The organism is Nocardioides sp. L-11A, from assembly GCA_029961745.1.
Taxonomy (GTDB): domain Bacteria; phylum Actinomycetota; class Actinomycetes; order Propionibacteriales; family Nocardioidaceae; genus Nocardioides.
This window is the reverse complement of sequence record CP124680.1, coordinates 4,328,093-4,786,962: the sequence shown is the minus strand read 5'-3', so window position 1 is coordinate 4,786,962 and position 458,870 is coordinate 4,328,093. Positions and strand designations below refer to the sequence as shown.

At 72.1% G+C, this 458,870-nt stretch carries 420 protein-coding genes, 4 tRNA genes, 3 pseudogenes and 1 riboswitch (1 of these 428 cut by a window edge); of the genes and pseudogenes, 272 read left to right on the top strand and 155 right to left on the bottom strand.

Going from position 1 to position 458,870, the window contains the following annotated elements; genetic code table 11:
• Window positions 1-9: 9 nt before the first annotated feature.
• The 5 genes from QJ852_22935 to rplA all read left to right on the top strand — a co-directional run bounded on the left by QJ852_22935 (window position 10) and on the right by rplA (window position 2,690).
• Window positions 10-82 (top strand) — tRNA-Trp (locus QJ852_22935).
• Between the two features lie 49 nt (window positions 83-131).
• Window positions 132-404 (top strand): preprotein translocase subunit SecE, encoded by a 273-nt coding sequence (gene secE / locus QJ852_22930; GenBank protein ID WGX95993.1) that lies wholly within the window; start codon window positions 132-134, stop codon window positions 402-404.
• Between the two features lie 51 nt (window positions 405-455).
• On the top strand, window positions 456-1,346 hold the full coding sequence (gene nusG / locus QJ852_22925) for a transcription termination/antitermination protein NusG (GenBank protein WGX95992.1): 891 nt from the start codon (window positions 456-458) through the stop codon (window positions 1,344-1,346).
• A 135-nt stretch (window positions 1,347-1,481) separates the two neighbouring features.
• Window positions 1,482-1,913: a 50S ribosomal protein L11 gene (gene rplK, locus QJ852_22920; GenBank protein ID WGX95991.1), complete on the top strand. Its 432-nt coding sequence runs from the start codon at window positions 1,482-1,484 to the stop codon at window positions 1,911-1,913.
• Window positions 1,914-1,976: 63 nt separating this feature from the next.
• A complete protein-coding gene (gene rplA, locus QJ852_22915) occupies window positions 1,977-2,690 on the top strand; it encodes a 50S ribosomal protein L1 (GenBank protein ID WGX95990.1) in 714 nt (237 codons plus the stop codon).
• 156 nt (window positions 2,691-2,846) lie between these two features.
• Here the strand turns inward: rplA and QJ852_22910 are convergent, their stop codons facing one another.
• Complete coding sequence (locus QJ852_22910; protein WGX95989.1) at window positions 2,847-4,130, bottom strand: aminotransferase class I/II-fold pyridoxal phosphate-dependent enzyme; 1,284 nt, start codon at window positions 4,128-4,130, stop codon at window positions 2,847-2,849.
• A gap of 267 nt (window positions 4,131-4,397) precedes the next feature.
• Here QJ852_22910 and rplJ point away from each other — a divergent pair, with 267 nt between their 5' ends.
• The 16 genes from rplJ to QJ852_22830 all read left to right on the top strand — a co-directional run bounded on the left by rplJ (window position 4,398) and on the right by QJ852_22830 (window position 26,397).
• The gene (gene rplJ, locus QJ852_22905) at window positions 4,398-5,066 is read left to right on the top strand and encodes a 50S ribosomal protein L10 (protein ID WGX95988.1); all 669 of its coding nucleotides are present in this window, start codon (window positions 4,398-4,400) and stop codon (window positions 5,064-5,066) included.
• Window positions 5,067-5,152: 86 nt separating this feature from the next.
• A complete protein-coding gene (gene rplL / locus QJ852_22900) occupies window positions 5,153-5,548 on the top strand; it encodes a 50S ribosomal protein L7/L12 (protein WGX95987.1) in 396 nt (131 codons plus the stop codon).
• A gap of 704 nt (window positions 5,549-6,252) precedes the next feature.
• Entirely contained in the window at window positions 6,253-7,215 is a 963-nt protein-coding gene (locus tag QJ852_22895; protein WGX95986.1) for an ABC transporter ATP-binding protein, read from the top strand.
• Window positions 7,216-7,270: 55 nt separating this feature from the next.
• Window positions 7,271-8,053 carry an ABC transporter permease gene (locus tag QJ852_22890; protein WGX95985.1) on the top strand — a complete coding sequence of 261 codons (783 nt, stop codon included), beginning with the start codon at window positions 7,271-7,273 and terminating at the stop codon, window positions 8,051-8,053.
• 10 nt (window positions 8,054-8,063) lie between these two features.
• Entirely contained in the window at window positions 8,064-8,891 is an 828-nt protein-coding gene (locus tag QJ852_22885; protein WGX95984.1) for an ABC transporter permease, read from the top strand.
• A gap of 7 nt (window positions 8,892-8,898) precedes the next feature.
• Window positions 8,899-10,158, top strand: a complete 1,260-nt coding sequence (locus QJ852_22880) for an MCE family protein (protein ID WGX95983.1) — start codon at window positions 8,899-8,901, stop codon at window positions 10,156-10,158.
• Entirely contained in the window at window positions 10,158-11,198 is a 1,041-nt protein-coding gene (locus QJ852_22875; GenBank protein ID WGX99497.1) for an MlaD family protein, read from the top strand. Before QJ852_22880 ends, QJ852_22875 begins: the two co-directional genes overlap by 1 nt.
• Window positions 11,199-11,211: 13 nt before the next feature.
• Complete coding sequence (locus tag QJ852_22870; protein ID WGX95982.1) at window positions 11,212-12,180, top strand: MCE family protein; 969 nt, start codon at window positions 11,212-11,214, stop codon at window positions 12,178-12,180.
• Entirely contained in the window at window positions 12,177-13,325 is a 1,149-nt protein-coding gene (locus QJ852_22865) for an MCE family protein (protein WGX95981.1), read from the top strand. Before QJ852_22870 ends, QJ852_22865 begins: the two co-directional genes overlap by 4 nt.
• Window positions 13,322-14,791 carry an MCE family protein gene (locus tag QJ852_22860; protein WGX95980.1) on the top strand — a complete coding sequence of 490 codons (1,470 nt, stop codon included), beginning with the start codon at window positions 13,322-13,324 and terminating at the stop codon, window positions 14,789-14,791. Before QJ852_22865 ends, QJ852_22860 begins: the two co-directional genes overlap by 4 nt.
• Window positions 14,788-16,092, top strand: a complete 1,305-nt coding sequence (locus tag QJ852_22855) for an MlaD family protein (GenBank protein WGX95979.1) — start codon at window positions 14,788-14,790, stop codon at window positions 16,090-16,092. The genes QJ852_22860 and QJ852_22855 overlap by 4 nt, the downstream gene beginning before the upstream one ends.
• Before the next feature lie 22 nt (window positions 16,093-16,114).
• A complete protein-coding gene (locus tag QJ852_22850; protein ID WGX95978.1) occupies window positions 16,115-16,831 on the top strand; it encodes a hypothetical protein in 717 nt (238 codons plus the stop codon).
• Window positions 16,828-17,682 (top strand): hypothetical protein, encoded by an 855-nt coding sequence (locus tag QJ852_22845; GenBank protein ID WGX95977.1) that lies wholly within the window; start codon window positions 16,828-16,830, stop codon window positions 17,680-17,682. Before QJ852_22850 ends, QJ852_22845 begins: the two co-directional genes overlap by 4 nt.
• A gap of 348 nt (window positions 17,683-18,030) precedes the next feature.
• Window positions 18,031-21,540: a DNA-directed RNA polymerase subunit beta gene (gene rpoB, locus QJ852_22840; GenBank protein WGX95976.1), complete on the top strand. Its 3,510-nt coding sequence runs from the start codon at window positions 18,031-18,033 to the stop codon at window positions 21,538-21,540.
• A gap of 88 nt (window positions 21,541-21,628) precedes the next feature.
• Window positions 21,629-25,507, top strand: coding sequence for a DNA-directed RNA polymerase subunit beta' (locus tag QJ852_22835; protein ID WGX95975.1), 3,879 nt, complete (start codon window positions 21,629-21,631; stop codon window positions 25,505-25,507).
• Window positions 25,508-25,842: 335 nt separating this feature from the next.
• Window positions 25,843-26,397, top strand: coding sequence for a Uma2 family endonuclease (locus QJ852_22830; GenBank protein WGX95974.1), 555 nt, complete (start codon window positions 25,843-25,845; stop codon window positions 26,395-26,397).
• An 83-nt stretch (window positions 26,398-26,480) separates the two neighbouring features.
• On the opposite strand, the gene QJ852_22825 is transcribed toward QJ852_22830, so the two are convergent.
• The 13 genes from QJ852_22825 to QJ852_22765 form a co-directional block, all read right to left on the bottom strand.
• Complete coding sequence (locus QJ852_22825; GenBank protein ID WGX95973.1) at window positions 26,481-27,221, bottom strand: hypothetical protein; 741 nt, start codon at window positions 27,219-27,221, stop codon at window positions 26,481-26,483.
• Complete coding sequence (locus QJ852_22820) at window positions 27,218-28,990, bottom strand: hypothetical protein (protein WGX95972.1); 1,773 nt, start codon at window positions 28,988-28,990, stop codon at window positions 27,218-27,220. The genes QJ852_22825 and QJ852_22820 overlap by 4 nt, the downstream gene beginning before the upstream one ends.
• Before the next feature lie 34 nt (window positions 28,991-29,024).
• Entirely contained in the window at window positions 29,025-30,575 is a 1,551-nt protein-coding gene (locus QJ852_22815; protein ID WGX95971.1) for a hypothetical protein, read from the bottom strand.
• A complete protein-coding gene (locus QJ852_22810; protein ID WGX95970.1) occupies window positions 30,572-31,789 on the bottom strand; it encodes a hypothetical protein in 1,218 nt (405 codons plus the stop codon). The genes QJ852_22815 and QJ852_22810 overlap by 4 nt, the downstream gene beginning before the upstream one ends.
• Complete coding sequence (locus tag QJ852_22805) at window positions 31,786-33,300, bottom strand: hypothetical protein (GenBank protein ID WGX95969.1); 1,515 nt, start codon at window positions 33,298-33,300, stop codon at window positions 31,786-31,788. Before QJ852_22805 ends, QJ852_22810 begins: the two co-directional genes overlap by 4 nt.
• Entirely contained in the window at window positions 33,297-34,007 is a 711-nt protein-coding gene (locus QJ852_22800; GenBank protein WGX95968.1) for a hypothetical protein, read from the bottom strand. The genes QJ852_22805 and QJ852_22800 overlap by 4 nt, the downstream gene beginning before the upstream one ends.
• A gap of 179 nt (window positions 34,008-34,186) precedes the next feature.
• On the bottom strand, window positions 34,187-34,864 hold the full coding sequence (locus QJ852_22795; GenBank protein ID WGX95967.1) for a response regulator transcription factor: 678 nt from the start codon (window positions 34,862-34,864) through the stop codon (window positions 34,187-34,189).
• The gene (locus tag QJ852_22790) at window positions 34,861-36,813 is read right to left on the bottom strand and encodes an ATP-binding protein (GenBank protein WGX95966.1); all 1,953 of its coding nucleotides are present in this window, start codon (window positions 36,811-36,813) and stop codon (window positions 34,861-34,863) included. Before QJ852_22790 ends, QJ852_22795 begins: the two co-directional genes overlap by 4 nt.
• Window positions 36,814-36,953: 140 nt before the next feature.
• Window positions 36,954-37,448 (bottom strand): hypothetical protein, encoded by a 495-nt coding sequence (locus QJ852_22785; GenBank protein ID WGX95965.1) that lies wholly within the window; start codon window positions 37,446-37,448, stop codon window positions 36,954-36,956.
• Entirely contained in the window at window positions 37,445-38,728 is a 1,284-nt protein-coding gene (locus QJ852_22780) for a hypothetical protein (protein WGX95964.1), read from the bottom strand. The genes QJ852_22785 and QJ852_22780 overlap by 4 nt, the downstream gene beginning before the upstream one ends.
• 153 nt (window positions 38,729-38,881) lie before the next feature.
• Complete coding sequence (locus QJ852_22775) at window positions 38,882-39,679, bottom strand: alpha/beta hydrolase (protein WGX95963.1); 798 nt, start codon at window positions 39,677-39,679, stop codon at window positions 38,882-38,884.
• Window positions 39,680-39,740: 61 nt separating this feature from the next.
• Complete coding sequence (locus QJ852_22770; protein ID WGX95962.1) at window positions 39,741-40,865, bottom strand: NAD(P)/FAD-dependent oxidoreductase; 1,125 nt, start codon at window positions 40,863-40,865, stop codon at window positions 39,741-39,743.
• A 16-nt stretch (window positions 40,866-40,881) separates the two neighbouring features.
• A complete protein-coding gene (locus QJ852_22765; GenBank protein ID WGX95961.1) occupies window positions 40,882-42,159 on the bottom strand; it encodes a carboxylesterase family protein in 1,278 nt (425 codons plus the stop codon).
• 95 nt (window positions 42,160-42,254) lie between these two features.
• On the opposite strand from QJ852_22765, the gene QJ852_22760 reads away from it, so the two are divergent.
• From QJ852_22760 to QJ852_22705, 12 genes are all read left to right on the top strand, one after another.
• Window positions 42,255-42,833 carry a TetR/AcrR family transcriptional regulator C-terminal ligand-binding domain-containing protein gene (locus QJ852_22760; GenBank protein WGX95960.1) on the top strand — a complete coding sequence of 193 codons (579 nt, stop codon included), beginning with the start codon at window positions 42,255-42,257 and terminating at the stop codon, window positions 42,831-42,833.
• A gap of 12 nt (window positions 42,834-42,845) precedes the next feature.
• A complete protein-coding gene (locus tag QJ852_22755; protein WGX95959.1) occupies window positions 42,846-44,090 on the top strand; it encodes a geranylgeranyl reductase family protein in 1,245 nt (414 codons plus the stop codon).
• 163 nt (window positions 44,091-44,253) lie between these two features.
• Complete coding sequence (locus QJ852_22750) at window positions 44,254-45,162, top strand: NUDIX domain-containing protein (protein WGX95958.1); 909 nt, start codon at window positions 44,254-44,256, stop codon at window positions 45,160-45,162.
• 9 nt (window positions 45,163-45,171) lie between these two features.
• Complete coding sequence (locus QJ852_22745; protein WGX95957.1) at window positions 45,172-46,455, top strand: hydroxyacid-oxoacid transhydrogenase; 1,284 nt, start codon at window positions 45,172-45,174, stop codon at window positions 46,453-46,455.
• 126 nt (window positions 46,456-46,581) lie between these two features.
• Window positions 46,582-47,904 carry a hypothetical protein gene (locus QJ852_22740; protein WGX95956.1) on the top strand — a complete coding sequence of 441 codons (1,323 nt, stop codon included), beginning with the start codon at window positions 46,582-46,584 and terminating at the stop codon, window positions 47,902-47,904.
• Between the two features lie 136 nt (window positions 47,905-48,040).
• The gene (locus QJ852_22735) at window positions 48,041-49,246 is read left to right on the top strand and encodes an SAM-dependent methyltransferase (protein ID WGX95955.1); all 1,206 of its coding nucleotides are present in this window, start codon (window positions 48,041-48,043) and stop codon (window positions 49,244-49,246) included.
• Window positions 49,243-50,241 (top strand): hypothetical protein, encoded by a 999-nt coding sequence (locus tag QJ852_22730; protein ID WGX95954.1) that lies wholly within the window; start codon window positions 49,243-49,245, stop codon window positions 50,239-50,241. The genes QJ852_22735 and QJ852_22730 overlap by 4 nt, the downstream gene beginning before the upstream one ends.
• 28 nt (window positions 50,242-50,269) lie before the next feature.
• Window positions 50,270-51,250, top strand: coding sequence for a DNA topoisomerase IB (locus QJ852_22725; protein ID WGX95953.1), 981 nt, complete (start codon window positions 50,270-50,272; stop codon window positions 51,248-51,250).
• 12 nt (window positions 51,251-51,262) lie between these two features.
• Window positions 51,263-51,568, top strand: coding sequence for a DUF1905 domain-containing protein (locus tag QJ852_22720; GenBank protein WGX95952.1), 306 nt, complete (start codon window positions 51,263-51,265; stop codon window positions 51,566-51,568).
• Window positions 51,565-52,059 carry an O-acetyl-ADP-ribose deacetylase gene (locus tag QJ852_22715; protein WGX99496.1) on the top strand — a complete coding sequence of 165 codons (495 nt, stop codon included), beginning with the start codon at window positions 51,565-51,567 and terminating at the stop codon, window positions 52,057-52,059. The genes QJ852_22720 and QJ852_22715 overlap by 4 nt, the downstream gene beginning before the upstream one ends.
• A 177-nt stretch (window positions 52,060-52,236) precedes the next feature.
• Complete coding sequence (locus QJ852_22710) at window positions 52,237-52,512, top strand: hypothetical protein (protein ID WGX95951.1); 276 nt, start codon at window positions 52,237-52,239, stop codon at window positions 52,510-52,512.
• A 69-nt stretch (window positions 52,513-52,581) separates the two neighbouring features.
• A complete protein-coding gene (locus QJ852_22705; GenBank protein WGX95950.1) occupies window positions 52,582-53,778 on the top strand; it encodes a hypothetical protein in 1,197 nt (398 codons plus the stop codon).
• Between the two features lie 10 nt (window positions 53,779-53,788).
• Here the strand turns inward: QJ852_22705 and serC are convergent, their stop codons facing one another.
• A complete protein-coding gene (gene serC / locus QJ852_22700) occupies window positions 53,789-54,907 on the bottom strand; it encodes a phosphoserine transaminase (protein ID WGX95949.1) in 1,119 nt (372 codons plus the stop codon).
• 109 nt (window positions 54,908-55,016) lie between these two features.
• On the opposite strand from serC, the gene QJ852_22695 reads away from it, so the two are divergent.
• The gene (locus QJ852_22695) at window positions 55,017-55,523 is read left to right on the top strand and encodes a GNAT family N-acetyltransferase (protein ID WGX95948.1); all 507 of its coding nucleotides are present in this window, start codon (window positions 55,017-55,019) and stop codon (window positions 55,521-55,523) included.
• 23 nt (window positions 55,524-55,546) lie between these two features.
• On the opposite strand, the gene QJ852_22690 is transcribed toward QJ852_22695, so the two are convergent.
• Both QJ852_22690 and QJ852_22685 read right to left on the bottom strand, forming a co-directional pair.
• On the bottom strand, window positions 55,547-56,413 hold the full coding sequence (locus tag QJ852_22690; protein WGX95947.1) for an ABC transporter permease subunit: 867 nt from the start codon (window positions 56,411-56,413) through the stop codon (window positions 55,547-55,549).
• Window positions 56,410-57,309 (bottom strand): ATP-binding cassette domain-containing protein, encoded by a 900-nt coding sequence (locus QJ852_22685; GenBank protein WGX95946.1) that lies wholly within the window; start codon window positions 57,307-57,309, stop codon window positions 56,410-56,412. Before QJ852_22685 ends, QJ852_22690 begins: the two co-directional genes overlap by 4 nt.
• 130 nt (window positions 57,310-57,439) lie before the next feature.
• Between QJ852_22685 and QJ852_22680 the strand changes: the two genes are divergently transcribed.
• Window positions 57,440-58,573 (top strand): sensor histidine kinase, encoded by a 1,134-nt coding sequence (locus QJ852_22680; protein WGX95945.1) that lies wholly within the window; start codon window positions 57,440-57,442, stop codon window positions 58,571-58,573.
• Window positions 58,570-59,250, top strand: a complete 681-nt coding sequence (locus QJ852_22675) for a response regulator transcription factor (GenBank protein WGX95944.1) — start codon at window positions 58,570-58,572, stop codon at window positions 59,248-59,250. The genes QJ852_22680 and QJ852_22675 overlap by 4 nt, the downstream gene beginning before the upstream one ends.
• On the opposite strand, the gene QJ852_22670 is transcribed toward QJ852_22675, so the two are convergent.
• The gene (locus QJ852_22670; GenBank protein WGX95943.1) at window positions 59,236-59,916 is read right to left on the bottom strand and encodes a pyridoxamine 5'-phosphate oxidase family protein; all 681 of its coding nucleotides are present in this window, start codon (window positions 59,914-59,916) and stop codon (window positions 59,236-59,238) included. The two genes, QJ852_22675 and QJ852_22670, sit on opposite strands and share 15 nt — an antisense overlap.
• A 68-nt stretch (window positions 59,917-59,984) precedes the next feature.
• On the opposite strand from QJ852_22670, the gene QJ852_22665 reads away from it, so the two are divergent.
• Entirely contained in the window at window positions 59,985-61,316 is a 1,332-nt protein-coding gene (locus QJ852_22665) for a PLP-dependent aminotransferase family protein (protein ID WGX95942.1), read from the top strand.
• 69 nt (window positions 61,317-61,385) lie between these two features.
• Here QJ852_22665 and QJ852_22660 read toward each other — a convergent pair whose 3' ends face one another.
• Complete coding sequence (locus QJ852_22660) at window positions 61,386-62,600, bottom strand: MFS transporter (GenBank protein ID WGX95941.1); 1,215 nt, start codon at window positions 62,598-62,600, stop codon at window positions 61,386-61,388.
• A 35-nt stretch (window positions 62,601-62,635) separates the two neighbouring features.
• Between QJ852_22660 and QJ852_22655 the strand changes: the two genes are divergently transcribed.
• Window positions 62,636-63,307, top strand: a complete 672-nt coding sequence (locus QJ852_22655) for a FadR/GntR family transcriptional regulator (GenBank protein ID WGX95940.1) — start codon at window positions 62,636-62,638, stop codon at window positions 63,305-63,307.
• Between the two features lie 12 nt (window positions 63,308-63,319).
• On the opposite strand, the gene QJ852_22650 is transcribed toward QJ852_22655, so the two are convergent.
• On the bottom strand, window positions 63,320-64,240 hold the full coding sequence (locus tag QJ852_22650) for an EamA family transporter (protein WGX95939.1): 921 nt from the start codon (window positions 64,238-64,240) through the stop codon (window positions 63,320-63,322).
• A gap of 78 nt (window positions 64,241-64,318) precedes the next feature.
• Between QJ852_22650 and QJ852_22645 the strand changes: the two genes are divergently transcribed.
• Together QJ852_22645 and QJ852_22640 are read left to right on the top strand one after the other, a co-directional pair.
• On the top strand, window positions 64,319-65,191 hold the full coding sequence (locus QJ852_22645; protein WGX95938.1) for a LysR substrate-binding domain-containing protein: 873 nt from the start codon (window positions 64,319-64,321) through the stop codon (window positions 65,189-65,191).
• Window positions 65,192-65,242: 51 nt separating this feature from the next.
• On the top strand, window positions 65,243-65,839 hold the full coding sequence (locus tag QJ852_22640) for a hypothetical protein (GenBank protein ID WGX95937.1): 597 nt from the start codon (window positions 65,243-65,245) through the stop codon (window positions 65,837-65,839).
• A gap of 93 nt (window positions 65,840-65,932) precedes the next feature.
• On the opposite strand, the gene QJ852_22635 is transcribed toward QJ852_22640, so the two are convergent.
• Complete coding sequence (locus tag QJ852_22635) at window positions 65,933-67,036, bottom strand: citrate synthase 2 (protein ID WGX95936.1); 1,104 nt, start codon at window positions 67,034-67,036, stop codon at window positions 65,933-65,935.
• A gap of 121 nt (window positions 67,037-67,157) precedes the next feature.
• On the opposite strand from QJ852_22635, the gene pdxH reads away from it, so the two are divergent.
• Window positions 67,158-67,829, top strand: a complete 672-nt coding sequence (gene pdxH / locus QJ852_22630; protein ID WGX95935.1) for a pyridoxamine 5'-phosphate oxidase — start codon at window positions 67,158-67,160, stop codon at window positions 67,827-67,829.
• Here pdxH and QJ852_22625 read toward each other — a convergent pair.
• Window positions 67,781-69,106: a hypothetical protein gene (locus QJ852_22625; GenBank protein WGX95934.1), complete on the bottom strand. Its 1,326-nt coding sequence runs from the start codon at window positions 69,104-69,106 to the stop codon at window positions 67,781-67,783. The genes pdxH and QJ852_22625 overlap by 49 nt on opposite strands.
• 224 nt (window positions 69,107-69,330) lie before the next feature.
• Between QJ852_22625 and QJ852_22620 the strand changes: the two genes are divergently transcribed.
• A complete protein-coding gene (locus tag QJ852_22620; GenBank protein ID WGX95933.1) occupies window positions 69,331-70,185 on the top strand; it encodes an NPCBM/NEW2 domain-containing protein in 855 nt (284 codons plus the stop codon).
• Between the two features lie 49 nt (window positions 70,186-70,234).
• Here QJ852_22620 and QJ852_22615 read toward each other — a convergent pair whose 3' ends face one another.
• Complete coding sequence (locus QJ852_22615) at window positions 70,235-71,191, bottom strand: patatin-like phospholipase family protein (GenBank protein ID WGX95932.1); 957 nt, start codon at window positions 71,189-71,191, stop codon at window positions 70,235-70,237.
• Between the two features lie 61 nt (window positions 71,192-71,252).
• Between QJ852_22615 and QJ852_22610 the strand changes: the two genes are divergently transcribed.
• Complete coding sequence (locus tag QJ852_22610) at window positions 71,253-72,983, top strand: CocE/NonD family hydrolase (GenBank protein WGX95931.1); 1,731 nt, start codon at window positions 71,253-71,255, stop codon at window positions 72,981-72,983.
• A 32-nt stretch (window positions 72,984-73,015) separates the two neighbouring features.
• Here QJ852_22610 and QJ852_22605 read toward each other — a convergent pair whose 3' ends face one another.
• On the bottom strand, window positions 73,016-73,543 hold the full coding sequence (locus tag QJ852_22605) for an rRNA adenine N-6-methyltransferase family protein (protein WGX95930.1): 528 nt from the start codon (window positions 73,541-73,543) through the stop codon (window positions 73,016-73,018).
• Window positions 73,544-73,677: 134 nt separating this feature from the next.
• Between QJ852_22605 and QJ852_22600 the strand changes: the two genes are divergently transcribed.
• The 3 genes and pseudogenes from QJ852_22600 to QJ852_22590 all read left to right on the top strand — a co-directional run bounded on the left by QJ852_22600 (window position 73,678) and on the right by QJ852_22590 (window position 78,184).
• Complete coding sequence (locus tag QJ852_22600) at window positions 73,678-74,265, top strand: TetR/AcrR family transcriptional regulator (protein ID WGX95929.1); 588 nt, start codon at window positions 73,678-73,680, stop codon at window positions 74,263-74,265.
• The gene (locus QJ852_22595; protein ID WGX95928.1) at window positions 74,265-76,004 is read left to right on the top strand and encodes an ABC transporter ATP-binding protein; all 1,740 of its coding nucleotides are present in this window, start codon (window positions 74,265-74,267) and stop codon (window positions 76,002-76,004) included. The genes QJ852_22600 and QJ852_22595 overlap by 1 nt, the downstream gene beginning before the upstream one ends.
• Before the next feature lie 77 nt (window positions 76,005-76,081).
• Window positions 76,082-78,184: pseudogene (locus QJ852_22590) on the top strand (ABC transporter ATP-binding protein).
• A 70-nt stretch (window positions 78,185-78,254) separates the two neighbouring features.
• On the opposite strand, the gene QJ852_22585 reads toward QJ852_22590, so the two are convergent.
• Window positions 78,255-78,896: a hypothetical protein gene (locus tag QJ852_22585; protein ID WGX95927.1), complete on the bottom strand. Its 642-nt coding sequence runs from the start codon at window positions 78,894-78,896 to the stop codon at window positions 78,255-78,257.
• 498 nt (window positions 78,897-79,394) lie between these two features.
• On the opposite strand from QJ852_22585, the gene QJ852_22580 reads away from it, so the two are divergent.
• Together QJ852_22580 and QJ852_22575 are read left to right on the top strand one after the other, a co-directional pair.
• Window positions 79,395-81,116, top strand: coding sequence for an MDR family MFS transporter (locus QJ852_22580; protein WGX95926.1), 1,722 nt, complete (start codon window positions 79,395-79,397; stop codon window positions 81,114-81,116).
• On the top strand, window positions 81,113-81,574 hold the full coding sequence (locus QJ852_22575) for a MarR family transcriptional regulator (protein WGX95925.1): 462 nt from the start codon (window positions 81,113-81,115) through the stop codon (window positions 81,572-81,574). The genes QJ852_22580 and QJ852_22575 overlap by 4 nt, the downstream gene beginning before the upstream one ends.
• 158 nt (window positions 81,575-81,732) lie before the next feature.
• Here QJ852_22575 and QJ852_22570 read toward each other — a convergent pair whose 3' ends face one another.
• The gene (locus tag QJ852_22570; protein WGX95924.1) at window positions 81,733-83,658 is read right to left on the bottom strand and encodes an alpha-amylase family glycosyl hydrolase; all 1,926 of its coding nucleotides are present in this window, start codon (window positions 83,656-83,658) and stop codon (window positions 81,733-81,735) included.
• Window positions 83,655-83,948 carry a hypothetical protein gene (locus tag QJ852_22565; protein WGX95923.1) on the bottom strand — a complete coding sequence of 98 codons (294 nt, stop codon included), beginning with the start codon at window positions 83,946-83,948 and terminating at the stop codon, window positions 83,655-83,657. The genes QJ852_22570 and QJ852_22565 overlap by 4 nt, the downstream gene beginning before the upstream one ends.
• Window positions 83,949-84,420: 472 nt before the next feature.
• Between QJ852_22565 and QJ852_22560 the strand changes: the two genes are divergently transcribed.
• Window positions 84,421-85,107, top strand: a complete 687-nt coding sequence (locus QJ852_22560) for a metal-dependent transcriptional regulator (GenBank protein WGX95922.1) — start codon at window positions 84,421-84,423, stop codon at window positions 85,105-85,107.
• Here the strand turns inward: QJ852_22560 and QJ852_22555 are convergent.
• Genes QJ852_22555 through QJ852_22545 form a run of 3 tightly spaced genes read right to left on the bottom strand, consistent with a single transcriptional unit; the run spans window position 85,094 to window position 86,773 of the window.
• Complete coding sequence (locus QJ852_22555; protein ID WGX95921.1) at window positions 85,094-85,975, bottom strand: Sir2 family NAD-dependent protein deacetylase; 882 nt, start codon at window positions 85,973-85,975, stop codon at window positions 85,094-85,096. The genes QJ852_22560 and QJ852_22555 overlap by 14 nt on opposite strands.
• Window positions 85,972-86,529, bottom strand: a complete 558-nt coding sequence (locus QJ852_22550; GenBank protein ID WGX95920.1) for a methyltransferase domain-containing protein — start codon at window positions 86,527-86,529, stop codon at window positions 85,972-85,974. The genes QJ852_22555 and QJ852_22550 overlap by 4 nt, the downstream gene beginning before the upstream one ends.
• Window positions 86,507-86,773 (bottom strand): DUF2277 domain-containing protein, encoded by a 267-nt coding sequence (locus tag QJ852_22545; GenBank protein ID WGX95919.1) that lies wholly within the window; start codon window positions 86,771-86,773, stop codon window positions 86,507-86,509. The genes QJ852_22550 and QJ852_22545 overlap by 23 nt, the downstream gene beginning before the upstream one ends.
• Window positions 86,774-86,815: 42 nt before the next feature.
• Between QJ852_22545 and QJ852_22540 the strand changes: the two genes are divergently transcribed.
• Both QJ852_22540 and QJ852_22535 read left to right on the top strand, forming a co-directional pair.
• Window positions 86,816-87,073, top strand: a complete 258-nt coding sequence (locus QJ852_22540) for a hypothetical protein (protein WGX95918.1) — start codon at window positions 86,816-86,818, stop codon at window positions 87,071-87,073.
• Complete coding sequence (locus QJ852_22535) at window positions 87,073-87,474, top strand: type II toxin-antitoxin system VapC family toxin (GenBank protein ID WGX95917.1); 402 nt, start codon at window positions 87,073-87,075, stop codon at window positions 87,472-87,474. The genes QJ852_22540 and QJ852_22535 overlap by 1 nt, the downstream gene beginning before the upstream one ends.
• 16 nt (window positions 87,475-87,490) lie before the next feature.
• Here QJ852_22535 and QJ852_22530 read toward each other — a convergent pair whose 3' ends face one another.
• Both QJ852_22530 and QJ852_22525 read right to left on the bottom strand, forming a co-directional pair.
• A complete protein-coding gene (locus QJ852_22530; GenBank protein ID WGX95916.1) occupies window positions 87,491-89,530 on the bottom strand; it encodes a beta-propeller domain-containing protein in 2,040 nt (679 codons plus the stop codon).
• Window positions 89,527-90,048, bottom strand: coding sequence for a SigE family RNA polymerase sigma factor (locus tag QJ852_22525; GenBank protein WGX95915.1), 522 nt, complete (start codon window positions 90,046-90,048; stop codon window positions 89,527-89,529). The genes QJ852_22530 and QJ852_22525 overlap by 4 nt, the downstream gene beginning before the upstream one ends.
• A gap of 86 nt (window positions 90,049-90,134) precedes the next feature.
• On the opposite strand from QJ852_22525, the gene QJ852_22520 reads away from it, so the two are divergent.
• Together QJ852_22520 and QJ852_22515 are read left to right on the top strand one after the other, a co-directional pair.
• A complete protein-coding gene (locus QJ852_22520; GenBank protein WGX95914.1) occupies window positions 90,135-91,325 on the top strand; it encodes a saccharopine dehydrogenase NADP-binding domain-containing protein in 1,191 nt (396 codons plus the stop codon).
• Between the two features lie 146 nt (window positions 91,326-91,471).
• Window positions 91,472-93,220: a hypothetical protein gene (locus tag QJ852_22515; GenBank protein WGX95913.1), complete on the top strand. Its 1,749-nt coding sequence runs from the start codon at window positions 91,472-91,474 to the stop codon at window positions 93,218-93,220.
• A 148-nt stretch (window positions 93,221-93,368) separates the two neighbouring features.
• Here QJ852_22515 and QJ852_22510 read toward each other — a convergent pair whose 3' ends face one another.
• Window positions 93,369-95,087 carry a sigma-70 family RNA polymerase sigma factor gene (locus tag QJ852_22510; GenBank protein WGX95912.1) on the bottom strand — a complete coding sequence of 573 codons (1,719 nt, stop codon included), beginning with the start codon at window positions 95,085-95,087 and terminating at the stop codon, window positions 93,369-93,371.
• A gap of 369 nt (window positions 95,088-95,456) precedes the next feature.
• On the opposite strand from QJ852_22510, the gene QJ852_22505 reads away from it, so the two are divergent.
• On the top strand, window positions 95,457-100,994 hold the full coding sequence (locus QJ852_22505; GenBank protein WGX95911.1) for a carboxyl transferase domain-containing protein: 5,538 nt from the start codon (window positions 95,457-95,459) through the stop codon (window positions 100,992-100,994).
• An 82-nt stretch (window positions 100,995-101,076) separates the two neighbouring features.
• Here QJ852_22505 and QJ852_22500 read toward each other — a convergent pair whose 3' ends face one another.
• The 4 genes from QJ852_22500 to QJ852_22485 form a co-directional block, all read right to left on the bottom strand.
• Complete coding sequence (locus QJ852_22500) at window positions 101,077-105,231, bottom strand: metallophosphoesterase (GenBank protein ID WGX95910.1); 4,155 nt, start codon at window positions 105,229-105,231, stop codon at window positions 101,077-101,079.
• A 50-nt stretch (window positions 105,232-105,281) separates the two neighbouring features.
• Entirely contained in the window at window positions 105,282-107,126 is a 1,845-nt protein-coding gene (locus QJ852_22495) for a fibronectin type III domain-containing protein (protein WGX95909.1), read from the bottom strand.
• Window positions 107,127-107,343: 217 nt separating this feature from the next.
• On the bottom strand, window positions 107,344-108,591 hold the full coding sequence (locus QJ852_22490; GenBank protein ID WGX95908.1) for a hypothetical protein: 1,248 nt from the start codon (window positions 108,589-108,591) through the stop codon (window positions 107,344-107,346).
• An 80-nt stretch (window positions 108,592-108,671) separates the two neighbouring features.
• Window positions 108,672-109,517: an LLM class F420-dependent oxidoreductase gene (locus QJ852_22485; protein WGX95907.1), complete on the bottom strand. Its 846-nt coding sequence runs from the start codon at window positions 109,515-109,517 to the stop codon at window positions 108,672-108,674.
• Between the two features lie 68 nt (window positions 109,518-109,585).
• Here QJ852_22485 and QJ852_22480 point away from each other — a divergent pair, with 68 nt between their 5' ends.
• The 11 genes from QJ852_22480 to QJ852_22430 all read left to right on the top strand — a co-directional run bounded on the left by QJ852_22480 (window position 109,586) and on the right by QJ852_22430 (window position 118,698).
• Window positions 109,586-110,173, top strand: coding sequence for a TetR/AcrR family transcriptional regulator (locus tag QJ852_22480; protein WGX95906.1), 588 nt, complete (start codon window positions 109,586-109,588; stop codon window positions 110,171-110,173).
• Window positions 110,170-111,408, top strand: coding sequence for a cytochrome P450 (locus QJ852_22475; protein WGX95905.1), 1,239 nt, complete (start codon window positions 110,170-110,172; stop codon window positions 111,406-111,408). Before QJ852_22480 ends, QJ852_22475 begins: the two co-directional genes overlap by 4 nt.
• Window positions 111,408-112,193, top strand: coding sequence for an SDR family oxidoreductase (locus QJ852_22470; protein WGX95904.1), 786 nt, complete (start codon window positions 111,408-111,410; stop codon window positions 112,191-112,193). Before QJ852_22475 ends, QJ852_22470 begins: the two co-directional genes overlap by 1 nt.
• Window positions 112,190-113,575: a cytochrome P450 gene (locus tag QJ852_22465; protein WGX95903.1), complete on the top strand. Its 1,386-nt coding sequence runs from the start codon at window positions 112,190-112,192 to the stop codon at window positions 113,573-113,575. The genes QJ852_22470 and QJ852_22465 overlap by 4 nt, the downstream gene beginning before the upstream one ends.
• The gene (locus QJ852_22460; protein WGX95902.1) at window positions 113,575-113,772 is read left to right on the top strand and encodes a ferredoxin; all 198 of its coding nucleotides are present in this window, start codon (window positions 113,575-113,577) and stop codon (window positions 113,770-113,772) included. The genes QJ852_22465 and QJ852_22460 overlap by 1 nt, the downstream gene beginning before the upstream one ends.
• Window positions 113,772-114,413: a hypothetical protein gene (locus QJ852_22455; protein ID WGX95901.1), complete on the top strand. Its 642-nt coding sequence runs from the start codon at window positions 113,772-113,774 to the stop codon at window positions 114,411-114,413. The genes QJ852_22460 and QJ852_22455 overlap by 1 nt, the downstream gene beginning before the upstream one ends.
• Complete coding sequence (locus QJ852_22450) at window positions 114,410-115,876, top strand: aldehyde dehydrogenase (protein WGX95900.1); 1,467 nt, start codon at window positions 114,410-114,412, stop codon at window positions 115,874-115,876. The genes QJ852_22455 and QJ852_22450 overlap by 4 nt, the downstream gene beginning before the upstream one ends.
• A 123-nt stretch (window positions 115,877-115,999) precedes the next feature.
• The gene (locus QJ852_22445; protein ID WGX95899.1) at window positions 116,000-116,749 is read left to right on the top strand and encodes an SDR family oxidoreductase; all 750 of its coding nucleotides are present in this window, start codon (window positions 116,000-116,002) and stop codon (window positions 116,747-116,749) included.
• 85 nt (window positions 116,750-116,834) lie between these two features.
• The gene (locus QJ852_22440; GenBank protein ID WGX95898.1) at window positions 116,835-117,680 is read left to right on the top strand and encodes an NAD(P)-dependent oxidoreductase; all 846 of its coding nucleotides are present in this window, start codon (window positions 116,835-116,837) and stop codon (window positions 117,678-117,680) included.
• Between the two features lie 74 nt (window positions 117,681-117,754).
• Complete coding sequence (locus tag QJ852_22435; GenBank protein WGX95897.1) at window positions 117,755-118,303, top strand: Uma2 family endonuclease; 549 nt, start codon at window positions 117,755-117,757, stop codon at window positions 118,301-118,303.
• Window positions 118,300-118,698: a carboxymuconolactone decarboxylase family protein gene (locus QJ852_22430; GenBank protein ID WGX95896.1), complete on the top strand. Its 399-nt coding sequence runs from the start codon at window positions 118,300-118,302 to the stop codon at window positions 118,696-118,698. The genes QJ852_22435 and QJ852_22430 overlap by 4 nt, the downstream gene beginning before the upstream one ends.
• Window positions 118,699-118,901: 203 nt before the next feature.
• On the opposite strand, the gene QJ852_22425 is transcribed toward QJ852_22430, so the two are convergent.
• Together QJ852_22425 and QJ852_22420 are read right to left on the bottom strand one after the other, a co-directional pair.
• The gene (locus QJ852_22425) at window positions 118,902-119,333 is read right to left on the bottom strand and encodes a PIN domain-containing protein (GenBank protein WGX95895.1); all 432 of its coding nucleotides are present in this window, start codon (window positions 119,331-119,333) and stop codon (window positions 118,902-118,904) included.
• Entirely contained in the window at window positions 119,330-119,563 is a 234-nt protein-coding gene (locus tag QJ852_22420; protein WGX95894.1) for a hypothetical protein, read from the bottom strand. The genes QJ852_22425 and QJ852_22420 overlap by 4 nt, the downstream gene beginning before the upstream one ends.
• 118 nt (window positions 119,564-119,681) lie before the next feature.
• Between QJ852_22420 and QJ852_22415 the strand changes: the two genes are divergently transcribed.
• The 4 genes from QJ852_22415 to QJ852_22400 all read left to right on the top strand — a co-directional run bounded on the left by QJ852_22415 (window position 119,682) and on the right by QJ852_22400 (window position 124,648).
• Window positions 119,682-120,425, top strand: coding sequence for a 4'-phosphopantetheinyl transferase superfamily protein (locus tag QJ852_22415; GenBank protein ID WGX95893.1), 744 nt, complete (start codon window positions 119,682-119,684; stop codon window positions 120,423-120,425).
• 313 nt (window positions 120,426-120,738) lie between these two features.
• On the top strand, window positions 120,739-122,595 hold the full coding sequence (locus QJ852_22410; protein WGX95892.1) for an LPXTG cell wall anchor domain-containing protein: 1,857 nt from the start codon (window positions 120,739-120,741) through the stop codon (window positions 122,593-122,595).
• Window positions 122,596-122,916: 321 nt separating this feature from the next.
• Window positions 122,917-123,792: a nitrilase-related carbon-nitrogen hydrolase gene (locus tag QJ852_22405; protein WGX95891.1), complete on the top strand. Its 876-nt coding sequence runs from the start codon at window positions 122,917-122,919 to the stop codon at window positions 123,790-123,792.
• A gap of 25 nt (window positions 123,793-123,817) precedes the next feature.
• Complete coding sequence (locus QJ852_22400; GenBank protein WGX95890.1) at window positions 123,818-124,648, top strand: polysaccharide deacetylase; 831 nt, start codon at window positions 123,818-123,820, stop codon at window positions 124,646-124,648.
• A 9-nt stretch (window positions 124,649-124,657) separates the two neighbouring features.
• Here the strand turns inward: QJ852_22400 and QJ852_22395 are convergent, their stop codons facing one another.
• From QJ852_22395 to QJ852_22375, 5 genes are read right to left on the bottom strand one after another with little or no spacing between them, the layout of a single operon-like run.
• A complete protein-coding gene (locus QJ852_22395; GenBank protein WGX95889.1) occupies window positions 124,658-126,415 on the bottom strand; it encodes an ABC transporter substrate-binding protein in 1,758 nt (585 codons plus the stop codon).
• Between the two features lie 41 nt (window positions 126,416-126,456).
• The gene (locus tag QJ852_22390) at window positions 126,457-127,071 is read right to left on the bottom strand and encodes a DNA-3-methyladenine glycosylase I (GenBank protein WGX95888.1); all 615 of its coding nucleotides are present in this window, start codon (window positions 127,069-127,071) and stop codon (window positions 126,457-126,459) included.
• A gap of 1 nt (window position 127,072) precedes the next feature.
• A complete protein-coding gene (locus tag QJ852_22385) occupies window positions 127,073-127,795 on the bottom strand; it encodes a 2OG-Fe(II) oxygenase (protein WGX95887.1) in 723 nt (240 codons plus the stop codon).
• On the bottom strand, window positions 127,792-128,412 hold the full coding sequence (locus QJ852_22380; protein ID WGX95886.1) for a methylated-DNA--[protein]-cysteine S-methyltransferase: 621 nt from the start codon (window positions 128,410-128,412) through the stop codon (window positions 127,792-127,794). Before QJ852_22380 ends, QJ852_22385 begins: the two co-directional genes overlap by 4 nt.
• Window positions 128,409-128,912 carry a sigma-70 family RNA polymerase sigma factor gene (locus QJ852_22375; protein ID WGX95885.1) on the bottom strand — a complete coding sequence of 168 codons (504 nt, stop codon included), beginning with the start codon at window positions 128,910-128,912 and terminating at the stop codon, window positions 128,409-128,411. The genes QJ852_22380 and QJ852_22375 overlap by 4 nt, the downstream gene beginning before the upstream one ends.
• Window positions 128,913-129,099: 187 nt before the next feature.
• Between QJ852_22375 and QJ852_22370 the strand changes: the two genes are divergently transcribed.
• Window positions 129,100-130,536, top strand: a complete 1,437-nt coding sequence (locus QJ852_22370; GenBank protein WGX95884.1) for an amidase family protein — start codon at window positions 129,100-129,102, stop codon at window positions 130,534-130,536.
• 63 nt (window positions 130,537-130,599) lie between these two features.
• The gene (locus QJ852_22365; protein WGX95883.1) at window positions 130,600-131,574 is read left to right on the top strand and encodes a helix-turn-helix transcriptional regulator; all 975 of its coding nucleotides are present in this window, start codon (window positions 130,600-130,602) and stop codon (window positions 131,572-131,574) included.
• Window positions 131,575-131,605: 31 nt separating this feature from the next.
• Here QJ852_22365 and QJ852_22360 read toward each other — a convergent pair whose 3' ends face one another.
• The 4 genes from QJ852_22360 to QJ852_22345 all read right to left on the bottom strand — a co-directional run bounded on the left by QJ852_22360 (window position 131,606) and on the right by QJ852_22345 (window position 134,780).
• Window positions 131,606-132,865 carry a sigma factor gene (locus QJ852_22360; GenBank protein ID WGX95882.1) on the bottom strand — a complete coding sequence of 420 codons (1,260 nt, stop codon included), beginning with the start codon at window positions 132,863-132,865 and terminating at the stop codon, window positions 131,606-131,608.
• Entirely contained in the window at window positions 132,862-133,221 is a 360-nt protein-coding gene (locus QJ852_22355) for a YciI family protein (GenBank protein WGX95881.1), read from the bottom strand. The genes QJ852_22360 and QJ852_22355 overlap by 4 nt, the downstream gene beginning before the upstream one ends.
• 215 nt (window positions 133,222-133,436) lie before the next feature.
• Window positions 133,437-133,892: a GNAT family N-acetyltransferase gene (locus QJ852_22350; GenBank protein WGX95880.1), complete on the bottom strand. Its 456-nt coding sequence runs from the start codon at window positions 133,890-133,892 to the stop codon at window positions 133,437-133,439.
• Between the two features lie 180 nt (window positions 133,893-134,072).
• Entirely contained in the window at window positions 134,073-134,780 is a 708-nt protein-coding gene (locus QJ852_22345; GenBank protein WGX95879.1) for a TetR/AcrR family transcriptional regulator, read from the bottom strand.
• Window positions 134,781-134,847: 67 nt separating this feature from the next.
• On the opposite strand from QJ852_22345, the gene QJ852_22340 reads away from it, so the two are divergent.
• Both QJ852_22340 and QJ852_22335 read left to right on the top strand, forming a co-directional pair.
• Window positions 134,848-135,603 (top strand): SDR family oxidoreductase, encoded by a 756-nt coding sequence (locus QJ852_22340; GenBank protein ID WGX95878.1) that lies wholly within the window; start codon window positions 134,848-134,850, stop codon window positions 135,601-135,603.
• Between the two features lie 49 nt (window positions 135,604-135,652).
• On the top strand, window positions 135,653-135,979 hold the full coding sequence (locus QJ852_22335) for a nuclear transport factor 2 family protein (GenBank protein ID WGX95877.1): 327 nt from the start codon (window positions 135,653-135,655) through the stop codon (window positions 135,977-135,979).
• A 167-nt stretch (window positions 135,980-136,146) separates the two neighbouring features.
• Here QJ852_22335 and QJ852_22330 read toward each other — a convergent pair.
• Window positions 136,147-136,222: transfer RNA gene (locus QJ852_22330), tRNA-Arg, on the bottom strand.
• Window positions 136,223-136,428: 206 nt separating this feature from the next.
• On the opposite strand from QJ852_22330, the gene QJ852_22325 reads away from it, so the two are divergent.
• From QJ852_22325 to QJ852_22315, 3 genes are all read left to right on the top strand, one after another.
• A complete protein-coding gene (locus QJ852_22325) occupies window positions 136,429-137,838 on the top strand; it encodes an LCP family protein (GenBank protein ID WGX95876.1) in 1,410 nt (469 codons plus the stop codon).
• A gap of 10 nt (window positions 137,839-137,848) precedes the next feature.
• Window positions 137,849-138,046: a hypothetical protein gene (locus QJ852_22320; protein WGX95875.1), complete on the top strand. Its 198-nt coding sequence runs from the start codon at window positions 137,849-137,851 to the stop codon at window positions 138,044-138,046.
• Between the two features lie 164 nt (window positions 138,047-138,210).
• Window positions 138,211-139,104 (top strand): YhjD/YihY/BrkB family envelope integrity protein, encoded by an 894-nt coding sequence (locus QJ852_22315; protein WGX95874.1) that lies wholly within the window; start codon window positions 138,211-138,213, stop codon window positions 139,102-139,104.
• Between the two features lie 16 nt (window positions 139,105-139,120).
• Here QJ852_22315 and QJ852_22310 read toward each other — a convergent pair whose 3' ends face one another.
• From QJ852_22310 to QJ852_22300, 3 genes are all read right to left on the bottom strand, one after another.
• Complete coding sequence (locus tag QJ852_22310; GenBank protein ID WGX95873.1) at window positions 139,121-139,459, bottom strand: MscL family protein; 339 nt, start codon at window positions 139,457-139,459, stop codon at window positions 139,121-139,123.
• A gap of 62 nt (window positions 139,460-139,521) precedes the next feature.
• Entirely contained in the window at window positions 139,522-140,187 is a 666-nt protein-coding gene (locus QJ852_22305; protein ID WGX95872.1) for an SAF domain-containing protein, read from the bottom strand.
• 58 nt (window positions 140,188-140,245) lie between these two features.
• The gene (locus QJ852_22300) at window positions 140,246-140,605 is read right to left on the bottom strand and encodes a zinc ribbon domain-containing protein (GenBank protein WGX95871.1); all 360 of its coding nucleotides are present in this window, start codon (window positions 140,603-140,605) and stop codon (window positions 140,246-140,248) included.
• A gap of 95 nt (window positions 140,606-140,700) precedes the next feature.
• Between QJ852_22300 and QJ852_22295 the strand changes: the two genes are divergently transcribed.
• The gene (locus tag QJ852_22295) at window positions 140,701-143,397 is read left to right on the top strand and encodes a penicillin acylase family protein (GenBank protein WGX95870.1); all 2,697 of its coding nucleotides are present in this window, start codon (window positions 140,701-140,703) and stop codon (window positions 143,395-143,397) included.
• A gap of 117 nt (window positions 143,398-143,514) precedes the next feature.
• Here the strand turns inward: QJ852_22295 and QJ852_22290 are convergent, their stop codons facing one another.
• On the bottom strand, window positions 143,515-144,108 hold the full coding sequence (locus QJ852_22290; protein WGX95869.1) for a 5-formyltetrahydrofolate cyclo-ligase: 594 nt from the start codon (window positions 144,106-144,108) through the stop codon (window positions 143,515-143,517).
• 29 nt (window positions 144,109-144,137) lie between these two features.
• Here QJ852_22290 and QJ852_22285 point away from each other — a divergent pair, with 29 nt between their 5' ends.
• The 12 genes and pseudogenes from QJ852_22285 to QJ852_22230 all read left to right on the top strand — a co-directional run bounded on the left by QJ852_22285 (window position 144,138) and on the right by QJ852_22230 (window position 152,284).
• The gene (locus QJ852_22285; protein ID WGX99495.1) at window positions 144,138-145,547 is read left to right on the top strand and encodes a UTP--glucose-1-phosphate uridylyltransferase; all 1,410 of its coding nucleotides are present in this window, start codon (window positions 144,138-144,140) and stop codon (window positions 145,545-145,547) included.
• On the top strand, window positions 145,540-146,730 hold the full coding sequence (locus QJ852_22280) for a molybdopterin molybdotransferase MoeA (GenBank protein WGX95868.1): 1,191 nt from the start codon (window positions 145,540-145,542) through the stop codon (window positions 146,728-146,730). Before QJ852_22285 ends, QJ852_22280 begins: the two co-directional genes overlap by 8 nt.
• 15 nt (window positions 146,731-146,745) lie before the next feature.
• Window positions 146,746-147,225, top strand: coding sequence for a cyclic pyranopterin monophosphate synthase MoaC (gene moaC, locus QJ852_22275; protein WGX95867.1), 480 nt, complete (start codon window positions 146,746-146,748; stop codon window positions 147,223-147,225).
• Window positions 147,222-147,725 carry a MogA/MoaB family molybdenum cofactor biosynthesis protein gene (locus QJ852_22270; GenBank protein ID WGX95866.1) on the top strand — a complete coding sequence of 168 codons (504 nt, stop codon included), beginning with the start codon at window positions 147,222-147,224 and terminating at the stop codon, window positions 147,723-147,725. Before moaC ends, QJ852_22270 begins: the two co-directional genes overlap by 4 nt.
• The gene (locus QJ852_22265) at window positions 147,722-148,390 is read left to right on the top strand and encodes a GNAT family protein (GenBank protein WGX95865.1); all 669 of its coding nucleotides are present in this window, start codon (window positions 147,722-147,724) and stop codon (window positions 148,388-148,390) included. Before QJ852_22270 ends, QJ852_22265 begins: the two co-directional genes overlap by 4 nt.
• 108 nt (window positions 148,391-148,498) lie before the next feature.
• Complete coding sequence (locus tag QJ852_22260; GenBank protein ID WGX95864.1) at window positions 148,499-149,401, top strand: hypothetical protein; 903 nt, start codon at window positions 148,499-148,501, stop codon at window positions 149,399-149,401.
• 42 nt (window positions 149,402-149,443) lie between these two features.
• On the top strand, window positions 149,444-149,809 hold the full coding sequence (locus QJ852_22255; protein WGX95863.1) for a hypothetical protein: 366 nt from the start codon (window positions 149,444-149,446) through the stop codon (window positions 149,807-149,809).
• Window positions 149,788-149,863: transfer RNA gene (locus QJ852_22250), tRNA-Ala, on the top strand. Before QJ852_22255 ends, QJ852_22250 begins: the two co-directional genes overlap by 22 nt.
• A gap of 235 nt (window positions 149,864-150,098) precedes the next feature.
• Window positions 150,099-150,572 carry a nucleotidyltransferase domain-containing protein gene (locus QJ852_22245; GenBank protein WGX95862.1) on the top strand — a complete coding sequence of 158 codons (474 nt, stop codon included), beginning with the start codon at window positions 150,099-150,101 and terminating at the stop codon, window positions 150,570-150,572.
• 196 nt (window positions 150,573-150,768) lie between these two features.
• Window positions 150,769-150,936, top strand: a complete 168-nt coding sequence (locus QJ852_22240; protein ID WGX95861.1) for a hypothetical protein — start codon at window positions 150,769-150,771, stop codon at window positions 150,934-150,936.
• Window positions 150,937-151,100: 164 nt separating this feature from the next.
• Window positions 151,101-151,559, top strand: coding sequence for a hypothetical protein (locus tag QJ852_22235; GenBank protein ID WGX95860.1), 459 nt, complete (start codon window positions 151,101-151,103; stop codon window positions 151,557-151,559).
• A 44-nt stretch (window positions 151,560-151,603) separates the two neighbouring features.
• A pseudogene (locus tag QJ852_22230) lies at window positions 151,604-152,284 on the top strand (IS3 family transposase).
• Between the two features lie 227 nt (window positions 152,285-152,511).
• On the opposite strand, the gene QJ852_22225 reads toward QJ852_22230, so the two are convergent.
• Window positions 152,512-153,396: a hypothetical protein gene (locus tag QJ852_22225; protein ID WGX95859.1), complete on the bottom strand. Its 885-nt coding sequence runs from the start codon at window positions 153,394-153,396 to the stop codon at window positions 152,512-152,514.
• Between the two features lie 248 nt (window positions 153,397-153,644).
• A complete protein-coding gene (locus QJ852_22220; protein ID WGX95858.1) occupies window positions 153,645-154,778 on the bottom strand; it encodes a hypothetical protein in 1,134 nt (377 codons plus the stop codon).
• 765 nt (window positions 154,779-155,543) lie between these two features.
• Between QJ852_22220 and QJ852_22215 the strand changes: the two genes are divergently transcribed.
• From QJ852_22215 to QJ852_22160, 12 genes are all read left to right on the top strand, one after another.
• Window positions 155,544-156,335, top strand: coding sequence for an endonuclease/exonuclease/phosphatase family protein (locus QJ852_22215; GenBank protein WGX95857.1), 792 nt, complete (start codon window positions 155,544-155,546; stop codon window positions 156,333-156,335).
• Window positions 156,336-156,460: 125 nt separating this feature from the next.
• Window positions 156,461-157,702: a helix-turn-helix domain-containing protein gene (locus QJ852_22210; protein ID WGX95856.1), complete on the top strand. Its 1,242-nt coding sequence runs from the start codon at window positions 156,461-156,463 to the stop codon at window positions 157,700-157,702.
• A gap of 260 nt (window positions 157,703-157,962) precedes the next feature.
• A complete protein-coding gene (locus tag QJ852_22205) occupies window positions 157,963-158,712 on the top strand; it encodes an amino acid ABC transporter ATP-binding protein (protein WGX95855.1) in 750 nt (249 codons plus the stop codon).
• A 1-nt stretch (window position 158,713) separates the two neighbouring features.
• Window positions 158,714-159,361: an amino acid ABC transporter permease gene (locus tag QJ852_22200; protein WGX95854.1), complete on the top strand. Its 648-nt coding sequence runs from the start codon at window positions 158,714-158,716 to the stop codon at window positions 159,359-159,361.
• Window position 159,362: 1 nt separating this feature from the next.
• Window positions 159,363-160,061, top strand: a complete 699-nt coding sequence (locus QJ852_22195) for an amino acid ABC transporter permease (GenBank protein WGX95853.1) — start codon at window positions 159,363-159,365, stop codon at window positions 160,059-160,061.
• Between the two features lie 30 nt (window positions 160,062-160,091).
• Window positions 160,092-160,946, top strand: coding sequence for an ABC transporter substrate-binding protein (locus QJ852_22190; protein WGX95852.1), 855 nt, complete (start codon window positions 160,092-160,094; stop codon window positions 160,944-160,946).
• 89 nt (window positions 160,947-161,035) lie between these two features.
• Window positions 161,036-162,340, top strand: a complete 1,305-nt coding sequence (locus QJ852_22185; protein ID WGX95851.1) for an FAD-dependent oxidoreductase — start codon at window positions 161,036-161,038, stop codon at window positions 162,338-162,340.
• Between the two features lie 157 nt (window positions 162,341-162,497).
• A complete protein-coding gene (locus tag QJ852_22180; GenBank protein ID WGX95850.1) occupies window positions 162,498-163,559 on the top strand; it encodes an aminotransferase class I/II-fold pyridoxal phosphate-dependent enzyme in 1,062 nt (353 codons plus the stop codon).
• A 5-nt stretch (window positions 163,560-163,564) separates the two neighbouring features.
• Window positions 163,565-164,608: an L-threonine 3-dehydrogenase gene (gene tdh / locus QJ852_22175; GenBank protein ID WGX95849.1), complete on the top strand. Its 1,044-nt coding sequence runs from the start codon at window positions 163,565-163,567 to the stop codon at window positions 164,606-164,608.
• Window positions 164,605-165,726, top strand: a complete 1,122-nt coding sequence (locus tag QJ852_22170) for an LLM class F420-dependent oxidoreductase (protein ID WGX95848.1) — start codon at window positions 164,605-164,607, stop codon at window positions 165,724-165,726. The genes tdh and QJ852_22170 overlap by 4 nt, the downstream gene beginning before the upstream one ends.
• A gap of 154 nt (window positions 165,727-165,880) precedes the next feature.
• Entirely contained in the window at window positions 165,881-168,217 is a 2,337-nt protein-coding gene (locus QJ852_22165) for a hypothetical protein (protein ID WGX95847.1), read from the top strand.
• Window positions 168,218-168,347: 130 nt separating this feature from the next.
• On the top strand, window positions 168,348-169,667 hold the full coding sequence (locus QJ852_22160) for an alpha/beta hydrolase (GenBank protein ID WGX95846.1): 1,320 nt from the start codon (window positions 168,348-168,350) through the stop codon (window positions 169,665-169,667).
• Window positions 169,668-169,680: 13 nt separating this feature from the next.
• Here the strand turns inward: QJ852_22160 and QJ852_22155 are convergent, their stop codons facing one another.
• The 5 genes from QJ852_22155 to QJ852_22135 all read right to left on the bottom strand — a co-directional run bounded on the left by QJ852_22155 (window position 169,681) and on the right by QJ852_22135 (window position 175,476).
• A complete protein-coding gene (locus tag QJ852_22155; protein ID WGX95845.1) occupies window positions 169,681-170,343 on the bottom strand; it encodes a response regulator transcription factor in 663 nt (220 codons plus the stop codon).
• Window positions 170,340-171,470 (bottom strand): sensor histidine kinase, encoded by a 1,131-nt coding sequence (locus QJ852_22150; GenBank protein ID WGX95844.1) that lies wholly within the window; start codon window positions 171,468-171,470, stop codon window positions 170,340-170,342. The genes QJ852_22155 and QJ852_22150 overlap by 4 nt, the downstream gene beginning before the upstream one ends.
• Window positions 171,471-171,504: 34 nt before the next feature.
• On the bottom strand, window positions 171,505-174,144 hold the full coding sequence (locus QJ852_22145; GenBank protein ID WGX95843.1) for a LuxR C-terminal-related transcriptional regulator: 2,640 nt from the start codon (window positions 174,142-174,144) through the stop codon (window positions 171,505-171,507).
• Window positions 174,141-174,452 (bottom strand): hypothetical protein, encoded by a 312-nt coding sequence (locus tag QJ852_22140; protein WGX95842.1) that lies wholly within the window; start codon window positions 174,450-174,452, stop codon window positions 174,141-174,143. Before QJ852_22140 ends, QJ852_22145 begins: the two co-directional genes overlap by 4 nt.
• A gap of 163 nt (window positions 174,453-174,615) precedes the next feature.
• Window positions 174,616-175,476 (bottom strand): hypothetical protein, encoded by an 861-nt coding sequence (locus tag QJ852_22135; GenBank protein WGX95841.1) that lies wholly within the window; start codon window positions 175,474-175,476, stop codon window positions 174,616-174,618.
• A 265-nt stretch (window positions 175,477-175,741) separates the two neighbouring features.
• On the opposite strand from QJ852_22135, the gene QJ852_22130 reads away from it, so the two are divergent.
• On the top strand, window positions 175,742-179,236 hold the full coding sequence (locus QJ852_22130) for an SdrD B-like domain-containing protein (protein WGX95840.1): 3,495 nt from the start codon (window positions 175,742-175,744) through the stop codon (window positions 179,234-179,236).
• A 127-nt stretch (window positions 179,237-179,363) separates the two neighbouring features.
• Here the strand turns inward: QJ852_22130 and QJ852_22125 are convergent, their stop codons facing one another.
• A complete protein-coding gene (locus QJ852_22125) occupies window positions 179,364-181,256 on the bottom strand; it encodes a PAS domain S-box protein (GenBank protein ID WGX95839.1) in 1,893 nt (630 codons plus the stop codon).
• Window positions 181,257-181,391: 135 nt separating this feature from the next.
• On the opposite strand from QJ852_22125, the gene QJ852_22120 reads away from it, so the two are divergent.
• The 14 genes from QJ852_22120 to QJ852_22055 all read left to right on the top strand — a co-directional run bounded on the left by QJ852_22120 (window position 181,392) and on the right by QJ852_22055 (window position 198,559).
• Window positions 181,392-183,044, top strand: coding sequence for an FAD-dependent oxidoreductase (locus QJ852_22120; GenBank protein WGX95838.1), 1,653 nt, complete (start codon window positions 181,392-181,394; stop codon window positions 183,042-183,044).
• Window positions 183,045-183,094: 50 nt separating this feature from the next.
• Window positions 183,095-185,062, top strand: a complete 1,968-nt coding sequence (locus QJ852_22115) for an acetoacetate--CoA ligase (protein ID WGX95837.1) — start codon at window positions 183,095-183,097, stop codon at window positions 185,060-185,062.
• Between the two features lie 133 nt (window positions 185,063-185,195).
• Window positions 185,196-186,173, top strand: coding sequence for a transporter substrate-binding domain-containing protein (locus QJ852_22110; GenBank protein ID WGX95836.1), 978 nt, complete (start codon window positions 185,196-185,198; stop codon window positions 186,171-186,173).
• 151 nt (window positions 186,174-186,324) lie between these two features.
• Window positions 186,325-187,287 carry an amino acid ABC transporter permease gene (locus QJ852_22105; GenBank protein WGX95835.1) on the top strand — a complete coding sequence of 321 codons (963 nt, stop codon included), beginning with the start codon at window positions 186,325-186,327 and terminating at the stop codon, window positions 187,285-187,287.
• Entirely contained in the window at window positions 187,284-188,105 is an 822-nt protein-coding gene (locus QJ852_22100) for an amino acid ABC transporter ATP-binding protein (GenBank protein WGX95834.1), read from the top strand. Before QJ852_22105 ends, QJ852_22100 begins: the two co-directional genes overlap by 4 nt.
• Before the next feature lie 61 nt (window positions 188,106-188,166).
• Entirely contained in the window at window positions 188,167-188,469 is a 303-nt protein-coding gene (locus QJ852_22095; GenBank protein ID WGX95833.1) for an NIPSNAP family protein, read from the top strand.
• Between the two features lie 62 nt (window positions 188,470-188,531).
• Window positions 188,532-189,311, top strand: a complete 780-nt coding sequence (locus tag QJ852_22090) for an IclR family transcriptional regulator (protein WGX95832.1) — start codon at window positions 188,532-188,534, stop codon at window positions 189,309-189,311.
• Between the two features lie 144 nt (window positions 189,312-189,455).
• Window positions 189,456-191,474, top strand: coding sequence for an FAD-dependent oxidoreductase (locus tag QJ852_22085; protein WGX95831.1), 2,019 nt, complete (start codon window positions 189,456-189,458; stop codon window positions 191,472-191,474).
• Window positions 191,471-192,544 carry an LLM class flavin-dependent oxidoreductase gene (locus QJ852_22080; protein ID WGX95830.1) on the top strand — a complete coding sequence of 358 codons (1,074 nt, stop codon included), beginning with the start codon at window positions 191,471-191,473 and terminating at the stop codon, window positions 192,542-192,544. Before QJ852_22085 ends, QJ852_22080 begins: the two co-directional genes overlap by 4 nt.
• Before the next feature lie 2 nt (window positions 192,545-192,546).
• Window positions 192,547-193,734, top strand: coding sequence for an aminotransferase class I/II-fold pyridoxal phosphate-dependent enzyme (locus QJ852_22075; protein ID WGX95829.1), 1,188 nt, complete (start codon window positions 192,547-192,549; stop codon window positions 193,732-193,734).
• Window positions 193,727-195,022, top strand: coding sequence for an FAD-dependent oxidoreductase (locus QJ852_22070; protein ID WGX95828.1), 1,296 nt, complete (start codon window positions 193,727-193,729; stop codon window positions 195,020-195,022). Before QJ852_22075 ends, QJ852_22070 begins: the two co-directional genes overlap by 8 nt.
• Window positions 195,019-195,807 (top strand): VOC family protein, encoded by a 789-nt coding sequence (locus QJ852_22065; protein WGX95827.1) that lies wholly within the window; start codon window positions 195,019-195,021, stop codon window positions 195,805-195,807. Before QJ852_22070 ends, QJ852_22065 begins: the two co-directional genes overlap by 4 nt.
• A gap of 9 nt (window positions 195,808-195,816) precedes the next feature.
• Window positions 195,817-196,236 carry an OsmC family protein gene (locus QJ852_22060; GenBank protein WGX95826.1) on the top strand — a complete coding sequence of 140 codons (420 nt, stop codon included), beginning with the start codon at window positions 195,817-195,819 and terminating at the stop codon, window positions 196,234-196,236.
• A 28-nt stretch (window positions 196,237-196,264) separates the two neighbouring features.
• Window positions 196,265-198,559 carry a molybdopterin-dependent oxidoreductase gene (locus tag QJ852_22055; GenBank protein ID WGX95825.1) on the top strand — a complete coding sequence of 765 codons (2,295 nt, stop codon included), beginning with the start codon at window positions 196,265-196,267 and terminating at the stop codon, window positions 198,557-198,559.
• Window positions 198,560-198,579: 20 nt separating this feature from the next.
• On the opposite strand, the gene QJ852_22050 is transcribed toward QJ852_22055, so the two are convergent.
• Window positions 198,580-199,161, bottom strand: coding sequence for an adenylate kinase (locus tag QJ852_22050; protein ID WGX95824.1), 582 nt, complete (start codon window positions 199,159-199,161; stop codon window positions 198,580-198,582).
• Complete coding sequence (acs, locus tag QJ852_22045; protein WGX95823.1) at window positions 199,161-201,128, bottom strand: acetate--CoA ligase; 1,968 nt, start codon at window positions 201,126-201,128, stop codon at window positions 199,161-199,163. The genes QJ852_22050 and acs overlap by 1 nt, the downstream gene beginning before the upstream one ends.
• A gap of 110 nt (window positions 201,129-201,238) precedes the next feature.
• On the opposite strand from acs, the gene QJ852_22040 reads away from it, so the two are divergent.
• The 7 genes from QJ852_22040 (at window position 201,239) to QJ852_22010 (ending at window position 207,875) form a co-directional block, all read left to right on the top strand.
• The gene (locus QJ852_22040; GenBank protein WGX95822.1) at window positions 201,239-202,000 is read left to right on the top strand and encodes a LuxR C-terminal-related transcriptional regulator; all 762 of its coding nucleotides are present in this window, start codon (window positions 201,239-201,241) and stop codon (window positions 201,998-202,000) included.
• A gap of 115 nt (window positions 202,001-202,115) precedes the next feature.
• On the top strand, window positions 202,116-203,669 hold the full coding sequence (locus tag QJ852_22035) for an MFS transporter (protein ID WGX95821.1): 1,554 nt from the start codon (window positions 202,116-202,118) through the stop codon (window positions 203,667-203,669).
• 37 nt (window positions 203,670-203,706) lie between these two features.
• Entirely contained in the window at window positions 203,707-204,279 is a 573-nt protein-coding gene (locus QJ852_22030; protein ID WGX95820.1) for a TetR family transcriptional regulator, read from the top strand.
• Between the two features lie 62 nt (window positions 204,280-204,341).
• Window positions 204,342-205,097 (top strand): cation transporter, encoded by a 756-nt coding sequence (locus tag QJ852_22025; GenBank protein ID WGX99494.1) that lies wholly within the window; start codon window positions 204,342-204,344, stop codon window positions 205,095-205,097.
• 138 nt (window positions 205,098-205,235) lie between these two features.
• Window positions 205,236-206,762, top strand: coding sequence for an FAD-dependent oxidoreductase (locus tag QJ852_22020; protein ID WGX95819.1), 1,527 nt, complete (start codon window positions 205,236-205,238; stop codon window positions 206,760-206,762).
• Window positions 206,763-206,808: 46 nt separating this feature from the next.
• Window positions 206,809-207,234, top strand: a complete 426-nt coding sequence (locus QJ852_22015) for a hypothetical protein (protein WGX95818.1) — start codon at window positions 206,809-206,811, stop codon at window positions 207,232-207,234.
• On the top strand, window positions 207,231-207,875 hold the full coding sequence (locus QJ852_22010) for a methyltransferase (GenBank protein WGX95817.1): 645 nt from the start codon (window positions 207,231-207,233) through the stop codon (window positions 207,873-207,875). Before QJ852_22015 ends, QJ852_22010 begins: the two co-directional genes overlap by 4 nt.
• A 25-nt stretch (window positions 207,876-207,900) precedes the next feature.
• On the opposite strand, the gene QJ852_22005 is transcribed toward QJ852_22010, so the two are convergent.
• On the bottom strand, window positions 207,901-208,455 hold the full coding sequence (locus QJ852_22005) for a hemerythrin domain-containing protein (protein ID WGX95816.1): 555 nt from the start codon (window positions 208,453-208,455) through the stop codon (window positions 207,901-207,903).
• Window positions 208,456-208,572: 117 nt separating this feature from the next.
• Window positions 208,573-209,229, bottom strand: a complete 657-nt coding sequence (locus tag QJ852_22000) for a pentapeptide repeat-containing protein (protein ID WGX95815.1) — start codon at window positions 209,227-209,229, stop codon at window positions 208,573-208,575.
• Window positions 209,230-209,582: 353 nt separating this feature from the next.
• Here QJ852_22000 and QJ852_21995 point away from each other — a divergent pair, with 353 nt between their 5' ends.
• Entirely contained in the window at window positions 209,583-209,849 is a 267-nt protein-coding gene (locus QJ852_21995; protein ID WGX95814.1) for a hypothetical protein, read from the top strand.
• A 4-nt stretch (window positions 209,850-209,853) separates the two neighbouring features.
• On the opposite strand, the gene QJ852_21990 is transcribed toward QJ852_21995, so the two are convergent.
• Window positions 209,854-210,402 carry an AAA family ATPase gene (locus tag QJ852_21990; protein ID WGX95813.1) on the bottom strand — a complete coding sequence of 183 codons (549 nt, stop codon included), beginning with the start codon at window positions 210,400-210,402 and terminating at the stop codon, window positions 209,854-209,856.
• A 204-nt stretch (window positions 210,403-210,606) separates the two neighbouring features.
• Between QJ852_21990 and QJ852_21985 the strand changes: the two genes are divergently transcribed.
• From QJ852_21985 to QJ852_21920, 14 genes are all read left to right on the top strand, one after another.
• Window positions 210,607-211,041 carry a VOC family protein gene (locus QJ852_21985; GenBank protein ID WGX95812.1) on the top strand — a complete coding sequence of 145 codons (435 nt, stop codon included), beginning with the start codon at window positions 210,607-210,609 and terminating at the stop codon, window positions 211,039-211,041.
• Between the two features lie 113 nt (window positions 211,042-211,154).
• Complete coding sequence (locus tag QJ852_21980; GenBank protein WGX95811.1) at window positions 211,155-212,015, top strand: ABC transporter permease; 861 nt, start codon at window positions 211,155-211,157, stop codon at window positions 212,013-212,015.
• A 70-nt stretch (window positions 212,016-212,085) separates the two neighbouring features.
• Window positions 212,086-213,510 carry an amidohydrolase family protein gene (locus QJ852_21975; GenBank protein ID WGX95810.1) on the top strand — a complete coding sequence of 475 codons (1,425 nt, stop codon included), beginning with the start codon at window positions 212,086-212,088 and terminating at the stop codon, window positions 213,508-213,510.
• A 102-nt stretch (window positions 213,511-213,612) separates the two neighbouring features.
• Window positions 213,613-214,551 (top strand): LysR family transcriptional regulator, encoded by a 939-nt coding sequence (locus QJ852_21970; GenBank protein ID WGX95809.1) that lies wholly within the window; start codon window positions 213,613-213,615, stop codon window positions 214,549-214,551.
• 96 nt (window positions 214,552-214,647) lie between these two features.
• Entirely contained in the window at window positions 214,648-215,064 is a 417-nt protein-coding gene (locus tag QJ852_21965; protein ID WGX95808.1) for a VOC family protein, read from the top strand.
• A gap of 14 nt (window positions 215,065-215,078) precedes the next feature.
• Window positions 215,079-215,972: a nitrilase-related carbon-nitrogen hydrolase gene (locus QJ852_21960; GenBank protein WGX95807.1), complete on the top strand. Its 894-nt coding sequence runs from the start codon at window positions 215,079-215,081 to the stop codon at window positions 215,970-215,972.
• 14 nt (window positions 215,973-215,986) lie between these two features.
• Window positions 215,987-216,673, top strand: a complete 687-nt coding sequence (locus QJ852_21955; GenBank protein ID WGX95806.1) for a hypothetical protein — start codon at window positions 215,987-215,989, stop codon at window positions 216,671-216,673.
• Window positions 216,673-218,019: an MFS transporter gene (locus QJ852_21950; GenBank protein WGX95805.1), complete on the top strand. Its 1,347-nt coding sequence runs from the start codon at window positions 216,673-216,675 to the stop codon at window positions 218,017-218,019. Before QJ852_21955 ends, QJ852_21950 begins: the two co-directional genes overlap by 1 nt.
• Complete coding sequence (locus QJ852_21945; protein WGX95804.1) at window positions 217,940-218,260, top strand: RidA family protein; 321 nt, start codon at window positions 217,940-217,942, stop codon at window positions 218,258-218,260. The genes QJ852_21950 and QJ852_21945 overlap by 80 nt, the downstream gene beginning before the upstream one ends.
• 21 nt (window positions 218,261-218,281) lie before the next feature.
• The gene (locus QJ852_21940) at window positions 218,282-219,751 is read left to right on the top strand and encodes an amidase family protein (protein WGX95803.1); all 1,470 of its coding nucleotides are present in this window, start codon (window positions 218,282-218,284) and stop codon (window positions 219,749-219,751) included.
• Between the two features lie 64 nt (window positions 219,752-219,815).
• Window positions 219,816-221,417 (top strand): ABC transporter substrate-binding protein, encoded by a 1,602-nt coding sequence (locus QJ852_21935; protein ID WGX95802.1) that lies wholly within the window; start codon window positions 219,816-219,818, stop codon window positions 221,415-221,417.
• 251 nt (window positions 221,418-221,668) lie between these two features.
• Window positions 221,669-223,168 carry an ABC transporter substrate-binding protein gene (locus QJ852_21930; GenBank protein ID WGX95801.1) on the top strand — a complete coding sequence of 500 codons (1,500 nt, stop codon included), beginning with the start codon at window positions 221,669-221,671 and terminating at the stop codon, window positions 223,166-223,168.
• Between the two features lie 54 nt (window positions 223,169-223,222).
• Window positions 223,223-224,287 carry an ABC transporter ATP-binding protein gene (locus QJ852_21925; GenBank protein WGX95800.1) on the top strand — a complete coding sequence of 355 codons (1,065 nt, stop codon included), beginning with the start codon at window positions 223,223-223,225 and terminating at the stop codon, window positions 224,285-224,287.
• Window positions 224,284-225,309 (top strand): ATP-binding cassette domain-containing protein, encoded by a 1,026-nt coding sequence (locus QJ852_21920; GenBank protein ID WGX95799.1) that lies wholly within the window; start codon window positions 224,284-224,286, stop codon window positions 225,307-225,309. Before QJ852_21925 ends, QJ852_21920 begins: the two co-directional genes overlap by 4 nt.
• A gap of 109 nt (window positions 225,310-225,418) precedes the next feature.
• On the opposite strand, the gene QJ852_21915 is transcribed toward QJ852_21920, so the two are convergent.
• Together QJ852_21915 and QJ852_21910 are read right to left on the bottom strand one after the other, a co-directional pair.
• Complete coding sequence (locus QJ852_21915) at window positions 225,419-226,783, bottom strand: MmgE/PrpD family protein (GenBank protein WGX95798.1); 1,365 nt, start codon at window positions 226,781-226,783, stop codon at window positions 225,419-225,421.
• Between the two features lie 5 nt (window positions 226,784-226,788).
• The gene (locus QJ852_21910) at window positions 226,789-227,721 is read right to left on the bottom strand and encodes an ABC transporter permease (GenBank protein ID WGX95797.1); all 933 of its coding nucleotides are present in this window, start codon (window positions 227,719-227,721) and stop codon (window positions 226,789-226,791) included.
• Between the two features lie 138 nt (window positions 227,722-227,859).
• Here QJ852_21910 and QJ852_21905 point away from each other — a divergent pair, with 138 nt between their 5' ends.
• Window positions 227,860-228,828: an alpha/beta hydrolase gene (locus QJ852_21905; GenBank protein WGX95796.1), complete on the top strand. Its 969-nt coding sequence runs from the start codon at window positions 227,860-227,862 to the stop codon at window positions 228,826-228,828.
• Here QJ852_21905 and QJ852_21900 read toward each other — a convergent pair.
• Genes QJ852_21900 through QJ852_21885 form a run of 4 tightly spaced genes read right to left on the bottom strand, consistent with a single transcriptional unit; the run spans window position 228,797 to window position 234,890 of the window.
• Window positions 228,797-230,983 (bottom strand): thiamine pyrophosphate-dependent enzyme, encoded by a 2,187-nt coding sequence (locus QJ852_21900; protein ID WGX95795.1) that lies wholly within the window; start codon window positions 230,981-230,983, stop codon window positions 228,797-228,799. The two genes, QJ852_21905 and QJ852_21900, sit on opposite strands and share 32 nt — an antisense overlap.
• Window positions 230,980-232,143 (bottom strand): Glu/Leu/Phe/Val dehydrogenase dimerization domain-containing protein, encoded by a 1,164-nt coding sequence (locus QJ852_21895; protein ID WGX95794.1) that lies wholly within the window; start codon window positions 232,141-232,143, stop codon window positions 230,980-230,982. Before QJ852_21895 ends, QJ852_21900 begins: the two co-directional genes overlap by 4 nt.
• 28 nt (window positions 232,144-232,171) lie before the next feature.
• A complete protein-coding gene (locus tag QJ852_21890) occupies window positions 232,172-233,710 on the bottom strand; it encodes an aldehyde dehydrogenase family protein (protein WGX95793.1) in 1,539 nt (512 codons plus the stop codon).
• A gap of 13 nt (window positions 233,711-233,723) precedes the next feature.
• On the bottom strand, window positions 233,724-234,890 hold the full coding sequence (locus tag QJ852_21885) for an FAD-binding oxidoreductase (GenBank protein ID WGX95792.1): 1,167 nt from the start codon (window positions 234,888-234,890) through the stop codon (window positions 233,724-233,726).
• A 190-nt stretch (window positions 234,891-235,080) separates the two neighbouring features.
• Here QJ852_21885 and QJ852_21880 point away from each other — a divergent pair, with 190 nt between their 5' ends.
• Window positions 235,081-236,001, top strand: coding sequence for a LysR family transcriptional regulator (locus QJ852_21880; protein WGX95791.1), 921 nt, complete (start codon window positions 235,081-235,083; stop codon window positions 235,999-236,001).
• A gap of 7 nt (window positions 236,002-236,008) precedes the next feature.
• Here QJ852_21880 and QJ852_21875 read toward each other — a convergent pair whose 3' ends face one another.
• The 3 genes from QJ852_21875 to QJ852_21865 all read right to left on the bottom strand — a co-directional run bounded on the left by QJ852_21875 (window position 236,009) and on the right by QJ852_21865 (window position 238,600).
• Window positions 236,009-236,992, bottom strand: coding sequence for an ornithine cyclodeaminase family protein (locus QJ852_21875; GenBank protein ID WGX95790.1), 984 nt, complete (start codon window positions 236,990-236,992; stop codon window positions 236,009-236,011).
• Window positions 236,989-238,176 (bottom strand): acyl-CoA dehydrogenase family protein, encoded by a 1,188-nt coding sequence (locus tag QJ852_21870; protein WGX95789.1) that lies wholly within the window; start codon window positions 238,174-238,176, stop codon window positions 236,989-236,991. Before QJ852_21870 ends, QJ852_21875 begins: the two co-directional genes overlap by 4 nt.
• Before the next feature lie 124 nt (window positions 238,177-238,300).
• The gene (locus QJ852_21865) at window positions 238,301-238,600 is read right to left on the bottom strand and encodes a GNAT family N-acetyltransferase (GenBank protein WGX95788.1); all 300 of its coding nucleotides are present in this window, start codon (window positions 238,598-238,600) and stop codon (window positions 238,301-238,303) included.
• A 184-nt stretch (window positions 238,601-238,784) separates the two neighbouring features.
• On the opposite strand from QJ852_21865, the gene QJ852_21860 reads away from it, so the two are divergent.
• Window positions 238,785-240,134, top strand: a complete 1,350-nt coding sequence (locus tag QJ852_21860; protein ID WGX95787.1) for a phospholipase D-like domain-containing protein — start codon at window positions 238,785-238,787, stop codon at window positions 240,132-240,134.
• Here the strand turns inward: QJ852_21860 and QJ852_21855 are convergent.
• A complete protein-coding gene (locus QJ852_21855) occupies window positions 240,127-241,731 on the bottom strand; it encodes an ABC-F family ATP-binding cassette domain-containing protein (protein ID WGX95786.1) in 1,605 nt (534 codons plus the stop codon). The two genes, QJ852_21860 and QJ852_21855, sit on opposite strands and share 8 nt — an antisense overlap.
• Window positions 241,732-241,985: 254 nt before the next feature.
• Here QJ852_21855 and QJ852_21850 point away from each other — a divergent pair, with 254 nt between their 5' ends.
• From QJ852_21850 to QJ852_21835, 4 genes are all read left to right on the top strand, one after another.
• Complete coding sequence (locus QJ852_21850; GenBank protein WGX95785.1) at window positions 241,986-242,642, top strand: ABC transporter ATP-binding protein; 657 nt, start codon at window positions 241,986-241,988, stop codon at window positions 242,640-242,642.
• Window positions 242,639-244,117 (top strand): DUF6297 family protein, encoded by a 1,479-nt coding sequence (locus tag QJ852_21845; protein WGX95784.1) that lies wholly within the window; start codon window positions 242,639-242,641, stop codon window positions 244,115-244,117. Before QJ852_21850 ends, QJ852_21845 begins: the two co-directional genes overlap by 4 nt.
• Window positions 244,118-244,198: 81 nt before the next feature.
• Entirely contained in the window at window positions 244,199-244,966 is a 768-nt protein-coding gene (locus QJ852_21840) for an SDR family oxidoreductase (protein ID WGX95783.1), read from the top strand.
• A 20-nt stretch (window positions 244,967-244,986) separates the two neighbouring features.
• Complete coding sequence (locus tag QJ852_21835) at window positions 244,987-246,204, top strand: acetyl-CoA C-acetyltransferase (protein ID WGX95782.1); 1,218 nt, start codon at window positions 244,987-244,989, stop codon at window positions 246,202-246,204.
• Between the two features lie 398 nt (window positions 246,205-246,602).
• On the opposite strand, the gene typA is transcribed toward QJ852_21835, so the two are convergent.
• Together typA and QJ852_21825 are read right to left on the bottom strand one after the other, a co-directional pair.
• Window positions 246,603-248,507, bottom strand: coding sequence for a translational GTPase TypA (gene typA / locus QJ852_21830; GenBank protein ID WGX95781.1), 1,905 nt, complete (start codon window positions 248,505-248,507; stop codon window positions 246,603-246,605).
• Between the two features lie 85 nt (window positions 248,508-248,592).
• On the bottom strand, window positions 248,593-249,210 hold the full coding sequence (locus QJ852_21825) for a hypothetical protein (protein WGX95780.1): 618 nt from the start codon (window positions 249,208-249,210) through the stop codon (window positions 248,593-248,595).
• A gap of 61 nt (window positions 249,211-249,271) precedes the next feature.
• Here QJ852_21825 and QJ852_21820 point away from each other — a divergent pair, with 61 nt between their 5' ends.
• Window positions 249,272-249,961, top strand: coding sequence for an amino acid racemase (locus tag QJ852_21820; GenBank protein ID WGX95779.1), 690 nt, complete (start codon window positions 249,272-249,274; stop codon window positions 249,959-249,961).
• Between the two features lie 171 nt (window positions 249,962-250,132).
• Here the strand turns inward: QJ852_21820 and QJ852_21815 are convergent, their stop codons facing one another.
• The 3 genes from QJ852_21815 to QJ852_21805 are packed head-to-tail and all read right to left on the bottom strand — an operon-like array spanning window position 250,133 to window position 251,775.
• On the bottom strand, window positions 250,133-250,387 hold the full coding sequence (locus QJ852_21815) for a PqqD family protein (GenBank protein ID WGX95778.1): 255 nt from the start codon (window positions 250,385-250,387) through the stop codon (window positions 250,133-250,135).
• Window positions 250,380-251,330, bottom strand: a complete 951-nt coding sequence (locus tag QJ852_21810; protein ID WGX95777.1) for a hypothetical protein — start codon at window positions 251,328-251,330, stop codon at window positions 250,380-250,382. Before QJ852_21810 ends, QJ852_21815 begins: the two co-directional genes overlap by 8 nt.
• Window positions 251,331-251,352: 22 nt before the next feature.
• Window positions 251,353-251,775 carry a lasso peptide biosynthesis B2 protein gene (locus QJ852_21805; GenBank protein WGX95776.1) on the bottom strand — a complete coding sequence of 141 codons (423 nt, stop codon included), beginning with the start codon at window positions 251,773-251,775 and terminating at the stop codon, window positions 251,353-251,355.
• Between the two features lie 293 nt (window positions 251,776-252,068).
• Here QJ852_21805 and QJ852_21800 point away from each other — a divergent pair, with 293 nt between their 5' ends.
• The gene (locus QJ852_21800; protein ID WGX95775.1) at window positions 252,069-253,172 is read left to right on the top strand and encodes a nucleotidyltransferase family protein; all 1,104 of its coding nucleotides are present in this window, start codon (window positions 252,069-252,071) and stop codon (window positions 253,170-253,172) included.
• Window positions 253,173-253,204: 32 nt separating this feature from the next.
• Here QJ852_21800 and QJ852_21795 read toward each other — a convergent pair whose 3' ends face one another.
• Window positions 253,205-253,945 (bottom strand): SDR family NAD(P)-dependent oxidoreductase, encoded by a 741-nt coding sequence (locus tag QJ852_21795; protein WGX95774.1) that lies wholly within the window; start codon window positions 253,943-253,945, stop codon window positions 253,205-253,207.
• Between the two features lie 88 nt (window positions 253,946-254,033).
• Here QJ852_21795 and mshA point away from each other — a divergent pair, with 88 nt between their 5' ends.
• Genes mshA through QJ852_21780 form a run of 3 tightly spaced genes read left to right on the top strand, consistent with a single transcriptional unit; the run spans window position 254,034 to window position 256,677 of the window.
• Window positions 254,034-255,311 carry a D-inositol-3-phosphate glycosyltransferase gene (mshA, locus tag QJ852_21790; GenBank protein ID WGX95773.1) on the top strand — a complete coding sequence of 426 codons (1,278 nt, stop codon included), beginning with the start codon at window positions 254,034-254,036 and terminating at the stop codon, window positions 255,309-255,311.
• Window positions 255,308-255,817: a YbjN domain-containing protein gene (locus tag QJ852_21785; protein WGX95772.1), complete on the top strand. Its 510-nt coding sequence runs from the start codon at window positions 255,308-255,310 to the stop codon at window positions 255,815-255,817. Before mshA ends, QJ852_21785 begins: the two co-directional genes overlap by 4 nt.
• Window positions 255,818-255,846: 29 nt before the next feature.
• Entirely contained in the window at window positions 255,847-256,677 is an 831-nt protein-coding gene (locus tag QJ852_21780; protein WGX95771.1) for an isocitrate lyase/phosphoenolpyruvate mutase family protein, read from the top strand.
• A gap of 39 nt (window positions 256,678-256,716) precedes the next feature.
• Here the strand turns inward: QJ852_21780 and QJ852_21775 are convergent, their stop codons facing one another.
• The 4 genes from QJ852_21775 to QJ852_21760 all read right to left on the bottom strand — a co-directional run bounded on the left by QJ852_21775 (window position 256,717) and on the right by QJ852_21760 (window position 260,942).
• Complete coding sequence (locus tag QJ852_21775; GenBank protein WGX95770.1) at window positions 256,717-258,003, bottom strand: proprotein convertase P-domain-containing protein; 1,287 nt, start codon at window positions 258,001-258,003, stop codon at window positions 256,717-256,719.
• Between the two features lie 89 nt (window positions 258,004-258,092).
• The gene (locus QJ852_21770) at window positions 258,093-259,238 is read right to left on the bottom strand and encodes a sigma-70 family RNA polymerase sigma factor (protein WGX95769.1); all 1,146 of its coding nucleotides are present in this window, start codon (window positions 259,236-259,238) and stop codon (window positions 258,093-258,095) included.
• Entirely contained in the window at window positions 259,235-259,648 is a 414-nt protein-coding gene (locus QJ852_21765) for a YciI family protein (protein WGX95768.1), read from the bottom strand. Before QJ852_21765 ends, QJ852_21770 begins: the two co-directional genes overlap by 4 nt.
• Window positions 259,649-259,739: 91 nt before the next feature.
• Window positions 259,740-260,942, bottom strand: a complete 1,203-nt coding sequence (locus QJ852_21760; GenBank protein ID WGX95767.1) for a pyridoxal phosphate-dependent aminotransferase — start codon at window positions 260,940-260,942, stop codon at window positions 259,740-259,742.
• A 216-nt stretch (window positions 260,943-261,158) separates the two neighbouring features.
• Between QJ852_21760 and QJ852_21755 the strand changes: the two genes are divergently transcribed.
• The 5 genes from QJ852_21755 (at window position 261,159) to QJ852_21735 (ending at window position 268,519) form a co-directional block, all read left to right on the top strand.
• Window positions 261,159-262,697 (top strand): ABC transporter substrate-binding protein, encoded by a 1,539-nt coding sequence (locus QJ852_21755; GenBank protein WGX95766.1) that lies wholly within the window; start codon window positions 261,159-261,161, stop codon window positions 262,695-262,697.
• 87 nt (window positions 262,698-262,784) lie between these two features.
• Window positions 262,785-265,238 carry an FAD-dependent oxidoreductase gene (locus QJ852_21750; protein WGX95765.1) on the top strand — a complete coding sequence of 818 codons (2,454 nt, stop codon included), beginning with the start codon at window positions 262,785-262,787 and terminating at the stop codon, window positions 265,236-265,238.
• Between the two features lie 5 nt (window positions 265,239-265,243).
• Window positions 265,244-266,143, top strand: coding sequence for a formyltetrahydrofolate deformylase (gene purU, locus QJ852_21745; protein ID WGX95764.1), 900 nt, complete (start codon window positions 265,244-265,246; stop codon window positions 266,141-266,143).
• A gap of 24 nt (window positions 266,144-266,167) precedes the next feature.
• Window positions 266,168-267,643: an NAD-dependent succinate-semialdehyde dehydrogenase gene (locus QJ852_21740; GenBank protein ID WGX95763.1), complete on the top strand. Its 1,476-nt coding sequence runs from the start codon at window positions 266,168-266,170 to the stop codon at window positions 267,641-267,643.
• Between the two features lie 33 nt (window positions 267,644-267,676).
• Window positions 267,677-268,519, top strand: a complete 843-nt coding sequence (locus QJ852_21735; GenBank protein ID WGX95762.1) for a tetrahydrofolate dehydrogenase/cyclohydrolase catalytic domain-containing protein — start codon at window positions 267,677-267,679, stop codon at window positions 268,517-268,519.
• A 426-nt stretch (window positions 268,520-268,945) separates the two neighbouring features.
• On the opposite strand, the gene QJ852_21730 is transcribed toward QJ852_21735, so the two are convergent.
• Both QJ852_21730 and QJ852_21725 read right to left on the bottom strand, forming a co-directional pair.
• Window positions 268,946-270,058: an ATP-binding cassette domain-containing protein gene (locus tag QJ852_21730; GenBank protein ID WGX95761.1), complete on the bottom strand. Its 1,113-nt coding sequence runs from the start codon at window positions 270,056-270,058 to the stop codon at window positions 268,946-268,948.
• On the bottom strand, window positions 270,055-271,089 hold the full coding sequence (locus QJ852_21725; GenBank protein WGX95760.1) for an ABC transporter ATP-binding protein: 1,035 nt from the start codon (window positions 271,087-271,089) through the stop codon (window positions 270,055-270,057). Before QJ852_21725 ends, QJ852_21730 begins: the two co-directional genes overlap by 4 nt.
• Window positions 271,090-271,203: 114 nt before the next feature.
• On the opposite strand from QJ852_21725, the gene QJ852_21720 reads away from it, so the two are divergent.
• The gene (locus QJ852_21720; protein WGX95759.1) at window positions 271,204-273,321 is read left to right on the top strand and encodes an acetate--CoA ligase family protein; all 2,118 of its coding nucleotides are present in this window, start codon (window positions 271,204-271,206) and stop codon (window positions 273,319-273,321) included.
• An 85-nt stretch (window positions 273,322-273,406) separates the two neighbouring features.
• Here the strand turns inward: QJ852_21720 and QJ852_21715 are convergent, their stop codons facing one another.
• Genes QJ852_21715 through QJ852_21705 form a run of 3 tightly spaced genes read right to left on the bottom strand, consistent with a single transcriptional unit; the run spans window position 273,407 to window position 276,742 of the window.
• Window positions 273,407-274,414: an LLM class flavin-dependent oxidoreductase gene (locus tag QJ852_21715; GenBank protein WGX95758.1), complete on the bottom strand. Its 1,008-nt coding sequence runs from the start codon at window positions 274,412-274,414 to the stop codon at window positions 273,407-273,409.
• 7 nt (window positions 274,415-274,421) lie between these two features.
• On the bottom strand, window positions 274,422-275,324 hold the full coding sequence (locus QJ852_21710; protein ID WGX95757.1) for a nitrilase-related carbon-nitrogen hydrolase: 903 nt from the start codon (window positions 275,322-275,324) through the stop codon (window positions 274,422-274,424).
• Between the two features lie 59 nt (window positions 275,325-275,383).
• Window positions 275,384-276,742 carry a dihydroorotase family protein gene (locus QJ852_21705; protein ID WGX95756.1) on the bottom strand — a complete coding sequence of 453 codons (1,359 nt, stop codon included), beginning with the start codon at window positions 276,740-276,742 and terminating at the stop codon, window positions 275,384-275,386.
• Between the two features lie 198 nt (window positions 276,743-276,940).
• On the opposite strand from QJ852_21705, the gene QJ852_21700 reads away from it, so the two are divergent.
• From QJ852_21700 to QJ852_21650, 11 genes are all read left to right on the top strand, one after another.
• Window positions 276,941-277,816: an enoyl-CoA hydratase/isomerase family protein gene (locus QJ852_21700; GenBank protein ID WGX95755.1), complete on the top strand. Its 876-nt coding sequence runs from the start codon at window positions 276,941-276,943 to the stop codon at window positions 277,814-277,816.
• A 32-nt stretch (window positions 277,817-277,848) separates the two neighbouring features.
• On the top strand, window positions 277,849-278,769 hold the full coding sequence (locus tag QJ852_21695) for an ABC transporter permease (GenBank protein WGX95754.1): 921 nt from the start codon (window positions 277,849-277,851) through the stop codon (window positions 278,767-278,769).
• Between the two features lies 1 nt (window position 278,770).
• The gene (locus tag QJ852_21690) at window positions 278,771-279,649 is read left to right on the top strand and encodes an ABC transporter permease (protein ID WGX95753.1); all 879 of its coding nucleotides are present in this window, start codon (window positions 278,771-278,773) and stop codon (window positions 279,647-279,649) included.
• Window positions 279,650-279,742: 93 nt separating this feature from the next.
• A complete protein-coding gene (locus tag QJ852_21685) occupies window positions 279,743-280,528 on the top strand; it encodes an IclR family transcriptional regulator (protein ID WGX95752.1) in 786 nt (261 codons plus the stop codon).
• A 234-nt stretch (window positions 280,529-280,762) separates the two neighbouring features.
• Window positions 280,763-281,326: an amino acid synthesis family protein gene (locus QJ852_21680; GenBank protein ID WGX95751.1), complete on the top strand. Its 564-nt coding sequence runs from the start codon at window positions 280,763-280,765 to the stop codon at window positions 281,324-281,326.
• 5 nt (window positions 281,327-281,331) lie between these two features.
• Entirely contained in the window at window positions 281,332-282,690 is a 1,359-nt protein-coding gene (locus tag QJ852_21675; protein WGX95750.1) for an aminotransferase class III-fold pyridoxal phosphate-dependent enzyme, read from the top strand.
• A 31-nt stretch (window positions 282,691-282,721) separates the two neighbouring features.
• Window positions 282,722-283,981, top strand: coding sequence for a crotonyl-CoA carboxylase/reductase (gene ccrA, locus QJ852_21670; GenBank protein ID WGX95749.1), 1,260 nt, complete (start codon window positions 282,722-282,724; stop codon window positions 283,979-283,981).
• Between the two features lie 2 nt (window positions 283,982-283,983).
• Complete coding sequence (locus QJ852_21665) at window positions 283,984-285,603, top strand: thiamine pyrophosphate-binding protein (protein ID WGX95748.1); 1,620 nt, start codon at window positions 283,984-283,986, stop codon at window positions 285,601-285,603.
• A gap of 92 nt (window positions 285,604-285,695) precedes the next feature.
• Window positions 285,696-286,706, top strand: a complete 1,011-nt coding sequence (locus QJ852_21660) for an LLM class flavin-dependent oxidoreductase (GenBank protein WGX95747.1) — start codon at window positions 285,696-285,698, stop codon at window positions 286,704-286,706.
• Between the two features lie 28 nt (window positions 286,707-286,734).
• Complete coding sequence (locus QJ852_21655; GenBank protein ID WGX95746.1) at window positions 286,735-287,577, top strand: nitrilase-related carbon-nitrogen hydrolase; 843 nt, start codon at window positions 286,735-286,737, stop codon at window positions 287,575-287,577.
• The gene (locus tag QJ852_21650) at window positions 287,574-288,887 is read left to right on the top strand and encodes a Glu/Leu/Phe/Val dehydrogenase (GenBank protein WGX95745.1); all 1,314 of its coding nucleotides are present in this window, start codon (window positions 287,574-287,576) and stop codon (window positions 288,885-288,887) included. The genes QJ852_21655 and QJ852_21650 overlap by 4 nt, the downstream gene beginning before the upstream one ends.
• 15 nt (window positions 288,888-288,902) lie before the next feature.
• Here the strand turns inward: QJ852_21650 and QJ852_21645 are convergent, their stop codons facing one another.
• The 3 genes from QJ852_21645 to QJ852_21635 are packed head-to-tail and all read right to left on the bottom strand — an operon-like array spanning window position 288,903 to window position 291,810.
• A complete protein-coding gene (locus QJ852_21645; GenBank protein WGX95744.1) occupies window positions 288,903-289,883 on the bottom strand; it encodes a DMT family transporter in 981 nt (326 codons plus the stop codon).
• Window positions 289,884-289,927: 44 nt separating this feature from the next.
• Window positions 289,928-290,605 carry a response regulator transcription factor gene (locus QJ852_21640; protein ID WGX95743.1) on the bottom strand — a complete coding sequence of 226 codons (678 nt, stop codon included), beginning with the start codon at window positions 290,603-290,605 and terminating at the stop codon, window positions 289,928-289,930.
• The gene (locus tag QJ852_21635) at window positions 290,602-291,810 is read right to left on the bottom strand and encodes an ATP-binding protein (protein WGX95742.1); all 1,209 of its coding nucleotides are present in this window, start codon (window positions 291,808-291,810) and stop codon (window positions 290,602-290,604) included. The genes QJ852_21640 and QJ852_21635 overlap by 4 nt, the downstream gene beginning before the upstream one ends.
• Before the next feature lie 122 nt (window positions 291,811-291,932).
• Between QJ852_21635 and phoU the strand changes: the two genes are divergently transcribed.
• Window positions 291,933-292,586, top strand: coding sequence for a phosphate signaling complex protein PhoU (phoU, locus tag QJ852_21630; protein ID WGX95741.1), 654 nt, complete (start codon window positions 291,933-291,935; stop codon window positions 292,584-292,586).
• Window positions 292,587-292,726: 140 nt separating this feature from the next.
• Here the strand turns inward: phoU and QJ852_21625 are convergent, their stop codons facing one another.
• Genes QJ852_21625 through QJ852_21615 form a run of 3 tightly spaced genes read right to left on the bottom strand, consistent with a single transcriptional unit; the run spans window position 292,727 to window position 295,165 of the window.
• Window positions 292,727-293,473 (bottom strand): phosphoglyceromutase, encoded by a 747-nt coding sequence (locus QJ852_21625; GenBank protein ID WGX95740.1) that lies wholly within the window; start codon window positions 293,471-293,473, stop codon window positions 292,727-292,729.
• Window positions 293,473-294,072 carry a hypothetical protein gene (locus QJ852_21620; protein WGX95739.1) on the bottom strand — a complete coding sequence of 200 codons (600 nt, stop codon included), beginning with the start codon at window positions 294,070-294,072 and terminating at the stop codon, window positions 293,473-293,475. Before QJ852_21620 ends, QJ852_21625 begins: the two co-directional genes overlap by 1 nt.
• Before the next feature lie 52 nt (window positions 294,073-294,124).
• A complete protein-coding gene (locus tag QJ852_21615) occupies window positions 294,125-295,165 on the bottom strand; it encodes a UbiA family prenyltransferase (GenBank protein WGX95738.1) in 1,041 nt (346 codons plus the stop codon).
• Between the two features lie 230 nt (window positions 295,166-295,395).
• On the opposite strand from QJ852_21615, the gene QJ852_21610 reads away from it, so the two are divergent.
• On the top strand, window positions 295,396-295,881 hold the full coding sequence (locus QJ852_21610) for a CarD family transcriptional regulator (protein WGX95737.1): 486 nt from the start codon (window positions 295,396-295,398) through the stop codon (window positions 295,879-295,881).
• A 52-nt stretch (window positions 295,882-295,933) separates the two neighbouring features.
• Window positions 295,934-296,545: a 2-C-methyl-D-erythritol 4-phosphate cytidylyltransferase gene (locus QJ852_21605; protein ID WGX95736.1), complete on the top strand. Its 612-nt coding sequence runs from the start codon at window positions 295,934-295,936 to the stop codon at window positions 296,543-296,545.
• Window positions 296,546-296,549: 4 nt separating this feature from the next.
• Here QJ852_21605 and QJ852_21600 read toward each other — a convergent pair whose 3' ends face one another.
• A complete protein-coding gene (locus QJ852_21600) occupies window positions 296,550-297,143 on the bottom strand; it encodes a M15 family metallopeptidase (protein WGX95735.1) in 594 nt (197 codons plus the stop codon).
• An 88-nt stretch (window positions 297,144-297,231) separates the two neighbouring features.
• Here QJ852_21600 and QJ852_21595 point away from each other — a divergent pair, with 88 nt between their 5' ends.
• Together QJ852_21595 and QJ852_21590 are read left to right on the top strand one after the other, a co-directional pair.
• Window positions 297,232-297,918 (top strand): response regulator transcription factor, encoded by a 687-nt coding sequence (locus QJ852_21595; GenBank protein WGX95734.1) that lies wholly within the window; start codon window positions 297,232-297,234, stop codon window positions 297,916-297,918.
• A gap of 16 nt (window positions 297,919-297,934) precedes the next feature.
• The gene (locus QJ852_21590) at window positions 297,935-299,038 is read left to right on the top strand and encodes a HAMP domain-containing sensor histidine kinase (protein ID WGX95733.1); all 1,104 of its coding nucleotides are present in this window, start codon (window positions 297,935-297,937) and stop codon (window positions 299,036-299,038) included.
• 9 nt (window positions 299,039-299,047) lie between these two features.
• On the opposite strand, the gene QJ852_21585 is transcribed toward QJ852_21590, so the two are convergent.
• The 3 genes from QJ852_21585 to ispF form a co-directional block, all read right to left on the bottom strand.
• Complete coding sequence (locus QJ852_21585; GenBank protein WGX95732.1) at window positions 299,048-299,782, bottom strand: 2-C-methyl-D-erythritol 4-phosphate cytidylyltransferase; 735 nt, start codon at window positions 299,780-299,782, stop codon at window positions 299,048-299,050.
• A gap of 13 nt (window positions 299,783-299,795) precedes the next feature.
• A complete protein-coding gene (locus QJ852_21580; GenBank protein WGX95731.1) occupies window positions 299,796-300,698 on the bottom strand; it encodes an alpha/beta hydrolase in 903 nt (300 codons plus the stop codon).
• A 106-nt stretch (window positions 300,699-300,804) separates the two neighbouring features.
• A complete protein-coding gene (ispF, locus tag QJ852_21575) occupies window positions 300,805-301,287 on the bottom strand; it encodes a 2-C-methyl-D-erythritol 2,4-cyclodiphosphate synthase (protein ID WGX95730.1) in 483 nt (160 codons plus the stop codon).
• Between the two features lie 47 nt (window positions 301,288-301,334).
• Between ispF and QJ852_21570 the strand changes: the two genes are divergently transcribed.
• Window positions 301,335-302,870: a molybdopterin-dependent oxidoreductase gene (locus QJ852_21570; protein ID WGX95729.1), complete on the top strand. Its 1,536-nt coding sequence runs from the start codon at window positions 301,335-301,337 to the stop codon at window positions 302,868-302,870.
• Between the two features lie 132 nt (window positions 302,871-303,002).
• On the opposite strand, the gene QJ852_21565 is transcribed toward QJ852_21570, so the two are convergent.
• Entirely contained in the window at window positions 303,003-304,247 is a 1,245-nt protein-coding gene (locus QJ852_21565) for a C39 family peptidase (protein WGX95728.1), read from the bottom strand.
• A 106-nt stretch (window positions 304,248-304,353) separates the two neighbouring features.
• On the opposite strand from QJ852_21565, the gene QJ852_21560 reads away from it, so the two are divergent.
• The 5 genes from QJ852_21560 (at window position 304,354) to QJ852_21540 (ending at window position 310,701) form a co-directional block, all read left to right on the top strand.
• Window positions 304,354-305,967 (top strand): hypothetical protein, encoded by a 1,614-nt coding sequence (locus tag QJ852_21560; GenBank protein WGX95727.1) that lies wholly within the window; start codon window positions 304,354-304,356, stop codon window positions 305,965-305,967.
• Between the two features lie 73 nt (window positions 305,968-306,040).
• Window positions 306,041-307,444: a cysteine--tRNA ligase gene (gene cysS, locus QJ852_21555; protein ID WGX95726.1), complete on the top strand. Its 1,404-nt coding sequence runs from the start codon at window positions 306,041-306,043 to the stop codon at window positions 307,442-307,444.
• A 2-nt stretch (window positions 307,445-307,446) separates the two neighbouring features.
• Entirely contained in the window at window positions 307,447-308,418 is a 972-nt protein-coding gene (gene rlmB, locus QJ852_21550) for a 23S rRNA (guanosine(2251)-2'-O)-methyltransferase RlmB (GenBank protein WGX95725.1), read from the top strand.
• A complete protein-coding gene (locus QJ852_21545; protein WGX95724.1) occupies window positions 308,415-309,917 on the top strand; it encodes a metallophosphoesterase in 1,503 nt (500 codons plus the stop codon). Before rlmB ends, QJ852_21545 begins: the two co-directional genes overlap by 4 nt.
• A gap of 262 nt (window positions 309,918-310,179) precedes the next feature.
• Entirely contained in the window at window positions 310,180-310,701 is a 522-nt protein-coding gene (locus QJ852_21540) for a hypothetical protein (GenBank protein WGX95723.1), read from the top strand.
• Between the two features lie 85 nt (window positions 310,702-310,786).
• Here the strand turns inward: QJ852_21540 and QJ852_21535 are convergent, their stop codons facing one another.
• Window positions 310,787-311,158, bottom strand: a complete 372-nt coding sequence (locus tag QJ852_21535; protein ID WGX95722.1) for a hypothetical protein — start codon at window positions 311,156-311,158, stop codon at window positions 310,787-310,789.
• A gap of 233 nt (window positions 311,159-311,391) precedes the next feature.
• Here QJ852_21535 and QJ852_21530 point away from each other — a divergent pair.
• A tRNA-Gln gene (locus QJ852_21530) sits at window positions 311,392-311,470 on the top strand.
• An 11-nt stretch (window positions 311,471-311,481) separates the two neighbouring features.
• Here QJ852_21530 and QJ852_21525 read toward each other — a convergent pair.
• Window positions 311,482-312,096, bottom strand: coding sequence for a TetR/AcrR family transcriptional regulator (locus tag QJ852_21525; GenBank protein ID WGX95721.1), 615 nt, complete (start codon window positions 312,094-312,096; stop codon window positions 311,482-311,484).
• Window positions 312,097-312,164: 68 nt separating this feature from the next.
• Here QJ852_21525 and QJ852_21520 point away from each other — a divergent pair, with 68 nt between their 5' ends.
• The 13 genes from QJ852_21520 (at window position 312,165) to QJ852_21460 (ending at window position 325,707) form a co-directional block, all read left to right on the top strand.
• On the top strand, window positions 312,165-313,145 hold the full coding sequence (locus QJ852_21520; protein WGX95720.1) for an amidohydrolase family protein: 981 nt from the start codon (window positions 312,165-312,167) through the stop codon (window positions 313,143-313,145).
• Window positions 313,142-313,876 (top strand): SDR family NAD(P)-dependent oxidoreductase, encoded by a 735-nt coding sequence (locus QJ852_21515; protein WGX95719.1) that lies wholly within the window; start codon window positions 313,142-313,144, stop codon window positions 313,874-313,876. The genes QJ852_21520 and QJ852_21515 overlap by 4 nt, the downstream gene beginning before the upstream one ends.
• Window positions 313,873-314,691, top strand: a complete 819-nt coding sequence (locus QJ852_21510; protein WGX95718.1) for an enoyl-CoA hydratase-related protein — start codon at window positions 313,873-313,875, stop codon at window positions 314,689-314,691. The genes QJ852_21515 and QJ852_21510 overlap by 4 nt, the downstream gene beginning before the upstream one ends.
• Before the next feature lie 12 nt (window positions 314,692-314,703).
• Window positions 314,704-315,471 carry an SDR family oxidoreductase gene (locus QJ852_21505; protein ID WGX95717.1) on the top strand — a complete coding sequence of 256 codons (768 nt, stop codon included), beginning with the start codon at window positions 314,704-314,706 and terminating at the stop codon, window positions 315,469-315,471.
• A complete protein-coding gene (locus tag QJ852_21500; protein WGX95716.1) occupies window positions 315,468-317,105 on the top strand; it encodes a CocE/NonD family hydrolase in 1,638 nt (545 codons plus the stop codon). Before QJ852_21505 ends, QJ852_21500 begins: the two co-directional genes overlap by 4 nt.
• A gap of 1 nt (window position 317,106) precedes the next feature.
• Window positions 317,107-317,907: an enoyl-CoA hydratase/isomerase family protein gene (locus tag QJ852_21495; GenBank protein ID WGX95715.1), complete on the top strand. Its 801-nt coding sequence runs from the start codon at window positions 317,107-317,109 to the stop codon at window positions 317,905-317,907.
• Complete coding sequence (locus QJ852_21490) at window positions 317,904-318,659, top strand: SDR family oxidoreductase (GenBank protein WGX95714.1); 756 nt, start codon at window positions 317,904-317,906, stop codon at window positions 318,657-318,659. Before QJ852_21495 ends, QJ852_21490 begins: the two co-directional genes overlap by 4 nt.
• A gap of 68 nt (window positions 318,660-318,727) precedes the next feature.
• A complete protein-coding gene (locus tag QJ852_21485; GenBank protein WGX95713.1) occupies window positions 318,728-320,248 on the top strand; it encodes an ABC transporter substrate-binding protein in 1,521 nt (506 codons plus the stop codon).
• A 33-nt stretch (window positions 320,249-320,281) separates the two neighbouring features.
• Window positions 320,282-321,268, top strand: a complete 987-nt coding sequence (locus tag QJ852_21480; GenBank protein ID WGX95712.1) for an ABC transporter ATP-binding protein — start codon at window positions 320,282-320,284, stop codon at window positions 321,266-321,268.
• Entirely contained in the window at window positions 321,265-322,257 is a 993-nt protein-coding gene (locus QJ852_21475) for an ABC transporter ATP-binding protein (protein ID WGX95711.1), read from the top strand. The genes QJ852_21480 and QJ852_21475 overlap by 4 nt, the downstream gene beginning before the upstream one ends.
• Window positions 322,254-323,198 carry an ABC transporter permease gene (locus QJ852_21470; protein ID WGX95710.1) on the top strand — a complete coding sequence of 315 codons (945 nt, stop codon included), beginning with the start codon at window positions 322,254-322,256 and terminating at the stop codon, window positions 323,196-323,198. Before QJ852_21475 ends, QJ852_21470 begins: the two co-directional genes overlap by 4 nt.
• Complete coding sequence (locus QJ852_21465; protein WGX95709.1) at window positions 323,198-324,043, top strand: ABC transporter permease; 846 nt, start codon at window positions 323,198-323,200, stop codon at window positions 324,041-324,043. Before QJ852_21470 ends, QJ852_21465 begins: the two co-directional genes overlap by 1 nt.
• A gap of 59 nt (window positions 324,044-324,102) precedes the next feature.
• Window positions 324,103-325,707: an AMP-binding protein gene (locus QJ852_21460; GenBank protein WGX95708.1), complete on the top strand. Its 1,605-nt coding sequence runs from the start codon at window positions 324,103-324,105 to the stop codon at window positions 325,705-325,707.
• Between the two features lie 30 nt (window positions 325,708-325,737).
• Here QJ852_21460 and QJ852_21455 read toward each other — a convergent pair whose 3' ends face one another.
• A complete protein-coding gene (locus QJ852_21455; protein WGX95707.1) occupies window positions 325,738-326,136 on the bottom strand; it encodes a DoxX family membrane protein in 399 nt (132 codons plus the stop codon).
• Window positions 326,137-326,199: 63 nt separating this feature from the next.
• Window positions 326,200-326,379: a DUF5999 family protein gene (locus QJ852_21450; GenBank protein WGX95706.1), complete on the bottom strand. Its 180-nt coding sequence runs from the start codon at window positions 326,377-326,379 to the stop codon at window positions 326,200-326,202.
• Between the two features lie 380 nt (window positions 326,380-326,759).
• Between QJ852_21450 and QJ852_21445 the strand changes: the two genes are divergently transcribed.
• The 7 genes from QJ852_21445 to QJ852_21415 all read left to right on the top strand — a co-directional run bounded on the left by QJ852_21445 (window position 326,760) and on the right by QJ852_21415 (window position 340,009).
• Entirely contained in the window at window positions 326,760-327,380 is a 621-nt protein-coding gene (locus QJ852_21445; GenBank protein WGX99493.1) for an ABC transporter ATP-binding protein, read from the top strand.
• Entirely contained in the window at window positions 327,377-328,708 is a 1,332-nt protein-coding gene (locus QJ852_21440) for an FtsX-like permease family protein (GenBank protein WGX95705.1), read from the top strand. Before QJ852_21445 ends, QJ852_21440 begins: the two co-directional genes overlap by 4 nt.
• 17 nt (window positions 328,709-328,725) lie before the next feature.
• Window positions 328,726-329,949, top strand: coding sequence for a histidine kinase (locus QJ852_21435; GenBank protein ID WGX95704.1), 1,224 nt, complete (start codon window positions 328,726-328,728; stop codon window positions 329,947-329,949).
• 5 nt (window positions 329,950-329,954) lie between these two features.
• Window positions 329,955-330,596 (top strand): response regulator transcription factor, encoded by a 642-nt coding sequence (locus QJ852_21430; protein ID WGX99492.1) that lies wholly within the window; start codon window positions 329,955-329,957, stop codon window positions 330,594-330,596.
• 35 nt (window positions 330,597-330,631) lie between these two features.
• A complete protein-coding gene (gene glmU / locus QJ852_21425) occupies window positions 330,632-332,110 on the top strand; it encodes a bifunctional UDP-N-acetylglucosamine diphosphorylase/glucosamine-1-phosphate N-acetyltransferase GlmU (GenBank protein WGX95703.1) in 1,479 nt (492 codons plus the stop codon).
• Between the two features lie 34 nt (window positions 332,111-332,144).
• On the top strand, window positions 332,145-333,125 hold the full coding sequence (locus QJ852_21420; GenBank protein ID WGX95702.1) for a ribose-phosphate diphosphokinase: 981 nt from the start codon (window positions 332,145-332,147) through the stop codon (window positions 333,123-333,125).
• A gap of 221 nt (window positions 333,126-333,346) precedes the next feature.
• Window positions 333,347-340,009, top strand: coding sequence for a metallophosphoesterase (locus QJ852_21415; protein ID WGX95701.1), 6,663 nt, complete (start codon window positions 333,347-333,349; stop codon window positions 340,007-340,009).
• Between the two features lie 21 nt (window positions 340,010-340,030).
• On the opposite strand, the gene QJ852_21410 is transcribed toward QJ852_21415, so the two are convergent.
• Window positions 340,031-341,203: an ATP-binding protein gene (locus QJ852_21410; protein ID WGX95700.1), complete on the bottom strand. Its 1,173-nt coding sequence runs from the start codon at window positions 341,201-341,203 to the stop codon at window positions 340,031-340,033.
• 203 nt (window positions 341,204-341,406) lie between these two features.
• On the opposite strand from QJ852_21410, the gene QJ852_21405 reads away from it, so the two are divergent.
• A complete protein-coding gene (locus tag QJ852_21405) occupies window positions 341,407-342,522 on the top strand; it encodes a DUF6318 family protein (GenBank protein WGX95699.1) in 1,116 nt (371 codons plus the stop codon).
• Here QJ852_21405 and QJ852_21400 read toward each other — a convergent pair.
• Entirely contained in the window at window positions 342,510-343,874 is a 1,365-nt protein-coding gene (locus QJ852_21400) for a DUF222 domain-containing protein (GenBank protein ID WGX95698.1), read from the bottom strand. The genes QJ852_21405 and QJ852_21400 overlap by 13 nt on opposite strands.
• A gap of 132 nt (window positions 343,875-344,006) precedes the next feature.
• Between QJ852_21400 and QJ852_21395 the strand changes: the two genes are divergently transcribed.
• Window positions 344,007-344,216, top strand: coding sequence for a hypothetical protein (locus tag QJ852_21395; protein WGX95697.1), 210 nt, complete (start codon window positions 344,007-344,009; stop codon window positions 344,214-344,216).
• Window positions 344,217-344,230: 14 nt separating this feature from the next.
• Here the strand turns inward: QJ852_21395 and QJ852_21390 are convergent, their stop codons facing one another.
• Window positions 344,231-344,866 carry a maleylpyruvate isomerase family mycothiol-dependent enzyme gene (locus tag QJ852_21390; protein ID WGX95696.1) on the bottom strand — a complete coding sequence of 212 codons (636 nt, stop codon included), beginning with the start codon at window positions 344,864-344,866 and terminating at the stop codon, window positions 344,231-344,233.
• A gap of 78 nt (window positions 344,867-344,944) precedes the next feature.
• Between QJ852_21390 and QJ852_21385 the strand changes: the two genes are divergently transcribed.
• The 6 genes from QJ852_21385 to QJ852_21360 all read left to right on the top strand — a co-directional run bounded on the left by QJ852_21385 (window position 344,945) and on the right by QJ852_21360 (window position 349,071).
• On the top strand, window positions 344,945-345,376 hold the full coding sequence (locus QJ852_21385) for a MarR family transcriptional regulator (protein ID WGX95695.1): 432 nt from the start codon (window positions 344,945-344,947) through the stop codon (window positions 345,374-345,376).
• A gap of 206 nt (window positions 345,377-345,582) precedes the next feature.
• On the top strand, window positions 345,583-346,209 hold the full coding sequence (locus QJ852_21380; GenBank protein WGX95694.1) for a 50S ribosomal protein L25/general stress protein Ctc: 627 nt from the start codon (window positions 345,583-345,585) through the stop codon (window positions 346,207-346,209).
• A 98-nt stretch (window positions 346,210-346,307) separates the two neighbouring features.
• The gene (gene pth / locus QJ852_21375) at window positions 346,308-346,910 is read left to right on the top strand and encodes an aminoacyl-tRNA hydrolase (protein WGX95693.1); all 603 of its coding nucleotides are present in this window, start codon (window positions 346,308-346,310) and stop codon (window positions 346,908-346,910) included.
• 154 nt (window positions 346,911-347,064) lie between these two features.
• Window positions 347,065-347,856: a 3'(2'),5'-bisphosphate nucleotidase CysQ gene (locus tag QJ852_21370; GenBank protein ID WGX95692.1), complete on the top strand. Its 792-nt coding sequence runs from the start codon at window positions 347,065-347,067 to the stop codon at window positions 347,854-347,856.
• Between the two features lie 16 nt (window positions 347,857-347,872).
• A complete protein-coding gene (locus tag QJ852_21365; GenBank protein WGX95691.1) occupies window positions 347,873-348,679 on the top strand; it encodes a hypothetical protein in 807 nt (268 codons plus the stop codon).
• Entirely contained in the window at window positions 348,676-349,071 is a 396-nt protein-coding gene (locus QJ852_21360; GenBank protein WGX95690.1) for a VOC family protein, read from the top strand. Before QJ852_21365 ends, QJ852_21360 begins: the two co-directional genes overlap by 4 nt.
• A gap of 18 nt (window positions 349,072-349,089) precedes the next feature.
• On the opposite strand, the gene QJ852_21355 is transcribed toward QJ852_21360, so the two are convergent.
• Complete coding sequence (locus tag QJ852_21355) at window positions 349,090-349,713, bottom strand: alpha-ketoglutarate-dependent dioxygenase AlkB (protein WGX95689.1); 624 nt, start codon at window positions 349,711-349,713, stop codon at window positions 349,090-349,092.
• Between the two features lie 74 nt (window positions 349,714-349,787).
• Window positions 349,788-350,198: a hypothetical protein gene (locus QJ852_21350; protein ID WGX95688.1), complete on the bottom strand. Its 411-nt coding sequence runs from the start codon at window positions 350,196-350,198 to the stop codon at window positions 349,788-349,790.
• A 128-nt stretch (window positions 350,199-350,326) separates the two neighbouring features.
• Here QJ852_21350 and QJ852_21345 point away from each other — a divergent pair, with 128 nt between their 5' ends.
• On the top strand, window positions 350,327-351,016 hold the full coding sequence (locus QJ852_21345; GenBank protein WGX95687.1) for a GntR family transcriptional regulator: 690 nt from the start codon (window positions 350,327-350,329) through the stop codon (window positions 351,014-351,016).
• Here the strand turns inward: QJ852_21345 and QJ852_21340 are convergent.
• From QJ852_21340 to QJ852_21325, 4 genes are all read right to left on the bottom strand, one after another.
• On the bottom strand, window positions 350,994-351,371 hold the full coding sequence (locus QJ852_21340; GenBank protein WGX95686.1) for a hypothetical protein: 378 nt from the start codon (window positions 351,369-351,371) through the stop codon (window positions 350,994-350,996). The genes QJ852_21345 and QJ852_21340 overlap by 23 nt on opposite strands.
• 33 nt (window positions 351,372-351,404) lie before the next feature.
• Window positions 351,405-352,019, bottom strand: a complete 615-nt coding sequence (locus QJ852_21335) for a hypothetical protein (GenBank protein ID WGX95685.1) — start codon at window positions 352,017-352,019, stop codon at window positions 351,405-351,407.
• A 56-nt stretch (window positions 352,020-352,075) separates the two neighbouring features.
• Window positions 352,076-353,257, bottom strand: a complete 1,182-nt coding sequence (locus QJ852_21330; protein ID WGX95684.1) for an RtcB family protein — start codon at window positions 353,255-353,257, stop codon at window positions 352,076-352,078.
• A gap of 155 nt (window positions 353,258-353,412) precedes the next feature.
• Window positions 353,413-354,768 (bottom strand): TrpB-like pyridoxal phosphate-dependent enzyme, encoded by a 1,356-nt coding sequence (locus QJ852_21325; GenBank protein WGX95683.1) that lies wholly within the window; start codon window positions 354,766-354,768, stop codon window positions 353,413-353,415.
• Between the two features lie 105 nt (window positions 354,769-354,873).
• On the opposite strand from QJ852_21325, the gene QJ852_21320 reads away from it, so the two are divergent.
• Window positions 354,874-355,179 carry a chorismate mutase gene (locus QJ852_21320; protein WGX95682.1) on the top strand — a complete coding sequence of 102 codons (306 nt, stop codon included), beginning with the start codon at window positions 354,874-354,876 and terminating at the stop codon, window positions 355,177-355,179.
• A 275-nt stretch (window positions 355,180-355,454) separates the two neighbouring features.
• Entirely contained in the window at window positions 355,455-356,381 is a 927-nt protein-coding gene (locus QJ852_21315) for a bile acid:sodium symporter (protein WGX95681.1), read from the top strand.
• 173 nt (window positions 356,382-356,554) lie between these two features.
• Here the strand turns inward: QJ852_21315 and QJ852_21310 are convergent.
• Window positions 356,555-356,716, bottom strand: a pseudogene (locus QJ852_21310) (MarR family transcriptional regulator).
• A gap of 134 nt (window positions 356,717-356,850) precedes the next feature.
• Between QJ852_21310 and QJ852_21305 the strand changes: the two are divergent.
• Window positions 356,851-359,133 (top strand): arylsulfatase, encoded by a 2,283-nt coding sequence (locus QJ852_21305; GenBank protein WGX95680.1) that lies wholly within the window; start codon window positions 356,851-356,853, stop codon window positions 359,131-359,133.
• On the opposite strand, the gene QJ852_21300 is transcribed toward QJ852_21305, so the two are convergent.
• The 6 genes from QJ852_21300 to QJ852_21275 form a co-directional block, all read right to left on the bottom strand.
• Window positions 359,070-359,909, bottom strand: a complete 840-nt coding sequence (locus tag QJ852_21300) for an alpha/beta fold hydrolase (GenBank protein WGX95679.1) — start codon at window positions 359,907-359,909, stop codon at window positions 359,070-359,072. The two genes, QJ852_21305 and QJ852_21300, sit on opposite strands and share 64 nt — an antisense overlap.
• Window positions 359,909-360,184: a muconolactone Delta-isomerase gene (gene catC / locus QJ852_21295; protein WGX95678.1), complete on the bottom strand. Its 276-nt coding sequence runs from the start codon at window positions 360,182-360,184 to the stop codon at window positions 359,909-359,911. The genes QJ852_21300 and catC overlap by 1 nt, the downstream gene beginning before the upstream one ends.
• The gene (catA, locus tag QJ852_21290; protein ID WGX95677.1) at window positions 360,184-361,035 is read right to left on the bottom strand and encodes a catechol 1,2-dioxygenase; all 852 of its coding nucleotides are present in this window, start codon (window positions 361,033-361,035) and stop codon (window positions 360,184-360,186) included. Before catA ends, catC begins: the two co-directional genes overlap by 1 nt.
• Before the next feature lie 41 nt (window positions 361,036-361,076).
• Window positions 361,077-362,180: an enolase C-terminal domain-like protein gene (locus QJ852_21285; GenBank protein WGX95676.1), complete on the bottom strand. Its 1,104-nt coding sequence runs from the start codon at window positions 362,178-362,180 to the stop codon at window positions 361,077-361,079.
• A gap of 6 nt (window positions 362,181-362,186) precedes the next feature.
• Window positions 362,187-363,110, bottom strand: a complete 924-nt coding sequence (locus QJ852_21280) for a LysR substrate-binding domain-containing protein (GenBank protein WGX95675.1) — start codon at window positions 363,108-363,110, stop codon at window positions 362,187-362,189.
• A 163-nt stretch (window positions 363,111-363,273) separates the two neighbouring features.
• Window positions 363,274-363,624, bottom strand: a complete 351-nt coding sequence (locus QJ852_21275; GenBank protein WGX95674.1) for a hypothetical protein — start codon at window positions 363,622-363,624, stop codon at window positions 363,274-363,276.
• Window positions 363,625-363,691: 67 nt separating this feature from the next.
• Between QJ852_21275 and QJ852_21270 the strand changes: the two genes are divergently transcribed.
• On the top strand, window positions 363,692-364,147 hold the full coding sequence (locus QJ852_21270) for a MarR family transcriptional regulator (protein WGX95673.1): 456 nt from the start codon (window positions 363,692-363,694) through the stop codon (window positions 364,145-364,147).
• Here QJ852_21270 and QJ852_21265 read toward each other — a convergent pair.
• Window positions 364,137-365,027, bottom strand: coding sequence for a LysR family transcriptional regulator (locus QJ852_21265; protein ID WGX95672.1), 891 nt, complete (start codon window positions 365,025-365,027; stop codon window positions 364,137-364,139). The genes QJ852_21270 and QJ852_21265 overlap by 11 nt on opposite strands.
• 72 nt (window positions 365,028-365,099) lie before the next feature.
• On the opposite strand from QJ852_21265, the gene QJ852_21260 reads away from it, so the two are divergent.
• From QJ852_21260 to lon, 6 genes are all read left to right on the top strand, one after another.
• Entirely contained in the window at window positions 365,100-366,284 is a 1,185-nt protein-coding gene (locus QJ852_21260) for a thiolase family protein (GenBank protein ID WGX95671.1), read from the top strand.
• 1 nt (window position 366,285) lies between these two features.
• Window positions 366,286-366,981, top strand: coding sequence for a 3-oxoacid CoA-transferase subunit A (locus tag QJ852_21255; protein ID WGX95670.1), 696 nt, complete (start codon window positions 366,286-366,288; stop codon window positions 366,979-366,981).
• Complete coding sequence (locus tag QJ852_21250) at window positions 366,978-367,640, top strand: 3-oxoacid CoA-transferase subunit B (GenBank protein ID WGX95669.1); 663 nt, start codon at window positions 366,978-366,980, stop codon at window positions 367,638-367,640. The genes QJ852_21255 and QJ852_21250 overlap by 4 nt, the downstream gene beginning before the upstream one ends.
• 227 nt (window positions 367,641-367,867) lie before the next feature.
• The gene (locus tag QJ852_21245; protein ID WGX95668.1) at window positions 367,868-369,001 is read left to right on the top strand and encodes a DUF2786 domain-containing protein; all 1,134 of its coding nucleotides are present in this window, start codon (window positions 367,868-367,870) and stop codon (window positions 368,999-369,001) included.
• An 18-nt stretch (window positions 369,002-369,019) separates the two neighbouring features.
• Entirely contained in the window at window positions 369,020-369,559 is a 540-nt protein-coding gene (locus tag QJ852_21240; protein WGX95667.1) for a Uma2 family endonuclease, read from the top strand.
• Between the two features lie 77 nt (window positions 369,560-369,636).
• On the top strand, window positions 369,637-371,988 hold the full coding sequence (gene lon, locus QJ852_21235; GenBank protein WGX95666.1) for an endopeptidase La: 2,352 nt from the start codon (window positions 369,637-369,639) through the stop codon (window positions 371,986-371,988).
• A gap of 78 nt (window positions 371,989-372,066) precedes the next feature.
• On the opposite strand, the gene QJ852_21230 is transcribed toward lon, so the two are convergent.
• Window positions 372,067-373,725 carry a DEAD/DEAH box helicase gene (locus QJ852_21230; protein WGX95665.1) on the bottom strand — a complete coding sequence of 553 codons (1,659 nt, stop codon included), beginning with the start codon at window positions 373,723-373,725 and terminating at the stop codon, window positions 372,067-372,069.
• 17 nt (window positions 373,726-373,742) lie between these two features.
• Window positions 373,743-376,031: a helicase-associated domain-containing protein gene (locus tag QJ852_21225; protein WGX95664.1), complete on the bottom strand. Its 2,289-nt coding sequence runs from the start codon at window positions 376,029-376,031 to the stop codon at window positions 373,743-373,745.
• 183 nt (window positions 376,032-376,214) lie between these two features.
• Between QJ852_21225 and QJ852_21220 the strand changes: the two genes are divergently transcribed.
• Genes QJ852_21220 through QJ852_21205 form a run of 4 tightly spaced genes read left to right on the top strand, consistent with a single transcriptional unit; the run spans window position 376,215 to window position 379,800 of the window.
• Window positions 376,215-377,054 (top strand): protein phosphatase 2C domain-containing protein, encoded by an 840-nt coding sequence (locus QJ852_21220; protein WGX95663.1) that lies wholly within the window; start codon window positions 376,215-376,217, stop codon window positions 377,052-377,054.
• Complete coding sequence (locus QJ852_21215) at window positions 377,051-378,586, top strand: hypothetical protein (protein ID WGX95662.1); 1,536 nt, start codon at window positions 377,051-377,053, stop codon at window positions 378,584-378,586. The genes QJ852_21220 and QJ852_21215 overlap by 4 nt, the downstream gene beginning before the upstream one ends.
• 27 nt (window positions 378,587-378,613) lie before the next feature.
• Entirely contained in the window at window positions 378,614-379,315 is a 702-nt protein-coding gene (locus QJ852_21210; GenBank protein ID WGX95661.1) for an RDD family protein, read from the top strand.
• Window positions 379,312-379,800, top strand: a complete 489-nt coding sequence (locus tag QJ852_21205; protein ID WGX95660.1) for an FHA domain-containing protein — start codon at window positions 379,312-379,314, stop codon at window positions 379,798-379,800. Before QJ852_21210 ends, QJ852_21205 begins: the two co-directional genes overlap by 4 nt.
• Before the next feature lie 149 nt (window positions 379,801-379,949).
• Here the strand turns inward: QJ852_21205 and QJ852_21200 are convergent, their stop codons facing one another.
• A complete protein-coding gene (locus tag QJ852_21200; protein ID WGX95659.1) occupies window positions 379,950-380,549 on the bottom strand; it encodes a GNAT family protein in 600 nt (199 codons plus the stop codon).
• 97 nt (window positions 380,550-380,646) lie between these two features.
• Here QJ852_21200 and QJ852_21195 point away from each other — a divergent pair, with 97 nt between their 5' ends.
• Window positions 380,647-381,042, top strand: a complete 396-nt coding sequence (locus QJ852_21195; protein ID WGX95658.1) for a cold-shock protein — start codon at window positions 380,647-380,649, stop codon at window positions 381,040-381,042.
• A gap of 3 nt (window positions 381,043-381,045) precedes the next feature.
• On the opposite strand, the gene QJ852_21190 is transcribed toward QJ852_21195, so the two are convergent.
• Window positions 381,046-382,473 carry an MFS transporter gene (locus tag QJ852_21190; protein WGX95657.1) on the bottom strand — a complete coding sequence of 476 codons (1,428 nt, stop codon included), beginning with the start codon at window positions 382,471-382,473 and terminating at the stop codon, window positions 381,046-381,048.
• 63 nt (window positions 382,474-382,536) lie between these two features.
• Between QJ852_21190 and QJ852_21185 the strand changes: the two genes are divergently transcribed.
• Complete coding sequence (locus QJ852_21185) at window positions 382,537-383,313, top strand: DUF3027 domain-containing protein (GenBank protein WGX95656.1); 777 nt, start codon at window positions 382,537-382,539, stop codon at window positions 383,311-383,313.
• A gap of 223 nt (window positions 383,314-383,536) precedes the next feature.
• Here the strand turns inward: QJ852_21185 and QJ852_21180 are convergent, their stop codons facing one another.
• Both QJ852_21180 and QJ852_21175 read right to left on the bottom strand, forming a co-directional pair.
• Window positions 383,537-384,166, bottom strand: a complete 630-nt coding sequence (locus tag QJ852_21180) for a class I SAM-dependent methyltransferase (GenBank protein ID WGX95655.1) — start codon at window positions 384,164-384,166, stop codon at window positions 383,537-383,539.
• The gene (locus QJ852_21175; protein WGX95654.1) at window positions 384,159-384,452 is read right to left on the bottom strand and encodes a DUF2530 domain-containing protein; all 294 of its coding nucleotides are present in this window, start codon (window positions 384,450-384,452) and stop codon (window positions 384,159-384,161) included. Before QJ852_21175 ends, QJ852_21180 begins: the two co-directional genes overlap by 8 nt.
• A 57-nt stretch (window positions 384,453-384,509) precedes the next feature.
• Here QJ852_21175 and QJ852_21170 point away from each other — a divergent pair, with 57 nt between their 5' ends.
• From QJ852_21170 to QJ852_21130, 9 genes are all read left to right on the top strand, one after another.
• The gene (locus QJ852_21170) at window positions 384,510-384,959 is read left to right on the top strand and encodes a MarR family transcriptional regulator (protein WGX95653.1); all 450 of its coding nucleotides are present in this window, start codon (window positions 384,510-384,512) and stop codon (window positions 384,957-384,959) included.
• 10 nt (window positions 384,960-384,969) lie between these two features.
• Window positions 384,970-386,277 (top strand): MFS transporter, encoded by a 1,308-nt coding sequence (locus tag QJ852_21165; GenBank protein WGX99491.1) that lies wholly within the window; start codon window positions 384,970-384,972, stop codon window positions 386,275-386,277.
• A complete protein-coding gene (locus QJ852_21160) occupies window positions 386,274-387,731 on the top strand; it encodes an NCS2 family permease (protein ID WGX95652.1) in 1,458 nt (485 codons plus the stop codon). The genes QJ852_21165 and QJ852_21160 overlap by 4 nt, the downstream gene beginning before the upstream one ends.
• Window positions 387,732-387,980: 249 nt before the next feature.
• Window positions 387,981-388,355, top strand: coding sequence for a 30S ribosomal protein S12 (rpsL, locus tag QJ852_21155; protein ID WGX95651.1), 375 nt, complete (start codon window positions 387,981-387,983; stop codon window positions 388,353-388,355).
• Between the two features lies 1 nt (window position 388,356).
• Window positions 388,357-388,827, top strand: coding sequence for a 30S ribosomal protein S7 (rpsG, locus tag QJ852_21150; GenBank protein WGX95650.1), 471 nt, complete (start codon window positions 388,357-388,359; stop codon window positions 388,825-388,827).
• 89 nt (window positions 388,828-388,916) lie between these two features.
• The gene (fusA, locus tag QJ852_21145; GenBank protein ID WGX95649.1) at window positions 388,917-391,040 is read left to right on the top strand and encodes an elongation factor G; all 2,124 of its coding nucleotides are present in this window, start codon (window positions 388,917-388,919) and stop codon (window positions 391,038-391,040) included.
• Between the two features lie 117 nt (window positions 391,041-391,157).
• Window positions 391,158-392,351, top strand: coding sequence for an elongation factor Tu (gene tuf, locus QJ852_21140; protein ID WGX95648.1), 1,194 nt, complete (start codon window positions 391,158-391,160; stop codon window positions 392,349-392,351).
• Between the two features lie 93 nt (window positions 392,352-392,444).
• On the top strand, window positions 392,445-393,182 hold the full coding sequence (gene trmB, locus QJ852_21135; GenBank protein ID WGX95647.1) for a tRNA (guanosine(46)-N7)-methyltransferase TrmB: 738 nt from the start codon (window positions 392,445-392,447) through the stop codon (window positions 393,180-393,182).
• 192 nt (window positions 393,183-393,374) lie between these two features.
• Window positions 393,375-394,706 (top strand): PhoH family protein, encoded by a 1,332-nt coding sequence (locus tag QJ852_21130; protein WGX95646.1) that lies wholly within the window; start codon window positions 393,375-393,377, stop codon window positions 394,704-394,706.
• A 78-nt stretch (window positions 394,707-394,784) separates the two neighbouring features.
• On the opposite strand, the gene QJ852_21125 is transcribed toward QJ852_21130, so the two are convergent.
• Complete coding sequence (locus tag QJ852_21125) at window positions 394,785-395,747, bottom strand: hypothetical protein (protein WGX95645.1); 963 nt, start codon at window positions 395,745-395,747, stop codon at window positions 394,785-394,787.
• A gap of 363 nt (window positions 395,748-396,110) precedes the next feature.
• Between QJ852_21125 and QJ852_21120 the strand changes: the two genes are divergently transcribed.
• Window positions 396,111-396,797, top strand: coding sequence for a lytic transglycosylase domain-containing protein (locus QJ852_21120; protein WGX95644.1), 687 nt, complete (start codon window positions 396,111-396,113; stop codon window positions 396,795-396,797).
• 412 nt (window positions 396,798-397,209) lie between these two features.
• On the opposite strand, the gene QJ852_21115 is transcribed toward QJ852_21120, so the two are convergent.
• Window positions 397,210-397,389 (bottom strand): hypothetical protein, encoded by a 180-nt coding sequence (locus tag QJ852_21115; GenBank protein WGX95643.1) that lies wholly within the window; start codon window positions 397,387-397,389, stop codon window positions 397,210-397,212.
• Window positions 397,390-397,583: 194 nt separating this feature from the next.
• On the opposite strand from QJ852_21115, the gene QJ852_21110 reads away from it, so the two are divergent.
• On the top strand, window positions 397,584-397,895 hold the full coding sequence (locus QJ852_21110) for a hypothetical protein (protein ID WGX95642.1): 312 nt from the start codon (window positions 397,584-397,586) through the stop codon (window positions 397,893-397,895).
• A 52-nt stretch (window positions 397,896-397,947) separates the two neighbouring features.
• On the opposite strand, the gene QJ852_21105 is transcribed toward QJ852_21110, so the two are convergent.
• Window positions 397,948-399,330, bottom strand: coding sequence for a class II fumarate hydratase (locus QJ852_21105; protein WGX95641.1), 1,383 nt, complete (start codon window positions 399,328-399,330; stop codon window positions 397,948-397,950).
• A gap of 51 nt (window positions 399,331-399,381) precedes the next feature.
• Between QJ852_21105 and QJ852_21100 the strand changes: the two genes are divergently transcribed.
• Together QJ852_21100 and QJ852_21095 are read left to right on the top strand one after the other, a co-directional pair.
• On the top strand, window positions 399,382-399,744 hold the full coding sequence (locus tag QJ852_21100) for a GntR family transcriptional regulator (GenBank protein ID WGX95640.1): 363 nt from the start codon (window positions 399,382-399,384) through the stop codon (window positions 399,742-399,744).
• Complete coding sequence (locus QJ852_21095; GenBank protein WGX95639.1) at window positions 399,741-400,688, top strand: hypothetical protein; 948 nt, start codon at window positions 399,741-399,743, stop codon at window positions 400,686-400,688. Before QJ852_21100 ends, QJ852_21095 begins: the two co-directional genes overlap by 4 nt.
• Here the strand turns inward: QJ852_21095 and QJ852_21090 are convergent.
• From QJ852_21090 to QJ852_21075, 4 genes are all read right to left on the bottom strand, one after another.
• Window positions 400,669-400,965: a zf-TFIIB domain-containing protein gene (locus tag QJ852_21090; GenBank protein ID WGX95638.1), complete on the bottom strand. Its 297-nt coding sequence runs from the start codon at window positions 400,963-400,965 to the stop codon at window positions 400,669-400,671. The genes QJ852_21095 and QJ852_21090 overlap by 20 nt on opposite strands.
• A 45-nt stretch (window positions 400,966-401,010) precedes the next feature.
• On the bottom strand, window positions 401,011-401,376 hold the full coding sequence (locus tag QJ852_21085) for a hypothetical protein (GenBank protein ID WGX95637.1): 366 nt from the start codon (window positions 401,374-401,376) through the stop codon (window positions 401,011-401,013).
• A 10-nt stretch (window positions 401,377-401,386) separates the two neighbouring features.
• Complete coding sequence (locus QJ852_21080) at window positions 401,387-403,075, bottom strand: fumarate hydratase (protein ID WGX95636.1); 1,689 nt, start codon at window positions 403,073-403,075, stop codon at window positions 401,387-401,389.
• 88 nt (window positions 403,076-403,163) lie between these two features.
• A complete protein-coding gene (locus tag QJ852_21075; protein WGX95635.1) occupies window positions 403,164-404,429 on the bottom strand; it encodes a choice-of-anchor P family protein in 1,266 nt (421 codons plus the stop codon).
• A gap of 168 nt (window positions 404,430-404,597) precedes the next feature.
• Here QJ852_21075 and QJ852_21070 point away from each other — a divergent pair, with 168 nt between their 5' ends.
• The 9 genes from QJ852_21070 to QJ852_21030 all read left to right on the top strand — a co-directional run bounded on the left by QJ852_21070 (window position 404,598) and on the right by QJ852_21030 (window position 412,927).
• Complete coding sequence (locus tag QJ852_21070) at window positions 404,598-405,689, top strand: NAD(P)-binding domain-containing protein (GenBank protein ID WGX95634.1); 1,092 nt, start codon at window positions 404,598-404,600, stop codon at window positions 405,687-405,689.
• A gap of 3 nt (window positions 405,690-405,692) precedes the next feature.
• Window positions 405,693-405,803, top strand: a riboswitch (TPP riboswitch).
• On the top strand, window positions 405,794-406,399 hold the full coding sequence (thiE, locus tag QJ852_21065; GenBank protein WGX95633.1) for a thiamine phosphate synthase: 606 nt from the start codon (window positions 405,794-405,796) through the stop codon (window positions 406,397-406,399). It overlaps the preceding riboswitch by 10 nt.
• 1 nt (window position 406,400) lies before the next feature.
• Window positions 406,401-407,423: an FAD-dependent oxidoreductase gene (locus tag QJ852_21060; protein ID WGX95632.1), complete on the top strand. Its 1,023-nt coding sequence runs from the start codon at window positions 406,401-406,403 to the stop codon at window positions 407,421-407,423.
• Window positions 407,420-407,620, top strand: a complete 201-nt coding sequence (thiS, locus tag QJ852_21055) for a sulfur carrier protein ThiS (protein ID WGX95631.1) — start codon at window positions 407,420-407,422, stop codon at window positions 407,618-407,620. The genes QJ852_21060 and thiS overlap by 4 nt, the downstream gene beginning before the upstream one ends.
• Window positions 407,617-408,393, top strand: a complete 777-nt coding sequence (locus QJ852_21050) for a thiazole synthase (GenBank protein WGX95630.1) — start codon at window positions 407,617-407,619, stop codon at window positions 408,391-408,393. Before thiS ends, QJ852_21050 begins: the two co-directional genes overlap by 4 nt.
• Before the next feature lie 53 nt (window positions 408,394-408,446).
• Window positions 408,447-409,013, top strand: coding sequence for a thiamine phosphate synthase (locus tag QJ852_21045; protein WGX95629.1), 567 nt, complete (start codon window positions 408,447-408,449; stop codon window positions 409,011-409,013).
• Complete coding sequence (locus QJ852_21040) at window positions 409,010-409,681, top strand: bifunctional hydroxymethylpyrimidine kinase/phosphomethylpyrimidine kinase (GenBank protein WGX95628.1); 672 nt, start codon at window positions 409,010-409,012, stop codon at window positions 409,679-409,681. Before QJ852_21045 ends, QJ852_21040 begins: the two co-directional genes overlap by 4 nt.
• Window positions 409,678-411,369, top strand: a complete 1,692-nt coding sequence (thiC, locus tag QJ852_21035; GenBank protein ID WGX95627.1) for a phosphomethylpyrimidine synthase ThiC — start codon at window positions 409,678-409,680, stop codon at window positions 411,367-411,369. Before QJ852_21040 ends, thiC begins: the two co-directional genes overlap by 4 nt.
• Window positions 411,370-411,613: 244 nt before the next feature.
• Window positions 411,614-412,927: an HNH endonuclease gene (locus QJ852_21030; protein WGX95626.1), complete on the top strand. Its 1,314-nt coding sequence runs from the start codon at window positions 411,614-411,616 to the stop codon at window positions 412,925-412,927.
• A gap of 962 nt (window positions 412,928-413,889) precedes the next feature.
• Here QJ852_21030 and QJ852_21025 read toward each other — a convergent pair.
• A complete protein-coding gene (locus QJ852_21025; GenBank protein ID WGX95625.1) occupies window positions 413,890-414,558 on the bottom strand; it encodes a YdeI/OmpD-associated family protein in 669 nt (222 codons plus the stop codon).
• Window positions 414,559-414,613: 55 nt separating this feature from the next.
• Here QJ852_21025 and QJ852_21020 point away from each other — a divergent pair, with 55 nt between their 5' ends.
• On the top strand, window positions 414,614-415,627 hold the full coding sequence (locus QJ852_21020; GenBank protein WGX95624.1) for an asparaginase: 1,014 nt from the start codon (window positions 414,614-414,616) through the stop codon (window positions 415,625-415,627).
• 4 nt (window positions 415,628-415,631) lie between these two features.
• Here QJ852_21020 and QJ852_21015 read toward each other — a convergent pair whose 3' ends face one another.
• Window positions 415,632-416,834 carry a DUF4032 domain-containing protein gene (locus QJ852_21015; protein ID WGX95623.1) on the bottom strand — a complete coding sequence of 401 codons (1,203 nt, stop codon included), beginning with the start codon at window positions 416,832-416,834 and terminating at the stop codon, window positions 415,632-415,634.
• Window positions 416,835-417,027: 193 nt separating this feature from the next.
• Here QJ852_21015 and QJ852_21010 point away from each other — a divergent pair, with 193 nt between their 5' ends.
• Genes QJ852_21010 through ugpC form a run of 4 tightly spaced genes read left to right on the top strand, consistent with a single transcriptional unit; the run spans window position 417,028 to window position 421,276 of the window.
• A complete protein-coding gene (locus QJ852_21010; protein WGX95622.1) occupies window positions 417,028-418,299 on the top strand; it encodes an extracellular solute-binding protein in 1,272 nt (423 codons plus the stop codon).
• Entirely contained in the window at window positions 418,296-419,219 is a 924-nt protein-coding gene (locus QJ852_21005; GenBank protein WGX95621.1) for a sugar ABC transporter permease, read from the top strand. The genes QJ852_21010 and QJ852_21005 overlap by 4 nt, the downstream gene beginning before the upstream one ends.
• A 4-nt stretch (window positions 419,220-419,223) precedes the next feature.
• Complete coding sequence (locus QJ852_21000; protein WGX95620.1) at window positions 419,224-420,069, top strand: carbohydrate ABC transporter permease; 846 nt, start codon at window positions 419,224-419,226, stop codon at window positions 420,067-420,069.
• Window positions 420,070-420,076: 7 nt separating this feature from the next.
• Entirely contained in the window at window positions 420,077-421,276 is a 1,200-nt protein-coding gene (ugpC, locus tag QJ852_20995) for a sn-glycerol-3-phosphate ABC transporter ATP-binding protein UgpC (protein WGX95619.1), read from the top strand.
• On the opposite strand, the gene QJ852_20990 is transcribed toward ugpC, so the two are convergent.
• Entirely contained in the window at window positions 421,277-422,179 is a 903-nt protein-coding gene (locus QJ852_20990) for an alpha/beta hydrolase (GenBank protein ID WGX95618.1), read from the bottom strand.
• 57 nt (window positions 422,180-422,236) lie between these two features.
• Here QJ852_20990 and QJ852_20985 point away from each other — a divergent pair, with 57 nt between their 5' ends.
• Entirely contained in the window at window positions 422,237-423,067 is an 831-nt protein-coding gene (locus QJ852_20985) for an alpha/beta fold hydrolase (GenBank protein WGX95617.1), read from the top strand.
• A 41-nt stretch (window positions 423,068-423,108) separates the two neighbouring features.
• On the opposite strand, the gene QJ852_20980 is transcribed toward QJ852_20985, so the two are convergent.
• On the bottom strand, window positions 423,109-423,840 hold the full coding sequence (locus tag QJ852_20980; protein WGX95616.1) for a DUF981 family protein: 732 nt from the start codon (window positions 423,838-423,840) through the stop codon (window positions 423,109-423,111).
• Window positions 423,841-423,950: 110 nt separating this feature from the next.
• Between QJ852_20980 and QJ852_20975 the strand changes: the two genes are divergently transcribed.
• On the top strand, window positions 423,951-424,571 hold the full coding sequence (locus QJ852_20975) for a TetR family transcriptional regulator (GenBank protein WGX95615.1): 621 nt from the start codon (window positions 423,951-423,953) through the stop codon (window positions 424,569-424,571).
• Between the two features lie 80 nt (window positions 424,572-424,651).
• On the opposite strand, the gene glpX is transcribed toward QJ852_20975, so the two are convergent.
• Genes glpX through QJ852_20950 form a run of 5 tightly spaced genes read right to left on the bottom strand, consistent with a single transcriptional unit; the run spans window position 424,652 to window position 428,789 of the window.
• Window positions 424,652-425,665: a class II fructose-bisphosphatase gene (gene glpX, locus QJ852_20970; GenBank protein WGX95614.1), complete on the bottom strand. Its 1,014-nt coding sequence runs from the start codon at window positions 425,663-425,665 to the stop codon at window positions 424,652-424,654.
• 42 nt (window positions 425,666-425,707) lie between these two features.
• The gene (locus QJ852_20965; protein ID WGX95613.1) at window positions 425,708-426,763 is read right to left on the bottom strand and encodes an ABC transporter ATP-binding protein; all 1,056 of its coding nucleotides are present in this window, start codon (window positions 426,761-426,763) and stop codon (window positions 425,708-425,710) included.
• Window positions 426,760-427,545: an ABC transporter permease gene (locus tag QJ852_20960; GenBank protein WGX95612.1), complete on the bottom strand. Its 786-nt coding sequence runs from the start codon at window positions 427,543-427,545 to the stop codon at window positions 426,760-426,762. The genes QJ852_20965 and QJ852_20960 overlap by 4 nt, the downstream gene beginning before the upstream one ends.
• A gap of 7 nt (window positions 427,546-427,552) precedes the next feature.
• Window positions 427,553-428,368: a molybdate ABC transporter substrate-binding protein gene (gene modA, locus QJ852_20955; GenBank protein WGX95611.1), complete on the bottom strand. Its 816-nt coding sequence runs from the start codon at window positions 428,366-428,368 to the stop codon at window positions 427,553-427,555.
• Window positions 428,369-428,378: 10 nt separating this feature from the next.
• On the bottom strand, window positions 428,379-428,789 hold the full coding sequence (locus QJ852_20950; protein WGX95610.1) for a helix-turn-helix domain-containing protein: 411 nt from the start codon (window positions 428,787-428,789) through the stop codon (window positions 428,379-428,381).
• A gap of 111 nt (window positions 428,790-428,900) precedes the next feature.
• Here QJ852_20950 and QJ852_20945 point away from each other — a divergent pair, with 111 nt between their 5' ends.
• Complete coding sequence (locus QJ852_20945; protein WGX95609.1) at window positions 428,901-429,482, top strand: DUF4245 family protein; 582 nt, start codon at window positions 428,901-428,903, stop codon at window positions 429,480-429,482.
• Between the two features lie 29 nt (window positions 429,483-429,511).
• Window positions 429,512-430,399 (top strand): hypothetical protein, encoded by an 888-nt coding sequence (locus QJ852_20940; protein WGX95608.1) that lies wholly within the window; start codon window positions 429,512-429,514, stop codon window positions 430,397-430,399.
• A 22-nt stretch (window positions 430,400-430,421) separates the two neighbouring features.
• Here QJ852_20940 and QJ852_20935 read toward each other — a convergent pair whose 3' ends face one another.
• Genes QJ852_20935 through xseA form a run of 4 tightly spaced genes read right to left on the bottom strand, consistent with a single transcriptional unit; the run spans window position 430,422 to window position 432,486 of the window.
• A complete protein-coding gene (locus tag QJ852_20935; protein ID WGX95607.1) occupies window positions 430,422-430,736 on the bottom strand; it encodes a type II toxin-antitoxin system PemK/MazF family toxin in 315 nt (104 codons plus the stop codon).
• A 6-nt stretch (window positions 430,737-430,742) separates the two neighbouring features.
• Window positions 430,743-430,976, bottom strand: coding sequence for a ribbon-helix-helix domain-containing protein (locus QJ852_20930; protein ID WGX95606.1), 234 nt, complete (start codon window positions 430,974-430,976; stop codon window positions 430,743-430,745).
• 48 nt (window positions 430,977-431,024) lie between these two features.
• Window positions 431,025-431,246 carry an exodeoxyribonuclease VII small subunit gene (locus QJ852_20925; GenBank protein ID WGX95605.1) on the bottom strand — a complete coding sequence of 74 codons (222 nt, stop codon included), beginning with the start codon at window positions 431,244-431,246 and terminating at the stop codon, window positions 431,025-431,027.
• Window positions 431,239-432,486 (bottom strand): exodeoxyribonuclease VII large subunit, encoded by a 1,248-nt coding sequence (xseA, locus tag QJ852_20920; protein ID WGX95604.1) that lies wholly within the window; start codon window positions 432,484-432,486, stop codon window positions 431,239-431,241. Before xseA ends, QJ852_20925 begins: the two co-directional genes overlap by 8 nt.
• A gap of 28 nt (window positions 432,487-432,514) precedes the next feature.
• Here xseA and QJ852_20915 point away from each other — a divergent pair, with 28 nt between their 5' ends.
• From QJ852_20915 to QJ852_20900, 4 genes are all read left to right on the top strand, one after another.
• On the top strand, window positions 432,515-433,453 hold the full coding sequence (locus QJ852_20915; GenBank protein WGX95603.1) for a PfkB family carbohydrate kinase: 939 nt from the start codon (window positions 432,515-432,517) through the stop codon (window positions 433,451-433,453).
• 175 nt (window positions 433,454-433,628) lie between these two features.
• Window positions 433,629-434,489: a tRNA pseudouridine(38-40) synthase TruA gene (gene truA, locus QJ852_20910; protein ID WGX95602.1), complete on the top strand. Its 861-nt coding sequence runs from the start codon at window positions 433,629-433,631 to the stop codon at window positions 434,487-434,489.
• A complete protein-coding gene (locus QJ852_20905) occupies window positions 434,486-435,085 on the top strand; it encodes a methyltransferase (GenBank protein ID WGX95601.1) in 600 nt (199 codons plus the stop codon). The genes truA and QJ852_20905 overlap by 4 nt, the downstream gene beginning before the upstream one ends.
• Window positions 435,086-435,124: 39 nt before the next feature.
• Entirely contained in the window at window positions 435,125-435,799 is a 675-nt protein-coding gene (locus QJ852_20900; GenBank protein ID WGX95600.1) for an SIMPL domain-containing protein, read from the top strand.
• 25 nt (window positions 435,800-435,824) lie between these two features.
• On the opposite strand, the gene QJ852_20895 is transcribed toward QJ852_20900, so the two are convergent.
• Window positions 435,825-436,499 (bottom strand): maleylpyruvate isomerase family mycothiol-dependent enzyme, encoded by a 675-nt coding sequence (locus tag QJ852_20895; GenBank protein WGX95599.1) that lies wholly within the window; start codon window positions 436,497-436,499, stop codon window positions 435,825-435,827.
• Between the two features lie 147 nt (window positions 436,500-436,646).
• Here QJ852_20895 and QJ852_20890 point away from each other — a divergent pair, with 147 nt between their 5' ends.
• Together QJ852_20890 and QJ852_20885 are read left to right on the top strand one after the other, a co-directional pair.
• On the top strand, window positions 436,647-438,347 hold the full coding sequence (locus tag QJ852_20890) for an ATP-binding cassette domain-containing protein (protein WGX95598.1): 1,701 nt from the start codon (window positions 436,647-436,649) through the stop codon (window positions 438,345-438,347).
• Window positions 438,348-438,546: 199 nt separating this feature from the next.
• Window positions 438,547-438,729: a DUF5302 domain-containing protein gene (locus QJ852_20885; GenBank protein ID WGX95597.1), complete on the top strand. Its 183-nt coding sequence runs from the start codon at window positions 438,547-438,549 to the stop codon at window positions 438,727-438,729.
• 93 nt (window positions 438,730-438,822) lie between these two features.
• Here QJ852_20885 and QJ852_20880 read toward each other — a convergent pair whose 3' ends face one another.
• Entirely contained in the window at window positions 438,823-439,896 is a 1,074-nt protein-coding gene (locus QJ852_20880; GenBank protein WGX95596.1) for a trypsin-like peptidase domain-containing protein, read from the bottom strand.
• A gap of 484 nt (window positions 439,897-440,380) precedes the next feature.
• Between QJ852_20880 and QJ852_20875 the strand changes: the two genes are divergently transcribed.
• The gene (locus QJ852_20875; protein ID WGX95595.1) at window positions 440,381-441,436 is read left to right on the top strand and encodes a type IV toxin-antitoxin system AbiEi family antitoxin domain-containing protein; all 1,056 of its coding nucleotides are present in this window, start codon (window positions 440,381-440,383) and stop codon (window positions 441,434-441,436) included.
• A 181-nt stretch (window positions 441,437-441,617) separates the two neighbouring features.
• Here QJ852_20875 and QJ852_20870 read toward each other — a convergent pair whose 3' ends face one another.
• Window positions 441,618-443,249, bottom strand: a complete 1,632-nt coding sequence (locus QJ852_20870) for a long-chain-fatty-acid--CoA ligase (GenBank protein WGX95594.1) — start codon at window positions 443,247-443,249, stop codon at window positions 441,618-441,620.
• 92 nt (window positions 443,250-443,341) lie between these two features.
• On the opposite strand from QJ852_20870, the gene QJ852_20865 reads away from it, so the two are divergent.
• From QJ852_20865 to QJ852_20855, 3 genes are all read left to right on the top strand, one after another.
• Window positions 443,342-447,199 carry an amino acid adenylation domain-containing protein gene (locus tag QJ852_20865; protein WGX95593.1) on the top strand — a complete coding sequence of 1,286 codons (3,858 nt, stop codon included), beginning with the start codon at window positions 443,342-443,344 and terminating at the stop codon, window positions 447,197-447,199.
• An 11-nt stretch (window positions 447,200-447,210) separates the two neighbouring features.
• Window positions 447,211-448,545: a M1 family metallopeptidase gene (locus QJ852_20860; protein WGX95592.1), complete on the top strand. Its 1,335-nt coding sequence runs from the start codon at window positions 447,211-447,213 to the stop codon at window positions 448,543-448,545.
• Window positions 448,546-448,633: 88 nt separating this feature from the next.
• Window positions 448,634-449,188: a Uma2 family endonuclease gene (locus QJ852_20855; GenBank protein ID WGX95591.1), complete on the top strand. Its 555-nt coding sequence runs from the start codon at window positions 448,634-448,636 to the stop codon at window positions 449,186-449,188.
• A gap of 9 nt (window positions 449,189-449,197) precedes the next feature.
• On the opposite strand, the gene QJ852_20850 is transcribed toward QJ852_20855, so the two are convergent.
• Genes QJ852_20850 through QJ852_20840 form a run of 3 tightly spaced genes read right to left on the bottom strand, consistent with a single transcriptional unit; the run spans window position 449,198 to window position 452,056 of the window.
• The gene (locus QJ852_20850) at window positions 449,198-449,842 is read right to left on the bottom strand and encodes an HAD family phosphatase (GenBank protein WGX95590.1); all 645 of its coding nucleotides are present in this window, start codon (window positions 449,840-449,842) and stop codon (window positions 449,198-449,200) included.
• A 2-nt stretch (window positions 449,843-449,844) separates the two neighbouring features.
• A complete protein-coding gene (locus QJ852_20845; GenBank protein ID WGX95589.1) occupies window positions 449,845-451,134 on the bottom strand; it encodes a citrate synthase in 1,290 nt (429 codons plus the stop codon).
• A 22-nt stretch (window positions 451,135-451,156) separates the two neighbouring features.
• Window positions 451,157-452,056, bottom strand: coding sequence for a bile acid:sodium symporter family protein (locus QJ852_20840; protein ID WGX95588.1), 900 nt, complete (start codon window positions 452,054-452,056; stop codon window positions 451,157-451,159).
• Between the two features lie 262 nt (window positions 452,057-452,318).
• Here QJ852_20840 and rplM point away from each other — a divergent pair, with 262 nt between their 5' ends.
• The 7 genes from rplM to QJ852_20805 form a co-directional block, all read left to right on the top strand.
• On the top strand, window positions 452,319-452,762 hold the full coding sequence (rplM, locus tag QJ852_20835; GenBank protein ID WGX95587.1) for a 50S ribosomal protein L13: 444 nt from the start codon (window positions 452,319-452,321) through the stop codon (window positions 452,760-452,762).
• A gap of 38 nt (window positions 452,763-452,800) precedes the next feature.
• Window positions 452,801-453,313 carry a 30S ribosomal protein S9 gene (gene rpsI / locus QJ852_20830; GenBank protein ID WGX95586.1) on the top strand — a complete coding sequence of 171 codons (513 nt, stop codon included), beginning with the start codon at window positions 452,801-452,803 and terminating at the stop codon, window positions 453,311-453,313.
• Between the two features lie 97 nt (window positions 453,314-453,410).
• Window positions 453,411-454,766: a phosphoglucosamine mutase gene (glmM, locus tag QJ852_20825; protein WGX95585.1), complete on the top strand. Its 1,356-nt coding sequence runs from the start codon at window positions 453,411-453,413 to the stop codon at window positions 454,764-454,766.
• A gap of 35 nt (window positions 454,767-454,801) precedes the next feature.
• Window positions 454,802-456,160, top strand: coding sequence for a histidine kinase (locus QJ852_20820; GenBank protein WGX95584.1), 1,359 nt, complete (start codon window positions 454,802-454,804; stop codon window positions 456,158-456,160).
• Between the two features lie 22 nt (window positions 456,161-456,182).
• Window positions 456,183-456,836 (top strand): response regulator transcription factor, encoded by a 654-nt coding sequence (locus QJ852_20815; GenBank protein ID WGX99490.1) that lies wholly within the window; start codon window positions 456,183-456,185, stop codon window positions 456,834-456,836.
• Between the two features lie 94 nt (window positions 456,837-456,930).
• Window positions 456,931-457,830: an ATP-binding cassette domain-containing protein gene (locus tag QJ852_20810; protein ID WGX95583.1), complete on the top strand. Its 900-nt coding sequence runs from the start codon at window positions 456,931-456,933 to the stop codon at window positions 457,828-457,830.
• On the top strand, window positions 457,827-458,870 hold the 5' portion of the coding sequence (locus QJ852_20805) for an ABC transporter permease (GenBank protein ID WGX95582.1). 162 nt of this gene lie beyond the right edge of the window; the window shows 1,044 of its 1,206 coding nt (coding positions 1-1,044); the start codon lies at window positions 457,827-457,829; its stop codon lies beyond the right edge, outside the window. Before QJ852_20810 ends, QJ852_20805 begins: the two co-directional genes overlap by 4 nt.

Below are 458,870 nucleotides of genomic sequence, written 5' to 3'. Positions count from 1 at the left end.
AGACATCGGAGGGCACTAGCTCAACTGGCAGAGCATCGGTCTCCAAAACCGAAGGTTGGGGGTTCAAGTCCCTCGTGCCCTGCAAGAGATGACGACCAGCCGGCCGGAGGGTCGGCGCTGACGAAGAGAAGGTGAGCAGCGTGGCGGATGCTCCGGCAGTCCGTGGGGGCCGCAAGGACTCCTCGGGCGGCAAGCAGTCTGAGAACCGCACCGGCCCGGTGACCTTCTACCGGCAGGTCGTCGCCGAGCTCCGCAAGGTGGTCTGGCCCACCCGGGAGCAGCTCGGCACCTACTTCGTGGTGGTGATGGTCTTCGTGCTCATCATGATCGCGCTGGTGTCGGTCCTGGACCTCGCGCTCGGCAAGCTCGCGTTCGAGATCTTCACCGGCGCCGACGACATCTGAGCCCGACGCGGTCGCCGCGTCGGCTGACAACCGATCTTTTTTCGACAACTGATGGAGCAGCACGTGTCCGAGCAGTACGACCCGGCCCAGGCTGACGAGGCGCTCGCCGAGGCGGCCCACGACGTCGCCGACGTCGAGGAGGCCGAGGACACCGCCCTGGAGGAGACCTTCGAGGCCGACGAGGCCGAGCAGAGCGTCGAGATCGACGAGACCGTCGATGTCGAGGGTGCCGACGAGATCGCTGCCGTGGACGACGACGCCGAGGCGTCCGTGGACGGCGAGTCCGAGGAGGCTGACGACGAGGCCGCCGACGAGGACCCGCTCGAGGCGTTCCGCCGCGAGCTGTGGGCCAAGCCCGGCGACTGGTTCGTGGTGCACACCTACTCCGGCATGGAGAACCGGGTGAAGCAGAACCTCGAGAACCGGATCCACTCCCTCAACATGGAGGACTACATCCACGAGATCGTGGTCCCCACCGAGGAGGTCGCCGAGATCAAGAACGGCCAGCGCAAGATGGTCAAGCGCACCGTTCTCCCCGGCTACGTCCTGGTCCGGATGGACCTCACCGACGAGTCCTGGGCCGCCGTGCGGCACACCCCGTCGGTCACCGGGTTCGTGGGTCACAGCCACCAGCCGGTGCCGCTGAGCATGGACGAGGTCGAGAAGATGCTCGCCCCGGCCGTCGTCACCGCGGCCGCCGCCGAGGCGGAGGCCGCCGCGGCCACCACCGGCGGCACCGCCGCCACGCCGGCCAAGAAGCCGATCGAGGTCGCCGACTTCGGCGTCAACGACTCCGTCCTCATCGTCGACGGCGCGTTCGCCACGCTGCACGCGACGATCACCGAGATCAACGCCGAGGCCCAGCGGGTCAAGGCGCTCGTCGAGATCTTCGGCCGCGAGACGCCGGTCGAGCTGTCGTTCTCGCAGATCCAGCGCGTCTGAATTTCGCTTCTCCGGGTCTCGGCGCGGAGAATGGCAAGGTTGCCCGGGTCAGGGTTCCCCGTGACTCGGCGACGCAGGTGGCAGAGGCGCACGACGTACGCCTCGTCATGACCACGAGAAGAAAGAGATAGAGGAATGCCTCCCAAGAAGAAGATCGCCGCACTGGTCAAGGTGCAGCTGCAGGCCGGCTCGGCCACCCCGGCTCCGCCGGTCGGTACCGCGCTCGGTCCGCACGGCGTCAACATCATGGACTTCTGCAAGGCGTACAACGCCCAGACCGAGTCCATGCGCGGCAACGTCATCCCCGTCGAGATCACGATCTACGAGGACCGGACGTTCGACTTCATCACGAAGACGCCGCCGGCCGCGGAGCTGATCAAGAAGGCTGCCGGCCTCAAGAAGGGCTCGGGCGTCCCGCACAAGGACAAGGTCGGCAAGCTGACCAAGGACCAGGTGCGCGAGATCGCGACGACGAAGCTCCCCGACCTCAACGCCAACGACATCGACGCCGCGATGAAGATCGTGGAGGGTACCGCCCGCTCCATGGGCGTCACCGTCGAGGCCTGACGAACCGTGGAAGGGCCGCGCTGGCCCGCTGACCACACCTCCTCTTACTCCTAAGGAACCACCATGCAGCGCAGCAAGACCTACCGCGCGGCTGCGGAGACGTTCGACAAGAACGAGCTCTACGCGCCGTTGGCCGCGATCAAGATCGCCAAGGCCGCCAGCAAGAAGAAGTTCGACGAGACCGTCGACGTCGTCATGCGTCTGGGCGTCGACCCGCGCAAGGCCGACCAGATGGTCCGTGGCACCGTCAACCTGCCCCACGGCACCGGCAAGACCGCTCGCGTCCTCGTGTTCGCGAACGGCGACAAGGCCGACGCCGCTCGTGAGGCCGGCGCCGACTTCGTCGGCAGCGACGAGCTGATCGACAAGGTCGCCGGCGGCTGGACCGACTTCGACGCCGTGGTCGCCACCCCCGACCTGATGGGCAAGGTCGGCCGCCTCGGCCGCGTGCTCGGCCCCCGTGGCCTCATGCCGAACCCGAAGGTCGGCACCGTGACGCCGGACCCGGCCAAGGCCGTCTCCGACATCAAGGGCGGCAAGATCGAGTTCCGCGTCGACCGCCACGCCAACCTCCACTTCATCGTGGGCAAGGCGTCCTTCTCCGAGCAGCAGCTCGCCGAGAACTACGCGGCCGCCCTCGAGGAGGTGCTGCGGCTCAAGCCGTCCAGCTCCAAGGGCCGCTACCTCAAGAAGGTCACCGTCTCCACGACCATGGGCCCCGGCGTCCAGGTCGACCCCAACCGCATCAAGAACGTCGCGGTCGAGGACGAGGCCTGAGCCCAGGCGCCAGTCCGGTCGTACGACGCCCGCCGCTCCCCTCGGGGACGGCGGGCGTCGCGCATTCCGGGGTGCTCTGGTGGCGGTTCAACTACCAGATTTGTCGCCGACCGGCCTCCTGGACGACAAATGCGGTAGTTGAACCGCCCCAGGGGCTCAGGCGGTGAGTGACTCCAACGCGGCGAGCTCGACACACAACGCGACGCCGGCCATCGCGGCCCGAACCTCGTCGAGCACGGGGAACGAGGGCGCGAGGCGGATGTTGCGGTCGTAGGGGTCCTCGCCGTGCGGGAACGCCGACCCGGCGGGGGTCAGCACGATGCCGGCCTCCTTGGCGAGCTGGACCACGCGCGACGCCGTACCGTCGACGACGTCGAGGTTCACGAAGTAGCCGCCCGTGGGGACCGTCCACTCGGCGATGCCGAGGCCGGAGAGTCGCGTGGACAGGGCCTCCTCGACCGCAGCGAACTTGGGGGCGAGCAGGGTGCGGTGCTTGCGCATGTGGGCCCGCACACCGTCGGCGTCCTTGAAGAACTCCACGTGCCGCAGCTGATTGACCTTGTCGGGACCGATGGCAGCGAAGCCGAGCCGCTGGAGATACCACGCCCGGTTCTCCGGGGAGGCGGCGAGCGCCGCCACCCCGGCACCGGCGTAGCTCATCTTGGACGTCGAGGCGAAGATGATCGGCCGGTTGGGGTGGCCGGAGGCCGAGGCGAGGCCGAGGGCGTCGGCGCTCTTGGTCTCCTCCTCGGTGAGGTGGTGCACGGCGTAGGCGTTGTCCCACAGGATCCGGAAGTCCGGCGCCGCCGTCGGCATCGCCATCAGCTCGGCGGCGACCTCGGGAGAGCAGACGGCTCCGGTCGGGTTGGCGTACGTCGGCACGATCCACATGCCCTTGACGCTGGGGTCGTCGGCGACCAGCGCCCGCACGGCGGCGACGTCGGGACCGTCGGCGTTCATCGGCACGGTCACCATGTCGATGCCGAGCTCGGCGAGCATGGTGAAGTGGCGGTCGTAGCCCGGGACGGCGCAGATGAACTTCACGACCGGCTCCTGGACCCAGGGACGCGGGGAGTCGGGGCCGCCCTTGAGCAGCAGGGAGGTCAGCACCTGGTGCATCATCGTCAGGCTCGAGTTGCCGCCCGCGACCACGGCGGAGGCGTCGACGCCGAGCAGGTCGGCGAAGATCTCGCGCATCTCGGGCAGGCCGTCAAGGCCGCCGTAGTTGCGTACGTCGGCACCGGCGCGGTCGCGGTACGACGAGGGCAGGTCGAGCAGCTCGTTGGCGAGGTCGAGCTGGTCCGCCGAGGGCTTGCCGCGGGTCAGGTCGAGCGCGAGGCCGCGGGACGTCAGCTCGTCGTAGTCGGCGCGCACGGTCGTCAGGCGCGCGGCGAGGTCGTCGGCGGACAGGGCGGACAGCGGCGTCGCGGAGGTGGGCATGAGGACCATCGTGCCGCACGGCCCGGACGGCTCGCGATTTGGCCCGGGCCGGTCGGGCGCCGTACCGTTGCTCCTCGAAACCTTAAGACCGCCGGTTGTCCGGACTACCAGTCCGGACCGAAGGCTCCGCGAGAGTGGACGGCCTGCGCAGGGGATCAGAGCACCGACGACGCGGGTCCGCCCGCGGAGTCCACGCCCTGAGCGCCTGCGCTCGGGGCGTTCGTCTTTCCCGGACGAGTGCGGCGGTCCCCATCCGGAAGGAGACCCATGGCGCGGGCAGACAAGCAGGCCGCCGTCGCGGAGATCGCTGAGTCCTTCAGCGAGTCCGCTGGCGCTGTGCTGACCGAGTACCGCGGTCTCACCGTCAAGGAGCTGCAGGACCTTCGCCGCTCCCTCGGTGCGAACGCCAACTACGCCGTGGTCAAGAACACGCTGGCCAAGCTCGCCGCCAAGGAGGCGGGCATCGAGGGCTTCGACGAGCTCCTCACCGGCCCCACCGCCATCGCCTTCATCAAGGGCGATGTCGTCGAGGCCGCCAAGGGTCTGCGTGACTTTGCCAAGGCGAACCCCACCCTGGTCATCAAGGGTGGCGTTCTCGACGGCGCGCTCCTCGACGCGAAGGAGATCGCCAAGCTGGCCGATCTCGAGTCGCGCGAGGTGCTCCTGGGCAAGCTCGCGGGCGCGATGCTCGCTTCGCTCAGCCAGGCCGTCTACCTCCTCAACGCCCCGCTCGCCCAGGCTGCCCGGCTCGCCGGCGCCCTGGAGGCGAAGGCCCAGGAGGACCCCTCGATCCTCGCAGGTGGTGCTGGTACGCCGGCCGCCGCCGAGGAGGCTCCGGCCGCCGAGGAGGCAACTGCCGACGAGACCACCGAGGCTCCGGCCGAGGAGTCGACCGAGGCCGCTGCCGACGAGGCTGCCGAGTCCACCGACGCCTGATTCCAGGCTGACGTACCCCACCACCTGAAACCCGGGCCGCGGCGACAGTCGTCGCGGGCCACAAGCACCAAGAAGGAGACGCCACCATGGCGAAGCTCACCACCGACGAGCTCCTCGACGCGTTCAAGGAGATGACCCTCATCGAGCTCTCCGAGTTCGTGAAGCAGTTCGAGGAGACCTTCGGCGTCACCGCCGCCGCCCCGGTCGCCGTTGCCGCTGCCCCCGCCGCCGGCGGTGGCGCTGCCGCGGGTGGCGACGACGCCGCCGCGCAGGACGAGTTCGACGTCATCCTCGAGGCCGCTGGTGACAAGAAGATCAACGTCATCAAGGAGGTCCGCGCGCTGACCTCCCTCGGTCTCAAGGAGGCCAAGGACCTCGTCGAGGGCGCCCCGAAGGCGATCCTCGAGAAGGTCAACAAGGAGACGGCCGACAAGGCCAAGGAGTCCCTCGAGGGCGCCGGCGCCACCGTCACCCTGAAGTAATTTGGGCCGAGCGTGTCGCCTATCGAAGGCTGCGCATGGACCCTTCGGGCCCATGCTTGCCTCCGATGCGCTGCGCGCGGGCGCCACGCTGCCGGCCTGAGATGAGGCGGGTCCCTTCCGGGGGCCCGCCTCGTCGCCTATCGAAGGCTGCGCACGGACCCTTCGGGCCCATGCTTGCCTCCGATGCGCTGCGCGCGGGCGCCACGCTGCCGGCCTGAGATGAGGCGGGTCCCTTCCGGGGGCCCGCCTCGTCGCCTGTCGAAGGCTGCGCACGGACCCTTCGGGCCCATGCTTGCCTCCGATGCGCTGCGCGCGGGCGCCACGCTGCCGGCCTGAGATGAGGCGGGTCCCTTCCGGGGGCCCGCCTCGTCGCCTGTCGAAGGCTGCGCACGGACCCTTCGGGCCCATGCTTGCCTCCGATGCGCTGCGCGCGGGCGCCACGCTGCCGGCCTGAGATGAGGCGGCTCACAGCACGAGGCGGATCCCTGCGGGGATCCGCCTCGTGCTGCTTTTCGGGGCGGGTCAACGCCGCGTGCGCTAGCACTACTCGCGAGTTGGACGCTAGGCCTACTCGCCAGTACTTTGCGGGTCTTGATGGTCGGGTGGGCGTGACGCATGCCACGGATGCCGCGTAACGTGCGCCACGCGACAGCGTTGTTCCTAGGCAGCCGGGCTGGTGGAGCGCACGAGGGAGAGGTCACGACATGGGCGTCGACGTACAGGTCACGAACCTGACGAAGCAGTTCGGGAAGCAGCTCATCTGGAAGGGCGTGACGCTCACCCTTCCGGCGGGCGAGATCTCGGTCATGCTCGGCCCGTCGGGCACCGGCAAGTCCGTCTTCCTCAAGGCGCTCATCGGCCTGATCAAGCCCGACGAGGGCTCGATCGTGATCGAGGGCACCGACATCGCGAGCTGCTCCGAGAAGGAGCTCTACGAGATCCGCAAGCTGTTCGGCGTGCTCTTCCAGGACGGCGCGATGTTCGGCTCGATGAACCTCTACGACAACGTCGCCTTCCCGCTGCGCGAGCACACGAAGAAGAGCGAGTCCGAGATCCGTGACATCGTCATGGAGAAGATGGACATGGTCGGTCTGCTCGGCGCGGAGATGAAGCTCCCCGGCGAGATCTCCGGTGGCATGCGCAAGCGCGCCGGCCTGGCCCGCGCCCTGGTGCTCGACCCCGAGATCCTGCTCATCGACGAGCCCGACTCCGGCCTCGACCCGGTGCGGACGTCGTTCATCAACCAGCTCTTCGTCGACCTCAACGCCCAGATCGACGCCACCTTCCTCATCGTCACCCACGACATCCACAGCGTCCGGGTGGTGCCCGACCAGATCGGCCTGCTCTACCACAAGCACCTGGCCATGTACGGCCCGCGCGAGATGCTGCTGTCGTCCGACGAGCCCGTGGTCCGCCAGTTCCTCAACGCGCAGACGATCGGCCCGATCGGCATGTCGGAGGAGAAGGACGCCGACCAGCTCGCAGCCGAGAAGGACATGGACCTGCCGCCGCTGCCGCCGATCCCGCTGCAGATGGAGCCGTCCAACGGCATCCCGCGCCGGGCCCAGGCCGCGCCCGGCGCCTGGTGCCGGGCCAACGGCATCACGCCGCCGCCGGGGTCCTTCACCCGCGAGGCGGAGCACGCGTCCGGAAGCAGCGCCAGCTGAGCGACCAGGACATCCGGGGGACGACGACACAGGATCAGGACGAAAGGGGCGCTAGGTGTCGCTCACCGCTGCACGCGTGATCGCCCCCCTCGGCACCGCGGGCAAGCTCTTCGCCTTCGCGCTGGACGTGGGGCGGGGGCTGTTCCGGCGTCCGTTCCAGGGGCGCGAGTTCATCCAGCAGGCCTGGTTTATCGCCTCGGTCACGATCATCCCGACGGCCCTCGTCGCGATCCCCTTCGGCGCGGTCATCGCGCTGCAGGTCGGTGGCCTGATCAAGCAGTTCGGTGCCCAGTCCTTCACCGGTTCCGCATCGGTGCTGGCGGTCATCCAGCAGGCCGGCCCGATCGCGACCGCACTGCTGATCGCCGGCGCGGGCGGCTCGGCCATCGCGGCCGACCTCGGCGCCCGCAAGATCCGCGAGGAGCTCGACGCCATGATGGTGCTGGGCATCGACCCGATCCAGCGCCTCGTCGTCCCACGCGTGCTCGCCTGCATGCTCGTCGCGGTCTTCCTCAACGGCATGGTCAGCGTCGTCGGCGTCGGCGGCGGCTACGTCTTCAACGTGATCCTGCAGGACGGCACCCCGGGTGCCTATCTCGCCAGCTTCACCGCCCTCGCCCAGCTGCCCGACGTGTGGATCGGCATGATCAAGGCCCTCGTCTTCGGTCTCATCGCCGCGATCGTCGCGTCGTACAAGGGCATGAACGCCGGAGGTGGTCCGAAGGGCGTCGGCGACGCCGTCAACGAGTCCGTGGTCATCACCTTCCTGCTCCTGTTCGTCGTCAACTTCACCCTGAGCACGATCTACCTGCAGGTCGTGCCCCCGAAGACGGGTTAGGCGAGGCGACATGGCGAACATCAAGGCGATCTACGACCGGCCGCTGAAGGGCCTCGACAACCTGGGCCACGAGCTGTCCTTCTACCTCAAGGTCCTGCTCGCGCTGCCCCGCTCGATCAAGCGCTACCCGCGCGAGATCCTGCGGATCCTCGCCGAGGTCACCCTGGGCTCCGGCGCCCTGGCGGTCATCGGCGGCACCGTCGGCGTCATCATCGGCATGACCTTCTTCACCGGCGCCCAGGTCGGGCTGTCGGGGTACGCCGCCCTCAACCAGCTCGGCACCGCCGCCTTCGCGGGCTTCGTGTCCGCCTACTTCAACACCCGGGAGATCGCGCCGCTGGTCGCGGGCATCGCCCTCGCCGCGACCGTCGGCTGCGGGTTCACCGCCCAGCTCGGCGCGATGCGGATCTCCGAGGAGATCGACGCCGTCGAGGTGATGGCGATCCCGTCGATGCAGTTCCTCGTGACCACCCGCGTGATCGGCGGACTCATCGCGATCGTCCCGCTCTACGTCGTGGGCCTGCTGTCGTCGTACGTCGCGAGCCGGCTCGTGGTCACCCAGTTCTACGGGCAGTCGTCGGGCACCTACGACCATTACTTCAACCAGTTCCTGCCACCCGGTGACGTGCTGTGGTCCTTCGGCAAGGTGCTGGTGTTCGCGGTCGTCGTCATCCTGATCCACTGCTACCACGGGTACACCGCCTCGGGCGGCCCCGCGGGCGTGGGGGTGGCGGTGGGTCGCGCGGTGCGGACCAGCATCGTGGCGATCAACGTGATCGACCTGTTCCTGTCGATGGCCATCTGGGGTGCCTCGACCACCGTCAGGCTGGCGGGGTGATCGGGCGATGAACCGGATCCTGTCGGCCCACAAGGCGCTCGGCGTCGTGTTCGTGGCGCTGCTGCTGCTCGGCGTCTGGCTGACCTACGCCACCTTCACCAAGAAGTTCACCGACTACGACCGGGTGACCCTCAAGACCTCCTCGATCGGCCTGCAGCTGCCCAACCGCGCCGACGTGAAGGTGCGCGGCGTGATCGTCGGCGAGGTGCTCGACGCCCGCTCGGGAGCCGACGGCGCCGAGCTGACGCTGGGCATCTATCCCGACAAGATCGGCGTGGTGCCGGCCAACGTCACCGGCTCGATCGTGCCGAAGACGCTGTTCGGCGAGAAGTACGTCTCGCTCGTGGTGCCCGAGACCGGCCCGTCGGGCACGATGCGCGCCGGCGGGACCATCGACCGGACCGTCGTCTCGACCGAGCTCGAGGAGGTCCTCTCCGACCTCTACCCGCTGCTGCGCACGGTGCAGCCGGCTGAGCTCAACGCGACGCTGACCGCGCTCGCGACCGCCCTCCAGGGACGCGGCGAGCTCCTCGGCAAGAACCTCGAGACACTCGACGGCTATCTCAAGCGGATCAACCCGCAGATCCCCGCCCTGCTCGAGGACCTCAAGCTGACCGCGCAGGTCTCCGACACCTACGCCGACATCCTTCCCCAGGTGGCCCAGATCCTCGACGACACCGTGAAGACGACCGGCACGATCGAGGAGCGGGAGGCGGCGCTCACCGCGACCCTGCGCGACATCCGCAGCTTCTCCGACACGGCGCGCTCCTTCCTCGACGCCAACGCCGACCGCCTCAAGCGCGCCGGCGAGCTGAGCACCGAGACGCTGCGGGCGGTGGCCCGCTACGCACCGACGATCCCGTGCATGGCCGCCGGCATCGTCAAGGCGCAGGGGCGCCTCGCGGAGGCATTCCGCGGCTTCGAGCTGCACATCGTCCTGGAGACCCTGCAGGACCAGCCGCGCAAGTACACCCCGGCCGACGCCCCGATCTTCGGGGAGGACCGCGGGCCCGACTGCCTGGGCCTGCCGGACATCCCGTGGAGCCAGCAGAACCCGTTCCCGCCGCTGCCGCACCTCAACGACGGCATGAACGGCGACACCGGCAAGGGCAACCTGCGCCCGGCTCCGGAGTACTCCGGCTACACCGGGAGCCCCGACGACGTCGCCGCGCTGCGCGGCGCGCTCGACGAGGCGTACGACGGCGCCGGCTCCGACCTCAACGTGCTCCTCGCCGGCCCGCTCCTCACCGGAGGTGGGGCGCCGTGATGCTGCGCGGACTCGACAAGAAGACCAGCGGCGACCTCGTCCGCCTGGTCGTGTTCATGGTGACCACGGCGCTCGCCACCAGCGTCCTGATCATCACCATCGGCAACCTCTCCTTCGGCGCCACCAGGGACTACGCCGCCGACTTCGTCGACGCCACCGGCGTCAACAAGGGGGACGACATCCGGATCGCGGGCGTCAAGGTCGGCACCGTCCAGGAGATCCGGATCATCAGCGCCGACCGGGCCCGGGTGTCCTTCTCGGTCGACTCCGACACCCGCATCGACGACGCGACCCATGCCACGGTCAAGTACCGCAACCTGATCGGCCAGCGCTACATCTCGCTGACCCAGGAGGGCACCGGCGGCGAGCGGCTGGGGGAGGACGACGCCATCCCGGTCGACCGGACCAAGCCGGCGCTCGACCTGACCGTGCTCTTCAACGGCTTCAAGCCGCTGTTCCAGGCGCTGTCGCCCGACGACATCAACAAGCTGTCCTACGAGATCGTCCAGGTCTTCCAGGGCGAGGGCGGCACCGTCGAGGGCCTGCTGTCGAGCACGGCGTCGGTCACCCAGACCCTCGCCGACCGCGACCAGGTCATCGGCGACCTGCTGACGAACCTCGACTACGTCCTCGACCACGTCGCCGACCGCGACAAGCAGCTGACGAACCTCATCGACAGCTTCCGCTCCCTGATCGGTGGCCTCAACGAGGATCGCGAGGCGATCCTGTCCTCCCTCGACTCGATCTCGGAGCTCTCGGTGCAGACCGCCGCGCTGGTCACCGACATCAAGGACCCGTTCATCAAGGACATCAAGGAGCTGCGCAAGGTCGCCGGGACCCTCGACGACAACCGCGCGGAGATCGACCGGGCGCTGCAGGTGCTGCCGATCAAGCTCACCAAGATCGGCCGCACCGCGACGTACGGCTCGTGGTTCAACTTCTACCTGTGCCACTTCAAGGCCACCATCAAGGTCCCGCTCCTGCCGAACCCGGTCAGCGCCACCTACGGCGCGACCGCCGACCGCTGCACGCTCGGATGAGGCGATCACTGACATGAAGCCCTTCCGCGAGCGCAACCCCGTGGTCATCGGCGCGGTGAGCATCGCCGTGCTGCTGCTCGGCCTGGTCGCCGCCCTCCGGGCCAACGACCTGCCGCTGATCGGTGGCGGCGACACCTACTACGCCTCCTTCTCCGAGGCCGGTGGACTCAAGCCCAAGGACGAGGTCCGCATCGCCGGCGTCCGGGTCGGCCAGGTGACCTCGATGGAGCTCGACGGCAACTCGGTCAAGGTCGCGTTCAAGATCAAGACCGACACCCCCTTCGGCGTCGACACCCGTGCCGACATCAAGGTGAAGACCATCCTCGGCTCGATGTTCCTCGCGCTCGACCCCGCCGGCGAGGGCCAGCTCGCGGAGGGAGCGGTCATCCCGGTCGACCGCACCAGCTCGCCGTACGACGTGGTCGAGGCCTTCACCGGCCTGGCCGAGACGTCCGCCGACATCGACACCGACCAGCTCGCCAACGCGCTCACCACGCTGGCCGACCTGACCCGCAACACGCCCGAGGAGTTCCGGGCGGCGCTCGACGGCCTCTCCTCCCTCGCGGAGACCGTGGCCTCGCGCGACGAGGAGATCAACTCGCTGCTGAAGAACCTCAACCGGGTCTCGACCGTGCTCGACTCGCGCGACGAGGACATCGTGGCGCTGATGAAGGACGCCGACTCGCTCTTCACCGCGCTGCTCCAGCGCAAGGCGCAGATCCACCGCCTGCTGGAGTCGACCTCGACGCTGAGCACCAAGCTGACCGGGCTGATCAAGGACAGCCGCGCCGATCTCAAGCCCGCGCTCGACAGCCTCGACTCGGTGCTGCAGGTCGTGAAGAAGAACGAGGACAACCTCGAGGAGTCGATCCGTCTGATGGCGCCGTTCTACCGCGTCTTCGCCAGCACGCTCGGCAACGGGCCGTGGTTCGACACCTACATCTTCAACCTGCCGCCGGTGCCCGGGACGGTGAAGCCGTGAACGACTCGGTGAGCAGGATGCGCCGCTGGCTCCCCCTGGCCGTCATCGGGGTGCTGATCGTCGCGGGCCTGGTCTGGATGTTCGGTGGCTCGGGCAACGACAAGACGGTGACCGCCTACTTCCCGCGTGCGGTGTCGGTCTACGAGGGCAGCGAGGTCCGGGTCCTCGGCATCCCCGTGGGCCGGGTCCGCGAGGTCGTCCCGGAGGGCACCAAGGTCAAGGTCGTGATGGCCTACGACTCCGACCTCAAGGTGCCGGCCGACGCCGATGCCGTCATCGTGTCGCCGTCCGTCGTCGGCGACCGCTACATCCAGCTGTCGCCGGCCTTCGAGGACGGCGACCGGGTGATGGCCGACAACACCGTCATCGATGCCACGAAGACGGCGATCCCGCTCGAGCTCGACGAGATCTACGGCAGCATCGACAAGCTGACCGTCGCGCTCGGCCCCGAGGGCGCCAACAAGGAGGGCGCGCTGACCGACCTCCTCGAGCAGACGGCCCGGAACTTCGGCGGCCAGGGCGCCCAATTCCACCAGACCATCAAGGACTTCGGCCGGCTCAGCGAGACCCTCGACAACAACAAGGACGACCTCTTCGACTCGGCCCGGCAGCTCGAGTCCTTCCTCAAGACGCTGGCCGACAACGACACGACCGTGCGCGACTTCAGCCGGTCGTTGGGCGACGTGTCGAGCCTGCTGGCCGACGAGCGGCAGGAGCTCACGACCGCACTGTCGAACCTCGGTACGGCGCTCGACCACGTCGCCCGCTTCGTGAAGCGCAACCGCGAGGTGCTCGGCCGCAACATCCGCGACATCAACCGGGTCGCGAAGGTGCTGGTCCGCCAGCGCGGGGCTCTCGACGAGCTGCTCCAGGCCGGCCCGCTCGCGATCACGAACCTCTACCACACGTACAACCCCAAGGACGGCACGCTCGACACCAACGCCAACCTCGGCAACATCCTGCACGAGCTGACCTCGAACCCGAGTGCCGTGCTGTGTGCTCTGGTGTCGGGCGCCGATGCGAAGGGCGACATCTGCGGCCTGATCGAGACCCTGCTGCCGCGCGGTGCCCCGTTCGGCACCGGCTCCTGGTACGGCCAGGCCTACGACCCGACGCTCAACGGACTGGTGGAGGTGGACCGATGACGAGGCCACGCTCCGTGCTCCGCCGCCGGATGCGGGCGCTGGTCGCCCTGCTCGCCGGCGCGGTGCTGCTCACCGGCTGCGACTTCGATGTCTACGAGCTGCCGCTGCCCGGCGGTGCCGACACCGGCAAGGACCCGATCCAGGTCAGCGTCCGCTTCGACGACGTCCTCGACCTGGTGCCCAAGTCGTCGGTCAAGGTCAACGACGTCGCGGTCGGACAGGTCACCGAGGTCCGCCTCGACGGCTACCGCGCCGTGGTGACCCTCGAGCTGCGCAAGGACGTCGACCTGCCCGACAACCCGGTCGCCTCGATCCGCCAGACCAGCCTGCTGGGCGAGAAGTTCGTCTCGCTCGCGGCCCCCGCCGCCGGTGCCCAGGGCCGGCTCTCCGACGGCGACGTCATCGAGGACGGCGGCCGCAACCCGGAGGTCGAGGAGGTGCTCGGCGCACTCAGCCTGGTCCTCAACGGCGGCGGCATCGCCCAGCTGAAGACGATCTCGACCGAGCTCAACCTCGCCCTCGAGGGCCGGGAGGACTCCGCCAAGTCGGTGCTCACCCAGGTCTCCTCGCTGATGGGCCAGCTCGACCAGCGCAAGCAGGACATCGTCGACGCGATCGAGTCGGTCAACCGGCTCGCCGTCACCGCCCGACAGCACCAGGACAGCATCGACCTCGCCCTCGAGGAGCTGCCGAGCGCGCTGGACTCGCTCGACCGGCAGCGCCAGGACCTGGTCGCGATGCTCGACGGGCTCACCCAGCTCAGCGACGTCGGCGTCCGGGTCATCAACACCACCAAGGCCGCGACGATCGACACCCTCAAGATGCTCGACCCGGTCCTCTTCCAGATCGCGCAGGCCGGCGACGACTTCGCCAAGGGCTTCAGCACCTTCCTGACCTACCCGTTCATCGACGAGTCCGTCGGACGCGACCCGCAGGTCGCCCGCAACCTCCACATGGGCGACTACGTCAACCTGTCGATCGACCTGCAGCTCGACATCGGCAACCTGAACCTGCCCGACCTCCCCTGCCTCCTGGTCAACGAGCTCCCGGACTCGCCGCTCGACCAGCTGATCAACCTGAAGAACCTCTGCGACAGCGCGTGGAAGACGCTCCAGGGCTGCCTGAAGACGCCGCCGGACCCGCAGAAGTGCCTGCTGCTGCCGCAGTACCTCCTCGACGACGTCTGCTCGGCCGTGAAGCTGCTCTGCAACCTGCTCGGCGGCAACAAGGGCGCCACGGCCGGCGGCGCACCCGCCAGCAACAACCCGATCCGCAACCTGCTCTCCAGCGTGCTGGGGGGCGGCGGCCTGGGGCGCCCGGCGCCGGGCGGGCACAGTGACGTCGACACCATGTGGTCGGAGTTCGACGATGCCTACGACACCGACCTGGTCAGCCTGTACGCCGCCCCGCTGACCCAGCAGGCGCCGACGGCGCACCGGGCCGAGAAGGCGAGGTCCGCACCGTGATCACCCGTCGTACCCGGATCCAGCTGATGGTCTTCGCGCTCATCACGCTGCTCGGCGTCTCCTTCGTCGGCGCCCGCTACGCCAAGCTCGACCGCCTGGTCGTCGACCGCAGCTACACCGTGACCGCCCACTATCCCGAGTCCGGCGGCATCTTCACCGGGGCCGAGGTCACCTACCGCGGCGTCGGCATCGGCACCGTCGGCGAGCTGAAGCTGACCGACGCGGGCGTCGACGTCCACCTCGACATCGACAAGAAGTGGGACAAGATCCCCAGCGACACCCTCGCCCTGGTCGGCAACCGCTCCGCCGTCGGCGAGCAGTACGTCGAGCTGCAGCCGCAGACCGACGGCGGGCCGTACCTCCGCGAGGGCTCGGAGATCTCCGACGTCGCGACCCCGATCGCCACCGAGAAGCTCCTCGGCGACCTGTCCGCGACGGTCGCCAGCGTCGACCGCGAGGCGTTGCAGACGACGGTCAGTGAGCTCGGCCAGGCGTTCGCCGGCACCGGCCCGGACCTCCAGCGGATCATCGACACCGGCAACTCCTTCATCGAGACCGCCGACGAGAACTTCGACCTCACCACCGCGCTGATCCGGGACAGCAACACCGTCCTGCAGGGCCAGGTCGCCTCGGAGTCCTCGCTGCGGACCTTCGCCCAGCAACTGTCGCTGTTCAGCTCCGCGCTGGCCGGCGCCGACCCGGCGCTGCGCAAGGTCATCGACTCGGGATCGGTGGCCGCGACCCAGCTGCGCACCTTCCTCGAGCAGAACGGCGTCGAGATCAGCGAGCTGCTCGCCAACCTGGTCGCGACCGGCGAGGTCGTCGTCCAGCACCTCGACGCCCTCAAGCAGATGCTCGTCGTCTACCCGTACGCCATCGGTGCCGGCCAGGTCGTCGTCGGCAAGCGGTCCAAGCAGGAGGGCGGCAGCGGGTTCTGGGACGCGCACTTCGGCCTCGTGCTCGCGCTGACCAGTACGCCCTGCTACGCCGGCTACCTCAAGACCCGCCGCAACCCGGAGTCCGACCGCGGCAACGCCCCGATGCCCGAGAACGTCGGCTGCACCGAGCCGATCACCAAGAGCAACCCCCGCGGCACGCAGAACCTCCCGCGGGTCGCGCCGGGCGTGCAGGGCTACGACATCGGCGTGCGGGTCGACGACGAGACCGGTGAGCTGACCTGGGCCGTGACGGGCCAGGCGGAGGAGACGACCAGCGTGCGCGGTAACGTGGCGCCTCCGTCGCTGGGAGAGGACTCGTGGAAGTGGCTCTACCTCCAACCGCTGCTCGACCCCGCTCGGTGAGCCCGTCGTCGAGGCTCGCGCGGTGAGGGAGTCCAACGCCACGCTCCGCTGGAGCGTGATCGGGCTGCTGCTCACTGTCGTCGTCGCCGCACTCGGCGTCAGCGTGTGGACGCTGGTCGACAAGGGCGCGGGCTCGAACCCCGGCGAGAAGCTCGACTCCCTGATCGACCCGCCGCGCGACGAGACCGCCGATCGCGAGAAGGCGCTCGCCGCCGCCCGGACGTTCGTCCAGCGGTTCAACACCTACGGCCCCGACCTGCTCGACGCCGCGGGCAAGATGCCCGACTACGCCGGGGTCGGCCGGCTGATGACGGCCAAGTTCCGCACCGTGTTCGACAAGAACGTCGGCTACGCCGAGGAGACGGTCAAGCAGACCCAGATCGACCGGGTCGGCACGCCGTACGCCGTCGGCGTGGCCAGCATCGACGACGACTCCGCGGAGCTGCTCGTCGCCGGCGTCGTCGAGTTCTCCTATCCCGACCCCTCCGACGGCACCCAGCGGATCCCGTTCGAGCCCCTCCGGTTCCGCTACGAGGTCTCCCTCGTCAAGCAGGGCGGGACCTGGCTGGTCGACGATCTCGACGATCTCGACGACGAGCTGCCCTCCTTCGGCGAGGCGTCGATCCCGGAGGGCGGCCCGCCGGTCGGCCAGCCGAGTGGTCAGCCGAGTGGCCAGCCGACGCCGTCGTCCGAGCAGCCGAGCGACGGCAGCTCGCCGAGCACGGGGGAGGCCCCGTGAGCACCAATCTGTACGACCTCCTCGACGTCGAGGAGAGCGCGAGCGCCGACGAGATCCGGGCCGCGTGGAAGGTCGCGATCGCCGATCTCGACCCGACCGAGCGCCGGTTCCGCGCCTACAGCGACGCCGCCGGCGTCCTGCTCGACCAGGACAGGCGGGCGGCGTACGACGCCGAGCTGGCCGCCGAGCGCGCCGCCGAGACCGCCGCGGCCGCGGACGAGCCGGCTCCCGCGGACCCTGCGGACGCCGAGCCAGCACGGGCCGAGCCAGCACCGGCCGAGCCAGCACCGGCCGCGGCCGGGCGCCGAGCCCCGGGCACGGTGGCCCTGGTCGCCGCGGGGGTCGCCGCGGTCCTGGCCGTCGGTCTGGCCGTGACGCTCGCCCTGCTGCCCGGCGCCCGCGGCGAGGCCAGCGCGAAGGAGGTGGCCGAGAGCAACCTCCGCTTCGAGCGGACCTCCGTCGAGGTGGAGGGCGCCGCGGAGCGGATCGTCGCGCCGGCCTTCTCGTACGGCTACCAGACCATGGACGCCGACCTGGAGCGGGTGACCCAGTACCTCACGCCGGCCCTGGCCGCCAAGCAGACCAAGCTCTGGCCGGAGCTGACCGAGGAGGCCACGAAGCAGAAGATCGTCGTCGAGGCGGCGGCCGACGGGGTCGCCCTGACCCGCCTCAGCGACGACGGCAGGCTCGCTTCCGTCGTGGTGTTCATCCGGCAGGACAGCGTCCGCGACGGGGGCGAGCGGAGCACGCTGCGGATGTGGGCCACGCTGCAGCTGGTCCGCGACTCCGGCAGCGAGCAGGGCTGGCTGCTCGACGGCATCTGCGTCGACTCGGACTGCGCCGAGAGCTGAGTCTCGGACCGCATCGACCCGTCGCATCTGAACGCGAAAAAGGCGCCGACCCGGCGCGTTCGAACGCGCCGGGTCGATGATCGGGGGACCGGGCGGCCGAGCGGCTGCTTGACCTGAGCGGGTCCGCGCAGCATGATCGGGCGGACCGGATCCCAGCCGGCCCTGACCGGGGTCGGCGGAGCCGCTCCCCGGCTGTGTGAGGTTGCGCAGCCGATATTGTCGAGCGCTCCGCAGTGGTGTATCGTGGCTCCTTGCGCCTGCCCTCAGATGCGCTTCGGCCTGCCCGGTGGCCGATGACGTGGTGGGTCAGGGCGCTCTCGAAGAGTCGAACCCGTCGAAGGACAACTCTTGGCCGCGCGCACCACCCCCGGTAAGTCCCGCATCTCTTTCGCGAAGATCCAGGAGCCGATGGCGCTCCCGAGGCTTCTCTCGCTCCAGACCGACAGCTTCGACTGGCTGATCGGCAACGAGGCCCACAAGTCCCGGATCGAGGCCCGCCTGGCCGAGGGCCAGGACGCCACCCACAAGTCCGGCCTCGAGGAGATCTTCGAGGAGATCTCCCCGATCGAGGACTTCTCCGAGACGATGTCGCTCTCGTTCGAGAACCCGGTCTTCTACGACCCGAAGTACACCGTCGACGAGTGCAAGGAGAAGGACCTCACCTACTCCGCCCCGCTCTACGTCTCCGCCGAGTTCACCAACAACGAGACCGGCGAGATCAAGGGCCAGACGGTCTTCATGGGCGACTTCCCCCTGATGACCCCCAAGGGCACCTTCGTCATCAACGGCACCGAGCGGGTCGTCGTGTCCCAGCTCGTCCGCTCGCCCGGCGTCTACTTCGAGCGCACCGCCGACAAGACGTCCGACAAGGACATCTACACCGCCAAGCTGATCCCGAGCCGCGGCGCGTGGCTGGAGTTCGAGATCGACAAGCGCGACATGGTCGGCGTCCGCCTCGACCGCAAGCGCAAGCAGAACGTCACGGTCCTGCTCAAGGCCCTCCAGGCCATCGCCGAGGACACCGGCGAGGAGTACGACTACGAGGCCGTCATGGCCGACCTGCGTCAGTTCGAGTCGATCCAGCTGACCGAGGAGAAGGACAACACGCAGGGGCCCGACGACGCCCTGCTCGACATCTACCGCAAGCTGCGCCCGGGCGAGCCGCCGACGCGCGAGGCCGCGCTGACGCTGCTGAAGAACTACTACTTCAACCCCAAGCGCTACGACCTCGCCAAGGTCGGCCGCTACAAGGTCAACAAGAAGCTCGGCCAGCACGAGGCGTTCGACCAGCAGACGATGACGATCGCCGACATGGTGGCGACGATCAAGTACATCGTCCAGCTGCACAACGGCGACGAGTTCGTGGCCGCGATCGGCGGCGAGATCCGCAAGGACGCCGACGGCAAGGACCTGCCGGTCCTCGCCGACGACATCGACCACTTCGGCAACCGCCGGATGCGCACCGTCGGCGAGCTGATCCAGAACCAGCTCCGCACCGGCCTGGCCCGGATGGAGCGCGTGGTCCGCGAGCGGATGACGACCCAGGACGTCGAGGCGATCACGCCGCAGTCCCTCATCAACATCCGTCCCGTCGTCGCGGCGCTGAAGGAGTTCTTCGGCACCTCGCAGCTCTCGCAGTTCATGGACCAGACCAACCCGATCGCGGGCCTGACGCACAAGCGCCGCCTCTCCGCGCTCGGCCCGGGTGGTCTGTCCCGTGACCGCGCCGGCATGGAGGTCCGCGACGTCCACCCGTCGCACTACGGCCGGATGTGCCCCATCGAGACGCCGGAAGGCCCGAACATCGGTCTGATCGGCTCGCTCGCGTCGTACGGGCGGATCAACCCGTTCGGCTTCGTCGAGACGCCCTACCGCAAGGTCGAGGCCGGTGTGGTCACCGACCAGATCGACTACCTGACCGCCGACGACGAGGACCGCTACGTCATCGCGCAGGCCAACGCGGCGCTCGACGCCAAGGGCCGCTTCGCCGAGGACCGCGTGCTGGTGCGTCAGCGCAACGGCGAGGTCGCCGAGGTCCCGGCCGACGACGTCGACTACATGGACGTCTCGCCGCGCCAGATGGTGTCGGTCGCGACGGCCCTGATCCCGTTCCTCGAGCACGACGACGCCAACCGCGCGCTCATGGGCGCCAACATGCAGCGTCAGGCCGTGCCGCTCATCCGGAGCGACAGCCCGATCGTCGGCACCGGCATCGAGTTCCGGGCCGCGGTCGACGCGGGCGACGTCGTGGTGGCCGACAAGGCCGGTGTCGTCAAGGAGGTCTCCGCCGACCTCGTCGAGACGATGAACGACGACGGCACCTACTCGTCGTACCGTCTCGCGAAGTTCAAGCGCTCCAACCAGGGCACCTGCATCAACCAGCGACCGCTGGTCGAGGCGGGGGACCGGCTCGAGGTCGGTTCGCCGATCGCCGACGGTCCGTGCACCGACAACGCGGAGATGGCGCTGGGCACCAACCTGCTCGTCGCGTTCATGCCGTGGGAGGGCCACAACTACGAGGACGCGATCATCCTCAGCCAGCGCCTGGTGCAGGAGGACGTCCTCACCTCGATCCACATCGAGGAGCACGAGGTCGACGCCCGCGACACCAAGCTGGGGCCGGAGGAGATCACCCGCGACATCCCGAACGTCAGCGAGGAGATGCTCGCCGACCTCGACGAGCGCGGCATCATCCGGATCGGCGCCGAGGTGTCGACCGGTGACATCCTCGTCGGCAAGGTCACGCCCAAGGGCGAGACCGAGCTGACCCCCGAGGAGCGCCTGCTCCGCGCGATCTTCGGAGAGAAGGCGCGCGAGGTCCGCGACACCTCGATGAAGGTGCCGCACGGCGAGTCCGGCACGGTGATCGGCGTGCGCGTCTTCGACCGCGAGGAGGGCGACGAGCTCCCGCCGGGCGTCAACCAGCTCGTCCGCGTGTACGTCGCGCAGAAGCGCAAGATCTCCGTGGGCGACAAGCTCGCCGGCCGCCACGGCAACAAGGGCGTCATCGCGAAGATCCTGCCGATCGAGGACATGCCGTTCATGGAGGACGGCACGCCGGTCGACGTCGTGCTCAACCCGCTGGGTGTGCCGCGACGGATGAACATCGGCCAGATCCTCGAGCTGCACCTCGGCTGGCTCGGCAAGCAGGGCTGGCACATCGACGCCGACCTGCAGGACGCCGACTGGGCCCAGCGGCTCACCGCGATCGGCGTCGCCGAGGCCGCACCGAACACGAAGGTCGCCACCCCGGTCTTCGACGGCGCCCGCGAGGACGAGATCACCGGCCTGCTCGGCCAGACGCTGCCCAACCGCGACGGCGTCCGGATGGTCAAGGAGACCGGCAAGGCCAGCCTGTTCGACGGCCGCTCCGGCGAGCCGTTCAAGGACCCGGTCTCGGTCGGCTACATGTACATCCTCAAGCTCCACCACCTGGTCGACGACAAGATCCACGCGCGCTCGACCGGCCCCTACTCGATGATCACGCAGCAGCCGCTGGGCGGTAAGGCCCAGTTCGGTGGCCAGCGGTTCGGCGAGATGGAGGTGTGGGCGATGGAGGCCTACGGCGCCGCCTATGCCCTCCAGGAGCTGCTCACCATCAAGTCCGACGACGTGCCCGGTCGCGTCAAGGTCTACGAGGCCATCGTGAAGGGCGAGAACATCCCCGACTCGGGCATCCCGGAGTCGTTCAAGGTTCTCGTCAAGGAGATGCAGTCGCTCTGCCTCAACGTGGAGGTGCTGTCCCAGGACGGCACCACCATCGAGATGCGCGACGCGGAGGAGGACGTCTTCCGCGCCGCCGAGGAGCTCGGCATCGACCTGTCCCGCCGCGAGCCCAGCTCGGTCGAAGAGGTGTGAGTCGCGGGGCGCGCCCCACCGGGCGCGCCCTGCCTCCACCCCCAACCAACTTCACTTTTCTCAGATCCAACGAAGGGTTGCAGCCATCGTGCTCGACGTGAACTTCTTCGACCAGCTTCAGATCGGCCTGGCCACCGCGGACGACATCCGGACGTGGAGCCACGGCGAGGTCAAGAAGCCGGAGACCATCAACTACCGCACGCTCAAGCCGGAGCGTGACGGCCTCTTCTGCGAGAAGATCTTCGGTCCCACCCGGGACTGGGAGTGCTACTGCGGCAAGTACAAGCGGGTCCGCTTCAAGGGCATCATCTGCGAGCGCTGCGGCGTCGAGGTGACCCGCTCCAAGGTGCGCCGCGAGCGGATGGGCCACATCGAGCTCGCCGCCCCGGTGACCCACATCTGGTACTTCAAGGGTGTCCCGAGCCGACTGGGCTACCTGCTCGACCTGGCGCCGAAGGACCTCGAGAAGGTCATCTACTTCGCCGCCTACATGATCACCTCCGTCGACGAGGACGCGCGGCACCGCGACCTGTCCGACCTCGAGGGCAAGATCGGCCTGCAGCGGCAGTCCATCGAGAAGCGCCGCGACGCCGGCCTCGAGGACCGCACCAAGAAGCTGGAGGAGGACCTGGCCGCGCTCGAGGCCGAGGGGGCCAAGGCCGACCAGCGCCGCAAGGTCCGCGACGGCGCCGAGCGCGAGCTCAAGCAGCTGCGCGACCGCGCCCAGCGCGAGCTGGACCGCCTCGACGAGGTCTGGGACACGTTCAAGACCCTCAAGGTGCAGGACCTCATGGGTGACGAGGTCCTCTACCGCGAGATGAAGAACTGGTTCGGCAAGTACTTCGAGGGCCACATGGGCGCCACGGCGATCCAGAAGCGCCTGCAGAGCTTCGACATCGAGGCCGAGGTCGAGAACCTGCGCGAGACCATCGCGACCGGCAAGGGCCAGCGCAAGGTCCGCGCCCTCAAGCGGCTCAAGGTCGTCGACGCGTTCCGCAAGACCGGCAACAAGCCGGAGGGCATGGTCCTCGACGCCGTCCCGGTCATCCCGCCGGACCTGCGCCCGATGGTGCAGCTCGACGGTGGCCGGTTCGCGACGTCCGACCTCAACGACCTCTACCGCCGCGTGATCAACCGCAACAACCGCCTCAAGCGGCTGCTCGACCTCGGCGCGCCGGAGATCATCGTCAACAACGAGAAGCGGATGCTCCAGGAGGCCGTCGACTCGCTGTTCGACAACGGCCGCCGCGGTCGTCCCGTCACCGGCCCGGGCAACCGGCCGCTGAAGTCGCTGTCCGACATGCTCAAGGGCAAGCAGGGTCGCTTCCGTCAGAACCTGCTCGGCAAGCGCGTCGACTACTCGGGGCGTTCGGTCATCGTGTCGGGTCCGCAGCTCAAGCTGCACCAGTGCGGTCTGCCCAAGCAGATGGCCCTGGAGCTGTTCAAGCCCTTCGTCATGAAGCGGCTCGTGGACCTGTCGCACGCGCAGAACATCAAGTCCGCCAAGCGGATGGTCGAGCGGGCCCGCCCGGTCGTGTGGGACGTCCTCGAAGAGGTCATCACCGAGCACCCCGTGCTGCTCAACCGTGCGCCCACCCTGCACCGCCTCGGCATCCAGGCCTTCGAGCCGCAGCTGATCGAGGGCAAGGCCATCCAGCTCCACCCGCTCGTCTGCACCGCGTTCAACGCGGACTTCGACGGCGACCAGATGGCCGTGCACCTGCCGCTGTCCGCCGAGGCCCAGGCCGAGGCGCGGATCCTGATGCTGTCGACCAACAACATCCTCAAGCCGTCGGACGGCCGTCCGGTGACCATGCCGACCCAGGACATGATCATCGGCCTGTTCTTCCTCACCACCGAGCGTGGCGAGGCGACGGTCGAGGTCGACGGCGAGACCCGCCTGCGCACGTTCATGTCCCCGGCCGAGGCGATCATGGCCTACGACCGCGGCGAGATCGCGCTGCAGGACAAGGTGCGGATCCGGCTCAGCGACTACGCCCTCGAGGGCGTCGCGGACGGCGAGGCGACCATCGTCGAGACGACCCTGGGCCGCACGATCTTCAACGACGCGCTGCCGGCCGACTACCCCTACGTCAACGAGGAGGTCGGCAAGAAGCGCCTCGGCGCGATCGTCAACGACCTCGCCGAGCGCTACCCCAAGGTGGTCGTGGCGGCGTCCCTGGACGCCCTCAAGGACAACGGCTTCCACTGGGCGACCCGCTCCGGTGTGACGGTGTCGATCGCCGACGTGATCACGCCCCCCAACAAGGCCGAGATCCTGGCCGAGCACGAGGGCGCGGCGGCGAAGATCCAGAAGCAGTACGAGCGCGGTCTGGTCACCGACGAGGAGCGCCGCCAGGAGCTCATCGAGATCTGGACCAAGGCGAGCCAGGAGGTCGGCAAGGCCCTGCGCTCCACCTTCGAGGCCAACCCGACCAACCCGATCTACGTGCAGGTGCACTCGGGAGCCTCGGGTAACTTCAACCAGATCAACCAGGTCGGCGCCATGCGTGGTCTGGTGGCCAACCCGAAGGGCGAGATCATCCCGCGGCCGATCAAGGCCAACTTCCGCGAGGGTCTCTCCGTGCTGGAGTACTTCATCTCCACCCACGGCGCCCGCAAGGGACTGGCGGACACCGCGCTGCGGACCGCCGACTCGGGCTACCTGACCCGTCGTCTGGTCGACGTGTCGCAGGACGTCATCATCCGTGAGGACGACTGCGGCACCGAGCGGGGCCTGCCCAAGGTCATCGGCGTGACCGACGAGAGTGGCGTCGTGGTCAAGGACGAGAACGCCGAGACCGCGGCGTACGCCCGTTCGGCGGCCAAGGAGATCACCCACCCGACGACGGGCGAGGTGCTCGCGGTCGCCGGTGAGGACCTCGGTGACGTCAAGATCGCCGAGCTGATCGAGGCCGGCATCGAGCAGGTCACGGTCCGCTCGGTGCTGACCTGCGACGCTCGCACCGGCACCTGCGCGAAGTGCTACGGCCGCTCGCTGGCCACCGGCAAGCTCGTCGACATCGGTGAGGCCGTCGGCATCATCGCGGCGCAGTCCATCGGTGAGCCCGGCACGCAGCTGACGATGCGTACCTTCCACACCGGCGGTGTGGCCTCGGCCGACGACATCACGCAGGGTCTGCCCCGTGTGGTCGAGCTCTTCGAGGCCCGCACCCCCAAGGGTCACGCCCAGATCTCCGAGGCCGCCGGCCGCGTGCAGATCGAGGAGACCGACAAGGCGCGCATCATCGTCGTCACCCCCGACGACGGCAGCGACGTCAAGGAGTACCCCGTCTCCCGCCGCTCGCGTCTGCTCGTCGAGGACGGCGGCCGGGTCGAGGTGGGCGACAAGTTCACCGCCGGCACCGAGGACCCGAAGGAGGTGCTGCGCATCCTCGGCGTCCGCCGTACGCAGCAGCACCTCGTCGACCAGGTCCAGGAGGTCTACCGGTCGCAGGGTGTGTCGATCCACGACAAGCACATCGAGATCATCGTGCGGCAGATGCTGCGCCGGATCACGGTGCTCGAGTCGGGCGACACCAACCTGCTCCCGTCCGACCTCGTCGACCGGGTCCGCTTCGAGGAGGAGAACCGCCGCGTGGTCTCCGAGGGCGGCAAGCCGGCCTCGGGTCGTCCCGAGCTCATGGGCATCACCAAGGCCTCGCTCGCGACCGAGTCGTGGCTCTCGGCGGCCTCCTTCCAGGAGACCACCCGGGTCCTCACCGACGCCGCGATCAACGGCCGCTCCGACAGCCTGCGTGGTCTGAAGGAGAACGTGATCATCGGCAAGCTGATCCCGGCCGGCACCGGCCTGGAGCGCTACCGGAACATCCGGGTCGAGCCGACCGAGGAGGCGCGCGCCGCGGCGTACGCCGTCACGGGCTACGAGTCCTACGACTACGAGTTCGGCAACCAGGGCCAGGCCGTGGCGCTGGACGACTTCGACTTCGGTTCCTATCAGAACTGAGTTGAACTGGCCGAGCGTGTCGCTCGTTCCTCGCGCCACGCTGCCGGCCCGCGGCCGGGTGACGGAGATGGCTGAGTAGGACTGGCGGCAAGACGACCGGAGCGGAGGAACGCCGATTCCTCCGCTCCGGTCGCTCGTTCCTCGCTCCCTGCGCTCCGTCGCTCGGCGTCCCTCCGCCACCGGTTTCGCCCCAAGGCCCTCCCGAGCGCTGCTCGGGAGGGCCCTCGTCTTGTCTGCGGACGACTGTGGAGAGCCGTTTGCGGGCAGGTCGGCGTGCCCGCAGGATCGACGCATGACTCGGACCGGAGAGGCGGTGCACAATGGGCGTCATGACGGTGGACCTCGACCTGCCGCAGGGGCAGGTGCTGACGGCGTACGACGTCTGGCAACTGTGGGAGCCGGATCGCCGGCTCGAGCTGATTGACGGGGTGGTCACGGTCATGGCGGGGCCGTCGATCGAGCACCAGCGCACGCAGATGCGGCTGATCAAGCTGCTGCTGTCGGCGCTGCCGGAGCACCTGGAGGTGCTGGCGGCGCCGTTCGACATCCTGTCGGCGGACACTGCCGTGCAGCCGGACGTCATGGTGATCGATCCCGCCGCGGTCGTGGGAACGGACCCGATCGAGGTCTGCCCACTGCTGGTGGGCGAGATCCTCTCGCCGAGCACGGCGCTCTACGACCTGAACACGAAGTACAAGCGCTACGAGCGGGCCGGGATCCCTTCGTACTGGGCGGTCGACCCGCTGGCGGGTCGGCTGATCGTGTGGGAGCTGCGCGACAACGTGTACGAGACGGTCGTGGACCGCACGGGCGATCGGCCATGGACCGCGACATCGCCGTTCCCGGTGACTGTGGTGCCGTCGGCGCTGGCGTCCGCGAGTGAGCGCTGACCCGCCGAAGGCCCTCCCGAGCGCAGCTCGGGAGGGCCGTCGTCCTTTCCTCTCGGGTGTGGGTTCCTCCGTGGGGGAGAGGACTAGCGGCGGACTCGCCTGACCGGTGAGACCGAGACGAGGTCGGTCTGGCCGGGCGCGGAGGCGGTGACCCGGACGCTGAGCTTGCGCCCGCGGTCGGCCTTGCGGATCCGGTACGTCGCCGTGGTGGCCTTCTTGATGGGCTTGTTGCTGCGCAGCCACTGGTAGGAGTAGGTGCTGGCAGGTGCGGTGAGCTGAGGGAGGACGGCGCGGAGCCTCGCACCGACCTCGGCCCTGCCCTTGAGCGCGGCGGCCGTCGTGGCCATCCACGCCGAATCGGTCGTCGGCGTGGTCGGGGTGGTCGGGGTGGGCATGGTCGGGGTGGGCGTGGTCGGCCCGCCCGGACGGGCCTGCACGATCACCCAGGGCAGCCCAGCGTTGCCTGCGTTGAACGCGCAGGGCAGCGTGACAGAGCGGTAGCCCGGATGGCTGTAGGACTGCTCGCAGGAGATCCGGGACCCGAGCAGCTCCGCGGTGAGCAGGAGGCGATGGCCCGTATCGCCCCGCGTGGTGTCGTCGATCGTCCAGAGCGTCTCGACGTACTGGGGGTCGGGGAGGAGGCCGGCGCGAGTGACCGTCAGAGCCTCGCCGACATAGGGGACCTCCGGCACCGAGGGGTTGGGGCCGTAGTAGTAGAAGTTCTTCAGGTCCTCGCCCGCCGCGCTCTGTTGACCCGCCGTGGTCGTGAGCACACCGCTCAGGAGCAGAAGAGGGAGCAGTGCATGTCGTCGGTGGATCGTCATCGGGGCACTCGTTTCGCCGGGCTGTGGGAGACCAGGTCGGGCCGACCTGGCGAGATCGCGGTGATGCGGACGGCGATCCTGCGTCCGCGGTCGGGCTTGCGGATCCGGTACGTCGCTCTGGTGGCCTTCTTGATGGGCTTGTTGTTGCGCAGCCACTGGTAGCGGTAGCCGGCAGCCGGCGTGGAGACCTGCGGGAGGACCGCGCGGAGAGTCTTGCCGGGCTTCGCCTTGCCCTTCATCCGGGCTGGCCCCAGCACCGACCACGCTGCGTCGCTGTCGGGGCCGTCGGTGCGGGTGCCGGGAATGGTGACGCTGGTGGCGTCGCCGGGGAAGGTGCAGGGGAGGGTGAGGTCGGCGTAGCCGGGGGCGGTGAAGACCTGATGGCAGGCCACGGCGCGGCCGGCGTGGGCGCGGGTGAGGGTGAGCTGGTTGCCGGTGGCCACGACGGCGCCGTCGACGACCCAGTGACTGCTGGCGGGCGGGGTGGTCGGGGTGACGGCGCCGTCGGTGATGGTCAGGCTGCCGCCGACATCGGCGGTGCCAGTGACCGCCGGCGGCTTCTGGGTCTGGAAGACGTGCGGCTCGACCTTGACGGAGCCGACGCGAGCGCTGACGGTGTCCAGATAGCTCGGGTCGGGGGCGATGGCGACGGCATCCATGGCGATGGTCTTGCCGAGGTCGGCCGGCTGGACGGCGTACTCCTTGCCGGTGCCGACCTGCTGACCGTCGGCGTACCACCGGTAGGTGATGCCGCTGGGCTTGGGGGCGACCTCGGCATCGGTGGCCCGGAGCACGGAGCCGGGGCGGATGGTGGCCGGGTTGCCCGCGATGGCGGGCTGTTTGTCCACCCGCAGGTCCGCTTGGATCAGGATGCCTGCCGTGGGCAGCGGACTCGTCGTGTTCTCGAAGCCGCCACCTCCGTCCGAGCAGGTCACGCGGAGCGAGATCCGCTTGCCACGGTCCCTGGGGGATGGGGTGTAGGTCGCGTTGTTGGCGATGTGGACGCCGTCGAGGTACCACGCGTAGTTGACCGCGCCGGGTGTCGGCTCGAAGATCCCACCGCTCGCGCGAAGCTGCTGCCCGACCTTGACGATGGTGGGGTCGCCCTCGATGGCGGGCGGCCTGATCAGGGTGTAGCGAGTGACGCGATAGGGATAGACGTACCGGGTGACGTTGCCGACCCGGTCGGTCGCGGTGACGGCGACGGTGTGTTCTCCGTGCTGGGAGGTGTCGACGCGGCTGCCGGAGGTGAAGGGAGCCCCGTCGTGGGTGGCGATGCAGGAGACGATCGCGCTGCTGGGGCCGCCGGGGTCGGCGCAGGAGAACTCAGCGGTGCGGGTCTCGCCGCGGGGCACTCCGGCATCGAGGCCGGTGACGATGGCGGTGGGGTCGGCGCGGTCGATGCCGACGCCGTAGCTGCGGGTGGCGGTGTTGCCGGCGGTGTCGGTGGCGGTGATCTCGATGGTGGTCAGGCCCTCGGCGGAGATGGTGACCGGGAGCAGCGCTCCGACGATGCTGCCCTCCCCGGTCTGGGCGCCGGTGAGCCGGTAGGCCAGGCGGGCGATGCCGTCGTCGTCGGTCGCTCTCAGCACGGGCGAGACGGTGTCCTGGTACCAGCCGACCCAGGCCCCCTGGCCGTCGCTGGCTCTGACGTCGACCGTGATCACCGGTGGTAGGCCGTCGGCGAGTGCGTCGGCGCGCGGGCCTGGAGCCGCGGTGAGCGCGGAGGCCAGGGTCAGGGCAAAGGCGGTGAGCAGGCGATGTCTCATGACGGGGGATCCTTGACTGGGTGCGGAGCAGGTCTCAGCGGATGCGCTTGGGCTTCGCGGTCGAGACGATGACCGCGCCGGCGGCGCTCGTGGCGGTGATGCGGACGGTGACCTTGCGTCGCCGGTCGGTCTTGCGGAGTTGGTAGGCCTTCTTGGTGGCGCCCTTGATCGGCTTGCCGCCCCGCAGCCACTGGTAGGTCCAGGACTGGGCGGGACCGGAGAGCTGGGGGAGGACGGCGCGTAGCCTCTTGCCGACGGTCGGCTTGCCCTCGACCGTCGCGGCGGTCAGCAGGCTCCAGGCAGCACCGGCGTGATCGCCCGGGGCAGGACTGCCCGGACCGGGCCCGCCCGGACCGGGCCCGCCGGGATCGGGCGCACTCGGAACGACGCGGACTCCGGGGGTCCTGCCGCTCGGCGTGTCGAAGTGGTCGGGGTGGGTGGCCACGGCCATCAGCTGGACCGACGTGCCGAGGTGCTCGACGCCGGGCGTCCAGGTTGGGCCGGTGCCGGCGAGCTTGTCGTCGACGAACCACATGAAGGTCACCTTCTCCGGCTCCGGCGAGAATGCGCCGCCGCTCGCGCGCAGGACGACACCGGGGGAGACGGTGGTGGGATCGCCCATGATGGAGGGCTGCTCCACCACGGTCATCGGCGACAGAGCGGGGCGTACCAGCACGTCGCCGACGGGCGGGGTGTAGGTCTCGCCGTACTGACTTCCGGATCCCGAGCCGTAGGCCACCACGGCGACCCGCTTGCCGAGGTGCTCCGCGGTCGGCGTGAAGGCAGGTCCGAGGGCGACGACCTGGCCGGCGGCGGTCCATTCGTAGCGGAAGGCGTCCGGCGCCGGATCGAAGACCGCGCCTCCCACGGTCAACTGCTCGCCGATCCGGACGTTGGTCGGGTTGCCGGTGATCACCGGCAGGCTGACGATCCTCAGGTCCCTGCGTCCGACCTGATAGTCGAGGACGCGCTCGGAGCGGCGACCGACCCTGTCGATGGCGGTGACCTTCAGCTGATGGGGTCCGGCCTTGGCGGTGGTGACGAGGCTCCCTGAGGTGAACGGCGCACCGTCGTTGGTCGCCTCGCATGACACGATCGCGCCGCCCGGGTCGCCGCAGGAGAACTCGGCCCGCCGGAGCTCCCCGTTCTTCAGGTTCGCGCCGTCGGTGAGACCGGTGATCGCCGCGGTCGGGTCGGTGAGGTCGATGCCGACGCCGTACGTGAGAGTGCTGGTGTTGCCGGCGTAGTCCCTCGCATGGATGCGGAACGTCGAGAGCCCCTCCTTCTCGAGCATGACATCCAGTTTCGCGGAGGAGGTGGTGCTCGCGGCGCCGGTCTGCGCGCCGGCGAGCGAGTAGGAGAGATAGGCGACGCCGGTCCGGTCCGAGGCCCGGACGGTCGCCGCGGTCGGGGATCGGTACCAGCCGACCCACGGTCCTGTGCCCTGGCTAGGGCCGATCTCCACCCAGATGTCCGGCGGGATGGTGTCCTCCACCGGGTCGGCGTGGGCGGCGGTGGCACCGGTGAGCGAGATGGAGAGGGCGATGGCGAGGAGGACCGCCCCTCGGTACACGAACCTTGTCATCGGCGTACCTTCCGTGGAGTGCTGACCGAGACGGTGTCCGGTCGGTGGGCGGTGATGGCGGTGACGCGGACGGCGACCTTGCGCCTCGCGTCGGCCTTGCGGAGCTTGTACGACGCGTGGGTCGCGCCCTTGATGGGCCTGCCGTTGCGCAGCCACTGGTAGGCGTACGACGTGGCGGGGCCGGAGAGCCGCGGAGGCACGGCGCGCAGCCGCTTGCCCACGCGGGCATTGCCCTCGAGCGAGGCCGGCTTCAGTACGGTCCACGCCTGGTCGGTGACAGGGGCGGCTGCCGGCAGCACCCGGACCGCATGTTCGTTGTCGATGGTGGCGTCCTCGTAGCCCGGACGTGTGCCGGAGGCCTGCACCCGGATCAGGCGGTCGACGTTGTCGGGTCGCACGACGTACGACGGGCCCTCGGCGAGGACCTCGTTGTCCTGCACCCAGCGGTAGGTCGTGGTCGACTCGGGCTTGAACCGACCCCCGATGGCGGTCAGAGTCTCGCCGACGCGGACGGTTCCCGGGGCGCCGACGATCTCTGGCGGGCTGACCACCGCCAGGCGGGGATCGAGCACGGCGTAGGAGTACGTTTCCTCGACCCGGCGTCCTACCGCGTCGGTCGCCGTGACGGTGACGGTTCTGGGGCCGTTGCTCTCCGTCGGGATCGGCTCCCCGGAGGCGAAGGGCACCTCTCCGATCCGGGCCTCGCAGGAAACGACCGCCGTAGGCTGGTCGGCGCAGGTGTAGGTCAGCCGGCGCACCTCACCTCGTCGGATGATGTCGCCGTAGGCGTCGCCGCCGAAGGTGACGGTCGGGTCGGTGAGATCGATGCCGACGCCGAAGGTGCGGCTGGACTCGTTGCGGGCGGGGTCGCGCGCGGTGACGGTGACGGTGGTGATGCCCTGGACGAACACGTCCTTGGTGATGTCAGTCCCGGCGCTGCCGGCGGCTCCGGGCTGCGCTCCGATCATCCTCCAGTTGAGTGAGGAGACATGGGTGTCGTCCGTGGCGGACATGACGATCGTGACCGGGGCGGCGTACCAGCCTGCCCACGGACCCGTGCCGGGGCTCTCGGCCATGCTGATGTGGATGGTCGGTGGCGTGACGTCGTCGGCCTGGCTGCCAGCGCCGTGGGCAGGGACGGCGATGCCCGCCCCGGTCCACACCAGCGCGAGCGTCGCGAGGAGCCGGCAGCTCCGGATGCGGCGGCGCGTCACCGGCGCACCTTCTTGGCGGCCGAGACCGAGACGACGTCGGGTCGGTGGGCCGTGGAGGCGGTCACCTGCACGGCGACTCTGCGCCGGGCGTCGGCCCTACGGAGCTTGTACGCCGAGCCGGTGGCACCCGCGATCGGCTTGCCGTTGCGCAGCCACTGGTAGGTGTGACTGCCGGCCGGACCGGACAGCTGGGGCAGCACGGCGCGGAGCCTCTTGCCGACGGTCGCCTTGCCCTTGAGGGCGGTGGGCACCAGCACGCTCCAGGCGGAGTTCGTGCCCGGCGGCACGGGAGTCCCCGACACCGTCACGCTGGTCGAGCCGTCGGCGAAGACGCACGGGACCCGAGCCTCGGCGTACCCCGGCCGGGTGTAGGTCTGATGGCACTCGACCGTCGCGCCGACATGGTCGCGGGTCAGCGGAAGGCTCGGCGAGTCGGTCTCCACCACCGCACCGTCGATGGTCCAGTAGTTCGAGATGATCTGAGGCCGCGGTGCGATCGCGGGCTGGACGATCCTGAGGGTCTCGCCCTCGCGCGCCGTGCCCGACACGACGGGACGGCCAGCCACGTCGAACATGCCGGACGCCGCCAACACACTGCCGACCACCGGCGTCGTGGCGGTCTCGTGCTCAGCGCGGTGGCCGGTGGCGTAGAGGGAGATGCGCTTGCCGACGTCCTCGGGCTTCACCTGGTACGCCGGCGTGACCACGTCGGGGCGGCCCTCGACCTTCCAGTGATAGTCCACCCGGGTTGCGGCAGGGGCGAAGGTGCCACCGTGCGCGAGGAGGACGGTGCCGACCTGCGCGGTCGTGGGGTTGCCGTCGATGGTCGGGTTGCCGGTGACCTGCAGCGGTGGGTCGACGACGGTATAGGTGAAGGTCCGCTCCGTCATCCGGCCGACCGCGTCGACGGCGGTGACGTGGATCGCGTAGCTGCCGTTGACGACGGTGGGGACCGGCTCCCCGAACCCGAACCGGTCCTGGCCGATGCGGGCCTGGCACGAGACGACCGCCGTCGGCACGTCCGCGCAGGTGATCGCGAGACGACGCTCCTCGCCCCGGCGGATGGGTTGGCCGTTCGCCGCGCTGCCGCCGAAGGTGATCGTCGGGTCGGTCAGATCGAGGCCCACGCCCCAGGTCTCGGCCGCCTCGAGTCCGGCGAGGTCGGTCGCCACGACCTTGGTGGTGGTGACGCCCTCGGTGGTGAAGGTGAGGGAGGTGCCCTCGCTCCCGACCCGGCCGGTGTCCTCGTGTGCACCGGTGCGCCACCACTCGATGCGACCGACGCCGATGTTGTCCGAGGCGTTGACCTGCATCGTCACCGGGCCGCTGTACCAACCGCTCCAGGCTCCCTCGCCCGGACTGGTGGGGATGTCGAGGTGGACCTCCGGCGGGGTGACGTCCCACAGCGACCCTCCCGGATCGGGGGCCGCGGCCCGTGCTGGGACCGTCGAGGACGTCGCCGCGGCGGCCGCCGCGGCGACCACGGCGGCGGCGATGGCGCGGCACCTCATGACTGCGCCGCGGTGATCGGGCTACGACCGAGTGCGAGCCAGATACCGGCCACGATCAGGCCGACGATGATCATCGACGGCAGCCCGGGCACGCCGGTGACGAACACCGCGACCAGCAGCGCGGACGCGAGCAGTGCCGAGAGCGCACCGAGGCCACGGGAGACCAGCCGCTCGCGGAAGGCCATCCAGGCCAGGCCGTACGCCGAGGCGAGCAGCGGGATGAAGGCGATATAGGGGCTGAAGTCGGTCATGATGTAGTAGCTGTAGACGCCCGCCGCGTCGTAGGTGTCGCCCTCGGCGCCGGTCGGGAGGTAATTGCCGACCGCTCCGCGCCAGCCGTAGGTCAGGGTGACCAGGGCGGCGGTGGCGAGCACGCCGTAGGACACCGCGGTGGCGCCGGAGGACCCGGGGAACCGGCGCTCGACCCGGTGCCGCCACAGCACGGCGGCCGCGATGAGCAGCAGCGCGAGGACGTAGCCCACCGCGCCGGAGAGCCGGTAGGGAACGTGGTCGAGGCCGAGCACGTCCTCGGCGGTCACGGGGTAGTCGAAGTCGCCGTTGCCGTCGGGCCGACCCTCGAGGAAGAGGGCGATGACACCGAGCAGCCCGCACAGGGAGATGAGCAGCGGCCAGGCGGTGAAGCCGCCGCCGGCCGAGGTGTCCGATGACGCGGGCGCGGAGGAGGACAGGGGAGTGGTCTCGTTCATGCTCCGAGACTCGGTGGCGGGACGGCCCGGGTGTCAGGTCCCCGCGTCACGACCTTCCGGGCCGTCGGTCGGGACATCGGGCAGGACATCGGGCGGGACAACGGGCGCGAACATCCGGCGGACATCCGGTACGACGCCCGGCGCGACCGCGACCCGCGGGTCGAGGGACGCTCAGCGGCTCAGCTGGCCGTGTCGTCGCCCTCCTCGCCGCCCAGGCCCGCCTCGCGAGCGCGCACGATCAGCTGGCCGCGGTCGGCGACGTCGAGCTTGGCCAGCACCCCGTAGACGTAGTTGCGCACCGTCTTGCTGCTCAGCACCAGGCGACGGGCGATCGTGGCGTTGTCGTAGCCGCGCGCCACGAGATCCACGACCTCGCGCTCGCGGTCGGTCAGCTCCGGGAACGGCAGGGTGCCACGGGTCCGGGCGCCGGAGAGGTAGAGCGCTCCGCGCTGGGCGAGCTGGGGGCCGAGCAGGAAGTCGCCGTTGGCGACCGAGCGGACGGCCCGCGCCACCTCGTCGGGTGAGGCGCCCTTGAGCAGGAACCCGCGCGCACCGGCCCGGATCGAGGCGAACAACGAGTCGTCGTCGCCGAGCATGGTGATGACCAGGACACCGAGGGTCGGGTCGCGGCGGCAGAGTTCGCGGGTGGTCTCGACGCCGGAGTCGTCGCCCAGGTCGAGGTCCATGAGGACGACCTGGGGCGCGTGCTCCTCGACCACGGCCAGCGCCTCCGCCTGGTCGGCGGCCTCGCCGACCACCTCGACGTCGGGGAGGGAGCGCAGCAGCGCGGCCATCCCGATCCGGAACACCGGGTGGTCGTCGACGACGAGGACCCGGATCGGCTCGTTCCCGTTCACGGCAGCATCATGACCACACAGGTCCCCTTCTCCTCACCAGGACTCACCTCGACCGTCCCGCCGAGCTCCGCGGCGCGCTCGCGCATCGACGCCATCCCGACACCGGGGACGACGGCGTCGCCGATCCCGTGCCCGTCGTCGGACACCTCCAGCCGGACCCCGCCGTCGGCGGGCAGGCTCAGCCGCACCGCGCAGTGACGAGCGCCCGCGTGCCGTGCGGCGTTGCGCACCGCCTCGGCCGCCACCTGGTAGACGACGATCTGGTGGATGCCGTCCAGCCGGTCGGCGTACGGTGCGTCCACCGTCACGGAGAAGCGAGGCATCGAGTACCGCTCGGCCAGCAGGTGCAGCGCGTCGCCGAGACGGCCCTCGTCGAGGACGGGAGGCAGCAGGACCCGGGCCATCTGGCGCACATCGTCGGCCCGCCTGCTCAGCTCGTCGACGAGTCGGCTGAGCAGCACGGCGTCGGCGTCGCTCAGCGAGGACGTGGCGGGGACCGCTGCGAGGGCGAGGGCGGTGCCGGACAGCGCCGGGCCGAGCCCGTCGTGGAGCTCGCGGCGCAACAGCCGCCGCTCCTCCTGGCGCACCTCCACCGCCCGGGCGCGGGCCTCTTCCACCGCGCGGTTCGCGTCGTCCAGTTGAGCGGCGACCGCGACCAGGCCGGAGATCTGGCGGAGCAGGCGCACGGTGCGCGGGTCGAGTCGTTCTCCGCGGGGCGGTACGACGGTCAGCACGCCGACGGTCCGGCCCCGCGGATGCAGGTCGAGATGCAGGGCGCGATCAGCGTCGTCCTCGTCGCGGCGGCCCGCGGACGCCACGGTGCTGTCGTGGAGGCTCACCTCGACGCGAGCGAGCCGGAGCGCCCGGCGCAACGCCTCGACGAGGCTGCTCAGCTGCGGACTGTCCGGATCGCCGGCGTCGATCGCCTGGGCGATCCTCTCCAACAGCGCCGACGGGTCGGCCCCGGAGCCGAAGACCAACCGCTCGACCTGTCCCTGCAGCCAGTCCCGCAAGGGCAGCACCGCCAGGGCCAGCGCAGCGACGACCACCAGTCCCGACGACTCCGCGCCCCACGGGGCGATCGTGCCGATCGCCCACACGGAGACGACGTACGCCGCCACCAGGCTGGTCGTCAGCAGCAGACCGACCAGCGTGCGGGAGATCGCCAGGTCCACCCGCCACGACGGCTGGCGCCGGATCAGCACGAAGACCGCCGCGAGCAGCATCACCTCGGCGATCGCCAGGAGCACGATGCCGGCGACGAACCACGTGCCGTCGAGGCTGATGCCGATCTCGAAGGTCATGTAGGCCACTGCCACCAGGAGCAGCGCCACGAACAACCAGGACAGGCCGCGCCGCTCCTCGGCGTCCCCGGTGCGGAGCCGATGAGCCAGCCAGCCCACGACGGCCAGGCCGAGGAGGAAGTAGATCGGGATCAGGCCGGCATCGGCGTCGTAGGCGAAGTGGGAGACCGCCTCGGAGCCGCCGACGAACGGGTTCGCGGGTGCCCCTGGCGTCTGGAGGAGGAGGCGGAAGACGCTGGCCAGGGCGACGACGGCCCCACCGGCGACCGCGAACCGGCGCGCCCATCCGGTCGGCGCCGTCGGGGTCAGCAGGAACGGCAGCACCAGCAGCGAGGTCAGGGTCGCGGTCGTCCACCCGGTCAGCAGCAGCGGCGGCGCCACCGCGGCTCCGGGCAGGCCGGGATGGGCGACGCACAGGATCGTCCAGGCCTGCCCGGCGGCAGTGACGGCGTACCCGGCGGCGATCAGGAGGAACGCCCAGCCGACGGCATGCCCGCTGCGGACCACGATCAACGCACCGAGCGGGCCGTACATCAGGCACGCGATCAGGTCGAGCGGCGCCAGCTCGCGCCGTATCTCGTACGACGGGCCCGCGACGTCCGCCGTCGTGAGGAGCGCTACGAGGGTGGTCGCCGCGAGGAGCATCAGGGCGACTCCGATCCCGGACCCGACGAGACCGGCGACATGGGGACGTGGGGGGCTGTCACCTGGCCTCGTCGGGATCTCGGATGCGGACACATGCGTCATCATCGTCGCTTCGGCGACCCCGCGTGACGGGTTCGACGTCAGCGAGCGAAGGCCAGCACGAAGCCGCCGTCCTGGGGGGTGACCTGGATCGTGACGCCATCGGCGGTCGCCGTCACGATCGGCCGCCCGACGCCGTCCTGGTCGCGCACCGCGTCGTACGCTGCCAAGGCGGTCTCGTAGCCGGCGAGCACCTCGTCCGCCGACGCCGTCGTGGCGTAGGACGCGGTCTCCTGGGCGCCCCCGACGGTCTCGGCGGTGATGCACAGCGTCGCCTCGACCGGCGGGTCGGGGAACCCGTCGGGCAGGAGCGCGAGCTCGCTCAGCTCCGCCGGTCCCAGCGCCTGGGGGAAGGCGACGCGGCACTCCTCCGGTACGTCCGGTACGTCCGGTACGTCCGGTACGTCGCCGCCCGGGCTGTCGGCCGATCCGGCGTCGGCAGGGGAGTCCGCGGCCGGGTCGCCGTCGTCGCCGCAGCCGACGAGGGCCAGGGTCAGCACCAGGCCGGCGACGGCCCGGAGCGCGGCCCGCCTCATCGGCGCACCTTGACCTTCTTGCTGACCGCGACCGCGTCGGCGTACCCGGCCCGGCTGACGGTGACCCGCACGCTGAGCTTGCGGCCGCGGTCCTTCTTCTTCACCTTGTACGTCGGCGAGGCCGCCTTCTTGATCGGCTTGCCGTTGCGCAGCCACTGGTAGCGGACGGCGGTCGGCGCCGGGCTCCAGGATCCCGCGGTGGCGTGCAGCTTCTTGCCGACTTTGACCTTGCCCTTCTTGGCCTCGACGGTCGGGCTGGCGCCCTTGCCGAAGTTGTAGACCGGTCGGACCGACTGCAGCGCCGCGTTGGTCCAGTGTGGTGCGGAGGCGCCGGGGATCACCAGCGTCGCGTCGTTGCAGTCCAGCGGGTCCTCGACCGCCCACACCCCGGCCCCGTCGGCCCAGGCCAGCGAGGTGCTGTCCGGCGAGAAGGTCGGGCTCGAGGAGCCGCTGTCGAGCCACTTGCAGGCAAGGTCCGGCCAGATCTCGGGCCGGCCGGGTCCGACCGGGCCGCGGAGGATGTCCCCGTTGAGCTGCCAGCTCGCGATGTGCTGCTCGGCGCCCTCGCCGCGCACGGTCGCCATCATGGTGCCGTCGCGCGAGATCGTCGGCTCGAACAGGTTGTGCGGGTCGGTCACATTGGGCTGCGCGTCGTAGAACCACGCGTTCTGGCTGACGCCGGGATCGAACATGTTGAGGTCGTCGGTGTCGCCGCCGGTGACCAGCCGCGATCCGGTGACCCAGGACGGGTCCGGGTAGTACGCGAAGCCGTACTGTCGAGCGTCGGTCAGGCCGGTGGACGCGCTGATCGCCGTGGTCCACCGCAGTCGGCAGGGGCCGCCGTAGCGAGGGCAGGTGTGGTGCTCATAGGTGTAGGCCACCCTCGACCCGTCCGGCGACACCACGACGTGGTCGATCCGGCCGCCGATGGTCTCCGCCGCCGAGTCCCACAGGTCCGGCGGATCGAAGCTGTTGAGGAACGTTCCCCACTGGTCCATCCGGACGATGCTTGTTCCCCGCGCGGCGACGACGGTGCCGTTGTCGGCGGCGCTGGGGGAGACCCACGGCTCGGCCGCGGTTCCGTCGGTGGTGATCCGGCGTTCGCCGGTGCCGTCGGGCCGGGCGACGTAGACGTCGTAGCCCTTGAGGTAGACGATCGTGCCCGCGTTGGAGGGGGCGGCGGTGGCCGGTGCGGGGCCCGCTCCGGGAAAGCCGAGGACACTCGCCACGAGGGCGAGCATCGTCAGCACCAGGAGGCGCAGAGGTCGTGAAGGTCGCATGCCGCCGACCCTCGCGGTCCCGTCGGCCCGGGTTCCAGGGCCGCGCGGCCCGACTTGCCGGGACGGCCCGGTGACGGTCCCACCGATCGAGCGCCGCGGCGGCGTCCGGCGGTCGCGTCACCGGCCCGTCAGATCAAGTCAGGTTGGGGCGGGTCAGGTCAGCCCGTCCAGCAGCGCGCGCAGCTCGCCGGCCACCTCGGCGGGGAGCTCGATACCCGGGAAGTGGGTCTCGCCGCCGAGCCGGGTATAGCTGAACCACGGATGGGCGGCGGCGTACTCGGCGTGCAGCTCGTCGTACTCCGGGGCGTCGGGGTGGCTGAAGACGTGCCGGATCGGGCGTTCGCCGGCCAGCTGCGCCATCCGCTCCATCGGGGACCCCCACCGCTCGTAGGCGGCCTGCACCTCGCGCCCGGAGCGCGCCCACATGTCGTAGCCGAACCCGCCTGCGTCGTACCGGACGTGGTCGAGCACCGGCTGGTTCGTGCTCCCGTCCAGCCAGGAGCGCAACAGCCCGTCGCGTGCCGCCTTCCAGGTCGCGCGATCCTGCAGCGCGGCGACGCCCGCCGCGAACTCCGGCGGCGGCGGCGTCATGATCAGGTCGAGGAGCAGGACCGCCGGCACCCGGTCGGGACCGAGCCGGTCGGCCATCTCGAGGCCCACCCAGCCGCCGTGGGCGTGCGAGAGCGGCACGAACCGTTCGACGTCGAGCTGGTCCAGCAGGCCGATGGTGTCCGCGGTCTGCTCGGCGACCCCGAAGTCGCCGCGCGGTGTGCGGTCCGGGCCGTGACCGCGCCAGCAGACCCGGATGACCCGGAAGTCGTCGCGCAGGTACGGCAGCAACCGGTTCCACGCGCGGTGGTCGTGTGCCCAGCCGTTCAGCAGCACGATCGCCGGGGTCGTGGGGGCGTAGCCCTGGTCGTCGAACGCGATGTCGACGTCTCCTATGCGCATCGTGGTGATCATCGATTCCTTCTCCCATTCCTTCTCGTTGTCGGGGGCTGGTGGGGTGTGCTCATCGCGGCAGGCCCGCGGGCCGCTCCCGGGTCGCGGCGAGTGAGGAGCTCATGACGCCGGGCACCCGGGCGGCGGTGACCAGCAGCGCGGACCGGAGCGCGTTCGGGAGGCGGTCGAGGGTGCGCATCCGGTACGACGTCAGCTGGGTCCGCTCCACGGCGGGGCGCTGGACGCGCTCCCAGATCCGCAGTGCCTCGGTGACGTCCGGCGTGGCGGTGACGATCTCGGCCAGCGACAGGGCGTTCATCATCGCGGTGCCACCGCCCTGGCCGAGGTACGGCGGCTGGGCGTGCGCGGCGTCGCCGAGGAAGGCGACCGAGCCGCGCGACCACGCGGTGAGGCGGACCAGTTCGAAGCGGCCCCAGGGCACGACGGACTCGGGTCGTGCCCGCAGGAGCGGGCCGAGTGTCGCGAACTCCTCGTCCCAGCCGTCGGCCGGACTCCTTCCGGGCGCCGTGTCGCCGGGCGCCTCGCCGACCAGGGCGACGTAGACGAGCTCGGACGTGCAGGGGGTGACGAGCACCCGGCGACGGGTGCCGAAGTACTCGGCGTGCACGTCGAGCCCGCCGGCGGCTTCGACAGGCACCATCATGCGGGCGGCCCCCTCGCGCATCTGCACCCGTTCGGAAACCAGCCCGAGTCGGTCGCGCAGCCGCGACCCGACACCGTCGGCGCACACGACGAGGTCGGCGCGACGCTCGGCGTCGGCGAAGGTGACCATGCCCTCCGGGGCGGCCGCGAGGCACTGCGCATCGGTCCGGAGGGTGACGCCGGAGGTCTGCGCGGCGCTGCGCAGCGCGGAGATCAGGGTCTCCCGCAGGACGGTGAAGCAGCGAGTGCCGCCCGCTTCGTTGATCGGGATCCGGTACAGACTGCGCCCGGTCGACGAGCGTGCCTCGACCGCCGGCGCGATGTGGGCGCCGCGGGTGGCCTCGTCGAACGCACCCAGGCCCTCCAGGGCGGCGAGGCCGTTGTCCCACAGGTAGATGCCGGCGCCGACGGCGCGCACGGCGTCCTGGCGCTCGTGCAGGGTGACGGTCCACCCGCGCTGCGCGAGTGCCGTCGCCGCGCTGAGTCCCGCGATGCCTGCGCCGATGACCTCGGCGACACGTGACGTGGACATGCCCACTCCTTTCCGATCAGAGCTCGTACGGCGCCCGTCCGGCCACGTGGACGTCCCAGTCGGGGTCGCCGTCGGTGACGAAGCCCGCCCAGCGGCTCCGGAGGGAGGCGCGCTTCTCGGCGAGACGGACGGGCGCCGTGCCGCGCAGCATGGGGGCATCGCGCCAGCCGGCGTCGTCGCCGAACAGCAACGGCAGCTCGATGCAGTGGCAGGCGCCGAACGGGTTCGCCGCGTCGAGGGCTCCGACGCGGAAGAGATGGGCGCGCCCGCCCGCCCGGGACCAGCGGTCGGCGAGGTCCGCGGCACCGCGGGTGAAGACCCGCTCGGTCATGGCGCGCTGCAGTCGGTCCAGCGCCCGCGTCCCGACCAGCGGCAGGCGTCGGACCCTCGAGTAGACGGGGTGCGGGTCGGCGAGGAAGGTGGCCGCCTCGTCGGCGGTGGAGCCGATCATCAGCTCCACCTCCCGCATCCGCGCCGCGAGCGCGCGGTCCCAGGACGCGGGGTCGGGCAGCGGGTCCACCCCCCACACCGGTTGGAGGGGCGGGGTGGCCCGGAGCATGCCGGGGCCGGCCAGGGCGATCGCCGATCGCTGCTGGGCGGCGAGGATCTCCTCGACCGCGCAGGTCGCGAGGTCGGTCCGCCCGTCGCCGGCGATGGCTTCCGCGGCGCGCGCCGCGTCCCGCGCCGAGTGGAAGCCCAGGCCGAGGGGTGCGCTCTGGACGATCGCGCGGTGGAAGTGCCCCCGCGTCGACTCGATGCCGAGCATCGCGATGATCGACTGCGCGCCGGCCGACTGGCCGGCGAGCGTGACCCGGCTGGGATCACCGCCGAAGGCGCCGACGTTCGCCTGCACCCAGGCGAGTGCCGCGATCTGGTCGGCCAGGCCCAGGTTCCCCGGAGCGAGGCCCGGCGAGCTGGCGTAGCCGAGCAGCCCGAGGCGGTAGTTGACCGAGACGACCACCATCGGCCCGGTGGCGGCGAGGTCGGTCGCGTCGTAGAGGTTCCAGCCGCCCGAGCCGGTGAGATACGCGCCGCCGTGCAGCCATACGAGGACCGGCAGGGTCCGCCCGGGCTCGGCCTGCGGGGCGAAGACGGTGACCTCGAGACAGTCCTCGCTCTGGTCGACGGGTGCGGGCGTGCCCATGACGAGCGCGATGCGGCTCGGGCCCTGGGGAGCGGCGACCGAGCGGCCGCCCGGCTCCGGCACCCCGGTGAAGGCGACCGGGCGTGGTGGGGCGAACCGCTCGGCGTGGGCGTAGCGGATCCCGCGGTAGGTGGTCACGTTCTGGGGCATCGGCTCTCCTCCGGACAACGCAACTTGACTTGCGTTACGGCGAGGGTAAGGGTCGGGCGGCAGTAACGCAAGGGCACTTGCGATAGACTGCGACCATGGCCACCGCCGGACCGACCCCGCAGAAGCGCGGCGAGAAGCTGCGGCGCGCCGTCCTCGACGCGACGCTGGAGCGCATCGAGCGCGAGGGCATCGACCGCGTCCGGATCGCCGAGGTGGCCGTCGCGGCAGGGGTCCACGAGACGTCGATCTACCGTCGGTGGGGGACGCTGCCCCAGTTGCTGCTCGACGCGCTGCTCTCCCGTGTCGACGAGGACATCCCGATCCCCGACACGGGATCGGTCGTGGCGGACCTGACCGAGTTCATGCGCTCGCTCATCGCGTTCTGCCGCTCACCGGTCGGGTCCGCGCTGGTCCGGGGCGGCTCGCTCGCGGACGACCCGGACGTGGCGACGGCCCGCGCCGACTTCTGGGCCGTGCGGATGGCCGCCTCCGAGGAGATCGTCCGGCGCGCGGTCGCGGCCGGCGAGCTGCGGCCGGACACGGACCCGCACCTGGTGATCGCCATGCTCGGCGGCCTGGTGCACATGTACGTCACCCAGTTCGACGGCGCGATGCCCGACGACCTCCCGGAGACCGCGGTCGCCCTGGTGCTCCGCGGCGCGGTGGGCCCCTGACACAATCGGGGGATGAGCGCAGCCCCTGACCTGAGCACCGACGTCCTCGTCGTCGGCGCCGGACCCGCCGGCTCCGCGGCGGCTGCCTGGGCGGCGCGGGCGGGCCTCGACGTGGTGCTCGCCGACGCGGCTGTGTTCCCGCGCGACAAGACCTGCGGCGACGGGCTGACCCCCCGGGCGATCGGAGAGCTGGAGCGGCTCGGGCTGCGCGACTGGGTCCGCTCGCACACCGTCAACCAGGGACTGCGGGCCCACGGGTTCGGCCAGACCCTGCACCTGCCCTGGCCGGGAGGCAACCTTCCGGACTGGGGCAGCGCCATCGCTCGCACCGAGCTCGACGACCACCTGCGGACGACAGCGCTCAAGGCCGGAGCCCAGGCGCTCGACGGGGCCCGCGCGGTCGGCGTACGGATGGACGGGGCGCGGGTCGGTGCCGTCGAGTTCAAGGACGGCCGCACGGTCGCCTGCCGGCGCCTGGTCGTCGCCGACGGCGTCCGCTCGCCGCTGGGCAAGGTGCTCGGCCGCGAGTGGCACCGCGACACCGTCTACGGCGTGGCCGGCCGCTCCTATGTCGCGTCCACCCGCGCCGACGACCCGTGGATCAGCTCGCACCTCGAGCTGCGCGGCGAGCAGGACGAGATCCTGTCGGGCTACGGCTGGATCTTCCCGCTCGGCCGGCAGAGCGGCGAGGTCAACCTCGGCGCCGGCACCCTCGCCACGGCGAAGCGGCCCGCCGACGTCGCCATCAAGCCACTGATGCGGCTGTACGCCGACCGGTTGCGCGAGGAGTTCGGCCTCGGCGAGGAGCTGCGCGCCCCCACCTCGGCGCTGCTGCCCATGGGCGGTGCGGTGAGCAACGTCGCGGGCGGCAACTGGGCGCTGATCGGCGATGCCGCCGCCTGCGTCAACCCGCTCAACGGCGAGGGCATCGACTACGGCCTCGAGACCGGCCGGGTCGTCGCCGAGCTGCTGGCCGAGTCGCCCGACGTCGACCTCGGCGCCGTCTGGCCCCAGTTGCTGCGCGAGCACTACGGCGAATCGTTCTCGATCGCGCGCCGCCTCGCCGGCCTCGTGACCGTGCCTCGGCTGCTCCCCGCCCTGGGCCCGATCGGCATGCGCTCCGACCTGCTCATGACCCTCGCCCTGCGCTGGATGGGCAACCTGGTCACCGACGAGGACCGCGACCGCTCCGCGCGCATCTGGCGCTGGGCCGGTCGGCACTCCCTGGCCCGCGACGCGCGGCCCCTCTTCAGTTGAGTTTCCCCATCCTCACCGTTGAGTTTCCCCATCCTCGCCGTCGAGTCACCACTGTCCCGCCGCTTCGGCAGCCGGAGCGACGGCATAGGCTCGGGTCCGCGGGTTTCGCCGGGGAGTCAGTGGCAACTCGAACCTGAGGATGCGGCAACTCAACGGTGCGGATGTGACGACTCAGCGGGAGGCGGCGATGGGGCAGCGGGTGCAGCGGCTGGCGGCGTACGCCGTCATCGTCCGCGGCGACCAGATCCTGCTGTCCCGACTGGCGGAGCGGGTGACCAAGCGCGAGCTGTGGTCCCTGCCCGGGGGCGGGGTCGACCACGGCGAGGACCCCCGCGACGCGGTGATCCGCGAGGTCTACGAGGAGACCGGGCTGCACGCGCAGGTGGGCGAGACCGCGCACGTCCACTCCCTCCATGTCGCCGACTCCTGGCGGCGCGGGCGGCGGGTCGACGCGCACTCGGTCCGGATCGTCTACGAGGGCTGGGTGCCGGCCGACGCGCCCGAGCCGCACGTCACCGAGATCGACGGGTCGACCGCGGAGGCGGCCTGGAAGCCGATCGCGGCCGTGCTCGACGGCTCCCTGCCGACCGTCGGCCTCGTGACGGAGGCGCTGGCGTCGTACGCCGTGCGTCAGCGGCAGCGCACCGCCGCCTACGCGTACGTCGTGCGGGACGACGCGATCCTGCTCACCCGCACCTCCGACCTTGCCCCCGATCCCGGGACCTGGCACCTGCCCGGCGGCGGCATCGACCACGGTGAGTCCCCGCGCGACACCATCCGCCGCGAGCTGTGGGAGGAGTGCGGGCTCGAGGGTGAGGCCGACGACCTGCTCACCGTGCTCGACCATCACTTCACCGGCACCGCCCCCAACGGCCGGGAGGAGGACTTCCACGCGATCGGGGTCATCTACCGCGCCCGCGTGGGCCGGGGGGAGCCGCACGTCGTGGAGGAGGGCGGCACCACCGACGAGGCCGCCTGGGTGCCGCTGGTCGACATCGCGGCCCGGCGGATCAAGGTCTACGGGTCGGTCCGCGCGGCCATCGAGGCCGCTGGGGATCAGCGGGTCCTCTAACGTGTCGGCGTGACCCCTCAGCCGAGTGAGACCGTCTTCACCTACGCCGCCCCCGCCCTGAAGTTCGGGCACGGCGCCGCCACCGAGGTCGGGTACGACGTCCGCGGCTGGGGCGCGCGCCGGGCCCTGCTCGTCACCGATGCCGGGGTGGCGGCCGCCGGCCACGCCGAGACGGTCGCGGACTCGCTGCGCTCCCACGGCGTCGAGGTCGTCACCTACGCGGGCGCACGGGTCGAGCCGACCGACGCCTCGCTCGAGGAGGCCGTCGCGTTCGCCCGCGGAGCGGGAGCGGTCGACGCGGTCGTCGCGGTCGGCGGGGGCTCGTCGATCGACACCGCGAAGGCGGTCGCCCTGCTGGTGACCAACCCCGGCGAGCTGATGGACTACGTGAACGCCCCGGTCGGCAAGGCACGGGCGCCCGAACGGCCGGTCCTGCCCCTCGCGGCGGTCCCGACCACGACCGGCACCGGCAGCGAGTCGACCACCATCTGCGTGATGGACGTGCTCGCCCTCAAGGTGAAGACCGGCATCAGCCACCCGGCGCTGCGGCCCCGGCTCGCGGTGGTCGACCCCGCACTGTCGGCGACCCAGCCGCCGGGCGTGACTGCGGCGGCCGGCATGGACATCCTGTGCCACGCGCTGGAGAGCTACACCGCGCGCTGGTACGCCGAGTTCCCGGCCAAGCAGCCCGAGCAGCGGGTGCCCTACTGCGGCGCCAACCCGATCGCCGACCTCTGGTCGGAGCGTGCGCTGGGCCTGCTGGCGGGGGCGTTCCGGGCCGCCGTACGCGATGCACGGGACGGGGTCGCCTCCGGGGCGGCCGAGCAGATGGCGCTCGCGGCGACCTTCGCCGGGCTCGGGTTCGGCAACGCGGGCGTGCACATCCCGCATGCCAACGCCTACCCGATCGCCGGGCGGGTCCGGGACTTCCGTCCCGCCGACTACCCACCGGACGAGGCGATGGTGCCGCACGGCATGGCCGTCGCCCTCACCGCGCCCGAGGCATTCCGGTTCACCTTCGACGCGGCGCCCGAGCGGCACCTGCGGGCGGCCCGGCTGCTGTCGCCCGGCGTCGAGGGCACGGGGCCGGACGTGCTGCCCGGCGTGATCGCCGCGCTCATGCGCGACATCGGGATCCCCAACGGACTGGCGGAGGTCGGGTATGCCGCCGGCGACGTCGAGGCCCTCGTCGAGGGCGCGCTACAGCAGCAGCGGCTGCTCGCGACCGCGCCGAAGGACGTGACCGGCGAGGACCTCGCCGCGATCATGACCGCCTCGCTCGACCTGTGGTGACCAGGGGCTGACGGCGAGCCGGGCTGCACGGCGTCCCGGTCGTTCGGGGACTCCTGCACCTGTCCGCCGGGCCCTTCGCGTCGAGACGGTGGAGATCCCCAACCGCCCCTCGACCGTGGAGAACCCATGACCCACCGACCCGGCCGGATCGCCGGTGCCGGGCTCGCCGCCCTGTGTGCCGGCGCCCTGCTGCTGCCCCTTCCGCACGTCACGCCGTCGGCCTCCGCCGCCGCGACCGGCGGCGGCACGATCACCTACATCAAGGACCACAACGTCTGGATCGCCCGCGGCGACGGCACCGGCGCCCGCCCGCTGACGACCAACGGCACCGCGGGACTGCCCTACCGCGCCCCGAGCCAGTCCGACGGTGGCGTGATCGCGGCCGTGCGCTACCAGAACATCGTGACCCTCGACCAGCAGGGCCGGGTGCTCGCCGAGATCGACCCGCCCCGCCTGCCCAGCTCGCTCGGTGGCACCATGGACGGCAGTCCGGTCAACGCCGCGATCTCGCCGGACGGCGCCCTCATCGCCTACACCTTCGCGGAGCACTCCTGCACCAACGGCTGCGCCTGGCGCACCGCGACCGGATACGTCAGCACGACGGGCGCCGGTACCCCCGCGACGTACGGCACGTCGTTCTACAGCGACCCGTCCTGGGTGACCAACCGGCGCACCCTGCAGAGCGGCGGCTACGGGCACCAGGTGATGGTGCACGACGTGGGCTCGGCGACCCAGCAGCACTGGTTCGACGACGGCGAGATCTGGTACCCCGCCGAGGACTACGGCAACACGGAGGTCTCGCCCGACGGCACGATGCTCGCCGGCGTGCGCGGGTACGGCGACGGCCGCGACATCATGACCTACCGGATCAACGGGAACATCCGCTCGGGCGCCGTCCCGGGGCTGCCCGCGGACGCCTGCAATCTCGACGGCGAGACGTCCGACAAGATCACCGACCCGACCTGGTCGCCCGACAGCACCACACTGGCGTTCGGGGCGGCCGACGGGATCTGGACCTTCGCGGACAACAAGAACCCCGCCTGCACCGGCGCGCTGAGCCTGCTGCTGCCGGGCGGCAGCGAGCCCGACTGGTCCACCGCGCCGCTCAGCCCGCTGACCGGAGGCGACCCGAACGGCGGCGGCCCGAACGGAGGTCAGAACGGGGGCAAGCCCGGTGGCGTCGGGTCCATCGCCGTCGTGGCGCCGCCGAAGGCCCGCGGTACGGCCCGGGTGGGCAAGGCGCTGCGGGCAACGACCGGCAGCTGGTCGACCGGCGTCACGTCCGTGCGCTACCAGTGGCTGCGCAACGGACGCCCGATCAAGAAGGCGACCAAGGCCCGCTATCAGGTGACCAGGGCCGACCGCGGCCGCCGGCTGTCGGTGCGGGTCACCGTGCAGAACGGCTCGGCGAGCGGTGTGGCGGTCAGCAAGGCCAAGCGGGTGCGCTGATCCGGCGCCGTGCGCGTGGGTCCGCCCGTCTACGATCGACGGGTGAACCCACGCCACCGCCGCCTGATCATCCCGGCCGCGCTGGTGGCGCTCCTGCTCATCGTGATCGTGGCGGCTCTCCTCAAGTGAGCGTCCGATGAGCACCCAGCCACTCGACGACGGCCTGGCGCGGGTCCGGGCGGACCTGCTGGCCGAGGACCGCCTGGTCCGGGCTGTCGGCTCGGGCCGCCGCCGGTCCGCCGCGCCCCCGTGGCGCCGGGTCGAGCTGCGCTGGGTGGACCTCAAGGCGGGCCGCCACCTCCAGATCGTCCGGTACGACGCCACCCAGGCCCACACCGCCAACCACGCAGGCGGCGGCGCGGCCGAGGAGGCGGTCGACGCGCTGCTGGCCGAGCCGTTCGGCAACTGGACGGTCGAGACCGCCGAGCGGCAGCTGAGCCTGCGGGTGACCAAGAAGGGCGACGCCGCGGTGCACATGACCGCCCGGACGGGCGGGGCGCCGGTCGAGCGGAGCCACGACCGGGCCAAGGAGCGGTTGCTGCCCGAGGACGACCCGGTGTTCACCGCGCTCGGGCTCGCCGATGCGCAGGGCCGGATCAAGCCCAGCCGGATGGCGAAGTACCGCCAGGTCGAGGACTTCCTGCGCATCCTCGACCGCTCGGTCGCCGACGCGATGGCCAAGGGCCACCTGCGCCGGCCGACCGAGGCCGACCCGCTGCGGGTGGTCGACCTCGGCTGCGGCAACGGGTACCTCACCTTCGCCGCGCAGCGCTACCTCAGCGAGCGCCGCGAGCTGCCGGTGCGGCTCACCGGGGTCGACGTGAAGGAGCAGTCGCGCGACCACAACGCGTCACTCGCCCGCGCCCTTGGCATCGAGGCCACCTTCGTCGCCGGCACCATCGGGTCCGCCGAGCTGGACCGAGCCCCCGATGTGGTGCTCGCCCTGCACGCCTGCGACACCGCCACCGACGACGCGCTCGCCCGCGCCGTCGGCTGGGCCGCCCCGCTGGTCCTCGCGGCCCCGTGCTGCCATCACGACATCGCGGCCCAGCTGCGCACGGCACCCGCCCCGGCGCCGTACTCCTCGCTCGTGCGCGACGGGATCCTGCGCGAGCGTTTCGCCGACACCCTCACCGACACCCTGCGTGCGCTGCTGCTGCGGCGCGCGGGCTACCGGGTCGACGTGATGGAGTTCGTCGACAGCCGGCACACGCCGCGCAACACGCTGCTGCGCGCGGTGCGGACCGGGAAGCCCGACGACAGCGCCGAGTACGACGATCTGGTGGCCGCCTGGGGGATCAGTCCCCGGCTGGGCGCTCTGCTGGCGGAGCCGCGCGGGTGAGGAAGCTGCTCGCGGGGCTGGTGCTCGCGGCACCCTTCGCGATCGGGTTCCTCGCGCCGGGCGCCGCCGTCGAACCGGCACCGGGGGAGCCGGTGTTCCGGTTCAGCGATCCCGAGATCACCGAGTCCAGCGGCCTGGTCGCCCGCGACGGTCTGGTCGTCACGGTCAACGACTCGGGCGACGGCAACCGGATCTTCACGGTCGACCCCGCCACCGGCGACACGGTCGGGACCACCCGCTGGCCGGGCGAGGCGCGCGACATCGAGGCCCTCGCCCCCGCCGGCGACGGGGAGGTGTGGGTCGGCGACATCGGCGACAACCTGGGGGCGCGCGACCACGTCGAGGTGGCCCGGGTGCCGTTCGGCCGCGGCGAGCGCGAGGTCGACGTGCCGACGTACGAGCTGGTCTATCCGGACGGGCCGCACGACGCGGAGACGCTGCTCGCCGACCCGGCGACCGGGCGGTTGTACGTCGTGGCCAAGGAGTTCATCGGACGCCTGTACGCCGCGCCCGAGCGGCTCGACCCGGACGGGCCCAACGAGCTGACCGCTGTCGACCAGGTGCTCGGCATCGCCACCGACGGCAGCTTCCACCCGGACGGACGGCATCTCGTGCTGCGCAACTATGGCCAGGCCGCCGTCTACACCTGGCCCGGGCTGGAGCGCGTCGCGCAGGTCGACCTCCCGAGTCAGCCGCAGGGCGAGGGGCTCGCGATCAGCGAGACCGGCGAGGTGCTGCTGAGCTCGGAGGGCGAGGGCGCCGAGGTGCTGCGCGTCGAGCTGCCCTTCGAGGCCCCGTCCGCGTCACCGTCCGCGTCACCGTCCGCGTCGCCGTCCGACCCGTCGCCCGCACCGGCTGCGGACGGCGAGCGGTCCGAGGTCCGTGCCGACGACGAGCGCTCCCTGTGGCCGTGGGCCCTGGGCGGCGTCGCGGGGATCGTGATCGTGGGCGTGCTGCTGCGCTCGCTGCGCCCGAGAGGTCGAGCCGGGGACTGAACCGACCGGTTCCGGGCACCGGTGCGACGTGGCCCGGCTGCGTCGTACCTCTCCCGACGAGCCGGGCTGGACCCGGCGCCGGGCGGGGCGCGGCTTCGTCCACCTCGGGCTCGACGGGCGTCCCCTGTCCCCGCCGGACGCGGCCCGGTGCAAGGCGCTGGTGATCCCGCCGGCATGGACCGACGTGTGGATCTGCCCGCGCCCCAACGGCCACCTCCAGGCGGTCGGTGTCGACGCGGCGGGACGGCGGCAGTACCTCTACCACCCGGACTGGGTGGAGCAGCGGGCCGCCGAGAAGCACGCCCGGGTGGTCGGCCTGGGACGACGGCTGCCGCGGCTGCGGGAGCGGGTGCTCGCCGACCTCGCCGACGACGACTTCGGCGTGCGGGCGACCTGCGCCCTCGCGGTGCGGCTGATCGACCTGGGCTGCTTCCGGATCGGCAACGACGTCTACGCCGAGGAGTACGGCTCCTTCGGCCTGACCACCCTCGAGCGCCGGCATGTGCGGCGCTCGGGCGACGTGCTGGTGTTCGCGTTCACCGGGAAGTCCGGGATCGAGCACCACGTCGAGATCGACGAGCCCCTGGCCGTGCAGGCCCTCGACCGGCGTCGCCGGCGGCGTCGTACCGACCCCCGGCTCCTCGACGTCACCGGCACCGACGTCAACGAGTACCTGCGAGACGCGAGCGGACTCGACGTCACCGCGAAGGACTTCCGGACCTGGCACGGCACCGTGCTCGCCGCGGCCGCACTCGCCGAGGCACCCCCCGCCCCGGACGTGTCGAAGACCGCGCGCAGGCGGACGATCGCCGCCGCGATGCGCGAGGTGGCGGACTTCCTCGGCAACACCCCCGCGCTCGCGCGGTCGGCGTACGTCGACCCGCGGGTCGTCGACGCCTACGAGGAGGGTCGCACCATCCGCGCCGCCGTCCGTCGGCGCTACGACGGCCCCGACGCGCGCCAGGGTGCGCTGGAGCGGGCGACACTGCGGCTGGTCGGCGGGCGGTGACACCATCGTCGTGTGACCGAGCACGAGTTCACCGCGCCGCTGTGGCGCTGGCAGGCGCGCGACGAGGAGACCGGCGGCGCCTGGTTCTTCGTCAGCCTGCCGTTCGAGGTGTCCGACCTCATCGACGAGGCCGGGCCGCGCCAGGGCTTCGGGAGCGTGCGGGTCGAGGTGAGCGTGGGCGGCAGCACGTGGCGCACCTCGGTCTTCCCCAGCGTCGAGGAGAAGACGTTCGTGCTCCCCGTGAAGAAGGCGGTGCGCACCGCCGAGGGCCTGGTCGAGGGTGGACCGTGCACGGTGCGGCTCCGTACGGTCGAGTGATGGACATCGAGGTCGTCGAGGGCGACATCACCGCGCAGCACGTCGACGCCGTCGTCAACGCCGCCAACCGGGCCATGCGTGGGGGTGGCGGCGTCGACGGGGCGATCCATGCCGCCGGCGGGCCGGAGGTGCTCGCCGATTGCGTACGGCGCTTCCCCGACGGTCTCGCGACCGGCGACGCCGGCTGGACCACGGCTGGCCTGATGCCCGCCCGCTGGGTGATCCACGTCGTCGGCCCCAACCGCCGTGCAGGCGAGACCGACCGGACCCTGCTGACCTCCTGCTACCGCCGCGCGCTCGAGGTGGCCGACGAGCTCGGCGCGCGCTCGGTCGCCTTCCCCCTGGTGAGTGCCGGTGTCTACGGCTGGCCCAAGGAGGACGCCGTCGACGCCGCGCTGGAGACCCTGCGCGGTGCGCCCACCGACGTCGAGCTGGCCCGGATGGTCGCCTTCGGACGCTCGGCGTACGACCTCATCGCCGGCCGGCTGTAATCGGACCCAGCGATCATCGACCCGGCGCGTTTGAACGCGCCGGGTCGATGCCCCTCAGACGTTCAGATGCGCCGGGTCGGTGCGGACCCGGGACCGGGTCCCGAATTCGGGCCGGGGTCGTCACCCCGCGGACGGGTCGTCGTTGGTCAGTCACCGATCCACCGAAGGGAGCCGACGATGCCGCTGGAGCTGATCACCGCAGTCCTGCTGCTGACGCTCGCCCTCCTCTGCGCGGGCTGGCTGGCCCGTGCTCGTGGTGGGTCGGCCTCGATGCCGGGCATGGGGCCGGACATCGAGGAGTGGCGTCGTGCCGCCGTGCGGCACTTCCAGGAGCACCGGGATCTCGAGCGCGCCGTCGCCGAGGCCCTGGCCGCGCCGGGCGCCATCCGGGGTCCGGCACGCACCGAGCTGTTCGTGGCGCTCGGTGCGCGCCGGGTCGACACCTACGCCTGAGTCCGGGATCGATCCGCGCTCGGATAGGGTGACGGACCGTCCGGTCCGTCGAGCGAGGAGCCGTCTCCCATGCGCAGGGTGGATCTGCCCGCACCGTTGCCCGCGGGGTCCCGCATCCTCCACATCGGACTCCCCAAGACCGGGACCTCGGCCCTCCAGGCATCCTTCCACGCGGCCCGCGCGGAGCTGGGCCGCCGGGGCGTCGACTACGTGAGCAGGGGCGCCAACCCGCTGTCGGCCGCGCGCTTCGCCGCCGGCACCGCGAGTGGCGACACGACCCGCCTCGAGCGGCGCTGGGACCGCCTGGCCGAGGACTTCCGTACGTCGGGCGCGGCCCACGTCGTCCTGTCCAGCGAGGGCTTCAGCGGCGCGGCACCCGACCGCGTGTCCTGGATCGGCGACCAGCTCGGTGGCGAGGCGACCGTGGTGGTGACCCTGCGACCGGTGGCGGCGCTGCTGCCGTCGATCTGGCAGCAGGCCCTGCGCCGCGGCGGCCTGGAGTCGTTCGAGGACTGGCTGGCCGGCGTCCTCGATCCCGCCCACCCGCACGCCGCCAATATCGCGCGCTACGACCCCGCCGCGATCATCGCGTCGTGGGGGCGGCGCTTCGGGGAGGAGCGGTTGGTCTTCGTGTGCGGCGACCCGAGCGATCCGGCCGACCGGATGCTCAACCACCGCGCCTTCGAGAGCCTGCTGGGCATCGAGGGAGTGCTCGAGCTCCAGCCGGTGCTCAACTCGTCGCCGCCGTACCCCGAGATCGAGATGCTGCGCCACTTCAACCTCGCCAACGGGCGCCGGGGCGAGGAGGGCGAGCTGTGGACGCGCGTGCTGCGCCGTACCGCTCGCCGGATGGGCGACGCGCCCCCCAGCGGGGCCGGCACCGCGAAGGTGCGGGTGCCGCGGTGGGCGGCCGAGCGGATCAACGAGCAGGCCCGGGCCTCGATCGCCGCGCTGGAGGCGTCCGCCGCCACGGTCGTCGGCGATCCGGCCCACCTCCTGGTCGACCCGGCCGATCACCCGGTGGAGACGACCGCGCCCGGACAGGTGACGGTGGCCTCGGCGGGCTGGTTCGCCGACACCGTGGCCCGGCTCGCCGTCGACGAGGTCGACGAGCGCGCGGCGCGGAAGGTGCGCCGCCTGGAACGCAAGGTCGCCCGGCTCACCGCGGCCCGCCGTGCCACGACCAGCCTCGACGAGGCCTCCGCCCGCGACCTGATCCGGGCGCTCGCGCGCCGGGCGCGGAGCAGGTCGCGGCGCGAGGGCTGACGAGGGTCGGTCAGAGCCGGCCGACCACGTGGTCGATCGACGCCGTCAGCGCCTCGATGTCGGCGGGGTCGATCGCCGGGTACATCGCGATCCGCAGCTGGTTGCGGCCGAGCTTGCGGTAGGGCTCGGTGTCGACGATCCCGTTGGCGCGCAGCACCTTCGCGACCTCGGCGGCGTCGATCGCGTCGTCGAAGTCGATGGTGCCGATCACCAGGGAGCGGTTCGCCGGGTCCGCCACATAGGGCGTCGTGTACGCCGTGCGCTCGGCCCAGCCGTAGAGCGCGTCGGACGAGGCGGTGGTCCGCTCGACCATGCCCTTGAGGCCGCCCTGGGCGTTCATCCAGTCCAGCTGCTCGGCCATCAGGAAGAGCGTGGCGACCGACGGGGTGTTGTAGGTCTGGTTGAGGCGGCTGTTGTCGATGGCCGTCTTGAGGTTGAAGAACGGCGGGATGTAGCGCTCGGAGGCCGCGATCCGCTCGGCGCGCTCGATCGCCGCGGGGCTGAACACGCCGAACCACAGGCCGCCGTCGGAGGCGAAGCTCTTCTGCGGCGCGAAGTAGTAGACGTCGCTCTCGAGGAGGTCGACGGGCAGGCCGCCGGCGCCCGAGGTGGCGTCGATGAGGACGAGGGCGCCCTCGTCGGCGCCCTCGGGGCGGACCACCGGCGCCATCACGGCGGTCGAGGTCTCGTTGTGCGCCCAGGCGTAGGCGTCGGCGCCCGCCTCGGCGACCGCGACCGGCCGGGTGCCCGGGTCGGAGGCGATGACCGACGGCGCGTCCAGCCACGGGGCCGCCTTGACCGAGGAGGCGAACTTGCTGGAGAACTCGCCGAAGGTGAGGTGCTGCGACTTCTTCTCGATCAGCCCGAACGCCGCGATGTCCCAGAACGCCGTGGCGCCGCCGTTGCCGAGGACGACCTCGTAGCCGTCGGGGAGGTCGAAGAGGTCGCCGAGACCCTGCAGCACCCGGCCCACGGTGTCGCGCACCGGCGCCTGGCGGTGCGAGGTGCCCATCAGCGAGACGCCGGTCGCGGCCAGCGCGTCGAGGTGGCTGGTCTGGATCTTCGAGGGCCCGGCGCCGAAGCGGCCGTCGGCGGGCTTGAGCTCGGCGGGGATCTGGATGTCGGTCACGGGGTCAACCTTCTCATCGTGAGTCGAGTGAGGGAGGGGCTGACGACGCTGTCAGATCGATGTCCCCATTGTGACAGGCCGGCCGCGGCGCTGTTCAATCGGTTTCGCCATGCAAGCCCCCTCCGAACGCCCCGGACTCGACCTCCGCCCGGTCGGCTACCTGCACCCCGACGCCGTGACGCTGGTCGCCCGGGTCCAGCAGGAGTACGTCGAGAGGTACGGATCGCCCGACGAGAGTCCTGTCGACCCGGCCGGCTTCGTGCTCCCCGAGGGCATCTTCCTCGTCGGGTACGACGACAGCGGGTCGCCCGGCGTACCGGTCGCGACGGGCGCCTGGCGGCGGTCGCCGGTGCGGGTGCTGGGTGGTGCCAGCGCGGTCGAGGTCAAGCGGATGTTCGTGGTCGCCGAGCGGCGGGGGCGCGGCTTCGCCCGCGCCGTCCTCGCCGAGCTGGAGGTCACCGCCCGCGCCGCGGGGCACGACCTGGTCGTCCTCGAGACCGGGCTGCGCCAGCCCGAGGCGATCGGTCTGTACCGCAGCGCCGGATACGAGGACATCGACGGCTTCGGGTTCTACCGGGACGCCCCGCTGTCCCGCTGCTTCGGCAAGCGGATCTGACCCGCGGGCCAGATCCGGAGACGTCAGGCGACGTCGCGACGCCGGACCAGCGCGATGCTGGCGACCACGGCGAGGACGACGTAGACCGCGACGGTGATCGCGGCTCGGTCGGCGGGGACGGTGTCCAGGACGCCGGGGGTCTGGTCGCCAGAGCTCGGGTCGATCCCGATGACGGCGCCGATGAGCGAGCCGGCGGAGGTGCCCGGCAGTACCTCGGTGAGGCTCTCGACCCAGCCGAGGAGCTGGCCGACACCGCGCAGCAGGTTCTCGACGACCAGCGCCCAGACCAGGCCGAGGCCGACGGACAGGGCCGGTCCGCGGGCAAGGGTGCCGAGCAGGAAGCCGAGCAGGGCCCACATCTCGAGCACCAGGAAGCCGGCGCCGGCGGCCTCGCCGACCGATCCGAGGGAGGGCAGGACGACGTCCTGCGACTCGCTGGCCGCGATGACCAGGGAGATGCCGAGGTCGAGCCCGAAGGTGACCACGAGGGTGCCGACCACGACCGCGGTGAGCGCGGACACGGAGCCGAGCAGGGCCGGTGTACGCCGCACGCCCTGCGAGAAGAGCGTCTTCCAGGTGCCCCACCCGTAGCCGTTCCCGGCGACCAGGGCGCCGAGCACCATCATCAGTGCGCCCCCGAACATCGGCATGCCCTGCAGGAACACGTTGGGCACGGCGTCCGGCATCATCCGGGCGAGCTGCTGTGCCTGCGTGGTGCCCTCGTCGGCGAAGCCGGGGTCGCCGCTGGTGTAGGACAGATAGGTGAACAGGTAGCCGAACATCACGCTCAGCAGCAGCCAGGCGCCGAGGGTGATCCACACGGCCGGCCAGGCGCGCAGGCGCATCAGCTCGGCCCGGGTGCTGCGGACAGTGGCGGTCGTCGTACTCATCGCACGGACTCCTTCTGGCTCGTCATCTCGAAGAAGACCTCTTCGAGGCTGCGCTCGGCAGCGGTGATCTCGTGGACGTCGACTCCGGCGCCGACCAGCGCGCGGGTGACGTCGGGGGCCCGGTCGGCGGGCAGGGTCAGCAGGAGGGCGCCGTCGGCCTCGCGTCGTACGCCGTCGTCGCCCGCCAGGCGCATCGCGACCGCCAGCGCCTCCGGCTCCGGGGTGGCTCGGATCCGCAGGGACACGCCGCCGCGCAGCTCGGCCACGGTGGACTCCCGCAGCAGCCGGCCGCCGTCGATCACGCCGACCCGGTGGCAGATCTCCTGGACCTCCGCCAGCAGATGGCTGGAGAGCAGGACCGTCTGGCCGCCGCGGGCGAGGTCGACGACGAGGGCGCGCATGTCGGCCATGCCCGCCGGGTCGAGACCGTTGGTCGGCTCGTCGAGGATGATCAGCTCCGGGTCGCCCATCAGCGCGGCCGCGACGCCGAGGCGCTGCTTCATGCCGAGGGAGTACCCCTTGAACCTGTCGTCGCCGCGGCTGCCGAGGTCCACCCGCTCCAGGACCCGCTCCACCTCGGCGTCGGACTGCCCCCGATGCCGGGCCAGGACCCGGAGGTTGGCGCGCCCGGAGAGATAGGGGTGGAAGCCGGGGCCCTCGATCAGCGCACCGACCGACGGGTGGTCGGGACCGGTCGTGATGGCGGCCGTACCCGAGGTGGGCCGGACCAGGCCGAGCAGCATCCGCAGGGTCGTCGTCTTCCCGGCGCCGTTGGGCCCGAGGAAGCCGTAGACCTCGCCGCGCCGGACCGTCATCGTGACCATGTCGACGGCGACCCGGTCGCCGTAGACCTTCGTGAGCTTGTCGGTGCTCGCCACCGGTGTGTTCGCTGTCATGTCTCCACCGTCGTCAGTCGCGGCGGTTCGCGCGTCCGTCGTGCGGAGGCCGTTGCGTACGCAGTTCTGCGTACGACGACGGCGCCCGTCGTCGTACGCCTCCGGGGTCGGGGCGCTCTAGCCTCGCTGCATGATCCACACGACTGCGCATCCGACGGTGGCCGAGCTGACCCGGGCCCATCGCTCGTGGTGGCCGTGGGCCGTCCTCGTGATCGTGCTGCTCGGCACCGCCGCCTCCAACGGCAAGAACGATGTCGACCACCCGGTGGCGCTGGGCGTGCTCCTCGTCGTCGTCGCGACGCTGCCGTCGGTGCTGCCGCCGCTGCCGGGCCGGCTGGCCGGTCTCGCGCTGACGGCCTCGGGTGCGCTGTGCGGTCTCTACTTCGCCCTCGGGTACGCCGACGGGCCGGTCTTCCTCGCGCTGCCGGTCGTGACCTTCCTGGTCGCCGCGACGGTCCCCGTCGGGCGCTGGCTGCCCGGCGCGTTGGTGGGCGTCGGCCTGCTCGCCGCCGGGCTCTGGGCCCGGTGGGAGTGGCATGCCGACGAGCCCCACAAGAGCCTGTGGCAGGCGATCGGCATGGTCGGCATCGTGCTGGCGGCCGGGGCGGTCGCGACCGCGACTCGCAATCGGTTCGAGGCCCGCGCCGAGCGGGTCGAGCGGACGGCGACCGAGGAGCGGCTGCGGATGGCCCAGGACCTGCACGACGGCGTCGGCCACGGGCTCGCGGTGATCGCCATGCAGGCCGGCGTCGCGCTGCACGTGCTCGATCGGGACCCGGCTGCGGCCCGCAGCAGCCTGGAGGCGATCCGCGCGACCAGCCGGGAGGCGCTCGACGCGCTCCGGGTCGAGCTGGCGACCATCGCGGGGGAGGCGGCGCCCCGGCGTCCGGCCGCGGGGGTCGAGGCGATCCCCGCCCTGGTGGACCGGATCCGGGCCGCCGGCCTGCCGGTCGAGGTGATCGGCGACCCCACCGACCTCGCCCTGCTCGCGTCCCCGGTCGGCGAGGTCGCCTACGCGGTCGTCCAGGAGGCGCTGACCAATGTGCTGCGCCATGCCGGCGCGGACGGCGCCACGGTCGCCTGGGAAGCCGGCTCCGGCACCCTCGCCCTCCGCGTCTCCGATGACGGGCGCGGCGGCGCGGTGCAGGATGAGGGCATGGGCATCGGCGGCATGCGGGCACGGGTGACCGCGGTCGGCGGCACCTTCCGGGCCGGCCCGCTGGCGCACGGCGGGTTCGAGGTCACGGCGGTGCTGCCCCGATGAACGACCCCGTGGGCGCCGCGATCCGGGTCGCTCTGGTCGACGACCAGCCACTGGTGCGGATGGGCCTGGCGACCCTGGTCGCCGCGGAGCCGGACCTCGAGCTCGCCGGCGAGGCGGCCGACGGGCGCGACGGACTGGCCCTGGTCCGCCGTACTCGGCCCGACGTGGTGCTCTGCGACATCCGGATGCCGGTCCTCGACGGGCTCGGCCTGCTGGCCGAGGTCGCGGCCGACCCGGCGCTGGCCGCGGTTCGGGTCGTGATGCTGACGACCTTCGAGCTCGACGAGTACGTCTTCGAGGCGCTCCGCAACGGGGCGAGCGGCTTCCTGCTCAAGGACGCCGAGCCGACCGCGATCCTCGATGCGGTCCGGGTCGTCGCCGACGGTGGCTCCCTGCTCGCGCCGTCGGTGACCCGTACCGTCATCGACCACTTCGGTGCCCGCCGGGCCGAGCGCCCGCACCCGCGGCTCGGGGATCTCACCGAGCGCGAGCGCGAGATCCTCGGCTGGGTCGCCACCGGCCGGTCGAACGGCGAGATCGCGGAGGCGCTGGTGGTCAGCCCCGACACGATCCGCACCCACGTCAGCCGGGCCATGGTCAAGCTGCAGGCCCGCGACCGCGCCCAGCTGGTGGTCTTCGCGATCGAGTCGGGGCTCCGTCGCTCAGAGGCCCCGTGAGCGGACGTCCGCCGGGACGCTGAGGCCGGGCGGGTTGTCGGCCGCCGGCACGGCCGTGCCGACGACCCGGTGGACCGGGAGGTGGCCGCCCCAGATGCCGGCCGCGACGTCCTCGGCGTCGTCGACCGGATCGCCGGCGCGTACCTTCAGCGACGCCTCGTGGAGGGGGACGGCGAGCACCGCGGTGGCGGCCAGCTCCTTGCGGGTGCTCGGGCGCAGGGTCGCGGCGCGACCCGGGATCATGTGGTCGACGATCAGGTCGAGGGCCCGCCGTCGCTCCGCGGGGTCATCGACCATCCGGGCCCGGCCGATCACGACCGCGCACCGGTAGTTCATCGAGTGGTGGAAGGCGGAGCGGGCAGCGACCAGGCCGTCGAGCTCGGTGACGGTGACGCAGACCGTCGCGCCGACCGACTCCCGCAGCCAGCGGGCCGCCACCGATCCGTGGACGTAGAGCGTGCCGCCCTCGTCAGGACCGTCGAGGTCGACGGCGTACGCCGTCGGCAGCACCACCGGATGGTCGCCCACGCTCACGCCGAGGTGGGCGACCAGGGCGTCACGGAGCAACGCGTGGAGCTCGGTCCGGTCGGCCACGGCGCGGTTGCGCCCACGCCGGACCCGGGTGCGGTCGGTGGGCTCGAGGGGCTGCGTGCCGCGCGTGGTCATGGCACCATCGTCGGTGACAAGTGGCCTGTACACACGGGCCAGTTCCCTGCCATTCCGACAGGCCAATCGTGCTTCCCGTCCGGCTCGACCGCACCGACCCACGCCCGCTCGGCACCCAGCTCGCCGACCAGGTCCGCCAGCTGGTGCTCGACGGCGCCCTCGCCCGGCACGACCGGATGCCCGCCACCCGTCGCCTCGCGGCCGACCTCGGGGTCTCGCGCTCGGTCGTCGCGCAGGCCTTCGACCAACTCCTCGCCGAGGGCTGGCTCGAGGCGCGGCAGGGCTCCGGCACCTGGGTCGCCGACGGCACGACCGGCCACCGCACGGCACCCGGCCGCCGGCGTACGCCGGCGCCGGAGCGGGCGCTGGTCATGCTCGACGCGGGCACCCCGTGGATCGACCCCCGCCACCAGACGGTGTGGCGGCGAGCCTGGCGGGAGGTCTCCGCGGCCACCCCGCCACGGGGGTACGACGACTCGCGCGGCCTGCCCGAGCTGCGCGCGCTCCTCGCCGAGCGGCTCGGCCGCACGCGCGGTCTCGCCGTCGACGCCGACCGGGTCCGGCTCACCGGCGGCACCGCGGCCGGGCTGCGACACCTGCTGGCCGTCCTGCCGACCGGAGCGGTCGCCCTGGAGGACCCCGGCTATCGGGCGGCGGTCGCCACCGTGCGCGGGTCCGGCCGGCTCGTGCGGGACCTGCCCGCGCTCGAACCGGTCACCGAGCTCGCCGGCTGCGTGGCGGCGTACGTCACCCCCGCCCACCAGCACCCCCTCGGCCGGGTCCTGCCCGCCGCCGAGCGGCTGCGCCTGCTGGCGACCGCGCGCCGCGACGACGCGCTGGTCATCGAGGACGACTACGACTCCGAGTTCCGCTACGACGTCGCGCCGGTGCCCGCTCTGGCCTCCCTCGACCGCGCCCGGGTCGCCTACCTGGGCACCGCGTCGAAGGCGATCCTCCCCTCGCTGCGCCTGGGCTGGGCCGTCGTGCCGGACCACCTGCTCGACGCCGTCGACGCCCACCGGGCACTCACCCACGACGCGCCGCCCTGGCCGGTGCAGCGCGCGCTGGTCACCCTGCTCCGCGACGGGTACGTCGACGCCGTGGTCCGCTCCGCCCGGCGCGTGTACGCCGAGCGTGCTCCGCGGGTGGTGGCCGCGCTCTCGCCGTACGCCGAGCTGGCCGGTCCGGTCGCCGGCATGTACTCCACCTGGCTGCTGCCGCATGCCCGTGCCGTCCGGGCCCGCGCAGCCGCCGAGCGCGCCGGATTCCGGGTCAACCTGCTGCGCGACTACTGCCGTACCGCCCGGCTCAGCGGCCTGGTCGTCGGCTTCGGCGGTCCGACCGATGCCGAGCTGGACCGGGCCCTCGACGTCCTGGTCGGCGCACTGAGCCGCTTGTAACTAAGTGTTACGTACGCAATTTGGGACTGGTGGGACGCATGTGGTGGATAACTGTGCTGTAACCCTTAGTTACAATCGGCGGGCGCTGATCCGCACCGGCCGCCCGGCGACGTACCCGGCCGCGATCTGGACCACGCCCATCCCCGCGAGCAGGGCGCACGGGAGCCGCCAGCTGCCGCTGGCGTCGTGCAGGACGCCGACCAGGAGCGGACCGCTCGCCGCGATCAGATAGCCGATGCTCTGGGCCATCGCCGAGAGGGACGCGGTGTCGGCGGTCGTGGTGGTGCGCATCGCGAAGAAGGACAGCGTCACCGGGAACACCGCGCCGCCGATGCCGAGCAGCGCCGCCCACAGCCAGGCGCCCTCCCGCGGCGCCAGCCACAGGCCGGCCCAGCCGATCATCGTGACCAGGCTCAGGGCGAGGACCAGGTGGCCCTGCTGGCGCAGGCGCACCGCCAGGGTCGGGGCGAGGAAGAAGAACGGCACGCCGATGGCGATGCTCACCGCCAGCAGCAGGCCGGCGGTCGCGTCGCTGAACCCCGATCCGGCGTACACGCTGGGCAGCCAGCTCATCATGACGTACGCGTAGAGCGACTGGGAGCCGAAGAGTACGGTGACCGCCCAGGCGGTGGGGCTGCGCCACAGGGGGGTACGACGGACGTCGGCGCGCCGCGGGTCGCGCCGGCGGCAGTGCGGCGCCCAGGCGATCAGCGCGACGACGGCGGCCAGCGCCCAGATGCCCAGGCCGATCCGCCAGCTGCCCGCGGCGTTGGCGATCGGGACGGTCGTGGCCGCACCGAGTGCCGAGCCGCCCGAGAGGACGGCGGTGTAGGCCCCGGTCATCATGCCGACACGATGGGGGAAGTGCTCCTTGACGATCGCGGGGACCAGCACGTTGGCGAGTGCGATGCCGGCGCAGGCCACCGCTGTGCCCGCGATCAGGGCCGGGGTGCCGTCGAGGACGCGGAGCACCAGGCCGGCGGCGAGCAGGCCGAGGGCGACGACCAGGCCGCGGTCGACGCCGATCCACCGGGTGACCGCCATCGCGGTCGCGCCGACCACGGCGAAGCAGAGCACGGGCAGCGAGGTCAGCAGGCCCTGGGTCGCGGGGGAGACGCCGAGGTCGCCGAGGCGGTCGAGCAGCGCGCCGAGGGAGGTGATCGCCAGGCGCAGGTTGAAGGCGACGAGGAGGACGGCGACGACCAGGCCCGCGCCGGCACGGGCGATAGGGCGGCCGGGTGCGCACGCGGGCTCGGCGACGGCATCATGGACGGAAGAGGCCATGCCCCTACCATGACAGACATAGGATGATTGGACCAATGAACGGAGGCTCCGTGCCGCTCGCCCCCACCACTCCCGCCTCGCTGGTCGACCAGGCCATCGACGGCATGCGCGCGCTGCTCGAGAGCGGTGAGTGGGAGGTCGGCACCCGGATCCCGCCCGAGCCCGCCCTCGCCGCGGCGCTCGGCGTCAGCCGCAACACCGTGCGTGAGGCGGTCCGGGCGCTGGCCCACCTCGGACTGCTGCAGGTACGCCGCGGCGACGGCACCTACGTCGCCGCGCTCACCGAGATGCAGGCCCTGATGCACAAGCAGCTCGACCGGGTCGACCTCGAGCACCTGCTCGAGGTGCGCCACGCGATCGAGGTGCGGGCCGCAGCCCTGGCTGCGGTACGTCGTACCGACGACGACATCGCCGCCCTGGACGCGATCATGGGCCGCCGGCGCGCCGCGGTCCGCGACGGCGACGGTCCCGGCTCGGTCGACGCCGATGTCGACTTCCACTGCGCGGTCGTGGCCGCCGCCCACAACCCGTTGCTCGTCGAGCTGTACGACGGCCTCGTGGAGACCCTGCGCGCGAGCATCCAGCACCTGACCGACAACGACGCGCTCGCCGGCGAGCACGACGCGGTACTGGAGGCGATCCGCGCCGGCGACCCGGTCGCCGCCGCGGCGGCCGGCGCGGAGCTGCTCGACCACGTCGAGCGCTGACCGGCTCCCGGCTCAGCGCCGGGTGAGCTGCCCGCCGAGGATCGCGGCCAGGGCGAGCGCGAAGCCGGCCAGTTGCACCGGCCGCAGCGCCTCGCCCAGGATCAGCCAGCCGAGGGCGGCCGCCACGACGGGGGAGAGCAGGCCGAGCAGGGCCGTGGCCACGACCGGGAGCGAGCCGAGGCCGCGGAACCAGAACAGGTACGCCGCGAGCCCGCCGATCGCGCCGAGCCACAGGTAGCCGCCGGCCGCCGGGGCGTCGATCGCCGGCGGCGCACCCTCGAGGAGGAAGGTCAGCGGCAGCAGCACCAGCCCGCCGGCCGTCAGCAGCCAGCTCACCAGCACGCCTGAGCCGATGCCCGGCGGTCGGCCCCAGCGCCGGGTGAGGACCACCCCGGCCGCCATCGACAGCGCGCCGCCGAGGCCGGCGAGGAGTCCGACCGGATCGAGCGTCGCGTCGGGACCGAGGACGACGAGCGCCACCCCGCCGACGCCGGCCAGCGCCCAGCCGACCCGGGCGAGCGTGGGACGCTCACCGAGGAGCGGCAGTGCGAGGCCGATCACGAGCAGTGGCTGGACCGCGCCGACCGTCGCCGCGACGCCCCCGGGCAGTCGCTCCGCCGCGACGAACAGGAGCGGGAAGAAGATGCCGATGTTGAGCGCGCCCAGTGCGAGCGAGCGCCACCACCACACGCCCTGAGGCAGCCGACGCAGGACGACGAGCAGCAGCAGGCCGGCCGGCAGGGCGCGCAGCAGTCCCGCGAAGAGCGGGTGCCCGGCGGGCAGCAGCTCGGTCGTCACCAGATAGGTGGTGCCCCACACCGCGGGCGCCAGGGCGGTCAGCGCGGTGAGCCCGACCGCGCCGGGCACTCCGGTCGCGTCGGGAGTGCGGGGGTCGCCGGTCGCCGGGGGCCGGACGTCGGTGGTCGTGGTCATGCCTCCAGGGTCCGCCGATCCTTTTCATGAGTCCAACACATGCTTTTCATCTGATTGATCGTGAATCAAGATAGATAGGTGGAGTTGCAGCAGATGAGATATGTCGTCGCGATCGCCGAGCACGGGACCTTCACCCGGGCCGCGGAGGCCTGCTTCGTCGTGCAGTCCGCGCTCAGCCACCAGGTGGCGCGGCTGGAGCAGGAGCTCGGCGTACGGCTCTTCCACCGGACCAGCCGCCAGGTCCGGCTCAGCCCCGCCGGCCAGGCGTTCCTGCCGATCGCCCGGCAGTGCCTCGACGCCGCCGACCGGGCGCGGGCCGAGGTCGCCGCCGCGACGGGCGAGGTGCGGGGACCGCTGTCGATCGGCGTGATCCCGACGGTCGCGGCGGTCGACGTCCCCGCCGCACTGCGCACCTTCCGCGAGCGCCACCCGCAGGTCCAGGTCCGACTGACCAGCGGCAACAGCGACAGCCACGTGCAGCAGGTCGTCGACGGCAGGCTCGACCTCGCGTTCCTCGGTCTGCCCGAGGACTGGGAGATCGCCGGTGTCGCCGGCCGGCGGCTGGCCCGCGACCATCATCGCGCCGTGATGGCGCCCGGGCACCCGCTCGCCGGACGGTCGCGGCTGAGCCTGGCCCGGCTCGCCGGCGAGACCTTCGTCGACTTCCCGGCCGGCAGCACCGGGCGCCTCCAGGCCGACGCGGCGTTCGCCGACGCCGGCCTGCGCCGTGAGGTCAGCTTCGAGACCACCGACATGCTGCTGATGGGCCGGATCCTGCGGGCCGGGCTCGCGGTGGCCCTGCTCGCGTCCACCTTCGTCGACCAGCTGCCCGGTCTGGTCGCCGTCCCCGTCACCCGCGCCCCGGTCCGCACCGAGCACGTGGTGTGGAGCAGGTTCGGGCCCGCGCCGGCCGCCGCGGCCTTCCTCGAGCAGGTCGGCATCGCGCTCTGAGCGTGAGGGCCACCGGGCTCAGGTCGGGGCCCGAGGCGCCGATGGACCGGTGTGTCAGTCCTGCGCGCCCTGTTCGTCGCCGCCCTCCTGGCGACGGCGCTGACCGTGCTGCCGGGACTGGCCCGGGGGCCGCTGCTGCCCGCACCGGCCGCCCATGCCGATGCGGCGCCGCTCGAGGACTATGCGGCGTACCAACCGCCGGTCCGCTGCTCCCCGCGCGACCGGCCCGGCACGAAGGCACTGGCCCGCTGGACCGTCCGCCGTTTCGGTGGCGGGTTCGGCGGCATCTCCCGCGCCTGCAGCGCCAGCCCGTCCGAGCACAGCGAGGGCCGCGCCTTCGACTGGACCGTCGACGTACGCCGGGCGGCGGACCGGCGCCGGGTCCGCGCCCTCCTCGCCGCGCTCTTCGCCTCCGACGCCGCCGGCAACCCGGCGGCACTGGCCCGCCGGATGGGCGTCATGTACGTCATCTGGGACGACACGACCTGGTCGTCCTGGCGGCGGTTCGCCCCCGCGCCGTACCTCAACGCGGCCTGTCCGACGAGGCGCGAGTGCTCCCGCACCCTGCGACACCGCGACCACGTGCACATCTCGCTCACCCGACCCGCGGCCCGTGGGCGCCTGTCCTGGTACGTCGGCCGGGTCTAGCCGCCCGGACCGCGACGCACCCGGCATCCGGGTCGTCGAATCGATGGATTGACGACCGGAATGCCGGGTGCGACGGTCAGGCTGGCTCGGGGCTCACTGGCCCCAGGAGGCGTCCCAGCCCTCGATGTCGCTGGCGGGACGGGCGGCCGGGCCGGTATAGATCGCCGAGGGGCGGATCAGCCGGCCGGTCGTCTTCTGCTCCAGGATGTGGGCGGACCAGCCGCCGGTGCGGGCGCAGGTGAACATCGAGGTGAACATGTTCGCCGGGACCTCGGCGAAGTCGAGGACGATCGCGGCCCAGAACTCGACATTGGTCTCCAGTACCCGGTCGGGGCGGCGGGCGCGGAGCTCGGCGAGGGCGGCCTTCTCCAGCGCCTCGGCGACCTCGTAGCGCGGGGCGTCGAGCTCGCGGGCGGTCCGGCGCAGTACGCGGGCGCGCGGGTCCTCCGCACGATAGACGCGGTGCCCGAAGCCCATCAGCCGCTCGCCGGAGTCGAGCAGACCCTTGACGTAGGCCTCGGCGTCGCCGGACTTCTCGACCTCCTCGATCATGTGCAGCACCCGCGAGGGCGCGCCGCCGTGCAGCGGGCCGCTCATCGCGCCGATGGCGCCCGAGAACGCGGCGGCGACGTCGGCGCCGGTCGAGGTGATCACGCGGGCGGTGAAGGTGGAGGCGTTCATGCCGTGCTCGGCGGCCGAGGACCAGTAGGCGTCGATGGCGTGGGCGTGCTTGGGGTCGGCCTCGCCGCGCCAGCGGATGAGGAACTTCTCCGCGAGCGTCCTGCCCTCGTCCACGACCTTCTGGGGGACGACGGGCAGGTGCAGGTCACGCGCCGACTGGCCGGCGTACGACAGGACCATCACCGCCACCCGGGCGAGGTCGGCGCGGGCCTGCTCGTCGCTGATGTCGTAGGTCTGGCCGAAGCCGAAGGCCGGCGCGAGCATGGCGATCGCCGCCTGGACGTCGACGCGGACGTCGCCGGTGTGCACCGGGAGGCTGAATGCCTCCGCCGGCGGCAGGCCGGGGGTGAACGAGCCGTCGATCAGCAGGCCCCACACGTTCTCGAAGGGCACCCGGCCGACCAGGTCCTCGATGTCGACGCCGCGGTAGCGCAGGGCCGAGCCCTCCTTGTCGGGCTCCGCGATCTGGGTCTCGAAGGCGATGACGCCCTCCAGTCCGTGGTGTACCTCGGGCATCGGCGAACTCCTTCGAAGCGATGAGTGCAGGTGCGTCCGAGCCGGGCGACCCGCGGGCCACCCGGCATTCTGCCCCACGGCGCCCCGCGGCCGGCTCCGCGGTGGCCCCTAGGGTGGCCCCATGGCTGCCGACCCCGCCCCGTTCCCCGACCTGGCCGCCCTGCGCAGGGAGTACGGCGACCGCGGACTCGCCGAGGCCGGCGTACCCGACGCGCCGTGGTCGCTGTGGCAGCGCTGGTTCGACGAGGTGGCCGCCGCCGGCGTCCACGAACCGAACGCGATGGTCGTGGCGACCGTCGACCCCGACGGTGCCCCGTCGGCGCGGATGGTGCTGCTCAAGGGCGTCGCCGCCGACGGCCCGGACGACGGGTTCACCTTCTTCACCAACACCGGTTCGCGCAAGGGTGCGGCCCTGGCGGCCGAGCCGCGGTGCGCACTGCTGTTCCCGTGGCATCCGCTGGAGCGCCAGGTCCGGGTGGAGGGCACCGCGCAGCCGCTCGCCGAGGAGCAGGTCGCGGCCTACTTCGGTTCGCGCCCCCGGGGCGCCCAGCTCGGCGCCTGGGCCTCGCCGCAGTCGCAGGTCGTCGCCGGCCGGGCCGAGCTCGACCGGCGCTACGCCGAGGCGGAGGATCGCTTCGCCGGCGCGGACGTGCCGGTGCCGCCGGCATGGGGCGGCTACCGCGTCCGGCCGACGGTCTTCGAGTTCTGGCAGGGCCGACCCGGCCGGATGCACGACCGGCTGCGCTACGCCCGCACCGCCAGCGGCTGGGAGGTCACCAGGCTCGCGCCCTGAGGGACGCCGCTGTCGCGGGGCTGGTCGGACTTCTGCGCCGCCGCGTAGATCGCGCCGAGCAGGATCAGCACCGCGATCACCCCGACCAGGATCAGCGTCTCCCGCTTGTCGGTGCCGCCGACGGGGCCGCGCGCCGGCTCCCGCTGGGTCTCGACAGCGGGGACCTTGTCGATCTCGGTCTCGGCAGCGGCGTCGATCTCGGCGTCGGCCGGCGCGACCTCCTCGACCTCCTCGACCTCCTCGACCTCCTCGACCTCCTCGACCTCCTCGACCTCCTCGACCTCCTCGACCTCCTCGACCTCCTCGACCTCCTCGACCTCCTCGACCTCGTCGAGCTCGTCGAGATCCTCGAGGTCCTGGGATCCGTGGCCGACCGGCCGGGGCCGGGTGCTGTGGCTCGCGGAGCGGCGGCGCTTGCTGCGCCGGCGGCGGACGATCTCGGTGCCGAGGCCGGGGACGTCCCCCGCGCCGTCGAGCGGCTCGAAGCGCGGCACGGTGTGGCTGGTCGCCACGACCCGCCGGAACGCGTCGTGCTCGTCGACCGGCTGCTCCGCGGCCCGCTCCTCCGCTTCCGATTCGTCCGCGACCGGCTCCTCCGCGACCGGCTCCTCCGCGACCGGCTCCTCCGCGACCGGCTCCTCCGCGACCGGCTCCTCCGTGACCGTGGCTTCGCCGAGCGCCTCGTCGGGGTGCTCATCGGCGTCCTCGTCGACCGCATCCTCGGCACCGCGCTGCGGCGCGGGGTCGCCCAGCGGGTCGGAGAGGGTGTCGAAGAGCGGATCGAACCGGGGCACCTCTCGCGACGGGATCAGCAGCGACCGGAACGCGTCGCGTTCGCGTTCGCGCTCCGCGGCGCGCACTCGGTCGTCGGAGCTCGATGCGTGGTCGTCGGCGGACACGGGGTCATCCTCGCCGATCACCACGTGCGGGCGCCCGTGGGTGGGCCAGAGGGTGGGATCGACCGTCTCGAGGACCACCAGCAGCCCCTGGATCGTGGGCCGGCGCTCCTCGGCGCCGGCGATCGCGCGCTGGATGACCTCGGCGGCGAACGACGGGAAGCCGGGCAGTACCTCCGCCGGCGAGCGCGGGGCCGTGGCCGGGCCGGGGTCGACGCCGGTCAGGGCGTGGTAGGCGAGGCGTCCGAGGACGGCGACCTCGGTCTCCTCGACCCGGCACAGCAGCGGGATCGCCTGGTCCGCGGGCAGCGGATCGGGCGCCGCCGCGGCGATCAATGCCTCCAGCAGGGCGCGCTCGTCCGGGTGGACCCCCATGTCCATGAGCGCATCCTGCCCCCTGGGCCGGTCCGGTGGGCCGGAATCGACCACTCCGGTCCCACGCGCCGGCCGCTCCGGCGTGTCGGTGTGTCCTCCGATCCGCCGACAGCCGATCGGCCCCGCGGCGCGACCGCGTTCGTTAGCGTCCGAGTCCTGGGGCGGACGACGCCGAGCGGGCTCTGGCGCGGAGCGGACCCGGAACGAGGAGAGGACATCGAGTGCGCGTGATGCTGAAGGCAGCCGTCGCCGTCGTGGTGGGGCTGGGCGCCCTGGCGGGGCCGGGGGCACCGCCGTCGTCCGCTGCGGCTCCGGACGCCCCGCCGGCCCGACAGGGGCAACGGATCTCGCTGACGCTCACCTCGGCGGGGGAGGCGGTCACCGGGGACGCCGTGACCTTCGCCGGGTCGGCCACCAAGAAGCTGCGCGGCCGCAAGGTGCGCCTGCTGCGGAGCGTGGGCGGAGGCGCGTGGGTCGAGGTCGGCAAAGCCCGGATCCAGCGGGACCGGACGTTCACGATCCAGGGCGTCGCCTCCGGCGTAGGGGCGAACGCGTGGCAGGTCCGGGCGAAGACGAAGCCGGTGAAGCGGAACGGGAGGACCGTCAAGAAGGGCAGGGCCGTCACGTCCGGCATCGTGCAGACCACCGTGCTCCAGTGGTTCTTCCTCTCCGACCGGGCCTGGGTCGACTCCAAGGACGAAGCCGGGAGCTATCCCTTCCGGGGCAGCATGACGAGCGGGGGCACCGCCTTCACGCGCAGCATCTCGTTCGGCAGCTACACCTCGGCATGGGACTGGGAGCGGGCGTCGTGGGCCGAGTACAACCTCGGCTACCACTGTCGCCGGTTCGAGGCGTCGATCGGCATCTCCGACACGTCGGCGACCGGTACGGACGCCACCTTCTTCGTCTCCCTCGACGGCGCCCGCCGCAGCGTGGGCCGCAAGGTCCTCGGCGCGCCGAGCCCGGTCGGCGTCGACGTCGCCGGTGTGCTGAGCCTGCGCCTGGAGGGGGTCCCCAACAGTCAGGACCGCTACGGGCGCGGCGGCTTCGGCGATGCCCGGGTGCTCTGCGCCGCCCAGCCCTGATCGTCCGGCCTGACCGTTCAGCTCCGGCCGGCTTCGGCCGGCCGCCCGGTCAGCGCCCGGCGTCGTCCAGTGCCGCCTTCGTCAGCGTGCGGCCGAGGTCGAGCAGTTCCTCGGCCCGGTGGAAGTCGATGGTGCGGGCGGCGCTGAGCGGGACGGTGACCAGCACGTCGGGCGGCAGGGCGGCCAGCCGGTAGCGCGTGATCAGGCTCTGCATCGCGTCGAAGGACAACGACACGACCTCCGAGGTCCGCACGTCCGGGCGTACGTCGACCGTCTCGGCCGACGGCGCCTCCGCCGGGGCCTCGGGAGGGACGGGCAGAACGGGCGGGGCGGGCGGGGCAGGCGGGACGGCCTCGGCCAGGTCCTCCTCGCCCCGGCGGAACCGGCGGCGCAGGTCGGCCGCCCACTCCGCCCGGCGCACGGAGAAGCCCCGGGCGGGCGAGGTCGGCTCGTGCGGCTCGCGCGGCCCCTGGAGCGAGACCGCGACGGTGAAGTCGGCGGCCGCGGCGGCGGTGGGCTCGAGCGGCAGCGGGTTGAGCAGGCCGCCGTCGACGAGGACCCGGCCGTCGACCACGGCGGGGGTGAACAGGCCCGGGATGGCGAAGGACGCGCGCATCGCGGGGATCAGTGGACCGCGCTGGAACCACACCTCGCGGCGGGCCGCCAGGTCCGTGGCGACCGCGGTGTAGGGGATCGGCAGCGACTCGATGGTGACGTCGCCGACGATGTCGTCGAGCGCGGCCATCAGCCGCTCCGCGGTGGCGGCGCCGCCGCCCGTCCAGGTGGGGTCGGCCAGCCGGACCACCCGGCGCCCGGTCAGCGTCGAGGCCCAGGCGGCGAACTCGTCGTCCTTGCCGGCGGCCACCAGACCGCCGATGACGGCGCCCATCGACGTACCCGAGACCGCGACGATCTCGTGGCCGCGGTCCCGGAGCTCCTGGACCGCGCCGAGGTGGGCGTACCCGCGGGCGCCGCCGGAGCCGAGGACCAGTGCCACGCGTGCCATGCCTCCATTGTGGGACGGCCGCCGCGACATAGCCCAGGAGCGACCGTGTCGTTGTGCTCACATGGGACCGCGAACCCTCACCAGACTGCTCGTCGCCCTCAGTCTCGCCGTGACCGGCCTCGCCGCCTGGCCGCGACCGGCCGGCGCCGACGACCCGGCCCCACCCGCGCGGGTGGTCGTCGACCAGCGGTTCACCACCTCCGACGGCGTCGAGCTGCAGACGACGCTGACCAGCGTCGGGCCGGTCACGGCCAAGCCGACGGTGGTGGAGTTCTCGCCGTACGGCGACGGGAGCCAGACGCTCGAGGTGACACCGGACTACAACTTCCTGCTGGTCCAGATCCGCGGCACCGGCGACAGCGACGGGTCCTTCGACGCCCTCGGTCCGAAGAGCCAGCGCGACGTGGTCGAGGTCCTGCAGTGGGCGTGCGCGCAGCCGTTCAGCGACGGCGACCTCGCCGTCAACGGCTTCTCGGCCAGCGCGATCGTGCTCTACAACTCCTGGCACCAGCAGCTGCCGTGCGTGAAGGCGGCGATCCTGCGCTCGGGCACCCACGAGCTCTACCGCGACCTGCTCGTGCCCGGCGGCATCCTCAACCTGGTCCCCGGCGCCGGTGTCATCGGGATGATCGGCGCACCGGCCCTGCTGCAGGGTGTCGACCGCCTGCGCCGTGACCCGGCCTCCTCGCTCGGCGTGGTCGGCGGGCTCTTCGCGAGCGGTCTCGGCGTCCTGGCCCACCCGAGCCTCGACTCCTGGTGGGTCGAGCGCGGCTGGCGCGGCGACGCCAACGACATCCCGGTGCTCATGCTCAACGGCTTCTACGACGTCGAGTCGCGCGGAGTGTTCCAGGCATTCCAGGCGCTGCGCGACGACGGTGCCCACCTCGTCATGGAGGGCGGCCACGACGGTACGCCGGCCGGCACCGACGGCGGTGTGGGCGAGGCCCGGGAGTGGCTCGACCACTACCTGCGCGGCATCGACAACGGGATCGAGAGCCGGCCCGCGGTCCGGCTGCTGCTCGCCCACGGCGACCGGGCGGCGTACCTCGACGGCCGGTTCACGGTCCGGGAGGCCGCCGACTGGCCGGTCCCCGGCACCACCTGGACCGAGCTCGCCCTGGGCGGGGGCAAGCGGCTGACGACCGCCCCGCCCGCGACGTCGCGGAAGGAGTCGTACCTGACCCTGCCCACCCTGCCGACCATGTCCGACGTGCCGACCTGGTCGCTGCTGGAGGCCGGGGGAGCGAAGGCCCTCACCGGTGCGCTGCCCTTCCTCGACCGCACGAACGCGGTGGCCGTCGAGAAGCTGACCGGCCTGACCTACACCACCGACGCCCTGTCCGCCGATGTCGCGCTGGCGGGTCCGCTCGCCCTCGACCTGCCGTTGGCGACCACGACCCCCGGCTCGGGGATCTGGGCGATCCTCTCCGACGTCGCGCCCGACGGCTCCTCGCACCCGCTGACGGTCGGTCGACTGTCGACCAGCTATCCGAACCTGGTCCCCGGCCGGTCGCTGACCGACGCCGGTGGCGCCGTGGTGCAGCCCTATGGCGACTACAGCACCGCCGACCGAGCCCCGATGGGCAAGATCCGGCGCTACCAGGTCGAGCTGTGGCCGGTCGGCAACGTCTTCGCGGCCGGTCACCGGCTGCGGATCCAGATCGTCGGGACCTCACTGTTCTCGCCACTGTCGCTGCCCGCAGTCCACACGATCCGGGTCGGCGGGCCCGACGGCGCCCGGCTCCGGGTCCCGGTCCTGCCCGGCAGCGACCTCGGATCCGCCCTGCGCTGAGCCGGGCGCCCAGGCATCCGGTAGTCGGCCGGTCACCGCTCGACCCGCAGCACCACCGAGTCCACCCGTGGCGGCGGCCGGAAGGCGGCGCGCGGGACGGGCCGCCCGACCTGGAGCCGGTAGCGGCGGGCGTGGCGGGCGCGGGGCGGTGCGGCGGCCAGCCGCCGGGCGGTGGCGGACTGCAGCACCAGATCGGCCGACAGCAGCCGATCGGTGCCGAGGAGCAGGCGGAGCAGGGGCGTGGAGAGCGAGTACGGCGGGCTGGCCACCACCCGGAACGGCCGGGAGGGGAGCCGGAGGTCGCGCAGGTCACAGCGGACCACCCGGACCCCGCGCTCGGCGTACCGCTCGCGGAGGGCGGCGGCCCGGCCGGGGTGCAGCTCGACGGCGACCACCTGCGCACCGGCGTCGGCCAATGGTCCGGTCAGCGCGCCGTGCCCGGCGCCGATGTCGAGGACCAGGTCGCCCGCGACGACAGGACTGTCGGCGACCAGGCGCCGCGCCCAATCAGGCCGGAGCGGGTGCCATCCCCAGTCCCGCCGCGTCCGCTGTCCGGACACGACGCACCATCACGTTGACGTGGCTCATGACCCGGACCCTACGGAGCGTCCCGGCGACGCCGCATCTCCTTTTGTCGCGACCGCCGGCGAAAAAGAACTTGTGAGTGAGTACTCACTCATTTACTGTGACCGGCATGCCACCCCGCGCCACGCCGCTGTCGCCCGACGACCGGCGGGAGATGCTCATCCGGACGACCCGGCCGCTGCTCTACCAGCACGGGCGGCGGGTGACCACGCGGCTGATCGCCGAGGCGGCGGGGGTCGCCGAGGGGACGATCTTCCGGGTCTTCGACTCCAAGGACGACCTGATCGACACCACCATCGCCCGGGCCTTCGAGCCGGGCGACGTGCTGCACCGGCTCGACGAGATCGACCTCGGCCTGCCGCTGCGCGAGCGGATGGTGGCGATGACCTCCATCCTGCAGCAGCGGTTCCTCGCGATCTTCGGGCTGATGAGAGCCATGGGCTTCGTCGGCCCCCCGGACCACCTGACCGAACGGCCCGAGATCAAGAAGGGCCTCGCCGAGGTGCACGACCGGCTCTACCTGCTCCTCTCCCCAGACATCGATCGGTTCGACCGTGACCCCGACCGGGTCCTCCATGTCTGGCGGCTGCTGACCTTCGCCGCGTCCCACGAGGAGATCGCCGACGGTGACCTGCTCACCCCCGTCGAGATCGTCGACACCGTCCTGGACGGCGTACTGAGGAAGGACTCGCACTGATGCTCGCCCCGCTCCTGCGCGACTACCTGCGGCCCTACAAGGGCTGGCTGGCGGCCATCGTCGTGCTCCAGTTCACCGGCACCGCCGCCATGCTCTACCTGCCCAGTCTCAATGCCGACATCATCGACAAGGGCGTCGCCCGCGGCGACACCGGCTACGTCGTGAAGCTCGGCGGCGTCATGCTCGCCGTGGCGCTCGTCCAGGCCGCCTGCTCGATGACGTCGGCCTGGTTCGGCGGCCAGACCGCGATGGCCTTCGGGCGCGACCTGCGCAAGGCGCTGTTCGGCCGGATCGGCAGCTTCTCGGCCCGCGAGGTGTCCACCTTCGGCGCCCCGTCGCTGATCACCCGCGCCACCAACGACGTCCAGCAGGTGCAGATGCTGGCGATGATGACCTGCCTGATGGCGGTGACCATCCCGATCATGATGGTCGGCGGCGTGATCATGGCGATGCGCGAGGACCTCGGCCTGTCCTGGCTGGTCGTCGCCGTCGTCCCGGTGCTCTTCGTCTGCATCGGCCTCGTGGTGTCGCGGATGGTGCCGGCCTTCCGGCAGGTCCAGGAGCGGCTCGACGACGTCAACCGGGTGATGCGCGAGCAGATCTCCGGCATCCGGGTGGTCCGGGCGTTCGTCCGCGAACCGCAGGAGGTTCGGCGGTTCGAGCGGGCCAACGACGACCTCACCGAGGTCTCGCTGCGCGCCGGCCGCTGGATGGCGGTCATGTTCCCGCTCGTGATGGCGGTGTCCAACGCCGCGAGCGTGGGCGTGATCTGGTTCGGCGGCCACCGCGTCGACGGCGGCCAGATGGAGGTCGGTGCGCTGACCGCCTTCCTGGCCTACCTGATGCAGATCCTGATGTCGGTGATGATGGGCACCTTCATGCTGATGATGATCCCGCGGGCCTCGGTCAGCGCGGACCGGATCGGCGAGGTGCTCGACACCAGCACCAGCGTGGTACCTCCGGCGCGACCGGTCACCGAGGTCGACGTCGCCGGGCACCTCGACCTCGAGGGCGTCGGCCTGACCTATCCCGGCGCCGAGGCGCCGGTGCTGCGCCAGGTCACCTTCTCCGCCCGGCCCGGCCAGACGGTCGCGGTCATCGGCTCGACCGGCGCGGGCAAGACGACCCTGGTCAACCTGGTGCCCCGGCTGCTCGACGCCACCGAGGGCGTGGTCCGGGTCGACGGTGTCGACGTGCGCGACCTCGAGCCCGAGCTGCTCTGGTCCCGCATCGGGCTGGTGCCCCAGCGGGCCTTCCTGTTCTCCGGCACGGTCGCCTCCAACCTGCGCTATGGCCGCCCGGAGGCCACCGACGAGGAGCTGTGGGCGGCGCTCGAGATCGCGCAGGGAGCCGACTTCGTCCGCGCGATGCCCGAGCAGCTGGACACCGCCGTCGCCCAGGGCGGTACGACGGTCTCCGGCGGCCAGCGGCAGCGGCTCGCCATCGCCCGCGCGCTCGTCCGGCGCCCCGAGATCTACCTGTTCGACGACGCCTTCTCCGCGCTGGACGTCGCGACCGACGCTCGGCTGCGGGCGGCGCTGCGGCCGGTGACCCGCGACGCGACGGTGCTCATCGTCGCGCAGCGGATCGCGACCATCCGCGACGCCGACATGATCCTCGTGCTCGAGGACGGCGAGGTCGTCGGCCAGGGCACCCACGACGAGCTGATGCGCGACAACCCGACGTACCAGGAGATCGCCGCCTCACAAGGCATCAAGGGAGAGGGGGTGCTCGCATGAGCGAGAGCTCCACCGGCTCGGCCGCCGGGTCCAAGACCATGAAGCAGACCGAGCGGATCGTCCAGCAGGGCGGCCCCGGGCGCGGTCCGATGGGCGGCATGGTCGGCCAGAAGGCCGACGACTTCGGCAGCTCCGCGCGGCGGCTGGTCGCGCGGCTGCGGCCGGCACGCGCGCGCGCGATCGCGGTCCTCCTGCTCGGCATCGGCAGCGTCGCGTCCGTCGTGGTCGGCCCCTGGCTGCTCGGCCGGGCGACCGACGAGGTGTTCAACGGCTTCATCGGCGGCCGCCTCCCCGAGGGCAGCACCAAGGCTGACGCCGTCGCGAACGCGGAGGCGGCAGGCGACGGCGGCTTCGCCGACTTCCTGCGCGGTCTCGACATCGTCCCCGGTCAGGGCGTCGACTTCGACAAGGTCGGCCAGATCCTGCTGATCACCCTGCTCGTGTACCTCGGCGGACAGGTGCTCGGCTGGCTGCAGGGCTATCTCGTCAACGACATCGTCCAGGCGACGGTGCGGCAGATGCGCACCGACGTCGAGGAGAAGGTCCACCGCCTGCCCCTGGCGTACTTCGACCGCCAGCCGCGCGGCGAGCTGCTCAGCCGGGTCACCAACGACATCGACAATGTCGCCCAGAACCTCCAGCAGACGATGAGCCAACTGCTCACCTCGCTGCTGATGGTCGTCGGTGTGCTCGGCGCGATGTTCTGGGTGTCCCCGCTGCTCGCGGTCATCTCGCTGGTGTCGGTGCCGATCGCCATGTTCGCCACGAGCCGGATCATGAAGCGCTCGCAGACCCAGTTCATCAACCAGTGGCGCCAGACCGGCCGGCTCAACGCCCAGGTCGAGGAGTCGATCTCGGGGCACGCCCTGGTCACCGTCTTCGGTCGGCGCAAGGCGGTCGAGGAGGAGTTCGACGCGGCCAACGAGGAGCTCTACCAGTCGTCGTACCGCGCCCAGTTCATCAGTGGGCTCGTGATGCCGATGATGATGTTGATCGGCAACCTCAACTACGTCGTCGTCGCGGTGGTCGGCGGGCTGCGGGTCGCGTCGGGGTCGCTCTCGCTGGGCGAGGTGCAGGCGTTCATCCAGTACTCCCGGACCTTCACCCAGCCGATCACGCAGATCGCGTCGATGGCCAACCTGCTGCAGTCCGGCGTCGCCTCGGCCGAGCGGGTCTTCGAGCTGCTCGACGCCGAAGAGGAGGTCGATCCGGTGGAGGTCGCCGCGGCCGGCAGTGTGGCGCACGGCCGCGAAGCGGCACGGCGTGACGCCCGCGGGGCGAGCGAAGCGAGTCCCGGGCGGCAAGCGCCGTCTGCGACGCGCTCGACCCACGAGGCCGGCAGCGTGGAGCACGGCCGCGAAGCGGCACGGCGCGACGCCCGCGGGGCGAGCGAAGCGAGTCCCGGGCGGCAAGCGCCGTCTGCGACGCGCTCGGCCCAGACAAAGGGTGAGGTGCGCTTCGAGCACGTGTCGTTCTCCTACGCCGCCGACGAACCGCTCATCGGGGATCTCTCGCTGGTCGCCCACCCGGGCCAGATGGTCGCGATCGTCGGCCCGACCGGCGCCGGCAAGACCACGCTGGTCAACCTGATGATGAGGTTCTACGAGCTCGACCGGGGCCGGATCCTGCTGGATGGCTCCGACATCGCGACGATGAGCCGCGCGGAGCTGCGCGGCCGGATCGGGATGGTGCTCCAGGACACCTGGCTGTTCGAGGGCACGATCCGCGACAACATCGCCTACGGACGCCCGGACGCGACCGAGGAGGAGATCCGCGAGGCCGCGCGCGCGACGTACGTCGACCGGTTCGTGCACTCGCTGCCCGAGGGCTATGACACGTTGGTCGACGACGAGGGGTCCAACCTGTCGGCCGGCGAGCGGCAGCTGATCACCATCGCCCGGGCCTTCCTGGCCCAGCCGGCGCTGCTGATCCTCGACGAGGCCACGTCGTCGGTCGACACCCGCACCGAGCTGCTGCTGCAGCAGGCGATGGCCGCGCTGCGCACCGACCGGACGTCCTTCGTGATCGCGCACCGGCTCTCCACGATCCGCGACGCCGACCTGATCCTGGTCATGGAGCACGGCCGGATCGTCGAGCAGGGCTCGCACGCCGAGCTGCTCGGACGCGACGGGGCGTTCGCCCGGCTGCACGCGGCGCAGTTCGCCGCCGCGGCAGTGTGAGCCCTTTGTCGCCGTAGCGTCATACGTTCTGTGGGCTCAAGCCCACAGAACGTATGACGTTGCGCCGGGGTCAGCAGTCGAACTGGAAGGACGCCGGCTCTCCACCGGTCACGGCGATGGCGACGATCGGCGTCGCGGCGGCGACCTCGTCGGGTGGGGCGTCGAGCAGGAAGCCCAGGTAGGGCAGTCCGTCCTCCTCGCCCGGGGGGTAGATCGACGCCTGGTCGTAGCCGTCGGCGACCGGCTCGGTGCTGTCGGGGAACGCCGCCGTGAGCTCGGCGTACGTCGAGCCGACCTGGAGATCACCGTGTGCCGTCACCGGTCCCGGCGCGGTCACCCAGAGCTGGGTGATGGTCGCGTCCTCGTCGGTCAGCACCCGCAGTCCGGCGCCGTCGGGGTCGTCCTTCCAGTGGATGAGCTCGCTCTCGCAGACCGCGGCGCCGTCGGCGAACAGGCCGGTCGCCTCCCACTCCGGCCGGGTCATGCCGACCCGGGCGTCGCCGATCGCAGCCGGGCGGATCACCAGCGCGGGCAGCGCGGTGCTCGGGACCGGTGGCGTGGGCGCGGGGCCGGACGTCGGTGGCGGCGTGGCCGACGGAATGGGCGTCGGACCGTCGCCCGGACCGCCGCCCGGGCCGTCCCCATCGCCGTCGGACGAGCAGCCGGCGAGCGCGAGCAGCAGGACGACGGCGAGGATCAGCGGGCGGGCCATGCTCGGCGCCTACCCAGGTTGCGGCGTACCAACCGAATTTGTCGCGGATGCACGTGTTCGGCGACAAATCCGGTCGTTGCGCCGCGAGCCGGCAAATCCCGTTGTGCGGGAGCGCCGTCCGACCTACGGTTGTCGCACACGGGAAAGGAGGTGGTCCGAAGAATGATTTCTCATCGGATGCGTGAGGTGGCTGCTCGCTAGCAGCCCAGCCGTTCTGAAGGCTGCGCGCGAATCCAACGCAGCCACCCGACCCGCAGGTGAGCCCGGACCATCCACCGGGCGGGGTCCCGTCCCGGGACCACACCTGCGGGTCGCTGCTTTTCCCGGTGGTGGCATGCCGGGCTCGGCCGCCGATGGGGGCTGCCGCGCCCCGCGGCCGGCCGGCGCCGACATGCCCGGTGTCTCCCGCGTCACAGAAGGTTGCCGGACATCAACCAACGATCATATGGTTGATGTACGACAACTATTCGAGTGATGACGAGATGAGATGACGACTCGATGACGACAGCTCCGTCGGCTACCGCCGAACCGGGCCAGATGACCCACCGCGAGATCATGGAGGCCCTCACCGGGCTCCTCCTCGCGATGTTCGTGGCCATGCTCTCCAGCACCGTGGTGAGCAACGCCCTCCCCGCGATCGTGACCGACCTCCAGGGCAGCCAGACCGGCTACACGTGGGTCGTCGTCGCGACGCTGCTGACCATGACGGCGACCACCCCGATCTGGGGCAAGCTGGCCGACCTGTTCAGCAAGAAGCTCCTCGTGCAGGTCGCCCTGGTCATCTTCTCGGCCGGCTCCGTGATCGCCGCGGTGGCGCCCAACATGGGTGTGCTGATCGGTGCGCGTGCCTTCCAGGGCCTCGGCGTCGGCGGCCTGACCGCCCTGGTCCAGGTCGTGATCGCCTCCATGGTGTCCCCGCGCGAGCGGGGCCGCTACAGCGGCTACATCGGCGCGGTCTTCGCCACCGCGACGGTCAGCGGCCCGCTGCTCGGCGGCCTGATCGTGGACAGCCCGATGGGGTGGCGCGGCTGCTTCATCGTCGGCATCCCGATCGCCGCGATCGCGTTCGTGGTGCTGCAGAAGACCCTGCACCTGCCCACGATCAAGCGCGACGTGAAGATCGACTACCTCGGCGCCACCCTGATCATGGCCGGCATCAGCCTGATCCTGGTCTGGGTCAGCCTCGCGGGCACCAACTTCGACTGGATCTCCGGTACGTCGGCCGCGCTGGTCGTCGGCAGTCTGGTGCTGATCGGCGGGGCGCTCTGGGTCGAGGCGCGGGTCGCCTCCGAGCCGGTCATCCCGCTGCGGCTGTTCCGGGACCGCACCACCACGCTGGCCACCGCCGCCTCGGTGATGATCGGCGTCGCGATGTTCGGCGCGACCGTCTACCTCAGCCAGTACTTCCAGCTGGCCCGGGGCATGAGCCCGACCGAGGCCGGTCTGATGTCGGTCGCGATGGTCGGCGGCCTGCTGGTGTCCAGCATCGTCAGCGGCCGGGTGATCACCCGGACCGGCCTGTGGAAGCGGTGGCTGGTCGGCGGGATGCTGTTCGTCATCGCGGGCATCACGCTGCTCGGCACCATCGACGCGACCACCTCGCTGTGGGTGATCGGCGGCTACATGGCGCTGACCGGCATCGGTCTCGGTGCGACCATGCAGAACCTCGTGCTCTCGGTGCAGAACAACGTCGCGATGGAGGACCTCGGCGCGGCCAGCTCGGTCGTCGCGATGTTCCGCTCGATCGGCGGCTCCGCCGGTGTGGCGGCCCTGGGCGCCGTGCTCGCGCACCAGGTCACCAGCGGCGTCAAGGACGGCATCACCAGCCTCGCCAAGGCCGGCAAGATCAGCCAGGAGCAGCTCAGCGCGATGGAGCACTCGACCGGCGACATCCCCAAGCTGTCCGACCTCCCCGGGCCGATCCGGTCGATCTACGAGGCATCCTTCGGCGACGCCGTGGGCCACCTGTTCCTCGTCGCCGCGCCCTTCGCGGTGGTCGCGTTCCTGTGCATCCTGTTCATCAAGGAGGTCCCGTTGCGCACGACCAACGACGTGGCGGCCCCCACGGTCGCCGAGTCCGAGGTCGAGGCCGCCCTGGTCGCGGCCGGCGAGCCCGCCGACTATCCGGCCTTCGACGTCGAGGGCACCAGCGTCCGCGCGGATGCCGCGGGCGGGGCGCACGGCGCGCGGGGCGAGGGATCCAGGGCCGAGCGACGATGACCTCCACGCTCACCCGCACCGACGCGCTGGCCGACCTCGAGGCCGAGGTCGGCGTGCTGATCCGCCGGGTCCGCCGGGTGATCGGGGAGCGGGCGCGGGCCGTGCACCCGGAGCTGATGCCGTCGTCGTACCTGATGCTCGGCTACATCCGCGACCACGGCCCGCTGCGGGCTTCGGCGATGTGCGCGGTGTTCGAGATCGACAAGGGCGCGATCAGCCGGCAGGTCCAGCACCTGATCGACCTCGGCCTGGTCGACCGCTCACCCGATCCCGAGGACGGCCGGGCCACCCTGCTCAGCGTGAGCGCCGACGGTGTCGAGCGGCTCGACGCCGTGGCCGCCGCGCGGCGCGAGCTGTTGGCCGAGCGGCTCGGGGACTGGCCCGCCGCGGAGCTGAGTGACTTCGCGGCCTCGCTGCGGCGCTACAACGACGCCCTCGGCATCCCCGGCGACCGCTGAGTCGACGGTGCGAGCGCGTCGCTGTCGGATTCGCATGGCGGCCACACGGTCGGCTCGCGAGAGCCTTGGCTGCTCCCCTCGCTCCTACGTCGGTCTCCTCGCCGCGTCGCCGTCGGTTCCCGCGATGACCGACGACGGCGACCGGAGCGCCCGGCCGGTCAGCGGATCCAGGCGGCGGTGTCCGGCGGCAGCAGGCCGTCGGGCACGGGGCCGCTGCTGATCAGCACCTCGCCTGCCGGCAGCGGCGCCGACTCGCTGCCGGCATTGAGGACGACCGCCACGTCGCCCCGCAGTACGACGAGCAACTCGTCGTCGGCGACCGCGCGGGTGGACTCCTCCGCCCCCGCGAACACCGCGCGCCGCGCGGCCAGCGCCCGCTGGTAGAACGCCAGCGTCGAGTCCGGGTCGGCCAGCTGCGCCTCGACGCTCAGCGGCGCCCAGTCGTCGGGCTGGGGGATCCACGGCTGGGACCCGGCCGGCCCGCCGAAGCCGTACGGCGGCCGGTCACCCGACCACGGCAACGGCACCCGGCAACCGTCCCGACCGGGCAGTCCGGTGCGGAACCACGACGGGTCCTGACGCGCCTCGGGTGGTACGTCGACCTGCTCCAGGCCGAGCTCCTCGCCCTGGTAGAGGTACGCCGAGCCGGGCAGCGCCAGCATGGTCAGCGTGGCGGCGCGGGCCCGGGCCAGCCCGACCGGCCCGCCGCCGTACCGCGTCGGGTGCCGCTCGACGTCGTGGTTGGACAGCACCCAGGTCGGCGCCGAGGAGGCCGCGGCGACCGCGGCGATGGAGTCGTTGATGACCTGGGCGAAGGCGGTCGCGGACCAGGGCGTCCCGAGCCAGCCGAAGTTGAAGGCCTGGTGGAGCTCGTCGGGGCGGACGAACCGGGCCATCGACGCGGCCGTCTGGGTCCACGCCTCGGCGACCGCCATCCGGTCGCCGGGATAGGAGTCGAGCACCCGGCGCCAGCGGCGGTAGACGTCGTGGACCTCGGGCTGGTCCCACATCGGCTCGTCGACGAGGACCCGTTCGACCATCGACCCGGCCGTCTTCGCCTGCTTCTCCGGGCGCACCTGGTCGCGCAGCGCGGCCTCCTTGTAGAGCCCGTGCGCCACGTCGACCCGGAACCCGTCGACGCCGCGGTCGAGCCAGAACCGCAGCACGTCCTCGAACAGGTCGCCGACCTCCGGGTTGCGCCAGTCGAGGTCCGGCTGGGACGCGTCGAACAGGTGCAGGTACCACTGAGCTTTCTGGGCCGAGCGCGTCGCAGACGGCGCTTGCCGCCCGGGACTCGCTTCGCTCGCCCCGCGGGCGTCGCGCCGTGCCGCTTCGCGGCCGTGCGCCACGCTGCCGGCCTCGTGGGCCGAGCGCGTCGCAGACGGCGCTTGCCGCCCGGGACTCGCTTCGCTCGCCCCGCGGGCGTCGCGCCGTGCCGCTTCGCGGCCGTGCGCCACGCTGCCGGCCTCGTGGGCCGAGCGCGTCGCAGACGGCGCTTGCCGCCCGGGACTCGCTTCGCTCGCCCCGCGGGCGTCGCGCCGTGCCGCTTCGCGGCCGTGCGCCACGCTGCCGGCCTCGTCCGGCACCCGGGTCCAGGCGGGACCGCCGAAGACCGAGTCCCAGTTGTTGGGCGGCTCGGCACCGTCCTCCCCGCGGCCGGGACGGAAGAGGTAGCGGGCGCGCTCGGGCGACCCCGGTCCGGCGGCCAGCGCCGCCCGGAACCAGGCGTGCTGGTCGGAGGTGTGGTTCGGGACCAGGTCGACGATCACCCGCAGGCCCAGGTCGTGGGCGGTCTCCAGCAGCCGGTCGACGTCGGCCAGGCGACCGAACAGCGGGTCCACGTCGGTGTAGTCGGCGACGTCGTACCCGTGGTCCTTCTGCGGCGAGGTGTAGAAGGGCGTGATCCACAGCGCGTCGACGCCGAGGTCGCGCAGGTAGGGCAGTCGCGCCGTGATGCCGGGCAGGTCGCCGATCCCGTCCCCCGCCCCGTCGCCGGCGGGCAGACCGTCGGCGAAGCTGCGGACGTAGACCTGGTAGACGACCGCGTCGCGCCACCAGGGATGGCCCGGCGCCGGTGCGGTCATCGGAAGTCCTGCGGGTCGACGGTGATCCACACGTGCTCGGCGGTGGCGACGACCTCGTCGTCGGGGCCGTAGAGCGTCGCGGCGGTGAACGTCTTGCGGCCCTCGACGCCGCGCAGCTCGCCGACGACGACATAGCGCTCCGAGGTGCGCGGCAGGCTGCGGACCTCCGCGGTCATCCGCCCGAGCACCGACGGTCGGCCCTCGAGGTCGCTCGCCCAGCCGCCCGGGCAGTCGAGGGCGGCCCAGGCGACCGGCACCGCGCTGTCGTACGGCGTCCAGGTGGCGGCCACGCGCTCCCCCGCCGACCGGCCCCGGGAAGATCCGCAGGCCGTCGCCGACCCGCCGGTCGGGGCCGCAGACGTAGCAGCTGGGGAACGGGTGCACCCGGTGGCCGGTCCAGCGCGTCTCCGCCTCGGCCGCCTCCGTCGCGGTCGCCGGGGCCACGGGCAGCGGCCGCGCCTCGGCGTACACGGCCTCGGCGACGACCTGGCCGTCGTGGCTCAGCGTGGCGCCCGCGGCGGTCGGGAGGACCGGCATCGGGATGTCGAGCGGCGGCGGCTGCCGCAGGGTCACCGTCACGGCGGTGCCGAGCCCCTGCGCGGGGAGCGTCGCCGCGAGGGCGCCGGAGGTCCAGCCGCCGTTGCCCGAGCGCGGGGGTCCGTTGAAGCGGTGCGGGACGATCAGCGGGGGCAGGGAGGTCACCGGGCCAGCATGGCAGGCCGGTGGTGTGCGCCCTTTCTCTTAATGGGTCAGAATAGGGGCGTGAGCGATCTCATCGACACCACCGAGATGTACCTCCGCACGATCTACGAGCTGATCGAGGAGGGCATCATCCCCCTGCGGGCGCGCATCGCCGAGCGCCTGCACCAGAGCGGGCCGACGGTGTCGCAGACGGTGGCCCGGATGGAGCGCGACGGCCTGCTGACCGTCGAGGGCGACCGCCACCTCGAGCTCACCGAGGAGGGCCAGCGCCTCGCCACGCGCGTCATGCGCAAGCACCGCCTCGCCGAGCGCCTGCTCACCGACGTCATCGGTCTCGAGTGGGAGCTGGTCCACGAGGAGGCGTGCCGTTGGGAGCACGTCATGTCCGAGACCGTGGAGCGGCGGCTCATCGAGCTGCTCGGCCACCCGACCGAGTCGCCGTACGGCAACCCGATCCCCGGGCTCGCCGAGCTCGGCCAGAACGCCGTCGGCGAGAACTTCATGTCCGACGTCGAGCCGCTCTCCAAGGCTGCCGGCGCCGAGACGTCGCGCGCCGTCGTCCGCCGGATCTCCGAGGAGATGCAGAAGGACGACGCGCTGATGAGCGCCATGCGCCGGGTCGGTGCGCTGCCCGACAAGACCATCACCATCCAGGCCACGGCCGACGGGGTGCTGGTCGGCTCCGGCGGCGAGACCGCGGAGATCTTCCCCGAGGCGGCCGACCACATCTTCGTCAAGAAGCTGTAGGCGCGGGTGTCGGGCGGGGCGCTGGACGACGGTCCCGCACCCCCGCCAGCGCGGGCAGCCACTCGCCGACCCCCGCTTCGACCTTGTACGTCGCCAGGTCGTCGCCGCGGGTCGGACCGCGGTTGACCACGACCACGGGGATGCCGCGCTGCGCCGCGCGGCGTACGAACCGCAGCCCGCTCATCACGGTGAGGCTGGAGCCCGCGACCAGCAGCGTGCCGGCGCCGTCCGGGCCGCCGGCGAGCGCCTCCACCGCGGCGTAGCAGCGCTCCACCCGCGGCTTGGGGACGTTCTCGCCGAAGAACACGACGTCGGGCTTGAGCGGGCCGGCGCAGTCGACGCAGTCCGGGACCACGAAGTCGGCGGTGTCGTCGAGGTCGACGTCTCCGTCGGGGCGGGCCGCGACGGCGGCGTGGCGTGCGGCCCAGCCGGGGTTGGCCTCCTCGAGGCGCAGCTGGAGCGTGCCGCGCGGCGTCGTGCGGCGGCAGGCGAGGCAGACCACGTCGGCGATCCGGCCGTGCAGGGCGACCAGCCGTGGCGTGCCGGCGGCCTCGTGCAGGCCGTCGACGTTCTGGGTGATGACCAGGTCGGCGCCGAGTGCCGCCACGGCGCGGTGCCCGGGGTTGGGCTCGGCGCGGCGCATCCGGGACCAGCCGAGGTGGCTGCGCGCCCAGTACCGCTGCCGGGCGTCCGGACCGGACACGAACTCCTGGTAGGTCATCGGCATCCGTGCGGGCGCGCCGGGGCCGCGGTAGTCCGGGATGCCCGAGTCGGTGGAGAGGCCGGCACCGGTGAGCACGACGAGCGGGCCGGAGGCGCACAGGTCCAGCGCGGCCCGGGTTCTCGGGCCCTGGCCGACGACGGTCACCGGTCCAGGGTACGCAGCGGGACGAACACGTACCTACCGTGCCGCTCCACGCGCAGCATGTCCCCGGCCACCGGCCCGACCAGCACGCCGCCGGGCCGCAGCTGGCCGACCAGGGCAGGGGGCAGCACCTCTGCATCGGCCGACACCAGCACCCGGTCGTACGGCGCCGACGCCGGCCAGCCGAGGACGGCCGGGTCGGCCTGGTGCAGCTCGAGGTGAGGACTCCGACCGAGGGTGGCGCGGGCCATGGCGAGCACCTCCGGGATCAGCTCGACCCCCACGACGTGTCCGCGCGGCCCGACCAGGTGGGCCAGCAGCGCGGTCGACCAGCCGGAGCCGCACCCGACGTCGAGGACCCGGTCGCCCGGCTCCACGCCCAGCAGCGTGAGCATGGCCCGCACCGTCGACGGCTGGGAGTTCGTGACGCCGTACCCGAGGGGCAGGGCCTGGTCCGCCGCGGAGAACCGCCGCTGGTCGGGAGGCAGGAAGCCCGCGCGCCCGACCGCGGCGAAGGCGGCGCCGACGCGGTGGTCAGCCGTAGCGGAGCCGCGCACGCTCGCGCGCCTTCTCGGCCTCGACCTCCCGGTTCTTCGGCGGCGCCGTGGTCACCAGGTCGTCGAGGAGATGCTGGGTGATGTGGGCGATCTCCGCGACGGCGCGGTCGAAGACCTCCTGGTTGGCCTGGCTGGGCTTGGTCGCACCGCTGACCTTGCGGACGAACTGCAGGGCCGCGGCACTCACCTCGTCGCGCGTCGCCGGGGGCTCGAAGTTGTTGAGCGGACGGATGTTGCGGCACATGCCTTCACCGTACGCCGGACGATCCACATGTCTTGTGCATGCATGGTGGCCCTGCAGATCCGCGACGTGCCGGAGGAGGTGCGCGATGTGCTGGCGCTCTCGGCTCGGGACCATGGCCAGTCGCTGCAGGCATACCTGCTCGACCTGGTCACCCGAGAGGCTCGCTTCCGCCAGAATGTCGACATCTTCCACTCCTCCGTCGACCTGCGGATCGAGTTGCCGCCGTCCGACGATCCCGGGTCGGTGGTTTCGATCATCCGCGAAGGGCGCGACGGCGGGTTCGGGATCGACCGCCGCTGATGCTGGCTCTCGACGCGAGTGCCTGGGTGCACGCCCTGGTCGATGCGGGAGCGCGGGGCGAGACTGCCCGCGAGGTTCTTGCAGCCGACCCGGAGGTCGTCGTGCCCGCCCACGGTCCGGTCGAAGTGCTTCGCACTCTCGCCCGGCTCGAGGCGGTGGGACGGCTCTCGGCCCCGGCCGCTGGTGAGCTAGCCGACACGGTGCCGCGAACCGCGATCCGGATCGTGCCCCTCGAGGGATGGCTGCTCGCCGAGGTCTGGTCGTTGCGCCACAACGTCAGTGCGTATGACGCTCCGTATGTCGCCATCGCCCGTCGGTTCGACTTCGCGCTGCTCACCGCGGACGGGAGACTGGGGCGGGCCGCGGCGCCGTACGGCGTGGACGTACGGCTCGTGGAGTGATCGCCGCGCGGACGTGTCACAGCTCGAAGAACTGGGCGTCCTCCCCGGTCACCAGCACCACCCGCCCGTCGGGGAGCGGGACGGTCCGGACCCGGTCGACGTCGGCGCCGTACTCCACCTGGACCCGGCGCTCGTGCAGCCGGCCGCCGGCGAGCTTGAGGACCGAGACGTAGCCGACCCGACGGCGTCCCTGCTTCTGCACGACGGTGAGCACCGTGCGCTGCGCGGGCAGCCAGGTGAACGCGCGCGGGTCCCGCCCGGCGAGGGCCTCGGTGCGCCGGCCGTACCCGAGGACGTCGAGGCGTGTCACCTGGCGGGTGTCGCGGACGTCGAACAACCCGACCTGGGCGCCCCAGCCGCCCTGGCCCTCGGGACCCTGTGGCCCCTCGCCGACGCCGATCAGGCGGGCCCGACCCAGCGGGTGGAGGTAGGAGGAGAAGCCGGGGATCTTCAGCTCGCTGAGCAGCCGCGGAGCAGCGGTGTCGGTGAGGTCGACGGCGTAGAGCGGGTCGATCCGGCGGAAGGTCACCACGATCGCGAGGTCGTCGAACCAGCGCACCGACTGGATCTCCTCGTTGCGGCCCAGCCCGTCGAGCCGGCCGCGCTCGACGAGGTCCTGGCCCTGCTGCTCGAGGGTCAGCACCGAGCTGAAGTTGCCGGTCTCGCTGGTCGGACCGACGGCGACGCGGAGCACGCCGCCAGCCTCGTCCAGCGACCAGCGGTCGCGGATCGCGCCCTCGACCTCGCCGGACGCGACGTGGGTGGCCCGGGTGCCGTCGAGCGCGAAGTCGAAGAGGTACGACGTCCCGCCGGTCCCGCGCGGGACGAGGGAGCGGAGCGCGTCCGCGGGGGTGGCGCACCAGTCGAGGCAGCCCCACCCGCCGCCGGCGCTGGCGAGGTAGAGGTGGTCGGCGGACTCGTAGGCGATGTCGGTGAGCCCCGCCAGCCCGATCGCGTCCAGGGTGCCGGCGTCGTCGGCGTCGAAGCCGACCACGCTCGTGGTGCCGAGGGCGAGGTCGTCGGAGGGGAGGGCCACGTCGCGGCAGTCGAGCAGCTGCGCGGCCGCGCCGTCGTCGACGGACACCGTCGGCAACCAGTCCGCGAGGGTGCTGTCCTCGACGGCCTGCCGGTTGTGGGCGAGCGCCTCGTCGGGGCTGCGCTTGCCGGTGGGCTGCACGAAGTCGAGGTCGGGCAGGCCGTTGGCGAGGACCAGGCGGACGGTGTCGCCGTGCTGGCGCGCCGAGAACCGCGCGGCGTCGTACCGGACGTCGTCGACGACCTCGGGGGCGGCCGGGTCGGCGAGCGACACGGTCAGCACCCGGGTGCCGCGGATCCCGGTCCGCCCGGTGGGGCCCTTCACGTCGCCGATCGCGACCACCGTGTCGCCGGTCAGCAGGATCTCGGGGGCGTCGATGCCGGGGAGGTCGACGGAGGAGAGCTTGGCGGTCGAGGAGCCGGTCACGTCGTACACGTCGAGCCGGTCATTGCGCTCGACGACCATCAGGCTGCCGTCGGTCTTGACGGTGTCCGGCTCGTCGACGCCCTCCTCCTGGACGTTGGTGCCGGTCTCGCTGTTGGTCTGCCGCTCGGTCTGCGGTGCCGAGGCGGCCGTGCCCGTCGCGAAGTCCGCCTGGGGGACGGGCAGGTTCCGCTGGAGGCCGTCCATCAGGTCCGACCGCATGCCCTGGGCATAGAGCGGGCCACCCCCACCCCAGCCCCACGGCCCGACGACGTCCAGCCCCCGCCGGACGTACGACGCCAGCAGATCGTCGCAGGACGCCGCCGCCTCCAGGTCGGCCTGGAAGGCGACGTGGCGCGGCAGCCGGTCGGGACCGGCCGGGCCGGCGCCGGGTCCGCCGCCGGGTCCGCCGGGGCCGCCGGTCAGGTTGCCGACCACGAACGCGCCCGCCAGGGCGGTCGCGGCGCCCGCGGTCAGCACCGGCCGGAGGACGAGCCGCCGGCGCCGGCGCCGCTCCTTCGCTGTCGCGGCGAGGATCGCGCCGACCGGTGCCGGGTCGGTGGGGTAGTCGTCCCAGAGGTTCTCGAGATCGCTCATGAGGGGCTCCGTCCGGAGAGGTCGAGCAGGTGGTCGTCGGCGGCGAGGTGGGCCAGCGCGCGGGACAGGCGGCTCTTCACCGTCCCCGCGGGGATGCCGAGAGCCTCGGCGGTCTGGCGTTCGGTGAGCTGGACGAAGTAGCGGAGCACGACGACCTCCCGGTTGGGCTTGGTCAGCCCGCCCAGTGCGCGGTGCACGGCGTCGGCGATCGCCACCCGGTCCGTGGCGTCGGGCTCGGCGGTCCGGGCGCCGTCGAGCGGGGCGTCGTACTGCCGGTCCTTCCACCAGCGGGTGCGGCGGCTGTCGCGCAGGCAGTTGAGCAGCATCCGGTAGACGTAGGCGTCCCGGTTCTCGGCGCTGCTGACCCGGCTCCAACCGGTGTAGCAGCGCACCAGCGTGGTCTGGGCGAGGTCCTCCGCCTCGTGCGGCCGCGCGCCGAGGAAGACGGCGGCACGGACCAGGCTCGACCAGCTCTGCTGGACGTAGTCGGCGTACGCCGCCTCGGTATCGGGTTCCACAAGGTCTCCTCGCTGTGCTGAACCTATGACGGAGCCCGGGGGCCGAAGGGTTCCATCGGGTTCGGGACCGGTGGAAGAGTGGGGGCATGGCAGACAGCGCGCGCCCGTACGACGTCGTCCTGTTCGGAGCCACCGGCTTCACCGGGGGACTGACCGCCGACTACCTCGCCGAGCACGCACCCGCCGGGCTGCGCTGGGCGCTGGCCGGCCGCAGCGAGCAGCGGCTCGCGGCGGTCCGTGACCATCTCGCCGCCTCCCACGAGCACCTCGCGGACCTGCCCCTGCTGGTCGCCGATGCGACCGACGCCGAGGCCCTGGCCGAGGTGGTCGCGACCACGAAGGTGGTGGCGACGACGGTCGGGCCCTATGTCCAGTACGGCGGCCCGCTGGTGGCTGCCTGCGCCACCGCGGGCACCGACTACGTCGACCTCACCGGCGAGCCCGAGTTCGTCGACCGGACCTATGTCGAGCACAACGCCGCCGCGGAGGGCTCCGGCGCCCGGCTGGTGCACGCGTGCGGCTTCGACTCGATCCCGCACGACCTGGGCGCCTACTTCACGATCGGCGAGCTGGCGCAGGAGGTCGGCGGCGAGATCACGACGCCGGTCACCATGCGGGGCGTGGTCCGCAGCAGGGCCGGCTTCTCCGGCGGCACCTTCCACTCCGCGCTGACCGCGTTCTCCCGGGCCCGGCAGATGAAGGAGGCCGCAGCCGCGCGGCGCCGCCTGGAGCCGCGCCCCGAGGGCCGCCGTTCCCGGGCTACCGCCGGGCGCCCCCGACGCGACCACGACCTCGGCTACTGGCTGCTCCCGCTGCCCACCATCGACCCGTTCGTCGTCGCCCGCAGCGGCGCCCACCTGGCGTCGTACGGGCCCGCGTTCAGCTACTCCCACTACGCCGGCACCAAGACGCTGCGCTACGCCGCGGGCGGCGCGGTGGGCGTCGCCGGTCTGACGCTGGCCGCGCAGGTGCCACCCGTGCGGAACGCCCTGCTGAAGCGGGTCCCTCAGGGCGAGGGGCCCTCGCCCAGCCGCCGTGAGAAGTCCTGGTTCACCGTCGACTTCGTCGCCGAGACCGCGGGGACGAAGGTCCACACCCGCGTCTCCGGCGGCGATCCCGGCTACACCGAGACCGCCACGATGCTGGCCGAGTCGGCGCTCTGCCTGGCCCTCGACGACAACCCCAACGTGGCCGGGCAGGTCACGACCGCCACCGCGATGGGCGAGGCCCTCCTGGCCCGCCTGCAGCGGGCCGGGATCGTGTTCGAGCGGCGCTGACCCGGTCCGGCCCCGCCGGGGTTTGCCCGACCAAGCGTCTGCTTCGGTACGCTGCCCGCGGCGCTCGGGGGCGCGCCATGGGGAGATGGCTGCGCGGCGCCGGCGGGGGCGACGACCGCGCGGGTCCAGGGAGAGGGGGCCCGCCGATGGGGCGCGGGAGCACACGTCGTACGTCCGAGCGGGGAGCGAGCGCCCTGCTCGTCGCGCTCTTCTTGTCGGTGGCGATGGTCTGCACGGCGTTCGCCGTCGATCTCGGCCTCCAGCGGGTGCTGCGCCGTGACCTGCAGGCGGTCGTCGACGTGGTGGCGCTCGACCTCGCGCGCGAGCTGACCGGCAAGAGGGCGGGGGAGTACGCCGCCGCCGACCGCGCGGTGATCGACGCCGCCAAGGAGGCGAGTCTGCGCCGCAACGACCAGCTGGTCGGCGGGGAGGTGCCGGCGGCCGACGTGACCTGGGAGCTCGTGGCGCTCCACGACGGCGTCTGGCGTCCCGCGGGCGCCGACGAGATCCCCGGCGGGGTGCGGGTGACCGCCCGCTCGGACGTCGCCTTCGCGTTCGGTGCGTTCACCGGGGTCGACCAGGGCCGCTCGGCCCGGACGGCGGTGGCCTCCGCGCGGGCCGGTGCCTGCCTGCGGGTCGGCTCGTACGCGGCGCAGCTGGACACCCAGCGCTCCTGGCTGCTGGCCCCGCTGCTCGGCGGCCTGCTCGGTTCCGACCTGGCGCTCGCCGTACTCGATCCGGAGGCCGGCCTCGCCGGCGTCGACCTCAACCTGCTCGACCTGATCGAGGAGCTCGACCCGCTGGTCAGCGCGGACATCTCCGCGGCCTCCTTCACCGAGGTGGCCGGCGTCGCGGTGGGTCTCTCCGAGCTGATGCTCGCCGCGATCCACACCCTGGAGCGGCAGAGCGGACGGCTGGCGGAGATCGACCTGCTGCGCGACGTCTACGACGGCATCCAGGCCAACCTCCCCGCCGTCGGGATCCGGCTGAGCGACCTGGTCCGGCTCGCGACCGCCGACGACGCCGCGGCGAACCTCGATCTCGACCTGTTCGACCTGGTCGCCGGATCGCTGGCGATCGCCAACGGCACCAACGTCATCAAGCTCCCGGTGTCCGTGCGGCTGCCGCTACCGCTGGGGCCCGGCGGCACCAGCCTGGTCGACCTGAAGGCCTCGGTGAAGGTCGGGCAGAAGCCCGTCGTCGACTGCGTGAAGGCGGAGAGCTCGCAGATCGAGATCGACCTCACCGGCGACGCGCTCGCGCTCGACCTCGGCCTGATCGCCGTCCGGGTCCCGCTCTCGATCCGGCTCACCGTCGCCGACGCCAGCGCGACCGTCACCGCGGTCGAGTGTCTGCCGGCCGGCAAGCGGGTCGCGATGCTGGTCGACAGCGGGCTGCTCGGCGTCGACGTACGCCTCGGCCAGCGCGCCGACGCCCCCTCCTCGCCCAAGCTGAGCGTCTCGCTGCTGGGCCTGGGCATCCCGGGCTGGAACGGCGTCGAGGTCGTCAGCGGCACCGTCGTCCTGGCGAGCGGTCCCAACCCGAACCGGCCGCCCCGCCCCGAGCACCTCGACATCGTCGACGAGGACTACGACGTCAGCGTGCCGATCCGGCAGGGCGGTCTCGGCGTCCCGGACCTGTTCCTGTCCGTCAACAGCCTGAAGCTGCTCGGCGGCCTCGGCCCGCTGTCCGACCTGCTGGCGTTCCTCGGCATCCCGAGCCTGCTGCAGTGGGTCGTCGACCTGGTACTCCAGGGGGTGGTCAACCCGCTCAAGAACAATCTCGACCGGTGGTTGCTCGCCCCGCTGCTCGACGCGCTCGGCGCCGATCTCGCCGGCGGCACGGTGAGCGCGGTGAAGCCGGTGGACTGTGGCATGCCCCGGCTGACGGGCTGACCGAGTCGGTTGGCCGGGCCGATCGGGCTGGTCGGCGGCGGCGCTGTAACACGCTGTCCACCTGACTAGGCGCCACATCTCAGCAGAAAGCGGTCGCTGAGCGGCCTGAATCTGCTGACAGCCGACGGATAGTCGGGCGGACGGCGTGTTACAGCGGAGCGCTCAGCCCGGGCAGGGGTCGACGTCGAAGCTCGTGGAGCGGGTCGTGGTCTGCCCGGCCCGATCGACGGCGGTGAGGGTCGCGGTGACCGTGCCGCCGATCGGGAACGGCCCGATGGTGGTGCTCCACGAGCCGCCGGACGCCGCCAGCGCCTGCTGGCCGCTGCCGCTGTTGCCGGTCCAGGCCACCCGGACCGACTGCAGCCCGGAGCCGTCGGTCACCGTGGCGGTCAGGGTGCGGCCGGAGCAGTCGGCGGGGCCGCCGACGGAGATCGGGCCGATGACGGGCGGCTGGTCGACGGTGACCTGGACGGACAGGACGACGGTGCCGCCGGACCAGGAGACGGCCACGGTGCCGGTGCTGCTGCCCTCGCCCAGGCTCGACCGGTCGGCCGTGACGGTCAGGCCGGTCTCGGCGCCGGCGCCCAGCGACCCGGAGGTCCGGGAGAGCGACAGCCAGGCCACGCGCGGCTTCACGGTGTAGTCCAGGGCGGTGCCGCCGGCGTTGCTCAGCCGTACGGTGCCGGCGGACCTCGCGCCGAGCCGGAGACTGCGGGTCGAGACGCGCAGGTCGCCGGGCGCGGCGACGCTCGCCCCGGTCGTGGGTGTCGACGCTGGGCCGGCCGGCGCACTCGCCGTGGGGGGGCGCCGGCTCGGTGGGCGTCGTCGCGGGAGCCGGGGCGGTGGCGGCCGGGCCCGTGGTCGGGGGTGTCGGACTGCCGGTCACCGGCTCGGTGGTCACCGGGTCGGTGGCGACCGCAGGAGCGGTGTCCTCCGGCCACCAGGCGAGGACGGCGGCACCGCCGAGGGCCAGCAGCAGCACGACCAGGCCGACGACGAGCGACGGGCGCATCGTCGTACCGCTGCCGGAGGAGGGAGGTGGCGGCGCCGGATCGTCGACGTAGTGGGCCACCAGCCGCTCGTCGCCGAGCACCCGGTCGCGGAGCGCGGCGGGCGCGGCGAAGGCGGGTACGCCGGCCAGCAGGGCGAGCGGGCTGACCATGAGCCGGCGCCGGGTCTCGCAGGTCTCGCAGCCGTCGATGTGCCGCGCGACCCGCTTGCGGATCAGCGGCGAGAACCGGCCGTCCCAGTCACCGAGGATCCCGGACAGCTCGCCGCACAGCTCGCTGCCGCGCCGGGCGACGAGGAGGGCGCCGAGCGACCGCTCGACCTGGTCGCGCGCGCGGCTGAGCATGACGTAGGAGTTCTGCGGCGTCACCTCCATCGCTGCGGCCAGCTCGGCGCCGTCCAGCCCCTGGCGCAGGTGCAGGTCGAGCAGTGAGCGGTCGCGGTCGTTGAGGCCCTCGATCGCGGCCCAGACCAACTCACGCAGCTCGTCCTGGACCGCCGCGTCGGCGACCTGCTGCTCGGGGCCGGCGCCGTGGTCAGGCATCGCCTCGAGCCATTCGTCGTCGTGCGCCTCGCGGGCCCGTCCACGCAGCGTGCGCAGGCACTCGTTGCGCACCACGGAGTACAGCCACGGGCGCAGCCGCGCCGGGTCCCGCAGCTGGCCGACCTTCTCCGCCATCACGACGAAGGCGTCCGCGACGCAGTCCGCCGCCTCCTCCCGGCTGCGGAGCATGGAGTACGCGAAGTCGTGCAGCCGGTCGGCGTACCGCTCGTAGACCCCGGCGAACGCGCGGCGGTCGCCGGCGAGGACGCCCGCGACCAGGGTCGCGTCGTCCGCAGGCGGGCCCGAGGCGGTCATGGCGTGATCGTAGGGACACAGGGGTGTGAGCGCCTACCGTTCCCAACCTTGCGATTAGTCGGGGCCGAGCGTGTCGGAGATCGACCTCGCCGCCCGGCCCTCGCTGCGCTCGGACCGCGGGCGTCGGCCGATGCGGCTGCGCCGCCGTCCGCCACGCTGCCAGCCGTCGTTGGGGCCGAGCGTGTCGGAGATCGACCTCGCCGCCCGGCCCTCGCTGCGCTCGGACCGCGGGCGTCGGCCGATGCGGATGCGCCGCCGTCCGCCACGCTGCCGGCCACCCGACGCTGGACGGAGCCCACAACGAATCCGCGTGAAGCCTGTGGGTTCTCCACTGTCACCGGCCTCGCGGGAGGTGGAAGGGTCGAAACCGTGCCAGTGGTCTCTCGAATCGCCATCGTCAACCGCGGTGAAGCAGCCATGCGGCTGATCCACGCCGTGCGCGACCTCAACGCTCGCCACGCCACGGCAGGCGAGCAGATCCGCACCATCGCGCTCCACACCGACGTGGACGCCGGGTCGGCGTTCGTCCGGGAGGCGGACGAGGCCCACCTCCTCGGTGCCGCGGCCGACCGGCCCTATCTCGACCACGCCGTGCTGGAGCGGGCGCTGACCGAGACCGGAGCCGACGCGGCCTGGGTCGGCTGGGGCTTCGTGGCCGAGGACCCGGCCTTCGCCGAGCTGTGCGACCGGTTGGGTGTCACCTTCATCGGCCCGAGCGCCGACGCGATGCGCAGGCTCGGCGACAAGATCGGCTCCAAGCTGATCGCCGAGGACGTCGGCGTACCGGTGGCGCCGTGGAGCGGCGGCAGCGTCGACAGCCTGGAGGAGGCGCTGGCCAGCGCCGAGAAGGTCGGCTATCCGCTGATGCTCAAGGCCACCGCCGGCGGCGGCGGGCGCGGCATCCGCAAGGTCACCTCCGACGCCGACCTCACCGAGGCCTACCAGCGGACCCGCGACGAGGCCGAGCGCGCGTTCGGCAGCGGCGTGGTCTTCCTGGAGAAGCTGGTCACCGACGCCCGGCATGTCGAGGTCCAGGTGATCGCCGACGGTCAGGGCACCGCCTGGGCGATCGGCGTCCGCGACTGCTCCGTGCAGCGCCGCAACCAGAAGGTCATCGAGGAGTCCGCCTCCCCGCTCCTGGGCGAGGCCCAGACCGCCGACCTCAAGGGCGCCGCCGAGCGGCTCGCCAACGCCGTCGGGTACGCCGGCGCGGGCACCGTCGAGTTCCTCTACCACCCCGGTGAGCGGACCTTCGCCTTCCTCGAGGTCAACACCCGCCTCCAGGTCGAGCACCCGATCACCGAGGAGGTCACCGGCACCGATCTGGTCGCCCTGCAGATCCAGGTCGCGCGCGGCCTCCCCCTCACGGGCGAGCGGCCCACCGAGCGCGGCCATGCCGTCGAGGCCCGGCTCAACGCGGAGGACCCCGACCGCGACTTCGCGCCGGCCCCCGGCCGGATCAGCCGGTTGGAGTTCCCCGCGGGACCGGGCATCCGGGTCGACACCGGAGTCGCCGAGGGCGACACGATCCCGGCCGACTTCGACTCGATGATCGCCAAGGTGATCGCCTGGGGCGCCGACCGCGAGCAGGCGCTGGCCCGGCTGCGCCGGGCGATGGGTGAGACGACGGTCGTCATCGACGGCGGCGCCACCAACAAGAGCTTCATCCTCGACCTCCTCGACCAGCCCGAGGTCGTCACCGGTGAGCCCGGGTGGGCCGACACCGGCTGGATCGACCGGGTCCGCGGGGAGGGCCGCCTGCAGGCCGCCCGCCACGCCGGGGTGGCCCTCGTCGCCGCCGCGATCGAGGCGTACGACGAGGAGGAGCGCTCCGAGATCGCGCGCCTGCTGCAGACCGCCCAGGGCGGCCGGCCCCAGGTGCAGCACGACCCCTCCCGCACGATCGAGCTCAAGCTGCGCGGGGCGACGTACGCCCTCACCGTGCGGCAGACCGGGCCCGCCCGCTACCAGGTCACCCTCGCCGCAGGCGGCGCTGGAGCTGGAGGGGTCCGCATGGTCACCGCCACGCTGGACCGCATCGACGACGTGCACGGGCGGCTCACGGTCGACGGGCACCGGTTCCGGCTGGTGAGCGCCAGCCACGGCCCGGTCCAGCTGGTCGAGGTCGACGACGTCATGCACCGGATCAGCCGCGACGAGGGCGGCATGGTGCGCTCGCCCGCTCCCGCGCTGGTCGTCTCCACCCCCGTCGCCGTCGGCGACGAGGTCGCCGCCGGGCACCCGGTGCTGGTGCTGGAGTCGATGAAGATGGAGACCGCGCTGCACGCGCCGTTCACCGGACGGGTCAAGGAGCTCCTGGTCCGGGTGGGCGGCCAGGTCGAGACCGGCGCCCCCCTCGTGCGCCTCGAGCCGACCGGCGACGCTGGCGCCGAGCAGCAGGACACCGCCCCCGGGCAGGTCGACCTGGACCTGCCGACACCCGCGACCGTCGCGACCGGCGGCCGCAGCGCCGAGCAGCTCGCCGCGCTGAGCAGCCAGCTGCTGGGCTACGACGTCGACGCCGATCAGCGCCCCGCGCTGCTGGCCGACTACCTCGCGAGCCGCGGCGAGGACGCGCCGGCGGACACGCTGCGCGCCGAGATGGCGCTGCTCTCGCTCTTCACCGACGTCGCCGAGCTCAGCCGCAACCGCCCGGCCGGCGACGAGCCCCCGGCCGAGCTGCGCGTGCACAGCTCGCGGGAGTACTTCCACACCTACCTGCGCAGCCTCGACCCCGAGCGCGGCGCGCTGCCGGACCACTTCCGCGACAAGCTGCTGCGGGTGCTCGCGCACTACGGCGTCACCGACCTCGAGCGCACCCCGGAGCTCGAGCGCGCGGTCTTTCGGATCTTCCTCGCTCAGCAGCACGCCGCCGACGTCGAGGTCGCGGTCGGCGTCCTGCAGCGGTGGCTGAGTGCCCCACCGCCCCCGGCCCAGGACCGGCCGGCCGCCCGAGCGCTGCTGGAGCGGATGGTGCGCGCCACCCAGCTCCGGTTCGCCGTCGTCGGCGACCTGGCGCGCTCGATCCGGTTCGGCTGGTTCGACCAGCCACTGGTCGACGACGAGCGGCGCACGGTCCTCGAGGGCGTGGCCGCCGAGGTCGCCGCCCTGACCGACCCGGACACCGCCGACCGGGAGGCGCGGATCGCCGCGCTCACCGCGATCCCCGAGCAGCTGGTGGGCTTCCTCCGCGACCGGCTCGTCGACGGCCTGCCCGCTCGGGAGCCGTTGCTCGAGGTGCTGATCCGCCGGCACTACCTGGAGTACCACCTCCACGACCTGACCGTCGTCGACCCGGACCACGACGGCGGCCGACCGGTCGTGTTCGCCGAGTACGCCACCGACCAGAAGGGCGCGACCCGCGTCGTGTCCACGCTGGGCGACGTGACCGAGCTCGCCGACCCCGACGGCCCCCTCGGCGAGGCGATCGCCTCGGCGCTGAGCGCCGACCACGACCCCGACCACGCGGTCGTGGAGATCTACCTGCGCTGGCCCGACGCGCCGGCCGATCCCGACACGGCCTCGGCCGAGGTGGCCCGGATGCTCGCCGGCCAGGAGTTCGCCCGCCGGGCCCGCCGGGTCTCGGTGGCGGTCTGCCCGGCCGCCCCGCAGCCGGTCGACTACTTCACGTTCCGGCCCGGTGACGCCGGCCCGGGGAGCCTCGTCGAGGACACCCTCATTCGTGGCATGCACCCGATGGTCGGCCGCCGGCTCAACCTGTGGCGACTGCGCGAGTTCGATGTGACGCGGCTCGCCGCTCCCGACGACGTCCTCCTCTACGAGTGCGTCGCCCGGGCCAATCCCGCCGACCGCCGCCTGGTCGCCGCCGCGCAGGTGCGCCAGCTCGCCGTCGTACGCGACGACGAGGGGCGGGTGATCGCGCTCCCGCACGCCGAGCGCGCGGTCGAGAACTGCCTGGAGGCGATCCGCCGGGTGCGCACCGCCCGCGGTCGCGAGGGCACCAAGCTCGACGTCAACCATGTGTGGGTGACGGTGTGGCCGCTGGTCGAGGCCGACCTCGACCAGCTGACCGCCCTGCAGGGCAAGATCACGCCGCTCAGCGAGGGCGCCGGGATCGAGGAGGTGCTCGCCGAGGGGCGGGTGGCCGGCCCCGACGGCACGCCCACGCCGGTGGCGATCAGGTTCCACGCCAAGCCCGGGGCCGGTGTCGTCGCCGACATCCTCGAGCCCCCGACCGAGCCGCTGGCTCCGCTCGACGAGTACGCCGGCAAGGTGCTGCGCGCGCGTCGCCGGGGTCTGGTCTACCCCTATGAGCTCCAGCCGGTGCTCGCCGGCGGCGGCACCGTCGTCGAGCACGACCTGGACGCGTCCGGGACCCTGGTGCCGGTCGACCGCGCCCCCGGCCAGAACACCGCCGGCATGATCGTCGCTGTCGTCAGCACCCCGACCGCCCTGCATCCCGAGGGCATCACCCGTGTGGTGCTGTGTGGCGACCCGCTGAAGTCGCTCGGCGCCCTCTCCGAGCCCGAGTGCGCGCGGGTGATCGCGGCCATCGACCTCGCCGAGAGCATGGGCGTCCCGGTCGAGTGGTTCGCGGTCTCGGCCGGTGCTCGGATCTCCATGGAGAGCGGCACCGAGAACATGGACTGGGTGGCGGCGGCGCTGCGCCGGATCGTGCAGTTCACCCAGGACGGCGGCGAGATCAATATCGTCGTCGCCGGCATCAATGTCGGCGCCCAGCCGTACTGGAACGCCGAGGCCACCATGCTGATGCACACCAAGGGCATCCTGGTGATGACGCCGGACAGCGCAATGGTGCTGACCGGCAAGCAGTCACTGGACTTCTCCGGTGGCGTCTCGGCCGAGGACAACCACGGCATCGGCGGCTACGACCGGGTGATGGGACCGAACGGCCAGGCGCAGTACTGGGTGCCGGACCTGGCCGGTGCGTTCGGCGTCCTGATGGCGCACTACGACCACACCTATGTCGTTCCCGGCGAGGCCGGGCCGCGCCGCGCGCCGTCGACCGACCCGGTCGACCGCGACGTCACGACCCACCCGCACCCCGGTGACTTCGCCACCGTCGGCGAGATCTTCTCGTCCGAGCACAACCCCGACCGCAAGCGGCCCTTCGACATCCGCACCGTGATGCGGGCGCTGGCCGACGCCGACCACGAGATGCTGGAGCGGTGGGCCGGCATGGCCGACGCCGACACGGCCGTGGTCGTCGACACCCGGATCGGTGGCTACCCGGTCAGCCTGGTCGGCATCGAGTCGAAGCCCGTGCCCCGGGCGGGCTTCCCGCCCACCGACGGGCCGGACACCTACACCGCGGGCACCCTCTTCCCGCGGTCGTCGAAGAAGGTGGCGCGCGCCATCAACGCCGCCTCCGGCAACCGGCCGCTCGTCGTGCTGGCGAACCTGTCCGGCTTCGACGGCTCCCCGGAGTCGATGCGCAACCTGCAGCTGGAGTACGGCGCCGAGATCGGCCGCGCCATCGTCAACTTCCGCGGCCCGATCGTGTTCTGCGTGATCTCCCGCTACCACGGTGGCGCCTTCGTGGTGTTCTCCAAGCGACTCAACCCGGAGATGACCGTGCTCGCGATCGAGGGCTCCTACGCCTCGGTCCTCGGCGGTGCCCCCGCCGCGGCCGTCGTGTTCGCCGCCGAGGTGGCCAAGCGGGCCGCGGCCGACCCGCGGGTCGCGGCGCTGGAGGAGCGGATCGACCACGCCGAGGATGGGGAGCGCGGCGCGCTGGTCGTCGAGCTCGCCGACCTGCGGGCCCAGCTGCGCGCCGACAAGATCGCAGAGGTCGCCGCCGAGTTCGACGGGGTCCACCACATCCACCGTGCCGTCGAGGTGGGTTCGGTCGACGAGGTGATCGCAGCCCGCGACCTGCGTCCCAAGGTGGTCGCGGCGATCGAGAAGGGGCTCGACCGGGCCTGAGTCGAAAACGCGGCTGCCGCCGTACGACACGAGGCCCCGGTCGTCCACATCGGACGACCGGGGCCTCGTGCGTGGCACTCCGCTACTCGAGGGTGAGCATGATCAGCCCGGCCGGGTACCGGTCGCGGGCCGAGACGTAGACCCGGTGCCGGACCGGATCCACGGAGACGCCGTAGACCTTGTTGCCGAACTTGTGCGCGGACAGCCGGGAGACCTCGCTGAGGTCGCCGGCGTCGAGGACCGTGACGCCGCTGGCGTCGAAGTTCTCGTTCTGCTCGCCCAGGTAGACCCGGCCGAGCTCCGGGTCGACCGCGACCGAGCGCCACATCGGTGCCGTCCGGGCGGCCTGGGCCACCTCGGCGTACGTCGCGCCGTCGAACACCCGCAGCCCGACCGTGGCGGCGGCGCTGTCGCTGTTGGACACGTAGAGCCGGTCGTTCACCGCGTCGTACGCCACCCCGTGGCTGCGCCAGGTGGCGTCGGCGATCGGCACGTTCTGCACCATCGCGCCGGTCGTCGCGTCCATCACGACGAAGCCCGCATTGCGAGTGGCGCCGAACACCCGGCCACGCTCGAGGTCGACGTCCAGGCCGCGGACGTTGGCGCCGAACTCGAACGGTCCGCGCTTCAGCGCGCCGGTGAGGCTGTCGACCACGACCCACCGGGCGCCGAGTGCGACGTACAGCTCGCCGGCCTCGCTGTCGAGCGCCACGTCGCGGACGCCCTCGCCCAGGGCGATGTCACCCGGGACGCCGTCGACCAGGCCCGGGATGCTCAGGGCGAGGACCCGCACGCTGGTGTCGGTGGCGGGATCGACGACCCGCACCCGCGCCGGGCGCATCTCGTTGCCGACGAACAGGTGACCGGTGACCGGGTCGACGGCCGAGCCGACCGGCCTGTCGTCGACCTCGGTGTCGGCACCGTCGGGCAGCACGGTCAGCGCCGTGGCGACGTAGTCGCCGTCGCCCGGCTCGGGGTCGACCGGGTCGACCGGCCCACCGGTGCCGTCGCCGGGCACCGGGCCGGGGAGCTCGCCGTCGACCAGGCGCTGGCTGACGGTGACGGCGACGGGGGTGAGTTCGTCGCCGGGTGGGTTGAGGCGGTGGTCGCGGTTGGAGACGAAGACGCGTTGGCGTTCTTCGTCGGCGGCGATGCCGTAGCCGTCCTTGCCGTATTGCTTGCCGATCTTGTCGACGAGGAGGTCGCCGTCGGTGAGGTCGTAGACGGCGAAGCCGCCGGACTCGTCGGTGACGCCGGTGAAGCCGACGTAGACGAGGCCGTGTTCGGAGTCGATGTCGACTTGGCGGGCGTCGGGTCGGGTGGGGGTGTCCCAGACCTTGGCGAAGCCGTTGGCGGCGTTGAAGACTTCGACGTTCTTGGCGGTGGCGGTGTCTTCGAAGTAGGCGACGGCGAGGTTGCCGTTCTTGGGGTCGGCGGCGACGTAGTAGGCGCCGACGGTTCCGTTGACGGTGCCGATGGAGGCTCCGGTGGTGGCGTCGAAGACTTCGACTCCGCGGGAGGGGATGGCTGCGTAGACGTAGCCGAGGGTGGGGTCGATGTCGAGGGAGCGGTTGGATTCGCTGATGGCGTAGGGGCCGCGTACGACGTGGCCGTAGGTGGCTTCGGCGAGGGAGACGACGATCCAGTTCTTGTTCTGTTGGCCGACGTAGAGGAGTTGGTTGGTGTCGTCGATGCCGAGGTCGCGGATGTTCTCCGGGAGGGTCATCGAGTGGAGGACCTCGTCGGTGGCGGGGTCGATCTCCCAGATGGTGCGGCCGTTCTGGTCGCCGAGGAAGAGGGTGTCGCGTTCTTGGGAGAACGCGACTCCGGCGGGGAGCTGGGCGGTCACGTCATCGACCGACTCCAGCTGGCCGAGCACGCCGTACTCCGGGGTCTCCGGTACGACGCGGCGGCTGACGGTGACGGCGACGGGGGTGAGTTCGTCGCCGGGTGGGTTGAGGCGGTGGTCGCGGTTGGAGACGAAGACGCGTTGGCGTTCTTCGTCGACGGCGATGCCGTAGCCGTCCTTGCCGTATTGCTTGCCGATCTTGTCGACGAGGAGGTCGCCGTCGGTGAGGTCGTAGACGGCGAAGCCGCCGGACTCGTCGGTGACGCCGGTGAAGCCGACGTAGACGAGGCCGTGTTCGGAGTCGATGTCGACTTGGCGGGCGTCGGGTCGGGTGGGGGTGTCCCAGACCTTGGCGAAGCCGTTGGCGGCGTTGAAGACTTCGACGTTCTTGGCGGTGGCGGTGTCTTCGAAGTAGGCGACGGCGAGGTTGCCGTTCTTGGGGTCGGCGGCGACGTAGTAGGCGCCGACGGTTCCGTTGACGGTGCCGATGGAGGCTCCGGTGGTGGCGTCGAAGACTTCGACTCCGCGGGAGGGGATGGCTGCGTAGACGTAGCCGAGGGTGGGGTCGATGTCGAGGGAGCGGTTGGATTCGCTGATGGCGTAGGGGCCGCGTACGACGTGGCCGTAGGTGGCTTCGGCGAGGGAGACGACGATCCAGTTCTTGTTCTGTTGGCCGACGTAGAGGAGTTGGTTGGTGTCGTCGATGCCGAGGTCGCGGATGTTCTCCGGGAGGGTCATCGAGTGGAGGACCTCGTCGGTGGCGGGGTCGATCTCCCAGATGGTGCGGCCGTTCTGGTCGCCGAGGAAGAGGGTGTCGCGTTCTTGGGAGAACGCGACTCCGGCGGGCAGCTGGGCGGTCACGTCATCGACCGAGACCAGGTCCTTCTCGTGGCGGTACTCGAAGGTGCCGTCCGGGTTGCCGGGGTTCTCCGGGTTCTCGGGGTTCTCCGGGTTCTCGGGGTTCTCACAGCCGAGGCACGGGCCCGGGTCCGTCGGGTCGATGACCTGGGGCTCGGCGTCGTCGGTGACCGCCTTGCCGTGCTCGTTCTTCACGATGGTCAGGCCGTCGTAGTACTTGCCGTCGGCCGTGCGGGACTCGTAGCGCAGTCGTCCGTCCTCGACCGTCACGAGCTGGTAGAGCTGCAGACCGCCGCCCATCCGGCGCAGGTGCGCGCCGTTGTCGTCCCACACGCGCGGACCGGGCTTGTACTGCTTCTCGCCGACGTTGGACACGACATAGACCGGGCCGTCGTACGACAGGTCGGCGTCCCAGCTCTTCGGCAGGTCCTGCTCGGCGGCGTCGGTGTTGCCCCGCCCGTAGCCGTGGTCGTGGCCCTGCAGGACCAGGTCGACGCCGTACTCCTCGAAGACGGGCAGCCAGGCCTCGCGCACCGCGCGGTTGTTGCGGCCCTCGTCGAGGGAGAACACCGGGTGGTGGAAGAAGACGACCGTCCACCGGTTGGGGTTGTCCTTCAGCTGCTCCTTGAGCCACGCGGTCTGGATCGCCAGCGGCTCGGCCGAGCTCGCGTTGCTGTTGAGGGCGATGAAGCGCACGCCCTGGTAGTCGGTCGCGTAGACCGTGCCGTCGAGCAGGTCGTACGCCGGACCGGTGCCGGACGGCCCGTTGTCGGGATAGGTGAACTGCGCCGAGAACTGCTCCGACAGCTCGGTGCCGTCGTACTCGTGGTTGCCCGGCGCCATCATGAACTGCCTGGTGCCCAGCCCGTAGCTGGTGGCCTCGTAAACCTCGGCCCACTGCTCGTCGCTGTCGTGGTCGTCGACCAGGTCGCCGGCCTGCAGCACCATCCGGGCCTGCGGCGCGTCGCGGAAGGCGTTGCGGACGACCCGCGAGGCCTGCGACTTGATGCCGTTCTGGATGTCGCCGAAGTAGATGAACTCGAACGGGTCGTCGGTGGCCGACTCGGTCGTGAAGTGCTGCCACTCACTCCAGTTCGTGCCGTCGCCGACCCGGTACTGGTACGTCGTACCTGGCTCCAGGCCGGTCATCCGTGCGCTGTGGAAGGTCTCCTTGTAGCCGAGGTCGGTGGTGACCTCGGTGTCGCGCTCGGAGACGAAGACCCGCTGGTCGTTCTGGTAGGTCAGGCTGGAGGCCACCCGGAGCTCGGCCTTCGCCTCCCGGACGGCGGTCGACGTGCGCCACACGACGTTCTGGCTGGTCGTCGGGTCGTCGGTGGGCGTGAGCGTGATCCGGTCCGGGACCACGCTCGGCTGGTAGGTGACGGCGGGATCCGCCGCGACGGCCGCCGCGGTCGGCACCAGGCCGGGTACGGCGACCGCGGCCAGCGCCGGGGCGGCGCCGGCCAGCACGGCCGACGCGACCAGGGCGCCGATCGGCCGACGGGTGCGTCGGCGCAGGGACTCGAACATGCGTAGTCCTCTCGGAACGAGGGTGTCGGTGGGGATCGGGGCGGGCGCGCTCATCGCTTGCTCACCACCGTCTTGGTGACCGTCGCGGCGGCCACGGCCGGCGTACCGGCGTAGATCACGCGCACCTTGTGCTTGCCCACGGAGAGGCGGGGGAGCCGGAGGGTGAGCCTCCCGTCCGCGGCGTCGCGCAGCTGCTTGACCTTGACCGTGCGACCGTCGACCACGAGGGTCACGCTCGCGCCGGGGGTGGCGACACCGGGTACGTCGACGACGACCCGCACCTTCGCCCGTACGCCCGGCCGGACCCGCTTGGGCAGCTTCTTGAGCTTGACCTTCGCGACGGCCTGCGCGGGCAGGGCCGGGGTGCCCGGGTGCGGCGCCGGCGGCGAGACGGTCGGGTTCTCGGTGGGGTTCTCGGTCGGGTCCGCCTGGGGTACGGCGGCCTCGGGCAGGTCGGGCCGGCCGATGGCGTCGCGCGTCGAGCCGGGGCCGGACGCGCGCGGCGCGTCGTCCGTCGTCACGAGCTTGGTGCCGTCGGCGTCCTTGGCGATGGTGAACGCGTCCACGAGCTGGCCGGAGACGTTCCAGCTCTCGATGTGCATCTCGTCGTCGGTGACGTCGACGAGCTGGTAGAGCTGGGTGTTGGCCAGGGACGTGCGCAGATGCGCTCCGTTGCGGGTCCAGTTGTTGTCGTCGGCCGGGTCCAGCACGTAGTACTTCGGACCGGCGACCGAGACCAGGTAGACCGGGCCCTTGTTGCTCTTCTCGGCGCTCGCGCCGGGCGGCAGCCCGGACTCGTTGGCGACCAGGTTGCCCCGGCCGTAGGCGTGGTCGTGACCCTGGGCGACCAGGTCGACGTCGTACTTCTCGAAGAGCGGCAGCCAGGCGTCGCGGATCGCGGCGTTGTTGCGCCCCGAGCTGACCGAGAACACCGGGTGGTGGAAGGTCACGACCGTCCACCTGCTGGGGTTGTTCTTCAGCACCTCCTCGAGCCATGCCGTCTGCGCGGCGAAGGCCTCGGGGTCACCGGGGAAGTTGCTGTTGAGCGCGATGAAGCGCACGCCCTGGTAGTCGGTGTAGTAGACGTTCTCGCTGTAGAGCTGGGCGATCCGACTCGTCGTCTCCGGCCCGTTGCGCGGGTACTCGAACTGTGCGCCCCAGTGCTCGGCGAGCTCGGGACCCGGGTAGTACTCGTGGTTGCCGGCCGCGGCGATCACGTTCATCGAGCCGTTGGACCAGCCCGCGGCTCCGAACCACTCGCCCCACTCGGCCTCCGAGTCGTCGGTGTCGATCAGGTCGCCGGCGTGCAGGACCGCCTTCGCGTAGGGCCGGGCCTCGTAGGCCGCGCGGAAGGTCCGCGAGACATAGGACTTGATGTCGTTCTGCGCGTCGCCCTGCATGATGAACGAGAACGGCTCGGGCTCGGCGCTCGCGGTCTGGAACTCCAGCCACTCACTCCACGTCGTGTCGTCGCCGACCCGGTAGAGATAGGTCGCGCCCGGAGTGAGGCCTGTCAGTGTCGCCGAGTGCTGGCGGACGTCGTAGCCGAGGTCGGTGGTGAAGGTGGTCGACGTGCCCGCGACGGTGCTGGTCTGCTTCGCCACGCCGGTGCCGGCGAGGGTCAGCTGGACCTGAGGGGGACCGGCCGCGGTGGACGTGCGCCAGGTGACGCTCTGCGAGGTGCTCGGGTCCTCGGTCGGCGTGAGCACGATCCGGTCGGGTACGACGAGCGGCGCGTGCACGGTCTTCGGGTCGACGGCAGGCGGGGCGAGCCCGCCGGCGGCGTACACGATGCCGGCGCCGGCGGCGATCGCGAGGGCGAGGCCGCCGACCACGATGGCGGGCCGCTTCGGGGCGCGCCAACGGGAGCGGGGCTGTCGGTCTGAGGAGGTCATGAGGGTCCTCTCGGAGCCGTCGCGGGGACGACGGCGTGCGGGCATGGGGCTGCGGTACGCCTCCCGAGACAGCACGCAGTCCCCGGCACACCGGGGTGTGGCGGGAACGGCGAGACGGCCGGAAGCTAGCAGCGGCCAGCTAACTCTTGGTGACCCTTTTGACGCGCTCAGGCGGGAGCGTCACCGGCCGTTCACCGAGAATGAACGGAGACTTCCCTCAGTGCTCGGCGCCGGTTATCGGAGTGATCGGGAGGGAGGTCCGTGGCTGGAAGACGAAGGACGCACCGGTGCTGAACCGGGTGACGGCGACCTCGTCGGCCTCCGGGACGGGCTCGGCCCGGAGGACGACGGTCGCCTGCCAGCCCTCCCCGTCCGACAGCGGGGTGACCTCGACGTCGAGGTGCGGGTCGAGGGCGCGGACCACGGCCTGCAGGGCGGCGGTCCAGGCGGGTCCGCACAGGGCGATCCAGGCCGCGTCCTCGTGGGCGGGGGAGGGGCGGACGACCAGGGTGCGGTCGCCGACCGACGCGTCGACGTACGCCGCGGGGTTGAGGAGCGGATGGACGGCGAGGAGCCGAACCGCCGCGGGGACCGGGTCGGGCTCGCGGTCCAGGCCGAGGGCCCGGGCCAGGCGCTCGGCGCCGAGACCGGCGACGCCGACCAGCTGCTTGCGGCGGATCCGCTCCAGCTCGCCGTCGGTCTCGGTGCGCTCGGCGACGGCGAGCGCGAACGCGCGATCGAGCAGGTGCATCTGGAGGCAGACCTCGTCGGCGATCCGGGCCAGGGCGGAGTGGGAGAAGGCGGTGAAGTCGATGTCGGAGAGCAGCGGGCCGGTGTAGTCCGCCCGGCCCTCGTCGGCCGGATCGATCGGATCGAGGGCGAGCGTCGCCGCGCGGGAGCGCTCGTTGACGGCGAGAGCGGGAACCGGCTCCGGCTCGGGGAAGTCGGGGTCGATGGTGACCGTCCAGGCGCAGTGCGGACTCCGGTCGGCAGGCACTCGCGGCGGGCGGTGGATCGGCCGGACCTGGGCGTGGGGGTTGGTCGCGATCGCCGTCGCGTCGAAGGTCGGGTCCTCGATGTCGTGGCACATCCCGCGCACGTAGTCCTCGCCCATCGGCTCCACGTCGACCAGCGCCCCGCAGTGGTCGAGGCGGAACTCGCCGTGCCAGGGGTCGTGCACGGTGTAGCGGAAGTCCATGAACTGCGGTGGGGCGCCGATGTCGAGCTGGAGGCCCTTGAAGATCGTGACGACATCGCCCTGCCCGGCCACCTCGGGCGCGTAGCCGAGCGCGTGCTGCATCCGGCGGGTGTAGATCGGGCTGGCCGCGGCCCACTCCTCGATGGCGACCTGCAGCATCTCGTCGCGGCCGAACGCCGCGATGCACCAGGCCATCCCCGAACGATCGATCAGCTGGCCCATCAGCAGCAGCTCGGGGACCAGCGTCGCGAGCTCGGTGCGACTCAACTCGGCGTACCGGCTGCGTCGTACCGGACGATTCTGTCGCGAATCTCCCGAATCCGGAGCAGGATTGTCCGGTACGACGTTCACGAGAGGCCGAGCCGTCCGGCGAGCTTGTCGAGGTAGGCGAGCACGGCGGACTCGTCGGAGTCGGGGACGCCCCAGATCAGCTCGGACGCCCCGGCCGCGGTCCAGTCGGCGAAGTCCTCGGCGGCGGGCCGCTTGGCGACGAGGACCCGGACGTCGGGCTCGCCCTCGCGACCCGCGTCGGCCCACTCCTTGCGCAGCAGCTCGGCGCCGGCGGCGACGTCGGTCGAGGTCGGCGTGGTCATCCAGCCGTCGGCGTGCGCGGCGATCCACCGCATCGTCTTCGGGCCGGCCCCGGCACCGATGATCACCGGGATCCGGCCCTGCGGGGGCTTGGGATAGGCCCAACTCGGGCCGAAACTGACGAACTCCCCCTCGTACGACGCCTCCTCCTCGGTCCACAGCGCCCGCATCGCGCCGAGGTACTCCGCCAGCACGGTGCGGCGCTTGGCGGCCGGGACGTGGTGGTCGGTGAGCTCGTCGGTGTTCCAGCCGAAGCCGGCGCCGATGGTGACCCGGCCGCCGGAGAGGTGGTCGAGGGTGGCGAGGGTCTTGGCGAGGGTGATCGGGTCGGACTCGACGGGCAGCGCGACCGCGGTGGACAGCCCGATCCGCTCGGTCGCGGCCGCGCAGGTGGCGAGCGAGACCCACGGGTCGAGGGTGCGCAGGTAGCGGTCGTCGGGCAGGTCCTCGCCACCGGTCGGGTGCAGGGCGTCCCGGCGCACCGGGATGTGGGTGTGCTCCGGCACATAGATGGTGTCGAAGCCCCGCTCCTCGGCGGCCTGGGCCAGTCGGGCCGGCGTGATGCCGCGGTCGGAGGTGAAGAGGACGATCCCGTTGCGCATGCGCCCACCATAGGAACGTGTTCTAGAAATGTCTTGCGCTCGTCGAGAACGTCTCCTATGTTGGACAGGTGTCCAGTCAGGTGTTCGAGACGCCGCGCCGGGGATTGAACCCCCGGCAGGCCGAGACGGTGGAGAGGCTGCTCGCTGCCGGGCTCGAGGAGTTGCGGGCGGTCGGCCACGAGGCGCTGACGGTCCGCACGGTCGCCCAGCGGGCGGGGGTGTCGCCCGCCACGGCGTACACCTATCTCGCCTCCAAGAACCACCTCTTCGCCGAGCTGTTCTGGCGTCACCTCACCTCGGCCGAGGCGGCCCGGACCGCCGCGGGTACGCCGGTCGAACGGCTGCAGGCGACGATGCGCGCCCTCACGGCGCGGATCGTCGAGGAGCCCGAGCTGGCCGCGGCGGTGACCCCTGCGCTGCTCGGCACCGACCCCGATGTCGCCCGGCTGCGGCTGCGGATCGGTGCGGAGTTCCTGGCCCGCTTCGAGGCCGCGCTGGGCGAGCCCGGCCGGCCGGCCGACCCGGCCGTGCTCGACGTGCTCGTGCTGACCTTCTCCGGAGCACTGCTCCAAGCCGGGATGGGGCTGCTGACCTACGACCAGATCGCCGAGCAGCTCGTCTCCGCGGTCGACGTGATCCTGCGGGGCAACGCATGAGCGGGGTGTCGACGGGCCCGACCAGCGGCGTGGCGTTCGACCCCTACGACTACGCCTTCCAGGACGACCCCTACCCGACCTACCAGCGGCTGCGTGACGAGGCGCCCGTCCACCACGCCGCCGCCGACGACCTGTGGGTCGTGTCCCGGCACGCCGACGTGTTCGCGGTGCTGCGCGACGACGAGACGTTCTCGAACCGGATGGGCGTCTCGCTCGACGCGTCGGCGTGGAACCCCGAGGCGCACCGGGTGATGAGCTTCCTCGGGCTCGACGGCGCGGAGCAGTCGCGGATCCGCAAGCTGGTGTCGGCGGCGTTCACCCCGCGCCGGGTCCGCGAGCTGACGCCCGAGGTGCGGGCGCTCACCGAGCGCTACCTCGCGCGCACCTTCGCCGCCGGTGCCGAGCACGGTGAGGCCGACTGGATCGGCGACCTCGCCGGCCTGCTCCCGATGGACGTCATCTCCGAGATGATGGGCGTCCCGGCCCCGGACCGGGACGAGGTACGCCGCCTCGCCGACCTCGTCGTGCATCGTGAGGACGGCGTCCGCGACGTGCCGCAGGCCGGCATGGAGGCGTCCTTCGCGCTCTTCGACTACTACGGCGAGATGGTCCGGCAGCGCCGTCGGACGCCGTCCGACGACCTCACCTCGGCCCTGGTCGCGGCCGAGCTCGACGGCGACCGGCTCACCGACGGCGAGATCATGGCGTTCCTGTTCCTCATGGTGGTGGCGGGCAACGAGACCACGACCAAGCTGCTCGGCAACGCGCTCTTCCACCTCTCCGCCCACCCCGAGCAGCAGGCCCGGGTGCTCGCCGACCCGGCCCTGGTGCCGGCGTGGATCGAGGAGACGCTGCGCCACGACACCTCCAGCCAGATGCTGGCGCGGTACGTCGTGCGCGACGTCGAGGTCGGCGGGGTGCTGATCCCCGGCGGCTCGAAGGCGCTGGTCCTGCTGGGGAGCGCCAACCGCGACGAGCGGGTGTTCACCGACCCGGCCGTCTTCGACATCGGCCGCGACAAGGCCGAGCTCTCGCAGATCCTCAGCTTCGGCACCGGCCGCCACTTCTGCCTGGGCGCCAACCTGGCCCGGCTCGAGGCCCGCGTGGTGCTCGAGGAGCTGGTCCGCCGGGTCTCCGGCTTCGAGGTGCACGCCGACCGCGCCGTCCGGGTGCACTCGACCAGTGTGCGGGGCTTCGCCGCGCTGCCGACCACCTTCACCGTGCGGGGGTCCTGATGGCCGCCTCACGCAAGCCCGTCCACCCCGACCGGCGGCCCGCCGTCGTCGCCGGCGCCTCCTCCGGGATCGGCGCCGCGACGGCTCGCGCACTCGCGGCCGCCGGCCTCCCGGTGGCGCTCGGCGCCCGGCGGGTCGACCGCCTCGAGGAGCTGGCCGCCGAGATCCGCGCGGCCGGCGGCGAGGCGTTCGTGCACCCGCTCGACGTCGCCTCGACCGCGTCGGTCGAGGAGTTCGCCGCGGCCGTGACCGCCGGTCTCGGCGCGGCCGAGGTGGTGGTCTGCAACGCCGGGCTGCTCGCGCCCGGCGCGATCCTCGACGCGACCACGGAGCAGCTCGCCGCGGAGTTCGACGTCAACGTGCTCGGCGCCCACCGCCTGGTCCGTGCCTTCGGTGCGGGGATGGTCGAGCGTCGGCGCGGCGACCTGGTCTTCGTCTCCTCCGACACCGCCCTGCGGGCGCGCCCGTTCATGCGCGGCTACAGCGCCACCAAATCCGGCCTGGAGGGGCTGGTCGAGGCGCTGCAGATGGAGCTCGAGGGCACCGGGGTCCGGGCCTCCGTCGTACGACCCGGGCCGACCTGGTCGGAGATGGGCTCCGACTGGGACGCCGAGGCGGGCGCGAAGGTGCTCACCGAGTGGATCAAGTGGGGGCACGCCCGGCACTCCCACTTCCTCAAGGCCACCGCCGTCGCCGACGCCATCGTCACCGTCGTCCGTGCGCCCCGGGGCGTGCACCTCAGTCCGGTCGACGTGAACCCCGAAGCACCCCTGGAGAGCAGATGAGTCTCGACGCCATCCCCGAGGTCTCGACGGTCCTCGACGACCAGGGCCCCGACGTCCCCGCGATCATCCGCGGCACCGGCCACCTGCCGGAGATGCGGGTCGACCCGATCCGCCTCTTCCATCGCGTGCGCGACGAGTGCGGCGACGTCGGGCGGTTCCGGCTCGCCGACAAGCAGGTCGTGCTCGTGACCGGCGCGGAGGCCAACGAGGCCTTCTTCCGGGCACCCGACGACGTGCTCGACCAGGCGGCGGCGTACCCGTTCATGACGCCGATCTTCGGCAAGGGCGTGGTCTTCGACGCCTCGCCCGAGGAGCGCCAGCAGATGCTGAAGAACCAGGCGCTGCGCGGCGAGATGATGCGTGGGCACGCGCAGACGATCGAGGCCGAGATCCGCCGGATGGTCGCCGACTGGGGGGATGAGGGCGAGATCGACCTGCTCGACTTCTTCGCCGAGCTCACCATCTACACGACGTCCTCCTGTCTGATCGGCAAGCCGTTCCGCGACCAGCTCGACGGGTCGTTCGCCGAGATCTACCACCGCCTCGAGCACGGCACCGACGCCATCGCCTATGTCGACCCCTACGCCGACATCGAGAGCTTCCGGATCCGCGACCAGGCTCGCGAGGAGCTGGTCGCGAAGGTGCAGGCGATCATCTCCGCGCGGGTAGTCCGTGCCGCATCGATGGGGGGCGAGATCCCCAAGCAGGACCGGGACCTGCTCGACGTCCTCATCGCCGTCGGGTACGACGCGGAGATGGTCACCGGCATCTTCATCTCGATGATGTTCGCCGGTCACCACACGTCGTCGGGCACCGCCTCCTGGGCGATGATCGAGCTGCTGCGGCACCCCGACGTGATGGACGCGGTCGTGGCGGAGCTCGACGAGCTGTACGCCGACGGGGCCGAGGTCTCCTTCCAGGCGCTGCGGTCGATCCCGGTGCTGGAGGCGGCGCTCAAGGAGACGCTGCGGCTGCATCCGCCGCTGGTGATCCTGATGCGGCTGGTGCAGGAGGACTTCGACCTGCTCGGCCGCACCATCCCGGCCGGCACGGTGCTGGCTGCCTCCCCGCGGGTGTCCAACCGGATCGAGGAGGACTTCCCGAAGGCCGACTCCTTCGACCCCGGGCGGTACGTCGACCCGCGCCAGGAGGACCTGCAGAACCGCTGGACCTGGATCCCGTTCGGCGCTGGCAAGCACCGCTGCGTCGGCAATGCGTTCGCGATGATGCAGATGAAGGCGATCTTCTCGGTGATCCTGCGCGACTTCTCCTTCGAGCCGGTGCAGGAGCTCGACTCCTACCGCGACGACTTCACCAAGATGGTCATCCAGCTCGCCCAGCCCGCCCGGGTGCGCTACCGCCGCCGGACCGGGGACGCCTGATGCGCGTCGTGGCCGACACCGGCCTGTGCCAGGGGCACCAGCTCTGCCAGGGCGAGGCGCCCGACGTGTTCGGGTTCGACGCCGACACCGATGTGGTCGTCGTGCTCCACGAGCACCCGGCCGAGGAGCGGCGTCCCGACGTCGCCGCCGCCGTGAAGTACTGCCCCGCCTTCGCCCTGTCCATCGAGGAGGACTGATGAGTGACCCGACCGCATCCCTGACCCGGGCCGAGATCGAGGAGTTCTGGCAGACCTGGCTCGACGTCAACCGTCGCGCCGAGACCCGCGGCGACTGGCGGGTGATGGCCGAGTGGTTCGCCGAGGACGCCACCTACGGCTGGATGTACCACCCCGACGAGCACTTCATGGCGGTCGGTCGCGACCAGATCCGGGACTGGGCGATCGGCATCGAGATGGACGGCCTCGACGGCTGGCACTACGACTACGTCTGCACGATGATCGACGAGCAGAAGTCGATGATCGTCGGCTTCTGGAAGCAGCGCTCCGGCATCCTCGACGACGACGGCGCGGAGTACGAGATCCTCGGCATCGGCGGCTCGTGGTTCGGCGTCGAGCGGCAGCAGTCCGGTCCCGACGCGGGACAGATCAAGATCGCCTGGCAGCGCGACTGGTTCGACCTCCCGTCGACGGCGCACACCTTCCTGTCGATCGTCGAGGCCGGCAAGGCGCCCGACACCCTGCTCAAGCGGATGTCCGTCACCGGCCATGACGTGCCCGGCCACTACCGCCTGAAGGACCTGCCCTCGACCGTGTGGCCGCCGCCGGTCGAGGCGGGCAGGTATGTCACCCAGGCACCCGCCCCGGAGGCGACCACGTGACCTCGAGCGGCCTTCCTCCCGCTGCCCGGCAGCTGATCGACGGCAAGCTGGTCGCCGCGGCCGACGGTGCGACGTACCCGATCCTCAACCCGGCCGACGGATCCGAGATCGGGGTGGCCCCCGACGGCACCGCCGCCGACGTGGACGCCGCGATCGCCGCGGCCCGACGCGCCTTCGACGAGAGCGACTGGTCGACCGACCGGGAGCTGCGCGTGCGCTGCCTGCGCCAGCTGCACGCCGCGCTGCTGGCCGACGCCGATGCCTTCCGCGCGCTGACGACGGCCGAGGTCGGCATGCCCGGCTTCATGATGGGCGCCGCCGGCTTCGACGTCCCCGTCGACGGCCTGACGTGGGTGACCGACCTGCTCGAGGGCTATGCGTTCGAGACCGACCTCGGCGTCGCCTCGCCGATGGGGATCCCCTCGCGTCGTACCGTGCGGCGCGAGCCGGTCGGGGTCGTCGCGGCGATCACCCCATGGAACGTCCCGACCCAGATCAACCTCGCCAAGATCGGCCCCGCGCTGGCCGCCGGCTGCACCGTCGTGCTCAAGCCCGCGCCGGACACCCCGTGGGTCGCCGCGGAGCTGGGTCGCCTGGTCGCCGAGCACACGGACATCCCGCCGGGTGTCTTCAACGTGGTGACGCCGCGCTCCAACGAGGTCGCCGCGGTGCTGGCGACGGACCCGCGCATCGACATGGTGTCCTTCACCGGCTCGAGCGCGGTCGGCAAGGCGATCATGGCGGCCGCGGCATCGACGTTGAAGAAGGTCTTCCTCGAGCTCGGCGGCAAGTCCGCCGCGGTCGCCCTCGACGACGCCGATGTCGCCGCCGTGGCGGGCGCGACCGCGTTCGCGGCGTGCATCCACGCCGGCCAGGGCTGCGCGATCACGACCCGGCTGATCGTCCCCCGCGACCGGTACGACGAGGCCGTGTCGGTCGCGGCGCAGACGATGGAGTCGATCGGCGCTCGCGACCCGCAGGATCCCGGAGCGATCTGCGGTCCGGTCATCTCGCGGGCGCAGCGCGACCGCGTGGCGGCGTACTTCGCGGTCGCGCTGGCGGAGGGCGGGCGGTTCGCCACCGGCGGTTCGGTCATCGACCAGGACGGCTTCTGGGTGCAGCCGACCGTCGTCGCCGGCCTCGACAACTCCTCGCGCCTGGCGCAGGAGGAGATCTTCGGGCCGGTGCTCGTCGTCATCGCGCACGACGGCGACGACGACGCGGTCCGGATCGCCAACGACTCGGCGTACGGGCTCTCCGGCTCGGTCGACTCCGGCTCGCTGGAGCGGGCGCGCGCCGTCGCCGCCCGGATCAGGACCGGCACCCTCGCCGTCAACGGCGGCGTCTGGTTCAGCCCGGACGCGCCGTTCGGGGGCTACAAGCAGTCCGGCATCGGGCGCGAGATGGGGGTCGCCGGGTTCGAGGAGTACCTGGAGACCAAGACGGTCGCGGAGCCGGCGTGAGCGGTGTGCAGGAATCGCCGGTCGACCGGCGATTCTGGCACTGGGCGCCCGTTGCAACGCCCCCCAAGTGCAGGAACAACCGGTCAACCGGCGATTCCTGTGCACCAGAGTGACAGGAGTGACATGAGGTTCGAGAACAAGGTCGTCGTCGTCACCGGCGCGGCGCAGGGCATCGGCGAGGCGTACGCGCGGGCGCTGGCCACGGAGGGGGCGGCTGTCGTCGTCGCCGACATCGACGAAGAGGCCGGCGCCGGGGTCGCCGCGTCCATCGAGGCCGACGGGGGCCGCGCGATCTTCGTGTCCTGCGACGTGTCCTCGGCCGAGTCGGCCCAGGCCCTGGTCGCGCGGACCGTCGAGGAGCTGGGCGGCATCGACCACCTGGTCAACAACGCCGCGATCTACGGGTCGATGGAGTTCAACCTGCTGATCAGCGTCGACTGGGACTACTACCGCCGGTTCATGGCGGTGAACCTCGACGGCGCGCTGGTGATGACCCGCGCGGTCCACCCCGAGATCGCCAAGCGCGGCGGAGGAGCGATCGTCAACCAGAGTTCGACCGCGGCGTACCTCTACTCCGGCTTCTACGGACTCGCGAAGGCCGGCATCAACAGCCTGACCCAGCAGCTCGCCCACGAGCTCGGCGGGCAGGGGATCCGGGTGAACGCGATCGCCCCCGGCCCGACCGACACCGAGGCGACCCGCACCCAGGCCGGCGACGCCGCCAAGGACATCGTCCGCACCAGCCTGGCCATCAAGCGGATGGGCTCGGTCGACGACATGGTCGGCGCGCTGCTCTACCTTCTCTCCGACGACGCGTCGTGGGTCACCGGCCAGATCCTGGCGGTCGACGGCGGCCAGACCTTCCGGTTATGAACACCCCACGACGTTCTTCGCCTCCCCGCTTCGCTCCGTTGAGCGAACAACGCCGCGGGGACCCCGTTCGCTCAGAGGAGTCGTGATGCGCGATCTGAAGGTGGGCTTCGTCGGTCTCGGCAATATCGGCAAACCGATGGCGCTCCGGTTGGCCGCGGCCGAGGGCATCGACCTCCAGGTGTACGACGTCGCGCCGGAGCCCGTCGCCGAGCTGGTCGTCGCCGGGGCGCGTGCCGTCGGCTCCGTGGCGGAGCTGGACGCCGACGTCGTGTGTGTGATGGTGCGCGACGACGACCAGGTCCGCGCGGTCGCCGCCGAGCTGCCGGACGAGACGGTGCTGGTGATCCACTCGACGGTCGCTCCCGCGACCCCGGCCGAGCTGGCCGCGACCGGACGGCGGGTGCTCGACGCCCCGGTCAGCGGCGGCCCGATGGGAGCCGCCGAGGGGAGCCTGGCGATCATGGTGGGTGGCACCGAGGATGCCTTCACCGCGGCGCGCCCGGCGCTCGAGGCGATGGGCAGCACGGTCGTCCACGCCGGTCCGGTGGGGGCGGGCACCCGGATGAAGCTGGCCCGCAACCTGATCCACTTCGTCGCGTTCACGGCCGTCACCGAGGCCCAGCGCCTCGCCGAGGCCGCCGGCCTCGACCTGATCGCGCTCGGCGACGTGGTCCGGCACACCGACGCGGTCACCGGGGGGCCGGGCGCGATCATGCACCGCGCCACCACGGTGCCGATCGCGCCGGACGACTTCTGGCACGGGGTCTTCGGCCACGTGCGGGCGCTGGGGGAGAAGGACCTGGGGTTCGCCATCGCACTCGCGGACGAGCTCGGCGTCGACGTACCGCTGGCGGAGCTGGCGATCGAGCGTCTCGGGCCCGGTCTCGGCCTGCCTGTGGAGGACGCGAGCCACGAGCGGAGAGATCGGTGAGGCTTTCCTCGACCCTGGCCCCGGGTCACAATGAGAGGAAGGTCGATGTGTCTCCACGCCTGTCAGGAGCGCCCATGCTCGAAGTGCCGGTCGACGGAGTGCGGCGCCTGCGCATGTCCTGGGAGGAGTACGAGCGACTCCCCGACTGGCCACGCACCGAGTGGGTCGACGGCGAGGTGCTGGTGATGCCGCCGGCATCGGAGTTCCACGGCCAGATCGCGGCTCGTCTGACTGCGCTCCTCATCGGCCGGTTCCCGGATCTCATGGTCGGCACCGAGATCGGCCTCTGGCTGCCCCGCAACCGGCTGCGCGGCCCCGACGTGATGATGGCCGAGAGCCGCACCGACGAGACCTTCCGGACCGTGATGCCCCTGCTCGTCGCGGAGGTGCTCTCGCCGAGCACCCGCAGCGAGGACACGCTCCGCAAGCCGATGGAGTACGCCGAGGGCGGTGTCGAGCGGCTCTGGATCGTGGACCCCGACCTGCGCACCATCGACGCGCTCCTCAACGTCGACGGCGCCTGGGAGACCGAGGCCCACCTCGACGACCGCGAGCCGGTGGCCGAGATCGTGATCGGCGAGCACGGCAGCGTCGTCCTCGATCTCCGGGAGGTCCTGCGGTGACGGGATCTGCCGACAAGTTCGACGACCTGCCCGAGCTGCGCGCCCGGGGACTGCGCAAGATGGAGCAGGTCTACGGCTTCGACATGACCGACGGCGAGGGTGACTTCTTCCGCTACACCGCCGATCACCTGTTCGCCGACATCTGGCAGCGGCCCGGTCTCAGCGATCGCGACCGGCGCCTGTTCCTGATCGGCCTGCTCGTCGGCCAGCGTGCGAACGACGTGCTCGGCATCCAGGTCCCCGCGGCCCTCGCCAACGGCGAGCTCGACGCGGAGGCGCTGCGCGAGTTGGTCATCCTCGCCTGCCACTACGACGGGTGGCCGAACGGGTCACGGCTGAACTCGGTCGTCGAGGACGCGATCGGCAAGGCGCAGCGCAAGAAGGCCGGATTCTAGCGACGGCCCAGGGCGCGTCTCTCAGGCTCCCCGGTCAGAACACCGAGGGTGTGTCTCACATCGGCGCCGTGGCGAGCGGTGTTTCCGGCCGATCTGGCAAGGCGGCGGAGCGACGTCGTGCCGGATCGCCCTTCGAGCGACGCCAACGCGGCCAGATCGAGTCGGAAACGTCGCGTAGCAGGCGGGGGTCGGGGAGACGCTCCCTAGACGAGAGGGTTCCGGGTCCGCAGCGACGGGAAGTACGAGAAGTCGCGGTCGGCAGTCCACAGTTCGCTGACGCCGTGCGCCAGGCAGATCGCCGCGATCCGTGCGTCGTGGACCTTGGGGCCGCGGACGGCCCCGGACGTCAGCAGGCCGCTCAGGACGGCGAGATGATCGGGGCCTTCGCCCAGAAGCGCGATCGACGGCAGGTCTGCGAGTGCCCGTACGGCTCCCAGGGCTTGCTCCGGGGATGACGGCGGGTCGTAGATCCGTGGATGGGTGGTGATGGCGAGGAACTCGTGCATACATGGCCACGGGACGCCGAAGCGGTCGCCCGAGCGGGCGATGCCCTCGACCGCGGTGCGTGCGCCGTGATGGTGGGGCGCATCGGCGCGGTGGGCATAGACGAGGATGTTGGTGTCGAGCGCGATCACGGGAGGTCGTAGGCGAGGTCCGTGAGGCGGGCCGGATCGATGTCGACACGCAGCCCGTTGCCCGTCGCCGTCGGGAAGACGAAGTCGACCTGAGGTCGGCCCGCGCGGCGCCGGTCGAGCTCGCTGCGGAGGCCTTGGACGACCAGATCGCGCAGCGTCGTCCCCTGCTCGCGCGCGAGCGCCTTCGCATCGGCGGCGAGGGCGTCGGGCACCTCGATCGTGGTCTTCATACGGCTCACCCTATCACCCGAGCCGTACTCCCGTACCACGCTGCCGCGGAGGTGTCCTCGCGACACTGCGGCACCGCGGAGTGAGCCGGCTCACCCCCTCTTGTTAGCCTCGGGAGCGATGACTCGCGACGTGGCGCAGGCGGTTCCGGACCGCGAGGCGGAGCCGGTGACCCCGGCCGTCCTCGACTCCTTCCTCAATACCTCGGTGCTCCGCCCCGAGGGCGGGCCCGGGATCTGGCGCATCCCGACGGCCACCGTCGGTGACGCCGAGCTCGAGGTCGCCCGCGACTGGCTCGACGAGGGCGAGCGCCAGCAGGCGTCGTCGTACGTCCGGGCGGAGCTGCGGCGGGCCTACGAGATCGCCCATGCCGCGGCCCGGCTCGTCGTGGGCGCGGCGACCGACACGCCGCCGGAGAAGGTCGTGTGGGGCCGCCACCCCTGCCCCGGGTGTGGCGAACCGCACGGCCGTCCGCGCGCCGAGGGCACCGGTGTGGAGTTCTCGCTGAGCCATACGCCGGGCCAGGTGCTCGTGGCGGTGGCCGACGTCGCCGTCGGTGTCGACGTCGAGCGCCACCCCGACGACCCGGTCGCGCTCGCGAAGCTGCTCCACCCGCGCGAGTCCGAGGAGATCGAGGCCGCCGCGCAGGGCACGCTCGACGGCGGCCGGGCCACGGTCCGGTTCACCCGGGCGTGGTCCCGCACCGAGGCCTACCTCAAGGGCATCGGCATCGGGCTGGGGCGCGACCCGCACCTGGACTATCTCGGCACCGACGACGCGCCGAGCCGCAGCCTCGGTTCGTGGGTCGTGCGCGACGTCGTCGTGCCGGAGGGGTACGGCGCGGCGCTCGCCGTCCTCGGCTGAGCGGTGATCTGGCGACGCCTCGTCGGATCGTGCGGCGCGGCGCCGCCCGAAGGTTAAATCTTCCGTTCGGGAGACACATTTAACCGGAATCCCTGCGCTTGGGACTTTGGTCCTCCCTAGGCTGCGGGGTGGGTTCCGTTCGTCCCCTCCGTCTCGGGAGGCGTGGGCGCTCGGAGAAGGGCATCTCGGAGCTGGGTTCACGGTGGGGCGTGGGCGCCGGGTCTGACGCCCTCCGGTCGCACGACCGCCTGCCTCAGCACCTTTGCAGCCGTCGCGGCACCCCTCGGCGCGACGCATTGGGGGGTTCCCGACCATGTCCAGATCCGCGCGCCGTCCGCGGCGCCACGCCGAGCCGGAGCAGGCCGTCACGGCCCGCCGGTGGCGGCACACCATCGCTCTCGCGCTGCCGGTCCTCGTGCTGGCCAGCGCCGCCCTCGCCGGTCCGGCACTGGCCGACGACGATGCCGCACCGGGCCCGGCCTCCGACACCGCCTCGACGGCCTCGAACGCCTCGTCGCCGGAGACCCCGGCCGAGCCGACGCCCGAGCCGAAGTCCGAGCCGAAGTCCGAGCCCGACCCGAAGCCGGCTCCCGAGCCCGAGCCGAAGCCCGCACCCGATCCGGGCCCGTCCGCCGAGCCGGATGCGCCGGACGCCGGGAGCGGCGACGGCGAGAGTGACCAGACCGGCGACGAGGCCGCCCCGAAGGCGGACCCGAAGGCGGATGCGGCGCCCGAGCAGGAACCGGGCGCGGCCGACGAGAACTCCGACGACACGCCGGCAGACGCCGCGGCGACCGACGCCACGCCGTCCGAGCAGACCACCCCGGCCGCGGAGTACACCGCCGTCCAGGCGGCCGCGAAGGCCGGCAACGCGCCGAGCGCGGTCGTGCCGCAGGCGGTGAACACGAAGAAGGTCGTGGTCTGCAAGTACGTCAGCACGCCGGGCGGCTACTCCCACCACGTCATCGTCCCGTCGGTGAACTCGCTGAAGGACTGGACGCCCGCGATGGGCTTCCCCTCCTTCGCCTTCGCCGACGCCCAGGACTCGATCGTGATCCGCTACCTCGACGACAACGAGATCCCCGGTCAGGTGCCGAACTCCGCCTGCCCGACGATGGTGAACCCGCCGACGCTGACGCTGCTCAACCCGTGCGGTGCCAACAACACCAGCTGGGCCGACCCGGCCGTGTCACCGGCGTACACCTGGGTGCGGAACCCGAACGGCTCGATCACCTTCACGGCCAATCCCGGCTACCTCTTCCCGTCGACCACGAGTGCCGGACTCACGATCTACACGAGCCCGCCGCCCCCGGCGGACACGGATCCGGTCAACCAGAACTGCGGCAACACCGACACCTTGATCACGCCGCCCGTCCTCCTCGTCGACGACCCGTGCGGCGCCGGGAACGCGGCCTGGATCAACCCCGGTGACACCGCGGCGTACACGGTGGCGATGAACACCCCGGCCGCCGGCCAGGTCACGCTGACCGCGAAGCCCGGCTTCACCTTCCCCGGTCCCTCGCCGACCTACGTCTACGGCCTGCCGGTCGAGACCAATGTGGCCGCGTGCCCGTCCGTCGTCCAGCCGCCGGTGGTGCCTACGGTCAACCCCTGCGGCCCGAACAACGTCGCGTTCGGCGCCGTGCCGGCCGGCCCGTGGACCTCGTCGGTCGACCCGGGCGACGGCTCGCTGACCCTCACCGCGACCGGCAACAACGTGTTCCCGGGCGGGGTGACACTGCACGTCTACAACCTGCCCGCGGACAACGATCCGGCGTGCCTGGTCGCGCCGGCGCTGGCACCCAGCGACCCGTGCGGGCCCAACAACGCCGCGTGGATCCCGCCGGTCGAGACAGCCGGCTACACCGTCTCGGTGGTCAACGGCGTGATCCAGTTGATCGCCAAGCTCGGCAACCTCTTCGTCGGCGACCAGCCGACCTACACCTATCCCGCCACGGCGCCCGTGGACTCCGGGGTGGTCTGTGAGGTCGGTGGCGTCGAGGAGACGCCGCCGAAGAAGTCGGACGACACTCCTGGAGCGGTCGACAGCGAGCAGGCGGCCGGCCTGCCGAACACCGGCGGTCCTGACGGCTGGCTGATGCCGCTCGGTGTCCTGTTGGTGCTGGCCGGCGCCGGCCTGGTCCTCGTCCGCCGCAACCAGCTGGCGTAGCCCAGGGCTCGGTGCCCGAACGTTCGGAGCCCGTGCCGGGAGTCCCCGGCACGGGCTCCTGCGTCTTCGGGGCCCGGCGCCGGCTGCTCAGCGTCGCGCGATCGCCACGCCCGCGAGCAGCAGCACGATGAACCACATGACCCCGCCGGCAATCCACAGCACATAGAGATAGACGCCGGCGCGGCCGGTTCGGTTGCCTCCGAGCACGGATCGGTTGTCTGGCGGACCGGATCGGCCCGCGCGGGGATCGGTCAGATGACCGATCCCGGCCCGAGCGGTGCTCGCTAGGTTCGGGGCTTCCCGCCACCGAAGGAGTCCCGCATGGTCCGCGTCGCCACCTGTAACGTCGAGTTCCGAGAGGTGTCCGGCTTCGCCGACTTCGCCGACCACCTGCGCGAGGTCCTGGACCAGGCGCGGGGCGCGGACCTCGTGGTGCTGCCGGAGGCGGTCACCTTCGAGCTGATGACGGCGGCGCCCTCGTGGTCCGGCGCCACGGACATGGCGCCCGTGCTGGCGACCGCCGGGTACGCCGACGACTTCCGCGAGCTGATGGCGCAGGAGGCCGCGGCTCGTGGGCAGTACCTCCTCGCCGGCAGCCACCTGGTCCCCACCGGGGAGGGCGGCTACCGCAATGTCGCCGTCCTCCACGATCCCACCGGGGCGGTGGTGCACGAGCACGCGAAGACACATCTGTTCCCGCTCGAGCACACCCTCGACATCGTCGAGGGGGACGAGATGGCGGTCGTCGACCTCCCGTTCGGCAAGGTCGGCATCGTGATCTGCTACGAGTCGCAGATCCCCGAGTGCGCGAGCTCACTGGTCGAGCAGGGAGCCCAGATCCTGCTCTGTCCCTCGCTCACCCTGACCCGGGCCGGCTTCTGGCGGGTGCGTCACTCCCTGGCCGCGCGGGCGATCGAGAACCAGGTGTACACGGTGCACTCGGGCGTGGCCGGCCCGGCGCGGGGCGTGTGGCCGGGTGCGTATGCGACCAGCGCGATCCTCGGCCCCTGCGACGCACCGCTGCCGGACGACGGTGTCATCGCCGAGACCCCCGCGGACGTCGACGGCGTCGCCGTGGCGGACCTCGACCTCGCGCTGCTGGCGACCCTGCGGGAGTCGGGCGCGACCACGACGTACCAGGACCGTCGCCGGCGCGTGGAGCGCTACCGCGCCTGGCCCTCCCACCTCCACGCCTGATCCCTTCGACACCCGAGGAGCACCCATGCGACCGACCGTCTGCCTGACCTTCGACTTCGACGCCATCTCCGTCTGGCTGGGGACCCTGGGCCTCGCCACGCCCACCTACGTCTCGCGCGGCGAGTTCGCGGCCAACGTCGCGACGCCCCGGATCCTGGACCTGCTGGAGCGCGAGGGCGTCACCAGCACCTGGTACATCCCGGGACTCGACGTCGACACCTATCCCGACGTCTGCAAGCGGATCCGGGACGCGGGACACGAGATCGGCCACCACGGCTATGCGCACGAGGGGCCGACCACGCTCGACGAGACCGCCGAGCGCCGGGTGCTCGAGCGGGGGCTCGACGCCCTCGACCGGGTGCTCGGCGTGCGGCCCGACGGCTATCGCTCGCCGGCCTTCGACCTGTCCGCCAACTCCACGCGTCTGCTCGCGGAGTACGGCTTCCGGTACGACAGCAGCATGATGGCTCGGGACTTCGAGATGTACCGCTGCCGCACGGGTGACGTGATCAGCACCGACGGCATCACCTTCGGCCCGGAGCTGGACCTGGTCGAGGTCCCGGTGTCGTGGACGCTCGACGACTTTCCGTTCCTCGAGTTCGCCCTCATGCCGCCGATGGTGATGCCCGCGTCGACAGACGTCGAGGGGCTGACCCGGCGTTGGCTGTCGGACCTCGACTTCATGGCCGAGGAGGTGCCGCACGGGGTGTTCACGCACACCTTCCACCCGCAGTCGATCGGGCGCGGCAGCCGGATCAAGGTGCTCGAGCGGATGATCCACCGGGCCAAGGAGCACGACGCCGTGTTCAGTACGGTCACCGACGCGGTCGGCGCCTGGCAGGCCCGGACCGACTGACGCCGCGGTTCAGCCGGACGGCGGCGGCTGGAACCGCGCCGTGGCGTACGGCGACGGCGCGATGATCCGGTGCTGGCCGTGCTGGACCTGGAACACCAGGTGGGCCGCGCCCAGCGACGGGTCGACCGCGCTGTCGGGGTAGACGCGGTTGGTCTGGTCGGTGGAGCCGAGCTGGTAGGGGCCGTTGACCCCGCGGTGGGTCAGCGTGCGCAGCCGGCCGACCACCTCGGAGAACCGGTCGGGCGACTCGCTCTGCGTCCACGCCTGGGCCAGCAGGCCGACCGCGTCGTAGTGCACGCCGGCACTGGAGTGACCGGCCCGCTCGCCGAACGCGCGGGCGAAGCGGTGGGCGAACCGACGTCCTCGGGAGTCGTCGTACTGGCCGGTCACGGTCGCCCACACCACGCCGTCGGCGGCCGCGCCGAGGGACTCGCAGACACCCCCGATCGAGGGGGCGTAGAGCGCGTAGACCAGGAGGTCGTGGGGCCGGGGCAGCAGCCGCAGGAACGCTGAGGTCTCGGGGCCGGAGAAGCACGCGAGCATCACCGCGGCCGGGTCGACGGCGGCGATGCGCGCGACGACGGCGGGCCAGTCCGGTCGCATCGTGTCGATCGCCTCCACGGTGAGGTCCCATCCGCTGCGCAGGGCCGCCTCCGCGGCCTGCTCGGGGAAGGTCAGCAGGTCGGCGTCGGCGTTGTCGACGACCAGGAGCCGCCGCGAGCGCGGGTGCCACCGACCGGTGCCGGACAGCAGGTCCAGCGTCCGCAGGAACCCGTGGCCGTAGATCGTCTGCGGTCCGCTCAGCTGGAAGACGTTGCCGAACCGTCCAGGATCGTCGCGGACCACCTGCGCCGCGGAGGCCGAGGTCGAGTGGTGCAGCACCGGACAGCCGGTGTCGGCCGCCGCCGCGAAGATGGCGACGAGGTCCGCCGGCGAGCGGCGGTAGGTGTAGGGGAAGGAGACCGCGTCGACGTCCTCGCCCATCAGCCGCTCCATCGCCTCCTGCATGGACGCCGTCGAGGTGATGTCGGCCAGGACGGCGACCTCCTCCACCGGTCGGCCACGCACCCCGCCGGCCGCGTTGAGGCCCGCGACGGCCAGCTGGCTGCCCCGTCGCATCTGACGGGCGTCGTCGGCGCAGTCGGCGTTGACCGGGAGGACGGCGCCGATGCGGAGCGGCCGCACGCGTCGTACCGGCCGGCGGGGTGGGGTGGCGGACGGCAGGTCGATGCCCCGAGCCGCGGCCTCCAGCCGGATCGGGCCGAGAGGAGCGCACCCGCTCAGGTCTCCGTCGGGGAGGGGAAGGGTGAGCAGCCCGAGCTCGTGGGCGAGTGCGGCCGCCGCCGACCGGCCGGACACCCCGAGCTTGGCCAGCAGGTGCTCCACATGGGTGGCCACGGTGCGCCGCCCGACCACCAGTCGCTCGGCGATCTCGGGATTCGACAGCCCCGCCGCGATCAGGGTCAGGACCTGGAGCTCGCGGCGGTTGAGCCCGGCGAGCGTGTCGGGGCCGGCGCCGTCGATGTGCACGGTACGTCGGCCGTCTGCCCGGCTCGGCCCGATCGCCACGGTGCTTGCCTCCCGCCTCGCCCCGGCCGCCTCCGGCTCCAGCCACACGAAGCGGACCTCGCCGATCGCCGGGGTCGTCGCCGCGGCACGCAGGTGGCCGGTCAGGTGGGGGAGCCCGGCGAGGGCGCCGGCCGGCCGCACGGTCATCCGGCCGTCGCGGTCGGTCTCGACCGTCGCTGCGAGCGGCACGGCGTCCATGCGCCCACTCTAGGCGGGCTGCGTGGCCGGAATGAGGCGGCTCAGTCCGGCCAGACCCCCGACGTGCCGCGCCGGTGGGAGTCGACCAGATGGGTGTCGACGATCCCGATGGCCTCCATGAGGGCGTACATCGTGGTGGGCCCGACGAAGGCGAACCCGCGCCGCCGGAGTTCCCGCGCGAGCGCGGCCGACTCCGCCGAGGAGGTCGGGATCTCGGCGAACGCGCGGGGCCGGGGCGTGTCCGCGGGCCGGAACGACCAGACCAGCTCGGCCAACCCTCCGTCGGCGCGCAGCGCCAGGGTCGCCCGGGCGTTGGTGACGGCGGCTTCGATCTTGCGGCGGTTGCGGACGATCCCCGGATCCGCCAGGAGGCGGGTGACGTCGGCGTCGTCGTAGGCCGCCACCAGATCGGGGTCGAAGCCGTCGAACGCAGTGCGGAAGGCTGGGCGCTTGCGCAGGATGGTGGCCCAGGACAGCCCGGCCTGGAAGGCCTCCAGGGTGATCCGCTCGTAGACACCGCGCTCGTCGGTCACCGGCAGACCCCACTCGGTGTCGTAGTAGTCGCGCAGCAGCGGGTCGGTGGCGGCCCAGACCGGCCGGGCCAGGCCGTCGGCGCCGACGATCACGCCGTCGGTCGCTGGGGGTGTCGCGGACATGTCAGGCCGCGTCGTGGAAGACCAGGGCGAGCGTGTGCCGCTCCCCGCTGCGGATCGCGGACACGCCGTGCCGGACCGGCGCCGCCGACCAGCCGCGCGCCGAGCGCACCGGACGGTCGCGGGTGGTGAACACGTAGCCGTGGCCGTGCGGGAGCAGCGTGGCCGTCCCGCGCGACTGGGCCCGGGGACGCTGCTCCACGAGCAGGAACTCGCCGCCGGTGTGGTCGACGCCGGGCTCGTTGAGGTTGACCACGACCTGCAACGGGAACACCAGGTCGCCGTACAGGTCGCGGTGCAGGGCGTTCCAGTCGCCCTCGCGGTAGCGCAGCAGGATCGAGGTCGACCGGGTCTGCCCGGCCTCGTGGCACAGGTCGAGCCACGCGTCGAGGGTGTCCGGCCACGGTGCCGGCCTCCCCAGGCGGGACCACCAGTCCCGGGCGATCGGGAGCAGACGGGGATAGAGCGCCTGCTTGAGCTCCTCGACAGGCGCCGGATACGGCGTGTGGAGGTAGCGGTACGCGCCGGAGCCGAACCTGTGCCGGCCCATGTCGACGGTGCTGCGGAAGAGCTCGTCGTGGTCGTAGAGGCCGCGGATCGCCGCGGTCTCGTCGGGTGTGAGGAGCTGCGGCAGCAGGGCGCCGCCGTCCCGGTCGAGGTCGGCGGTGACCGCGGCCCAGTCGGCCCCGTCCACCCGCTGCGCCCGCTCCAGCGCCGTGGCGGTCATGCCGCCTCCAGCCGCAGCAGTGTCGACTTGGCCTCGGCGCCGCCGACGTAGCCGCCCAGGCTCCCGTCGGCGCGCAGCACCCGGTGGCAGGGCACCACCACGGGCAGGGGGTTGGTCGCGCAGGCCGTGCCCACCGCTCGCACCGCCCGCGGGTTGCCGACGAGCTCGGCGACCTCGCGATAGCTGCGGGTCTGGCCGTAGCCGATCTCCGGCAGGTGGCGCTGCACGACCTGGCGGAAGCCATGGGACAGGGACAGGTCGAGGTCGAGGTCGAAGGTACGGCGCCGCCCGGCGAAGTACTCGTCGAGCTCGCGGGCGACCCCGTCGAGGCGTGCGGGAGCGCGCAGGATCCGCGGGCTCAGCCGGTGGGCGAGGGTGTCGAGGACGGCGTCGTGGTCCTCGCGGTCGTAGGCGACCCGGGCCAGCCCTCGTGGGGTGGCGGCCAGGAGCAGCCGGCCGACGGGGGAGTCGACGGTGGTGTAGGCGACGTCGAGGAGGTCCCGCGCCGCGGCCTGGCCGGTGAGCCGGTCGTGCAGGCGGTCGAGGAGGTCGGCGTCGGCGGGGGCCGACAGCAGTTGGTCGAGGTGCTCGGTGTCGAGGTGCTCGGTGTCGTTCATGTTCGGGCTCCTTCCGTGATCGTGCCCGGATAGGTCCTTCTGAGCTTCTTGATGCCGTCGGCCGCGGCCCGGCGTGCGGCATCGGCGGTGCCGCCGAGGATCGCGGCGATCTCGGCGTACGGCAGGCCGGCGACGTAGTGGTAGGCGACGGCCTGGCGCTGCTTGTCCGGCAGCCCGCGCACCGCGGCCCACAGCTCGGCCTCGCCCGTGTCGGCCTCGGGTCCCGGTGCGATGTCGCCGCCGGCCGGGGGCAGCTCCTCGACGGGCAGCGGCCGCCGTCGGATGGCGCGGAGGTGGTCGATGGCCTTGCGGTGGGCGATCGTGACCAGCCAGGCCTCGACGTTCGCGTCGGCGGGCAGGTCGGGATAGGCCCGCAGCGCCGCGAGGAAGGTCTCCGACCACGCGTCGTCGGCGTCATGAGGGCCGAGCAGGACACGACACACCCGCAGCACGGTCGGCCCGTGCCGTGCGACGACCCGCTCGAACGGCTGCTTCACCACGCCTCCCTCATCACCGGAACAGTCTGCCCGCGGCGCCCGCTCCGTCATCGCTGTCTCCTCACAGGCTGCAGACGCTCGGGGCGACCCGAACGTGAGATCGGGCCGGCAAGGGGGCAGTTCTGCCCTCTGCCGCCGAGCCCGGTCGGCGCCTACGGTCCAGGAACGTCACCGACCACGAGGAGCGCAGATGAACGTCGCCGAGTACGCCGTGCTGGACGGATACGAGCTCGCCCAGCTGATCAGGTCCGGCCAGGTCACGGCCGCCGAGGTGCAGGAGGCCGCCGCGGAGGCGATCGAGCGGGTGAACCCGCAGCTCAACGCCACGGCTGCCCCGCCCTTCGCCGAGCCACTGTCGTACGCCGCGGACGGACTGTTCGCCGGCGTGCCCTTCGGGCTCAAGGACCTGGTCTGTCATGCCGCCGGGGTGCCGACCCGGATGGGCAGCCGCATCACCGGCGACCGCGGCGTGACGCACGGGCACGACACCGAGCTGATGAGCAGGTTCCGCAAGGCCGGGCTGGCGACCGTCGCGCTGACGACGAGCCCCGAGATGGGCTACAACGCCAACACCGAGCCGGTCGTTCACGGGTCGACCCGCAACCCGTGGGACCCGAGTCGGTCGGCTGGCGGCTCCAGCGGCGGCTCCGGGGCGCTGGTCGCCGCCGGTGCGGTGCCGATCGCCCATGCCAACGACGGGGGCGGGTCGATCCGGATCCCGGCGGCGTTCAACGGTCTGGTCGGCCTCAAGCCGACCACCGGTCGTGTCTCGCTGGCCCCGGACATGCAGGAGGGCCTCTACGGCTTCCTTGCGGAGTTCGTCGTGACCCGCTCCGTCCGGGATGCCGCGCTGCTGCTGGACGAGGTCGCCGGGTGGGCGCCCGGCGACAAGTACCGCCTGCCCGACCCGCCGCGCCCCTACCGGGAGGAGCTGGCCGGGGAGTCCCGCGCGCTGCGGATCGCCGTGCACACGGAGTCCTGGGCGGGGACGCACGTCGACCCGGAGGTGGCCGACGCCGTCCACCACGTCGCGCGGACGCTCGAGGGCCTGGGGCACCGGGTCGAGCAGGCCGCGCCACGGTTCAGCTGGGACGAGTTCATGCTGACGCACTATCGCTACTGGGCAGGCTTCGTCGCCGAGTCCGTGCACGCGGTGAGCCAGGTCTCCGGCGTCAAGCCGGGGCCTGACACCTTGGAGGCCTCCGTGCTGGCCGGCTACGAGTACGGCCGCGGCCTGACGGTCCTCGACATGGCCGAGGCGTCGGCGATCGTGACCTCGATCAGTCGCACCGCCGGAGAGTTCTTCGGCTCGTACGACGTGCTGCTCACGCCGACCACCAACACCGCGCCCCTGCCGCTGGGCTACCTCGACGCCGACGACCCGGCGCTCGGCCACGAGGAGTGGACCCGGCGGATCTTCGACGTCGCCTCCTTCACGCCGCTGCACAACCTGACCGGATCGCCGGCGATCAGCCTGCCCCTGGCCACGACCCGCGAGGGGCTCCCGATCGGGGTCCAGCTCGCCGCGGGCCTGTGTGAGGAGTCGACGCTGATCGGCCTGGCCGCCCAGCTGGAGGTCGCGCTGCCGTGGGCCGACCGGCTGCCGCAGATCCACGCGAGCCGATGACGACCTGCTGACGGACCGGACCTGAGCGGCGATACTGGGGCCCTACAGCGAAGGCGGCAGGACATGGTCGAGCAGACGCTGCTCCCGGAGGAGGTCGGATTCCGGCTGGCGGAGATCTCCGTCGCGGACCCGACGAGGCGGCACGAGCAGGTGCTCGACCTGTTGCTCCAGGTCGGCAACGCGTCCGCCGCCGTCCTGACCCGGCCCGCGGGGCCGGGTCAGGACGCCGAGGTGCTGGCCTCCTCGGGCTACGCCGCGGAGCTCGTCGACGCGGTCGCCAGCAGCGAGTTCGCGGTCCAGGACCTGGCCTACCAGGCGATCCTGCGGGACCCGGGTCGTCCGCTGCGGTGCTGGCGCGACCTCGAGTTCGACTACGCGGCCACCGAGCTCGCGCGCGACCTGCTGGTCCCGGCGGGCTTCCGCGGCGGGGTGTCGGTGCGCTTGGAGACGGACGCGGGCGAGCACGCCGGAGACCTGCACATGAGCACGGAGGCACGCTCGTTCCCGACCGACGCAGCGATGGACCTGATGCGCCGCTCACGGTCGATCGTCGCGGCCCTGTGCGCGCGGCGGTCGACCTCCTCTCCGCCGGGGCGCGAGGACGGTCGCTCCGTCCTGGTCCGCTCCGACGGCTCGGTCGAGCCGCTGTCCGCAGACCCGGGATCCGAGATCATCGGGCTGGCCCGGTTGCTCGCCGGCCGGGCCGAGCAGGTCGGCCGGTCGCTGCGGCGGATGCAGCGATGGCGGGACCGCGACGGTGCCGCCCGCAGTGTGTGGATCGAGGTCGTCACCGGCGGGACGCTGGTCACGGTGCGCGACGAACCGCTGCCTCATCGGCTGACCTGGCGTGAGCTGGAGGTGCTGACCCTGCTCGGTGCCGGTCTGCCGAACTTCTCGATCGCCCGCCGCCTGGACCTCAGCGAGCGGACGGTCGCGCACTGCGTCGAGCGCATCTTCGCCAAGCTGGGGGTCGCGGCGCGGGCCGAGGCGGCGGCCACCGCGGAGCGTGACGGCCTGACGCTCGTCGACCTCCGCTGACGCCCCCTGGCGGAGGTCGCGAATCTCCTCCTCAGGAGCCGAGGATGCGCCGGCGCCGGGCCTCGAGCGCCTCGCGCTCGGCGGCGCTCGGGGTGAGCTCGACCGCCCTGCGGTAGGCGCTCTCCGCACCTTCGGCATCACCGGCCCGGGCCAGCAGCTCGGCCCGGGTGGCATGCCAGGGTTGGTAGCGGTCGAGCCGGTCGTCCAGGTCGATGCCGGCGAGCAGGGCGAGTCCGACGTGCGGTCCGTCGGCCATCGCCAGCGCAGCCGCCCGGTTGATCGTGACCACCGGCGACGGCGCCATGACGGACAGCTCGCCGTACAGGGCAGCGATCTGGGGCCAGTCGGTCGCATCCCAATGAGGCGCTTCCGCGTGCAGCGCCGCGATCGCCGCCTGCACCTGGAACGGTCCCGGCGCCCCGAGTCCGAGCGCGCGGTTGAGGATCGCCGTACCCTCGGCGATCAGGGATCGGTCCCAGTGACCGCGGTCCTGATCCTCCAGCGCGACCGGCATGCCGCGGCCATCGGTCCGGGTCGAACGCCGGGCGTCGGTCAGCAGCAGGAACGCGAGTAGTCCGAGCGCCTCGGTGTCCGTCGGCAGCAGCTCGACGACCAGCCGGCCGAGCCGGATCGCCTCCTGGCACAGGTCGACCCGCATGAGGTCGTCCCCCGTGCTGGCGACATGGCCCTCGGTGTAGACGAGGTGGATCACGTGCAGGATGCCGTGCACCCGCTCGGGGAGCTCGTCGGCGTCAGGAACCCGGTAGGGGATCCCGGCGGCCTTGATCTTCCGTTTCGCCCGGACCAGGCGTTGGTACATCGTGGTCTCGGTGGTCAAGAACGCGCGGGCGACCGCAGCGACCTCGAGTCCGCCGAGGGTCCGGAGGGTCAGCGCGACCCGGGCCTCAAGCGCGAGCGCGGGGTGGCAGCAGGTGAACATCAGCCGCAGCCGGTCATCGGCCACCCCGCTGCGGTCGGGCGGCTCGTGGTCGGTCGTGTCGTCGTCCCTCATCAGCGTCTCCAAGCGGTCGAGCGCCGCCGACCGGGTGGCCTCCCGGCGCAACCGGTCGATCGCCCGGCGACGGGCGACCGTGGTGAGCCACGCGCCCGGCCGCGACGGAACGCCCCGGCCGGGCCACTCGGCCACCGCCGCGGCGAACGCCTCGGCCGCCGCGTCCTCGGCCAGCCCGACGTCACCGCCGAGCTGGCCGGCGAGCGTCGCGAGGAGAGGGGTCCACTCCTCGCGGTACGCCCGCTCGATCGCCTCGGCAGGCTCGACGGCCTCGGTCACCCGTTCTGCTCGTGGCTGGACAGCGGCCGGACCTCGACAGATCCGTACGTCACGTTGGGCATCTTCCTCGCCCAGCCCAGGGCGGCGTCGAGGTCGGCGACGTCGATGATGATGTAGCTGAAGAACGCCTCCTTCGTCTCCGCGAAGGGCCCATCGGAGACCAGGGACTCGCCGTTGCGGATGCGCACCGTGGTGGCGGTCGCCTCCGTGTCGAGGCCGTGGGCGGCGATCATCGATCCGGATCGGCCGAGTTCGCCCATCACCTCGCCCCAACTGGTCATCTCGGCGTCGAACTCGGGCGTACCCTCCGCGGGACCGGCGGTGGGTTCGTGGCGGAGCAGCAGCATGTACTTCATCAGAGCCTCCTGGGCATCGGGTGGTGCGGAACTTGCCTTTCACCCTGACGTCGGGACGCTCGGCGAGTTTCGACACCTTCGACGGAGAAATCTTTCAAGAAGTTTCTACAGGTCCCCGCAACCGACTCCCGCGGCCCGACGAGCAACCCGTCGAGACGGCCGCCGACACCCATCTCTCGACAGTTCGCCGATCTGGGTACCCTCCCGGCTGCCGGCTATCCGATGGTGAGCGAGTAGTGGTGGAACTCGTCGTCCCGCCGCCAGCCCTCCGACTCGTACAGCACCTGCGCGGTGGTGTTGGTCGTCGCGGTGGACAGGTCCATCCGGACGACGCCATCGCGCCGGCCGCGTTCGGCGGCTGCACGCAGCAGCGCCCGACCGACGCCGTGCACCCGGCTGCCGGGATCCACGAAGAGGTCGTAGAGCACGTAGATGGGACCCGCCTCGACCGTGCAGAGGGTCGGGTAGAGCTGGGTGAAGCCGGCGAGGTCGCCGTCCCGCTCGGCGACCAGGATCACCGAGTCCCGTCGGCGCAGCCGGTCGGCGACGAAGGCGCGGGCCCGGGGCAGGTCCGGGGCGCACTCGTAGAACCGACGGTAGGCGTCGACCAGGACGCCCAGGTCGGCTTCGTCCTCGGGGCGCGCGTCGCGCACCGTGGTCGGTGAGGTCATGGCCCCATCTTCTCGTCACGATGATCTGGTGGTAGCCCCGAGGTTGGGTGCGCGGTGCATCGCGCTGGGAGCCGGCGCGGCCCGGGCAGTCGCGCCCTGCCGATGTTCCCGGTCGTGCCGTACGCCGATGTCGAGGTCTCGCGAGCTTCCGCAGTGGTGAAGTCCTCCGCTCCAGGCGGCCTACACCGACCCGGTCGCCGCCGCCAGCCGTCCGAGCCACGTGCGCAGCAGGGCGGTCTCGGCCTCGCCGAGGGTGTCCTCGGCGCCGGCGAGGGAGTGGAGCAGCTGCTGGGCCAGGGCGGCCCCGTCCGCCGCACCCGGCGGCCTTCCGGGCAGGCCGGTGATCGCCGCGACGGTGGCGTCGCGGACCTGGTGGGCCAGGGCGAGGTCGGGGGCCTCGGCGGTGATGAGGAACAGCGTCACGCCGACATTCGTGGCCAGCACGTGGTCCGCCGCGGCCGCGGCGGGCACGGCCAGCCGGCCCTGGGCCTCGGCCTCCTGGCACAAGCGGAGCAGCGCGGCGTACGGAGCGGCGGCGGCGTCCGGCCGCCGCTGGGGGGTGACCTGGCCGTACATCAGCGCGTAGAAGCCCGCGTTGTCGAGGCCGAAGCGGACGTGGGCGTCCCAGCCGCGTCGGATGTCCTCGATCGGGTCACCGGTCGGCTCGGTCGCCTGCTTGAGGTCCAGGTAGCTGGCGAAGCCGTACTCGATCACCGCCGCGAGCAGCCCGTCCTTGCTGCCGAAGAAGTGGTAGAGGGTCGGCAGCTTCACGCCGACCCGGTCGCAGATCGCCCGCAGCGGCACGTCCTGGCCCGGCGCCTCGCTGATCAGGGTCGCCGCGGCCTCGAGGAGCTCCTGCCGTGTATCGCTCTTGCGTTCTGCTGTCACATCGATACAGTACGTCCTGAAGACCGATACATAGAGTGTGTATCGATAAGACAGAAGGAAGAGGCTCATGCCTGTCCCCACTCTCGAAGGCAAGAACGTCCTCGTCGCCGCCGGAGCCAAGAACCTCGGCGGGCTGATCAGCCGCCAGGCGGCCGAGTCCGGCGCGAACGTCGCCATCCACTACAACTCCGAGGCCACCCGCCCCGCAGCCGATGAGACCCTCGCCGCGGTCCAGGCCGCCGGTGCCAAGGGCGTCGTGCTCGCCGGCGACCTCACCAAGGTCGAGAACGTCGAGCGACTGTTCGCCGAGGCGGCCGCCGCGCTCGGCCCGATCGACGTCGCGGTCAACACGGTCGGCAAGGTGCTGCGCAAGCCGATGGTCGACACCACCGAGGCCGAGTACGACGACATGCTCGACGTGAACGCGAAGTCGGCGTACTTCTTCCTGCGCGAGGCCGGTCGCCAGCTCGCCGACAACGGCAAGGTGATCACCATCGTCACCTCGCTGCTGGCCGCGTTCACCGACGGCTACTCGACCTACGCCGGCGGCAAGTCGCCGGTCGAGCACTTCACCCGCGCCGCGGCCAAGGAGTTCGCCGCTCGCGGGATCTCGGTGAACTCGATCGCCCCCGGTCCCATGGACACGCCCTTCTTCTACGGCCAGGAGACGCCCGAGCGGGTGGCCTTCCACAAGTCGCAGGCCATGGGCAACCAGCTCACCCAGATCGAGGACATCGCCCCGATCGTGCGCTTCCTGGCCACCGAGGGCTGGTGGATCACCGGCCAGACCATCTTCGCCAACGGCGGCTACACCACCCGTTGAGCAGGATGGAGTCCCGCGCCCATCACGAACTGAGACCACAGGAGAAGCCGTGACCACCGAGATCCCCGAGCCCGTCGCCACCCTCGTCGCCGCCGTCAACGGACACGACGAGGACGCCTTCTTGGACTGCTTCACCGCCGACGGGTACGTCGACGACTGGGGTCGCATCTTCCGCGGCCGCGCGGCCATCGACGGCTGGAGCGCCAAGGAGCTGATCGGCGCCGAGGGCACCCTGACCGTCGAGTCGGTGACCACAGCAGGCGGCGAGGTCGTCGTCATCGGCGACTGGCGCAGCAACTACGCCAACGGCCTGAGCCGCTTCACCTTCGTCGTCGCGGGCGACAAGGTCGCCTCGATGACGATCCGCGAGGGCTAGTGCCGCGCGTCAGAAATTCTTGGGCGCTTCGCGCGCCCACGGCACGCCCCCCGCGGCGTTGCCGACGCTCGCAAGACGACCCGGTACAGCCGCGCGCCGGCGCCTTGCGCTGCACGCACCCTGAGCACGCCGACCATCCAACAATTCCCGACGCACGACACCAGGCGTGGTGCCCCAGGTAGGAGTCGAACCTACGACCTTTCGCTTAGGAGGCGGCTGCTCTATCCACTGAGCTACTGGGGCGTGGGGACCTATCTTGTCAGGTGCCGCGGATCACCCCCGGATTGGGTCGAGGCGGGGCGACCGGTGACAATGGGAGCGACTCGCCGTGCGACCTTGATGCGGTCCGTACGGTGGGCGTGGTACCACCGGGTGCCGATCGGCCGCTGACTCGGCAGCGTAGTCGAGCCATGACCAACCGCCGCGGCGGCCACACGACCAGGTGATGCATGACGCAGGACGACGAGACCGGGCGCGCCGACGCGACACCCGGGAGCCGCGCCCGCCGGGTGTCGACCTCGCGCGCCGACCGTGACCGCCGCCGTCCGCGCGGGGAGCGGGGGGACCGGGGCCGCCGGGTGTCCGGGGGGCGGCGCAAGGCGCCGCAGCCGGGCAAGGTCGTCTTCAAGGTGATCGTGGCCAGCCTGATGTCGCTCGGGCTGGCGACCGGTCTCGGCGTCGTGCTGATCTACAACAACTGGAACGGCAACATCGACCGGCAGGACGTGTCGAACCAGCTGACCAACCGTCCTGAGAAGGAGGATGTCGAGGGTCCCAAGGAGCCGATGAACATCCTGGTGATGGGCTCCGACACCCGCGCCGGCGAGGGCAACGGCATCGACGGCGAGTCCACCAACGGGCTCTCCGACACCACGATCCTCTTCCACCTCTCCGCCAACCGTGAGTTCGCCTACGGCATCTCCGTCCCGCGTGACACGGCTGTCATCCGGCCCGAGTGCACCAAGGAGGACGGCAGCAAGATCCGCGCGGCCTCCGGATACGAGAAGTGGAACGCCGCCTTCGCGTACGGCGGTCCCGCCTGCACCATCCAACAGTTCGAGCAGGCCACGAAGGTCCGCGTCGACAACTACGTCGTCGTCGACTTCAACCAGTTCAAGGACATGGTCAACGCCCTCGACGGCGTCGAGGTCTGCATCCCCGACGACATCGACGACGAGGTGCGCAACATCCACCTCAAGGCCGGCACCCGCGAGATCAAGGGCAACGAGGCGCTGACCTATGTCCGGGCCCGCTACCGGATCGGCGACGGCACCGACCCGAACCGCACCCGGCGCCAGCAGGCGTTCATCGGCTCGATGATCAACAAGGCGCTCACCGCGGGCATGATCGCGCGCCCCGACCGGATGATCAGCTTCATGAACGCCGCGACGTCGTCCCTGCAGACCGACTTCAAGGGCATCGCGCAGATGGCCGACCTGGCCGTCACCGCGCAGGGCATCGGTGCCGACAACATCAAGTTCATCACCACGCCCTGGGTCTACTCCGACAAGGTGAGCTCCGGGATCGAGTGGACCCCTGAGGTCGAGAAGCTCTGGCAGCTGGTGCGCCGCGACAAGCCGCTCACGCCCGAGTTCCTCAAGGACGCGCTCAGCGCCGGCGACAACCCGGACGGCTCCCCGTCGGCCGGCAACACCGCCGGTGACGAGACATCCGAGTCCGACAGCCCGTCCGCGCCCACCAGCCCGTCCGGCAGCACGGACGGCGCCTCCGACGGCGCCTCCGACGGGGCGTCGAACGGCACCCCCGGCGGTACGCCGGGCACCGACACCACGATCCCGCCGCCGGCCCCCGGGGGCCTCAGTGCCTCCGGTCGCGAGGCCGCCGGACTCTGCACCTGAGGCGGGTGGCATGGGCGAGCAGTCGGGGCCGGAGAGCACGGCCGCGCCGGAGACCGAATGGGCGCGGCGACGGCGCCTGGCCGAGATCTTCGGCGACGTCGAGCCCACGGTGACCTCCGACGAGCGTGACGACCAGGCTCCGGGCGATCGGGAGAGCGCGACCGACCGCTGGCTCAAGGCACAGGTCCCGCCCCACCACGGCAGCTGAGAACCGCCCCGCCGCGGCTGGCCGGTTGCTACGCTCCGGTCACCCTCCGGGCCGCGGCGCGGCCCGCGACTCCCCGCGGCGTATGCCGCACGGCCCGCGGAAAGGTCCCTCATGGCTCGTCTCCGCGGCGTCCTCACCTCGCTCCTCGCCCTGCCCGCGGCCGGATGATCCGCGACGCGCTCGACCGGGCGCGGGTGCTGGGCCGGCGGCTTTCCCGGCGCTTCCCCGTGGCCGGCGAGACGGTGGCGGAGTTCCGCCGGATCGAGGTGCTGGACCGTTCGGTGGTGGTCGCCGCCCAGGCCCTGCTGGCCCTGATCCCGCTGGTGGTCGTGCTCGTCGCGTTCCTGCCGAGCGACCTCACCCGGACCGGCATCGACCGGTTCGCCGGCCTGACCGGTCTGGACCGTGCCGCGACCGACCTCGTGTCGAGCACGGGCGGGGTGCCGCGCCCCGGCGCCGACGTCCGGTCCCGGGTCGGGGTGGTGAGCGGCGCGGTGATCGTGCTGTCGGCCTCCTCCTTCGCCCGCGCCGTGCTGCGCGCCTATGAGAAGGTCTGGGACCTGCCCCGGACGATCGGCGTCCGCACCCGCGCTCGCGCCCTCGGCTGGCTGCTGTGCTGGCTCGCCGCGCTGCAGGGGGTGGTCCTGTGCAGCTGGCTCGCCCGGGACGCCGGCGTACCGGTGCTGGCGCGGCTGGCCCTCGACGCCGTCCTGCTCGCCGCGCTGTGGTGGTGGTCGCTGCGCGTCCTGCTCGGCGGACGCGTCGCGTGGCGGCGCCTGGCGCTCAGCGCCGCGCTGACCGGCCCGGCGCTGGTGGCCTACTGCGTCGGGGCGAGTGCGGTACTGCCGGCGCATGTCGTCGCGGTCGTGCACCGCTTCGGCGCGTTCGGCCTGGTGCTCGGCGTCGCCACCTGGCTGATCGGGATCTCGGCGGTCGTGGTGGCGTCGGCGACCCTCGGCCGGGTCGCCGACCGGGTGCTGGTCGACCGCCGGCGCGCCGACCGGGAACGCGCCGAGGGCCGACGGGGGAGTCCCCGCCGGCCCTCGGACCGCTCGTGATGCGCGCCGAGCGGTGTCAGCGGGTGGCGAGCGAGTCGCGGATCTGGGTCAGGATGTCGAGCTCGGTCTCGCCCGGCTCGGGGTCGGGGAAGAACCGCTCCTTGGCCTTGGTGTAGGGCGTGACGACGAGGAAGTAGACGACGGCGGCCAGGATCACGAACGCGATGACGGCGTTGAGGAAGGCGCCGAACGAGTTCTCCGCGTTGGTGAAGACGTCGCTGGCCGACTCGGGCATCTGGGCGGTCAGCCAGTTGACGAAGGTGGTGACGACGGTGCCGAAGGACGCACCGATGATGAACGCGACGGCGATGTCGACCAGGTTGCCCTGGAGCAGGAACTTCTTGAACCCGGACATGTTCTCTCCTCTTTCCCGAGACGAGTGGTGGAGGTCGGGACCCTCTTCTTGGCTCCCGAAAACTAACTGCGACTCCATGTATAAGTCACGTATTCGGCTGCGGAGGCCGCGGTGACGTGGTAGACCGCCTCCGAATCTAGGGCCAGGACGACGAGCCGGCCGGGAAGCGCGCCGTCGGCCGCCGAGGCCGGATCGGGGACGGCGAGCACGGTCGCCTCGCGCGCGAGCACCCGGGTCGTGCCCGCCTGCGGGTCGGTGCCGAGCAGCGTGATCCGGTCGCCCGGGGTCAGCAGCGCCACCTGTCCGGCGTCGGTGAGCCGGACCGGCACCGTGCTCGTGCCCGCGGGCTGGGCCGCGCCGAGGTCCGGCCCGACCAGGCGGACGTCGGTGACCGGCTCGCCGGCGCGCAGGGGAGCGGCGAGCCGGCGGCCGACCGGGTCCTCGGCGGTCCCGGTGGGTACGGCGGCGGGCGGGACGCGCATGGTGACCAGGTCGCCGGGGCGCAGCGCCTGCCCGGCCGGCAGGTCGCGCGCGGCGACGAGCAGCGCCGCGGTCGCGGGCTCCGGCGGAGCGACGGACCGGACGGCGACGGCAGCAGCCCCGCCCAGGAGCAGGGCGGCGATCAGGCGCCGCCGGCGCAGCACGCGCCGGCGTACCTCGTCGAGAGCGTCGCGGACGCGACGTAGCGGCCTGCGGGCGGTCGGGTGCCGGGGATCGCGGGAGTCCATGGCGGCGACGGTAGGCCGCCGCGGCGCCGGCCGCCGGCGTCCTCCACAGGGCTGGGGCTCAGGCGGGCGAGGCGGCCGAGCTGGAGCTGGACGAGCCGGTGGAGCTCGAGGAACCGGTCGAGCCCGAGGAGCCCGAGGAACTGGAGGAGCTGGAGGAGTCCGACGAGCCGGACGAGCTCGCGGCCGGCGCATCGCTGGAGCCGCCGGAACCGTTCGAGCCGCCGGAGGACGACTTCGTGTCGGACTTGCTGTCGGTCTTGTAGAAGCCCGAGCCCTTGAACACCACACCCACCGAGTTGAAGACCTTGCGCAGCCTGCCGGCGCACTCGGGGCACGTGGTGAGGGCGTCGTCGCTGAACTTCTGGACCTGCTCGAAGGCATGGCCGCACGCGGTGCACAGGTACTGATAGGTGGGCATCGACGATCCTCGCTTGGCACTCTCGCCCTAGCACTCTTACCGGGCGAGTGCCAATGCTACGTCAGGACCGGGCGGCACGGCACAATGGCGCCACCATGGTGGACCACGACCCGAGCGGCCCCGTCGCCGAAGCCCCGGCCGCGACCCCCTCCTCTCCCTCCTGGCCCCGATGGTTCCGCTGGACCACGGGCATCGGCGTGCTCCTCGTCCTCGCCCTGGTCGCGGGCCTGACGACGGCCGTCGTCGTGGTGCGGCGGTCCTGGCCGCAGACGGGCGGCGAGCTGTCGATCAGCGCGCTCGAGGGCGAGGTGCGGGTCGTGCGCGACGACCACGGCATCCCGCAGATCTACGCCGACTCCACCCACGACCTGATGCTGGCCCAGGGGTTCGTGCACGCGCAGGACCGCTTCTTCGAGATGGACGTACGCCGCCACGCCACCGCCGGTCGCCTCTCCGAGCTGTTCGGCGACTCCGGCCTGGAGACCGACCTGGTCGTGCGCACCCTCGGCTGGCGCGACGTCGCGGAGCAGGAGCTGACCATGCTGCGGCCCGCGACCCGCAGCGCGCTGGACGCCTACGCCGAGGGCGTCAACGCCTACCTGGAGGGCCGCTCCACCTCGGAGATGGCGCTGGAGTACACCCTGCTCGGCCTCACCGGACTCGACTACCAGCCGGAGAGCTGGAGCGCCGTCGACTCGGTCGCCTGGCTCAAGGCGATGGCCTGGGACCTGCGCGGCAACCTCGAGGAGGAGATCGGCCGCGCGATCGCGATCGCGACCGTCGGCGAGAGCAGGGCGGCCGACCTCTACCCCGCCTACCCGTACGACGAGCGCGCCCCCATCGTCGAGCAGGGCGGCGTCGTCGGCGGGGTCGGCGGCGGCGACGGGCGGGTCTTCGACCAGGACGCCTCGGGCCCGGGCGGCGGGGCGCTCCCTCGCCCGCCCGCCCGCGACGGTGGCAGCACCGGCACCGGCACCGGCACGGTCGCCGCGCTGGCGCGGGTGCGCGACGTGCTGGCCGGCGTACCCGCGCTGCTCGGCCGAGGCGACGGCCTCGGCAGCAACGCCTGGGTCGTCGACGGCGACCACACCGACACCGGCGCGCCGATCCTCGCCAACGACCCGCACCTCGGGATCTCGCTGCCCGGCGTGTGGACCCAGGTCGGGCTGCACTGCCGCACCCTCTCGCCCGAGTGCCCCTACGACGTGGCCGGGTTCAGCTTCTCCGGGGTGCCCGGCGTCGTCATCGGCCACAACCGCGACATCGCCTGGGGGTTCACGAACCTCGGCCCCGACGTGACCGACCTCTACGTCGAGCGGGTCACCGGCGACACCTGGGAGTACGACGGCCGGCAGCTCCCGTTGACCGAGCGCACCGAGCGGATCGAGGTCCGCGACGGCGACGACGTGGAGCTCACGGTGCGCTCCACCGGCCACGGCCCGTTGCTCACGGACCTGGCCCGGTTCGCCGACGAGGACGGCATCGAGATCACCGAGGACGGCCTGCTCGACCAGGTGGAGGGGGTCGCCGCGGCGCAGGAGGCCGGCTCGACGGGTGGGGACGCGATCTCGCTGGCGTGGACCGCGCTGACCCCGCGCCCGACCGTCGATGCCCTGCTCGCGCTCAACCGCGCGGACGACTGGACCTCCTTCCGGCAGGCGCTGTCCGACTTCGCGGTGCCCGGCCAGAACGTCGTCTACGCCGACACCGAGGGTCACATCGGCTATCAGGCGACCGGCCTGGTCCCGGTCCGCGGCCCGGCCAACGACGGCCGGCTGCCCGCCGCGGGCTGGCGCAAGGACACCGACTGGACGGGCTCGTTCGTGCCCTACGACGCGCTGCCCAGCGTGCTGGACCCGGAGTCCGGGATCATCGCCACGGCCAACCAGGCCGTCATCGACCCGAGCCGCTACCCGCCGTACCTCACCTCCGATTGGGATCTCGGCTATCGCTCCGACCGGATCAACCGGCTCCTCGCTGCCGACGACGAGCTGAGCGTGGCCGCGATGGCGGCCATCCAGCTCGACGACCGCAGCGCGATCGGCGAGGCGCTGACGCCGTACCTCCTCGACATCGACCTGCCCGCTGGCTATTACTCCGACGGCCAGCGGCTGCTGCGCTCGTGGAACTACCAGGAGGACGCCGGCAGCGCGGCCGCGGCGTACTTCAACGTCGTGTGGCGCGAGGTGCTCGAGCGGACCTTCGGCGACGAGCTGCCCGAGGTGATCCGGCCCGACGGGGGCGACCGCTGGTTCGCCGTCGTCAGCGCCCTGCTGCCGCGGGGGAAGAACGGGTGGTGGGACGACGTGCGCACCGACGACAAGGTCGAGCGGCGCAGCGACATCCTGCACGACGCCATGATCGCGGCCCGCGACGAGCTCACCGCGCTGGAGTCGCCCAGTGCCCGCGAGTGGACGTGGGGCCGGCTGCACGAGCTCGAGCTGCGCTCCTCGACGCTGGGGGAGTCGGGGATCGGGATCGTCGAGCGGATCTTCAACCGCGGCGGCTGGGAGGTCGGCGGTGGCAGCTCCCTGGTCAACGCGACGGCCTGGGACGCCCGCAGCGGCTACCAGGTCGTGACGGCCCCGTCGATGCGGATGATCGTGCCGATGGACGACCTCGACGCCGCCCGGTGGATCAACCTCACCGGCGTCTCCGGCCATGCCTTCCACCCCCACTACACCGACCAGACCGACCTGTGGGCGCGTGGCGAGACCCTGCCCTGGGTCTTCTCCGAGGATGCCGTGACCGACGCGGCCGACGACGTACTGCTGCTCAAGCCCGAGGGTTGAGTTTCCCCATCCTCACCGTTGAGTTGACCCAAACTCGCCGTCGAGTTGCCGGTGGCCCGGTCGCGGTGGCAACTGGATGGTGAGGAAGGGGAAACTCAACGGCGAGTTCGGGTCGACTCAACGGAGGTGGTGGATCCCGGCGGGGGTGGCGGCGGCGGTGACCGGCCGGTCGTGCGGTTCGGCGGGTACGTCGGGCAGCAGCTCGTCGTCGTAGAGCAGCACGCAGGTGAAGGTGCCGACCGGCACCCGGGCGAGGGCGCGATCGTAGGAGCCGCCGCCGCGGCCCAGGCGCAGCCCGGCGGGCGAGGCCGCGAGGCCCGGGACGAGGACCACGTCGGCGGTCGCGACCGCATCGACGCCGAGGGCCGGGCCGACCGGCTCGAGCAGGCCGCGGCGGGCCGGGGCCAGCGACGTGGGGCCGTGATAGGCGGCCCAGTCGAGGTCGTTGTCGGGCAACAGCACCGGCAGGATCACCCGCTTCCCGGCGTCGACCAGCCGGTCGAGCAGGGCGGTGGTGCCGGGCTCGGTGCCGACCGAGACGTACGCCGCGACGGTGGCCGCCCGGCGTACCTCAGGGGCGGCGAGCAGGTGCTCCGCGATGGCCCGCGCGTCGGTGCCGACGTCGGTGAGCGGCCGGCGGCGACGGGCGGCGAGCAGCTGGTCGCGGACCGCGACCTTGGCCGCTCCGTGGCACGGATGTGTACCTGTCACCGGACCAGCCTACGATCGGCGGTATGGGTATGAGTGGTCGCGGTGGCGGCCTCGAGAAGGCGCGGGCGAAGATGCTCGACGCAGGGGTCGACCCCGTCGCGATCGACACCTTCGCGCACTACTACCGGCTGCTGGAGCACGGCGAGACCGGCATGATCCCGGAGTCGACGATCGCCCCTGTCGACATGGAGAGCCTGGCCGACGTCGAGATCGGCGCCGACGTCGCGGCCGACGCGATCGGCCGGACCGTCGCGATCAAGCTCAACGGCGGGCTCGGCACCTCGATGGGCATGGAACGGGCCAAGTCGCTGCTGTGCGTGCGCCGCGGACTCTCCTTCCTCGACATCATCGCCCGGCAGGCGCTGCACCTGCGCCAGAAGTACGACGCCCGGCTGCCGCTGCTGCTGATGAACTCCTTCCGCACCTCCGCCGACACGCTGCACGCCCTCGGCCGCTACGAGGACCTGCCGGTGGAGGGACTGCCGCTGGAGTTCCTGCAGAACAAGGAGCCCAGGCTGCTCACCTCCGACCTCACGCCGGTGAGCTGGCCGAAGGACCCCGACCTCGAGTGGTGTCCGCCCGGGCACGGCGACGTCTACACGGCGCTGCGCGGCGCGGGGCTGATCGCACGGATGATCGAGCAGGGCTACCGCTACGTCTTCGTCTCCAACTCCGACAACCTCGGTGCCGTCCCCGACCCGCGCATCGCCGGGTGGTTCGCCGCGTCGGGAGCACCGTTCGCGATCGAGGCGGTGCGCCGTACCCCGTCCGACCGCAAGGGCGGCCACTTCGCCCGGCGCAAGGCCGACGGCCGGATCGTGCTGCGCGAGACCGCGCAGACGCTGCCCGAGGACCTCGAGGCACTCGCCGACCTCGACCGGCACCGGTTCACCTCGACCAACAACCTGTGGTTCGACCTGCACGCGATGAAGGCGGTGCTCGACGAGCGCGAGGGCATCCTCGGGCTGCCGCTCATCCGCAACGTCAAGCCGGTCGACCCCGCCGACCCCTCCTCGCCCGAGGTGATCCAGATCGAGACCGCCATGGGCGCGGCCATCGAGATCTTCGACGGCGCCCGGCTGATCGAGGTCGGCCGCGACCGCTTCATCCCGGTCAAGACCACCAACGACCTGCTGATCCTGCGCTCCGACGTCTACGAGATCGGCGCCGACTTCGCGCTCACCCAGGTCGCCGCCGACGTCCCGTACGTCGACCTCGACTCCGGCTACTACCGGACCATCCACGAGTTCGACCAGCGCTTCCCCGACGGGGAGCCGCTGCTGTCGCGCTCGACGGCGCTGCGGATCCGCGGCGACTGGACCTTCGGCCGCGGCGTCCAGGTGGTCGGTGACGTCGAGCTCGAGGGCCGGGGTCCGCAGCGGGTGCCCGCCGGCGAGGTGCTCGGGAGCCCGGCCGCCGACCCGGGCGCGGATGACTGACCCGTCCGGACCCGGCCCCGTGTCGGTGGAGGAGCACCGGGCACGGGTGCGCGCCGGCGTCGCCCCCCTCGACCGATCCGAGCCGCTGCCGGTGGCGAAGGCGGCGGGCCGAGTCCTGGCCGCCGACGTCGTCGCCGCACTCTCCGTGCCGCCGTTCGACCACGCGGCGATGGACGGCTTCGCGGTGCGCGCCGCCGAGGTCGTCGCGCCGCCCGTGGAGCTTCCGGTCGCCGGGGTGGTCGCCGCCGGCGACACCGCTCCGCCGGCACTGCCCGCGGGTGCGGCGTACCGGATCATGACGGGGGCGCCCGTCCCCGACGGCGCCGACCTGGTCATCCCGTTCGAGTGGACGACGGGCACCGACCCGGTCCGCCTGCTGCGGTCCGCGGGCGCGGGCCGACACGTCCGGCGCGAGGGCGAGGACGTCCGGGCGGGCGAGATCGCGCTGGTCGCCGGCACCCGTCTCGGTGCCGCGCAGGTCGGGCTGCTGACATCGACGGGCGTCGCCGAGGTCGCGGTCCGTCCGCGACCGCGGCTCGGGGTGATCGCCACCGGCGCGGAGCTCGTCGGCGGCCAGATCCCCGACAGCAACACCCGGACGCTGCTCACGGCAGGCCGGGCCGCGGGCGCGGTCGCGACCGGCCACGGTCCCGCCCCCGACGACCCCGCGGCCTTCCGGGCCGTCCTGGCCGCCGCCGCCGAGGTGAGCGACCTGATCGTCACCACGGGCGGCATCTCGGCCGGCGACCACGACGTCGTGAAGGCCGCACTGGTCGGGGAGGACGGCTTCTGGTTCGGACCGGTCGCCCTCAAGCCCGGTCGCCCCCAGGGCTTCGGCTGCGTACGGGCCAGCGACGGCCGCCGGGTGCCGGTGCTCACCCTGCCCGGCACGCCCATCGCCGCGTACGCCGCCTTCCTGCTGTTCGGGCGTGAGGCGCTGGCGCGGCTCGGCGGAGAGCGCGCGGCCGCCACGAGGCGCGCCCCGCTCGGCGTACCCGTCGAGGCGGGGGACCGCACGGTGGTGCTGCCCGGCGTCTACGACGAGAATGGGCACGTCGTCCCGCTGCCCGGTCATGCCGGGCACTCCCAACGGCTGCTCGCCCGGGCCGAGGTGCTGATGGTCGTGCCCCCCGCGGGGTGCGCCCTGGCCGCCGGGCGGTCGATCGAGGTGCTGGCTGAGTGAACCCGAAGGAGCCCCATGGCTGACGAGCAGGCCCGGCTGACCCATGTCGACGCCTCCGGTGCCGCGCGGATGGTCGACGTGTCCGCCAAGGACGTGACCCGCCGGGTCGCCACCGCGTCCGGGCGGGTGCTCGTCTCGGCCGAGGTCGTCGCGCTGCTGCGCGGCGACGGCGTGCCGAAGGGCGACGCGCTCGCCGTCGCGCGGATCGCCGGGATCATGGGCGCCAAGCAGACCCCCGCGCTGGTGCCGCTGTGCCACCCGCTGTCCATCTCCGGCGTCACGGTCGACCTGACCGTCGCCGACGACGCGGTCGACATCGCCGCGACCGTCAAGACCACCGACCGCACCGGCGTCGAGATGGAGGCGCTGACCGCCGTGTCGGTCGCGGCGCTCACCGTCGTCGACATGGTGAAGGCCGTCGACAAGGGAGCCGTCATCACCGACGTCCGCGTCGAGACCAAGACCGGCGGGAAGTCGGGGGACTGGTCGCGATGAGCGATCCCGTCGGAGCCGGGGCGTCGGACTACCTGGTCGTCGTGGTCGTGGCCTCGAACCGCGCCGCCGCGGGGGTGTACGACGACACCACGGGTCCGCTCATCGTCGAGGCGCTGCGCTCGTGGGGGTTCGTGGTCGGCGATCCCGTGGTCCGGCCCGACGGCGAGCCGGTCGGCGCGGCGATCGCGCTCGCCGTACGCGACGGGGCGCGGGTGGTGCTCACCACCGGCGGCACCGGCCTCACGCCCACCGACCGCACCCCGGAGGTGACCCGCCCGCTGCTCGACCGCGAGGTCCCCGGCCTGGCCGAGGCGATCCGGGCCGCCGGCGTCGCGAAGGGCGTGCCCACCGCCGTCCTGTCCCGCGGTCTCGCCGGCGTCGCGGGGTCCGCGCTGGTCGTCAACCTGCCCGGCTCGCGCGGCGGGGTGAAGGACGCGCTCGCCGTCCTCGAGCCGGTCCTGCTGCACGCCGTGGAGCAGATCGTCGGGAGCGACCATTGAACGAGGCCCGGTTCGACGGGAGCCCGCGGGAGCGGATGGTCGTCGGCGTCCCCGGACGCGCCTGGCCCAACGAGCTGATCTCCGGCACCGACCCGGTCGTCCGGCTCCGTCCGATCGCCCGCGGCGACGCCCGTGCCTGGCGCACCGCACGGCGCCGCAACGCGCTGTGGCTGGGGCCCTGGGACGCCACCGCCCCGCCCGGCTCCGACGCCCGGCCGACCTCGTTCCGAGCGCTGGTCAAGCGGCTGCGCCGGGCCGCGCGCCGCGGGACGACGTACCCCTTCGTGGTCGAGGTCGACGGCGTCTTCGCCGGCCAGGTCAGCGTCAACAACATCGTGCGCGGCTCGGCGCAGTTCGCGTCGGTGGGGTACTGGATCGACCAGCAGTTCGCCGGTCGCGGCGTCATCCCGCGCGCCGTCGCGATGGTGATCGACCACTGCTTCTTCCTCGGTGGCCTGCACCGCATCGAGATCTGCATCCGCCCCGAGAACACCAACTCCCTGCGGGTCGTCGAGAAGCTCGGCATCCGCGAGATCGGCTACGCGCCGTACTTCCTGCACATCGACGGCGAGTGGCGCGACCACCGCATCTTCGCCGTCACCCGCGAGGAGGCTCCCCGCGGCGTCCTGATCCGGCTCGAGCGATCCGCCGGAGGCGACTCCTAGGGTGATCTGCCGGGGGGAACCGGCAAATCACATGCGTCACACGAATCAATCTGTGACACACCGATGGACATGCGCCCCGTCCTGCGGTACCGCTCCTAACCTCTCGGTGTGGACCTCAGCTCACTGATCTTCGTCGCCTTGTTCGTGGCGTGGGCTGTCTACCTCGTCCCGAAGGCGCTGCGGCACCACGAGGAGGACGCCTCCAGCCGCTCGGTCGAGGGCTTCTCCGACCGGCTGCGGGTGCTCGCCCGACGCGAGGCGGTGTCGTCCACCGAGGCCGAGCTGGTCGGGAAGAACCGCCCGGCGGGGAAGGGCCGTACGCCCGCAGCGGAGCCGCGGGTCGAGGAGCCTTCCGGTGACACCGACACGGAGCTCGCGGCGCCCACCCCTGCGCCGCGCGCCCCCCGCCCGGTCGACCGTCCGGCGGCGCGCCGGGCCGCCGCGCGGCGCCGTCGGGTCTTCAACCTCCTGCTCCTCGCCATCGTGGTCGTCACCGGCCTCGCCATCGGCAAGATCGTCGCCTGGGCCTGGCTCGCCGCGCCCGGCGGCCTGATGGCGGCCTGGCTGGTGGCCTGCCGGCTCATGGTCAAGCGCGAGCGTGCCGCCCGCGCCACGCCGGCCCGTCGGCGCCGTACGACGCTCGCCGACGAGGCCATCGCCGACGAGGACGCCGCGATCGTCCCCGAGGCCGAGGAAGCACCGTTCGGAGAGCTGCGTGACGACACCGACGAGATCCCGGTCGTGACGGCCGAGGTGCGCGACGAGTCCGCTGCCGAGGTCGTTGAGGACGGCTGGACTCCGGTCGCGGTCCCCCTGCCGACGTACGTCGCGAAGGCGCCCGCGGGTCGTACCGTCCGCACCATCGACCTCGACTCCACCGGCGTGTGGAGCTCGGGCCGCAACGAGGCCGACTCCCAGCTGGCCCGCGAGGCCGACGCCCAGCGCGCCCAGGCCGACAAGGCCGACAAGGCCGCCGGCGAGGCCGAGCAGCGTCGCGCCACCGGCTCCTGACCCTTCCCGGATGGGCGTCCCGGCCGCGGGTAACGCCGGGCCATGAGCCACCACGAGGACGAGGGCACCGCCGCCGACCGCCAGGCTGCCCAGCAGGCGCGCGAGCAGGAGAAGAGGTACGCCGACTCCGCCACCGCCGTCTCGCCCGACACCCAGGGCACCGACCCGGAGCAGGCGATCGAGGAGAGCCCCTTCACGGACTCCTCCGCCCGGGGCCAGTCGACGACCTTCGAGGACCCGCCCAAGCCCGCGCGGCAGCTCCCAGGTCGACCGGGGCCCGCACGGCGACGACCACCCCCGCCCGGCCGGCCATGCCGACGAGGACCGCGACTGACCATCCCGATTCGGACCCCGCCCGCCCCGGGTGCTACCGTTTCTCCTCGCTTGGGGGTGTGGCGCAGTTGGTAGCGCGTCTCGTTCGCAATGAGAAGGTCAGGGGTTCGAATCCCCTCACCTCCACCAAGTACGCAGGTCAGCGACAGGGTTCCAGAACCTCTCACGAGGAGAAGGAACCCTGTTTCGTCTTTTGCTCGACACTTCGCCCCGACCCGGGTGGCCCGGCGGACTTCTCGGCGCCGCGCGGTCTTCCTGGACGCGTCCTCGAGCGCGCCGGGGAGTGAGTAGTGCAGGCGGCCGCGCTGCATCGGGGATCCCTGTGGTGCCGGGGGCCGCGCGGCACCCTTGATAAGTTGTCCTTATGGCCCTGCTGGCGGAGTACCGCGACGCCCGACGCGACGAGGACGTCGCACGCCTGCGTCGCGTACTCGCGTTGCGTGCGCTCGCCGCCACGGGGATGAGTCAGCGAGAGATCGCCGAGGCCCTCGGCATCACCCAGCCGGCCGTCAGCCAGCAGCTCCGGTACGCGCGCCACCTGGCCGAGATGCACCCCGAAGCGCTCCTGGATGCGGCCGCGCCGATCCTCACGTCCCTCGCCGCCGAGCGCGGCTACTCCCGGCTCGCCGTCTTCGGATCGGTCGCGCGACGCCAGGCTCGTGACGACTCCGACATCGACCTGATCGTCGAGGCGCCGACTGGAACCTCGTCGTTCGACTTCATCCGGTTCCGGAAGCTGCTGGAGGAGGTGCTGGGCCGGGAGATCGACCTGGTCGAGTACGGCGGCCTGAAGCCCGGCCTCGATGACGACATCCGCCGCGACGCGGTGCTGCTCTGATGGACCTCAAGGCCGCCAAGGAGCTCGCCCACATCGAGGCGTGGTTCCAACGGGTCGCGGAGATCGTCGACCGTGGCAAGGACGCCTACCTCGCGGATGCCCTCCTGCAGGAGGCCGGCGACTCCCTGATAATGAAGCTCGGCGAGGCCGCCAACCGGCTGTCGCGGCTCGGCGTACTCGAGCCCGAGGGCGTCGAATGGCGATCGCTGTGGCGAACCGCAACTTCATCATCCACCAGTACGACGAGATCAACCGCTCCATCACCTGGCAGACCCTGGCCGTCGACCTCGCAGCATGGCGTGAGTCGCTGATGCCGCTGTTCGCGGAAGCGCGCCGTGCCCTTGCGGCCGTCGACGACAGCTGAGGCGCAGCGACGCGCCGCGGTTGACGCCCACCGTCGTCCACACCCCTACGTCCGTTCCTTGCCTCTTCGGCTCTCATCGGCCCGTCCACCTCGTCTGCTTGCCACCGCTTCCCACCACCCCTCCTTCTCGTCCTCCCCGCCACGTCCGAATAACGTCACACGGTGTGCAGATCGAGGTGCGGTCGGTCGAGACGGACGCGCTGGCGCACCTGATCACCATGGACAAGCCCATCGGTGAATGCGCGTTGTGCGGCAATCCCCTCCCACTCAAGACGGTCAGAGGACGCCCGCGGATCTACTGCAGCGACCACTGCCGGCAACTGGCCTACTCCGAGCGCATCCACGACCGGTTCGAGACGGAGCTCAACGAACCCCCGCCGCCCATGCCGGTGCCCGGCAGCCTCCTCGACCGCTGGGCGACCGAGGGGAACAAGTTCGACGAGATCTTCCGGGACCCCTACCTGCTCGGTCGCTTCATGGACGACCTGATGTGCCGCATCGCCGTCGACCACATCCTCGAGGACCACCGCTACCAGCACGCGGTCAATCAGCTGATCGTCACCTTCTTCATGATCGGACGGATGACTGACGGCGACTACCAGCTTCCCATCATCGTGCAGTGACTCATCATGCTGCAGCGCACCAACCCAGATGCCTCGCCCGGATCGTGGACCGAGCGATGAGATCGCTGTCCCTGCAAGGGATCCGGCGCTCGAAGGGAATCCGGACCACGGTCCCCGCCAAGGACGGCAAGAGGGCCGAGGACCTGCTCGACCGCGACTTCACCGCCGAGGCCCCGAACCGGACCTGGGTCATGGACTTCACCTACGTCCGCACCTGGGCCGGGTTCGTCTATACCGCGTTCATTCTCGACGTGTTCGCAGAAGATCGTCGCCTGGAACGTCGCACCCACCAAGGCAGTCGAGCTCGTCGACGTCCCGCTGAGGATGGCGCTGTGGCAGCGAGGACGGGAAGGCCGGCCCGTGGTGCCCGGCGAGCTGATCGGCCACGCGGATACCGGGTCGCAGTACACATCGATCACGTTCACCGATCACCTCGCCGACGAGGGCATCCGGCCCTCAATCGGATCGGTCGCAGATGCGTACGACAACGCGCTGATGGAGTGCGTGATCGGGCTCTACAAGACCGAGTGCATCCGCACCACGGTCTTCCACACAGGCCCCTAACAGGTCCCTACCGGAGGATCGGTGACGTCGAGTACGCCACCGCCGGCTGGGTCGACTGGTACAACAACAGGCGCCTGCACTCGACTCTTGGGATGATGACCCCGGTGGAGTTCGAGCAGGCCCACTACGCGACTCTCAACCGAGAGCCGCAACCCGCATAGGAGCGGCAGAGAACCTGGGGCGCTTCACTACGCGCTGCCCGAAGCGCATCACCGTTCCTACGGAGCACTCCGGCCCGCGATCGAGCTCAACCTGGCTCATCCCAATCGAGGTGTCGTAGGCAGGTCTGAAACCTCCGAATCAGTCCGTCAGAAGCGGGCTGAGATGGGCTCCAGGAGAACACCCGGCCTGGCGCACGGACGGCGCCCCTTTGCTGACGCTCATGGCATCACGGCGTTGGATGTAGGCGTGTCGTATGGACGACCTCGTCGGTTCCGGCGCGCTTCCTCTCTCGTGACTCGAACACCGCGATGAAGTCGCCCGAACAGACTGGAGCCGACAGCACCGCGACCCGATCAGTATCGGGAAGCCGAAGGGCTTCCTCCAGGCCACGCTCGGGGTCCCACCGCATGAGCCGGCCCTCCATCTGCCGGAGGAACCATGCCGAGTCTCCGCACCACGTGAGTGACCCCGTCGTCCCATAGCCGAGGGACTCGACTGCTCCTCCCGGCAACCGGTACTTGATCTCACTGACTTCGATCTGACGCGGCTTCGGCACCTCGCCCCAGACGGCACCGTCGCCCTTGAGGGGCAGGACGTCCCACACCTTGCACGCGGTCGGTCCTGGGACGTCGGTCACCGCCTCCGCCTTCCGTTGCGTCCGCGCTGTCCCGCAGGAGGCCGGCCGGCGGTCGTCAAATCGCGCGTAGCCGATGCCATACGGGGATTGGCCGGCCTGGTGGAATCCGTGCCGGGGAGGCACGCACTCCACCATTGCGCCCTCCGTGGAGTCGAGCGTTGTCTCTGCCAGGCAGTATCGGTCGCGGCTGTCGCGTGCTCCGTAGGTGACTCTTCCCGCGCGCAGCGACCAGCCGCCAGACCAGATCCGCGGGGTGACTGCGGAGAGATCGCGCTCGGCGTGTGACTCGAGATCGATCACGACCGGGCGGTCGCCCTGCTCGTCGGTGGGGTCCGAGTTGACGACCATGAGGTGCGGGGGCTCGAGGAACACGTCTCTGATCTCGAATCCGTCCGGAGCCTCGTAGGTGAACAGGCTGCGGAGAGAGCGACGGTCGCGTACGTTCGCGGTCGACTCACCCGAGGTGGTGACCACGTACTTGCCGCCCGCCGCCTGTGCACCCTCCCCTCGGGGAAGCACATCGGTGCTTTCCCACCTGAGGTCTGTGGCAGCAGGCGGCTCCGCGGGAGTGGCCGGCGTGCTTGAGGTAGGTGTGTCAGGAGCGGTCGCAGTTGGTTCTGCTACGCGCGGTGGGTCCTTCTCCTCGCCCGAGCATCCGGCGAGGAGAAGGACCGCAACGGTCAGGCCAACGGCGATGCGCAGATGAGGTGCGCAGTAGCGCATCAGACTCCGATGTTGTGCTGGAAGTGCTCCTTGTTGGCCAGGTAGGAGTTCTTTGCCCACCGCTTCTGCTTGCGCGGGATGAAGGGCTCGGAGGGGTTGAAACGCTGCTGGTTCCACGGCTCATAGTACTTCAATTGCCAGGAGTCGGTTTTGTGGGACTCGAAATCCCATCCTCGGCCCAGCTGGAAGTGTCCTGAACCATTGTCGTCGAGGTAGGGATAGTACTTCTTGAGCAAGATCGGGTGAAGTACAACGGGCGTCGACCAGGTCGAATAGTGGTTCACGTTGAGCTGGTACCACTGGGCGTAGGTGTAACTCCCGATATTCAGCGTCACGTAGTTGGAGTCCTGCTGGGTCACCCATTTGCTGAGCTGACCGTTGTTGTTGATGACCCGCACCATGTCGGTGATGGCTGTTCCGGCGGTAGTGGTGTTGAGACGCGTGGCCCACGTCGACTGCGCGACCTTGGCGTGGCTGCCATAGTTCCAGGCCATCATCTGCAGGGTGGTCGGCCCGCACCAGTAGGTCGTCTCCTGCTCTGAGACTCGGCCTTGCAGGATGCCCCCGCTTTCAGGGTAGGTGTGGCCGCCGATGACCGCCCTTGCTCCGACGCTGCCCGCGGGCGCGTCGATCGATACCGGATTCGCGCTGAGCCGAAGCTCTTCGAGCTGGACGAACTTCTCGATCCCAGCGGCGGCATCTTCCAACTCGCGTCGGTCCGTGGAAGCACGCTCGTCTAGGGACATGGTCGAGGCGTGGTCGATCATCTCCTGCAGCGAGAGATCGCCCGTCTCCTCGGCCGCCGATCGTCGTGCGCTCTCAGTGACTACTGCCGCTTGCAGTTCAGCCTGCACTGCATCTTCGGTCGATGTGGTCCAGCCGTAACCGAGGCAGTACCGCGCGGTCTCCATGAACTCTGCGCACCGGAAGATGTTCTCGACCTGCTGATCGGCTCCCGGTACGCCCGCAGCGGGCTGGCTCTTCGAGGCCTGAAGATCTTGAACTTCGCCGACAACCCTGTCGATCTCGGCGCTGATGGCGTCCGCATCCGGGATCTCGTGCACGACCTGTGAGCCGGGCGGTGGTTCTCCGGCTGTCGCGGTACCTTGATACGCCGGCGCGAGGACGGTCATGGCGACTGAGAGGCCCACTGCTAGAGGAACCGATTTCCGGCGCATTTAATCTCCAAGCTTGATCGAAACCACTGCGAATGAAGTCGTCCTGGACGGTAGTTGCCACAGCAGGTTCTTGTAAGCCTTCGCAAGAAGTTTCCGCGCGCCAGAACTGGAGTTGTCACCGCGATGACAACTCGACGCGACAGCCTCGACCGCACCTTTGGCCTGCGGGCAGACCGCCAAAATGACAACTGAGAGCGACCGAGTCAGTGGGCGTGATTGTTCAGCTTGTCGGCTTGGCTAGGGCGATCGTGCGGAGCCCCTGGCCATCAACGCGTGAGGCGAGGCCAGCGCTGAGACGGCTCATTGACTGAATCGCCCCGGGTTTCGTGGAGGCTCTGGTCTGCCCCGGGTTCCGCGTAGTCGAGATTGCTCGATTCTCATGCCACGATGATGGTGTTGACGCGGTCGGACGACCTCGGGTTCGGCGGTGCGTATCGACGGCTTGGAGGCTCGGCGTACGGCTGTCACTCGGTCACGTTGGTTTGAACACCGTGCGACAAGCTCAACCAAGTAGGCCAGCCAGACAGATGGGCACCGTCCTCAGATGAGGAGGAACGAGTGTCCAGCTTCCATTTGTCCCCCAGAAGCGTCCGTCCGTGGTCGGCGAGCTCGGCTCGTGCGGTCACGTCCCGGTTAGAGGGTCCCCCTACCGAGGTCTGGCGCTGGCTCCGGGGCGGGGGCACCCCCAGAAGGGTGGGAGTCACGACCTAGGCTCTCCGGGTGCGGATCGTGTCGGTGAACGCCTGGGGCGGTGCCCGGTACGACGATCTGGTGGCCTGGTTGCCGACGACCGGGGCCGACGTCGTGTGCCTCCAGGAGGTCACCCGAACTCCCGGTATGGAGGGTTGGACCCGGTTCGAGGACGATGCTCGGATCCTCCCTCAGCGGGCGGACCTGATGTCGGACGTGAGGACGGTGCTGCCGGCGTACGACGGTTGGTTCACGGTGAGTGATTCGGGACCGGTGACCGACGAGGAGCATCGTGTGCACCGCCAGCACTTCGGGATCGGGATGTTCGCCGGGCCGGCCCTGGTGCAGGTCGGGGCGCGCGCGGCCTACGTGCACGGCTCCTACGCCGACCACGGCGACACCTGGCCGCACAGCGGTCGGCCACGCGCTGCGCAGGTCGCTCGCTTCGCCGACGGCGGGCGGTTCGTGACCCTCGGCCACCTGCACGGCCTCCGCGACGACGGGGGCAAGGGCGACACCCCCGCACGACGGGCGCAGGCCCAGCGTCTGGTCGAGCTCGTCGAGGGCGTTCGCGAGCCCGGCGACCTCGTCGTCGTGTGCGGCGACCTCAACCTGCTGCCCGACAGCGAGACGTTCGCGATCCTCGCGGCAGTGGGACTGACCGACCTGGTCGGCACGGCCGACACCCGCACGAGCAGCTATCCGAAGCCGGTGCGTCACGCGAGCTACCTGCTGGTCTCGGAGCCGGACGCCGTGCGCTCCTTCGAGGTCGTCGCCGAGCCCGAGGTCTCGGACCACCGGGCGCTCCTGGTCGAGATCTGAGCCTGCTTCACGTCGCCGGGTCGGATCACGGAGGTGGAACAGCGCCGCCTCCCGTCGTGACGGTGGCCGTGGAGCAGAGTCGGAGAGTACGCAGCGCGGAGCTGTCACGCCGGTAGGCTCGGAAGATGTCCATGGGTGTCGATTCCCTCGCGCAAGCGGAGAGCCTCCAGGAGCTCATCGACTCCTTGGCCGAACGCCTGCAGCGATCAGTGGCGCTCGATGACCCGACGTTGAACCTCATCGCCGCGAGCAGGCACTTCGGCGACGAGGACACGGTGCGGGTGCAGTCCGTCCTCGGCCGCGGCGTCGACCCCGAGCTCCAACGGACGGTGCTGTCTCTCGGCATCGGTGAGTTCGACGGCCCGCGCCGGGTCTCGCCTCCGGCCGAGATGGGGGCGAAGGCACGGATATGTGCGCCGGTGCGGTGTGCGGGTGTCCTGTTCGGTTTCCTGTGGCTCATCGACGACGGGCTCGTTGACGACCGCCAGCTGCTCGACACCGCGGCAGTCGCTGACCAGGTCGGGATGATCTTGCACCGACGAGACCTGTTCCTGCAGCGCCGCCAGACGCGCTGCGGCTCCCTGGTGCGGGAGTTGCTCTCTGCCGACGAGCCGACACGCGCCGGCGCGCTGGGAGAAGCTCTCGAAGAGGAGCTGGTTCCCAAGGATGCGGCGGTGGTCACCGCGGCGGTTCTCCGCGCCGCGACACCGCAGGAGGACTCCCCAGACTTTCACTCAGCGATCGCGAAACTGGCTGAGCGTACGACGAGCATGGGCACCGACCCGACGTACCTGTGCCTGCCGAGGCGGCACGAGCTCGTCGTGATCGTGGCCGGCTCACGGGGCAGGGGGCGCGATTCGCCCCTCGCCGCGATTCGGCGCATCGCCGGCGCCTTGAGCGAACGGACAGGTGTCAGGACGACGACGGGCGTCGGCAGACAGCAGGAGACGTTGACCGCGGCACACCAGTCCTACCAAGACGCCTTGGTCGCCATCCGAGCGGCGCAGTTCCTGCCGTCCATGGGCGACGTCGTCACCTGGGAGTCGTTGGGCGTGTACGTCCTGCTGGCGAAGCTGGACCCTCAGGAGCTGGTGCTCGGCCCGCATCAGACGCCGATCGTGCGGTTGATATCGAGTCGCAACAGCAGCGTCCTCCTCTCCACCGCCGAGACCTTTCTGGATCTCGCCGGTGACGTCCAGCGGTCGGCGGCCGTACTGCACGTGCATCGCGCGACGCTCTACCAGCGGCTTGCTCGTATCGAGGAGGTCACCGGCCTCGACTTCAGCGACGGTGGCGACCGTCTCACGTTGCATCTCGGCCTGAAGGTCGCGCGTCTGAGCGGGGCGTTGGCCGACGCCCAGGCCTGATCGACATCTGTTGATGATGCGCCGATGAGATCGATCGGAACGACCCACATCTGCGCATAGAAACCGACCTGATCGCCCTTCAATACTGGACGCACCAATCCAGGCTTGAAGGTGGGACGAATGAGGCGTTGGCACGGCGGCGTTGAGGCGGACAGGGACGCGTCCGCGCGGCACGGACACAGCTCCAGCGCCGGGAAAGCGCACGCCGCACCCCGATCCCGCGCGACGTCGCGTCGGTGTCACGGGCGAAGGTTCGTGACATGCACTCCACGGTGAACCCGCTCCTCGCCCTCGACGGGGTATGCGTGTCGTACCGGCAGCACGAGGTCGTCCATGACGTCTCGCTGGAGGTGGCCGCCGGCGAGGTCGTGGCCCTGATCGGCCCGAGCGGCGCCGGCAAGAGCAGTCTGCTGCGTGCGATCAACTTCCTCGAGCCCCCCAGCAAGGGGCGGATCCTGCTCGACGGTGAAGAGGTCGGCGGCACTCGTCGCACCTTGGACGCACTGCGCCGTGAGGTCGGCATGGTCTTCCAGTCCTTCAACCTGTTCCCCCACCTGACCGCCCTGGAGAACGTGATGCTCGCTCCGATCCACACCCTGGGGGTCCCGAAGGAGCAGGCGAGGGACCGCGCCATGAGGCAACTGGCCCACGTCGGGCTGGCCGACCACGCGAACGTCAAGCCCAGCAAGTGTTCCGGAGGGCAACAGCAGCGCATCGCGATCGCCCGAGCGTTGGCCATGGAGCCGAAGGTGATGTTGTTCGACGAGCCGACCTCGTCCTTGGATCCGGAGCTCGGTGCCGAGGTTCTCGCAACGATGCGCACGCTCGCCGGCGAGGGGATGACCATGGTCGTCGTCACGCACGAGATGCACTTCGCCGAGGACGTCGCCGACCGGGTGGTGTTCATGGCCGATGGGCATGTCGTGGAGGTCGACAGCGCCGGGAGGCTGATGCGCGACCCGCAACACCCGCGTACCAGACGCTTCCTCGACGCGGTCAGGAATCGATAGCGTGGGCGAGATCCTGGGCGTCCTGGCCGATGGCGTTGCCCAGACGGTCCAGATCACGCTCGCGTCGTTCGTCGTCGCGGCAGTCCTCGGCCTCCCGCTGGCCGTCCTGCGGATGTCCGACTCCTGGCTGATCCGCCTTCCGGCCGTGCTGGTCGTCGAGATCCTGCGCGCCGTACCTCCGATCGTCTGGCTGTTCCTCGTCTACTTCTCCCTGGGCAGCACCGACCGGGTTCAGCTGAGCACCTTCCAAGCTGCGGTGATCGGCCTCGGGCTCATCTACGCCGCGCACCTCTCCGAGGCATATCGCGCCGGGCTGGACGCGGTTCCCGCCGGCCAGTGGGAAGCCGCGCTCGCCTTGGCACTCCCTCGGCTCCAGACCTATCGGCGAGTGATCCTGCCGCAGACGCTGATCGTCGTCGTGCCCCCCATGGCGACCTTCGCGATCGCGCTCCTCAAGGACAGCGCCATCGCTTCGGTCATCGGCGCGACCGACATCACGTTCCAAGCCGTGCAGCTGACCCAGCAGGATCTGAACGGCCTGGGCAACTTCGCGGTCGCCGGCCTGCTCTACATCGCCCTCGGACTCCCCTTCGCGGCCGTGGCCAGAGGGGCCGACCGGGCGCTGTCCCGTCGCCTGGCGGGAGGCTGACATGTCGATCTGGAGTGAATGGCACGCCTATCTCCCGGACTACCTCGACGGCCTGACCGTCACGTTGAGACTCACGGGGGTGAGTCTGCTCGTCGGTCTGCCACTCGGGGTGGCGCTCGCGCTGGCGTTGACGGCGCCGTCGAAGGCGATCCGACGCCCCGCGGTCCTCGTGGTGGAGATCGGGAGGGGCGCTCCCGCGCTCGTGGTCCTGTACTTCGTCTACTACGGCCTTCCGCAGCTGAGCCTGACCTGGAGCAGTTTCGCCTGCGCGACGATCGCGCTCGGATTCACGACTGCCGCCTATACGGCCGACATCTTCAGAGCGGGGGTCAACTCGATTCCCGTCGGTCACCGCGAGGCTGCCCAGGCGCTGGGGCTGAGCCACGGGAAGGAGCTGCGACTGATCGTGCTTCCCCAGGCGATCCGCGTCGTCGTCCCGCCCCTGGTGGGCTTCTGCATCCTTCTCTACCAGGGCACCTCGCTCGCCTACGCGGTGTCGGTGCCCGAGTTGCTCAGCCGCGCGTACAGCCAGGCGTCGATCACCTATCAGTTCACGACGACGCTGATCCTCGCCGGGCTGGTGTACGCCGCGCTCTCGCTTGCCGTCGTGGCCCTGCTGAACGTCAGGTGGCCCCGCCGGACCAGGCACCTCGCCGATGTCACGGCACCGGCCGAGTCGCCGACGGCGACCGGCCGCTGATTGTCCACACCTCTGAGATTGGAGACCACGATGAAGTTGGGTCGTACCGTTGTAGCCGCCACCTGCGGAATGCTGGCCGCGGCCGCGCTCACCAGCTGCGGCAGCTCCGGCGAGGACGGAGAGAACACCTCTCCGGCGGCGGGCTGCACCCCGGCGCACCCGGATGTGCAGACCCTGCGCAAGGGGGAGCTGAACGTCCTCGTCTATGTCACGCCGCCCTACACCGTCAAGGAGGGATCGACCTTCGGCGGGGTCGAAGGTCAGATCGTCGAGCAGATCGCGAAGCTCGAATGCCTCCAGCTCAAGGAGAAGGCCGTCTCGGCCGCCGCGGGGCTCGCCAGCATCGAGGCCGGCCGCGCGGACATCGTGGTGGGCGGGATCTACTTCACCGAGGACCGCGCGAAGGTGCTGGGCCTCAGCGCTCCCATGTACCGGGACGGCATGGCCCTGCTGTCGAAGGACGGCCTCGACGGCACGCTCGACGGTCTCGCGGGCAAGACCGTCGGCGTGATCCAGGGCTACCTCTGGAACGAGGACTTCCAGAAGGCGCTCGGCTCCGACAAGGTCAAGCTCTACCAGGACTCCGCGAGCCTGCTGACGGACGTGAAGAACGGCCGCGTCGACGCCGCCGTGCTCACCAGCGCCGAGGCCGGCTATCGAGCCGCACAGGACTCGAGCCTCGAGGTCGTCGCCTTCCAGCCCTCGCCCCAGATCGCCGCCTCGGCGAGCCAGAACGAGGTGGTCATGGCCATGCCGAAGGAGAAGACCGCCCTCATCGCGGTCGTCGACGACGACATCAAGACCCTGGTCGGCGACGGGACCGTCGCCAGCGCGCTCGAGGCCAACGGCATGGACCCGAGTCTCGCCGGCCCGGCTGCCCCGTAGCCATCGCGCGTGCGCCACCAGCGCACGGAGAACCTGAGCCGTCCGGCCCACCACCCGGGCCGACCCGAACTCGAACTTGGGACCAATCCATGAACCAGAGAACCTACGACGCTGCCGTCATCGGCGCCGGTGTCATCGGCTGCTCGATCGCCTACGCGCTGTCCCGCAACGGCTACCAGGTCTGTGTCTTCGACCGAGCGGGCGCGGCGGGGAGTGGGTCGACCAGCGCCTCGTCGGCCAACATCCGCTTCAACTACTCCACGTGGGAAGGCGTCGCCACGGCGTGGGAGTCCTACGCGATGTGGCGTGACTGGCGTGGACACCTCGGCGGAGGTGACGAGGCCGGGCTGGCTCGGTTCGTCACGACGGGCGGGGTCGTCCTGGACTCGCCGGACCAGGACACCCAGCGGGTCCTCGCGCTCTTCGACCGAGCGGGAATCCCCTACGAGCGCTGGGACGCCGCACAGATCCGATCCCGGCTCCCGGTCGTCGACCCCGGGCGCTACTACCCTCCGAAGCAGCTCAGCGACCCCACCTTCTGGGACGACCCCGACGGCGACGTGGGGGGCTACTGGGTGCCCGACAACGGGTTCGTCGACGACCCTGCACTCGCCGCTCACAATCTCATGAGCGCGGCCCGCCGACACGGTGCGGAGTTCCGCTTCAACTCACCGGTGGACAGCATCGGCCGCGAGAACGGTGCCGTCACCCACCTCGTGGTCAAGGGCGAGCCCGTCTCGACCCGGATGGTCGTCAACGCGGCCGGCCCGCACTCGGCGGTGATCAACTCCCTCGCCGGCGTGCTCGACGACTTCAACGTCGGGACGCGTCCGATGCGACAGGAAGTGCATCAGGTGCCCGCCCCACCCGGTTTCACGGGTGACCGCCTGGTGCCGTTGGTCGGAGATCTGGATCTGGGGACCTACTTCCGCGGGACTCCGTCGGGCGACCTGATGATCGGCGGCACCGAACCGGCGTGCGACCCGATGGAGTGGCTCGACGATCCCGACGACTACAACCACAACCCGACGAAGGCCGTCTTCGAGGCCCAGGTCATTCGTGCCGCCCGGCGGATGCCGGAGCTCGCCGTGCCCAACGCACCTCGCGGAATCGGCGGCGTCTACGACGTCTCGGACGACTGGATCCCGATCTACGACAAGACGTCCTTGGGCGGCTACTACGTGGCGATCGGCACCAGCGGCAACCAGTTCAAGAACGCCCCGATCGTCGGCGACCTGATCGCGGCGATCGTGGCGAGCGCGGAGGCAGGTCGTGACCACGACGTCGAACCGGTCCAACTGACGCTGCCGCGCACCGGACACACCATCGACCTGTCCCACTACAGCCGCAAGCGCGAGTTCAACCGGGACAGCAGCTTCAGCGTCATGGGCTAACGGCACACGCGCGCCCTGCGTGCCATCCAACGCTCGACGCCCCACCCCGGCCTGTCCGGGCATGGCGCCGAGCCCAAGCAGAGGAGGACCAGCGATGAACTACTGGCCAACGGCCGAAGGTCGGCTCTCGGGCAGCGTGGACCTCGACGGTCGCGAGATGATCATGCTCTCGTCGAACGACTATCTCGGGCTGGCCGGGGACCACCGGGTGGTCGCCGGAGCGCACGATGCCCTCGACAGGCATGGCGCCGGAATCGGTCTCAACCCGAGCATCGCGCTGACGCGCGTGCATCGACAGCTCGCGGAGGAGCTGAGCGACTATCTCGGATGCGAGGCGGTGCTTCTGTTCAACTCCTGCTCCGCGGCCAACGGCGCGACGCTGCAGGCACTTGCCGACACACCGGACTCGCTGATCGTCAGCGATGAGTACAACCACGCCAGCATCGTCGATGGCTGCCGCTTGGCTCGTGGCCGGACCAAGGTCTATCGCCACGACGACCTGGACTCCCTGACCGGCGTGGTCGCGGACACGGCGGCGGCGGGCAGGAGACTCCTCATCACCGACGGGGTCTTCAGCATGGAAGGCTCGATCGCGCGGCTGGACGAGATTGGCCCCCTGGCAGACCAGGTGGGCGCCAGCCTGATCGTCGACGAGTCGCATGCGATCGGAGTGGTGGGCAGCACCGGCAGAGGCTCGATCGAGCACCATGGAGCGGCTGTCGACACGATCCGGACCGGAACCTTCTCCAAGGCTCTCGGTGCTGGACTCGGCGGCTTCCTCGCAGGTCCTGGGGAGATCGTCGACACGGTCGCGAGTCGTGGCAGGTCCTTCATCTTCACCAGTCCGATGCCGGCCGCGACAGCCGGTGCCGCGCTTGCGGCGATCCGGATCGTCCGCGACGACCTGAGCCGTCTCGACCTGCTGGCGGCGAACGTCGCCCGCTTCCGTCTCGGCATGGCCGAGACCGGTTGGGATCTGCTCGACAGCCCGGGCCCGATCGTGCCGGTGATGCTCGGGGACGACGAACGAGCGCACCGCGTCGCCGCGACCCTCCGCGAGCTGGGGGTGTTCACGGCCTCCTTCGCCTACCCCGTCGTACCTCGAGGTACGGCGCGCATCCGGGTACAGATCTCCGCCGCCCACACCGACGACCACATCGACACGGCCATCGAAGCCTTCGCCAAGGCTGCCCAGATCGAGTCCAACCACAGGAGCTGATCCACTTGTTCGCGCTGCAGAAGACCGCGCCCACCCACGGTTTCACGGCAACCGACGATGCCGCGGTCCCCGAGCCCGGCCCCGGAGAGGTGCTGATCGCCGTGACCCACGCAGGCGTGTGCGGCACCGACAAGGGAATCTACGAGTGGGCTCCGTGGACCGTCAGCCACGTATCCCTCGGCGTGACGGTCGGTCACGAGTTCGTCGGGCGCGTCGCCGCTCTCGGTCCCGGCGTGTCCCGAGTCCGTCAGGGCCAACGAGTCAGCGCCGAGGGCCACATCACCTGCGGATCGTGCAAGCCGTGCAGGACCGGTGAGAGTCATGTCTGCAAGGACGTCCGCGTCCTCGGCGCCAGCGTCAACGGCTGCTTCGCCGAGTTCGTCGTCGTACCGGAGGGCAATGTCTGGCCCGTCCACGACTCGATCTCGGACGAGACCGCCGCCATCCTCGACCCCATCGGAAACGCCATGCACACCGTGATGACGGCCGGCGTAGCAGGCCGCACCGTCCTGGTCACCGGAGCCGGAGTGATCGGAGCGATCTCGATCGCGATCGCACGGGCTGCGGGCGCCGGGACGATCATCGCCACGGACCTCAGTCCACGACGTCGTGAGCTGGCGCTGGAGCTCGGGGCCGACCATGCCCTGCGGGGCGACGACCCGGACTGGCCGGAGCAGGCACGGCACCTGACTCACGGTGATGGACCGGATGTGCTGCTCGAGATGAGCGGCAGTCCCGTCGCGATCGGCCAGGGCCTCGCGTCACTCCGGAGCGGCGGCACGGCTGCGCTGCTCGGCGTACCGACCCAGCCGGTCGAGCTCGACCTGCTCAACGACGTGGTGTTCAAGGGAACGACGATCCGCGGGGTCTTCGGTCGGCGGATGTACGAGACGTGGCACCAGGTCGAGAACGTCCTCCTGGGCGGCCGACTCGAGCTCGACTCCATCGTCAGTCACAAGATCCCGGTCCGGGACTACGAGCGCGCGTTCGAGCTGATGTCCTCCGACCAGGCGATGAAGATCGTCCTCGTCGTCGACGACGCTGCATGAGCATCGCGGTGACCGCCCTGCGGGCGCCGATGAAGCTCGGCATGGTCATCGACTACGCCGGCGGCTTCGGCGAGACCGTCGAGCTGATCGTCGCGTACGAACAGGCGGGCCTGGAGATGATCGCCATCCCGGAGGCCTACTCCTTCGACGCGGTCAGCCAACTCGGCTACATCGCCGCGCGAACCGAGCGGCTGGAGCTGATGTCCGCGATCATGCCGATCTACTCCCGCACTCCCTCGCTGACCGCGATGAGCGCGGCGGGGCTCGACTACGTCTCCGACGGACGGTTCACCCTGGGCCTGGGAGCGTCCGGGCCACAGGTGGTCGAAGGCTTCCACGGGGTGAGGTACGACGCTCCTCTCGGGCGGATGAGGGAGGTGATCGAGATCTGTCGGCAGGTATGGAGCCGGAGGCCCGTCGCGTTCCGGGGCGACCACTACGTCATGCCGCTGACGGCGGCGGACGGCGGCTCAGGGCTCGGGAAGCCGCTCAGGCTCATCAACCGCCCGGTCCGCGCCGATATCCCGATCTCGGTCGCTGCGCTGGGGCTCAAGAACGTGGCCATGGTCGCCGAGCTCGCCCAGGGCTGGCAGCCGCTGTTCTTCGATCCGCGGCGGGCCACCGACATATGGGGAGATGCCCTCGCCGAGGGGTTCTCCCGACGTGACCCCGAACTGGGCCCGCTCGAGATCCAGCTCCAGGTGAGCTTCCACTTCGGCGAGCCCTCGCCGGAGGCACTGCGGGCGACCCGTGATCAGCTGGCCCTCTACATCGGTGGGATGGGCGCGCGCGGCAGGAACTTCTACAACCAGCTCGCCTGTCGCTACGGCTACGAACCTGAGGCCACGGCGATCCAGGAGCTGTATCTGACGGGTCGGAAGACCGAGGCGGCAGCAGCCGTACCGCAGGAGCTGGTCGACGGGGTCACCCTCATCGGCGACGAGCACGAGATCCACCGGCGGCTCGAGGCCTTCTCCCAGGCGGGGGTCACGACCCTTCTCCTGAACCCGATCGCCTCGTCGGCGCCGGAACGCCTGGACCAGTTCGACCGACTCGCTGCGACACTGGCCGCGCTGCGGGACGGCTGCTCGACGCCCGGTGGTCCCTCGGCTCGCTGATCAAGCCCGCGCAGACCGACGGGGCCGACGGGCCCGGTGAGGAGTGGCAGACCGCATCGTCCGGCCGGGACGAGCCGGGACGAGCCAGGACGAGTTCGTGCTCCGCCCGGCGCCCGCCGTCACCCCGGGACCGGCGATGCGACAGGGTGGTGGGGTGACGATCGTCCGACGAGCCGGCGGTGGACGCGCTGGTGAGCTGGTCCGCGACCTGCGCCGCCGTATCTCCCCGCTGGATCCGGCCGCCAGCGGTTGGGCCACCAGGAGCCTGTCCGACGCGCTGAGGCGCGTCTTCCTCACCGGCAGCGCCGGTTGGCAGGTCGTCATGCTGGTCGCGGTGCTCGCCGCGCCGGGCCGGGTGGGTGAGCTGCTGCCTCTCCTCCTCGCCCACGCCGTCATGCTGATCGTGGTCCTCGTGGCGCGCCGGGGACGAGTGCCGATGTGGGTCACCGTCGCCGGCATCTACGTGCTCTTCGTGGCCGACTGGGCCGCTGCTGACTCGATGGACGACCCGCTGCTGTTCGCGGCCTGCTGGATGGTGAATCTCGGGGCTGCCATGCCCGCGTTCGTGCTGCGGGGGCGCACGGCGCTCGTGCTGCCGGCGGTCGCGGCCGTCCTGATGCCGCCGGCGATGCTCGCGCTGCGTCCGGACCTGCCGGTGACGCTTCCCGTGGCCGCGTTCGTGGCGACGTCGTCGATCGTCCTGGCGACCCGGGTCGGCTACTCCTACCTGTTCGACTTCGTGACGCGCGCCGACGAGCAGGCCGCGGTGGCGCACCGGGAGCAGGCGGCCGCCGCGACCCAGGAGGCGGCCAGCCGGGCCGCGGCCGAGGACGCCCGAGTCCTCCACGACACGGTGATCAACACGCTTGCGGCGATCGCCAGCGGCGGCGGCGCGGTCCGGGACGCCGAGGCCGTCCGGCAGCGCTGCGCCCGAGACATCGCTACCGTCGTCGCCCTCCAAGCCGGAGTCGAGCCGACCGCGGACGACGGCGGGATCCGTACGGCGGCCTACGACTCGCGGATCCGGGTGCATCACCTCGGCCTGGACGACGACACGCTCGCCGGTATCGAGGCGGAGCTCGACCCCGCGCAGTTGCGCGCCCTGCGGCGCGCGACCACCGAGCTGGTCCAGAACGCGGCCAAGCACGCGGGGGTCGGCGACGTCCGGGTGCTGGCCGAGACGCACGACGCGGACCTCGTCGTCACGGTCGCTGACGACGGCGCCGGGTTCGACGGCGCGGCCGCGCGCCACGGTGGGCTGGCGACCTCCGTCCTCGGTCGGGCACAGGACGCCGGGATGGAGGTCGACGTCGACACCGCGCCCGGTGCCGGCACCTCGGTCAGACTCACGGTCCGTCGTCACGGGCCGGTCGACCGGAGGACGCGCGAGGGGCGGCGCGACATCGCCCGCGTCGTCCGCGTGCTGCGACGTCGCGCCTGCCTCCTGTACGCCGCCGGCGTGTCCGCGATCGGATTCGTCCTCGCGGTCGGCAACCACCCGGGGGAGCCGACGCCCGAGTACCTGATGGCGGCCGTCGCCGCGCTGGGCGTCGCCCTCGCCTGGTGGTGCACCCGCGCCCGGCGGACCCTTCCCCGATGGGCCACCCTGCTCCTCGCGGTTGCGGCGGCCGGCGCCTTCATGCTCTCGGCCGCCGCGGTCGACTACGGACGCGACGATCCCGTGCTGTGGCAGGCCGTCGGTGGGACCGGCCTGCTCGTCATCCTGGCCGAGCTCGGTCCGCGGCCGACGACCGTCGTGTGGGCCAGCGCCTGGTACGCGCTGGTGGTGGTCGTCGTGGCCGTCGACGTCGGGCGATCCTCGGGCCAGGCGCGGACGATCGTGCTGATCGCCGGTGCGGCCGCGTTGATCCTGGTCGCGGCGTGGCGCCGGTTCCAGCTCGCCATCGGCGAGATCGGCGTCCGCGCCGGCGCAGACCAGCGAGCGGCGTGGACGGCCCGCACCCGACGCGACGAGCAGGCTGCGGCCGAGCGGTCGCGGGCGCGCTGGCGGGCGGCCGGCCTGAATCGCTCCCTGGCCCTGTTGGAGGCGGTTCGCGGTGCCGCGGACCCCGGCTCTCCCGGGCTGCGCACCCGCTGCGCGGACGAGGAGGCGTACCTGCGCCAGCTGACGCTGCTGCACCCCGACCTGGTGCACATGGGCCAGTGGTTCGCGCAGGCCCTCAGCGAGGCACGGGAGACCGGCGTCCATCTCGTCGTCCGCGCCGGCGGCACCGACCTCCCGGCCGAGGTCGCGGGCGACCTCGGCGACCTCCTGCTCGCCGCCGTGGCGGGGACGCCGCCGGGGGAGACGCTGACCACGACCCTCTTCCCCACCTCCTCGGGCGATGTCCGGATGCTCCTCGTCGGCGCGCATCCCCACCTCGCGGACGGGTTCCGTACGGTCCGCAGCCCGTTGGCCGCGGCAGCCGGCGTCACGTCGCACGCCGGCCAGGACGTCGCTGAGATCGTCCTGGCCGGACGGGCGCCCTGACGGCGCGACGGCCCCGACCACCGGGCGAGCCGACGGCGACGGAAGCGCCGGCTCGTACATCGGAGGATGTACGCCGAACCGATCCGGAGCCGGACGACCGGCGTCGTCCGACGACCTAGCGTCGACCGACGTGACCACCTCCTATCCAGCCGCCCCGGCCGCTTCGACTGCCGTCCGCCCACTCCGCCGTGTCGGCGCTGTCCTCCTCGCCGTGCTCGGCGCGCTCGTCGGGGTGGTCGTCGGCGGCCTGACGGTCCTGGTGGTCGCGGCCGTCGCGCCGCAGCCGGTGGCCTTCCTCGGGGCGGGTGCCGCGGCCGTGCTCGTGGTGACCGTGCTGGTGGGCCGCGGAGCGGTGGCGGTCGGTCGCGGCCACCGAGGCTGGTGGGCCGCACTCGTCATCGGCACGGCGTGGACGGCGCTGGTCGGCGTGGGCTTCGGGCTGCTGTTCCTGCGGCCGTTCCCGGAGATGCGGGAGGGGCCGGTGCCGGCCGACGTCCGGTTCTGGAAGCTGGACGACGGCAGCCGGCTGGCCTATGTCGCGAGCCCGGCGACGGTGGCCGGGCGCAAGCCGACGCCGGTGATCTTCCTGCACGGCGGGCCCGGGACGCCGGACGAGGGGCTGCCCTACGGGACGGCCGAGCTGAACGCGGCCGGTTACGACGTCTACAGCTACGACCAGATCGGGGCCGGCCGGTCGACCCGGCTGGCCGATGTCACGAGTTACACGGTCGCCCGCAATGTCGCCGACCTGGAGGCGGTCCGCCATCGGGTGGGCGCCGAGCAGGTGATCCTGATCGGCCAGTCCTGGGGCGGCTCGCTGGCGGCGCAGTACCTGGCGGCGCACCCGGGCCGGGTCGCGAAGGTGGCGTTCACCTCGCCCGGCGAGATCTGGCCGGAGGCGCACCCGGACACGGACGTGTCGCCGTGGGGCGCGCTGACCGGCGCCGCCGAGAAGCGGTACGACGAGCTGATGTCCGATCCGCGCTTCCTGCTGCAGGCGCTCCTGCTCGAGAACAGTCCGCAGGCGGCCCACCGCCTGGTCGGTGACGCCGAGTCCGACTCCCGGCTGCACGAGATCGCCGTAGCCGGCCGCGACCTCGGCGGCTGCCCCGGCGGGCCGCCCGGCGAGGGCGAGGTGCACCAGAACCCCCAGGGCTTCTACACCAACCAGCTCACCAACGCCGACTTCGACGAGATCGACGACCCGCGGCCCGTGCTGCGCACCATCCGGACCCCGGCCCTGATCCTGCGGGCCGAATGCGACTACGTGCCCTGGATCGACACCCGCGAGTATCGCGACACCCTGCCCGACGCCACCCTGGTCTACCTCCCCGGCGCCGGCCACGGCATCACAGGCGACGCCGGACCGGCGTACCTGCGGGCGATCCTCGATTTCCTGGCCGGCGATCCGCTGGACGGCTACACCGGCGCCGACGACCCGGCCCCGTGATCCGGCACGATGATCAGTGGTCGGGGCCGACCAGCCCGGACCGATAGCCGATGATCACCAGCTGCACCCGGTCCCGTGCCCCGAGCTTGGCCAGGATCCGGCTCACGTGGGTCTTCGCGGTGGCATGGCTGATGTGGAGCTCGGCGGCCAGCTCGGCATTGCTCCGTCCCTCGGCGACCTTGACCAGGATCTCCCGCTCCCGCTCGGTCAGCTCCGCGAGCGCCGGGTACGGCGGCCGGGCCGGGGGAGCGGGAGGGGTCCAGGTCTCCGCGATCCGGCGGGCGATGACCGGAGCCAGCAGCGCCTCGCCGGCCGCCACCGTCCGGATGCCCTGGAGCAGGGCGGGGGCTTCGAAGTCCTTCAGCAGGTAGCCACTGGCGCCGTACCGCAGCGCGGCCAGCACCGACTCGTCGCTGTCGTAGCTGGTCAGCACGATGATCCGGGTGGCCGCCAGGTGGGGGTCGTCGGCGATGGCCTTGGTCGCCGCCAGGCCGTCGCCGCCGGGCATCTTGAGGTCCATCAGGATCACGTCCGGCCGCAGCATCCGGGCCAGCCGGACGGCCTCCGGCCCGTTGCCGGCCTCGCCCGCGACCGTCAGGTCGGGCTCGGGCTCGATCAGCGAGCGCAGCCCGGAGCGGGCCAGCTGGTGGTCGTCGACGATCAGCACGCCGATCATGCCGGAGCCTGCCGGGGTACGTCGGCGGTCAGCCGGAAGCCGCGGTCGGGACCGCCGTCCAGTCCCAGCGTGCCGCCGACCAGGGCGAGTCGTTCGCGCATGCCGCGCACGCCGTACCCCTCGACCACGCCGCCCGCCGGTGGTCCCGTGCCGTCGTCGGTGACCCGGAGCGTGAGCCGGTCCGGGCGCCACTCCAGCTCGACCCGGACGGTGCCGGCCCGGGCGTGCCGGCGGGCATTGGTCAACGCCTCCTGGGTCACCCGGTAGAGGGTGAGGCCGGCGAGGGGGTCGTGGTCGCCCGGTGCGCCGACGACCTGGAGGCTCGCCGGCGGGCCGTCGACCGCACTGGCCCGGACCAGCGCGGCGAGGTCGTCCAGGCCCACCAGCCGGTCGGGCCCCTCGCCCGTGCTGCGCAGCAGGCCGAGGAGCTCGCGGATCTCCCGGGACGCGCCGACGCTCGCGGTCCGGATCTGCTCCAGGGCCGCCCGCGCCGCGGCCGGTCGGGTGTCGTAGAGGTGCAGGCCGACGGTGGCCTGCATCGACACCGCCTCGACCGACTGCGCGATCACGTCGTGCAGGTCCCGGGCGATGGCCGCCCGCTCGTCGGCGACCCGGCGCTCGATCGCCTGTTGCCGCTCGGCTCGTTCGGCGTCGGCCCGCGCCTGCAGCAGGGAGCGGCGGAAGCCGATCGCGCGGCCGATGGCGAACGCCAGGGCCAGCCAGACCGCGGTGGTCACCAGCTCACCCGGCTCCTGCGCCTGCCCCAGGGCCGCGGCGAAGGCGGGCGCGCTCGCGGCCACCGTCCAGGCGACCGCCCGCCAGCGGGGGTCCAGCGCGCCGACGGTGCCGACGGCCGTCGCGAACGCCAGCAGGAACGGCCCGTCCAGCAGTGCCGGGGACGGCGCCCGTTGGCCGGCGAGGCCGAGCAGCCCGATCAGTACGACGATCCGTAGGGGGAACCGGCGCCGCCACACCAGCGGGAGGCTGCAGGCCAGCCCGAACCCGGCGGCCAGCGCGAGCTCGCGGCCGTCGGCCGGGTGGCCCGGCAGCGTGGCCAAACCCAGCAGCCACACGAGCAGCGCCAGCAAGGGATCGACCCAGCGTCGAGGGCTCGGCCGGCTGGTCATGGTGTGCCGAGTCTAGGGCGACCGGCCACCCTGTTCACTCCAGCAGGCCGAGATCCCGGGCCTGGGCGAGGGCCGCCTGTCGTGAGCCCACGCCGAGCTTGCGGTAGATGCTGCCGAGGTGGCTCTTGACGGTGTGCGGCGAGACGACGAGGGCCTCGGCCATCGCGCGGACGCTGGGGTATTCGACCAGCGCCTGGAGCGTCGCGGTCTCGCGGGGACTCAGCGTCGTCGCCTGCTGGGTCCGCGTCCGCGGCCGGACCACGGCCAGGTAGCGCAGGAGCTGCGCCGACCCGTGGGCGCTCGCGTGCTCCACGAGCTGCTGGAGGTCGCGGGGGTGGAGCAGCGCGACGTGGAGACGGGGGCCGTGGGTCTCCCAGGTGACGCACGCGTCGTTCAGCCAGTCCGTGGCTGCGTCCTTCTCGCCGCGCCGGAGGGCGGCGACGGCGGCGAGGGTCTGCAGCTCGCTCCGGGTCCGGTGCGTGTGCCCGGAGAGGCGGAGCAGCTGCTGGCTCCGCCGCCATGCCTCGTTGTCGTGCCCGGCGGCCAGCAGCCACGTCACGCGGGCGGCGGCGACATGGGGGCTGTCCTCCGGGGCGGTGTCCAGGAGCCGACGGGCGGCGCGGGGGTCGCCGCCGGCGAGCCAGGCCTGGGCCAGGACGCCGTGGAGGTGCTCGGTGCCGACGTTGTCCCCCACGCCGGGCGGCGGGATCGAGCTGTCCAGTTCGCGGGCGATGCGCTCGGCCTCGGCACGGCCCTGGCCGAGGCCGTGCTTGGTGAGCAGCCGTGCGGCGGTCAGGAAGGACCAGTACTCGTTGGTGCGCAGGTACGCGAGGGTCCCTTCGAGGGTCGTGGCGGCCGAGGAGAAGTCGTGCCGGTCGAGGTGGACGAGAGCCTCTGCCAGCAGGCCGAGGCCGTTCATCGACGTGCCCCGTGTCTCCGGCGGCCAGGCCTCGGTGTCGACCGATGCGAGTGCCGACGCCGCCCCGACCGTGTCACCGGAGAACGCGCCCATGGCGGCGACGTACACCAGGGAGTAGTTGCGGGGGACCGGCCGGCGACACAGGGCGACCGACCGGCTCGCGGTCCAGAGCGCGTCATCGATCCGGCCGTCCTGCCAGATGCCGAAGCTCAGCTGGCGCAGGATGGTCCCGAGGTGGTCGCCGAACCGCGACTGCTCCTCGGGCGCGAGTCGGTCGAGCAGGCCGACCACCTCCGCGCTCCGCGCGACGTCCGTCCGCCGGCGCTCCGCGAGGCGCCGGGCGATCGCGCGCATCGCCGCGTGGACGAAGGCGTCCACCGCGGGGTCGAGGTACGCCGGCCGGGCCGGTGCGTCGGCGGCCAGGCGGAAGTACCGCCCGGCCTCGAGGCGCAGCATCGGGCTGGTCATCAGGGCCAGGCCCCGGCCGAACGCGAGCATCGGATGCTCGCCGAGGACGTCGTCGGGGACCTGCTGCAGCTCGGCGAGGAAGCGGCCGGTGATGTAGCTGTCCGGGTTGGCGATCAGCAGCGACACGAAGATCCGGTCCGCGAGCGCGTAGTCGCGCCCGTCGATCGCGAACCGCAGCGCCTGGTCGAGCGTCTCCTCGTTCTCCAGGAGCCATGCGGCGGTCGTCACGCACGAGCGGCGGAAGCGCGCGGGATCGTCGTCGGCGCTGCGTTGCCGGAAGGTGTCGCGGATGGTCTCGACGTACTGGAAGACCTCGCGGTTGCGGGTGTAGGGGATCCAGCGGCCGAACCCGCCCCGCTCCAGGGTCCGCAGCAGCTCGGCGGCATCGGCGTTCTCGCTGAGCAGCTCGGCCAGCGCGACGTCGACGTAGGGCGCGACGCAGGTGTCGGCCACGAACCGCGTCGTGGCGGCGTCGGGCAGCAGCGACTCCAGCGGGGTCGCGATCAGCCGTCCCCACTCCACGGAGTCGACCTCGGGGATGTGGCCGAGCTGGGAGAGGGTCAGCGCCACCGAACGCACGCCGAGGGCGAACCCGTGGGTCGCGTCGGCGACGGCCGCGGCCAGCCGGGCGTCGTCGATGCCGGCCTGGTCGCGGATCAGCTGGTGGACCTCGCTCCGGGTCAGGGCCAGCTCGCCGACGGGGATCACCTGGGTGAAGCCGCCCGCGGGGTCACGGTCGGTCAGCGCACTCGACGTCCGCGACGTGACGACGATCCGCAGCTGCGGCACCACCGCGACCAACCGGGCGAGGTCCGCGTCGACGTCGACGGTGGCCGCGCCGAGATGCTCGTAGGCGTCGAGGATCAGCACCACCGGCTCGGCGCCGGCCAGCAGCCGGGCGGCGATCCGGACCGGGTCGACGGCCATGGTCAGCTGCTCGCCGGCCCGCACCGCCTCGTCGGGACTCAGCGCGCCGGCGCGGACGGCACTGCTCGCCACCTGCTGCCAGAACGCCAACCGGTTGTCGAGCGACGCACCGAGCGAGACCCACAGCAGGAGTCCCGGGCGACCCTGCAGGGCCCAGCTGCGCACCAGCGTCGTCTTGCCGCTCCCGCTCGGGCCGAGGACGACGCAGATCCGGGCCAGGGGAGCATCGAGGAGCCGGTGGAGACGCGGCCGGTCGACGATCCCGGCGATGCCGCCCGGACGGGGGCCCGACCCGTCGGCACCGGCCGGCACGGCCGGGGACCGCGTCAGGGGATCCCGGGGGAGCATCAGCTGGGTCACGCTCCCGCCCCGGATCGCCGGGCCGCGGTGGCCTCCAGGCCCGCGGCGGCCACCAGCAGGTCAGCCTCGACCAGCCAGACCGCCTCGGCGTACCGGAGCGCGGCGCTGAGTCGCCGGTACCGTGCGAGCTCCTCCCCGTCGGGTACGACGCCGGCCGCGATCTGCCGCGTGATCCGCTCGGTGCCCTGGGTGGCCTGCTGATGGGCCCGGCGCAGCGCGCGGGTCGCGCTCCCGTAGGCGTCCAGGTGCGGTACGCGCTGGCGCCGACCACTGGCCCGGGGTGAGGTCGGCTCGACGATGCCGGTCATGATGGTTCCCCCTTGCGCGCCCCACTCGACGCCACAGCGTCCGGAGTCCCTCCCCGGTCCCTGGCTGCGCTCCCGAGCCGCGTCCTGCCCTCGCCCACGACCCTAGTGACCGGCCTTCACAGTCGCCCAGGGCAACTGTGACCCCATCGCGAGGAGCCCGCGATCACTCCCAGTGCCAGCGGATACCGAGCGTTCCGGGGCCGAAGCCGTTGACCGTCCGGCTCACGCTCGGCCCGAAGGCGTCCAGCGCGAGGACCTGCTCGTCCCCGTCGAGGATCGTGTAGAACTCGCACCGTGCCGGCAGCTCGCTCGGGTCGAACCGGATCCACAGGGTCACGGAGGTCATCCGGCGCACCGCCCAGTAGAAGTAGTGGTTGTCGTCGGGATCGGGGGTCCGGTACACGACCTCCTGCTCGAGCAGGGCGGTCTCTCCCGGGAGCAGCGGCCGGTCCAGGAGCATCTCGCCGACGACGATGCCGTGCGCCCGGTCGTGGATCGTCTCGCCCAGCTCGAAGCCGATCAGCGGCCTGATCGCCGGCGTCTCCGCACCCGGCCGCACGCGGAGGATGAACGCCCGCCGGTGGGCCTCGGCCTGGTTCGCCTCCACGACCATGGTGTAGGTCAGCCGGGCCGGCGACCGGTCCGGACCGACCTCGTACTTCAGCGTCACCTCCCTGTCGATCAACCGGTCCGACGGGGAGTCGAAGCCGAGCTCGGCGAGCAGCGCTCGGATCCGCTCGTGGTCCTCGCTCAGGTCGGCGAGCAGGCCTGGGGCGAGCCGGCCGCGGCGGCGCTCGATGAGCGACTCCATCTCCCCGGGAGGAAGGGCGAGGATCTCCTCGATGGCGGCGACCGCGCGCAGGGACGGCTCGTGCTCGGGCTCACGCTGGCCCGAGCGCCAGTAGCTCAGCGTCGTCAGGCTCACCCTGATGCCCCGTGCGGACAGCGCGCGGTGCAGGGCACTGAGACTCATCGAATGCGTCGCGAGTGCGTCGCTGAAAGCCGTGCTGAAGGCGCTGCCCACGGCCGTATCCTAGGGGCCCCTCCCGGAGGCGATCGCGTCGCCGGCCCCCGGCCGGCCCATCCGGGACTAGTCCTGGGACCAACCTTCGCGGCCGGGGGATGAAGTCCCGGCTCGGTGGCCGATCGCGCCCCTCGGGTGCCTCAGACTGGAGGCGCGATGCCTTGCGTCGCGCTCGTCGCCTGTCCGGCGGCCGCGGTGGGGAGTCCCCTCGAGCCCGTGTGCGCCTGCCGGAGTCGACGGCGTCCAACCAATGGGGAGGGAACCCTTGTCTATCCAGCATGCCGCTGCACGTCCGTCACCACCGCAACGGCTGCGTGTCGTCGGTGCCCTCGGCCTCGCCCTGGTTCTCGCGGTCGCCGCCGCCGTCGGGCTGGCGCAGCCTGCCCGGGCCACCGTCGGCATCACGTCGAGCATCCTGCTCAACGGCCAGACCCATGACGGGACGTCCGTGGTCGACGAGGGTGACACCCTCACGCTCCGGGTCCAGTACAACACCGACGTGACGCCGGGATCGACCGTCGTGTTCGACCTCGGGGCGAACGTGACCCTGACCGGCGTCCCGACGGCGAACTCCGCCATCCAGTCGGTCACCAAGAACGGCAACCAGGTCGCGATCACCTTCCGCGACCCGTGGCCGAGTGACGTCAACCAGGGTGTGTTCGACCTGAGCTTCCGGGTCAACGACGTCGACAGCAGCACCAAGGAGCCGATCACCTGGCGCATCGACGGCGAGCCGTCCTCGGTCCAGGTCGTCATCCGCAACGGCGGCGACCAGTTCGCCGACGTCTCGGAGGTCTTCGGCAAGAGCGTCAGCCCGAGCAACCTGGACGGCTTCGTCACCGTCGTGGACGGGAACGTGGTGCTCAAGCCCGCGATCGCCGACCAGGACCTGACCTACACCCTGCGGCTGGACTCGCCCGAGGCGCGGGCCGGCTTCACGATCGCCGACCAGCTGCCCGCCGGGCTGGGCTACGTCCCCGGCTCCTTCGCCGGCCAGCTCACCAGCTGGGATGCCGACGGCCTCAACCGCACGACGTCCCCGTTCGCCTTCGCCCCGACCGTGACCGGCTCCTCCTTCACCGGCACGGTCGACGTCCCCGGCCCCTCGCGCCTCGCCATCACCTACCGGGCTCGGGTCACCGACATCGCCGCGCTCGAGGCGGCCCTGCAGGCGAAGTACGACGCCCTGGCCGGCGGCACCGGCAACTTCGAGACCAGCCTGGTCAACACCGCCAGCTTCGGCACCGTCGACCGGACGGCCTCGGTGCGGCTGCGCGGCACCGTGCCCGGCGTCAACGTCGGCCAGGCCTTCGGCAAGACCTCCGACTGGAGCAGCCGCAACGTCGAGACCGACGAGCAGGGCGCCCTGGTCCCGCCGGCCGAGATCACCTACACGCTGCGCGCCGACCTGCGCCAGTGGAGCGGCGGACCGAACTTCACCCTGGACCGCAACGTCGTCATCAGCGACGTGCTGCCCCACCAGGCGTCCTGGCGCACCTCGGCCCCCGACTTCGTCACGGCCCAGGGCATCGCGCTCTCGCCGGCGGCGACCTGCCCGGTCGACCCCGCGGCGTTCGCGGGCGACGCGTTCGTCGGCCGGTACTGCGTCGACGGCCAGCGGCTGCTGGTCAACGTGGGCAAGGACAACACCACCAACGCCACCATCGAGGTGCTGGCCCAGCTGAACACGGTGACCGGCCTGGACCAGACCGGCAGCACGACGGTCGAGGACGCGACGCCGTACCGGCTGCGCAACCACGCCGACTTCCACTACCGCGACGGCAACCCCTACCGGGCGACCCGGGACGTGACCGTCGTCGTGCTCCCCGACGACGAGGACGGCATCAAGGACTCCAGTGTCTTCACCAAGTCCGGTACCGCCCGCGAGACCGAGGTCGACCCCGGTGACACGGTCACCGTCGACTACACGTTCTCCGTCGCGGCGGGCAAGGGCGTCGACGTCCGCACCAGCCGGATCGTCGACTACGTCGACCCCGCCATCTTCGACATCGCAGACCTGGCGTCGGTGGCGGGCATCGCCGGCAGCTACGACGGGCAGGCACTCACCGCGGCCCACTTCGCCCTCAGCCGCGACCCCGACGGCAACCTCGTCATCGAGCTGAGCGCCGCGGGCAAGGCGGTCGTGGACGCGCGCGGCGTCGACAAGGCCTACACGGTCACGCTGCCGCTGACCACCGTGCCGTTCGACGGCAAGGAGACCAGGTCGATCACCAACAAGGCCACCCTGTTCGGCGCCGACGGCGATCCCGACTACTGGGACGACGACGAGTCGGAGGCCACGTCGTACGGCGACGAGGCCGAGGTCCGCAAGCGGGTCTACGACCGTGAGCACGAGGAGTGGGTCGAGTCCCTGAAGGCCCACCTGGACGGCTCCGGCGCCCTGGTGCAGGACACCTACGTCTACCGGATCGAGTTCATCCCGCACGGCAGCTACGACGACGTCGTCATCGTCCCGGTCGACGATGTGCTCCCCGCCGCGACCGAGTTCCTCGGCTTCGTGACCGAGAGCGGCGCCCCGACCGCCAGCGCTCCGACGCCCGGCCCGGTGGACATCGGCGGCAACCTGAGCGCGTCGTACGACGCCGCCTCCGGCACCGTCACGCTCCGGCAGCGGGCCGGCACCACCCTGGACGCCGGTGGCCGGATCGCCGCCTATGTCGCGGTGCGGATCACCGACGCCTCGGCGCCGGTCGTCAACCGGATCGGCGACACCTCTGCCACCGTCGAGCCGGTGCGGTCCGTCTCCGTGGGCGACTACGTGTGGGTCGACAGCGACCGCGACGGCCGCCAGGACCCGGACGAGCAGGGCATCCCGGGCGTGGTGCTGACCCTGGTCGGCCCCGACGGCCGGCCCGTGACCGACGTCTTCGGCGACCCGGTCGGTCCGACGACGACAGGTCCGAAGGGCGAGTACACCTTCGACGATCTGCCTGCCCTCACGGGGAACCAGATCTACACGGTCCGCATCGACCGGGAGGCCTCGGCGGCGGCGCTCGCGCCGTACGTGCCGACGAAGCCCGCGCAGGGCGACCGGGCCGGCGACTCCTCCACCTGGGAGACGTCGACCGCGCCCGGCGACCTGCACGAGGACGGGGACCGGGATCCGACGCTCGACTTCGGCTTCGTCAAGCGGTCCTACGCCGTCGGTGACGTCGTGTGGATCGACAAGGACAAGGACGGCGTGCAGGACGCCAAGGAGAAGCCCCTGGCCGGTGTCACGGTCGAGCTGATCCAGGACGGCAGGGTCGTCGGCACCACCACGACCGACGCCGAGGGCCGCTACCTGTTCGACAATCTGCCGGCCGGCACCTACCAGGTGCGCTTCACGCTGACGAAGAAGCAGCAGAAGACGTACAAGTTCACCAGGAGCGACGCCGGCTCCGACGACGCGGCGGACTCCGACGCCAACCGGTCGACCGGCCTGACCCGGACCTTCGTCCTCGACGACACCAACCCGGCGCTCACCACGTCCTACGGCTACACGCAGGTCCAGGCCACGCAGGGCATCGACCCGACCTGGGACGCGGGCGTGATCGTGAAGAACCAGGGTGACGTCGGTGGCGAGAAGGGCGAGAAGGGCGGCACGGTGGGTGCGGGCGATGCCGGGGACGGCGGCGGGCTGCTGCCCGACACCGGCGCGACCGTCGGCCTGGCCGCTCTCATCGCCGCGCTCGCCCTTCTCGGGATCGGCGGCGCCCTCGTCCTCGCCAACCGGCGCAGGCCTCAGGAGGGCGCGTGAGCGACAGCGTCCGCTGACCAGACCGGTGGAGGCGGGAACCCGACCGATCCCCCTCGCCTCCGGTGTCCCATCCGGAGACAGGTTCCCGCCTCCACCTCGACGTTTCGGCCCGCACCAGGTCCCGCGCTCACACCTCCGTGCGGGGGACCTGGGGCCGGGCCGGCAGGTCGAGGACGAAGGCGGGGCGACCGGGACCCTCGGTGGCATAGCGCGCCTCGCCCCCGTGGAGCCGGGCGATCTCGCGCACGAGATAGAGACCGAGACCGCTGCCGGCGGCCGGGCCGGCGTGTACGAAGCGCTCGAAGACGCGCTCGCCCAGGCGCTGCAGGACACCCGGCCCCGCGTCGCTGACGACGATGCGCACGCCGTCGGCGGTCCGCTCGCCGGAGACGACCACGGGCGGCCGGCCGTGGCGCACGGCGTTCTCGAGGAGGTTGTCCAGCGCCTGGCCGAGCCGGGCGGGATCGGCGATCAGCTCGACGTCGCTGTCGACGTGCACCCGCACCCGGGCGTCGGCGTGCGCCGCGTGGAGACGGTCGGTCGCCGACAGCAGGACACGGCGAAGTGACACGGCCTCCAGTTCGAGCGCGAGGGCGTCTGCCTGGACGTCCGACGCGGTGCCGAGATCGGTGAGGAGCCGCTGGAGGCGCTGGGCGCTCGACGCCATGGCCTCGAGGACCTGGCGGCGCTCGCCGGGATCGAGGCGCGCGTCCTCGCGCAGCATGCCCACCGCCCCCTCGATCACCGCGGCCGGCGTCCGCAGCTCGTGAGCGGTCACGGCCAGCAGGTGGGCCTGCTGCTCCAGGGCCCGCCGGCGCTCCTCCTCGTGCGCACGCTGCTCGGTCTGGTCGCGGGTCACCTTCGCGAAGCCGACGTGCCGGCCCTCGTCGTCGTACACGGCGGTGATGACGACGCGCGCCCAGAAGGTGCTCCCGTCGCGGCGTACCCGCCAGCCCTCCTCCGCGTGGACACCGTCGCGCAGCGCCATCGCGAGGTTCCGCTCGGGGTGGCCGGAGGCCTGTTCCTCCGGCGGATAGAACACCCGGAAGTGCTGTCCGGAGATCTCCTCGGCGGTGTAGCCCTTGATGTGGGCCGCCCCGGCGTTCCAGCTCGCGACCCTGCCGTGGACGTCGAGCATGAAGATGGCGTAGTCCTTGACCGCCGTCACCAGCAGCCGGAAGATCTCCTCGCTGCGTCGCAGGGCCAGCTCGGTGGTCACGTCCCGGACCTGGGCGAAGACGTAGAGCGGATCACCCCGCGAGTCCCGGACGGGGGTGAGGGTCACCCGCACCGTCCGGGTCGGCGGGTCGCTCTCGAGGGGGTGCTCGAACGCGACGAGCTCCTCGCCGTGCTCGGTGATCCGTGCCAACGCGTCGTCGAGCTGGTCGCCGTGCTGACGGGTCAGCACGCCGTAGTCGAGGCCGATCAGGTCGCCCGCCGGACGCCCGACCATCTCCACGAGCGCCCGGTTGGCCCGGACCATGCTGCCGTTGAGCGTCATCGTCGCCATCCCGATGGTGGCTTGGTCGAACACCTCGCGGTAGCGCTCGAGGTGTTCGTCGAGCACCCGCTGGTCCCGGGCAGCCGGGTCGTCGCCCTGGGCCAGCCGGAGCGGGCGGCCGGGTGGCCGGGTGGCTCCCGGCGCCGGGGCGGAGGCGTGCTGCCACAGCCGCTCCACCAGGGTGTCGAGGGGCAGTGACTTCTCGACGAAGTCCACCGCGCCCAGCTCGCGTGCGCGGTCGGCGAGTCCCGCGGCCCGGAATCCGGTGTACATCACCACCTTGCTCTCCGGGGAGACGGCCAGGACGAGGGGCAGACACTCGAGACCGTCCAGCACCGGCATCGAGGTGTCGAGCAGCACCAGGGTCGGCTGGTGCTCGTGGGCCAGCATCAGCGCCTCACCGCCGTCGCCGCCCTCGGCCACCACCGCGAACAGGCCCGACTGCCGCAGTCGCGCGCCGACGAGCGTGCGCAGCTCCGGTGAGTCGTCCACGATCAGCACGGTCGGCCGCTCCGCCACGCCACCACCCTCACGTCCCGCTCGTCCCCACGTCCGCCGATCGGTGCCCGGAACGGCCGCCCGCATACTCTCTGCGGCCCGACAACCTCATCGCAATTTGTGGAAAGACTTTCCACATTCCTCTACGATGCCGGGATGACCAACGCGCGACGCACGGTGATCGTCGGGGGAGTGGCGGGCGGTATGTCCGCGGCCACTCGGCTCCGTCGCCTGAACGAGACCGACGACATCGTGGTGTTGGAGCGAGGGCCGCACGTCTCCTACGCCAACTGCGGCCTGCCGTACCTGGTGGGCGGCGTCATCGCGGAGGAGGGATCGGTCCTCCTGCAGACCCCCCGGTCCCTGGGGGCGCGGTTCGGACTCGATGTGCGGACCCGGCACGAGGTGACGGCGGTCGACCCGGTCCGCAAGGTGGTCACCGTCCGTGACCTGGCCGCCGATGCCGCCTTCGAGCTCGCGTACGACGACCTGGTGCTGAGCACCGGGGCCGCGCCGGTCCGGCCGGCGGTCCCCGGGATCGACCGTGCCCTGGCCTGCCGCGACCTCGACGACGTCGGCCGCATGATGCGGGCCATCGACGAGGGGGCGGCGACCGCCGCCGTGATCGGCGCCGGCTTCATCGGCCTGGAGATGGCCGAGAACCTGGTCCGGCGGGGGCTCGCGGTCACGGTCCTCGAGGCCGCGCCGCAGGTGCTCGGTCCGGTCGACGTCGAGCTGGCGGCCGTGGTGGAGTCCGCGCTGCGCGCGGCGGGCGTCGCCGTGGTCACCGGTGCGCGCGTCGTGGGCGTCCGGTCGGACACGGTGGTCCTGGCGGACGGCGCGAGCGTGCCGGCCGACCTGGTCGTCCTCGCCGCGGGTGTGCGCCCGGAGAGCAGGCTCGCGGTCGCCGCGGGCGCCGAGGTGTCCGACACCGGGGCGATCTATGTCGACGACCATCAGCGCACCAGCGTGCCCGGTGTGTACGCGGTCGGTGACGCGGTCGCGAAGCGCTCGCCGCGGGGCATGCGCGACGTCCCCCTGGCGAACACCGCGAACCTCCAGGGGCGGCGGGTCGCCGACGTGCTCAGCGGTCACGCCTCGACGGCGCGGCTGACGCGCGGCACCGCGATCGTGGAGGTGCTCGGCACGGTCGTGGCGATGACCGGAGACAGCGAGCGGACCTGCCGGCTGCGCGGGATCGACGTCCGGGTGCTGCACTCCCACCCCCTCGATCACGCCGGCTACTACCCGGGCGCCGAGCAGATGTCCCTCAAGCTCGTGGTCGACGCGGCCGACGACGCGATCCTCGGTGCCCAGGCGGTCGGGGGCACCGGTGTCGACAAGCGGATCGACGTGATCGCGACCGCCATGGCGGCGGGTCTCAGGGCCAGCGACCTCGCGAACCTCGAGCTCGCCTACGCCCCGCAGTTCGGATCGGCCAAGGACCCGGTCAACATGCTGGGGTACATGGCCGAGAACCTCCGCGACGGCCGGAGCCGGACCGTGCAGTGGCACGAGCTCGACGAGGCGGTGGCCGGGGGAGCGCGGCTCGTCGACGTACGCACGGCCGGCGAGTTCGCGCAGGATGCCGTTGCGGGCGCGCTGAACATTCCGCTGGACGAGCTGCGCGCCCGGATCGCGGAGCTCGGACCGAGCGTGGTCGTCTACTGCGCGGTCGGTCAGCGCGGGCATGTCGCCGCCCGCATCCTGGCCCAGCACGGCATCGACGTCCGCAACCTGGACGGCGGCATCCGGACCTGGCGCGCGGCGGCCGGCCGGAGCCCGGCGTGGCGCACCTCCGACCACTGACCCCGCCGCCCCCGACCCGGCCGGACCACCGGCCGAGCAAGGAGAAGCCCATGCGCGAGCCCGACTGGACTCCCAGCCCCGAGGCCGTCGCCGCGGCACGGATCACCGACTTCGCCCGGTGGGCACGCCGGAACCGCTCGGCGCCCGAAGCGGTGGAGCGGGACTACGAGGGCCTGCGGCGCTGGAGTGTCGCGGACCCGGCCGCCTTCTGGGGTGCGCTCGCGATGTACTTCGACGTGCGCTTCGCGACGCCGGCCGACCGGGTGCTGGGCAGCACCACGATGCCGGGGGCGACCTGGTTCCCGGGCGCGACGCTGAACCTGGTCGACCACATCGGCCGCGGCGCGGACCCGGCCCGGACGGCGATCGTCGTCGAGCAGGAGGACGGCGTCTCCGCGTCGTGGACCTATGCCCAGCTGCGATCCGACGTCCGAGCGATGGCGGCCTTCCTGCGCGGTCGCGGCGTGGGGAAGGGGGACCGGGTCGTCGGCTACCTGCCCAACGGCTACGAGGGGGTGGTGGCATTCCTGGCCACGGCCTCCCTGGGGGCGCTCTGGGCGCAGGTCGGCATGGACTACGGTGCCGGGGCCGCCGCCGACCGACTCGCCCAGCTCGGGCCGCGGGTGCTCGTGGCCGGCAGCGGCTACACCTTCCGAGGCAGGTGGCACGAGCGCCGTACCGCTGCCGCGGAGCTCTGCGCCCGGCTCCCGACGCTGGCGACGGTGATCACCGTCGGGGGTGGGATCGCGACACCTGCCGGGGTGCCCTCGTTCCCCTGGCCGGACGCTCTCGTGCCGCCGGACGACGGCGGGCCGTCGGCGCTGCCGGTCCCGTTCGACCACCCGTTGTGGGCCCTCTTCACGAGCGGGACGACCGGCCGGCCGAAGGCGATCGTCCATGGCCACGGTGGTGTGCTGCTCGAGCAGCTCAAGTCGCTGGGGCTCCACACCGATCTGCGCGGTGAGGACACGTTCTTCTGGTACACGACGCCGAACTGGATGATGTGGAACGTCCAGGTCTGCGGACTGCTGCTCGGCGCCACCATCGTCCTGTACGCCGGCGACCCGCTCCATCCCGGGCCGCACCGGCTCTGGGACCTGGTGGCCGAGCGCGACGTGGCCGTCTTCGGGACCAGTCCGGGATACCTGGCCGCATCCGAGGCGGCGGGTGTCGGTCCGCCCTCGGGTACGGCGCTGCGCACCATCGCGTCCACCGGCTCGACGCTGCCGGCGAGTGCGAACCGCTGGGTACGGGCGGTCCTGGGCGACCGCGTCCAGCTCGCCTCGGTGAGCGGGGGGACCGATGTCGTCGGGTCGTTCGTCGGCGCCGCACCCACCACGGCCGGGTACGACGGCGAGATCAGCGCCCGCGCCCTCGGCGTCGCCCTGGAGGCGTGGGACGACGAGGGGCGGCCGGTGACCGACCAGGTCGGCGAGCTGGTCGTCACCCGGCCGATGCCGTCGATGCCGGTGATGTTCTGGGACGACCCCGACGGCTCCCGCTATCGGCAGGCGTACTTCTCGACGTACCCGGGCGTCTGGCGCCAGGGTGACTGGATCACGGTGACGCCGCTCGGGACCGTGCAGATGCACGGCCGGTCGGACGCGACCCTCAACCGGCGTGGGATCAGGCTGGGCAGCGCGGAGATCTACGCGGCCGTCGAGTCGCTCGCCGACGTCCGGGACTCCCTGGTCGTCGGGGTGGAGCGCCCGGACGGGGACTACTGGATGCCCCTCTTCGTCGTTCCCTCCGCCACGTGGGACGACGGGTCGGAGGCGCGCGTGCGGGAGGTCGTCGCTGCGCGCGCCTCGAAGCACCACGTGCCGGACTGCGTGGTCCTGGTGCGAGCGGTGCCGCGCACCCGGACCGGCAAGAAGATGGAAGTGCCCGTCAAGCGGATCCTCCAGGGGGCGGACCCGGCCGCGATCGGCGCCCTGGACGCGACGGACGACCCCGAGGCGCTGCTGGACTACGTCCGATTCCGGGCGGACGACGGCGCCGGTCGGGGCGACCGATGAAGAACGCTGTCGCGAAGATCACCCAAGTCCTTGCCAAGCGACGGGCCTGCGCCGTACGTTGTGGAAACACTTTCCATATTTGCGGTGGCTACCTGGCTCGGACGCACCTCCGCAACCATCCGATTGGAGCAGCATGAGCATGCGATTCACCGGTCTGCGCCGCAGCCGACGGGTCTCGGTCGTCCCGGCACTCCTCGTCGCGACCGTCCTGACCACCTCCCTGGCGGCATGCGGGTCCTCGGACGCCGGCGAAGCGGATGGCGACGCCCCGGCCTCAGGCGACCTGACGACCCAGGAGCAGTTGAAGCCCGACTACGAGACCGACCAGGAGATCCGAGCGCTGCTGCCCGCATCGGTCCAGGACTCCGGTGTCCTCAAGGCCGCGCTCAGCGCGGGCAATCCGCCCCTGACGATTCCCGGCAAGACCGCGAACACGGTGGCCGGCGTGATCCCCGACCTCCAGAGCGCGATCGCCCAGATCCTCGGCGTCGAGATCGAGGGCTCGATCTACCCGACCACGGCCTCGCAGCTGCTGGCGCTCGACTCCAAGCGGGTGGACATCGCCTTCTCGACCAACTCCGACACCCGTGAGCGTCAGGCGACCTACCAGTTCGTGGACTACTTCAAGTCGAACTACATCCTCGCCGTCCAGGGCGACAACGTCGGCGAGATGAAGAGCTGGGAGGACCTCTGCGGCGGCGGCTACGGCTCCGTCAAGGGCTCGATCGACATCATCGACCAGATGAACGAGTCCTGCACCGACGCCGGCAAGGACGCCCCGGAGGTCTCGTACTTCGAGGACGTGCCGGCATTGCTGCTCGCGGCCAAGTCGGGCCGGATCGACACCTTCTTCACGCCGAGCAGCTATGTCGTGTGGGGCAAGGCGAACGGCGAGACGATCGACCAGATCGATCCGCCGACCCCGGCCGACACCTTCTACGGCTTCACGGTCTCGAAGGACGGCGACCAGATCGCGGAGGCGGTCCTCGCCGCACTCGAGAAGCTCGTCGCGGACGGCTACTACGAGAAGGCGCTGGAGCGCTGGAACCTCGAGGACGGCCAGATGACCCCCGGCATCAACATCGGGGACCAGTCGGCGATGTTCGGCTGATCGGCGTACCGATCCCAGATCCCACCACCGGAGAGTGCGCAATGCCCCTCAGTAACCGCTACCCCGACCCGACGGCGATGCCGGCGACGATCCCTCCTCCCGGGAGCACCGGGCGCGGAGGCGGTCCCGTCCCCGTGCCGGGACGGCGATCATGACGGCCTCGGCCGACCTCCAGGCCTCCCGTCCCGCCTCGGACTGGAGGAGCCCGCCGCCGCTGGAGGGCCTGAAGCACCCCGGGCGATGGGTGGCCGGAGCAGTGGCGATCGTCCTCTCGTTCTTCGTCCTCGAGTCGATCCTCGGCAACAGCCGGCTGCAGTGGGACGTCGTCGGCGACTACCTCTTCGATCCGGGCATCCTCGACGGCCTGAAGCTCACCATCGTGCTGACCTTCGCGGTCACCGCCGTCGGCATGGCCCTCGGCACCTTGATCGCGACCGCGCGCATGTCGAAGAACCCGGTGCTCGCCTGGCTGGCCTGGTTCTACATCTGGGTCTTCCGTTCGGTGCCGCTGCTGGTGCAGCTGCTGCTCTGGTTCAACATCGCCTACCTCTACCCCAAGATCTCGATCGGCCTGCCACTGCTCCCGCCGATCCTCGAAGGCGACGCCAACAAGCTGATCTCGGCGACCACCGCCGCGTTCCTGGGGCTCACGCTCCACGAGGCCGCCTACGCCGCGGAGATCGTCCGCGGCGGCATCCTGAGTGTCGACCATGGCCAGACCGAGGCCGGCGACGCGCTGGGCATGTCGCGCGCGCGGATCCTGCGGCGGATCGTGCTTCCGCAGGCGATGCGCAGCATCGTCCCCGCGGCCGGCAACCTGTTGATCGGGACCTTGAAGGGCACGGCGATCGTCTCGGTGATCGCGGTGGACGAGCTGCTCTACGCGGCGCAGTTCATCTACAACCGGACCTTCGAGGTGGTGCCCCTCCTCGTCGTCGCCACGCTCTGGTACATGTTCATGACGGCGGTCCTCTCGATCCTCCAGTACTTCGTCGAGCGCTACTACGGACGCGGTGCCACCCGATCCGCCGTGGTGAGCCCCTGGCAGCAGGTCCGCCGCGCGCTCCTGCGCACGCGCGGCGCGGTCATCACCCCGAAGCGAGGTAGGGAATGAACACGCAGACTGCTCCCGCGGACCTGCCGGGCCGAGCCGGCGGGCGGGCCATGGTCGAGGTCCGCGACCTGCACAAGAGCTACGGCGAGCTCGAGGTGCTCCGCGGCCTCTCGCTGGATGTGGCGGAGGGTGAGGTGGTGTGCCTGATCGGTGCGTCCGGCTCCGGCAAGAGCACGCTGCTGCGCTGCATCAACCGGCTCGAGACCTGGGACTCGGGATCGATCGCCGTCAACGGTGAGCTGGTGGCCTACCGCGAGTCGGTCCGGCGGGACGGCGCCACGGTGCTCAAGGAGCTGAGGCCGCGAGAGGTGCGCCGGCAGCGTGCCGAGATCGGCATGGTGTTCCAGCACTTCAACCTGTTCCCCCACCTGACGGTCATGGAGAACCTGATCGAGGCTCCCGTCCACGTCGGGAGAGTTCCGAAGCGCGAGGCCGTCGCGACGGCGCAGGAGCTGCTCAGCCTGGTCGGACTGGAGGCGAAGGCCAAGGCCTATCCGCGGCACCTCTCGGGTGGTCAGCAGCAGCGGGTGGCGATCGCGCGCGCGCTCGCGATGAAGCCGCGGCTGATGCTCTTCGACGAGCCGACCAGTGCGCTGGATCCCGAGCTCGTGATGGAGGTCCTCACGGCGATGAAGGAGCTCGCGGCGACCGGCATGACCATGGTCGTGGTCACCCACGAGATGACCTTCGCCCGCGAGGTCGCCCGCCGGGTCGCCTTCGTCGACGGCGGCCTGATCGCCGAGGTCGGCGCGCCCGACCAGGTCCTCGACCATCCGACGCACCCCAGGGCCCAGGCCTTCCTCAGCCGGCTCGTCTGAGCCGTCGGACAGCGAACCAGCAGATCCCGGCCCGGAGTCGGGGAGACGAAAGGACACATCCATGCAGCTGCGCCTGCGCACCTACACCCTGCGAGCGGGCCGGGAGGCCGAGTTCATCGAGAAGTGGAACGACACCCTGGTGCCGCTGCGCCGCGAGGTCGGCTTCGACGTCGTGGGCTCGTGGTTCTCGCCGCAGACGCGGGAGTTCGTCTGGATCGTGGGCTGGTCCGGCGCGGGCGACTACGACGCCGCCGAGCAGGACTACTACGACAGTCCGCTCCGCGCCCAGGTCACCTGGGACGCCGCCGACTATGTCGAGGCGGTCGACGTACGCCCGGTCGAGGACGTGTTCACGTCACGCTGACGTGGTCCGGTCCGGCGTCTTCGTGCGTATCCGCCCGGCCTGCTGTCAGTATGTGAGCCACCATGACCCAGAGTGCAGCTGAGCCCAGGACCGGAAGCCGAGCGATCGACCGCGCGGTCGACCTGCTCAACGCCTTCCACGACTTCGACGGCGACGTATCGGTCAGCGAGATCCGCGAGCGTCTGGAGCTGCCCCTGAGCACGGCCCACCGGATCGCCCAGGCGCTCGTGCGCGGTCGGTTCCTCGTGCAGGATCCCGAGACCGAGAAGTACTATCTCGGCCCTGCCCTCCTGACGCTCGGTCAGCTGGCCGGGCGGCGCATCGGTCTGACCGGTGCCAACGAGATCCTGGCGGAGGTCGTCGAGCAGACCGGGGAGACCGCGGCCATCGCGGTGGTCCGCGGCTCGCGAGCCTCGATGGTGAGCTGGGTCGAGTCACAGCAGGCGCTGCGCGTGCACCTGACGACGGGACCGGTCATCGCCATGCACGCGACCGCGGTCGGCAAGCTCTTCCTCTCCCTCGAGGCGGACCCGCAGGGCGCGGTGCAGCGACTCGGCGAGCTGGCCCGGTTCACCCCGGCCACCATCACCGATCCGCGCAAGCTCGTGAAGGAGCTGACCCGGATCGCGAAGCAGGGATACTCCGTCAACAACGAGGAGATGAACGCGAGTGTCCGCGCGCTCGCGGTCCCGATCCGCGACGCCGGCGGCGCCACGGTCGCCGCGCTCTGCGTGGAGGGGCCCATCCAGCGGATCACCGACGATCGTCTCGAGGACGTCCTGTCCTGCATGGAGCAGGCGGCGCCCCGGATCGGGCAGGCGGCGTCCTTCCCGCAGATCTGAGCGCGGCGCTGCGCGCGCCGAGGGGCCCGGTGACCGATCGGTCACCGGGCCCCTCGTCTTCCCGGCCACACCCTCGCGCGCGACTGTGGAAATAGTTTCCACATACGCTTGTGGAAAGATCTTCCATGGTGATAGATCTTGGGTGTGGCAACCATCGACCGTCTTGTCTACGACCCGCCCCCCGCCGAGCCGGGGCGCTCCTCGGACCCTTCGCTCGCCCACGTGCTGTCCCCGCTGCGCGTCGGGCAGGTGACGATCAGGAACCGTGTGTTCAGCAGTGCGCACGGGACCGGGTTCAGCAACGGGGGCGTCACTGACCAGCTCCTCGCGTACCACGTCGAGCGGGCCCGGGGCGGCGTCGGCCTGATCGTGCTGGAAGCGACCTCGATCGACCCGTCGGCCGCCGTCGGTGTCTCCGCCACCGCGCGGGGGATGCAGAACATCGACGACTCGATCATCCCCGACTACCGGCGCATCGCCGACGCCGTGCACGCCGAGGGTGCGGCGATCATGGCACTGCTCTCCCACAGCGGCCGCAATGTGGTCATGGGCGTGGACGGCGAGCCGCCGCTGGGACCTTCCGCGATCCCCATGGACCGCACCCGCGACATCCCGCACGAGCTCGAGCACGACGAGATCGCCGCCATCGTGGCCGCCTTCGCGGCGGGTGCGCTGCGCTGCAAGCAGGGAGGCCTCGACGGCGTCGAGCTCTCCTTCGCCCATGGGAACCTGGTGCAGGAGTTCCTCTCACCGTTCTCCAACCGCCGCACCGACGAGTACGGCGGCAGTGAGGAGAACCGGCTCCGGATGGCGCGCGAGGTGCTGGAGGCGACGCGGGCGGCGGTCGGGGACGACTTCACCTTCGGGATCCGGTTCAGCGTCGACGAGGTCATCAACAACGGGTACCGCCTGGAGGACGGACTGCGCTGGCTGCACCGGATGATCGCGTGGGGGCGGCTCGACTTCGTCGACATCTCGGCGGGCTCCAACTCGAGCATGCTGAGCCGCTCGGTCCACTATCCGACGATCACCGTGCCGCAGGGCGCGCTGGTGCCGCTCGCGCGTGCGGTCCGGGCGGCCGTCGACATCCCGGTGTTCACGGTGGGCAAGATCCACGACCTGGACGTCGCCGACCAGATCGTCGCGTCCGGCGGCGCCGACATGGTCGCGATGACCCGCGCGCACATCGCCGAGCCCGAGCTCGTCACGAAGGCTGTGCAGGGACGCGTCGACGAGATCCGCGCGTGCATCTACTGCAACGAGGGCTGCTTCTCCCGCCAGCAGCGGGTCGGCCCGATCACCTGCGTCTACAACCCGCGGGTCGGCCGGGAGCACACCTGGGTCCCGCTCTCCGCGGTGGGCCGTCCGGCCGCGCGCCGCGTGATCGTGGTCGGCGGCGGTCCGGGCGGGCTGGAAGCGGCCCGCGCCGCCGCCAAGAACGGGCACCGGGTCACCCTGATCGAACGCGCCGAACGGCTCGGCGGCCAGCTCCACTACATCGAGTCGAGTCCGCACCGCGGTGACTACGGGAGGATCCTCGGCTGGTACGAGCGTCAGCTGAAGCTGCACGACGTCGACGTCCGGCTCGGGACCGAGGCGGACGCCGATGCGGTGCGCGAGATGGATCCGGACGTCGTCATCGTCGCCACGGGCGCCGCGGACAGCCTCCAGGACGTCGACGGCAACGACCGCGCCCACGTCCACTCCGGGCGGGCGGCACTGCGCGGCGACGTACCCGTCGGCCGGGTCGTGGTCGGTGACTGGGACGGCCGATGGGCCGGCATGAGCGTGGCCGAAGCGCTGACCGAGGCGGGAAGCACGGTCACGCTCGTGACGCCGGCACCGTTCCCCGGAGTCGACGGCGACCTGATGACCTGGCGGCTCTTCTACGAGCGCCTGCTGACCGCCGGCGTCGTCATGCGCTCCCTCGAGGAGATCGTCGAGATCGGCGACGCCGGCGTCGTCAGCCAGCGGCTCGACGGCCACCGCGACACCATCGAGGCCGACAGCGTGGTGCTGGTGAGCAAGGGACGGGCGGACCGCGACCTGTGGCGCGAGCTGCGGAACGATCCGTTCGAGCTGCACGCGATCGGTGACTGCTGGGCGCCGCGGCAGTTGGAACAGGCGATCTTCGAGGGCGCCAGGGCGGCGAGGAGCCTGTGAGGATCGGCCTCGGCGTCCGGGCCCGGAGCAGCAGCCTGCACGACGCGCTCGACTTCGTCGAGCGGGCCGCCGACCTGCCGATCGACTCCCTCTGGGCCGTCGCCACCCCGGGACACGACCCCTTCGTCGTCGCCAGCCAGGCGTGGTCACGGATGCGGAGCCGAGGTCGTGAGGTCCTCACCGGCACGGGGGTCGTGCCTGTCGCCGAATGGCGGCTCACCTCGCTCGCCGGCGCGGCGGCCACGCTCGCCGAGCTCCAGGGCGGTGGCTTCCGGCTGGGGCTCGGTGCCGGACGACTCGACAGCGCGGCCTGGCGGGACGCACACGGGATCGCGGCATCGTCCCGCCCGATCGCCGCCCTGCGGGAGGCCGTCGCGGCGCTCCGTGGCCTGTTGGCCGGCGACGCGATCACGACCGACGGAACCCTCGAACGCCTGCGAGAGGTCGGCCTCGGAGTCACCGCGCCGCGGGTTCCGCTCTACCTCGGTGCGGCGGGGCCCGCACTGGTCGATCTCGCGGGGGAGGTCGCCGACGGCGTGTACGGTGCCGCGCTGGCTCCCGAGGACCTGACGGACCTCCGCGCGCGGCTGGTCGCGGCGCGCCGGAGCTCAGCGCTGGCGGTGCCGGCGCAGATCTGTGTCGCCCAGCCGCTGCTCGTCGACGAGGACGGCGCCCGCGCTCGGGCGCGCCTCGTCGATCAGGCCGCCGCGCTCGTGCTGCCGCTGCCCGGTCTCGCCCGCACCCGCGGCTTCCATGGCCAGCTGCTGCGGCTCGGCTTCGGAGACGACCTCGCCGTCCTGCAGCGAGGGCGGGCGGCCGGCGTCGAGGCCGCGGTCCTGGAGGCCCGGCTCTCCCGGGCGTTCGTGTCCCGGCTCGGCATCGCCGGCACACCCGAGGAGACCGCCGAGCAGATCGGCGCGTACGCGGGCCTCGCCGATGAGCTCAGCCTTGCGGTGCCGACCACGACGGACGCCGGACTGCTCGGCCGGGCGCTCGATCTGGCGCGTTCCCGTCTGACCGCCACCCCTGACCGAACCGACCCTGACACCCCATCCCGGGAGGAAGCATGAGCATGGACAACCCGATCCTGACCCGCGCCGAGCTCGAGGCGCGCCGCGGCGCGAAGTGGGCGTACTTCGGGCCGGACCATCTGCCGTCCTGGGTCGCGGACATGGACTTCCGGGCGCCGGAGGCAGTGACCGAGGCACTGGCGCGGTTGGTCGCGGAGTCCGACTTCGGCTACGCGATCCGCGGCGGAACCCTCCTCGGTCCCGCACTCGGCCGGGCCTTCGCCGCGCGGATGCGCGACCGGTTCGGCTGGGAGGTCGACCCGGCGCGGGTTCTCGCCTGCACCGACCTGGTCCAGGGCGTCTTCGACACCGTCCAGGCATTCAGCGCGCCCGGTGACGAGGTGGTGGTCCAGGGCCCGACCTACGACCCGTTCCGGGAAGGTATCGAGGACAGCGGCCGAGTCATGGTCGTCGACCACATGCGGTACGCCGATCGCGGCTGGTCGGTCGATCTCGACGGGCTCCGCGCCGCGCTCCGCGACTCGCCGCTGCTGCTCTTCTGCCACCCCCACAACCCCACCGGTCGGGCATTCACGCGCGACGAGCTGCTGGCGATCGGCGAGATCGCCATCGAACAGGACGCGGTGATCGCGAGCGACGAGATCTGGGCGGACTTCATGCTCGACTCCGCGCAGCACATCCCGTTCGCCTCGGTCAGTCCCGAGATCGCCGAGCGGACCGTCACCATGTACTCGGCCGGCAAGTCGTTCGGCCTCGCCGGTCTGCGCTGCGCCGTCCTCCACTTCGGCTCGGCCGCGCTGCAGGAGCGGTTCCACGCCACCTTCCCGCCCCGGATGCTCGGCGGCGCGAACATCATGGGGGTCGAGGCGACCACCGTCGCCTGGGAGTCCGGCCACGCCTGGTTCGAGCAGGTCCTCGACATCATCAGGACGAACCGGAGCCGGATGGAGGCGTTCCTGGAGCAGTACGGCGACCGGCTCGACGCGGCGTACCCGACCTCGACCTACCTGTACTGGGTCGACTGCGGCCGCCTCGGTCTCGAGGAGCCCCCGGCCGAGTTCTTCAAGCGGGAGGGCGGCGTGGTCTTCACCCCCGGTGCCGAGTTCGGAGCGGCCTACGCGCCGTTCGTCCGGGTCAACCTGGCCACGTCCCCCGAGATCTTCGACCAGATCCTGGCCCAGGCCGCAAAGGCGCTGGACAACCTCAGCGCGGCCGGACCCCATGGCTGAGGAGCGGAGGACCGCGGACGTCGTCATCGTCGGCGGGGGCATCGTCGGTCTCTCGATCGCGCTGTCACTAGCCGAGAGCGGCCTCATGGTGACCGTCCTCGACAAGGACGTTCCAGGGCACGCGGCGTCGTCGCGCAACGGCGGTGGCGTCCGCCAGCAGGGACGCGCCCTCCCGGAGCTGGCACTCGCCGGACAGGCGATCGCCGCGTGGCCCGAGTGGGGCGACCGCCTCGGCGGCCCCACCGGCTACCGGAGGACGGGCCATCTCGTCGTCGCCGCGAACCCCGCTGAGCTGCGCGGACTCGAGGAGCGACGTGCGGCCGAGGTGACCCACGGGCTCGAGACGGCGATCGTCGACGAAGCCGCGGTCGCGGAGCTGGCGCCCGGCCTGGCACCGGGCCATGTCGGCGGCAAGCTCTGCGCGACCGACGGGATGGCGCTGCCCGCGGTGGTCATGCAGACCATGCGCGTCGCCGCCCTCCGCGCGGGCATCGACCTCCGGGGTCACGCGGAGGTGATCGGTCTACGGCTGAACGGGCGGTCGGTCACCGGAGTGGACCTGGCCGGCGGCCGGAGCGTCTCCGCCGGCCTGGTGGTCAACGCCGCCGGGCCGTGGGCGCCGGCCCTGGCCGCCATGGCCGGTGTCTACCTCCCGATCGCGCCGAGCCGGCTCCACATGTTCCGCACCGTCCCGCTCGACCAGACGTTCGCGAGCGTCTGGGTCGCCCGGGCGTCAATGGACCTCAACGCCTGTCAGTGGGAGGACGGCTCCGTCCTCTTCGGGGGCGCGACCCGGCCGGACCCGACGCAGTGGACCTTCGACCTGGCGCCGCATCCCGCCTTCGTCGCGGACGCCCGGGCGAAGGCCGCCGAGGTCGCTCCCATGCTCGCGTCCGCGGCGCTCGCCCGGCGTTGGACCGGGATCCGCGAGTTCACCCCCGACCTGCTTCCGCTGATCGGCCACCCGGACGACGTCGAGGGACTCCTCACCTGCGCCGGGTTCAGCGGTCATGGATTCGCGCTGGGGCCCGTGATCGGCGACCTGGTGGCCGCATGGATCCGGTCCGGGGAGCAGCCCTCCGCCCTGGCGCCGTTCGCGCCGAGCCGCTTCGCCGTCGTCGAGAGCCCCTTCAACCAGCCGCCGGCGCCGTGGGGCGGCGCGACCACGGCGGTCGTGCCCAGCACGCGCCCCCATGTCCCGCCCACCGACGTGGATGACGGGCCGTTCACCCAGCACAGCGGAGCACCGCTGGGCTTTCCCCTCCCATCCCCTCTGGAGAGTCCGTGATCACCACCTTCGACCACGTCATCGTCCTGGCCCGTGACATCGAGGAGTGCGCCCGCTCCTTCGCGGCGGCGGGCTTCGCCGTCACCCATCGCGAGGACGAGGGGGGCCATATCGCCGAGCATCGCTTGGTCTGCTTCCCGGACGGCTCGTACCTCGAGCTCTACGCGTTCGACCGCGACAACGACCAGGCCCGCGCGCACCGGTGGTTCCCGTACGACGAGCTCGGCGAAGGCTTCTGCGACTACTCGGTGTCCACCGCGGACCTGCGGGGCGTCGTGGCCGCGGCCACCGCTGCGGGCGTCGCGAACTCGGGCTTCGCCGAGGGCGGCAAGAAGCGGGTCGACGGGGAGGAGTGGGTGCTGCGGATGACGATGCTCGGCCTCGGCGTCGCCGGCCCCGAGCTTCCCTTCGTCCTCGAGGACGTCACCCCGCGCGGCGTCCGTGTCTCCGGCACCGCTGGGCACGACAACGGCGCGACCGGCATCCGCGCGGTCACCGTCGTGACCGGAGACCCGGCGCCGGCACACGCCGGGCTGGTGCTGCTGACGGGCTGCTCCGAGCCGGCCCGCAGTGAGGACGCGAACGGCACCGTCGTCGCCTACCCCTTCGGCCCGCGTGAGATCAGGCTGCTGGTCCCGGCTGCGGGCACCGAAGCGGCCCGCCGGCTGGAGGCTGCCGGCCCCGTCGTCCATGAGATCGAGATCGCCTCCGGCACCGATCGCGGCCTCCTGGATCCAGGCGGCCTGCACGCCGCCCGCATCGTCCTGTCCGCCACCAGCCTCTGAGGAGGGCACATGTCCGCAACCGCAACCGTCCAGACCCGCACCACCGGCCAGCCCGGCCGCTACATCCTGTCCGCCGAGGGCCGGCACCTCGTCGTCGACGCCTCCGCCATGACCGGAGGCGTCGCCGAGGCCTTCGTGGCCCAGGAGCTCCTCGTCGGAGCACTCGCCACCTGTGCCCAGGCCGTCGTCTTCGCCAAGGGGGAGGAGTACGACCTGCGCCCGTCCTCGGTCACGGTGACGGTCGAGTCCGACCGCGACCCGGAGGCCAGCCCGCCGGTCTACTCGTCGATCACGATGGACTTCGTCATCGAGGGTCTCGCGCAGGAGGACGCCCAGCGGCTGGTCGACGAGTTCACCTCCCTGTGCCCGATCTACTACACGGTGTCCCAGGCGGCGCCGATGACCGTCACCGTCCGCGTCACGCCCTGAGCACAGCACCAGGATCCAGGAGGAGCGCATGAGCGAGGGCCGGGACTTCCAGGTGCACAGCTCCCACTGGGGGCCCTACGAGGCACGTCTCGTCGACGGCCACCTGGAGGTCCGGGCCCAGGCCGGCGACGCGGACCCGGCGCCGCTGCTGGAGAACATCCCGGACAGCCTCCGCCACGCGACCCGGGTCGACCGCCCCATGGTGCGCGCCTCCTGGCTGGAGCGCGGTCCGGGCCCCGGCCCACGGGTGGGTCCCTTCGTCCCGATCTCCTGGGACGAGGCGGCCGACCTGGTCGCCGGGGAGCTGCGCAGGGTCATCGACCGGCACGGCAACCGAGCGATCTTCGGAGGCTCCTACGGCTGGTCGTCGGCGGGCCGGTTCCATCACGCCCAGAGTCACGTGCACCGGTTCCTGAACGTCCTCGGCGGGTACGTCGGCTCGCGCGCCACCTACAGCGCCGGCGCCGCGGAGGTCTTCTTCCCCCATGTCGTCGCCGGGGCCGAGGTGGTCGCCCGCCTGTGGCACGAGTGGGAGGACGTCGTCGAGAACGCCGAGCTGGTGCTCGCCTTCGGCGGGCTGCCCCGGAAGAACACGTTCGTCGCCAGTGGCGGCATCGCCGAGCATCGCGTCGACGGGTACCTGCGGCAGCTCTCCGAACGGGGCGCGACCGTGGTCAACCTCAGCCCGCTCCGCGACGACTATCCGCCGCACCTCCCGTCGACCTGGATCCCGGTCCGGCCCTTCGGCGACGTCCCGCTGATCCTGGCGATGTGCTGGGTCCTGATCTCCGAGGACCGCCACGACACGGACTTCCTGGATCGCTACACCGTCGGCTTCGAGCAGGTCCGCCGCTATGTGCTCGGGGAGAGCGACGGAGTGCCGAAGGACCCGGCCTGGGCGGCGCCGCTCTGCGACGTACCGGCCGACGAGATCATCGCCCTGGCCCGGCGCGCCTCCGAAGCGCGGACGCTGATCAACACCACGCACTCGCTGCAGCGCTCGCAGCACGGGGAGCAGCCGCTCTGGGCCGCGCTCACCCTGGCCTGCCTGCTCGGCGAGGTGGGGCATCCCGGCCGGGGCTACGCGTACTCGCTGGGCTCCATGGGCAACAACGGCGCCCCGCCGATGGCGTTCCCGGTCCCGGCGCTGCCGCAGGGCGCCAACCCGGTGCGCGACTTCATCCCCGTCGCGCGGATCGCGGACCTCCTCCTCGGTGCGGGCGAGACCTACGACTACGACGGGCAGGTGCTGACCTACCCGGACATCCGGCTCGTCTACTGGGCCGGCGGCAACCCCTTCCACCACCACCAGGACCTGTTCCGGCTCCGCGAGGCGTTCACCCGACCGGACACGGTGGTGGTGCACGAGCAGTACTGGACCTCGACAGCGCGGCTGGCCGACATCGTCCTCCCGGCGACGGTCTCGCTGGAGCGCCGGGACCTGGGCGCCGGCCGGCACGACCGCCGCCTGATCGCGATGCACCAGGTCGCCGCGCCGCACGGCGAGGCGAGGGACGACTTCGAGATCCTCGCGTCGATCGCCGAGCGTCTCGGCGTCGCGCGGGCGTACACCGGCGGCAGGAGCAGCGACGTGTGGCTCCGGGAGATGTACGAGGACCTGCGGGGATCGGCTGCCGACGTCGGGGTGTCGGCGCCGAGCTGGGACGAGTTCTGGCGGGCCGGCGGGATGCCGATCCCGCCGCAGCCGCGGGAGGGGTCGCCGATCGAGCTCTTCCGCCGCGACCCCGCCACCCACCGGCTGCCCACGCCGAGCGGACGGATCGAGCTCTACTCCGAGGAGATCGCCTCGTTCGGGTACGACGACTGCTGGGGTCACGTCGCGTGGTTCGAGTCGACCGAGCGCGTCAGCGACCGGGATCTCGCGGACGGGTGGCTGCAGCTGCTGGCCAACAACCCCGCGACCCGCCTCCACAGCCAGCTGGACCCGGGCTCCTTCAGCCAGGCGTCCAAGGTGGCCGGTCGCGAGCCGGTCCGGATCCATCCCGATGACGCCGGCCCCCGCGGCATCGGCGACGGGGACGTCGTCCTGATCAGCAACGAGCGGGGGGCCTGCTTGGCCGGCGCGGTCGTGTCGCCCGACGTGAAGGCGGGGGTGGTCCAGCTGTCGACCGGCGCCTGGTTCGAGCCGGTGGAGGTCGACGGCAAGGAGCTGTGCATCCACGGCAACCCGAACGTGCTCACTGCCGACGTGGGCACCTCGCGCCTGACCCAGGGATGCAGCGGCCAGCTGGCCAGGGTTCGCGTCGCCCGGTTCGACGGCCGTGCGCCCGATGTCCGCGTGACGCGGGCAGCGCCCGGCTGAGCTCGCCGGACGCGTGCTGGTCAGGCCCCGGGCCGGACCCGCGCCGCGACGGCCGCCTCCACCCGGCGCCGCACCTCCTCCATCGAGCCGGTGCCGTCGACGCGGTGCAGGAGACCCCGCTCGCCGTAGGCCCGGACGAGGGGAGCGGTCTGGTCGGTGTACACCGCCAGCCGGTGCCGGACGACCTCCTCGGTGTCGTCGCTGCGCCCGCTCACGGCGGAGCGGCGCAGGATCCGCGCGACGAGCTCGTCGTCGGGGACGGTCAGCTCGACGACACCGTCGACAGCGGTGCCGCGGGCGTCGAGCAGCTCGTCCAGCGTGGCCACCTGGGCGTCGGTGCGCGGGTAGCCGTCGAGGACGAAGGAGTGGGCGGCGTCCGGCCGGGCGAGGCGGTCGCGCACCATGTCGTCGGTGACCGCGTCGGGGACGTACTCGCCGGTGGCGAGGTACTTCTCCGCGAGCCGGCCGAGCTCGGTACGCCGGTCGATGTGGTCGCGGAAGAGGTCGCCGGTCGAGATGTGCGGCCCGCCGACGAGCGCCGCGAGGGCGCCGGCATGGGTGCCCTTGCCGGCGCCGGGCGGGCCCATGATCAGCAGCCGCATCAGTCGTCGGCCCCCTGCGCGGGGGCGGACATGCCGGCGGCGATCAGGTCCATCACCGAGCTGTCGGCCAGGGTCGTCGCGTCTCCCACCGTGCGGTGCTCGGCGACGTCGCGGAGCAGCCGCCGCATGATCTTGCCGGAGCGGGTCTTGGGCAGCTCGGGGACCACGACGACCTGCTTCGGCTTGGCGATCGGGCCGATCTCGCGGGCGACGTGATCGCGCAGCGCGGCCACCAGCTCCTCCTCGGGAGTGTCCGCCGACTCGCGGAGGATGACGAAGGCGACCACGGCCTGACCGGTCGTGTCGTCGGCGGCGCCGACCACGGCGGCCTCGGCGACGGTGGGGTGGGAGACCAGGGCCGACTCGATCTCCGTGGTCGACAGCCGGTGCCCGGAGACGTTCATGACGTCGTCGACGCGACCGAGCAGCCAGATGGCGCCGTCCTCGTCGCGGCGCGCGCCGTCGCCGGCGAAGTACATGCCCTCCCAGCGCGACCAGTAGGTGTCCCGGTAGCGCTCGTCGTCGCCCCAGATCGTGCGCAGCATCGAGGGCCAGGGGTCGCGGACGACCAGGTAGCCGCTCTCGCCGTTCGCCACCGAGCGGCCGGCGTCGTCGACGACGTCGGCGGTGATGCCGGGGACGGGGGCCATCGCCGACCCCGGCTTGGCCGCCGTGACTCCCGGCAGCGGGCTGATCATGTGGCCGCCGGTCTCGGTCTGCCACCAGGTGTCGACGATCGGCGCCGTACCGCCTCCGATCTGCTCGTGGTACCACCGGTGCGCCTCGGGGTTGATCGACTCGCCGACCGAGCCCAGGATCCGCAGGCTGGAGAGGTCGTACTTCGCGGGGATCTCCTCGCCCCACTTCATGAACGTCCGGATCGCGGTCGGAGCGGTGTAGAAGAGCGTGACGCCCTTGTCCTGGATGATCTCCCACCACCGGCCGCGATGCGGGGTGTCCGGGGTGCCCTCGTAGAGCACCTGGGTCGCGCCGTTGGCGAGTGGTCCGTAGACGAGGTAGGAGTGGCCGGTGACCCAGCCGATGTCGGCCGTACACCAGTACACGTCGCCGGGCTTGTGGTCGAAGACGCCCCAGAACGTGTAGGCCGTCTGGACGAGGTAGCCGCCGGTGGTGTGCAGGATGCCCTTGGGGGAGCCGGTGGTGCCGGAGGTGTACATGACGTAGAGCGGGTGCTCGGCGTCGAAGGCCTCGGGGACGTGCCGCTCCGACGCCGCGGGGACGGCGTCATGCCACCACAGGTCCGTGGCGTCGTCGAAGGGCACGTCCTGGCCGGTGCGGCGGACGACGAGCACGTGGTCGACCGGGTTGTCCCCGGCCAGCTTGGCCAGCGCCTCGTCGACAGCCGGCTTCAGCGGGGACGCGGTGCCGCGGCGGTACCCGCCGTCGGCGGTGATGACGATCTTCGCCGCGCAGTCGGCGATCCGGCTCGCGAGCGCGTCGGAGCTGAAGCCGCCGAAGACGACGGTGTGCGGAGCGCCGATGCGGGCGCAGGCCAGCATCGCGACGACCGCCTCGGGGATCATCGGGAGATAGAGCGCGACCCGGTCCCCGGCCCCGACGCCGAGCTCGGTGAGGAGGTTGGCGGTCCGGCACACCTCGGCCTGCAGCTCGGCGTACGTGATGTCGCGGCTGTCGCCGGGCTCACCGACGAAGTGCAGCGCGACCCGGTCGCCCGCGCCGGCCTCGACGTGGCGGTCGACGCAGTTGTACGCCGCGTTGAGCCGTCCGCCCACGAACCACTTCGCGAACGGCGGGCTCGACCAGTCCAGCACCTCGGTGAACGGCTCGGCCCAGTCGAGGCGGGCGGCCTGCTCGGCCCAGAACCCCAGCCGATCGGTGGCCGCCCGCTCGTAGGCGTCGGCCTGCAGGTTCGCCTCCCGGGCGAGGTCGGCGGGCGGGTTCAGCACCATCGGGTGGTGCACCGTCGGGTCGGTGTCGTGGGACATCTGATCTTGCCTCCGTGGGGTGCGCCCGCGAGAATCACGGGAGCGTCGTGGTCTGCGCCACATGCTCAGGTGCCCGAGCGTCCGGCCGGCACGTCCGAAGGTAGGTAGTGGTGTCCGTGGATCTCATGCGCCCGAGCGACATGGCGCTGATCAAGCAGGCCAGCCGCGAGGTCCGCCAGACGATCCGTGGCGCCGTCTCCTTCGCCGGACTCTGCGACCAGGGCCAGGTCCGGGTCACCGCGGTGGCCGGCGCGGCCACCCGGAAGCTCAGCTCGATCGTGCTCGCGCCCTCACGCGGTCTGGGCGGCCGCAGCTGGGACGTCCGGCGGCCCCTGGTCGTCGACGACTACGCGTCCGCCGACGAGATCACCCACGAGTTCGACGACCAGATCCTCAGTGAGGGCATCGTCACCCTCGCCGTCGCGCCGATCATCGTGCGGCGGCGGATGCGCGGCCTGCTGTACGCCGGCACCCGCTCGCCCGCCCAGGGGCGTGAGCTGGTGCGCTGCCTGGAGCGGCAGGCCGGCCAGGTCGCCCACGAGCTCGACGTCCGCGACCAGGTCGACCTGCGCCTGCGCATGCTGCTGGCCGCCGACGCGATCCGCGCCGTGCCGGCGCGCTTCGCCGGCGTCCGGGCCGGCTCGGCCGGGGGCGCGCCGGCGGCCGGCGAGCCGGAGCCCGTGCTCACACCCCGCCAGGTCGAGGTCCTCACCCTGGTCGAGCTGGGCCTGCGGAACGCCGAGATCGCCGAGCATCTGGGGCTCTCCCTGCCGACCGTGAAGAGCTACCTCCGCGCCGCGATGGCCCGGCTGCACGCCGGCACGCGGCAGGCGGCGGTCGTCGAGGCCCGCCGGCTCGGCCTGATGGCGTAGCGCTCACGGCGACTCGCCCCCTGTCCCGACGGGTGACCGGATGGCGCCCGCCGTCGTCCGCTCGGTTCGGTCACAGTATTTGTACGATCGTTCTAATTGAACTATCGTACAAACCATGCGGAGGATCCGGGACGAGAAGGGGGCGGCCGATGGCCTCCCGGCGCCGGCGGGCCCCCGGGAGTGGGCGGGCCTGGCCCTGCTGGCGCTGCCCACGCTGCTCCTGGGGCTCGATGTCACGGTGCTCTACCTGGTCCTCCCGGCCATGGCGGCCGAGCTGGGCCCGTCGGCGACCCAGACGCTGTGGATCATGGACGCCTACGGCTTCCTGCTGGCGGGCTTCCTCGTCACGATGGGCACGCTCGGGGACCGGCTGGGTCGCCGGCGGCTGCTGATGGTGGGGATCGCGGCGTTCGCCGCGGTGTCCGGGTTCGCCGCGTTCGCCCCGGGGCCGGAGCTGTTGATCCTGGCGCGGGCGCTGCTCGGGGTGGTGGGGGCGACGCTGATGCCCTCGACCCTGTCGCTGGTCTCGACCATGTTCCCCGACCCTCGGCAGCGGGCGGTCGCGATCGGCGTGTGGGCCACGATGTTCGCCGCGGGCATGGCCGCCGGGCCGATCGTGGGTGGACTCCTCGTGGACGCCCTCTGGTGGGGTGCGGCGTTCCTGCTCGCCGTGCCGGTCGCCGCGGTCGTCCTGGCCTGCGGCCCGTTGCTCCTGCCCGAGTACCGCGATCCGGGAGCGGGACGCCTCGACCCGGCCAGCGTGGTGCTGTCGCTGGCGGCGATCCTGCCGCTCGTCTACGCCGTCAAGCACGCCGCGTCCGGTGGTCCCGACGCCGGCGCCCTGGCCGCCTCGGTGGCCGGCGTGGTTGCCGGCGTCGCGTTCTGGCGGCGCCAGCGCCGACTGGAGGACCCGCTGGTCGACGTCAGCCTGTTCCGCGACCGGGCGTTCGGCGCGGCGCTCGCCGTACTCCTGCTGGGGCTGACGGGGGTGGGCGGCACGATGTACCTGGTCACCCAGTACCTGCAGCTGGTCGACGGGCTGTCGCCGTCCGCCGCCGGTCTGTGGATGGGCCCGCCGGCGATCGCGATGGTCCTCGCCGGCATCGGCGCGCCACTCCTGGCCCGGCGCATCCCGCCCGGCCTGGTCATCGGCGGCACCCTGGGCATCTCGCTGATCGGCTACGCGCTGCTGGCCACGGTGGGTCGCGGCGACGAGCTGGCCGTCGCCGCCGGGTTCGGATTCGTCTACCTCGGCCTGGGGGCGATCGCCGCGCTGGGCACCGACATCGTGGTCGGCGCGGCGCCACCGGAGAAGTCCGGATCGGCGGCGTCCCTGTCCGAGACCGTGCAGGAGCTGGGCATCGCCATCGGGGTCGCCCTGCTCGGCAGCCTCACCACGGCCGTGTACCGCAGCCGACTCGCTCTTCCCGACGATGTCGCCGACGCCGAGGCCGCCGCCCTGGTCGACGGTCTCGGTACGGCGTCGGCGGTCGCCGGCGAGCTGCCTCCGGGCGCCTTGGCCGACGCGCAGCTCGCGTTCACGGCGGGTCTGAACGTCGCCTCCGCGGTCGCCGGACTCGTGATCGCCGTGGCCGCCGCCCTCTCCCTGCACCGCCTGCGTCGGCTGCCTCGGCTCGGCCGCATGCCGACCCCGGACTCCGCTCGGTGAGCCGCGGCGGGACTATCCTGCGGGCAGAGGAGGGGATGTGCCCAAGGATGACGGCGAGCCCGCGGACGGGCGATTCGCTCGCGGCGCCCGGCGTCGGGCCGAGATCATCGAGGCCACGCTGGCGGTGGTCACCCGGGACGGCGCCGCAGGCGTCACCCACCGCACGGTCGCTCGGCAGGCGGGCGTCGCGACCTCGCTGAGCACCTACTACTTCGCCACTCTCGACGACCTCCTCGTCGCCGCCCTCACCAGTGTCGCCGACGACTACACCGCCAAGATCCGCCAGATCATCGACGGCGGCGACGACCGGCTCACCGGCCTGGCCGCGCTCATCGCCGAGTCCGGGGGGCCGGGCCGCGAGCGGGCCCTGGCCGAGCGGGAGCTGGCCACGCTCGCCGCCCGCCGACCCGCGCTGCGCCCCGTCGCCCGCCGGTGGCGGGAGAACATCGCCGAGCTCGCGACCACCCTCACCGACGATCCCGTCGCCGTCACCGGTCTCGTCGTCGCCGCCGACGGCCTCTGCACCGCTGTCCTGCTGGACGACGAGCCGGCCGACCCGGACCGGCTCCGCGCCGTCCTGGCCCGGGCGCTGGGGACAGCGTCCTGCTGAGCCCGGCGACGTGGCCGGCGTTGCGACCTGGAGTCATCCGGCGTTAACATCGCCATATGACGATGAATGTCCGGGTGGAGCCCACCGCCAGTGCGCCCACGGAGCGCGGGGAGGCCCCGGACCGCCGAGCGCGCCTGGCCCGCCGAGCCCGGCTGCTGGCGGCGACGTCGGTCGCGTACAACGTCGTCGAGGCCGTGATCGCGGTGAGCGCCGGGCTGGTCGCCGGGTCGGTCGCCCTGATCGGCTTCGGCCTGGACTCGGTGGTGGAGGTGAGCAGCGGGCTGATCATCCTGTGGCAGTTCCGCCACCCGCTGCCCGCATCGCGGGAGCGCCGGGCGCTGCGGCTGATGGCTCTCTCCTTCTTCGCGCTCGCCGCCTACGTGGGCGTCGAGTCCGCGCGTGCATTGGTCGGTGGCCAGGACCCCGATCCGTCCGCCGTCGGCATCGCGCTGGCGGCGGCCTCGCTGGCGATCATGCCGTTCCTGTCGTGGGCGCAGCGCCGCACCGGGAGGGGCCTGGGCTCCAACGCCGTCGTCGCGGACGCGACCCAGACCCTGCTGTGCACCTACCTCTCGGCTGTGCTCCTGGCCGGCCTGCTGCTGAACGCCACCCTCGACTGGTCCTGGGCGGACCCGGTGGCCGGCCTCGTGATCGCCGCGGTCGCGGTGCGCGAGGGGATCCAGGCCTGGCGCGGCGAAGGCTGTTGCGCTCCGAGCGCGACCGTGGGCGTCGCCGCCGGCGACTGCGCCGACGTGTGCTGCGCGGGCGCCCGCTCGTCCGCCGGCGGGGCGTCGGGGCCGCCTGCGGCGGTTCGCTGAACGCCCGCCCCGCGGCCTCGGGAGCCGACCTGGGGCGACGACGTGCTGGCCTACGACCTGACGCGCTGAGAGCGAGTGGAGTGTTCGACGGCGCCGGGGCGGGTACCGCGAGGTCCGTCGTCGATCCCAGGGAGTGTCATGACCAGGTCGGGGGCCGTTCCGGCCGACGTCCACCGCGCGCGGCATCGCTCGCTGTGGTCGGACGGCGTCGAACAGCCGGAGCGCGAGCCGCTGCGCGGTGATCTGTCGTGTGATGTGGCGGTCGTCGGCGGTGGCATCACCGGCCTGACCGTCGCGCTCCTGCTGGCGGAGGAGGGGCTGTCGGTCGTGCTGGTCGAGCAGCACCGGCTGGTGGCGGGGACCAGTGGCCGCACGACGGCGAAGGTGACCTCCCAGCACCACCTCACCTACGCCCGGCTCCTGCTGAGCCGTGGTCCGCAGGGGCCGGCGACGTACGGCGCGGCGATGGAGGCCAGCAAGGAGAGGGTCGTCGAACTGGCCGACGGGATCGACTGCGACCTGAGGCGCCGTCCGGCCTACCTCTACGCCACGCGGACGCCGGAGCGTCTACTGGTGGAGGTCGAGGCCCGCGCCGCGCGAGGAGCGGGCCTGCCGGCGAGCCTGACCGACGACGTCCCCGTCCCGTTCGCCACGAAGGGCGCGCTGCGCTTCGACGACCAGGTCGAGCTCCACCCGGTCCGCTACCTGGTCGGACTGGCCGAGCGGTTCGAGCGGGCCGGCGGCCGGATCTTCGAGCACACCCGGGCGACCGATGTCGAGGAGGACAGCACCCACTGCCGGGTGCGCACCGAGCAGGGGGCGCTACGGGCGGGCCAGGTCGTGGTGGCGACCCTCCTCCCGTTCCTGGACCGCGGCGCCCACTTCGCGCGGGCCTACCCGAGCACGTCGTACGTCGTGACGGCACGGGTGCGGGGCGACCTGCCGGACGCGATGCTGCATGCGGCCGCGCCTCCCACGCACTCGATCCGCGCAGTCCCCTTCGGGGACACCGAGCTGCTCATGGTGCTGGGGGAGAGCCATCACACCGGTTCGGGGAAGGCGACGCCCGCGCGCTACGAGCGTCTCGCGGCGTTCGCCACCGACCACTGGGACGTTGTCTCCTTCGAGCATCGCTGGTCGGCACAGGACTTCACGTCCGACGACGGCGTCCCCTACATCGGCGCGGTGAACTGGCGGTCCCGGCGGGTGCATGTCGCCACCGGCTACAAGAAGTGGGGCATGACGGCCGGCACCCTGGCCGCGACGCTGATCACGGGCGCGATCGTCGGGCGCGCCAACCCCTGGGCGCGCTTCTTCGCGGCCGACCGGCTGCATCCGCTCGCCGAGGGCGTCCGGTTCGCCACCGAGAACGGCAAGGTCGGACTCCGCTTCGTCGCCGGGCGCATCGCGTCCGGGCGGGGCGACGTGGCCGATCTTGCTCCCGGCGAGGCGGCGGTGCTGTCCGATGGGGGCGAGCGGGTCGCGGCGTACCGCGATCCGGCCGGCGTGGCCCACGTCGTCTCGGCGACCTGCACCCACCTGGGCTGCGCGGTGGCGTGGAACGCGGCGGAGACGACCTGGGACTGCCCCTGCCACGGATCCCGGTTCGCTCCCGACGGCGACGTCCTCGAGGGGCCGGCGACCGTCCCGCTGGCGCCGCGCTAGCGAGGAGCGACCGGCTGCTCGGAGATGCTGCGGGTATCTCCTCGTCATGAACAGCAAGCACCCTGGCCACCCGGAGCGGAAGGGGATCGCCGAGCACGTACGACGGTGGGGCGCGGTCTATCTGCTCCTCCTGCTCTTCGTCGGGTCGTGGGCCGGACAGTTCCTCACCCAGCTCGCCGAGTTCCGCAGCGACCAGCAGCTGCACGGCGAGCCGTTCGTGTGGTCGGACTACCTCGTCGACTTCTTCGCCAGCACCTTCGAGAACTGGCAGAGCGAGTGGCTGCAGCTGATCTTCCAGGCGATCCTCCTGCTCGGGGCGAAGCACTGGATCTTCCGCGTCGACGCCGAGGACATGGAGCGGCTGGAGCGCAAGGTCGACTCGATCGCCGAGCGGGTCGGCGTCGACATCGACTCCTCGGCCGAGCCGGAGCCCGAGCGCGCGGAGTCGTCGTCCCCGGGAGCGGCGTCATGACGATGCCGCGGATCGCGGCGGCCACGCCGCCGGCGCCGCAGACCATGGCGTTCGGGCCGCTGTCGATCTCCTTCGACCACCGGGTCCTGGCGCCCCGCGCCTGGACCGCCGCCCAGTCGCGTTGGGCGCGCGAGCTGCTCGACGACGCCCCGCCCGGGCCGGTCCTCGAGATCTGCAGCGGCGTGGGTCACATCGGCCTCCTCGCCGTGCACGGGACCGAACGGCACCTCGTGTGCGTCGACGTCGATCCGGTCGCGTGCGACTACGCCGTGGCCAACGCGGTCGCGGCCGGGCGCGCCGACCTGGTCGACGTACGGCGGGAGGAGCTGGGGTCGTTCGCGGCCGACGATCCGTTCCCCCTGATCATCGCGGACCCGCCCTGGGTGCGCACCGAGCTGGTCGGCTGCTTCCCGGCCGATCCGGTGCTGGCCATCGACGGCGGCGCCGACGGCCTGGACCTGGCGCGGGAGTGCGTCGCGGTGATCGACCGCTGCCTGCATCCCGAGGGCGCAGCCCTCCTCCAGCTGGGGTCCCTCGCGCAGGCGAATCTGCTGGCGGCCGACCTGCCGGAGTCGCTGGCTGTCGCGGAGACCCGGCCGGAGCCCGGACGGGGACTCGTCGTCAGGCTGCACCGCCGCTGATGCGGTGCAGCCCCGACGAGGTTCCTCAGCTCTCCGCCTGCTCCTCGAGGGTGTCGGCGAGCTGGTCCTTGCTCATCGAGGAGGCGCCGGAGACGCCGGCGTTCGCGGCCTGCTGCTCCAGCTCCGCCTTCGTGATGTCGGCGGGTTGCGCCCCGAGATGCTGCTCGCGGGCGGTGAGGAAGGCCGCGCCCAGCTCTACGCGCCGCGCTGCGTCCATCCGCTCGCGGATGCCGGGGAGCACGGTGCTCTCCTCCTCCTCGACATGGTGCTTGACCGCGTCGACGAGCTCGCGCAGCACCTCGGCGAACGCCGGGTCGTCGGGGTCGGTCGAGGCCACCCGCTTGGCGAGCTGGTCGGCCTCGAGATGCTCCTTCTGGCTGTGCTCGACATCGTCCTGCGCCCCCGCCTCGCGGGCGGCGGGATAGACCTCCGACTCCTCGGCGCGGCTGTGGGCGGTCAGCAGCGTGGTCATCACGGGGGTCAGGCCCGCGCGCTGCTCGGGGTGGCTCAGCAGCTCCTCGAAGAGCCGCTCCAGTTCGCGGTGGTCATGCATGATCAGGTCGACGACGTCTTCGCTCATGATCGGTACCTCGGTCTCGGGAAGGGATGACGGCGGGTCGGGCCACGCGCGACACGTGGCGCCGACTCTTTGTGAACTACCCGGCCGAGAGGACGGCAGACGGCCGCGGGGCGGGCCTCAGCCCTCGACCCGGGCGCCGGCCCGGCGGGCCAGCTCGGCGGCCAGATCGACGGCCTGGTCGTGGGACAGGACGAGGCCGGTGAGCGTGTCGGCCCAGATCAACTGGCCGATCTCCGCGCCGCGCACGTCGAGGTCGCCGACGGTCGACCGGTGCACCACCAGTCTCTCGATGCGGCTGCCGGGGAAGGCGACCCGCTTCCCCGTGGCCTCGGAGAGGTCGAGCTCCTCGATCCGGCAGTCCGTCAGGGTGACGTCGACGAGCTCGGAGCCGCGCAGGTTGACGTAGCTGGCCTTGACGCCCTGCAGGGCCACGCAGCTCCAGGTGGAGGTGTACGCCTCGAGGACGCCGATCCGGCCGCCCTCGATGATGAGGTCGCGCCACCGACCGCGCCAGCCGCGCAGGCTGACCAGCTCCGGTCGCTCCCAGCGCAGGTCCCGCAGCGTCGCGCGCTGCGCGTCGACGTTCTCGAAGCGGGCGCGGTCCAGCACGCACGACTGCAGGACCGCGTCGGACAGGGTGAGGAGCGCGCCGCTCGGCTCGGCGAACCGATGACCGTCGAGATCGGCCCGCGCCGAGAGCTGGTCGGGCGTCCCCTCGGTCAGCTCGGCGAGGTCGGGCCGGGGTGCTTGGGGTGCTTGGGCGCGGCTGGTCATCCGGACTCCTAAATGGGACACTCTGTACCACTTCATTCCTATCACGGCCGAGGAGGAGCGATGGGGGAGGCACGGGCCGACGTCCGGCGCAACCGGGAACTCGTGCTGGCGGCGGCGATCGAGGCGCTGAGCGAGGACGCCGAGGCCGGGATGGTCGAGATCGCGACGCGCTCCGGTCTGGGCCGCTCCACGGTCTACCGCCACTTCCCGACCCGGGAGGCGCTCATCCTCGGAGTCCTCGACGCGGTCGCCACCGCCGAGCGCGCCGCCGTGCGTGATGCCCTCACCGTCGCGGACGGAACGCACGCGCCCTCGCGGTCGCGATCATCCGGGTCGGCGTCGAGTTCCGGTCGGTGGCCGTGCACGCCCCGCTCGCCCTCGACGACGAGCTCCGGCACCCGGGTGCGGACGAGCCGCTGCTGGCCTGGCTCACGGATCAGGCAGCCTCGGGGACGCTGGTCGCGAGCCTGCCGCCGGATTGGATGTACTCGATGATCCACGGGACGGCACGCGCCGCGCTCGAGGACGTCCGGGCCGGGCAGCGGTCGGAGGCCGAGGCCGGTGTGCTCCTGGGCGAGGTGTTCGTCCGGGCCTTCGGGGTCGAGCTGCTGCCCCACTGATCGCCTATCCCAGCCCCTGGCGGGTCTCGTCGGCGCGGGCGACGACGGCGTCGACCGTCTCCTCGACCGTCAGGCCCGAGCTGTCGAGCCACAGCCCGATCCGGGGCGTGTCGGCCCGCAGGCCCCGGTCCAAATCCTCGGGCGTCCAGGCGCCGTAGCCGGTCTTGGCACGACCGGCCTCGCGTTCGGTCACCACACCGGGGGACGGGCACAGCACCACCACGCCCGCATCACGGCCCTGCAGCAGACCGGCCACCCGCCCCAGGGTCGGCCCCAGGATCACGTCCTGCCACGCGACGGTGAAGCCGGCCGCGGCGTACTCCGCCGCGACCGTCGCCGCCAGGCGGTGGCGCAGCTCCAGCTGGTGCATCGCCTCGACCGGCAGATCCGGCGTCACCTCGAGCCGGCCGGAGACGATCATCCGGCGGAACACGTCGCCGCGCAGATGCACGGCCTTCGGCAGCCGTTCCGCCAACGCCTGGGCGACGGTCGACTTGCCGGACGCCATGATGCCGGTGACGACGAGGATGCGGGGCAGGGGGTTCGGCAGCACGGGGCTCCTCGCTCGGGGACGGGACGGTACCGGCCATGGTGTCGTACGCCGGCCTCGTCGCCGGTGCCGCCGACCGCCCGGAGGGCCGGGTCGTCGGCATCGGGTGGCACACACACAGGGCATCAGCACTGCTGGTGCTGACGCCCGTCGGCTTGGTTGCTCGGAGTGTTCCGCGGAGATGATCGAACTGCCAGCATTCGTGGGGTGACGACGACAACCCCTTCTCCCACGGACGTTGACCACATCGGGCTGATCGTGCGCAGCATCGACCGCGCCAAGGCCTTCCTCGGCCAGACACTCGGCCTGACCCTCGTCAAGGAGACCGACTTCCCCGAGCGGGGCACGAAGGCGGCCTTCTTCCGGGTGGGCAACTGCGAGATCGAGGTCATCGAGTGCCTGCGGGAGGAGGCTCGTCGCGCCCGACTCGGCGACAACGAGGCGCGCATCGAGCACATCGCCGTGCAGGTCCCCGACCTGGACGCGCTCCTCGAGCACCTCGGCGGCGTGGGCGGCGAGATGGATGCCGCGCCCCTCCTGCACGACGGGGACCTGATGTCGTTCTCGGTGCCGGCCACCACCATGGGGGTCCGCTTCCAGTTCATCCAGAAGGGCGTCGAGCCCGCGGCCCAGGCATCCTGAGCGCCAGGACCCGGACGATGACCGAGACCCGCGACGGAGTAGCGCCCGCGACCGCCTCCGGAGCCGTAGTGTCTGCGGCGCGGGCGGTCGTCACCGGCGGGGAGGGCACACGGATGAGGCGGAAGCGGCGGCGTACCGGTCGCACCCGGCTGGCGCGGGCCCCCAAGCTCGCCACCGGGATCCTGCTGGTCACGGTGCTGGTCGCGGTGTTCGGCCCGATGATCTCCTCGTGGGACGCCACCGAGACCGACCTCGTCGCCCGGCAGCTCCCGCCCGCCTGGATGGACGGGGGAGACTCCAGCCACTGGCTGGGCACGGACCGGCAGGGGCGCGACATCCTCATCCGGGTGATGGTCGGTGCCCGGGTCTCCCTCACCATCGCGGCCCTGGTGATCCTGATCAGCTGCGTCATCGGCACCGCCCTCGGGCTGATCGCGGGCTACAAGGGCGGCTGGCTGGACGCGGTCATCACGCGACTCGTCGACGGCATGTCGGCCTTCCCGCCGGTGCTGGTCGCGCTCGCCGTCGCCGTCACCGTCGGCAGCAGCGTGTGGGTTGTGGTCGGAGTGCTCAGCCTGGTGCTCTGGTCCCGGTACGCGCGTCTGGTGCGGGCCGAGACGCTGTCGTGGAAGGAGCGCGAGTTCGTGCTCGCCGCCGTGGTGACCGGTTGCCGGCCCACCCGGATCGTGCTGCGCCACGTGCTGCCGAACCTGGTCAACACCGTGATCGTCTTCTCCACCCTGCAGGTCGGCTACGTCATCCTCTCGGAGGCGGCCCTGAGCTTCCTCGGCGCCGGCGTGCCGCCGCCGACGCCGACCTGGGGCGGGATGATCGCCGACGGTCACAACTACATCGACACGCTGTGGTGGATGTGGGTCTTCCCCGGCATCGCCATCGCGGGTGTCATCGTCTCGGCGAACCTGCTGGGCGACTGGTTGCGCGACGAGTTCGATCCGCGGCTGCGCCAGGTCTGACCACGCTCCGGACTCCTCGACGCGCGCCGACAGGCACGAAGGACAACGCACGAACAGGAAGGCTGGACAGATGCTCGACATCGTGGTCCGCAGCACGCGGGTGGTCACTCCGGACGGGGTCGTCGCGCTCGACATCGGGATCCAGGGCGAGGTGATCTCGTGCCTGGCCAGTCATGGGACCCTGGAGGGGCGCGAGCTGCACGACCTCGGTGACCGGATCGTCGTCCCCGGCGGCATCGATCCGCACGTCCACACCAGCCAGCCGATCATGCCGCCCGGCCTCGAGCCCGCGCCCGGCTCCGCGCACAACTGCACCCACGGGCTCTACAGCAGCTCGCCGACCGATGTCAGCCGGTCCGCGCTCTTCGGTGGTACGACGACCCTGGTCGACTTCGCGACCTGGCAGCAGGAGGGCACCCTCGCCGAGGCGCTGGCGGTCAACGAGAAGAAGTGGGCCAACCTCACCTACACCGACTACTCCGAGCACGTCATGCTGCTCGGCGACATCTCGGACGCGATCCTCGAGGAGATCCCCTCGATCGTCCGCGCCGGGCACCCCAGCTTCAAGATGTTCACGACCAATGTCTTCTCCGGGCGCGCGGGCCGCCGCGTGCACTACGGCCACATGCTCGACGTCTTCAAGGCGCTCGCGCCCGTCGGTGGCATGGCAGCGCTGCACTGCGAGGACGACGACCTGGTCGTGCACGCCTACGACCGCCATCTCGCCGCCGGCGACGTCCACTTCACCAAGATGCCGGACGTGCACACCGACCTGTCGGAGGAGCTCGCGATCAGACAGGTCCTGCGGCTCGGCGCCGCCGCGGGCTGCCGGCTCTACATCATGCACGTCAGCTGCGAGCTCGGGGTCGACGCGATCCGCGAGGCGCGTGCGGACGGCCAGGACGTGCACGCCGAGACGCTGCACCAGTACGCACTCTTCTCACGCGAGCACTACCACCGCCAGAACGGGCAGATCTACCACAGCTACCCCTCGCTGAAGGAGGCCCACGACTGCGCCTCGCTCTGGCAGGGGCTGAGCGACGGCACGATCGAGACGGTCGCCACCGACGGCGTGGTGACCACCCTGGAGCAGAAGCTGGTGGGCGAGCGCATCGACGACGTCACGGGCGGCAGCGCCGGCATCGAGGAGCGGATGGCGGTGACCTACTCGGGTGGTCTCAATCGAGGGATGTCGCTGTCCCAGCTGGCCGAGGCGACGTCCACGAACGCGGCGCGGTTGCTGGGCATGTACCCCAAGAAGGGCGTGATCCTGCCGGGCAGCGACGCCGATCTGGTCGTCCTCGAGTCCCGGGCGCCGGCGCCACTGCGCGCCGAGGACCTGCACCAGACCGACTACAGCCCCTGGGACGGCACCGAGGTCCGGCTCTGGCCCGTGCTGACGATGCTCCGCGGCACCGTCGTGGTGTCGGACGGGAAGCTGCTCGTGGACTCGCCGACAGGCGTCCGGGCGCCCCGCTCCCCGATGTCTGTGTGACCCCGGGTAACCCCCCGGAGGAGCCGGGGAAGTTCGGTACTGTGACGACACGGCACGCAGGGGCAGGAGAGCAGGTTGGCACAGGTCTTCAGCGTCACGAACGTGGTGCAGCTGCGAACGCTCGTCGCCGTGGTCCGCCACGGCTCCTTCTCCGGTGCCGCACGCGACCTGGGGTACTCCCCGTCCGCGGTGTCACAGCAGATCGCCGCACTCGAGCGGACGTGCAAGGTCGAGCTCTTCGAGCGCCGTGCGCACAGCGTGCATCCGACGCCGGTCGCCCGGCTGATCGCGGAGCGCTCCAACGAGGTGCTCATGGCACTCGACCGGCTGCGGGACCAGATCCGCGCCATCTCCCAGGGCTGGCACGGCAGCATCCGGGTCGGTGCGTTCGGCACCGCGAGCCAACATCTCCTGCCGACGGCGGTCCGTCACTTCGTCGACCGCTATCCCGGCAGCGAGGTGATGCTCGAGGAGGGCTTCCCGACCGAGCTGCTGCGCGCCCTCGTCGTCCGCGACCTCGACGTCGCCCTCGTCTACTCCCACGGCCCCTCGCAGCGCAAGTGGATGCAGGAGATCAAGTTCGTCGAACTGCTCAGCGAGAAGATGCTGCTCCTGTTGCCGGAGGACCATCGCTTCGCCGGCGAGAAGCACGTGTCCCTGGCCGACATGCGCGACGAGAAGTGGATCGCGAGCCACGAGGGAACGCCCGGTGCCGAGGGGCTCGAGGACCTCTGCGCCGCGGCGGGCATGACGCCCAACATCGGCTTCCGGTCCAACGACCCCGACGTGATCGAGCGGCTGGTGCGCGAGCGCGTGGGCGTCGCGCTCATCCCCGCGATGGGCTTCGTGCCGATGCCCGGTGTCACGACCGTGTCGTTGGCCGACTCCAACGCGATGCGGATCGTGTACGCCGCCTACCTCCCCGACGACGCCAGCCCGCTGATCCTGGCGCTCGTCGACGCTCTGCGCGAGGTCTCGTCGTCACTGGTGAGCGAGGACTCCTCGACCCCCTGGTCCTACCCCAGCGACCCGTCCGACTGATCTGTGGTGAGGCATCAGCGAGGCTGATGCTGACGGTCGGCGGCTTGGGTGCTCAGCGTCTTACATTGACCTCGGGAAACTGCCAGCATTTGTGGTGTGACAACGACAGCACCTATTCCCAGAGATATTGACCATATTGGCGTGATCGTGCGGAGCATCGACAACGCCAAGAAGTTCCTCGGTGACGTCCTCGGGCTACCGCTCGTCAAAGAGACGCATATTCCGGAGAAGACGCGCGCCGCCTTCTTCCAGTGCGGTAGCGCCCAGATCGAGGTCATCGAGGTGCTTCCCGAGGACGTGCGTCAGCGCCGTCTCGGCGACAACGAGGCCCGCATCGAGCACATCGCCGTGCAGGTGGAGAGCCTCGACGAGATCCTGCAGCACTTGGCAGGACACGGCGGCGAGATGGACGCCGAGCCGCTGCTCCACGACGGAGACCGCATGTCGTTCTCGGTGCCCGCCACCACCATGGGCGTGCGCTTCCAGTTGATCCAGAAGAACTTCGAGAAGTAGAGGAACCCAAGAAAATGAGTCGTGAAGTCCAGGTCGCAGCCATTCAGTTCACCCGCAAGATGCGCGACGTCGAGTACAACGTCAACCGTGCGGAGGAGTGGGTGCGCAAGGCGGCCGGCGATGGCGCCAAGATCATCTCGCTTCCGGAGCTCTATTCCACCGGCTATCTGCCGGGCTACGTCGAGGACATCGACGTCGACGACACCAGCATCAAGAGCCTGTGGGACCTGGCCGAGCAGATTCCGGACGGGCCGACCACCCAGCGGATGATCGCGCTGGCCAAGGAGCTCGACGTCTACCTGATCTCGCCGATCTGGGAGATCGACGCCGACTTCCACACCTACTACAACACCGCGGCCGTGATCGGCCCGCACGGACTGATGGGCCGCTACCGCAAGCGTCACATCCCCTCGATCCCGGGCATGCAGGAGCGTCACTACTTCACCCCGGGCAACATCCCCTACCCGGTCTTCGACACGCCCTACGGGAAGATCGGCGTGGTCATCTGCTTCGACCGGCACTTCCCCGAGGTGTTCCGCATCCTCACCCTCAAGGGCGCGGAGATGGTGTTCTGCGTCAACAACACCCCCACCGCGTTCGGCAACCGGAACTGGATCCCCGAGATCCACGTCAACGCCGTGGCGAACTCGATCTACATCATCCAGAACAACGTGTGCGGCCAGGAAGAGCACTTCAACTGGTTCGGCGGCACGACGATCATGGGCCCGAAGGCCGACCTCCTGGTCAACCTCGGCGCGGAGGAGGGCATCGCCGCCCACAACATCGACCTCGACATGATCCGCAAGTCCCGCGAGCACTACGGCAGCATCCGCGACACGCGCTACGAGGACTTCGGCATGAGCCCGGACGAGTCCGGCCACTACGACCCCGCCACCGGCTGGCGCTGAGAGGACGGTCCGTCATGTCTCTCGGATCGAGGATCCTGCCGCCCGCGCCGGCGCCGGACCCGGACCTGGTGAAGCGACTCGCCCAGGTCCGGACGACCGACCTGTCCGACGTGATGGGCGGTTCCTACACCATGACGGGGCAGATCGCGCCCGTCCACCGCCCCGTGACGCGGGTCGCCGGGCCGGCCCTGACGGTGTCGGTCCCGACGAACTCGGAGTTCCTGATCAAGTACGCGCTCAACACCGCGCGGGCCGGGGACATCGTGGTCGTGAACGCCGTCGGCAACATGACGTCCGTGCTGGCCGGCTCGAACATGATGCGTGGCCTGCTCAACCGCGGTGGTGCCGCCGCGATCTTCGACGGCGTCGTCCGCGACGTCGACGAGATCGCCGAGGACGGGCTCCCTGTCTTCGCCCGTGGCGTGGCCTGTGCCGAGGGACCGTGCGGACCCGACCAGGGCGAGGTCAACGTGCCGATCGCCTGCGGCGGCACCGTCGTCTCGCCGGGCGACATCGTCGTCGTCGACGAGGAGGGCATCGTCGTGGTGCCGGTCGCCTTCGCAGAGGAGGTCCTCGAGAAGGCCCATGCCCTCGAGGCCAAGCACGACGCCGCCCAGGCGTCGCTGCGCCAGGGAACCCAGGCCAATATCGCCAAGATCGAGGAGACGCTCCGCGCGGCGGGGATCGACTTCCCGGACTGATGAGCAGACGCTGGCCCCTGGGGCTCCTGACGGCGACCCACGTGGTGAACGACTTCTACGTGGGCGCCGTCCCCGCCCTGCTGCCCTACTTCGCCGCCGAGCGGGGCTACGACTACGCGGCGGTGGGAGGCGTGCTGCTGGCCGGCACCCTGCTGTCCTGCATCGTGCAGCCGGCCTTCGGGGTGCTCAGCGATCGCCATCGGCTCTGGTGGATGGTGCCCGGCGGGATGCTCGCGGCCGGACTGGGAGTGGGGCTCGCCGGACTGGTCGACAGCTATCTGGTGGTCTGTCTGGCCGTCGCGCTGTCCGGCGTGGGCGTCGCCGCCTACCATCCGGAAGCCGCGAAGACGGCCCGGGCCGTGGCGGGGGAGTCGACCCGGGGGATGAGCGTCTTCTCGGTGGGCGGCAACATCGGGCTGGCCCTCGGTCCGTTCGCGGTCGTGCTGGTGGTCGGCCTCACCGGACTGGTGGGGACGGCCGTGCTGGCCGTCCCCGCTGTGGTCATGGCCGCGACCTACGTCGTGGCGCGGCCGGTTCCCGGGCCGGCCCAGCGTCCGGCGGAGCGGAGCAGGTCGAGCGGGCCCGTGGGCACGGCGGAGGACGACTGGCGCAACTTCGGGATCCTGGTGGCGGTGATCGTCGCCCGCGCGATCGGCTCGGTCGGCACGGGCTCCTTCATCGCCCTCTACCTGATCGCCGAGTTCGACCGGTCCGCATCCGAGGGCTCGCTCGCCCTGGGCGTCTTCAGCGGCTTCGGTGTCCTCGGGACCCTCTTCGGCGGCTGGTTGGCCGACCGCATCGGCCGGGTGGGGGCGCTCCGGGCGGCCTATGTGCTCGCGCCCCTCGCGATGGCCGGGGTGATCCTGCTGCCGTCGTACCCGCTGGGGCTGGCTGCGGCGGCCCTCGTGGGCTTCGCCTGGTACATGCCGTTCGCGGTGCAGCTGGTCCTGGGCCAGGACTATCTGCCCAACCGACAAGGCACCGCGAGCGGAGTCACGCTCGGGTTCAGCATCACCGCGGCCGGTCTGTTCACCCCGATCCTCGGATCGGTCGCCGACGCCCGAGGCCTGCAGGTGGCGCTGTGGATCGGCGTGGCCGCGCTCCTGGTCGCCCTCGGGCTGTCGTCCTCGCTCCCGGGGAAACGCACGACATCCCCGGCGCGCACCAGCCCTGACCAGCAGAACTCAGTGAACAATGAGCAACGGAGGAATGATGGAGAAGAAGGCAATCGGACCGGCGACCCCGGCGCCGTACTCGAGCGGACTCGTGTCGGGAGACCTGGTGTTCCTCTCGGGCCAGGTCGGCAAGGATCCGCAGACGGGCGAGACCGGCGGGACGGTGCGTGAGCAGACCGCCGCGGCGCTCGCGAACCTGAAGGCGGTGCTGGTGGACGCGGGACTCGATCTCGGCGACGTCGTGAAGACCACCGTCTTCCTCACCGACGTGACGACGATCGACGAGATGAACGCGGTCTACCTGGAGGCCTTCCCCGAACCGCTGCCGTGCCGGTCGACCATCGGGGTGGCGGGACTGCCCGCTCCCGAGTTCAAGGTCGAGATCGAGGCCGTCGCGCGGGTCCGCGGCTAGTTCCGGGCGACGAGGACCGACATGACGACAGGCGAGGAGCTCTGCTTCACCAGCGCGCACGAGCTCGCCGCGCGTATCCGACGACGCGAGCTCTCGCCGGTCGAGCTGATGGACGCCGTCCTCGAGCGGGTCGAGCGGATCGACCCCGAGATCGTCGCCTTCTGCGCGGTCGACCACGACCGCGCCCGCAAGGCGGCCGTGGCGGCCGAGCGGAAGGTGCTCGGCGACGAGCCGCTCGGCCCGCTGCACGGCGTCCCCGTGAGCGTGAAGGACCTCATCTTCACCAAGGACCTCCCGACGGTGGGGGGCTCCAAGCTCTACGCCGGGTTCACCCCCGACGAGGACGACGTGGTCGTCGAACGGGTTCGCCGGGCCGGTGGCATCGTGCTCGGGAAGACCAATGTGCCCGACTTCGGGTACGGCCCGACCTTCGACCCGGTCTTCGGGACCACCCGCAACCCGTGGGATCTCGACCGCAGCCCCGCGGGCTCGAGCGGGGGCTCGGCCGCGGCGGTCGCGGCCGGCCTCGGGCCGGTGTCCCTGGGCAGCGACGGGGGTGGCTCGATCCGGGTCCCCGCGAGCTTCTGCGGCGTCTACGGGCTGAACCCGTCCTTCGGCCGGGTCCCGCTCTACCCGGGCACCCGGGACACCCGCTATCCGGGCTTCAGCGGCTGGGAGTCGCTGGAGAGGATCGGACCGCTCACCCGCACGGTCGCCGACGCGGCCCTGCTCCTCGACGTGCTCAAGGGCCCCGACCCGCGGGACCGGCACTCGCTGCCGGACGCGGGTGAGCGCTACCGGGAGGACCTCGAGACCGACCTGGCCGGGCTCCGCATCGGGTGGACCCTCGACTGGGGTGGCCATGCCCGGGTCGACGCGGAGGTCGCCGCGCTGGTCGAGGGCGCGACCCGGGTCTTCGCCGACCTGGGCGCGATCGTCGAGGTGGCCTGCCCGGACATCGCCGACCCGGCCCCCACCTTCGGCGCGATCATGGCGTTGGACGCCGACCTGCACGCGATGCGGGAGCTGGTCGCCCGCTATCCCGCCGGCGAGGCGCCGCCTCGCCTGGCCGCCCTGCTCGAGCCGGAGCGCTCGTTCCTGGACGCCTCGTCCGGGGTCGCGGCGCGCAAGGACCTCTACAACGCCTTCTGGCGTTACTTCGAGCGCTACGACCTCCTGCTGACGCCCGCAGCGCCGGTGGCGGCCTTCCCCCTCCACCTGGCCGGGCCGACCGAGATCGGCGGCGCGCCGGTCACCGACCCGATGCCCCTCGCGCAGTTCACCGCACCCATCAGCCTCGCGGGCAACCCGTGCGCGAGCATCCCGTGCGGCTGGACGCGGAGCGGACTGCCCGTCGGCCTGCAGATCGTCGGCAACCACCTCGACGACCGACGCGTCCTCCAGGCCTCGCGGGCGTTCGAGATCGCGAAGCCGTGGGCACAGCATCGGCCGCGCGTGCCCGAGGGCACGCGGCGCGCACGCCGTCCCTGAGCGCGACCCCGGGATCCGGCACTCCCCGGCACCGTCGACCCTTACCCGAAAGAGGAACAGGTCCATGTCCATGAGGAGATCGACGTACGCCGTCGTGACGCTGTTGGTGCTCGTCGTCTCGGCGTGCACGTCCGCCTCGACGAGCACCGAGAAGGGCGACGGCGCAGTGACCGTGGCCCTCGCCTCCTTCAGCCGCGAGAAGCTCTACCCGCCCGCCTTCGACCCGGGTGGCCTGGTGTACTTCGGGCCGATGTTCGACTTCCTCATCGGAGCGAGCCCGGACGGCAGGCTCTCGACGGAGACCGGCGCGCTGGAGGCCTACGAGCCCAACCAGGACGCGAGCGTCTGGACCCTCACCCTGCGCGCGGGCATGACCTGGCACGACGGCGAACCGGTGACCTCCGACGATCTCGCCTTCACCCTCCGGGAGTTCGGGAGCCCCGAGGCGACGTGCGCCGCTGTCTGCGCCACGCTGCAGACGAATCTCGCCGGCATCGAGATCGTCGATGACCGCACGGTCCCGATGTCGCTGAAGGAGCCCGACGTCACCATCCCGGCGAAGTTCGGGCCGATCGAGAGCAGCATCGTGCTGCTTCCCCGGCACCACGTCGAGAAGGTCGGCTGGGACGGCTTCGAGAAGGAGCCGATGGGCTCCGGGCCCTGGAAGTTCGTCTCGCGTCAGATCGGCCAGTCGATCACCTACACGGCGAACCGCGAGTATTGGGATCCGGCCCGGCAGCCGGGCTTCGACGACCTGGAGATCGTCCTCGCCCCCGACCAGAACACGCGGCTCGCGATGCTGCGCAGCGGTGAGGCGGACCTGGTGGCGATCTCGCCCGACGCGGTGCCGACCGCGGAGGACGACGGCTTCGACGTCCTCAACATCGACAACACGATCGTCTCCGAGATCCTGTTCGCGAAGAGCTACGACCCCGGGGAGATGTCCCACCGGCTGGAGTTCCGCAAGGCCCTCGCCCTGGCCATCGACATGGACGAGATCGTCAAGGCCTTCTATCCGTCGGGGACCGGCGAGCGGGCCAGCGGCGACGCCGTCCCGTTCAGCCCCAACACGCTCGGGCACGACCCGAGCCTGGAGCCGTATCCCTACGATCCCGACCAGGCCGAGCGTCTGCTCGAGGAGGCCGGGTACGACGGATCCACGGTGAAGCTGTGGACGGTCACCTTCCCCGACGGCCCCGAGCAGCGGGAGGTGGACGAGGCGATCGCCGGCTTCTGGAGCAAGGTGGGGGTCGAGGTCGAGCTGGTTCCCACCGAGTTCGGCCCCCTGCTGGAGCGGCTCGGCAGCGGCAACTTCGACGCTCCGCCGATCGCGTCGGTGACGGCCTTCCCCACCTCCAACCGTCCTTCCGTGCTCGCCAACTTCGAGCCGATGATGCTGAGCCCGGAGGCCGGCGGCCGCTTCCGCACCTACTGGGACCCCGCCAAGCTCGACGCCTATCACGCGGAGGTGTCGCGGATCGTCGACGAGTCGGCGAGGGACGAGCGGCTGCGCGAGATCAACCGCGAGCTGTACGACGAGTACTGGTCGATCCCGATCGCGATGAAGAGCACGCCCTATGCCGCCGGCCCCCGCATCGAGGGATGGCAGCCGATCTCGGGCGTGTCGAAGGTGCTCGTCTACGAGAGCCTGCGGCCCGCGCCGTAGCCACGGCGGGCGCAGCGTTAGCAGCGGTGGTGATCTTGATCACCATGAGTGAGGCTCGGGCCGTTGTCGGCGGCGAGGGCCGGTTCTACGCTAAACGAAATCGAGACTTCGGCGATGCAGATAAATGCAGGACGAGGAAAAGAGAGCCAATGTCCCATCGGAATCTGAGAATTCTCGTCGCGGCCACGCTGCTTCTCGTGGGGGCTGGATGTGCCACCGATGAAACAACAGGAGGGAAGTCGGACGGCACCGTGACGGTGGCGCTGGCCTCCTTCAGCAGGGAGAAGGTCTACCCGCCGGCGTTCGACCCGGGCGGCCTGGCCTACTTCGGTCCCATGTTCGACTTCCTGATCGGCGCGGCCCCCGACGGCTCGCTGTCCACCGAGACCGGCGCCCTCGGGGCGTGGGAGCCCAACGCCGACGCCAGCGAGTGGACCTTCACCCTCCGCTCGGGCATGAAGTGGCACGACGGCGAGGACGTGACGACCGAGGACCTGGCGTTCACCATCCGCGAGTTCGCCAGCCCCGACGCGACGTGCGGCGGCGTGTGCGGTGCCCTCGCCAACAACCTCGCCGACGTCGTGGTCGTCGACGAGAAGGTCGTGCGGATGGTCCTCAAGGAGCCGGACGTCAACATCCCGGCGCAGTTCGGCCCGATCGAGGGCAGCATCGTGATCCTGCCCCAGCACCACGTCGAGGAGGTCGGCTGGGACGGCTTCGAGTCGGACCCGCTGGGCTCGGGCCCGTGGAAGTTCGTCTCGCGCGATGTCGGACAGTCGATCTCCTACGAGGCCAACGACGCCTACTGGGACGAGGACCGCAAGCCGAAGTTCGAGAAGCTCGAGATCGTGCTCGCGCCCGACCAGAACACCCGCGTGGCGATGCTCAAGGGGGGCGAGGCCGACATGATCGCGATCTCGCCCGACCAGGTGCCGGCGTCCAAGTCGGACGGCTTCGACATCCTCACGGTCGAGAACACCGTCTTCTCCGAGATCCTCTTCTTCAAGAGCAGCGACCCCGCTGAGCTGACCAACAAGCTGGAGTTCCGCAAGGCCCTGGCGCTGTCGATCGACATGGACGAGGTCATCAAGGCCTTCTACCCGGAGGAGGCGGGCAAGCGGACCTCCGGCGACGCCGTGCCGTTCAGCGAGACCACGCTGGGTCACGACCCCGATCTGGAGCCCTACGCCTACGACCCGGACGAGGCCAAGCGCCTGCTGGCAGCCTCCGGATACGACGGCTCCCCGCTCAAGATCTGGACAGTGATCTTCCCCGACGGTCCTGAGCAGAAGGACGTCAACGAGGCCATCGCGGGCTTCTGGAGCAAGATCGGGATCAAGGTCGAGATCGTGCCGTCGGAGTTCGCGACGCTCAAGGAGCGGATCGACAGCGACGGCTTCGATCGGGCGCCCTCCGTGGCCGTGACCGGCTTCCCGACCTCGAACCGGCCCTCGGTGCTCACCAACATGCAGTCGCTGATGATGAGCCCGGACGCCGGCGGCGCCTACCGCACCTACTGGGATCCGAAGCGGGCCGACGAGCTGCACGCCGAGGTGTCGGGGATCGTCGACGAGGCGGCCAGGGACGAGCGGCTGCGCGAGATCAACCAGGAGCTGTACGACGAGTACTGGTCGATCCCGATCGCGATGAAGAACACGCTCTACGCCGCCGGCGACCGGATCGACGGTTGGGAGCCCATCTCGGGGATCTCCAAGGTGCTGGCCTACGAGACCCTGCAACCGGCGAAGTGAGCGCCGCGGCGCCCTAGCATGGCAAGCGCGATCCTTCGAGCGAGTGAGGAACCGATGCACGAGCCAGATCTGCTCTCGGTCGAGAACCTGGAGACCCAGTTCGTCACGCGCGAGGGTGTCGTCCCGGCCGTCGACCGCGTCTCGTTCACGCTGGCCCAGGGGGAGACCCTGGGGATCGTGGGCGAGTCCGGGTGCGGCAAGAGCGTGACCTCGCTGTCCCTGATGCGGCTCATCCCGAGCGAGGCGGGGCAGATCGCCGGCGGCGTCGTGAGGTTCGACGGGGCGGACATCCTGCAGATGAGCGAGCAGGAGGTCCGCCGGATCCGGGGCAGCCAGATCGCGATGATCTTCCAGGATCCGATGACCTCCCTGAATCCGGTGCTGACCGTCGGCCAGCAGATTATCGAAGCCCTTCGTCTGCATTTGAAGATGAATAAGGCCGACGCGCGCAAGCGCGCGATCGAATTGCTGGAGATGGTCGGTATTCCCAGCCCCGAATTGAGGGTCGATGATTTCCCGCACCGTTTCTCCGGCGGCATGCGACAACGGGTCGTGATCGCGCTGGCGCTGTCGTGCAATCCGAAGCTGATCCTGGCCGACGAGCCGACCACCGGGCTGGACGTCACCATCCAGGCGCAGATCCTCCGGCTGCTGAAGCGGCTCTCGCAGGAGTTCAACACGGCGTGCATCCTGATCACCCACGACCTCGGGGTGGTGGCCGGCATGGCGCAGCGCATCCACGTGATGTACGCCGGTCAGATCGTGGAGAAGGCGGACACCGCCGAGCTGTTCGCGAACCCGAAGATGCCCTACACGTGGGGTCTGCTGCGCTCGATCCCCCGGCTCGAGGGGGAGCGGCGCCGGCTCCAGCCGATCCAGGGCTCGCCCGGCGCCCCGACGGCGGGTCGGGTGGGCTGCCGGTTCGCGAACCGGTGCCAGTACCAGCGCGCGATCTGCCGCGAGCAGGACCCGGACCTGACCGTGGTTCCCGACGCCGCGTCCGGCCATGAGGCCCGGTGCTGGGGGACCCAGGAGGGCGGTTGGCTGGTGGATCACTCCTGGCGGGACGAGGACGTCGACGCGCAGACGACGACGCAGGCGACGGAGGCGATCTCATGACCACCATCCAGTCGCCGCGGGACCGGGTGGGCACGCCCGAGGCCGGGGCGCCGGCGCTGGTCGAGGTGAAGGACCTCAAGGTCCACTTTCCGATCACCTCGGGAGGCCTGCTGCGCCGGCAGGTCGGTGCGGTCAAGGCGATCGACGGAGTCAGCTTCACCGTCGCCCGCGGCGAGACCCTCGGGCTGGTCGGCGAGTCGGGCTGCGGCAAGTCGACCACCGGCCGAGCGGTGCTGCGGTTGTATCGGCCGACCGCCGGCCGGGTGGTCTTCGACGGCGTCGACCTGGCCAGCCTGAAGGGCGACGACCTGCGCCGCATGCGCCGCCGCAGCCAGATGATCTTCCAGGACCCCTACGCGTCGTTGAACCCGCGGATGACCGTCGCCGACATCCTCGGCGAGCCGCTGCGGGTCCACGGCCTGGCCAAGGGCCGGGCCAAGGAGCGGCGCATCGACGAGCTGCTCGACACCGTCGGCCTCAGCTCGTCGATCGTGTCGCGCTACCCCCACGAGTTCTCCGGCGGCCAGCGGCAGCGGATCGGCATCGCCCGAGCCCTGGCGGTCGAGCCCGACTTCATCGTCGCCGACGAGCCGATCTCGGCGCTGGACGTGTCGGTCCAGGCGCAGGTCGTCAACCTCCTCGAGGACCTGCAGCAGGAGTTCAACCTCGCCTACCTCTTCGTCGCCCACGACCTCTCCGTGGTCCGCCACCTCAGCGACCGGGTCGCCGTGATGTACCTCGGCCGGATCGTGGAGACGGCCGACCGGGACGACTTCTACCGCAGCCCGACCCATCCCTACAGCCAGGCCCTGCTCTCGGCCGTGCCCATGCCCGATCCGGTGCTGGAGGCCTCACGGGAGCAGATCATCCTCAAGGGAGAGATCGCGAGCCCGGCGAACCCCCCCTCGGGATGCAGCTTCCGGACCCGGTGCTGGAAGGCCCAGGACACGTGCGCCGAGGTCGAGCCGCCCCTGGTCGAGCTCCAGCCGCGGCACTGGACAGCGTGCCACTTCCCGGACTGAGTCCGGGCCCTCGACGCCGCAGCGCATCCAGGCGCAGCTCCGGATGCGCTGCGGCCAGCCAGCCAGCCAGCCGCGCCCGGGCGTCTCGCCCGCCAGCGGGAGCTGAAAGCTAGTCCGTGGCGAGGAGGCGGAAGAGGACGCCGATGTCCTCGAGCGCCTCCAGGTTCCACAGCACGTCGAGCGCGGCCTGCTGGAGGCCGGTCGACAGCACGGGAGCGGTGAGCTCGACGAACTTCCGGTTCACCTGCTCCGGCGTCGTCGGGATCTGGGCGAAGCCCTCGGTCGCCGCGCACTCCGCGGTCAGGGTGCGACCGTGCTCGTCGGTGACCTCGATCCGGGTGACCGACTCCGCCGGGTAGCGGTCGCTGAACGCGAGGTTCTCCACGACCTCGACCCGCTTCATCAGGCGTGCGACCTCGGGGTCGCGGATCCGGTCCGCCGCATACTGCGCCTCGCCGATCGTCCCGTCGAGCAGGACGACAGCGACGCAGTAGGGCAGGCTCACATGGGCGGCCTTCTGGCCGTCGGGGTGCCAGCGGTCCGGCCGCGCGCAGTTGAAGATCGTGCGAGCGTTGGTGACCACGCGGATCGAGGCGATCGCTGCGTCGGGCGTGAGCCGGGCATGCAGGTCGAGGGCCGCCTCCGCGGCGGTCTGCAGGTGCGAGCAGGTGCCGTACTTCTTGATCAGCACGTCGTGGATCCGGTACCGGTGCTCGTGGCCGCCGAGGGCCGGCAGCTCGAAGGGGCCGGCGGAGATCCGCTCGAAGAACCCGGTCTCGTCCTCGAAGGGCCGGGACGGCCCCTCGACCCCCTGGCGGGCCAGCAGCGCGGCGAACATGCCCTGCCGGACGGCGTTCGCGTCGGCGTAGGTGAGCCACATCAGGCCGTCGGAGCCGTGGGTGAAGACCTTGAGCGCCGCATGGGAGACCGTCGCGAGCGAGATCGCGTTGGCCGTCTGCCGGCGGGACAGGCCCAGCACCTGGGCGACCGCGGTCGCCGAGGAGATCGCCGTGAAGGTGGCGCTCTGCCACCCGCGGATCACGGCCACGTCGCAGAGGCGGCAGAAGATCTCGTAGGCCAGCACCATGGCCGCGAGGACCTCGCGGCCGCCGGCGCCGGACAGCTCGGCGGCTGCCAGGATGCCGGGGATCTGGTCACTGGGATGGCCGGTGTCCTGGGCGTGATAGGTGTCGTTGTGGTCGAGGCACCGCATCATCGCGCAGTTGGCGAAGACGGCCAGCTCGGGAGTGGACCGGTGGCCGGTGCCCAGCACGGTGCTGCCCCAACCGGCGCCTCCCTGCGCCTGCAGGGCGAGCGCGCGAGCGATGTCGACGGACGGGTGTCGGGTCGCGGCGAGCGCGCTGGCGAGCGAGTCGACCAGGATCAGCTTGGCCCGGTGGTGGGTGCGGTCGTCGAGGAGTTCGTACGAGATCGCGTCGGCGTAGTCGCACAGCGAGGCGGTGACCTGGTCCATCGGGCTCAGACCGTGCTGTGCTTCGCGATGCTGATGCGCGGATCGAGATAGACGTAGGTGATGTCGACGATCAGGTTGATGGTCACGATGACCAGCGCCCACATCACGACGGTGAACTGCAGGAGCGGGAAGTCGCGCCACACCACCGATTCGTACGCCAGCCGTCCGAGGCCGGGCCAGTTGAAGATGACCTCGGTGGTGATGGCGGAGGCGATCGCGATGCCGAACATCATGCCGATGTAGGTCACGACGGGCAGCAGCGCGTTGCGTGCGGCATGCCTCCAGACGACCACGTTGTTGGAGAGCCCCTTCGCGCGGGCGGTGCGCACGTAGTCCTCACCGAGGATCTCCAGCATGCTCGAGCGCATCAGCCGGACGATGGCCGCGACCAGGAACCACGCCATGGTCAGGCCAGGGAGGACGAAGTAGCGCCAGTCGCCGATCCCGCTGGTGGGGAACCAGCCCAGGGTGACGCCGAAGACCAGGATGAGCAGCAGGCCGCTGAGGAAGGACGGCACGGACTGTCCGATCAGTGCCACGCCCATCGCGATCCGGTCGACGAGGCGATGGGGGTGGACCGCGGCGGCGATGCCCAGCGGGATGCCGACCAGGAGGGCCATGACGAAGCCGACCGACACCAGGGCGAGCGAGTTCATCAACCGGGGGATGACCACATCGACGACCGGGCCGCCGGTGCGGATGGACGTGCCGAAGTCGCCGCGGGCGAAGTCGGAGATGTAGAGCCAGTACTGCTGGAGCAGCGGCTGGTCGAGGCCGAGACGCTCGGTCAGGGCCTGGCGCTGGAGGTCGGACGCGTCGGGGGGCAGCAGTGTGTCGGTGGGATTGCCGGTGACCCGACCGATCAGGAAGATCGCGAAGGTCAGCACCAGCACGGTGATCACCGCCTGGACCACGCGGCTGAGCAGGAAGCGAGCCATGGCGCGACGCTACCGTCAGACCACCGGTCGACGGGATGGCCTGAGCCCCTGCGTTGCTGATGGAGAAGGCGAGCAATCCTGGTGCTGGATTCGACTGCGCGAGCCGTCGGCGGGCTGCCGCGGACCTATTCTCGACGAATGCCGATGGACCCCGATGCCCAGTCCCTGCTCGCGATGATGGCCGAGCGCGGCGCGCCGGTGCACGAGCTGACCCCGTCGACCGCCCGCGAGCAGCAGCGCCTGCGGACCACGTGGGCGAACGGCACCCCTGAGCCCATCGCCCAGGTCTACGACCGGTCCGTGCCCGGACCGTCCGGCCCGGTCGGCGTCCGGGTCTATGTCCCCCGCGAGACCGGCGAGCTGTTGCCCGTGCTGACCTTCTTCCACGGCGGCGGCTGGGTGACCTGCGACCTGGACTCGCACGAGGTGATGTGCTGCGCGCTGGCACGCCGTGGCGACTGCATCGTCGTCTCCGTCGACTATCCGCTGGCACCCGAGCACCCGTTCCCCGCGGGTCTCGACGCGTGCTGGGCGGTCACCACCTTCCTCGCCGAGCACGCCGAGGAGGTCGGGGGCGATCCCCGTCGGCTCGCGGTCGGCGGCGACAGCGCGGGCGGCAACCTCGCCGCCGTCGTCGCCCTGCGGGCCCGTGCGGCGGGCCTCCCGCTGGCGCTCCAGGTACTCCTCCATCCCTCGACCGACTACCGTCTGGACGCGCCGCCGGACGACCGGACGGCCAGCGCCTACGGCCTGACCCTGGACGGCCTGCGCTTCTACTACGCGCACTATCTCGGCGAGACGGGCGACCCGTTCGACCCCGAGGTGTCGCCGTTCCATGCTCCCGACCTGACCGGCTCCGCGCCGGCGTACGTCGTCAGCTGCGAGCTCGACCCGTTGCGGCCGGAGATCGAGGACTATGCGACCCGGCTCCTGGAGGCGGGGGTGCCGGTCACCTCGCGCCGCTACCTCGGCCAGATCCACGGCTTCGTCCGGGCGACAGGCGTGATCCGGCGCTCGTGGGAGGCGCTGGACGACATCGGCCATGCGCTGCGGTCCGCCTTCGCGCACCCCTCGCTCAGCGAGAAGCGGGTGACGACGTCCGCATGAGCCGGCGGGCGGCGGCGACGACGGCGTCCTCCCCGAGAAGCACCTGCTCGGCCGCCGGACCGAGCGGGATGAACGAGTCGTGGCTGTTCACGCGGGCCACGGATCCGGGGTGCCCGGCGTCGTGCAGTACGCCGAGCACCCCTTCCGAGACCCCGCCGGAGTGGCGGGTCTCGTCCACGATCAGCACGCGGCCGAAGCCCGCCGCGGTGCTGATCAGGTCCGCTGCCGGGAGGGGAGCCAGCCAGCGCAGGTCGAGCACGGCGGCAGCCGCTCCCTCGCCGGCGAGGCGGCGTGCCGCCCGGAGGCTCATCGGCACGCCGTTGCCGAAGGTGACGATCAGGAGGTCGCGACCCTCGCCGTGCAGCCGCACCCGCCCGAAGGCCTCACGCGGGGCGGCCGCCGTCGCGGCGGGGACGACCTCACGGGCGGCCAGCCAGCCGCGATCGCCGTCCTCGTGCAGGTCGCGTGTGTGGTAGAGCGCGATCGGCTCCAGGAACACGCACACCCGCCCCTCCTCGGCCAGGGCGACGCAGGTCGCGAGCAGCTCCGCGGCGTCCGCGGGATGGCTCGGGACCGCCAGCACCAGGCCGGGGATGTCGCGCAGTACCGCCACCGAGTTGTCGTTGTGGAAGTGCCCGCCGAACCCACGCTGGTAGGCCAGCCCGGCGATCCGCACGACCATGCCGTTGCGGTACTGCCCGTCGGAGAAGAAGGCCAGTGTGGCGGCCTCGCCCCGCAGCTGGTCCTCGGCGTTGTGCAGGTACGCGAGGTACTGGATCTCGGGGATCGGCAGCAGGCCGGCCAGGGCCGCGCCGAGCGCGGTGCCGAGGATCGTCTGCTCGTCCAGCAGGGTGTCGAAGACCCGCGCGGAGCCGAAGGCCTTGCGCAGGCCCCGGGTGACGCCGTACACGCCGCCCTTGGTCGCCACGTCCTCGCCGAACACCGTGATCCGGGGCCGGGCACGCATCAGCTCCGCGAGCGTGGTGTTGACGGCCTGCGCGAGGGTCAGGCCCGGGCCCGACCCGCCGGCGGCCCCCGTGCCGCGCGGCGGCGGGGTGGCGGTCGCGATCTGGGGATACGCGATGGGCGCCATCACCCGCTCGGCGGTGTCGAGGCGCTCGGTGCCCAGCAGGCTCTCGGCGTGCGTCATCACGACCCGCCGGGCCGACTCGTAGCGCTCGAGGGCTGACGCCGGGGTGAGCGCACCGCGCGCGATCAGCGCGTCGGCGGTGGCGAGGACCGGGTCGCGGTCGTAGTCGGCGAGGATCTCGGTGCGGGAGCGGTAGGCGAGCTCGGCGTCGGAGCCGGCGTGGCCCATGAACCGCACGGTGCGCAGGTGGAGCACCGCGGGGCGGCGCTCGGTCCGGACCGTCTCGACGAGCTCCCGGGCGGTCACGAGTACGCCGGCGGGGTCGCTGCCGTCCGCGGTGGCGTAGTCCAGGCCCGGGAGGGCGGACAGGGCACGGCCCGTCCAGCCGCTCGGCGTACGCGTCGAGATGCCGATCCCGTTGTCCTCGCACACCACCAGCAACGGCAGCGGGACGCCCTGGTGCGCGCACCAGCCTGCGGAGTTCAGCGCGCCGACGGAGGTGGAGTGGTTCGCGGACGCGTCGCCGAGGCTGCCCACCACGACGGCGTCCTCGGGCCACGGGCAGTGCACCCCCCGTTGGTGGGCGCGCCCCAGGGAGAACGCCAGCCCGACGGCGCGGGGGAGGTGCGAGCCGATCGTCGAGGTCTGCGGGATGATCGACAGCCCGGGGTGACCGAACACCTTGTGCCGCCCGCCCGAGATCGGGTCGGTGACCGCGGTGGCCATGCCGGCCAGTACGTCGGCGACCGGAGTCGCGCCCGGGACCTGCGCCGCCCGGGCGGCGTAGAAGCCGCCGGAGCGGTAGTGCAGCAGCGCCGGGTCGCTCGGCCGCAGCGCCATCGCCACCGCCGCGTTGCTCTCGTGCCCGGCCGAGCCGATCGTGTAGAAGCCCTCTCCCCGGGACTGGAGCCACCGGGCCGCGAGGTCGAGGTGCCGGCTCTGGACCTGGGCGTCGAACAGCGCCAGCAGGTCCAGGGTGCTCACCCGGTCGTCGGGCGCCGGTACGCCGGGCCGCTCGCCCTCCGCGAGGCGGCGTACGACGTACTCGTCGATGGACTCGATCATCGCGCGACGCTCACCCGCTCGACGGTCGGCTGGCCGCGCAGGCCCATCGCCTCGGCCACCCGGGACTCGGCCATCCGCTGGGCGGCGACGTGGGGAGTGACGCCGAGGCGGTCGCTGGTGCCGAGCACCGTGACGGTGTTGGCCCGCAGCTTCTGGGTGATCATCTCGAAGACCCGCTCCGGGTCGACGGTGAAGGGGGAGAGCCGGGCGTCCATCGAGTACGCCGCGGCGACGATGCCGCCGGCGTTGGCGATGAAGTCGGGCACCACGGGGATGCCGCGGGCGTGCAGGACCTCCTTCGCCGCCGGCGTGGTGGGCAGGTTCGCCCCCTCGACGACCAGCCGGGCGGTGGTCGAGCGCGCCACCTGCTCGTCCACGAGGTCCTCGCGGGCGCAGGGCAGCAGGATGTCGGCGTCCACCCGCAGCACGGCGTCCGGGTCGTGGAGGATCCCGCCGTAGGCACGGATGCCGGCGTCCCCCTGCTCGGCCCGCAGCGCGGCCAGCCGGGGGATGTCGAGGCCGTCGGGGTCGTGCAGAGCGCCCTCCGCGTTGGAGACCGCCACGATGGTCGCTCCCAACTCGGTGAGGCGCCGCGCGGCCGCCCAGCCCACGGCGCCGTAGCCCTGGATCGCCACCCGGGCGCTCCCGAGGGCGAGACCCCGGGCGGCGCAGGCGGCATCGACGGCCTCGGCCACACCGAAGCCGGTCACGCCGAGCTGGTCGTAGGGGAGGCCGCCGAGCGCCCGGGGGAGCCCGACCGCCGTACCGCGGCCCAGCTCGTCGACGACGATGGCGGCGTCCGCCTCGCCCATCCCCATGTCGAGGCCGAGGACGTACTCGGCGGGCACCTCGTTGCTCAGCGCCCGCGCGAAGGCGCGGATCGCCGCCTCCTTGTCGGGGGAGGCCGGGTCGAACCGGATGCCGGCCTTGGCGCCGCCGTGGAAGAGGTCGACGGCCGCCCACTTCCAGGTCATCGTCCGGGCCAGGCGGGCCACCTCGGCGACGGTCAGGGTCGGACTCATCCGGGTGCCGCCCTTGCCCATCCCGCGCGCGGTGTTGTCCAGCACCAGGACGCCCCGCATGCCGGTCCGGCGGTCCGAGACGCACACCACCTTCTCGGGTCCCCAGTGGTCGATCTGGCCCAGCAGGTCCTCAGTCATGGCCCTTCCTCGTTTTCCTCGAGCGTCGTCACACGGAGAAGTCGACGCCCTGCGCCAGGGGCAGCTCGCCGGAGTAGTTGATGGTGTTGGTGGCCCGACGCATGTAGGCGCGCCACGAGTCGGACCCCGATTCGCGGCCGCCACCGGTCTCCTTCTCGCCGCCGAAGGCGCCGCCGATCTCGGCGCCCGAGGTGCCGATGTTGACATTGACGATGCCGCAGTCGGAGCCCTCCGGGCCGAGGAAGCGCTCGGCCTCGGCGTGGTCGCCGGTGAAGATACTCGAGGAGAGTCCCTGCGGGACGCCGTTGTTGAGCGCGATCGCCTCGTCGAGCGTGTCGTAGGGGAGCACGTACAGCACCGGGGCGAAGGTCTCCTGGGTGACGATCTCGGTCTGCTCCTCCATCCGGACCACCGCGGGCCGGACGTAGTAGGCGTCCGGCGCCTGCTCCTGGAGCACCCGCTCGCCGCCGGCCACCAGGGTGCCGCCCTGCGCCGCCGCCGCGTCCAGCGCGTCGGTCATGGCGGCGTACGCGCGAGCGTGGATCAGCGGACCCACGAGGGTTCCCGAGGCGAGCGGGTCGCCGATGGGGAGCCGGCCGTAGGCGTCCGCCACCGTCCGCTCCACCTCCTCGACGACGCTGCGGTGGGCGATCACGCGCCGCAGCGTGGTGCACCGCTGGCCGGCCGTGCCGGCGGCCGCGAAGACCACGCCGCGGGCCACCAGCCCGAGGTCGGCCGACGGGGCGACGATCGCGGCGTTGTTGCCGCCGAGCTCCAGGATCGACCGGCCGAACCGGTCGGCCACCCGCGGTCCGACCGCTCGGCCCATCCGGGTCGAGCCGGTGGCGCTCACCAGCGCCACTCCGGCATGGTCGACGATCGCCTCGCCGACGTCGTGGGCACCGATGACGAGCTGGCTGATGTCGCCCGGGGCGCCGCAGTCGTCGATCGCCCGCTGGAGCAGGACGGCGCTGGCCGCTGCGGTCAGCGGGGCGAGCTCCGAGGGCTTCCACACGACGGTGTCGCCGCAGACCAGGGCGATCGCGGTGTTCCACGCCCACACCGCCGACGGGAAGTTGAACGCGCTGACCACACCGACCACACCGAGCGGGTGCCAGGTCTCCATCAGCCGATGCCCGGGCCGCTCCGAGGGCATGGTCCGGCCGTAGAGCTGCCGCGAGAGGCCGACGGCGAAGTCGCAGATGTCGATCATCTCCTGGACCTCGCCGCGCGCCTCCGAGGTGATCTTCCCGACCTCGACGCTGATCAGCGTCGCCAGATCGTCCTTGTGCCGGGCCAGGAGCCGGCCGAACCGCTGGATCACGGCCCCGCGCGCCGGGGCCGGCACCGTGCGCCAGACCCGGAAGGCGTCGCGCGCGCGGTCGACCACCTTGTCGACGTCGGACGCGGTGGCCCACGGCACGTCGTGCACGGCGGCGCCGTTGACGGGCGAGACGACCGGGTGATCGCCTCGCCAGCCGGCCACGTCGACGCCGCACGCGGCGGCCGCCGTACCGGCGAGACGGGTCAGCTCCTCCGCGGAGGGCAGTGTCGGGGTCGAGGTCATGGTGGTGCTCCCTTCAGACGATGTTCAGCTCGGGCCGGATCAGGCTGTCCGCGAAGCGGTCGGCGCGCAGCCCGCTCACATCGACGAACGGGGTGCGCTCGAGGTAGAGGTCGCGCATCACCTCGCCGATGGCCGGGCCCATCAGGAACCCGTGCCCCGAGAAGCCGGTCGCGTAGAGGAACCGGGACACGCCCGGGGCCTCGCCGACGAGGGCGTTGTGGTCGGGGGTCATCTCGTACAGGCCGGCCCAGCCGGAGGCCATCCCGACGTCGACCAGCGAGGGGGTACGCCGGCCGAGCGCCTCGGCGAGCCGCGGGAGCCAGTCCGGGGACCGCGACAGCTTGAAGCCGGGCGTCTCCTCCGGGTCCGACATCCCGACCAGCAGGCCGTGGCCCTCGCGGTGCAGGTAGAAGGTCGTGGCGAAGTCGATGGTGAACGGGGTGTCGTCGGCGACCCACGGCGTCGGGTCGGTCACCAGGATCTGCCGACGCAGCGGCTCGACGGGCAGGTCGACACCCACCCAGCCGCCGACCTCCTTCGACCAGGCACCCGCCGTGCAGATCACGGTGTCGGTCTCGACCCGTCCTCGGCTGGTCGTCACCGCCACGATCCGGCCGTCGACGACCTCGATGCCGTGGGCCGCGCAGCCGGTCAGCAGGTGGGCGCCGTGGCGCCGGGCCGCGGCGGCGTACCCCTGCACCACCGACTCCGGCGTGCAGTGGCCGTCGGTCGGGGAGTAGGCGGCGGCGAGAAGGCCCTCGGTGCTGATCAGGGGCGAGAGCTCCTTGGCCTCGGCGACGCTGATCATCCGGCTGGGCACCCCCAGCTCGTTCTGCAGGCGGACGTTGCGCTCGAAGGCGGCGACGTCGTCGGGTGCGTCGAGGAGGAACAGGTAGCCCACCTGGTGCAGGTCGATCTCCTGGCCGAAGCGCTCGCCGAAGCGCTCGAAGGTCTCCAGGCTGCGCGCACCCAGTGCGATGTTGACCTCGTCGGAGAACTGGGCGCGGACCCCGCCGGCCGCCTTGCAGGTCGACCCGGAGCCGAGCTGGTCGCGCTCGAGGAGCAGCACATCCGGTACCCCGGCGGCGGCCAGCTCGTACGCCGTGCTCACGCCCATCACTCCGCCGCCGATGACGACGACGCCGGCCCGACGAGGTAGCTCTTTCCCAGTGGCGCCCACGGTGGGTCTCCTGCCGATCGCTGATTGCCGAGGTGAGGTGCTGCGTGTCCTCTCATGCTCAGTCCCCGTGGGTCTTCAGGACCAGCGACAGATCCTGAAGTCCGAGCTTCAGCGATGCTGAACCTCGGCGTCGTCGACCCGGGGGCTCGGCCCGCAGACACGGGGGATCCGGCTGCCTAGCCTGGACAGCGTGCTCAACCTGACCCAGCTGGCCACGCTGCACGAGTTCGTGCGCCGCGGCAGCCTGACCGCGGCGGCCGCGGCCCTCGGCTACACGCCCGGAGCCGCGTCCCAGCAGATCAGCGCCCTCGAGCGCTCCGTGGGCCGGCCGCTGCTGCGCCGGGCCGGGCGGCACCTCGTGCTCACCGACGCGGGCCGGGTGCTCGCCGAGCATGCGGAGGTCCTGCTCCTCGCCGAGTCCCGTGCCCTTCACGCCGTCACCGACGGGGTGGGCGAGGTCCGCGGCTCGCTGGTCGTCGGCACCTGGGGGAGTACGACGGCCGCGCTGCTCGCGCCGGTGCTGGGCGAGGCGGCGGCCTGCTACCCAGCGCTGCGGGTGCGCAGCCGGGAGATCGACGTGGACGAGGCCGCCCGGGCGGTCCGGCTCGGCGACGTCGACGTGGCGTTCGGCCTCGACTACGCGGACGCCCCGATGGCGCGCGACCCGCGGATCCGGTTGCTGCGGCTGCGCCGTGAGGTGTTCGCGCTGGCGGTGGGCCCGGGTCATCCGCTGGCCGGGCGCGCCGAGGTCGGGCTCGACGAGCTCGCCGCGACCGACTGGATCATGCCGGCGGCGAGCAGCGCCTACGGGGCGGCACTCCGCTCGGTCTGCCGCCGGCACGGCTTCGAACCGGTCGTGGCGCACGAGGTCACCGACACCGCGGCGAGCCTGGTGCTCGCCGCCGAGGGCGTGGGCGTCGCCCCCGTCACGGACCTGATGCTGCGCCTCAACCCGCGGGTGGACATCCGGCAGGTGGCGCTGCGCGAGCCGGTCACCCGCGACATCGTGCTCGTCGTACCCGACGGGGTGCACGACGCCGCGGTGCGGGCGCTCGCGGAGGTCGTCCGCAAGGCCGTGGCGCCCGCGGCGCCGGTCGCGGGCTCAGTCTGAGCCAGGCTCAGCATGCAGGCTCAGCGCCGCGGAGCCGGCGATGGAGCATGCCGGCCACGGCGAGGTCCTGCCACGACATGCCGGTGCCCTTGAAGACGCGGACCGCCGCCGGAGGGGGCTCCCGGTCGGTCCGGACCCACGTGGTGAGCGTGGTCAGGTCGTCGGGCCCGAGCGCGCCGGACGCGAGCGCCTGGATGACGTCGCCCGCCTCGCGCAGCGCCGAGCCCCGTGACTCGACGACCACGGTCGCCCCGCGGAGCGTGGCGTCGTCGAGCTCGCGCGCGTCGGGCTCGTAGGCGCCGATCGCGATCACCGTCGTCCCCGGGCGCAGCCGCTCGCCGGCGAACAGCGGCTGCCGAGCGGTCGTACAGCAGGCGACGACGTCGGCCTCGGCCACCGCCTCAGGGCCGGCGGCGGAGGCGATGAGCCCGAGCTCGTCGCGGATCCGCCCGACCAGTGCGTCAACCCGGCCGGGGTCCCGGCCCACGACCTGCACGTCTCGCAGGGGCAGCACCCGGCTCAGGCTCCGCGCGTGCGCCCAGGCCTGGACGCCGGCGCCGAAGAGGACCAGGCTCCTGCTCTCGGGACGCGCCAGCCGGCGTGCGGCCAGGGCGGACACCGCCGAGGTGCGCAGCGTGGTCAGGTAGGTCCCGTCGAGGGTGGCGAGCGGGGTGAGCGTCGCGCCGTCCAGCAGGACGTAGAGCGCCTGCACCAGCGGTACGCCGCGGTCCGGGTTGTCCGGCGCGATCGAGACCAGCTTGACGCCGGCGAGGTCGCCGAACGCGGCCGGCATCAGCAGCAGCCGGCCGGCCGGCACGTCCGCGGCGGCGCGCGCCGGGTCGTCGTCGGGGTCGAAGCCGCCGGTCAGGCAGTCCGCGAGGGCGTCCACCGCGTCGAGGACCGTGGCGCACCCGGCGAGGGCCTCCGCGGTGAGGAAGGGCACGTCCGGTGCCCGGCCGTCCCGGACCGCCGCGTCCTCGGCGCCGCTCATCGGAAGGCTGCCTGGCCCGTCACGGCCTGGCCGACGACCAGGGTGTGCATCTCCGCGGTCCCCTCGTAGGTCAGCACCGACTCGAGGTTGTTCATGTGCCGGATCACCGGGAACTCCAAGGAGATCCCGTTCGCGCCGAGGATGGTCCGCGCGGTACGGCAGATCCGGAGCGCCTCGCGCACGTTGTTGAGCTTGCCCATGCTCACCTGCGCGGGCAGCAGCTGTCCGGCGTCCTTGCGGCGGCCCAGGTGCAGGGCCAGCAGCACCCCCTTGGCGTACTCGAGGTGCATGTCGGCCAGCTTCTGCTGGGTCAGCTGGAAGGCCGCGATCGGCTTGCCGAACTGGGTCCGCTCGCCGGCGTAGGCCTGGGCGGCGTGCAGTGCCGAGCGGGCCGCGCCCATCGCTCCCCAGACGATGCCGTAACGGGCCTCGTTGAGGCAGGCGAGCGGACCGCGGAGTCCCTGCGCCCCGGGCAGCAGCGCCGTGCTCGGCAGGCGCACGCCGTCGAGGACCAGCTCGCTGGTCACCGACGCCCGCAGCGACATCTTGTGCTTGATCACCGGAGCGGAGAAGCCCGGTGTGGCGGTCGGTACGACGAAGCCGCGCACCCCCTCGTCGGTCCGGGCCCAGACCACGGCGACGTCGGCGACCGAGCCGTTGGTGATCCACATCTTGCGGCCGTCGAGGACCCAGTCGTCGCCGTCGCGCCGTGCCCGGGTGCGCATCGCCGCGGGGTCCGAGCCGGCGTCCGGCTCGGTGAGCCCGAAGCAGCCGATCGCCTCGCCGGCCGCAAGTCGCGGCAGCCACTCCTGTCGCTGCTCCTCGCTGCCCCAGCGGTGGATCGCGAACATCGCGAGCGAGCCCTGCACGGAGACGAGGGAGCGCAGGCCGGAGTCGGTCGCCTCCAGCTCCAGGCAGGCGACGCCGTACTGGCTCGCCGACATCCCGGCGCAGCCGTAGCCCTCGAGGTGCATGCCGAGCACCCCGAGCGCGCCGAGCTCCTTGGCCAGCGCCCGCACGTCGGGGATCTCGCCCCGTTCGAACCACTCCGCGACATAGGGGTCCACGGCCTCCGCGCAGAACTGCCGCACGGAGGAGGCGACATCTCGTTCGTCGGCGGTCAGCAGGGCGGACAGGCCGGCGGGGTCACGGGGATCGACCTGACCGGTCAGCTCGATGGGCACGGGGTCACCTCTCAGCTCGGATGCCGAAAGGCTGTCAGGCGGCGGCCGCCCGCCGAAAGGGCCCGAGGCCGCAAGTCGGCGGCCATCAGCACCAGCGACGCTGGTGCCGTCGCGACCCGACGGGTCAGTCCGTCACGCTGCTCGGGCGAGCGCCGTAGAGCAGGTCGGCGTACTCGCGATGCCGGCCGATCCAGCCGGTGATGAACGGGCAGACCACCAGCGCCCGCAGCCCGCGGGCACGCACCTCGTCCAACGCGGCGCGGGCGAGGGCGCCGCCGACCCCCTGACCCTCGTACGCCGTGGCCACCTCGGTGTGCGTGAACACCATCAGCTCGTCGGTGAGCTGGTACTCGGCCCAGCCGGCCAGCTGGCCGTCCACCAGGGCCTCGAAGCGCTTCCGGTCGGGCTGGTCCGCGATCTGCACGCACCCAGCCTTTCCGCGATGACCCCGCCGGTCAAGGCCCGCGGCGGCGTGTTTCCCCGGCCGGGGTTCGCCCGCCCGCTCGGTTGGGTAGGGTCCCTGGGTCAGCTCGGCCGAAGTAGGGGGATGCGGGATCGTGGCGACTGCGTGGGGGATCGCGTCGGTGGTGGGACGAGGCCGGAGGCTGGTGTCGACGACACTGGCGCTGCTCGTCGCGGTGACGCTGCTGATGGCGGGGCACGGCACCCTCGTCCCGGCCCGCGCCTCCGCTCCGGTGCCGGTGCCGGTGGCGGCGTCGGCCGCCGCGACGGCGGAGAAGCCGAATCCCAAGTACGTCGTGAAGCCGGGGATCACGTTCAACCACCCCTTCCGCAACGGGAAGCGCGGCAAGATCCACCGTCGGATCGTCAAGGCGCTCAAGAACGCGCCCGCCGGCGCCACCGTGCGGGTGATCACCTGGAACTTCGACTCGCCCTATCTCGCACGCAAGTTCATCGACGCGCACAACCGGGGCGTGTCGGTGCAGATCATCATGTCCCGTGGTCTGGCCCGCTCGCAGGGCGGCAACCCGGCACGGTCGTACCCGATGATGCTGCGGGCCTTCGCGCGGGGGGAGAAGAAGCGCCCCGAGGGCCTGAAGAGCTGGATCCGCACCTGCAAGCAGACCTGCCGCGGCAAGCGCGGGTCGATGCACTCCAAGCTGATGCTGGTCAGTCGCTCCGGCGCCACCAACTGGATCGTGATGCAGGGCTCCGGCAACTTCACCGGCGCCGCGGCCGTGCAGCAGTTCAACGACTGGACCACCGTCACGGAGAACAAGGCGCTCTACGACGGCTGGATGCAGATGTGGGACCAGGCCACCCAGGACCGGAACTTCCCGCCGATGAGGTTCACGGTGGGCAACATCACCACGATGTTCGCGCCCCACAAGGGCAATGTCGACCCGGCCCTGTCGGTGCTCAACAAGGTGCAGTGCACCGGCGCCACCAACACCCCCGACGGGCGCACCAAGGTCCGCATCGCCAACGCGGTGTGGGGCGAGGAGCGCGGCGCCCGGATCGCGCGCAAGGCCCGCCAGCTCGACCGCGCGGGCTGCGACGTCGAGATCGTCTTCATGATGATGCAGCGCCGGATCCGCGGCATCCTGCGGGGGATGCGGGCCAAGCAGATGGTCTACATCTACGGCGAGGAGGCCGACAAGTTCAAGGACCGCTATGTCCACATGAAGGGGCTGGCGGTCCAGGGCAACGTCGACGGCCGCGGCGACGGCAACGTGGTCCTGTCCAGCAGCGAGAACTGGACCCGGCTGGGCTGGCACTCCGACGAGGAGAACATCATCATCCGGGGGGACGCGGCGATGACGGCCAAGTACGTCAAGCACGTCGACATGATCTACCGCCAGGCGCCGCGGACCCTCAGCAACTACGTCAACTCCGCCGACCCGGACCCGACGCCGCGGCGCGACGGCTACCGGGACGAGGGCTACCTCGGCCCGAAGGACTATCCGTTCCACGAGCTCGAGGCCGAGCTCAGCTGAGCCCGGCCGTCCGGGACAGCCGGCCGCTCCCGTCCAGCGCCAGCACGGTGTCCGGGCGCAGGCTCTCCAGGAACTCCTGGTCGTGGCTCACGACCAGGAGCGCGCCGCGGTAGCCCGACAGGACCTCGGTCAGCTGGCCGACGCTGGCGAGGTCGAGGTTGTTGGTCGGCTCGTCGAGGATGAGCAGCTCGGCCGGAGGCCGGGCGAGGAGCAGGGTCGCCAGCGCCACCCGGAAGCGCTCGCCACCGGAGAGGGAGCCGACCGGGCGGTCGACGCTCGGCCCGCGCAGCAGCATCCGGGCGAGCTGGTTGCGGATGGTGCCGTCCGGGACGCCGGGAGCGACGCGGCGTACGTTCGCCATCGCGTCCGCTTCGGCGTCGAGTCCGTCCAGGCGCTGCGGCAGGAACCCGACGCGATCGGTGAGCAGCCGGCCGACGGGCGCACCGGGGAGCGCGGGACGGCCGTGCACCAGCTGGTGCAGGAGGGTCGACTTGCCGCTGCCGTTCGGTCCGACGAGGACGAAGCGCTCGGGACCCTGGACGACGACGACCCGCTCCGCGTGGGCGATCTCGAGCAGCCGCCGGCCACGGGGCAGCGCGGGATCGGGCAGCTCCAGGCTGATGTGCTCCTCGCGGCGGAGCCGGGCGTCGGCGGAGTCGACGGCGGCCTGGGCGGCCACCACCTTCTCGTCCAGGGTGGCGCGCAGCGACCCGGCGGCGTTCTGCGCCCTGCTTGCCCGGTTGCCGGCGAGGATGCGCGGGATGCCGCCGTCCTGCTGGGTACGGCGACCGGTGCGCTCGCGGCGGGCGAGCTTGGTCTCGGCCTCGGCACGCTGCCGCCGCTCCACCTTCAGTGCCTGCTGGGCCGAGCGCGCGGCCTGTCGCGCGGCCGCCTGCTCCTGCTCCAGGTGTGCCTGCCAGGCCCGGTAGGTGCCGCCGAACGTGGTCAGCGTGCCGTCGTACAGCTCGGTGGTCTGGTCGACGTGCTCCAGCAGCTCGCGGTCGTGGCTCACGATCACCAAGGCGCCGGGCCATTGGTCGACGAACGCGGCGAGCCGCGCCCGGGTCGGCCGGTCGAGGTTGTTGGTCGGCTCGTCGAGCAGGGTGATCGGGGTGCGTCGCAGGCGCATGCCGGTCACGGCGAGGAGCATGGCCTCGCCCCCGGACAGCTCGGCGATCCGGCGTCCGAGGTCCCGGGCTCCGAAGCCGATCTGGTCGAGGAGCTCGTCGGCGCGCGCCTCGATGTCCCAGTCGTCGCCGATCGTGTCGAAGTGACGCGGGTCCGGGTCGCCGCGCTCGATGGCATCGATCGCCTCGACGATCGACCGGATGCCGAGCAGTCCGGCGATCGTCGTATCGGACTGCAGGGTCAGCGTCTGGGGCAGGTAGCCGACCTCGCCGACGACGTCGACGTGGCCCGCGGTGGGGCGCAGCAGGCCGGCGACGAGACGCAGCAGGGTCGACTTGCCCGCTCCGTTGCGTCCGACGAGTCCGGTCCGGCCGGTGTTGATCGACCCGGTGAGGTGGGCGAGGGCGAGCGTGCCGTCGGGCCACTCGAAGGTGAGGTCGCGCAGGGTGATGACAGCGTTGCTGGACATGACAGAGGTCCGTTCGTGATCGGCCGGCGCGGGCTCCGCGGAGCGGGCGCGACAGGCCCGGGTGAGGTTGACGTCAGGTCCGTCCGGGGGCAGGTGCCGTCCGCCGAGCGCGCCTCGAGGGGCGTCCGGTCGCGCGGGGCGGGCCGCCCGGTCGGGGCGGCTAGCGTCTGTCGACCTCGATCACGAGGCCAGCCTACGTCCCGGCGCGTCGCCCGTGGTGGGTGGGGTGAGGGCCGGTCTGGGAGTCTGGGACCGTGACGGAAGCAGTCCTCTCGGTGCGTGGACTCACGCGCTCGTTCGGTGACCACCGCGTGCTCGCGGACCTCGACCTCGACGTCCCCGCGGGGACGGCTGCGGTACTCGTCGGACCCAACGGCGCGGGCAAGTCCACCGCACTGCGGTGCATCACCGGTGCCGACGAGGCCGACGCCGGCACGGTGGAGGTGCTGGGAGAGGCCTTCGACGAGCGCTCGGCGACGATCCGTGCCGCGCTGGCCGTGGTGATGGACGACCTCGACTTCTTCCCCGACCTGACCGTGGTCGAGCACCTCGACCTGTTCGCGCGCGCCCACCGGACCGAGGACGCCGACGATGTCGTCGACGACGTGCTGGAGGAGGTCGGGCTCACCGCCCAGTCCGGCCAGCTCCCGACGTCGTTGTCGTCGGGCCAGCGGCGCCGGCTCGCGCTGGCGAGCGCCTTCGTCCGGCCCCGGCGGCTGCTCGTCCTCGACGAGCCCGAGCAGCGCCTCGACCAGGAGGGCCTCGACTGGCTGGTGACCCGGCTGCGGGCCGAGAAGGCGGCCGGACTGGCGATCCTGCTGGCCAGCCACTCGCCGCGGCTGGTCGAGGCGGTCGCCGACGAGGTGGTCAGCCTCGACCGCTCCGGCACGGCCGGCGCGGGGCGCCCGTGACCACGGAGGCGCGCGAGCTGTGGGCCGACATCCGGCACTGGCGGCGCAGCCGCCGCACCCTCTCGGTGGGCGAGGCGCTGCAGGACCTCTACATCGGGGTGTTCGCGGTGCTGATGCTCGGCTCGATGCTGGTCAGCGTCCTGGTCAACCTGTCCGACGTCGGCGACCGGGCCTGCGTGGCCGCCGACTGCGCGGCGGCCCGGTCGCTGCTGCCCTGGCTGGTCGTCGGCACCCTGCTCGCGGTGCTCTGGTCCCTCGCGCGGATGGTCGGCCCGGTGGCGGTCAGCCCGGGCGTGGCCGGGTGGCTGGTGCCCACCCCCGTCGACCGGGGTGAGCTGCTCCGCGGTCGGGCGCGGGGCACCGTGCTGCTCGCCGCCGCTCTCGTCGCCCCGGTCGCCGCCGGCACCGCCACCCTGGCCGGCTTCGACGTCCCCGTCCTGGTGCTGTTCGCCGTGGGCGCCGCGGGCCTGGCGTCGTACGGCGTCGGCGCGCTGGTCCACGCCCAGGCGGTCGGCCGCCGGCGCCACCCCGCGCTGCTCCTCGGCCCGGTCAGCCTGGTCGCGGTCGCGACGGGCCTCGCCGCGATCGCGCTCTCCGTCGAGCCGACCCTCTCCGCCGGCTCCGGGGCCCGGGGGCCGGCACTGGCCGGCGTCGTACTCGTCTGGGTCGGCGTGGTCGTGGCCCTCCTGCGGGCCCGGGCACTGACCGCGCGCCTGCGCCGCCGCGACGTGGCGCCCGGCGGCGTCCTGGTCCCCGGTCTGGGCGGCGCCCTGGCGACGCTGGACCTGGCGCTGATGTTCGACGTGCTCGTCGCGCACGCGACCGCCCGTCGTGGTCTGGTCCGGTCCCGCCGCGGCGGTCCGCACGGCCTCGCGGCCCTGGCCTGGCGCGACGTGATCCGGCTGCGGCGCCACCCCGGCCGTGTGCTGCTGCTGGCGGGCTCGCTGCTGGTCCCGTACGCCGTCGCGGCGGTCGGGGGCCGGGTGGTGGTCGTCCTGGTCGAGGTGCTCGTCTGCTTCGTCCTGGTCGTGCCCTTCCTGGTCGCCCTGCGGGTGCTGACCCGCTCGTCGGGGATGGCGCGGATGTTCCCGACCGCGCTCGGCGCGACCCGGGCCGCGGCCGTCGTCGTCCCCGGCGTCCTGCTGTTGGCGCACGGCCTGCTCAGTGCGCCCGCGCTGGCTCGGACCCTCGACGCGCCCGCGGGCGACCTCGCGCTGCTGGGCGCGGCGTCGGGGCTCGGCGGGCTGGCGGCGGGCGTGCGCTGGGTGACCGGCCGGCCGCCGGACTACGGGCGCCCGCTCATCTCGACGCCTGCCGGTGGTGTGCCGACGAACCTCTACGGCAGCGCGCTGCGCGGGTTCGACATCGCCGTGCTGACCGCCCTGCCGATGCTCCTCGCCCCCACCGGAGGCGGCGCCGTGGTGAGCGCGCTGCTGTCGGTCGGGGTGATCGGCTACCTGTGCGGCCGGAAGTGAGCACGGCCTCCGTGGACTAACCTAGCACTTGCTTGGTTCCGGGCCTATGATCGTCACCGCAGTGACGACGAAAGGGTTCCCGTGGCGTACAGCATCGACATGACCGGCCAGGTGGTGCTCGTGACCGGCGGCGGTCGGGGCGTGGGCGACGGCATCGTGCAGGCCTATCTCGAGGCGGGCGCCGACGTGGAGATCTGCGGGCGCAGCACCCCCGACGCCCTGCGCGAGGTCGACGGCCGCCGGCCGCACTTCTCGACGGTCGACGTACGCGAGGCCGACCAGGTCACTGCCTGGGTCGAGGACGTCGTGAGCCGGCGCGGGCGGCTCGACGTCGTCGTCAACAACGCCGGCGGGGCGCCGTACGCCGACTTCGCCGCCGCCTCCCCGCGCTTCCACGCGAAGATCAACGACCTCAACTTCATGTCCGCGGTCCACCTCGCGCATGCGGCCCACTCGCACCTGCGGGCGGCGGGTGGCTCGATGGTCAACATCACCTCGATCTCCGCCCGCCGGCCCAGCCCCGGCACCGCGGTGTACGGCGCCGCGAAGGCAGCCCTGGAGAGCCTCACCGCGAGTCTCGGGGTCGAGTGGGCGCCGGACGTGCGGGTCAACGCGGTCAGCTGCGGCCTGGTCGAGACGCCCGGGTCCGCCGACCACTACGGCGACGCGGCGCAGTTCGCGCGCGTCGCCGCCACCATCCCGCGGGGCGTCTTCGCCCGGCCGCTCGAGGTGGGGCAGGCCTGCGTCTTCCTGTCCTCGCCGCTCGCCACGCACATCACCGGAGCCGTCCTCAACGTCGACGGCGGCGGCGAGTGGCCCGCCTTCCTCCAGCACACCCCCAACGCCTGACCCCGACCCAGGGAGCAACCGTGCCCGATGCAGTCATCGTCTCCGCCGCCCGGTCGCCGATCGGCCGCGCCTACAAGGGCTCGCTGCGCGACATGCGGCCCGACGACCTCGCCGCGCAGATGGTCGACGCCGCGCTGGCGTCCGTCCCCGAGCTGGACCGGAGCCTGGTCGAGGACCTGCTGGTCGGCTGCGCCCAGCCCGCCGGCGAGCAGGGCTACAACATCGGTCGGATGGTCGCGCTCCGCCTCGGCCTCGACGGCGTGCCGGGCGCCACTGTGCACCGCTACTGCGCCTCGTCGCTGCAGGCGACCCGGATGGCGCTGCACGCCATCCGCGCCGGAGAGGGCGACGTCTTCGTCGCCGCCGGGGTCGAGTGCGTCTCCCGCTTCGAGCGCGGCAAGGCCGACGGCATGCCCGAGACCCGCAACCCGCTGTACGCCGACGCGGCTGCCCGGGCGGCGGCCCGCGCCGCCGCCCGCGATCCGTGGGCCGACCCGCGTGCGAGCGGCGAGCTGCCGGACATCTACCTCGCCATGGGCGAGACCGCGGAGAACGTCGCGTCGTACCGCGGCGTCTCGCGGGCCGCGCAGGACGCGTACGCCGTGCGCAGCCAGAACCTCGCCGAGGCCGCCGCGCAGCGCGGCTTCTGGAAGACCGACATCACGCCCGTCACCCTGGCCGACGGCACCGTCGTCGACAGTGATGACGGCCCGCGTGCCGGCGTCACCCTGGAGAAGGTCGCCGCCATGCAGCCGGTGTTCCATCCCGAGGGCACCGTCACGGCCGCCAACTGCTGCCCGCTCAACGACGGCGCCGCCGCGCTCGTCGTCATGAGCGACACCCGGGCCGCCGAGCTCGGCATCACCCCGCTGGCCCGGGTCGTCGCGACCGGCGTCTCCGCGCTGAGCCCCGAGATCATGGGCCTCGGCCCGGTCGAGGCCAGCCGCCAGGCCGTCGCCCGCGCGGGTCTCTCCCTCGGCGACATCGACCTGGTCGAGATGAACGAGGCCTTCGCCGCCCAGGTGCTGCCCTGCATCGACGAGCTCGGCCTCGACCTGGACCGGGTCAACGTCAACGGCGGCGCGATCGCGCTCGGCCACCCGTTCGGCTCGACCGGCGCCCGGATGGCCACCACCCTGATCCACGGCCTCCAGGAGCGGGACGCGCAGTTCGGGCTCGAGACGATGTGCGCCGCCGGCGGGCAGGGCATGGCGATGGTGCTCGAGCGCCTGTCCTGACGCGATCGGGGCAGGCTCCGGTCGGCGTCGCACCGACCAGAATTGTCGCGGCCGACCTCCGGTGGCGACGGATCCAGTAGGTGCGTGGTGAGCGGGATCGACCTGGTCGCGGGTGGTTCCGATGCGCGCAGTAACACGCCGTCCACCTGACTGACGGCCAGCCTGTCAGCACGACACGCCGTCGCCACGCCGTCGCCACTGCTGACAACCGCGGGGGAGTCGGGCGGACGGCGTGTTACAGCGCGTCCCTGGCCGGACCTACGCGGCGTTACTTGTTCGCTTTACGCCCTCGGCTCGTGATCGGCGCTCCTTCGTCGCGCGATCGCTCGCCTCGCAGAGAGCGAACAAGTGACCCGCCCCGGCTGCGCGGTCAGAGCGGACTCACCTGCGAGGGCAGGTCACTTGTTCGCTTTACGCGCTCGGCTCGTGATCTTCGCCCGCTCGTTGGCGTCGAGGACCACCTTGCGGATCCGGACGGTCTCGGGCGTGATCTCCACGCACTCGTCCTCACGGCAGAACTCCAGGCACTGCTCCAGCGACAGCTTCTTCGGCGGGATGAGCTTCTCGAAGTTGTCGGAGGTCGCGGAGCGGATGTTGGTCTGCTGCTTCTCCTTGGTGATGTTGACGTCCATGTCGTCGGCGCGGGAGTTCTCGCCGATGATCATGCCCTCGTAGACCTCGGTCGCCGGCTCGACGAACATCACGCCGCGCTCCTGCAGCGACGTCATGGCGTACGCCGTCGCGGCACCCGATCGGTCCGCGACGAGCGAGCCGGAGTTGCGGGAGCGGATCTCGCCGGCCCAGGGGAAGTACCCCTCGGAGATGTGGTGGGCGATGCCGGTGCCGCGGGTCTCGGTGAGGAAGTCGGTGCGGAAGCCGATCAGGCCGCGGGCGGGGACCACGAACTCCATCCGCACCCAGCCGGTGCCGTGGTTGGTCATCCCCTCCATCCGACCCTTGCGGTTGGCCAGCAGCTCGGTGATCGTGCCCAGGAACTCCTCGGGCGCGTCGATGGTGAGCCGCTCGAAGGGCTCGTGGAGCTTGCCGTCGACCTCGCGGGTGACCACCTGCGGCTTGCCGACGGTGAGTTCGTAGCCCTCGCGGCGCATCTGCTCGACCAGGATGGCCAGCGCCAGCTCGCCGCGCCCCTGGACCTCCCAGGCGTCGGGGCGCTCGGTGGGCAGGACCCGGAGCGAGACGTTGCCGACCAGCTCGGCGTCGAGGCGGTCCTTGACCAGGCGGGCGGTGACCTTGTGGCCCTTGCCGCCCTTGCCGACCAGCGGCGAGGTGTTGGTGCCGATGGTCATCGAGATGGCCGGCTCGTCGACGTGGATGAGCGGCAGGGCGACCGGGTTCTCCGGGTCGGCGAGGGTCTCGCCGATGGTGATCTCCGGGATGCCCGCGACCGCGACGATGTCACCGGGGCCGGCGGACTCGCCGGGCTTGCGCTCGAGGCCCTCGGTGACGAGGAGCTCGGTGACCTTGACGTTCTTGACGCCGCCGTCGCGGCGCATCCAGGCGACCTGCTGGCCCTTCTTCAAGGTGCCCTGCTTGATCCGCAGCAGCGCGAGGCGGCCGAGGAAGGGGGAGGCGTCGAGGTTGGTGACGTGGGCCTGCAGCGGCGCGCCCTCGTCGTACTCCGGGGCGGGGATGGTCTCCAGGATCGTGCGGAACAGCGGCTCCAGGCCGTCGCCGTCGGGGAGCGTGCCGTTCTCCGGCTTCTCCAGCGAAGCGATGCCGGCCTTGCCGGAGGCGTAGACGACCGGGAAGTCGAGCGCGTCCTGCGAGTGCGACTCGTCGAGCAGGTCCATGAACAGCTCGTAGGTCTCGTCGACGACCTCGTCGATCCGGGCGTCGCCGCGGTCGGTCTTGTTGACCACCAGGATCACCGGCATGTCGGCGTTGAGCGCCTTGCGCAGCACGAACCGGGTCTGGGGGAGGGGGCCCTCGGAGGCGTCGACCAGCAGCACGATGCCGTCGACCATCGACAGGCCGCGCTCGACCTCGCCGCCGAAGTCGGCGTGACCGGGGGTGTCGATGATGTTGATCGTCATCTCGCCGCCGGCGAGCTCCTGCGCGGCCGGGCCCTTGTAGTGGACCGCGGTGTTCTTCGCGAGGATCGTGATGCCCTTCTCGCGTTCGAGGTCGCCCGAGTCCATCACCCGCTCGGCGACGCCCTCGGCCTGGTGGGCGCTGAAGGCGCCGGCCTGGTGCAGCATCGCGTCGACGAGGGTCGTCTTGCCGTGGTCGACGTGGGCGACGATGGCGACGTTGCGGAGATCGGTACGACGAGTCTGGGACACGAACGACCAGCCTACTGGCGCGGGACCTCCCGGCTCGCATCGTCGCTGTGCCCGCCCGGCGCACCGGGCGGGCACAGCGGCGCGATCAGTTGGCTCCGAGCGACGCGGAGACCGTCGCGGACGCGACCTGCGTCGCGATGATCTGGTTGTCGGGACCGAGACGGACCTGACTGTCCGGCGGGGTCAGCACGCGCAGCGTGATCGTGGCGGGACTGCTGAGCGTGACGACGCTCATGTTCGTGCAGGCATAGCCGCCCATGACGCCCGGCAGCGACTGGTACACGCTGTCGAGCACCTTCGTGCCCTGGCTGAGCTGGCACTGGACCAGCCTCTGGGAGCCGGAGACGTCGTCGAGGGAGACGCGCGACATGAGGGTGAAGGTGCCGGCGGGCAGCGAGAGGGTCTTGACGTCGACGGTCGTGTTCGCCGGCTGGGCGAGGGCGCCGTCGATGCGGCGTACCGCATAGGCATTGCCCTTGGACTGGGCGTTGGCCTGGATCTCGGCCAAGGCGGCGGGGTCGATGTCCTTGGTCTTGATCGTGGCGTTCTTGATGTTCTTGCTCGTCACGGTGTTCTTCGCGATCTGCTTGCCGGTGATGCTGCCGGCCGCGAAGGCGGTGCCGCCGACGGCGAGGGTGACGATCACCAGCGCCGCGATGATCGGTGCGGAGGCGATGTTCTTGAGGAGGGAGCGGAGTTTCATGGGGACACCGTGGTGGGCAGTGCCTCGGACGTCAATGCCCACGAGCCCTAGACTCGGCCCCATGCAGACCATCGGCCTTGTCGGCGGCATGTCCTGGGAGAGCAGCGCGGCGTACTACGAGGCGCTGAACCGTGGGGTCGAGGAGCGGCTCGGCGGGCTCCACTCGGCGGCGACGGTGATGGCGTCGGTCGACTTCGCCACGGTCACCGAGCTGCAGGAGGCCGAGGACTGGGACGGCGTCGCGGTCATCCTGCGCTCCGCCGCCCAGTCCGTCGAGCGGGCCGGCGCCGACTTCCTCATGCTCTGCACGACGACCTTCCACCGGGTCGCCGAGCAGGTCCAGGACGCCGTCTCCATCCCGCTGCTGCACCTCGGCGACGTCGTCGCGGAGGCGTGCAAGGCCGAGGGCGTCGAGAACGTCGCCCTGCTCGGCACGAAGTTCGCGATGTCGCGCACCTTCTTCACCGACCGGATCGCGAGCCACGGCCTCGGCGTCCTGGTCCCCGACGCGGCCCACCACGACGAGCTCAACCGGATCATCTACGACGAGCTGGTGCACGGGAAGGTCGTCGACGACTCCCGCCGCGCCGTCGTCGGCATGATCAGCGAGCTGTGGGACGCCGGCGCCGGCGGTGTCATCCTCGGCTGCTCCGAGCTCGAGCTGCTCATCCGGCAGGCCGACTCCGAGATCCCCGTCTTCCCGTGCACCACGCTGCACGTCGCCGCGGCGCTCGACCGCGCGCTGGGCTGAGGCCGGCCGGCTGCAGGAACAACCGGTCGACCGGTTGTTCCCGCGCTTGTCGGGCGTTGCAACGCCCGACAAGTGCAGGAAATGCCCGTCCAGTGTGACCAGTGTGACCGGAATGGCGCGCCGCGAGACGATCGATTCCCGCGGAGCGTGCGAGACCCGGGAATCACTCGTCTAGGACGCGGTGTGCACCATCCGCCGGCCGCGCAGCTCGTCGAGGAAGGCCACGATGTCGTCGCGACAGGCCTCGGCGCTGACGTCGTAGTCCGCGGCGACGAGGGCACACAGCTCGCCGAGGTCGCGCGGCTGCTCGAGGTGGCGCCACAGGGCCGCGGCGACCCCCTTGACCGCGTAGTACTCGCCCTGGGCGAGTCCCATCATCACGAACTCCTCGCCCATCTCCACGGCCTGCAGGGCGGGGTCACGCACCCACCGTTCGGGTCGCTGTGCCGGTCGCATGCTGCTCCTCTCGGATGACGGGGCCCGGACGGGCTGCCCGGGCGATGTGGTCCAGGATCGCGTCGGCCGAGGACGCGACCGAGTCGACGCCGCGCGGGCGCTCGACGCGCGCGAGGCCGGCGACCCGGGCCAGGGCGGCGCTGCGCGCCAGGTGGGTACGCCGCAGCCCGCCGACCAGGATCTCGTTGCGGTAGCTGTGCTCGTGCAGGACGGCGAAGCCCGCAGCCCCCGTGACGGGTACGACCCGCAGCGGGCCCTCGTGCCTGTCCAGGACGTAGATCCATTGGACGGGCACCGGCCCCGGCGCGGCGGCGCGCTCCAGCGGCACGTGGTACTTGTCGAAGCCCGCGCCCACCCGGTCCAGCCCGGACGAGGGCAGGCCGAGCCGGTCGAGGGCGTCCTGCCAGAGCTTGATCCGGGGCCAGCCGGGGAGGGCCCGCCCGGCCGCGTCCACCGGTACGACGTCGTCGCTGAGGACGACATGCCCGCGGCGGTGCATCTCGGCGGCCAGGGTCGACTTGCCGGCGCCGGAGTGGCCGAGGACGACCGCGCAGGCGCCGTCGACGACGAAGGCGTTGCCGTGCAGGACGAGCAGGCCGCGCTGGGTCAGCAGGACGCCGAGCGCGGAGCCGAGGAGGAACAGCCGCAGCGCGTCGGTCGAGGCGCCCGGCGCCGGCTCGACGGTGATCCGGGTGCCCCGCTCGCAGAGGTAGCGGCCGACCTCGGGGACGTCGAGGCCGATCCGGTCGCCGTCGGCCCAGAAGCCGTGCGGGAGCGCGAGGGCGTCCGGCGCCGGAGGGCGCACGGGGCCCAGCCGCACCACGACGTCCGCCCGTGCCGGGAGCCCGGGCGCAGGGGGCAGCTCGGGCAGCAGGAGCTCGCTGTCGATGCGGAGTCCGTAGCCGGCGTACATGGTCGGGAGGAGGGGAGGAGGCTCAGGGCTGCCAGCTGAAGGCCCCGACGGGGGTCCAGGCCCGGGTGGAGCCACCGGTGACGGTGACCGGCTCGCCGGCCGCGGGGCCGACGGTGACCCAGGCGTGGGCCCGCAGCTCGCCGGCGTCATCCCGACGCAGACCGAACACCACCGTGTGCGGCACCCGTGCGCCGCGCAGCAGGATGCGCGCGGTCAGGGCCTGCGGGTAGCAGTCGGACGTCCAGGGAGTCCGTCCGGCGGCCTGCCCGACGACCCGTGCGACCGCCCGGGCGCGCGCGACCTGACGTGCGCTCGCACCCGGAGGCGCCGGGGCCCCGGATCCGCCCGGTGCGACCGGCTCGCCGAGGAGGCGACGTACCGCACCGAACGGCAGGACGACCGTCAGCAGCCGGGTGGCGCCCAGCAGGCACCACGCGGCGGCCACGGCGAGTCTGAACCTCGCAGAGGTCAGCTGCCGAGCCCGAGAGTGATGTCGATGTCGATATCGATGTCCTGGGTCGCCGTGAGGCTCAGGGTCTCCAGGGTCGGGGGGACGTAGGTCAGCTTCATAGGAGCTCCATTGGGTGCAGGACGGAGAGGAGGGAGTGCCTCCGTCGACGGTGCAACGCGGATACCCGCGCGCAGGACACGGCCTCGCCCCCGCTTCACCCGATTTTTAACCTTCCCGGCGTTCCCGTTCCTCCGACGCCGGGGCCCGCCGCGTGCCACGCTCGCGCGGTGAGCGCCGACGTCCTCGACCTGCTCTGCCGGCTGGTGCGCAGCGCGCTCGCCGCCGAGGAGGGGCACGCCGTCGTCCCGGTGCGCGTCCCGACGGGGACGGAGCGCGACCTGCTGGACGGGGTACGCCGCCACCGGGTGCCGGAGCTGCTCCGCGCCCACGCGGACGAGCTCGGCCTGTCCGGCGGGACCGCCCGGGTGCTGGCCGCGATGGTCGAGGGCGCGCGGCAGCGCCGAATGGTGCACACCCTGGAGACGGTGCGCGCCTGGCAGCTCCTCGACGCGGCCGGCATCGAGGCCCTGGTGTTCAAGGGCATCCCCTTGGCGGTGCTCACCACGGGCCGGCCCGACGCCCGCGGCGCGGGCGACATCGACCTGCTGGTCCGCCCCGGGGCGGCCGCGGCCGCACACCGGCTGCTGAGCACGTCCGGATGGGCCCTGCACGAGGACTGCCGGATCGAGCCGGGCATGTGGGCCTGGCGCCACGTCCTGCGCTGGGGCCACACGCTGACCTACCTGGGCGCCGGCGCCGACGTCGACCTGCACTGGCGGCTCGACGCCATGCCGGGCGCCCAGCCGGACCCGGCGGAGCTGCTGGCGCGCCGTACGACGGTCGAGGTCGGCGGCGTCGCGGTGCCGACCCTCGCCCCGGCCGATGCCCTCCGTCACCTGGCCGGACATCGCGAGGGTTGGATCTGGCTGCGCACCCTGGTCGACCTGCGCCGCCTGGCCCGCGACCCGGAGGTGTTCGCGCAGGAGCTGCCGGCGCCCGCGCTCGCCTCGCTCGCCGCGGCCCGCGCGACCGTCGGACTGCCGGACACGGTGCCCGCGTGGGTGCTCGCCGCGCTGGACCGGGTGCCGGAGGCCGTGGTGGCCCGCGCTCGGGCCGGCCATCGGCTGCCCGTGGCGGCCTGGGGCGGCGCGAGCACCGCTCGCGACTTCCGCAACGGGCTGACCGCCACGCGGAGGCCACGCGATCTCCAGCAGCTCGCTGTCGGCCTCGTGCTGCCGGCGCACGCCGCGCTGCCGGTCCGCTCGGCCACCGCCTGGGGCGGCGTGCCACGCGCCTTCGCCCTGCGCGCCCAGCGCCTGGTGCGCCGCTGACCGGACCGGTCCTGGTCGGGCGCGGACCCGGATCAGACCCGGTGCACCTTGTGGGTCGCGGCCTGGGCGCGGGGCTTGATCACCAGCTCGTCGATGTTGACGTGCGCCGGGCGGGTGGCAACCCAGGTGATGGCGTCGGCCACGTCGTCGGCCACCAGCGGGTCGGGGACCCCCGCATAGACCGCGTCCGCGCGCGCCTGATCTCCCCCGAAGCGGGTGAGCGAGAACTCCTCGGTGCGCACCAGTCCCGGTGCCACCTCGCACACCCGCACCGGCTGGTCGAAGAGCTCCAGGCGCAGCGTCTCGGTGACGACCTTGGTGCCGTGCTTGGCGGCCGTGTAGCCGGCGCCGCCCTCGTAGGCGCCCCGTCCCGCGATCGAGCCGACGTTGACGATGACGCCCGCTCCGCTCGCGACCAGGGCGGGCAACAGCGCCTGGGTGACGCGCATCAGGCCGAGCACGTTGACGTCGTACATCCGGCGCCACTCGTCGGCGTCCGCCTCGGCCACGGGCGCGAGCCCGAAGGCGCCGCCGGCGTTGTTGACCAGGACGTCGAGGCGCGGCCCGACCGCGGCGGCGAGTGTCGCGACCGACGCCTCCGTGGTGACGTCGCACACGACCGCCCGGCCGCCGATCTCGGCGGCGAGCGCCTCGATCCGGTCGGCGCGACGGGCCGCGCAGACGACCTCGAAGCCCTCCCGGGCGAGATGGCGCGCGGTGGCGGCGCCGATGCCGCTGGACGCCCCGGTGACGACGGCGATGCGGGTGCTCATGGACCCCATCTTCGTGGATCGGGAATGCCGGGCACACTGGCAGGGTTGACCGATCGACCGGCAATGGGTTCAGACAGCGGGAGGTGCGATGGGGGAGTCGATCGGTCGGGTCGCCATGGTCAGCCTGCACACGTCCCCGCTCGACCAGCCCGGCACCGGTGACGCGGGCGGGATGAACGTCTACGTCATCGAGCTCGCCCGGCGCCTCGCCGACTGCGGCATCGAGGTCGACATCTTCACCCGCGCGACCAGCTCGCGCCTGGACCCTGTGGTCCCCGTCCGCGACGGCGTCACCGTGCACAACGTGCACGCCGGGCCCTTCGAGGGGCTGACCAAGGACCAGCTCCCCGGCCAGCTCTGTGTCTTCGCCCGCGAGGTGCTGCGCGCCGAGGCCGCCCACCCGGCCGGCCACTTCGACGTCGTCCACTCCCACTACTGGCTCTCCGGCCAGGTCGGCGCGCTGGCCCGCGACCGCTGGGGCGTGCCGCTCGTCCACTCCATGCACACCATGGCGAAGGTCAAGAACGAGGCGCTGGCCGCCGGCGACACCCCCGAGCCGCAGGCCCGGGTCATCGGCGAGGAGCAGGTGGTCGAGGCCGCCGACGTGCTCATCGCCAACACCGACCTCGAGGCCAAGCAGCTGATCAACCTGTACGACGCCGACCCGGGCCGGGTCGAGGTGGTCCACCCGGGTGTCGACACCGAGGTGTTCTGCTCGCTGACGCCCGCCGAGCGGGCCCGCGCGCGCCGCGAGCGCGACCTCGCCGACGACGCGCTGGTCCTGCTCTTCGCGGGCCGGATCCAGCCGCTGAAGGCCCCCGACGTACTGCTGCGCGCCGTCGCCGAGCTGCTCGCCCGGCGCCCCGACCTGCGCCCGCGCCTGGTCGTCCCGGTCGTCGGCGGACCGTCCGGGAGCGGCCTGGAGCGGCCCGCCGCGCTCGCCAACCTGGCCGCCGAGCTCCACATCGACGACGTGGTCCGCTTCGTGCCGCCCGTGCCCCAGCACGAGCTCGCCGACTGGTACGCCGCCGCGACCCTCGTCGCCGTCCCGTCCTACAACGAGTCCTTCGGCCTGGTCGCCGCGGAGGCCCAGGCGTCCGGAGCCCCGGTCGTCGCCGCGGCTGTCGGCGGACTGACCACCGTCGTCCGCGACGGCCACAGCGGCCTGCTCGTCGACACCCACGAGCCGCACGACTGGGCCGTCGCCCTGGAGCGGGTGGTGGCCGACCCGGCCTACCGCGACCGGCTCGCCGCCGGCGCGCTCGAGCAGGCGCGGCGGTTCTCGTGGGAGGCCACCGCCGCCCATACGGTGGAGGTCTACGAGCGCGCCCACGCGCTCCTGCGGCAGGAGGCGCGCGTCGGATGACCCACCCCGACCCGAACGGCCCGGCGGACGTCGTCCGCGCGTGGTTGGCCGACAACGAGATCGCCTTCGAGGAGACCGAGGACGGCACGTTCAGCTTCGCGCTCCCGGGGGAGAAGAAGCTGCAGACGCCGGTCCGCCTCGACCTGGGGCCCCACGCGCTGGGCGTGCACGCGTTCGTGTGCCGGCGGCCCGACGAGGAGTTCGAGCGGGTCTACCGCTGGCTGCTCGAGCGCAACATGAGGATGTACGCCGTCGCGTTCGGCATCGACCACCACGGCGACATCTACCTCGACGCCCGGCTGCCGCTGTCGTCGGTCACCCCCGACGACCTCGACCGGCTGCTGGGCTCGGTGCTGGAGTACGCCGACTCCGCCTTCAACACCATCCTCGAGCTCGGCTTCGAGTCGTCCATCCGCAAGGAGTGGGCCTGGCGGATCGAGCGCGGCGAGTCGACCGCCAACCTGGAGGCGTTCCGGGGCTGGCTGGAGGCCGACGCCCCGGAGTGAATGTCGGCGGCCCGGCCTACGGTCGGGGCATGACGAGCATCGCCGACCGCCGCGCCGCGTTCCGTGCTCTCCACGAGCGCGGCTGCTTCCTGCTGCCCAACCCCTGGGACCGCGGGTCCGCCCGCTATCTCGAGCACCGGGGCTTCGCCGCGCTGGCGACCACCAGCTCCGGCGCGGCGTGGAGCCGCGGCCGGCCCGACGGCTCCGCGACCCGCGACGAGACGCTCGACCACCTCGCCGACATCGTCGGTGCCACGAGCCTGCCGGTGAACGCCGACTTCGAGAACGGCTATGGCGACACCGCGGCCGAGGTCGCGGTGAGCGTGGCCCTCGCTGTCGAGACCGGTGTCGCGGGTCTGTCGGTGGAGGACGCGCTCGACGGCGAGCCCTACGCCCTCGACGTGGCCACCGAGCGCATCACCGCCGCCCGGGAGGCCATCGACGCCAGTGGCCACGACGTCCTGCTGGTCGGACGGTCCGAGGGCTTCATCATCGGCCGGCCCGACCTCGCCGAGGTGCTCGACCGGCTGCGCGCCTACGCCGCCGCCGGGGCCGACTGCCTCTACGCGCCCGGCATCAGCGCGCCGGAGGACATCGCGGCCGTCGTCGCGGCCGTGGCGCCCACGCCGGTCAACCTGCTCGTCGGCGGCCCGAGTCGGCTCACGCTGACGCAGATCGCCGACCTCGGCGTACGCCGGGTCAGCGTGGGCGGCGCGCTCGCCCGCGCCGCCTGGGGCGGGTTCGAGCGGGCCGCCGACGCCCTCGTCGAGGGGCGCTTCGACGGATTCGACGGATCCGCGGCCGGTGCCGACCTCAACGCCCTGTTCCGCGACGGGCCGGAGGCGGACCAGCAGCGCTGATCCGCCTCCGGTGTCCCCGGTGAATCGGTGAAGACAGGTTCAGCGGCGTACCCGCCACTTCACCAGCGCCGGCGTGGTCTCGACCTGGCCGGAGGTCCCGACCGAGCGGACCCGGACCTTGTGCTTGCCGGGCTTCAGCTTCTTGACCCGCAGCGGCGACGAGCAGGCCCTCCACGCCTTCGCGTCGACCTTGCACTGGAAGCTCACGTCGCCCTTGTCGGCGGTGAAGCCGATGGTCGCCCTGCGCTTCGTGGTGTTCTTCCTCGGCTTGCTCGTGATGGTCGTGTTGCCGGGCGCGTCGGTCCTGATGACCAGGTCGACGCTCGTGATGAAGCCACCGTCCGGGCTGCCGTCGTCGGTCACGAAGAGCCGCCAGGTGCCGTTCGGGGAGCTGCCGTTGAAGGCGCTGAGCGTCGCGCCGTACGGCGCGGCGGGCGCGGGTGGGGTGAAGGCCTCGGTGTTGTCGTTGTTGGTCGGTCGGTACGTCCCGCTCGGGCACGGCCCGGCCGTCGGCAACGCCGGCCCGGAGTCGTCGAAGCGCCAGTCGACGTCGTCGACGTCGCCGGTGCCGCAGGTGTCGGACACGAGCAGCGTGCTGACCCCGGTCGGGCCGACCAGCAGGATGTCGAGGTCGGTCGGCCAGGTGTGGCTGACGCCGCTGAGGCGGACGTCGAGATCGGTGATGGCGCCGGCCTCGCCGTCGACGGCCAGTTGGTACGGGTAGGGCACGGCGTTGCCGGTGATCGGCACGTCGACCACCGAGGACGCGGTCGTGATCCGCACCGAGAACCCGCCGCTGATCGTGCCGATGTCGCCGCCCGCGTCATCGACGACGTAGAGCGTCCACGAGCCCACCGGGTTGCGGCCGTCGAACGCGGACAGCGACGACGCCACGGTGAGGCCGGCCGGGGTGTTGTCGCCCTCCGCCACGTTCGTGGGACGGAACGAGCCGCTGCCGCATCCCGAGCCCGGCAGGCCGGCGGCGGCCTCGTCGTCGAAGGTGAACGTGCCGTTGATCGGCACGCCGCCACAGGCATCGGACATCAGCTTGACGGCCTGGTTGCCGTCACCGGGCGCCCGGAGGTAGATGTCCAGGTCGGCGGCGAAGGTGTGCGACAGGTTGGTCAGGACGACGTCGACGTCGGTGATGGCGCCGCCGAACGGCGAGACCGACACCGACCTCGTGACGGTGGCGGCGTCGGCGATCGCGATCGCCGCGCTGTTGGTGAAGGTCCCGGATGCTGCCTGGGCGGGACTTGTGGTGGTGAGGCCGGCGAGGCCTCCGAGAGTGATGACACCTGCGGTCATCAGCGCGAGACGGCGCATGGCTGAGCCTTTCGGAGGGGGTGAGGTGCTGACCTACTCCAGACCCGCGAACCCCCGGCGGTGATACGGCGACCTTCGCCGGATGTCGCTCACCCGCCCGCGTGGAGCCGGCTCGCCTGTCGCGTGAGATGGTCCCGCTCGGCGACATTGGTCGCCCGCTCGGCCGCGACCCGGTAGTGCCGGGCCGCCTCCTCTCGGTGGCCCGCCCGCTCGTGCAGCCACGCCGCGACGGCATCGCGCCGGGGCAGGTCCTCGGGGAGCCCCTCGACCTGGCGCAGCCCCGCCAGCGGTCCGTCGACCTCGCCGACCGCGACCGCGCGGTTGAGCGCGACCACGGGGGTGGGGACGAGCCGGATCAGCTCGTCGTACCACTCGAGGATCTGTGGCCAGTCGGTCTCCTCCGCGCTCGCGGCGTCGTCGTGGAGGGCGGCGATGGCCGCCTGCGCCTGGTACTCACCGACGGCGTCGCGCGCGAGCGCGGCCTGCAGCACGCGGACCCCGTCGGCGATCATCGCGGAGTCCCACAGCGAGCGCTCCTGCTCGGCGAGCGGCACCAGCGCCCCCGATCCGGTACGCCGGGCGCGGCGGCGTGCGTGGTGCAGCAGCATGAGCGCGAGCAGGCCGTCGACCTCGGGGTCGTCGGTCGCGGCGGCGAGCTGCCGGGTCAGCCGGATCGCCTCGTCGGCCAGGTCGACGGTGCCGGTGAAGCCCTCGTTGAACATCAGGTAGAGCACGCGCAGCACCGCGCCGACCTCGCCCGGCCGGTCGAAGCGCTCGCCGCTGACCGTGCGCTTGGCGCGGGTGATCCGCTGCGCCATGGTCGCCTCGGGGACGAGGAAGGCCGCCGCGATCTGGGCGGTGGTGAGGCCGCCGACCGCGCGCAGGGTCAGCGCGATCGCCGAGGCCGGGGTGAGCGCCGGGTGACAGCAGCGGCTCAACAGCAGCAGGGTGTCGTCCTCCTGCTCCGACGGTCCGGGCTCGGGCTCCAGCTGCACCCGCAGCTCACGCCGCTCCCGCGCGTACGCCGAGCGCTGGGCGTCGACCAGCTTGCGCCCGGCGACCGTGATCAGCCAGGCCCGCGGGTTGTCGGGCCGGGTGTCCGGCCAGTGCCGCAGCGCCTCGATCAGCGCCTCCTGGACGGCGTCCTCGGCCGCCGCGAAGTCGGCTCCGCGGCGGACGAGGACACCGAGGACCTGCGGCGTCAGGTCGCGCAGGTCCACGCCCAGGTCGGTCATTCCGTGACGACCGGCGGCTCGCCGTAGAACGGGCGGACCTCGATCCACTCGTGGATCGGCCGCCCGCCCGGGCCCGGCGCCGACGACAGCCGGGCCGCGGCCTCGTAGGCCCGCTCCTGGCTGTCGACGTCGATGACCATCCAGCCGGCGATCAGGTCCTTGGTCTCGGCGAACGGGCCGTCGGTGACGGGCGGGCGGCCCTCGCCGTCGTACCGCACGAAGGTGCCCTCGGGGGACAGGGCCTGCTCGTCGACGAACTCGCCGCGCTCGCGCAGCTCGTCGGCGACCTGGCGCATGAAGTCGATGTGCGCGGTGACCTCCTCCGGCGTCCACCGGTCCATCGGGACGAGGTCGTCCTTGGCGATCGCGTGGTCGCCGCGGTAGTGCTTGAGCAAGAGGTACTTCGCCATGATCGATCTCCTCAGGTCCGAGACGGCCATCCTGCCGCCTTCACCCTGGGGACGGAGCCGCCGACGCCTTCTCGACATCGGCAGCTGACGATTATCCGAAGAGCTTCTGGATCCGGGTGATCCCCTCGTGGAGCGCGTCGTCGCCGAGGGCGTAGGAGAACCGGAGGTAGCCGGGCGCGCCGAAGGCCTCGCCCGGGACGGCGGCGACGTCGGCCTGGTCGAGGATGTAGGAGGCGAGCTCGGAGGAGGTCGCGATCTCCACGCCGCGGTGGCTCCGGCCCAGCAGGCCCTTGACCGACGGGAAGGCGTAGAAGGCGCCCTGCGGCTCGGGGCACACGACGCCCGGGACGTCGTTGAGCAGGTCGACGATGGCCCGGCGCCGGCGCTCGAAGGCGGACTTCATCTCGGCGACGGCCTCGAGGCCGCCGTCGAGCGCCGCGGCGGCGGCGACCTGGCTGACATTGCCCACGTTGGAGGTCGCGTGGGACTGCAGGTTCGACGCCGCGGCCACGATGTCGCTGGGCCCGACGATCCAGCCGACCCGCCAGCCGGTCATGGCGTAGGTCTTCGCGACGCCGTTGACGACGATGCAGCGCTCGCGCAGCTCGGGACACACGGCGGGCAGGGAGGCGGTGGCGAGACCGTCGTACACGAGGTGCTCGTAGATCTCGTCGGTCACCACCCACAGGCCGTGCTCGACGGCCCAGGCGCCGATCGCGGTGATCTCCTCGACCGTGAAGACGGCGCCGGTCGGGTTCGACGGCGAGGTGAGCAGGAGCGCCTTGGTGCGCGCGGTCCGGGCACGCTCCAGCTGCTCGACGGTGACCTTGAAGTCCTGGGTCTCGTCGGCGAACACCTCCACGGGCACGCCGCCCGCCAGGCCGATGGCCTCGGGGTAGGTCGTCCAGTAGGGCGTGGGCAGCAGCACCTCGTCGCCGGGGTCGAGCAGCGTGGCGAAGGCGCCGTAGACCGCGTGCTTGCCGCCGTTGGTGACCAGGACCTGGCTCGCCTCGATCTCGTACGCCGAGTCGCGCCGGGTCTTGCGCACGATCGCGTCCTTGAGCTCGGGGAGCCCGCTCGCCGGCGTGTAGCGGTGGAACCGGGGCTCCCGGCAGGCGGCCACGGCGGCCTCGACGATGGGGGCGGGTGTCGGGAAGTCGGGCTCGCCGGCACCGAAGCCGATGACCGGCCGGCCCTCGGCGCGCAGGGCCTTGGCCCGGGCGTCGACCTTGAGGGTGGCGGACTCCGCGATGGCGCGGACGCGGGCGGAGATCCGGGGGCGCTCCAGGGTCATGGCCGCCAGCCTAGGGCGTCACCTCACAAAACTGAACCATCGGTTCATTTTGGTGAGGTGACGCTGGACCGGCCGGCCCGAGCAGGCGGTGGTCAATCCGGCCGGGCCTATTGACACGGGCGGTGGGCCAGATCACTATTTCGGATCAACGGTTTATCTAATGAACCAGCGGCCGCAATCGGGCGTGGTTGCCTGGTCGAGTTGAAAGGTGAGGCGATGGCGCGATTTTCGCACGCACTCCGGCGCAGCGCGGTGCTCGTCGGCCTGTGCGTCGGCGCACTGGTGATCAGTGCCTGTGGCGGGCTGTCCGGCAGCAGCGACACGGACGGCGACAAGACCCAGGTCCTCCGGATCGGCATGGCCTCTGACGCACAGAGCCTCGATCCGCCGAACTTCGTCCTCGCGGGCGACTTCACCCGGGACAACCTCGTCTACGAGACCCTGGTGAAGCTGACCAACAGCGGCGGCTTCGAGCCAGGTCTGGCCACCTCGTGGGAGCAGGCGTCCCCGACGGAGTGGGACTTCACCCTGCGCGAGGGCGTGAAGTTCCACGACGGCACGGACTTCGACAGCGCGGCGGTCAAGCAGAGCCTGGAGCGGGCCGCGACCCAGTCGCAGGGCAAGGGCTTCCTCGGTGTCATCAAGGAGGTGCAGACCCCCGACCCGATGACGGCGCGGATCGTGCTGACCAAGCCGTTCTCGAGCATCCTGAACAACCTGACGGTCCTCGTCGCGGCCATCATCAGCCCCAAGGCGCTGGCCGAGAAGGACGACAAGCAGCTGGCCAAGGAGCCGGTCGGCACGGGGCCGTTCACCTTCGTGGAGTGGGTGCCCGACACCACGATGTCCTTCGAGGTCAACCCCGACTACTGGGGCGCCAAGCCGAAGCTGGACAAGGTCGAGTTCGTCCCGATCCCGGAGGCCAGCACCCGCTTCAGCGCGCTGCAGGCCGGTGACATCGACGTGATCGAGAACCCCCCGCCGGACCAGCTCAAGGACCTCGGCGGCGACTTCTACGCCATCACCGAGCCGAAGGCCCGCCCGATCTTCCTCGGCTTCAACTTGGAGACGGTCCCCAACCCCCTGGTCCGCAAGGCCGTCGCGCACGCGATCGACCGGGGCGCGATCGTCGACGACGTCCTCGAGGGAGTCGGCAACGCCGCCGACGAGGGCCTGGTCTCGCCGGAGTTCTTGAAGAACGACCCGCCGATCAAGCTCGACTACGACCCGGAGGAGGCCAAGCGCCTGCTCGCCGAGGCCGGGGAGCCGAACCCGCAGATCACGCTCACCCTGCCGTCGGCGCGCTATCTCAAGGACAAGGAGATCGGCGAGGTCGTCCAGCAGCAGCTCGCCGAGGTGGGCATCGACCTCAAGCTCGACGTCCAGGAGGCGGGCACCTGGTACCAGTCCCTGCTCGACCACAAGACCGAGATGTACTACCTCGGCTGGGGCATGAGCTCCGGTGACCCGGGAGACATGCTGGTCCGCGTGTTCCGCAGCGACGCCGTCAACAACATGTCGCAGTTCAAGGACCCGGCGGTCGACCAGGAGATCGACTCGCTCGCGACCCTCGAGGTGGGCAGCGACGAGCGGAACCAGGTGATGCAGGACGTCCAGCGCCAACTGGTCGAGGACGACGCCGTGATCATCCCGATCTACCACATGGTGAACTCCTTCGCCGCCCGCAAGGGGGTCGAGAACTTCCACACCACGACCTCCGAGCTCATCGACCTGAGCGGTACGACGGTCGACTGAGCGGGTGGGGTGCCGGCCTCAGCCGGCACCCCACCCCGCTCCACCCCACGCAGGTCCCTCCCGCAAGCGCACGAGAAAGAGAAGCGAATGGTCTCCCCCCAGCCGTCCCGAGCACAGGTCGTGATCATCGGCGGCGGCATCATCGGTACGAGCGTCGCCTACCACCTGACCAAGCTCGGCGTCACCGACGTGGTGGTGCTCGAGCAGGGCAAGCTGTCGGGAGGGACGACCTGGCACGCCGCCGGCCTGGTGGGTCAGCTCCGCCCGACCGACGCGATGACGAAGCTCATCCAGTACTCGACGCAGCTCTACGCGACGCTCGAGGAGGAGACCGGGCTCGGCACCGGATGGAAGCGCTGCGGCAGCCTGTCGGTGGCCCGGACCGAGGAGCGGATGACGTCGCTGCTCCGCACCCAGGCGACGGCGCGGGCCTTCGGCGTCGAGGCGCACCGGCTGACGCCGGAGGAGGCGGGCGCGAAGTGGCCCCTCATGCGCACCGACGACCTGGTCGGCGCGGTCTGGCTGCCGGGCGACGGCAAGGCCAATCCGACCGACCTCACCCAGGCCCTGGCCCGGGGCGCCCGCAGCCGCGGCGCCGTGGTGTGCGAGGAGACCCAGGTGGTCGGCATGGACCTGCACGAGGGCCGGATCACCACCGTGCACACGCAGCACGGCCCGATCGAGTGCGAGACCGTGGTCAACTGCGCCGGCCAGTGGGCGGCGCAGGTCGGCGCCATGGCCGGCGTCCGGGTGCCGTTGCACTCGGTGGAGCACTTCTACATCGTCACCGACCCGATCGAGGGCGTGCACCGCGACCTGCCCGTGATGCGGGACCAGGACGGCTACATCTACTTCAAGGAGGAGGTCGGCGGCCTGGTGATGGGCGGCTTCGAGCCGGACGCCAAGCCGTGGGTCGGTCCCCACGAGATCCCCGACCCCTTCGTCTTCCAGCTGCTCGACGAGGACTGGGACCAGTTCGAGATCCTGATGGAGAACGCCATCACCCGCGTCCCGGCCCTGGAGCGGGCGGGGGTCAAGAAGTTCTACAACGGTCCCGAGAGCTTCACCCCGGACAACAACTTCATCATGGGCGAGTCCCTCGAGGTCCCGAACATGTACGTCCTCGCCGGCTTCAACTCCACCGGCATCGCCTCCGCGGGCGGCGCCGGCATGGCGATGGCGGAGTGGATCGTGGCCGGGGAGCCGGACCGCGACCTGTGGCCCGTGGACATCCGCCGCTTCGCGCCCTTCAACAGCAACGAGTCCTGGCTGCGCGAGCGGACCAAGGAGACCCTCGGCCTGCACTATGCGATCCCGTGGCCGAACCGCGAGCCGGAGACCGGTCGTCCGCTGCGGCGCTCGCCGATCCACCACCTGCTCGACGAGCAGGGGGCCGTGATGGGCAGCCGCAACGGCTGGGAGCGGCCCAACTGGTTCGCGCCCGAGGGCACGCCCCGCGTCACCGAGTACTCCTTCGGGCACCAGAACTGGCGCCCGCTGGTGGACGCCGAGCACCGCGCCACCCGCGACGGGGTCGCTCTCCTCGACCAGACCGCGTTCGCGAAGTTCCTGGTGCGCGGCCCCGGGGCGGAGGACGCGCTGCAGTACATCTGCGCCAACGACATGGCGGTCGCGCCCGGGACCACCGTCTACACCGGCATCCTCAACGACCGAGGCGGCTACGAGTCGGATGTGACGGTGACCCGGACCGGACCGGAGGAGTACCTCCTGGTGACCGGATCCGCACAGGCCGCCCGCGACGAGCACTACCTCAACCGGCACCTGCCCACCGGCTCGCGGACCGAGATCGTCGACGTGACGTCGTCGTACGCCGTCCTCGGGATCATGGGCCCGCAGTCGCGGACCCTGCTCTCGCGGCTCACCCGGAGCGACCTCGGCAACGAGGCGTTCCCCTTCTACACGAGCCAGCGCATCGACATCGGGCCGGTGCCCGTGCGAGCCACCCGGGTGTCGTACGTCGGCGACCTCGGCTGGGAGCTCTACATCCCCACGGAGTACGCCGTCACGGCCTATGAGCGTCTCGTCGACGCGGGCGCCGACCTCGGCCTCACCGCGGTGGGCCACTACGCCGTCGACGCGATGCGCATCGAGAAGGGCTACCGGGCCTGGGGACGCGAGCTCACCCCGGATCGCACGCCCGTCGAGGCCGGGATGACCTTCACCTGCAAGCTGGCCGGCGGGATCGACTTCCGCGGCCGCGAGGCCGTCGAGAAGGCCAAGCAGGCCGGGCCGCGCAGCCGCCTGGTGTCGCTGACGGTCGACTCCCCGGAGGCCGTGCTGTGGGGCGGAGAGCTCCTGCTGCGCGACGGCGAGCCTCGCGGTTTCGTCACCTCGGCGGCGTACAGCGCCGTCCTCGGCCGGTTCGCCGCGATGGCGTACGTCGAGCCGGAGGTCGAGGTCGCCGATGCAGCCTACGTGCGCGCGGGCCGCTACCAGGTCGAGGCGGCCGGCGTCGTCTTCGACGCCGAGGTCGGTCTCAAGGCCCCGTTCGACCCGACCGGCTCGCGGCTGAAGGGCTGAGGGCGATGAGCGAGAGCAACCTGACCGCGCCGCAGCGCACGGCTGCCCCGGCCTCCGACGAGATCGTCGTCTCCCTGTCCTGCGTGGACCGTCCCGGCATCGTGCGGGCGGTGGTGGACTTCTTCTACCGCCACGGCTGCGACATCGTCGAGAGCAATCAGTTCGGCGACACCGGCTCGGGACAGTTCTTCATGCGGGTGCAGATGCGGACCTCCGAGCAGACCCCGGTCCTCGCCGACCTGGACGACGCCTTCGCCGATGTCGCCGCGGAGTTCGGCATGGACTATCGGCTCGCCGAGATCAGCCGGCCGATGCGGGTGCTGATCATGGTCTCGAAGTTCGACCACTGCCTGCAGGACCTGCTCTACCGCTGGTCCAGCGGGCTGTTGCCGATCGACATCCCGGTGATCGTGTCCAACCACCCCGACCTGGAGCCGATCGCGGCCTGGTACGGCATCGAGTTCGTCCACATCCCGGTGACCCGCGAGACCAAGCCCGAGGCCGAGGCGGCCCTGCTCGAGCTCGTCGACCGCCACGACGTCGACCTGGTCGTGCTCGCCCGCTACATGCAGATCCTGTCGACCGAGCTGTGCAAGGAGCTCGACGGCCGGGCGATCAACATCCACCACTCCTTCCTGCCGAGCTTCAAGGGCGCCAACCCGTACCGGCAGGCGCACGACCGCGGCGTCAAGCTGGTCGGCGCCACCGCCCACTACGTCACCTCCGACCTCGACGAGGGCCCGATCATCGAGCAGAACGTCGCTCGCGTCGATCACCAGGCATCGGTCCAGGACCTGGTGGCGCTGGGCCGGGACACCGAGGCGCACACCCTCGCCCGGGCCGTCCTGTGGCACGTGCAGCACCGGGTCCTGCTCAACGGGCACCGGACCATCGTCTTCCGCTGAGCCCACGCCGAGAGAGGGAACCACGTGAGCACCGACCGCGAGCCCCAGCTGCTCGCCACCGTCCGGACCGACCTGTACATCGCGGGAGAGTGGCGCGGCGCCGGCTCCGGCGCGACCTTCGGCGTCGAGGACCCGGCGACCGAGCGGGTCCTCGCCCAGGTCGCCGACGCCACCCCCGAGGACGGCGCGGCCGCGCTGGACGCCGCCCAGCGCGCCCAGGAGGCCTGGGGCCGGACGCCACCGCGGGAGCGCGGGGAGCTGCTCCGGCTCGCCTACCAGCGGACCATGGAGCGGGCAGACGACTTCGCGCTGCTGATGAGCCTGGAGATGGGCAAGCCGCTCGCCGAGGCCCTGGGCGAGGTGCGCTACGCGGCCGAGTTCCTGCGCTGGTTCTCCGAGGAGGCGGTGCGCATCGACGGCCGCTACGTGTCGGCCCCCGACGGTCGCAGCCGGCTCCTGGTGCACCACCGGCCGGTCGGACCGTGCCTGTTCGTCACGCCGTGGAACTTCCCGCTGGCGATGGTCACCCGCAAGGTCGCTCCGGCGATCGCCGCGGGCTGCACCATGGTCATCAAGCCGCCGGCGCTGACGCCGCTGTCCACCCTGTTCTTCGCCCAACTGCTCGAGGAGTGCGGGCTGCCGGCGGGCGTGCTCAATGTCGTCCCGACCAGCCGCGCCGGCAGCGTCGTCGGCCCGCTGGTGGCCGACCCCCGGCTGCGCAAGCTGTCCTTCACCGGATCCACGGAGGTCGGGCGCCGGCTGCTGCGTGACGCCGCGGACCAGGTGCTGCGGACCTCGATGGAGCTGGGCGGGAACGCCCCGCTGCTGGTGTTCGAGGACGCCGACCTCGACGTCGCCGTCGAGGGCGCGCTCGCGGCGAAGCTGCGCAACATGGGCCAGGCCTGCACCGCCGCCAACCGGCTGCTGGTGCAGAGCACGGTGGCCGAGGAGTTCGCCGACCGGCTGGCCCGGCGGATGGCGGCGCTGCGCACCGGTCGCGGCACCGAGAGCGGCGTCGACATCGGTCCGCTGATCGACGAGCCCAGCCGCAAGAAGGTCCAGGAGCTGGTCGACGACGCCGTCGAGCGCGGCGCCCGGGTACTGACCGGTGGCAGCCCGCAGGACGGCGCCGGCCACTTCTACCCGCCGACCGTCCTGGTCGACGTACCCGCCGACGCGCGGATCCTGGCGGAGGAGATCTTCGGGCCGGTGGCGCCGATCGTGACCTTCGCCGACGAGGCCGAGGGCGTCGCGCTGGCCAACGCCACGGAGTACGGCCTGGCCGCCTACGCCTTCACCCGGGACGGCGCGCGGCAGCTCCGGCTCGCGGAGACCGTCGACGCGGGGATGCTCGGGATCAACCTGGGGGTCATCTCCAACGCCGCCGCGCCCTTCGGCGGCATCAAGCAGTCGGGACTGGGACGGGAGGGCGGCGCCGAGGGCATCCACGAGTACCTCGACGTCCGCTACGTCGGCATCGCCGACCCGTTCTCCGCCTGACCCCGCGCCCCACCCCATTCTCGAAGGACCCCCATGGTTGCCAGGATCCTCGACGGCCAGGCCGTCGCCGCTCAGCTGCTCTCCGACGTCGCCGAGCGGGCCGCCCGCTTCGCCGAGCGGGTCGGTCGCCCGCCGACGCTCGCCACCGTGCTGGTCGGGGACGACCCGGCCTCGCACACCTACGTCCGGATGAAGCAGAACCGCTGCCGCCAGGCCGGTCTGGACTCGGTCCGCGTCGAGCTCGGTGCGAGCACGACCACCGACGAGCTGGTCGAGCGGATCACCGCGCTGGCCACCGATCTCGGGATCGACGGCATCCTCCTCCAGCATCCCGTGCCCGACGGCGTCGACGAGCATGCCGCGTTCGAGGCCATCGGCGCCGCCAAGGACGTCGACGGGGTCACCCTCGCCAGCTTCGCCGCGATGTCGTTCAGCGAGCCCGGCTTCGCCTCCTGCACCCCGGGCGGCATCATCCGGCTCCTGGAGGCCTACGACCTGCCCCTCGAGGGGCGTCACGCCGTCGTGGTCGGGCGCAGCCGGATCCTCGGCAAGCCGGTCGGGATGCTCCTGCTGGAGCGCGACGCGACCGTGACCTTCTGCCACTCCCGCACCGTGGACCTGGCCGACCGGGTCGCGGAGGCCGACATCGTCGTCGCGGCCGTGGGCCGTCCGGAGCTCGTCCGCGGGGAGTGGATCAAGCCCGGCGCCGTGGTCGTCGACGCGGGCTACAACCCCGGCAACGTCGGTGATGTCGAGTACGACGCCGCGGCGGCTCGCGCCTCCTGGATCACCCCGGTCCCCGGTGGCGTCGGCCCGATGACGATCGCCACGCTCCTCGCCCAGACCATGGACGGTGCGGAGCGCCGCGTTCGTTGAGTTGCCGCTTCCTCACCCTTGAGTTGCCGCTTCCTGCCCGTTGAGTCGCCACGTCGACGGCCTGGCGCGCTCCGGGAGCGCGCCAGGCGTGACGCCGCCCGCAGCTGAGGACCAGGTGGCCGGTGGCCCTGGCGTGCTCCGGGCCACCGGCCCGACTCGTCGCGCAGCGCGATGAGGAACACGTCGATCTCACCATCCGTCGTGTTGAACGAACACCGCCCAGCGCACGTCGTCGGCAGCTCGACCCAGTGGTGCGATCCGTGCCGCGTCCTGCCCGTCGGCCGACGTCGTCGGACAGCCGGGTGACGATGCCGTTGGTTGCGGCGGCGCACGGCCGGCCCACTCAACGGGCCGGGATCGTCAACTCAACGGGGAGGAACCGGCAACTCAACGGGGAGGAACCGGCAACTCAACGGGGCGAGGGCGTCAGAGAGCGCTGGTGACGCCTGCGGCGGCCGCATCGGTGACCGGGAAGTGGCAGGCGGACCAGTGCGTGGTGCTCTGCCGGGCGAGCAGGGGCACGGTGCTCACGCAGGTGGTGGGCACCCGGCTGCCGTCGTCGAGCTGGGTCACCTCGCCGTCCGGCAGGCCGGACGCGATCGCCGTGGCGTGGAAGCAGCGGCGGTGGAAGGCGCAGCCGGACGGGGGATTGGCGGGGTTGGGCGGGTCGCCGCGGAGCACGATGCGCTCCCGGGTCCGCTCGACCGTCGGGTCGGGCACGGGGGCCGCGGAGAGCAGCGACACGGTGTAGGGGTGCCGGGGTGCGGTGAAGAGGTCGCGCTTGTCGGCGACCTCGACGAGCCGGCCGAGGTACATCACCATCACCCGGTCGCTGACGTGCCGTACGACGGAGAGGTCGTGGGAGATCAGGATGTAGCTGAGGTCGAACTCGGTGCGCAGGTCCTGCAGCAGGCTGAGCACCTGCGCCTGGATGGAGACGTCGAGCGCCGACACCGGCTCGTCGAGGATGAGCAGCTGGGGCGTGACGGAGAGGGCGCGGGCGATGCCGATGCGCTGGCGCTGGCCGCCGGAGAACTGGTGCGGGAACTGCTGCGCGTGCGCGGGCAGCAGGCCCATCCGCTCCATGAGGCCGCTGACGATCTCCTGCTTCTCGGCGCGGGTCTTCGACGACGAGGTGAGCGGCTCGGCGATCGTGGCCGCGATCCGCTGCCGGGGGTCGAGGGAGGCGTAGGGGTCCTGGAACACCACCTGGGCCCGCTGCCGGAACCGGCGCAGGTCGGTGCCGCCGAGGCCGGTGACCTCCTGGCCGTCGACGACCACGCTGCCGGAGGTGGGCTCGATCAGCCGCAGCAGCATCCGGCTCAGAGTGGTCTTGCCGCACCCGGACTCGCCGACCAGCCCGAGCGTCTCGCCGCGGCGCAGGTCGAAGGACACTTCGTCCACGGCCGTGACCGCCGTGCCCGACCGGCTCCAGCGGCCGGTGCGACCGAACCGCTTGGTCAGGTGCTCGACGTGGAGGACGGCGTCCTCGCCGGCGACGAACGGCAGGTCCTGGATCTCCGGGTCGGTGGCGGTCATGCGCCGACCCCCTCACGCACGACAGGCACGGGCAGCAGCTCCTCGGCATGGTGACAGGCGGTGAGCTGGCCGTCGGGGGCCAGCCGGCGCAGTGGGGGGACCTCTTCGAAGCACACGGCCCGGTCGCGGGCGACCGAGCAGCGGGGGTGGAAGCTGCAGCCGTTCGGCAGGCTCCGGATGCTCGGCGGCTGGCCGGGGATCGCGCGGAGCCCGGCGTCGTCGGCGTCGGGACGGGGCGTCGAGTCGCGCAGGGCACGGGTGTAGGGGTGGAGCGAGGACTGCAGGATCTGCTCCACGGTGCCGCGCTCGACCACGCGACCGCTGTACATGACCGCGACCTCCTCGGCGTAGCGCGCGACCACGCCGAGGTCGTGGGTGATGATGACCAGCGACATGCCGAGCTCGGTGCGCAGCCGGTCGAGCAGCTCCATGATCTGGGCCTGCACCGTGACGTCGAGCGCCGTGGTGGGCTCGTCGGCGACCAGCACCTGCGGCCGCAGCGCGATGCCCATCGCGATCATGACCCGCTGGCGCATGCCGCCGGAGAGCTGGTGCGGGTAGTAGTCGACGCGCTGCGCCGGCTCGGGGATGCCGACCAGGCCGAGGGTCTCGATCGCCTGGGCGCGCGCCGCCTTGCGCGAGACCTTGTCGTGGTGGCGGATCACGTCGCCGATCTGCTGCCCGATGGTGAAGGCGGGGTTCAGGCCGGCGAGCGCGTCCTGGAAGATCATGCCGATCGACTTGCCGCGCAGGCGACGCTGGTCGGAGATGTTGGTGGTGTCGAGGGTGCGTCCCTCGAAGACGATCTCGCCGGACTCCACGACCCCGCCGGCGGGAAGCAGCCCGAGCGCGGACAGGAAGGTCATCGACTTGCCGGAGCCGGACTCGCCGACGACGGCGAGGGTACGGCCGCGGTGGCACTCGAGGGTGACGTCGTTGACCGGGAACACCGGCCCGCGCTGGGTGTCGATCCGGCTGCGGAGGTTGCGCAGCTCGAGGACGACCCCGGAGGTCTCGACGTGGACGGGCATGGTCTCTCCCTGGCCGGATCAGATCACGATGTGGTTCACTAGGCAAACCGTTGGATCAACATAACCGTAGTTCTGGAGCCCCACAAGCGTAGGCCCGGAAAAGATCGGAGATCGATGGCGACCACGCCGTTCCGCAACGTCCAACCGCTCCTCGCGCCCCGGGGGATCGCCGTCGTCGGTGCGTCCCCGCGCGGGAACCGCGGCAGCCGGGTCCTGGAGAACCTGACCCGCTTCGGGTACGCCGGCCAGGTGGTCGTCGTGAATCCCGGCCATGCCGAGGTCCTCGGCCGCCCGGCGGTGCCGTCGGTGCGCGACCTCCCCGACGGGATCGACCTCGTGGTGGTCGCGGTGGCCGCCGAACGTGCCGTCGACGTGGTCCGCGACGCCGCCGAACGTGGGATCCGGGGGATCCTGGTCATCGGCAGCGGCTTCGGCGAGGGGGAGAACGGCAGGGAGCGGGGTGCGGCGCTGGCCGAGCTGGTCGCCAAGCACGACCTGGTCCTGTGCGGCCCGAACTGCTACGGCGTGCTCGACGTCGCGGGCGGCGCCGCCGCCTACTCCGGCCGGATCGTCGATCCGCTCGAGCCCGGCAATGTCGCCCTGGTGATGCAGTCCGGCGCGCTGACCCACGCCGTCACCGACTCGGCCCTGGGTCGCGGACTGGGCCTGTCCGCGATCGTCACCACCGGGAACGAGATCTCGGCGACCGTCAGCGACTACGTCGCCTGGTACGCCGAGGACGAGGTCACCGAGGTCATCGGCGTCTTCGTCGAGGGGCTGCGCGACGCCGACCGCTTCGCCGCTGCCTGTCGCCGGGCCCGGGAGCGCGGTAAGGCGGTCGTCGTCCTGGCCGCCGGCCGGTCCGAGACCGGCCGCCGCGCCGCCATGGCGCACACCGGCGCCATCGCCGGCGCGGCCGCGGCCCTCGACGGGCTGCTGGCCTCGGTCGGCGCGACCCGGGTCGACGACCTCGACGAGTTCCGCGAGACCCTGCTCCTCATGTCCGCGCTGGCCGGACGCCCGGCCCCGGGCGCCGCGGGGGTGGCCGCCCTGTCCATCTCCGGGGGCGCGTGCGGCCTCACGGCCGACATGGCGGATCAGCTCGGCGTCGCGCTGCCCGCGTTCGCCCCCGCGACCGCACGGGCCCTGCTCGCCGGCCTGCCGGACTTCGCCGCCGTCAACAACCCGCTCGACGTCACCGGCGCGGCCGCGGAGGATCCCGCGCTCCTGGCCGGTGCCCTGCGCACGGTCGCCGACGACCCGGCCGTCGGGGTGATCGTCTTCGCGATGAACGTGGGACTGGCCGGACCGGGCCAGGAGGAGTTCTACCGCGGCCAGGCCCGGATCCTCGCCGAGGCCGCGCGCACCTGTGCCAAGCCGATCGTGCTGGCGGCGATGACCGGCGGTGCCCTCGACCCGGGCATCGCCGCGCAGACCCGGGAGGCCGGCGTACCGGTGCTGCTCGGGATCCGCCCGGCCCTGTCCGCGCTGCGCTCGTGGCTCACCTGGCCCGACCGGGCCGGACGGCCGTCCGAGCCCCCGGTGCCCACCCGGGAGTGGCCCGCGCCGACGTCGGTCGCGGCCGGTGCCGACGCCCTGGCCGCGCTCGAGGCCGCCGGCATTCCCGTCGCACCCTTCCGGCTGGTCACGACGCCCGAGGAGGCCGCCGCGGCGGCCGTGGAGCTGGGCGGCCCCGTGGTGCTCAAGGTCGAGTCACCCGACATCGCGCACAAGACCGAGGCCGGCGGGGTGCGCCTGCGGGTCGAGCCCGCGAGTGCCGCGGCCGAGGCGGAGGCGCTGCTGGCCGCCGTGGCGCGGGCCGAGCCCGCCGCCCGCATCGACGGCATCCTGGTCCAGTCGATGGTCGCGGGCGAGCGCCTGGAGTGCCTGGTCGGGGTCACCACCGACCCGCAGGTCGGTCCCTGCCTGTCGATCGCGCCCGGCGGCGTCCTCGCCGAGCTCCTCGGCCCGGTCGCCTCCCGCCCGGTACCGGTGACCGCTGCCGAGGCGGAGGAGCTGATCGACGGCTCGGCCCTCGGCGTGCTGCTGGCCGGGTACCGGGGCGCGCCGGCCCTGGACCGGGAGGCCCTGGTGGACGCCGCACTGCGCTTCTCCCGGCTGGCCGCGGCCCTGCCCGGACTCGCCGCCGCGGAGATGAACCCGCTGCTCGTCGGCGAGCGTGGCCAGGGCGTCGTGGCCGTCGACTGCCTGCTGATCCGCGACGACGACTGAGGACGCCGGCCGCCGCGCGAACGCACGAGCGCCGCGGCACTGCACCCGAGGGGTGCGGTGCCGCGGCGCTGCCGCTGGGAAGGGCTCAGCGGATGTGCGGGATCACCTCGGTGGCGAACCGCTCGATGTTGCGGTGGACCAGCTCCTTGGGCATGCCCGGGAAGTTGAGCCGGACGATCAGGTCCGTCACGCCGAGTACGTCGCGGTGGTGGAGGCAGTCCGCGATGACGTCCTCGGGGCCGCCGACGATGAACCGGTTCTTCGTCAGGTCGCCGAAGTCGCTGATGTTGGCGCCGCTCTCGCCCGGGACGTTGTCGCCCATGCCCCACGAGTAGTACGCCTTGTACTTGGCGCCGATGAACGGCTCGGCCTCGCGCAGGGCGCTCTCCTTGTCGTCGCCGACGAAGAGCTCGACGCACTTGGCGAAGCGCACCTCTCGCGCGAGGCCCGCATCGGCACGGGCCTGGTGGTAGAGGTCGACCTGGCGCTTCATCTCGCCCCACTCGGTCATCGACGTCGCGATCCAGGCGTCCGCGTGGGTGGCGGCCCGCTCGATCGCCTTGTCCGCCGTGGCGCCGAACCAGATCTGCGGGCGGGGGCTCTGCAGCGGCTTCGGTGCGATGCTGACGTCGTCGAGGGTGAAGTGCTTGCCCTGGAAGGAGACGTGGTCCTCGGTCCAGAGCCGCTTGAGGATCTCGACCCCCTCGACCAGCCGGCCGACGCGGTCCTTCTTGTCCAGCTGCATCGCGGCGAACTCCTCCGCGCGATAGCCCAGGCCCACACCGAGGATCAGCCGTCCGCCGGTGATGACGTCCATCGTGGCGTACTGCTCGGCCACGTCCACCGGGTTGAGCATCGGCAGCAGCAGCAGGTTGGTGCCGACGTTCATCTCGCCGGCCTCCGCGGCCAGCCGGGCCAGCAGCGGCGTCGTCTGCAGGTACTGCTCCGGGTGGCTCAGGAAGTGCTGGCCGAGCCAGACGGCGTCGTACCCGGTGTCGCGGATCAGCTTGGTCTGCTCGATCAGTCCGGTGACCGCGGCCGCGATGTCCTCGCCGGCCGAGTACTGGGACCCGAGGAAGACTCCGACGTCCATCGCGGCCTCAGAGGACGCCGCGAGCGATGTCGTCGCTCAGCGTTCCGTAGAGCTCCGGACGGCGGTCCCGGAAGAAGGTGTACCGCACCCCGTGCTGGTCGACCTGGTCGAGGTCGAGCTCGGCGGTGAGCACGAACGGACCCTCGCCCGCGGGACCGGCGGCCAGCTCCTCGCCCAGCGGCGAGAAGATCCGGCTCGCGCCGAACATCTGGCGCGGTCCCTCGGTCTCCTCGAGCCCGCCCTTGTTGGAGGCGACCACGAACAGGCCGTTCTGGATGGCCGCGGTGCGCAGCTCCCCGCCCCAGGAGTCGGCCCGGTTCGGGCCCCAGGCGGCGACGGGCACGAACATGATCTTCGAGCCCTGCAGGGCCAGCACCCGCCACGCCTCGGGGAAGGAGCGCTCGTAGCAGATGAGGATCGAGATCTTGCCGTACTCGGTCTTGAAGGTCGCGAGGCCGGGACCCTCCTTGAAGTAGTACCGCTCGTTGAGACCGGGGGAGTAGGACCACTGGTCGGGGATGTGGTTCTTGCGGTAGACCCGCACCTGGCGGCCGTCCGGCAGGTCGCCGGGGATCAGGTTGCCCTCGCGGTCGATCACGGCCGCGCTGTTGTAGAACTCGCCCTTGACCTCGCCCTTCTCGTAGAACGGGAAGATGACGTAGGCGCCGAGCTCCTTGGCGAGCTCCTGGTGGCGGCGTACCGACGGGCCGTCGATCGGCTCCGCGAGCTTGAAGTGCTCAGGGGTGTTGTAGCCGCAGAAGTACTGGGTGTTCGAGAGCTCGCTGAACAGGACGAAGTCGGGCTTGAAGTCCTTGGTCGCCTCGGCCACCAGGGCCAGGTTGTCGTCGACGTTCTTCTGGGTGTCCGTGGTCGCCGGTCCGTTCTGGATCAGCAGTACCTTTGCCTTCATTGCTGGGGCTACCTCTTCTTCTTCCTCATCAGGGGTGGGCGCCGTCCGTGGGAGTCGGATCAGCGATGGATGAACGTGCCGGTGGGCTCGCCGACGATCTCGCCGTCGAGGGCGACGGTGACGCCGCGGACCAGCGTGCGGACCGGCCAGCCGCGCAGGCTCTGGCCGTCCAGGATGCTGTAGTCGCAGAAGCTGCCCAGCTCCTCGTGGCGAACGGTGCGCTCGAGGTCCAGGTCGCAGATCGCCACGTCGGCGTCGGCGCCCGGGCGCAACGTGCCCTTCCGGGTCATGCCGAAGATCGAGGCCGCGTTGCCGGAGAGCACCTGGGCGATCCGCTGCAGGGTCATGCCGCGGCGGTGGTGGCCCTCGGAGAGCAGGACGGGGAGCGTGGTCGCCATGCCCGGGAAGCCGGCGGCGGCCGACCAGATGTCGCCCTCCTTCTTCGCCCGGGGTACGGCGCAGTGGTCGGTGCCGACCGTGTCGACCGAGCCGTCGATGAGTCCCTGCCACAGCGCCTCGACGTCGTCGGCGCTGCGCACCGGCGGGTTGATCTTGGCCATCGAGCCGACCGGGCTGTCGTAGGTGTGGGTCAGGTAGTGCGGGCAGGTCTCGACCCAGGCCCGGCTGCCGGCGGCGCGCACGTGCCGGGCGGCGTCGAGGGACTCCTGCGAGCCGATGTGGACCAGATAGATCGTCGCGTCGACGTGGTCGGCGAGGAAGGCGACCCGGCGGATGTTCTCGGCCTCCGCGAACGCGGGGCGGGCGCTCGACCAGGCGCGCAGGCCCAGCTCGCCGGCCTCCCGCACCTGGCGCATCGAGCGGTTGACGATGTCGGTGTTCTCGGCGTGGATGCACGCGACGCCGTCGATGGCGGCGATCTTCGCCAGGCCCTCGAGCAGCAGGCCGTCGTCGCACTCGTTGACCATGCCGACCGTGGCGCCGTCGGCACCGCGGTAGGCCATGTAGAACTTGTGCGAGGTGACGCCCTGTGCGGCGTACTTCTCGATCTCGTCGACCTGCGTCTCGGCGAGCATGCCGAAGTGGATGCCCACGTCGACGTGTGCGGACTGGTCGACCGCGGTGACGAGCTCCGGCAGCTCGCCGTACGGCGCGGGCGCCATGCCCTGGTACTGCCGGTAGAAGGACAGGATCGACGTGACCCCGCCGAGGGCGGCGGACCGGGTCTCGCTGGCGAGGTCGGCCTCGAAGGACTGCGCGTAGCCGAAGTGCGTGTGCGGGTCGATGACGCCGGGGAGGACGACCCGGCCGCGGGCGTCGATGACCTCGCGGGCGGTGACGGGGACCTCGGGATCGATCCAGCCCGCGATCCGGCCGTCGCGGATCGCGAGCGTAGCCTGTCGCTGACCCCAGAGGGGGTCGACCAGCTCGGCCCCCGTGATGGCGATGTCGAACTCCATGCGCCCCGGCCTTCCTCCCGGCCGAATGCCGGGTATCGGTTCACTGACTGAACTACCAGTGTCATTCAGTGAACCAATAGCCCTGGGGTGTGTCAATGAGTTCGGGGCGATCCGTCCGCATCGTCCGGCTCGAATCCCCTGTCCGGGGGCGGTGATCGGCGGTCGGTCCGGCCGAACCTCTTGACAGCGGAGTCCGTCGTGGCGTTCATTGTGCTAAAACGAATCGACGGTTCGAACATCGAACCAGGCGGGATGGTGGAGCGAGTGTTCGAGGACATCCGGGTGGAGCGCGACGGACAGGTCGCGGTGATCACTCTGGCACGTCCGTCGGCCCTGAACGCGTTGCGTCAGCAGACGGTCACCGAGCTGAACCGTGCGATCGAGGATGTGGAGTCGGACGCCGGCGTCAAGGTCGTCGTCCTCGCCGCCGACGGCGAGCGCGCCTTCTCCTCGGGGGTCGACCTGGTCAACGACCCGGCCCCTACCACCACCATGGAGGTCGACGCGATCGCGCAGCGCAACGCGCGGATGATCGAGCGGCTGTGGTACCTCGACAAGCCGCTGATCACCTCGGTCAAGGGCGTCGCGCTGGCGGCGGGCTGCAATCTCGCCCTGATCGGCGACCTGACCATCTGCGGCCGGTCCGCCTCCTTCGGCGAGCCGGAGATCCGGCACGGGACGCTGTCGCCGCTGCTGCTCCTGCCGTGGCTCACCCACTTCAAGCTGATGAACCACATGTACCTCACCGGCGACAGCGTGGACGCGGAGGAGGCTTACCGTCTCGGCCTGGTCAACCGGGTCGTCGAGGACGATGCGGTCGACCGCGAGGCCCTGGCCCTCGCCCACCGGATCGCCAACGCGCCCCTGCTGACGCTGCAGTCGGTCAAGCGCTCCGTGCGGATGATGCTCGACACCCAGGGCTTCAAGGGCCTGCAGATGGGCCACCGCTTCGCCGACACCCTCGTGCTCGACTCGACCGGCCTGCCTGAGCGGGACCGCCTGCGGGAGATCCGGACGAACGACGGCTTCCGGGCCTTCCTCGAGGCCCGCGACACGCCGTACCGGACGAGCTGACCGACCCCGGACAGGACCGGACAGGAGGAGCCATGGCTCTCTACATCTGCAAGCGCGTCGCCCAGCTGGTGCCGCTGCTGCTGGTCATCGCGTTCGTCGTCTTCGTCGCGCTCTCACTGGCGCCGGGCGACCCCACGACCCTGCTGCTGGGCCAGAACGCGACGCCCGACGAGGTCGCCCGCCTCAACCACGAGCTGGGCCTGGACCGCTCGGTCGTCGTGCAGTACTTCTCGTTCATCGGCGACGCGCTGCGCGGCGACCTCGGCGAGTCCTACCGCAGCGGCCGCGACGTCGTCTCCGAGCTCGGCCGGACGGCGTCGGTCAGTGCCACGCTCGCCGTGACCGCGATGGTGCTCGCCGTGATCGTCGGTGTCGGCGTGGGCATCCTGACCGCGGTCAAGCAGTACTCGTGGATCGACAACGTGGTCCGGGTCGGGGTGCTCGCGCTGGTCTCGATGCCGGTGTTCTGGCTCGCGATCCTGCTGATCATCCTGTTCTCGGTGAAGCTCTCGATCTTCCCCGCCTTCGGGTGGGGGACCTACGGACACCTGGTGCTCCCGGCCCTGGCGCTGAGCACCTATCCGCTGGCGGTGATCACCCGGCTGACCCGCTCCAGCATGCTGGAGGTGCTCGGCAGCGACTACGTCCGCACCGCCCGCGCCGCCGGCATGCCCGAGCGGATGGTGGTGCTGAAGTACGCGCTGAAGAACGCGCTGGGGCCGGTGCTGACCGTCGTCGGTCTCCAGTTCGGCGCCCTGATCGGCGGCGCGGTGCTGACCGAGACGATCTTCGGCATCCCGGGCATGGGCCGGCTGATGGTCACCGCGATCGAGGGTCGTGACTACCCGATCGTGCGAGGCGCGGTGCTGCTGGGGACGGTCGTGTTCGTGTTGCTCAACCTGGCTGTCGACGTGCTCTACAAGTGGGTCGACCCGAGGCAGAGGGGACTGTGAGATGACGCAGGAGGCTACGGGCGTGACGGTGCCGTCGGCGGAGCCGACGCGCTGGGCGGAGACCTGGCGCACCTTCAGCCGCAACCGGGCCGCGGTCGTGGGCCTGGTGGTCCTCGCGCTGCTGGTCCTCGCCGCGGTGCTCGCGCCGTGGATCGCCCCGCACGACCCGGCCGCGCAGCACCTGGACCTGCGCCGCGCCGGTCCCAGTGGCGACGCCTGGCTGGGCCGCGACGAGTTCGGGCGCGACATCCTGAGCCGGATCATGATCGGCGCCCGCTCGACGCTGCTGGCCGCGGTCGGCTCGGTGGCCCTGAGCGGCATCGTCGGCACCCTGATCGGCGTCCTAGCCGGCTACCGCGGCGGCGTGGCGGACAGCCTGCTGATGCGCGCGATGGACCTGGTGCTGTCCTTCCCCTACTTCCTGCTCGCGATCCTGGTCGTGGCCGTCGCCGGGCCCAGCCTGCGCAACGCCGCCATCGCGATCGGCATCACCTACATCCCGCAGTACGCGCGCGTCGTGCGCGGTGCGACCTTCGAGGTGATGAGCAAGGAGTACATCGAGGCCGCCCATGCCTCGGGCGTCCGAGGGCCGCGGATCGCCTGGCGACATGTGCTCCCGAACATCAACGCGCCGATCATCGTCATCACCACCGTGGGCCTGGCCCTGGCGATCGTGGGCATCTCCTCGCTGAGCTTCCTCGGGCTGGGCGCCCAGCCGCCGAGCCCGGAGTGGGGGGCGATGCTGGCCAGCGGACGGCAGTACGTCGCCTCCGCGCCGCACATCAGCGTGTTCCCCGGCGTCGCGATCCTGATCACCGTCCTCAGCCTGAACCTGGTCGGCGACGGCCTGCGCGACACCTTTGATCCCACCCTGCGGTGATGCCGACGACGACGTGCCGCTCGGCCTGCCGACCGGGCGGCACGTTGGTACACCTGCGCTAGTGTTCGGCCGACATCACCATGGAGGGACCTCATGGCAGCCAACGAATCGGGACTCGTGCGCCGCACGATCTGGGTCCTGCGGGCCGTCGCCGCACACCCGAACGGCGTCGGACTCAGCGAGATCGCGCGAGAGTCGGGCATCCCGAAGGCGACCTGCTACCGCGTGCTCAGCGTCCTGGAGAGGGAGAGCTGGCTGACCCTCGACCCCGACACGCGTCGCTACAAGGTGTCGCTCGGGCTGCTCTCGATCGTCGGCGGGTTCCTCGACAGCAACGGCGGCTACCGCCATATGCGCCAGGTGCTGGCGGACCTCGCGGCGGACACCCAGGAGACGTGCGGCTTCGACGTGCTGCACCCGCCCAACGTCATGGTCGTGGCGCAGGCCGCCGGCCCTCGCCTGATCGGGCAGACCATGAAGCCGGTGCCCCGGACCCAGCCGGTCTGGTCGACGTCGACCGGCAAGGTGTTGCTCGCCATGCTCGACAAGGCGAAGCTCGACGAGTACGTCGACGACATCGACCGCCACGGCCCGGCGTCCCTCGGCGGTGCCGAAGCGTTCGTGACGATGCTCAAGGAGATCCGGGAGCGCGGCTACGCCCACTCCCGCGACGAGCTTGAGGAAGGCGCGACGTCGGTCGCGGCACCGGTCCGGGTGGGCGACAGCTACCCGTACGCCGTGTGGATCGGTGGGCCGAGCTTCCGGCTGACCCCCGAGTGGGTGACCGAGGTGTCACCGCGGCTGCTGGAGGCCTCGCGCAAGCTCGGCGAGCTGCTGACCTACACCGACCTCCAGCTGCCGACCGACCTGCGGGTGTGAGCGAGGCGGGCTGAGCCCGCCCCGCGCCATCCGATCCGACAGCGGCCCGCCGGCCTTCCGGCAGGGCCGCTGTCGTGCTGCCCCGGGGCCGTGGCGGTGGTGGCGGGCGAGGCCGGTCGATGTCGCGCAGGTAACCGCCACGTATCCGCGAAGTCACTTGACAAGGTCTCGCGGTGTCGTCAGTATCTGGACCAACGGTTCAACTAACGAACCAGTGACGCGAGAGGTGGAGAGATGACCATGAAGGTGCGGAAGACGGTCCGGCACCTGGAGGTGACCGAGCGGGAGAACGGGCAGGACGTCTCGCCCGCTCACCGGTTGGCCTTCGTAGGGATCGTGATCGAGAACCCGTACGGCGCCGGCTACGTCCAGGACCTGGTGACCCTCGCCGACGAGATCGCCGAGGAGATCGGACAGCTCACCGGTCCCGCCTGCGTCGAGCTCCTCGGGGCTCCGGTCGAGGCCTTCGGCAAGGTCGCGCTCGTCGGCATCGGCGGCGAGGTGGAGCACGGCTCGGCGCTGATCCACAACCTGCGCTTCGGCAACGTCTTCCGCAACGCGGCCGAGGGCAGCGAGCTGCTGCCGGCGGCGGAGAAGGTCGGCCTGCCCGGCGACCCGATCGACGTACCCCTCAAGCACAAGAACGACGCCAAGACGCGCTCGCACCACCAGACGGTGACGCTCCAGGTGCCCGGTGCTCCGCTGCCGAACGAGATCCTCGTCGGCTGCGTCGCGGCCAGCTCGGGCCGCCCGCTGTCCCGTCTCGCGACCTTCGGTGCCGAGACCTCGGCGAGCTGACGGCCATGACGACGAGCGAGGTGGCCTCCACCTGGGACGCTGACCGGATCCGCGCCGCGGACAAGGCGTACGTGATCCACTCCTGGTCCAACCAGGGCGCCGTCAACGCGACGCCGATCGCCGGGGGCGAGGGTGCGTGGTTCTGGGACCACGAGGGCAACCGCTACCTGGACTTCCAGTCCCAGCTGGTCAACATGAACCTCGGCCACCAGCACCCCCGGATCGTCGAGGCGATCCGGGCCAAGGCGGCCGAGATGTGCTACATCGGCCCCAACTACGCCGAGCAGTCCCGCGCGCAGCTCGCCGAGCTGATGGCGGAGGTGACGCCGGGCGACCTGAGGATGTCCTTCTTCACCACCGGCGGCGCGGCGGCCAACGAGAACGCGATCCGGCTCGCCCGGCACGTCACCGGCCGGCAGAAGGTCGTGGCGCGCTACCGCAGCTACCACGGCGCGACGGCCGGCGCGATCGCGCTGACCGGCGACCCGCGCCGGTGGTACGCCGAGCCGGGCCCCACGGGGGTCGTGCGCATGTTCGACCCGTACACCTACCGCTGCCCTGCCGGGCACCCCGACCCGTGCCCCGTCTGCTCGGGAGCGCCGCACCTGGAGGAGATCCTCCAGTACGAGAACCCGAACACGGTGGCCGCGGTGATCCTCGAGACCGTCACCGGCACCAACGGCATCCTGCCGCCGCCGCCCGGCTACCTCCAGTCGATCCGGGAGGTGTGCGACCGGTACGGCATCATCTTGATCTTCGACGAGGTGATGGCCGGCTTCGGGCGCACCGGCGAGTGGTTCGCCTGCGACCACTGGGACGTCACGCCCGACATCCTGATCACCGCCAAGGGCCTCAACTCCGGCTACGTGCCGTTGGGCGCGATGACCGTCAACGAGCGCATCTCGGACTGGCTGATGAACAACAAGTTCTGGGGCGGCCTGACCTACGCCGGGCACCCGCTGGCCTGCGCGAGCGGCGTCGCCTCGATCGAGGCCATGCGGGAGGAGCGGATCATCGAGAACGCCCGCGAGATGGGCGCCCGGCTCAACGCGGGCCTGCACCGGCTCGCCGAGCGGCACCCCTCCATCGGCGAGGTGCGCGGGCTCGGCCTGTTCCAGGGGCTCGAGCTGGTCCGCGACCGGGTCACCCGCGAGCCGCTGGTGCCGTTCAACCCGGTCGGCGAGGCCGGCGCACCGATGCAGGCCGTGGTGGCCGCCGCGAAGAAGCGTGGCCTCTACCTCTCGGCCAACAACAACGTGGTGCGTCTGACCCCGCCCCTGGTGATCGGCGCCGAGGACATCGACCTCGCGCTCGACGTCCTCGACGACGTCCTGGTGCACGCGGACGCCGCCGGCGTGTCCTGAGCGCCGGTCCCCGAGTCAGGAAGGAAGCATCGTGGGTCACAACGACCGCACCAGCGTCGCCACCACCGACGTCACCTACGACCTGGGTCAGCTCCCGCCGGTCGGGGAGGTGCCGCGGACGATGACCGCCCTCGTGGTGCGCCAGGACCGCTACGGCGACCCCGAGCAGGCGTTCCGCGTCGAGACCGGCATCGAGGTCCCGCCGCTGGGCCCTGACGAGGTGCTGGTCGCGGTCATGGCCGCTGGCGTCAACTACAACAACGTGTGGGCCGCGCGCGGCTACCCCGTCGACGTGATCGGTCTGCGCCAGCGCGCCGGTGAGCCCTACGACTTCCACATCGGCGGCTCGGACGCCTCCGGCATCGTGTACGCCGTCGGGGAGGCGGTCCGCGACATCGCGGTCGGCGAGGAGGTGATCGTCCACCCGGGCCACTGGGATCCCGCGGACCCGTGGGTGCTCGCCGGCAAGGACCCGATGGTCGCGCCGTCGGCGCGGATCTGGGGCTACGACACCAACTTCGGCTCGTTCGCGCAGTTCACCCGCGTCCAGGCGCACCAGGTGCTGCCCAAGGCCCCGCACCTGTCCTGGGCCGAGGCGGCGGCACCGACCCTGGTGGGCACCACGGCGTACCGGATGCTGCACGGGTTCGCCGGCAACCAGGTGCAGCCCGACGACGTCGTGCTGGTCTGGGGCGGCTCGGGAGGTCTCGGCACCCAGGCCGTGCAGCTGGCCGCGCTCGCCGGGGCCCGGCCGGTCGCCGTCGTGTCCGACGACGAGCGCGGTGCCTATGTCATGGAGCGCGGCGCGGTCGGGTACGTCAACCGCTCCGAGTTCACCCACTGGGGCATCCCGCCGCGCGTCGACGACGTCGCCGGCCAGAAGGAGTGGCTCGGCCAGGCGCGTGCCTTCGGCAAGCGGATCTGGGACATCGTGGGGGAGCGCAAGGACCCCGCGATCGTCTTCGAGCACCCTGGGGCGGCCACGGTGCCGACCAGCATCATGGTCTGCGAGCCCGGTGGCATGGTCGTCATCTGCGCGGGGACCACGGGCTTCGACGCCATGGTCGACCTGCGCTACCACTGGACCCGGCAGAAGCGCTTCCAGGGCAGCCACGGCACCAACGACGCCCAGGCGATCGCGTACAACGACCTGATGGTCGCGGGGAAGCTCGATCCCTGTCTGGGGCGCACCGTCTCCTTCGCCGACCTGCCCCGGGCGCACGCCGAGATGGGCCGTGGGGAGCAGGTCTTCGGCAACGTCGTGGCGCTGGTCGGCGCGACCGGGGACTGAGCGTGCGGGCGCACCGGCGGGCTGCCACGGCACTGCGGGAGCTCGGCGTCGAGACGATCTTCGGTCTGATGGGTGAGGGCAACATGCGCCCGCTCATCGACTTCGGCGCGATCGGCGGCACGGTGGTCGCCGCGACCACCGAGGGCGCCGCGGTCAGCATGGCCGACGGCTACGCCCGTGTGGGACGGCGCCTCGGCGTCGCCTCGGTCACCCACGGTCCCGGTGCGACCAACGCGCTCACCGCGCTGACCGAGGCGGTCCGGGCCCGGACGCCGTTGCTGCTGCTGACCGGCGACACCCCGCCGCGTGCCGACCACCTGCAGCGCTTCGACCTGCGCGGACTGGCCGGACTGGCGGGCGCCGGATACGTCCGGGTGGGCGCCGCGGCGGACACCGCGACGGATGTCGCGCGGGCCGTCCGGCGCGCGCAGGCGGAGTGCCGACCCGTCGTCCTCGACCTGCCGGTGCCCCTGCAGCGGGTCGAGGTCGCCGACGGTCCGCCCCTGCGCCCCGCGCCGCCGGCGTGGCCCGGTCTGCCGGACGAGGACGAGCTCGACCGGGCGCTCGGCATCCTGGCCGCCGCCCGGCGCCCGGTGATCCTCGCCGGGCGGGGCGCGCTCGACGCGCGGGACGAGATCGTGGCCCTGGCCCGCGCCGTCGGCGCCCCCCTCGGTACGACGCTGCTCGGCAAGGGCCTGTTCGCGGGGGAGCCGCTCGACCTCGGTGTGCTCGGCACCCTGGCCTCCGAGGTCGCCCTGGAGACGGTCCAGGGCGCGGACTGCCTGCTGGTGCTGGGCGCCGGCCTGAACCGCTACACCTCGGTCGACGGCGCGCTGCTGGCGGGCCGGGCGGTGATCCAGGTGGATCGGGACCCGGCGCGGATCCGTGCCGCGGCCGAGGTCGGGCTGGTGGCCGACGTACGCCGGACGGCGGCCTCGATGCGCGAGCAGCTCGTCGCGGCGGGGCAGGAGCCCGCCACGGCGCACCGCGGCGACCTCGCCGAGCTCCTCGCCGCCGAGGCCGCCCGTCCGGTCGCCGGCGCGGAGGATGCGGACGGCGCGGACACGATCGACCCGCGCACGGTGATGCGTCTGCTGGACCGCGTGCTGCCGGCGGACCGGGTCGTGGTGACCGACACCGGGCGCTTCGTCTACGCGCCGTGGCGGCTGCTCTCGGTGCGCAGCCCCGCGGACTTCGCACACACGTGCAACTTCGCCTCGATCGGCCTGGGGCTCGGCACCGCCCTCGGCGCGGCCGCCGGCTCGGGACGCCCGACCGTGGCGGTCGTCGGCGACGGCGGCGGCGTGATGAACCTGGTCGAGCTGGCCACGGCGGTCCGGCTCGGCCTCCCGCTGCTGGTCGTCGTCTGCAACGACGGGGCCTACGGCATGGAGTACCGGCACCTGCGCCTCGACGGGGACGATCCGGCGCCGGCGCGGTGCGTCTGGCCGGACTTCGCCGAGGTCGCTCGTGCGCTCGGCGCCCGGGCGGCGACCGTGCGCACCGCCGGTGATCTCGACGGCGTCGCCGTCCAGCTCGCGAGCCTCGGCTCGGACGGCGCCGGCCCGCTCCTGCTCGACGTCCGCTGCGACCCCGACCTCGACCTGGCCGACCTCGGCTGAGGCTCGCCATCGGCGAGGGTGTTGACAGATCGCGCCGGCGCCACCATATTACGAACCAATGGTTCAACTAATGAACCGTGAGAGGAGTGACCATGACATCGCTGCCCCTGGGAATCCACGTCGGTGAGCGGCTCAGCCTCGAGCAGACCTACTGGCAGGCCCAGGTCGCCGACGAGAACGGCTTCGAGTCGGTGTGGGTCGCCGAGGGGCGGCTGTCCCGCGACGGGATCGTGCCCGCGGCGATCATCGCCAGCCGGACCGAGAACGTGAAGATCGGCACCGGCGTCCTCAACAACAAGAGCCGCAACGCGGCGCTGATGGCGGTCACCTTCAAGACCCTCGACGAGGTCGCCCCCGGGCGCGCCATCCTGGGCATCGGCGCCTGGTGGGAGCCGCTGGCGACCAAGGTCGGCCAGCCGATCTCCAAGCCGATCAAGGCCATGCGCGAGTACATCGGCGTGTGCCAGGCGCTCTTCCGCAACGAGAACGTCGAGTTCGAGGGCGAGTTCGTCCAGATGCGCGGCGTCCGCTTCGACTCCATGTATCGCGAGAACAAGCCGGTCGACATCCCGATCTACATCGGGGCGGTCGGGCCGAAGATGCTGGAGCTCGCCGGCGAGATCAGCGACGGCGTCCACATGGACTTCCTGCTGCCGCCGTCGTACATGGAGGGCGCACTGGCCGCGATCGACCGCGGCCTCGCCAAGCGGACCGACGGCCGCACCTCCATCGACCTCACCCAGATCGTGTCCTGCAGCGTCAACGACGACGACCCCCAGGAGGCGATCGACGCCTGCAAGGCCTTCCTGACGCTCTACCTGTGCCAGCAGCCGCACATCGCCGAGCACTGCGGCGTCGAGCGGGAGCTCGTCGACCGGCTCCAGGAGATCGCCGGCTGGCCGGCGACCCCCGAGCAGATCAAGAAGGCGATGCAGCTCGTCCCCAACGAGCTGGTGCAGAACGTCACCGCGTGCGGCACCACCGACCAGGCCTTCGAGAAGCTCGTCTCCTACCACGAAGCGGGTGTGCGCTGCCCGATCATCTCCACCCTGGGTGACAAGGAGCGCACGCTCACCCGCCTCGCCCAGGCCGCGCGGGCCTGACGCCTCGACCTCGACGGGAGAACTCGCGATGAAGCTCGCCGCAGTCCAGCTCAAGGCCGGCGCCGACCGGTCGGAGACCATCAGCCGGGCGCAGGCCCTGGTGGACGACGCCGCCACCCAGGGCGCCCGGATCGTCCTCCTGCCGGAGATGTTCGCGGTGCCGTTCGTGCAGCCCGAGCCCGACCCGGACTACTTCGTGCACGCCGAGGCGCTCGACGGACCGTCGAACACGATGGCCGAGGCGGCCTCGCGACGGCACGGGATCACCGTGGTGTCGTCGGTCTTCGAGGCCAGCGCGGTCCCCGGCGTCTACCACAACACCGCCTGCACGTACGTCGGCGGGGAGCTGCGCTCGGTGTACCGCAAGTCGCACCTGCCGTTCTCCAACGGCTTCCCCGAGAAGTTCTACTTCCGGCCCGGCGAGACCCCGCCCGAGGTCGTCGACACCGGCGAGACCCGGGTCGGGACGGTGATCTGCTACGAGCGGCACTTCCCCGAGCTGAGCCGGACCGTCGCGCTCGACGGCGGCTCGGTGCTCTGCGTGCCGGTCGCCTCGGCCAGTGCGCCGATGAAGGAGGTCTTCCAGTTGGAGCTGCGTGCCCACGCGGTCTTCAACTCGATGTTCGTCGTCTGCGCCAACCGGCACGGCGTCGAGGGCACGAAGGAGTACTTCGGCCTCTCCGCCGTCTACGGACCCAACGGCGAGGTCCTCGCGACCGCCCCCGACGACGCCGACGGCCTGGCCCTCGCCGAGGTCGACCTGGCACAGGTCGACGAGATCCGCCGGCGCCGGCCCTTCCTCCGCGACCGTCGCCCCGAGCTCTACGGCCGGGTCAGCGCCGCCCAGACCGTGCCGACGGCGCTGCCATGACCGCGGTCAGCGCCGGCGCGACGGTGCTGGAACCGGTGTCGGAGGCGGTGTCGGAGGCGGTGTCGGAGGCGGCCGACCCGCTCGCCGACGCCCACAGCCGGCTGCGCGCGGCGATCGACGTCCTCGGCTACGAGGAGCACATGTACGACATGCTCGCGACGGCGCGGCGCGAGATCACCGTGAGCGTCCCGCTGCGCCGCGACGACGGCACCGTGGAGGTGCTCACCGGGCACCGCGTGCAGCACAACTTCTCCCGCGGACCCGCCAAGGGCGGCCTGCGCTTCAGCCCCGAGGTGGACCTCGACGAGGTCCGGGCGCTGGCGATGTGGATGACGTGGAAGTGCGCCCTGCTCGACGTGCCCTACGGCGGCGCGAAGGGCGGGGTGCGGATCGACCCGCGCCGCTACTCGGCCGGCGAGCTGGAGCGGGTCACCCGGCGCTACACCAGCGAGATCATGCCGATCATCGGCCCGGAGCAGGACATCCCGGCCCCCGACGTCGGGACCGACGAGCAGACCATGGCCTGGATCATGGACTCCTACTCGGTCAGCTCCGGCCACACGGTGCTGGGCGTCGTGACCGGCAAGCCGATCTCGCTGGGCGGCTCCCTCGGCCGGGCGACCGCGACCTCGCGCGGCGTGGTGCACGTGGCCCTCGCCGCCCTCGCCGAGCGGGGTCTGGCCGCGGCGGCCTCCCGTGCCGCCGTGCAGGGCTTCGGCAAGGTCGGTCGCAGCGCGGCGCGCTTCCTGGCCGAGGCCGGCGTCGCCGTCACCGCCGTGTCCGACCAGTACGGCGGCATCCGGGCGACCGGCGGCCTCGACGTCGCGGCGCTCGAGGACCATGTCGACCGGACCGGGACGGTGGTCGGGTTCCCGGGCGCCGAGCCGCTCGACGGCGACCTGCTCGTCGAGGAGGACGTCGAGCTGCTGGTGCCGGCCGCCGTGGAGTGCGTGATCCGCGCCGACAACGCGGCCCGGGTGCGCGCGGCCGTGATCGTGGAGGGCGCCAACGGGCCCACGACGCCTGAGGCCGACCGGATCCTGGAGGACAACGGGCAGCTCGTCGTGCCGGACATCCTCGCCAACGCCGGTGGCGTCGTCGTGTCGTACTTCGAGTGGGTGCAGGCCAACCAGGCCTACTGGTGGAGCGAGGACGACGTCGAGGCGCGGCTGCGCGAGCGGATGCTCGGGGCGTGGGAGCGGGTCCGGCACTACGCCGCCGAGCGCGACCTCTCGCTTCGGTCCGCCGCGACCTGCCTGGCGGTCGAGTCGGTCGCCCAGGCGCACCGGCGGCGCGGCCTGTACCCCTGACCGGGTCCGGGACCGTCAGTCCGCCGGGTCCTGACCGGGCGCGGCGGGCGCGGCGACGGCCCTGCGAGCGGGCGCCCGGCGGGCGACGCCGACGCCGAGCAGCGCGAGCGCCCCACCGGCGTACGCGATGGTCGGCGGGACCTCGTCGAGGAACACCAGCCCCATCACGATGGTCAGCGGTGGTACCAGGTAGGTCGTCACCCCGAGCGCCGAGGCGGTCATGCGCCGCAGGGCGTAGGCGTAGGTCGTGAACGCGATCGCGGTCGGGAACACGCCCAGATAGACCAGCCACAGCGTCGACGACACCGGCGCGTCGCCCACCTCGGTGACCAGCCGGCCCGCCCAGGGCAGGCAGGTCACGACGCCGACGGTGCAGGCGAGCCAGGTGACGTGGACCGCTGAGAGATCCGTGAGGAGCGGCTTCTGCAGGATCACGCTGACGGCGTACACCACGGCCGGCAGCAGGCACAGGACGACGCCGAGCAGGTCGCCGGTGCTGTCCCCGCCCGAGGTGGACAGGCCGATCACGGCCACGCCGGAGAACGCCAGGGCGAGCCCGGCCGCGAGCGGGGTCGTGAAGCGCTCGCCGAGGAACAGGGCGGCCAGGACGGCGATGAGGACGGGGGCGACCTGCAGCAGCATCGCCGCCGTGCCGGCGTCGACGCGTTGCTCGCCGGCGTTGAGGGAGAGGTTGTAGATCCCGAACCAGAGCACCCCGATCGTCACGATCGAGATCCACTGCCGTCGGCTCGGGTGGGGCAGGCCCTGCGCCAGCGCCACCGGGGCGAGCGCCAGCGCTCCCGCCGCCAGTCGTCCGAGTGACAGCGCGCCCGCGGAGAAGTCGTGGGCGAGGTGCCGGATGCCGACGAAGGCGCTCGCCCACAGCACCAGGGTCACCGCGACCGCGGCCAGCGGCAGCAGCCCGGGCGCTCCGCGCGCCCGACCGCCGCCGGTGCCGGGAGCGGAGCTGGGCGCGGCGGGGTCGGCGGCGGTCACCCCGCCCACGCTAGAGGCCGGGAGCCCGCGGGGTCGCGCGATTTTCAGACGTCGAACTTGTAGCCCAGCCCGCGCACGGTGACGAGGAACTTCGGCTCGCTCGGCTCCGGCTCCAGCTTGGCGCGCAGTCGCTTGACGTGGACGTCGAGCGTCTTGGTGTCGCCGACGTAGTCGGAGCCCCAGACCCGGTCGATGAGCTGGCCGCGGGTGAGCACCCGGCCGGGGTTGCGCAGGAACATCTCCAGCAGCTCGAACTCCTTGAGCGGCAGCCGCTGCTCGGTGCCGTCGACCGTCACGACGTGCCGCTCGACGTCCATCCGGACCGGCCCGGCCTCGAGGGTGTCGGGGAGCAGCTCGTCGCCGATGCCGCGGCGCAGCACGGCGCGGATCCGGGCGACCAGCTCGCGGGGGGAGTACGGCTTGGTGACGTAGTCGTCGGCGCCTAGCTCGAGGCCGACGACCTTGTCGACCTCGTCGTCCTTGGCGCTCACCATGATCACCGGCACGTTCGACGTCTGCCGGATGGTCCGGCACACCTCGGTGCCGGGGATCCCGGGCAGCATGAGGTCGAGCAGCACGATGTCGGCGCCGTTGCGGTCGAACTCCTTGAGCGCCTCGTTGCCGTCGGCCGCGATCGCGACCTCGAACCCCTCCTTGCGGAGCAGGTAGGCGAGGGCGTCGCTGTAGCTCTCTTCGTCTTCGACGACAAGTACCCGGGTCATCGGGGTTCCTCCTGATCTTCGGTGCGTCCGCCCGGCGCTTCCGGGCCGGACGCGAGCGGGGCGAGCCGCACGTACGGCCCGTCCTCGTGGTTCGGGTGCTGCGGCAGGATCAGCGTGAACGTCGAGCCCTGCCCCTCGACGGACCAGACCCGCACCTCGCCGCCGTGGGTGGCCGCGACGTGCTTGACGATCGACAGGCCCAGGCCGGTGCCACCGGTCGAGCGGTGGCGTGCGGGGTCGACGCGGTAGAACCGCTCGAAGATCCGCTCCACCTCGGCCTCGGGGATGCCGATGCCCTGGTCGATCACCGAGATCTCGATGGTGTGGCCCGCCCGCTTGCGGGTCACCACGACGCGCGAGCCGGGCTCGGAGTAGGCGACGGCGTTGGCGACCAGGTTCGAGACCGCGGCGCCGACCTGCTTCTCGCTGCCGAGCACCTTGAGGCCGGCCTCGCCCTCGGCGATGACCTGGATGTCCTTGGCGTTGGCGTTCATGTCGACGAAGTCGACCGCGGAGGCGACGACGTCGTCGATCGACACCGGCACCGGCGAGTCGAGGGGCTCGTCGCCCTGGAGCCGCGACAGCTCGATGATCTGCTGGATCAGCCGGGAGAGCCGGTCGCTCTCGGTGAGCATCCGCGACGCGAACCGGTAGACCGCGTCGGGATCGTCGGCGGCGTCCTGCACCGCCTCGGCGAGCAGTCGCATGGCGCCGACCGGGGTCTTCAGCTCATGGCTGACATTGGCCACGAAGTCGCGTCGTACGGCGTCGACCTGACGCTCGCGGGTGCGGTCCTCGACGAGGGCCAGGACCAGCCGCGAGCCCAGCGGCGCGACGCGGGCGGTGACGTGCCGTGGCGCGCCCGCCGAGCGGGGCACGATCAGCTCGGTCTCGCGGATCTGCCCGTCGCGGCGCACCTTGCGGATCAGGGCGCCGAGCTCGTCGGACAGCAGCGTCGTACCGCGGACGAAGCCCATGGCGTACGCCGGCGCCGAGGCCTTGACCACGGAGTCGGACTCGTCGACGACGACCGCGCTGCTGCGCAGGACCGAGAGCACGGCCGCCACGCCGTCGGGCAGGAGCGGTTCCTCGGGCTGCTGGAAGACGCGCTGCTGGCGGTCGCTGAGATGCCAGGCGAGCATGGCGCCGCCGGCCACGAGGGCGCCGAGGAGCGCGGCCACGAAGGCCTGCGTCGTCGGATCCACGCCTCGATCGTACGGCGCGGGGCGGTTCGGGCTCCGCATCGCGGCGGCCGGGCTTCGCGATGTTCATCCTGCGTTCACCGCACTTCGCTTGATGGACACCTCGCCTCCGTACGCTCGGGGCTATGCGTGATGCCTACACCGACCAGCTCGACGCGATCTTCGACGACCTCGCCGGGATCTCCCGCCGCGTCCAGGTCGCGGTCGGCGAGGCCACCCGGGCCCTGATGACCGGCGACTCCTCGAAGGCGGAGAAGGTGATCAGCGGCGACGCCGAGATCGACCGGGCCCGCGAGAAGGTCGAGGACTCGGCCTTCGCCCTGCTCTCCTTGCAGCAGCCGGTCGCGGGCGACCTGCGCACGATCGTCGCCGCACTCCGGATGGTCGCCGAGCTCGAGCGGATGGGCGACCTGTCCGTGCACGTCGCCAAGATCGCCCGGCTCCGGGTCCCGGACGTCGCCGTGCCCGACGAGGTCCGCCCCACCATGGCCCGGATGGCCGAGGTCGCCGAGGACATGGTCGGCCGGGTCAGCGAGGTGATCTCGGGGCGCGACGTCGAGGCCGCCATCGCCCTCGGCCGCGACGACGAGGAGATGGACCAGCTGCGCCGCCGCAGTTTCACCGAGCTGCTCGGCGACGAGTGGACCCACGGCGTCGAGGCCGCGGTCGACATCGCCCTGCTCGGCCGCTACTACGAGCGGATCGCCGACCACGCCGTCTCGGTCGCCAACCGGGTCATCTTCGTGGTCACCGGGCACCATCCGGCTCCTGCTGCCTGACCGACCCGGCGCATCTGAACCTCCTGAGACCGCCGACCCGGCGCATCTGAACCTCCTGAGACCGCCGACCCGGCGCGTTCAAACGCGCCGGGTCGACGCTTCTCAGACGTTCAGATGCGCCGGGTCGATCCGGTCTCGGGTCAGCGGCCCTGGTTGGCGACGGCGGCGGCAGCCGCGGCGGCGGCCTCCGGGTCGAGGTAGCGCCCGCCGGGGACGACCGGGGCGAGTGTGTCCTCGTCGAGCTCGTAGACCAGCGGCATCCCGGTGGGGATGTTCAGGCCGGCGATGTCGGCGTCACTGATCCGGTCGAGGTGCTTCACGATCGCGCGCAGGCTGTTGCCGTGGGCGGCGACCAGCACGGTGTGGCCGGCGCGCAGGTCCGGCACGATCCCGGCGTCCCAGTAGGGGAGGAGCCGCTCGATGACCTGCTTGAGCGCCTCGGCGCGGGGCAGCTCGTCGCCGAGGTCGGCGTAGCGGGGGTCGCCGGACTGGGAGTACGGGTCGTCGTCGGCCAGCGGGGGCGGCGGGGTGTCGAAGGAGCGGCGCCAGAGCATGAACTGCTCCTCGCCGTACTCGTCCTTGATCGCCTTCTTGTCCTTGCCCTGCAGGGCGCCGTAGTGACGCTCGTTGAGGCGCCAGGAGCGACGGACCGGGATCCAGTGCCGGTCGGCGGCGTCGAGCGCGAGCGCGGCGGTGTTGATCGCGCGGCGCTGCAGCGAAGTGTGGACGACGTCGGGCAGGATGCCGGCCTCGGCGAGGAGCTCGCCGCCGCGGACCGCCTCGCCGCGCCCCTTCTCGGTCAGCGCGACGTCGACCCAGCCGGTGAAGAGGTTCTTCGCGTTCCACTCGCTCTCGCCGTGACGGAGCAGGACCAGCGTGAACGTCATCAGTGCGCCTCGCCGCCGGGGCTCGGGGCCTCGTCGGCGCAGCTGAAGTTCGCGTCGTGGGTCTCCTCGGCGGACTCCGTGGCATCGTCGGCCGCGCTGTCGCCGCCCTTGGCGGACGCGGACGCGCTCGGGAGGTCGGTGGGGACCTGGGTGTACTGGAAGCACGGCTTGACGACGGGTACGTCGAGGCTGAGCGTGGTGCCGTCGCTGAAGGTCAGGTCGAGCGGCACGAACTCGCCGGCGGTGAAGTTGCCGGTCAGGGGGACGACGCTGTCGGTGGCCAGGTTGACGAAGCCGCGGCCCGCCACCTCGATCGGGTCGAACGCGCCGGCGACGACGCCCGCCGTCGACGACACGGACTCGAGCGAGGCGTCCTCGCGAAGGTTGTTGGACAGCGAGCCGATCAGCCGGCCCTCGCCCTGCGCGGTCGCCAGGATCCGGATGCCGAGCGCGTCGACGTCTCCGGAGCGCTCGTTGACGCCACCGGCGATCGTGTTGACCCGATCGGTGGGGTAGTCGAAGCCGCAGGCGCTGAGGGCAGTGGCGGGAACGACCGCCAGCAGCAGTCCGGCGAGCGCGGATCGGCGCAGGTGGGGCATGTCGGCGAGCCTCCGGGTCAGTTGGGTCGAAGCGGCCTCACTCTAGCGTCGGTCAACGGCTGAGCCCGACCCGGGCACCGACCACGACCAGCAGCACCACGATGACGACGGTGTAGATGGTCGACAGCGCCAGCAGCCGGGTCGCGCCGAGCTTGAGTCCGAGCTTGAGCGGCAGGTAGGTCCAGCCGTCCTCGTGATCGGCCACCAGGCCCCACACCGCGCGCGTGAAATGGACGCCGATGCCGAGCAGGGCCGCGAGCACCACGATCGCCGGTTCGGGCGGGCTGCCGACCGCCTTGCCGCCCCAGCCGCCGTACGAGAGGTACGCCGGCAGCAGGGCGAAGGACGCCGCCCACGACCACCAGGACCAGAAGCCGGTGCGCAGCACGATATTGCCGAGCATCGCCACGACGACCGACGCGCCGTAGAAGGCGCCCGCCTTCGCGCCGGTGGTGGTGGCGAGGGGGAGGAGCAGCAGGAAGCCGACGATCACGGCGTACCAGGCCGTGCCGGGGTCCAGCCGACCGGTGGCGATCGGCTTGCCGGTCAGGCCGTGCGCCTCGTCGCGCTGCCGGTCGACGATGTCGTTGTGCCAGCCGAGGATGGTCTGGCCGACGAGCACGGTCACCAGCACCACACCCGCCTCGCGCGCCGGGCGGCCGGCGACCGCCGCCACCAGGCCCATCGCGAGTGCGGTGGTGATCGCCTGCTTGGCGTGCGCCGCCTGCAGCAGCTGGAGCGGTACGACGTCCGCGGGGTTGCGTCCGCCGAGCACGCGCCCGGACAGGCCGGTCCGGTCCGGGACGTGCGGCAGCGGCGGGTGCGGGTCGACGGGGTCCTCGTCGGGGTCGTCCCCCGGCACCTCGCGCGGCTCCTCGACGATCTCGTCCTCCGGCTCGTCCCCGACGACCTCGCCGCCGGCCGGGTCCGCGTCCGGGTGGTCCGCATCCGGGTCCGCGTCCGGGTCGGGCTCCTCGTCGAGGGTCGCCTCGACCGCCTCGGGGGTCTCCTCGGAGATCTCCTCGGGGCCCGCCTCGACCGGGGTTCCCTCCCCGGCGGAGCGGCCGCGCCGCCAGCGCTGCGTCTTCGCCATGGCGAGCAGTATTGACCACCGTCGACCCGCATGGGGGCGGGCCCGCCGAAACGGTCGGAGCGGCCGTCACACCCCTCCGGGTGATCTCCGCCACAGGCCGGCTGGTCGGCCGCACCATAGGTTCGGTCACTTGTCAAGCCGCCGATTGTGCCCCTGACCTGCGCAAACGCATTCGGAGAGTCCTTGATGGCGTGGTAAGATAGGTCACCCTAGGAAGGGGTTTTGCTCATATGACTTTCACCGTCGGCGAAACGGTCGTCTACCCCAATCACGGGGCCGCGGTCATCGAGAACATCGAGATGCGGACGATCAAGGGCCAGGAACGGCAGTACCTCGTGCTTCGGATTGTCGCCCAGCAGGACCTCGTGGTCCGCGTCCCGGCAGACAACCTGGACCTCGTGGGTGTTCGGGATGTCGTGGACAAGGACGGGCTGGACCGGGTCTTCGGAGTGCTCCGCGCGGAGCATGTCGAGGAGCCGACCAACTGGTCGAGGCGCTACAAGGCGAACCTCGAGAAGCTCCACAGTGGCGACGTCATGAAGGTGGCGGAGGTCGTCCGCGACTTGTGGCGCCGCGAGCGGGACCGCGGTCTGTCGGCCGGCGAGAAGCGGATGCTCGCCAAGGCCCGCCAGATCCTGGTCTCCGAGCTCGCGCTCTGCGAGAACACCAACGAGGACAAGGCCGAGACCATCCTCGACGAGGTGCTGGCGAGCTAGTCGGCTCGGTCGCGTCTCACTCCGTCCCGACGACGTCATACGGTGGGTTCCGATGAACCCGCATCCGTATGACGTCGTCGGCATTTCGGCCCCCGTCGCCGGGATCGTGGTCGAGGAGGGGCGCGGCGCCCTCCCGTTCCACCTGATCCACGGCGAGTCCCTGGTCGCCGCCGCGGCCTGGGCGGCGGGTGAGGCCGGGATCGACCTGCTCGACCAGACCGTCCCCTGGGACCTGGTGGTCGAGCTCGAGCAGCCGTTGCTGCTGCACGACCCGCTGTGCCCGATGACCCCGCCCGACTTCCTGCGACGCTGTGCCGAGCGTGCCGGCGTCGAGGACCGGATCCTGGTCGGCGTGCGCCCGGTGACCGACACCGTCAAGGAGGAGCGCGTCGCGCCCGACGGCGGGAGGTCGCTGGGCGCGACCGTCGACCGCGACGGCCTGGTCGAGGTCTGCTCGCCGGTCGTGCTCCCGGCCTCCGTGGTCGCCGACCTGCTCGGCGACGGCGGACGGCTGCCGGCGACCGGGTTCGTGGCGCTCGTCGCCGCCCTCCGCGAGCGGTACGGCGCCGACCGGGTCGAGCTGGTCGAGGCGCCGCCCGCCGCGCGCCGGGTCGGGTCCGAGGCCGACCTGCAGGTGCTCGAGGCGCTGACCGACCCCCGCTAGCCGCTCAGCGCCGGGTCCGCGGGTCGCGGGTCGGATCGGCGTAGCGGGGCGGGCAGCCCCGGTCGACGGCGTCGGGGCGCAGCTCGAAGTGCCAGGGCTCGTTGTCGTAGATCCGGCACAGGCCGTACCGCGCCCCGTGGGTTCCCAGCCAGGCCGCGGCCCGTGCCGGTCCCACGTCGACCGCGTCGCCCGACACGTGCGGCGAGGTGTCCGGTGTCGCGACCCAGCGCGCCGCCTCCTCCCGCGAGCCGTAGGTCGCGACGGCCTCGTCGAGGAGCCGCTGCTGGTACGCGCGGGAGCGCCAGCCACTGTTGACCACGATGTCGACGTCGTCGTCGACAGCGGCGGTCGCGGCCCGCCGCAGCGCGCGCAGCAGGTCCGGGTCGAGCTCGGTCACGCCGGCCTGCGCGTCGTCGTACGCCGAGGTGCCGTCGGCCAGTTCCCCGCTCCCGACGGGCGCGGCGTCGGAGGAGGATGCGGGCAGGGCGACGAGACGGGAGCCGACGACGCCGACCAGCGCCACGACGAGCAGGACGAGGGGGACGACGGCCGGCCGCAGGCGGTGCCGTACGGGCGGTGCGGTGGGGAAGAGGGCCATGGCGACGAGTCAAGACAGTGCGGCGTTGCCGGGGCGTATGGCCTTTTCGATATGCCGGCGATATGCGGCGACTCGTAGCATCGACCGGGTGCGGGTGCTGATCGTCGAGGACGAGCCTCTCCTGGCCGAGGCCGTCCGGGACGCGCTGCGCCTGGAGGCGATCGCGGCCGACGTCGCGGGCGACGGCGACACGGCACTGGAGCTGCTGAGCGTCAACGCCTACGACATCGCGGTCCTCGACCGCGACGTGCCGGGCCCTTCGGGCGACGAGATCGCGCGACGCATCGTCGCCTCCGGCAGCGGGATGCCGATCCTGATGCTCACCGCGGCCGACCGGCTCGATGACAAGGCGTCCGGCTTCGCGCTCGGCGCGGACGACTACCTCACCAAGCCGTTCGAGCTCGCCGAGCTCGTGCTCCGACTGCGCGCGCTGGACCGCCGGCGCGCGCACCACCGGCCCCCCGTCCGTGAGATCGCCGGGGTCCGCCTCGACCCGTTCCGCCGCGAGGTCTACCGCGACGGTCGGTACGTCGCGCTGACCCGCAAGCAGTTCGCGGTGCTGGAGGTCCTCGTGGCGGCCGAGGGCGGTGTCGTCAGCGCCGAGGAGCTGTTGGAGCGGGCCTGGGACGAGAACGCCGACCCGTTCACCAACGCCGTCCGGATCACCGTCTCCGCGCTGCGCAAGCGGCTCGGGGAGCCGTGGGTGATCGCGACCGTGGCGGGCGTCGGCTACCGCATCGACGCCGGCGACCCGGAGGGAGCCGGCGGTGCATAGGCGTCCGGGTCTGAGCGTGCGCCTGCGGCTGACGCTCAGCTACGCCGGCTTCCTGCTGCTGGCCGGCGCGCTGCTGCTCGCGGTCGTCTGGCTGTTCCTGCTGCGCTATGTGCCCGACCAGGCCGTGACCGTCCCGGTCCGGGGCGGGACGGACGACCCGATGCGCTCGCCGTACCTGTTCGTGCCGGGCCGCTCGGACCTGTGGGAGGCGTTCGCGCCCAAGGCGGCAGGGGCGCTGGTCTTCCTGCTGGTGTGCGGCCTGCTCGGCGGGTGGCTGCTCGCCGGCCGGATGCTGGCACCGCTGGCACGGATCACCGAGGCCACCCGGACGGCGGCGACGGGGTCGCTCTACCACCGCATCCAGCTGCCGGGACGCCGCGACGAGTTCCGCGAGCTCGCGGACGCCTTCGACAGCATGCTCGCGCGACTCGACGCGCACGTCGCCGAGCAGCAGCGCTTCGCCGCCAACGCCTCGCACGAGCTGCGGACGCCGCTGACCATCACCCAGACCCTGCTGGAGCTCGCCCGCAAGGACCCGTCCCGTGACACCGGCCGGCTCGTCGAGAGCCTGTACGCCGTCAACACCCGGGCGATCGACCTCACCGAGGCGCTGCTCGTGCTCAGCCGTGCCGACCGGCGGTCCTTCGCCCGTGAGGACGTCGACCTCTCGCTCGTCGCGGAGGAGGCCACCGAGACGCTGCTGACGTTCGCGGAGGCCCGGGGCGTCGCCGTCGAGACGTCCGGCGACCTCGCCGTCACCCGGGGTGAGCCGGCGCTGCTGCTGCAGTTGACGACGAACCTCGTGCACAACGCGATCGTCCACAACCTCCCCGACGGGGGCAGCGTCGTGGTGACCACCCGCCGTGACCCGTCGGCCGCGGTCCTGACGGTGGAGAACACCGGTGCGCTCCTCGCTCCGGACGTCGTCGCCACCCTGGCCGAGCCGTTCCAGCGGGGGAGCGAGCGCACCCACGCGGGCGGGCCGGGGCACGCCGGCGCCGGGCTCGGCCTCGCCATCGTGCGGAGCATCACCGAGGCGCACGACGGCGCCCTCGTCCTGCGGGCGCGCCCCCGAGGTGGCCTCGAAGTGACGGTGCGCCTACCGGCCGCCGGCGGCTGAGGCCGGCCGCTACCGCAGGACCAGCAGCCGCTCGGCGACCCGGAGGTCCTCGGCGAAGGTGACCTTGAGGTTGGCCGGCCCGGAGGGGACGGCGCGCACCTCGAGCTCCGGTGGCGCGAACCGCGCGAAGGCCGCCGCGGTGTCGGTGCCGTCGAAGCCCGCGGCGGCCGCGGCGGCATAGGCCGCCCGCAGCGGTGCCGCCCGGAAGGCCTGGGGCGTCTGCACGCCGACCAGCCGGGTGCCCGCGCCGCCCGGTGCGGGCGCCACGGCGGGGTCCCGCGGCAGCGGCCCGGCCAGGTCGACGGTGGGGACGGCGCCGCCGTACCGGCGGGCAGTGGCGATCGCCGTGGCGAACAGCTCCGCCTCCACCAGCGGCCGGGCGCCGTCGTGGATGGCGATGACGTCGATGCTGCCGTCGTCCACCCGCGGCGCGAGCGCGGCGAGTGCGGCCTGCTCGGAGTCCTGGCGGGTCGCGCCGCCCTCGACCAACAGCACCTCGCGCTCGCCGATGACGGGCAGCAGCGCCGCGCCGATGTCGGCGCGCTCGCCGGGGCGGTGCACGACCAGGACCGGGTCGACGTCCGCCACCTCCAGGGCGGTCCGCACCGACCAGGCGAGCAGCGGCTGCCCGCGCAGTGGCAGCAGGATCTTGTTGACCTCGGCGCCGACGCGCGTGCCGCTCCCGGCGGCGAGCACGACGATCGCGGCGGTCGCGGTGGTCGCGGTGGTCGGTGGGGTGGTCACCCCGCGAGCGTAGTCAGACCAGGGCCCGCTGCCGGGCCCGGTCGACCAGGACGAACAGCTCGCCGCTGACCAGCTCCCGGCGCTCGAAGGGCAGGTAGTGCCCGGCGCCGGGCGCGATGAGGAGGCGGGCGCCGCGGATGCCGCGGGCGATCTTGCCGGCGTGCTCGGGCGGGGTGAGCAGGTCGCGGCTGCCGACGAGGACCGTGGCCGGGATGTCGTCGAACGCGGCCAGGTTGCCGATCCGGTCGTGGTTCATCATGTCCTTGAAGAAGCCGGACATGGTCTCGGGGCGGGCGTGGACCAGCTGGTCGACGGCGTGCGCGATGTCGCGGGCCCGGGCGGGACGGCCGAACAGGAACCGGCGCGCGACCTGGCGCTCGATCGTCGGGAACTTCTCCCGGCGACTGAGGCTGAGCATCCGCGAGCGGTTGGCGAGGATGAACGGCAGCCGGTCGCGCAGCAGCGCCCCGGCGGCTGCCGGCAGGCCGAGGGTGACCTTGTCGAGCTCGCCGCTCGTCGTACTGACGAACAGGGCGCCCACGATCCGTGGCATCAGGTCGGGGCGCTCCTCGGGCAGGGCGGTGATCGTCATGCCGCCGACCGAGTGGCCGGCGACGACCAGCGGACCCTCGGGCGCGTAGGTGTCGACGATCAGGCCGAGATCGCGCGCCAGGTGCGGGATCGTGCAGGCGGCCTCGGGGGCGCGGTCGGACCGACCGTGCCCGCGGTGGTCCCAGGTGATCACCCGGACGTCGCGGCCGTAGCGGGCCAGCAGGTCGGTGACCTGGTAGTGCCAGTCCGACTCGTCCGCGGTCCAGCAGTGGGCGAGCAGCACCGTCAGCGGCGCGTCCCCGCGCCCGTGCACGGTCACGTGGACCCGCAGGCCGTCCTCGGTGATCACGGTGTGGTCGGACATCGGTGCCTCCTCGGCCTCACTGTCGGCACTGTCGGCGCCCCACCCTGCCACGTGATCCGCCGCTCCGGCGGGTTTCGTGCGACGACGTGTCACATGTCGGTGGGCGTCATGAGGTCAGCAGGGCGGTCGCGATCGCAGCCACGCCCTCGCCGCGCCCGGTCAGGCCCAGCCCGTCGGTCGTCGTGGCGGACAGCGAGACCGGGGCGCCGAGGACGCCGCTCAAGGCGGCCTCCGCCTCGGCCCGGCGCGGTCCCACCTTCGGTCGGTTGCCGATCACCTGGACGGCGACGTTGAGGACGGTGAAGCCCGCGGCCTCCACCCGACGCCGGGTCTCGCCGAGCAGGGCCGCTCCGCTGGCACCGGCCCACGCGGGGTCCGCCGTACCGAAGTTGCTGCCGAGATCGCCGAGCCCCGCCGCCGACAGCAGCGCGTCGCATGCCGCGTGGGCGGCGACGTCCGCGTCGGAGTGCCCTTCGAGCCGGATCTCCTCGTCCGGCCAGGTCAGCCCACCGAGGGCGAGCGGCGGGTCCTGTGGTCCGCGGGGGACGAGGCGGTGGACGTCGGAGCCGATGCCGATGCGCGGGTTCACTCACCCGATCATGCCCGAGCCGCTCCCTGTGGGAGAGAATCAGCCGCGTGAGGACCTCCCGCGCCTGGTGGCCGCTGGCGGGGCTGATCGCCGGGGCCGTGGGCCTGGCGGTGAGCTACGCCGGCGCCGCGCTGCTGCACGTGCGGGACTCGCCGGTCGTCGCGGTCGCCGAGGGCGTCATCGCGCTGACGCCCGGCCCGGTCGCGACCTGGGCGATCGACACCTTCGGCACCGCCGACAAGAAGGTGCTCATCCTCGGCATCCTCGCGGTGCTCGCGCTCCTGTTCGGGTGGATCGGTCGGCTGGCGCACCAGCGCTGGTGGGCCGCCGTCACGGGGTACGCCGTACTGGCCGGGATCGCCGTCGTCGCCGTACTGACCAAGCCGACGCCGGGACTGATCGACCTCGCGCCGGTCGCGGCGGGCCTGCTGTGCTGGCTGGTCGTGCTCGCCGTGCTGGCCGAGTGGCTGCGCCGCTGGGAGCTGGTCGAGGAGAGCGGCGACCGCGACGCCGAGCCGATGCACATCCGGCGGCGCTTCCTCGTCGCCCTGGGCGGCGCGGCCGCGCTCGCGGTGGCCGGGGGCCTGGTGGGCCGGATCGCCGGCAGCGCCCGCCGCCGGGCCGAGCAGAGCCGGCGCCTGCTCCGGATCGAGGGCACCACCGCACCCGCCGTCCCCGACGGGGTGGGGGTCGGCGTCGAGGGCGTCTCGCCCTGGCAGACCTCGAACGACGACTTCTATCTGATCGACACCGCGATCATCAAGCCGACCATCGCGCCCGCCGACTGGGAGCTGCGGATCCACGGCATGGTCGAGCGCGAGCTCCGGCTGTCGTACGCCGACCTGGTCCGCCGGGAGATCACCCAGGACTGGATCACGCTCAATTGCGTCTCCAACGAGGTCGGCGGCGACCTGATCGGCAACGCCTGGTGGAGCGGGGTGCGGCTGTCCACGCTGCTCGCCGAGGCCGGACCGCTGCCGGGCGCCGACGCGGTGCTCCAGACGTCCGAGGACGGCTGGACCTGTGGTACGCCGCTCGCGGCGCTGACCGACGAGCGCAACGCGATGCTCGCGGTCGCGATGAACGGCGAGCCGCTGCCGATCGAGCACGGCTTCCCGGTGCGCACGATCGTGCCGGGGCTCTACGGGTACGTGTCGGCGTGCAAGTGGGTGGTCGACCTGGAGGTCACCCGGTTCAGCGACATCACGGCGTACTGGACCGAGAAGGGCTGGGCCGAGCAGGGCCCGGTGAAGATCGCCTCGAAGATCGAGGTGCCCGGCCACGGCGCCGACGTACCGGCCGGGGAGGTCGTGTGCGCCGGGGTCGCCTGGCTCCAGCACACCGGGATCGCCGCGGTCGAGGTGCAGGTCGACGGCGGCCGCTGGCAGCGGGCCACGCTCGCGGCCGCGCCCAACCTCGACACCTGGGTCCAGTGGCGGGCGGTCGTCGACGTCGAGCCCGGCGACCACGAGCTCCGGGTCCGGGCGATCGACACGCGGGGCCGCACCCAGACCGGCGCTGTCGCCGAGGTCGTGCCCGACGGCGCCACCGGTTGGCACACCGTCGAGTTCAGTGCTGGTTAGCGCGAGCGTGTCGCAGGTCGTGGTCGCCGCCCACGCGGTCGAGTTCCGAGCATCGACCCGGCGCGTTTGAACACGACGGGTCGGCGCTTCTCAGGCGTTCAGATGCGACGGGTCGATGATTCGCCGCGCAGCTCACCAGTTGCCGGCGGGCGCGGGCGGCAGCGGGTGGGCGGCGTCGTGGACGACGTTCGCCGCGCCGCCGGACGCCTGCAGCCAGGCCCGCTCCAGCTGCGCGCGGGAGTAGACCCGCCGCACGCCGTCGTTGCCGGACGCGGCGGGGTCGTTGACGATCACGTCGCCGGTGGTGGTGAAGCCGACGATCACCAGCAGGTGCCCGTTGGAGGAGGAGATCGGGGCGCCGGCGAGCTCCCCGCGGGCGAACGCCAGCGAGATCACGGGAGGGATGCCGGCCTGCACGAGCAGCTCGGCGTCGGTGAGGTCGCGCAGCCGGGTCACGAACGCCTCCCCGGCGGCACCGAGCCGCCGCGCGGCGTAGGCGGTGTTGAACGTCCAGTTCCCGGTGCCCCGGTAGGCGTGGTCGTAGGTCAGCCGCGCGGTCGCGTCGACCCACGGGTCCGGGTGTCCGCCGGGCACCCAGCCGTAGCTGCCGGGGCCCGGCAGCCGGCCGTAGTAGCCGAGCACCATCGCGGTCGACGTCGGTGAGCACCATGCCTCGCCACCGCCGCCCCACTGCGGGTAGTGGCCGGAGTGGATCATCTGGGAGTACCGCGGCACGGCGAGCTCCACGCCACGCGCGACCGCGGGCGTCGAGGTCGGGCCGGAGGTGGCGGGCAGGCGCGAGGTCATCGCGGTGACCAGGTCGACGCGGGGGGCCTTGCGGCCGCGCTCGTGGTGCACCGCGACCCGGAGTCGGTACGACGCCAGGCCGGCCGTCCGCCAGGTGTCGGTCACGACCCGGGTGCCGTCGTCGGCCTGGGTGCCGCCCGAGCGGCGCTTGACGACCTTGTCCTTGGCCGCCCAGCGGGCGAGCACGTCCCACGACGTCTTCGCGCCGCCGGCGGAGCGGCCGCGGACCTCGACCTCGATCCAGCTGGAGCCGGGGGTGCGGGCGGACCACGACGCGATCAGCTCGGTGAAGTCGAAGCCGGGGGAGACCCACGGGCTCTTCCAGCGCGCGACCTCGTAGGTCCGGCCGAACTTCGCGCGCGTCCTCGCCGGTTTCCACGGGCCGGGCGCGGCGAACCGTTCCAGGTCGACCTGGCGGTCGGAGACGGCCGCGGCGCTCACCGCCCGCGGCACGGTGCCCGCGGCACCGTCCGGCCGCCCGACGGCCAGGGTGAGGACGCCCGCGACCAGGCAGGCGGCCACGACGAGGGAGGCGAGGGACACGACGGGGTGGGGGAAGATCCGGCGCATCGCACCACGGTATGTCACACCCGTCACTTCCGTCACACCGCCGAGTCATGCGTCACACCGTCGCTCGAACCGTTTCGCCCGAGGCCCGGCGGGAAGGGTGGCGCTCGTGCTCAAACCGATCCGCCTCCTGTTGTCCGCCCTCTCCGCCGCTCTCCTCGCGCTCGTCCTGCTGCCCCTGACCGCCGGCTCCGCCGCGGCCGCACCGACCGTCGTCGGCGTCGCGGTCGACGAGCAGGGCAAGCCGCTGCAGAGGGTCTACTGGGACATCTACAGCCTGCAGAACGGCCAGTGGATCGGCCTGCAGTTCGGCCCGAAGCTCACCGACGCGAACGGCCGCTTCGAGTACAACGGCTTCGGACTGAACGCTGGCACCAAGTACCGGATCTGCTTCAGCGACAGCTTCTACGGCTTCGGCGACGGCGGCGAGTGGACCGCCGAGGTGCGCCACCGCGACACCTGCTGGCGCTCGGACGCGACCGTCTCGACCTCCGTGGACACGGCGAGCGACTGGACCGCGACGGACGGTCCCACGACGTTCCGGCTGACGCTGCCCACCACCGGCCTCGGGATGGCGCCGGTCGAGCCGTTCGTCCTCGGAGCCTTCGAGGTGGGCAAGCCGCTCACCGCCGTCGGGCTCGAGGGCTGGCGACCGACCACCGCCGCCCTCACGTACCAGTGGTACCGGTGGGCGAACAACACCACCCTCGAGAAGATCGCGGGTGCCACCACATCGACCTACCTGCCCACCTCCGCCGACGCGGGCAAGCGGGTGACGGTCGCGGTGACCGGCACGCTGGCCGGCTACCAGAGCGCTGTGCTGTTCTCAGACGGCAACGTCGTGGGCCCGGGCCACGCCCAGTTCGCCTCGGCTCTGAAGATCACGGGCACACCCGCGCCCGGCCAGACGCTGACGGCGAGCTTCGGACCGCCGTCCGGCCGCTATTACAGCGAGATCAGCTGGTACGTCGACGGCCGTCCCCAGGTCGGCTTCACCCGGTCGAGCACGACCAGTGCGACCTTCCCCGTGACCGCGGCGATGTCCGGTGCCGTCATCGAGGCGCGGGTGATGGTCTACCTCGACGATTCTGCCGGGAACTCCATCGACGGCAGCAGGTCCGACGGCCGGGCGATGGTCCAGGCCCAGGGCGTGCGGCCGCCGCAGCCGCTTCCCCTCACGGCGCAGCCGACGGTCGCCACCACCCCCGTATCCGGTGCCACCGCCGTGGGCGCCACCCTCACGGCTCCCGGTGCCGTCACCGCGGACCCGGCCGCCACGACGACGTACCAGTGGCTGCGGGGCGGTGCGCCGGTCCCCGGGGCGACCGGCGCGAGCTACCGGCTGCAGCCCGCGGACGTCGGTCACCGGATCTCCGTCGCCGCCACCGTGGCCCGCCCGGGCTGGTGGAACGGCTTCCTGCGCACCTCGGCCGACTCCGAGGTCGTCCAGGGCGTGCTGCCGGCCGGCCAGGTCAAGGTGAAGGGCGCGGCCCGCGCCGGCGCGAAGCTCAAGGCGAAGGTGGTCGGCTGGGACGGCGCCACGCTCAGCTACCGCTGGTACCGCAACGGCAAGGCCATCAAGCCGGCCAAGAAGGCGTCCAAGGCGGCCTACAAGCTGACGAGGAAGGACCGCGGCAAGCGGATCACCGTCGTCGTCACCGCGACCCAGGCGTCCTACCTCTCGGAGACCGTGACGTCGAAGGCGAAGAAGGTCAAGCGCTGAGGCGTGGCTGAGGGTCACGCGTGGGTCCGGCGACAATGCCTGCCGGACTCGCGCGGATCCCTAGACTGGCGCCGTGAGCATCCGGCTGTACGACACCGCGACCCGCGAAGTCCGTGACTTCGTGCCCCTTCACGAGGGCAGGGCGGGTCTCTACGTCTGTGGTCTCACGGTCCAGAGCGAGCCCCACGTCGGGCACGTGCGCTCGGCGGTCAACTTCGACGTCCTGCAGCGCTGGCTGCGTCATCGGGGCTACGAGGTCACGTTCATCCGCAATATCACCGACATCGACGACAAGATCCTGGCGAAGTCGGAAGACCAGAACCGGCCCTGGTACAACCTCGCCTACGCGATGAAGATCGAGCTCGACAAGGCCTACGCCGCGCTCAACGTCGCGCCGCCGACCTACGAGCCGGCCGCGACGGGACACATCCCCGAGATGGTCGAGCTGATCGCGCGGCTGATCGAGCGCGGCCACGCCTATCCGGCCGACGACGGCAGCGGCGACGTCTACTTCGACGTGCGTTCGTGGCCGTCGTACGGCGAGCTGACCCACCAGGGCGTCGACGACATGGAGCCCGCGGCCGACGCCGACCCGCGGGGCAAGAGGGACCCGCGGGACTTCGCCCTGTGGAAGGGGCGCAAGGACTCCGAGCCGGAGACCGCGTCCTGGCCGAGCCCGTGGGGCCGCGGCCGCCCGGGCTGGCACATCGAGTGCTCGGCGATGGCCGGCAAGTACCTCGGCGATGCCTTCGACATCCACGGCGGCGGCGTCGACCTGCGCTTCCCGCACCACGAGAACGAGCAGGCCCAGTCGCGTGCGGCCGGCGGCGCCTTCGCGTCGTACTGGATGCACAACGCGTGGATCACCACCGCCGGTGAGAAGATGAGCAAGTCGCTCGGCAACACGCTCAGCATCCCGTCGGTGCTCCAGCGGGTCAGCGGCGCCGAGCTGCGCTTCTACATGGTCGCCGCGCACTACCGCTCCCACGTGGAGTTCAGCTTCGAGGCGCTCGACGAGGCGGCGGCGGGCTACCAGCGGATCGTCTCCTTCCTCGACCGGGTCGGCGACGACGCGGACCCGGCGTCGTCCGAGCTACCCGAGGCGTTCTGCGCGGCGATGGACGACGACCTCGGTACGCCGGCCGCGGTGGCCGTGCTCTACGACGCGGTGCGCGAGGGCAACCGGCTGCTCGCCGCCGGCGAGGACGCGTCCGTCGTGGGCGGCGCCGTCGCAGCGATGCTGAGCGTGCTCGGCGTCCACCCGCGCGACCCGGCCTGGGCGAGCAGCGGTGCGCCCGGCGCCGAGGAACGGCTCACCGCGGCGGTCGACGCCCTGGTGTCCGGCCTGCTCGAGGAGCGCACACAGGCGCGCGCCGACAAGGACTGGGCGCGCGCCGACGCGATCCGCGACCGGATCAAGGCGGCCGGGATCGAGATCACCGACACCCCCGACGGACCCACCTGGACGGTGAATTGATCATGGCCGGAAACTCCGCGCGCAAGGGCGCCATCCGCAAGTCGAGCAAGAAGCCGACCGCCGGGTCCGGGGGCAAGGTCCGCCGCGGCCTGGAGGGCCGGGGGCCGACACCCAAGGCGGTCGACCGCGAATATCACAAGGCGCACAAGATCGCCGAGGCCAAGAAGCGTGCCGACAAGCGGGCCGGCAACCAGCGCGGCCCGCGCCGCAAGAGCGGCGGCGACGAGTGGATCGCCGGGCGCAACCCGGTCGTCGAGGCGCTGCGTGAGCGGGTGCCGGTGACCTCGGTCTACGTCGCCGAGGGCGCCGAGCGCGACGGCCGGCTGCGCGAGGTGTTCCGCCTGGCCGCCGAGCACGGCATCGGCCTGCTCGAGGTCAGCCGCGGCGAGCTCGACCGGCTCACCGACGGTGCGGTGCACCAGGGACTGGCGGCGCGGATCCCGGCGTACGAGTACGCCCATCCCGACGACCTGCTCGACGCCGCCGAGGATGCCGGCCAGAAGCCGCTCGTCGTCATGCTCGACTCGATCACGGACCCGCGCAACCTGGGCGCCATCGTGCGCAGCGCCGCGGGCTTCGGTGCGCACGGCGTGGTCATCCCCGAGCGCCGGGCGGCCTCGATGACCGCCGCGGCGTGGAAGACCTCCGCCGGCGCGGCCGCGCGCTGCCCGGTGGCGCAGACGGTCAACCTGACCCGGCAGATCAAGGCCTTCCAGGAGGCCGGCTGCTTCGTGATCGGCCTGGCCGCCGACGGTGACCTCACCCTGCCCGCCCTCGTGGCCGACGCCGACCTGGTCGGCGGCCCGCTGGTCCTGGTCGTCGGGTCCGAGGGCGAGGGCCTGTCCCGGCTGGTCGCGGAGAGCTGCGACCACCTGATGTCGATCCCGATGGCCGGCGTCCTGGAGTCGCTCAACGCCGGCGTCGCCGCCTCGGTGGCGCTGTACGCCGTTGCGGAGGCCCGCGCGCGCACGTGATCTCCACACCCCGCCTGCTCAAGGTCCTCGCCTACGCGGGGGCCTGGGCGGTCCTGTCGGTCGCCGTCGCGGCCGCGATCTTCGTCAACAGCGAGCGGACCGTGGAGATCGCGAGCCACGAGGCGACGCTGAGCCCGGACTTCTCCGGTGAGGTCGTGGCCCGGATGGGGCCCGTGCTGCCCGACCTGCGGATCCCCTCGGGCACCTGGGTCGGCGTCGAGGTCGAGCTCGGGAAGACCGACGTGGCGACCCTCGAGGAGCTGACCAGCCGGTACGCCGCGATCGCGTCGCAGCCCGAGGGCCAGATCGCCGTCGCCGAGCGGGCGGTCGTCGCGATGGCGCTCGCGGCGCTGGTGCAGGGCGCCGTGCTGGGCGCCGTACCCCTGCTGGTGTGGGCGGCCGTCGGTCGCACCCGGCGCCACGAGCTCTACGCCGGGCTCCGCACCTGCGGCGGCGTCGCCGTCGCCGGGCTCGTGGTCGTGCTCGTCGTGGTCGCGGCCGTGCCCTACGGCTGGGGGCGCACCGATCCGCAGGCCGAGCACTGGCAGTCGCTGCACGACTTCCTCGGCCCCGAGGTGCCGCTGCCTGCCGAGGCGGCCGACGTCGAGGTGATGGCGGACGCGACGACCGCCCAGTCCCGGCGGTTGATCGAGAGCGGCATCAGCAGCTACCAGAAGAGCGTCGAGTTCTACTCGCAGGCCGCCGACGACGCCGCGGCGCTCGAGCTGCGCCAGCCGGAGGAGGGGGAGACCGTCGTCCTGCTCGTCTCCGACCGGCATGACAACGTCGGCATGGACAAGGTCGCCCGGGCGATCGCCGATGTCGGCGGCGCCACGGCCGTGTACGACGCCGGCGACGACACCTCCACCGGTAGTCGCTGGGAGGCGTTCTCGCTCGACTCCCTGGCCGCGACCTTCGAGGACTTCGACGGCCGGTGGGCGGTCGCGGGCAACCACGACAGCGGCGGTTTCGTGCACTCGCACCTCGAGGACCTCGGCTGGACCTATTTCGACGACGAGGTCATCGACGGCCCCGGCGACTCCCGGATCCTCGGGATCGACGATCCGCGCTCCAGCGGTCTGGGGGACTGGCGCGACCAGACCGGGCTCAGCTTCGGCGAGGTGGCCGAACTACTGGCCGACGCCGCCTGCGCCGCCGACGAGGACGGCGACCGGGTGGGCACCCTGCTCGTCCACGACGCCAATATCGCCAAGCCGGCCCTGGCCCGCGGCTGCGTCGACCTGGTGCTCGGCGGTCACGTGCACGTCCAGACCGGCCCCACGCCGGTCACCGCGGAGGACGGCCGGGTCGGCTACACCTACACCCTCGGCACGACGGGCGGCGCGGCGTACGCGATCGCGATCGGGAGCAAGCTGCGGCGGCCCGCCAGCATCGGCCTGGTCACCTATCGCGACGGCCGGCCGGTCGGCATCCAGTCGGTCACCCTCCAGCCCAACGGCCGCTACGAGGTGGACCCCTGGGTCGAGCTCACCTACTGAGAACGTGTTTGAGAAGGTCCTGACCTGCTGCGCGCCGCCCCGTCGGCGCCTCGCTGCGTTGCAGCTGCTCGAAGGTGCAACCAGACCGCCGTCGCATCTGCGCCTTGCGAGGCATTCCACGGATGCGACGCTCGCGACGGCCAGGACTTCTCGAACACGTTCTGACACCCCGCCAGGTGCTTTGGTGACCGCTCCTCTACTGTTTCCTCCGTTCATTTTCTGCGGGTGACTCGGACCGCCCCTCTCGGAAGGAAATCCCAGCATGGCCAATCTCGGTGGCGGCATCCTCGGCCGCATCATCGGTGGCGTCGTCAGCATCGCGGTCGCCCTCGGTGCGTATTTCATCTTCTTCAAGGGACAGGAGAAGGTCGAGCAGGCCAAGGCCCCCAAGGTGGGCGAGTGCCTGGTCATGACCGGCTCCAGCTTCGACGCCGACCACAAGGAGGTCGACTGCGGCGACGCGGAGGCCACCTACAAGATCGTCAACGACAAGGGGAGCTGCGACGAGGCGGAGCTCAACTACACGATCTCGCTCGGCAACGACCGCAACAGCGGCAATGTCGCCGACCTCTGCCTCGACCTCAACGTCGCCGAGGGGGACTGCATCGACCTCGGCGGCATGTCGACGCCGGCCGCGAAGGTCGCCTGCACCGAGGGTGCGACCAACACCTCGATCCTGAAGGTCGTCTCGGTCGGCAAGGCCGGTGACAAGTGCACGAACGGCTCGCAGCCGCTCGAGAACGTCACCCGCAAGTCCCTGCTCTGCCTCGGCCCGGCCGCCTGAGCGACGTCGTTCTCATGTCGTACCCGGCGAACGGGTGGTGAGCTCGCGCTGAGCGCGACCCGTTCGCCGGGTGTGACGGCACCCGTCAGCTGACCGGAGGCTCCGGCAGTCGCCGAAGCGCCTCGGCGATCGAATCGCGGAGCGACCCCAGCCCGGAGTCGATCGTGTCGAAGCGCCCGTCGTGGGTGGTCAGCTTGGCCTGGAGGTCGGCGAAGAGGCCGTCGTGGGTGGTCAGCTTGGCCTGGAGGTCGGCGAAGAGGCCGTCGTGGGTGGTCAGTCTGGCCTGGAGGTCGGCGAAGAGGCCGTCGTGGGTGGTCAGCTTGGCCTGGAGGTCGGCGAAGAGGCCGTCGTGCGTGGTCAGTCTGGCCTGGAGGTCGGCGAGCAGCTCGTAGATGCTCTCGATGTCATTGCCCTGCTGGTCGAGTTTGCGCTCGATCTGCTGAGATGTGAGGGCCATGTCTGCTCCTGGTGTCGGCTGACGGGGTGTGGCGAGCCTACGTGGCGCTCAGCTCACCCACCAGCGGTCTTGCAGCTCCTGTGGAGAACCCCGTCACCACCAGAGACCGTGACCGGAGCGTGGCCCGAGGTGCTGCCCCGCGAGGCGGGCCCTAGGCTGTTCCCGCGATCCCCGGTTGGTCTGTCGGGCCCGAGGTGCTGCCCCGCCGGGCGGGCCCTAGGCTGTTCCCGCGATCCCCGGTTGGTCTGTCGGCAGGGCCCGCCTGACTTTGAATCAGGACAAGCGACGTAGGTTCGACTCCTACCCGGGGAGCTCCAGGCCCCTTACGGCGTCGCGCCCACCATCTGGGTGACCAGCTCGACGTGCTGGCGGGCGAGGTCCGCGGCGCTGAGCCGACCGCCGGGCCGGAACCACTTGCCCGCGTTGATGCACAGGTCGAGGATCGACTTGGCGGTGATGTCGGTGTCGGCGCCGACCGCGGCGAGGGTGAACTCGCCGTCGGCGATGCCGCGCTGCAGGCATTCCTCGAAGAGCCGGCGGATCCGCTTCTGCTGCCCGAGGACGTCGACGGCACGCTCGGGCGGCAGGTGCCGCCACTCAGTCTGGCTGACCAGGCCCTCGAGCTGCCGCTCGGAGTGGAAGATCGAGATCGCGCCGACCAGCGCACGCAGTTGCGCGGTCGCGGTGTCGGCTGCGGCGGCGTGCGCGCGCAGGAGCGACTCGACGGAGTCGTTGAGGGAGCGCATGAGGATCGCGTACAGCACGTCCTCCTTGGACCCGAAGTGGTTGTACAGCGAGCCGGCGGTGACGTGGCAGGCCTGCATGATCTGGCGGACCGACGTCGCGGGGTAGCCGTTGGTGAAGAACAGCTCCGTGGCCACGTCGAGTACGCGCTGGGCGGTGTCCGTGTGGCGGGCGTCGGTCTTGGCGGATCTCACGGGACCACCGTACCCGATATATGAACGTTTGTTGACGTAGTGCTCGCAATCCTGGTAAACAAACGTTCATGCATTCTGTGATGCCGTTCACCCCAGCCCCGGCGGCGGTCGACCTGTGCGATGTCGTGCTGCGCCGCGCGGGGTGGCGCACGTATCTGGGCGCCCTGCTGAGCGCCGCCCCGCGCTACGGCGTGGTGTTCGCCCCCCGGTTCGCCGCCATGTCCGGTCGCACCTCCCGGCAGATCGTGGCTGGGCTGGCCGAGGATCAGGACGCGGCGATCGAGGACCTGGCCGAGATCGCGGCGCTGGCGTTCGACCCCGAGGCCCGGGTCGCCGAGCTCGAGGAGCACGACATCGTGCAGGTGATCCACGGCGGCCCCTGGCCGTGCGAGGACGGCACGCTGAACGATCACGTCGCGGGGATCGCGCGGCTCAGCGGCCGCTTCGTGCCGTGGGCCGGCGTGTCGCTGGCGGACCCGGGTGCCGCGCTCGCCGAGGCGACCCGGGCGGTCGACGAGCTCGGCATGTCGGGGCTCTCGGTGATCCCGTTCCTGGACGGCGTGGGCCCTGACGACCCGGCCCTCGCGGACCTGTGGGCGTTCGCCGCCGACCGCGATCTGCCGGTCTGGATCCACAGCGGGCAGAGCTTCTCCGGCTCGCCCATGGCGATCAGCAGTCCACAGGTCATCGATGCCCTGGCGATCCGGCACCCGCGTCTGCGGATCGTGCTCGGCCACGGCGGCTGGCCCTGGGTCCTCGACGCCGTCGCTCTCCTGCAGCGCCATGCCCACGTGTACCTGGAGTTCTCCTCCCACCACCCGAGGACGATGGCCACCGCCGGCTCCGGCTGGGAGCCGCTCTTCCTGCACGGCGCGCGGTCGGTGCGTGACCGGGTGCTCTTCGGCTCGACGAGCTGGACCCACGGCCACGGGCCGGCCGCGGTGGTCGCCTCCGCCTCGCACCTCCCGATCGCCCCCGAGGTCCGCGAGGCGTGGCTGCACGGCAACGCGGCCCGGCTGCTGGCCCGCGACCCGGAGCCGGCCCGATGAGCCTGCTCGCCCAGCGCCGCGTGGTCGTCACCGGCGCCCTCGGCGGGATCGGCACCGCGGTCACCGCGCGCCTGCTCGCCGACGGCGCCCGGGTGCTGGCGGTCGACCACCCCGACGTCGTACGCCGCGACCGGGGCCCGGATGCGCCGGGCCTGCACGTCGTCGGCATCGACCTGCGCGACCCCGAGGCATCCCGTGCGGTCGCCCGGCAGGGCGTCGAGCGGCTGGGTGGGCTCGACGGCCTCGTCAACAACGCCGGGATCGAGCTGCGGGCGCCGCTGGCCGACCACGCCGACGAGCGCTGGGACGCCGTCTTGGACCTCAACCTGGGGGCGCCCTTCCGGCTGGCCCGCGACCTGGCCGACCTGCTGGCGGCCGGCCGCTCGGCCGCAGTCGTCAACGTCTGCTCGATCGCGGTGACCGGCTTCGCCGGCCAGGTCGCCTATGACACCAGCAAGGGCGGTCTGCTGACCCTGACCCGCTCCCTGGCGGTCGAGCTCGGTCCCCGGGGCGTGCGCGCCAACGCGGTCTGCCCGGGGTTCATCGACACGCCGATGCTCGACGAGGGCGACCTGCGCCCCATCGCCGAGCGCGTGGCCCGCGGCCTGCCGCTGCGCCGCCTGGGCCGTCCGGCCGACGTGGCCGGCGCCGTCAGCTGGCTGCTCGGCGACGACGCCGGCTACGTCACCGGCCAGTCACTTTTCATCGATGGAGGAATGAACCGCTCATGACCACCCTGCACGACGAGCCCGCGCTCTCGACCCTGCGCACCCACGAGCCGAGCCCGGGGGTCCGGTGGATCGCCCTGAACCGGCCCGAGCGGCTGAACGCGATCGACCGCGCCCTCGGTGAGGAGCTGTACGCCGTCCTGGAGCGCGCGCTCGCGGACCGCGCGACGCGGGTCGTGGTGATCACGGGCGAGGGCCGGTCCTTCTGCGCCGGCGACGACCTCGGCGCCGTCGAGGAGCACCTGCGCGGCGAGTACGAGCGCTCGCCGGTGATCGGTACGACGCCGGACCCGATGTACCTGCGGATCATCGAGATGCTGGTGACCAGCCGGGTCCCGGTGATCATGGCGGTCAACGGCGACGCGGCAGGTGCCGGCGCCGAGCTCGCCTGCGCGGGCGACGTCCGGATCGCGAGCTCGCGGGCCCGCCTGGGCAGCGCGCTGCTGAACGTGGCCCAGGCCGGCGGCCTGGTGATGATGTCGCGACTCGTCGGCGCCGCGCGGGCCACCGAGATCTACCTGTCCGGAGCCCTGCTCGACGCGCACGAGGCCGAGCGCCTCGGCATCTTCACGAAGGTCGTCGAGCCGGAGGAGCTGGTCAGTGCGACGCTCGCCGAGGCGGAGCGGCTCGCGAGCGCGCCGACCGCCGCGATCGGCCTGTTCAAGGAGCTGCGCGAGCAGACGATCGGCCAGCCGGTGCAGCAGGCGCTGCGGCTGCAGAACGCCGTCCACATCCGCAACAACGCCGAGGTCGAGGACGCGCTCGAGGGCGCCACGGCCTTCATCGAGAAGCGCCGTCCGCGCTTCGCCGGGAAGTAGGGAGACACCGCCATGGGCGAGAACATCTTCGGTCGCTTCGAGGGACACGTCGTGGTCGTGACGGGTGCCGCCTCCGGCATCGGCGCCGCGTCGCTGACGCTCTTCGAGCGCGCGGGCGCGACGGTGGTGGGCCTGGACCTGCGCGAGGGCCCCGGCATCCGGGCCTGCGACGTGTCCGACCCCGCCGCGGTCGACGCGGCACTGCGTGCGGTGGTGGCCGAGCACGGCCGCCTGGACGTGGTGCACGGGAACGCGGGGATCAGCATCCCCGGTCGTCCGCACTCGATCACCGACGACGACTACCGCCGGGTGATGGGCGTGTGCTGCGACGCGAACTTCTACCTCGTGCGCTCCGGCGTGCCGCACATGCGGGAGCGCGGCGGAGTCTTCGTCTTCACCGCCTCGATGTGCGGGGTCGGGGCGACGCCGCGGTCCTCGGTCTACAACATGGCCAAGCACGCGGTGATCGGGCTGACCCGGTCGGTCGCGGTCGACTACGGCGCCCAGGGCATCCGGGCGGTGGCCATGGTCACCGGGCCGACCCACACCGCGATGGCCGACGAGCTGTGGCCCGAGGACGGCGTCGCGCGCAACGGGTTCCTGCGGGCGACCCCGGCCGGGCGCCTCAGCCGGCCCGAGGAGCAGGCGCGGGCAGCGGTCTTCGCGGCGCTCCCGGAGTCGTCGTACATGAACGGCGGCGTGATCACCGTCGACGGCGGCGCGACCGCGGGCTGGAACGAGATGGGCCTGGGGATGCTCCCGACGGCGGCCTCGGCATGAGTGCCGGGTTCTGGCTCGGCGACGTCGCGACGCCAATGCGCGACGGTGTGGCGCTGCAGGCCGACGTGTGGCACCACGGCGAGCCCCGCCCCGCGGTGGTCTTCCGCACGCCCTACGGGCGCCGGGCGATCACCTCCGACGTACTGCGGCCGGTCGACTGCCTCCACGGCGGGTTCGCCGCGGTCTGCCAGGACACCCGAGGCCGGTTCGGCTCGGAGGGTGACTGGGAGCCGATCATGTGGGACCAGGAGGCCCTCGACGCCTACGACACCGTGGAGTGGGTCGCCCGCCAGGAGTGGTGCGACGGCCGGGTGATCCTCGCCGGCACGTCGTACGGCGGCATCGTCTCCTTCCTCGGCGCCGCCCAGCGCCCGCCGAGCCTGGCCGGCGTTGCCGCGGCGATGGTGACCTCGGGCAGCCGCGACCTGCGCGAGCTGGGCGGGGCGATGCGCCTCGAGCAGGTCGTCAGCTGGCTGCTCTACATGGCCGCGGACTGGCTGCGGCGGCGACCGCAGGACGCCGACGCCGAGACGGTCGCCACCCTGCATGCCCTCCTTCTCGACCCGGAGCCGGCCCTGGCGGCGCTGCCCCTGGCCGAGGGCCCGCTGGCACGGCTGCGCGGCTTCCCGATCGACGTCCCCGCGCTGCTGGCCGGCCGGGTGCCGACCACGCCCGAGTGGGAGCCGGCCGCCGTCGGGGTGCCGGTGTTCGTCACGACGGGTTGGTTCGACGTCTTCGCCTCCGCCACGATCGACGCGTTCCGCGACGCCGTCCGGGCCCATCCCGAGCTGGCGCACCGCCTCGTCGTCGGCCCGTGGGCGCACACCGGACCGCTGCCGCACCACACCGGCGAGCTGAACTTCGGCATCACCGCCTCCGCCGCGGCGGCGACCGTCCCCGCGCAGCAGCTGGCCTTCTTCGCGGACCCCGCGGCGGTCGCGCCGCGGCACGAGGTCAGGTACTTCCTCATGGGCGCCGACCAGTGGCACACGGCCGATGCCTGGCCGCCGCGCGCCACCCGGTCCGAGGTGCTGCACCTGGGGCGGGCCGGCGTCCTCGGTCCCGAGCCGGAGGCGGCCGGTGCCGTCGACAGCCTCGTCCACGACCCGCTCGACCCGGTGCCGAGCCGCGGCGGCCGGGTCATCCACCTCGGGCGGTCCACGCCGGGACCGATCGACCTGAGCCGGCAGCTCGAGCGACCCGATGTGCTCGGTTACCGGACGGCGGAGCTCGACGAGCCGCTCGACGTCGTGGGCGCCGTCCACGCGGACCTGACGGTGTCGGTGAGCCAGCCGGACGCCGACCTCGTCGTCCGCCTGGTCGACGTCCGTCCCGACGGGCGGGTGTACCCCGTCGCCGAGGGCGTGGCCCGGCTGAGCCACGTGCTCGGCGGCCCCGCCGACGGCACTCCTGCCCGGGTGCGGGTCGCCCTCGGGTACACCGCGCAGCGCTTCGGGCCGGGCCACCGGCTGGGCCTCCTCGTGACGGGCAGCGCCTTCCCCCACCTCGACCGCAACCTCAGCACCGGTGAGCCGTCGAGCACCTCCGCCGAGGCCCGCACCGTCGCCGTCGACCTCCACCTCGCGGACTCGACGCTCTCCATCGACGTCCATCACCAGGAAGGACCACGCTGACATGCCGCTGTGGAAGGCCACCCGCTCCGGAGGGGTGGTGGAGCTCGTCTACGACAACCCCCCTCGGAACTTCCTCACCTTCGCCGCGCTCACCGAGCTCGGCGACCACCTCACCGCGCTCGCGGACGACCCGGACACGGCCGTCGTCGTCCTCGCCAGCGCCGACCCGGAGCGCTTCATCGCGCACGCCGACCTCGACGAGCTGACCCGGCTGGCCGACGGGCCGGTGCCGGAGGCGCGGGCGTGGTACACCACGATGCGCCTGATCGAGACCATGCCGCAGCCGGTCGTCGCCGCCATCGACGGCCAGGCCTGGGGTGGGGGACTGGAGCTGTCGCTCGCCTGCACCCTGCGCTGGGCGAGCCCGCGGGCGCACTTCTCCGCGATCGAGACCGCCCTGGGCATCATCCCCGGCGCGGGCGGGTCGCAGCGCCTGATCCGGCTGATCGGGCGCGGTCCCGCGACCGACCTCGTGATCACCGGCCTGCGGGTCGACGCGGCTCACGCCGAGCGGCTCGGGCTCGTCAGCCGCGTCCTCTCCGGCGACTTCCGGGCCGAGGTGCGGGCGGCCGCGACCGAGCTCGCGCACCTGCCGCGCGCCGCGGTGGCCGCGGCCAAGCGGGTCGTGCGCGAGGGCGCCGAGCTGGACCTCGGCGCCGCCCTGCGCCTGGAGGGCGGCATGTTCGGCGAGCTGCTCGCGACGCCCGAGTCGCTGGGGCTGCAGCGCGCGGCCCGCGAGCGGTACGCCGGCGCGGAGGCCGGCGCCCCGGTCGACTTCGCGGGTCTCGGGGACTCCGCATGAGCGGCCTCGCCGTCGTGACCGGCGCGAGCCGGGGGATCGGTCGGGCGGTCGCCGAGCAGCTGGCGCGGGACGGCTTCGACCTCGCGGTCGGCTACTTCGCCCGGGCCGACGCCGCGCACGAGGTGGTGGCGGTCGCCGAGGGACACGGGGTCCGCGCGGCGGCGTACCAGGTCGACGTGCGCTCGCCGGAGTCCTGCCGGCGGCTGGTGACCGAGGCCCGCGCGTCCCTGGGAGCGGTGCGCGCCGTGGTGTCCAACGCGACCGGCTTCGGCGCCGAGCAGCCCGGCCTCGGGACCGCGCTGGGCGTCCCGGTCGGGGTGTACCAGGAGATGTTCACCGCCCGGTTGGCCGCACTGCTGAGCCTGGTCGACGCCGCCGGCGCCGATCTGGACGACGGCGGTCGGATCGTCGCGGTGACGAGCACCGGCACCCGACGCCACGTGCCCGGCTACGCGCCCATCGCGGCGTCGATGGCCGCCGTCGAGAGCGTCGTGCGCTACCTGGCCGCCGAGCTCGGACCGCGCGGCATCACCGCCAACACCGCGGTCGGCGGCGTCATCGACACGGACGCCCTCGCCGAGATCACGAGCGACCCCGAGCGCCTCAAGGAGGCCGTACGCCGCGCGACGCCGCTGGGCCGGGTCGGCCGCGCCGACGACATCGCCGCTGTCGTCGGCTTCCTCTGCAGCGCGTCCGCCGACTGGGTGACCGGCCAGGCCCTGGTCGCCGACGGGGGCAACGCGCTGCGCTGACCGCACGACGGCTCGGGCCGGAACCGACAGACCCCAGCGCGCCGAGCGCTGTCAAGGAAGGAAGACACATGAGGAAGCTCATGACACTCAAGCGGGCGGGCGTGGCGCTGGCCACCGCCCTCACCCTCGCTCTCACCGCCTGCGGCGGCGACGGCGACAGCGGCGGAGCGGACAAGCGACTCGACGTCGCCGTACCGGCCGACGCGTCCTCTCTCGACCCGATCCTCGGCAGTGCCGGAGGCGACCATGTGATGCTCTACCCGATCTACGAGACGTTGATCGGGTTCGACGCCGACATGGTGCCTCAGCCGGGCCTGGTCGAGTCCTGGTCGCAGGCGAGCCCGAGGGAGCTGACCCTCACCCTGCGCGACGGGCTGACCTTCCATGACGGCACCGCCCTGGACGCGGAGGCGGTCCGGTTCAACCTCGAGCGCGCCCGCGGCGAGGGCTCGAACGTCGCGGTCGACCTCGCCTCGGTCACCGCGATCCGTGTCGATGACCCGCTCACGGTCACCCTGGAGCTCGCCGAGCCGGACGCCTCGCTGCTCATGGTGCTCTCGGACCGGGCCGGCATGATGGTGTCGCCGGCCGCCGTCGAGGAGAGCGATGGCGACGTCAGCGACAACCCCGTCGGTGCGGGCCCGTGGTCGATCGTGAAGTGGAACCGCGGCCAGTTCCTGCGCGTCGAGCGGTTCGACGACTACTGGGACGCCGACGCGACCCGGGTGCCCGAGCTCCAGTTCAACGTCGTGGCCGACCCGACCACCCGGGCCACGTCGCTGCGCTCGGGCAAGCAGGACGTCGCCCTCGGCTACGCCCCCTCGGACGCGGCCGAGCTGGACGGGAAGTCGGACGTCCAGCTGGTGCGGACCCCGCGACTGTGGGTCGACGAGGTCTACTTCGACCTCGGCTCCGCGGAGCTGAAGGACGTGCGCGTGCGCCGGGCCCTCAACCTCGCCATCGACCGCGAGACGATCGTGAAGAGCGCCTACTTCGGTCTCGGCAGCCCGGCCTCGAGCCTGTTCCCGGGCAGCTACTGGGCCGCGAACGAGGAGCTGGCCTACGACTTCGACCCGGACCAGGCCCGTGCGCTGCTGGCCGAGGCCGGAGCGTCGGACCTGTCCTTCGACATGCTGCTCAGTGCCGACGCCGGCACCGTGCGGATGGGTGAGATCCTGCAGCAGCAGTGGGCCGATGTCGGTGTCACCGTGAACCTGAAGCCGCTGGAGGGCGTCCAGGCGGTCAACGCCTACTTCGTGGACCACGCGGAGCCTGCCCTGCTCTCGGCCTTCACCGGCCGCCCCGACCCGAAGATGGCGTTCGACGTGCTCTTCTCGGACAGCAGCTTCTACAACGTCTCCGGCCTGGCGACCCCGGGCCTCGTGGAGGCGCTGGAGAGCACCGACGCGTCGCTCGAGGGCGACCAGCGCGCCCCGGGCTTCCGGGACGCCGCGACAGCGGTCTTCGAGAACGCGTCGTTCCTCCCGATCTCCTTCCCCGACAACCTGATCGCGCTGGGCGAGGACGTCTCCGGCTTCGAGGACAACCTCCTCGGCAAGCCGAAGTTCCTCGGCGTCTCGCTGGACTGACCAGAGCGACAAGACCGACAAGCAGGTGCTGACATGAGTGGAGCGTTGCTCAGCGTCGATCGTCTCGACGTCTTCTTCGGTGCGCACGGAACGCAGGTCCAGGCGCTGCATGGCGTCTCCTTCGACGTCGCGCCGGGGGAGGTCGTCGGCCTGGTCGGCGAGAGTGGGAGCGGCAAGACCGTCACCTCGCTGGCGCTCATGGGTCTCCTGGACCCGCGCACGGCGCGGGTCCGGGGGGAGGCCCGCCTGCACGGCGAGCCGCTGTGGAACGACACAGGCCGGCTGCGTCCGCACGCGGAGGTCCCGATGGCGATGGTCTTCCAGGAGCCGATGACGGCGTTGGACCCCGTCTTCCGGATCGGCCATCAGCTCGTGGAGACCCTCCGGCGCCGCCAGGGCCTGAACCGGCGGCAGGCGACCGCGCGTGCCGCCGAGCTGCTCGACCAGGTCGGCATCCCCGACCCGCGGGCCCGGCTGCGGGCCTACCCGCACGAGCTCTCGGGCGGCATGCGGCAGCGGGTCGTGATCGCGCTGGCGCTGGCCTGCTCGCCCCGACTCCTCATCGCGGACGAGCCGACGACCGCGGTGGACGCGACGATCCAGGCCCAGCTGCTCGAGCTCATCTCGGGCCTGGCCCGCGACGAGGGGATGGGAGTGGTGTTCGTGACCCACGACCTCGGTGTCGTCGCCCAGATGTGTCATCGCATGATCACCATGTACGCCGGCCGCGTGATCGAGTCCGGCGCGGTGGGGGAGGTCCTCGCCCGGCCGCTCCACCCCTACACCTCGGGTCTGCTCGCCGCCCTGCCCGATCCCCGGCACCGCGGCGGTCGGCTGCCGACCATCCCGGGCGCCGTACCGGCCCCGGGGCGGACCGCCGAGGGCTGTGTCTTCGCCGAGCGCTGCGCGCACACGCGGCCCGCGTGCGGTGCGACCCCCGCACTGCGCCCGGTGACCGGCGGTCGGGAGGTCCGGTGCGCCCGTGCCGAGGAGCTGCAGCTGGCAGGGAGCGGGTCATGAACGTGCTGATGCGACTCGACGACGTCTCGGTGCGCTTCCCGGTCGGGCGGCGACGCAGCGTCTCGGCCGTCGACGGGGTGAGCCTGGACATCGTCGCGGGCCAGACGCTCGGCCTGATCGGCGAGAGCGGCTCGGGCAAGTCGACCTTGGCACGCGCCATGCTGGGCCTGGTCCCCGCCGCCGCGGGTTCGGTCTCGTGGCAGGGCGAGGAGGTGGCCCGGATGTCGCGGCAGCGCCGTCGCGACTTCACCGCCGAGGTGCAGATGGTGTTCCAGGACCCGCACAGCGCGCTCGACCCGCGCCGGCGGGTGCACCAGAGTGTCCGCGAGCCGCTCGACGTCCTCGGCCGCGGCGCCCGGACCGATCGCGACGACCTGGTCCGGGCGGCACTGGCCGACGTCGGCCTGCCCGCCCACCTGCACGACCGCTATCCCCACCAGCTCAGTGGCGGCCAGAAGCAGCGGGTCAACATCGCCCGGGCCCTGGTGACCCGGCCGCGGATGCTCGTGTGCGACGAGTCCGTCGCCGCGCTGGACGTGGCGCTGCAGGCGGAGATCCTCAACCTGCTCGGAGACCTGAAGGACGAGTACGACCTCACCGTCGTCTTCATCAGCCACGACCTCGGCGTGGTCGGCCACATCGCCGACCGGGTGGCCGTGATGTACCTCGGCCGGCTGGTGGAGACGGCCGCGGCCGACGTCCTGCTGGACGCGCCGCGCCACCCCTATACCGAGGCCCTGCTCTCCGCACGCCCCGACGTGCACGCACCGGGCGCCGGCGAGCGCATCATCCTGCGCGGGGACGTGCCCAGTCCGCTCGCCCCGCCCTCCGGGTGCCGCTTCCATCCCCGGTGCCTGCATGCCGCGGCCGGCTGCGCGACGGACCTGCCGGTGCTCGTCCCCGTCGACGGCGGCACCTCGGCCTGCCTACGGGTCGGGGAGCTCTACGGCCCGCGCCCGGCCGCCGCGACGACAGGAGGCGCCCGATGAGGATCGCCTCCGCGGTCGCGACCCGGCTCGTCTGGACCGTGCCCACCCTGCTGTTGGCGACGCTGGTCGCCTTCCTGCTGCAACAGCTGATCCCCGGCGACCAGGCGGTCGCGTTGGCCGGGGAGTACGCCACGGACGAGAAGCTCGCCGCCATCCGCGCCGACCTGGGCCTCGACCAGCCGGTGCTGACCCGCTACCTCGACTGGATCGGCGGCGTCGTCACCGGCGACCTCGGGACGTCGTACCGCACCGGACAGCCGGTCACCGAGATCGTGCTCGACCGGCTCCCGGTGACCCTGTTGCTGACCCTCTTCGCGCTGCTCGTCGCGATCGTCATCGGCATCCCCAGCGGCGTCGCCGCGGCGCAGCGGCCCGGCAGCTGGGTCGACCGCCTGTTCACCACCGCGGCGACCGCGGGCATCGCGATCCCGAACTTCTGGCTCGGCATGATGCTGATCGCCGTCTTCGCCCTGCAGCTCGGCTGGCTGCCCGGACCGGGCGGCGTGGACTTCGCCGACGACCCCGCGAACGCGCTGCGCGCCCTCGTCCTCCCGGCGATCGCCCTGGGCATGGTCGGCTCGGCCGAGATCTGCCGGCAGGTCCGCTCCGCGATGATCGAGAGCCTCGGCTCCGACTACGTGCGGACCCTGCGGGCCACGGGTCTGTCCCGCTGGTCCATCGTGTGGCGGCACGCCCTGAAGAACTCGAGCCTGCCGCTGGCGACGATCCTGGGGATCCAGGTGTCCCACCTCGTCGGCGGCGCCGTGGTGGTCGAGGCCGTCTTCGGCCTGTCGGGCATCGGGTCGCTCGTCGTGGAGGCGACCAACCAGCGCGACTACGTCGTCATCCAGGCGGTGGTGCTGCTGGCCGCGGTGATCGTGCTGGTCACCAACCTGGTCGTCGACATCTCCTACCGTCTCCTGGACCCGAGGATCTCCTGATGTCGACGACGCTCAGCAAGCCCGCCCGCACCGCACCGCGCACCTCGGCGGTGATCTGGTTCAGCTACGGCATCCTCGCCGTGGTCGCGGTCGTCGTGGTCCTGGCCGACGTCCTGGCACCCCACGCGCCGAACCACCAGGACCTCACCTCGGTGCTCCTCGGCCCCAGCGCGGAGCACCCCCTCGGCACCGACGACCTCGGCCGCGACGTCCTCAGCCGGCTGCTGCACGGCACCCGGGTCTCGATCCTCGCGGCCCTGCTGGCCGTCGGGATCGCGCTCGTCGTCGGCTTCCCGCTCGGCATCCTCGCCGGGTACGTCGGGGGGTGGCCCGACGCGATCCTGATGCGGCTGCTCGACACGGTGATGGCCTTCCCCGCCCTCGTCCTCGCCATCGGCATCACCGCGATGCTGGGGCCCGACATCACCACGGCCATGATCGCCGTCGGTGTCGTGCTCACCCCGGTGGTGGTGCGGCTGACCCGGGCCCAGACGATGGCCGTGGCCGGCCAGACCTATATCGAGGCGGCGTCGTCGTTCGGCGCCCGCGGCGTGCGCCGGATGATCCTGCCGCACGTCGTACCGAACGTCGTCCAGCCGATCGTCGCCCAGCTGGCCGTGCTCATGGGCTTCGCCCTGATCGCGGAGGCCAGCCTGAGCTTCCTGCAGCTCGGCGTCCAGCCGCCCACGGCGTCGTGGGGCACCATCCTGGCGCGCTCCTACACCTTCCTCGAGCGCGCGCCGATGAGCATCTTCGTCCCGGGCGCCGCGATCGCGCTGACCGTCTTCGCCCTCAACATCGTGGGCGAGGAGGTCCAGCGGCTCCTCGACCCGCGCCGCCGGTGACCGCGACGTGCGCGTCGCCCACCCGACCTGCATCATCGACAACGAACGACGGGAGACCCATGAACTCGAGTTGGCTGACCAGCAGCGCGGCCGTGCTGCCGCAGGCCCTGCGGAACCGCGCGGGCGAGCACCCGGACCGCCCCCTCGTCGTGTTCGAGGACGGCCGGCGCTGGACCTACGCCGAGACGCTGCGCGAGGCCGAGCGGGTCGCCCACGCGCTGCGCGGCCTCGGCGTCGCGCAGGGTGACCGGGTGGTCTCGTGGCTGCCCACGGGTCCCGACGCGCTGCGGGTCTGGTTCGGCGTCAACCTCCTCGGTGCCGTCCTCGTGCCGCTCAACACCGCCTACCGGGGCGGCCTGCTGGAGCACTCCCTCGCGCTGTCGGGCGCGTCGGTCGCGGTCGTGCACGCCGATCTGGCCGACCGCCTGGCGAGCGTCGACCGTGCGGGCCTGCGCGACGTCGTCGTCGTGGGCGGGCCCGGGGCGGTCGACGGGCTGCGGGTGCACGATGCGGCCGTCCTGGACGGCGCCCCGCCGCCGGAGCCCGCCGCGTGGCCGGAGGTCATGCCGTGGGACCCGTACGCCGTCGTACTGACCTCGGGGACGACGGGACCCTCCAAGGGCGTCGTGTGCTCCTATGCCCAGCTGTCGGCCTGTGCGGAGGCGGCCTTCGCCGGCGACTTCGGCGCCGACGACCGCTACCTGGTGACCCTGCCCCTGTTCCACGCCGGCGGGACGATCGGCGTCAACGCGGCCGTCGTACTCGGCGGCGGCATCGTGCTCACCTCCGGTTTCCGGACCGGGGACTTCTGGGACTTCGTCCGCGCGACCGAGCCGACGCACGTCACGCTGCTGGGCGTCATGGCGACGTACCTGAGCAAGCAGGAGCCGTCCGCCGCCGACCGCGAGCACTCGCTGCGGCGGGTGTTCATGATCCCGCTGTCGGATGCCGCGACCTTCGCGGAGCGGTTCGGTGTCGAGGTCGTGGCGATGTACAACATGACCGAGGTCTCGATCCCGATCGTCTCCGGACCCAACCCGGCCCAGGACGGCACATCCGGCCGGGTCCGCCCGGGGATGGAGGTCCGGATCGTCGACGAGCACGACCTGGAGGTGCCCGACGGCACGGTCGGCGAGCTGGTGGTGCGCGGCGCCGAGCCGTGGACCATCGCGACGGAGTACCTCGGTCGTCCGGAGGCGACGGCCGCGGCCTGGCGCAACGGCTGGTTCCACACGGGTGACGCGTTCCGGTGCGTCGACGGCGAGTACTTCTTCGTCGACCGGATGGGCGACACCATCCGGCGCCGGGGCGAGAACATCTCCTCGTTCGAGGTGGAGAACGAGATCGTCGCGCACCCCAGCGTCTCGGAGGTGGCCATCGTGGCGACGCCGAGTCCCGACGGCGAGGACGAGGTGCTGGCGGTGCTGGCACCGGCCCCCGGGCGGTCGATCGACGTCGCTGAGCTGATCGAGTTCATCCGGCCCCGGATGGCGCACTTCATGGTGCCGCGCTACTTCCGCATCCTCGACGAGCTGCCGAAGACCCCGACCAGCAAGATCCAGAAGCACAGCCTGCGTGCCGACGGGATCACGCCGGACACGATCGACCGCGAGGGTCTGGGGATCCGGATCCGCAAGGAGCGGATCGGCGAGCAGCGCGGCTGACTGCCCTCCGATCCTCGCTCAGGTGGTCGCTCAGTCGCCGCGGTCGAGGGCGACCTGGATCAGCCCGCCGATCATCGCCAGGTTCTTGAGGAACTGCACCTGCTGCATCCGCCGGGCCGCGGGGTCCTCGACGGCCCAGAACGCGTGCCCGGCGAGGGTCGTGGGGATCATCGAGCCCACGAGCGCGAGCGCGGCGGGACGGGGCAGCACGCCCAGCGCGAGGGCGGCGCCGGCCGCGGCCTGGACGCCCCCGTTGGCGCGGACCAGGAGCTCGTCGTCCTCCGGCAGCGGTACGACGCCGCGCAGGGTGTCGAGCAGCGGTCCGGCCGTGTCGACGCGGCCACCGGGCGAGCGGAGGGCGTCGAGACCGAGCAGGGCGTAGGTGGCGCCGGTCAGCAGCCGGGCGATCCTTCGCGAGGGGGTGCGCATGTGTCGGTTCCTCTCCGAGCGGGGACGGAACCGACGCTACGCCACCCCACCTCGACCGTTGCGTCAGGCCGAGCGCGGCAGTGACATCGCCTGCCCCTCGGGCGTCAGGTAGGCACCGTCGTCGAACAGGATGACGCCGTTGCAGAGCCGGCACCAGCCCTGCTCGCTGTGGTCGGCGGTCACGTGGGCGGTGCAGCAGTCGGGGTCCCCGGCGGTCGGGCACTCGGGTGAGTGGTCACACATCATCGTGCTCCCTTTCGGTCGTCTCACATCACTATGTCTCGTGATACGCCTCATCGGCCGCAGATGCACGCTCTTTCGCCGAACCGTTAGGAACTCTTTCTGCGAACGTCGCGAGAACGAGTCGCGCGAGAACGAGAGGTAGGGAAAACCCCACCCCGCACCGGCGGCCCAGGACCATCGAGCCCGGCCGCCGCCGTCCCTAGCGTCGATGACATCAGATCCCCTCCCCGGAACACCCCCGGGAACACCCAGGAGCAGCCATGTCACAGACCGCGCTCGAGGTCCAGGACCTCACCCGCACCTACGGCGCCGGCGACAACGCCGTCACCGCGCTCGCGGGCATCGACCTCGCCTTCCGGCGGGGCACCTTCACCGCCGTGATGGGACCGTCCGGCTCCGGCAAGTCCACCTTCCTGTCCTGCGCCGCCGGCCTGGATCGGCCGAGCGGTGGTCGGGTCCTGGTCGGCGGCACCGACGTCACCGACTGGGACGAGGAGCGGCGTACCCGGCTGCGTCGGGAGCGGATCGGGTTCGTCTTCCAGGGCTTCCACCTGCTGCCGTACCTCTCCGCCGCCCAGAACGTCGCGCTGCCGAGCCGGCTCGCCGGCCAGCGGGTCGACCGCGAGCGGGTCCGCTACCTCCTCGACCGGGTGGGACTCGCCGAGCGCGCTCACCACCTGCCGGGCAGTCTGTCGGGCGGCCAGCAGCAGCGGGTCGCGATCGCCCGCGCACTGCTGACCTCGCCGGACGTGCTGCTCGCCGACGAGCCGACCGGCGCGCTCGACTCCACGACCGCCCGCCAGGTGCTCGGCCTGCTGCGCGGCAGCGTCACCGACCTCGGCCAGACCGTCGTGATGGTCACCCACGACCCCGTCGCCGCGTCGTACGCCGGTGAGGTGGTCTTCCTGGTCGACGGCCGGGTCGCGGGTCGGATGGCCCACCCCACCGCCGACGCCGTTGCCGGCCAGCTGGCCCACCTCGACGAGCTGGTGTCGGCATGAGCGCCATGAACGCCCTCGCCCTGCGCAGCCTGCGGCACCGGCCGCGCGCGGCGGTCGCCACCTTCCTCGCCGTCCTGCTCGGCACGCTGCTGATCGGCTCGTTCGCCACGCTGGCCGAGTCGGCGGGCGGCGCGCCCGCGCCGGACGACGGAACCCTGATCATCCTCGGCGCCGTCGTCGGCGGCTGGGGCGCGCTCATCGTGCTCTTCTCGGTCGCCTCGACGGTCGGGATCACCACCACCCAGCGGGCGACGGAGATCGGCCTGCTGCGCACGATCGGCGCCACCCCCCGCCAGGCCCGCCGACTGATCGCCCGGGAGACCGGCGCGATCGCGCTGAGTGCCGCCGTGGTCGGCGCGCTCGCCGCGTCGGTCGCCGGACGGCTGCTCTTCGAGCTCATCCGCTCCGGTGGGCTCGTCGCCGATCGCACGGAGTACGACGCCGGCCCGGTCTCGGTCGCCGGCGCGGCGCTCCTGGTCCTGGCGGTGTCCGCCGTGGCGGCCACGGTCGCGGCGCGGCGCGCCACCCGGGGGCCCGCGGGCGTCCTGGTCCGGGAGAGCGCGGGAGACCAGGGCCGGATGCGCTGGTGGCGGGTCACGATCGCGCTCGTGCTGATCGGATACGGCCTCGCGATGGCGGTGATCACGGTCGCGGTGACCGCCGACGCCGACGACCCCTACGCCGCGATGTCCACGAGCGGCTCCAGCTCGATCCTGGTCGGCGTGGGCCTGGCCGTGCTCGCACCCGTCCTGCTGAGGTGGGGCGCCGGGCCGGTGCGGCTGCTCGCCGGCTCCTCGGCGACGGCCCACCTGGCGTCGTACAACACCGGGCGCCGGGCGCACCTGCTCGCCGGCGTCCTGGCCCCCGTCGTCGTGCTGACCTCGGCCGCCGCCGGGACCCTGCTGCTCGTCGACATCGACCGCCGCTCGCTGCCTGCGGGCACCCCGGACAGCGACACCATCACCCTGTTGAACAATGTCGTCGTCGGCATGGTCTCGCTGTTCGCGGCCATCATGGTCGTCAATGCCTTCGTCGCGACCGTCGCGCACCGGCGCGAGGAGCTGCACCGCCTCCGGCTCCTCGGTGCCACGCCGCGGCAGGTGCGCGGCTCCGTGGTGGCGGAGGCCGGCATCGTCGCCGCCATCGGCGTGGCACTCGGACTGGTGGCGGCGGCCACGACCGTCGTCCCGTTCGCCGTCGCGCGCGACGAGGGCGTGGTCCCCGACGGTGGCCTGTGGCTGGTGCCCGCGGTGGCCGCCGCGATCGTCGCGCTGACCCTGGGCGCGGCCCGCGGCGCGGTGCGGAGCGCTGCGCGGGGGACCGCGTGATGACAGACTCGGGCACGATGGACGTGCTGGCCCCGATCCGACCGCTGCCCGTGACGCCGGTAGACGAGACCGGTCTCCGGGAGCGGTTGCGGCTGAGCCTGGTGTCCGCCGGGTACGCCGTCTCGTTCGTCCCCGGCCTGGTGCTGGCGATCCTCACCCTGCTCTGCATCCCGCTCGGCCTCGTCGGCGTCGGCTTCGTGCTGGCGCTCGGCGTCGTCCCGGCGACGGCGGCGCTGACCGCCGTCCACCGGCGCCTCAGCGGTCGGCTGCTGGGGGAGGCGATCCCCGCGTCGTACGCCCCGACGCGGGGCGCCACACTGATCCGGCCCGCGCACTGGCTGCGCGATCCCGCGCGCTGGCGCGACTTCGGCTTCCTCTGTTTCGCCGCGACCGGCGGATTCGTGATCTCGATGCTGCCGCTCGCCCTGCTCACCACGCCGATCACGTGGCTGGTGCTGGCCTTCACCGCGGGCGACTGGGCCTGGGTGCTGCTCCTCGTGCTCAGTGGTCCGCTGCTGCTGACCTGGTGGGTGACGACCGAGCCGCTGGTGCGTTCCCGCGCCCGGGTCGAGCGGGCGATCCTCGGTCACGACCGGGTCGCCGTGCTCGCCGAGCGGGTCGAACGGGTCGAGGAGTCCCGTGCGGAGACGCTCGACCATTCCGCCGCCGAGGTGCGCCGCATCGAGCGCGACCTCCACGACGGCGCCCAGGCCCGGATCGCGTCGGTCGGCATGAGCGTCGGGCTCGCCGAGAAGCTGCTCCGGACCGACCCCGAGGGCGCCGCCGCCCTGCTGCGCGAGGCCCGGGAGACCACCATGGACGCCCTCGACGACCTGCGCTCCGTGGTCCGCGGCATCCACCCGCCGGTGCTCGCCGACCGCGGCCTCGCCGGCGCGGTCGAGGCGCTGGCGCTGGCACTACCGGTCCCCGTGGCGGTCGCGGTCGACGTACCCCGCCTCCCTGCTCCGGTCGAGTCGGCCGCCTACTTCGCGGTCGCCGAGTGCCTCGCCAACACGGTCAAGCACGCCGGTGCGAGCCGGGCGTGGGTCAGCGGCTCGTACGCCGGGCAGCGGCTCCGTCTCGTCGCGGGCGACGACGGCCGGGGCGGGGCCGACCCCGTGGGGTCCGGCCTCGCCGGCGTCGCGCGCCGGCTCGCCGCGTTCGACGGCACCGTGACGGTCGACAGTCCCGCCGGCGGGCCGACCACGGTCCGGATGGAGGTGCCGTGCCTGCCGCAGTGACGACGCTGAGAGCCGTGCTCGCCGAGGACCAGGCCCTGCTCCGGGTCGGTCTCACCCGGATCCTGGAGTCCGGCGGCGTCGAGGTGGTCGAGGCGGTCGACGACGCCTCCTCGCTGGCCCGGGCGCTGACCCGCGACGACATCGACATCGCCGTGGTTGACGTCCGCCTCCCGCCGACCCACACCACCGAGGGGCTGGAGGCCGCGACCGCGGCCCGGGCCGTGCGGCGGGCCCTCCCCGTGCTGGTGCTCAGCCAGTGGGTGGAGCCGCTCTACGCCCGCGACCTCCTGGCGGGCGGCGAGGGCGCGATCGGATACCTCCTCAAGGACCGGGTCGCCGATGTCGACGGCTTCCTCGCCGCGGTGCGCCAGGTCGCCGCCGGCGGCACCGTGCTCGACCCGGAGGTCGTCGCCGCGCTCGTCTCCGCGCGGTCGCGCCCCCTGGACCGGCTCACCGAGCGTGAGCAGGAGGCGCTGACCCTGATGGCCGAGGGCCGCTCCAACGCCGCGATCGCGGCCCGCATGGTCGTCACCGAGAAGGCCGTGGGCAAGCACATCAACAGCATCTTCACCAAGCTCGACCTGCCGCAGGCGCCCGACGACAACCGCCGGGTGCTGGCCGTGCTGGCCTGGCTCGACGGGCGCTGAGCACCGCCGGACGCGGCTCCTTCTAGAGTGGCTCCGTGACCGACCTGACCGTGATCGTCCTCGCCGCCGGCGGCGGCACCCGCATGAAGTCGAAGACGCCGAAGGTCCTCCACCGGATCGGCGGTCGCAGCATGATCGGCCACGTCCTGGCCGCCGTGGGCGCGCTCGAGCCGGCCCGGGTGGTGACCGTCGTCGGGCACCAGCGCGAGCTGGTCGGCCCCCACGTCAGCGAGCTGCACCCGGAGGCGGTGCTCGCCGTCCAGGACGAGCAGCTCGGCACCGGCCACGCCGTGCGGGTCGCCCTGGAGGCGCTCGCCGACGCGCCCCGCGAGGGCACGGTCCTCGTCGCGTACGGCGACACTCCGCTCCTCGAGGGCGCCACGCTCCGCGCGTTCACGGCGTCCCACCAGCGCGCCGGCGCCGCGGTCAGCATCCTGAGCGGGATCGTCGCCGACCCGTTCGGCTACGGCCGCGTCGTCCGCGACGAGACCGGCGTGGTCCAGGCGATCGTCGAGGAGAAGGACGCCTCCGACGCCGAGCGCGCGATCACCGAGATCAACTCCGGCATCCTCGCCTTCGACGCCGCCTTCCTCGCCGAGACCATCGGCCGGATCGGCAACGACAACGCCAAGGGGGAGTACTACCTCACCGACGCGGTCGGGCTGGCCCGCGCCGCCGGTCGCGTCGTCACCGCCCATCCCGTCGAGGACGCGCTGCAGACCGAGGGCGCCAACGACCGGGTCCAGCTGGCCGACCTCGGCCGGGAGCTGAACCGCCGCATCGTCACCCGCTGGATGCGCGAGGGCGTCACCGTCATGGACCCCGCGACGACCTGGATCGACGCGGCGGTCGAGCTCGCCCCCGACGTCACGATCCTGCCCGGCACCCAGCTGCTCGGCGCCACGGTGGTCGCCGAGGACGCCGTCGTCGGCCCCGACACCACACTCGAGGACTGCGAGATCGGCGCGGGCGCCCGGGTCGTGCGCGCGCACGGCCAGCTCGCCGTGATCGGGCCGGGGGCGAGGGTGGGACCGTTCGCCTATCTCCGGCCCGGCACGCTGCTCGGTGCCGACGGCAAGATCGGCACCTTCGTCGAGACCAAGAACGCGCAGATCGGCGACGGGGCCAAGGTCCCGCACCTGTCGTACGTCGGCGACGCCGAGATCGGCGACGGCGCCAATATCGGCGCCGGCACGATCTTCGCCAACTACGACGGCGTCGCCAAGCACCGCACCACCGTCGGCAAGCACGCGAAGACGGGGTCCAACAACACCTTCGTCGCGCCGGTCGCGATCGGCGACGGCGCCTCGACCGGCGGCGGGACCGTGGTCCGGCGCAACGTCCCGCCGGGCGCCCTCGCCGTGAGCACCTCGCCCCAGCGCAACCTCGAGGGCTGGGTCGTCTCGCGACGCGCCGGGACCGCCCAGGCGGAGGCGGCGGCCGCCGCCGCGGGTGAACAGTCCGAAAACGGACCCGGACTTGGGGACGACGCGGGCGAGCGGGCAGAATCCTAGGTACCACCAGCGACGACCAGGGGGAGTCACAGACGTGAGCGGTCTGAAGCGGACGACCGAGAAGAACCTGATGGTCTTCTCGGGGAGGGCACACCCCGAGCTGGCCGACGAGGTCGCCCGGATCCTCGACCAGGCGCTGGTGCCGACGTCGGCGTACGAGTTCGCCAACGGCGAGATCTACGTCCGCTACCAGGAGTCGGTCCGCGGTTGCGACGCCTTCGTGATCCAGAGCCACACGACGCCCATCAACGAGTGGATCATGGAGCACCTGATCATGGTCGACGCGCTCAAGCGCGCCTCGGCCAAGCGGATCACCGTGGTCATGCCGTTCTGGGGCTACAGCCGCCAGGACAAGAAGCACCGCGGCCGGGAGCCGATCTCCGCGCGGCTGATGGCCGACCTGTTCAAGACCGCGGGCGCCGACCGGATCATCACCGTCGACCTGCACGCCGACCAGCTCCAGGGCTTCTTCGACGGCCCGGTCGACCACCTCATGGCGCTGCCGATCCTCACCGACTACATCAAGCAGAAGTACGGCGATCAGGAGCTCGCCGTCGTCTCGCCCGACGCCGGCCGGATCAAGGTCGCCGAGCGCTGGGCGGCCCGCCTCGGCGGCGTACCCCTGGCGTTCATCCACAAGACCCGCCGCACCGATGTCGCCAACGAGGTCGTCGCCAACCGCGTCGTCGGCGACGTCAAGGGCCGCATGTGCGTGCTCACCGACGACATGATCGACACCGGTGGCACGATCGTGAAGGCCGCCGAGGCGCTGATGGCCGACGGCGCGGCCGGCGTCATCATCGCCGCGACCCACGCGATCCTCTCCGACCCCGCCGTCGACCGGCTGAAGAACTGCTGCGCCACCGAGGTCGTCATCACCAACACACTGCCGGTGCCCTCGGAGAAGCAGTTCGACAAGCTGACCACACTGTCGATCGCGCCGCTCGTCGCCCGCGCCATCCGCGAGGTCTTCGAGGACGGCTCGGTGACCTCGATGTTCGACGGGCACGCGTAGTTAACGGCGTTAGCTAATCGCTGCGGTTTGGGACCAAACCGCAGCAAAAAGCCGTTCGAGCATGCGGTTCGTGCCCAAACGACGGGTGATGGTGGCGACCCCGGGCGACCCGGGACGCCCTCTGATCGACCGCCGCGGGACACCCCGCGGACGGCTTGTGGAGACCCTTCGTTCATCTGACTCCGGTGGTCTGCGGTGGTTCACGCAACCACGGAGGATCGATGAGCGTCAGGTGGGGCCGCGCGGCCCGTCGCGGACTGGTGGGTACGACGGCCGGAGCACTGCTCCTCGGCACGCTCGGGGTGGTGGTGGCGAGCGCCACCGCGGCCCCGCGCGACGACGACCGGCCGACGTACCTCGGGAAGAGCCTCTACACCGGCGAGTTCCACTCCCACACCTCGGTCAGCGACGGCGTGAAGCTGCCGAACGACGCCTTCGACCACGTGCGGTCCGAGACCCAGGCCGACTTCTTCACCGTCTCCGAGCACGACGTCATGTGGGACCTGCGCAACGGCGACGACTTCGTCGACGACTGGCGCGACGCCGACTCCGAGGAGTGGCGCCAGGTGCACGAGGACGCGTTCGCCTTCAACGAGGCCCAGGACGATCTCGTCGCGGTGCCCTCGATCGAGAACACCTGGTACGACGGCACCGGCCACATCAACGTCTTCAACGCCGACTGGAAGGCGACGGCCCGGGCCACCGAGAAGGGCAGCGTCGACGGCTTCGGCAACGGGTTCGGGACCGGCGACCTGAAGTACGACATGTACACCTTCTTCGCCCGGATCAAGCAGGACCCGGACGCGATCGGCCAGTTCAACCACCCCAGTGCCACGGGCAAGGGCCGCTTCTTCGGCTTCAACGGTCTTGACCGCGACGTCGACGAGTCGATGGAGCTGATCGAGGTCAAGAGCGCGGGGCAGCAGGAGCAGTACGTCGCCGCGCTGGACACCGGCTGGCACCTCGGCCCGGTCTGGAACGGCGACGAGCACTCCGCGACCTGGGTCAGCGGCAACCAGGCGATCAGCGGGGTGTGGGCCACCGAGCACTCCCTCGACGGCCTGTACGCCGCGATGAAGGACCGCAGCACCTACAGCAGCCAGGACGGCAATCTGGAGCTCGCCTTCGCCGGCAACGACCGGCTGATGGGCTCGATCCTCCCGGCCGACACGACGACGGTGCGCTTCGACGTCCGGCTCGAGGACCCCGACGAGCGCGACGCGTTCACCCGGGTCGATCTGGTCACCAACGGCGGGGCCGTCGCCCACGCGTTCGCCGGCGTCACGGGCCGCACCCTGAGCCTGGAGCACGAGCAGGCGGTCGCCGAGGGCGACTGGTACTTCGTGCGCGCCACCCAGACCGACGGTCATGTCGCCGTCTCCGCGCCGATCTGGATCGGCGAGACGACCCGCGGAGCCAACTACGCGCCCGAGATCACCGTCGACGACGGGTTCCCGGCCACGGCGGCGTACGGCGCGATGATCGAGCTGCCGCGGGTCACCGCGACCGACGACTCCGGTCTCGAGCCCACCCTCACCTACGAGGTGTACGACGCGGCCGGCGTCGTCGGCGTCGCCGACGGCGCCTTCCGGGTGCGCGGCTACGACGACCACTTCGTCGTGGTGAAGGCCGCGGACGCACAGGGCAATATCGGCACCGAGCTGCTGCGCATCGTCGTGGACCAGGACACCCTCGACCCCGACGGGGTCTTCCAGTACTTCGGCAGCACCGCGACGGTGACCGAGCAGGCGGGCGGCGCCGGCATCGCCGTCTCCACCGACCGCGCCATCGACAAGGTCTACGCGCAGGTCCGGCCGGCCGGCGGTGACGACTGGGCGAGCGCCGAGGTGCTCACCTCGACCAACGACCGGGCCTACGAGGTCAACACGATCGGCAACGACGAGCCGGTCTACCAGCACTCGATCACCGGTCAGACACTGCGCAGCCACGAGTTCGACCTCACCGGCCTCACCGACGGCGACCGCTACGAGTACCGGTTCGGCGTGGCCGTCGACGGCGCCGCTCCCTCGCCCGCCGCGACCGATGCCTGGACCGAGGTGCAGGGCGCGTTCGTGGCCGGCGGCGCCGGCAACGAGCCGATCTACGCGATCGGCGACCTCCAGGCGACCAGCCACGACGCGGGGGACCTCGGCCTGCTGCGCGACGTCCTGGCGACCCTGCAGGAGAAGTCCCCGGGCGGCCGCACCCTGCTGCAGACCGGCGACCTGGTCGACAACGGTGGCCGCGGGCAGTACTGGGAGGAGGTCTTCGAGCACGTCTTCGACGGGCTCGACGTGCAGTACGCGCCGGTGGCCGGCAACCACGAGACCTACGGGGACCTCGACTACAACGCGCTCTCCGAGGAGCGCACGACGATCTTCGGCAACATGTTCGACACCCCCAAGAACGGCGCCATCGGCGAGAGCAACTACTCCTTCGACCGGGGCGACGTGCACATCGCGGTGCTCAACTCCGTGGACGACATGGACAAGCAGATCGAGTGGCTCACCCGCGACATCCGGGCCTCGGACCGGACGTGGAACGTCGTCACCGGCCACTACTCCTACTACGGCGGCTCGCACGGCAACGACGGCCCCCTGGCTGCCGACCGGCCCAAGCTGACCGCCGCGTTCGAGAAGCTCGGCGTCGACCTCTACGTCGGCGGTCACGACCACATCTACAAGCGCTCCACCATCTACGACGGACGCCTGGCCGCGACGCCCGAGGAGGAGGCCCTCGGCACGACCTTCGTGACCCTCGGCTCGGCCGGGCCGAAGTTCTACGACAACGTCGTGCACTGGTGGGACGACGTCGTCTTCGACGAGGACGCCCAGATGGGCACGGTGCTCGAGGCCACCGACGCAGGGCTGACGCTGACGACGTACACGGTCGACGGCCGAGAGGTCGACAGCTACACCGTCACGAAGCCCACCGGTCACTGGCGGATCACCTCCACCGACGTGGCCGACCGCCGGCTCGAAGGTGTCGGCGTGCTCAGCACCGAGGGAGCACCGGCGTCGACCACCGTGGTCGCCGCGACCTACGACAGCACGGGCCGCGAGCTGCGCGACCTGCGCACCGTGGACGTCACGCTGGACCACCAGGGCTCCGAGCAGTTCGCCACCTTCGCCACGCCGCTGCCGGTGAACCCGAGCGACACCCTCGAGGTGTACGCCTGGGACGGCCTCGGGAGCGCGCGCCCCATGACCGCGCCGATCGTGGCCCGCGAGGGCATCGGCGGCGAGGGCACCGAGGACGACCCGTACCTGATCGCCTCTGGCGCCGACCTGGCCAAGATCGCCAACGACCCCGCCGGGTACTACCGCCTGACCACCGACCTCGACCTCACCGGCGAGACGCACGGGCAGATCGACCGGCTGGTCTCCTTCACCGGCGTCCTCGACGGCGCCGGACACACGATCACCGGCTTCACCCCGCCCGGCACCGAGGGCGTCGGCCTGTTCGCCGACAACTACGGCACCGTCCGCGACCTCGCGGTCGTCGGCGACGTCACGACCGAGCGCGGCACGGTCGGCCTGGTCGCCGATGTCAACCACGGCCTGATCGAGCGGGTCCGGACCGCGGGCTCGATCACCGGAGCCACCCGCGCCGGCGGCATCGTCGGCGACCACTACGGCACGATCCGTGACTCCTACTCGACCGCCGACGTCACCACCACCGGCCTGTACGCCGGCGGCGTGGTCGCGATCGCGATCGGCGGATCGACCAGCGAGCGACTGCTGTCGACGGGTGCGGTGCGGGCCCAGGGGCGCAACGCGGGCGGCGTCGTCAGCTACGGCTACGAGAACACCGTGGTGTCCCAGTCGGTGTCCCTCAACGACGTCGTCCAGGCGCCGTCCTTCGCGCACGCCATCGTGGGGCGCGTGGCCGACGGCCAGATCGCGGAGCTCTCGCGCAACTACCGCAGCTCGGGCGTCACCGTGACGGGGGAGAGCCTGACCGACCCGCCCGCGGCCGACAACTGGAAGGGCGAGGTCGTCCGGGCGGCCGACCTGCGCACCGCGTCCTGGTTCGCCGGGCTCGGCTGGGACCTCGACGGGGTCTGGGAGTGGCACGCGAAGGCCAAGCGTCCGCTGCTGCGCGGCACCCCCGAGGAGATCGACGACACGTCGGTCGCGCCGAGCCTCCCGCAGGACCAGGACGGCTCGTACCTGATCACCGAGCCGGCGCAGCTGGCCCAGGTCACCGCGTTCCCGGAGGAGAGCTACCGGCTCGCCGCCGACCTCGACCTCAGCGGGACGGAGGTGCCACAGCTCGCGACCCGGCGCCCGTTCAACGGTGTCTTCGACGGTGCCGGCCACGAGATCCGCGGCTGGACGTCCGCGGCCGGGGGCCTGTTCGCCCTGATCGGCGCCGACGGGGCGGTGCGTGACCTCGGGCTCGTCGAGGTGAGCATCGACAAGCCGGCCGCTCGTGCCGGTGCGCTGACCGACACGCTGCGCGGCACCGTCGAGCGGGTCTGGACCTCGGGCTCGGTCACCGCCAAGGAGTACGCCGCGGGCGTGGCCGGTGACTCCTTCGGCACGATCCGCGACGTCTACTCGACCGCCACGGTGCGTACGTCGAGCGGCAACTACGCCGGCGGCATCGTCGGCGTCGCGGACGCACCGAGCCTGACCGAGCGGGTCTACGCGACGGGCGCGGTCACCGCGACCGGTACGTCGGGCGGTGGCATCAGCGGCTACGCGCGCAACAGCGCGACCGTGGTGCGCCAGGCGTTCGCGCTCAATCCCTCGGTCACCGGGACGACGACCACGCAGCGGGTCGTGGCCCGATCGGCCAACGGCCAGACCGCGACCCTCGCGGACCTCTACGCCGCCGAGTACGTGGTGGCCGGCGTCCAATCGGCCACCGCGACCGGTCCGGCCACGCTCAACGGCGCGACCGTGTCGGCGGCGGATGCCGTGCGGCAGGCCACCTGGGCCGACGTTCTCGGCTTCGACCTCGAGCAGACCTGGGCCTGGGACGCCAACGGCGACCGGCCGGTGCTGCGGACCGCCACGGAGGACGTGCCCGAGCGGCCGGGGCCGACCGCCGGGCAGGACGAGGACGGCGCCTGGCTGGTCACCACCGCCGCCGAGTTGACGGCGCTCGCGATGTACCCCGACGAGCGGTTCCGGCTCGCCGCCGACCTCGACCTGGCCGGGGCCGCGGTCCGGGTCCCGACCTTCCGCGGCACCCTCGACGGGGCCGGCCACGAGATCCGCGGCCTGCGGTCCACCGAGGGCGGGCTCTTCGGGGTGATCGACACGACCGGCGTCGTGACCGACCTGGTCCTGACGGACGTGGAGATCAGCAAGACCGGCAACAAGGCCGGAGGCCTGGTCGACACCCTGAGGGGGACCGTCGAGCGGGTCGGCGTGTCCGGGTCCGTCAGCGCGCCGTCGTACGCCGGCGGCATCGCGGGCGACTCCTTCGGCACCCTGCGCGACGCGTGGTCGACCGCGGACGTGACGACCACGACCGCTGCCTACGCCGGCGGGATCATCGGCGTCGCGGACGCGCCGAGCACGACGGAGCGCGTCTACGCGACCGGCGAGGTCCGGTCCGCGGCCGCCTCGGCGGGCGGGCTGACCGGCTACGCCCGCAACGCCGGGACCGTCGTCCGGCACGGCGTCGTGCTCAGCCCCGCGGTCACGGCGACCACGAACGCCCACCGCGTGATCGCCCGGTTCGCCGGCACCGAGTCGGCCACCCTGGAGGACCTGTGGGCACTCGACTCCCTGGTCCCCGCCGTGCAGGTCAGCACCGAGGTGGGCCCGGCCACGCGCAACGGCGGCTCGCTCACCGCCGCCGAGCTGGCGCAGCCCGGCACCTGGTCCGGGATCGGGTTCGACCTGGCGCAGGTGTGGCGATGGGACACCGATCTCGCCCGGCCGGTGCTCCGCACCCCGGCCGGCGCGGGTGAGCGGAGCGCCGGCCTCGGCCGACCCGCACCGGGCTTCGGCGCCCGGGCGACGCCGGCGGCGTCCGCGGCGAGCACGCCCGGCCACACGCTGGCCGCCGGCCCGGACGGCGCCATCACCCTGACCCTCGACCTGGGACCGGCCGCCGCCGGCGCCGAGTCGGGTGTGCTGGTGCTGCGCGCGCCGGCGGACCCGGCCGCGCCAGCCGCCCCCGACATCGCCTACCTGGGCCAGCGCACCCTCGACGGGGACGGCCGCGCCACCCTCGACCTGGTGCTGCCGGACGAGCCGGGCGCCTACCGCCTGGTCGCCGGATCCTCCGTCGGCGACGTCCACTACGTCGCGCCGCTGGACCCCGACGCACCGGTCGACCCGACCGACCCGGCGCGGCTGACGGTCAGCGCCGGCGACCTGGAGGTCGGCTTCGGCAGCGCCGCGACGCTGACGGTCCGGGCGGCAGGCGCCGAGGGAGCTCCGAGCGGGGCGGTGCGCGTCCTCGCCGGCACCACGGTCGTCGGCACCGGACAGCTCGCGGGCGGCACGGCGTACGTCGTGCTCCCGGCCCGGTCACTGCCGGTGGGCACCCATCAGCTGCGGGTGGCCTACGACGGCGACGGGACCTATGCTGCGGCCTCGACGCCGGTCCGGGTGCACGTCATCAAGGCCCAGGCGGAGGTCCGGGTGCTGAAGGTGAAGCCGAAGCGGATCCAAGTCCGCCGGACCCGGGCGGTGGTGCGCGTCCGCGTCGACGTACCGCCCGGCGTCGGCGCCGACGGCACCGTGACGGTCAAGATCCCCGGTGCCAAGAACGTCCGGGCCGTCGTCCGCGACGGGGTCGTGAAGCTGCGGCTGCCGGCCTTCCAGCGGGTGGGCACCCGGCGGTTGAAGGTCGTCTTCGCCGGCAACGCCGAGGTCGAGAGAGCGCGGGCGGTGGTGCGGATCAAGGTCCGCCGCTGAGCGCCCGGGCTCCCGGCCCGCTCAGGCGTCGTCCAGGCCCCGCACGAAGGCGCCGAAGCCGGGCAGGGTGAACCGCACCAGTCCGTGCCCGACCGGCTCGATCACGCCCTTCTCGATCAGCCGCTCACGGGGGACGCTGATGGCACGGGAGTCGACCCCCATGCCGGCCGCGATGGCCGCCCGGGTGACATTGCCGTCGCCCGCGGCGGCCATGGCGGAGAGGAAGCGCCGCTCCAGCCGGGACGCCGCACCCCAGCGGGCCCGGTGCATCGCGGCGAGCTGGTCCCGGGCCACCGGCAGGCCCCGCTTCACGGCGGTGAGGGTGAGCCGGTCGCCGGTGTCCGGTGCGGCCGCGTCCCAGGTGGTGCTGCCCAGCAGCTGGATCAGATAGGGATAGCCGCGCGACTCGGCGACGATCGCGGCGAGCGCCGCCTCGGACCAGCCCACGCCCTCGGCCTCGGCCGGGGCGACGAGCGCCGCGCGGGCATCGTCGTCGGAGAGCACCTCGAGGGAGACGAAGTTGCTCCGCTCGCCGAAGGTCGCCGCGCGGGTGAGGGCCTCGGGGGTGACCGGCAGCCCGGCGGCGACCGTCGCGAGCGGATTGTCCGCGCGCTCGCCGTCGAGGTTCTGCAGCGTGTTGAGCAGGACCGCCATCTCGTCGGCCGACGCGGTGTGGAGCTCGTCGAGGAGCAGGAACAGGCCGGCGCCGCCGTGCTGCCGGACCGACGCGGCCGCCTCGTGCAGCAGTGACTCCAGGACGCCGATGGCCGCGTGCGGGGGAGCGGTCGCCTCCTTCCGGGACACCTCGGCCTGGACCTTCGCGCCCGGGATCCCGACCTCGACGGTCAGCCGCTCGAGCTGGCCCCGCCAGCGATGGCCGGCGGCTCCCGCGGGGACGGCGTCGGCGCGTTCGAGCGCGCGCGCGATGCTGTAGGCGATCTCGGCGAGGACGGGCTGTTGGCGCGAGCAGGCCACCCAGGCGGTCACGAACCCGGACTCCACCGAGCGCCGCTGACCGGCCCGCAGCAGCGAGGTCTTGCCGATCCCGCGGGGCGCATGGAACACGAGGAGCGGGCCCCCGAGCTCGCCGTACGTCGCGACGCGCGCGAGCAGATCCTCGATCCGCCGCATCTCCACGGCGCGGCCGGCGAGGATCCGCGGCACCTGTCCGGGGGTGTAGGGATTGCTCGGCATACGGCCTCCACGCTGTGATACGCCTTTATACTTCACGCAAGTATAAGTCAGTATCAATCTCTCTCTGGTCGGCCGATGACGGTTTCCGGGGATATCGGGCTGTTCCTCCACAGGCCGCCGCCGTCTTGGTGGCGTCCAGCGCCCGGATCGGGATAGCGGCGCGAGGCGTCCCGGTCCGGGCGCTGCACCTCTCGGGAGGACCCATGCGCACACACCGCAGCGTCGGCGGTCCGCCGGTGCTCGGTCTGCTCGCCGCCGCGCTCGTCCTGCTCCTCTCCGCGGCCGCCTGCAGTGATGACTCCCCCGAACCGCGCGACCCGACCTCGACCTGGAGCCCGACCGGCACCATCGACACGCCCTCTCCCACCGCGCCGCCGACCGAGCCGGAGCTGCCGGGGGCGGCGACGCGGGCGGACGAGGAGGGCGCCCGGGCGTTCATCACGTACTACTGGGAGTTGATCAACTACGCGCAGGTGACCGGCGATGTGAAGGCGCTCAAGGCTGCGTCGGGGCCGAACTGCGGCGGGTGTGGCGCAGGTATGGACGGCATCCGACGGCTCTACAAGTCTGGCGGCCACCTCGAAGGCGGCGACTACAAAGTTCGCCTGAAGAAGATCAATCAACTCAACGGCAGCAACCCCTCCGACATCGCCTTTGAAGCCAAGCTCGCTGCATCGGCTCCAGAACAAGTTGTGGTGGAAGGTGACGGCAGCAAGACGCACAACCCTGCGGCGACGATCACAGCCGCGTCTCCGCTAAGCACGGCTGTTGCAGACGACAACACCGGGACGGGCGGACCTACGGGCGCCGCTGCACAGCCAGTTCTCCTGGGCAATAACGTCTGCGATGCTGCCGACTTGGTAGCGGGCGAGTTCTTAGCAGTCGGCTTCTGTTCAGGAACCGACCAGCCAGCTCTCACCGCTGAAGATGTGCGACGCGCGTTCGCCGAGCTCGAGCTTCCCGCCGGGACCCTCACGATCCAGCCGCCCGACGGCTTGACCCTCGTCAACTTCAGGACCAACTTCTATACGACCAGCACCGATCCGATCAGCACGACCGTCACGCTCCTCGGGCAGCAGGTCACCCTGGAGGCGACGCCGGCGACCTTCGTGTGGCACTTCGGCGACGGACGGTCGCGGACCACGTCCGAGCCGGGGGCGGCGTACCCCGAGCTCCGGATCACCCACAACTACCTGCGCAGGGGCGAGTACCTGCCCAGCCTGTCGACGACCTACACCGGCCGGTACCGGACCGCGGACGGCCCGTGGCAGGCCATCCCCGGCACCGTCACGATCGACGGGCCGGGTCACGCCGCGTAGTTCAGCAGCAGTTGGGTGAGGATGATGTCGGTGCGGGTCGGTGTCTCGTCACCGGTGGTGGGGGTGACCCGGCGGGTGCCGGTCGGGTCGATGAGGTAGTGGGCCCCGTAGGGATCGCGCCAGATCACGATCCCGGGGAACGGATGTCGCGCCTCCCAACCGGCGTGGGTCTTGACCCGGTGATGGGTACGCGTCAACGGCCCCAGGTTGCCGATGCTGGTCGGCCCGCCCTCGCTGTAGGGGACCGCATGGTCCAGATCGACGTTGCGGGTGGTGTTCGCAGCGAACGGGAACACGTCGGCGGGGTGGATCAGGTGCACCGCCTCACGCAGCCGGGCGGGGATCTCATAGGCATCCACCGGGGCTTGGCCGGGCAGATCCACCACCGGCGCGACCCGCACCTGGCACCCGCTGTCGCCCAGCAGCTGGGTGAGGCGGCCGATCGTGACCGGACCATGACCCTCCAACCGGGCGATCGGGGAATCGGCGTACAGATGGAGATAGACCTTCGCTCGCACCTTCACCGGCCCGACCGAGAGGTCGAGACCCTCGTGACCGGCCGGGTTGAGCAACAACGCAGCGGCAGCGACCCGACGGTCATTCACGGCCGCGTCCGGCTGCCGTTCTTTCAGTTCCTCCGCGACCACGCTCACCGCAGCATCGATCCCCGCGATCGTGACCGCGTCCGCCTTGATGGTGAACGTCGCCATCCCGTGCCGGTCGACCCGCGACATGCGAGCACACCGCTCCTTCGCCGCAGCCTCCTCCCGGACCCGAGCCAACTCCGGCGCAGCAGCGGCGACCTTGCCCTCCACCACGGACTCGAACCTCGCCCACGCCAACCGGCCGTCCGCGACCTCATGGACCTCACCGTCGACCCAGGCCGCCTCCTCAGGAGTGAGGTCCCGGGTCGCGGCCGCGACATGGCGGGCATGCGGCACCCGCACCGTGCCGGCCCGAACACCGGCCCACAGCCTCGGGAGGCGGAGATGCAGATCGACCGCATCCGCGATCAACCGGCGTGCACCATACGGGCTGGTCTGGACCCGGGCACCGAACGCCGCCGCAGCATGCTCGGTGACCAGCGGCGTGCCGGCCCCACCCACACGACGAGCCCGCGACCGGCCCCGCCGATCATCGGGCGGCAGCCGGTCGGGATGGTGCAGCACCGCCCACTGATACGCCGCCCGCAACACCTCACGCTCAGCCTCCAGACGCGCGGCGTGCTGGCGCTCGACGAACTCGAGCACCCCCACCGCCGACAGGTCCTCCAGACCCGCCACCGCCCCATCACTGACCATGTCCCGATCAAACACCGGGGGTCCGACACAAACCGGGCTGTCCTTGATCACTGGACCGGTCGGCGGTGTGGACGCGCCGGGACTCGCGGCCGTACACATACGGCTGCCTCCGCATGTGTACGCCCAGATGCCGCGCAGTCGAAGCAATCCGCTGAAGCGCTCGGCGCTCAGACAGGAGTCAGCATGCCCACGCAGTGGTCGAGTCTCGCCATCCTCGCCGCCATCAGCGCCCTGATCACGCTCACGGGCTGGCTGAGCCCACCCGGCGCTCCTCTCTGGCTCGTCTTCGGCTTGGCGATCCTGGCGACCACTCTCGTTGCGCACGGGCCCGGGGCGCTTGTCCAAGTGATCGCTGCGATCGCCGACGCGATCGAGCGATGGCGGGCCCGCTGATAGTGATGTCGCCCTCAGGGGCGCGGCATCACCGCCGCGAGCCCGTCCCCGCCGACCAGCGCCGGGTCCGGTGCCCGCCCGGAGGCGAGCATCAGCAGCTCCTGGATCGGGCCGGTGACGGTCGGGCCGGACCCGCGCTCCCAGGCGACGTCGGTGGCCACCATCCGCACACTCCGCACGAGTCGACCGGTTCCCATCAGCGGCGCCAGCCGGCGGACCCGGTCGGCGGCGACCGCGGCCGCCTCGACCGGCATCGTGCGCTCCCGGCCGAGGGGGCGCGCGATGTCCTGGTGGTGGAGGAGCGCGTCGATCAGCGGCTCGACCGAGGTCGTGGTGGGGACGTGATGGGTGCTGGCGGCGTACCTCTCGAAGTCGCCGAGGATGCTCTCCCGCGTCTCCCGGGCGCCGAGGCGCTTCACCTCGCGGAAGATCATCGTGTTGTAGCCGCGGCCGAGGTTGCGGGCCACCATCCCCGGCATCGAGCGCCACCCGATCTGCGGGGTGGAGATCACGTGCGCCGCGACGTCGTGGACGCTCCACCCGGGGCAGAGGGTGTCGTGCCGCCACGCCTCGTCGTCGAGGTCCGCCAGGAGCTCGGCCAATGCGGCTCGCTCGGCGTGGATGTGCGCCCAGATCGTGGCCTTGTCCATGACGACCTCCGGTGGTCAGTGTCCCTGACTGTTATAGTCAGCCTGCCTGACTACTTCGTCAAGAGCGGGAGACCCGGAGTGCGCGATCCGCATCCAGCACTGCTCATGTACATCGGCGCCCGCTACGTCGAGCAGCGGGTCTCCGACGCCGTGCTCGCCGCCGGGTACGCCGACCTCACGCCCGCGATGGCGCGCGTCGCCGCCCGGCTGAGCGAGGACGGGATCCGGGTCACCGACCTCGCCGAGCAGGCGCGGATCACCAAGCAGAGCGCGAGCGTCCTCGTCGACCAGTTGGAGCGGGCGGCGTACGTCGCGCGGGTGCCGGATCCCACCGACGCCCGGGCCCGCCTCGTCGTCATCGCGCCGCGTGGCCGCGAGGTGCAGCAGGTCGCGCGCCGCGAGGAGCGGGCCATCGAGCGCGAGTGGCGCCGGCACCTGGGCGCCGAGCGCCTGGCGGCGCTGACGGACGCCCTGCGGGACCTGCGGGAGATCACCGATCCCTACCGGTGACGATTTCGTCCCGCCGCCGCGCCGCGGGTAGTCTTCTGCGGTTGCCTCGGCGAGGGAGCACCTGCTTCTGTGACTCCGTGATCGACTGGGCCGGCTCGTCTTCACGACGCCGCGCGCCCTGCCGGTCACCGGGTGAGGGAAGCGCGGCGTTCCTCGTCTCCGGGGCGGCAGCACCCCACCACTACGTGACGAGCAGGAGATTCCCCATGAGCACCGAGAAGATCAAGGCCGAGGTCCGCACCGAGTTCGGTAAGGGCGCCGCCCGCCGGATCCGTCGCGACAACAACGTCCCCGCCGTCGTCTACGGCCACGGCAACGAGCCGATCCACCTGACCCTCCCGGGCCACGCCACGATGATGGCGCTCAAGCACGGCGGCGCCAACGCGCTCCTCGAGCTCGACATCGACGGCACCGCGCAGCTCGCCCTGACCAAGCAGGTCCAGGTCGACCCGGTCCGCCGCGTCCTCGAGCACGTCGACTTCGTCGCCGTCAAGCGCGGCGAGAAGGTCACCGTCGACGTCCCGGTCCACATCGTCGGCGAGGCGATCAGCGGCACCCTGGTCGTCACCGAGAACACCACCGTCCAGGTCGAGGCCGAGGCCACCCACATCCCCGAGCAGTTCGAGGTCAACATCGAGGGCGCCGAGGCCGGCACCCAGTTCCTCGCGGGCCAGCTGGAGCTGCCCTCGGGCGTCACTCTGCTGACCGACGCCGAGACCCTCGTCGTCAACGTGACCGAGCAGGTCGCCGAGGAGCCGGCCGCCGACGAGGCCGCCGAGACCGCCGCGACCGAGGCGCCGGCCGAGGCCGCCGAGGGTGGCGACAGCGAGTGACCCTGAGCCGGCTCAGGTGGTTCCTGGGTCGACTCATCTCCCCGGCGCGGACGACCGCGCCGGGGAGCACCGCCGCACCCGACGCCGAGGAGACCCCCGTGGCTGACGCGACCAGCGCCGACGTCTGGCTCGTGGTCGGCCTCGGCAACCCCGGGCCGTCGTACGCCGGACACCGCCACAACATCGGCTACCTCGTGGTCGACGAGCTGGCCCGTCGGATGGGCAGCGGCTTCCGTGCCCACAAGTCCGGGCGGGCCGATGTCGTCGAGGGCAGGCTGGGCGCCCCTGGCGCCGGCACCCCTCGGGTGGTGCTCGCCAAGTCCCGCTCGTACATGAACGAGTCGGGCGGGCCGGTCAAGGCCCTCGCCACCTTCTACAAGGTCCCTGCCGAGCGCGTCGTCGCGATCCACGACGAGCTCGACATCGACTTCGGCACGCTGCGCGTCAAGAAGGGCGGCGGCGACAACGGCCACAACGGTCTCAAGTCGATGCGCTCCTCGCTGGGCACCGGCGACTTCTACCGGGTCCGGGCCGGCATCGGCCGCCCGCCGGGTCGCCAGGAGGTCGCTGACTTCGTGCTCTCCAACTACGCGACCAGGGAGCGCAAGGAGCTGCCGTTCCAGATCGACTCCGCCGCCGACGCGGTGGAGAGCCTGATCGCCGACGGCCTCGAGAAGACCCAGTCTCGCTTCAACAGTTGAGTTGCCGCATCCTCGCCGTTGAGTTGCCGGTCTCCAACCGTTGAATTGCCGACTCCCCATCGTTGAGTGCCGAGTCTCGTAACTCGACGGTGAGGAAGGGGAAAGTCAATGTGCAGGAAGCGGCAACTCAACGGGGGATCGGTAGGGTGACCGCGTGACTTTCGAGCCCGGTACCCCCGCTCCCGATGTCGTCGCCGACGACCACCGTCTCGCCGCCTGGCTGGCCGAGGAGGCGGGTCGCCGGCTGCTGGAGGTGCGCGCCGAGGGCCTGGCCGGCAAGGAGCTGAAGGACGCCGGTGACCGCGCCGCCCACGAGTTGCTGATGCAGCTGTTGGCGACCTACCGGCCCGACGACGCGGTGCTCTCCGAGGAGGCGCTCGAGAACGCCGCCGACAAGGACGCCCGCCTGCGCGCGACCCGGGCCTGGATCGTCGACCCCCTCGACGGCACCCGCGAGTTCTCCGAGCCGCCGCGCGACGACTGGGCGGTGCACGTGGCCCTGTGGCAGGACGGCGACCTGGTCGCCGGTGCCGTGGCGCAGCCCGCGCTGGGCGAGACCTTCAACACCGGTACGCCGCCGGTGGTGCCCGCCCGCACGTCGCAGCGCCCGCGGATCGCCGTCTCCCGCACCCGGCCGCCGGCCTTCGTGCAGGCACTGGCCGCCGAGTTGGACGCCGAGCTGGTCCCGATGGGCTCGGCCGGTGTGAAGATGATGTCGGTGGTCCGCGACGTGGCCGACGCCTACGTCCACGCGGGCGGCCAGTACGAGTGGGACTCCGCGGCTCCGGTCGCGGTCGCCCGGGCCGCGGGCCTGTTCACCTCGCGGGTCGACGGGAGCGAGCTGGTCTACAACCAGGCCGACGTCTACCTGCCCGACGTGATCGTGTGCCGTTCCGAGCTGTCCGCGAAGATCCTCGCCTTCATCGCCGCGAACGGCACCGACTGAGCCCTACGGCGACGCGATGGCTGAGACCGACACCGAGGAAGCGAAGTCGCGGATCGACTGGCCCGCGACCTTCGCGGGTGCCGGCGCGGCCGTCACCGTCGCGGTGCTGCTCTCCACGCTGGGCGCTGCCGGCACCCTGATCGGCGCCGCGCTGGGCAGCATCATCGCGACGGTCAGCTCTGCGCTCTACAAGCAGGGCATCGAGTCCAGCCGCCGACGGATGGCCGAGGTCCAGGCCGCGGCGCTGCAGCGGGTCACCCTCGCCGACCAGAACGTACGCCGCGCCGCGCGGCGCTCCGACCCGGAGGCGGCCGAGCGGGAGCTGGACCGCGCCCACCGCCATCTCGACGCCGCGGGAGAGGAGCTCGCCGACGAGCCCGCTCCTCAGGCGGTTCCGGCGGAGCGCAGTCGCTGGGCCGAGCTGCAGTGGAAGCGGATCGCCGTGCTCGCGGCCACGGTGTTCGTGCTCTCGCTGCTCGTGATCAGCGCCGTCGAGCTCCTCGCCGGCAAGAGCGTCTCCACGATCACCGGCGGCACGGACGGCAGCGACCGCACCTCGTTGACCGGTGTGTTCGGCAACGGCGGCAAGGGCAAGGGGGAGCGCCGGCCGGAGCCGCCCGCGGAGGAGACGCCGACCCCCACCCCCACCCCGGTGCCGACACCGACCCCGACCGAGACCCCGACGGGTCCCGTGCCGACCGAGCCGACGGACCCGGTCACACCGAGTGACACGCCGACCCCGACGCCCACGCCGAGCGGGACCCCCGCCCCGTCCCCGACGCCGACCCCCACCCCGTCCCCGTCGCAAGGAGTGAGCCCGTGACGTCGTACGTCTCCCACACCGCGGTCGACTGCGCCAATGCCTTCGAGCTCTCGGAGTGGTGGAAGCCCGTCCTCGGCTACACCGACCTCCCCGGCGACCCCAACGAACCCGGGCACGAGGAGTGCATGATCGTCGATCCGGACTCGGGTCACCGGCTGCTGTTCATCGAGGTGCCCGAGCGCAAGACGGGCAAGAACCGGCTGCACCTCGACCTGCGTCCGCGCACCGGCACCCGTGACGAGGAGGTCGACCGGCTGCTGCGCTACGGCGCCACCCAGGTCGCCGACCACCGCGGCATCCACGGCCCGGGCAGCGGCTGGGTGGTCCTCGCCGACCCCGAGGGCAACGAGTTCTGCATCCTGCGCTCGCAGGCCGAGGTGGACGGGTCCTAGTGGCCGGTGCCGGCAGCCTCAGAAGACGTTCAGGGGCCGGAACTGCACGGAGATCCGCGGGCCGGCGGAGGCGACCTTGGGTACGGCGTGCTCCCAGGTGCGTTGACAGGACCCGCCCATGACGACCAGGTCGCCGTGGCCCATCTCGACCGCGAACGCCTCGTCGCGGCGATCCGGGTCGCGCGGGCGCAGGTGAAGTCGGCGCGGGTCGCCCACGGAGACGATGGCGACCATCGTGTCGTCCGTCGAGCCGCGGCCGATGGTGTCGCCGTGCCAGGCCACGCTGTCGCGGCCGTCGCGGTAGTAGCAGCAGCCGGCCGTGCGGAACGGCTCGCCGAGCTCGTCGGCGTACCGCGCCGTCAGCCGCTCGCGGGCCCGGGTCAGGGCCGGGTGGGGCAGGTCGTCGCCGATCATGTAGGTGAACACGAGGCGAGGCACGTCGACGACCCGGTCGTACATCGCCCGCCGCTCGGCACGCCAGGGCACCTCGCGGACCAGGGTCGCGAACACGTCGTCGGCGTCGGGCAGCCAGTCGCGTGCGACATCGACCCAGGCGCCGGCGCTGAGTGGGCGGCGCTCCGTGGCGGCCTCGGCCTGCGGGCTGCCGGTCTCGAACAGGCTGGTCTGGAAGTCGACCGTCATGGATCGAGGATACCTCGGGTTCGAACAGATGTTCGCACGCATGCCGATGCGGATCGCGGCGTGGTCCGCGTCCCCTAGCGCCGGTCGGGGGCGGCGAGCTCGCCGATCGCCACCACGGTGCCGAGCGCGGCACCGAGGAGCGTCCGCGGGTGGCGGACGCCGCGCCGGCGCAGCCGATCCGCACCGGCATCGACGCCGCGCGTGACCAGGACGTGGGTGATCACGCTGAGCGCCGCCGCGGCGCCGACGGTCAGCCACGGCCGTCCGTCCGGCTCCTCCCCGTCCGCCTCCTCCCCGTCCAGCTCCTCGACGTCGGTTCGGCCGTGGCGCTCGGCGAGCACGAAGGCGGTGACCGTGGCGCCGAGGATGCCGGTCCGCAGCGCGGCGCGGGCCCGGCGCGTCGAGGCGATATCGGGCACCGCCACCCACGCGGCGGTGCCGAGGCCGTTGACCAGCGCTGAGGACAGCTCGACCGCGGACCGCATGCCGGAGCCTACGGACGCCCGCCCAGCGGTCGGGCCGTGCCCGACGGCAAAGAAACGGCGATTCCCGGGACGGGGCGCCGCGCCCGTCCCTAGGGTCGCCGCACGCGCCTGCACCACATGGGGGGTCGATGAGCCGTTCGCTCAAGCACGTCACGATCCGTGAGTACGTCCGCGGCCTGGTCGCCGGCAGCGCCCCCGGTACGGCGGCGCCGTCCGAGCGGGACCTGGTCGACCGCTTCGGCGTGGCCCGGATGACCGTGCGCCAGGCGCTCGACGCGCTGGTGGCCGAGGGCGTGCTCGAGCGGGTGCCTGGCCGAGGCACCTTCGTCGCGGCGCCGCGACGGACCGCGACGGGCGTGCACGGCTTCACCGAGGAGATGGCGCGCCGCGGGGTGGTCGCCGAGGCGCGGACCCTGATCGCCGAGCGGGTGCCGGCCGGTCAGGCGCTGGCCGCCGCGCTCCTCGTCGCGCCCGGGGTGCCGCTGGTGCGCTGGCGGCGGCTGCGGATGGCCGACGGGCGTCCGGTCTGCCTCTCCGAGACGTACCTGGTCGAGCGCCGGGTGCCCGGTCTGCTCGACGCCCTCCCCGGCAGCCTGTACGACGACCTCGGTGCCCGCGGCCTGCGCCCCACCTGGTCGGAGGACGTCCTCGCCGCCTGCGCGGCCACCGCCGAGGAGGCCGCGCTGCTCGAGCTGCCGCCCGGCGCGCCGGTGCTGAGGCATGACCGCCGGGCCTGTGCCGCCGAGACAGCGGTGGAGGTGTCGCGCACGGTCCACCGCGGCGACCACCATGCGATCAGCCTGCTGCTCCGCGGCTGAGTCCGCCGAGCGGGGCGACGGCGACGCCCGACTCCTCGCACACCCAGGTGGGATCGGGGCCGCCGAGGTCGGGTTCGATGTGCAGGGCGTGCACGGGCCCGCCGTCGCAGCGGGTGCACACCGGCCACAAGCCCTCCTGGGCCTGGCGGCCGAACCGGTCGGCGAGGGCGTCCTGCACGTCCTGGGCCACGAGCCCGGCGATGAACGGTGCGCCCTCCGGCCACTGTCCCAGCCACCAGCGGCGCTCGGAGCAGGCGTCCTCGAGGGCGGTCACGGAGTCCGGCGTACCGAGGGCCCGGGCCTGCAGGTCGGCCAGCACCTGCGCCCGCGCCCGGAAGATCACGCTGTCGTCCACGCCTCCATTGTGCGTGGCGACGGGTGACGCGGCCTACGGCAGGCCGGCCAGCTCGCGGGTCACGTTGTCCCGCGCCGGCTGCTCCCAGCGGCTGTGGCCGTGGGCCGTGCGGAACAGCGTCGGCGTGTCGGTCAGGGCGCGCAGCACCTCGGCGCGCCCGGCGGCGAACACATCGTCGGCGAGGTGGGCATACTCCGAGCGCACGGCCGCGACGTACTCGTCGTAGCGCTCCCGGGGCGCCGCCAGGATCGAGAGGTCCGCGTCGGACAGCGCGCAGCCGTTGGCGTCCGCGGGGTCCGGGCGGTGGTGCTCGGTCAGCCGGACCAGCCGTGCGACCTCGGTCACCGTGTCCGCGTCGGTGTGCTCGGGCAGGGCTTCCTCCGCCCACGTCGCCGAGCGCTCCTCGGCATCCCGCTCGCCGTCGTACACCGCGTCGTGGAACCAGGCCGCGAGCAGCACCGGCGTCCGCTGGTACGACGCCCCGGCGGCCGCGAGCTCGTCGAGCCGTTGCAGCACCTCGGCGAGATGGCGGGTGCCGTGATGGCCACGGCTCGGGTCGGCGTACGCCGCCACCAGCTCCGCGCGCAGGGCGTCCGCGCCGGACAGCGGCCAGGGCAGGTCGGTCAGGTCGGGATGGTCGTCCTCCATCCCGCCATTCAAGCCGACCGCCCCGACCGCTGTCATCGCCGGGTCCCGAGCCGTGCTCAGTCGCCCTTCACGTTCACGATCTGGCGCAGCGTGTGCCGGACCTCGACCAGGTCGGCCGCGTCGGCCAACACCTGGTCGATGTCCTTGTACGCCGCGGGGATCTCGTCGATGAACGCGTCGGTGTCGCGGTACTCGATGCCCGCCATCGCCTCCCGCAGCTGCTCGCGGGTGAACGTCCGGCGCGCCTTCGAGCGGGAGTACTCCCGCCCCGCGCCGTGCGGTGCCGAGTTGAGGGCGACCGGATTGCCGAGTCCGCTGACGACGTACGACGCCGTGCCCATCGATCCCGGGATCAGGCCGGGCCGTCCCCGCTCGGCGTTGATCGCGCCCTTGCGGGAGAGCCACACGTTCTTGCCGAAGTGGCGCTCCTGCTCGGTGTAGTTGTGGTGGCAGTTGATCTCCTCGAGCCGCTCGACGTCGTCGGCCGAGCCGAGGCCCACCCACTCCGCGAACTGTCGGAGCACCCGGTCCATCATCTCCTCGCGGTTGAGCAGGGCGTAGCGCTGTGCCCACCGCATCTCGCGGATGTACGCCCAGAACTCGTCGGTGCCCTCGGCGAGGTAGGCGAGGTCCTTGTGGGGCAGCTCGATCCACCACTTCGCGCACAGGTCGCGAGCGATCTCGATGTGGTGCTGGGCGATCCTGTTGCCGACGCCTCGCGAGCCGGAGTGCAGGAACAGCCACACGCGCTGCTCCTCGTCGACCGTCACCTCGATGAAGTGGTTGCCCGAGCCGAGCGTGCCCAGCTGCAGCTCCCACCGCTGGGCGTACCGTCCGGGGTCGAAGCCGGCCCGCTCGGCCGCGGCGGTCAGCTCCTCGAGCCGGCGCTCGGTGTGGCTGCGGGAGATGCGCTGGTTGGCCGCACCGGCCGAGAGCGGGACCGCCCGCTCGATCGCCTCCCGCAGCGGGCGCCGATCGGCCGGCAGCTCGTCGGCGGTGAACCGGGTGCGCACGGCGATCATGCCGCAGCCGATGTCGACGCCGACCGCGGCCGGGATGATCGCGCCGAGGGTCGGGATGACCGAGCCCACCGTCGCGCCCAGGCCCAGGTGGGCGTCGGGCATCAGCGCGAGGTGGGGGTGGATGAACGGCATGCTCGCCGTCGTCATCGCCTGGTCGCGGGTGCCCTGCTCGAGGATCGACGCCCAGCTGAGGAGCGTCGGGGTGATCTTGTCCATCGATGGTTCCTGTGTCGTTGCCCTTCTCGTGTCTGCTGGGTCTCTGGTCCGCCGCGTCCGCGGCCGACGGAGAACGCTACGGCCCGGGAAATGCGTTGCACACGCATTTCCCGGGCCGTAGAAGGGCAGACGGGGTCGGGTCGGCCGGGGTTCCCTCAGCCGACCACCGGCACGTTCGCCAGCGCCGCGCTGAGCGCCTCGTCGGACAGCGGATCGTCCTCGAGCCGACCGCCGAGGAAGCTCTCGTAGGCGCCGAGCTCGAGCAGGCCGTGCCCGGAGAGCCCGATCACGATGACCGGCTCGGCGCCCGTCTCCGCGGCCGCGAGCGCCTCGCGCCGGGCCTGGGCGAGCGCGTGCGACGACTCGGGTGCGGGAACGATGCCCTGGGTGCGGGCGAACTCGACGGCGGCCTCGAAGCACTCGCTCTGGTGGAGGGCGACGGCGTCGATGTAGCCCTCGTTGACAGCGTGCGAGACCAGCGGCGCCATCCCGTGGTAGCGCAGGCCGCCGGCGTGGATGGGCGAGGGCACGAAGTCGTGGCCGAGCGTGTGCATCTTCATCAGCGGCGTGAGGCCGGCGGTGTCGCCGAAGTCGTAGCGGTACTCGCCGCGGGTCAGCGTCGGGCACGAGCTCGGCTCGACCGCGAGGATCCGCGGCGCCTGGTTGCCGGCGAGCTTCTCCCGCAGGAACGGGAAGGCCAGCCCCGCGAAGTTCGAGCCGCCGCCGGCGCAGCCGACGACCAGGTCAGCGCCGGACTCGCCGGCCTTGGCCAGCTGGCGCAGCGCCTCCTCGCCGATGACGCTCTGGTGCAGCAGGACGTGGTTGAGCACCGAGCCGAGGGCGTACTTCGCCTCGGGGTCCTGGGCCGCGACCTCGACCGCTTCGGAGATCGCGATGCCCAGCGAGCCCGGGTGCTCCTCCGCGAACGCCTTGCCCGACTCGGTGAGCCGGCTGGGCGATCGGTGCACCGTTCCGCCGAAGACCTCGATCAGGGTGCGTCGCTGCGGCTTGGTGTCGAAGGAGGCGCCGACCTGCCACACCTCGCAGGTGACGCCGAACAGCGACGCGGCGTACGACAGGGCGGTGCCCCACTGGCCCGCGCCGGTCTCCGTGGTGAGCCGGGTGATGCCGTTGATCTTGTTGTAGTAGACCTGCGGGACTGCGGTGTTGACCTTGTGCGAGCCGGCCGGCGAGACGCCCTCGTACTTGTAGTAGATCCGGGCGCTGGTGCCCAGTCGCTCCTCCCAGCGACGCGCGCGGTAGAGCGGGCTGGGCCGGTACTGGCGGTAGACGTCGAGCACCGGCTCGGGGATCTCGACGTAGCGCTCGCCGGTGACCTCCTGTGCGATCAACTCCGGCGGGAACAGCGGCGCGAGGTCATCCGGGCCGACCGGCTGGTGGGTGCCCGGGTGGAGCGGGGGCGGCGGGGGGACCGGGAGGTCGGCGACGATGTTGTACCAGTGGGTCGGCTGCTCGTCGGGCTCGAGGGTGTACATCACCTGGTCGCTCATGGGGTTCCTCTCGGAAGGCTTCTCGGGTGCTCGGATCCTAGGGCGTCTCGGCTGCGCCCGAGACGCCTGGACGCCGCCACTGCGGCGTAGGGCAGGATTCGGTGTGTGAGTGCAGACGACGCCCGGGCCGAGCTCCACCGACTCCGGTCGAGCATCGACAACCTCGACGCCGCCCTCGTGCACCTGCTGGCGGAGCGCTTCAAGTGCACCGAGACGGTCGGTCGCCTGAAGGCGAGCGCCGGCATGCCGCCGGCCGACCCCGCCCGCGAGGCGGTCCAGATCGCGCGGTTGAGGTCGATGGCGGAGAGCTCGGGTCTTGACCCGCACTTCGCCGAGAAGATCCTCAACGTGATCATCGCCGAGGTCATCCGCAACCACGAGCAGTTCGCCGAGGAGAACGAGGACGACTGAGCGCGCTCGGCCCATGTAACTAAGGGTTACAGCACGAATTCGCGTGCCACAGCACCCGGGTAGTAGCCACAGCACCCGGGTGGTAGTCCCAGCGCCCGGGTAGTCGCCCGGTCGGTCCGCGCGGTCATGGGTCGACGCCCCCCGAGTGATCTACCCGGGTGCTGTGGCTACTACCTCGGTGCTGTGGCGCCTTTTTCGTGCGGTAACCCTTAGTTACAAGCATCCGCCCGGCCATATGCTTAACTAAGGTTAACAAAATGGGCGGAGGGGGACGGATGACCATCGCCGCGTCCGACCTGGACACCCTCCGGCTCTCCCTGGGTGAGGGGGCGCAGACCGGGATCAAGGTCCTGATCGCCGTCTTCCTGCTGGGTGTGGCGCTGGACACCCGGGTGGCCGATCTGCGCGCGGTGCTGCGCCGGCCGGGGGTGCTGGTGGCGGGACTGGCGGCGCAGTTCGTGGTACTGCCCGCGCTGACGCTGCTGCTGTGCCGCGCGCTCGACGTCGGCGGCTCGGTGGCGTTGGGCATGCTGCTCATCGCGTGCTGTCCGGCCGGCAACCTCTCCAACCTGCTCACGCACCGCGCCCACGGTGATGTCGCGCTGTCGATCGCGCTGACCACCTGCTCCAATCTCGTCGCCGTGCTCGCGACGCCGTTCGCGTTCGGGTTCTGGGCGGAGCGTCACCCCGCGGCCGACGCGCTGCTGCGGGACATCAGCCTCGACCCGGTCGCGATGGGGGTCGAGGTCGCGCTCCTCATCGGTCTGCCGTTCGTGCTCGGGGTCGCGGTGGCGACGCGCCGGCCGCGGGTCGCGGCCCTGCTGCGCCGTCCGGTGGAGGTCGCGGTCCTCGCGGTCCTGGTCCTGGTGATCGTCGCCGGTGTGGCCGCCCGCGGCGGCGTCATCGTGGAGCACCTCGGTGAGGTGGCGCTGCCCGCGATCGTCCAGAACGCCCTCGTCCTGCTCGTCGGGTACGCCGTCGGCCGGCTCCTGCTGCTGCCGCCGGCCGGAGTGCGGGCGATGACCTTCGAGATGGGGGTGCGCAACACGGCCCTGGGGCTGGTGCTGGCGTTGGCCTACTTCGACCGGCTCGGCGGGGTCGCCCTGGTCGTTGCCTTCTGGGCGCTGTGGGACGTGTGCACCGGTCTCGGACTCTCCTCGCTGTGGCGGCGCCGGCCGCCCGCCGCGGAGCCGGCCCGATGAGCGTCCTCGGGCAGCAGCGACGACGGCAGGTGCGCCGAGCCCCGCTCGACCAGCGCCTCGAGCGTGCGCCGGGTCGCGGCGGCGTCGGCTGCGCCGGCGTCGGCGGCCAGCCCCGCCTCGAACTCGGCGTGGAAGGCCGTGGCGCAGGCGAGGGCGGCCCGGCCCCGGTCGGTGACCCGCACCGCCCGCACCCGGCGGTCGTTCGTCCGAGCCCGCTCGAGATAGCCGGCCCGCAGCATCGGGTCGATCGCCTTGAGCGTCCCGGGACTGCTCAGTCCCATCCGGTCGGCCAGGTCGCGCAGGCTGAGCTCCTCCTCCCCGAGCGTGCGCAGCACCCATCCGCTGCGGACGGTGAAGTCGTCGAACCCCGCTCCGGCCAGCCGTTCGTGGAGGGCATCGACGAACACCACGCCCGCGAGGCTGAGCAGCACGCCGAAGTCCGTCACCCGAGCATCGTAGGAGGCCGTCCGTGAGCAAGATCCCCACCGCCGGACCCGTGATCGCCCGCACCGCGGCCGGATCGACGCCGCACCACCCGCCCCGACCGCGACCGGCGGGCCGCCCGAACGTCCTGGTGGTCCTGCTCGACGACATCGGCTTCGGTCAGCTCGGCACCTTCGGCGGCGAGATCGACACCCCGAGCATCGACCGGATCGCGGGGCAGGGGCTGCGCTACAACCGCTTCCATGTGACGGCGATGTGCTCGCCGAGCCGCGCGTCCCTGCTCACCGGCCGCAACGCGCACGCGGTCGGCATCGGGTTCCTGGCCGACATGCCTGGCGGCTATCCCGGCTACAGCGGCCGGATCCCCGCGTCCGCGGCCACCCTGCCCCGCATCCTGCGCGACGCCGGGTGGAACACGATGGCCGTCGGCAAGTGGCACCTGACGCCGCGCAACGACCGCACCGCCGCCGGGCCGTTCGGCACCTGGCCGCTGGGCCAGGGCTTCGAGCGCTTCTACGGCTTCCTCCACGGCGACGCCAACCAGTGGACGCCGACGCTCTACCGCGACAATTCGCCCGTCGAGCCGCCCGCGACCCCGGAGCAGGCCTACCACCTCAGCGAGGACCTGGTCGACGAGGCGATCCGGCTGGTCAAGGACCAACAGCACGCCGCCCCTGACAAGCCGTTCCTGATGTACCTCGCCCCCGGCGCCGGCCACGCGCCGCACCAGGCGCCGGCGGAGTGGATCGACAGGTACGCCGGCCGCTTCGACGACGGCTGGGAAGTGCTGCGCGAGCGCACCTTCGCCCGCCAGCTCGCCACCGGCGTCGTCCCGACCGGCACCACACTGACCCCGCGCCCGGCGTGGGTGCAGGACTGGGCCGCCCTGGGGCCCGAGGAGCGCCGCCTCTTCGCGCGGTACGCCGAGGCACACGCCGGCTTCGTCGCGCACTTCGACCACCACCTGGGCCGGCTGCTCGACGCCCTGGAGGAGCTGGGGGTCCTCGACGAGACGATGATCGTGCTGACCTCCGACAACGGGGCCAGTGCCGAGGGCGGCCGGATCGGCTCGCTCAACGAGCACCGCTTCGGGTTCGGGGTCGGTGACGACCTGGCCGACAACCTCGCCGCCATCGACGACATCGGCGGCTGGCGCGGCTACAACCACTACCCCTGGGGCTGGGCGTGGGCGGGGAACACTCCGTTCCACCTGTGGAAGCGCTACTCCTGGCTCGGTGGCGTCCGCGTCCCGATGGTCCTCAAGCCGCCGCGCGGCGTGGTCGCCCCGGTCGGGACCCGCGAGCAGTGGTGCCATGTCGTCGACATCGCGCCCACCGTGCTCGATCTGTGCGGCGTGCCCGTGCCGGACCAGGTCGACGGGGTCGTCCAGCAGCCGCTGGCCGGCGCCTCGCTCGCCGCCACGATGGCCGACCCCGCGGCCCCGGCGCCCCGGACCACCCAGTATTTCGAGATGCTCGGCTCGCGCTCGATCATCCACGACGGCTGGAAGGCCACCACCGACCACGTCTCGTCCGGCGTCGACGACGAGCGGATGCTCCCGGGCAGTCGCGACTTCGCCACCGACCGCTGGTGCCTGTTCCGGCTGGACGACGACTTCTCCGAGGCGCACGACCTCGCCGATCAGTACCCCGACGTGGTCGCCGATCTGACGGCGCGCTGGGAGGCGGAGGCGGAGGCCAACCAGGTGTTCCCCCTGACCGACGGGCTCTACGGCCACCTGCCCGGCATCGAGCCGCCGCTGTGGCCGGTGCCCGACCGGCTCGTCGTCCGGCCCGGCGCCCACCCGGTGGCCGACGAGGCCGTGCCCTCGCTCGCGCTGGGGGCGCTGGTCGAGGCGGACGTCGTCGTACCGGACGGGGGAGGGGAGGGGGTGCTCGCCGCCATCGGCGACTGGTCCAACGGCTGGGCGCTCGTCGTGGTCGACGGCCGCCCGCGCTTCCTGCTCAACGCCACCAGCACGCCGTACGACGTCACGTCGGCCGTGCCGCTGACGCCGGGTCCGCACACGGTCGGGTTCCGCCTGGCCGGGGCCGACGGCGTCCTCCTGGTCGACGGGGCCGAGGTCGCCCGGGCGCCGTTCCCCGAGGGGATGGGTGCGAGCGGCATCCAGATCGGCGGCGGCGGGCTCCGGCTGGGCCACGACGCGGGCTTCCCGGTGAGCGACGACTACTCGCCGCCGTTCCCGTGGACCGGCGTGCTGCGCTCGGTGACCTTCACGGGGGGTCAGGCGCTGGCGGACCTCGATGCCGAGCGGGCGCGGCTGACGGCCCTGCTGCGCTCGGAGTGAGCCGCGGAGCCGAGCAGGTCGCCCAGCAGCGTCGCCACCTCGGCGGGCGCCTCGAGTGGTGCCAGGTGCCCGACGCCGTCGAGCACCTCGAGTCGTCCGTCCGCGACGCCGTCGGCGATCTCCGCGAGTACGGCGGGCGGCGTGGCGACGTCCTCTGCGCCGGCGACGGCGAGCAGGGGAACCCCCAGCGACGCCAGGCGGGCCCGCACGTCGAAGCCGCCGAGCGCCTCGCACACCCGGGCGTAGCCCTCGGGATCGACGGTGGCGAGGTCGCCGAGTGCGGCGGCCCGCCGCTCCTCGGGGATCGCGCTGCCGAACCAGCGCGCCGGCGAGGACGCCAGCATCGGCGCCATCCCCTCCGCCCGGACCAGTGCGGCCCGGTCGCGCCAGCCGGCCGGACCACCGAAGGTCGCGGCGCTGCACAGCACGGCCAGTGACGTGACCCGGTCGGGGTGGTCCAGGGCGAGCTGGAGCCCGACCGCGCCGCCGACCGAGTCGCCGGCGTACCCGAACGGGACGGCGGAGCCGACGGCCTCGTCGACCGCGGCGAGCACCGCATCGGCGAGTGCCGCCATCGAGAAGCCCGGGGTGAGCCGGTCGGCGGCCGGGCTGGCGCCGTGGCCGGGCAGGTCCCAGCCGAGGACGTTCCAGCCCGGCAGCGCCGCGGCGACCGTCCCCCAGAGGCGGTCGACCGTCGTACCCAGGGAGGGACCGACGACGAGCAGCGGCCGACCGGGGACGCCGGACAGGTGGCGGAGCGCGACCGAGGGTGACATCAGATCGCCGACGGATGCGCGGTCAACGCGGTGACCTCGATCCGCATGTAGGGGAACAGCGGCAGTCCCGACAGGATCTCGTGCAGCCGGGCGTTCGACTCCACGTCGAAGATGCTGATGTTGGAGTACTGCCCGACGATGCGCCACAGGTGCGCCCACTCACCGTTGCGCTGCAGCTCCTGGGAGTACGCGCGCTCCCGCGCAACCACGTCGTCCCGCTCGGCGGGGTCGAGGTCGCGCGGGATCGCGACGTCCATCCGGACACAGAAGAGCATCAGCGAACCGGGTCCAGCACGAAGCCGTAGTCGACGGTCGCCGATCCGTCGGCCTGGGCCTGCGGTGCGAGCATCAGCTCGGGCTTCACCGCCGAGGCGATGTCGTCGTCGTTGTGCTCGTCGCCGGGGAAGTAGAGCTGCGCGGTGAGCAGCTCGTGGCCGGGCGCGGAGACCTTGACGTGCAGGTGTGCCGGACGCCAGGCGTGCCAGCCGGCGGCGGCGATCAGCTTGCCGCAGGACCCGTCGGTCGGGATCTGGTACGGCGCGGGCTGGATCGTGTGGATCTCGAAGGCGCCGTCGGCACCGACCCGGAAGTTGCCGCGCAGGTTCCACTCCGGGATGCCAGGGGCGAACTGCGAGTAGAAGCCGTCGCTGTCGGCGTGCCACAGCTCGACGAGCGCGCCGTCGAGCGGTGTGCCGTCGGTCGAGGTGACCGTGCCCGTCCACACCAGCGGCGTGCCGGCCTCGCCCTCGCGCATCCCGATGGTGCCCGTCGCGCCCTGCTCCGGGGCGCCGGGAACGTAGTACGGGCCCTCGATGGAGCCCTTGTTGCCCTCGCGGTGGGCGGTGTTGACGTCCTCGACGACGTGCTCGAGCCACACGTCGAGGAAGAGCGGCCACTCGCCGTCCTCGCCGACGCCGATCATCCACGCCTTGAGCGCGTTGAACTCGTCGTAGGTGACCTTCTCGTCGCGGACCGTCTGGTAGACGGCGTCGAGCACGCGCCGGGCCAGCCGGTCGACCCGCTCGGGCGGCGTGTCCTTGACCGCGGCGTAGGGCGACTTGTCGGAGTGGAAGCGCTCGGTGGCGCTGGCGCCGGACGCGGCGGCGGTGGCGACCTCGGTGGTCATGGCGGTGTCCTCTCGGGTTGGGTTGATGCGGTGCGACTGGGTCAGCTGTCGGTGCGGTAGCGGCGAAGCTTGTCGTCGTCGATGGCGACGCCGAGACCGGCGCCGGGGCGGAGGGTGAGCTCGCCGTTCTCGATGCGGAGCGGCTCGGTGAGCAGGTCGTCACTCATGTCGAGGAAGTTCGACAGCTCGCCGGCGTGCAGGCTGCTGCGCTGGTGGGCGGCGCCGAAGGCGACGGTGCAGATCGAGCCGAGCTGGCCGTCGATCTGGTTGCCCATCACCACCTCCAGCCCGAGGCCCTCGGCGAGATGGAGCACCCGCTGGGAGCCGGTGAAGCCGGTGCGCGCGGTCTTGATGGAGAGCGCGGTCGCCGAGCCGCCGAGCACCTCGCGGGTCACCTCGGCGGGCGTCGTGGCCGACTCGTCGGCGATGAAGGGGACATCGAGCTGGGACACCAGCCAGCGGCGGCCGAGGACGTCGTCGGCGGGGCTGAGCTCCTCGGCGAAGGCCAGGTCGAGGTCGGCCATCTGCCGCATCGCCCGCGCCGACTCCGATGCCGTCCAGCCGCGGTTCCCGTCGACGTACAGGACGACGTCGGGGCCCAGGCCCGCGCGCAGCGCCCGGACGACGTCGACGTCGAGGGACGCCGGGCGCCGGCCGACCTTCACCTTGAAGGTGGTGATCCCGTGCACGTCGCGCATCCGCTCGGCCTCGGCGACCATGGCGGCCGGCTGGTCGAAGCCGAGCATGTGCGAGACCCGCATCCGGTCGGTGTAGCCGCCGAGCAGCTCCGAGACCGGCAGGCCGAGGGTGTGGCCGAGGGCATCCCACACCGCCATGTCGATGGCGGCCTTGGCGGTCGGATTGCCGACCGTGCGCCCCAACAGGGCGGCCATCCGCTCGCGGTCGGTGAGCGCGAGGCCGACGACCTGAGGGGCGAAGATGGTCTCGATCACCGCGATGATCCCGCGCTGGGTCTCGCCGTAGGTGAACGGCCGCGGCGGCGCCTCGGCGATCCCGACCACGCCGTCGTCGGTGTGCACGCGGACCAGCACGTGGTCGGCGACGTGCACCTCGCCGCTGGCGAACCTCAGCGGCTTGACGTACGGGATCCGGAACGGGATCGCCTCGACGGCGGTGATCTTCATGCGTCCTCAGCTCGGGGTGCTCGTCGTGGGGAGGGCCGGTGTGCCGGCGGCGAAGAAGCCGTGGCGATCGAGGACGTCGAGCGCGCCGGTCACCAGGGCCGACGGCTCGTCGGCGCGCCAGGCCAGGGAGAGGTCGATGGTCGTGGGGTCGGCGACGTCGCGGAACACCACGCCCCTGAGCTGCATGCTGCGCACCGACTCGGGCACGAGGGCGACGCCGAGGTGGGCGGCGACGAGTGCGAGCAGCGCGGCGGTGCCCGGTGCGCGGTGGGTGATGTTGGGGGAGAAGCCCGCCCGCAGACAGCTGGACACCATCGCCTCGTTGACCGCGGAGCGGGAGTCGGCGTAGGCGACGAACTCGTCGGCGGAGACGTCGACGACGTCGAGGGCGGGCTCGGGGACGAGCCGGTGGTCGGCGGGCAGCGCGAGCACGAGCGGCTCCTGGAGCAGGCTGCGGGTCTCGATGCCGGGCTCGGCGACCGGGCCGCGGAGCACCCCCAGGTCGAGCCGGCCGTCGAGCAGGCGCTCCACCTGGCCGGGGGTGAGCAGGTCGGCCTGGACCTCCAGCGCCACTTCCGGCAGCGCCGTGCGGATCATCCGGGAGAGCCGGGCCAGCTGGGTGAATGCGCTGGTCCCGGTGAAGCCCACCCGGAGCAGGCCCCGGCTGCCGTCGGCGATGCTGCGGGTGCCGACCACGCAGGCGTCGAGGTCGCCCAGGATCCGACGCACCTCGCGGTGGAAGAAGGCGCCGGCCGGCGTCAGCGCGACCTGACGGGTGGTCCGGGCGAGCAGCAGGACGCCGAGCTCGGCCTCGAGGCGGCGCACCGCCTGGGAGAGGGCCGGCTGGGCCAGGTGGAGGCGCTCGGCTGCCTGGCCGAAGTGGCAGGTCTCGGCCACCGCGTCGAAGTAGCGCAGCTGCTTGAGATCCATCGGGTCACCTCCGTCCGGCGCGATCGGGGTCTGTGGCCGGCGTGTGTTCGCCGTCACGGTTCGTCGTCACGCTAGATCGAAGGGATTGAGTTACACAAAGACGAATAGTTGCGCCATTCATAACTCCCGATTATTGATCCTGCCGAGGTTCCCGCGCGACCCCTCAGGCCAGGGTCAGCCAGAGTCCGACGGCCGTCGGCAGCAGCCCGAGCAGCAGCCACGGGCTGAGGGGCGGGCGGCGGTGGATGGCCAGTCCGGCCGCCACCGCCAGGACGCCGAAGGCCCCGGCGATGACGTTCAGCCCGACCTGCGCGGTCGCCGCGGTGTCCGGCACCTCCAGGGCCGCGACGACCAGTCCGGCGGCGAGATGCGCGATGGTGAACACGGCGAGCGTCGACATCACCCAGCGCTGCACGTCGCTCAGCGCACGGTCGTTGACGGGGCGGACCGGGTGCGCCGGATCCATCAGGTGCTTGCGGCGACGAGGGGCGGCGCGGACATCGGTGTGGGTCATGACGGGTCTCCTGGCGGTTGGTTGGCGTAGCAACAATTTGTACACAAATTATTGTTACGCTAACAACATGCCGCCCGCCTCTGATTCCCGTCCGCAGCTGGAGAATCCGCTGGCGCTCGACCAGCAGGTCTGCTTCGCGCTGGCGATCGCCTCGCGCAGCGTGATCGCGCTCTACCGGCCACTGCTGGAGCCGCTGGGCCTGACCCACCCGCAGTACCTCGTGATGCTGGCGCTGTGGGAGGACGAACCGCTGCGTGTCTCCGAGCTGTCGCGGCTGCTCGAGCTCGATCCCGGCACCCTCTCGCCGCTGCTGAAACGGCTGGAGGCGGCCGGCTACCTGCGCCGCGAGCGCGACCCGCGCGACGAGCGGGCGCTGGCGGTCGTGCTGACCGAGAAGGGCCGGGCGCTGCGCGTCGACGCTGAGGCGATCCCGCCGGCGATCGTCGAGCGGCTCGGGATGCCGATCGAGGAGCTGCTCGAGCTGCACCGCCGGCTCACCGAGGTGATCGCGGCTACCCGCTGATCAGCGCGCGCAGGACGCCGAGCGTGCGCAGCAGGTGGGCCTCGGTCCGGTCGGTGCGGTGGGCCACGGCCAGCTCGACGGACGGCGCGGGCCGGGCGAGTGGCACGAAGACGACGCCGCTGAGGGCGAGCGCCCGAACCGGCTCGGGCACGATGGCCACGCCCAGGCCGCCGGACACCAGGGTCACGAGGGTGGAGGTCTCGCCCACCTCGTGGCGGATGTGCGGCGCCAGGCCCGCCTCGGCGAAGAGTGCGCGGACGACGTCGTACATCGCGGAGCGGCGGCCCGCCGAGTGCACGATCAGGTCGGACCCGGCGAGATCGCCGACCCGTAGCCAGCGCCGGGTGGCCAGCCGGTGCCGCAGCGGTACGGCGACGACGAGTCTCTCCTCGCGCAGGGGGGTCACCGTCAGGGAGCCGTCGCCGACCGGCGGTCGCAGCAGTGCGAGGTCGATCCGTCCCTCGCGCAGTGCCTCCACCTGCTCGGCCACGAGCATCTCGCCGTGGAACGCGAAGTCCACGCCCGGCAGCTCCTCGGCCAGGCGCCGGGAGAGGTCCGGCAGCAGGCTGTAGGTGGCCGAGCCGACGCACCCGATCGCGATCCGGCCGACCACGCCGGCGGCGACCCGCCGCGCCTCCTCGGCGGCACCGTCGACCTCGGCGAGGATCGCTCGCGCCCTGGCCAAGTACGCGGTGCCGGCCGCGGTGAGGTCGACCCGCCGGGTGGTCCGCTCGAAGAGCGTGACGCCGAGCTCGGCCTCGAGCCGGCGGATCTGCTGCGAGAGCGGGGGCTGGGCCATGTGCAGCCGCGCGGCCGCTCGGCCGAAGTGGCGCTCCTCGGCGACGGTCACGAAGTAGTGGAGATGGCGCAGCAGATCCATATCTGGATTCTTCTCAAATGAGTCGGATATTGATCCTTCACAATATCAACTAGGCGACCTAGCGTCGGAGCCGTGAGCTCCTACGTGTACGCAGCGGTCCGTACCCCCTTCGGCCGGTTCAACGGCGCCCTGGCCGGCGTCCGCACCGACGACCTCGCTGCCGCCGCGGTGGTCGCGGTCCTGGCGCGGGTGCCGGGTCTGGACCCGGCCGGCATCGGCGACGTCGTCTGGGGCAACGCCAACGGTGCCGGCGAGGACAACCGCAACGTCGGCCGGATGGCGGCACTGCTCGCCGGGCTGCCGGTCGGCGTCCCCGCCACGACCGTCAACCGGCTGTGCGGGTCGAGCCTGGACGCGGTCATGGTCGGCTCGCGCACGATCGAGACCGGCGACGCCGACATCGTGCTCACCGGTGGCGTCGAGTCGATGACCCGAGCGCCGTGGGTGCTGCCGAAGCCCGACCGCGCCTTCCCGGTCGGCGACGCCACCGCGGTCTCGACCGCGCTGGGCTGGCGCCTGGTCAACCCGGCGATGCCGAAGGAGTGGACCGTCAGCCTGGGCGAGGCCAACGAGCAGCTGCAGGAGCGGTTCGCGATCTCCCGTGAGCGCCAGGACGCCTTCGCCGCGCGCTCGCACCAGCTCGCCCACCAGGCCTGGGAGGACGGCTTCTACGACGACCTCGTCGCGCCGGTCGCCGGCGTCGAGCTGACCCGGGACGAGGGCATCCGTCCCGGCAGCACGCCGGAGTCCCTCGCGGCGCTCAAGCCCGTCTTCCGCAAGGACGGCACGATCACCGCCGGTAACGCCTCGCCGCTCAGCGACGGCTCCTCCGCCGTCCTGCTCGGCTCGGCGGCCGCCGCCGATCGGATCGGGACGGCCCCGCTGGCGCGGGTGGCCGGCCGGGCGGCGTACGCGTTGGAGCCGCAGGCGTTCGGGTACGCGCCGGTCGAGGCGGCCAACGCCGCGCTCGCCCGGGCCGGGATCACCTGGGCGGACGTCGGCGCCGTGGAGCTCAACGAGGCCTTCGCCGTCCAGTCGCTCGCCTGCGTCGACGCCTGGCCGATCGACCCCGAGATCGTCAACCGGCGCGGCGGCGCGATCGCCCTCGGCCATCCGCTCGGCGCGTCCGGCGGCCGGCTCGTCGGCACGCTCGCCAAGGTGCTGCGGGAGACCGGTCAGCGCTGGGGCGTCGCCGGCATCTGCATCGGCGTCGGCCAGGGCCTGGCCCTCGTCCTCGAGAACGAGGAGGCGTCCTGAGATGGCGCGCACACAGCTGCTCGAGACCACCGACGAGGCGGTCGCCGGGATCGAGGACGGGGCGACCGTCCTGGTGGGCGGCTTCGGCCTCGCCGGCATGCCCTTCGACCTCATCGACGCCCTCATCCGCCAGGGTGCGACGGACCTGACCATCGTGTCCAACAATGCCGGCAACGGCGAGGTCGGCCTCGCCGCGCTGCTCAAGGCGGGCCGGGTGCGCAAGGTGGTCTGCTCGTTCCCGCGGCAGGCCGACTCGTTCGTCTTCGACGGGCTCTACCTGTCCGGCCGGATCGAGCTCGAGGTCGTGCCCCAGGGCAACCTCGCCGAGCGGATGCGCGCCGCCGGCGCCGGGATCGGCGCGTTCTACAGCCCGACCGCGGTCGGCACGCCCCTGGCGGAGGGCAAGGAGGTGCGCGAGATCGACGGGCGCAGCCATCTGCTGGAGTACCCGATCAAGGGCGACTACGCGCTGATCTCCGCGCACCGCGCCGACCGGCTCGGCAACCTCGTCTACCGCAAGACCGCGCGCAACTTCGGGCCGGTCATGGCCGCCGCCGCGACGACGACGATCGCCCAGGTGGGCTCCGTCGTGGCGACGGGGGAGCTCGACCCCGAGGCCGTGGTCACCCCGTCCATCTACGTCGACCGCGTGGTCGCCGTCGAGGCCCGCCACTACACCGTCCAGGGGGCACGATGACCATCGAGAACCTCGACCGCGGTCCGCTGACCATGGACGAGCTCGCCGAGGTGATCGCCCGGGACATCCCCGCGGGCTCCTTCGTCAACCTCGGCATCGGCCAGCCCACCAGGATCGCCGACCACCTGCCCGCCGAGCTCGGCGTCATCCTCCACACCGAGAACGGCATGCTCGGCATGGGGCCGGCCGCCCACGGCGACGCGGTCGACGCGGACCTCACCAATGCCGGGAAGGTGCCGGTCACCGAGCTGCCCGGGGCGGCGTACTTCCACCACGCCGACTCCTTCGCCATGATGCGCGGCGGTCACCTCGACGTCTGCGTCCTGGGCGCCTACCAGGTCGCCGCCAACGGCGACCTCGCCAACTGGCACACCGGCCGGCCCGACGCCATTCCGGCCGTCGGCGGCGCGATGGACCTCGCCATCGGTGCCAAGGACGTGCTCGTGATGATGACGCTGTTCGGCAAGGACGGCTCGCCCAAGCTGGTCCCGGCCTGCAGCTACCCGCTGACCGGCGTCGGCTGCGTCAGCCGGGTCTACACCGACCACGGGGTCTTCGAGGTCGGCGGTCCCTCGGTGGTCGTCCGCGAGACGTGGGGGATCGGCGTGGCGGAGCTCGGTCGCCGGCTGGGTCTTGCGTTGGTGACCCGCAAGGGCTGATCCGGTCCCTTCCGTCACCGACGGGTGCGTCGGCTCTCCACAACCCGCGTCACACGGTCCCTTCTCCACAGCCTCCCCGGAAGGTCCCGACACCACGTCGGACCCCGCCGCCAGCGTCGTGCTCCCACGACGAACGGAGGCGCCCCATGGCGGGAGATCGGTACGACGCGCGGGCCGCGCGGGAGGTTCTGCAACGGCTGCTGGGGCGGTCGACGAGGAGCCGGCAGGTGCCGAGCGCAGACGCGGAGCGGCTGACCGCCTTCTCGGTGGCGATCGTCGATCCGATGGTGGAGCGGGTCCTGTTGCACGCCGTCGCCTCGGCGTACGGACTGGGCTGGCAGCCCGCCGAGGTGGTCCATGCCGTGACCCGCCGCCTCGGCCGCACCGGCGCCGGGCTGGTCGACATCGCGGTCGTCGCCGACCACGATCGGCGCACCGGCGCCGTCGACGCCCGCTGGCAGGATCAGGTGGACCGGCTGTCCGGCCGCTCCGCGTCGACCCGGCACTACTGGTTGCGCCAGTGGCGGCGCCGCGACGCCGTCGACCGGCCGCGGTGCTACGACCTGGCGGCCGACGTGTGGCGGGAGCTCGCCCGCCTCCCCCGGATCCCGGTCCTCGTCCCGCCGCCGGGAGCCGATCCGTCCGTGGTGGAGGTCGCCTCGCCCAGCGGGCCCACCACGGCCGACCCGGTCCTCGAGCGGATCCGCAAGCTGCTGGCGAAGGCGGAGTCGACGGCCTTCGCCGCCGAGGCCGAGGCGTTGACCGCGAAGGCACAGGAGCTGATGGCCCGGCACGCGGTCGACCGCGCCCGGCTCCACGATCCCGGGGCGGGCGACGGGCCACGGATGATCCGGATCCTCCTCGAGCCGCCGTACGCCGCGGCGAAGGGCGTCCTCCTCGCCGCGGTCGCCGAGGCCAACCGCTGTCGCGCCGTCGAGCTCGGTGGACTGGACCTCGCCGCCGTCGTCGGGCATGCCGAGGACCTCGCCGGGGTCGAGATGCTCTTCACCTCCCTGCTCGTGCAGGCCGGCCGCGCCCTCGCCTGCGCCGCCCACGGCGCCGGCGCCGGTGCTCACGCCCGGTCGGTCCCGTTCCGCCGGTCCTTCCACCTCGGCTTCGCGGCCCGGATCCGCGAGCGTCTCGCCGAGGCCGATGCCGTCGTCCTGGCCGACCCCGGCTCCAGCGGCTCGCTCCCGGTCCTCCGGTCCCGGGCCGCCGCGGTCGAGCACGAGTTCGACCGGCTGTTCGGGGGCCGCCTGCGCGAGCGCAATGTCGGCGGCCGGTACGACGCCCGGGGTGCGGCGCAGGGACGGTCGGCCGCCGACCGGGCCCGGCTGCACGCTGGCGAGCTCTCGGCATGAGGAGGCACGATGAGAGGCATGATGACTCCGACTCCGGGGCCGGGGCACACCCGGGCGGACCTCGACCGGATGCCCGACGACGGGCGCCGCTACGAGCTGCTCGAGGGTGAGATCATCGTGAACGCGTCACCGTCGTTCGATCACCAGCGGATGTCAGGCGGGCTGTTCTACCAGCTCCGGACGGTGTGCCCTCCGGGACTCATCGTCCTGTCGGCCCCCTTCGACGTCCAGGTCGAGGAGCTGTCGGTGGTGGTTCCCGACCTGATCGTGGTCGAACGGGACCGGCCCGAGCAGCGCGGCCTCACGGGCGCGCCGCTGCTCGTCGTCGAGATCCTCTCGCCGAGCACGCGTGGGCAGGACCAGGTGCGCAAGAAGCGGATCTACGAGCGCGCCGGCGTCCCGTCGTACTGGATCCTCGACCCGGAGGTCCCCAGCCTCACGGCGTGGGAGTTGCGGGCGGGCCGCTTCGAGGTGGCCGCGCTGGTCGCTGGCGACGAGGAGTGGGTCGCCGCCGCACCCTACGAGGTCACCCTCGTCCCCGCGCGGCTGCTCGACTGATCCGCCGCCCGCGAGTTCCCGGGTTCGCCGTTGGCGAACGCCGGAACACCGCGAACCAGGAACGCATTGGAAGGTGCATGAACGAAGGGGCAATCACGAACCCGATCCAGCTTCCGGTGCTGTTCCTCTCCGATGTGGTGGTGCTTCCCGGGATGGTGGTCCGGGTCGAGCTCGACGAGCCCGCCCGAGCCGCCATCGACGCCGCCCAGCTCGCTGCCCACGAATCCGGCCAGCAGGCCCAGGTGCTGGTCGCTCCGCGCTTCGAGGACCGCTACGCCTCGTACGGCGTCGTGGCGAGTGTCGAGAAGGTCGGCCGGTTCTCCGGCGGCGAGCCCGCGGCCGTGCTCAAGGCCGGTGGCCGGGCCCGCATCGGCAGCGGCGTGACCGGTCCCGGCGCGGCCCTGTGGGTCGAGGTCGAGCCGGTCGACGGCGGGGTCGTCGACGACGACGTCCGCGCGCTCGCCGAGGACTACCGCAAGCTGGTGGTGGGTCTGCTGCAGCGCCGCGAGGCCTGGCAGGTCGCCGACCAGGTGACCCGGATCGACGACCCGGCGACGCTGGCGGACACGGCCGGCTACGCGCCGTACCTCTCCGACGACCGCAAGCGCCGGCTGCTCGAGACCCCCGAGGTCGCCGAGCGGCTGCGGCTGCTCGTCGAGTGGACCCGCGACTTCGTCGCGGAGTCCGAGGTCAGCGACAAGATCGACGCCGACGTGCGCGAGTCGCTGGAGAAGAACCAGCGCGAATTCCTGCTGCGCCAGCAGCTCGCCGCGATCCGCAAGGAGCTCGGCGAGGGCGACCCCGAGGGCGGCGACGACTACCGCGCCCGGGTCGAGGCCGCCGACGTCTCCGACCCGGTGCGCGAGGCGCTGCTGCGGGAGGTCGACAAGCTGGAGCGGTCCAGCGACCAGAACCCCGAGGCGGGCTGGATCCGGACCTGGCTCGACACCGTGCTCGACCTGCCGTGGAACGTCACGACCGAGGACGACACCGACGTCCTCGCGGCGCGTGCGGTGCTCGACGCCGACCACCACGGGCTCGACGAGGTGAAGGACCGGATCACCGAGTACCTCGCCGTCCGGGCCCGGCGCGCCGAGCGCGGTCTCGAGGTCGTCGGCGGCCGCGGCTCCGGCGCCGTCGTCCTGCTGGCGGGGCCTCCGGGCGTCGGCAAGACCTCGCTCGGCGAGTCCGTCGCGCGGGCGCTCGGCCGGAAGTTCGTCCGGGTCGCGCTCGGCGGCGTCCGCGACGAGGCGGAGATCCGCGGCCACCGGCGCACGTACGTCGGCGCCCTGCCCGGCCGCGTCGTGCGGGCCGTCAAGGAGGCCGGGTCGATGAACCCGGTCGTGCTGCTCGACGAGATCGACAAGGTGGGCAGCGACTACCGGGGCGACCCGGCGGCGGCGCTCCTCGAGGTCCTCGACCCTGCGCAGAACCACACCTTCCGCGACCACTACCTCGAGCTCGACCTCGACCTGTCCGACGTGCTGTTCATCGCGACGGCCAACGACATCGGCTCGATCCCGGCCGCGCTGCTCGACCGCATGGAGCTGGTCTCCATCGACGGCTACACCGAGGAGGACAAGGTCGCCATCGCCCGTGACTTCCTGGTCCCGCGGCAGCTCGAGCGCGCCGCGCTGACGGCCGACGAGGTGACGATCAGCGACGAGGCGCTGCGCGAGATCGCGGCTGACTACACCCGCGAGGCCGGCGTCCGCCAGCTCGAGCGACTGCTCGCCAAGGCCTTCCGCAAGGCCACGGCCCGGCTCGCGTCCGGATCGGTCGATCGGGTCGACATCGGCGTGGGCGAGCTCAAGGACCTGATCGGTCGGCCCCGCTTCACCCCCGATCTGGAGGAGCGCACGTCGGTCCCCGGCGTCGCGACCGGTCTCGCGGTGACCGGCATGGGCGGCGATGTGCTCTACGTCGAGACGTCGGTCGCGGCGGGAGAGCCGGGGCTGACCGTCACCGGGCAGCTGGGCGACGTGATGAAGGAGTCGGCGCGGATCGCCCTCTCCTGGGTGCGCTCGCACGCCACCGAGCTCGGCATCCCGGCCGAGGCCTTCGAGCGGTCCATCCACGTGCACTTCCCCGCGGGCGCCGTCCCCAAGGACGGACCGTCCGCGGGAGTCACCATGGTCACCGCGCTGGTCTCGCTGCTGACCGGTCGCCCGGTCCGCTCGGACATCGCGATGACCGGCGAGGTCACGCTGTCCGGCCGGGTGCTGCCGATCGGCGGGGTGAAGCAGAAGCTGCTCGCCGCCCAGCGCGCCGGCGTCGCCGAGGTGTTCATCCCCGAGCGCAACCGGCCCGACCTGGACGACGTCCCGGAGGAGATCCTCTCGGTGCTCACCGTCACCCCGGTGGGTGCGGTCACCGAGATCCTGGAGCGGGCGCTGGTGGCTGCGGACGCGGGAGCCGCCGCGGCCTGATCTGTCTGCGTCGCAACTACCGAATTTGTCGCCGTAACGGCGGATCAACGACAAATTCGGTAGTTGCGCCGTCCCACCTCAGGCTCCGGCGAGGTCCTCCGCGTCGATGATCCGGTAGGCGTAGCCCTGCTCGGCCAGAAACCGCTGCCGGTTCTGGGCGAACTCGGCGTCGACGGTGTCGCGGGCCACGATCGTGTAGAAGTGCGCGACCTTCCGCTCCCCGTCCGGACCGGGCTCACCGGGCCGCAGCAGCCGGCCGAGGCGCTGCGCCTCCTCCTGGCGGGAGCCGAAGGAGCCGGAGACCTGGATGGCGACCTCGGCGGTCGGCAGGTCGATGGAGAAGTTCGCGACCTTCGAGACGACGAGCAGCCCGATCTCGCCGGACCGGAAGGCGTCGAACAGCCGCTGGCGCTCCTTGACCGTCGTCTGACCGGTGATGATCGGCGCGTCCAGCGCTTCGCCGAGCTCGGCGAGCTGCTCGAGGTACTGGCCGATCACCAGTGTCGGCTGCCCGCCATGGCGGGCCACCAGGTCGCGGACGACACCGAGCTTCTCCGGCGTGCACGCGGCCAGCCGGTAGCGCTCCTCGGGGTCGGCGGTCGCGTAGGTCATCCGAGCGGAGTCGGGCAGCGAGACGCGGACCTCGATGCAGTCGGCGGGCGCGATCCAGCCCTGGGCCTCGATGTCCTTCCACGGGGCGTCGTACCGCTTCGGGCCGATCAGCGAGAACACATCGCCCTCACGGCCGTCCTCGCGCACCAGGGTCGCGGTCAGCCCGACCCGCCGCCGCGCCTGCAGGTCGGCGGTCATCCGGAAGATCGGCGCCGGCAGGAGGTGCACCTCGTCGTACACGATCAGGCCCCAGTCGCGCGCGTCGAAGAGCTCCAGGTGCGGGTAGACGCCCTTCCGCTTGGTCGTGATGACCTGGTAGGTCGCGATCGTGACCGGGCGGATCTCCTTGACGGTGCCGGAGTACTCCCCGATCTCGTCCTCGGTCAGGGAGGTACGTCGGACCAGCTCGTCCTTCCACTGCCGGGCGCTCACGGTGTTGGTGACCAGGATCAGCGTGGTCGCCTGCGCGTGCGCCATCGCCGCCGCGCCGACCAGCGTCTTGCCGGCCCCGCACGGGAGGACGACGACGCCGGAGCCCCCGTGCCAGAACGACTCCGCCGCGTCGCGCTGGTAGTCGCGCAGGCTCCAGCCCTCCTCGGCCAGCGCGATGGGATGGGCCTCGCCGTCGACGTACCCCGCGTAGTCCTCGGCCGGCCAGCCCAGCTTGAGCAGCGCCTGCTTGAGGTTGCCGCGCTCGGAGGGGTGCACCGCCACGGTGTCGTCGTCGAGGCGCGCGCCGAGCATGCCGGCGACCTTCTTGGCGCGCAGCACCTCCTCCAGCACCGGCCGGTCGCTCGAGGCGAGCACCAGGCCGTGCACGGGGTGCTTCTCCAGGCGGAGCCGCCCGTAGCGGGCCATCGTCTCGGCGACGTCGACCAGCAGCGCATGGGGAACCGGGTAGCGCGACCAGGTCAGCAGCGTGTCGACCACCTGCTCGGCGTCGTGACCGGCGGCGCGGGCGTTCCACAGGCCCAGCGGGGTCAGCCGGTAGGTGTGGATGTGCTCCGGCGAGCGCTCCAGCTCGGCGAACGGCGCGATGGCCTTGCGGCACTCCGCGGCCTGCGGGTGGTCGACCTCCAGCAGCAGCGACTTGTCCGACTGCACGATGAGGGGTCCGTCTGTCACCGCACGAGTTTAGAGGGTCACCCGACAGGGATGACCCGGCTGATCCGGTGGACGGCATAGCGACGCTCCGCGTCCGGGTCGTCCTCCGCGGCATCGGCGTCGAAGGCCGTGAGCTGGCCGCCCTCGACCACGAGGGGGCGCACGGTCCGCTCGGACACGACTCCCTGGTTGTCGGTGAACCCGATGAGGACCGCGCCGCGCCGCTCGATCGCGTCGCGGAGCGCGGAGAGGACGCCGCCTCCGGGGGTCGAGGCGGAGGCCGGGCGGTTGCGGGCGGCCTCGTCCCCCTCGCGGAGCGCGGCGACGGCGGCGGTCACCTGGGCGGCGGTCCGGGCGGCGGTCCGGGCGGCGTCGGCGGGCTCGCGGGTGCGCGGGGTGCGGGCGCGCAGGGAGTCGGGGGCGCCGACCCGCACCACGCCGTCGGGTCCCTCGACCACGGGTGCCAGGCCGAGCTCGCGCAGCCGGGGGAGCAGGACGTCGATCGGCAGGCTCGACACCACGACGGTCGGCGCGATCCGCTGGAGGCCGAGGCCGGCCGCCTTCGAGTCGTTGACCAGCGCGGCCAGCGCGGCCTCGTCCTCCGAGCGGACGAACGACGACGCCAGCCCGACGCGCAGCCGGCCGAAGGAGCGGACCACGTCGTCGATCAGGTAGCTGAGCGGCTGGGGCACCGGCGTGCGCGAGGCCGCCAGTACGAACGCGTGCAGCTCGGCCGCCGTCCAGCCGGCATCCAGTGCCCGTCGTACCGAGTCGGCGGTGAATCGGTAGACGGTGCCCGCACCGTGCGAGTCGACGTCGGCGACCTGCTGCAGCCTGCGGGCGAGGTCCGGCTCGAGCGGGCCGGGCGCGACGGCGGTCAGGTCGGCCTGGACCAGCACGTGGTCGACGGGTGGCGGCAGCAGCTCGGCGAGGACCGGAGCGGGGTCGGCACCGTCGAGCAGCGCCCGCGCGTACGGCGCCAGCACGTCGGCTCCCGTGAGGCCGAGGACCGCGGCCTCGGCCACCGCCCAGGCCACCAGGTCGGGGCGGGTGCGCGGCCGGCGCGGGCGCTCCCAGGCGACCCGCGCGACCAGGGACGGCAGCCCGGTGCCCGCGGCCAGGCCGTGCCCGTCGGGCAGATCGGCGAGGACGGCGAGCGCCATCGCCTTGGCCTCCGGCATGCCGGCCGCGGAGAGCTCCGGAGTCAGCGCGTTCCACGGCTTCTGGTCCGGGCCGCGCTCGCCGACGAGGGACGGCAGCCGCGGGCTCGACAGCCAGGCCCGGGCGAGCGCGGCCCACCGCTCGGCGACCGGGAGCTCGGCCCACGTGTCGAACGCCGACGTCGGCACCCACACCGGGTTGCCGTCGGCGTCGGCCCGCGACGCGGCCAGGCCCGCCTCGTGCGCGAGCTCGACCAGCAGGGCCGCCTCCGGTTCCGGCACCTGCAACTGCGCCGCGGTCGCCCGCAGCTCGCGCACGCCCAGTCCGGTGGTGCGCAGCGCGGCCGCCGGCCGGACGCCCCACCCCTCGAGCAGCAGCCCGACCCGTCGGACCACGTCCGTCGCGGCGCCGAGCGCGGCACTCGCCGCCAGCCGGGGTGAGCGCTCCTCCGATGCCACCGCCGGAGGTACGTCGACCGGATCCGTCGTCGTCCGGCCGCCGCGCACGACCAGGCCCACCTCGCCGGGCACGACCAGCAGGCCCGGGAGGAGGGACCCGCCGGGTACGAGCAGCCGGAGGGCGACGAGGAGCTCGGCGGGCGACTCGGCGTCCTCCGGGCGGACCCCGACGCGCACCGTGCCGGACCGCGCCGTGCCGCCTTCGGCGATGACGTGGTCGAGCAGCCGCCGGGCGTCCGGCGGCAGCGTGGCGAGCGCCTCGGCGATCTCCGCCGCGGGTCGCGGGGCCGCCGACCGGGGGCGCAGGCCGCTCACGCCGGCGTCCGGTCCGCCGGCCATCGCGTCGCCCACCCCGCTCAGCGCGCGGAGCCCCTCCGGGGAGTCCCAGGCGACGGCGAGGTCCCGGAGCCGGACGAGCGTCGCGGCGGCGTACCCCTCGCCGGCGTGGACCGTCGCCGCGAGTTCGGAATCCGTGGTTTGGCCCGCGACGACGAGGGCATCAAGCACCGAGAGCTCGCCTCGGGTGAGGCCGTCGAGAGCGCGTGCGATCGAGTTCCTCACCGCGGCGCGGGAGGCGAGTTGTCCGAAGTCGTGAGGGGCAGGAGTGGCCAGGTCCAGACGTTCGGCGAGCAGGCGTTGGAGCCGCTCGTCAGGCCACGACCGCAGCTGGTCGGCCAACGACCGGTGTCCGCTCGGTCCCGCTCCCACGGTGCCCAACCTAGCCTGGATCCGTGGATGGGCGCCGTCGCGAGCGGCACTCCAGGGGTGTGGTCGCAAGGCGCGGGCGCGAGGGCAGTCTGGTTGCACTGTTGAGCGTCCGCAACGCCGCGAACGCGCCGCTGGAGTGTCGCGTAGTAGGTGGCCATCCACGGATCCAGGCTTAGGACATCGATGAACCGGGTCGAGCTGCACCACGGCGCCGCCACCGACGTCGGCCTGGTCCGCGAGGTCAACGAGGACGCCTTCCTGGCCGATCCGCCGGTCTTCGTGGTCGCCGACGGGATGGGTGGGCACGACCGCGGCGACGTCGCGAGCAGGTACGCCGTCGAGGAGCTGGCCCGGCTCGCCCGCGGCGACTACGTCCTCGAGGAGGGCGCCGCCGCTGTCGACGCCGCGCTCCAGGCCGCCCAGGACCGGCTGCTCGCGTACGACGAGGAGCAGCGTGCCGCCGGAGCCGACGACACCTTCGCGGCCGGCACCACCGTCGTCCTCGCGCTGCTCGTCCAGTCCGCCGACGGTCCGCACTGGCTGCTCGCCAATGTCGGCGACTCGCGGATCTACCGTTACAACGAGGGCGAGCTGGAGCAGGTGAGCGTCGACCACAGCCTGGTCCAGGAGCTGGTCGACGCCGGCCGGCTGACCCCCGACGCCGCGGCCGTCCACCCCAGCCGCAATGTCATCACTCGTGCGCTCGGCGGAGCGGCGATGCCGGGGGCCGTGAGTGGCGCCGCCGACTACTACCTCCTGCCGCTCGCCGCGGCCGAGCGCCTCCTGCTGTGCTCCGACGGGGTGAGTGGCATGGTGGACGACGTGACCATCGCCTCGATCCTCGCCGGGTACGACGACCCGCGCGACGCCGCGGACGCCCTGGTCGCCGCCGCGGTGGGTGCGGGGGGCCACGACAACGCGACCGCGCTCGTGGTCGATGTGGTGGGATTGGCGAACGACGACCCGTACGACTCGCACGCACAGCGGCTGAGTCTGGAGCAGAAGCTGGGGGCTCTCCCATGACCGACGGCATTCAAGGGGCCGAGCGCACGACCGGTGCCTGGTCCTATCGCGACGGCGGGTGGTTCGCGGTCTTCGGCACCGGCGCCGCGATCGTGCTGCCGGCGTCGCAGAAGGACCAGGTGGTCGGCCTGTGGGCCCTGGTCGACGGCGGTGCCGGGTTCGACGACGTCCTCGACGGACTGCTCGCTTCCGGGCTGAGCCGGATCCCCGGCTTCGCGCTGGTGGACGCCGGCGAGGGGTCGACCCGCTTCCTGCTGCGCGGCACCGGCGTCGTCGCGACCGTCACCGCCGCCGGCGAGACCGTGACCGTCGACGGCGGCGAGAGCCACACCTGGGTCGAGCGGAGCCTGGACGACGTCACCGCCCTGAGCATCAGCCTTCCGCCCGACGACACCGCCGCCGACGCCGACGGTGCCGCCGGTGCCGCCGGGCAGGGCCCCGCCGCCGACCTCCCGATCGTCACCGGCCTGGTCCGGGTCGGGCGGATCGACCGTCCCGCTCTCGCCCCCGCGGCCCCGGTTGCCCCCGCCGCTCCGGCGGTCCCGGCCGGGGCGCCCGTCGAGGCGCCTGCCGAGGTCGTGCTCCCGGTCGCGGGCGGTGCCCATCTCGCTGCCGATGAGCCGGTGTCCTCGGCCGAGCCATCCCTGGCCGAGCCGGCCCCGTTCGAGGAAGCTCCGGGCGAGGAGGCACCGTTCGCGGACGCCCCGGCCGCCGCGCTCGACGAGCCGAGCCCCCTCGACGAGGGCGCGGCCGCGGTCACCGAGGCGGCGTACCTCGACGACGGCCCGGTGACCGAGGTGATGGACAGCGTCGACGAGCCGCTCGGCGCCGCTCCTGCCGAGCCGGCTGCTCCCGCTGAGCCGGCCCCGGACGGCTGGGTGACGCCCTGGGACGCCCCCGCCGCCGAGGCCCCGACCACGCCGCCGCCGACCTGGGTGCCGCCCCCGCCGCCGGGTGCGCCGGTCCCGGGCGTCCCTGCGCCCGCGCCGGGCGTGCCCGCGCCTGAGGTCCCCGACGCCCCGCCGCTCCCGATCGGCTCCTGGGAGCCGGTCGGCGGCGTCGCGCCGCCGCCGGGACCGGGGATCGAGCACGACGGCTTCACCGTCGCCGGCGCCGGTGAGCCGCCGGCCCCGCTGGTGCCGCCCGTGCCCGGGACGCCGGCCGCCCCGCCGGTCACCCAGCCGGTCGCGAAGCTGCTGGTGTCCGACGGGCAGTCGATCATCGTCGACCGCGCCGTCCTCATCGGCCGCGCGCCGGAGGCCCGGCGGTTCGCCTCGACCGAGCAGCCGACGCTCGTCACCGTGCCCAGCCGGCTCCACGAGATCTCCTCGACCCACATCGAGGTCCGGCCGGGCGTCGGCGCGGACCTCGGGACCGCCGTGGTCACCGACATGGGCTCGACCAACGGCACGGTCCTGGTCCAACCCGGCCTGGGCCCGGAGGACCTCAAGCCCGGCATCGCCGTCCAGCTGATCCCCGGTGCGACCATCAACCTGGGTGACGGCGTCACCATCCAGGTCACCCGTCCCTGACCCCGCCCGCTACTCGGAGCGCCCCGCATGACGCATGTCCCCAGCCCACCGCCGCCCGTCGGCGCCGGTGCCTCCTCGCCCCCGGCGGAGATGGAGCGACGGTTCACCGCCGCCGTCATCGACCGGGTGCTGGGCTGGGCGGTGGCCGCCGCGGCGGCGTTCGCGGTGTGGCGGCTGGTCGACCCCGACAGCGCCTGGCTCCTCGTTCTCACCTTCGTCGGTGGGGCGGTCCTCGTCGGGTTGGTGCTCGCCGTGCTCGTCGGCGCGACCGGCCGGACTCCCGGCAAGGCGGCCACCGGTCTGCGGGTGGTGCGCCGTACGACGGGCGAGCCGATCGGGGTCGGCGCCGGACTGCTGCGCACCCTGGTGCTCGGCGTCGCCGGGCTGCCGACCGCCTGCCTCGGCCTGGCCACCCTCGCCTGGACGGCGGCCATGGATCCCACGCGCCAGCGCCGCGGACTCCACGACCGGATCGGCGACGCCCTCGTCGTCGACGTCCGGCCGCAGCAGGTCGAGGAGGCCCCGGAGGTCGAGCGACCCCAGCAGATCGTCAACCTCACCGCCATGCGGCTGCTGCCGTCGCCGGTCGAGGAGCGTCCGGTCACGGCGAGGCCGGATCCCACGTCGACGTCCGTCCCCACACCCACGTCGACGCCCGTCCCGACGCCTGCCTCGAGGCCTGCCCCGACGCCGCCGGTCGTCCCGGCCGCCGCGCACCGGCGCCGGTGACCCCCGCCGCACCGGCGCCGGTGACCCCCGCCGCACCGGCGGCCCCGACCCCAGCCCCGGCAGCCCCGGCAGCCGTACGCCCACCGGTCGAGCAGACCCGGGTCCGTCCGGCCCCCGGCGACGAGCCGGCGGTCGCGCCCAGCCCGGAGACGGTCCGGTGGCGGGTCGAGTTCGACACGGGGGAGCGCTTCGTGGTCGAGGGGCTCGCGCTCGTCGGCCGCCGGCCGGAGCCCCGTCCGGGGGAGCCGGTGCGGCACGTCGTCCCGCTGCGCTCCTCGGACATGTCCCTGTCGAAGACCCACGCCCAGTTCCAGGTCGCCGCCGACGGCGCGCTGGTGGTGATGGACCGGGGGTCGACCAACGGCTCCTACGTCATCCGCAAGGGGATGTCCCGCTCGCTGTCACCCGGGCGCCCCAGCACGCTGCTCGCGGGTGACGAGGTCCGCTTCGGCGACCGCACCATGCGGGTCGAGCGCGAGGGTTGAGCTGTGTTGTTGGGCCGAGCGTGTCGGATACCGAGTTCGCCGCCCGGGGCCTCGCTTCGCTCGCCCCGCGGGCTTCCTCTCGGTGCGGCTTCGCCGCCGTCCGCCACGCTGTCGGCCGAGGCAGCGCGGACGGTCGGACAGCTCGGGCGTCACCTCCGTGCCTCCCACTCGCGGCGCAGCAGCCCGTAGACCGCGGTGTCGCCCCAGGTGCCGTCCTGCTCGGCGAAGTCCTCGCGGGTGTGCGCCTCGTGCCGCATCCCCAGCCGCTCGCACACCCGGGCGGAGGGGAGGTTGCGGGGGTCGAGCTGCGCCATCAGTCGGTGCAGCGGATAGTGCGTGAACGCCAGGTCGACCAGTGCCCTGGCCGACTCGGTCGCGAACCCGCGACCGGCGTACTCCGGCGCGAAGACCCAGCCCAGCTCCCCGATGGCCGGTGGGTCCTGCGGACCGTGTCGGGCGGCCAGGCGCAGCATCAGGTCGCCGACGAGCACGCCCTCGTGCTCGACGGCCAGCGACAGCATCTCGCCGGGCACCGACGGGGCGGTGCCCGCGACCATCCGCTCCATCCGCTCCCGCAGGCCCTCGGCGTCGAGCGGCCCGAACGGCAGGTATCGGGTGACCTCGGGGCTCGCGCAGTACGCGCCGATCGCCGCGCCGTCCGAGGGCAGCACGGCACGCAGCATCAGGCGCTCGGTCCGGACCGGGAGGAGTGGCGCCGGCAGCGCGGGCGGGATCAATTCGGTTGCCACGATCGTGAGAATAGAGGCCGACACCGTATGTCCTACGATGTGCGGTTCGTGCGCCCGACCGGGCGCACGCCGGGATGAGGAGAGGGTGGGCCGAGCCGTGCCGACTGGCAAGGTGAAGTGGTACGACGCGGAGAAGGGCTTCGGCTTCCTCTCCCAGCAGGGCGGGGAGGACGTCTACGTCCGCGCCGATGCGCTGCCCGACGGCGTGACCACCCTCAAGGCGGGCACCCGGGTCGAGTTCGGCATCGCCCAGGGCCGGCGCGGCGAGCAGGCCCTCCAGGTGCGCATCCTGGACGCGCCCACCTCGGTCGCGCGCAACCAGCAGCAGGCCAAGCGCAAGAAGCCCGAGGAGATGGTCCCGATCGTCGAGGACCTGATCCGCGTGCTCGACGGCGTCGGCGAGGCCTACCGGCACGGCCGCCACCCCGACCGCCGTACGGCGCAGCCGGTGGCCAAGCTGCTGCGCGCGCTGGCCGACGAGCTGGAGTCGTAGCGCTCAGCCGCGGGCGGCGCCGACCGGGTCACCGGGCCGGTTCCGCTCGCGGCGCGACGGGCTGGTCCGCAGCACGAAGACCGCCCAGGCGGTCAGCAGGACGGCGGCGAAGCCCAGTCCGATCCCGTTGACCGCGGGGTAGGACAGGACCACGCCGAGGAAGCCGCCGACCACCCACGCCAGCTGCAGGGTGGTGTCGCCCTTGGCGAAGGCGCTCGCGTGCGCGCGCACGGGCACGCCGGACTGGATGGTCGAGTCGAGCGAGACCTTGGCGAGATACTGCATGAGGCCGACGGTCAGGCCCAGCAGCACCAGCGGGATCAGGCTGAAGAAGAGGGTCGCCACGACGAGCGCGACGATGTCGGCGAGCAGGGCGATGACCACCATCGCCGCCGGGTTGATCCTGCGGGCGAGCGAGGCGACGAGGATGCCGACGGTGTTGCCGAGACCGGCGGCGCCGACGACCAGGCCGACCGACAGCGTCGCCTTGGTCTTGCTCTCCCACCCGTCGAGCGGCTCGGTCATCAGCACGAACGTCATGAACATGGTGAGGAAGCCGGACAGCAGGCGGGGCCCGCAGTTGGCGCGCAGTGCGAAGGCCACCCGCGGCGGCAGTCCGCCGCGGCGCCCGGCGCCGCGCGGCCCGTCGATCGACTCCTCGCCCGCGGAGGAGTCGATCTTGCCCGGCAGCAGGATCGCCGCGATCGTGCCCACCGTGAACACCACGAAGGCGTAGCGGCAGGCCCACTCCGGGCCGATCCAGTACGCCGCGCCCGCGAGCGGGGCCGAGGCGCAGGCGCCGACCACGCCGGCGAGCGCCACCCGACCGTTGGCCTTCACCAGGGTGATCTCCTGGGGGACCAGGCGGGGGACCGCCGCGGCCTTCGCGACGCCGTACGCCTTGGACGAGACGAGCACGCCGAGCGCGGCGACGTAGAACCAGGGGGAGCCGTCGCTGAGGGTCCCGGCCAGCACCCAGCACAGGAAGGCGCGCAGCGCGAAGGTGGCTCCGATGGCCCAGCGCCGGCCGTGGCTGAACCGGTCGAGGAAGGGCCCGATCAGCGGCGCCACGATCGCGAACGGGACCATGGTGAGGCCGAGGAAGAGCAGCACCGGGCCGCGCTGCCCGCTGGTGGCGCCGGCGAAGAAGACGGTGCCGGCCAGGGCGATCGCGAACGCCGAGTCGCCGGCTGCGTTGGCGGCGTGCAGCTCGATGAGCCGGTTGAGGCCGGAGCGCTCGGCCCCCTGGGCGCCGGCGGCCTTGCGGGCCGTGCGCACGGTTGCCTTGCTCGCGCGCCCGGTGACCCGGGCGAAGCCCTTCACGCCGCGCGCGGTCGCCTTGGCCGCGCGCACCGAGCCGGTCTCGGTCGGCGCCTCCCCGATGGGGCCGCGCTCCGGAGGGGGGCTCAGGTCCGGGCCGTCGGTGCTCACCCTCCTATCTTGCCTGTTGCCCCCGACGTGACGAGCGTCGCCACGATGGGGGATGCTGTGCCCGTGTCCACCCTCGAGCGCAAGCTGACCGACGCCGCCACCGCCGACGCGATCGACGCGGCGCGCGCGGCGCTGCTCGAGGAGGTCGACACCTCCGACGTCGGCGACCACCTCGGCCACCAGGTCGACGGGCTGCGGGTCGTCACCCACCTGTTCGACTGCACCCGCAAGGGCTATCGCGGCTGGCAGTGGGCGGTCACGCTCACCCGGGCCTCGCGTCAGCGCAAGGTCACCGTGGTCGAGGTCGTGCTCCTCCCCGGCTCCGATGCCATCGTCGCGCCCGCCTGGGTGCCCTACCGCGAGCGCCTCCAGCCCGGCGACATGTCGCCCGGCGACCTGCTCCCCGTCTCCGACGACGACCCGCGCCTCGTGCCGACGTACTCCTTCGGCGACGACCCGCTCGACACCGACGACAAGGCGCAGATCCGCCAGGTCGCCAAGGACCTCGGGCTCGGCCGGGTCCGGGTGCTCTCGCCCGAGGGCCGCGACGCCGCCGCCGAGCGCTGGTACGACGGCGCCGCCGGTCCCGACGCCCCCATCGCCAAGTCCGCGCCGCACCACTGCCACTCCTGCGGCTTCCTGGTCCGGCTCGCCGGCCCGCTGTCGGAGCTGTTCGGCGTGTGTGCCAACGGCGACGCCAACGACGACGGCCGGGTGGTCGCGCACCAGCACGGCTGCGGCGGACACTCCGAGGTGCGGCTCAGCAAGCGCCAGCAGCCCCAGCCGCCCGCCCCGCCGGTCATCGACACGATCTCCCTCGACGACCTCGAGACCTTCTGAGCCGCCGCCGGTCCTTGTAACTAAGGGTTACAGCACGTTTTTCGGTGCAACAACGCCCGGGTAGTAACAACAGCACCCGGGTAGACGCGCTCGGTCGTCCGCCGACGCTCCCATGGGCCGACCGACACCGTGGGGTCATCTACCCGGGCGCTACGACCACTGCCCGGGCGTTGTTGCACCGGTTTTCGTGCTGTAACCCTTAGTTACAAGCGTGGTCGCCCGTTCAGGCCCGGCTGAGGATGGCGACCGAGTAGAGATCGTCGACCGGGCGCAGGTCGTAGCCGCCGAAGCGGTGCTGGACGACGAGCCCGGCTGCGTCGACGTCGGCGAGGAACTCGTCGGGCGCGTACACCCGCGCCGTGCTCGGCCCCTGCTGCAGGTGGAAGCCGACCAGGATCCGACCGCCGGGGGCGAGCAGCGAGCCGAGGCGTTCCAGGACGGCGACCTCGGTGCCCTCGGCGACGAAGGTGAGCACGTTGCCCACGCAGACCACGAGGTCGTACGACGGGGGTGCGGCGGCCGTGGCCAGCGCGTCGGGTGTCAGCGCGAGGATCTCCAGGGGGAGCACCGGCAGGTCCGGGTAGGTGCGCCGGGACTGCTCGACGAGGGTGGGGTCGGGCTCGGCGGCGGTGACCCGGTGCCCGAGGGCGCGGAGGTGGGCGCCGATCCGGCCCATGCCGGAGCCGGCGTCGAGGATCGCCGCGCCGCGGGGGACCAGGGTGTCGGCCAGCCGTGCCTCACCGACCACGTCGGCCCCCTCGGCGATGAGCTGGGCGAACCGGTCGCCGTAGCCGCCGTTGCGGGGCCCGCCGAGGGCCCAGCGGGTCGGCGGCAGCGCGGTGGGCTCACTCATGGGCGTCGTGGTCGCGCTCGGCGCGGGCCTGGCGGCGTCGCTTGCAGTACTCCGTGCCGAGCAGGCCGAGCCCGACGCCGGTCAGGCACATCCACAGCAGCCAGGTGCGGCCGTCCTCCTCGAGGCGACCGTAGAACGGCAGCAGGCCGACGAAGGCGACGAGGAAGAGCGCGGTGCCGACCTGGACGGTCCGGACGCCGTCGACGTCGAGCGGCTCGACGGGCGCGATGAGGTAGGTCCGGCTGCCGATCTCGTGCTGGGTCGGCTGGTCGTCGCGGAGCTCCACGAGGTCATGCTACCGCTCGCGGAATAGTTAGCCGAGGTAATGACTTATGCTAACGATATGCCGACTCTCGAGAAGCACGTGCGCAGCAATGCGGGGCTCGCCACCGAGCTCCGCTTCGCCGTCGTGCGCCTGCGCCGGAGGCTGCTGCGCGAGCGGCATCCCGACAACGACCTGAGCGTGTCGGCGATGGCGGTGCTCTACGCCCTCGGCCGGCAGGGCGACCTGACCGTCGGCGCGCTCGCCGCGCGCGAGCAGGTGCAGCCGCCGAGCATGACCCGCACGGTCACCGCGCTCGCCGACGTCGAGCTCGTCGAGCGGTGCCCGCATCCCAGCGACGGCCGACAGGTCGTCGTACGCATCACGGACGCCGGGCGCGCCGTCGTCGCCGCCGACGTCGCCCGCCGCGACCGCTGGCTCTCGCGCCGCCTCAACGACCTGACCCCGGAGGAGCGCGACGTCCTGCGCCGCGCGGCCCCGATCCTGCAGCGCCTCGCCGAGGCCGACTGACCACGACCCGCTGACCGAGACCGAAGGAGTCCCCACGAGCCCCCGATTCCGCTCCCTGGCCCACCCGAACTACCGGCTGTACTTCGCCGGCAGCATCATCTCGAACGTCGGCACCTGGATGCAGCGTGTCGCCCAGGACTGGCTGGTCCTGACCATCCCCGGCAACGGCGGCGCGGCCCTCGGCATCACCACCGGCCTCCAGTTCCTGCCGGTCCTGCTGCTCTCCCCGTACGCCGGAGTGGTGGCCGATCGCATCCCCAAGCGGGTGATGCTGCAGATCACCCAGGCCGTCATGGCCCTGGCCTCGCTCGCCCTCGGCTTGATCGCGGCCTTCGGCGCGGCCGAGACCTGGCACGTCTACGTGCTCGCGTTCGTCTTCGGCATCGGCGCGGCGTTCGACGCGCCCGCCCGCCAGGCGTTCGTCTCCGAGATGGTGGGTGCCGACGACGTGGCCAACGCGGTGAGCCTGAACTCGGCCGCCTTCAACACCGCCCGGTTGGTCGGCCCCGGCCTCGCCGGGCTGCTGATCGGCCTCGGCGGCGGCGGCATGCACGCCACCGGCTGGGTGATCCTCGCCAACGCGGCGTCCTATCTCGCCGTGATCGCGCAGCTGCGGCGGATGGACGCGGCCACGCTCCAGTCGCCGCGTCCCGCGGGACGCACGCCCGGCATGCTCCGCGAGGGCATCCGCTACCTGCGCGGCCAGCCCAAGATGATGATGATCCTGGTGCTCGCCTTCTTCATCGGCACCTTCGGCATGAACTTCCAGATCACCTCGGCCCTGATGGCCACCGAGGTGTTCGGCAAGGGTGCGGAGGAGTACGGCGTCCTCGGCTCGGTGCTCGCGGTCGGCTCCCTGACCGGCGCGCTGGTCGCGGCCGGCCGCGCGCAGGTCCGGGTGCGGCTGATGATGGGCGCGGCGGTGGTGTTCGGCCTCGCCGAGGTCGCGGCGGGCCTGGTGCCGTCGTACCTCACCTTCGTGCTTCTGTGCCCGCTCCTCGGGTTCTCGGTGATCACCGTGCTCAACTCCTGCAACGCGCTGCTCCAGATCGAGTCCGCTCCCGAGCTGCGCGGGCGGGTGATGGCGATCTACATGACCATCGTGATGGGTGGCACCCCCCTCGGTGCCCCCGTCATCGGCTGGGTGGGCGAGCAGTTCGGTGCCCGGTGGACGCTGATCCTCGGTGGTGCCCTGGTCCTGGTCGGCGTCGGGCTCGCGGTCCTGGTACGCCGGACCGTGGCGCGCGCCGACGTCCTGGCGCCGGATCTGACCACCGGCTCGACCCCGGCCGTCGCTCCTGCCATGCTTCGGCCGTGAACTCGGCCCAGCCCGTCGCCCCGACGAACCCGCTCGAACGCTACTTCCGCATCTCGGAGCGAGGCTCCAGCCTCGGCCAGGAGATCCGCGGCGGCGTGGTCACGTTCTTCACGATGGCCTACATCGTGGTGCTGAACCCGCTGATCCTCGGCTACGCGACCGACATCGACGGGAAGTACCTCGGCGGCGGCAGCGAGCCGAACCTCGCCGCGATCGCCGCCGGCACCGCGCTGGTCGCGGGCGTGTTGACGATCCTGATGGGCGTGGTGGCCAATTACCCGCTCGCGCTGGCCACCGGCCTGGGCCTCAACGCCTTCCTCGCCTTCGCCGTCGCCAGCCAGATGACCTGGGCCGACGCGATGGGGCTCGTGGTGATCGAGGGTGTGCTGATCCTCGTGCTGGTCCTCACCGGCTTCCGGACGGCGGTCTTCCGGGCGGTGCCCGCGCAGCTCAAGGTCGCCATCTCGGTCGGGATCGGACTCTTCATCGCCCTGATCGGCTTCGTCGACGCCGGCGTGGTCTCCCGGATCCCCGACGCGGCGCAGACCACGGTGCCCGTGCAGCTCGGCTCCGACGGCAACCTCAGCGGCTGGCCGGTCCTCGTGTTCGTGGTGGGCCTGCTGCTGATGCTCGCGCTGTGGGTACGCCGGGTGCGCGGCGCGATCTTGATCTCCATCGTGGTGATGACCGCGGTCGCGGTCGTCGTCGAGGCGATCGGCGACCTCGGGCGTTCCGCGGAGCAGGCCGGCGGCTGGGCGCTGACGGTCCCGGCGTGGCCGGACTCGTTCCACGCGCCCGACTTCGGCACCCTCGGCGAGTTCAACCTGCTCGGCTCGTGGGACAAGGCCGGCGTGGTCACCGTCCTGCTGCTCGTCTTCTCGCTGATGCTGGCCGACTTCTTCGACACCATGGGCACGATGACCGCGATCGGCGCCGAGGCCGGACTGCTCGACGAGGACGGCGTCCCGCCGCACGCCGAGCGGATCCTGGTCGTCGACTCGGTCGCCGCGATCGCGGGCGGCGCGGCCGGCGTCTCGTCGAACACGTCCTACATCGAGTCGGCCTCGGGCGTCGGCGAGGGCGCCCGCACCGGCCTCGCCTCGGTCGTGACCGGCGTCCTGTTCCTGATCACGATCTTCCTCTCGCCGCTGGTCGCGATGATCCCGTCGGAGGCCGCGGTCCCGGCGCTGGTCCTGGTCGGCTTCTTGATGATGCAGCAGATCACCGGCATCTCCTGGGACGACGTCGAGATCGCGATCCCGGCCTTCCTCACCATCGCGCTGATGCCGTTCACGTACTCGATCTCGGTCGGCATCGGGGCCGGATTCGTGTCCTTCGTCTTCCTCAAGGTGGTCCGCGGCAAGGCGCGTGAGCTGCACCCGCTGCTCTGGGTCGTGGCCGGCCTGTTCGTGGTCTACTTCGCGATCGACCCGATCACCCGCTGGCTGACCTGATCCCACCCGGCTCCCGGCGGGTCCCCGGCGCGGCTCAGGCGTGCGCGCCGCATTTTGACCCGCCTTTGGGGCGGCCGGTAATCTCGATTCTCGTGTCTGGGGCCACCCGGCACATCGAGCATGCCCTCGCACCAGCCGCCCGGCGGGCGCGGTGTAGGAGGGAGCGCTCCGGCACTCCGCAGCAACGCTTCACCCCCGAGCCCGGCACCGTGCCGAGCCGTGAGAAAAGAGACGAAAGGGAACCACCAGGTGCCCACCATTCAGCAGTTGGTCCGCAAGGGCCGCCAGGACAAGGTGTCGAAGACCAAGACGCCTGCCCTGAAGGGATCGCCCCAGCGGCGCGGTGTGTGCACCCGCGTCTACACCACCACCCCCAAGAAGCCGAACTCCGCCCTCCGGAAGGTCGCCCGTGTGCGCCTCTCCAGTGGCGTCGAGGTCACCGCCTACATCCCGGGGGAGGGTCACAACCTCCAGGAGCACTCGATCGTGCTCGTCCGCGGCGGTCGTGTGAAGGACCTGCCCGGTGTCCGCTACAAGGTCATCCGTGGCGCCCTGGACACCCAGGCCGTGAAGAACCGCAAGCAGGCGCGCAGCCGCTACGGCGCCAAGAAGGAGAAGAGCTGACATGCCGCGCAAGGGCCCCGCGCCGAAGCGGCCGATCGACGTCGACCCGGTCTACGGATCGCAGCTGGTGAGCCAGCTGGTGTCGAAGGTGCTGCAGGACGGCAAGAAGCAGGTTGCTCAGCGGATCGTGTACGCCGCACTCGAGGGCACCCGCGAGAAGACCGGCACCGACCCGGTCATCACCCTCAAGCGTGCGCTCGACAACGTGCGTCCCGCGCTCGAGGTCAAGTCCCGCCGCGTCGGCGGCGCGACCTACCAGGTCCCGATCGAGGTCAAGGGCAACCGCGGCACCACGCTGTCGCTGCGCTGGCTCGTCGGCTACGCCCAGGAGCGTCGCGAGAAGACCATGGCCGAGCGCCTGCAGAACGAGATCCTCGACGCTGCCAACGGCCTCGGTGCCGCGGTCAAGAAGCGCGAGGACACCCACAAGATGGCCGAGTCCAACAAGGCCTTCGCTCACTACCGCTGGTGACCACCCGTACGGCGGAGCTCCGGCTCCGCCGTACGCCACCTGCCCATCCTTCCAAGCAAGCAGCACCGACCTAAGGAACGCTGACTCACGTGGCAGTCGACATCACGACGGACCTGAACGTCGTCCGCAACATCGGCATCATGGCGCACATCGACGCCGGCAAGACCACCACCACCGAGCGGATCCTGTTCTACACCGGCATCAACTACAAGATCGGCGACACCCACGAGGGTTCGGCGACGATGGACTGGATGGAGCAGGAGCAGGAGCGCGGCATCACGATCACGTCCGCCGCGACGACCTGCTGGTGGAAGAAGCACCAGATCAACATCATCGACACCCCCGGGCACGTCGACTTCACCGTCGAGGTCGAGCGCTCGCTGCGCGTCCTCGACGGCGCGGTCGCGGTGTTCGACGGCGTGGCCGGTGTGGAGCCGCAGTCGCAGACCGTGTGGCGCCAGGCCAACAAGTACTCCGTCCCGCGGATGTGCTTCGTCAACAAGCTCGACCGCACCGGCGCGGACTTCTACCGCGTCGTGGACTCGATCGTGCAGAAGCTCAACTCGACCCCGCTCGTGCTGCAGATCCCGATCGGTGCCGAGGGCGACTTCATCGGCGTCGTCGACCTGATCGAGATGAACGCCAAGGTGTGGCGCGGCGAGACCAAGACCGGCGAGGACTACGTCGTCGAGGAGATCCCCGCGGACCTGGCCGACAAGGCCGCCGAGTACCGCGAGAAGCTCATCGAGACCCTCGCCGAGGCCGACGACGACATCATGGAGGTCTACCTCGAGGACGGCGACACGTTCGACGTGCCGACCCTCAAGGCCGCCATCCGTCGCGCGACGCTGGCCGACAAGGTCAACCCGATCCTCACCGGCACCGCGTTCAAGAACAAGGGCGTCCAGCCCCTGCTCGACGCGATCATCGACTATCTCCCCTCGCCGCTCGACATCGACGCGATCGTCGGTCACAAGCCGGGCGCGGAGGAGATCGAGGAGAACGAGGTCGTCCGCAAGCCGTCGGCCGACGAGCCGCTCGCGGCGCTGGCGTTCAAGATCGCCGCCGACCCGCACCTGGGCAAGCTGACCTTCGTCCGCGTCTACTCGGGCAAGCTCGAGGCCGGCGCGACCGTGCTCAACTCGAGCAACGGCCGCAAGGAGCGGATCGGCAAGGTCTACCAGATGCACGCCAACAAGCGCGAGGAGATCGCGTCGGTGGGCGCCGGCCAGATCGTCGCCGTCATGGGCCTCAAGGACACCCGGACCGGTCACACCCTCTCCGACAACGCCAAGCCGGTGGTGCTGGAGTCGATGACCTTCCCGGCCCCGGTGATCTCGGTCGCCATCGAGCCGAAGACCAAGGCCGACCAGGAGAAGCTCGGCGTCGCGATCCAGCGCCTCGCCGAGGAGGACCCGACCTTCGTCGTCAAGACCGACGAGGAGACCGGCCAGACCATCATCTCCGGCATGGGCGAGCTCCACCTCGAGATCCTCGTGGAGCGCATGAAGCGCGAGTTCAAGGTCGAGGCCACCGTCGGCAAGCCGCAGGTCGCCTACCGCGAGACCATCCGCGGCACGGTCGAGAACCACAGCTACACGCACAAGAAGCAGACCGGTGGTTCGGGTCAGTTCGCGAAGGTCATCATCTCGATCGGCCCGAACATCGACCCCGAGACCGGCCTCGGTGCGGGCTACGAGTTCGCCAACAACGTGACGGGTGGCCGCGTGCCGCGCGAGTACATCCCGTCGGTCGACAACGGTGCCCAGGAGGCCATGGAGTTCGGCGTCCTCGCCGGCTACCCGATGGTCGACGTGAAGGTCTCGCTCGAGGACGGCGCCTACCACGACGTCGACTCGTCCGAGCTCGCGTTCAAGATCGCCGGCATCCAGGCGTTCAAGGAGGCCGCGCGCAAGGCGCGTCCGGTGCTCCTCGAGCCCATGTTCGCCGTCGAGGTGACCACCCCCGAGGACTTCCTCGGCACGGTCATCGGCGACATCAACAGCCGTCGCGGTCAGATCCGCGCGCAGGAGGAGCGTCACGGCGACATCGTCGTCAGCGCCCTCGTGCCGCTGTCCGAGATGTTCGGGTACGTTGGCGACCTGAGGTCCAAGACCTCCGGTCAGGCGTCGTACTCGATGGAGTTCGACTCGTACGCCGAGGTTCCCACGAACATCGCCGACGAGATCATCAAGAAGGCGCGCGGCGAGTAACCGCACGGGGGCTCCGGCCCCCGTGTGCCCCTGGTATCCCTGGGGCACTCACCGCAGGCCCTCGGCGCACCACCCCATTAGTACGAGTCAAGTAACAACACACCAGGAGGAGCCCCAGTGGCTAAGGCGAAGTTCGAGCGGACCAAGCCGCACGTCAACATCGGTACGATCGGTCACATCGACCACGGCAAGACCACGCTGACTGCGGCCATCTCGAAGGTCCTGCACGACGCGTACCCGGACCTCAACGAGGCCTCGCCGTTCGACACGATCGACAAGGCTCCCGAGGAGCGGCAGCGCGGTATCACGATCTCGATCGCGCACATCGAGTACCAGACCGAGGCGCGCCACTACGCGCACGTCGACTGCCCCGGTCACGCGGACTACATCAAGAACATGATCACCGGTGCCGCGCAGATGGACGGCGCGATCCTGGTGGTCGCCGCGACCGACGGCCCGATGCCGCAGACCCGTGAGCACGTGCTGCTCGCCCGCCAGGTCGGCGTGCCCGCCCTGGTCGTCGCGCTCAACAAGTGCGACATGGTCGACGACGAGGAGCTCATCGAGCTCGTCGAGATGGAGGTGCGCGAGCTCCTCTCCGAGTACGAGTACCCGGGCGACGACGTTCCGGTCGTGCGCGTTGCTGCCTTCCCGGCGCTGAACGGCGACGAGAAGTGGGGCAAGTCGGTCCTCGAGCTCATGAGCGCGGTCGACGAGTACATCCCGCAGCCCGAGCGTGAGATCGACAAGCCGTTCCTCATGCCCGTCGAGGACGTCTTCACGATCACCGGTCGTGGCACCGTCATCACCGGTCGTATCGAGCGCGGCATCGTCAAGGTGAACGAGGAGGTCGAGATCATCGGCATCCGCGACACCTCGCAGAAGACGACCGTCACCGGTGTCGAGATGTTCCGCAAGCTGCTCGACGAGGGCCAGGCCGGAGAGAACGTCGGTCTGCTCCTGCGCGGCACCAAGCGCGAGGACGTCGAGCGCGGCATGGTCGTGGTGAAGCCGGGGACCACCACCCCGCACACCAACTTCGAGGCCAGCGTCTACATCCTCTCGAAGGAGGAGGGCGGCCGTCACACGCCGTTCTTCAACAACTACCGTCCGCAGTTCTACTTCCGGACCACCGACGTGACCGGTGTCGTGACCCTTCCCGAGGGCACCGAGATGGTCATGCCGGGCGACAACACGGACATGACGGTCGAGCTGATCCAGCCGATCGCCATGGACGAGGGCCTGAAGTTCGCGATCCGCGAGGGTGGCCGCACCGTCGGCGCCGGCCGGGTCACGAAGATCACCAAGTGATCTGACCTGCTGCACAGGAGACCCCCTGCCGCCTCGGCGGCAGGGGGTCTCCTGCATTTCGGGCTGTCGACCCGAGCCGGGAGAATGGCGGGCGTGGCTGAGCAGACGAATGGGGGCGTGCGGCCGGCTCGACCGCACCACAAGCAGACCGAGGACGGCCGGCGCCTGCGCGAGGTGCTGACCTACTCCCGTCGCGGCAGCCGGCTCAGCCCGAAGCAGCAGGCCGCCTGGGACACGTACGCCGAGCGGTGGGTGATCCCCGACGAGGCGGTCGACGACAGCGACTTCTCCTGGGCCCGCTGGTTCGGCCGCGAGGCCCCGCTGGTCGTGGAGATCGGCGGCGGCGTGGGGGAGGCCACGGCCGCGCTCGCGGCCGCCCACCCGGAGGTCAACGTGCTCGCGCTGGAGGTGTGGCGCCCGGGCGTCGCCGAGGGGCTCGGCCGGGTGGGGGAGGCCGGCGCGACGAACGTCCGGTTCAGCAGTGTCGATGCGGTGTGGACCCTGGAGCACCTGATCGCCGCCGACTCGGTCAGCGAGCTGTGGACCTTCTTCCCCGATCCCTGGCACAAGACCCGGCACCACAAGCGACGCCTGGTCAACGAGGAGTACGCCGCGCTGATCGCCTCCCGCCTCGCCCCCGGCGCGGTGTGGCGCCTGGCGACCGACTGGGCCGACTACGCCGAGCAGATGATCGCCGTCCTCGCCGCCGAGCCGCTGCTGGAGGGCGGAGTGGTCGAGCGGTGGGCGGAGCGGCCGGTGACCAAGTTCGAGCGCAAGGGCCTCGCCAAGGACCGCGTGATCACCGACCTGGCGTACCGACGCGTCACCTGACATTAACGTCGGCGTCGCGGCGTGGCGCCCGAATCGGACCGCCGCCGGGCGTACTTTCCGAATCAGTGGCAGGTGGGGAAGCCGGCCACATCGGGAGGCCGAACGTGACGAACCACGAACGCGCATCCCGGTCCGTCTACCAGGGATAGGGCCGGGTGGCCCCTGGGGGCGCGCGGTCCGGTGAGGTGAGTCGTGGGAAACGTTCACGATGAGGCACAGACCAGCACGCAGCGCCGTACCTATGTCCTCGACACCAGCGTCCTGCTGGCCGATCCGGCCGCCCTGCGGCGGTTCGCCGAGCACGAGGTCGTGCTGCCGGTGGTCGTGATCACCGAGCTCGAGGGCAAACGCCACCACCCCGAGCTGGGCTACTTCGCGCGCAGCGCGCTGCGGATGCTGGACGAGATGCGGGTCAGCCACGGCCGCCTCGACACACCCGTCCCGGTGGGCGACGACGGCGGCAGCGTCCGTGTCGAGCTCAACCACACCGATGCCTCGTCCCTGCCCTCGGGCTTCCGTCTCGGCGACAACGACACCCGGATCCTCGCGGTCGCCCGCAACCTCGCCGACGAGGGCCACGACGTCACCCTGGTCTCCAAGGACCTGCCGATGCGGATCAAGGCCTCCGCGGTCGGCCTGGCCGCCGAGGAGTACCGCGGCGAGACCATCAGCGACTCCGACACCGGCTACTCCGGCATGGCCGAGATGGAGGTGGGCGCCGCCGACCTCGACGAGTTGTACGACGACGGCACGCTCGACCTCGCCGACGCCCGTGACCTGCCATGCCACACCGGCCTGGTGCTGCTCTCCGAGCGCGGCACCGCGCTCGGGCGGGTCGGCCCGGACAAGCAGGTGCACCTGGTGCGCGGCGACCGCGAGGCCTTCGGGATCCACGGACGCAGCGCCGAGCAGCGGGTCGCGCTCGACCTGCTGCTCGACCCCGAGGTCGGCATCGTCTCGCTCGGCGGGCGGGCCGGCACCGGCAAGTCGGCGCTCGCCCTGTGCGCCGGCCTCGAGGCGGTGATGGAGCGCCAGCAGCACAAGAAGGTCGTGGTCTTCCGGCCCCTGTTCGCGGTGGGCGGTCAGGAGCTGGGCTACCTGCCCGGCTCGGAGTCGGAGAAGATGTCGCCCTGGGCCCAGGCGGTCTTCGACACCCTCGGCGCGCTGACCTCGCGCGACGTGGTCGACGAGATCCTCGACCGCGGGATGCTCGAGGTGCTGCCGCTGACCCACATCCGTGGCCGGTCGCTGCACGACTCCTATGTCATCGTCGACGAGGCGCAGTCGCTGGAGCGCAACGTCCTGCTCACCGTGCTCTCGCGGATCGGCGCCAACTCCAAGGTGGTGCTCACCCACGACGTCGCCCAGCGCGACAACCTCCGGGTCGGGCGCCACGACGGCGTCGTCGCGGTCGTCGAGAAGCTCAAGGGCCACCCGCTCTTCGCCCACGTCACCCTGACCCGGTCCGAGCGCTCGCCGATCGCCGCGTTGGTCACGGAGATGCTGGAGAACGTCGTGGTGTGAGCACCCCCCGGCGCAACGTCATACGTTCCGTGGGCGAGAGCCCACAGAACGTATGACGTTACGGCCGTCCACAGCCGATCACGCCGCCCGCCGTCTCTGCGCGGTGGCGAGCGTTTCGGCGATCTGCGCGAAGAACGCGTCCGGCTGGAGCCGCAGGGCGAGAAGCGGCAACCGCAGCACGATGTCGCCGGAGAGCGTGAGCGCGTTCTGGCGGAGGGCGTCCCCGACGATGTTCTCGGCCCACGCGTGGTGGATCCCGTCCACCTCGACGACGACTCCGAGGTCGGGCCAGTAGAGATCGAGGTAGAAGCGCCCCTGGCTGTCCGTGCGAACGACCTGGTGCTCCGGAAGCGGGAGGCCGCGGCGCCGGAGCTCCTGGAGCACATCGAGCTCGCCCAGCGCCCGCACTCCGTCGAGGAGGTCGTTGATCGTGGCGTGCAGCAGGCGGCGGCGCTTGTCTCGGAGGATCCGGAGCGCGGCCGCCCCGATCAGCTCGGGCGTCGCCAGGCCCTGCTGCACGGTGAGGGTCAGCAGGTAGATCGCTTGCCGGTCCGTCCTGGCCCAGAGGAAGGCCCGGACCGCGGCGACCTCGGGACGGGTGCGCGGGATGCCCGACGGCACCCGGTCGGCGGCGCGCCATCGGCGGGTCTGACGCAGGTCGAACATCGGTGTGCGGCGGGTCCGGGCACCCCGAGGCAGCGAGACCCGGATGCTGTCGAGCTCGAACCGCTGCAGGCCGGAGGCGACCAGGGACGCCGCGCCGTCGAGTTGGGCGTGGGGACCACCCTGGAGGACGGCCGCCCAGAGCAGCCCCGGGATCGGGACCGGTCCGGTGTGGAGGACGATGCTCTGGTCGCCGAGGCGCTGCCAGCGCTCGGCCCGCAGGTGCGCCCGGATCTCCCAGCGGGTCACGTGCAGCCGGTAGAGCTGCCGGCGCGACACCACGCCGTGCTGTGCGGTGGCCAGCGCGCCGAGCTGCTCGCTGCGGGGGTCGTCACTGCCGATGATGATCCGGCGGCGGAACCGAGGGGGAGTGCTCATGGCAGGACGATGCAGCGACCTGCCGCGACATCCGGCTGTACCCGCACAGCGGCTGTGGATGACGGGCGGAGCCTCGGCGCCTGTGGACAGCGAACGGCCCCCGCCGTGACGTCATTCGCTCTGTGGGCTCAAGCCCTCAGAACGTATGACGTCAGGTGTCCGGCCGCTGTCAGCTGGGACTGATGTGACTCGTGTGACCGACGGTGTACGGGATGCGGGAGATGGCGGGGGAAATCCGTCGTTCGGTTTGCGTGAGCCCTCTCCGTCAGGCAGGGTGGTCGCTGGCCGCCGGCGGTGATGACAGCGAGTCGGGCCCGATCGGGCGGTGGTCACCCCCATGTCGCCGAGCCCGGATCCGAGCACTTGTCGAACAACGCGCCGCAGCCGCCGAAGAGGCGAGCGCCCAAGCATCGCGGCGCGCCCAAGCACGCCCACATCGCCCGGGCGCCGCGCACCGCGGCCCGCAATGTCGTCGTCCTGTCCTCGGTCGCGGTGGCCGTGACGGGTGTCTCGGTCGTCGCTGGCCTCGCCGGTCAGCAGGCCACGCCGAGTGCCGCGAGCGCCGCCGGTGTCGCCGACATCGACGCGATCGCCAACGTCGGCGCCGCCACGATCGCCGAGGACGCGACCGCGCGCCGGGAGCCGGTGCTCTCCCGCGATGACCTGCGCCCCGAGGCCGTCCCGGCGAAGTCGGCCGATCTCTCCGGCTCCCGCACCGCCGCGATGACCGACAGCCGTGAGCTCTCCGACTCCGACCCACGCGACATCGCCCGCGCGCTCCTCGGCGAGTTCGGCTTCTCCTCCAGCCAGTTCGGCTGCCTCGACTCGCTGTGGACCCGCGAGTCCAACTGGCGCTGGAACGCCGACAACCCGACCTCCAGCGCCTACGGCATCCCGCAGGCCCTGCCCGGCTCCAAGATGTCCACCGCCGGCTCCGACTGGGCCACCAACCCCGCCACCCAGATCCGCTGGGGGCTGGGCTACATCAAGGGGCGCTATGGCAGCCCCTGCGGGGCCTGGGGCCACAGTCAGGCCCGCGGCTGGTACTGAGCGGGTCGGCGCGAGCGTGTCGGCGCTTCGCTTGACACGCTGCCGCGCTCGCTGTCGCGTCCGGTAGATGGTTGCGTTCGCGTGGCGGCAACACGGCCGGCTCGCGGAAAGCCGGCCTCCTGCGCTCCGGTCGCTCCTTCGTCGCTCCCTGCGCTCCGGCGGCCGAGCCTCCCGCGATGACCGGCGGCGTGGACGATCGCGCGAGCGTGTCGGCGCTTCGCTTGACACGCTGCCGCGCTCGCTGTCGCGTCCGGTAGATGGTTGCGTTCGCGTGGCGGCAACACGGCCGGCTCGCGGAAAGCTGGCCTCCTGCGCTCCGGTCGCTCCTTCGTCGCTCCCTGCGCTCCGGCGGCCGAGCCTCCCGCGATGACCGGCGGCGTGGACGATCGCGCGAGCGGGTCCCGTCCCGGGCTCAGCCCCGCCGGCGTCGCAGGACGGCCTCGCCGAGGTCGACCGCACCGATGATCGCGAGGACGACGCCCAGCGGGCGGCCCTCGAACCAGCCGAGCTCGGCGTCGGGGTAGCCCAGGGCGAGGATCATCCCGGCGCCGACGAGGACGACTCCGAGGAGCAGCTGCGTGGCCGTGTTCATGCCCGTGAGTCTGCTCGGTTCCGCAACCCCGGCACATCCGACCCGGGGACCGAGTGACGGGTCGAAAGTAGGGGACGGCGTCCGCGCCACGCCGAGCCCGGGGCCGCGCCGGGTCCACGCCGCGGCGTCTTCGCGGGTGCATGATGCCGTTATGGACGGGACACGGGTGTCCCGTACGACGTGAGGAGCCCGCAATGGTGTGGACCATCATCGTGACGATCGTCGGCGGTGCCATCATCGGCCTGATCGGCAAAGCCGTGGCGCCGGGGGATCGGACGAAGTTCCCGTTCTGGCTCACGGTGCTGTGCGGCATCGTGGGCATGCTGGTCGGCAGCCTGCTCTACTGGGTGCTGGTCGGCCACAACAACGGTCCCTTCGACGGCCACGAGGCCACGTGGGACAACGCGACCAACGGCATCGACTGGTGGCGTCACATCTGGCAGATCGTCGTGGCCGCCGTGGCTGTGATCGTGGCGGCGGGCCTGACCGGCCGCAAGAAGGTCTGAGTCCCGCCGAGCCGCGGGGTCTGATGAGCCGGACTCCGCCGTGGACCGCCGCTCAGGGGCGGGTCATGGACATCAGATCCAGCGCGGCGTCCAGCTCCTCGAGGGTGAGCTCGCCCCGGTCGACGTATCCGAGCGCGAGCACGGTCTCGCGGATCGTGCTGCCGGTGGCGAGCGCCTGCTTGGCGATCGTGGCCGCCGCCTCGTAGCCGATGTGCTTGTTCAGCGGAGTCACCACGGACGGCGACGAGGCGGCGTAGCGCAGCATCCGGTCGGCGTCGGCGGTGATGCCGTCGATGCAGCGCTCGGCGAGCGTGACCGAGGAGCGGGCGAGCAGACGGATCGACTCGAGCACGTTGCGGGCCAGGACGGGCATGGCGACGTTGAGCTCGAAGCTGCCGCTCGCGCCGGCGGCGGTGACGGCGGCGTCGTTGCCGATCACCTGCATGCAGACCATCAGGGTCGCCTCGGGCAGCACCGGGTTGACCTTGCCGGGCATGATCGAGGAGCCCGGCTGCAGGTCGGGCAGGTGGATCTCGGCGAGGCCGGTGGTCGGGCCGGAGCCCATCCAGCGCAGGTCGTTGCAGATCTTGGTCAGGCCGACCGCGATCGTGCGCAGCACCCCGCTCAGCTCGACCAGGGAGTCGCGGGTGCCCTGCGCCTCGAAGTGGTCGCGCGCCTCGGTGAACTCCTGTCCCGTGGCCTCGCTGAGCGCCGTGATCGCGGCGGCCGCGAAGCCGGGTGGGGTGTTGATGCCGGTGCCGACGGCGGTGCCGCCGAGTGGGAGCTCACGGACCCGAGGGAGTACGCCGGCGAGCCGCTCCCCGGCGTAGCGGACCGTGGCGGCGTAGCCGCCGAACTCCTGGCCGAGGGTCACGGGCGTGGCGTCCATCAGGTGGGTGCGGCCCGACTTCACCAGCCCGGCGAACTCCTCCGCCTTGGCCTCCAGGGAGGTCGCGAGCCGGTCCAGCGCCGGCAGCAGGTCGTCGGCGACCGCCAGGGCGGCGGCGACGTGGATCGTGGTCGGGAAGGTGTCGTTGCTCGACTGGCTGGCGTTGACGTGGTCGTTGGGGTGTGCGGTGACGCCGTCGCGGGCGCACAGGGAGGCGATGACCTCGTTGGCGTTCATGTTCGAGCTGGTGCCGGAGCCGGTCTGGAACACGTCGATCGGGAACTGGTCGTCGTGCCCGCCGTCGGCGACGGCGCGGGCCGCGACCGCGATCGCGGCGCCGAGTGCGGGGTCGAGCACCCCCAGGGCGACATTCGCCGACGCCGCCGCTGCCTTCACCCGGCCCAGCGCGTGGATCAGGGCCGGCTCGATCGGCGTACCGCTGATCGGGAAGTTCTCGACGGCGCGCTGGGTCTGCGCCCGCCACAGGGCTGCGGCGGGGACCTGGATCTCGCCCATGGAGTCGTGCTCGGTGCGGAAGTCGCTCACTCCTCGAGCCTACCGACGCCGCTGATTGGGTTGTTCTAGTACGATACAAACATGTTGATCCGAGTGGACCCGGCCAGCCCGCTGGGGCTGGCCGAGCAGATCGCCGCACAGGTGCGTGCGGCGGTCATCGACGGCGGACTCCGCGGCGGCGACAAGCTGCCGCCCGCCCGTGAGCTGGCCGCGGCACTCGACGTCAACATGCACACCGTGCTGCGCGCCTACGCCGCCCTGCGCGACGAGGGGATCGTCGACCTGCGCCGCGGGCGCGGGGCGCACGTGCGCAGCGACCTCGCCGAGCCCGACCGGGAACGCGTCGCGCTGCGCCGTGAGGTGCGTGACCTGCTCGCCCGCGCCGCCCGCATCGGCGTCACCCCCGACGAACTCGTCGACGAGATCCGAAAGGCCCTCCCATGACCCGCATCCGCCCACTGCTCGCCGTCCTCGTCGTGCTCCAGGCTCCGCTCTGGGTCGCCGGGGTGGGCCTCGGTCTGCGCGACGACGTCCCCGATCCGGTGCCGACCCACTGGGACCTCGCCGGGGACGTCGACGGGACCCTCCCTCTGTCCGGCTTCACCGCCGCGGTGGCCGCCGTGGTCGGAGTGGCGACGCTGGTGGCGCTCGGCCTCGTCGTCGCGTCGGGCCGGCGCTCGCCCCTCGCCTCGCTCGGCGCCGCGGGCGCCACCTGGGTCGCCTGGCTGCCGGCAGCGCTCTACGCGGCGACGCTGTTCGCCTCCGCCGACGCCGTCCGGGCCGCGGAGGTCCGGCTGCCGGTCCTGACGATCCTGCTCGCCACCCTGTTGCCGTTCCTCGCCGCGCTGGTGGTCCACCGCCTGCTGCCGAGCCCGGTATGGCGTGAGCAGCCGCTGCCGGCCGAGAGCGCGACCCTCGCGCTGGCCGACGGCGAGCGGGTCGCCTGGGTCGGTCAGGCGAACTCCCGCGCTCTGCTGGTCCTGGGGGTCGTGCTCGGCCTGGGCACGGTCCCGCTGTGGTTCGCCGTCTGGCCCGCGGCGCTCGCCGCCGGGCTCGCCGCGATCGCGGTCGCCTGGGTCCACGTGGTCACGGTCCGCGTCGACGACGCCGGCGTCGCCGTCTCGTGGGGGCCGGCCCAGTGGCCCCGGCTCCGGGTCGGCCTGGCCGAGATCGCCTCGGCCGAGGCGGGCGACATCGAGCCGCTTCGCTGGGGCGGGTGGGGCTACCGGCGCAGCACCAAGGGCCGGGCGGCGGTGGCCCGCCGTGGGGAGGGCATCGTGCTCACGCTGCGCGACGGCCAGCGGTTCGCCGCGACCGTGGACCGGCCGCAGGCCGCGGCCGACCTGGTGAACGCGCTGGTGGTTCGGCTCAGTCGAACAGCTCGCTGAGCCAGGACTCGCGCTTGCGCTTCTTGTAGTACTTGTCGTCGTAGCGGCGGCGGTCGTCGTACTGCTGCTGCTGCGGGGCGCGGTAGCCGTCGTACTGCGGCTGTTGCGGCGCGGCCGGCTGCTGCGGCGCGGGCTGCGGCATCCCGACGGAACGGTCGATGATCTTGTCGAGCTCGCCGCGGTCGAGCCAGACACCCCGGCACTGGGGGCAGTAGTCGATCTCGATGCCGTTCCGCTCGCTCATCACCAGCGTGGACTCGTCAACTGGACAGCGCATATCGGGACAACGGACGGCCGGGCTCCTGCGTTCCCGGCCGCGGGCTCAGAACCGGCAGGCGGCGCCGTGGCTGCCCGAGCGGATCCGACCCTTGCCGGAGTGCCACGTCGCCCAGCCGCCCGACTTCTTGACGATGCAGATCCGGTACGTCGTGGCGTCCAGGCGGGCGTAGCGCCGGATCGAGAAGCGCTGCGGCAGGGGGTAGCCGAACCGCTTGTCGAGCTTGGCCCGCGTCATCCGCTTCGGAAGCTGCACGCCTTGGTCGAGGCCATGGGCGACGACCTCGGCGATGACGGCCGCCTGGCTGGCCGCGCCCTGGCCGCGCTGAGTAGGAGCGGCTCCGGCCGGCGCCAGGAGCCCGATGGCGATGGCGAGCGCGGCCGTCACTGTGGTGATTCCCCGAGCGATCATGCCGGGCAGCCTACTCGGCCGAGCGCACCCGGATCCCGGAGACGGGCACGGTCACGGTGCCGCCGGGGTCGGTGAAGAAGTCGTTGCCCTTGTCGTCGACGACGATGAAGGCGGGGAAGTCCTCGACCTCGATCTTCCAGACCGCCTCCATGCCGAGCTCGGGGTACTCGATGACCTCCTGGCTCTTGATGCAGTCCTGGGCCAGCCGCGCGGCCGGGCCGCCGATGGAGCCGAGGTAGAAGCCGCCGTACTCGTCGCACGCCTCGGTCACCTGCTTGCTCCGGTTGCCCTTCGCCAGCATGACCATCGAGCCGCCCGCGGCCTGGAAGGACTTCACGTAGGAGTCCATCCGGCCGGCCGTGGTCGGGCCGAACGAGCCCGACGCCATGCCCTCGGGGGTCTTGGCGGGGCCGGCGTAGTAGACCGGGTGGTCCTTGAGGTACTCCGGCATCTCCTCGCCCGCGTCGAGCCGCTCCTGGATCTTGGCGTGCGCGATGTCGCGCGCGACGACGAGCGGTCCGGTCAGCGAGAGCCGGGTCTTGACCGGGTACGACGACAGCTGGGCCAGGATCTCGCTCATCGGCCGGTTGAGGTCGACCTTGACGACCTCGCCGCCGGAGATGTCCTCGGCCACGCCCGCGTCGGGCATGTACTGCGCCGGGTCGGTCTCGAGCTGCTCGAGGAAGACGCCGTCGGCGGTGATCTTGCCGAGTGCCTGGCGGTCCGCGGAGCAGGACACGGCGATCGCGACCGGGCACGACGCGCCGTGGCGGGGGAGCCGGACCACGCGCACGTCGTGGCAGAAGTACTTCCCACCGAACTGGGCGCCGATGCCGAACGACTGGGTCAGCTTGAAGACCTCCTCCTCGAGCTCCAGGTCGCGGAAGCCGTGGGCGTCCATCGAGCCCTCGGTCGGGAGGTTGTCGAGGTAGTGCGCGGAGGCGTACTTGGCCGTCTTGAGCGCGAACTCGGCGCTGGTGCCGCCGATGGCGACCGCGAGGTGGTACGGCGGGCAGGCGGCCGTGCCGAGCGAGCGGATCTTCTCGTCGAGGAACTCCAGCATCCGCTTCGGGTTGAGGATCGCCTTGGTCTCCTGGAACAGGAACGACTTGTTGGCCGAGCCGCCGCCCTTGGCCATGAAGAGGAACTTGTACTCCGGCCCCTTCGGCCCCTGCGCGGTGGAGTAGAGCTCGATCTGCGCCGGCAGGTTGGAGCCGGTGTTCTTCTCGTCGTACGTCGTCAGGGGCGCGAGCTGGCTGTAGCGGAGGTTGAGCTTGGTGTAGGCGTCGTAGACGCCCCTGCTGATCCACTCGCCGTCCTCGGCGCCGGTGAGCACGCCCTCGGACTTCTTGCCCATCACGATCGCGGTGCCGGTGTCCTGGCACATCGGCAGCACGCCGCCGGCGGAGATGTTGACGTTCTTGAGCAGGTCGAGCGCCACGAAGCGGTCGTTGCCCGAGGCCTCGGGGTCGTCGATGATCTTGCGCAGCTGCGCCAGGTGCGCGGGCCGCAGGTAGTGGCTGATGTCGTGCATCGCCTCGGCGGTGAGCCGCTGGATCGCCTCGGGGGAGACCTTGAGGAAGGTCTGGCCGTCGGGGCCCTCGACGGTCTCGACGCCCTCCTTCGTGAGCAACCGGTAGGGCGTGTCGTCCTGGCCGGTGGGGAGGAGGTCGGAGTAACGGAACTCAGCTTCAGCCACGGCTACCGAGGATATCGCCGCGGGGGAACGCACGAGGGGCCGGGCCGCCTGCTGGCGACCCGGCCCCTCGCGACCGTGTGGAATGCGATCAGTAGATGATCGTGCTGGCCTGGCCGATCTCGATCACGGCGCCGACCGGGAGGCCGGCGGTGGAGGTGTCGAGCGTGATCCGGAGCGCGTAGATCTGGTTCGCGCGGATCGACTTGTTGACGACCTGCTTGTTGATCTCCACCTTGCCGAGGTTGGCGATCTTGAGCGTGGTGTTCGGGGAGACGTCGATCGGGATGGACTTCCCGGCGATCACCAGGTTGACCAGCGTCATGTTCATGCTGCCGGTCCACTGGGTGCCGACCCGCTTGCCGCTGGCGCTGACCCCGATCGCGTCGGCCTTGATCAGGCCGCCGAGGAGGTTGAGCCCGGCCAGCTGGTTGGTGTTGACGATCTCCGCGTCCTTGCCGTCCTTGCTCGACGTCGACGTGGAGGTGATGGCGCCGAGGTTGAGCAGGCCCGGGACGTTGACGGTCGCGGTGCTGTTGCGCAGGGTGCGACCGCCGCTGGAGGAGAACGGGACGCCGATCTGCGCCGTCGGGTCGCTGACGATCTTGATGTCGGAGCCGACGTTGGCCGCGATCCGGGTGCCGTAGGCGTTGCCGCCGAGGATGGCGCCGGCGTTCTCGTTGACGTGGATCAGACCCTGGCTGACTGGGTTGACGAGGACCGTCGTGCCGATGTCGAAGCCGCCGATCGGCTTGAGCAGCTGCACGGCGAGCGCCCAGTTGACGGCGATCGCGCCGTTGCCGTCCTGGCCCGACATGTCGTAGTTGAGGCTGACGGTCGCCACGCCGGGGACGGTCACCGCGAAGTTCTTGGGGATCTTCACCGGCAGGTCGATGCCGATGATCTTGATGCCCAGCAGCTCGGAGTTGCCGGTGTGCGTGACGGTGCCGTCGGCGTGACCGGTCGTGACCGAGTTGGTCTCGATCGCGTCGACCTTGATCAGACCGTTCAGCAGACTGACGCCGGCGGTGCGGGCCCACGAGGTCAGCGTCGTACCGGCGCTGGAGTAGTCGGCCGTGGTCTTGGTCTGCGCCGCGCCGATCGTGAGCAGCTGGCTGACCTGGCCACCGACGGTGCTGTTCTCCGAGACGCGGGAGAAGTTGCCGCCGGACACGCCCGTCTGGGCGGTCAGGTCGGATTGGACGACGCCGCCGACGGCCTTGACGTACGTCGCGCCGGTGGCGGCGTTGTAGGCCCAGCCGGTGGTGTCAGCTGCCTGCGCAGGTGCCGGAACGGCGACTAGGCCGACACCCAGCAGGGTGAAGGCGACAAAGGAGACGAATTTCCGCACGTTCACGGGACCCCATTCCCATCCGTGTTGACTGTATGAATTTGCCCCCCAAGCAAACCACTCCCGGGCGGCGCTGAGCGAGCCGGGAGGGTGTTCCCGAGAGGATTCAACGAAGAATCACCCAGAACGTCACGCCGCGGGGCATAGCCGGGTGGAAATGACCGTTCCTGTGGTGTGCACGTCTACGACGCGGTGGTCATCGGGGCCGGTCAGGCCGGCCTCTCCGCCTCCTTCCACCTCACCCGGCTCGGCGTCGACCATGTCGTCCTGGACGCGGACGACGGGCCCGGAGGAGCCTGGCAGCACCGATGGGACTCCCTGTCGATGCACGACGTCCATGGCGTCGCCGATCTGCCCGACGCGCCGGCTCCCGGCGACTCGGCCGAGCGCGCGAATGTCGTCGTGCCGGCCTGGTTCGGCGCCTACGAGCGCGCGCACCGGCTCCCGGTCGTGCGGCCGGTGCGGGTCGACGAGGTGCACGGCGAGGGCGACCTGCTCGTCGTCCGGGCGGGGCAGCGGTCGTGGACGACCCGGACGCTCGTCAACGCGACCGGCACCTGGACCCGGCCGTTCGTCCCGTACTACCCCGGCGCCGAGACGTTCCGCGGGGAGCAGCTGCACACGGCGGACTATCCGGGAGCCGCGCACTTCGACGGCAAGCGCGTCGTCGTGGTCGGAGGCGGCGCGTCGGCGGTGCAGTTCCTCGGTGAGCTGGCGCCGCGTACGGACGTCCTCTGGGTCACCCGGCGCCCACCGGTGTGGCGCGACCACTTCGACGCGGAGGCCGGCCGGCACGCGATCGAGCTCGTGCAGGACCGGGTCCGCGCGGGCCTGCCGCCCGCGAGCGTGGTCAGCGTGACCGGCCTGGCCCTGCGGCCGCAGGAGCAGGAGGCCGCTCGGCTGGGCGTCTACGAGCGTCGCCGGCCCATGTTCGCGCGGATCGAGCCCGACGGCGTGCGCTGGGCCGACGGCTCCTTCGAACCCGTCGACGCCCTCCTCTGGGCGACCGGCTTCCGGCCGGCGCTCGCTCACCTCGCGCCCCTGCACCTGCGCAGCGAGCACGGCGGGATCGCGCTGCTGCAGAGCGACGCCGACGTCCAGACGGCGACGACGGCCCTCCGTGATCCCCGGGTGCAGCTCGTCGGCTACGGCCCGTCGGCGAGCACGATCGGCGGCAACCGGGCCGGCCGCGCGGCCGCGCTGGCGGTCCGGGGCCACCTTCGCGAGCACCCCCTGGAGGACGCCGACGAACGTGCGCTAGCGTGACGCACGACCACCCACGGGAGTTCGCGGCAGCGGGCTGAGAGGGAGCTGGAGCCGCTCCGACCGTCACACCTGATCCGGATCATGCCGGCGAAGGAACGGACACGATGAGCGCATTTCCCGGCCTGCCCCGGCTGTTCTGCCTGGTCTCGCACCGCGACGACCTCTCCCTGCTGGCCGCGCTGGCCGACGCCGGCGTCGGCGGCTTCCAGGTCCGCGACAAGACGCTGCCGACCGGTGCACTGGTCGCGCTGACCCGCACCGTCCTGGACGCAGTCCGGCCGGCCGGCGCCACGGTCGTGGTCAACGACCGCGTGGACGTCGCCCTGGCCGCGGGCGCGGACGGCGTCCATCTCGGCGCCGAGGACCTCGCCGTCGCCGACGCCCGGCGGCTCGCTCCCGCCCTGCTGATCGGCGCGACCTGCCGCTCCCGGGCCGAGGTCGCCGCAGCCGCCGCCGACGGCGCCGACTATGCCGGTCTCGGGCCGGTGTTCGCGACCGGCTCCAAGCCCGGGCTCCCCGCGCCCCTGGGCGTCGCCGCCGTGACCGCGGCGGCCGGGGTCCTGCCCCTCGTCGCGATCGGCGGCCTCCGCGCCGCGACCGCGGGCGAGGTGCGTGCCGCCGGCGCCCACGGCGCCGCCGTCATCGGCGCGATCTGGCGACAACCGGACCCTGTGGTGGCAGCGAAGGAGCTCGTCGCGGCGGTGGCCTGAGATGGCGACGGGTCTGCGTGTCGACGTGCTCGGCGCCGGGGTGATCGGGCTCGCGGTCGCCGACGAACTGCTCCGCCGCGGCCACGACGTCGCCGTGGTCGATCCGCACCCGGCCGGCGGGGCGTCGTACGCCGCCGCGGGGATGCTGAGCCCGGCCGCCGAGGTCTGGCACGGCGAGGAGGAGATCCTCCGGCTCGGGCTGGCGTCGCTGGACCTGTGGCCCGCGCTCGCCGTACGACTGGGGCTCGGGCTGCGCCGGGTCGGCACCTTGCTCGTCGGGTACGACGCCGGCGACCTCCAGCAGGTCGAGCGACAGGCCGCGCTGCTGCATCGCCACGGCCATCCGGTCGAGCTGCTGGGCCGGGCGGGGGTGCGGTCGGCGGAGCCGACCCTGGCCCGCGCGGCAGGCGGGGCGCTGCTTCCCGACGAGGCGAGCATCGACCCGCGCGCGGTGTGTGCGGCGCTGCTCGAGCGGGTCGTGCTGCGGGGCGCGCCGCGCGCCGACGCCGAGGTCACCGTCGTCGCGACGGGGGCGTCGCTGCCGGAGCCGTGGACCGGACTGGTGTCGGGGGTGCGGGGCGAGATCCTGCGGCTGCGCTCGGACGACCCGCCGCGTCGGACCGTGCGCGGCTGGGTCGGCGGCGAGCCGGTCTACCTGGTGCCCCGCGGCGACGGTCGGGTCGTGCTGGGCGCGACCTCCGAGGCGCACGCCGGGCCGCCGGTCGTGACCGCCGGGGGAGCGCTCCGGCTGCTGTCGGCCGCACGCACGCTGTGGCCGGCCCTCGATCGGGCCGAGCTCGTCGAGGGCACCGCACGCGACCGACCCGGCACGCCCGACGGGCTGCCGCTGGTGGGGCCGAGCGGCAGGGACGGCGTCGTCCTCGCGGCCGGGCACTACCGGCACGGCGTGCTGCTGGCGCCGCTGACGGCGCGCCTGGTCGCCGAGCACCTGGAGACCGGCGCGATCGAGCCGGCCCTCGACCCGCGCCGCTTCGCTGGCGCCCTGCCGGAAGGAGCACGATGACCATCACCTGCAACGGAGAGCCGGTCGCCGCCGCGGCGACCGTCGCGGAGCTACTGGCGCACCGGCTCGGCGACCCGCGTCCCCACGGTGTGGCGGTCGCGGTCAACGAGGAGGTCGTGCCCCGCGGCGACTGGCCAGAGCGGCGGCTGGCCGACGGGGACGTGGTCGAGGTCGTGACGGCGGTGCAGGGCGGATGACCCGCGAAGCCGGTCCGTTGGTCGTCGCCGGTGAGGCCCTGACGTCGCGGCTGCTCCTCGGGACGGGTGGGCTCCCGAACCTCGCCCTGGTCGGCCCGGTGCTGGCCGCCGCGCGGCCGGCGCTGGTGACGGTGTCGATGCGCCGGACCTCGTCCCTCGCCGAGGGCGGCCTGCTGGCCGCACTGCAGGGCGCCGGGGTACGGCTGCTGCCCAACACCGCCGGGTGCCTGTCCGCGCGCGAGGCCGTGCTGACCGCGGAGCTGGGGCGGGAGGCCCTCGGCACCGACTGGGTGAAGCTCGAGGTGATCGGCGACGAGCGCTCCCTGCTCCCGGACGCCGTCGAGCTGCTCGACGCCGCCGAACAGCTGGTCCGGCGCGGCTTCGTGGTACTGCCCTACACCACCGACGACCCGGTGCTGGCGCGCCGGCTGGTCGACGCGGGCTGCGCCGCGGTGATGCCGCTGGGCTCACCGATCGGCTCCGGACTCGGCGTGCTCAACCCGCACGCGATCGCGGCGGTGCGGGCGGCGGTCGACGTACCGGTGGTGCTCGATGCCGGCGTGGGCACGGCGAGCGACGCCGCGCTGGCGATGGAGCTCGGCTGCGACGCGGTGCTCGCCGCGACGGCGGTCACCCGCGCGGACGACCCGGTGGCGATGGCGTCCGCGTTGCGGCTGGGCGTCGAGGCCGGCCGGCTGGCGTGGGCGGCCGGCCGGATCCCGCGTCGCGCTGAGTCACGCGCGTCCAGCCCCGTGCTCGGGCGGATCGGATGAGCGCCCCCCGTGCGTTGCGTCATGCGTTCTGTGGGCTGGAGCCCACAGAGCGAATGACGTCCCGTCGACTACTCCTGCTCACCGACCGCACCCAGGTCCCCGAGGGCCGCTCACTGGGTGACGTGCTCGACGCGGCCGCCGGAGCGGGGCTGACCACGGTGCTGCTGCGCGAGATCGACCTGCCCGACGAGGAGCGGGCCGGGCTCGCCGGCCGGGCGCGGGCCGCGGGGCTCGAGGTCGTGGCCGCGCACCGGCCGGTGCCGGGCTGCGCGGGTGTGCATCTGCCCGCCGGGACGACCGGGCCGGGGGTCGCGACCCGGTGGGGGCGCTCCTGCCACAGCCGCGCGGATGTGGTCGCCGCGGCGGCCGACGGCGCGTGGTGGGCCACCCTGTCGCCGTACGCCTCGACGAAGAGCAAGCCGGGCTACGGACCGCCGCTGCCGGCCGCGGCCTTCGCGGGGCTGCCGCTGCCGGTGTACGCGCTCGGCGGCATCACCCCTGCCAACGCGGCACAGGCGCGGGCCGCGGGCGCGTACGGCGTCGCCGTGATGGGCGCCGTGATGCGGGCCGACGACCCCGGCGCGGTCGTCGCCGCGCTGCTGCGCGAGGTCGCTCGGTGAACCCGCCCGTCGTGCTGACCGTCGCGGGCACCGACTCCGGCGGGGCCGCCGGCATCGCCGCTGACCTCACGACCTTCGCGGCGCTCGGCGTGCACGGAGCGTGCGTGGTCGCCGCCGTCACCGTGCAGGACACGACCGGCGTGCGGGCGATCCATCCCGTGCCGTACGACGTCGTCGAGGCCCAGCTCGACGCCGTCCTGGAGGACCTCGACCCGGTCGCCGTGAAGACCGGCATGCTCGCCACGCCCGCGGTCGTCCGGCTGGTCGCCGAGCGCTGCGCGGAGCGGCTGCTCGTGGTCGACCCGGTCCTGGTGGCCACCAGCGGTGCGGTGTTGGCGACCGACGAGGTCGTCGCGGCCTACCGCGAGCACCTACTGCCCGTCGCGACCGCCGCGACCCCCAACGAGGAGGAGTTCGCGGCGCTGGGCCGGCCGGCCGGACCCGGCGTTGTCGTCACCCGCGGCGGCGACCTCCCGACGACCAACGACCACGGCACCGGCTGCACGCACAGCAGCGCCCTGGCGGCGTACCTCGCCCACGGTGCCGACCTCTCGACCGCCGCCGCCCGCGCGGACGCCTTCGTCGCCCGTCAGCTCCGGCTCAGCAAGGACTGGACCCTCGGCCGTGGCCGGGGACCCGTCGCCCACATCCAAGGAGATCCCGCATGACCGTGCATCCCGCCCACACCCGGATCGAGATCGGCGACCTGGGCGTGCCCCTGACCCGGGTCGCGCTCACGAACGGCGAGACGTTCGACCGCTACTGCACCGAGGGGCCCGGCTCCGATCCCGAGGTCGGCCTGCCGCCGCTGCGCACCGCCTGGATCGAGGCTCGCGGCGATGTCGCGGCCTACGAGGGTCGCGAGACGCAGCTGGTCGACAACGGCCGCTCGGCCGTCCGCCGCGGCGCCGCGCAGGGGGAGTGGCGTGGCGCGCGCCGAGCGCCGCTGCGCGCCACCGGCGGCGCTGTGACACAGATGGCCTATGCCCGGGCCGGCGTCGTGACCGACGAGATGCGGTACGTCGCCGTCCGCGAGGGCTGCGATGTCGAGCTGGTGCGCAGCGAGATCGCGGCCGGACGCGCGATCATCCCGGCGAACGTCAACCATCCGGAGTCGGAGCCGATGATCATCGGCCGCCGGTTCCTGGTGAAGGTGAACGCCAATATCGGCAACTCCGCGGTCACCTCGTCGATCGCCGAGGAGGTCGACAAGCTCACCCACGCGATCACGTGGGGCGCCGACACGGTCATGGACCTCTCGACCGGCGAGGACATCCACACCACGCGCGAGTGGATCATCCGCAACAGCCCCGTGCCGATCGGGACGGTGCCGATCTACCAGGCGCTCGAGAAGGTCAACGGCGAGGCGGACAAGCTGTCGTGGGAGGTCTTCCGCGACACCGTGATCGAGCAGTGCGAGCAGGGCGTCGACTACATGACCATCCACGCCGGCGTACTGCTGCGCTATGTGCCGCTCACGGCGAACCGGGTCACGGGCATCGTGTCGCGTGGCGGGTCGATCATGGCCGGCTGGTGTCTGGCCCACCACGAGGAGAACTTCCTCTACACGCACTTCGACGAGCTGTGCGAGATCTTCCGCCAGTACGACGTCTCGTTCTCGCTCGGCGACGGCCTGCGGCCCGGCGCCACCGCCGACGCGAACGACGAGGCGCAGCTCTCGGAGCTGCGCACCCTGGCCGAGCTGACCGCCCGGGCCTGGGAGTACGATGTCCAGGTGATGGTCGAGGGGCCGGGGCACGTGCCGCTCGATCTCGTGGAGGAGAACGTCCGCCTGCAGCAGGAATGGTGCCACGGCGCGCCCTTCTACACGCTCGGGCCGCTCGCCACCGACATCGCGCCCGGCTACGACCACATCACCTCGGCCATCGGTGCCGCCACGATCGCCATGCACGGCACCGCGATGCTCTGCTATGTCACGCCCAAGGAGCACCTCGGCCTGCCCAACCGCGACGACGTGAAGACCGGCGTCATCACCTACAAGCTCGCCGCGCACGCTGCCGACGTCGCCAAGGGCCACCCCGGCGCCCGGGACTGGGACGACGCGCTGTCGAAGGCGCGCTTCGAGTTCCGCTGGCACGACCAGTTCGCGCTGTCCCTCGACCCGGTCACGGCCGAGTCCTTCCACGACGAGACCCTTCCGGCCGAGAACGCCAAGACCGCGCACTTCTGCTCGATGTGCGGGCCGAAGTTCTGCTCGATGCGGATCAGCCAGGACGTGCGTGACCGGTTCGGCTCCGAGCTGTCGACCGAGGATGTCGCACTCGGGATGAAGGGGAAGTCGGCGGAGTTCTTGGAGCTGGGGGCGTCGGTGTACGTCGAGCCGCCGGTGGGGTGAGGGGGCGGTGGTGCTGCTGGGACTGTCTGGATGCTGCGGTGGGGTGGCCGGTTGCGTTCCAAGAGCGCAGCGACGAGGAAGGTGGGGAGGTGGCTGGGTTCGTCGGTCGGGCTGCGGTTCGCGGACACACCCTCTGTCACCGATCGTGACGTCGTTTGTCCACACCCCCGGGATCGGGTTTCGCCTGTCCACAGGAGGGTTTGCGACACTGTGAAGTGTCGTGGGTGGGTGGGAGAATCCAGTCATGGATCTCGCCACTGACGCCCGTTCGACAGCCTCGCTGCTGTCGCGCCTGGGTGCTGGGATCGAGACCCGCAACCAACTCCTCGTCGAGGAATGGACCGGCATCGTCGAATGGGCCAGCAACCACGTGATCACCGGCCCCGAGGGGGTCGCAACGATCACCGAGGGCTACCTCGACACCGGGGTCCCGATCGCCGGTGAGGGTGCACCGTTGGTGTCGGAGTTCGGGTTGATGGAGCTGGTCGCGGTCCTGGGCAGGTCCCCCGACGGTGGGAAGGCGTATGTCGGGCGGGTGATCGAGTGCGCCTGGCGACTCCCGAACGTCTATGACGCCGTCACCTCGGGCCGGTTGGCGCCGTGGCGGGCCGAACGGATCGCCGACCTCACCCACCCCCTCTCGGCTGAGGCAGCCGCATTCGTCGACCGGCAGCTCTTCGACGCCTCCGGCGTCGGGTGGGCCCAACTCGAACGCCTGGTCGCCGAAGCGGTCATCCGGTTCGACCCCGAACGCGCGGAAGCAGACCGGCAGACCGCTGCCGATGGTCGGCATTTCGATGTCAGCGCTGTCGACGAGCACGGCCTGGTCCACCTCGACGCGTTGATGGACGCCGCGGACGGGCACGACCTGAACCTCGCCGTCGCCCGACGCGCGGAAGTCCTGGGCCGACTCGGTGATGACAGTTCTCTGGATGTGCGGCGCTCGAAGGCCGCCGCCGAGCTCGCGAGGCAGGACCTCGCCCTGGACCTGTTGATCCCCGACCCCGACACCGGAGAAGTCGTGGACACGGTCCCGGGACGCAAGGTCGTCCTCAACGTCCACGTCACCGACACCACCCTGACCGGCCAGAACCCGTTCGCGAACCCGGTCGGCCGGTGGGACGAGGGCCGCTGCCCGATCACCTCGACCCAGATCCGCGAATGGCTCCGCGCCCGGCACACCACGGTGATCGTGCGACCCGTGATCGACCTGGCCGACCATGTCCCCGTCGGCTCGTACGAGATCCCCGACCGCCACCGCACCCGGGTGGTCCTGCGGGACCAGACCTGTCGGTTCCCGCACTGCACCCGACCCGCCCAAGCCTGCGACCTCGACCACACCCGCCCATATGGCGAGGGTGGTCCCACCTGTCCGTGCAACGAGGTCGCGTTGTGCCGGCGGCACCATCGTGCGAAGACCCACTCGACCTGGCGCTACGACACCGTCACGCCCGGCACGTATGTGTGGACCAGCCCGAACGGGCATCGGTTCCGGGTCGATCACCGCGGCACCCACCCCATCAGAACCATCCAGAGCACCTCGCCACCCGACGAGTAGCCACCCCGCCCCACACCCCGCAGAGACACGCACCTGCGGGGCTTGAGGCATGTCCTGACCCGTCCGGACCGGCCAGTGCGCGGACCGCGTCGCCGTACGTCGAGCGCAACGTCGACGTGCGTTCCCCGGGCAGACGATCGCGACCCAGCCCTGGGCCCGGTAGACGGGGTGGGGGAGCACGGTGTCGGCGGCGGCGAGGTCGACGTCCGCACCGGTGGGTGCGCCGGGTTCCTCGCCGAACAGGTCGATGAACCGCGGCTTCCCGACGTGGAGGTTGAGCCGCCAGCGGTCGGGCGGGTCCAGGCGACTGGCGGCGTCGTCGGGGTAGTCCTTGGTCACGATGGTCGCGAACGGCTGCTCGGTGCGGGGCACCGCGCCGTCGGGCGCGACGTGGAGGAGTGGTCGCTCCAGGCGATCGCGGGGAACTCACTCCCCGCGGTGGGCGCGAGTTCCAGTACGTCGGGCAAGGCTCGGAGCGTGTCGGGGAGCTGTTCCATTCTGGTGGCTGTCGTCATGGTGCGAGTGTGGAGTTGAAGTGCCGGTGGAGGGTTCGACCGCCGACGTCGCCGCCGCCGCTACTCGGTCCAGCAGGTGCGCAACCTGGAGGCGCTCGGGGTCATCCCGCGGCGGAGCGGACGCCGACCGGGTACCGCCGGTTCTCCGCGGTCCACGTGCGCGACCTGGGTGCCTACCGCGACCTTGCCCGGACCGTCGGGCCGGCCGCCGCGCGTCGGGTGATGCGCGAGCACCGCGCGGCGCTATCCCGTCGCCGCGATCCGCGCGGCGCGGATCGCCGTCGCCCTGCGTGCAGCCGGCTATCGGATCCCCGAGGTGCGGATGCACTCGGCGCGGTCCGCGAACTCGGCGGCACCGCGCGCTCACTCGAGACGCTGGACGCCCGGGTCGCCACCATCGCCGACCGGGCGCTGGCCCTGCTGCTGGCGTCGTCCTGGCCGAGATCGTCAGCGCGCCGCGGCCGCCGCGGCGGTCGCCCGCTCGACCCACTTCGGGATCTCGCCGTAGCGCTGGCTCGGGATCAGCCGCCCGGCGGCGGAGTCCTCGACCAGTTGGGCCATCCGGCGGTCGCGGGTGGCCTCCTGCTTCGCGGTCACCACCCAGTTGACGCAGATCCGGCGATAGGTCCGGGTGGCCGCGTCGAAGAACGCGGTGGCGGCGGGGGAGGCGGCGAGCAGCGCGGCGTAGGCCTCGGGGAGCACGAGCTCGCCGTCGACCTCGTGGGTGTACGGCGCGGCGTCGCGCCGCCGCTCCTCCCAGATCGCCAGCCCGGAGGGTTGCATCCGGCCCTCGGCGCGCAGCTGCTCGACGAGCTCGAGGTTGACCTTGCTCCAGTTGCTCGTCCTCTTGCGCGGCGTCCAGCGCTGGCGGGTGGTGTCCTCGTCGATGCGCTGGGCCACCGAGTCGATCCAGCCCCAGCACAGCGCTTCGGGCACCGCCTCCGCCCAGGTCAGGCCCCGGTCGGGCACGTGCTTCTTGTAGAGCCCCATCCACAGCTCGGTCTCGGTGTGGTGGTGGGCGGCCAGCCACGCGCCGAACTCGGCCGCGTCGGCGAAGAAGCGGGCCGGCCGCTCGGCGGAACCGCCCATCCGGCCGGGGATCTGGTCCTGGGACATGCCGCCACCCTGCCACCGTGCACCGACAGCCGGCCACATCCGCGAGGATGGCGTCATGACCGGCCGGCCCACCGTCGCCATCGCCGCCCTCGGCGGCACCATCGCCTCGACCTCCAGCGCGACCGACGGCAGCGAGATCGTGCCGACCCTCACCGCCGAGAGCCTCGCGACCGCCGTACCGGGGTTGGCGGAGCTGGCGAGCGTCCGCGCGGAGACCTTGGCCCGCCTGCCCAGCCCGTCGCTCGACGAGCCGACGATCATGCGCACTCTCCACTGGGCGCGCGCGGCGGTCGACGAGGGTGCGACGGGTGTCGTGGTCACGCAGGGCACCGACACCCTGGAGGAGTCGGCCTACCTGCTCGACCTGTTCTGGGACCGCGCCGAGCCCCTCGTCGTCACCGGCGCGATGCGCTCACCCCAGGCGGCCGGCGCGGACGGGCCGGCCAACCTGCTCGCCGCGGTGCGCTGCGCGCTCGCGCCGGCCTCACGGGACCGCGGTGTCGTCGTGGCGTTCGACGACGAGGTCCATCAGGCGCGCTGGGTGGCGAAGACCGACTCGGTCTCGACCGGCGCCTTCCGCTCCCCGGTGTTCGGCCCGATCGGGCGCTGCGTCGAGGCCGAGGTCGTGTACGGCGTCCCGGCCGGCCGGGTGCCGCCGCTGCGGCTGCCTCTGGCCCAGGAGGCGGGCGATCCCCGGGTCCCGTTGGTCGCGACCTATCTCGGCGACGACGGCTACGTGCTCGACGCCATCGGCGGTACGGACCGGATCGCCGGCGCCGTGATCGCGGGCTTCGGCGCGGGGCACGTGTCGGCGCGGATGGCCGAAGCCGTGGGCCGTCTGGCCCGGGAGGTCCCGGTCGTGTTCGCCTCACGCACCGGCTCCGGGCCGACGGGGCGCGCGATGTACGGCTACCCGGGCTCGGAGATCGACCTCGTCGCCCGCGGCGCCGTCGGAGCCGGATGGCTGCCACCGGTCAAGGCCCGGCTGCTGCTGTGGGCGCTCGCCCTGCGGGGCCCCCTGGCGCGCGCCGACGTGGTGGCCGAGTTCGAGCTCCGCGGCCGTCCCTGAGGGATCAGCCCAGTCCGGACGGCGTGTCCGGTGGCCGGTGCGGGAGCACGGTGGCGACGTAGTCGCGGGCGGAGTCGAAGATATCGACCTCGTGGCCGGCCTCGGCGGAGAGCGCCCAGCGGTGCTCCATCACCTCGTGGAAGTACTCCGGGGCGGAGATGGCGCGGCGCAGCCCGGCGGGCAGCAGATCGACGATCGGCGTGTAGACGGTCGCCAACCAGCGCCGGGCGACCACCTCGCGGTCCTCGTCGTCGTAGCCGCCGTGGGCGGTGAAGGCGGCGAGGTCGTTGAGCAGCTTGCGGGCCTGGCTGTCCTCGGCGACCAGGCCGGTCAGCTCACGCAGCTCGCGGCGGTGGTGGCCGGCCTCCACGACCTTGGGCTGGATCCGGACCCGGTCGGAGTCCGTCTGGACGTCCAGCTCGTCGACATCGAAGCCGAGGTCGTTGAGACGCGCGATCCGCTGCTCGACGCGGTACCACTCGTCGGCGCCGAACTCCTCCACGGCGGTCAGCTCGTCCCACAGCGCGTGGTAGCGGTCGGCCAGCTGCGCGACGATCGCGAACGCGTCGACCTCGATCTGCGTGTCGTCGCTGGCCTGCAGGTCCATCAGCTCGGCGAAGATGTTCTCGACCCCCACGGTGACGTCCTGCTCGCGCATCGCGTCCGACACGCTCGAACGCAGCTCGCCGGTCTCGGCATCGACGAGGAAGGCCGCGAAGCCCCCGGCGCTGCGGCGGAAGAGCGCGTTCGACAGCGAGACGTCGCCCCAGAAGAAGCCCGCGAGATGGAGGCGGACGAGGAGCACGACGAGCGCGTCGACGAGGGCGGGGACCTGATCGGAGCGCAGTCCGTGCTGGAACACGGTGCGATAGGGCAGCGAGTAGTGCAGGTGCTCGGTGAGCAGGGCCGCGGGCAGCGGCTCGCCGTCCGCGGTGGTCCGCCCCGTCACCACCCCGCGGGGTACGACGGCGGGCTGGTCGAGGCGCTGGAGGTCGCGCAGCAGGTCGTACTCGCGCAGCGCGATCGCCTCCTCGGTCTCCTTCACCGCGAGGAACTGCCGGTTGACCTGGACCACGCGCACGACATGCCGGGACAACCCGAGCGGGAGCGGCACGACGTACCAGTCCTCCCAGTCCGCCAGGGGGCGCGACCACGGCAGCCGGAACAGGGCCGGGTCGGTGCGAGCGGCGACGACGTGCAGCGCCATGAAGGGAAACCTACGGCGTCTGAACCGGCACGTCACGGGCACCTGTCCAGCACCGGGTCGTGGACAAAGGCCTCGACTGGGGGTAGGACTGAGTGACACACGCCACACTCTGGGAGGGGTGATCGGGGCGATGAGATCGACGATCCGTCCGTTCGGACGGGGATCCCGGCGCCGGCGTGCTGCGCTCGCGGCCGTGGGTGCGCTCGCGGCGGGGAGCCTCGCGGCCTGCGGTGGGTCCGGGAAGCCGGTGCTCAACTGGTACGTCAACCCCGACGGGGTCGACACCTTCGAGAAGTACGCGAAGGAGTGCAGCACCGACGACTATGACCTCGAGGTGCAGCTGCTCCCCAACGGGGCGACGGACCAGCGGACCCAGCTGGCCCGGCGCCTGGCGGCGGAGGACTCCTCGACCGACCTGATGAACCTCGACCCCGTCTTCGTCGCGGAGTTCGCCAACGCGGGCTGGCTGCAGGAGGTGACCGGCGACCTCGCCGACGCGATCACCGGCAGCGTCGAGGGCGAGGGCGACTACCTCTCCGGCGCGGCCGAGACCGTCACCTGGGACGACAAGGTCTACGCGATCCCGCTGTGGGCCAACACGCAGGTGCTCTGGTACCGCAAGTCCCTGGCCCAGGCCGCGGGGCTCGACATGACCCAGCCGGTCACCTGGGACCAGGTGATCCAGGGTGCGGCCGACAACGGCGGCACGGTCGGCGTGCAGGCCAACAAATACGAGGCCTACGTCGTGTGGATCAACGCCCTGGTCCAGGGCGCCGGCGGCGACATCGTCTCCGACACCGAGGCCGGGCGCGACGCGAAGGTCGACATCGACTCCGACGCGGGCCGCAAGGCCGCCGAGGTGGTCAAGGCGCTCGCCGACTCGCCGGCGGCCCAGCCCGACCTCACGGTCTCCAACGAGGGCACCAGCCTCGGCCAGATGTTCCCCGAGGGCGGAGCCGGGGAGTTCATGGTCAACTGGACCTTCGTCTACAAGAACTACGAGGGCCTGGTCGGGTCCGGGGTCACCGAGGAGCAGTTCGCCGACCTCGGCTGGGCGCGCTACCCCGAGACGGTCGCGGGCGAGGCGTCGAAGCCGCCGGTCGGCGGGATCGACATCGGAGTCGGCGCCTACAGCGACCATCCCGACTTCGCGATGGAGGCGGCCCGCTGCATCACCTCCGAGCAGGCCCAGGTCGATCTGGCTCTCGACAACGGCCTGATGCCCTCGACCAACGCCGCCTACGACAAGGTCGTGGCCAGCGGCGACTATCCCGCGGACCTCATCGAGCTCTTCCGCACCAGCGTCGACGAGGGCGGGCCGCGGCCCAAGAGCGCGTTCTACGCCATGATCTCCGGCGCCATCCAGGCGAAGTGGCATTCGCCCACCTCGGTCGACCCGGGGAGCACGCCGGAGGAGTCGGCGACCTACCTGAAGGACGTGCTGGAAGGGAAGGCGCTGCTGTGAGCACCGTGACCGCGCCCGTGAAGACCAGGGCCGCCGTCAGCGACCGGGCCCGTGCGGAGACCCGCCTCGGGCAGAAGCTCGTCGCGCCGGCCATCGTGCTGATGCTGCTGGTGACAGCGTTTCCCATGCTGCGGGCGCTCTACCTGTCGACGTTCGACTATGCGCTGACCGCGCCCGACGACCGCAGCTTCGTCGGGTTCAGCAACTACCTCACCGCCCTCACCGACTCACTGTTCTGGCGCACGACCCTGATCACGGTGCTCTACATGGTGGTCACCGTGGCGATCGAGCTGGTGATCGGCTTCGCGTTCGCGATGGTCATGCACCGGGTGATCTTCGCCCGGGGCGTCATCCGGACCTCGATCCTGATCCCCTACGGCATCATCACCGTCGTCTCCGGATTCGCCTGGCAGTTCGCCTTCTCCTTCCAGAACGGCTTCGTCAACGGCTGGCTTCCGTTCGTGGGCGACGACTTCAACTGGTTCGGCGAGACCGGGTCCGCGGTGGTCGCGATCATGGTCTCGGAGATCTGGAAGACCACGCCGTTCATGTCGCTGCTGCTGCTCGCCGGACTCGCCCAGGTCAGCGAGGACATGATCGAGGCGGCCAAGGTCGACGGCGCCACGTGGACCCAACGGCTGACCAAGGTGATCCTGCCCAACATGCGCGCGGCGATCATGGTCGCCGTCCTGTTCCGGGCGCTCGACGCCTACCGGATCTTCGACAACATCTTCGTGATGACCGCCGGCGCGGTGAAGACCGAGTCGATCAGCTTCCTGACCTATCGCCAGACCATCGAGCAGTTCCAGCTCGGCATGGGCTCCGCGCTCTCGGTGCTCCTGTTCCTCTCGGTCCTGGTGGTGGCGTTCGCGATCGTCAAGGTCTTCCGCGTCGACCTGGCCCAGGCACGGCAGGAGTGATGAGATGAAGAACCGGCTCAGCAATCGGGTGGGCATCATCGTCGGCTGCATCCTGATCATGATCTGGTGCCTGCTGCCCGTGGCCTGGATCATCTCGCTGTCGTTCAAGTCCGAGACCGCGATCACCAACGGCAGCCCGGGCTTCTTCCCCTCCGACGGCGGGGGAGCGGGCTGGGACAACTATCGGGCGGTCTGGGACAACGACCAGTTCCGGCGCGCGATCTTCAACTCGATCGGCATCAGCTTGATCGCCACCCTGCTGTCGGTCATCGTGGCCACGCTGGCGGCGTACGCGATCGCCCGGCTGGAGTTCCGGGGCAAGAAGGCGGTGCTCACCATCGCGCTGGCGATCGCGATGTTCCCGGTGGTCTCGCTGGTCGGTCCGCTGTTCGACATGTGGCGGGCGATCGGGCTCTACGACACCTGGCCCGGCCTGATCATCCCGTACATGTCGTTCACGCTTCCGCTGGCGATCTGGACCCTCTCGGCCTTCTTCCGTGAGATCCCGTGGGAGATGGAGCAGGCGGCGCAGGTCGACGGCGCGACGTCGTGGCAGGCCTTCCGCAAGGTGATCGTGCCGCTCGCGGCACCCGGCGTCTTCACCGCCGCGATCCTCACCTTCTTCTTCGCGTGGAACGACTTCGTGTTCGGCATCTCGCTCACCTCGACCGAGAACGCCCGCCCGATCCCGGCGTCGCTCTCGTTCTTCGTCGGGTCCGACCCGTTCAACCGGCCGGCCTCGCTGCTCGCCGCGGGAGCGGTCATCGCGACCGTCCCGATCGTGATCATCGTCCTGATCTTCCAGCGCAAGATCGTCGCCGGCCTGACCTCCGGCGCCGTGAAGGGGTGAACCACTGATGGCTGCCATCACGATGAAGAACATCGTCAAGCAGTACGGCGACGGCTTCCCGGCCGTCAACGACGTCTCGATCGACGTCGCCGACGGGGAGTTCATGATCCTCGTCGGGCCCTCCGGCTGCGGCAAGTCCACGCTGCTGCGGATGATCGTCGGGCTGGAGGACATCACCTCGGGCGACATGGTCATCGGCGAGCGCCGGGTCAACGACCTCGCGCCGCGCGAGCGCAACCTGGCCATGGTGTTCCAGAACTACGCGCTCTACCCGCACCTGACCGTCTACGAGAACATCGCCTTCCCGCTCCGGCTGGCCAAGAAGCCCGATGCCGAGGTCGACAAGCTGGTGCGGGAGGCCTCGGCCACCCTCGAGCTCGACGAGCACCTCGAGCGCAAGCCCGGCAACCTGTCCGGCGGCCAGCGGCAGCGCGTGGCCATGGGCCGGGCCATCGTGCGCCAGGCCGACGCCTTCCTCTTCGACGAGCCGCTGTCCAATCTCGACGCCAAGCTGCGCGGGCAGATGCGCACCGAGATCGCCCGGCTGCAGAAGCGCCTCGGCATCACCACCGTCTACGTCACCCACGACCAGACCGAGGCGATGACGCTCGGCGACCGGGTCGCCGTCCTCAAGCGGGGCGTGCTCCAGCAGCTCGCCACGCCGCGTGAGCTCTACGAGAACCCCGGCAACCTGTTCGTGGCGGGCTTCATCGGCTCGCCGCCGATGAACTTCCTGCCCGCGACCGTCGAGGGCAACCGCGTGCAGCTGCCGTTCGGCAGCGTCGAGATCCCGGCCGAGAATGCCGAACGGGCCGCGGGGCGCGGTCTGCTCATCGCCGGCATCCGGCCCGAGCACTTCGAGGACGCCTCGCTGGCGGCCGCCGAGGGGCGCAGCGGGTCGACCTTCTCCGCGAAGGTGGATGCCGTGGAGTGGCTGGGCAATGAGACCTACGCCTACATCCCGTTCGAGGCACCCGACGAGGTCAAGAAGCAGCTCCACCAGCTCGAGAAGGATCTCGACGGCGAGGCGATGCGCACCCAGCTCGTCGTCTCGCTCGACGGCGCCAGTCGGATCGCGGAGGGCCAGGACGCCGAGATCTGGGTCGACGGGCGTCGGATCCACCTGTTCGACCCGGGCTCGGGGGAGAACCTCACCGTCGACCACTCCCGCGCCGGCCGGATCCCAGGCACAGAGGTGAGCGCCTGATCAGGCGCCGCGACGCGCGCGGTCGGCGGTGCGGCGGATGCCGCGGACGAAGGTCGGGAACAGCGCGGCGGGCAGGTCATGGCCCCAGCCGGGGATCACGACCAGCTCCGCCCCGTGGATCGCCGCGGCGGTGGCGCGCCCGCCGGAGACATGGACCATCTTGTCGGCGAGCCCGTGCATGACCATGGTCGGCAGCCGCAGATCGGCCAGCCGCCGGGTGCGGTCGGGCTGGGTGAGCACGGCCATCATCTGGCGCAGGACGCCGGCCTCGTCGATGCCGCGGTCCCAGGTCTCGCCGGCGCGGCGGCGCAGCTCCGCCTCGTCCAGCGCGAAGCCGGGGGAGCCGATGATCCGCCACACCACGAGTGCCCGGCGGATGTAGGCATCCCGGCCCGGTCCGCGGGGCGTGACCAGTGTCGGGAGCAGCGCGGGACTCTGCCAGCCGACGCCTCGCCGGCCGGTCGTGGACATCATGCTGGTCAGGCTGCGCACCCGACCGGGCTCCGCGAGCGCCATCGTCTGCGCGACCATGCCGCCCATCGAGATGCCCGCAACGTGGGCGGAGCCGAGGCCGAGGTGGTCGAGCAGGCCGAAGGCGTCGCCGGCGAGATCGCTGATGGAGTACGGCGCCGGGCCGGGTGCGCCGACGAAGGCGCGGGCCAGGCGTCCCGTGGTCACCCGGCCGCTCATCCGGGTCGATCGCCCGGCGTCGCGGTTGTCGTAGCGCACGACGTGGAAGCCGGCCTCCGCGAGCCGGAGGCACAGCTCCTGCGGCCACCAGGTCATCGGGCCGCCGAGGCCCATCACCAGCAGCAGCGGCTCGCCGGCGGGGTCGCCGAAGGTCTGGTAGCACAGCTCGACCCCGGGAGACACCGGTGCCAGCAGCTCGTCCGAGACGGTCATGCCACCAGTGTGCCGAAATGCGGGTAGTTGCTGATTCAACTGGGTACGGTCTGTGACGTGAGCAACACGTTGGCACCCTGGCTGCTGCCCGACGGCTACGGCCGCCCGGCCCTGGCCGCACTGCTGCGCGAGGGCAGCGTGGTGACCGAGGCCGGCCGGCTCGCGGCCCGTCGTGGTGCGACCCGGCGCGCCCGACGTCGTACCCCGGTCGCGGTGCGGTCGGTGGAGCGGCTCGCCGAACCCGTGCTGCTGATCCCCGGCTTCCTCGCCGGCGACTGGACGCTCACCGCGATGGCGCGCGACCTGCGCGGCCGCGGCCTGCGCACCTATCGCTCGCAGATCCATGCCAATGTCGGCTGCACCCTCGGCTCGGCGCTCGCCCTGGAGGCCCGGCTGGAGCAGATCGCCGAGCGGCGCGACGCCCGGGTCCGGATCGTCGGTCACAGCCTCGGCGGGATGATCGCCCGCGGCCTCGCGGCGCGCCGACCCGACCTGGTGGCGGGCATCGTCACGCTCGGCAGCCCGATGCGGGCGCCGGCCGCCCATCACGCCCTGCTGACCCGTGGCGTGCGGGTCCTCAACCGGCTCTCCGAGGCGGGCGTCCCGGGGCTGATGAGCGAGGACTGTGTCGCGGGGGAGTGCGCGCACCTGAGCTTCACCGAGTCGCAGGAGCCGCTGCGTGCCGATGTCGCGATGACCAATGTCTTCTCCCGTCGTGACGGCATCGTCGACTGGCGGGCGTGCGTCGATCCCGCCGGTCTCGCTGTCGAGGTGCGGGCCTCGCACATCGGGATGGCGGTCGACCCGCGGGTGATCGATGTGGTCGCCGACGCACTGCTGGTGCCGGACATGCGTCGTACCCGGCATCTGGGTCGCGATACTGCCTGAGCCACGACCCGGATGCCGGGTACGACGGGGGCCCCGACGGGTCACATCGTGTTGACGATGAGCCCGATGTGGGTGAAGAAGTTCATCGCGCCGAACAGCAGGAAGAGCACGCCCGAGATGCTCCACAGCCAGCCGGTGATGCGGGCCCAGGCGCCGGCCGAGCCGGTCGAGCGGAACCGGTTCACCAGGACGGCGAAGGCGAGGGCGCCGAGGCCGACGAGCGCGATCAGCAGGGACATGAACGTGGCCTCGACCATCGGGTGGTCGGCGAAGGCGCCCGAGATGGGCTCCTCGGCGGGGGCGGCGAACAGCTCGTACTTGATGCCGGCGACCGCGATCGCGAGCAGGCTCAGGCCGAGTCCGCCGACGAACACCGTGATCGGCTGGGCGACCCGGGCCAGCGCCTCGACCGGCCTGCTGCTGGCCAGCGCGGTGGCACCGCGCTTCCACAGGTAGAGCGCGGCCCCGAGGAGCAGGACGCCGAAGCCCAGGCTGGTCTCTCCGAAGATGATGTTGTCGAAGGGGAAGCCGCCCGCGGCGAGCGGCCAGGTCAGCGTCATGTGCAGACCGGTCGTGGTGAGGACGGTGCCGAGGACACCGAAGGTGAGCGCCCAGCCGTCCGGCTCGACCTCGTCCGGCGCGCGCAGGAGCTCGCGGCCGAGCAGGACGAGTCCGATCAGCCCGGCGCCGACGGCGACCGCCATGATCGTGTTGTAGGTGGGCATGTTCGCCCAGTCGATCTTCAGGCCCTCCTGGGCCGCAAGGCTGTTCATCTGCTGCACCTCTGGTTGTGCTGTGGGGCCGGATCTCGGCTCTCGATCAGCAGAACCTATACGCACGTATAGATATTCCGGCCGAGGTGCCGGTGCGTAGGGTGGCGCACGTGGCCACCGCCCCCCGACGTACTCAGGAGCGCAGTGCCCAGCGCGCGCAGGCGATGACCGAAGCCGCGGCGCGGCTGCTCATCGAGGAGGGGCCGGACGCGGTCACTCACCGCCGGGTGGCGGCTGCCGCGGGGGTGCCGGCCGGATCGGCCGGCTACTACTTCCCCACCCGCCAGGAGCTGTACGCCGCCGCGGTCGCTGCCGCCGAACGGGTCCGGTCCGCCGGCGCGGCCGAGCGCGCCCGGTCGCTGCCGCGTCGCCGTCGCTCGGCGAGCGCGACCGCGGCCCTGCTCCTCGAGGTGCTCTACGCGCCCGCGCTCGACGGCGCCGTGGTGACCCGCCGGCTGCAGCCGATGCTCGCGGCCACCGCCGACCCCGAGCTGCATCCGATCATGGCCGCCGCCCGACCCGCGCTGCTGGACGCGCTGCGCGAAGCCCTGGAGCGGTGCGGCTGGGCGGAGGTCGCGGCGAGTCCGGACTTCGACCTCGTCGTCCGGATGCTCGACGCCGCACTGCTCTACGGCGCCGCCACCGGCGACGAGGACCCGGTGGCCGACGCCGTCGCCGATGTCGCGCGCCTGCTGGAGCTGGTGCGCGACGCGCGACCCGGCGGGGGCTGAGCTCCCGACGCGTCGACCCGTCGCGTTTAAACGCGACGGGTCGGCGGCTCAGACGTGTTCAGATGCGACGGGTCGGCGGCTCAGTCGAAGTCGATGCTGCTGAAGCCGCGGAGCTTCGAGAGCTGGTGCTCGGAGGTGATGGTGCGGATCGTGCCGCTGCGCGAGCGCATCACCAGCGACTGGGTGACCGCGCCACCCGCGCGATAGCGGACGCCGCGGACCAGCTCGCCGTCGGTGATGCCGGTGGCCACGAAGAAGCAGTCGTCACCGGTCACCAGGGTGTCGGTGGTGAGGATGTGGTCGGGGTCGAGGTCGTGGCCCGCGTCGATGGCGCGCTGGCGCTCCTCGTCGTCGGTCGGCCACAGCCGGCCCTGGATGGTGCCGCCCATGGCCTTCATCGCGCAGGCGGCGATGATGCCCTCGGGAGTGCCGCCGATGCCCATCAGCAGGTCGATGCCGGTGTCGGCGCGGGCGGCCATGATCGCGCCGGCCACGTCACCGTCGGTGATGAACTTGATCCGCGCGCCGGTCGCGCGGATCTCGTCGACCAGGGTGGCGTGCCGCGGCCGGTCGAGGAGGACGACGGTCACGTCGGACGGGTTGGAGCCCTTGGACTTGGCGACCTGGTGGATGTTCTCGGCGACGGGATAGCGGATGTCGACGACCTCGGCGGCCTCGGGGCCGGTGACCAGCTTCTCCATGTAGAACACCGCGGAGGGGTCGTACATGGTGCCGCGCGGAGCGACGGCGAGGACGGCGACCGCATTGGCCATGCCCTTCGCGGTCAGGGTGGTGCCGTCGATCGGGTCGACCGCGACGTCGCACTCGGGGCCGGTCCCGTCGCCGACGCTCTCACCGTTGTAGAGCATCGGGGCGTTGTCCTTCTCGCCCTCGCCGATGACGACGGTGCCGTTCATGCTGACGCTGGAGATCATGACGCGCATCGCCTGCACCGCGACGCCGTCGGCGCCGTTCTTGTCCCCACGGCCGACCCAGCGTCCGGCCGCCATCGCGGCCGCCTCGGTGACCCGCACCAGCTCCAGGGCGAGGTTGCGGTCGGGGGCGGGCGGCTCCACGATGAGGGCTTCGTTCATGAGGCGAACCTTATCGTTCCTCGCGGTTCGCCCCGAGATTCCCTACCGTGCGTAGACATCCACCTCGGTCGCCTTCACCACGAAGGTGACCTCGGCGCCCGGTGCCAGGCCCAGCTCCGCGACGGAGGCGACGGTCACGTCGGCGGCCAGGTCGCCGGCCCGGACCCGGACCAGGTCGCCGAGCGGCTCGAGCTCGGAGACGACGACGCGCAGGGCGTTGCGCGGGCTGCCCCCGGGCGGCTCGCGGTGGACGGCCACGGCCGACGGGCGGAAGACCGCCACCGCGGCCGCACCCTCGCGCGGGACAGGGGCTCCCGACGTACCGTGGAGGACCAGACCGTCCGGGCGCCGTACGCCGTCGGGGGTGGCGTCGCCCGCGACCAGGTTGAGTCCCGCGAACCGTGCCGCGAACGCACTGCGCGGGCGGGAGAGCACGTCGCTCGTGGGTCCCTGCTCGACCACCCGGCCGCCGTCGAGGACGACCACGCGGTCGGCCAGCAACAGCGCGTCGAGCACGTGATGGGTGACGATCACGGTCGTCCGGTCCGCCAGGACCCGGCGGAACAGGGAGCGCAGGGCGGGGGCCACGGCCACGTCGAGAGCCGCCATCGGCTCGTCGAGGAGCAGCAGCCGCGGCTCGGCGGCGAGGGCCCGGGCGACCGCCACCCGCTGGGCCTGGCCGCCGGAGAGCTGGGCGGGCCGGCGCTCGGCGAGCCCGCCGGCGCCGACCTCGGCCAGCCAGTGCTCGGCCGCGGCCCGGGCCGCGCGTCGTCCGGCGCCGGTGCTGCGCGGGCCGAACGCCACGTTCTCCAGGACGGAGAGGTGCGGGAAGAGGAGAGGGTCCTGCGCCAGCAGAGCGGTACGCCGGGCGTGCGGCGCGACCCAGCGGTCCGGACCGGTGCGCCCGCAGCTGGTCAGCACCTCGCCGTCGAGCAGGACCCGTCCGGCGTCGGGCCGCAGCAGTCCGCCGAGCACGCCGAGGGTGGTCGACTTGCCGGCGCCGTTGGGGCCCAGCAGTGCGACCGTCTCGCCGTCGGCGACCTCGAAGGCGACGTCGACCCCACGCTCGGCCACGGCCACCTCGACGAGCGCGCTCACAGGGCGCCCCGCGGGCGGACCAGGCCGATGACGAGCACCGCGACCACGACCAGGACGAGAGACATGGCGACCGCCGCGTCCGCGTCGGTGACCCGGAGGTTGTAGATCAGCAGGGGCAGGGTCCGGGTGGTGCCCTCGAGGCTCCCGGCGAAGGTGATCGTCGCGCCGAACTCGCCCAGCGACCGGGCGAACGCGAGCACGGCGCCCGAGGCCAGGCCGGGCAGCACGAGCGGCAGGGTGACCCGGCGCAGCACGGTGGTGGGCCGTGCGCCGAGGGAGGCCGCGACGACGTCGTACCGCTCGCCGGCAGTGCGTAGCGCCCCTTCCAGGCTGACGACCAGGAACGGCAGGGACACGAAGGTCTGGGCGAGGACGACCGCGATCGAGGAGAACGCGATCCGGATGCCGAGCGTCTCGAGGTGCTCCCCGAGCAGGCCCTGGCGGCCGAAGGTCGAGAGCAGTGCGATGCCGCCGACCACGGGGGGCAGCACGAGAGGGAGCAGCACGAGCGAGCGCAGGACGCCGAGCCAGCGGGCCTCGCTGCGGGCCAGCACGGTGGCCAGCGGGATGCCGAGGAGCAGGCACAGCAGGGTGCTCGCGGTGGAGGTCTTCAGGCTCAGCACCAGCGCGGAGCGGGCGGCGTCCGAGCTGACCAGACCGGGGAAGTCGCCCCAGGCGATCCGGGTGGTCATCGAGGCCACCGGGAGCACCACGAACACCCCGGCCAGCAGCGCGGGGGCGAAGAGCCAGCGCGGCAGGCCGACGTGCCGGGTGCGCGTCATGCGGCGATCACTCGGCGGGGGCGCCGAACCCGGCCTCGCGGAGGATCGCCTGGCCGTCGCCGAGGACGAGGTCGACCCACTCCTGGGCGAGGTCGGCGTGCGCCGAGTCCTCGACGGCGACGATCGGGTAGTGGTTGACCACCTCGTCCGCCTCGGGGAACTCGATGCCCTCGACCTGGTCGCCCGCCCCACTCACGTCGGTCACGTAGACCAGGCCGGCGTCGGCCTCGCCGGACGCGACCTTCGCGAGTACGTCGGTCACCGACTGCTCCTCGCTGACCGGGGCCAGGGTGAGCCCGGCCGCCTCGGCGACCTTGAGTGAGGCGCTGCCGCACGGGACCTCCGGCTGGCACAGCACCAGGTTGACGTCCTTCTCAGCCAGGTCGGCGAGGCTCGTGATCCCCGCCGGGTTGCCCGGTGGGACCGCGATCATCAGCGTGTTGGTCGCGAACTCCGACGGGTCGCCCGCGGCCAGGTCGGCGGCCACCAGCTTGTCCATGTTGGCGGTGTCGGCGGACGCGAACACGTCGGCCTCCGCGCCCTCGGTGATCTGCGCGACGAGGTCCGAGGAGCCGCCGAAGGACAGCTTCACGTCGACGCCGTCGTGGGCGTCCTCGAACTCCTTCTCCAGCTCCTCGAAGGTCTTCGTGAGCGAGGCGGCGGCGAAGACGGTCAGCGTCTGCGTGCCGCCGTCCCCGCCGCCGTCGGCGGCGCCGCTGTCGCTGTCGTCGCCGCAGGCGGCGAGCGGCAGCGCGAGCAGGATGGCGGCGCTGGTCGCGCTCAGGGCTCGCCGGGGCCGGAGCCAGGTCTTCGTCGGGTTCATGGGGCGTGCCTCAGGACTTCCTCGTGACGGGTCGCTCGACGACGACCGTGGTGGACTTGACCGAAGCGATCGCGCGGACGCCGGGCTCCAGGCCCAGCTCCGCCGCCGCCTCGGCACTCATCAGGGAGACCACGCGGTACGGACCGCAGACCATCTCGACCTGGGCCATCACCCTGTCGGCGAGGACCCGGGTGACGATCCCGGTCATCCGGTTGCGGGCGCTGACGTCGCCGGCTCGGGTCCGCTCGCGGTCGGCCTCGTCGACGAGCGTGGCGGCGAGCGCGGCGAGGTCGGGCCCAGGGATCACGGTCCGGCCGTCGACGGTGCTGCTGGGGACCCGGCCGGCCTCGATCCACCGGCGCACGGTGTCGGTCGACACGCCGAGCAGCTCGGCGGCCTCGGCGACGCGATAGGCGGTCATGGCGCCCACTCTGACGCATTTGCGTCTCGGTGATCAAATAATCGACGCAGATGCGCCATTCCGGGGGGTGCGACCCGTCCGATCCTCCCCGACTGGGACACTGGGGGCGACATGAGCACGCAGCAGGCACAGCCGTCGGGCAGCCCGGGCCGCTACCAGCGGTCGGTGGTGGGGCTGGTGACCTCGCTCGTCGTCACCGTCGCCGCCATCGTCGGGATGCTCTACTTCATGGGCGCCTTCCGATCCGACTTCGAGATCGAGCCCGAGGCGATCGACTACGTCGAGACGGTCCGGTCGGCCCAGCAGGCCGGCCTGACCCCGATCTACCCGACCAGCCTCCCGAAGGGCTGGATCGCCACCGGCGTCGACGTCACGCCCGGTGACGACCCGGTGTTCATGATCCGGCTGCTGACCGACGACGGGAAGTTCGCCGCCGTGCGCCAGGAGGACGCCTCGGCCACCGCGCTGCTGTCCCAGTGGGTCGACGAGGACGTCGAGCCGGCCGACGACTACGCCGTCCCGTCCGAGGTGCCCGCGCCCGTTGCGCGGGACTGGGAGGGCTACTCCGACTCCGGCGGTGACACGGCGTACGTCGCGGAGGTCGGCGACGAGACCGTCCTGGTCTTCGGCTCCGCCCCGGCGAAGGACCTGCGGGCGCTGGTCGACGCGCTCGTCACCGCGCCCGTCGGCTGAGCCGCCCCGGCCGGGGATAGCATCCGGCGATGCGGACAGAAGTCAGCAGAGGAGATCCCCGCACCTTCGACGTCCAGCTGTTCGACCGGCTGTTTCCGTGGGAGAAGCACGACGCCGCCCGCTGCTACACGATGCGGCTCAACCAGGTCGGCCGGGGCAAGCGGAACTATCCGGACGACGAGGCACCCGCATCGGTCGCTCGTCAGGCGGTGATCTACGGCTTGGTCTTCCTCGGACTGGGAGCATTCGGGGCGCTGGTGAGCCTCATGATCCTCGTGGCACTGGTCGGCGTGTGGTGGAAGCCGGCCGCCAAGTACGAGATCGACGTCGGCCTCGGGACCGTCATCGCGGCGGTGGTCGTGGCGGTCCTGTGGATGCTCCGCGCCCGACAGGTCAGCGGATACTACGTGGCGCGCTACCCGGACTCGCTGGACCGATGGTTCTTCAGACCGGGATCTGACCCGAGTGGGTCAGGTGCCTCGCCGGGAGAGGATGCCGCGCTCGCCGAGGGCATGCCGACACCTGCGGAGACGGTCCGAGGAGGCGATCCCGCCGTCGTCCTACCTGAGGTGATGGCCGCGCTCACCCGGCTGGAGAGGAGCCGGGTCGCCGGCCGTTTCGCCTGGTGGCAGAGGCGCGTCGGCGCCGGCGACGTGCGCTATCTCGACGACGAGCCCGCCGAGAGCGTGGCGCGCGACGCGGTCCGGCGGGGCGTCGGCAGCGCGGGGTGGCTGCTGGTGCTGCCGGTGCTCGTCGCGATCGGCTATGTCAATGTCGCCCTGCTCGTCGACGGATCGGCGGCCGGAGCAGTGGGCTCCGCGATCTGCGTCGTGGTGCTTCTGGTCGCCGCGGTGCTGGTCGTTCGACGTCGGCGGCGCATCATGCGGCTCTTCGACGACGAGGTGGCGCGCGGCTGAGGTTCGCCGCGGCGCGGACGCCTCACCCCAACAGCGGCAGGTCCAGGTCGAAGGTGAGGACCAGTGCTCGGGCGAGCTCGGGCTCCTGGTCGTCGCGCAGGAATCCGACGGTGCGGCCGAGGAGATCGCTGGGGATGGTGACGATGTTGTCCAAGGAGATGACGCATTCTTGGTCCAGGCCGTTGGCCGGACCGACGGGGACCTCGCTGGACAGGCCCTTGGCGGTCGAGGTGATCGGCGCGACGCTCACCTTGGTCATCGCCGCCCGCGCGGCTTCGCGCGTCAGCACCACCACGGGCCGCGTCTTGTCGAGACGAGCGAGGCAGATCTCCCGCACCCCGGATCAGTCCTCGAGCGTCACGGTGCGGGCACTCCAGGCGACCAGGTCATCGAGCTCGTCGCCGGCGCCTCGTGCGCGGAGGATCTGCGCGTCCTGCTCTGCGGCGTGACGACGCATCTCCCGTTCGATCGCCGCGCTCACGATCGCGGCCCGGCTGGTGGCCCTGCCCTCGGCGACCCGGCGATCGAGGAAGGCCACCATGTCGTCCGGTAGCCGGATGGCGATCTGGGTGCTCACGGCACCAGCATACCAATATGGATCCCAATGCGGGATGGCATGGGAAGTTCAGTCGTCGTCGCCCTCGTCCAGCACGGCCTCGAGCCGGGCCCGGGCGCCGTCGAGCCAGCCCTGGCAGGTGGTGGCGAGCGCCTCGCCGCGCTCCCAGAGCGTCAGCGACTCCTCCAGCGTGGTGCCGCCGGCCTCGAGCTGACGGACCACCTCGACCAGCTCGGCGCGGGCGTCCTCGTAGGACAGCTCGGGGGACTCCGAGGTCGTCTCGTCAGTCATGGGTCTCCTCGGTCGAAGCGGCGATCGGCTCGGTCGTGGCGGCGGTGACGTGGATGCGGCCGTCGGCGACGCGCACGGAGAGCGGGGCATCGGCGGCGACGGCGTGGACGGAGGTGACGACGTGGCCCTCGGCGTCCTGGAGGACGGCGTAGCCGCGGCGCAGGGTGGCCAGCGGCGAGAGGGCGCGGACCCGGGCGCGGCGGTGGTCGAGATCGTCGGCGGCACGGTCGAGCTGCCACTCGAGCTGGCGGCGGATCCGGGAGCGCCAGTCGTCAAGCTCGTCGAGACGGGTGTCGATCATGGCGCCGGGGTGGGCGAGGGCGGGGCGTGAGCGCAGGGCGTCGAGCTGGGCCTGCTCGCGGTCGAGGCGGTGCCGGACGGCGCGGCGCAGGGCGTCGCGGGCGCGGTCGACCATCATCCGCTCCTGTGCCATGTCGGGCACGATCAGCTTGGCCGCGTCGGTCGGGGTGGAGGCGCGGACGTCGGCGACCAGGTCGAGCAGCGGGGAGTCCGGCTCGTGGCCGATCGCGGAGACGACCGGGGTGCGGGCGGCGGCGACCACCCGGATCAGGCCCTCGTCGGAGAACGGCAGCAGGTCCTCGACCGAGCCGCCGCCGCGGGCCACGACGATGACGTCGACCTCGGGGTCCCCGTCGAGCCGGCGCACCGCCTCGATCACCTCGGGCGCCGAGCGCTGGCCCTGCATCGACGCGTAGGCGGTGGTGAACGCGACGGCCGGCCAGCGGCGGGTGGCGTTCTCGACGATGTCGCGCTCGGCCGCGGACTTGGGGGCGGTCACCAGCCCGACCCGGCGCGGGACGGCGGGCAGCCGGCGCTTGCGCTCCTGGGCGAACAGCCCCTCGGCGGCCAGCAGTTGGCGGCGGCGCTCGAGGCGGGCGAGCAGCTCACCGAGCCCGACCATCCGGATCTCGCGGGCGTTGAGCGAGAGGCTGCCGCGGTTGGCGTAGTAGGACGGTCGCGCGTGGATGACCACGCTCGCGCCCTCGGTGACCGGCGTCGGCAGGCCGTCGAAGAGGACGCGGGAGCAGGTGACCGGGACGGAGATGTCGGCCACCGAGTCGCGCAGGGTCAAGAACACGGTCGCCAGGCCGGGGCGGCGGTTGACCTGGGTCACCTGGCCCTCGACCCACACCGCGCCGAGCCGGTCGATCCAGCCGGCGAGCGCGTTCGCGATCGCGCGGACCGGAGCCGGCTTCTCCAGCGATGTCTCGAGGGCCACGGCCGCGAGCCTATGGCAGGGTGTCGACATGACGGCGACGGCGCTGGTGATCGGTGAGGCCGTGCTCGACGTGGTCCACGCGGAAGGGGCCCCGCCGGACGAACGTCCCGGCGGCTCGGCCGTCAACGTCGCGGTCGCCCTGGCCCGGCTGGGGAGGCCGGTCCGGCTCGCCACCGCGTACGCCGACGACGCCGCCGGTGCGCGGATCGCCGGCCACCTGCGGGCGGCCGGGGTCGACCTCGCCGGTGACCCCCACGTGCTGGCCGCCACGCCCCGCGCGGACGCGGTGATCGACCCGAGTGGCGCGGCGACGTACTCCTTCGAGATCGGGTGGCGGCTGCCCGCGCTGCCCGCCGCGCCCGCCCACGTCGTGCACGTGACGTCCCTGGCGCCGCTGCTCGACCCCGGCGCCGGCGACGTCCTCGCCCTGGTGGAGCGGATCGCGCCCACTGCCTGCATCTCCTACGACGTCAACCTGCGTCCGGCCATCACCGGGGCCCGGCGCGAGGTGGTCGAGCGGGTGCTGCGGACCGCCGCGGCGGCGACGGTCGTGAAGGCGTCCGACGAGGACCTGCTCGCGCTGTGGCCGGACCGCTCGGCGGGCGAGTCGGCCTCGGCGCTACTGGCCCTGCCGGACGGTCCGGTGGCGGTCGTGGTGACCCACGGCGGCGAGGGCGCCTCGTGGCACGCCTGCGCGGGCGCCGACTGGTCGACCGGCGGCGTGCACGCCGAGCCGGTCGAGGTCGTCGACACCATCGGCGCCGGCGACACCTTCGCCGCCGCCCTCCTCGACCACCTGTGGCCGCTCCTCGGCCCCGGCGCCCGCGACCGCCTCGCCGCCCTCGGCCCCGACGCCTGGAGCGCCGCGCTCGGGTACGCCGGGCGCGCCGCCGCCGTCACCGTCGGCCGGGTCGGCGCGGACCCGCCCACCCGCGCCGAGCTCGACGTACTGCCCGGCCGGGGCTGAGGGTCGCGCTGGGCCGCCGATTCACCACGGTATGTAGGCGAATCGGCGCTTCTGTAGTGGAACTCCGCTACGGAAGCGGCCATTCGCCTACATACCGTGATGAACCCGCAGCCACGCCCGACCCACGGCGCCCACCGCATCAGCCCCACGCCAAAGGTTCCCCTAGGCTGGCCCGGTGCGCCTGCGGATCGACCTCGCCTACGACGGCGGCGACTTCCGGGGCTGGGCGAGCCAGCCGGGCCTGCGCACGGTCCAGGCGGAGGTGACCGCCGCGCTCACCACGGTGCTGCGACTGCCGGAGGGCTCGCTGCGGGTGACCTGCGCGGGCCGTACCGACTCGGGCGTGCACGCGCGGGGGCAGGTCGTCCATGTCGATGTGCCCGCGGACCCGGAGGAGGGCTCGGAGACGGCCGCGCGCCAGCTCACCCAGCTCGACGTGCTGGCCCGCCGGGTCAACGGAGTGCTCGACAAGACGGTGCGCGTGCACCGGATCAGTGCCGCGGCGCCCGGCTTCGATGCCCGGTTCGCGGCGCTGTGGCGGCGCTACGCCTACCGGATCGTCGACGACCCGGCCCGCGCCGACCCGCTGACCCGCAACCACGTGCTGTTCTGGCCGCGCGCGCTCGACGTCGCCGCGATGGACAAGGCGGCCGGGTCGCTGGTGGGCCTCCACGACTTCGCCGCCTTCTGCAAGCACCGGGAGGGCGCAACGACGATCCGCACCCTGCTGGAGTTCGGCTGGACCCGCACCGGCGAGGGGCTGGTCGTCGGGCACGTCAAGGCCGACGCGTTCTGCCACTCGATGGTGCGGGCGCTCGTGGGCTGCATGATCGCGATCGGTGAGGGCCGCAAGGACCCGGCCTGGGCGGTCGAGATCCTCACCGGGCGCCGCCGCGACCAGGGCGTGGTGGTCGTCCCGGCGCACGGACTGACCCTCGAGGAGGTCGCCTACCCCGACGCCGCCGGGCTCGCGGCACGGGTCGAGCAGACCGCTGCCCGGCGTACCCACGCGGAGACGGACGGGGTCGAGGGATGAGCGAGGAGCACTACTTCTCCGCCGACCCGGCGGTGGCCTTCCAGCGCGCGCCGGTCGAGGCCGAGGTCTGGGGGCAGCGGCTGCGGCTGGTCAGCGGGTCCGGCGTGTTCGCGCAGGGCCGGCTCGACATCGGGACCTCCGTCCTCTTCCGGGAGACCGAGCCGCCCACGGGCGGGCGGATCCTCGATCTCGGCTGCGGGTACGGCGTGATCGGGCTGGCCTGTGCGCTCGCCGCCCCGGGAGCCACCGTCACCGCCGTCGACGTCAATCGGCGCGCGGTCCTGCTGGCCAACGAGAACGCCGCGGCGCTCGGCGTGACCGACCGCTTCGCGGCCCTGGTCCCGGACGACGTCGACCCCGGCGCGACGTACGACGAGATCTGGTCCAACCCGCCGATCAGGATCGGCAAGGCGGCGCTGCACGACCTGCTGCTGACCTGGCTGCCGCGGCTCGCCACCGACGGCCGGGCGGTCCTGGTGGTCGGCAAGAACCTCGGCGCCGACTCGCTGCAGCGCTGGCTCGGAGAGCAGGGCTTCCCGACCGAGCGGATCGCCAGCGCGAAGGGGTTCCGGGTCCTCGAGACCCGTCGTGCCTGACCCCACCGTGCCCGACCGGCGCGTGCCTAGAGTGGCGCCATGCCCACCGAGTTCACCGTGCGCGGGTCGCACTCCGCCTTCCAGCCGCCCGAGCGCGGCACGGCGCAGGTCACCCTGGCCTTCCAGGGCCCGGCGCTGCAGCCGGTCTACGACCGCGTCGCCGGCGATCTCCAGGCCGTGCAGGCGTCGGTCCAGGAGCTCCACGATCCGGCGAACGGGCCGGTCACCTGGTGGGCCACCCAGCACGTCCGCACCTGGGCCGAGCGTCCGTGGAACCAGGACGGCAGGCAGCTGCCGCTCGTGCACCACGCCAGCGTCGGGGTGCAGGTCAAGTTCCGCGACTTCGCGCGGCTCACCACCTGGGTGGGCCGGCTCGTCGACGCCGCGGAGGGGTTCCGACTCGACGGCGTGGTCTGGTCGCTCACCGAGGCGCATCGCCTCGAGCTCGAGCGGACCGTCCGCACCCGGGCGGTGCAGGACGCCGTCCGCCGGGCGCAGGAGTACGCGGACGCGCTCGGCCTCGGCCCGGTCCGGCCGGTCGCCGTGGCCGATGCCGGCATGCTGGGCCCGGGCATCTCCCCGATGGGTGGAGGCGGTGGCGGTTCCTATCTGAGGATGGCGGCCAAGGACGCTGGCGGCAGCGTCGAGCTGGAGCTCTCTCCCGAGGACATCGAGGTCACCGCCGAGGTCGACGCCCGCTTCGTCGTGGTCTGACCGGGCACCGCCCTGCGAGCGTGGGTCAGGACGTGACCCTCGCCCGCGCGAGGACCTGCGCCGCCGGCGCGCTCGCCGGTCGCCGGCCCCACAGCATGAGCAGCAGCTCGGCCGCGGGCGCGGTCAGCGCGACCGGCTCGCCGGCCGCGTCGGGCTCGAGCACCAGCGAGCGGTCGAGGTCGGTGGCCGTGAGCCGGACCGGCGCCGACAGTGGCGCGGTGCGGCCCAGCCGGACCTGGCGCGGGTAGAACAGCGTCACGACCTCGTCGACGCCGTCCCAGCCGAGCTCGGGGGACAGCCGCCAGGCGTCGGTGCGGCCCACGGCGGCCAGGGCGTCGTACAGGTGCACGGTGACCTCGTGGACCTGTCGCCGCCGCCAGAAGCCGGCCCTGGACTCGGGGCCGAAGGCCCACGCGGGGGCGTCGGGGGAGGTGCGGCGCAGGACGTCGACGAGGTGGGCCGCCGCGGCGCGGTAGCCGGCGACCAGCGGCTCCCGCCCGCTGCCGGCCGCCGGGGTGTCGCCGTCCGGGTTGCCGTCGGTGACCGCGTGCGCGGCCCAGGCGTGCACCCAGCGGGTGTGCTCGCCCAGGTCGGCGAGGGTCCAGCCCGGGCAGGTCGGCACCGGGGCGGCCAGGTCGCCGGTGGACAGCACCTCCGCGAAGCGTCCGGTCGTGTCCTCCAGCAGGTCGATCCACTCCATGGCGCGATCCTCGCAGGCGTGGCCCGGCGGGGTGCCGCGCTGGTGATCGTGGAGATCGGTGCGCTGGCGAGGGCCGTCGTCCCGCGGAGGCCCGCGGACGGGGAAATAGGTCGCCGCGCTCGCACGGAACGCGGAGAATCGACCCTCGTGGGTCATGTGGAGATCGCCGGAGTCCGCTACGAGCTGCCCGACGGGAGGGTGCTGCTCGACGACGTGTCGTTCCGGGTCGGTGAGGGCGCCAAGGTCGCGCTGGTGGGTGCCAACGGCGCCGGGAAGACCACGCTGTTCCGGATCATCACCGGCGACCTGGTCCCGCACGCCGGTGTCGTCACCCGGTCCGGCGGGCTCGGCGTGATGCGGCAGATGGTCGACCGGGGCCTCGGTGACGAGCCGACGATCGCGGACCTGCTGCTCGGCCTGGCGCCGGAGCGGATGCGGTCGGCCGCGGCCGAGGTCGACCGGTGCGAGCTGGCGCTGATGGACGCCGACGACGAGCCGACCCAGCTGGCCTATGCCCACGCCCTGGCCGAGTACGCCGACGCCGGCGGCTACGACGTCGAGGTGGTCTGGGACGTGTGCACCGTCAAGGCGCTGGGGGTCCCCTACGACCGGGCGAAGTACCGGGAGCTGCGGACGCTGTCGGGCGGCGAGCAGAAGCGCCTGGTGCTGGAGTACCTCCTCGCCGGTCCCGAGGAGGTCCTGCTGCTCGACGAGCCCGACAACTTCCTCGACGTCCCCGGCAAGATCTGGCTGGAGCAGCGGATCGCCGCCTCGGACAAGACGATCCTGTTCATCAGCCACGACCGGGAGCTGCTCGCCAACGCCGCGACCCATGTCGTGACCGTCGAGCTCGGCGCGGGCGGCGGGGGCAACAGCACCTGGACGCACCCGGGCGGCTTCGCGTCGTACCACGAGGCGCGCAAGGACCGCTTCGCCCGCTTCGCCGAGCTGCGCCGACGCTGGGACGAGGAGCACGCGAAGCTCAAGGCGCTGGTCCTGCGGCTGAAGGTCAAGGCGGAGTACAACGACGGCATGTCCTCGCAGTACCGCGCCGCGCAGACCCGGCTGCGGAAGTTCGAGGAGGCCGGCCCACCGACCGAGCAGCCGCGCGAGCAGCAGGTCACCATGCGCCTGTCGGGTTCGCGCACCGGCAAGCGGGCCGTGGTCTGCGAGTCGCTAGAGCTGACCGGGCTGATGGAGCCGTTCGACCTCGAGGTCTGGTACGGCGATCGGCTCGCCGTGCTGGGCTCCAACGGCTCGGGAAAGTCCCACTTCCTGCGTCTGCTCGCCGCCGGCGGCAGCGACCCCGACGTCGAGCACCGCCCGGTCGGCGACGTCGCGATCGCGCCGGTTCGACACCAGGGGCGGGCCCGCCTCGGCGCGCGGGTGCGGCCCGGCTGGTTCGTGCAGACCCATGAGCATCCCGAGCTGGCCGGACGAACCCTGCTGGAGATCCTGCACCGCGGCGACGGCACGCCGTCCGGCCGTCAGGGCATGGGCCGCGAGGCGGCGAGCCGGGTGCTCGACCGCTACGAGCTGGCCGGAAGTGCGGAGCAGTCGTTCGACTCGCTCTCGGGCGGCCAGCAGGCCCGCTTCCAGATCCTGCTGCTCGAGCTGTCCGGTGCGACCCTGCTGCTGCTCGACGAGCCGACCGACAATCTCGACGTCCAGTCGGCCGAGGCCCTGGAGGAGGGACTCGAGGCCTTCGAGGGGACGGTCGTCGCGGTCACCCACGACCGCTGGTTCGCCCGGGGGTTCGACCGGTTCTGCGTGTTCGGCGCGGACGGCCGGGTCTACGAGTCCGACGGGCCGGTGTGGGACGAGGGGCGGGTCGCCCGCAGACGCTGATCGGCGGGAGATGTAACACGTTGTCCGCCCGTCTACCCGGCGGTTGTCGGCGCTTTCGAGGCCGGTTCCGGGCCGTTCGGCGCTGACAACCGGCGACCAGTGCGGCGGACGGCGTGTTACAGCGCGGCAAATCGCTTGGTTCCGGCGCTCCCGGATGCAACGGTGGGGGAGTCACCCCCAATGCTGCGGAAGGACCACCATGGCTGCCACCGGCGCGAACGACGATCTCAAGGCGAAGATGCGCGAGGCCCTCGACCGCAAGAACAACAAGGAGCACGGCGTCCACGAGGACGGACCCACCAAGGAGAAGGCGCACGGGTCCGAGGTGGTGGGCGGCGCGCCGAAGATGCACCGACGCAAGGCCGGGGGCGGCGGCTCCTGACCGCTCCGGGCCTCAGCCTGGATCCCGGCCTGGTCGAGGGGGCAGACCCATCCGGGAGGTCTGCCCCCTCGCGTCGGGGGGAGGGGCGCGCGGTCAGGCGTCGGAGCCCAGCTGGAGCTCGGCCGTGCTCTCCTTGCCGCCGCGCTGGTAGGTCACCTTGACCGTGTCGCCGGGCCGGTAGGAGCGGACCGTCGCGATCAGCGCCTCGGTGTTCTCGATCTGGCGGCCGTCGATCGCCGTGATCACGTCGTCCTGCGCCAGGCCGGCGTCGGCGGCGGCGGAGCCCTTCTCGATCTCGGCGATCCGGGCGCCGCTGAGCGTGGTGTCGCTGGAGCCCGCCGTACCTGCCGCGTCCGCGACCTGGATGCCCAGCCGGGCGTGGGTCGGGGTCTCACCGGCCCGGAGCTGGTCGATGATCGGCATCACCTCGTCGATCGGGATCGCGAAGCCGAGCCCGATCGAGCCCGACTCGGCGCCCTGACCCGAGGACGTCGAGCGGATGGAGGCGTTGATGCCGACCAGCTGACCGTCCATGTTGACCAGCGGACCGCCGCTGTTGCCGGGGTTGATCGCGGCGTCGGTCTGGATCGCGGGGTAGGCCGTCGCATTGCCCTGGGCGTCGCGGGCGACCTCGACCGGTCGGTCGAGGGCGCTGACGATGCCGCTGGTGACGGTGGCGTCGAGGCCGAACGGCGAGCCGATCGCGACGACCTGCTCGCCCACGTCGAGGTTGCTCGACTTGCCGATGGTGATCGGCTTCAGGCCGTCGACCTCCTCGACCTTCACCAGCGCGGTGTCGGTGAGCGGGTCGGTGCCGACCACGGTGCCCCGTACCTTGCGGCCGTCGTTGAAGGACACCGTCACCTCGGCCTGGTCGGCCGGGATCTCGCCGCCCAGGGTGACCACGTGGTCGTTGGTGAGGATCAGGCCGTCGCTGTCGAGCACGACGCCCGAGCCGCTCCCGGCGCCGCCCGGTCCGCGGACCTCGAGCGCCACCACGGACGGCAGCACCGCGGCCGCGACCGATTCCACGCTGCCCGACGCCGCGGGCCGGTTGCCGTTGTCGACCACCGGCAGTGACGAGGTCCGGCTGGTGCTGCCGCCCCCGTCGCCGGACGCAGCGTCGTACAGCGCCGCCCCGCCGATCCCGGCCCCGCCACCGACCACCAGCGCACCGGTCAGGACCGCGACCGCGAACCCGGCCCGCCGCGGTCGCCGGGGAGGCGGCGACCACTCGGGCGAGGAGGGCGGCGGGAAGGCCGGGGGAAGGGGGGGGCGCCGGCTGGGCCGGGGGGATCGGGGGCAGGGACTGGGTCATGGCTCCACTGTGCGAGTCGTCCCTGTGATCCGGCTGAGGACCGCGTGAGGACTTCCTCTGAGCCGTCGGCCGCTGCGGCGCTCGCAGGTCGGTCGGGGGCAGTAACACGCCGTCCACCCGACTACCTGACTCCTTTTGGCAGAATTCCGCGCCGAGATGGCCGATTCGTGCTGAGAACTGCCGGTCAGACGGGTGGACGGCGTGTTACATCGCCTGTCCCACCCGGCACGCGGCAGGCCGGTGCCCGTCCACAGGCGGTGGGGAGGAGGATCCTCTCCACAGAAGGCGCGCGGTCGGCGGGGCTCCGTCGCCGCTGGTGCCGATCCTCGGAGCATGAATGCTCGGGTCAAGGCGCTGATGAGCGCGCAGTGGGGTCTCGTCACGAGGAGGCAGGCGATGGTCGAGGGAGGGATGGCCGGGCACCAGATCGACACGCTGGTGCGTTCGGGCGTCTGGGTCGCTGTCCGCCGGGGCGTCTACGCGGAGGCGTCGTACGTCGCTGTGCTGACGTCGTCTCTGCAGCGACGGGTGCTCGCGGACCGCGCCGCCAGCCTGCGCATCGCAGCACCCCATTCGCTGTCCCATCACTCGTCGGCTCATCTCCAGCAGCTCGAGGTCCTTCGTGAGCGGTTGCCCTCCACGCACGTCGGTCGACCCGGCATCGTCGGCTCGCACCTGCGGCACGGTGTGAAGCACCACCTGGCGCCGTACCGGAGGGAACAGGTCATCGAGGTCGATGGCGTGCCGGCTCTCGACGGTCCACGGACCTGTCTCGACATCGCACGTGAACACGGCTACCTCCAGGGCCTGGTGGCAGCCGACTCGGTGTTGCGCTCGGGCTCGAGTCGTGCCGACCTGGAGAGGGCGGCCGCTGCGATGACCCATTGGCCCCACGTGACCGTGGTCCGGGACGTCGTCGTGTCGGCGTCACCGCTGACGGATTCGATCGCGGAGTCGCTGGGCCGCGACTTCGTCACCGAGCTCGGCTACGGCGTCCCGCAGCCGCAGTTCGGGCTGACCGCCGACGGTCGGACGGTCTGGTGCGACCTTCGGCTGGGCCGCCACTTCTTCGAGATCGACGGGAGGTGGAAGCTGCGGCCCGCCGCCGCGGGTGGGTTCTCGGTCACGACGCCGGAGGACACGTTGTGGGAGGAGAAGCTGCGCCAGGACTTCGTCACCGGATTCAAGACCGGGGTGTCGCGGCTCACCTGGGACGACTTCTTCGGCGGACAGCGTGCCCGGGCGCTCGAACGCTGCCGCCGCGAGTTCCTCGACACCTGCGCACGCTTCGGCACGGACATCTCGGATCTCGCTCAGTTCCGGCCGCGCCATCCCAAACCGCGGAGCGTCGTACGGCGGGGGCCGGTCCTGCCGCAGTGGTCGCCGTGAGCCGGTGAGCGGCGTCGTGTAACACGCCGTCCACCCGACTACCTGTCGGTTGTCAGCAGGAACGGCACGAAAAGCGGCTCGATTCTGCGGAGATCCGCCGACCAGACCGGTGGACGGCGTGTTACTTCCGAGCGGCCGCGAGCCAGCCCGCCGCCACTCCTCCTGCTGAGGCCGAGCCGGACTACACCTGTCGGGCCTGCTCCTCCCAGTACGGCTTGCGCAGCTCCCGCTTGAGGATCTTGCCGGTGGGATTGCGCGGCAGCGCGGCGATGATGTCCACCGACTTGGGCGCTTTGAAGTGCGCGAGCCGCTCGCGGGTCCACTCGATCAGCTCGACCTCGGTGGCGTCCGAGCCCTCGCGCAACCCGACGACCGCCTTGACCGCCTCGCCCCACGTCGGGTCCGGTACGCCGATCACGGCCACCTCGAGGACCGCCGGGTGCTCGGAGAGCACCCGCTCGACCTCGGGGGAGTACACGTTCTCGCCGCCGGTGATGATCATGTCCTTGAGCCGGTCGGAGACGAACACGAAGCCGTCCTCGTCGACGTGTCCCATGTCGCCGGTCCGGAACCAGCCGTCGTCGGTGATCACCTCGGCGGTCGCCTCCGGCTTGTTCAGGAAGCCCTTCATCAGCTGGGGCGTCTTGAGCCAGATCTCGCCGTGCTCGCCGACCCCCACGTCGGCCAGCGTCGCCGGATCGACGATGCGGACCTCGCACTCCGGGAGCGGCTTGCCGGCCGAGACCAGCCGCTCGGGATGGCCGTCCGCCTCGGCGGTGCGGTGGTCCTCGGGCATCAGGTGGGTGGCGACCCCGGCGACCTCGGTGAGGCCGTAGACCTGGATGAAGTCGGTGTCGGGCCAGGCCTCCATCGCGGCCCGCAGCAGCGGCGGCGGCATCGGCGCGGCGCCGTAGGTGTAGGTCTTGAGCGCACCGAACAGCGTGATCGCGTCCGGCCCGGCCTGGAGCACCTGGGCGAGCACGGCGGGAACCAGGAAGGTGCGGTTGGCGCCGGCCAGGATCGCGCCGGCCAGCGAGGCGGCGTCGGGCTCGCGGGTCATCACGCTCGGGATGCCGTCGTGGATGCCGAAGAGCACGTACGACGAGCCGCCCACGTGGAACAGCGGCATCGCCACCATCGACTTGTCGCCGGGCTCGAAGCCCCAGCCGTCGTGGGCGTTGATGGTGTGCCGGACCATGTTGCGGTGGGTGAGCATGACGCCCTTGGGCCGCCCGGTGGTGCCCGAGGAGTACATCACCAGGCACACGTCGTCCTCGAGGACGTCGGGCCCGTCGTCGCAGGGCGTGGCCGCGGCGAGGAACCGCTCGTACGCGTCGTCCTCTCCGCCCTCGGGGGTGACCTCGATGATCGTCCGCACGTTCGGCAGCCGGTCGCGGATCGCCTCGATCGTGGGCATCAGCTCGCGTCCGACGAAGAGCACCTTGGCGCCGGAGTCGTTGACGGCGTAGTCGATCTCGTCGCCGGCCGAGCGCCAGTTGATGATCGCGTTGGCCGCGCCGATCGAGCCGGCGGCCAGGCTGATCTCGACGCAGGCCGGGTGGTTCTTGTCGAGGAAGGACACCACGTCGCCGCGGGCGATGCCGAGGTCGCGCAGTCCGCCGGCGGCGCGGTGCACGCGGTCGTGCCACTGCTTCCACGTCCAGGTGCGGCCGAGGTAGGTCATCGCCTCGGCGTCGGGCGTCGCCTCCGCCCAGTAGTTGAGCCGGTCCTCGACGTAGGTCGGCTCGGGGGGCGTGGCCGGGGGCCACGCGCGGGCAGGGGCGGGGGGCTGGGGCTCCGTCGTCGCGCTCATCTCGCAGATTGTGGCTCACATCACAAAGCGGCACAACGGACCACGCATCGGCCGGTCACCTTGCGTTCACCCGGACCGACGACGATCGAGAGGTGAATCCCCTGCTCCGCGGCGCCGAGGCGCCGGCGCCGCGCACGCTCGTCGAGGTGCTCCGCCGGACCACCGCCGACCACCCGGACGCGATGGCGCTGGACAGCGGCAACGACACGGTGACCTACGCCGAGTTCGCCGAGGCGGCCGCCGCGGTCGCCGCCGATCTCGCCGAGCTCGGGATCGGCGCGGGGGACCGGGTCGGGGTACGGCTGCCGTCCGGCACCACCGACCTGTATGTCGCGATCATGGGGATCCTGTTCGCCGGCGCCGCCTATGTGCCCGTCGACGCCGACGACCCCGAGGAGCGGGCCCGGTTGGTGTTCGGGGAGGCGCGGGTCGCCGCGATCGTCGGCGCGGGCCTGGTCATCGAGGCGCGCCGCGACGCCGCGCCGCGGGACCGGCGCGACCCCGGCCCGGACGACGACGCGTGGGTGATCTTCACGTCCGGCTCGACTGGGACGCCCAAGGGAGTGGCGGTCACCCACCGCAACGCGGCGGCGTTCGTCGACGCCGAGGCGGGGATGTTCCTGCAGGACGTGCCGCTGGGCCCCGACGACCGGGTGATGGCGGGCCTCAGCGTCGCCTTCGACGCGAGCTGCGAGGAGATGTGGCTGGCCTGGCGGTACGGCGCCTGCCTGGTCCCGGCGCCTCGCGCGCTCGTACGCAGCGGCGTCGACGTCGGCCCCTGGCTCACGGCCAACGACATCACGGTGGTCTCCACGGTGCCGACCCTGGTGAGCCTGTGGCCCGACGACGCCCTGGAGCGGGTCCGGCTGCTCATCCTCGGCGGCGAGGCGCTGCCGCCGGAGCTCGCAGGGCGCCTGGTCCGCGAGGGCCGCGAGGTGTGGAACACCTACGGTCCCACCGAGGCCACCGTCGTCGCCTGCGGTGCCCTCGTCGAGGCCGACGGGCCGGTGCGGATCGGTCTGCCGCTGGCCGGCTGGGACCTGGTCGTCGTCGACCCGACCACCGGGGAGCCGGTGGACGAGGGGGAGCGCGGTGAGCTGATCATCGGGGGCGTCGGACTCGCTCGCTACCTCGACCCCGCGAAGGATGCCGAGAAGTACGCGCCCATGCCCACACTCGGCTGGGAGCGCGCCTACCGCAGCGGCGACATCGTCGTGAACGACCCCGCCGGCCTGCTCTTCGCCGGCCGTGCCGACGACCAGGTCAAGGTCGGCGGCCGGCGGATCGAGCTCGGCGAGGTCGACTCCGCGCTGCTCGCGCTGCCGGGAGTCAGCGCCGCGGCGGCAGCCGTGCGCCGCACCAGCACCGGCAACCAGCTGCTGGTCGGCTACGTCGCCACCACGGCGGACTACGACGGCGCCGCCGCCACGGCCCACCTGCGGGCCACCATGCCCGCCGCGCTGGTGCCGCGCCTGGCCGTCGTCGAGGACATCCCGACCCGGACCTCCGGCAAGGTCGACCGCGACGCGCTCCCGTGGCCGCTGGCGGCCGCGGACCCCGCCGACGCGGGGCTGCACGGCACCGCCGCCCGGATCGCGGAGATCTGGCAGCGGGTCATCGGGGCCGCGCCCGACGGACCGGGGGCGGACTTCTTCGACCTCGGCGGCGGCAGCCTCACCGCCGCGCAGGTGGTCACCCTCCTGCGTGCCGAGCACGCCGAGCTGACGGTCGCCGACCTCTACGAGCACCCGACGGTCGGCGGCCTGACGGGCTTCCTCGACTCCCTGGAGCCGAGCGCCCTGACCGAGCAGAGCCGCAAGGTGAAGCCGATCCCGCGCAAGACCCAGATCGGCCAGGTGCTCGCCGTCCCGCTGCTGCGGGCGCTGGCGGCGCCGCGCTGGATCGCGGCCATCCTGACCCTCGCCCGGCTCGGGCACGACCTTCTCGACGTCGCCTGGCTGCCTGCCGTGCCGTGGTGGGTGCTGGCGCTGCTGCTCGTCCTCTTCGTCAGCCCGCCCGGCCGGATGCTCGTGGCGGCGAAGCTGGCCCGGGTCGTCCTGGCGGGCGTCCGGCCCGGCGCCTACCCGCGCGGCGGCAAGGTGCACCTGCGGATCTGGACGGCCGAGCGGATCGCCGACGAGCTGGGCGCGACCCGGCTGGCCGGGGCGCCGTACATCACCTGGTACGCCCGGCTCCTCGGCGCCAAGGTGGCCCGCGGTGCCGACCTGCACTCGCTGCCGCCCGTCACCGGTCATCTCACCGTCGGGAAAGGCGCGTCGATCGAGCCCGAGGTCGACCTGACCGGCTACTGGATCGACGGTGACACGCTGCACGTCGGCGGGATCCGGGTGGGTCGTCGCGCCCGGGTCGGCACCCGGTCGATGCTGTGCCCGGGCGCGGTCGTCGGCGACGACGCCGAGGTCGCGCCGGGGTCGGCCGTCTTCGGCGAGGTCCCGGTGGGAGAGTTCTGGTCGGGGGCGCCCGCGGTGCGGATGAGCTCCGCGGCGCGGGGCCCGTGGGCCGAGCGTCCGCCCGCGTCGCGCCGGTCGCTGCGGCGTTGGGCGGTGGGGTACGCCGCCGTGGCCGGTCTCCTCTCCTGCCTGCCCGCGCTCGCGGTACTGGGCGTGGCGATCCCCGTGCTGCTGCTGGCCGACGTCGACGCCACCACCGGCGTCGGCGATCTGGTCGCGGCGCTCGCACCCTGGCTGGTGCCGGGCGTGGTGGCCGGCTTCGTCGTGCTGGCCGCGCTGATCCTCGGCGCCGTCCGGCTCCTCGCGCGCGGGGTGCGGGCCGGCGCCCACCCGCTGCAGAGCGGGCCGGCGCTGTGCGTGTGGTCGACGATCCGGGTGCTCGACGAGGCCCGGACCTGGCTGTTCCCGCTCTACAGCTCGCAGCTCACGCCCGGGTGGCTGCGTCTGCTCGGCGCGCGGATCGGCAAGGACGTCGAGGCCTCGACGGCACTGATGATCCCGTCGCTGGTGAGTGTCAGCGACCAGGCGTTCCTCGCGGACGACACCCTGATCGGCGGCTACGAGCTCGGCGGCGGCTGGCTGCGCGCCGAGCGGGTCAAGGTCGGCAAGCGGGCCTTCGTCGGCAACTCCGCGATGGCGGCGCCCGGCCGCAAGGTGCCCAAGCGCTCGCTGGTCGCGGTCCTCTCGGCGGCTCCGGCCCGCGGCACGGTGAAGGCCGGCGAGTCCTGGCTCGGCAGCCCGCCCGCGCCGCTGCGCCGTGCCGCCCAGGGCTCCGCCGACGAGCGCACCTACGCCCCGCCGACCCGGCTCAAGGCGGCCCGGGCCTGCTGGGAGGTCGCCCGGCTGCTGCCGGTCACCCTGGCCGTGTGCCTGCACCTGATCGTCGTCCTCGGCACTCTCGCCGTGTGGGTCCGGTACGGCGCGCTGGCCGGCCTGCTCGCCGTACCGGTGCTGCTGTGGGGTGCGGGACTGCTCGCCGGGCTGGTCGCCGTGCTCGCCAAGTGGCTCCTCGTCGGCCGGGTCCGCGCGGGCTCCCATCCCCTGTGGAGCTCGTTCGTGTGGCGCAACGAGCTCGCCGACACCTTCGTCGAGGTGGTCGCGACTCCCTGGTTCGCGGGGCTGGCGACCGGATCGCCGCTCATCGCCGTGTGGTTCCGCGCGATGGGTGCGCGGGTCGGCCGCGGAGTGTGGTGCGAGTCGTACTGGCTGCCCGAGCCGGACCTGGTCGAGCTCGGCGACGGCTCGGTCGTCAACCAGGGCAGTGTCGTGCAGACCCATCTCTTCCACGACCGGCTGCTCGCCACCGACACGGTCCGGCTGCATCGCGGCGCCACGGTGGGCCCCAACTCGGTGGTGCTGCCCGCTGCGTCGTTGGGCCGGCACGCTACGGTCGGCCCGGTGTCGTTGGTGATGAGGGGGGAGTCCGTGCCGGACAAGACGCGCTGGATCGGCAATCCCATCGGTCCGTGGGCCGACTGAGGATCCGGCCCGTGCCCCAGCTGCCCACCGCCGACCCGTACCTGCCCGGCCACGGCGACCCGTCGTACGCCGTGCGGCACTACGACCTCGACCTCGCCTACGTCCCCGACGGCAACCGGCTGAGCGGCACCGCGCACCTGGAGCTGGTGGTCCGCGCGGAGACCGCGCGGCTGGTCCTCGACCTCGCCCACCTGCGGGCCACCAAGCTGCGCCTCGACGGAGGTGACCCCGACGATGGCGGCCCCCGGCCGGCGCCGCGGGTCAAGAAGTGGTCGGCGCGCGGCCACCGGCTGGTCCTGCAGCTCGACCGCCCGGTCGCCGCCGGCTCCGAGCTGCGGCTGACGGTGGTCTACGGTGGCTCCCCGCGGCCGGTCGTCGACCGTCACCACGGCGACGCCGGCTGGGAGGAGCTCGAGGACGGCGTCATCGTCGCGGCTCAGCCGCACGGCGCGCCCACCTGGTTCCCGTGCAACGACCGCCCCGACGACAAGGCGACCTACCGCATCACGGTGGCCGCGCCCGCCGGCTACGTCGTGGTCGCCAACGGTGCCCTCGCCGCCCACCGGCGCCGCGCCGGCGCGGAGAGCTGGACCTACGCCATGGACCGGCCGATGGCGACCTATCTCGCCACCGTCCAGATCGGACGCTACGTCACCACCGAGCACGACCCGCGCACCCGCACCTTCGCGCCGCCCGACGCCGACCTCGCCGGCTCCTTCGACCAGCAGCCGGCGATGCTGGAGTTCTTCGAGCGGATCTTCGGTGCCTACCCCTTCGACGCCTACGCCGCCGTGGTCACCGACGACGACCTCGAGATCCCCCTCGAGAGCCAGAGCCTGTCGACCTTCGGCCGCAACTTCTGCTCGTCCGACTGGTCGCAGGTGCGGCTGATCGCCCATGAGCTCGCCCACCAGTGGTACGGCAACGCCGTCACCCTGCGCCACTGGCAGGACATCTGGCTGCACGAGGGATTCGCGTGCTACGCCGAGTGGCTGTGGTCCGAGGAGAGCGGCGGCCCGCGCACCTGCGACGGGTGGGCCCGCCACCACCACGAGCGCCTCGCCGGGCTGGACCAGGACCTGGTCCTCGCCGACCCGGGCGCGGAGCTGATGTTCGACGACCGGGTCTACAAGCGCGGCGCCCTCGCGCTGCACGCCCTGCGCCTCGCCGTCGGCGACGACGCCTTCTTCGACGTGCTGCGCGGCTGGGTCGCCACACATGCGGGGGAGTCGGTCACCACCGAGGACTTCCTCGGCATCGCCTCGCAGCGCACCGGCACGGATGTCGCGGAGCTGCTGCGGCCGTGGCTGTGCGACGCCGCGCTGCCGGCCTTTCCACAGGGCTGAGGCCCGCGGTTGCAGCCACCGGCCCGGTTGCGTTGACTGGTCGGGTCGGCGACGATCTCGGGAGACGCCGAAATCGGAAGGAGCAGCGATGACCGTGGCGATCGGACCGATCCGTCGAGGTGACGAGATGCAGCGCTTCCCGATGACGTGGGAGGAGTACCTCGCCGCGGACGTGGTCCCGAGCGAGTACTTCGGAGGCGCTCTCGTCGTGGCCGCACAACCCTCACAACGTCATCAACAGATCCAGTTCCGCCTGCAGGTGCTTCTGAACGACCACCTTGCTCCGGGCACCCAGGTGACCGGCGGCTGGGGCTGGATCCCGACCGGGGTGCGCGAGGAGCTCGGTCCGGACCTGATGGTCCACGACGTGACCGAGGAGCAACGGGCGCTGTCCGGCGTCCCGCACCTGGTCGTCGAGATCGTCTCGTCCAACCGGGCCAACGACTACATCGCCAAGGTGCAGCGCTACGCCGCGTGGGGCGCGCCGTCGTACTGGATCGTCGACCCGCGCGACCACGAGGTCACCACGATGCGGCTCGTCGACGGCTTCTACCGCGAGACCGGCCGCTTCGCCAGCGGCCAGGTGGTGCTCGCCTACGGCGACGTCGAGGTGCCCGTCGACATCGACGCACTGCTCGCCTGAGCGTCGGCCTCAGCCCGGGAGCAACGAGAGCGCCGTCAGCTCGGTGCGCAGCGTCACGGCATCGGTGAACACGATGCCGGCCAACCCGAGGGCCCGCGCCGCCTCGACGTTGGCCGCCTTGTCGTCGACGAACACCAGCCGCTCCGGCGCCAGCCCGGACCGCTCGGCAGCGAGGAGGAAGATGCGGGGGTCGGGCTTCGCGATCCGCTCCATGCCGGACACGACGACGTGGTCGAGCAGGTCGAGGAGGTCGAACCGTCCTGCCGCGTGGGCCTGGTAGAGCTCGTGGGACCAGTTGGTCAGGCCGCACTGGGGGACGCCGGCGGCATGCAGGTCCCGCACGACCGCGACGGACGCGGGCAGCTCGCTCAGCGCGGCGGCGAAGTGCCGATGGTAGGCGTGGCCGTGCGGTGACCACTCGGGATGGAGACGGTCGAGCTCGGCCAACGCCTCGGCCCAGGGGCGGCCGGCGTCGCACGCGTGGTTCCAGGCACCGAAGTCGAACCCGGCGAGGAACCGACGGGCCTCGTCCTCGCCGACGCCCGCGGCCACCGCGGCGAGCGGCTGCCAGTCGATGAGCACGTTGCCCAGATCCCAGACGACCCCTGCCACACCGGTGGCAGGGGTCGGGAAGGGTGGTGCGGAGGGGGGCACGCTCAGGCCCAGCGCTCCTCGGCGGGCACGAAGGTCAGGCCGCGATCGCCGGTGTAGATCTGCTTCGGGCGGGCGATCTTCTGCTCCTTGTCGCCGGTCAGCTCCAGCCACTGCGCGAGCCAGCCGGGGGTGCGGCCGATCGCGAACAGGACCGTGAACATCTCGGGCGGGAACTCCAGCGCCTCGTAGATCAGGCCGGAGTAGAAGTCGACGTTGGGGTAGAGCTTGCGCTTGACGAAGTACTCGTCCTCGAGCGCGATCTTCTCCAGCTCCATCGCGACCTCGAGGAGCGGGTTGACCCCGGTGACCTCGAAGACGTCGTCGGTGGCCTTCTTGATGATCTTGGCGCGCGGGTCGTAGTTCTTGTAGACCCGGTGGCCGAAGCCCATCAGCCGCTCGTCGCCGTTCTTGACGCCCTCGATGAAGGCGGGGATGTTCTCCTTGGTGCCGATCCGGCGCAGCATCCGCAGCACCGCCTCGTTGGCGCCGCCGTGGAGCGGGCCGAAGAGCGCGCCGATGCCGGCGGCGACGGCGGAGTACGGGTCGACCTGCGAGGAGCCCACCGAGCGGACCGCGTTGGTCGAGCAGTTCTGCTCGTGGTCGGCGTGCAGGATGAACAGCACGTCGAGTGCCTTGGCGATGCGCGGGTCGGCGGCGTACTTCGACTCGCTCATCTTGAAGAGCATCGAGAGGAAGTTCTCGGCGTACGACAGCTCGTTGTCGGGGTAGACGTAGGGCTTGCCCTGCGCGTGCCGGAAGGCCCAGGCGCCGAGGGTCGGCATCTTGGCGATCATCCGGACGATCTGGATGTGGCGGTTCTCCGGGTCGTCGATGCGGCTCGACTCGGGGTAGAACGTCGACAGGGCCCCCACCGACGCCATCAGCATCCCCATCGGGTGCGCGTCGTACCGGAAGCCCTGCATGAAGCCCTTGACGTTCTCGTGCACGAAGGTGTGGAACGTGATGTCGTGCACCCACTGCTCGTACTGCTCCTTGGTGGGCAGCTCGCCGTGGATGAGGAGGTAGGCGACCTCGAGGAAGTTCGACTTCTCAGCGAGCTGCTCGATGGGGTAGCCGCGATACTCGAGGATGCCCTTGTCGCCGTCGATGTAGGTGATGGCACTACGGCACGAGGCGGTGTTGACGAACCCCGGGTCGTAGGTGGCCAGGCCCGGCTCGTCGTCGTTGAGCTTGATCTGCCCGAGGTCCGCGGCCTTGATGGTGCCGTCGGTGATCGGGATCTCGTACTCCGCGCCGGTGCGGTTGTCGCGTACGGTGAGAGAGTCAGTCACGCAGCCAACCTAGTCGGCCACGTCACAGAGTCGGTAGTCGGTGTCCCGAACCGTGACCCCGGGCCGGTGGCCGGCGCCGCGTGAGCAGCCACCCGGCGAGCAGTGCGAGCGGGAACATCAGCACGCCGTAGACCGCCGCGGGCACCGCCAGGGTGTCGTTGTCGAGCACGCTGATCGCGATCGCGATGGCCAGGGTGCTGTTGTGGATCCCGACCTCGAACGCCGAGGCGAGCGCCTGCCGCTCCTCGACCCCGCACAGCCGGGGAAGCAGGTAGCCGACACTCAGACTGAGCGCGCAGAACAGCGTCGTGGCGATGCCGACGTCGGCGATGTAGTCGGCCAGGTCCTCGCGCTCGCCGATCAGTGCCCCCACGATCACCAGGGCGAGGACGACGGCGGACGCGATCCGCACCGGCCGGTCGGCACGGGCCGCGAAGCCGGGCGAGGAGCGGCGCACCAGCATGCCCAGCGCCACGGGCACCAGGACGATCGCGAAGACCTGGGCGGTCTTGGCGAGCTGCAGTCCGATGTCCTCGGCGCCCGGCGGGTCGAACCAGCCGACGGCGAGGTTGACGACCAGGGGCAGGCTCACGACCGCGATCAGCGAGTTCACCGCGGTCAGCGTGATGTTGAGGGCGACGTCCCCTCGGAACAGGTGGCTGAACAGGTTGGCGGTCGTCCCTCCCGGCGAGGCCGCGAGCAGCATCATCCCGACGGCGAGGATCGGGTCGAGGTCGAGCGCGAGGACCAGCCCGAGGCAGAGGAGGGGCAGGATGACGAGCTGGGCGGCCAGGGCGACGGCCACCGGCAGCGGCGTGCGGCCGATCCGCCGGAAGTCGTCGGTCGTCAGCGCCAGGCCGAGGCCGAACATGATGATCGCCAGCGCCGCGGGCAGGCCGAACGAGACGAGTCCTGAGTCCATGGGCCTGCTCCTCCGCATTTTGACCGTGGTACGGCGCGCCCGTAGTGTTGCAGGTCGCGTCTTCTGCCGCCTCGCGTCACGACCCCGGTCGGGGCCCGAGGCAGACCCGGATCGCCCATGGATCGTCGAGAGACGAGCGTGCGTGGGCCGGGCTGAGTTCGTCAGGAGTACGTCGCCCGAGCAGCCGGGTCACCGGCCCGCGACGGCAACCCGGGCGGCGACCGCCGTACGGGCAACGAACTAGCAAGGAAGGGTACGCATCATGCGCACCTACGCTCCGAAGCCCGGCGACATCGAGCGCGCCTGGCTCGTGATCGACGCGACCGACGTCGTCCTCGGTCGGCTGGCTGTCACCGCCGCCAACCTGCTGCGCGGCAAGCACAAGGCGATCTTCGCGCCCAACGCCGACACCGGTGACTACGTCATCATCGTCAACGCCGACAAGGTCGCCCTCTCCGGCAACAAGCGTGCCGACAAGATGGTCTACCGCCACTCCGGCTTCCCGGGCGGTCTGACCGCGACCCCCATCGGCGACGTCATCGACAAGGACGCCCGCAAGGCTGTCGAGAAGGCCGTGTGGGGCATGCTGCCGAAGAACCGCCTCGGCCGGCAGATGATCAAGAAGCTGAAGGTCTACAGCGGCCCGGCTCACCCCCACCAGGCCCAGCAGGCCGTGCCCTACGAGATCTCCCAGATCTCCCAGTGACTTCTCGACTGATCTGAACGGACTGAGGACTTTTCATCGTGACTGAGAACATCTCCACCAACCCTGGTGAGGTCGAGGAGACCTTCGAGACCGACGAGCAGGGTGTCGCCTACACCAGCGAGACCTCCCCGTCGGCCGCCGTCGACAACCGCCCCGTCACCATCGCCCCCGGCGCGGCCACCGGCCGCCGCAAGGAGGCGGTGGCCCGCGTGCGGATCGTCCCCGGCACCGGCAACTGGACCATCAACGGCCGGACCATCGACGACTACTTCCCCAACAAGCTGCACCAGCAGGTCGTCAACGAGCCGTTCGCGGCTCTCGGCCTCGAGGGCCGCTTCGACGTGATCGCCCGCATCCACGGCGGCGGCATCACCGGCCAGGCCGGTGCGCTGCGCCTGGGCGTGGCCCGCTCGCTCAACGGGGTCGACGTCGACGCCTACCGCCCGACCCTGAAGAAGGCCGGTCTGCTGACCCGCGACGCTCGGGCGACCGAGCGTAAGAAGGCCGGTCTCAAGAAGGCCCGTAAGGCCCCGCAGTACAGCAAGCGCTGATCCCACCGGGATCACCACGACAGGGCCACGCACCGCAGCCGCGGTCCGTGGCCCTGTCGCCATTTCCCACCCGCACCGCAGAGCTCAGGGGGAGCACGTGCCGCGCATCTTCGGGACCGACGGGGTCCGTGGACTGGCCAACGACAAGCTGACCGCCGAGCTGGCCGTGGACCTCGGCAGCGCCGCGGCCCGGGTGCTCGTCGAGCACGGCGGCTACAGCCGACCCCGTCCGCTCGCCGTGGTCGGTCGCGACACCCGGATCTCCGGGCAGTTCCTCGAGCACGCGGTGGTCGCCGGCCTCGCCTCCGCCGGGGTCGACGTGCTGCGCCTGCGGGTGCTGCCGACCCCCGGCGTCGCCTACTTCACCGACGCGCTGGGGGCCGACGTGGGCGTCGTCATCAGCGCCTCGCACAATCCGATGCCCGACAACGGCATCAAGTTCCTCGCCCGGGGCGGGGTGAAGCTCGACGACTCCCTCGAACGCGAGATCGAGGCACTGCTCGGTCAGGACTGGGACCGGCCGACAGGCGCCGCTGTCGGCCGGGTGACGCCCTACGGCCCCACGGTCAAGGAGTACGTCGACCACCTGGTCCGCACCCTCGACGCGCCCGCAGGCAAGCCCCTGGCCGGGCTCAAGCTCGTCCTCGACTGCGCCCACGGCGCCGCCAGTGAGGTGGGTCCGCGGGCCCTGACCGTCGCCGGCGCCGAGGTGATCACCATCGGCGCCTCGCCCGACGGTCTCAACATCAACGAGGGCTGCGGCTCCACCCATCTCGACCCGCTGCGTGCGGCGGTGGTCCAGCACGGCGCGGACGCCGGGTTCGCCGTCGACGGCGACGCCGACCGCTGCCTGGCCGTCGACCACACCGGCGAGGTCGTCGACGGCGACCAGATCATGGCGATCCTCACCCTCGCCCTTCGCGAGGCCGGCGGCCTGGTGGGCGACACGCTGGTCGCGACGGTGATGAGCAATCTCGGCCTGCTGCAGGCCATGGACCAGGCCGGGGTGAAGGTCGTGCAGACCGCCGTCGGCGACCGCTACGTCCTCGACGAGATGCGCCGCGGCGGGTTCAGCCTCGGAGGCGAGCAGTCCGGCCACGTCATCATGCGCGAGCACGCCACCACCGGCGACGGCATCCTCACCGCCCTGCACGTGGCCCGCCGGATGGCGACCACCGACCGCTCGCTGCGTGACCTCGCCGGCGTGATGACCCGGCTCCCGCAGGTCCTGGTCAACGTCGGAGGCGTCGACCGCACCCGCACCGACGACCCCGCGCTCCGCGAGGCGGTCGCGGGCGCCGAGGCCGAGCTCGGCTCCACCGGACGGGTGCTGCTGCGCCCCTCCGGCACCGAACCCCTCGTCCGGGTGATGGTCGAGGCACCCACGGCGGCGCAGGCCGAGGGCGTCGCGCAGCGGCTCGCGGACGTCGTACGGGAGCGGCTGGCGCTGTAGCGGCCCGGCGCCGCACTCCGGGCTAGAGTCGCTGCGTGCCTGCCGCCGGTCCCGCTCTGCGTGCCCGCCTCGGCGCGTACTTCGCGGTGGACGACGAGTGGGACCGGGGGAATCCCGCGATCACCACGCGCGACGTCGTCACCGGCGCGGCGTTCGAGGTGGCCGGCATCGTCACGCTCGAGCTGGCGCGCAGCGCCGGCGCCTTCGACAACGTCGACGCGCCGTGGTGGGTGATCTACCTCGTCATGTCCGCGGCCGCGCTGGCTCTCGTGCTGCGGCGGCGCTACCCGCTCGCGGTCGCGGTCTACCTCTCGACGCACATGTTCGTCACCGGGGTCGCGATGCCCCAGGTGATGGGCCAGGTGGCGCTGCAGATCTGCTACTTCATGGGCCTGTTCTCGGCCATGGCGTGGGGCCGCAGCCGCCGCTCGGCGCTGCTGGTCACCAGCACCATCCTGGTCTTCATGCTCTGCTGGGTGGCCTGGCAGTTCGCCGTGGGCCAGAGCGCGCAGAGCTGGCTGGACAGCACGGGCGAGGACGAGCGCTTCGGCTTCCTGCCGCCCGTCCCCGCGATCATCCTGCTCACCTTCATCGTGAACGTGGTCTACTTCGTCGGCGCCATCATCGGCGGCCAGGTCGCTTGGCGCGGAGCCCGGCAGCGCGAGGCGCTCGCCGAGCAGGCGCGCACGATCGCCCGGCAGACCGCGACCCTCCAACAGCGGGCCGTGGTCGACGAGCGGCTGCGGATCGCCCGCGAGCTGCACGACGTGGTCGGCCACCACGTGTCGGTCATCGGCGTCCAGGCCGCCGGCGCCCGTCGGGTGCTCCATCGCGACCCGGAGACGGCGGCCGGCGCGCTCGGCGCGATCGAGTCCAGCTCGCGCGAGGCCGTCTCCCAGATGCGATCGCTGCTCGGCACGCTGCGCGACATCGAGACCCGTTCCTCCGACGACCCGGGCGCAGGCCGTTCGCGCGCCAGCACCCCCGGCGTCGCCGACCTCGAGGAGCTCGTCGCCAGCCGCGCGTACGACGGGCTGCGCACGTCGTACGCCGTGGTCGAGGACCGCTCCGGAGCTGTGGACCGGCTGCCGGAGACGGTCGGTCTCACGCTCTACCGGACGGCACAGGAGGCACTGGCCAACGTCGTGCGGCACTCGACGGCGTCCACCGCCTCGGTCCGGCTGCGGGTCACCGAGACCGGCGACCGGCCGTTCGCGGAGGTCGAGGTGCTCGACGACGGCCGGCCGCGGCCGGGGACGTCGAGCTCGGGGATGGGCCATCTGGGCATCCGCGAGCGGGTCGCCTCGCACCGGGGCGAGGTCGAGATCGGTCCGCGGGCGACCCGCGGCTACCGGGTGCGGGCCCGACTGCCGCTGGGAGGCGCGGATGAGTGAGTCCGGCGCCCCCGGGACCCGGCTGCGGGTCCTCCTCGCCGACGACCAGGCCCTGGTCCGCTCCGGCTTCCGGATGATCCTGTCCGCCGAGCCCGACATCGAGGTCGTCGGCGAGGCGGCGGACGGAGCCGAGGCCGTCGAGCTGGCCCGGCGGCTGCGCCCGGATGTGGTCCTCATGGATGTGCAGATGCCACGCGTCGACGGCATCGCCGCGACCGCCGACCTGGTCGCCGAGGACCTGGGCCGCGTCGTCATCCTCACCACCTTCGACCGCGACGACTACCTCTTCGACGCCCTTCGAGCCGGAGTCAGCGGCTTCCTGCTCAAGAACGCCGAGGCGGAGCAGCTCGTCGAGGCGGTGCGTGCGGTCGGCCGCGGACACGCGCTGCTCTCCCCGGAGGTCACCCGCCGGGTGATCACCGAGATGGCCGCGGCGCAGCCGCCGGCCGCCGGTCCGGCCCCCGAGGAGGCGAAGCTCCTCGCCCGCCTCACCGAGCGCGAGAGCGAGGTGCTGCGGCTGCTGGGGGAGGGTCTGTCGAACGCCGAGATCGCCGAGCGACTGGTCCTGGGCGAGGCGACGGTCAAGACCCACGTGTCGGGCTGCCTGGCCAAGCTCCACCTGCGCGACCGGGTCCAGGCCGTGGTGTTCGCCCACCGGGTCGGCCTGGCGGGCTGAGCCGGGCTGAGCCGCCGCCTCCGTCGTACGGCGGAGGCCGATCCCCTCCTCGCGGCGGATCACAGCGGGCGCCGGCGTCCCTAGCGTGGACGTCATGATCGAGACGAGGGGGCTGACCCGCCGGTTCGGCGAGCGGAGCGTGGTCGACGACGTGTCGTTCGAGGTGCCGGCCGGGATGCTGACCGGCTTCGTCGGAGGCAATGGCGCCGGCAAGACCACGACGATGCGCATGATCATGGGACTGCTCGGGATCTCCGCGGGCGAGGTGCTCTGGCAGGGGCGCCCGATCGCGGCGGCCGACCGCCGTCGTTTCGGGTACATGCCCGAGGAGCGGGGGCTCTACCCCAAGCAGCGGATCCTCGACCAGCTCGTCTACCTCGGAGAGCTCTCGGGCCTGCCGGCCGCGCGGGCGCGGGCGTCGGCGACGGAGAGCCTCGAGCGGTTCGGGCTCGCCGAGCGCAGTGGCGACCGCGTCGAGAAGCTCAGCCTCGGCAACCAGCAGCGGGTCCAGATCATCGCCGCGCTGCTCAACCAGCCGCAGGCGCTGATCCTCGACGAGCCCTTCTCCGGTCTCGACCCGACCGCGGTCGACTCGATGGTCGACCTGCTGCGCGAGGAGACCGGCCGCGGCGTGCCGGTGCTCTTCTCCAGTCACCAGCTCGACCTCGTCGAGCGACTCTGCGACCGGCTCGTCGTCCTCCGGGCCGGCGAGGTCGTCGCCCAGGGCGGCGTCGAGGAGCTGCGCGCCCGCGGACCCGAACGGCTCCGGGTGGTCACCGACCGCGACGCCGGCTGGGTCCGCGACATCGCCGGCGTCCACGTCCTCGACGTCGACGGCGCCGAGGCCCTGATCGAGCTGGCCGACCACGACGAGCGCGCCGCGGACGCCGTACGCCGCGCGATCCTGACCGCCGGCCTCGACCGGGGTGAGATCCGCGAGCTCGCCCCCGTCCGCACCCCCCTGTCCGAGATCTACCGGGAGGTCACGGCATGAGCCGCCCCGAGGCGAACGACCCGACCGAGACGCGTCCGGCCGAGCGGCCGTGGCTGCTCGTCGCTCGGCGGGAGGTGGTCACCCGGCTCACCGACAAGTCCTTCCTCATCGGCACCCTGATCACCCTGCTGCTCCTCGTCGGCTTCATCGGCTGGACGATCTGGTCCGAGGACCGCACCGAGCGCGTCACGGTCGCCGCGACCGCCGCGGACGCCGGCGTCGCGCAGCTGCTCGAGCGCGAGGTCCCCGAGGTCGACGACGGCCTGGAGGTCGAGCTGGTGGAGGTCGCCTCCGACGCCGACGGCGTCGCCGCCCTGGAGGACGAGGACGCCGACGTACTGCTGCGCCCCGCTGATGACGGCTGGACCCTGGTCGGCCGCAAGGACGTGTCGGGCGACCTGGCCGCCGCCGCGGAGAGCGTCATCCGCGACGCCGCGCTGACGGCGAACGCCGAGCGTGCGGGCACCTCGGTGGCCGAGCTCCGGGAGGGCGGCGCGGTCGGCACCGTCCTGCTCGAAGGGGACGCCGAGCGCCAGGACTTCGCGCAGGCGATGGGGTTCCTGCTGGCCTTCCTGTTCTACTTCGCCGCGCTCGGCTTCGGCTACACGCTGTCGGGCAGCGTCGTGGAGGAGAAGGCGAACCGGATCGTCGAGATCATCACGACCAAGATCCCGGTCCGGCAGCTGCTGATCGGCAAGATCGCGGGCAACACCCTGCTGGCGCTGGGACAGACCGCGCTCATCGTCGCCGTCGGCCTGGTCGGCATCTCCTTCACGGAGTACTCCTCGTTCCTGTCCGGCATCTCCGCGGGCATCGGGTGGTTCGCCGCCTTCTTCCTCATCGGCTTCCTCTTCATCGCCTGCTGGTGGGCGGTGGCCGGGGCGCTCGCCAGCCGTGCCGAGGACCTGCAGACGACCGCGGCCCCGCTCACCTTCGTGATGATGGGCGTGTTCTTCGGGGCCTTCCTCTTCGAGGGGACGGTCCAGACCATCGCGTCGTACGTGCCGCCCTTCTCGATCGTGCTGATGCCGATCCGGGTG

Bases quoted from the DNA above. Each gene is read 5' to 3' on its own strand.
- QJ852_22680 (WGX95945.1), top strand. From the start codon at position 57,440: ATGATCCACACGACTGCGCATCCGACGGTGGCCGAGCTGACCCGGGCC.
- QJ852_20915 (WGX95603.1), top strand. From the start codon at position 432,515: ATGACGGCGACGGCGCTGGTGATCGGTGAGGCCGTGCTCGACGTGGTC.
- QJ852_22185 (WGX95851.1), top strand. From the start codon at position 161,036: ATGAACCAGAGAACCTACGACGCTGCCGTCATCGGCGCCGGTGTCATC.
- acs (WGX95823.1), bottom strand. From the start codon at position 201,128: ATGTCCCACGACACCGACCCGACGGTGCACCACCCGATGGTGCTGAAC.
- QJ852_21215 (WGX95662.1), top strand. From the start codon at position 377,051: ATGACCGACGGCATTCAAGGGGCCGAGCGCACGACCGGTGCCTGGTCC.
- QJ852_21980 (WGX95811.1), top strand. From the start codon at position 211,155: ATGAGGCGGAAGCGGCGGCGTACCGGTCGCACCCGGCTGGCGCGGGCC.
- QJ852_21220 (WGX95663.1), top strand. From the start codon at position 376,215: ATGAACCGGGTCGAGCTGCACCACGGCGCCGCCACCGACGTCGGCCTG.
- QJ852_22545 (WGX95919.1), bottom strand. From the start codon at position 86,773: ATGTGCCGCAACATCCGTCCGCTCAACAACTTCGAGCCCCCGGCGACG.
- QJ852_21180 (WGX95655.1), bottom strand. From the start codon at position 384,166: ATGAGTGAGCCCACCGCGCTGCCGCCGACCCGCTGGGCCCTCGGCGGG.
- QJ852_22520 (WGX95914.1), top strand. From the start codon at position 90,135: ATGGCAGACAGCGCGCGCCCGTACGACGTCGTCCTGTTCGGAGCCACC.
- catC (WGX95678.1), bottom strand. From the start codon at position 360,184: ATGCTCTTCTGTGTCCGGATGGACGTCGCGATCCCGCGCGACCTCGAC.
- QJ852_22485 (WGX95907.1), bottom strand. From the start codon at position 109,517: ATGCGCAACGGGATCGTCCTCTTCACCTCCGACCGCGGCATCACGCCG.
- moaC (WGX95867.1), top strand. From the start codon at position 146,746: ATGGCTGACGAGCAGGCCCGGCTGACCCATGTCGACGCCTCCGGTGCC.
- QJ852_22815 (WGX95971.1), bottom strand. From the start codon at position 30,575: ATGACAAGGTTCGTGTACCGAGGGGCGGTCCTCCTCGCCATCGCCCTC.
- QJ852_22805 (WGX95969.1), bottom strand. From the start codon at position 33,300: ATGAGGTGCCGCGCCATCGCCGCCGCCGTGGTCGCCGCGGCGGCCGCC.
- QJ852_22650 (WGX95939.1), bottom strand. From the start codon at position 64,240: ATGACCACGACCACCGACGTCCGGCCCCCGGCGACCGGCGACCCCCGC.
- QJ852_22410 (WGX95892.1), top strand. From the start codon at position 120,739: ATGTCCAGATCCGCGCGCCGTCCGCGGCGCCACGCCGAGCCGGAGCAG.
- QJ852_22910 (WGX95989.1), bottom strand. From the start codon at position 4,130: ATGCCCACCTCCGCGACGCCGCTGTCCGCCCTGTCCGCCGACGACCTC.
- QJ852_22510 (WGX95912.1), bottom strand. From the start codon at position 95,087: ATGACCGCCTCGGGCCCGCCTGCGGACGACGCGACCCTGGTCGCGGGC.
- QJ852_22575 (WGX95925.1), top strand. From the start codon at position 81,113: ATGACCTCCACGCTCACCCGCACCGACGCGCTGGCCGACCTCGAGGCC.
- rplA (WGX95990.1), top strand. From the start codon at position 1,977: ATGCAGCGCAGCAAGACCTACCGCGCGGCTGCGGAGACGTTCGACAAG.
- QJ852_21615 (WGX95738.1), bottom strand. From the start codon at position 295,165: ATGGCGAAGACGCAGCGCTGGCGGCGCGGCCGCTCCGCCGGGGAGGGA.
- QJ852_22020 (WGX95819.1), top strand. From the start codon at position 205,236: ATGACCAGGTCGGGGGCCGTTCCGGCCGACGTCCACCGCGCGCGGCAT.
- QJ852_22095 (WGX95833.1), top strand. From the start codon at position 188,167: ATGCAGCTGCGCCTGCGCACCTACACCCTGCGAGCGGGCCGGGAGGCC.
- QJ852_22320 (WGX95875.1), top strand. From the start codon at position 137,849: ATGGGCGAGCAGTCGGGGCCGGAGAGCACGGCCGCGCCGGAGACCGAA.
- QJ852_21915 (WGX95798.1), bottom strand. From the start codon at position 226,783: ATGGACCAGGTCACCGCCTCGCTGTGCGACTACGCCGACGCGATCTCG.
- QJ852_21470 (WGX95710.1), top strand. From the start codon at position 322,254: ATGAGGATCGCCTCCGCGGTCGCGACCCGGCTCGTCTGGACCGTGCCC.
- QJ852_21710 (WGX95757.1), bottom strand. From the start codon at position 275,324: ATGAAGGCAAAGGTACTGCTGATCCAGAACGGACCGGCGACCACGGAC.
- QJ852_22170 (WGX95848.1), top strand. From the start codon at position 164,605: ATGAGCATCGCGGTGACCGCCCTGCGGGCGCCGATGAAGCTCGGCATG.
- QJ852_21480 (WGX95712.1), top strand. From the start codon at position 320,282: ATGAGTGGAGCGTTGCTCAGCGTCGATCGTCTCGACGTCTTCTTCGGT.
- QJ852_22825 (WGX95973.1), bottom strand. From the start codon at position 27,221: ATGACGATCCACCGACGACATGCACTGCTCCCTCTTCTGCTCCTGAGC.
- QJ852_22875 (WGX99497.1), top strand. From the start codon at position 10,158: ATGCTGCGCGGACTCGACAAGAAGACCAGCGGCGACCTCGTCCGCCTG.
- QJ852_22380 (WGX95886.1), bottom strand. From the start codon at position 128,412: ATGAACGACACCGAGCACCTCGACACCGAGCACCTCGACCAACTGCTG.
- QJ852_22635 (WGX95936.1), bottom strand. From the start codon at position 67,036: ATGCCCGAGGTACACCACGGACTGGAGGGCGTCATCGCCTTCGAGACC.
- QJ852_21825 (WGX95780.1), bottom strand. From the start codon at position 249,210: ATGAAACTCCGCTCCCTCCTCAAGAACATCGCCTCCGCACCGATCATC.
- QJ852_21440 (WGX95705.1), top strand. From the start codon at position 327,377: ATGAGCGCCATGAACGCCCTCGCCCTGCGCAGCCTGCGGCACCGGCCG.
- QJ852_22610 (WGX95931.1), top strand. From the start codon at position 71,253: ATGGGACCGCGAACCCTCACCAGACTGCTCGTCGCCCTCAGTCTCGCC.
- QJ852_21785 (WGX95772.1), top strand. From the start codon at position 255,308: ATGACCCACCCCGACCCGAACGGCCCGGCGGACGTCGTCCGCGCGTGG.
- QJ852_21410 (WGX95700.1), bottom strand. From the start codon at position 341,203: ATGCCGAGCAATCCCTACACCCCCGGACAGGTGCCGCGGATCCTCGCC.
- QJ852_22070 (WGX95828.1), top strand. From the start codon at position 193,727: ATGGCTGAGGAGCGGAGGACCGCGGACGTCGTCATCGTCGGCGGGGGC.
- QJ852_21600 (WGX95735.1), bottom strand. From the start codon at position 297,143: ATGGCCCTCTTCCCCACCGCACCGCCCGTACGGCACCGCCTGCGGCCG.
- QJ852_22740 (WGX95956.1), top strand. From the start codon at position 46,582: ATGACCCACCGACCCGGCCGGATCGCCGGTGCCGGGCTCGCCGCCCTG.
- QJ852_21335 (WGX95685.1), bottom strand. From the start codon at position 352,019: ATGGAGGACGACCATCCCGACCTGACCGACCTGCCCTGGCCGCTGTCC.
- QJ852_22780 (WGX95964.1), bottom strand. From the start codon at position 38,728: ATGCGACCTTCACGACCTCTGCGCCTCCTGGTGCTGACGATGCTCGCC.
- QJ852_22385 (WGX95887.1), bottom strand. From the start codon at position 127,795: ATGACCGCCACGGCGCTGGAGCGGGCGCAGCGGGTGGACGGGGCCGAC.
- QJ852_21300 (WGX95679.1), bottom strand. From the start codon at position 359,909: ATGTCACCCTCGGTCGCGCTCCGCCACCTGTCCGGCGTCCCCGGTCGG.
- QJ852_21085 (WGX95637.1), bottom strand. From the start codon at position 401,376: ATGATCGCTCGGGGAATCACCACAGTGACGGCCGCGCTCGCCATCGCC.
- QJ852_21315 (WGX95681.1), top strand. From the start codon at position 355,455: ATGACCATCGCCGCGTCCGACCTGGACACCCTCCGGCTCTCCCTGGGT.
- QJ852_21100 (WGX95640.1), top strand. From the start codon at position 399,382: ATGTTGATCCGAGTGGACCCGGCCAGCCCGCTGGGGCTGGCCGAGCAG.
- QJ852_22075 (WGX95829.1), top strand. From the start codon at position 192,547: ATGGACAACCCGATCCTGACCCGCGCCGAGCTCGAGGCGCGCCGCGGC.
- QJ852_20855 (WGX95591.1), top strand. From the start codon at position 448,634: ATGACCGTGGCGATCGGACCGATCCGTCGAGGTGACGAGATGCAGCGC.
- QJ852_21350 (WGX95688.1), bottom strand. From the start codon at position 350,198: ATGCGGTCCGCGGTCGAGCTGTCCTCAGCGCTGGTCAACGGCCTCGGC.
- QJ852_21690 (WGX95753.1), top strand. From the start codon at position 278,771: ATGACGCAGGAGGCTACGGGCGTGACGGTGCCGTCGGCGGAGCCGACG.
- QJ852_22015 (WGX95818.1), top strand. From the start codon at position 206,809: ATGAACAGCAAGCACCCTGGCCACCCGGAGCGGAAGGGGATCGCCGAG.
- QJ852_21950 (WGX95805.1), top strand. From the start codon at position 216,673: ATGAGCAGACGCTGGCCCCTGGGGCTCCTGACGGCGACCCACGTGGTG.
- QJ852_22305 (WGX95872.1), bottom strand. From the start codon at position 140,187: ATGGACTCCCGCGATCCCCGGCACCCGACCGCCCGCAGGCCGCTACGT.
- QJ852_22315 (WGX95874.1), top strand. From the start codon at position 138,211: ATGATCCGCGACGCGCTCGACCGGGCGCGGGTGCTGGGCCGGCGGCTT.
- QJ852_20810 (WGX95583.1), top strand. From the start codon at position 456,931: ATGATCGAGACGAGGGGGCTGACCCGCCGGTTCGGCGAGCGGAGCGTG.
- thiS (WGX95631.1), top strand. From the start codon at position 407,420: ATGACCATCACCTGCAACGGAGAGCCGGTCGCCGCCGCGGCGACCGTC.
- QJ852_21390 (WGX95696.1), bottom strand. From the start codon at position 344,866: ATGGACAAGGCCACGATCTGGGCGCACATCCACGCCGAGCGAGCCGCA.
- QJ852_20905 (WGX95601.1), top strand. From the start codon at position 434,486: ATGAGCGAGGAGCACTACTTCTCCGCCGACCCGGCGGTGGCCTTCCAG.
- QJ852_22005 (WGX95816.1), bottom strand. From the start codon at position 208,455: ATGAGCGAAGACGTCGTCGACCTGATCATGCATGACCACCGCGAACTG.
- QJ852_21770 (WGX95769.1), bottom strand. From the start codon at position 259,238: ATGACCGACCTGGGCGTGGACCTGCGCGACCTGACGCCGCAGGTCCTC.
- QJ852_22390 (WGX95888.1), bottom strand. From the start codon at position 127,071: ATGTCCGCGACACCCCCAGCGACCGACGGCGTGATCGTCGGCGCCGAC.
- QJ852_22350 (WGX95880.1), bottom strand. From the start codon at position 133,892: ATGACCTCACCGACCACGGTGCGCGACGCGCGCCCCGAGGACGAAGCC.
- QJ852_22760 (WGX95960.1), top strand. From the start codon at position 42,255: ATGGCCACCGCCGGACCGACCCCGCAGAAGCGCGGCGAGAAGCTGCGG.
- QJ852_22800 (WGX95968.1), bottom strand. From the start codon at position 34,007: ATGAACGAGACCACTCCCCTGTCCTCCTCCGCGCCCGCGTCATCGGAC.
- QJ852_21125 (WGX95645.1), bottom strand. From the start codon at position 395,747: ATGAGCACTCCCCCTCGGTTCCGCCGCCGGATCATCATCGGCAGTGAC.
- QJ852_22155 (WGX95845.1), bottom strand. From the start codon at position 170,343: ATGATCGGCGTGCTGATCGTCGACGACCACCAGCTGGCCCGCTCCGGG.
- QJ852_20945 (WGX95609.1), top strand. From the start codon at position 428,901: ATGAGCACGCAGCAGGCACAGCCGTCGGGCAGCCCGGGCCGCTACCAG.
- QJ852_21265 (WGX95672.1), bottom strand. From the start codon at position 365,027: ATGGATCTGCTGCGCCATCTCCACTACTTCGTGACCGTCGCCGAGGAG.
- QJ852_22690 (WGX95947.1), bottom strand. From the start codon at position 56,413: ATGAGTACGACGACCGCCACTGTCCGCAGCACCCGGGCCGAGCTGATG.
- QJ852_20990 (WGX95618.1), bottom strand. From the start codon at position 422,179: ATGACCGTCTCGGACGAGCTGCTGGCACCGGTGTCTCCCGGGGTCGAG.
- QJ852_22255 (WGX95863.1), top strand. From the start codon at position 149,444: ATGAGCCACCACGAGGACGAGGGCACCGCCGCCGACCGCCAGGCTGCC.
- QJ852_22710 (WGX95951.1), top strand. From the start codon at position 52,237: ATGCCGCTGGAGCTGATCACCGCAGTCCTGCTGCTGACGCTCGCCCTC.
- QJ852_21455 (WGX95707.1), bottom strand. From the start codon at position 326,136: ATGCGCACCCCCTCGCGAAGGATCGCCCGGCTGCTGACCGGCGCCACC.
- QJ852_21795 (WGX95774.1), bottom strand. From the start codon at position 253,945: ATGAGCACCCGCATCGCCGTCGTCACCGGGGCGTCCAGCGGCATCGGC.
- rplK (WGX95991.1), top strand. From the start codon at position 1,482: ATGCCTCCCAAGAAGAAGATCGCCGCACTGGTCAAGGTGCAGCTGCAG.
- QJ852_21365 (WGX95691.1), top strand. From the start codon at position 347,873: ATGGCTGAGACCGACACCGAGGAAGCGAAGTCGCGGATCGACTGGCCC.
- QJ852_22295 (WGX95870.1), top strand. From the start codon at position 140,701: ATGGTGGACCACGACCCGAGCGGCCCCGTCGCCGAAGCCCCGGCCGCG.
- QJ852_22285 (WGX99495.1), top strand. From the start codon at position 144,138: ATGAGTGGTCGCGGTGGCGGCCTCGAGAAGGCGCGGGCGAAGATGCTC.
- QJ852_22595 (WGX95928.1), top strand. From the start codon at position 74,265: ATGCTCGCCCCGCTCCTGCGCGACTACCTGCGGCCCTACAAGGGCTGG.
- rlmB (WGX95725.1), top strand. From the start codon at position 307,447: ATGGCCGGAAACTCCGCGCGCAAGGGCGCCATCCGCAAGTCGAGCAAG.
- QJ852_21490 (WGX95714.1), top strand. From the start codon at position 317,904: ATGAGCGGCCTCGCCGTCGTGACCGGCGCGAGCCGGGGGATCGGTCGG.
- QJ852_21565 (WGX95728.1), bottom strand. From the start codon at position 304,247: ATGCGCCGGATCTTCCCCCACCCCGTCGTGTCCCTCGCCTCCCTCGTC.
- QJ852_22755 (WGX95959.1), top strand. From the start codon at position 42,846: ATGAGCGCAGCCCCTGACCTGAGCACCGACGTCCTCGTCGTCGGCGCC.
- QJ852_20980 (WGX95616.1), bottom strand. From the start codon at position 423,840: ATGAACAGCCTTGCGGCCCAGGAGGGCCTGAAGATCGACTGGGCGAAC.
- QJ852_22895 (WGX95986.1), top strand. From the start codon at position 6,253: ATGGGCGTCGACGTACAGGTCACGAACCTGACGAAGCAGTTCGGGAAG.
- QJ852_22465 (WGX95903.1), top strand. From the start codon at position 112,190: ATGAGTCTCGACGCCATCCCCGAGGTCTCGACGGTCCTCGACGACCAG.
- QJ852_22395 (WGX95889.1), bottom strand. From the start codon at position 126,415: ATGGACGCCGTGCCGCTCGCAGCGACGGTCGAGACCGACCGCGACGGC.
- QJ852_21675 (WGX95750.1), top strand. From the start codon at position 281,332: ATGACGACGAGCGAGGTGGCCTCCACCTGGGACGCTGACCGGATCCGC.
- QJ852_20925 (WGX95605.1), bottom strand. From the start codon at position 431,246: ATGACTGACGAGACGACCTCGGAGTCCCCCGAGCTGTCCTACGAGGAC.
- QJ852_21090 (WGX95638.1), bottom strand. From the start codon at position 400,965: ATGCGCTGTCCAGTTGACGAGTCCACGCTGGTGATGAGCGAGCGGAAC.
- QJ852_22115 (WGX95837.1), top strand. From the start codon at position 183,095: ATGCGCGAGCCCGACTGGACTCCCAGCCCCGAGGCCGTCGCCGCGGCA.
- QJ852_21060 (WGX95632.1), top strand. From the start codon at position 406,401: ATGGCGACGGGTCTGCGTGTCGACGTGCTCGGCGCCGGGGTGATCGGG.
- QJ852_21110 (WGX95642.1), top strand. From the start codon at position 397,584: ATGGTGTGGACCATCATCGTGACGATCGTCGGCGGTGCCATCATCGGC.
- QJ852_21505 (WGX95717.1), top strand. From the start codon at position 314,704: ATGGGCGAGAACATCTTCGGTCGCTTCGAGGGACACGTCGTGGTCGTG.
- purU (WGX95764.1), top strand. From the start codon at position 265,244: ATGAGCGAGAGCAACCTGACCGCGCCGCAGCGCACGGCTGCCCCGGCC.
- QJ852_21605 (WGX95736.1), top strand. From the start codon at position 295,934: ATGAACCCGCATCCGTATGACGTCGTCGGCATTTCGGCCCCCGTCGCC.
- QJ852_22775 (WGX95963.1), bottom strand. From the start codon at position 39,679: ATGCGCATAGGAGACGTCGACATCGCGTTCGACGACCAGGGCTACGCC.
- QJ852_22210 (WGX95856.1), top strand. From the start codon at position 156,461: ATGTCCATGGGTGTCGATTCCCTCGCGCAAGCGGAGAGCCTCCAGGAG.
- QJ852_21705 (WGX95756.1), bottom strand. From the start codon at position 276,742: ATGGAGTTCGACATCGCCATCACGGGGGCCGAGCTGGTCGACCCCCTC.
- QJ852_22600 (WGX95929.1), top strand. From the start codon at position 73,678: ATGCCACCCCGCGCCACGCCGCTGTCGCCCGACGACCGGCGGGAGATG.
- QJ852_22615 (WGX95932.1), bottom strand. From the start codon at position 71,191: ATGGCACGCGTGGCACTGGTCCTCGGCTCCGGCGGCGCCCGCGGGTAC.
- QJ852_20960 (WGX95612.1), bottom strand. From the start codon at position 427,545: ATGACGCGCACCCGGCACGTCGGCCTGCCGCGCTGGCTCTTCGCCCCC.
- QJ852_22880 (WGX95983.1), top strand. From the start codon at position 8,899: ATGAACCGGATCCTGTCGGCCCACAAGGCGCTCGGCGTCGTGTTCGTG.
- QJ852_21405 (WGX95699.1), top strand. From the start codon at position 341,407: ATGCGCACACACCGCAGCGTCGGCGGTCCGCCGGTGCTCGGTCTGCTC.
- QJ852_21715 (WGX95758.1), bottom strand. From the start codon at position 274,414: ATGGACGTCGGAGTCTTCCTCGGGTCCCAGTACTCGGCCGGCGAGGAC.
- QJ852_22625 (WGX95934.1), bottom strand. From the start codon at position 69,106: ATGGACATGGGGGTCCACCCGGACGAGCGCGCCCTGCTGGAGGCATTG.
- QJ852_21750 (WGX95765.1), top strand. From the start codon at position 262,785: ATGGTCTCCCCCCAGCCGTCCCGAGCACAGGTCGTGATCATCGGCGGC.
- QJ852_22195 (WGX95853.1), top strand. From the start codon at position 159,363: ATGTCGATCTGGAGTGAATGGCACGCCTATCTCCCGGACTACCTCGAC.
- QJ852_20875 (WGX95595.1), top strand. From the start codon at position 440,381: ATGAATGCTCGGGTCAAGGCGCTGATGAGCGCGCAGTGGGGTCTCGTC.
- QJ852_21820 (WGX95779.1), top strand. From the start codon at position 249,272: ATGCAGACCATCGGCCTTGTCGGCGGCATGTCCTGGGAGAGCAGCGCG.
- QJ852_21520 (WGX95720.1), top strand. From the start codon at position 312,165: ATGCATTCTGTGATGCCGTTCACCCCAGCCCCGGCGGCGGTCGACCTG.
- QJ852_22660 (WGX95941.1), bottom strand. From the start codon at position 62,600: ATGGCCTCTTCCGTCCATGATGCCGTCGCCGAGCCCGCGTGCGCACCC.
- QJ852_21640 (WGX95743.1), bottom strand. From the start codon at position 290,605: ATGACCCGGGTACTTGTCGTCGAAGACGAAGAGAGCTACAGCGACGCC.
- QJ852_21015 (WGX95623.1), bottom strand. From the start codon at position 416,834: ATGGCGCTGCACGTCGTCGCCGCTCGCACCGACCCGGCCCTGTTCCGG.
- QJ852_22355 (WGX95881.1), bottom strand. From the start codon at position 133,221: ATGAAGTACATGCTGCTGCTCCGCCACGAACCCACCGCCGGTCCCGCG.
- QJ852_21960 (WGX95807.1), top strand. From the start codon at position 215,079: ATGAGTCGTGAAGTCCAGGTCGCAGCCATTCAGTTCACCCGCAAGATG.
- QJ852_22785 (WGX95965.1), bottom strand. From the start codon at position 37,448: ATGAGGCGGGCCGCGCTCCGGGCCGTCGCCGGCCTGGTGCTGACCCTG.
- QJ852_22500 (WGX95910.1), bottom strand. From the start codon at position 105,231: ATGTTCGAGTCCCTGCGCCGACGCACCCGTCGGCCGATCGGCGCCCTG.
- nusG (WGX95992.1), top strand. From the start codon at position 456: ATGGAGCAGCACGTGTCCGAGCAGTACGACCCGGCCCAGGCTGACGAG.
- QJ852_21495 (WGX95715.1), top strand. From the start codon at position 317,107: ATGCCGCTGTGGAAGGCCACCCGCTCCGGAGGGGTGGTGGAGCTCGTC.
- QJ852_22300 (WGX95871.1), bottom strand. From the start codon at position 140,605: ATGCCCACCTATCAGTACCTGTGCACCGCGTGCGGCCATGCCTTCGAG.
- QJ852_22515 (WGX95913.1), top strand. From the start codon at position 91,472: ATGGGGCGCGGGAGCACACGTCGTACGTCCGAGCGGGGAGCGAGCGCC.
- QJ852_21910 (WGX95797.1), bottom strand. From the start codon at position 227,721: ATGGCTCGCTTCCTGCTCAGCCGCGTGGTCCAGGCGGTGATCACCGTG.
- QJ852_21680 (WGX95751.1), top strand. From the start codon at position 280,763: ATGACCATGAAGGTGCGGAAGACGGTCCGGCACCTGGAGGTGACCGAG.
- QJ852_21955 (WGX95806.1), top strand. From the start codon at position 215,987: ATGTCTCTCGGATCGAGGATCCTGCCGCCCGCGCCGGCGCCGGACCCG.
- QJ852_21000 (WGX95620.1), top strand. From the start codon at position 419,224: ATGAAGAACCGGCTCAGCAATCGGGTGGGCATCATCGTCGGCTGCATC.
- QJ852_22090 (WGX95832.1), top strand. From the start codon at position 188,532: ATGACCCAGAGTGCAGCTGAGCCCAGGACCGGAAGCCGAGCGATCGAC.
- QJ852_22420 (WGX95894.1), bottom strand. From the start codon at position 119,563: ATGAAGACCACGATCGAGGTGCCCGACGCCCTCGCCGCCGATGCGAAG.
- QJ852_21725 (WGX95760.1), bottom strand. From the start codon at position 271,089: ATGCCCGTCCACGTCGAGACCTCCGGGGTCGTCCTCGAGCTGCGCAAC.
- QJ852_21780 (WGX95771.1), top strand. From the start codon at position 255,847: ATGACGAGCATCGCCGACCGCCGCGCCGCGTTCCGTGCTCTCCACGAG.
- QJ852_21445 (WGX99493.1), top strand. From the start codon at position 326,760: ATGGGACCGTCCGGCTCCGGCAAGTCCACCTTCCTGTCCTGCGCCGCC.
- QJ852_21275 (WGX95674.1), bottom strand. From the start codon at position 363,624: ATGACCCACACCGATGTCCGCGCCGCCCCTCGTCGCCGCAAGCACCTG.
- QJ852_21415 (WGX95701.1), top strand. From the start codon at position 333,347: ATGAGCGTCAGGTGGGGCCGCGCGGCCCGTCGCGGACTGGTGGGTACG.
- QJ852_21270 (WGX95673.1), top strand. From the start codon at position 363,692: ATGCCGCCCGCCTCTGATTCCCGTCCGCAGCTGGAGAATCCGCTGGCG.
- QJ852_21720 (WGX95759.1), top strand. From the start codon at position 271,204: ATGGCGACCACGCCGTTCCGCAACGTCCAACCGCTCCTCGCGCCCCGG.
- QJ852_22205 (WGX95855.1), top strand. From the start codon at position 157,963: ATGCACTCCACGGTGAACCCGCTCCTCGCCCTCGACGGGGTATGCGTG.
- QJ852_22150 (WGX95844.1), bottom strand. From the start codon at position 171,470: ATGACCAGCCGGCCGAGCCCTCGACGCTGGGTCGATCCCTTGCTGGCG.
- QJ852_22220 (WGX95858.1), bottom strand. From the start codon at position 154,778: ATGACCGTCCTCGCGCCGGCGTATCAAGGTACCGCGACAGCCGGAGAA.
- QJ852_22240 (WGX95861.1), top strand. From the start codon at position 150,769: ATGGCGATCGCTGTGGCGAACCGCAACTTCATCATCCACCAGTACGAC.
- QJ852_22570 (WGX95924.1), bottom strand. From the start codon at position 83,658: ATGACCGCACCGGCGCCGGGCCATCCCTGGTGGCGCGACGCGGTCGTC.
- QJ852_21935 (WGX95802.1), top strand. From the start codon at position 219,816: ATGTCCATGAGGAGATCGACGTACGCCGTCGTGACGCTGTTGGTGCTC.
- QJ852_21460 (WGX95708.1), top strand. From the start codon at position 324,103: ATGAACTCGAGTTGGCTGACCAGCAGCGCGGCCGTGCTGCCGCAGGCC.
- QJ852_21855 (WGX95786.1), bottom strand. From the start codon at position 241,731: ATGTCCAGCAACGCTGTCATCACCCTGCGCGACCTCACCTTCGAGTGG.
- QJ852_22860 (WGX95980.1), top strand. From the start codon at position 13,322: ATGACGAGGCCACGCTCCGTGCTCCGCCGCCGGATGCGGGCGCTGGTC.
- QJ852_21510 (WGX95718.1), top strand. From the start codon at position 313,873: ATGACCACCCTGCACGACGAGCCCGCGCTCTCGACCCTGCGCACCCAC.
- QJ852_22870 (WGX95982.1), top strand. From the start codon at position 11,212: ATGAAGCCCTTCCGCGAGCGCAACCCCGTGGTCATCGGCGCGGTGAGC.
- QJ852_21020 (WGX95624.1), top strand. From the start codon at position 414,614: ATGACCGGCCGGCCCACCGTCGCCATCGCCGCCCTCGGCGGCACCATC.
- mshA (WGX95773.1), top strand. From the start codon at position 254,034: ATGGGGGAGTCGATCGGTCGGGTCGCCATGGTCAGCCTGCACACGTCC.
- QJ852_22060 (WGX95826.1), top strand. From the start codon at position 195,817: ATGTCCGCAACCGCAACCGTCCAGACCCGCACCACCGGCCAGCCCGGC.
- QJ852_21875 (WGX95790.1), bottom strand. From the start codon at position 236,992: ATGAGCGGCGCCGAGGACGCGGCGGTCCGGGACGGCCGGGCACCGGAC.
- QJ852_22000 (WGX95815.1), bottom strand. From the start codon at position 209,229: ATGACCAGCCGCGCCCAAGCACCCCAAGCACCCCGGCCCGACCTCGCC.
- QJ852_22370 (WGX95884.1), top strand. From the start codon at position 129,100: ATGAACGTCGCCGAGTACGCCGTGCTGGACGGATACGAGCTCGCCCAG.
- rpsG (WGX95650.1), top strand. From the start codon at position 388,357: ATGCCGCGCAAGGGCCCCGCGCCGAAGCGGCCGATCGACGTCGACCCG.
- QJ852_22460 (WGX95902.1), top strand. From the start codon at position 113,575: ATGCGCGTCGTGGCCGACACCGGCCTGTGCCAGGGGCACCAGCTCTGC.
- QJ852_21050 (WGX95630.1), top strand. From the start codon at position 407,617: ATGACCCGCGAAGCCGGTCCGTTGGTCGTCGCCGGTGAGGCCCTGACG.
- QJ852_21900 (WGX95795.1), bottom strand. From the start codon at position 230,983: ATGATCGAGTCCATCGACGAGTACGTCGTACGCCGCCTCGCGGAGGGC.
- QJ852_21115 (WGX95643.1), bottom strand. From the start codon at position 397,389: ATGAACACGGCCACGCAGCTGCTCCTCGGAGTCGTCCTCGTCGGCGCC.
- QJ852_22055 (WGX95825.1), top strand. From the start codon at position 196,265: ATGAGCGAGGGCCGGGACTTCCAGGTGCACAGCTCCCACTGGGGGCCC.
- QJ852_22655 (WGX95940.1), top strand. From the start codon at position 62,636: ATGAACGGAGGCTCCGTGCCGCTCGCCCCCACCACTCCCGCCTCGCTG.
- QJ852_21485 (WGX95713.1), top strand. From the start codon at position 318,728: ATGAGGAAGCTCATGACACTCAAGCGGGCGGGCGTGGCGCTGGCCACC.
- QJ852_20840 (WGX95588.1), bottom strand. From the start codon at position 452,056: ATGGACTCAGGACTCGTCTCGTTCGGCCTGCCCGCGGCGCTGGCGATC.
- QJ852_22340 (WGX95878.1), top strand. From the start codon at position 134,848: ATGCCTGTCCCCACTCTCGAAGGCAAGAACGTCCTCGTCGCCGCCGGA.
- QJ852_21925 (WGX95800.1), top strand. From the start codon at position 223,223: ATGCACGAGCCAGATCTGCTCTCGGTCGAGAACCTGGAGACCCAGTTC.
- QJ852_22010 (WGX95817.1), top strand. From the start codon at position 207,231: ATGACGATGCCGCGGATCGCGGCGGCCACGCCGCCGGCGCCGCAGACC.
- QJ852_21095 (WGX95639.1), top strand. From the start codon at position 399,741: ATGACCCGCATCCGCCCACTGCTCGCCGTCCTCGTCGTGCTCCAGGCT.
- QJ852_22415 (WGX95893.1), top strand. From the start codon at position 119,682: ATGACTCGCGACGTGGCGCAGGCGGTTCCGGACCGCGAGGCGGAGCCG.
- QJ852_20895 (WGX95599.1), bottom strand. From the start codon at position 436,499: ATGGAGTGGATCGACCTGCTGGAGGACACGACCGGACGCTTCGCGGAG.
- QJ852_21170 (WGX95653.1), top strand. From the start codon at position 384,510: ATGCCGACTCTCGAGAAGCACGTGCGCAGCAATGCGGGGCTCGCCACC.
- QJ852_21500 (WGX95716.1), top strand. From the start codon at position 315,468: ATGAGTGCCGGGTTCTGGCTCGGCGACGTCGCGACGCCAATGCGCGAC.
- QJ852_22025 (WGX99494.1), top strand. From the start codon at position 204,342: ATGAATGTCCGGGTGGAGCCCACCGCCAGTGCGCCCACGGAGCGCGGG.
- QJ852_21025 (WGX95625.1), bottom strand. From the start codon at position 414,558: ATGTCCCAGGACCAGATCCCCGGCCGGATGGGCGGTTCCGCCGAGCGG.
- QJ852_21775 (WGX95770.1), bottom strand. From the start codon at position 258,003: ATGCGCCGTCTCGCGCTGATGACCGCAGGTGTCATCACTCTCGGAGGC.
- QJ852_21330 (WGX95684.1), bottom strand. From the start codon at position 353,257: ATGGACAAGATCACCCCGACGCTCCTCAGCTGGGCGTCGATCCTCGAG.
- QJ852_21255 (WGX95670.1), top strand. From the start codon at position 366,286: ATGGCGCGCACACAGCTGCTCGAGACCACCGACGAGGCGGTCGCCGGG.
- QJ852_21890 (WGX95793.1), bottom strand. From the start codon at position 233,710: ATGACCTCGACCCCGACACTGCCCTCCGCGGAGGAGCTGACCCGTCTC.
- QJ852_21475 (WGX95711.1), top strand. From the start codon at position 321,265: ATGAACGTGCTGATGCGACTCGACGACGTCTCGGTGCGCTTCCCGGTC.
- QJ852_22705 (WGX95950.1), top strand. From the start codon at position 52,582: ATGCGCAGGGTGGATCTGCCCGCACCGTTGCCCGCGGGGTCCCGCATC.
- QJ852_21465 (WGX95709.1), top strand. From the start codon at position 323,198: ATGTCGACGACGCTCAGCAAGCCCGCCCGCACCGCACCGCGCACCTCG.
- QJ852_22735 (WGX95955.1), top strand. From the start codon at position 48,041: ATGAGCACCCAGCCACTCGACGACGGCCTGGCGCGGGTCCGGGCGGAC.
- QJ852_21625 (WGX95740.1), bottom strand. From the start codon at position 293,473: ATGACGTTCACGCTGGTCCTGCTCCGTCACGGCGAGAGCGAGTGGAAC.
- QJ852_21240 (WGX95667.1), top strand. From the start codon at position 369,020: ATGATGACTCCGACTCCGGGGCCGGGGCACACCCGGGCGGACCTCGAC.
- QJ852_21685 (WGX95752.1), top strand. From the start codon at position 279,743: ATGGCAGCCAACGAATCGGGACTCGTGCGCCGCACGATCTGGGTCCTG.
- QJ852_21045 (WGX95629.1), top strand. From the start codon at position 408,447: ATGACGTCCCGTCGACTACTCCTGCTCACCGACCGCACCCAGGTCCCC.
- QJ852_21695 (WGX95754.1), top strand. From the start codon at position 277,849: ATGGCTCTCTACATCTGCAAGCGCGTCGCCCAGCTGGTGCCGCTGCTG.
- QJ852_21380 (WGX95694.1), top strand. From the start codon at position 345,583: ATGAGCACCGAGAAGATCAAGGCCGAGGTCCGCACCGAGTTCGGTAAG.
- QJ852_21655 (WGX95746.1), top strand. From the start codon at position 286,735: ATGAAGCTCGCCGCAGTCCAGCTCAAGGCCGGCGCCGACCGGTCGGAG.
- QJ852_22495 (WGX95909.1), bottom strand. From the start codon at position 107,126: ATGACCTCCTCAGACCGACAGCCCCGCTCCCGTTGGCGCGCCCCGAAG.
- QJ852_21940 (WGX95803.1), top strand. From the start codon at position 218,282: ATGACGACAGGCGAGGAGCTCTGCTTCACCAGCGCGCACGAGCTCGCC.
- QJ852_21285 (WGX95676.1), bottom strand. From the start codon at position 362,180: ATGAAGATCACCGCCGTCGAGGCGATCCCGTTCCGGATCCCGTACGTC.
- QJ852_21450 (WGX95706.1), bottom strand. From the start codon at position 326,379: ATGTGTGACCACTCACCCGAGTGCCCGACCGCCGGGGACCCCGACTGC.
- QJ852_22580 (WGX95926.1), top strand. From the start codon at position 79,395: ATGACGACAGCTCCGTCGGCTACCGCCGAACCGGGCCAGATGACCCAC.
- QJ852_21395 (WGX95697.1), top strand. From the start codon at position 344,007: ATGCCCACGCAGTGGTCGAGTCTCGCCATCCTCGCCGCCATCAGCGCC.
- QJ852_22470 (WGX95904.1), top strand. From the start codon at position 111,408: ATGGCCGCCTCACGCAAGCCCGTCCACCCCGACCGGCGGCCCGCCGTC.
- QJ852_21610 (WGX95737.1), top strand. From the start codon at position 295,396: ATGACTTTCACCGTCGGCGAAACGGTCGTCTACCCCAATCACGGGGCC.
- QJ852_21735 (WGX95762.1), top strand. From the start codon at position 267,677: ATGGTTGCCAGGATCCTCGACGGCCAGGCCGTCGCCGCTCAGCTGCTC.
- QJ852_22280 (WGX95868.1), top strand. From the start codon at position 145,540: ATGACTGACCCGTCCGGACCCGGCCCCGTGTCGGTGGAGGAGCACCGG.
- QJ852_22140 (WGX95842.1), bottom strand. From the start codon at position 174,452: ATGACCGGCATCGTCGAGCCGACCTCACCCCGGGCCAGTGGTCGGCGC.
- QJ852_21650 (WGX95745.1), top strand. From the start codon at position 287,574: ATGACCGCGGTCAGCGCCGGCGCGACGGTGCTGGAACCGGTGTCGGAG.
- QJ852_22535 (WGX95917.1), top strand. From the start codon at position 87,073: ATGCTGGCTCTCGACGCGAGTGCCTGGGTGCACGCCCTGGTCGATGCG.
- QJ852_22790 (WGX95966.1), bottom strand. From the start codon at position 36,813: ATGCTCCTCGCGGCGACCACCCTCGTAGCGCTCCTCACGACGGCGGAC.
- thiE (WGX95633.1), top strand. From the start codon at position 405,794: ATGAGCGCATTTCCCGGCCTGCCCCGGCTGTTCTGCCTGGTCTCGCAC.
- QJ852_22455 (WGX95901.1), top strand. From the start codon at position 113,772: ATGAGTGACCCGACCGCATCCCTGACCCGGGCCGAGATCGAGGAGTTC.
- QJ852_21760 (WGX95767.1), bottom strand. From the start codon at position 260,942: ATGACCCTGGAGCGCCCCCGGATCTCCGCCCGCGTCCGCGCCATCGCG.
- catA (WGX95677.1), bottom strand. From the start codon at position 361,035: ATGACCACCGAGGTCGCCACCGCCGCCGCGTCCGGCGCCAGCGCCACC.
- QJ852_22770 (WGX95962.1), bottom strand. From the start codon at position 40,865: ATGTCCACGTCACGTGTCGCCGAGGTCATCGGCGCAGGCATCGCGGGA.
- QJ852_22620 (WGX95933.1), top strand. From the start codon at position 69,331: ATGCTGAAGGCAGCCGTCGCCGTCGTGGTGGGGCTGGGCGCCCTGGCG.
- QJ852_22120 (WGX95838.1), top strand. From the start codon at position 181,392: ATGACCAACGCGCGACGCACGGTGATCGTCGGGGGAGTGGCGGGCGGT.
- QJ852_22445 (WGX95899.1), top strand. From the start codon at position 116,000: ATGAGGTTCGAGAACAAGGTCGTCGTCGTCACCGGCGCGGCGCAGGGC.
- ugpC (WGX95619.1), top strand. From the start codon at position 420,077: ATGGCTGCCATCACGATGAAGAACATCGTCAAGCAGTACGGCGACGGC.
- QJ852_21535 (WGX95722.1), bottom strand. From the start codon at position 311,158: ATGGCCCTCACATCTCAGCAGATCGAGCGCAAACTCGACCAGCAGGGC.
- QJ852_22585 (WGX95927.1), bottom strand. From the start codon at position 78,896: ATGGCCCGCCCGCTGATCCTCGCCGTCGTCCTGCTGCTCGCGCTCGCC.
- QJ852_21580 (WGX95731.1), bottom strand. From the start codon at position 300,698: ATGTCCGACCACACCGTGATCACCGAGGACGGCCTGCGGGTCCACGTG.
- QJ852_22100 (WGX95834.1), top strand. From the start codon at position 187,284: ATGAACACGCAGACTGCTCCCGCGGACCTGCCGGGCCGAGCCGGCGGG.
- QJ852_22270 (WGX95866.1), top strand. From the start codon at position 147,222: ATGAGCGATCCCGTCGGAGCCGGGGCGTCGGACTACCTGGTCGTCGTG.
- QJ852_22105 (WGX95835.1), top strand. From the start codon at position 186,325: ATGACGGCCTCGGCCGACCTCCAGGCCTCCCGTCCCGCCTCGGACTGG.
- QJ852_21345 (WGX95687.1), top strand. From the start codon at position 350,327: ATGAGCCGTTCGCTCAAGCACGTCACGATCCGTGAGTACGTCCGCGGC.
- QJ852_22110 (WGX95836.1), top strand. From the start codon at position 185,196: ATGAGCATGCGATTCACCGGTCTGCGCCGCAGCCGACGGGTCTCGGTC.
- QJ852_20940 (WGX95608.1), top strand. From the start codon at position 429,512: ATGCGGACAGAAGTCAGCAGAGGAGATCCCCGCACCTTCGACGTCCAG.
- QJ852_22405 (WGX95891.1), top strand. From the start codon at position 122,917: ATGGTCCGCGTCGCCACCTGTAACGTCGAGTTCCGAGAGGTGTCCGGC.
- QJ852_21210 (WGX95661.1), top strand. From the start codon at position 378,614: ATGACGCATGTCCCCAGCCCACCGCCGCCCGTCGGCGCCGGTGCCTCC.
- QJ852_21660 (WGX95747.1), top strand. From the start codon at position 285,696: ATGACATCGCTGCCCCTGGGAATCCACGTCGGTGAGCGGCTCAGCCTC.
- QJ852_22365 (WGX95883.1), top strand. From the start codon at position 130,600: ATGGTCGAGCAGACGCTGCTCCCGGAGGAGGTCGGATTCCGGCTGGCG.
- QJ852_22190 (WGX95852.1), top strand. From the start codon at position 160,092: ATGAAGTTGGGTCGTACCGTTGTAGCCGCCACCTGCGGAATGCTGGCC.
- QJ852_21755 (WGX95766.1), top strand. From the start codon at position 261,159: ATGGCGCGATTTTCGCACGCACTCCGGCGCAGCGCGGTGCTCGTCGGC.
- QJ852_22670 (WGX95943.1), bottom strand. From the start codon at position 59,916: ATGACCACGCGCGGCACGCAGCCCCTCGAGCCCACCGACCGCACCCGG.
- QJ852_21435 (WGX95704.1), top strand. From the start codon at position 328,726: ATGGACGTGCTGGCCCCGATCCGACCGCTGCCCGTGACGCCGGTAGAC.
- thiC (WGX95627.1), top strand. From the start codon at position 409,678: ATGACCGTGCATCCCGCCCACACCCGGATCGAGATCGGCGACCTGGGC.
- QJ852_21810 (WGX95777.1), bottom strand. From the start codon at position 251,330: ATGTACGCCGGCTACGGACTCCGCATCGACAGCGAGCTCCTGCTGCCC.
- QJ852_22325 (WGX95876.1), top strand. From the start codon at position 136,429: ATGACGCAGGACGACGAGACCGGGCGCGCCGACGCGACACCCGGGAGC.
- QJ852_22180 (WGX95850.1), top strand. From the start codon at position 162,498: ATGATCATGCTCTCGTCGAACGACTATCTCGGGCTGGCCGGGGACCAC.
- QJ852_22400 (WGX95890.1), top strand. From the start codon at position 123,818: ATGCGACCGACCGTCTGCCTGACCTTCGACTTCGACGCCATCTCCGTC.
- QJ852_22885 (WGX95984.1), top strand. From the start codon at position 8,064: ATGGCGAACATCAAGGCGATCTACGACCGGCCGCTGAAGGGCCTCGAC.
- phoU (WGX95741.1), top strand. From the start codon at position 291,933: ATGCGTGATGCCTACACCGACCAGCTCGACGCGATCTTCGACGACCTC.
- QJ852_21765 (WGX95768.1), bottom strand. From the start codon at position 259,648: ATGGCGAAGTACCTCTTGCTCAAGCACTACCGCGGCGACCACGCGATC.
- QJ852_22245 (WGX95862.1), top strand. From the start codon at position 150,099: ATGGCCCTGCTGGCGGAGTACCGCGACGCCCGACGCGACGAGGACGTC.
- QJ852_21355 (WGX95689.1), bottom strand. From the start codon at position 349,713: ATGACGGTCGACTTCCAGACCAGCCTGTTCGAGACCGGCAGCCCGCAG.
- QJ852_22675 (WGX95944.1), top strand. From the start codon at position 58,570: ATGAACGACCCCGTGGGCGCCGCGATCCGGGTCGCTCTGGTCGACGAC.
- pdxH (WGX95935.1), top strand. From the start codon at position 67,158: ATGGCTGCCGACCCCGCCCCGTTCCCCGACCTGGCCGCCCTGCGCAGG.
- QJ852_21515 (WGX95719.1), top strand. From the start codon at position 313,142: ATGAGCCTGCTCGCCCAGCGCCGCGTGGTCGTCACCGGCGCCCTCGGC.
- rplM (WGX95587.1), top strand. From the start codon at position 452,319: ATGCGCACCTACGCTCCGAAGCCCGGCGACATCGAGCGCGCCTGGCTC.
- QJ852_22035 (WGX95821.1), top strand. From the start codon at position 202,116: ATGCGGAGGATCCGGGACGAGAAGGGGGCGGCCGATGGCCTCCCGGCG.
- QJ852_22530 (WGX95916.1), bottom strand. From the start codon at position 89,530: ATGAGCGATCTCGAGAACCTCTGGGACGACTACCCCACCGACCCGGCA.
- QJ852_20870 (WGX95594.1), bottom strand. From the start codon at position 443,249: ATGAGCGCGACGACGGAGCCCCAGCCCCCCGCCCCTGCCCGCGCGTGG.
- QJ852_20900 (WGX95600.1), top strand. From the start codon at position 435,125: ATGCCCACCGAGTTCACCGTGCGCGGGTCGCACTCCGCCTTCCAGCCG.
- QJ852_22050 (WGX95824.1), bottom strand. From the start codon at position 199,161: ATGCGGCTGCTGATCATGGGCCCGCCCGGCGCCGGCAAGGGCACCCAT.
- glpX (WGX95614.1), bottom strand. From the start codon at position 425,665: ATGAACGAAGCCCTCATCGTGGAGCCGCCCGCCCCCGACCGCAACCTC.
- QJ852_21975 (WGX95810.1), top strand. From the start codon at position 212,086: ATGCTCGACATCGTGGTCCGCAGCACGCGGGTGGTCACTCCGGACGGG.
- QJ852_21730 (WGX95761.1), bottom strand. From the start codon at position 270,058: ATGACCGCCACCGACCCGGAGATCCAGGACCTGCCGTTCGTCGCCGGC.
- rplL (WGX95987.1), top strand. From the start codon at position 5,153: ATGGCGAAGCTCACCACCGACGAGCTCCTCGACGCGTTCAAGGAGATG.
- QJ852_20885 (WGX95597.1), top strand. From the start codon at position 438,547: ATGGCTGCCACCGGCGCGAACGACGATCTCAAGGCGAAGATGCGCGAG.
- QJ852_21280 (WGX95675.1), bottom strand. From the start codon at position 363,110: ATGGATCTCAAGCAGCTGCGCTACTTCGACGCGGTGGCCGAGACCTGC.
- QJ852_21920 (WGX95799.1), top strand. From the start codon at position 224,284: ATGACCACCATCCAGTCGCCGCGGGACCGGGTGGGCACGCCCGAGGCC.
- QJ852_22540 (WGX95918.1), top strand. From the start codon at position 86,816: ATGGTGGCCCTGCAGATCCGCGACGTGCCGGAGGAGGTGCGCGATGTG.
- QJ852_21905 (WGX95796.1), top strand. From the start codon at position 227,860: ATGCCGATGGACCCCGATGCCCAGTCCCTGCTCGCGATGATGGCCGAG.
- QJ852_22685 (WGX95946.1), bottom strand. From the start codon at position 57,309: ATGACAGCGAACACACCGGTGGCGAGCACCGACAAGCTCACGAAGGTC.
- QJ852_22440 (WGX95898.1), top strand. From the start codon at position 116,835: ATGCGCGATCTGAAGGTGGGCTTCGTCGGTCTCGGCAATATCGGCAAA.
- QJ852_21325 (WGX95683.1), bottom strand. From the start codon at position 354,768: ATGAGCGACCAGGTGATGTACACCCTCGAGCCCGACGAGCAGCCGACC.
- lon (WGX95666.1), top strand. From the start codon at position 369,637: ATGAACGAAGGGGCAATCACGAACCCGATCCAGCTTCCGGTGCTGTTC.
- QJ852_21540 (WGX95723.1), top strand. From the start codon at position 310,180: ATGGCCAATCTCGGTGGCGGCATCCTCGGCCGCATCATCGGTGGCGTC.
- QJ852_22435 (WGX95897.1), top strand. From the start codon at position 117,755: ATGCTCGAAGTGCCGGTCGACGGAGTGCGGCGCCTGCGCATGTCCTGG.
- QJ852_22475 (WGX95905.1), top strand. From the start codon at position 110,170: ATGAGCGGGGTGTCGACGGGCCCGACCAGCGGCGTGGCGTTCGACCCC.
- QJ852_22310 (WGX95873.1), bottom strand. From the start codon at position 139,459: ATGTCCGGGTTCAAGAAGTTCCTGCTCCAGGGCAACCTGGTCGACATC.
- QJ852_22820 (WGX95972.1), bottom strand. From the start codon at position 28,990: ATGAGACATCGCCTGCTCACCGCCTTTGCCCTGACCCTGGCCTCCGCG.
- QJ852_20950 (WGX95610.1), bottom strand. From the start codon at position 428,789: ATGACCGCCTATCGCGTCGCCGAGGCCGCCGAGCTGCTCGGCGTGTCG.
- rplJ (WGX95988.1), top strand. From the start codon at position 4,398: ATGGCGCGGGCAGACAAGCAGGCCGCCGTCGCGGAGATCGCTGAGTCC.
- QJ852_21250 (WGX95669.1), top strand. From the start codon at position 366,978: ATGACCATCGAGAACCTCGACCGCGGTCCGCTGACCATGGACGAGCTC.
- QJ852_21030 (WGX95626.1), top strand. From the start codon at position 411,614: ATGGATCTCGCCACTGACGCCCGTTCGACAGCCTCGCTGCTGTCGCGC.
- QJ852_21620 (WGX95739.1), bottom strand. From the start codon at position 294,072: ATGCCCCACCTGCGCCGATCCGCGCTCGCCGGACTGCTGCTGGCGGTC.
- modA (WGX95611.1), bottom strand. From the start codon at position 428,368: ATGAACCCGACGAAGACCTGGCTCCGGCCCCGGCGAGCCCTGAGCGCG.
- QJ852_21895 (WGX95794.1), bottom strand. From the start codon at position 232,143: ATGACTGAGGACCTGCTGGGCCAGATCGACCACTGGGGACCCGAGAAG.
- QJ852_22765 (WGX95961.1), bottom strand. From the start codon at position 42,159: ATGCCCCAGAACGTGACCACCTACCGCGGGATCCGCTACGCCCACGCC.
- QJ852_22695 (WGX95948.1), top strand. From the start codon at position 55,017: ATGCAAGCCCCCTCCGAACGCCCCGGACTCGACCTCCGCCCGGTCGGC.